Below are 454,614 nucleotides of genomic sequence, written 5' to 3'. Positions count from 1 at the left end.
CCCATGTGCCGCCGCGGCAATCGGAGAGAGCTCCCAGTTGCCGAGATGTGCGGCAAAGAACAAGGCCGGCTTGCCGTCGTCACGCAACTGGTCGAACAGTTGCTTGCTGCGCGCCGAGAATTCGACGCGACCCGGCTTGTCGGGATTCTGGGGATCGTGGTCCCAGATGCGGTCGATGTGCGCGAATTCGGCCCCGATGCGTCCGAGGTTATGCCAGACGCCTGTCAGGATATCTTCGATCTCCTGCGGTGACTTTTCCGGGAAAGCGGCCGTGAGGTTCTCGCGGCCGATGCGATCCTCGCGCAGCCGGCGGCCGATGAAATGCGCGGCGCGGCCGAAGAACCGTGCGGTCTTCTCCGGATCGAAATAGCGCGTGGTGCGCAGCAGGCCGATCGTCAGCCCGCCGATCGCCGCATCGGTCACAGGTTTTGCGGCATCACGCAGATGCGCGCGGGCGCGAAGGAGCAGGCGTTTCATCTGATAAGGCGAGGGCGCTAGGCCGGCTCGCGCGTCAGGATCAGCGAAGCGTTCTGCCCGCCGAACCCGAACGAGTTCGACATCACGGCGGTCACCTTGGCGTCGCGCGCCTTGTTGCCGACCACATCGAACGGGATCGCAGGATCGGGCACCTCGTAGTTGATCGTCGGCGGAATCCGCTGATGCTCGAGCGTGAGCAGCGAGAAGATCGCCTCGACCGCACCGGCGGCCGAGATGGTGTGGCCGACCATCGATTTGTTCGACGACACCGGAATGTTTTTGGTGTGTTCGCCGAACACCGCCGCGGTCGCAAGATATTCCATCTTGTCGTTTTCCGGCGTCGAGGTGCCGTGCGCGTTGATGTGATCGATTTGCTCGGGCTCCATGCCCGCGTCAGCAAGTGTCTTGCGCACGCAGCCGATCGCCGGCTTGCCGTCCGGGGAAGAGCGGGTGCGGTGGAAGGAGTCAGTGAGCTCGCCGCAGCCGGCGACGACGCCCAGGATGCGCGCGCCGCGCGCCATCGCAGCGTCGTAGCTCTCCAGCACCAATGCGCCGGCGCCTTCGGCCATCACGAAGCCGTCGCGGTTCTTCGAAAACGGCTTTGAGGCGCCCTGGGGCGGATCGTTCTGGGTGGAGAGCGCCGAGAGCAGCGAGAAGCGCACCATGGCTTCCGGATTGACCGAGCCGTCAGTCGCGACGCACAGCGTTGCATCGGTCTCGCCCCGGCGGATCGCCTCGACGCCGAGCTGGATCGCGGTCGCGCCGGACGCGCAAGCCGTCGAGAGCGAGATCGGCGACCCCTTGGTGCCAAAGGTCTCGGCGAGGTTGAGCGCGACCGAACCGAAAGTGAAGCGCCGGTGGAAGTGGGCGAACTTGCCGCCGCTGCAGGTCGCCAGATAGTCGATGATGCCAAAGTCCTTGGTCGGAACCTCGCGCGCGACCTCGAGCCGCTGCGGCCACTCGGTTTCGATCGGCGCGACCGCCAGAAACAGCGGGCCGGGGAAGTCGCCCTTGCTACCGATGCCGGACTGCTCCAGCGCTTCTTCGGTCGCGATCTCGGCCAGGCGCTGCGACAGGCTGGTCGAGGAGAACGGGTCCACGGTGACGAAATCGACGGCGCCGGCCATCGTCGTCTTCAGACTGTCGAGCGGGAAGCGCGTCACGGTTTTGATGCCGGACTCGCCCGCGCTGAGGCGCTTCCAATTGTCGGTCTTGCCGCCGCCGAGCGACGTCACAATTCCCATTTGCCGGTCACGACGACGATCGGTCGGCCGAATTTATCGCGTGGTGCTGTCATGGTATCCCCGTCGGTGCTTGCGCCGAATTACTTGACGGCCTCGACCAGTGCCATGCCTTCGCCCTGCCAGTGGCCGACCCCCAATACGACAATCTGGGTTGGCGCTTCGGTCTTTTCAACCTCCAGCCCGGTCGGGTCGTTGGCCGGATAGAGCGCGCCGCGCGAGATCGACAACGCGGCCAGCGCGAGCCCGAGCGGGAACTGCGCCTCCATGGTGTGCCCAAAGGTCGTTCCGGTGGCGCGCACGGCAAGGCCGGGATGCTGAGCGAGGAATTCGCGCTCGTCGGCGGTCGCAGGCTCGGCGCCGGTCGCGCCCGTGATCAGCATGGCGTTGCTGACCCCGAGCTGCGGCCACAGCGCCTGCAGCGACTTCGTCACGGCGCCAGGCTGCTTGCGCTTGGCAAGATCGGCGACCACCTTGGTCAGCTTGGCGTACGGCTTGGCGCCGCGCGCCTCGGCGTGCTCGCGCGACTCCATCACCAGGAAGGCGCCGGCGGAGCCGATGGCGAAGCCCGGGTTGTTCCGGCGGGCCCAGACCGACGCGTATTGATCCTTGAGGGCGAAGTCGCCGAACGAATAGAGCATCAAGAGGTCGCCGCGATCGCCGTTGTGGGCCGCGCCGACCAGCGCGATGTCGCTCTGTCCGGCCCCGATGCGCGCGACGGCGATCCGCGCGGCGTCGATGCTCGCGGCTTCCTCGCCCATGAAGGTGCGCGACGTCCCGCACACGCCGTGAACGATCGCGATGTTGCCGGCGAGCAGGTTCGAGAGCTGCGCCAGGAACAGCGTCGGGCGCAACTCGTTCATCAGCTTCTCGTTGAGGACGGCAGGCGGCAGCTTGCCCTGCGCATCGGCGTTCATGATCGCCAGGTCGACATTGAGATCACGCTCGCCGCCACCGGCCGCGATGATCATGTCCATCCGCGACAGGATTTCCTGATTGCCTTTGGACGCCGGCGGAATCAAGCGCCAGCCCGGCGGCGTAGGTGCCGATCCGCTGCCATGTCTCCATCTGACGCTGATCGCCCTTCTTCGGGATCTGGGCGTCGAAGCTGACGGGGGCGATCGGATGGATCACGTACGGCGCGAGGCGTTTCTCGTCGGCATTGACGCGCTTGGCGCCGAGCGCCTCCCAATGCGCATCCAGCCCCTCGCCGAGCGAGGAGAGCAGGCCGACGCCGGTGATCCAGACTTCCTTCTCAGCCATTACTCATTGCCTGCAGCGGAAACCCGATCTTGTTGGCGAGCGCATCCATGTGCACACGCAAGTCCGGGCTGGGGAAGGGGATATGGCGGAAGGTCAGCTCGGCGTTGCACTTGAGCTCCTTGCCGACGCGGACTTTCGCCGAGGTCACGGTGAAGCCTGAACCTTCGTGTTCAATCTTGGCTTCGATCGTCAGTACCGAGCCGGGGCTGACGAAGCCACGCATCTTGGCTTCCTTGACCATGGCGAGGAAGGGCATGCGCTCGAACTTGGTCAGACCGAGGATCAGCCAGCCCGAGCTCTGGGCCATTGCTTCGGTGAGCAACACGCCGGGCATGATCGGGTAGCCCGGGAAGTGCCCCGCGAACACAGAGTGGCTGTCCGGCGGGACATCCGCCTCGACGACAATGGTCTTTGCGTCGAGGTTGAGGTCGACGATCCGATCGATCAGCTGAAAAGTTTCAAGCTGCATGATGGCGATTACGAGGCCGAGCCCGTGCCTGCGTTCTTGGCCGCAACCAACTCGTCGATGCGGTCGGCGAGATTCTGCAACACGAAGTACTGCTCCGTCGTGGCCTTGCCGTCGTTGACCTCCTGGGTCCACTTCTCAAGCGGCATCTTGATCCCGAAGGCCTTGTCGATGGCAAAGGCGATGTCGAGGAAGTCGAGGCTGTCGATCCCCAGATCGTCGATCGCGTGGCTCTCCGGCTTGATCGTATCGCGCGGGATGTCGCAGGTCTCCGCGATAATGTTGGCGATCTGCTCGAATGTGGAGGACATCATTAAGCCTTTGATATATTGAAGGTAATTCCGGGTCGGCTCGGAGGAGGCGGGCGCGGTGCCCCGGATTGCCTGATTGCTGCTGCCGGAGTCGTGTGCCCGTATATCGGAGCAGGGCCGTTAGTTCAATGGAGCTTGGCCGGCCGGGCGAGGACGGTTTTTGGGTACGGTTCCGGCCTGCCTAGCTACGTGGCATCACCGTAATCTTCGCGCAATCCCGGCGTCCCATCAGCACGCAATCCTGGGTCTTGCGCAAATCGGCGATGCTCATGGCGAGCCAGATACCGATCGCAGTGAGCGCTACGGTGAAGGCGAAGGCGGCGATGTTGGCAAGCATGCGCTGGCGGAAATCGTCCGGCTCCTCGCGCGGCCTCTCATAACGGGAGAGGTCGTTGGCGACGGAAACAGGAGCGACGGAAGCCGGGCGGGTCGATCGGACCGCCTCCTCGCGCTTGCCGGGCGGCTGCGCCGAGGTACGCGGCCGGAATTTGAGCACCACGTGCTCGTCATCCGAGGAAATTGGCCGCTGCGTCTTCACTGTTGTCAGTCCGGTCGCGTCGTCGCTTATGTTTAGCATGTTCGCTGCGCTTCACACCTAAAATCTTGATGCGCGCAGAGGTGGTATTTATCCTTCGATGGTCTCGTGGAACCGACTGTAGTCAATGCGCAGACGGCCGTCGTCGGTCGTCTGCAGGATCTCGGCATAGCGATGGCCGAAGCGTACGTCAGAATTTTCGTACGACTTTCGCGCATGCACAGTTTGCGCTGCAACGTCGTCATAGCCCGACACGAAGAGGCCGAGCCCGGCATTGACGGCTTTCAACTCCGCAGCGTCGAGGCCGTGGAGCGGGCTGTCCTGGTCGATCACATGAAACAGGGTCCAGCTCAGCGCCAGCGCCGGGCTCTCGCTGCGCAGGAGCGGCAGTTCGTAGAACCGGCGGTATGGCATGCCTTCCTTGCTGACGCCGTTCTTGAACAGCCACAGCCGCGCGGTGGCATTGGCGATGATGTTGTGCCGCTCGTTGGCCAGGCGGATCATCAACGTGAGCTGGCCCTCATGGTCCGAGATCACGGGATTGTCGGCGAACAGCAGGCGTGCGCTCGGCCGCGAGAAGCGGGCGAAGATCAGCCCGGTCATCAGCGACATCGAGAAGATCCCGGTGAAGAGTTCGATGGTGGCGATGAAGTGCCCGTAGTGCGTCTGCGGGTGCATGTCGCCATAGCCCGCGGTCGAAAGTGTCTCGATGCTGAAATAGAGGTAGTCGATGTATTGGCCGTCAGGCACGTTGGCGATCGGATGATCGCCGAGCCAATACAACAAGGCGAAGACGGCATTGAAGGTGATGAACACCAATGCTGCACCGCCAATAAACGCGGGCCAGGATGCGGTCATGCAGCGATGGCTGATGTCTGCCCAGAAGCTCAGCTCCAACCCCTCGGTCACGACCTCGCGGTTGCCGAAACGGATCATGCGCGCCTTCACGCGATCGCTTGTTCTCAAAGCCATTCCGCCGAACCGGCTCTTTCGTCTGCCTGTGCCATCATGTCATAATGGAACCCATTCCGGAGTGCAGGTCAAACGGGAGCACAAATCATGGCCCATACGCGCGAGCCCTACGTCAAACCGGTCCCGATCATGTCGCTGCGACCGACCCAGATGACGGTCGGCATGCAGGAGGTGAAGGAGAAGCGGAAGCGCTGGCGCGAGCACAGTTCGGACAAGAAGCGCGCCGAACTCCTGGGCAAGCACATGATCCCGGTGGTCCATGGTCCGGACGATCGCTACTACGTGGTCGACCACCATCACATGGCGCGGGCGCTGCACGAGGAGGGCGTCAAGGACATCCTGGTCACTGTGATCGGCGATCTCACGATGGTCGAACGTGACGTGTTCTGGGGCGTGATGGACAACAAGCGCTGGGTCTATCCCTATAATGCAAAGGGCGAGCGCTGCCACTTCAGGGACATTCCGAAATCGATCAAGGATCTCAAGGACGATCCGTTCCGCAGCCTCGCCGGCGAGATGCGCCGGGCCGGCGGCTTTGCCAAGGACACGACGCCATTCAGCGAATTCCTGTGGGCCGACTTCCTGCGCCGCCACATCCCGCGCAAGACCGTGGAGAACAATTTCGCCAAGGCGCTGGAGAAGGGGTTGGCGCTGGGCCGGGGCAAGGAGGCGGTCTATTTGCCCGGATGGTGTGGGCCGGCATCTGACGACTGACCGGGCGCGACCTCCGGTCCGTGTTGGTCCTCCCTGCCGCCGAGCGCGTGGTGCAGCCACCGCTCGGTCCGCTTGCCTAAGGTCAGCAGCAGGAATGCCAGCACGAGCGCGGTGATGACGATCGGCCAGTGTCCGGCGCCGCAGACGATCCCGACGCAGGCGGCGAAGAACGCGCATGCGGCGCTGGTCAGGCCGTGGACGTGATAGCGGTCGCCCCGTCGGACGATCACGCCGGCGCCAAGAAAAACCGATGCCGGTCAGCACACCCTGGATTACGCGGCTGACCGCATCGGTGAATTTTCCGGGATCGACCGCCTGCAAGGCCAGCAGCACGACCGTGGCCGTCGAGAGGCTGACGAGACCCAGTGTCTTCAGCCCGATCGGCTTGCCGCGCAGGTCGCGGTCGAGCCCGATCGCGCTGCCGGCAAGAGTGGCTGCGCCGAGACGCAGGATGATCTCGCTCCAGTCTACCAAGGCGCCCTCTATTTCGGCTGCCGGCCGAGCATGTAGAACTCGGCGTTCGGCCGCATGCCGGTGACGTTCGCTAGCCGGTTCGAAAGCGCGAAGAAGGCTGCGACCGCGGCGATGTCCCAGACGTCGTCGTCGCTGAAGCCGTGGGCGGCGAGCGCGGCGAAGTCCGCCTCCGAGACTTCCTCGGCCGCGCGGCTGACCTTCATCGCGAAATCGAGCATCGCGCGCTGTCGCGGCGTGATGTCGGCCTTGCGGTAGTTGATCGCGATCTGGTCGGCGATCTCAGGGTTCTTGGCGCGGATGCGCAGGATCGCGCCATGGGCGATCACGCAATACTGGCACTGGTTGGCGGCGCTGGTCGCCACCACGATCATCTCGCGTTCGGCCTTGGAGAGGCCGGAGTCCTTTTCCATCAGCGCGTCGTGATAGGCAAAGAACGCGCGAAACTCGTCGGGGCGGTAGGCCAGAGTGAGGAAGACGTTCGGCACGAAGCCGGACTTCTCCTGCACCGCCAGGATGCGGGTGCGGACATCCTCGGGGAGCTTGTCGAGAGCAGGCGTCGGGAAGCGTTTTGCGGTCGGCTGCGTCATGAGATGGTTCCGGCGTGCCGCGGGGACGCGGCGTCACGCGAAACCATAGTGGATGACGGCTTGGGCGCAAGGCGCATCGGCGTCCTGCCATAATGACGTCAGCGCAGTGGCTTCTTCAGGAGCGAGAAGCGGTCCGGATCGAGGCCCAGTGACGGCTGCAGCATCGGCGCCTCGGCAGGCGCCACGGTGCGCGGCGGTGCGGGAGCGTTGAAGTTGGCGTCGCTCTGCGTGTCGCGATGCGAGGTGGCGCCGCGCCAGCGCTCCAGCACGGCGCTGACGAAATGCATGTCATGGCCGGCGGTGACCGACGGCACCGTTGCGATGGTGGCTTCGCCGCGCGGCAACTGGTGCGGCGGCACCTCCTTGAAGCGCAGCCGGGTCGGCAGTGCCACGCCTTCGCCGAACGCCAGCACTTCGCGAGTGCCGAGCGAAGGCACGAACGACAGCAAATTGGCGGCGGCATCCGACACCGCGGAGCGCAGCAGCGCCTGGTCGCGGTCGTTGGCAAGCCGCATCGTGAACAGCGTGTTGCACTGGGAGATGATGGTCGCGTCGAGCTCGGCCGGACGCTGGGTGATCAGGCCGAGATAGACGCCGTATTTGCGGCCTTCCTTGGCGATGCGCGACACCGCCTTGCGGGTCGGCCCGAAGCCGATGTTGCGGTCCGCGGACGCGTAGCGGTGCGCTTCCTCGCAGACGAACAGCATCGGCGAGACGCCGTCGCTCCACAGCCCGAAATCGAACGCCATCCGACACAGCACCGACACCACGGAATCGACGACTTCGGCCGGGAAGCCCGCGAGCTGCATGATGGTCATCGGCTTGCCGTTGGCGGGCAGGCGGAACAGATGGCTGATCACCTCGGCCATGGTGTCGCCGCCGACATTGGCGTTGTCGAACATGAAGGCGTAGCGCGGATCGTTGCGCACCGCGTCGATACGCGAGATCAGCTTGTGATAGATGATGCGCGAGGAGCGGTTCTCGAGCTTGCCCATGCGCTCGTCGATCAGCGAGATCAGGTCGACGAGGCGATAGGGCACCGGCGTATCCACGGTGTAGCCGACCTGCTTGGGGTCGACCCGCTTGAGCCCGAGACCGACCCGGTCGGAGTTCTGGTACTGGGTGTAGATGCCCTTCGCCATCGGTATCACTTCGGCGAGGATGTCGAGCTCTTCGGGCACGCCAGGCCGGCCGCCGAACAGCACGTCGACGATCTCTTCGAAATTGAACAGCCAGAACGGCAGCTTCAGGTTTCGCGGGTTGAGCACCTGCGCGCGCTCGCCGAAGCAGCGGCCGTATTCGTTGTGCACGTCGAGCAGGAAGATGCGCAGGTTCGGCCGCGACTTCAGGATCTCGTTGAGCAGCAGCGACACGCCGGTGGATTTGCCGACGCCGGTCGAGCCGAGCACCGCGAAGTGCTTGGAGAGCATCTCCTCGACGTCGACATAAGCGATGACCGAACGGTCCTGCTGCAGCGTGCCGACATTGATCTGGTCCGAGCCGCTCGGCGCATAGACCGTGCGCAGCTCCTGGTTGGTGATCAGATCGGTGCTGTCGCCGATGGTCGGATAGTGGGTGACGCCGCGCTGGAACTTCGGGCGATCGCCGCCGAGGATTTCGCCGAGCAGGTCGACCGAGGCGGTCGCCATGTATTCGTCGGACGCCGGCAGGTTCTCGCACGACACTTCGGTGATCATGGCAACGATGACCGAACTCGCGCAGCGGATGCTGACGAACCGGCCGACGGTCGCGCGCATTTCCGAAAACTGCATCTGGCCGCCCGTCAGCAGCCCAACCCGGGCCTGCGAGCCGCGCACAGAGATCACACGTCCGAAGGATGTCACAGTTCCAGCCTGGCTCGTTCGCAAAATCTAAATGTCCGGACCAATATGCGCGCCCGGGTTTGGAAAAACCGTTAAATCGCCGAGGGTGCGCATCGGCAAAATCTACACCTTCCCGGTGACGATTTGTTTCTATCGTGCAGCGAGATTGCGCTCGGTCGCGCCTATCGGCGGCGAAATCGTCGCTTTCCGGCACAGCCGGGTTTGTTTCGCGGTTTTTCCGTTAAGGCGGGATTCACCATCTTCGAGGAGTGCATCGGCAGCTCCGTAGGTTTACGGAGGTTTCGGCGCGATGGGTTACGCCCTGTCTCCAGGTATCGTGTAACCGATTGCTAACTGCGAGTTGTAACGACCTTTCCATCAGTGCTGCGTAACGATGCCGCGCCCGGGAGAGATCAGCGTGCGCATCGAACACCGCAATTCATCGTCAGGAAATGCCGACGCCGGCTCGACCAAGGGGCTGGCGTTCTGCGCCGGCCTGCTCGTCGGCAGCCTGTTCGGAAGCGTGACCGCGCAGTGGAGCGAGCGCGAAGGCCTGTTGATGGCGGCCTTCGCGATCATGGCCGTGATCGTCTTCCTGTTGCTGAAGCGGCATGAAATCTCCGACGCGCGGCTCGCCACCGAACGTCGCAATCTCATGACCGCCGTGGACAACATTCCGCAGGGGCTCGTGCTTTACGATGCATCGGCGCGCATCATCATCTGCAACCGTCCGTACATCGAGATGTTCGGGCTCTCGCCCGATGTGGCGAAGCCCGGCTGCACCATGCAGCGGCTGATCGCGCACCGGCAGGAGACCGGCTCGTTCGATGGCGACGTCGACGAATTCTGCGATGCCATTATCCGCAATGTGAAGCTCGGCCGCGGGACGCGTCAGCTGACCGAGGCGCCGGGCGGGCGCGCGATCGAGATCGTCAACAAGCCGCTGCCGGAGGGCGGATGGGTGGCGACCATCGAGGACATCACCGCGCGGACGCGCACCGAGAACAAGATCGCGCATATGGCGCACTATGACGCGCTCACCGATCTGCCCAACCGCCTGCTGTTCCGTCAGCGCCTCGAGCAGGCGCTGAACGTGATCGGACCCGACGAACAGATCGCGGTCATGTATATCGACATCGATGAGTTCAAGAGTGTCAACGACGCGCTCGGCCATCAGATCGGCGACGAGCTGCTGAGGGCCATCGCCGAACGCCTGCGCTCCTGCGTCGGGGAGGCCGATGTCGCGGCGCGGCTCGGCGGCGACGAGTTTGCCGTGATCCAGACTGCGGTCCGCGATCAGACCGAGACCATGCAGCTGCTGGCCGCGATCTATCAGACCATCCGCCAGCCGGTCGATTGCAGCGGGCACCTGATCACGACCGACGCCAGCATCGGCATCGCAGTCGCGCCCGCCGACGGCCTCGACCTCGATCAATTGCTGCGCAACGCGGACCTCGCGCTCTATGGCGCGAAGAGCGATGGCCGCCGCACCTACCGGTTCTTCGAAGCCGGCATGGACGCGCGTGCCAAGGCGCGGCGCAGCCTCGAACTGGAATTGCGCCAGGCCATCGCCGACGGCAGCTTCGAGCTGCACTATCAGCCGCTGCTTCATCTCGAGGACAGTCGCGTCAGCTGCTGCGAGGCGCTGGTGCGCTGGCGGCATCCCGAGCGCGGCACCATCTCGCCGGCGGATTTCATCCCGGTCGCCGAGGATACCGGCCTGATCAACGATCTGGGGCACTGGGTGCTCAACACCGCGTGCCGGGAAGCCGTGAACTGGCCGGATCACATCAACGTCGCGGTCAATGTGTCTCCGATCCAGTTCAAGAGCCAGACGCTGGCGCTGAACGTCGCGGCCGCGCTCGCGGCGTCGGGGCTCGCGCCCTCGCGGCTCGAGCTCGAGATTACCGAAGCCGTGCTGATCCGTGACGACGAGGCCGCGCTCGATATCCTGCATCAGCTGCGCGAGCTCGGCGTCCGGATCGCGCTCGACGATTTCGGCACCGGCTATTCGTCGCTGAGCTATCTGCAGCGCTTCCCGTTCGACAAGATCAAGATCGATCGCGCTTTCATCAAGAACCTTGCGGGGACCGGCGCGTCGTCCACCATCGTCCGGGCCGTCGTGAACATTGCTGCCGCAAGCGACATGACGACGACCGCGGAGGGCGTCGAGACCGAGCAGCAGCGCAATCTGCTGCGCACCCTCGGCTGCACCGAGATGCAGGGCTTTCTGTTCAGCCGGCCGGTGCCGGATGTCGAAATCCGCAAACTGCTGTCGTTGCATCGCGAGAGGGCCGTCTCGGTCGCATGACCGCCGGCCCCGGCCGCTTTCAATATGTGATTTCAGCCACGGAATGCCGCGCGAGCGCCGACCATCTTGTCGATACGCAACAAGAGGGCTCCGCCATGTACATTCTCGTGAACGCGCTTCTCGTTCTAGCAATCGCATTCTTCTTCTTCCTGCCGATGACCGATCGCCGTACCGCGCGCATGAAGCTCAGCATGGTGTGCGCGCTCGCGGTCGCGTTGACGGTGTCGGCGACCCTATCCCGGCCGCACGGTCCGGCACCGGTGATGGTGTCCAAGGGCTAGGCACGGATGCTGCCCTCAACGGCTGCCACAATTTCTGGGATCAACATTTTGTTGACGGGACCTAATCCTTTGTACACTAGTACAAATCGACGCCCGCCGCTTGCCGCCCGAGCTGAAGAGGTCGGTCCGGCGTGGTCACGGAGGGAGCCCGCCCCATGCAGCCGGAACCGATCTTCGATCTCGCTCATCTCGGGCACATGGAGCTGCTGACGCCGAAGCCCGACGAGAGCCTGAAGTTCTTCGTCGATGTCATGGGCATGACGGTCAGCGGCCGGAAGGGCGAGTCGGTCTATCTGCGCGGCTGGGACGATTACGAGCGCTACTCGCTGAAGCTGACCGCGTCGAAGACCTCCGGCATGGAGCACATGGCGCTGCGGGCCCGCAGCCCGCAGGCGCTCGAGCGCCGCGTCGCCGCGCTGAAGGGCTCGGGCTTCGACATCGGCTGGATCGATGGCGACATGGGGCAGGGACCGGCATTCCGCTGCCGCGATCCCGACGGCCACGTCATCGAGCTCTATTACGAGACCGAATGGTACGAAGCGCCGACCGAGCTGAAGCCCGCGTTGAAGAACCAGGCGCAGCGCTTTCCGGCGCGCGGCGTCAACGTCCGCCGGCTCGACCATCTCAACTGCCTCGCGGTCGACATCAAGGCCAACCGCCTGTTCTTCGAGACCTACCTGGGGTGCCGCACCACCGAGCAGATCGTGCTCAACGACGGCACGGAAGCGGCGATGTGGATGACGATGTCGAACAAGAGCTACGACTTCGCCTATACCCGCGATCATTACGGCAAGATGGGCCGCTTCCATCACGTCACCTACGCGCTCGACAGCCGCGAGGAGATCTTGCGGGCCGCGGATATTTTTCTCGAGAACGGCGTGCATATCGAAACCGGACCGCACAAGCATGCGATCCAGCAGACGTTCTTTCTTTACGTCTACGAGCCCGGCGGCAATCGCGTCGAGGTCGCCAATGCAGGAGCCCGCCTGATCCTCGCGCCGGACTGGAAGCCGATCGTGTGGACCGAGGAGGAGCGCAAGAAGGGCCAGGCCTGGGGGTTGAAGACGATCGAGTCGTTCCACACCCATGGCACCCCGCCGGTGAAAGAATAGAGCGCGCGTTCACTGCGCCGTCGTGCAATCCACGCGTTCGGTATCATGCATCTCATTGCGGAATGCTGCACTGCGCGCAGCAGCATTGCCTCGTCTCGGGCGTTTGGTGTTAGGCTGCACCTCGTAACGTCAGAGGAAAACGTCGATGAGCGAACACACGACGGACAAGCGCGTGCGAGAGGCGTCTCGCAGGCGATTTCTTCAGGCGGGTGCGGCACTGGCCGGAGGCTCCGCGATGGCGGGAGTTGCCGGTTCTCCTGCGCTTGCCGAACAGGGGAAGAATCTTCCGCCCAACGTGCCGGAATGGATGAAAGCGCCCGGCGATCCGATGGGAAGCCAGCCCTATGGCACGCCATCGGAGCACGAGAAGGGCGTCGTCAAGAACATCTCGAAGACGCTGCCGCAATACATCTCCGCGTCGGGCCGCACGCCGTTGCAGGAGCTCGACGGCATCATCACGCCGAACGGGCTGTTCTACGAACGCCACCACGGCGGCGTGCCGACCATCGATCCGGCCGAGCACCGGCTGATGTTGCACGGCATGGTCGATCGCCCTCTGGTGTTCACGATGGAGGACATCCGCCGCTTTCCGTCGCAGTCGCGCATCCACTTCCTCGAGTGCTCCGGCAATCCGGTCTACACCAAGCCCTACGGCAAGACGGCCTCCGACCTCGTCGGCCTGCTGAGCTGCGCGGAATGGACCGGCGTGCCGTTGAAGACCGTGCTGGACGAAGCAGGCCTGCAGGCGGGCGCCAAATGGATCGTCGCCGAAGGCGCCGATGCCGCCGCGTTGACGCGCTCGATCCCGATCGAGAAATGCCTCGACGACGCCATGCTGGTCTACAGCCAGAACGGCGAGCGGCTGCGTCCGCAGCAGGGCTATCCGCTGCGCCTGTTGCTGCCGGGCTTCGAGGGCAACATGAACGTGAAATGGCTGCGCCGGCTCAAGGTGGTCGCCGAGCCGGCCTATTCGCGCGAGGAGACCTCGAAATACACCGACCCGATGCCGGACGGCACGTCGCGCGAATTCACCTTCTACATGGAGGCCAAGTCGATCATCACGCGGCCGTCCGGCGGTCAGAAGCTGACCACTCACGGCTTTCACGAGATCACCGGGATAGCCTGGAGCGGCCACGGCAAGATCAAGAGCGTCGAGATCTCGCTCGACGAAGGCAAGAGCTGGCAACAGGCCGAGCTGCAGGAGCCGGTGCTGACGCGCGCGCTGACGCGCTTCCGTTTGCCCTGGCACTGGGACGGCACCCCCGCAGTGATCCAGAGCCGCGCCATCGACGAGACCGGCTACGTGCAGCCGACGCTGGCGGAATTGGTGGCGGTACGCGGTCTCAACTCGTTCTACCATAACAACGCGATCTGGCCCTGGCGCATCGATGCGAATGGCGAGGTGACCAATGGCCAGGCGTAATCTGAAGACCGCCGCGCTGGTGAGCGCGATCGCGATGCACGGCGTCGCCGTTCATGCCGAGGAGCGCTACGGCATCGGCCGCGAGGCGACGCCGGCGGAGATCGCCGGCTGGAACATCGACATCGGCCGTGACGGCACGGCGTTGCCGCCGGGTAGCGGCAGCGTCGAGCGCGGCCGCATCGTGTTCAGCGAGCAATGCGCGGCGTGCCATGGCGACAGCGGGCAGGGCGGCGTCGGTGATCGCCTGGTTGGCGGACAGGGCACGCTGGCGAGCCCAAAGCCGATCCGCACCGTCGGCAGCTACTGGCCCTATGCCTCGACCTTGTTCGACTATATCCGCCGCGCGATGCCGCAGAACGCGCCACAGTCGCTGAGCAATGAGGACGTCTACGCGGTGTCCGCCTACATCCTCAGCCTCAACGGCATCGTTCCCGCCAATGCGGTGCTCGATGCGAAGTCGCTCGCCGCCGTCAAGATGCCGAACCGCGACGGGTTCGTCTCCGACCCGCGGCCTGACGTCCATAATCGGTGAAGTGCGGGCCGTGCCGCAGTCGCGCGCCGCGGTCGTCGTGCCGCGCCGACGGCTGCCTCGCGGCATTGTGACCTGGTGGTCCCTGCATCGGGGGTTTGGCCGTCACCACATTAATTCTGGGCACAGGGACGGCGCTGCCGCCCTTGCGTACTTTCTTTGTTAAATTTCAATTGATGCATCGGAGAGGTCCTATGGCCGGACTCAAGGCCGTTGCAGCCGCTGTGCTGCTCGTGGGAATGACGTTCACGCCAGTCTCGGCCCAGATCTCGGAGCCGGCGCTTTTCGACGCGCAGAATCCGGGGCGGAGCGCGATCAACGGCGGCGCCCTGACGCCGTGGGGTGAGGCCCAGCAGGCGGCGCAACGTGGCGGCAACCCGGCGAATGCCTATGGGGCCATGCCGGCGGCGCCGTCCTCGTCTTGCGCACGCTACCATTCGTTCGATCCTGCGTCCGGCACCTTCCTTGGCCGCGACGGTCGCCGCCATCCCTGCCAATAGGGCCCTGCACCACGCTTGGCTGTCGTTCTTGGCGGTGGATAAGCGCGTCGGCCGTCGCGCCGCGCCCGAACGCCCGGACGTCGGGCGCGTTATAGTCCGCAGATCGTGTCGGGCCCCGCCGGGCCCGAGCGGCGGAGGGCAGCTGGCGTGACAGACACCCTGGCCGGTTTCTGGGACCGAAAGTCAACCGCGGATCTGCTGCGGGAAGCGGCGCGTGCCGATGGCGACGCGGAGACGCCGGTCTTCAAGCGCTCGCTCTCGGCGTTGCAACTGGTGACGCTCGGTATCGGCGGCATCATCGGCGCCGGCATCTTCGTGCTGACGGGCCATGCGGCGGCCGCGAATGCCGGACCTGCCGTCACGCTTTCCTTCATGCTTGGTGCCGTCGCTTGCGCCTTCGCCGGCCTGTGCTACGCCGAGATGGCGTCGACCGTGCCGATCTGCGGCAGCGCGTATACTTACGCTTATGCCACGCTCGGCGAACTGATCGCGTGGATCATCGGCTGGGACCTGATCCTCGAATATGCGGTCGGCGCGATCGCGGTCTCGATTGGATGGTCCGGCTATTTCGTCAGCTTGATGCGCGATTTCGGCATCAACCTGCCGCAGCAATTCACCTCGGCGCCGCTCGCCTACGACGCCAACACCGGTGTGTGGTCGTCGACCGGTGCGGTCATCAACATCCCGGCGATGGCGATCATTGCTTTCGTCACCGCGCTGCTCGTGGTCGGCATCCGCGAGTCCGCGCGCTTCACCAGCTTCGTCGTCGTGGTGAAGCTCGTCGTCATCGCATTGTTTCTCGCGACTGCAGCCTCCTCGGTATCGCTGGGGAACTGGGTGACGGCGGGCAATCCGGAGGGCACGCTGATCCCGCCGAACGCCGGTCCCGGCGTATTCGGCTGGTCCGGCGTGGTCCGCGGCGCGGCGGTGGTGTTCTTCGCCTATATCGGCTTCGACGCGATCTCGACCGCGGCGCAGGAGGCGAAGACGCCGGAGCGCGACATGCCGATCGGCATTCTCGGCTCGCTCGTCATCTGCGCCGCGCTCTATGTCGCGGTCGGCTTCGTGCTGACCGGCATCGTACCGTACGACAAGCTCAGCGTGCCCGATCCGATCGCCGTCGGCATCGATGCAGTTGGCATCGGCTGGCTCGGGCCCTTCATCAAGCTCGGCATCCTGTTCGGGCTGACATCGGTGATCCTGATCATGCTGCTGGCGCAGCCGCGGATCTTCCGCGCCATGGCGCATGACGGGCTGCTGCCGGGCATCGCTGCAAGGATCCATCCGCGTTTCCAGACGCCCTATATCTCGACCATCTTTGCCGGCAGCGTCGCTGCAATTCTCGGCGGGCTGTTGCCGATCGGGCTGGTCGGAGAGCTCGTCTCGATCGGCACGCTGTTCGCATTCACCGTGGTCTCGATCGGAACCCTGGTGCTGCGTCTGCGCGATCCGGACTTGCCGCGCCCGTTCAAGGCGCAGGCGATCTGGCTGGTGGCGCCGGCTGCCGCGGGAACCTCGCTGTTCCTGATGTTCGGCCTGCCGCTCGACACCTGGATCAGGCTCGCGGTGTGGCTCCTGATCGGGCTTGTGATCTATGCGGCCTACGGCAGACGCCACAGCCGGCTGCGGGCGAGGGGCGGGGTGTAGTAAATCAAGCGCGGCGGCTCCGCGAAGAAGCTGTCGTCCCTGCGAAAGCAGGGACCCATACGCCGCGGCGGGCGTTATGGATGGGATTCGTCATTCCAACGCAGCAAACCAATCAACATGCGTGGTTATGGGTCCCTGCTTTCGCAGGGACGACAACGAATTTGTTGCGGCATTGAAAGTCAAATGTCCGCGGCCAGGTTCATTCAATCGCGTGCAATGCGCGGCGGATCGCTTCGAAGATCGGCTCGATCTGGTCCTCGGTGATGATCAGGGGCGGTGAGATCATCAATGTATCGGCGTCGGCGCGGATTAGGATGCTATCGTCATCGTAGCATCGCCGGGCGCATTCGGGACAGCGCATACCGACCGCGCCGTCGCGCGGCTTCAGATCGATCGCGGCCGGGCAAGCGGCCGCGTGCGTCGGCTGATGGAAAGTCAAGGCCGTTGCGGCGCGCGACGAGCCTGTAGTGCGCGGGCGCGCGGCCTGCTACACTTGCTCGCTCCGATAGAAGGAACATACGCCGCACCCAAACGGCGCAATCGGGGGAACTCCAATGCGAAATCCACAAACGGGCGCGCGATGGATGGTCGCGGCCATTGTCGCGATCGGCGTCACGACGTCAGCTCCTGGCCACGCCGCGTCGGTTGCGCCGGTCGCCGCCGAGAACGGCAGGGTGGTATCCGCGCAGCATCTCGCGACGCAGGTCGGCATCGAGGTGTTGAAGCGGGGCGGCAACGCGGTCGACGCCGCCGTCGCGGTCGGTTACGCGCTGGCGGTGGCCTATCCCGCCGCCGGCAATCTCGGTGGCGGCGGCTTCATGACCATCCAGCTTGCCGACGGCCGCAAGACCTTCCTGGATTTCCGCGAGACGGCGCCGAAGGGCGCCACCGCCAACATGTATCTCGACAAGGACGGCAACGTCATCGCCGGCCTGTCGACCAAGGGGCATCTCGCCGTCGGCGTGCCCGGCTCGGTGGCCGGCATGGAATATGCGCGCGAGAAATACGGCACGATGAAGCGCGCGGACGTCATCGCGCCGGCGCTGCAACTCGATCGCCGAGGACGGCTTCGTGCTGGACCAGGGCGACGTCAGCATGCTGCAGACCTCGACCAAGGATTTTCAGGATGATCCGGCCTCGGGCGCGATCTTCCTCAACAACGGCAAGCCGTTCCAGGTCGGCGAGCGGCTGACGCAGCACGAGCTCGCCGAGACGCTGCGCGAGATCAGCAAGCGCGGCACCGACGGCTTTTACAAGGGCTGGGTAGGGGCGGCGATCGTCGCCTCGAGCCAGGCCGGCAAGGGCCTGCTCACCCAGGAGGATCTCGACAATTACAAGGTTCGCGAACTCGCGCCGGTCGAATGCGACTATCGCGGCTACCACGTGGTCTCGGCACCGCCGCCAAGCTCGGGTGGCGTGGTGATCTGCGAGATCCTGAACATCATCGAGGGCTACCCGCTGAAGGAGCTCGGCTACCATTCCGCGCAGGCGGTGCACTACCAGATCGAGGCGATGCGCCACGCCTACGTCGATCGCAACAGCTATCTCGGCGACCCCGACTTCGTGAAGAATCCGCTCGAGCGTTTGCTCGACAAGAATTACGCCGCGAAGATCCGCGCCGTGATCGACCCGACCAAGGCCGGCGTGTCCAAGGACATCAAGCCAGGCGTTCCGCCGCACGAGGGCAGCAACACCACGCACTATTCGATCGCCGACAAGGACGGCAACGCGGTGTCGGTGACCTACACGCTGAACGACTGGTTCGGCGCCAAGGTGACCGCGGCCAAGACCGGCGTGCTCCTGAACGACGAGATGGACGACTTCACCGCCAAGGTCGGCGTGCCGAACCTTTACGGCTTGGTGCAGGGGGAGGCCAATTCCATCGTCCCCGGCAAGCGTCCGCTGTCCTCGATGAGCCCGACCATCGTCACCAGGGACGGCAAGCCGGTCATGGTGGTCGGGACTCCGGGCGGCAGCCGCATCATCACCGCCGTGCTGCTGACGATGATCAACGCCATCGACTACGGCATGGACGCGCAGGAAGCCGTGGACATGCCGCGCTTCCACCAGCAATGGCTTCCGGAGGCGACCAACCTCGAGGACTTCACGCTATCGCCGGACACCCGGAAGATTTTGGAAGGCATGGGCCATAAGTTCGGGCCGCCGCAGCCTGCCAATCACCTCGCGGTCATCATCGTTGGCGCGCCATCGCTGGACGGCAAGCCGGTCGGCAGCAACCGCTTCTATGGGGCGAACGATCCACGCCGCAATTCGGGGCTTGCGGCCGGCTATTGATTGCCGTCGCGCGCTCGCGTGGGGACGGCCGGGCAGGGAGCAACGCTTGCAATACCGGTGGTGCGTCAGGCGACGGCCGTCGACCTGCCGTCGTCGTGCCCGCTCGTGAGCAGCAGGCGCCGGCGGATCGCATCCTCGACCAGGGCCAGCGATTGCCTGGCTTCACGCGCTTCGGCTTCGGCGGCCTGGGCCCGGAACTCGGCGGCGTCGAGCTGCTCCTGTTGGGACTCGATACGCCGCCGGGCCTCCTCGAGTGCCCGGGACGCGTCCCTCAGCTTGCGCTCGGTGGCGGCGATGATTTCGAGCTGCGCCTGTTCGGCGGCCTCGGCGCGCGCCTCGCCGGCGCGGGCTCGGTCCTCGATGCTGCGGAACAGATCCGCTGCCTGATAGACCAAGTCCAAGGCTTCAGTGCCCATCGCTGATGTGGGAGGTCTCGGAAATCCGAGGACGTTCGGGTCGGCCGTAAACGGCCGTCTAAATCCGCGCAGTGCCATGCGAACCAGCCCCCGCGAGTCGCGTGTATGACAACAACTTGCGGTAGTCATGGTTAGCAAACCATTAATCCTGTCGGCCGGCCGGCATTGTCCACCGTTTCTGACGACACAGCGCCTCGAACGGCAGCCGGGTAATGCAAGCGCCCGGCGCGGCCTGCGGTTTTCTTTCGCAACCGGCTCGCCGCGCAAGCGCGGCGATTGGTTGCTGGAGTGCCGTCCGCCGAGCGCCCGGCGAATCGAGGAATGGAAGGCTGGGGGGTCGATGCAGTCCAGCGGAGCGGCCGAGGAGCGGTGAGGGGCTGATTTGGCCGCGCGCGCGAGCCGGGCTCTATGGCATAAGTTTGACGCCCGGCGCGCTTTAATTCTCCTGTGTTGAATTGCAGGTCCATGGTGCGACCGATATACCGGGCGGCCTAAGTGGCACGCAGCGCACTCAGAACGAGCGACGTATTCGCCACGGAAAATCTGGTCGATGAAATTTCTGTTGCGGTTCTTCGGGTTCCTGTTCACCGCAGGAACCATCCTGTTCCTGGCTGGTCTCGCTGCGGTCGCAGGGTTGTTCTGGCATTTTTCCAAGGACCTGCCCGACTATTCGCAGCTCCAGAACTACGAGCCGCCGGTGATGACCCGCGTGCACGCGGCCGACGGATCGCTGCTGGGCGAATTCGCCAAGGAACGCAGGCTCTATCTGCCGATTCAGGCCGTGCCGAAGCTCGTGATCAACGCCTTCCTCGCGGCCGAGGACAAGAATTTCTACGAGCACGGCGGCATCGACTATACCGGCATGGCGCGCGCGGGCGTCTCCTACATCCAGAACTTCGGTTCCAACCGCCGTCCGCAGGGTGCCTCCACGATCACCCAGCAGGTCGCCAAGAACTTCCTGTTGACCAACGAGGTGTCGTTTACCCGCAAGATCAAGGAAGCCCTGCTGGCGATGCGAATCGAGCGGGCCTATTCCAAGGACAAGATCCTCGAGCTCTATCTCAACGAGATCTATCTCGGCCTCGGTGCCTACGGCATCGCGGCGGCCTCGCTGGTCTATTTCGACAAGTCCGTCAACGAACTGACGATCTCGGAAGCGGCCTATCTGGCGGCGTTGCCGAAAATGCCGGCCAGCCTGCATCCGGTGCGCAACCGTGCGCGCGCCATCGAGCGGCGCAATTACGTGATCGACCGCCTGCAGGAGAACGGCTGGATTACCGCTGCGGATGCCGACAAGGCGCGCAAGGATCCGCTGACCGTGACCAACCGCAGCAACGGCGCGCACACCTTCGCTGGTGAATATTTCTCCGAAGAAGTCCGCCGCGACATCTTCGAGCGCTATGGCGAGAAGAAGCTCTATGAGGGCGGCCTCTCGGTGCGCACCACGCTCGACCCCAAGGTCCAGGTGATGGCGCGCAAGGCCATGGTGGCGGGGCTCGTGAACTATGACGAGCAGCAGGGCTATCGCGGCGCGATCCAGAAGCTCGACCTCACCGGCGACTGGGGCGTTCCGCTCGCCGAGATCAAGTCGCTCTCAGACATCTCGCCGTGGCGGATGGCGGTGGTGCTGGAGAGCAACGACCAGTCGGCGCGGATCGGCTTCCAGCCCGGCCGCGAGCTCGGCGGCGCCATCAGCAAGCAGCGCGAGACCGGCATCGTCACGCTGGAAGGCGTGCGATGGGCGAGGGCGTTGTCCGGCCCGTACAAGGGCAAGACGCCGACATCGGTGGCGCAGGTGCTGCAGCCCGGCGACGTCATCTACGCCGATCCGCTGTTCAAGGACGGCAAGGCCGTCGAAGGCCAGTACCGGCTGCGCCAGATCCCCGAACTGTCGGGCGCGATGGTGGCGATGGATCCGCACACCGGCCGTGTGCTTGCGATGGTCGGCGGCTTCTCGTTCGACCAGAGCCAGTTCAACCGCGCGACGCAGGCCTATCGGCAGCCCGGCTCGACGTTCAAGCCGATCGTCTATTCGACGGCGCTGGACAATGGCTACACCGGATCGACCGTGATGATCGACGGGCCGATCGAGATCGACCAGGGACAGGGCAACATCTGGCGGCCGGAGAACTTCTCCACCGGCAAGTATCAGGGCCAGGTCACGCTGCGCAACGCGCTCCGCCTGTCGCTCAACACCGTGACGGTGCGGCTGGCGCAGGAGATCGGCATGCCTGTGATCGGCGAGTATGCCAAGCGCTTCGGCGTCTATGACGAATTGCCGAACTATCTCGCCTACGCGCTCGGCGCCGGCGAGACCACGGTGATGCGGATGGCCACGGCCTATTCGATGATCGCCAATGGCGGCGTCCGCGTGAAGCCGACCCTGATCGACCGCATCCAGGACCGCTACGGCCACACCATCTTCCGGCACGACCAGCGCGAATGCCGCGGCTGCGACGCGCCGGAGGGCTGGAAGAACCAGCCCGAGCCGCAGCTCGTCGACCGCCGCGAAAGGGTGCTCGACGCGATGACCGCCTACCAGATCACCTCGCTGATGGAGGGCGTGATTCAGGCCGGTACCGGCACCGCGCTGAAAGACGTCGGCAAGCCGCTCGCCGGCAAGACCGGCACCTCGAACGAGGCCAAGGACCTCTGGTTCGTCGGCTTCTCGCCGGACCTCGTGGTGGGTCTCTATGTCGGCTACGACAAGCCGCGTTCGCTCGGCCGCAACGCGCAGGCTGGCCACACAGCAGCGCCGATCGCGCGTGACTTCCTGAAGCTCGCGCTGGCCGACAAGCCCGCCACCCCGTTCAAGCAGCCGGTCGGCATCCGGCTGGTGCTGGTTGATGCCAAGACCGGCCTGCGCGCCACGCCTGGTCAGAACCGGGGCGTGGTGCTCGAAGCCTTCAAGCCGGGCCAGGCGCCGCCGTTCTATGATCCGACGTTGGTCGCCGGCACCGATGTGATCGACGGGACCCAGCAGGCCATCCCGCCGGACGCGGGCCGTGCGGTCATGCAGTCCAGTCCAAGCGGGCTGTATTGAGCCCAAACGGCAGGGCATTCGCAGTTCGGGTGGTGCGGCGCTTTGTCAGGGCGCATCACGCCGCCGTGGTCGAACGTGCCGCGCGCGACGCCGACCCAAAATAGAGGCCTCGACCGGAGAACCCCTGAAGCGCGGTGTTTCCTTTCGCGCGCGTGTTGAGCCGTGGATCGCGATGATCAAGGCGCTGCTTGTCGTAGTACGGCTGATCTGGACCGCTCTCGTGGTTGGGGCCGCAACCCTGATGGGCGCGGTCCTTGGATGGGGGTGGCACGGCTGGATTGGTGCCATCGGGCTTGGCACCGTAGGATTTGGCCTTGGGTCGCTGCTTGCAGCCTGCCCCGAAGTGCTGCTTGAACTGCTCGCTGAAATGTAAACCTCTGGCCGAACGCTGATCGCTCGTCCCGGCCGCGATTTTCACGACCATCCCCCGCCATCAATGCTTGCCAAGCGTGGGACCAAGCGGGTAGAAGGTCGCACTCGCGCGGGCGCTGATTTGGCAGGCGAACCCGCTGTACCGAGATGTCCAGTCATCCAGCTAAGCTGTTGATACCACGGACAATTCTTGGGGAATGGTGTAACGGTAGCACAACAGACTCTGACTCTGTTTGTCTTGGTTCGAATCCAGGTTCCCCAGCCAATCTGCCTCAGTGGCGCGATCATCCTCCAAATCCTGACGACTTGCCGGGCGGACCTGCGCCTCAAGCGGGACCGCTCGTGGCGCGACGTGTGCCATGACGGCATCGAGGGTGGATTAGCCCGACGTGATCGACCATGGTCTCACGCCTGTAGTGCGGTCCTTTGCGACAGAGGTTTAAGGTGATGGACGAAATTCTCTATGCCCGCGAGCCGTCGATTGGCGTCGACGAGTTCATCGAGGTGCTGCGCCAGTCGGGCCTCGGCGAGCGGCGGCCGCTGGCGGATGCCGACCGCATGGCGCGCATGATCGCCAATGCGAACCTGATCGTGACGGCGCGGAAGGCGTCCAGGCTCGTCGGCGTCTCGCGCGCGCTGACCGATTTCGCCTATTGCTGCTATTTGTCGGACCTTGCGGTCGATCGGGAGCTTCAGGGGCACGGCATCGGCAAGCGCCTGATCGTGGAAACCCGGCGCCACGCCGGACCTGAATCGATGTGCCTGTTGCTGTCGGCGCCCGACTCGATCGGGTTCTACAAGACCATCGGCATGCCGCAGCCGGACAACGCGTTTCTCTACAAGCGCGAGCGATAGCGGCCGGCCAACGCCTGCCGCGCGCTATCTGATCTCCGCCTTCAGTAGCAGCGAGAGGCAATCGGCCAGCCGTTGCTCGATCTCCCTGTCGTGCAGCGAAAGTGGGCCGGGATCGTTGAGGATCGCGTTGACGAGTGTGCCCAGCACGACCTGGAAGCCGAAGGCGATGCTGCGGGTCTTCGCCGCCTTGCGGTCCTTGCCCATCGCAGGCAGCAGGAGCGGGGTGGCGTGTTCGGTGGTCGCGCGCGCAAGGCTCTTGAAGGTGGTCCAATTCTCCGGCCTGGTGTCGTCGTGCTGGAGCGCGGCGCGCAGCACGCCTTCATGGGCGCGGATCCAGCCGATGACGCCCGACACGACGCGGCGGCAGAGGTCGTCGAGCGCGAGATTGCCGGCGGGACTGTCCATCCGGGCGAGATGCCGCGCGCCGTCCCGAGCCGCCAGCGCGATCAGTGCGTTGAAGTAGGCTTCCTTGCTCTCGAAGCGGCTGTAGAAGGCGCCGACCGTGGCGCCGACCTTGCCGCACAAGGCTTCGATCGACAACTCCGCAAGGCTCCGCGTCCGCAACAGCTCGGCGCCGGCTTCAAGCAGCGCCAGCGTCGTCTCGCGGCTGCGTTTCTGGCGCGACGGGGTGACGCCGGGAAGATCGAACTGGTCCGAAAGCCGCGGCATTTGCGCTTGCGTCTCCTGATTTTAATAATCATAATTCGGATTATCATTTAAAGCAATCCGGCCGCATCGTGCCGGAACGGGCGGCGGGTCAGCCGCGGCGAGGACAGGGAGAGCGCCATGAGCGAGCATCGGAAGCCGCCGTTCGGCGGCAGCATCGGCAAGACGGTTGCGACCTCGAAGCCGTGGTGGCCCGACACGCGCCAGCCGCCGGCCGGCGCGCCGAACATCCTGGTCGTGCTGTTCGACGATGTCGGCTTCTCCGATTTCGGCTGCTACGGCTCACCGATCCGGACGCCGACCATCGACCGGCTCGCCGCCGAGGGCCTGCGCTACAGCGGCTTCCACACCACCGCGATGTGCTCGACCACGCGCGCGGCGCTGCTCACCGGGCGCAACCATCATTCGGTCGGCGTCGGTTGTCTGGCCAATTTCGATTCCGGCTACCCCGGCTATCGCGGGAAGATCGCGCGCGAGGCGGGAACGCTTGCCGAGATGCTGCGCCAGCATGGCTATCGCAATTACATGGTCGGCAAGTGGCACGTCACACCGCTGACTGAGAGCGGCGCTACCGGTCCGTTCGACGGCTGGCCGCTCGGCCGCGGGTTCGACCGCTTCTATGGCTTCCTCGACGCGGAGACTGATCAATATGCGCCGGAGCTCGTGTCCGACAACACGCAGATCGATCCGCCGGGAACTTACGAGAGCGGCTATCATCTGACGTCCGATCTGGTCGATCAGTCGATCCGCTTCATCGCCGATCACGTGGCCGATCGTCCCGATCTGCCGTGGCTGACCTGGCTTGCGCCAGGCGCCTGCCACGCGCCGCATCAGGCGCCTGCCGATATCATCAAGAGCTATGACCCAACCTTTGCCAATGGCTGGGACGTCGAGCGCGCGCAGCGGATGGCGCGGCAGAAGGCGATGGGGCTGGTGCCGGAAGCCACCAGGATGCCGGCAAGGAACGACGGCGTGAAGGCGTGGGACGCGCATTCCGCCGACGAGCAGCGCGTGTTCACGCGGTTGCAGGCGGCTTATGCCGGCATGCTCGACCACGCCGACCAGCATCTGGCGCGGCTGATCGCTTTTCTCGACGAGGCCGGCATTCGCGACAACACGCTGGTCATCGTGATGTCCGACAATGGCGCGAGCCAGGAGGGCGGCCCGCTCGGCTTCGTCAATGCGATGGGGCCGTATAACTTCCGGCCGGAGCCGCTGCCGGCGAAGTTGCAGCGGATCGACGACATCGGCGGGCCGGACACGCACTCCAACTTTCCGCACGGCTGGGCGATGGCCTCGAACACGCCGTTGCGGCGCTACAAGCAGAACACCCATGGCGGCGGCATTCGCGATCCCTTCGTGATGAGCTGGCCGAAGCGCATCAAGGCCAAAGGCGAACTGCGCCATCAATTCGTGCACGCCTGCGACCTGACGCCGACACTGCTCGATCTGATCGGAGTCGCCGCGCCGGCGGAGATCGCCGGCTGTCCGCAGATGCCGCTCGAAGGCGAGAGCTTCGCTCGGTCGATCGACGATGCCTCGGCGCCGTCGAAGTCATCGGCGCAGTATTTCGAGATGTTCGGCCATCGCGGTCTCTGGAAGGACGGCTGGAAGGCGGTGTCGTTTCATCCCTCCGGCACGCCGTTCGAGAACGACACATGGGAGCTGTATCATCTCGATCAGGACTTCTCCGAGGTCGATGACCTCGCAGCGAAGGAACCCGAGCGTCTGGAGCAGATGACGAAACTGTGGTGGCGCGAGGCCGAGGCGCACAACGTGCTGCCGCTCGACGATCGTTTCGGGCCGCGCTTTGCCGAGAACGCGGCGCGTTTTCATGGCGCGCGGACGAAGTTCACCTTTCATGCCGGCATGGGGCACGTGCCGACCGATGTCGCGCCTGATGTCCGCAGCCGCAGCTATACCATCGAGGCGCATGTCGAGATCGCCGAAGGCGCGAGCGGCGTGCTGATCGCGCATGGCGACGCCACCTCGGGCTACAGCCTCTACATCAAGGATGGCTTTCTGGTGCACGACCTCAATGTCGGTGGCGGCCATGAGCTCGTTACCTCCAGCCGCAAGGTGCCTGCGGGTGCGCATCGGCTCGGTGTGCATGTCGAGCGGCTGCTGCGCAAGGAGCCGCCGGCCAAGGGGGCGCGGACCGGCGTTACCGAATACACGCTGACGATCGACGGCGAGCCGGTGGGATCGATGCACACCCAGCTCGGCTTCCATAATTTCATCTCATGGTCCGGGCTCGACATCGGCCGCGATCGCGGCAGCCCGGTCTCGCACTACGCGTCGCCGTTCGAATTCACCGGCAGGCTGTTGCAGGTGACGGTCGTCATGCATGACGACCAGAAGCTCGATGGCGACGGCGTCGGGAATGCGCAGATGGCGCGGCAGTAGACGATGGGTCACCGATGATTGCGCACGTCATTGCGAGGAGCGAAGCGACGAAGCAATCCATGTCCCCGTCATGCGGAGCGATGGATTGCTTCGCGCCGCTCGCAATGACGGGAGGAGTTCCGCGCCTTACTTGATCTTGTCGTACACCGTCGCGAAGTCTGCGAGCGGCATCGGGATGCTGATGGTTTCCTTGCCGAGATTCTGGAACGACACCCTGAGCTGCTTGCCCGATTTCAGCTGGGCCAGGACGTCGGCCGCGATCGGCGCATTGACATAGCAGCCGCGCGCCTCGCAGGTCTGGATCGGCACATCGACGGCCTTGCCGTCGTCGACCTGCAGCTTGGCGCCGACGGGCAGGTTCAGCCCGAGCGGAAGCTGGATCAGTGCAATCGGCGCGCGGGTGTCGCCGGGAACGCGGATGTTGACCAGCACGATGAGCTGGCCGGTCTTGGTCAGCACCGCGGTCTGCTCCATCGCGCATTCGAGCGGCGCGTCGCGGCTCGCGCTGGTGCAGCGCGCGACCCAGCCGGTGTTGTTGGGAGCAGCGGCGTCGCCTTGCGAAGCTGCGGGAGCAGCTGCCGGAACCGGCGCGGGCGCATTCTTGCCCTTGGGGGCCTCGGCGTAGCCAAGATCGGCCAGGCCGAACACGGTGAACAGGACGAAAAGCGACTTTGCGACAATCTTCACGATACCGGCTCCGAAATGAACATCTTTCGGGTGTGCCGGTATGCGGGCAAAAGTCAAGTCACTCGGCGGCCTGCTTGACCGACCGATCCTCGCCATCGTCGGCATCGTGGTCGGCGGGCGGCGAGCGGCCCCAGTTCGCAAACGCGTTGGAGAGCCGGTCGAGATAGAGATAAACCACGGGCGTCGTGAACAACGTCAGCGCCTGGCTGACGATCAGGCCGCCGACCATCGCGTAGCCGAGCGGCTGGCGGATTTCGGAGCCGGTGCCGGTTCCGAGCATCAGCGGCACGCCGCCGAGCATGGCGGCCATCGTCGTCATCATGATCGGGCGGAAGCGGAGCAGGGCGGCCTGGCGGATCGCCGCCACCGGCTCCATGTGCTGATCGCGCTCGGCGGCGATCGCGAAGTCGACCATCATGATGCCGTTCTTCTTCACGATGCCGATCAGCAGGATGATGCCGATCAGCGCGATCAGCGAGAAGTCGAAGCCGGCGGCCATCAGGATCGCCAGCGCGCCGACGCCGGCCGAGGGCAGCGTCGACAGAATGGTGATCGGATGGATGTAGCTCTCGTAGAGAATACCGAGGATCAGGTAGACGACCACGAGCGCTGCCAGGATCAGCAGCGGCACGCTCGACAGCGATTGCTGGAACGCCTGCGCGGTGCCCTGGAAGCTTGAGCTCAGGGTCGGCGGCGCGCCAAGGTCGATCATGGCTTTCTGCACCGCCTCCGTCGCCTGACCGAGCGCGACACCCTGCGCCAGGTTGAACGAGATGGTGATCGCCGGGAACTGGCCCTGGTGGCTGATCGACAGCGGCCGCACCGGCACGGTGGTCCACTTCGCAAAGGTCGACAGCGGCACCTGTTCGCCGGTCAGCGGCGACTTGATGTAGATGTTGTTCAGCGTGTCGATCGAGCCCTGCAGCTCCTGCAGCACCTCGAGGATGACGTGGTAACTGTTGAGCTGGGTGAAGTACTGCGTCACCTGGCGCTGGCCGAACGCGTCATAGAGCGTGTCGTCGATCAGCTGCGGCTGGATGCCGTACCGCGAGGCGGTGTCGCGGTTGATCTTCAGCTCGACCGTGGTGCCGTTGGTCTGCTGGTCGGTGGCGACGTCACGCAGCTGCGGCAGCGTCTGCATCTTGCCGAGAATTTTCGGCGCCCACTGGTTCAGTTCGGAAAGGTCGGCATCCTGCAGCGTGAACTCGAACTGGGTGCGGGTCGGGCGGCCGCCGAGGCGGACGTCCTGCGCGGCCTGCATGAACAGCCGGGCACCGAGCACCTTCTCCAGCTTCGGCCGCAGGCGGGCGATGATCTGCTGCGCGTTGGCATCGCGCTCGTTCAGCGGTTTGAGCGTGATGAACATGTTGCCGTTGTTGCCGGCCCGGCCGCTGCCGCCGATCGCCATCGCCACCGTCGCCACGCCGGGATCCTGCATGACGATCTTGCTGAGCTCCTCCTGCTTCCCCTTCATCTCAGCGAACGAGATGTCCTGGCTGGCCTCCGAGGTCGCGGTGATCAGGCCGACGTCCTGCTGAGGGAAGAAGCCCTTCGGGATGATGACGAACATGTAGATCGACAGCGCCAGCGTCGCGAAGAAGATCATCAGGGTCGTGAACTTCCAGCGCAGCGCGAGGTCGAGTCCGCTCTCATAGCCGCGCAGCATCGCGTCGAAGCCGCGCTCGCTGAGCTTGTAGAGACGACCGTGCCGTTCCTCATTGTGGGCGCGCAGGAAGCGCGAGGCCATCATCGGCGTCAGCGTCAGCGACACGAACATCGAGACGAAGATGGTCATCGCCAGAACGACCGCGAATTCGCGGAACAGGCGGCCGATGATGCCGCCCATCAGCAGCAGCGGGATCAGGACCGCGACCAGCGAGATGCTGATCGAGACGATGGTGAAGCCGATTTCCTTGGAACCCTTGAAGGCGGCGGCCATCGGCCTCTCGCCTTCCTCGATGTAGCGGCTGATGTTCTCCAGCATCACGATGGCGTCGTCGACCACGAAGCCGACAGCGATCGTCAGCGCCATCAGCGACAGGTTGTCGAGCGTGTAGCCGAAGATCCACATCAGCGCGCAGGCGCCCAGCAAAGCCAGTGGCACGGTCACGGCCGGGATGACGGTGGCCCAGAAGCTGCGCAGGAAGGCAAAGATCACCATCACGACCAGGAAGATGGTCAGGAGCAGGGTGAACTGGACGTCCTCCACCGCGGCGCGGATCGTGGTCGTGCGGTCGCTGATGACCTCGATCTTGACCGCCGGCGGAATGGCCGCGACCAGCCGGGGCAGCGCCGCCTTGATCTTGTCGACGGTGTCGATGACGTTGGCGCCGGGCTGCTTGAAGACGACGAGGAACACGCCGCGCTTGCCGTTGGCCCAGGCCGCCTGCTTGGCATCCTCGGGTCCGGTCACCGCCTGGCCGATGTCGCGGATGCGCAGCGGCCCGCCATTGCGGTAGGCGATGATGACGTCGTTCCACGGGTCCGCCGTGAGCAACTGGTCGTTGGCATAGATGGTGTAGGCGCGGGTGGCGCCGTCGATATTGCCCTTCGGGCTGTCGACGGTTGCGATGTTGATCGCAGCGCGGACATCCTCCAGCGACAGGCCTTTCGCGACCAGCTTGGCCGGGTCGATCTGGACGCGAACCGACGGCTTCTGCTGGCCGCCGATGATGACCTGCGCGACGCCGGAAATCTGGCTGATCTGCTGGGCAAGCTGGGCGTCGACGGAATCGCTGACCGTGGTCAGCGGCAGCGTGTCCGATGTCGCCGACAGCAGCATGATCGGGGCGTCCGCCGGATTGACCTTGCGATAGGTCGGCGGCGAGGGAAGGTTCTTCGGCAACTGGCCGCTGGCGGCGTTGATGGCGGCCTGCACGTCGTTGGCGGCGCCGTCGATTGAGCGGTTGAGGTCGAACTGGATCGTGACCGACGCCGTGCCCAGATAGCTCGTCGAGGTCATTTGCGCGATGCCGGGGATCTGCGCGAACTGGCGCTCCAGCGGCTGGGCGACCGAACTCGCCATGGTCTCCGGGCTGCCGCCCGGCAGCGTCGCGGTAATCTGGATGGTCGGGAAATCGACTTGCGGCAGCGGCGCGACCGGCAGCAGGGGATAGGCGACGAGGCCGACGAACAGGATGCCGGCCATCAGCAGCGAGGTGCCGATGGGGAAGCGAATGAATGGTGCGGAAATTCCGTCGCTCATTCCTGCGTAACCTTCGACTGGGACTGGTCCGTGCTCGCCACCGCCGTCGTCACCAGGGTTCCCGGCGAGACCTTGTACTGGCCCGCCGTGATCACCTGCTGTCCCGGCGACAGGCCATCCTCGATCACCGACTTGCCGTCGATCGACTGGCTGACCTTGAGCTTGCGAAGCTCGGCCTTGTTCTCCTGATTGACTGAATACGCGTACAGGCCTTCGGTGCCATGCTGCACCGCGTCATCCGGGACGACGGTGGCATCCTTCAAGGTTCTGACCAGAAGCCGGGTCGATACCGACTGGCCCGGCCACAGCGCATGGTCCTTGTTATCAAACACCGCCTTCAGCCGGACAGTCCCGCTTGACGTGTCGACCTGATTATTGATCAGCGCAAGCGCGCCGGTGGACAGCACCCGCTTGCCGTCGGTGGTCAGGGCAATGGTCTTGGGCGGCGCTACGGCCAGTGCCGCCTTGATATCGGGCAGCTGGTCTTCCGGCGCGGTGAAGATCACCGTGATCGGCTCGATCTGGGTGATCGTCACGATGCCGGTCGCCGCCGAGGCGTTGACGATGTTGCCGATATCGACCAGTCGCAGGCCGACGATGCCGTCGATCGGCGACTTCACGGTGGCGTAGTCGACCTGGGTCTGGGCATTGAAGATGGCAGCGTCGTCGGCCGCGATCTGGGCGGTGAGCTGGGCCACGGTGGAACGCTGGGTGTCGAGCTGCTGCCGCGTCGCGAACTCGCCGAGCTTGGTGTAGCGCTGCAGGTCGAGATTGGCGTTGGCGATATTGGCCTCGTCCTGGGCCTTCTTGGCCTTGGCCTGGTCGAGCGTCGCCTGATAGGGCCGCGGATCGATCTCGACCAGCGTGTCGCCCGCCTTGACGAACTGGCCTTCCTTGAACGCAATCTTGGTGATCTGGCCGTCGACCCGGGTGCGGACCTGGACGGTGTTGAACGCCTGCACCGTGCCGAGGCCGGTCAGGTAAACCGGGAAGTCGGCCTTCTCGACCGGCGCGATCTTGACCGGCACGGCCGGGCGCTGGGCGGAACGCTTTTGCGCGGCTTCTGCCGCCTGCTGGTTGCTCGTGTATTTCTGCCAGCCGAAATAACCGGCCGCGCCGACCGCAGCGATCACTAAAACCCAACCGATGGAGCGTGACTTTGACATGCGGACTCTTGGGTTCGACGTAACAATAAAGGGTGATCGAAACGGTTCACAGAGCTTGCGGATATAATATGCGTGCACTTAATGTGTAAACACACCAAGGCTTGAGAATCCTAAACATTTGGAAAGGTTTAGGTCAGAAACGAGCGGAAACATTCCGTCTGGGAAACGCACCGAGGACCCCTATGTCGCTCGATCTCAAACGCCAGTTCATTGCGCAGCTCGTCGAGAGTTCCCGGCTGCTGCGCAACTATATCGATCATCGCGCCAAGGCGCGAGGCACCACGCGCGCCCAATGGATCGTGCTCTTCCGCCTGCGCGAGCAGGAAGGACTGTCCCAGGTCGACCTTGCCGACGTGCTCGAGTTGCAGCCGATCTCGCTGGTGCGGCTGCTTGACCGCCTCGTCGAACATGGCCTGCTCGAACGCCGTCCCGATCCCAGGGATCGCCGCGCCAATCGGCTGTTCCTGACGAAGAGCGGGCGCCTCCTCGTCGACGATCTCGATAGTCTGCGCGATGCGATCGCCGGCGACGTGCTCCGCGACGTATCGGACAAACATGTCGAGAGCGGACTGGCCACGCTGCGCGAGGTCAAGGATCGGATCAAGGCGCTCGGCGAGGATGCCGCGCACATCGCCGCGAAATAGCGCGAGCCTCGCCGCGACCTGCTCTCCATCCGTTCACCTGATGCAATTGGCGTGACGCGGTTGAAACGCCGTGGGATGTCGTTCATATCGCGCAGCGACGATGCGACAGGATGAGGGCAGCGATGGATGAGTTGAACGGGCGTATGATGGCGTGCCAGATCCTGGTCACCGGGTTGATCGCGCGCGTCGCCAACGAGCAGCGTGACCCGCTGCGTTTTCTCACCGACTTCCGCGACGAGATCAAAGCGGTCGTAGGCGGCGTCAATATCGCCGGCCTCGAGAACAGCGACCGCGTCCGACAGGTCGCGCAAAGGACCATCGATGAGCTGTTCTCGCTGATGAAGCCACCAAGCGCCGAATGATTGGTGAGGCATCTCGGCACCAATTTAGAACGATTATTAGAACGCTTAAAAACTGGAGCTTAGAACGATTTCAAACCACAGATTAGAATCGCTTTGAATTGGGGCGATTCAAGCAGACTGTGGCGCTGATCGCATTGATAAAAAAAGGCGCGCTCGATAACCGAAAGAGACAGTTCGTCGCACGGTGATTTCGCGAACGGACTCGCTTTCTGGGGGCGTGCAAGAAATGAGCAATGTGAAGGCGCCGAGATCGCTGCGCTTCGATGCGGCGATCGGTTCGGCTGATGATACCAGTTATTCCGCCACGAAGGTCTCCGCTGTCGCCAGCCTGATCGCGGTGGCGTCGTTTTCGGGAGCTGAGGCGCAGCAATCCAGCCTGCCGCCGGTGAATGTGGATGCTCCGGTCGCGCGCCCGCGGCATGTCACGTCAAAGCCCACGTCGGACCAGGTCCGCGCCCGCAACGCACTGCGCCGCGCCGCGCGCCGCAGCAATCAGCAGGCCCAGCAGGCGCCGGTGCCGTTTCCCAACGCCGGCGGTCTTCCGGCTGACCGCGACCGCTATGCGGATCCGGCCGCGCCGTACAAGGGCGACCGTTTGCAGGCATCCGGAAAGTATCCCGAGCCGATCCTGAACACGCCGAAGTCGGTCACGGTGCTGACCAAGGATGTTCTCGAAGACAAGAACGCCACCTCGCTGAAATCGGCGATCCTGTCGACGGCCGGTGTCACGCTCGGCACCGGCGAGGGCGGCAACGCGTTCGGCGACCGCTTCTTCATCCGCGGCTTCGACGCGCGCAACGATATCTTCATCGACGGCGTACGCGACGCCGGCGTCAGCGTCCGCGAGAACTTCTTCACCGAGCAGGTCGAGATCCTGCGCGGCCCGGGCTCGTCCTTTGCGGGCCGCGGTACCACCGGCGGCGCGATCAACATCGTCACCAAGCAGGCGACGACGGAGAACAGCTTCTACAACATGGACACCTCGTTCGGCACCGATCGCACCAAGCGGGTGACGCTCGATGTCAACCAGGTGATCAGCCCGACGCTGGCGATCCGCGCCGGCGGCCTGTTCCAGGATGCCGGCGTCGCTGGCCGCAACTACGTCACTGACAATCGCGACGGTGCGTTCGTGGCCGGCACGTGGAAGCCGGTCGACGCGGTGAAGATCAGCGGCAACTACATCCACACCGAGCTCACCGGCATCCCTGACTTCGGCGTGCCGTATTACCGGCCGAGCACTGCGACCACGGCCGGTGGCCCGTTCCCGGACTTCGGCGTCAACCGCAACAACTTCTACGGCTTCGTCAATCGCGACTTCTTCAGGACCGGGCAGGATATCGGCACGATCAACGCCGAGGTGCAGATCACGCCGGACCTGACGATCAGCAACAAGATCCGGGAATCGCGTTCGACCCAGAACTACATCGGCACGCTGGCGGAATCGCCGGTGCTCACGAACCCGCTCTCGGCGTCGACATATAGCGCCAATCCGCAAAGCCGCTACCAGGCCACGGACGTGTTCGCCAACCAGACCGAGGCGACCTACAAGTCGGTCGACGGCCTCGGCTTCAAGCACACGACGACGGCCGGCGTGGAATACGACAACGAGCGGTCCTCAATCGACAAATATCTCGGGCTGAGCTCCGAAGTAACGACCGGCACATCGGCTTTCACGGGAAGCGGATCTCTCTCCGGGGTCAGCGTGTTCAATCCGCAATACACCAACATTCCGTTCCCGATTCCGTCCGGTCTGTCCGGGCAGCCGACCAAGATCGGGATCGATACGGTCAGCGGCTACGTCATGGACACCGCGAACTGGAACGATCTTGTTATTCTCAATGGCGGCGTCCGATACGACGACTACAGCATCAATACGTCCGCCTATGCCACCAACGGTAGCCTTGGTCGCCAATCGGCTGATTTCGGCATGCCGAATTTTCAACGTCGGCCTCACATTGAAGCCGTTGCCGAACGGCAGTGTCTATGCGGCCTATGCGACCTCATCGAACCCGGTCGGCGCCGAGTTCGACGGCACCAGCACCGCCTATGGCGGTCTCAATCCGGTTCTTGCCGGCGGCAACAACCAGATTTTCGGACCGGAAAAGAACAAGGCCATCGAGGTCGGCACCAAATGGGAGCTGTTCGATCGCCATTTGCTGGTGACGGCAGCGTTGTTCCAGACTGAGAAGGAGAACGCGCGCGAAGCGCAGAACATCAGCAACACGACCCCAGCCTCGGCGATCCCATTGGGCTGCGCCTACCCGGCGGGGACGACCGGCAACGTCTCCTGCATCACGGCGGGCGCCGCTTATCGCATCCGCGGTATCGATCTCGGCGTCGGCGGCAAGATCACCGACAAGTGGAGCGTGTTCGGCGGCCTCGTGCTGATGCAGTCGGAAGTGACGAAGTCGATGGCACCGCCGGCCAACACGATCCCTGTATTCGAGCAACGTCGGACTGCCGCTCGCCAACGTCGCGCATCAGTCCTTCAGCATGTTGACGAAATATCAGCTCACCGACATGTGGGAGCTGGGCGGGCAGGCGGTGTATCGCTCGAAGGTCTATGGCGGCACGCTGCTCGCGGCCAACCAGGGCACGTCGATCCCGAGCTACTGGCGCTTCGACGCCTTTGCCGAGGCCAAGATCGACAAGCACTGGACCATGAAGCTGTTCGTCAACAACATCTTCGACAAGCGCTACTACGACGCGCTGTACCAGAGCGCAGCGCCGTTCGTGCTGGAAGCGCCGGGACGCGCTGCGTATCTGGTTGTGTCTGCGCGTTACTGACGGAGGCTTCGCGGCACAACATGCTGGTCTGTATTCCCGACGTATTGAGCAAGGCTGACGTGGCGGACTTCCGCCGCATCATGGATGCCAGCGATTGGGAGGACGGCCGCTCGACCGCGGGGGCTGCGTCCGCGATGGTCAAGCGCAATGAGCAGCTGCCGCCCGACAGCGAGGTCGCGCGGCAGCTCGGCAACCGGATCCTGTCGGCGCTGTCGGCAAGCCCGCGCTTCATCTCGGCCGCGATCCCGCTTCGAATCTTTCCGCCCTTGTTCAACCGCTACGCCGCCAGCGACGGGCACCATTTCGGCCTGCATGTCGATAATGCGGTGCGGGGCGACAAACTGACGGGCTTGCGGATCCGCACCGACCTCTCGGTCACGCTGTTTTTATCGGAGCCGGAAGACTATGATGGCGGCGAGCTCGTCATCGAGGACCTCTACGGATCTCATGAAATCAAGCTGCCGGCAGGCGATCTCGTCGTTTATCCTGCGTCCAGCTTGCATCTGGTCACGCCGGTCACGCGGGGGACCCGGGTAGCGTCTTTTTTCTGGCTGCAGAGCATGGTACGGGATGCCAACGCACGCAGTCTGATCTTTGATCTGGATACTGCGATCCAGGCTCTGGTGGAGCGGCTGGGCCGCGATGACCCTGAAACGGTCAAATTGACCGGGATTTATCACAACCTGATCCGCCACTGGGCTGAAGTGTAACTGATGATGACATTCAAGTTCCCCGCTGCATCCGCCATGATCGCCTCGCTGGCGATGCTGATGCTGGCTGCGCCGTCTTCGGCGCAGCAGCAAACGGCGCCTGCCGCGCAGCCCGCGCCCGTGACCCGGGCGCAGTCCGCTCCCGTGGCCCAACTGCCGGCTGCCGCTCCTGCTGCAACTGCCCAGACCGCGCCGGTGGCCCAGCCGTCGCCAGCAGCGGCGCAGGCCCAGGCCGCGCCGGTACCTGTCGCGCCGGCTCCGGCACTTACGGCGCTCGATGCGTCGCCGGCCGCGCCGGCGAATAGCGACGGCAAGGTGCTGAAGTCGACCAGCACTGGCCTGCACGAATTGTCGCCGTGGAACATGTTCCTGAGCGCCGACATCATCGTGAAGGCGGTGATGCTCGGTCTCGCTTTCGCCTCGCTCGTGACCTGGACCGTGTTCATTGCCAAGATGGTCGAGCTGACCGTGGCGCAGAGCAAGCTGCGCGGCGCGCTCGCCAAGATCGCTGAATCGCGTTCGCTGGCGGAAGCGCAGTTCGCACTCGGCGCCAAGGGCAGCGTGCTGTCGTCGTTCATTGCGGCTGCGATGCGCGAGGGACGACTGTCGGCGGGCATCTCCAGCGATGCCGGCATCAAGGAGCGCGCGGCATCGAGTTTTGCCGAGATCGTGCGCGCCGAAGCACGCAAGATCCGCGTCGGCATGGGCCTGCTCGCGACCATCGGCGCGACGTCACCCTTCGTCGGCCTGTTCGGCACCGTCTGGGGCATCATGAACAGCTTCATCGGCATTTCGAAGTCGCAGACGACGAATCTTGCCGTGGTGGCGCCGGGCATCGCGGAAGCGCTGCTCGCAACCGCGATCGGCCTCGTCGCGGCGATCCCCGCGGTCATCATCTACAACCATTTCTCGCGCGTCACGAAGGTCTATCTCGAGCTCGTCAACCGCGCCTCGGGCGCGGCGGGACGGCTCTTGTCGCGCGATCTCGATCGCACCCATGGCGACGTTCCGCGCACCGCGCATCCGCGCGCCGCGGCGGCGGAGTAGGCGATGGCAGTCTCGATCTCCGAGAACGATGGCGACGACGATTTCGCGGAATCCCACGAGATCAACGTCACGCCGTTCATCGACGTGATGCTGGTGCTGCTGATCATCTTCATGGTGGCGGCGCCGCTCTCGACCGTCGACCTGCCGATCGATCTGCCGACCTCCAGCGCCACGCCGCAGAAGAAGCCGGACAAGCCGACCTATGTCAGCATCAAGCCCGACCTGACGCTGGCGATTGGCGAGAACGCGGTGAAGCGGGCCGACCTTGTCAATTCACTCGATGCGGTGCCCGACATGACCAGGGACAAATACGTGTTCCTGCGGGCCGATCGCATGGTGCCCTATGGCGAACTGATGGGCGTGATGGAGCTGTTGCGCTCCGGCGGCTACACGCATGTTAAGCTGGTTGCGCTCGAGGGCTTGCCTGGAGCGCCCGCGGCGGCGCTGGGCGAGCCGGCCAAACCTTGACGGCGAACAGCGATGTCCACCAACCCCGATCTTGATCTGCGGACGTCGAAGCGGCTCTGGGTGATCGCCGCGGTGACGGCGATCGGGCTGCATCTGGGCGGCGCGGCGCTGGCTCTGACGAATTTGCGCGGCGACGACGGTGACGAGGGGCTCGGTGCTGCCGGTGCAGAATACGCTGTCGAACTCGCCTCTCCTGACGTGCCCGATGATGCAGCACCGCCCGGCGCGCCGGCCGACGAACAGCAGGCCGTGCAGGAGATGGCGCAGCAGAAGGCAGAGGTGAAGGACACCGACCTGCCTCAGGCCAAGCCGATGGAGGCCGACGACCCCGATCGCATCGTGACGGAGGACACCGCCAAGAAGCAGAACGAGGACGAGGCCAAGGTCGCCAAGGTCGAGACCAACGCGCAGGAAGCCGCAGCAGGCTTCAGAAGCGGCCGCGCCAACCAAGCTGGAGGACGCGCGTCAGTCGGAGACGACGAAGGCGCCCAATCCCGGGATCGGCAAGGACAAGCTCGCGCTGACGGCCAAATGGGGCAAGAAGATCAGCGCCTATCTCGACCTGCACAAGAAATTCCCGGAGAACGGCAAAGCCAAGGAGGGCAAGGTGAAGCTTGCCCTGGTGCTCAATCGTCTCGGCAAGGTCTTGTCCGTTGCCGTGATGGAAACGTCGGGAGACGCCGCGTTCGACGACGCCGCGATCTCGATGGTCCACCGTTCCGATCCGGTGCCCGCGCCGCCGGCCGGACTGACCGAGGACCAGTTCTCCTTCACTCTTCCCGTCACATTCAACAAGCCGAAGTCGTAGCGCGCCGAGGCTCGATCAGGAGCCGGCGTCATTCCGGCGCGCGACGAAGTCGCGAGCCCGGAATCAATTTTGCTTTCGAATGTGCTGCCAGCCGATTCCGGGCGCTCGTGTCGCGAGGCCCGGAATGACGGCGGCTCAGCTCTTCTTCACCAGCGGGCAGACGCTCTTCTCGAGCGGCAGGAAGGCTTCATCCGCGGGGATGGTGGCGACCAGCTTGTAGTAGTCCCACGGATACTTCGACTCCGACGGCTTCTTCACCTCGAACAGGTAGGCGGGATGGATCTTGCGGCCGTCGACGCGGATCGAGCCCTTGCCGAACAGCGGATCGTCGGTCGGCAGCTCCTTCATCTTGGCGACCACGGCGCGGCCGTCGTGCGGATTGCCGCCGAGTGCCTCCAGCGCCTTGAAATAGTGGATCAGCGACGAATAGACGCCGGCCTGCACCATGGTCGGCGGGTTCTTCTTGAAGCGCTCCATGAAGCGCTTGGTGAAGGCGCGGGTCTGATCGTTCATGTCCCAGTAGAATGTCTCGGTGAAGTTCAGGCCCTGCGCGACGTTGAGGCCGAGCGCGTTGATGTCGGTAATGAACAGCAGCATGCCTGCAAGCCTCTGTCCGCCCGAGACGATACCGAATTCGGCGGCCTGCTTGATTGCGTTGGTGGTGTCGCCGCCGGCATTGGCAAGACCGACGATCTTGGCTTTCGAGCTTTGCGCCTGCAGCAGGAAGGACGAGAAGTCCGCGTTGTTGAGCGGGTGCTTGACGCTGCCGAGCACCTTGCCGCCATTCGCAGTGACAACCGCCGAGGTGTCTCGCTCGAGTGCCTGACCGAACGCATAGTCCGCGGTGAGGAAGAACCAGCTGTCGCCGCCGGATTTCACCAGCGCCTTGCCGGTGCCGTTGGCGAGCATGTAGGTGTCGTAGACCCAGTGCACCGTGTTCGGCGAGCACTGCGCACCCGTGAGGTCGGACGAGGCAGAGCCCGAGTTCAAATTGACGACGTTCTTCTCCTTGGCGAGGTTGGCGATCGCAAGCCCGACATTGGACGCCGCCAGATCGACGAACACGTCGACCTTCTCGACATCGATCCACTGCTTGCCGATGTTGACCGCAACATCCGGCTTGTTCTGGTGGTCGGCTGAGACCAAATCGATCTTCCAGCCCTTGGCCAGCAGCCCGGAATCCTCGATCGCCATCTGCGCCGCGACCGTCGAGCCGGGACCACCGATATCCTGATAGAGACCGGACTGATCGCCGAGGGCGCCGACCTTGGCGACCTTGTCCATCGTCTGCGCCGACGCTGTGCCGGCGAGCACGAGGCTCGTGGTCACGAACAAGGCTGTCGTGACCAGGGCTGCAATGGAACGCTTCATCTTCCCTCCAGTATGATTTTGTTTTTGAGTTCCGCATTATGCCCGGCATCGGGCGCATCGCCTAGGGCGCTGCTTCGATCGAGCGCGCGCGATATTCCACGCCGCGGTGATTGAATGGCCAATGACGCGCGACGCGATGCCGCGGCGTTCGCGCGTCAGTCATGAACGTGTCGAGCGGGATGAAGCGCGGGCGGCGCTATTTCCAGTAGTAGCGGATCGCGACGTAGACCACGACAAGGCAGGCGAAGATCAGCGCCACTGGCATCGGACGCTTGGCGTTCGGGTCTGATGTGGCCGCTTTCTTGGCGGGCAGGCGGCGGAACGCGGTGACGTTGCCGGTGTCGGCGACCGGTTCGCGCGTGCGCGCCGGAACCTCGGGCGCCTTTCCGGCGCCGCCCATTTCCGCATAATAGGTGCGGTACATCTCCTGGATCGTCGCCTCGCTGGCCTCGGCGTCGGTCATCTGCTCCAGCAGCCTCTTGTAGATGGCCAGGAAATTCTGCGCCTCAGGCGGCAAAGCAGAAGCGCCGTTCAGCTTCGCCATCATCCTCCAGGTTGCAAAGTCAGCCCGCGCACGCGTGTCGGCGCGTCGTGCAATCAGCATATCGGCAGCTTTGATCACCATGGCCTCGAAGCGTTCCTGTCCCCACGCATGATCCGGAGATTGGCACCGAATTCCGGTCAGATCATGCGCCAAATCAAAGGCTATGTGTTTCCGGTAATGAGGAGAAGGGCATTGATCACATAGCCGGTCAGAGTTCGCAGTATCGTTGAAATAACATCAAGATTTAGGCCGATCTGCCGGCCGATCACGGGCAGCAGGATCAATAACCCGATCAGGATCAGCATGCCGTAGGGCTCCAGCCGGGCGAGCGGGACCGCCAGCGGCCGAGGCAGGAGCCCGACCGCGACTCGGCCGCCATCCAGCGGAGGGATCGGCATCATGTTGAAGATCGCAAGCACGATGTTGATCAGGAAGGCGTTTTTCAGATTATCCGCGGTCCATTTTGCCGCTTCTGCGGGAACCAATGGCAGCGCGTGGAATGCCAGCGCCGCCGCGGCCGCCAGGATGATGTTGGTGACCGGTCCGGCCAGCGCCACCCACACCATGTCGAGCTTGGGATGGTTGAGCTTGCGGAAGTTCACCGGCACCGGCTTGGCGTAACCGAACAGGAACGGCGAATGCGCGAACAGCAGCACTGCGGGCAGGATCAGCGTGCCGAACGGATCGATGTGCTTCAGCGGGTTGAAGCTGACGCGGCCGAGCTTCCAGGCGGTGTCGTCGCCGAGCCTGTGCGCGACGAAGCCGTGTGCCGCCTCGTGGAACGTGATGGCGATCACCAGCGGCAGCACCCAGACGGAGACGTCGTAGAGGGAAATATTCAATGGCGTGCCGCCTCGGGTTCGCTTGGACCGGAGCCTCAGGCTAGCACGGATTCGCGGACGGCCTTGCGGGGGGCGTGGCCGCCGGTCAGTGTGTGTCCGGCGCGACCACGCGTGCGCGTTGCGGCTGGGTCGTCGCGATCCAGATCCCGGCGAACACCGTGACGATGCCGGCCATCAGATTCCAGCTCAGCGGCTCGCCGAGCAGGGCCGCGCCGACCAGCGACGCTGCGATCGGATTGACAGTGACTGATATGGCCACCCGGGTCGGCGTCGTCCGCTCCAGCGCGAAGGCCCAGAGATAGAAGGTGAGCGCTGCACCGAACGCGCCGAGATAGGTCGCGCCGAACCATTGCGGCGCGCCAAAATCCGCGACCGGCGCGAAACTGCCGCGCAGCAGCGAGGCAGTGACGAGAGCTGCGGCCCCGGCCGCCATGGCGAGGGTGGTGAAGGGAATCGGGCCGGAGCGGCGGATATAAGGCTTCGACAAGATGCTGTAGAGCGCCATGCACAGCGCGGCCGCGACCATCAGGAGATCGCCGCGCCAGGCGCCCGGCGGCGCCGTGGCGAGGCCGGAGAGCAGCGCCATCGAGACGCCCAGGATCGTGACCAGCACGCCGGTGGTTTTTCGCGCGGTGAGCGGCTCGGCACCGAGCGCCGCGCCGACCAGCATGGTCAGTAGCGGCAGCGTCGAAAGCGCGAGCGCGCCGCGCGCGGCGGTGGTGAAAATCAGCGAGGCGTTGAACAGGACCGGAAACGCCGCGAAGAACAAGAGGCCGAGGCCGGTGACACCAAGCCAGTCGCGCCGCGGCGGCCAGCTTCCACGTTGCAGCAGCGCCAGCGGCAGCAGCAGCAGGACGCCGATGCCGAAGCGGAACGCGCCGATCGCCAGCGGATCGATGGCGCCAACCAGAAACCGTGTCGCCCCGATCGAGGTTCCGCCGAGCGCGCTCGACGCGACCGCGGCCATCACCCCCCAGATCTCGCCCATCCCGCTTCGACCCCTCTGTTTTGCTTGCGCAATCTAGGGAAGGGTCGATAATCAGTGAATGGAATAAATTTGATCGACTAAATCACGGACTATGATGAGCTCGGTCCTGGACCCAGATCTCCTGCAGGCTTTTGTCGCGGTGGCGGATCATCGGTCCTTCACCCGTGCCGCCGCGGCGCTGAACCGGACCCAATCGGCTGTCAGCATGCAGGTGAAGCGGCTGGAGGAACGGCTGCAGGCCGAGCTGTTTCACCGCAGCACGTCCAGTGTCGATCTGAGCGCAGCCGGCGAAGGGTTGCTGGGTTACGCCCGCCGCATTTTGAGCCTCAACGCGGAAGCGATCGGCCGGGTGCGCGAGCACGGCACCGACGGGCAGGTTCGCCTCGGCGTGATGGATGACTACGGCACGCTGATCGTGCCGCCGCTGCTCAAGGAATTTGTTGCCAACTATCCGCTGATCCAAGTCGAGATGGAGACCGGGCTGACATCGTCGATGCCCGACCGGCTCGGCGAAGCCTATGACCTCGTGATCGCGATGCACCCCGAAGGGCGCGGCGAGGGCGAGTTGCTGCGCACCGAGCAGGCGGTGTGGGCCGCGAGCGCCACGCATCGTGTCGAGGAGCTCGACCCGCTGCCGGTTGCGCTCTACCCGCAGGGCTGTCTATTCCGGAGCTGGGCGATGCAGGCGCTGGATGAAGCGAGCCGGCCGTGGCGGCTCGCCTTTGTCAGCCACAGCCTGTCCGCGGTCGAGGCGATCGCGGCGCAGGGCCTTGCGGTGACGGTCGTGAAGTCGGGGACCTTTCCGCCGGCGCTGCGGCGCCTGACCGCGCGCGACGGCATGCCGCGGCTGCCGCGGGCGGAGATCCGATTGCACCGCGCGCCAAATCTTGCGCGCGCGGCGTCATTGCTCGCAGATCATCTCGTCGCAGCGCTCCGACAACCCGCCAAGCGGGGCGCGGTTTAGTACGTCGCCCGACCGCCGGAGATGTCGAACACGGCGCCGGTCGAGAACGCGCAATCTTCCGACGCCAGCCACGCCACCATCGCGGCGAGCTCCTCGACCAGCACGAAGCGGGCTTTTGGAATCTTCGACAGCATGAAGTCGATGTGCGCTTGCGTCATCTGATCGAAGATCGCGGTCTTCGCCGCGGCCGGGGTCACCGCGTTGACGAGGATGTCGTGCTGCGCGAGCTCCTTGCCGAGCGATTTCGTCAGCGCGATCAGGCCGGCCTTCGACGACGAATAATGCGCGGCGTTCGGATTGCCTTCCTTGCCGGCGATCGAGGCGATATTGACGATGCGGCCGTATTTCTGGCCGATCATGGTCGGCACGATCGCCTTGCAGCAGATGAAGGGCCCCTCGAGATTGAGCCGTATCACCCTGCGCCAATCGTCGAGATCGGTTTCCCATACCGGCTTGTTGGCTCCGGTGATACCGGCGTTGTTGACGAGAATGTCGATCTTGCCGAACGCCCGCAGCGTCTGATCGCGCGCGGCGTCGACCGCGGCGGGATCGGTGACATCAGTCTTGATTGCGATCACGTTCTCGCCGATCGCCCTGGCGGTCTTCTCTGCCAGCGGCTGGTCGAAATCCCAGATCGCGACCCAGGCGCCGGATGTGACGAAGCGCTCGGTGATGGCGCGGCCGAACCCTTGCGCGCCGCCGGTGACGACGGCGCAGCGGCCGTTGAGATCGATCTTGTTCATGCCAAATGCCTTTGATCGGGAAAGTCAGAGCATGAAGCCGCCGTCGACGACCATGTCGACGCCGGTGGTGAAGGCGGCTTCGTCGCTTGCAAGATAGACCGCCATGGCCGCGATCTCCTCGGCGGTGCCAAGCCGGCCCATTTTCTGGCGGGCGACGAACTTCTCGCGTCCGTCTGGGCCCGCGGCAGCTGCGCGCTCCAGCATCGAGGGCGTCTCAACGGTGCCGGGGCAGATCGCGTTGCAGCGGATGCCCTGAGTGATGAAGTCCAGCGCGACCGCGCGCGTCAGCAGCGAGACCGCCGCCTTCGACGCGCTGTAGACATAACGGTTGGCCGGCGGCCGCAACGCCGCGCAGGACGAAATGTTGACGATGCTGCCGCCGCCGCCTTCCAGCATCGCCGGCAGAAACGCCTTGATGGTCCGGTGCATGGATTTGACGTTGAGATCGAACGAGAAGTCGAAGTCCTCGTCCGAGCACTCCAGAATGGTGCCGTGATGCACGAAGCCCGCCGCATTGAGCAGGATGTCGATCTTGCCGACGCGCTTGGCGAAGCTGTTGACCTCGGCGGTGTTGCGGACGTCGAGCCGGGCGGTCTCGGCGACGCCCTCCTTGCCGAGGCTGGCGATGCCGCTCTCATTGATGTCGGTGGCGATTACGGTCGCGCCTTCGCGCGCGAATGCGATCGCGCAGGCGCGCCCGATGCCCGCCGCCGCGGCGGTGACAACGGCGCGCTTTCCCTTCAGTCGATTGGACATTCATATCTCCCAGAGTTCGCTTTGATTTTTGTTTCGTCATTGCGAGCGAAGCGAAGCAATCCATTCCTCCGCTGAGGGGCTATGGATTGCTTCGTCGCTGCGCTCCTCGCAATGACGTCGAAGCTTCAGTGATTGTCCCGCGCCACGCCGACCTTGCCGGCGATGTCGTGGTAGCGGGTCGCGAGCTCGAGGCAGGCGCCGGTCGCGTGCTGGCCGACGGTCTGCCGGTAGAGCTCCTGCCATGGCGTCTGGTTGGCCGGGTGCGGGAAGCCGCCCTTGGCCTTCAGCTCGGCGCGGCGGGTGCGCAGTTCATCCTCTGAGATCATGATGTTGGCGCTGCCCTTGTTGAGGTCGATGCGCACCTTGTCGCCGGTCTTGAGGATCGCGAGCCCGCCATCGGCGGCGGCCTCCGGCGACGCGTTCAGGATCGACGGCGAGCCCGAGGTGCCGGACTGCCTTCCGTCGCCGATGCAGGGCAGGGACAGGATGCCGCGTTTGATCAGCGCCGCCGGCGGCTGCATGTTCACGACCTCGGCGCCGCCGGGGTAACCGATCGGGCCGGTGCCGCGGACGAACAGGACGCAGTGCTCGTCGATGTCGAGTGCGGGATCCTCGATCCGCGCGTGATAGTCCTCCGGGCCCTCGAACACGATGGCGCGGCCCTCGAAGGCGTTGAGGTCCTTCGGGTTGGACAGATAGCGGTCGCGGAATTCCTTCGAGATCACGCTGGTCTTCATGATCGCGGAATCAAACAGATTGCCGCGCAAGACCAGGAAGCCGGCGTCCTTCACCAGCGGCTTGTCGTAGCCCCAGATGACGTCGCCGTCGGGCTGCGGCGCTTCCTTGCAATTCTCGCCCATGGTGCGGCCGTTGACGGTGAGCGCGCCTTCATGGATGCGCTTGTGCTTGATCAGCTCGCGCACCACCGAGGGTACGCCCCCGGCACGGTGATATTCCTCGCCGAGATAGAAGCCGGCCGGCTGCATGTTCACCAGCAGCGGCACGTCATGGCCGTATTTCTGCCAGTCGTCGATCGACAGCTCGACGCCGACATGGCGCGCCAGCGCATTGATGTGGATCGGCGCATTGGTCGAGCCGCCGATCGCGGAGTTGACGACGATGCAGTTCTCGAACGCCTCGCGGGTCAGGAAGTCCGACGGCTTCAAATCTTCCCAGACCATGTCGACGATGCGTTTTCCGGTCTCGTAGGCGATCTGGCCGCGCTCGCGATAGGGCGCCGGGATTGCCGCGCAGCCCGGCAGCGAGAAGCCGAGCGCCTCGGCGAGCGAGTTCATCGTCGAGGCGGTGCCCATCGTGTTGCAATGGCCGACCGAGGGCGCCGAGGAGGCCACGATCTCGATGAACTGCTCATAGTCGATCTCGCCCGCGGCGAGGCGCTCGCGCGCCTTCCACACCACCGTGCCGGAGCCGGTGCGCTGGCCTTCGTGCCAGCCGTTCAGCATCGGGCCGCCCGACAGCACGATCGCCGGCAGGTTGACGGTCGCCGCCGCCATCATGCAGGCCGGGGTGGTCTTGTCGCAGCCGGTGGTCAGCACCACGCCATCAAGCGGATAGCCAAACAGGATCTCGACCAGGCCGAGATAGGCGAGATTGCGGTCGAGCGCCGCGGTCGGGCGCTTGCCGGTCTCCTGGATCGGATGGGTCGGAAACTCCATCGCGATGCCGCCGGCGGCGCGGATGCCCTCGCGGACGCGGTGCGCGAGCTCGAGGTGGTGCCTGTTGCAGGGCGACAGGTCGTTGCCGGTCTGGGCGATGCCGATGATCGGCTTGCCCGACTGCAATTCCTCGCGGGTCAGCCCGTAGTTCAGGTAGCGCTCAAGATAGAGCGCGGTCATGCCCGGATTGTGTGGGTTGTCGAACCATTCCTGGGAGCGGAGCCTGCGGCCCTTGCCCGTCTTGGTCTCGCCTGCGGCGCTATGCCCGTTGGTGTGGGGTTTTGTCATTGGTTTCTCCCGCAATGCAAACTCTTGATGGGCCCATTCAAGGGCTCTGGTTCAACGTTGTTCTACCTTGCGCAAATCGTCGCGCATTACAAACCTCGACGATCACGCACAGGTGTTTCACTGGATGGATTGGACCTTAGTTCAAGGCACTTGGTTGCGCTATCATTTTGTCATCTTTTGCGTCCCTTGTGACGGGCTGGTGTCGGGCGGATCTCAGCTGCGCCGCGCCGAGCTCTGCCGTTCCATGACACTGAAGCCGAGATCGACGATGGGCTCGGCGGGCCGGCGTCCTTCGAGCGTCTCGATCACCATCATGGCAGCGTTTCTGCCCATTTCGTAGCGATTGGTGCGCACGCTGCTTAACGTCGGCTCGCTCGACGCCATGAATTCGAGATCGTTGAAGCCGACGATCGCCATCTGCTGCGGCACCGCCATGTGACGGCGCTTGCATTCGAACAGCGCGCCGAGCGCCAGGTCGTCATTGACGCAGAACACCGCGTCGATGTCGGGCGTCTTTGCGAGCAGGTCGGCAAACAGCGTCCCACCCAATGTCACCGAGGTTGGAATCGCCGTCGTGACAATGAGCTGCGGATCGAACAGCCCGGCCTCGGTCATCGCGGCGCGATAGCCGTCAAGCCGCCGCTGCACCCGCGGATCCATTCGCGCGCCGAGGAAGCCGATCCGCCGGCTGCCCTGCGCGAGCAGGTGGGCGATTGCGGCTTTTGCCGCGTCAAAATGCGAGAATCCGATCATCATGTCGATCGGGGAGGGCCCGACTTCCATGATTTGCACGATCGGGCAATCGACCGTTTCCATGATGCGGCGGGAATCGGCGGTCTGGTTGATGCCGGTGATGATCAGCCCGGCCGGCTTCTGTGCCAGAAAAAGACGCAGCAGGCGCTCTTCCTGCAGGATGCTGTAGCGGGTGTTGGCGAGCTGAATGCTGTAGCGGCTGCCGTCGAGCGCGTCATAAATGCCGCGCAGCACGTCGGCGAACACGTTGTTGGTCAGCGACGGGATCAGAACACCGATCACCTCGGTGCGCTGCGACGCAAGCGCGCGTGCCGCGAGATTGGGCACGTAACCGAGTTCTTTTGCCGCACTTTCGACCCGGGCGCGCTTGCCGGCCGAGAGTGCATCCGGATTCCTGAAGAAACGCGAGGCCGTAATCGGACTGACGCCGGCAAGCTTCGCGACTTCGGCGAGCCGGATCTTGCCTGGCGTCATCTGTTTTCGGGCCATTTGCCGCTCATATCACGACGTTCGTCGCAGACAAACCGATATTGACAGCGCTACCAAGCGATTGCTAATCGAACGATTGCCAAAACCGGATAAACTGCGGACAATAACGCAAGTCCAACAGAGCCGCGCACCTAGCGTGGCCGGAACAAAACAGAGCGGTGGCGGCACTCGTCGTACGCCGTCGGGAACTTGGAGGGAGGGAAGTGGATGTCGTCGGTCCAGATTCGCGACGTGCGGAAGTCGTTCGGCAATTTTGAGGTCCTGCACGGCGTGTCGATCCCGATCGAGGACGGCGAGTTCGTCGTTCTGGTCGGCCCCTCCGGCTGCGGCAAGTCGACCCTGCTGCGCATGCTGGCCGGACTTGAGAACATCACCTCTGGAACGATTTCGATCGGCGACCGCGTCGTCAACAATGTCCAGCCCAAAGAGCGCGACATTGCGATGGTGTTCCAGAACTACGCGCTCTACCCGCACATGACGGTCGCCGACAATATGGGCTTCTCGCTGAAGCTGCGCGGCGCCAAGCCCGAGGAGATCTCGAGCGGGGTCAAGCGCGCCGCGGAAATCCTCGCGCTGACGCCGCTGCTCGACCGCTATCCCCGTCAGCTCTCCGGCGGCCAGCGCCAGCGCGTCGCAATGGGCCGCGCCATCGTGCGCGATCCGCAGGTGTTCCTGTTCGACGAGCCGCTGTCGAACCTCGACGCCAAGCTGCGCGTCGCCATGCGCACCGAGATCAAGGAACTGCATCAGCGGCTGAAGACCACGACCGTCTACGTCACCCACGACCAGATCGAGGCGATGACCATGGCCGACAAGATCGTGGTGATGCATGACGGCATCGTCGAGCAGATGGGCTCGCCGCTCGAGCTCTACGACACGCCGGAGAACCAGTTCGTGGCCGGTTTCATCGGCTCGCCCGCGATGAATTTCCTCAAGGGCAAGGTGAAGGTGAACGGTGCCGCCTATTTCGAGGGACCGAACGGCGTCAAGCTGCCGCTGAAATCGGCGCCGGCCAATTCCGACGGCAAGCCCGCGGTCTACGGCGTGCGGCCCGAGCATTTCACCATCGCCGATGACGGCGCCGAGGCCGAGATCGTGGTGGTCGAGCCGACCGGCTCGGAGACCCAAGTGTTTGCCAAGCTCGGTGGCGAGCAGGTCGTCGCCGTGTTCCGCGAACGCCATCAGTTCAACCCCGGGCGACAAGGTTCGGCTCAAGCCGGATCCGGCGCTGGTCCACCTGTTCGACGATTCGACGGGGAAGCGATTGAATAGCTGACCGACTGATCGATCTGAATGGCCGACCAACAGGCCAGATCAAAAACAAGAAAAACACAGTCATTTGGGAGGAAGGACGATGCACGATTTTACTCGCCGCTCGCTACTTCAGGGCGGCACCGCGCTGGCCGCAACCGGGATGCTGACCGGGCCGGCGCTGTTTGACTTCGCCAAGGCCTGGGCGCAGAGCGCGCCCTGGAAGGCAGAGCCCGGCGCCAAGCTCACCGTGATGCGCTGGAAGCGCTTCGTGCCCGCGGAAGACGATGCCTTCAATGCCATGGTGGCGGCCTTCAAGGCGGCAACCGGCACCGAGATGAACGTGTTCAGCGAGTCCTTCGAGGACGTGCAGCCGAAGGCCTCGGTCGCCGCCAACACCGGCTCGGGTCTCGACCTGGCCTGGGGCCTGCACACGCTGCCGCAGCTGTTCCCGACCAAGGTCCTCAAGATGAACGACGTTGCCGATTATCTCGGCAAGAAGTACGGCGGCTGGACCGAGGCCGCGGCCAAGACCTGCAAGCAGGGCGATGACTGGCTCGGCATTCCCGTCGCGACCATCGGCGGCTATTTGACCTATCGCAAGTCGGCGGTCGAGAAGGCCGGCTTCAAGCAGGTGCCGTCCGACTTCCCGGCCTATCTCGAACTCTGCAAGGCACTGAAGGCGAACAACACGCCGGCCGGCTTCGCGCTGGGCCATGCCACCGGCGACGCCAATGCCTGGGTCCACAACATCCTCTGGGGCTTCAACGGCTGGACCGTCGACAAGGACGACAAGGTCATCATCAACTCGCCGGAGACGATGAAGGCGCTGGAGTACGCCAAGGCGCTGTCGGATACCTTCATTCCCGGTGTCGCATCGTGGAACGACTCCTCCAACAACAAGGCGTTCCTGTCCGGCGAACTGTACCTGACCTCGAACGGCATCTCGATCTACGTCGCCGCCAAGGACGACCCGAGCAAGAAGGAGCTCGCCGAAGACATCGACCACGCGCTGTGGCCGGTCGGCCCGATCGGCAAGCCGACCGAGCTGCAGCTCGCGGTTCCGATCCTCGCCTTCAACTTCTGCAAATATCCGAATGCGGCAAAGGCGTTCATCGCCTTCATGCTGGAGAAGGAGAATTTCGAGAAGTGGCTGTCGGGCGCGCGGGGTTATCTCACCCACACGCTCAACGCCTACGACACCGCGCCGGTCTGGACGGCCGACCCGAAGAATGCGGTGTTCGGCCAGGCCTCGAAGCGCGCGCTGCCGGCCTCCGGCATAGGCACGCCCGGCGAGAAGGCGGCGACCGCGATTGCCGACTTCATCGTGGTCGATATGTTCGCGAACTACTGCACTGGCGCCAAGGACGGCAAGACCGCGATGGCGGAAGCCGAGCGGCAGCTGAAGCGCATTTATCGCTGATGTGATGGCCGCGGGCGGGCGGAGGATCGCCGCTCGCGCCGTCATTGGAATGCCATCACTGGAATATTGCGTAGTCATGCTCAATCATTTGAGCAATCGGGACATCGCCTATGGCCGACATCGCCCTTGCGCCGCGACGCGCTAAGACCGAAATTCGCGAAGCGACCACCTGGGATCAGCTGCGCCACAACAAGAACTGGCTCGGCTTCTGGTTCATGGTGCCGGCGATGGCATTCCTGATCTTCTTCCTGGCCTATCCGCTGGGCCTCGGGATCTGGCTGTCCTTCACCGACACCCGCATCGGCCGCGTCGGTCATTTCATCGGCACCGAGAACTATGAGTGGCTGTGGGATGATTCCATCTTCTGGCTGTCGGTGTTCAACACGCTGCTCTACACCTCCGTCGCGAGCGCGGTGAAATTCGCGGTCGGGCTCTATCTCGCGCTGCTGCTCAACGAGCGCATGCCGTTCAAGGCGCTGCTGCGTGCCGCCGTGCTGATCCCGTTCATCGTGCCGACCGTGCTGTCGGCGCTGGCATTCTGGTGGATCTTCGATTCGCAGTTCTCGATCATCTCCTGGTCGCTGAAGCATCTTGGCCTGATCACCCAGAACATCAATTTCCTCGGCGACACCACCTGGGCCCGCATCTGCGTGATCTTCGCCAATATCTGGCGCGGCGTGCCGTTTGTCGCGATCACGCTGCTGGCGGGCCTGCAAACCGTGCAGCCTTCGCTCTACGAGGCGGCGACGCTCGACGGCGCCTCGCGCTGGCAGATGTTCCGCTTCATCACCTATCCCTTGCTGACGCCGATCATCGCGGTCGTGATGACGTTCTCGGTGCTGTTCACCTTCACCGACTTCCAGCTGATCTGGGCGATGACCCGCGGCGGCCCAGTTAACGCCACCCATCTGATGGCGACGCTGTCCTACCAGCGCGCGATCATCGCCGGACAATTGGGCGAGGGGGCCGCGATCTCGAGCGCCATGATCCCGTTCCTGCTCGCCGCGATCATGGTGTCCTGGTTCGGCCTGCAGCGCAGGAAGTGGCAGCAGGGAGAAAGCAATGACTGACCTTCCTGCCCCCAAGGTCAATCTCAAGTCCATCCTGTCGACGCCGGCGCGTGTCGACAACAGCGAGGGCATGAGCTATTTGCAGTCGGTGCCGCGGCGGATCGTGACGCTCTACATTCCGCTGTCGATCATCGTCATCATCCTGCTGTTCCCGTTCTATTGGATGGGGCTGACCGCGATCAAGCCGGACGACCAGCTGCTCGACCTCGACAAGTACAATCCGTTCTGGACCTGGAATCCGACCTTCAAGCACATCCACAAGCTGCTGTTCGAGAGCTACTATCCGCACTGGCTCTGGAACACGATGTATGTGGCGATCGGTGCCACCGTGCTGTCGATCATCGCGAGCGTGCTCGCGGCCTATGCGATCGTGCGGCTGCGCTACAAGGGCGCCAACGTCGTCGGCGGCCTGATCTTCCTGGCCTATCTGGTGCCGCCGTCGATCCTGTTCATTCCGCTCGCCACCGTCGTGTTCCAGTACGGCCTGTTCGACTCGCCGATGGCGCTGATCCTGACCTATCCGACGATCCTGATCCCGTTCTCGACCTGGCTTCTGATGGGCTATTTCAAGACCATCCCGTTCGAGCTCGAGGAGTGCGCGCTGATCGATGGCGCCAGCCGCTGGCAGATCCTGATCAAGATCGTGCTGCCGCTTGCCATTCCCGGCCTGATCTCGGCCTTCATCTTCTGCTTCACGCTGTGCTGGAACGAGTTCATCTACGCGCTGACATTCCTGCAATCGACCCCGAACAAGACCGTGCCGGTCGCCATCGTCAACGAATTCGTTGACGGTGACATCTATCGCTGGGGTTCGCTGATGGCAGGGGCGCTATGCGGCTCGCTGCCGCTGGTTATTCTTTACGCCTTCTTCGTTGAGCATTATGTCTCGGCGATGACGGGTGCCGTGAAGGAATAAGCGCGCAAGGCCCGCAGCTGAATTCGAAGAAGAGAAGAAAGGAGCAGGGTCGTGCACATTCTGATTCTGGGCGCCGCCGGCATGGTCGGCCGCAAGCTGACCGAGCGTTTGCTGCGCGAGGGCCGCCTCGGCAAGCAGGACATCAGCAGGATGACCTTGCAGGACGTGGTCGCGCCGGCCAAGCCCGCAAACGCCACGATCCCGGTCAATGTCGTCGCGTCCGATTTCGCCGATGCCGGTGCCGCGGCGCCCCTGATCGCCGAGCGCCCGGACGTCATCTTCCATCTCGCCGCGATCGTCTCGGGCGAGGCGGAGGCCGAGTTTGACAAGGGCTACCGGATCAATCTCGACGGCACCCGCTATCTGATCGACGCGATCCGCGCCGTTGGCGGCGGCTATAAGCCGCGGCTGGTGTTCACGTCCTCGATCGCGGTGTTCGGCGCGCCGTTCCCGGAGAAGATCGGCGACGAGTTCTTCCACACGCCGCTGACGAGCTACGGCACGCAGAAGTCGATCTGCGAGCTCCTGATCAACGACTACACCCGCAAGGGTCTGCTCGACGGGATCTCGATCCGTCTGCCGACGATCTGCGTGCGTCCGGGCAAGCCGAACAAGGCGGCGTCCGGTTTCTTCTCCAACATCATCCGTGAGCCGCTGGCGGGCGAGGAGGCGATCCTGCCGGTGTCCGAGGATGTCCGGCACTGGCACGCTTCGCCGAAATCGGCGGTCGGGTTTCTGGTCCACGCCGGAACGATGGACCTCAATGCGATGGGGCCGCGGCGCAATCTCAGCATGCCCGGGATGTCCGTCACCGTCGGCGAGCAGATCGCGTCGCTGGAGCGCGTTGCCGGCAAGAACGTGACCGCGCGGATCAAGCGGGTGCCCGATCCGACCATCATCAGCATCGTCTCGGGCTGGCCGCGCGATTTCGCCACCGACCGCGCGCTGAAGCTCGGCTTCACCACTGCCGAGAAGACGTTCGACGACATCATCCGCATCCACATCGAGGACGAGCTCGGCGGCAAGTTTGCCCGCCTGAGCAACGTCCCGGCTAGCGCGGCGCTCGAGATGACCAGGGTTGCCAGCATCGGCGAATGCATGATCGAGCTGCGCCAGGCTCCGGGCGGCCAGCTCGGCGGGCTGTATTCGCGCTTCTATGGCGGCGACACGCTCAACACTGCGGTTTATCTGTCCCGGCTCGGCGTCCACAGCGATTACATCACGGCGCTCGGCGATGATGCGCTGAGCGATGAGATGATCGCGGGCTGGGCGAGCGAAGGCATCGGCACCAAGCACGTCGCGCGATTGGCAGGCAAGCTGCCGGGGCTCTATCTGATCCAGACTGACGACAAGGGCGAGCGGCGCTTCTTCCACTGGCGCGACAGCGCCGCCGCCCGTGAGCTGATGGATCTGCCCGAGACGGACGACATCCTGAACTCGCTCGCGAGTTACGACATCGTCTATCTCTCGGCGATCACGCTCTCGATCCTGCGCGAGGACGGACGGGAGCGGCTGATCGCGGCGCTGAAGCGTGCGCGGCTGCTGGGCACGCGCTTCGCGTTCGATACCAATTTCCGCGCCCGCGGCTGGCCTGACCTGAATGTCGCGCGGAAGGTCTTCAGCAGCGCGTTCGAGACCGCTGATATCGTGCTTGCCTCGACGGAAGATCTGGCGCCGCTCTATCCTGACGAGAGCAACACGGCGCTGCTCGCCGGCATCTCGAGCCCCGAGGTCGTGCTGAAGCTCGCCGAGCCCGCCTGCATCGTGCGTTCTTGTGCCGGGACGAACGAGGTGCGGGCGGAGCCGCTCACCAAGCCGGTGGTCGATACCACGGCAGCCGGCGACAGTTTTGCCGCGGCCTATCTCGCCGCACGGCTCGGCGGCGCCGAGCCCGAGGAGGCGGCACGCGCCGGCCATCGTCTGGCCGGGGTGGTGGTGTGCTATCCCGGTGCGATCATTCCACGCTATGCCATGCCGCCGAAGAAGGCGCCTCGTCCCCCACCATCCCGCAAGGCCTCGCAATGACAACGACATCGAAGCAGGACCGGATCGCCGAGCTGATCCGCCAGGCCACCGTGATCCCGGTGCTGACCATCGAGCGGCTGCAGGACGCGGTGCCGCTTGCCAAAGCATTGGTCGCCGGCGGCGTGCGGACGCTCGAGGTGACGCTGCGGACGCCGGTCGCAGTCGATGCGGCCAAGGCCATCATCGCCGAGGTGCCCGATGCGGTGGTCGGGATTGGCACAATCCTCAATGCCGACGATCTGGCGCGCGCCGAGGCGCTGGGCGCCACATTCGGTATCAGCCCGGGCACGACGCCCGAGCTGTTGAAGGCGGTGGCTGCCGGCCGGCTGCCTTTCGCGCCGGGGATCGCGACCGCCTCCGAACTGATGCAGGCGCTGGCGCACGGCTTCGACGTCGTCAAATTCTTCCCCGCCGAGCAGGCCGGCGGTATCAAGGCACTGCGGGCCTTGGCCGGTCCATTCCCGAACGTCAGGGTCTGCCCGACCGGCGGTATCGGCGAGGCCAATGCGGCGACCTGGCTCGCCGAGCCCAATGTGCTGGCGGTCGGCGGTTCCTGGCTGTGCCCGGCGGCCGAAATCCGCGCCGGCAACTGGGCGGGCATAACCGGCATGTGCGCGAAGGCGATGAAAACGCTGAAAGCCGCCTGAAGATACGCTACATAACTCCCGAACAGGCACAGGGAGATACGACCATGACAGCAGCCAGCATTGTGGGTTGGGCGCACACGCCATTCGGAAAGTTTGACGCGGAGACCGTCGAAGGCCTCGTCGTCAAGGTCGCCAACGAGGCGCTCGCCGATGCCGGCATTGCCGCGTCCGACGTCGACGAGATCATGCTCGGCCATTTCAACGCCGGCTTCTCGCCGCAGGATTTTACGGCGTCACTGGTGCTGCAGGCCAATCCGGCGCTGCGCTTCAAGCCGACCACCCGCGTCGAGAACGCCTGCGCCACCGGATCGGCCGCCGTGCACCAGGGCATCCGCGCCATCGAGGCGGGCGCCGCGAAGATCGTGCTTGTCGTCGGCGTCGAGCAGATGACGAAGACGCCAGGTCCGGAGATCGGCAAGAACCTCCTGAAGGCGTCCTATCTGCCTGAGGACGGCGACACGGTCGGCGGCTTCGCCGGCGTGTTCGGCAAGATCGCGCAGGCCTATTTCCAGAAATACGGCGACCAGTCGGATGCGCTGGCGATGATCGCCGCCAAGAACCACAAGAACGGCGTCGCCAATCCCTATGCGCAGATGCGCAAGGATTTCGGCTTCGAGTTCTGCCGCGCAGAGAGCGACAAGAATCCGTTCGTCGCCGGTCCCTTGAAGCGCACCGATTGCTCGCTGGTATCCGACGGCGCTGCCGCGCTGGTGCTGACCGATGCCGAGACCGCCAAGACCATGGGCAAGGCGGTGAACATCCGCGCCACTGCCCATGCGCAGGACTTCCTGCCGATGTCGAAGCGCGACATCCTGCAGTTCGAAGGCTGCACCGTCGCCTGGCAGCGCGCGCTGCAGAAGGCCGGCCTGCAGCTCTCCGATCTCTCCTTTGTCGAGACCCACGACTGCTTCACCGTCGCCGAGTTGATCGAATATGAAGCGATGGGCCTCACGCCAAAGGGGCAGGGTGCGCGCGCGATCATGGAAGGTTGGACCCAGAAGGACGGCAAGCTGCCGGTCAATCCGTCCGGCGGCCTCAAGGCCAAGGGCCATCCGATCGGCGCCACCGGCGTTTCCATGCATGTGATGAGCGCGATGCAGCTCGCCGGGCAGGCGCCCGAGGGCATGCAGCTCAAGAACCCGCAGATCGGCGGCATCTTCAACATGGGCGGCGCTGCGGTCGCCAACTACGTCTCGATCCTCGAGCCGGCGAAGTAGCTTGAACATTGCCGAATGGCTGGCGGCGACGGCACGGGCGCGTCCCGATGCGCCGGCGCTGCTGACCGGCTTCGACCTCGACGCCGACTATGCAACCTTTGCCCGCCGCGCCGCCTCGATCGGGGCGGCGCTGGCGCGCGATCACGGCATTGCCGCCGGCGACCGGATCGCGCTATTTGCCGGCAATTGCACGCAATATCTCGAATGCCTCTATGGCATCTGGTGGATCGGCGCCGCCGCGATCCCGATCAACGCCAAGCTGCACGGCCGCGAGGTGGCGTGGATCTGCGACAATGGCGGCGCCAAACTGGCTTTCGTGTCCGACGACACGATCCGGGCGCTGACCGAAGCGAGGGACGACTGCCCCGCCGGCATGACCATGCTGTCGGTTGAAAGCGATGCCTACAAGGCGATGCGAAACCGTGACGGCGCGCCCACGCCATTGCCGCGCGAAAGCAACGATCTTGCCTGGCTGTTCTACACCTCAGGCACCACCGGCCGTCCCAAGGGCGTGATGCTCAGCCACGGCAATCTGGTTGCGATGTCGCTGTGCTATCTCGCCGACGTCGATCCGGCGACGCCGAACGATGCCTCGCTCTATGCGGCGCCGATCTCGCATGGCGCAGGTCTCTACAATTTCCCGCATGTCCGGATGGGCGGCCGCCACGTCGTTCCGGAGTCCGGCGGATTCGATCCGAACGAGGTGCTCAACCTCGGCCGCCAGCTCGACAATGTCGTGATGTTCGCGGCGCCCACCATGGTGCGCCGCCTGGTCGATGCCGCGAAGAAGCGCGGCGAGAACGGCGAGGGACTGCGCACCATCATCTATGGCGGCGGCCCGATGTACACGGCCGACATCACCGATGCGATCGCGACCATGGGCCAGCGCTTCGTGCAGATCTACGGCCAGGGCGAGTCGCCGATGACGATCACGGCGCTGTCGCGCGACTGGCACCGCGCGAGCGATCATCCGCGCTATCTCGAACGGCTGGCTTCGGTCGGCACCGCGCAGAGCGTCGTCACGGTGCGCATCACCGACAAGGACGGCAAGCCGCAGCCCGCAGGCGAGACCGGCGAGATCGAGGTCAAGGGCTTAACCGTGATGCTCGGCTACTGGAACAATCCGAAGGCCAATGAAGAGACGCTGAAGGACGGCTGGCTGCGCACCGGCGATGTCGGCCGCCTCGACGCCGACGGCTTCCTGACGCTGTCGGACCGTTCCAAGGACGTGATCATCTCCGGCGGCACCAACATCTATCCGCGCGAGGTCGAGGAAGCGCTGCTGACGCATCCGGATGTCCGCGAGGTCTCTGCGATTGGTGTGCCAGATCCGGAGTGGGGCGAGATCGTCGTCGCCTGCGTCGTGCTCGCGGACGGTGCCATCCCCGACGACGGCAAGCTCGACGCGCATTGCCTGGCCTCGATTGCCCGCTTCAAGCGGCCCAAGCGCTACGTCTATCTCGAGGCCCTGCCGAAGAACAATTACGGCAAGGTGCTGAAGACCGCTTTGCGGGAAATGATGGCCAAGGGCATGGGCTAAAGCGCGATGAGGCCGGGTTGAATCGAAAACATCGAAAACAACCCCATGCACAGTAGGGATTGGGGTCACCAAGGCGGTTAGGGGATAGGCCGCCGCCTTCCGTCGCGCTAAGCTGCCTGCGCCCGCCACCGGGAGAACGGACCATGGGAATCGAGACGTCGCTGTCGCTGTCGGAAGTGAACGACCGCATCGCAATCCTCCGGGACAATATCAGGCAGCTGATCGAGCAGGCCGCAGGCGCTGCGGGCGCAGAAGTCGAGGAGCGCATCGCCGAGCGGCTCGAGCAGCAGAATGCGGAACTGGAAAAGCTCCTGAAGGCGCGCGAGACGATGACCGGGCAGTAACCGGCATCAGGCCGGCGGTGGACTTCGTCTTGCCCGCCCGGCGTTCCGCCGCACGGAAACGATCCGGCCGCCGCCGCGCATACGCCCATACGCCCGGCGCAGCTTGATCTCGGCGAAGAGCTCCCGTTACTAGCTGCGTAACCAGAACATCCGGGAGCGAACAGGACGATGGGACCACTGCAGGGTATCAAGGTCGTCGACATGACGACCGTGCTGATGGGACCCTATGCCACCCAGATGCTCGGCGACTACGGCGCCGACGTCATCAAGGTGGAATCGCCTGACGGCGACGTGACGCGGCAGATCGGTCCGACACGGCATCCCGGCATGGGACCGGTGTTCCTCAACACCAACCGCAGCAAGCGTTCGGTCTGCCTCGACTTGAAGAAACCGGCGGGGCGCGAGGCCGTGCTGCGGCTGATCGCGCAGGCCGACGTGCTGGTCTACAATGTGCGGCCGCAGGCAATGGCGCGGCTGCAACTCGGTTACGACGTCGTCGCCAAGGTCAATCCAAGGCTGATCTATGCCGGCGTGTTCGGCTTCGGCCAGGAGGGACCATACGCAGCCAAGCCCGCCTATGACGACCTGATCCAGGGCGCCACCGCGCTGCCGGCGCTGATGGCGCAGACCTCGGACGGCGTGCCGCGCTATGTGCCGAATGCGCTGGTTGATCGTATCGTCGGCCTCACCGCGGTCGGTGCGATCTGCGCGAGCCTCGTGCATCGCGACCGCACCGGGCAGGGCCAGCGCGTCGACATTCCGATGTTCGAGACCATGGCCGGTTTCGTCATGGGCGACCACATGGGCGGGCTGACCTACGATCCGCCGCTCGACAAAGGCGGCTATGCGCGGCATCTGTCGCCGGACCGGCGGCCCTACAAGACGCTGGACGGCTACATCTGCGTGATCGTCTACAACGACAAGCAGTGGGAGAATTTCTTCAAGGCGACCGGCCGCGACGATCTGCGCAGCGATCCGAAATTCGCGACCTTCGCCGGCCGCGCCACCAATATCGATGTCGTCTACGCCGAGCTCGCGCGCATCCTGCAGACCAAGACCACGGCCGAGTGGAACGAGATTCTCGAGAAGGCTGACGTGCCCGTGATGCCGATGCACGATCTCGAGAGCCTGTTGCAGGACCCGCATATGGTCGCGACCGGCGTCTTCCCCGTGGTCGATCACCCGACCGAGGGCCGCATCCGCAGCATGACGCCGTCGGCGCGCTGGTCGGAGACCAGGGTCGAGCCGAGCCGGCTGGCGGACCCAGGCTCGGCGAGCACAGCGCGGAGATTTTGCGCGAGGCGGGTTTCTCGACCGATGAGATTGCGGCGATGGTGCGCGACGGCGCGGCCAAAGTGGTGAAGGCATAGGAGCACGACAGATGGATTTCGCACTCTCCGCCAACCAGGAATCGATCCGCGACGCCGTCGCCAAGATCTGCACCCGCTTTGACGAAGCCTACTGGCTGAAGAAGGACAAGGAGGGCGGCTACCCGGCCGACTTCCACCGCGCACTGGCCGATGCCGGCTGGCTCGGCATCTGCATCCCCGAGGAGTATGGCGGCTCCGGGCTCGGCATTACCGATGCCGCGATCATGATGCGCACGATCTCCGAATCCGGCGCCGGCATGTCCGGTGCGTCGGCCGTGCACATGAACGTGTTCGGGCTCAATCCGGTCGTGGTGTTCGGCACCAAGGAGCAGTGCCAGCGCATGCTGCCGCCGATCATCGACGGCCGCGACAAGTCCTGCTTTGCGGTGACCGAGCCCAACACCGGCCTGAACACCACGCAGCTCAAGACCCGCGCCGTGCGCCAGGGCGACAAATACATCGTCAACGGCCAGAAGGTGTGGATCTCGACTGCGCAGGTCGCCAACAAGATCCTGCTGCTCGCGCGCACCACGCCGCTGGAGGAGGTGCGTAGCCCGACCCATGGCCTCAGCCTGTTCTATACCGATTTCGACCGCAAGCGCGTCACCGTGCACGAGATCGAGAAGATGGGCCGCAAGCCCGTCGACTCCAACGAGCTGTTCTTCGAGAATTTCGAGATTCCGGTCGAGGACCGCATCGGCGAGGAAGGCCGCGGCTTCGAATACATCCTGCACGGCATGAACCCCGAGCGCATCCTGATCGCGGCTGAAGCGGTCGGCCTCGGCCAGATCGCGCTGAAGCGGGCGTCGGAATACGCCAAGGGCCGCATCGTATTCAACCGCCCGATCGGCATGAACCAGGGGATCCAGCATCCGCTGGCGAAGTGCTGGATGGAGCTCGAGGCCGCCTGGCTGATGGTGTTGCGTGCCGGCTGGCAATACGACCAGAACCTGCCCTGCGGCCCCGCCGCGAACGCGGCAAAGTATCTCGCGGCGGAAGCCGGCTTCCACGCCTGCGAGCAGGCGGTGATGACGCATGGCGGCTTCGGCTACGCCAAGGAATATCACGTCGAGCGCTATTTCAGGGAATCGCTGATCCCGCGCATCGCGCCGATCAGCCCGCAGCTCATCCTAAGCTTCATCGGCGAGAAGGTGCTCGGCCTTCCAAAGTCGTATTGAGGGTGGCCATGCGCTTCCCATCAGCGTCATTCCGGGATGCGCCGCGAGGCGCAGGCCCGGAGTCCATAACCACGATCGTGAGTATGGATTCCGGGCTCGCGCTACGCGCGCCCCGGAATGACGCACTAAGAGGTACGCTGACATGAGCTTCGTCACAGGCGTCGGCCTCACATCCTACGGCAAGCATGAGGGCCTGTCCTCGCTCGATCTGATGAGCAAGGCGGCCGAGCTTGCGATCTCCGATGCCGGGCTGAAGCGCGCCGACATCGACGGCATCCTGTGCGGCTACTCCACGGTCTCGCCGCACATCATGCTGGCGACGGTATTCGCCGAGCATTTTGGTATTCGTCCGTCCTATGCCCACGCCGTGCAGGTCGGCGGCGCCACGGGCCTCGCGATGACCATGCTGGCGCATCACCTCGTCGACGCGGGTGTCGCAAAACACGTGCTGGTGGTCGGCGGCGAGAACCGGCTGACCGGGCAAAGCCGCGACGCTTCGATCCAGGCGCTGGCCCAGGTCGGCCATCCCGATTACGAGGTGACGCTGGGGCCGACGATCCCGGCCTATTACGGCCTGGTCGCGACGCGTTACATGCATGAGTACGGGCTCACGCAGGAAGATCTTGCCGAGTTCGCGGTGCTGATGCGCAAGCACGCGCTGATGCATCCCGGCGCCCAGTTCCACGAGCCGATCACGGTTGCCGACGTGATGGCCTCGAAGCCGGTGGCGATGCCGCTCAAACTGTTGGACTGCTGTCCGGTGTCCGACGGCGGTGCGGCGTGCGTGATCAGCCGCGAGCCGACCGGCGAGCGGCGGGTTCGCATCCGCGGCTGCGCCCAGGCGCACACCCATCAGCACGTCACAGCCGCGCCCGCGCTGAGCGAGCTAGGTGCGGAGATCTCGATCGCGAAGGCGAAGGCGGCGTCGGGCATCGCGATATCAGACGTGCGTTACGCTGCGGTCTACGACAGCTTCACGATCACGCTGGCGATGCTGCTGGAAGATCTCGGCCTCGCCAAGCGCGGCGAGGCCGCAGCGCGGGTGCGCGCCGGCTATTTCAATCAGGATGGCGAGCTACCGCTCAACACCCATGGCGGCCTGCTCAGCTATGGCCATTGCGGCGTCGGCGGCGCGATGGCGCATCTGGTCGAAGCCCATCTGCAGATGACCGGCCGCGCCGACAATCGCCAGGTGCGCGACGCCTCGGTGACGTTTGCTGCATGGCGACGGCGGTGTGCTGTCCTCCCATGTCAGCATGTTCCTGGAGCGCGTGCGATGAGCGGACCGATCGCGGACTGGACCAGGGGCGCGGAAGCCATCGTCTACCAGACCTGCAACGCCTGCGACGCGCGGCAATATTTCCGCCGCAGCTTCTGCGCGGCCTGCGGCTCGCCCGATCTCGCCGAGCACCGCGCGGGCGGAGCAGGGACCGTGTATGCGACGTCGCTGGTCTGTCGCGCCGCGACACCGGAGACCCGGGCGCATGTACCCTACAATATCGTGCTCGTGGATGCCGACGAGGGCTTTCGCATGATGGCCCACGGCGACAACGACCTCGCCATCGGCGACAAGGTCTCGGCGCGCTTCACGCAATTTGCGGGACGGCTGGTTCCGTATTTCGCAAAGGCAAAATGAGGGGCTGAACGAACCGGTCAGAACGCAAGACCAAGCTGAATTGGTTCGCTCTTGCCCCTCATGGTTTACGGATACTATCGCCAATAAAAGACAAAGCTGGCGATGACGAGCATCGCCGTCACCGCCAGCATTTGCGCAAGCGCTTCCGAGGCCGCCCTCTTGGTGGCTTCCTTCATGCGTTTCCCCTAGACTTGGGCGTGACTCATCGTTGCGCAAATTGCGCGAACGACGGCCAGATTTTGTACTCGGAACACCCCGCGTCGAGCATTCGCTTTTGACGAGTCCCCACTCAGCGAATATCGACTGTGTCAGGGTTGTATGGGAATGCGGCGGCAATTTGACTCGCGCGTGTTGCTCCTGCGACGGCCGGCGGATACTGTTTCGGAACCCGACAGAAACGACAGAGATCAAGGTTAGGAAATGGCCCGTATCGACTACTCCGATCCTGCGAAGGCAAGCCCGCGCACCCGCGAGATCCTCGACAAGAACCGCAACGCCAACATCTTTCGCATGATGGCGCATTCGCCGAGCTACTTTGAACAGTATTGCCGGCTCGGCGGCGCGATCCGCCACAAGGGTGAACTCGATCCGATCGTGCGCGAGCTTGCGATCACGCGCACCGGCATTCTCTGCGAGGCGCCTTACGAGATCGTCGCGCACAAGCGCATCGGCAAGAATGTCGGCGTCTCCGACGAGCAGAACGCTGCGCTGGAGAATTGGCAGTCGGCGACCTGCTTTGACGACGTGCAGCGCGCGGCGCTGACCTTCACCGACGAGATCGTCAAGCTGAAGAAGCCGACGGATGCGACCTTCAAGGCGATCGCGGCACTGTTGACGCCGGCCGCGCTGATCGAGCTGCAGCTCTCGGTCGGCTTCTACATCATGACGTCGAAGTTCCTCGAGACGTTCGAGATCGACATGCAGCCGGTGACGGAAGTGGTGAGCTGAGGTCTTTGCCTTTCCCCGCGTGCGGGGAGAGGCCGGATCGCATGAAATGCGATCCGGGGTGAGGGGGGCCTCCGCGAGTCTAAACTCGAAGTCATTTTGCGGAGGCAGCCCCTCACCCCGGCCCTCTCCCCGTAAGAACGGGGAGAGGGAGAATTAAGCAACTACCCCGACGTCAGCAGATCGACCTTCGCATTCGCCACGATCAGCCGGTCGGCGAGGATTTGCGCGAGGTTGCGCATGATCCGTTCGCCGGCGCGTGGGTGCTGCTCGCGGAAGCGCTCGAAATCCCTGATCTCCACCTCGTAGGCGGTGGCCGACATGTCGGCGAGCACGTCCGCCGAGCGCTTGGGCTCCAATAGCGCCATCTCGCCGAACGCCATGCCGGCGGTCAGCGTCGCGAGCCGGATGCCGTCGGGCAGGGTGACGTGGACCACGCCACTGCGCAGGAAGAACAGCGAGGTCGCCTCACTGCCTGCGGCGATGATCTTTTCATTCGGTTGGTAGGTCCTGATCGCGCAGAGCGTGGTGAGGTCGGCGATCTCAGCTTCGCCCAATCCGGCGAGCAGCGGTTGCTCGGAAAGCTCTGTCGTCTCGAGGAAATCGATCGAGCCGCCATAGCGGTAGACGATCTGATCCTCGGCCCATTCGATCGCGGTATCGAGCAGATAGAAATCCCTGATGTTGCCGAGCCGGTTGGTCCACTCGCTGATCGTGGTCCATTCGCGCGAGGTCCGCTTGATGCCGGAGAGGATCACGGTGACGCCGAGCTCGGCGAGTTCCTGGAAGGCTTCCGCCACCAGCCGGGCACCGGCGCGGGTCGTCGCGGTAACGCGGCGCAGGTCAAAGATCACCAACTCCGGTCGCGGGCTGCCGGCGAGGCGGCGCGAGACATAGTCGACATTGGAGAGCGACAGCGTGCCGACCAGCTCGATCACCCGCACCTCCTGGAAGTGCTTTGCCAGGATCTCCTGCTCCTGCGGCCGCCGCACCCGGCGCGACGGGTTCTTGCCGATGTTGTAGTCGGCGATGATGCTGTGGCGGGCGTCATCGCTGCGGTTGAGCATGTGCAGGTCGTAATGCGCCGACAGCGCCTCGCAGACCTTGATGCCGCGCACGCTGTTGCCGTGCTTGTCGAGCTTTGGCGAGTAGCTGCCGAGCCCGAGCCGCGCCGGCAGCGCCGCCAGGATGCCGCCGCCGACGCCGCTCTTGGCGGGGATGCCGACGCGGTAGATCCATTCGCCGGCGTAGTCGTACATGCCCGACGAGGTCATCACCGACAGCGTGCGTGCGATCGCGTAGGGCGTCACCACCTGCTCGCCGGTCAGCGGATTGATGCCGCGGTTGGCCAGCGTCGCCGCCATCACGGCGGTATCGCGCGCGGTGACGAGGATGGCGCATTGCCGGAAATAGACGTCGAGCACCGCAGGCACGTTCTCGGTGATCACGCTGTTGGTGCGCAGCAGATAGCCGATCGCCCGGTTGCGATCGCCGGTGGCGCTCTCGGAGGCGTAGACCGCCTCGTCGACATCGAGCTCGCGGCCGGCGAAGCGGCCGAGCGCCTGGCGGATATAGTCGAACGCGCCGTCGCCCTTGTCGGCATGGAGCAGGCCAGAGCAGGCGATTGCGCCGGCTATTCACCATCGCATTGAACGGGTGGTTCTCGGCATTGAGCCGGATCGAATTGAAGGGGTCGCCGGACGGCTCGACGCCGATCACGCTCTCCACCCGTTCGGCGCCGAGCGTGTCGAGCGCCAGCGCGAACACGAACGGTTTTGACATCGACTGGATGGTGAAGGGCACCCTGGTGTCGCCGACCTCATAGACATGGCCGTCGAGCGTCGCGAGGCTGATGCCAAAATGGGCAGGGTCCGCCTTGCCCAGTTCGGGAATGTAGTCGGCCACCGCGCCGCCGGCCTCCGGCAGGAAGTTGGCGTAACAAGCGTGCAGAAACCGCAGCAGCGGCGGCTTTGAGCTGGACCAGGCCGTGGTGGTGGCGGTGACGGGAGGAGGCGATCGTTTCATCGCCTCCTGTTGTGCAACGCAATCAGGGCGCGCGCAACTGAGCGCGCACCGGCGTCAGGTGTGAGGCGACCGGTCCGGATCGGACGCCATTCGACGGCTGCGGTCTCCGAACCGATGATCACAAAGCGAGCGGTTGCTCGGTATTTGTTTCGTTGTGCGAAACTATTCGCTCGGAAATGTTTCGCAAGCAAAGCAGCGTCCGACGCGGCGCTGCGCCAGAGAAGTGGCCGTCGGAGGACGAGGCACGTGGGAATTTGGTCCGCGGGAGCGGCCGGACGGTCCGCCGTCAGGTCTCGACGATCGCGACGGCCTGGCCCTCGGCAATGACCTCGTCAATCCTGACCAGAATCGACTTGATTTTGCCTGCCGCCGTCGACGTGACCGGTATTTCCATCTTCATCGCTTCGACGAATGCGATCTCGTCGCCGTCGCCGATATTGCTGCCGGCCTCAACAGGAAGCGCGCAAACGCGCCCGGCAACTTCGGTCACAACCTTGATCTCTGGCATTCCACTCTCCGATACCGTCTTGCGGAAATTTCATCCGGCGAACGGCTTTTTGTTGTGGCGGCAGATTGCCTGAGGTAGCTTCTTCTGCAAGTGGAATTTTATTCCGCAAGACGGAATGGAGCCAAAACAAATGGGACGGCGCTCGGAACGGCTTAGCCGGCAGGGAATGCTCGCCAGCGAGACTGGCGATGGCGATGTCATCCAGGTGGTGTCGCGCGCGTTTGATGTGTTGCGGTGCTTCGAAGGGCACGAAGCGCGACTCGGCAATCTCGAAATCTCGAACCGCTGCGGCCTGCCGCGTTCGACGGTGTCGCGCTTGACGCACACGCTGACGCGGATGGGACAGCTCGTCTATCTGCCGCGCGATCAGAAATATCGCATCGGCCCGAGCGCGGTCGCGATGAGCACCTCGATGATGAAGGGGCTGCAGCTGCGCAACCTGATCCGGCTGCGCTTGCAGGATGTCGCCGACCAGTTGCCCGGCACCGTGGGCTTCGTGATCCCCGACCGCTTTCATCTGGTCTATCTGGAGTTCGCCCGCGCCGCGAACGCGCTCGGCCTGCATGAAGCCACCGGCAGCCGCATCTCGATGGCGACCACCGCTGCCGGCCACGCCTATACCGCAGCGCTCGATCCTGCGATCGGTGATGCGCTGATATCAGAGATGGAAGGCGAATTGCCGGACAGCGCCAAGATGCTGACGCCGCGCATCGCGGCCAATCGCCGTCATTTGCAGGAGCACGGCTACGTCGTCGCCTGCGGCCTGTGGAGCCCGCACATCAACGGCGTCGCGGTGCCGCTGTGGTCACCGCAATACCAGACCTATGTGGTCACCACGATCGGCCTGCTCTCGGCGATGTATGATGAGCAGCGGCTGCATCGCGAGGTCGCGCCGCTGATGGTCGACCTCGCCGCCGCGGTCGGCAGCCTGCTCGAAGGCGCCGACGGCGACATCTTCAGCAATCGGATCGAACGCAAGTCACTTCCGGTGACCACCCATAACAACAACAAAATCATCAAGACGGAGGCAATGAATGAACTGGAAGCCGGAACTCGACGACCTCGCCCGGCGCGAAGCGTTCGCGCGGGAGATGGGAGGCGTTGACAAGGTCAAGCGGCAACGCGACCAGGGCCGGCTCACGGTTCGTGAGCGTATCGACAAGCTCGTCGACCAGAACAGCTTTCACGAGGTCGGTGCCATCTCCGGCATCGCCGAATACGACGAGAGCAACGAACTCAAGCATCTGACGCCGGCGAACTGCGTGTTCGGCCGCGCCCGGGTCGACGGACGCACCGTGGTCGTGGTCGGCGACGATTTCACCGTGCGCGGCGGCTCGGCCGATGCATCGATTTCCGCCAAGCCGCTGATGGCGGAGGAGATGGCGCACGACTTCCGCCTGCCGATCATTCGGGTGATCGAGGGCTCCGGCGGCGGCGGCTCGGTGAAGACGATCGAGACCAGGGGCGCGGCCAATCTGCCCGGCGGTGTCGGCGGCACGCGCTGGTACTGGTACACGACCGCCAATCTGGCGCGCGTGCCGGTGGTCGGGCTCGGGCTCGGCTCAGTCGCAGGCTTAGGTGCGGCGCGGCTGGCGGCCACGCATTACTCCGTGATGACCAAGAGCTCCGCGATGTTTGTCGCCGGCCCGCCGGTGGTGAAGCGTCTGGGGCAGGATCTGACCAAGCAGGAACTCGGCGGCGCCGACATCCAGACCCGCGCCGGAGCGATCGATCAGGCCGTCGAGACGGAAGAGGAGGCGTTCGACTACGCGCGGCGCTTCCTGTCCTATCTGCCGGCGTCGGTCTACGATCTGCCGCCGACCATTCCCTGCACCGACGATCCGGAACGTGCCGAAGAGTCGCTGCTGAAGGCCGTGCCGCGCAACCGCAAGCAGGTCTACAAGATGCGGCCGATCATCGATGCGGTCGTCGACAAGGGCTCGTTCTTCGAGGTCGCCGCCAATTTCGGCCGACCTGTGATCACCGGACTGGCGCGGATCGAGGGCCGGGCGGTGCTGCTGCTCGGCAGCGATCCCTTCCACTATGGCGGCTCGTGGACCGCGGACGCCTGCCAGAAGGTGATCCGCTGGGTCGATTTCGCCGAGACCTTCCATTTGCCGGTGGTTTACCTGATGGACTGCCCCGGCTTCATGATCGGGCTCGAGGCGGAGAAGTCGGCGACCATCCGCCACGGCGTGCGGGCGATGGCGGCGGTCAACCAGAGCACGGTGCCCTGGTGCACCATCATCATCCGCAACGCCTTCGGGGTTGCCGGTGTGGTGCATCAGCCGGCCAACCGGTTCTCGATGCGCTACGCCTGGCCGTCGGCCTATTGGGGCTCGCTGCCGCTCGAGGGCGGCATCGAGGCTGCCTATCGCGCCGAGATCGATGCGGCCAGCGATCCCGGCGCCAAGCTGCGCGAGATCGAGGACCGCCTCAACAAGCTGCGTTCGCCGTTCCGCTCGGCCGAGAAGTTCTGGGTCGAGGAGGTGATCGATCCGCGCAAGACGCGCTCGCTGCTCTGCGAGTTTGCGCGTCTGGCCGAGCCGATCCGCAAGGCCGGCCCGCCGAGCAACATGTCGACGCGGCCGTAAGCCTCGGAGTTGTCATTCCGGGGCGGTCCGCAGGACCGAACCCGGAATCTCGAGGTTCCGGGTTCGATGCTGCGCATCGCCCCGGAACGACGACGTAAACCAATCTACTCGGCTTCCCGATGCACGTCGTGGATCACGATGCCCATGCCGTTCTCGGGCATCTTGATCCATTCGCGGCGCTTCAGCGAGCGCTTGGTATCCTCGTGTCCGCTCGCCCAATGCTCGCGCATCGAGGTGCCGGAGAATTCGTGGTCCTTGGCGTCGCCCTCATAGGCCTTCTGCTGATAGATCAGCTGCAGCAGCGTGATCCCGGGCAGCCGGCTGTTTGCCATCTTGAGTTGGCGCTCCTCGTCCGACAGCTGGTCGTCGGGGATTTATCCCAGCGCGTTGTGCAGGGCGGTGCGCAGATTGTAGGTCTTGCGGTAGACGTCGGTGTTGTAGCGAGTGCGCGACGAATACATGATGTCCTTATGGCGGGCCATCACGTCCTGGATGTCGCGCGGCAGCGCGCCGCGTGCCGAGCACGAGAGCACGGCGGGCAACGGCGACATCACCCGCGCCACGCTGTCGAAGACGCAAATCAATCTGAAGATGATCCCCGGCGTCGACGGCCATCTCGAGATCTGCCAGCTGGTTGCGATCAACCTGACCGACATCGTCGTCAAGGGATCGTGGATCGGGCTCGGCAGGCTGCATCTCGTGCCGCACGTCAACGCACCGGTCGCGGACTTCCCGGTCGAGCGCGTGGTCGGCGCGCATCATTACATCGCCGATTTGACGCTGCCGTTCGGCCGCGTCGTGCACGACTACAACAAGGAAGTCGCAGAGGCCGCGGCACCGACCGCTCTCGCCGCGGAGTAGCACGCGGCGAGGCTCGATCAGGCCGCGACCGGTTTCGCCTCCGGCGCGACCTTGGGCTGCGGCCGCGAGATCGCCAGCACACTCAGCGCGGCGATGACGCAGAGCGCGCCGGCTATGAAGAATGCCGGCAGATAGCTCGCATAGAGCGTGCGCGACAGCCCGGCGCCGAACGCGGCGGCGCCGGCGCCGAGCTGGTGGCCGGCAAAGATCCAACCGAACACCAGATTGGCCCGCTCGGCGCCGAAGCGCTGCGCGGTCAGGCGCACCGTCGGCGGCACGGTTGCGATCCAGTCGAGCCCGTAGAACATCGCAAACAGCGACAGCCCGTAGAACGTGAAGTCGGAGTACGGCAGATACAGCAGCGACAGCCCGCGCAGGCCGTAATACCAGAACAGCAGCCGGCGATTGTCGAAGCGGTCCGACAGCCAGCCCGAGATGATGGTGCCAAAGAAATCGAAGATGCCCATCGCGGCGAGCAGGCTCGCGGCCTGCACCTGCGGAATGCCGTAGTCGAGGCACATCGGGATCAGGTGCACCTGGACGAGGCCGTTGGTCGAGGCGCCGCAGACGAAGAAGGTCGCGAACAGGATCCAGAACACCGACGACTTCGAGGAATCGCGCAGCGTGCCGAGCGCGGCCGCCATGATCGGCGCATTGGCCGGCGGCGCGGGGAGCGGCGTGGTGCCTTCGTCGCCGAACGGACGCAGGCCGACGTCGCTCGGCCGGTCGCGCATCACCATCAGCACGGCGAAGGCGGCGACGCCGAGCATGACGCAGACAAGGCCAAGCGCGACACGCCAGCCGTAATGCTCGGTGATGGTCGCGAGCAGCGGCAGGAAGGCGAGCTGCCCGGTCGCGACGCTCGCAGTGAGCATACCGATCACGAGGCCGCGTCGCGCGACGAACCAGCGCGTCGCGATCGTCGCGCCGAGCACCAGCGCGGTCATGCCGGTGCCGATCCCGATCACCACGCCCCACAACAGGATCAGCTGCCAGATCTGCGTCATGGCGAGCGAGGCCAACAGTCCGGAGACCACGATCAATTGCGCCGCCAGCGTCACGTTGCGCAGGCCGTAGCGGTTCATCAGCGCCGCGGCGAACGGCGCCATCAGCCCGAACAGGATGAAGCGGATCGACAGCGCGGAGGAGATTTCGGCGGTGGACCAGCCGAATTCCTTCTGCAGCGGAACGATGAAGACGCCAGGTGCGCCGACGGTGCCGGCCGAGATCAGCGCGGCCAGAAAAGTCACGGCGACCATCACCCAGCCGTAATGGATGTTGCGGCGGGCGAGGGCGGAAGCAAGCCAGTTCGAGATCATTGGGCCCCGGATGAAAAGCGATGAGGGTCTTATTCGTGATGCACAATATGGCACGAGGGAGCTATGGCTAAAATGCCAAAGTTCCCTCGTTTTCGGACTCGGCCGTGGGGCCGTTTTAAACTAGTGCGTGACCCGCTCGACCGCGATCGCGGTGGCTTCGCCGCCGCCGATGCACAAGGCGGCGACGCCGCGTTTCAGGTTCTGCGCCTCCAGCGCGTGCAGCAACGTCACGATCAGCCGCGCGCCGGTGGCGCCGATCGGATGGCCGAGCGCGCAGGCGCCGCCATTGATGTTCAACCGGTCACGGGGAATGCCGAGATCGCGCTGCGCCGCCATCGCGACCACCGCGAACGCCTCGTTGATCTCGAACAGGTCGACATCGCCGACGCTCCAGCCGACCTTGTCGAGCAGTTTTCTGATCGCCGGGATCGGCGCGGTGGTGAACCATTGCGGCTCCTGGCTGTGGGTGGCGTGGCCCTTGATTTCGGCCAGCACCGGCAGGCCGTCGCGATCGGCGAGCGAGCGCCGCGCCAGGATCAGCGCGGCGGCGCCGTCGGCGTTGGCCGAGGAGGCGGCTGGCGTGATGGTGCCGCCTGCGCGGAACGCCGGCTTCAGGCCGGGGATCTTGGCCGGATCGACCTTCAGCGGGTGCTCGTCATTGGCGATGATGCGCGGACCGGCCCTCTCGTTAAGCGTGATCGGTGCGATTTCCGCCTTGAAGGCGCCGCCCTCGACCGCCTTCCGGGCGCGGCTCAGCGTCTCGATCGCATAGGTGTCCTGGTCGGCCCGGGTGAACTGATAGGCCTCCGCGGTCGCCTCGCCGAAATCGCCCATCGAGCGGCCGGTCTCGTAGGCATCCTCGAGCCCGTCCATCATCATGTGGTCGATGATGCGGTCGTGGCCGGCACGGTAGCCGCCGCGTGCCTTCTGCAGCAGATACGGCGCGTTGCTCATGCTCTCCATGCCGCCGGACAGCACGATCTCGGCCGAGCCGGCCTTGATGATGTCGTGGGCCAGCATGGTCGCCCTCATGCCGGAGCCGCAGACCTTGTTGACGGTGGTGGCGCCGGTGGCATCCGGCAGCCCTGCGCCGCGCGCGGCCTGACGGGCGGGGGCCTGGCCCTGGCCGGCCGGCAGCACGTTGCCCATGAACACCTCGTCGATGCGTTCGGACGCAAGCTTGGCGCGCTCGAGCGCCGCGCCGATCACATGCGCGCCGAGCTTGTGGGCCGCGAGCGGCGTGAGTTCGCCCATGAAGCGGCCGAGCGGGGTGCGGGCGGCGGAGAGGATGACGACGGGATCGGCGCTGGTTGCCATGGCAGGATTCCCTTCAAGGCCGGGGATTTGATTGAATTATTCTCATCATATGATGCGATGCAAAAAATGCAACTCCACGTCCTATGACAAAATGTCGTGTTCGCATGAATGGTAGGCCGGGACAGTTCCGCAATCACCGCTGTCGTCCTGGCGAAAACCAGGACCCATTCCCCCAAATGCAAATTGCCGCGCGCGCGGCGCTCTCCCCACCGTCGTCCCGGCCTTCGCCTGGACGACACTGAGAGTGGCGCCGGCTGTGAGTCAGGCTTCCGCGTTCTCGCGACACGAATCGTCCGAGCTTTGCATCTTGAGAATTTCTCCGCGGGGGCCGCCGTGTCCGGGCTTGCCCACGATGTGGCGGGCCATCTGGCGCCGCTGAAGGTCATGATCATCGTCGCGCTGATGGGCGTGATCCGGCCGTCGGACCTCGGCGTCCGCGGCGCGCTGCTCGCCGACATCATGCCGCCGGCGCAGCTGGTCGGCGCCATCAGCCTGGCGCGCACGACGCAGGACTCGGCGCGAATCGCCGGCGCACTGAGCGGAGCGGGATTGTTCGCCGCGCTCGGCATCGGCTATGTCTATGTCGGGATCGCGAGCTTCTATTTCGTTGCCGCGGTGCTGATGCTCTGCATGAGCCGGCCGGCACAAGTGCACGGCGCGGCCGATCAATCGGCAAGCGACTTGCCCGGTTCGGCGCTGCTGCGCGACCTCAAGGAGGGCATCGTCTACGCCTGGAGCGGTCCCGGCATGCGCGCGGCGCTCTGTGTCGCGTTCCTCGCCAACCTCACCGCGTTTCCGCTCACCAACGGTCTATTGCCCTATGTCGCGCGCGACATCTTCCATACCGACCAGACCGGGCTCGGCTATCTCTCCGCGAGCTTCGCGTTCGGCTCGCTGATCGGCTCGATCACGCTCAGCATGGCCGGCGGCGTGCGCATCGCACGGCTTTTGATCGGCGCGACGCTCGCTTGGTATGCGATGCTTTTGGTGTTCGTCGAGCTCAGGACCATGCCGGTGGCGATGGCCTGCCTGGTGCTGGCCGGGATCGCGCAGAGCATGTCGATGATCTCGGCCGCCGTAATGCTGATGCGCAACGCCAGCGCGCATCTGCGCGGCCGGGTGATGGGCGTGCGCATGATGGTGATCTACGGCCTGCCGCTCGGCCTGCTCGCGGCCGGCAGCCTGATCGACCTGATCGGCTATACCGCAACCGGCACGCTGCTTGCTGCGGCGGGCTTCATCGCGATGCTGGCGATCGCGCTGCACTGGCGCGCCGATCTGTGGCCGGTGCATGCGCCGGCCAATGCGAGGTGAGATTTTCGTAGTCTGGATGGAGCGAAGCCTAATCCGGGCTGCAAGGGCCCGGAGCTGAACGACAGATTGGGGATGTGGCGTGGACGAGCAGCACAGAACGCAGTTGATCGGCGGTCACAATGACGAGTCTGCTCTCTTCACCCTGTTCGAAGAGAGGGACGACTGTCGGCTTCGGTGCGAATATCGAGACAAAACCGTTGAACGCACTGCGACCGATTTCTTCCAGGCACTTTGCGACGTTCGCGGTCTGTTGGCCAAGGATGGCCTCATTCCATTCTGCTATGGAGCAAGCCTGAACGTGTATCCTTCCGGGATGGCAAGGGATATGGGGCAGGGTCTCAAGGCCTATAAGCTGACGGTTGGTCGACAAGCTAAAATGAGCGATCTTGTCGAGATATTTGCCAGCGGTGCCGACGTGATTCCGGTCTCTGTTGCCGCGCAGGAGCGTTTTTTCCACGAATGGCTTGCGTCGCTGCGCTCGTAGGTGCGGTTTCCGCGTGGGTCCGAAGCAACTGTAGTCACCGAGCAAGCGTAGCCCGGATGGTGCGAAGCGCAATCCGGGACGCTCGATCCGCGGATCACGCGTCCCCGGATTGCGCTTCGCTTCATCCGGGCTACGAGCTTCGACTACGCCGCCTGAGCCGCGCGGCGGATATGCACCGGCACCGACTTGTACGACGGCGTGCCGCTTTCCTTGTCCTGATAGTCGAGCGGCACGAGGCCGTTCGCTTCCGGATAGTAGGCGGCGACCGAGCCGCGGGCGATGTCGTAGACGATCGCGGTCAGGGTGAGGCGGCGCGGCGCGCCCGAGGGCAGCGTGGTCTCGATCTCGACGAGATCGCCATGGGCGAGGCCACGCGCGGTGAGGTCCGCCTCGTTGGCGAACAGCACGTCGCGCCGCCCGAACACGCCGCGATAACGGTCGTTCAATCCGTAGATCGTAGTGTTGTACTGGTCGTGGCTGCGGATCGTGGCGAGCTTGAGGATGGTTTCATCGGTCAAGATCGGGTCCTCTTCGAGGCCGTCGAAGATCAGGAATTCGGCCTTGCCCGATGGCGTGGTCCATTTGCGCTCGGTCGGCGGCAGCGGCAGGCGGAAGCCGCCGGGAATCCGGATCCGCGCGTTGTAATCCTTGAAGTCGGGGAAGACGCCCTCGATGGCGTCGCGGATGCGGTCGTAGTCGGCGATCAGCTCTAGCCACGGCACCTTGCTCGCCGGCAGGGTCGCCATCGCCATGCCGGCAATGATCGCCGATTCCGAAAGCAGATTCTCGGAAGCCGGAGTCAGCTTGCCGCGCGAGGCGTGCACCATCGACATCGAATCCTCGACGGTGACGACCTGCGGCCCCGAGGCCTGGATGTCGCGCTCGGTGCGCCCCAGCACCGGCAGGATGATCGACTGCTTGCCGACCAAGAGGTGCGAGCGGTTCAGCTTGGTGCCGAGATGGACGGCAAGCTCGAGCTTGCGCATGCCGGCGGCGCAACGCTCGGGATCGGGCAGGGCGATAGCAAAGTTGCCGCCGAGACAGATCAGGACCTTGGACCTTCCGTCGTCGATCGCCTCCATCGCGGCGACCGCGTCATGGCCGTGATGGCGCGGCGGCTTGAAGCCGAAGGTGCGCTCGATGCCCTCGAACATCGGGATGTTGGGCTTCTCGGTGATGCCGACGGTGCGGTTGCCCTGCACGTTGGAGTGGCCGCGCAGCGGGCAGATGCCGGCGCCCGCCTTGCCGTAATTGCCCTTCAGCAGCAGCAGGTTTGCGATCTGCTGGACATTGTCGGTGCCGCGGCTGTGCTGGGTGATGCCCATGCCGTAGGTGACGATGGTGGCATTGGATTTTGCATAGGCGGCGGCGACCTCGCCGAGCTGGGCGCGGCTGAAACCGGAGACGGTCTCGATTGAGTCCCACGGCGTGGCGCGCAGGTCGGCGGCGAACGCGGCAAAGCCGTTGGTGTGCTCGGTGATGAAGGCATGATCGAGCACGTCGTGCGTCGCGTCGTCCTTCTCGATCAGCGCCTTCATAACGCCTTTCAGCACCGCGGCGTCGGCGCCGACCTTGGGCTGATAATAGGTCGAGGCGATCCGCGTCGAGCCGAGGGTCGCCATCTCGATCGGGTCTTGCGGATCGGCGAAGCGCTCCAGCGCGCGTTCGCGCAGCGGATTGAACACGATGATCGGCACGCCGCGGCGCGAGACCTCCCACAGCGTGCCCATCATGCGCGGATGGTTGGTGCCGGGGTTATGGCCCATCGCGATGATCAGCTCGCAATGGTCGAAATCGTCCAGCGACACCGTGCCCTTGCCGATGCCGATCGATTGCGGCAGCCCGACGCTGGTCGCCTCGTGGCACATGTTCGAGCAGTCGGGGAAGTTGTTCGTGCCGTACTCGCGCGCGAAGATCTGGAACAGGAACGCGGCCTCGTTCGAGGCGCGGCCGGAGGTGTAGAACTCGGCCATGTCAGGATCGGGCAGCGCGCGCAGGCTCTCGCCGATCCGCGCGAAGGCGTTATCCCAGCTGATCGGCTGGTAGGTGTCGCTGGCGGCGTCATAGGCGAGCGGCTCGGTCAGGCGGCCCTCGTTCTCGAGATGGAAGTCGCTCCAGGTCAGAAGCTCGGTGACAGTATGGTCGGCGAAAAATTGAGGCGTCACGCGTTTGCTGGTCGCCTCCCAGGTCACGGCCTTGGCGCCGTTCTCGCAGAACTGGAAGGTGGAAGTGTGCTCTTTGTCCGGCCAGGCGCAGCCCGGACAATCGAATCCGTCGGGCTTGTTGGTGCGGAGCAGCGTGATCGGCGCCTCGACCAGATCCATCTGGTCGCGAACCGCGATCGCAGTGGCCTTGAGGGCGCCCCAGCCGCCAGCCGGAGCATCATAGGGTCGGATACCGGGAACATCGCGCTTTTGGACCATATGTCCTCCTGCAGCTCTTGAGTGGTGACCCCGTGCGTTGTCCCGAAAGTGATTTTCTTATTGGCCGCGCGCGCGGCTATCTGCGAGAGAGCGTGTTCCGATCGACGTTCTCGATTTGGAGCGCTCGTCTCGCGATGGAGGTTAGACTAATCGGCTGGGGTTTGTGGTCAACACTCTGTAAGGCGCTAGCCCGGATGGAGCGAAGCGCAATCCGGGGCAGCTTGATCCGCAGATGACGCGTCTCGGATTGCGCTCCGCTCCATCCGGGCTACAAGGTGTCACTATATTACCGCTTCCGATCCAAGAATCCCTGCAGCAGCCGTTGCGGCTCGCCGGTCTGGAACGACTTGCCGAACACGCCGACGCTGAGGTTGACCGACTCGGTCAGCGGCAGCTCTTCCCATTGTCGCAGCAGATCCTTCTGGATCCGCAGCGCCTCGGGGCCGCATTCCAGCAGCGCCTTGACGGTGTGCTCGACGGCCTCATCGAGGCCGCCGGGTTTTGCCACGGTGTCGACCAGGCCCCAGGCGAGCGCGGTGGAGGCGTCGATGTTCTCCGCTGTTATCATCAGCCAGCGAGCGCGGCCCCAGCCGATCAGGCGCGGCAGCAGTGCTGCGTGAATCACCGAGGGGATGCCGACGCGGACCTCGGGCATGCCGAACATCGCGTCATGCGCGGCAACGCGGACGTCGCAGGCGGCCGCGACCTCAAGGCCGCCGCCGAGGCACCAGCCGGGCAGGCGGGCGATGACAGGCGCGGGGAATTTGCGCACGGCCTCGCAGAGATCGCGCAGGCGGCTGATGAAGGCTTCGGCTGACGCCTGGTCGAGCGTCGCCATCTCCTTGATGTCGGCGCCCCCGATCATGCTGCGCTCGCTTTCGCCGGCCAGAATCACCGCGCGGATGGTCGGATCGGCGGCGAGATGCTCAAAGCCTTCGCGCACGCCGTTGGTCACGGCCGAACTGACGATGTTCAGCTTGCCGGCGTTGCAGATCGTGAGGCGGACGACGCCTCTGGCGTCGCGGTCGATGCCGCAGTGCGGATTGAGCATGTCCATGAAAGAGTTCCGGCGCAGGAATTGGTAGCGCCATGTCTCGGACAAAGCACGTCTCTGTCAAGGCACCGGTCCGGCGGTTGCGCAGCATCGCGCGGACCTATAGAATTATATTTATCATATAAATGGAGCCGTCATGACCGCCGCCGAGACCACCGACCTGCATTCCCCCGATCTAACGCGCACGCGCGTGGTGGAATGGCAGGCCCCCGGGCCGGTCGCCAGGGCGGCGGGTGCCGATGTCCGGCATCGAGGCGATGCGCGCGATCCGCGACGGCCACTTGCCGCCGCCGCCGATGGCAAAACTGATCGGCTTCCGCATGGCTGTGGTCGACGAGGGGCGCATCGTGATGGAACTCGAGCCGCATGAGAGCCTGGAGAACACCATCGGCCTCTTGCACGGCGCGACCGCCGCCGCACTGCTCGATACCGCGATGGGCTGCGCGATCTCGACCCTGCTGCCGGCGGGGCAGACCTCTGTCACGCTCGACCTCAAGCTGACCTATCTGCGCCCGCTCTCGGCGCGCTCGGGAACCATCTCGGCCGAGGGCAAGGTGATCAAGCTCGGCCGCCAGACCAGCTACACCGAGGGCTTCGTCCGCGACGGCAGGGGCAATCTTGCGGTGCACGCGACCGCGACGTTTTCCATGCTCGGCGGGGAACCAAAAGCGAAATAACTGCAGCATTCCGGGCGCAAATCTGCTATTGTATGATTAGAAACATTCCATGAGAGCGGCATGCGCTATTCGAAAGAACACAAGCAGGAGACCCACGCGCGGATCGTGAAGAAGGCTGCGACGCGGTTGCGCGAGAAGGGCGCTCATGGCATCGGCGTCGCCGACCTGATGAAGGACGCCGGCCTGACCCATGGTGGATTCTACGCGCATTTCGACTCGCGCGAGGCGCTGGTGATCGAGGCCTTCAACTACGCCATGGACCGCGCCAACGAGCGCTGGCGCAAGGTCACGGCGGAGGTGCCGCCGGAGAAGCGGCTTGCGACCATCGTCGACGGCTACCTGTCTGCGGTGCATCGCGACGATCCCGGCCAGGGCTGCGCGGTCCCGGCGCTCGGCGCCGAGATCGCCCGCGAAAGCCTGAAGACCCGCAAGGCCTTTGCGCTCAAGCTCGACCAGATGATCGACATGATCACCGACCAGATCCAGGACGTGCCGCGCAAGACGGCGCGCAAGCAGGCGATGGCCACGCTCGCGACCATGCTGGGCACCATCGTGATGTCGCGGATCGCAGGCAATGGCGAGATGTCCGACGAGATCCTGAGCGCGGGCCGCGAGGCGGTGCTCGGCCGGGCGGCGGTGACGAAGAAGCCGCGTGCCAGAGCGAATTAGGGGCGTTCCTGCGACGAGGCGCCGGATCTCCCCGGTTTAGTTTTCGTCGGCAACGAAGACATGAGGCACCCTTTGGAAGGCCTCAGCCCAGCGAGGCTTCCGGAGTGATGGCCCTTCGCATGCTCCCTCCGACCTTGATGGCCGAGGCAATAATCAATAACGACCGCCATCGCGCTTTTGTTGTGTGAGCCATTCCGACAGCGTCCTCGTTTTTGATCGTGGATCGCCCGACGACCCTCGTCTGATACTCGTTCCGGAGCGCGCCGACCGAAGCTTGGCTGATTCAGTTTCCACGATCGCGTCTGCGGAAGCCGACGATCTCTCGGCAGCTTCTCTCTCGAGGCGCAGCTTCTTCAATCGCGCCATTTTGTCCCGCTCTGCCTCTGCCTCAGCTCCGTCGGACAACAGCGTCTTGTGGTGAGCGGTCTCTGCTGAACCCCAGACTCCGATGATGGTTGCCTCGCCAAGCGCCTTGCAGGCCTCGAGCCGATGTAACCCATCGAGCAAAACGAGGCGGCCCTCATCAGGCCGAACGAGAATGGGGACTTGTTGCCCAACTTCCAGAATACTCGCCGCGATTTCTTGAACGAGCTCAGGCCTGAGGGTTTTCCGTTTCTTAACGGGCACGTAAATCTGATCGATTGGAAGACTTTCCGGGTCGGGCACAGTGTTACTCCCTACTCAGGATCCGTCCAAAATGCGGTATAAGGATGAAGCGCCACACCGCCAAGGCATTTCTCAAAAAGGCATTTCTCAAACTGAGCTCGAGGGCCAGCGCTAGTCAGGTCGGCCCGGCAAACAGCGCGCGCTCGGCTTCCACCGTCTCATAGATGTAATCCGCCACCGCGCGGATGCGGGCGAGGTCCTTGCTGTCGGCGTGCATCAGGAGCCAGAAGGTGCGCGAGATCCGCACCTCGTCTCGCAGCACCGGCTGCAATTCGGGGTGGGCCGATGCCATGAAGTGCGGCAGCACGGCGATGCCGAAGCCGGCGATGGTGGCGTTGAGCTGTGCGATCAGATTGGCGCTGCGGAATTTTGCCGAGATCTTCGGCGAGACCTGCGGCAGATAGTCCAGTTCCGGCGTGAACAGCAGCTCCTCGATATAGCCGACGAAGCGGTGCTGAGGCAGGTCGGCGCGCGCGGCGATCTTTTGCGCCTGCGCGAGATAGCCTGGTGCGGCATAAAGCCCGAGCGTGTAGTCGAGCAGCTTGCGGCCGACGATGCGGCCTTCCTTCGGCATGGTCAGGCTGATCGCGATGTCGGCCTCGCGTTTGGAGAGCGAGAACAGCCGCGCGGTGGCGACGAGCTGCAAATCGAGATCGGGATACCGCTCGGTGAACTTGACCAGCCGCGAGGCCAAAAAGTGACTGCCGAAGCCGTCGGGCGCGCCGATCCGCACCGTGCCGGTGAGATGCGCGCGCGAGCCGCCGACCGCCTCCTGGTTGGCGACGATGGTCGATTCCATCGCCTCGGCGCTGTCGGCGACCCGCTGACCGGCCTCGGTCAGCAGGTAGCCGGTCTTGCGGCGATCAAACAGTTTTGCGGAGAGGTGGCGCTCCAGCCGGTCGACACGCCGGATCACTGTGGCATGATCGACGCCGAGCTGCTTGGCGGCAGCCGAAACCGATCCGCCGCGCACGATGGACAGCACGAAACGGAAGTCGTCCCAGTCGATTGTGTCGCCGCCTTGATCCTGCATTTCCGCACATCTATGGTGCAATTTATCGGACTTGAATCCTATAAAATGCAGGGTCATTAGGGTTTGTAAAGCGATCTCGCCGCGAGGAGCGGCGATTCACGTCTCCAAGGGAGGATATTCATGCGCTCGATCGGACATTTCATCGGTGGCAAGGAGGTCAAGGGCACCTCGGGGCGTACGGCCGACGTCTTCGAGCCGATGACCGGCGACGTCCAGGCCAAGGTGGCGCTGGCCTCCAAGGCCGAAGTTCGCGCCGCGGTGGAGAACGCCCGCGCCGCGCAGGGCGAATGGGCCGCCACCAACCCGCAGCGCCGCGCCCGCGTGATGATGAAATTCGTCGAGTTGGTGCAGCGCGACTACGACAAGCTCGCCGAGTTGCTGGCGCGTGAGCACGGCAAGACCGTTCCCGACGCCAAGGGCGACATCCAGCGCGGCCTCGACGTCGCCGAGTTCGCCTGCGGCATCCCGCATCTGATGAAGGGCGAGTACACCGAGGGCGCCGGCCCCGGCATCGACATCTATTCGATGCGCCAGCCGCTCGGCGTCGTCGCCGGCATCACCCCGTTCAACTTCCCGGCGATGATCCCGATGTGGAAGTTCGCGCCCGCGATCGCCTGCGGCAACGCCTTCATCCTCAAGCCGTCCGAGCGCGATCCCGGCGTCCCGATGGCGCTGGCCCAGCTAATGATTCGAGGCGGGCCTGCCGGCCGGCATTCTCAACGTCGTCAACGGCGACAAGGAAGCGGTCGACGCCATCCTCGACGATCCCGACATCAAGGCGATCGGCTTCGTCGGCTCGACGCCCATTGCACAGTATATCTATGAACGCGCCGCGCAGACCGGCAAGCGCTGCCAGTGCTTCGGCGGCGCCAAGAACCACGCCATCATCATGCCCGATGCCGACATGGACCAGGCGGTCGACGCGCTGATCGGCGCCGGCTACGGCTCGGCCGGCGAACGCTGCATGGCGGTGTCGGTCGCGGTGCCCGTCGGCAAGACCACCGCCGACCGGCTGATGGAAAAGCTGATCCCGCGCGTCGAGTCGCTCAAGATCGGCACCTCGGTCGATCCGTCGGCCGATTACGGTCCACTGGTGACCCGCGAGGCGGTCGAGAAGGTGAAGAGCTACATCGACATCGGTGTCAAGGAAGGCGCGACGCTTGCTGTGGACGGCCGTGGCTTCAAGATGCAGGGCTACGAGAACGGCTTCTATCTCGGCGGTTCGCTGTTCGACAACGTCACCAAGGACATGCGGATCTACAAGGAAGAGATTTTCGGCCCGGTGCTTTCGGTGGTGCGTGCCAAGGACTATCACGAGGCGCTGGCGCTGCCGTCCGACCATGATTACGGCAACGGCGTTGCGATCTTCACCCGCGACGGCGACGCGGCGCGCGACTTCGCGGCCAAGGTCAATGTCGGCATGGTCGGCGTCAACGTGCCGATCCCGGTGCCGATCGCCTATTACACTTTCGGCGGCTGGAAGAAGTCCGGCTTCGGCGATCTCAACCAGCACGGTCCGGACTCGGTTCGCTTCTACACCAAGACCAAGACGGTGACCTCGCGTTGGCCGTCCGGCGTCAAGGACGGCGCGGAGTTCTCGATCCCGACGATGAAGTAAGGCCGTTCAGGGCGAGGCAATGATGCAGTTCGCTCTCAACGAGGACCAGATCGCGGTACGCGACATGGCGCGGGCGTTTGCGGCGGAGAAGATCGCGCCGCACGCGCTCGAATGGGACGAGAAGAAGCACTTTCCGGTCGACGTGATGCGCGAGGCCGCTGGCCTCGGCATCGGCGGCATCTACATCAACGACGATGTCGGCGGCTCGGCGATGACGCGCTTCGATGCGGCGCTGATCTTCGAGGCCTTGGCGACGGGCTGTCCGACCACGTCCGCCTTCATCTCGATCCACAACATGGCTTCCTGGATGATCGATGCCTATGGCAACGACACCCAGCGCCACACATGGTTGCCGAAGCTCTGCACCATGGAGCTGCTCGCGAGCTACTGCCTGACCGAGCCGGGCGCCGGATCCGATGCGGCTGCGTTGCGCACCCGCGCGGTGCGCGACGGCGACCATTACGTGCTCAACGGCCAGAAGCAGTTCATCTCTGGCGCCGGCAGCACCGATCTCCTGGTGGCGATGGTGCGTACCGGCGGCGATGGCCCCGGCGGCGTCTCGACGATCGTCGTCGACGGCAAGACGCCGGGCGTGTCGTTCGGCGCCAATGAGCGCAAGATGGGCTGGAATGCGCAACCGACCCGCGCGGTCGTATTCGAGAACGCGCGCGTGCCGGTCGAAAACCGGCTGGGCGAGGAGGGCATCGGCTTCAAGATCGCGATGGCCGGTCTCGACGGCGGCCGTCTCAACATCGCGGCATGCTCGCTCGGCGGCGCGCAGACGGCGCTCGACAAGGCGCTGGCCTATATGAAAGACCGTAAGGCCTTTGGAAAGCGCCTCGACGAATTCCAGGCACTGCAATTCAAGATCGCCGACATGGCGACCGAACTGGAAGCCGCACGCACCTTCCTGTGGCGCGCAGCCGCCGCGCTCGACCGCAAGGATCCCGACGCGTCGATGCTCTGCGCGATGGCGAAACGGTTCGGCACCGATGTCGGCTTCGAGGTCGCCAACCAGGCGCTGCAACTGCATGGCGGTTACGGCTACCTCAGCGAATACGGCGTCGAGAAGATCGTGCGCGATCTGCGCGTGCACCAGATCCTCGAAGGCACCAATGAAATCATGCGGCTGATCGTGTCGCGCAAATTGATCGAGGGCGCGCGATGAATGATGCGGCCGCTGCCGAAGGCGACCTGATTGCGCGGAAGGAAGGGGCGGCCGGCATCATCCGGCTCAACCGGCCGAAGGCGATCAATGCCGTGACGCTGGAGATGTTCCACGATATCGACAGGGCGCTCGACGCGTTCGAAGCCGATCCTGATGTCGCGGTCATCGTGCTGGAAGGCGCCGGCGAGCGCGGCCTGTGCGCCGGCGGCGATATCCGCGCGCTCTGGGAGAGCTCGAAGGTCAAGGGCGACCTCGGCAAGATCCTGTGGCGCGACGAGTACATCCTCAACGCGCGGATCAAGCAATTCCCGAAGCCCTATGTCGCCTTCATGGACGGCATCGTGATGGGCGGTGGCGTCGGCCTGTCGGCGCACAGCCGACACCGCGTGGTGACCGAGCGAACCAAGCTTGCGATGCCCGAAGTCGGGCTCGGCTTCTTTCCCGACGTCGGCGGCACCTATTTGCTGTCGCGTTCGCCGGGCGAGATCGGCACCTATTTCGGGCTGACCGGCACTACCATGAACGGTCCTGATGCGATCTACGCGAAATTCGCCGATGCAGTGGTGCCGAGCGCCAAGCTCCCGGCCTTGCGCGAGGCGTTGACCAAAATTGCTTCGGGCACCAACTCGGTCGAAATCGACAGGCTGATTGCAGGCTTCGCCACCGGCGAGAAATCCGGCCCCGTGGCCGCGCTACAGGCCAAAATCGACGGCTGGTTCGCGCGCGGACGAATGGAAGACATCATCGATGCGCTGCAAACCGATGGCTCCGACCTGGCGCAGGCCACGCTGAAGACGCTCGGCGAGAAATCACCACGCGGCATGGTGGTGACACTGAAACTGTTGCGATTGGCGCGCGCCACCGAGACGCTCGAAGGATGCCTGGTGCGCGAATATCGCGCGGCGCTCGAGGTGTTCGCCAGCGACGATTTCCGCGAGGGCGTGCGCGCCGCCGTGATCGACAAGGACCGCAGTCCGAAATGGTCGCCGTCCAATATCGAGGACGTGACCCCCGAGATGCTGGCGCCTTACTTCGCCGAGATCGGCGCCGACGAATTGAAATTTCCTGACAGCAAATAGAAACGTCGCAAGCGGAGGACTTCCCATGGCAAACGTCGCATTCATCGGGCTCGGCAATATGGGCGGGCCGATGGCGGCCAATCTGGTCAAGGCCGGCCACAAGGTGACCGCGTTCGATCTGGTCGCGGCATCGCGCGATCAGGCGAGGCACGACGGCGCCGCGATCGCCGAGAGTGGCGTCGGCGCAGTGAAGGGCGCCGATGTCGTCATCACCATGCTGCCGGCCGGCAAGCATGTGCTCGGCGTCTGGAACGAGGTGCTTCCGGCGATGGGCAAGGGCGCGCTGATCATCGATTGCTCGACCATCGACGTCGAAAGCGCCAAACAGGCACATGCACTCGCCGCCAAGCACGGCATGGCCTCGGTCGATGCGCCGGTTTCGGGCGGCACCGGCGGCGCCAAGGGCGCGACGCTGACCTTCATGTGTGGTGGTGAGGCGAAGGCATTCGCGTCGGCGCAACCGATGCTGGCCAACATGGGCAAGAAGATCGTGCATTGCGGTGCCGGCGGTGCAGGCCAGGCGGCCAAGATCTGCAACAACATGATCCTCGGCATTTCGATGATCGCGGTCGGCGAGGCCTTCGTGCTGGCCGAGAAGCTCGGCCTGTCGCACCAGGCGCTTTTCGACGTCGCCTCGACCTCGTCGGGGCAGTGCTGGTCGCTGACGACCTATTGCCCGGTTCCCGGCCCGGTGCCGACCTCGCCAGCCAACAATGACTACAAGCCGGGTTTCGCCTCCAACCTGATGGTGAAGGACCTGACGCTGGCGCAGGACGCCGCCAATGCCGCCGGTGCGGTGACGCCGCTCGGCAAGCATGCGCAGGAGCTCTATAAGACCTTCGATGCGTCGGGCCACGGCGGGGTCGACTTTTCCGGAATTATCCAGCACGTTCGGAGCCTCGCTGGGAAGTAATGCTGGGTCCGTCATCCTGAGGTGCGAGCGCCAGCGAGCCTCGAAGGATGCGGTGCCCATGGCCCATCCTTCGAGACGCCGCTTCGCGGCTCCTCAGGATGAAGGCGGTGAACGCGGTGAGACCCCATGACCACATTTCAGGACGCACGCGCCTTTCTGCTCCAGCACCGCACCGACTACGACGCGGCGGTGAAGGGATTTCGCTGGCCGGATCCCGTGCCGTTCAACTGGGCGCTCGACTGGTTCGACGCTGAACTGGCGCATAATGCCGACAGCCGCGACCGGCCGGCGCTCTGGATCGTCGATGCCGCCAGCGGCAACGAGACCAAGCTGAGCTTCGCTGAGCTGTCACGCCGTTCCAACCAGGTCGCGAACTTCCTGCGTGCGCAAGGGCTAAAGCGCGGCGATCATCTGTTGCTGCTGCTCGGCAATGTCGTGCCGCTGTGGGAGACCATGCTGGCAGCGATGAAGCTCGGCGTGGTCGTGATCCCCGCGACCACGCTGTTGACCGCGGATGAATTGCGCGACCGGCTCGATCGCGGCAAGGCGAAGGCGGTGGTCGCCACGCAGGATCAGGTCGCGAAGTTCGCGGGCCTCGGTGGCGACAGGCTGGTGCGCATCGTGGTCGGCGCGACGCAGACGAACGAGGGTTGGCTGCCGTTCGAGGATGCCGCCAAGGCGTCGGATGCCTTCGCGCCTGATGGCCCGACCCAGGCCGACGACCCGATGCTGCTCTATTTCACCTCAGGCACCACGGCTAAGCCAAAACTGGTGCGGCACAGCCAGCGCAGCTATCCGGTCGGCCATCTCTCGACCATGTACTGGATCGGTCTGCAGCCCGGCGATATCCATCTCAACATTTCCTCGCCCGGCTGGGCCAAGCATGCCTGGAGCTGCTTCTTTGCGCCGTGGAATGCCGGTGCGACGATCTTTATTGCCAACCAGCCACGCTTCGAGGCGAAAGGACTGCTCTCGATCATGGGCCGCTGCGGCGTCACCACGCTGTGCGCGCCGCCGACGGTGTGGCGGATGTTCATCCAGGAGCAACTGTCGGACTTCAAAGTGAGCCTGCGTGAAGTGTGCGGCGCCGGCGAACCGCTCAACCCCGAGATCATCGACCAGGTCAAATCGGCCTGGGGCCTGACCATCCGCGACGGCTACGGCCAGACTGAGACCACGGCGCTGGCCGGCAATTCGCCGGGGCAGAAGGTGAAGGTCGGCTCGATGGGCCGGCCGCTGCCAGGCTATCGCGTGCGGGTGACCGACAATGACGGCCACGCCGCGAAGGAGGGCGAAGTGACGCTGTTGCTCGGCACTGAGCGGCCGGCGGGCCTGATGCAGGGTTATCAGGGCGACGACGGCAAGCTGATCGGCACCGACGGCGCAATTTATCGCAGCGGCGACGTCGTGTTCACCGATGACGAGGGCTATCTCACCTTCGTCGGACGTACCGACGACGTGTTCAAGTCCTCCGACTATCGTATCTCGCCGTTCGAACTGGAGAGCGTGCTGCTCGAGCATGATGCGGTGGCGGAAGCTGCCGTGGTGCCGAGCCCGGATCCGATCCGGCTGGCGGTCCCGAAGGCCTATATATTGCTGGTATCAGGCGTCGAGCGCACCCCGGAGACGGCGCTGTCGATCTTCAAACATTTGCACACGCGGCTCGCACCGTTTAAACGCATCCGCAAGATCGAACTGGTCACCGAACTGCCAAAGACGATTTCTGGAAAGATCCGTCGCGTGCAGTTGCGCCGGCTCGAACATGACGATGTCAGAAGCGATGCGTTGCGCGGAGCCGAGTTCCGCGAGGAAGAATTCCCGGAGCTGCAGAAGGTGCGGACCTCCGGTTAGCAGAGGTTAGCCAATGAACGAAGTCTGGAAGAAGCCGCCGGTGTCGCGGGAAACCTACCAGGGCATGGTCGGCAAGGAGATCGGCGTGTCCTCATGGCACCTGCTGGATCAGGGCCGCATCGACACCTACGCCGACGTGATCGAGGATCATCAGTTCATCCACGTCGATCCCGAGCGCGCGAAGAAGGAGACCGCGTTCGGCACCACGATCGCCCATGGCTTCCTGACGATGTCGCTGCTGTCGATCATGTCCTACGAGGTGATGCCGGTGCTCGAGGGCACCGCGATGGGGGTCAATTACGGCTTCGACAAGCTGCGCTTCATCTCGCCGGTGCGCTCGGGCAAGCGCGTCCGCGGCCGCTTCGTGCTGGCCGAAGCCACGCTGCGCAAACCGAAGGAACTGCTGTCACGCACCAACGTCACCGTCGAGATCGAGGGCGAGGAGAAGCCCGCGCTGGTCGCCGACTGGCTCGGCCTGATCTATTTCAGCTGAGGGATGGTTGAGTAGCTCCACTTTTCCCGCAAGCGGGAGAGGTGGAGCGAGCCTGCCGCGACCCGCCTTCACAGGTTGTGCGTTGCACCGCTGATCCACATAGCGCATTGACGGCTTTGATCCCTGGTGTCCATCATGCCCCCGTTGAGGCGGTGCGGTCCCGGGAGTGGCAGCCATGGTGCAGAACATCGTCGCCGGACTTGTCGTGGTCGGTTTGATTGTGATTGGCTCGCTGAGCTACGCCCAGGAGCATCATGAGTGCTGGAGCGGGCACCTGCTCAAAAGCCTGAAACCCTGCGGATCGATGACCCCTTCCGTCTAGCGCGCCCGGTGGCCGCCTTGGGTTTGGCCTTCTTGGGTCTTGGCCGGGCTTGACCCGGCCATCCATCGCTGCTCAAAAGTCTCCAACCTTTTCATGCCGCTCGGGCACTCACCCTCTCCCCTTGTGGGAGAGGGTGGCGCAATCGAGCGGAGCGAGATGGAGCCGGGTGAGGGGTTTCTCTCCGCGTGCTCATCCGTGGAGAGAACCCCTCATCCGGCGCTTCGCGCCACCTTCTCCCACAAGGGGAGAAGGGAAGAACAGGAATCAACGGCATGGCAATCAGGTTCGACGGACGCGTCGCTATCGTCACCGGCGCGGGCAATGGTCTTGGGCGAGCGCATGCGCTGGGGCTCGCGAGCCGCGGCGCCAAGGTCGTGGTCAACGATTTCGGCGGTGCGCGCGACGGCACCGGCGGCTCGCTGTCGCCGGCCGAGACCGTGGTCGAGGAGATCCGCAAGGCCGGCGGCACCGCGATGGCCGACGGCGCCGACGTCTCGAACTTCGAGCAGGTCACCGCGATGGTCGAGCGCGCCACCAAGGAGTGGGGCAGCGTCGATCTGCTCTGCGCCAATGCCGGCATCCTGCGTGACAAGTCGTTCACCAAGCTCGAGGTCGCCGACTGGGCCAAGGTGCTCGACGTGCATCTCACCGGCACCTTCTATTGCTGCAAGGCGGTGTGGGCCGGCATGCGCGAGCGCAACTACGGCCGCATCGTGCTGACGACCTCGTCGTCGGGCCTGTTCGGCAATTTCGGCCAGGCCAATTACGGCGCAGCGAAGGCCGGCATGGTCGGCCTGATGAACGTGCTCGCCGAAGAGGGACGCAAGAACAACATCAAGGTCAACACCATCTCGCCGACCGCGGCGACCCGCATGACCGAGGAGCTTCTGCCGCCGCAGGCGCTGGCGCTGATGAAGCCGGAAGCGATCACGCCGGCGGTTGAATTCCTGCTCTCGGAGGACGCGCCGACCCGCACCATCATGGGCGCCGGTGCCGGCTCGTTCGCGGTGATCCGCGTGCTGGAGACCGAAGGCGTCAACCTGCCGCAATCCGAATGGACGCCCGACGGTGTTGCCGCGCACTTCAACGCGATCAGCGACATGTCGACCGCGAAGGCGCTGCAGGGTGCATTCGAGCAGACGCAGAAGTACGTCGCCCAGGCCGCCGCGCGGGCCGGGATCAAGCTCTGAGCATGAGCGTCGCCGTCATCGGAGCCGGTCCCGCCGGCCTGATGGCGGCGGAAACGCTTGCGGCGGGTGGCGCACAGGTCACCGTCCATGACGCGATGCCGTCGGCGGGCCGCAAATTCCTGATGGCCGGGCGCGGCGGGCTCAATCTCACCCACAGCGAGCCGCTGGCCGATTTCCTGAAGCGCTATCGCGAGGCGATGCCGCACCTGAAGGCCGCGGTCGAGGCGTTTCCGCCCGACAGCTTGCGCGCCTGGAGCGAGGCGCTGGGGCAGCCGACCTTCGTCGGCAGCAGCGGCCGGGTGTTTCCCGAGGCGTTCAAGGCATCGCCTCTCTTGCGTGCCTGGCTGCGGCGGCTCGATGCCGCGGGCGTGCGGTTCGCATTCCGGCATCGCTGGATTGGTTGGGACACGCGCGGCGGATTGCTGTTCGAGACGCCGGACGGCCCGCGCACGGTCAACGCTGACGCAGTCGTGCTCGCGCTCGGCGGCGCGAGCTGGCCGAGGCTCGGCTCGGATGGCGCCTGGGTGGAGATCCTTGCGACGAAGGGCATTGCCGTGGCGCCGATGAAACCGGCCAATTCCGGCTTCACGGTCGCCTGGTCAAATATCTTTCGTGACCGATTTGAGGGCCAGCCGCTCAAGGGCGTTGCCCTCACGATCGGGCCGCACACCGTGCGCGGTGAGGCGATCGTCACCCGCACCGGCATCGAGGGAGGCGCGATCTACGCGCTGTCGGCGGAACTGCGCGAGGCGGTGCTCGTCAAGGGAACGGCGACGCTCGGCGTGGCGTTGCGGCCCGATGCCACGCGCGACGAACTGGTCGCGCGCCTGTCGGCGCCGAAGGGCAAGCAGTCCTTCTCCAACTTCCTGCGCAAGGCCGCGCAGCTCTCGCCCGTCGGCATCGGGCTGTTGCAGGAGGCCGCGACCGTCTCCGGCCGATCGCTGGCCGCGCTGCCGTCGGCTGAATTGGCGGCGCTGATCAATGCGGTGCCGATAGCGATATCAGGCGTGGCGCCGATCGCGCGCGCGATCTCTAGCGCCGGCGGGATCAGGTTCGACGAGCTCGACGCGCATTTCATGCTGTGTCGGCTGCCCGGTGTTTTCGCCGCCGGCGAGATGCTCGACTGGGAGGCGCCGACCGGCGGCTATCTGTTGCAGGCATCGTTTGCGACGGGGGGCGCTGCGGGGAAGGGCGCGTTGAACTGGCTCGCGCAACGCGCCTCGTAAACCTGGTCATTCCGACCCCGTCTTCGTCGCGATGTCGGTAATGAACCCCAGCACACCGAACGTGGCGGCCACCGCGCAGACCGCCGTCCAGCCACCATAACTCCATGCCGCGGATGCCGCGGCCGCGCCGACCGCGCCGCCGATAAAGAACAGCGCCACGAACAGGCCGTTGATCCGGCCGCGCGCCTCGGGCTGCAACAGATTGACGGCGCGGCGGCCGAGTGTCTGGTCGGTGGTGATGCCGAAATCGAGCAGCACGGCGCCGACGCCAAGCAGCGCGAGGGCCGTGATCCGCGATTCGGTCATACCTGCCCAGGCGCACAGCGCGAGCGCACCGACGATGAGAAGGTGCGAGACGATCAGTAACGGCCGCGCGAAACCTCTGTCACCCCAGCGTCCGGTGATCGGGGTCGCCGCCGCGCCGGCGACGCCGATCAGCGCGAACAGCGCGATCCCCTTGGCATCGAGCTTGAACGGCGCATCCGGCAGCCGCAGCGCCACCGCGGCCCAGAATGCGGTGAACGATGCCATCACCAGCGCGGCGGTCCAGGCGCGCACGCGCAGCACCGGCTCCTCGCGCAGCAATCTTGGGAACGATCGCAGCAGCGCGCCGTAGCTGACCTTCGTCGTGGGCTGCAGCGTCGGCAGATAGCGCGCCAGCGCGCAACCGAGGACGGTCATCAGGACGGCCGAGGTGAGGTAGTAGCCGCGCCAGTTCCAACTGTCCGCGATCAGGCTCGCCATCGGCCGCGACAGCAGGATGCCGATCATCAGGCCGCTCATGACGTCGCCGATCGCTTGTCCGCGGCGCTCCGGCGGCACCATCGAGGCGACCAGCGGCACCACCATCTGGATCGCGGCGCAGGACGCGCCGAGGATGAAGGTGGCGGCCAACAAAATCAGCGGCGTCGGCGCCATCGCGGTGCCGACCGCGGCCACGATGGCGCAGGCGAGTGTGCGCAGGATCAGCCGCCTGTTCTCGACGAGGTCGACCAGTGGCACCAGCAGCAACAGCCCGAGCGCGTAGCCGAGCAGGGTCAGCGTCGAGATCAGGCCGGCCTGCAGCGCGGTCATGTCGAGCGATCGGCTCATCAGGCCAACCAGGATCTGCGGCGCAAACAGATTGGTGACGACGGTGCCGGTCGTGATGGCGCCGATCCAGATCAGGGGACGCACGGAGACGGTGCGCGCCGGGGAGAGCTTGGTGGCTTCGGAAATCGTCATGGGACCTCGCGATGGAGTGGCGAGACCCCTTTAGGGGATCGGCATAATATGCTACAATTCAAATAAGTTGATGAATAATATGCGAGTTTGTTATGAACACTCATGACCTTGTGGCGTTCGTCGCCGTGGTCGAGACCGGATCGATCGTCGCGGCCTCAGCGCGGCTGAACCTGACCCAGCCCGGGGTGACGCGGCGGATCCAGAATCTCGAGGAGATGCTGGGTGCGCAGCTGCTCGACCGGCTGTCGAAGCCGCTGAAGCCGACGGCGGCGGGATATGAGGCCTATGAGCAGGGCCGCCGCGTGCTGCGCATGCTCGACGACCTCAAGTCAGGCGTCGCCAATGACGGCGTGGTGCGCGGCGAGTTCAGGCTCGGCCTGACGCCGTTCCTGTCGGAGGCGGGGCTGACCGGTCCGCTCGATGTGGTGCGCGGCGAATTCCCTTCGCTTGCGGTGCGCGTCGTCTCGGGCTGGTCGCCCAACCACATGGAGCGGGTCAGCCGCAACGAGCTCGATGCCGCGGCGATCTGCCTGCCCGACGGCACCGCGCCGCCCGACGATCTCGCGGCCTCCGATCTCGGTGCGCAGCCGGTGGTCTTCGTCGTCGCGCGCGAGACGAAGACGCCGAAATTCGTCGACCTCGAATGGCTGTCGCGGACCGGGTGGGTGATCAACCAGGACGGTTGCGGTTTCCGCCAGACGCTGAAGCGCCATTTCGATGCGGCGCATCTGCCGTTCACCATCGCGGTCGAGGCGCTCGACAGCGAATTACGCCTGTCGCTGGTGGCGCGCGGGCTCGGCATCGGCCTCGTCACGCCAGTGGCACTGAAACGAAGCCCGATCCGCAGCCGGCTCAAGACCGTAAAGATCGCGGATTTCAATCCGGCGGTGCGCGCCTGGATCGTGCATCGCCCGCCCGCCGGCCGCCTGGCGCGGCCGATCGAGGTGTTTCGCGATGCGCTCGACCGCGAGCTGCAGGCGCTGATCCGCGGGTAGATCCGCAGGATAGGGCTAGCGCAACTTGCCGCGCGCCGTCACCGGTAACGCGCCGATGATCTCGTCGCCGCGCACCATCACGACCTCGTCCATCATGTTGACGACGACGCAGACGTGGTTGGGCACGATCCGCACGACGTCGCCGACGTTGGGCCGCGTGTTGCTGCGGGAGAGGTCGAGGAAGCCGTGCTCCTCGGCAAAGCGTGCGATCTTGGCCTGGGGGTGTTCGAGGATCAGGCCGTGGCCTTCCAGCCCGCCGGTGTCCGAGGTCAGGGTCTTGGAGCCGGCATCGAGGATGCCGCGCTCGGGGCCGGCACGGCTGACCACGGTGGAATAGATATGCAGCGCGCAATCGTCCCAGGTGGCGACGCCGGCCGCGACCTGCATGCGGTCGTTGTAGATATAGGTGCCGAAGCGATGCTCGGTGCCGCCCTTCAGTTTGCCGAGATTGACGAGGTTCGGCGTGCCGCCGGTCGAGACGATGGTCGCATCGAGGCCGCGGGCGCGCACGCCGGCCAGCGCCTCGTCGTAGAACTTCTGCGCATCAGCCCAGCCGGTCTCGGTCGGGTACAACATGAACCCCGCGAAGCTCAGGCCCTTGGAGCCGGCGATCTCCCGTGCCAGCGCGATCGCCTCGGCGGGGGTCTCGACCCCGGCGCGCTTGCGCCCGGTGTCGCATTCGACCACGACCGACAGCGGGCGTCCCGAGGCGGCTGCCGCTTTCGGCAGGTCGCCGACCACGACCGAATTATCCGCCGCGACGGTGACGTTGGCCTTGCCCTGCAATGCGCCGAGCCGCGCCATCTTCTCATCGCCGAGCAGATTGTAGCTGATCAGGATGTCGTCGATGCCGCTATCGGCCATGATCTCGGCCTCGCCGAGCTTCTGGCAGGTAATGCCCTTGGCGCCGGCCTTGATCTGCAGCTGCGCCAGCATCGGATTCTTGTGGGTCTTGATGTGCGGCCGGTTGGCGACACCGGCCTCGTCGCAGGCCTTCTGGATGCGCGCGATGTTACGCTCGACCCGGTCCATGTCGATCACGGCGCAGGGCGTGCCGTATTCCTTGGCGATCTTGGCGGCGAGGGGCGTGGTCATGCTTTTCTCTCTTCTGCCTCGTAGGATGGGTAGAGCGCAGCGAAACCCATCGAATTCCTTCGTTGCGTCATGATGGGTTTCGCTGCGCTCTACCTATCCTACGCATCATGCCTGTTCGATCTCTTCGCGGAGCACTTCGAGCTCGAGCCAGCGGTCTTCGGCGGTGGCGAGTTCGTCCTGCGCCTTGGCGATCGCGGCCGAGGCGGCGTCGAATGTCTTGCGATCCTTCGCATAGAGGTCGGGATCGTCGAGCAGATTCTGCTGCTTTGCGATCTCGGCGTGCAGCCTGTCGATCGTCTTCGGCAATGTCTCCAGCGCGTGCTTCTCGTTGAAGCTCAGCCGGCGCCGGGGCGCCGCTTCGGGTGCAGCGGCCTTGGCTTCCCTTTTCTCTTCGACCGCGGCGTCCGCCTTCACCGTCTCGCGCTTCACGTCGGCACCGCGCTGCGCCAGCATGTCGGAATAGCCGCCGGCATATTCGATCCAGCGTCCCTGGCCTTCGGGCACGATCACCGACGTCACCACGCGATCGAGGAAGTCGCGGTCGTGGCTGATCAGGATCACGGTGCCGTCGTAATCGCCGAGCATGTCCTCGAGCACGTCGAGGGTTTCGAGGTCGAGGTCGTTGGTCGGCTCGTCCAGGATCAAGAGGTTCGACGGCTTGGCGAGCGCGCGCGCCAGCATCAGCCGGCCGCGCTCGCCGCCCGAGAGGGCTTCCAGCGGCGTGCCGCGCTGCTCCTGCGCGAACAGAAAATCCTTCATGTAGCCGATGACGTGCTTCGACTTGTCGCCGACCATGACGTGATCGCCGCGGCCACCGGTCAGCGCCTCGGCCAGCGTCAGCTTCGGATCAAGGCTCTCGCGATGCTGGTCGAGCGTCGCCATCTCGATATTGGCCCCGAACCGCACCGAACCGGAGTCGGGCGGATCGTTGCCGATCAGAAGATGCACCAGCGTGGTCTTGCCGGCGCCGTTCGGGCCGACGATGCCGACGCGGTCGCCGCGCTGGATCCGGGTCGAGAAGGTATCGACGATCGTGCGCTCGCCAAAGGCCTTGGTGATGGTCTTCGCCTCGATCACGAGCCGGCCGGATTTCTCGGCCTCGGCGGCGGCGAGCGTGGCGTTGCCGGTGGCGCCGCGATAGTCGCGGCGCTGGTCGCGCAGCGCAAAGAGATTGCCGAGCCGCTTGACGTTGCGCTTGCGGCGGCCGGAGACGCCGTAGCGCAGCCAGTGCTCTTCGTTGACGATCTTGCGGTCGAGCTTGTGCTGCTCGCGCTCTTCTTCCGCCAGCACCTCGTCGCGCCAGGCCTCGAAGGCGCCGAAGCCGCGCTCGATCTGCCGGATCTGGCCGCGGTCGAGCCAGGCGGTGGTGCGCGACAGATTAGTGAGGAAGCGGCGGTCGTGGCTGATCAGGACCAGCGCGCAGCGCCGGCTCTCCAATTCGCCTTCGAGCCATTCGATGGTCGGCAAATCGAGATGGTTGGTCGGCTCGTCCAGCAGCAGGATGTCGGGCGAGGGCGCCAGCACGCGTGCCAGCGCCGCGCGGCGCGCTTCGCCGCCGGAGACATGCGCCGGATCTTCCTCGCCGGTGAGGCCGAGCTGTTCGAGCAGATAGCGCGCCTGGTAGTGGTCGTCGCCGGGACCAAGGCCCGCCTCGACATAGGCCAGCGTCGTCTTGTGGTCGCCGAAATCGGGCTCCTGCGGCAGATAGCGGATGGTGGCGCCGGGCTGTATGAAGCGACTGCCGGAGTCAGGCTCGACAATGCCGGCCGCGATCCGCAGCAAGGTCGACTTGCCGGAGCCGTTGCGGCCGATCAGGCAGACGCGTTCGCCCGCGGAGACCGACAGCTCGACGCCGGAGAGCAGCGGCGTGCCGCCGAAGGTCAGGCTGATGTCTTTGAGCTGAATGAGCGGTGGGGCCATCGCGCTAATTCCCGTTTGCCGGCGCCTGCTCGGCGCGGCGGCGCTGGATGCGGCGGATGGTCTGGTCGAGCATCGACAGGAAATTCGAGCGGTCGCGCGGCGAGTAGGATTTCGGCCCGCCGGTGATCTCGCCCGATGAGCGCAGATCGGTCATCAAATTGCGTACCGCGAGCGTCATGCCGATCGATTGTTCGGTGAACGGCTTGCCGTTCGGCGCGATCACGTCGGCGCCGGCCTTGACGCAGCGGCTCGCCAGCGGAATGTCGGCTGTTATGACGACGTCGCCCTCATGCGCGCGTTCCGCGATCCAGTCGTCGGCGGCATCCATGCCGGAACCGGCGGCGATGCGCTCGATCAGGGGATCCTGCGGCACGCGGATGAAATTGCCCGCGACCACGCTGACGGGCACGCCGAGCCGGATCGCGATGCGGTAGATTTCGTCCTTCACCGGGCAGGCGTCGGCGTCGACATAGATGCGGGTTTGGGCAGGGGTTTCAGTCATCGATTCCAGGGTTGGCAGGCGCGGCCTGCGTGTACTCCATGGTGCGGAAAATTGCGAGCAAAACGAGAGGCTTGCCATGCCTTTTCGTTCGACTACCATTGTCGCCAGAAAAGCAACGGAAATAAGGGGAAACCCCATGTGTTCAAGCGCCACGCAGGCCTACCGCGTCTCGGCCTACAACACCTCGAAACTGTCGGAGAACAAGATCCACGACGACACGGTGGCGCGGAAGTTCGGCTTTTCCGGCGGACTCGTCCCCGGCGTCGACGTGATGGCCTACATGATGCACCTGCCGGTCGAGAAGTGGGGCCGCGATTTCCTGGAACGCGGCCTGATCGAGGCCCGTTTCGTGAAGCCGGTCTATGACGGCGAGATCGCGGAATTGACCGGCCGGGAGACCGGCAATGGGCTCACGATCGAGCTCACCAGCCGCGGCGAGCTCTGCGCCACCGGCACGGCATCGCTGCCACCCTCTGCGCCGAAATTCGTGCTCGACGATTACAAGCAGGTCGCGGCCGTTGCCGAGCGCAAGCCGGTCAGCGCGTCGTCCTATGAAGAGGGCAAGTGGCTCGGCACCATCCCGCGCGACTGGTCCGGTGATGCCGCCAAGGAATATCTCGCCGATATCAGGGAGACCGACCCGATTTATTTGCGCGAAGGTCTCGGCCATCCCGGCCTGCTGCCGCGGGTGATGAACAAGGTCCTGGTCGACAATGCGATCCTCGGGCCGTGGATCCATGTCGGCACCCGCATGCAGCTGTTGTCGGCGGGCAAGATCGGCGACGAGCTGACCGCGCGCGCCAAGGTGACCGGTAATTACGACAGGAAGGGCCACCGCTTCGTCGAGCTCGACGCGCTGGTGCTTGGCAACGGCACGCCGCTCGCGCATTGCTGGCACATCGCGATCACCCAACCGCGCGAGCAGGCCGCGGCGTAGGGAAGGGGCAAAGCCCGTCTGCACCAACAGGTGTCATACCCCGCGCATGCGGGGTATCCAGTACGCCGGGGCTTCTCGGCTCAACAATTGCTCTCTCTCTGGAATACTGGATCACCCGCTTTCGCGGGTGATGACAGCGGTGAGTGATGGTGAAGTCTGGCCCTTACGCCGCCTTCGCCTTGGCGTCCTGGATCGCGCGCCAGACGCGTTCGGGCGTCAGCGGCATGTTGATGTGCTTGATGCCGTACTCCGACAGTGCATCCACCACGGCGTTGACGATGCAGACGAGGCTGCCGGCGCAGCCGGCTTCGCCGCAGCCCTTGGTGCCGAGCGGATTGGATCTCGCCGGCGAGGGGTGATCGCCGACCAGCATCGACGGCACGTCGCCGGCGCGCGGCAGCGCGTAGTCCATGAAGGAGCCGGTGATCGGCTGGCCCGAGCCGTCGTAGCTGACTTCCTCCATCAGCGCCTGGCCGATGCCCTGCGCCACGCCGCCATGCAACTGGCCGGCGACGATCATCGGATTGACCACGGTGCCGAAATCGTTGACCGCGGAGTAGCGCACGATCCGCGTCACGCCGGTGTCGGGATCGATCTCGACCTCGGCGACGTGACAGCCGTTCGGGAAGGTCGACGCCGTCTCCTTGGTGGCGTGATCGACGTCGAGCGTCTCCGGCGTGCCCTCCGGCATCTTGCTGTCGCGCATCCGCTCGGCGAGCTCCATGATCCCGATCGAGCGGTCGGTGCCGGCGATGGTGAAGCGGCCCTGGCCGAATTCGATGTCGGCCTCGGAGGCCTCCAGCATGTGCGCGGCGGCCTTCTTGCCCTTTTCGACCACCAGCGCGGACGCCTCGACGATCGCCTGTCCGGTCGCGGTGATCGAGCGCGAGCCGCCGGTGCCGTTGCCGAAGCGCACCAGATCGCTGTCGCCCTGTTCGAGCGTGATCTTCTCGAAGGGCACGCCGAGCTGGTCGGACAGCACCTGCGCGAACGGCGTCGCGTGGCCCTGGCCGTAATCCAGCGTGCCGGTGGTGAGCTTCACCGAGCCGTCGGGCTCGAAGCTGATCTTGCCGAGCTCGCCGCTCGGCGGCGCGGTGACCTCGAGATAGGAGCCGACGGCGATGCCGCGCAGCTTGCCGCTCTTCCTGCTCTCCTTTCTTGCGCTTGGCGAAGTTCTCGTAGTCGGAGATCTCCAGCGCCTTCTGGAACACGCCGGCGAAATCGCCGCTGTCATAGGTCACGCCGGAGGCGGCCGGGAACGGCAGCTGCGACGGCTTGATGAAGTTGCGCTTGCGTAAGCTGAAGCGGTTGATGCCCATCTCGTCGGCGGCGGCGTCGATCAGCCGCTCCATGTAGTAATTGGCCTCGGGCCGGCCGGCGCCGCGATAGGCGCCCATCAGCGTGGTGTTGGTCACGACCGTCTTGATGTCGACGCCGAGCAGGGGCGTGCGATAGACGCTGGCGAGGTTCTTGCCGGTGTTGAGCGACAGCGGGCCCGGCGCGACGCCGGTGATGTAGGCGCCGAGATTGCCGTAGCCGGAGAGCCGCACCGCGAGGAACTTGCCGTCGGCATCGAGCGCGAGCTCGGCATGGATCAGCTGCGCGCGGCCCTGGCTGTCGGACAGGAAGCTGGTCGAGCGCTCGTCCAGCCACTTTACGGGACGGCCGAGCTCGCGCGCCGCATGCGCGATGCAGGTGTATTCGGGATAGTTGAGATTCTTCATCCCGAACGAGCCGCCGACATTGCCGGTGAGGATGCGGACCTTGTCGGCGGGCACGTTGAGCAGGCGCGCCAGGATCGCCTTGTTGCCGGAGACGCCCTGGGTCGGCACCTGCAGCGTGAAGCGTTCGGTCTTCTTGTCGTAATGCGCCAGCGCGACGCGCGGCTCCATCGAGACCACGGCGACGCGGGTGTTGACGATGTCGAGCTTGGTCACATGCGCGGCGGCGGCGAACGCCGCCTCGATCCTGGCGGTGTCGCCATAATGATAGTCGAGCGCGACGTTATCGGGGATGTTGTCATAGAGCTGCGGCGCGCCCGGCTTGGTCGCTTCGGCCGCATCCGTCACCGCGGGCAGCGGCTCGATATCGACCTCGACGGCTTCGGCCGCATCGCGAGCCTGCGCTGCGGTTTCCGCGACCACGAAGGCGACGGGATCGCCGACGAAGCGCACCTTGTCGGTGACGAGCGCCGGGCGGTTGGTCTGCTTGAGCGGTGAGCCGTCGCGGTTCTTCAGCGGTAGGCCGCAGGTGAAGGGGTTGTAGCGCGCGGCCGCCAGGTCGGCGCCGGTCCAGACGCCGAGCGCGCCCGGCATCGCCTTGGCGGCTTCCGTATCGATCCCCTTGATGATGCCGTGGGCGTGGGAGGAGCGGACCATCCAGCAGTAAGCCTGGCCGGGCAGGGAGAAATCGTCGGTGTATTTGCCCTTGCCGCGCACCAGGGTGTCGTCCTCCTTTCGTCGAACAGGCTGTCCGACACCGTATTTTTGCATTGCGATAGCGTTTTCGAGGGAGGCGGGCGGCGTATGATCTTGCATCGAAAATGACCTGAAATGCCCGGATTTGCTGGAGTTTGGGGGCGCAGACGAGATAACGCACGCCCCCCTTAACGACAACGCCCGATTGGGCATGGACCCAATGTGAACGGAGTTTGCGTAGGGCTTTGACGCTGCTAAAGTTTCCGTGAACGGACAATTATTCGGCGGGCCCATGGATTGCCCTTGGGGTCCTGCGGAAAGACAGTGTTTTGATGAATGACTATGTGCGGCTTTGTGACGGCCCTCTGGCCGGCGAAGCCCCGTCAGGGCTGATTGCGGCGGCCGCGGAAAGCGGCGTCTACGCCGCGCTCGACCTCGGCACCAACAATTGCCGGCTGTTGATCGCCTGTCCCACCGGCGACGGGTTCCGCGTGGTCGATTCTTTCTCGCGGATCATCCGGCTCGGCGAGGGCATCGCCGCGACCGGCTCGATCAGCGAGGCCGCGATCGAGCGGGCGATCGCCGCGCTCGCCATTTGCAGCGACAAGATCCGCTATCGCAAGGCCCGCCGGCTGCGGCTGATCGCCACCGAGGCCTGCCGCGCCGCCGGCAATGCCGAAAGCTTTCGCGCGCGCGTCGCAGCCGAGACCGGCATCGAGCTCGAGGTGATCGATCGCGAGACTGAAGCAACGCTCGCCGTGATCGGCTGCTCGCCGCTGCTCGACCCGAAGGGGCGCGGCGCCATCCTGTTCGACATCGGCGGCGGCTCGACCGAGCTGGTGCGGATCGAGCGCGATCCCGGCGTGCCCGATGCGCCGCCGCGCATCAAGGCGTGGATGTCGATCCCGCTCGGTGTCGTGACGCTGGCCGAACATTTCGGCGGCAAGAACGTCACCAGGGACATGTATGCGCGGATGATCGATGAGGTCGCCCGCCACGTCGCGCCGTTCGCGGCCGAGCACGGCAAGGATCTGCGCGCCATGCACATGCTCGGCACCTCGGGCACCGTGACCACGCTCGCCGGCGTGTTCCTCAATCTGTCGCGCTACGATCGCCGCCGCATCGACGGCATCTGGATGAACGATGGCGACGTCACCGCGACGATCCAGAAGCTGCTCGGCATGAGCTACGAGGCGCGCGTCAACAACAACTGCATCAGCGTCGAGCGGGCCGACCTCGTGCTCGCCGGCTGCGCGATCCTCGATGCGATCCGCAACGCGTTCCCGATGCCGCGGCTTCGCGTCGCCGATCGCGGCCTGCGCGAGGGCATGCTGGTCGAGATGATGCGCGAGGACGGCGCACTTCGGGCGTGCTAGAACACGCCCAATCACACCAATCCAAGAAAGATCATGGCCAAAGACACCACCGGGCGGCTGCACGTCACGGTCAAGAGCGGCGGCAAGCGAAAACTGTCGTCAAAACTCTGGCTCGAGCGCCAGCTCAACGATCCCTACGTCGCCAAGGCCAAGGCGATGGGCTACCGTTCGCGCGCGGCGTTCAAGCTGCTCGAGATCGACGACAAATATCGCCTGCTCAAGCCGGGCATGACGGTCGTCGACCTCGGCGCCGCGCCCGGCGGCTGGAGCCAGATTGCGGCCAAGCGAACCGGTGCCGCCGACGGCAAGGGCAAGGTGGTCGCGATCGATCTGCTCGAGATGGGCGAGATCCCCGGAGTGACGTTCGCGCAGCTCGACTTCCTCGACCATGACGCGCCCGAAAAACTGGTCGCGATGATGGGCGGCCGCGCCGACTTCGTGATGTCCGACATGGCCGCCAACACCACCGGCCATCGCAAGACCGATCAGCTGCGGATCATCGGCCTGGTCGAGACCGCCGCGCATTTTGCCGGGGAGGTGCTCAATCCCGGCGGGACGTTCCTGGCAAAAGTGTTCCAGAGCGGCGCCGACGCCGAGCTGGTGGGGCAGTTGAAGCGCGATTTCGCCAGCGTGCGTCACGTCAAGCCGGCCGCCAGCCGGCAGGATTCCTCCGAGCGCTACGTGCTGGCGACGGGGTTTCGCGGGCAGCAGCCGTCGTTGCGAGGACCGTAGCGACGAAGCAATCCATTGCTCCGCGTAGGCCCCGCTGTGGCGCTACCCTGGTACGGCGACATGCGGTCGCGGGCTGAGCTGAACTTGTTGGAACTCTTCCCGTTACGGCGTATTCTATCTTCCCGGCGCGGTCTGTTCGTTGCGTATTTCAGCCTGGCGCCACGGCAGGTTTGTGCAGCGAGCCGCGCCTTCGTCTTGCGGAGTTCTTCCGTGATGGAGCGCAGGTCGAGCATAGGTAATCGCCTTCTGGCGGCCTTGCCGCCTGCAGAATTTGATTTGCTGGCGCCTCATCTCCGCAAAGTATCGCTCGAACGCGACGTCGTGCTGGTGCGGTCGGGCGACCTCGTCGAACAGATCTATTTTCCCTGCACGGCATTGATCGCGTTCGTCATGGACATGCCGAACGGACAGGCTGTTGCGACGACAATGGTCGGCAACGAGGGCGCGGCCGGCATCCTGTCGACACTCAGGTCGGTACGCTCGCCGATGACGGCGGTGGTTCGCGTCGCGGGCGTGACATGGCAGATTTCGCCGGCACGGTTTCATGCCGCGCTCACGCGGAGCCACGCGCTTGCCGATGCGGTGCAGATTCATATGCGGTCGTTGCTGGTTCAGTTCCAGCACATCGCGGCGTGCAATGCGCTGCATTCGGTGGAGGCCCGCCTGGCCCGGTGGCTGTTGCAGATTCACGATCAGATCGGCAACGACACGCTCCCGTTGACGCAGGAGACGCTGTCGGAATTGCTGGGCGTGCGACGAACGACCGTAACCCACATGGTGCACAAGCTTCGCGCATCGGGCGCGATCCGGTCCAACCGGCGGAGCTCGATCGAGGTCGATAGGCCGCGGCTCGAAGTTGCGGCCTGCGAGTGCTACGAGATCATGCGCGGCAGGATCGACCGCATCGTTTCGGCTGAAGGGATGAAACCGTCCGGTCGCGGCGCGTCGGCGCATGGGCCACCGCGTTCTCACGCCCGACCGTGGACCAATGGCGATAAGGTTCAAGCACACGCACGTATCGCGGGTGCTGAGCGACCACGAAGCCATTGAATCAGGTTGTCACACAGGGCGACGTCAGGACGCTTGGCGCAATTCCTCCTCCGGTTCGTGGACCCAGGCGTCCCTGGCGAACCACTCGTGATGGGTCCGACAGCCCGTGCAATACGTGCGCGAAAAGAACACGGTGCTGCAGCGGAACGTTTCGCGGTCGGATTTCATGCCGGTTTTGATAGCACGTCCTGTCCGCGGGCACTTGATCATGATGACGCCCACCTTGAGCCTCCTCCAATGTCAGGGATTGCTGGTCCCGCGCCCCTTCGGCTGGACTGCGCCCCTTCTCATTGGAGGCGCTTGTCCCAGTCGGGGCTGGGAGCGGGGGCGGCTCGTCAGGAAGGTGTCTTCAGCGCCTTCGCAAGGCTCTTCCTGATCGGCTCGGCGGTCTCGGTCGCGACCTTCTTCGCGATCTCCCAGAGCTCCTTGTTCTGCACGGTCGTGACCTCGAAACTCCTGCGGCCGTGGTCGGCCGAAAGCCGGATGGCTTCCGACAGCGACCTGGTGGCGACGAGTTCGGTCATGAAGGCGAGCGCCGATCTGGTATTGGTCTGGGAGATATCGAGCACCTTGGCCGCGTAATCCGCGGAGCCCCTGGCGTTGATCGAGTAGGCCTCCTTGAGCAAGACGGAGATTTCCTCGGATGCCTCCTTGACCTTCTCGAACTGCTCCCGAGCGCGCGTCGCATTTTGCTCGGCAAAACCCTGAAAGGCCTTGGGCAGGGCGAACAGGGGCAGGTTGAAGCCGCCGACTTTCGGATTGTCGCTCACTTCATTCGTATGGACGTCACTCACTGGCTCTGATCCTTTCAAGCGAAACCAAATCAAGGAAAATCCGGACCTTCCGCGGCGCCTGGACGCCGCGGAAGCGAACCTGGAGCGCTTCCTTCAACATGTTTTTTGCTGATGCTGGGTCACCGCGGGCCCGCCTGAGCCGAACTATGCGGGATCGGCGCCGGAGCTTCCGTTCGCTTTCTGACTCTAGCGGCGATTTTTTTCAGGGACGAACCGCCGTGATGCGCCGAGCCAACCGCGGGCCACTGAGCCACCGATCGCGGCGGCGGCTCAGCCATTGCGGCGGGGGGAATCCTGACGACTTGAGGTAGGAGAGCGCATGGTCGGGCGCTGTCTCGATCAAGACGCGCAGAATAACATTTCAGCGCGACCCGTTGGAACCTCGGCGCGTGGCCAGAGTCGACTTCATTGCTCCCGGCCAATGCCCCTAACCGCACCGGGAGAAAACCCCCCAGTGGGTTGGCGGCCTTGGTGCAGCGTCGGGTTTCGCGCACTGGGGCCGTTTGTTGCAGGGCTGGAAAATCGGGCGGCGCAGGCGCATATCTCTCAGATGGCCACAATTGTTCAATGCAATTGCGGCGCCGAGTACAGACGCACTGAAGAGAAGTTCTTGGTGCCGCATACGGGTGACGCGATCTGTACGGTCTGCGGAGCTGCGCTGGAATCGTGGCTGGAAGCGACCCACGTTCCCACATACGAACTTGTCGAACGTCCGGATCGAAGACAGCCAGCCGGAACGACGGGCCACCTCTAAGGGCCTGGCCGTGACCGGACGGCGCACCAGCAGTGTGTCCGTGCTCGGGAACAGCTAGTTCGATCGACTAGCCGAGCCGCTGATCCCGCGCGTTCTGGGTGTCCTCGGTCGCGACCTTGACCGCTTCGGCCGCGGCGCGCTTCTCGGCGCCTTTGCGGCTCGAGATGTCGATCGCCTTGCGGCCGGCGATCTCGTTGCCGGCGTCAACCGGCATTTGCCAGAAGAACCAGGCGGACGCTGCCGAGATCAGCGACACCACGATGAACGCCGGTCCAAACACGTCGGCGGACAGCTCGGTCTGGTGATGCAGCGCCAGGGTGGTTTCGACCGAGAACGCGCCGACCGCGACGCCGGCGGACACCGCGAGCTGCTGGTTGACGCTGACGAGGGTGGTGGCGCGGCTCATCTGCGGCGCCTCGACCTCGGCATAGGCCACGGTGTTGATCGCGGTGAACTGCAGCGAACGGAAGAACCCGCCGACCACCAGGATGGTGAAGATCAGCATCAGCGGCGTCGAGATCGTGAACAGGGCGCAGGCGGCGAGGAAGGCCGAGCTGACCACCGCATTCACCGTCATCATGTTGCGGAAGCCGAAGGCGCGGATGATGCGCGCCGCCAGGGTCTTCATGCCCATGGCGCCGACTGCGGAGGCAAAGGTGACGAGACCGGACTGGAATGGCGATAGGCCGAAGCCGACCTGCATCAGCAGCGGCAGCAGGAACGGCAGCGCGCCGATGCCGAGCCGGAACATGAAGCCGCCGACGATCGACGCCCGCATGGTCGGCAGCCGCAGCAGTCCGAAATCGAGCACCGGCGAACCGGTGCGCCGAGCATGGATGATGTACAGCGTCATCGCCACCGTGCCGACCCCGACCAGGGCGGCGACGATCGGCCACGGCAACAGATTGAGGCCTGCGACCGACAGCCCGAAGGCGATGCCGGCGAGGCCGATGCCGGCCAGCACCAGTCCCACCAGATCGAAGCGCTCGGGATCCTCGCTCTTGATCGGGTCGATATACCTCAGCGCCAGGAAGATGCCGAGCAGCCCGATCGGGATGTTGATCAGGAAGATCCAGTGCCAGGAGAAATAGGTGGTGATGAAGCCGCCGAGCGGCGGCCCGATCACCGGTCCGATCAGCGCCGGCACCGTCACCCAGGCCATCGCGTTGACCAGCGCGCTCTTGTCGACCGAGCGCAGCAGCACCAGTCGCCCGACTGGGGTCATCATCGCTCCGCCGAGGCCCTGCAGGATGCGGGCGAACACGAAATCGGTCACCGAGGAGGACAGCGCGCAGCCGATCGAGCCCAGCATGAACACGGCGACGGCGCCGGCAAACACGATGCGGGCGCCGAAGCGGTCCGCGGTCCAGCCGCTCGCCGGGATGAACACCGCGAGCGACAGCAGATAGGACGTGATCGCAAGCTTCAGCGTCAGGGGGCTGGTGCCGATATCGGCGGCGATCGCCGGCAGCGAAGTCGCAATCACCGTGGAGTCCATGTTTTCCATGAACAGGGCGGTGGCCACGATGAGCGCGGATCAGGCGTTGCTTGTTCATCAAAATGGGACAGCCGTGCTGAAAAAGGCGGGCGAGGGGGCCATATCATCCTGCCCCGGACCACGCTATTGCGGAACCGGGCAAACGCCCTAAATCCTGCGTGACGCTGCTATGCATCCGCCAGCGTTAGGGGTCCGTGCCGTGATCTACGTCCTTGCCGTTCTGCTGCCGCCGATCGGGCTGCTCCTGAACGGACAGCCGTTTTCGGCCATCTTCAATCTGGTCCTGATCGTGTTTTGCGCGATTTTCGGGCTGTTTTTCCACGTCTTGCTGCTGGTGCCGTCGGCCCATGCGGTCATCGCGGTCCACATGAAGCGGGAGGATCGGCGCCATCGCGAGGTGGTCGAGGCGATCCGCCGGCACGGGCCGCCGCAGGGATATCGCTAAGCAGGCTACAGGGCCCGCTGACTTCGCCCGTAAAAAGCCTGTGCATGGCTGGCAAACACTTTGATTCGTCATGCCGCCATGCTATCGACCAGCGTCAACCCCACCGATGGGCGCCGATTCGACGGTGACGCAGCGAGCGTCGCCGCAGGTAGCGCTCATCCGTAAGACCCTCGCGGCTGAGGCCGCAGATAAGGAGTTGGCAATGGCCACGGGACTTCAGGCGATCCGCGAAGCCTACACGTTCGACGATGTGCTTCTGAAGCCCGGTCTGTCGGACTTTCTTCCCTCCGAAGTCGACATTCGCTCGCGGGTCACCCGCGCGATCCAGCTCAACATCCCGATCATGGCGTCCGCGATGGACACCGTCACCGAGGCGCGGATGGCGATCGCGATGGCGCAGGCCGGCGGCCTCGGCGTCATCCACCGCAATTTCGACCCCGAAGGCCAGGCTGCCCAGGTGCGGCAGGTCAAGAAGTTCGAATCCGGCATGGTGGTCAATCCGCTCACCATCGGTCCTGAAGCCACGCTGTCGGACGCGCTGACGCTGATGAAGGATCACGGCATCTCCGGGATCCCGGTCGTCACCGGTGCGGGCAAGAACGTGCCGGGCAAGCTGGTCGGCATTCTGACCAACCGCGACGTGCGCTTCGCAACCGATCCGCGGCAAAGGGTCTCGGAGCTGATGACGCACGAAAACCTCGTCACGGTGCGCGAGGGTGTCAGCCAGGACGAGGCGAAGCGGATGCTGCACCAGCACCGCATCGAAAAGCTGCTCGTCGTCGACGACCAATATCGCTGCGTCGGCCTGATCACCGTGAAGGACATGGAAAAGGCGGTCGCCCATCCGCTGGCCTGCAAGGACGCGCAGGGCCGGCTTCGTGTCGCCGCCGCCACCACGGTCGGCGAGACCGGCTATGAGCGCACCGAGCGGCTGATCGATGCCGGCGTCGACGTCGTCGTGGTCGACACCGCTCACGGTCATTCGCGGCATGTGCTCAACGCCGTCAACCGCATCAAACGACTCTCCAACGCCGTGCAGGTCGTGGCTGGCAACGTCGCGACCGAGGGCGGGGCGCAGGCGCTGATCGATGCCGGCGCCGACTGCATCAAGGTCGGCATCGGCCCGGGCTCGATCTGCACCACACGTATCGTCGCCGGCGTCGGCGTGCCGCAGCTCACCGCGATCATGGATGCGGTGGCGGCGGCGAAGAAGGCCGACGTGCCCGTAATCGCCGACGGCGGCATCAAATATTCCGGCGACCTCGCCAAGGCGCTTGCCGCCGGCGCCGACATCGCGATGGTCGGCTCGCTGCTCGCCGGCACCGACGAGACGCCCGGCGAAGTGTTCCTGTGGCAGGGCCGCTCCTACAAGGCCTATCGCGGCATGGGCTCGGTCGGCGCGATGGCGCGCGGCTCGGCCGACCGCTACTTCCAGCAGGACATCAAGGACACGCTGAAGCTCGTGCCCGAGGGCATCGAGGGCCAGGTGCCGTACAAGGGCCCGGTCGGCAACGTGATGCACCAGCTCGCCGGCGGTCTGCGCGCGGCGATGGGTTATGTCGGTGCGAAGGACATCAGGGATTTCCACGACAAGGCCGAGTTCGTCCGCATCACCGGCGCCGGCCTGCGCGAGAGCCACGTCCACGACGTCACCATCACGCGCGAAGCCCCGAACTATCCGGGCGGGGCGTAGTTGCACCGACGTCATTCCGGGGCTCGCGAAGCGAGAACCGGAATCCATCGGGCCGCATCGCAGTTGGATGAATGGATTCCGGGCTCGTGCTTCGCACGCCCCGGAATGACGATGGCAGTGCTAGGACCACGCCGTTCACGGCATGATGCACGTCATTTCAAACAGAATTTCAAACAAGCGCGCGCGAAAGAGCAAATCCATCTCCCTTGCGGGGAGCTGAAGTATGCGATTTTCTCGGTAATTTTGAGGCATCCGAACCGTTTCCCCGCAATTGCTCCCCACTTTTGATCCGGGATGTGTCCTGCCGGCGAGGCGACTCTACCGCAAAAACTGTCGGACGGCGGCGAACGCGTTGTCTACGGATTTCGTGTAGCTCTGTGAAAAATAGAAATGACGAATTCTGAGGGTTTTGACATTGTCAATGGCGAATATGCCGTCTATGTAAGGGGCACCTGAGCCGCACAGCGGCAGCTTCGACTGGCCCTCCGCCGGGAAGCACCGGTTCTAGACGACGCCCGCCAATAGCACTGCCACCGGGCCTCAACGTCCAATCCGACCACACTCTCAATGATCACCCTGAATCCGTCTGCCGGCGAGCCCATGCTCGTCAGCGTCAAGACCACGTGCGCGCTCACTAGTCTGAGCCGCGCGATGCTCAACAGATACCGCAGCGAGGGCCGCTTCCCCGTGGCCGTCCCGCTCGGAGAGAAACGCATAGCTTTCATCAAATCTGAAGTCACCGAGTGGATTGATGCCCGCATCGCCGCTCGCGGTGCGAACGATAGCGCACGTCAACAAAGGGCTGCTTAGATGACCACGAAAAAACTTACGCTCATTCCATCTAACCATGAAGCGCGCCTGCGTCGCTTTCTCAAGAGCGCCGGCTACGCACTGAAGAAGACACCCGCGCGGCACTGGACGCTCAAGCTCTACGGCGAGGGCTACATGATCATAAACGACCGCAATGTCGTGGAAATCGGTGGGCATCAGCGCGAGTACGAGGCCACGCTTGAGGACGTTGAAGACTTCGTGGCGGATCTGAGGTCGGTGGCGGCGGATATGAAGCGGGAGGCTGCATAGATGATCGAGATGATCGATATCGATCCGACCGACTACATGGAAGCCAAGAGCGGCATAGACTGTCTGTTTACCCGGCTCGATCGCCACCTATTCAAGTGTTGCCAGGAAAATAAAAACAAAAGGCTCAGTCTCTCGCTCGGCGAAGTCGAGGGGTTTCGTAACATTCTCACCGCCGCCCAACGGGTACTTTCGGCGCTGGGGGATGACAGTGGAAATCCCGACGGCGGCGGCACTCGGGTTGTAGGCAACGTGATTTACCCAGACGCATTTCGCCGCCGAGCCGCTTAAGACCTCCGAGAAGTGCGAGAAATTCTCGCACTTCTCTCGAGCACGACTGGCCCTTTAGCCAGGTGCACGGCGCCACCCCGACTTATTTTTCCGGCCGACCTTTACCGGCGCCTCGCAAATTCCCTATCTCTAGTGATTTTTATTTGCGCCGCGCCTTTAGCGTTTGGCCGTCAAAAATCGCACTACTATTCAAACGGGGGTGATGATGACGCTGCAGATGAAGAGGCAATTATGACGCTTGAGCAGTTCAGAGATTCACATTGCGAAACTGAACGCCAGGCTGCGCTCGCCAATGCGTTTGACGGCGCTGTGCTTCATTCCGTGAAGATGGGCACTTCTATTCGGCTCGCCTCAAAGTTAGCAAACGCGACACTACAATTTGGCGGATCCAGAGTCGGTCATAACAATCTCGCCAAGGCAATCGGTTGCAGCCCGCGCACGGTTGCAAAAGCAATTCGCGAATTGCTTGAAAACGATTTCATCTTTTGCGCCGGGTATACCGTAGACGGCGCGCCGATCTACATCGCAAAAATACAGGAACACGCTGAGGCGTATCGCACGTGGCACAAGGCCCGGTGCGAGGCGCAAGCCAAGGCGTTGCGGGCGAATACTGAGTTCGTTCCTCCCGCGTATCCGAAGCGGGAGCGGAAGCTTGAAAACAAGGCGGCGTAAACCCGCAGAACTGGCGCTGCGGCGTCTCGGTGACGACGCGGACGAGGACGGCCGTCTCACTGATGCCGCGCGCAAGCTCTACCGGAAAATCATTGCGAGCTATAATTGGGAGAACGGCTACGCCGAGTGCTCGGATAACTTCGTTACTGACAAGATGGACACTTCGCTCCGTTCAGTGAAGCGCGGGCGCAAGCTATTGTTGGAAACCGAGCGCGTCTCGATTATCCGCAAAGGTGGCAGGCGAGGCACTGAGACGTGGTCTACCCGCTATGACCTGCCTTTCGGCTATCGCGGCTCTGATGAATTTCGCTCGCTCAACGGCGGCGGGCATACCTTGAATTGGCTCGCAACGCCGGTGACATTACCATTTGATAGGCCGCTCCTGCGCAAGTCCCAAAGTGCCAAAACTGCACTTCCCAAAGTGCCAAATTTTCCAATTTCCCAAAGTGCCACGGTGGCACCCAAACCTATTTCTAAAGAAATAGATATCCCGCCCCCTACGGGGAGCGCGGGGCCTGACGGCCCGCGCGTGGGCGGGGGGAGAGTTACTACAACTACAAGCGCCTCCGCAGGCCCGCCTCCAGGGTACGCGGTCTGGCGTATTGTGCATGCTGAGTACGTCGGCGCGAAGGGGCAATCCGAAGATGAATATGACACGTTGTTGGCACACCTGCGTAGTCAGCGCGGCGGAAAGTTCACGCTTCGCTGCCACGTCGATAGCGATGAATATGCCAGCCTCGAAGCCGCAATGGGTATCGACGGTGAACCGGAGCGACTAGTCGGCAGGGAGGTTGCGATGAGCACCAACCGCGAGGGGCCGAAAGTGTTCTGTCGGCCCTGCCCGGGGCCGTGGAGGGACCTTACGGTTGTAGCCGGTGAATCGCTGGATGACGGTGGCGCAGCGCTCCAAGCGGTGTTCCACGATGAAGGCCCAGAGCCGCAGCGCTGGTTGCTGGGAGCTGGAGATGCAGCAGCGCTTGCCGAGGCATGCGGCGGTGAGGATGGCGCTGTCGGTGCCCGCGTGCGGTTTAGGTTGATGCCAGACGACACACTTGAGTTCAGATTGCTGGTCGCCAGCCAGGCAGAGGCGGCGTAGCAGGGGAGGGAGCCGACTCAAACTCTAGCAACCCGCCGTCGCCCACCGCCCGCATCGAATGGCGATCCAAAACCATAAGAAAAAACTGATCCGGCGAAACAGTCGGGCGAAGCAAGAGCCGGTAACGGCCAAACATCACGTTGAGGTAAAATGCACCACGCAAACGACAATCAGCCGCTCGGCGCCGACTCTGTAATCGAACTGCGCCCCTCACCAGAGGAATTGAACCGGATCTTGCACCGCCGTTTCCCGGGCATGGGCCCGGCCCATGGCCGACAACTGGATGAGGCTGCGCGGGCGACGTTCAATGCGGACTTTTCTAAATGGCTGGGCCTGGACAACCGTTGGCACTCCACGGCTGAGAAGTACCGTCAGTCGCGCGGTAGCCGCCGACTCGCAAAGCCCAGTAAACCCGCCAGACCGGTTGTCGTGGCAGATGAGCAGGACGTCGGCGCGCGCTATAGGCGCTACGCACCGACTGTGGCTGAAGGCGTGGAATTCCTAGCTGGCCGGACCGTACCTGCAGTCGGCGGCAGGCTGTTGCAGATTGGCGATACCGAAGGCGCCATGATCGCGTTAATAGATGGTGGAGCCGATACGTGGGCCGAAGTGCCATACAAGCCCAAGCGCGGGCGTCCGCCTAAAGCAGCTAATGACAACGCGCCGCTCGCGCGGCAGGTCGCATAAAAAATAAATAGCTCGGACCGTATGTCTATGTAGGGGCATCACTGATGCCTTGACGTGAAGACTTCGGCGCGCCGGCACCACCACACCGGCGACGCCCATTTTTTGGCATAGCCAAGCTAATTAGCTGCCTTTCATTTCACTTCTCATAACTAGGATTGCAAAACCATGCGCAAGCGTCGCGCGTGCCAGGCTGTCGCGCGTCGGCTGGGCCTCAACGTCAATCGCGTTGCTGCGCTCGTTCAACGTTGCAGCGAGAATGGCCTTCTGCCTGTCGCCACCGGCAGCGCCAGACCGAACCTGACGAACATTGAATTGGCCCGGCTATTGATCGCCGTCATCGCCGATAACGGCCTTGGCAATGTGCCGGCCACGGTGCGCGACTTCTCCGCGCTTGAGGCCAGCGGCCTTCGTTTTGACGATTGGCTAGAGGGCGTTGTTGCTGGCCGCGTCAACTTGGCGGGCGTTCTATCGCTCGCAATCCAAACCAAGCCCCAGCCCGCTGTGAGTGTCATCACCGGATCTGCGCGGCTCCAATTTGGCGAGCCCACGGCCGACACAGCTAAGGGCTTGGTCATAAGCGGCGACGTGCTTCGTTCTATCGTCGGAGACTTCAATGGCGTGGGGTGAAATTGCCAGATGGAATTCAGAGCGAGGCTTTGGATTCGTGAAATCCGATTTTCCGAAATCGGAGGACGTGTTTGTTTACGGCGCGGTACTTCGTCGCGCAGGAATCGAGCCTCGCATCGGCACGTGCCTTGAGTTTGAGACGGAGATTCACAAGGGGCGGCCACGCGTGAAGTCCTGCAAGCCCTTGCGGACATGGCGCGATGCCGAGACCACAGACGAAGACTGACCGCGCTGCTGGCGCACAATCTGGAGCTACACACTTGGACAATCTAGAAACCATTCGCGCGATCTCTCCGCGATATGCCGATCTATTGGAAAAAGACCGCGAGCTTACGGCGCAGCTGGACGAGCTTCTACCGCGCGGCCAGGAGTTGACGCAGGCCCGGCACAAACAAGGCGTCGCCACCTGGGTAGGCGAGGCGCCGCTCCCTAAACCGCAGCCAGTGAAGCGGCATGAAGGCGCGGAAGCACTGCTTGGTGACCTGCTGCCGCCTCAGCCAGAGCATGAGATTAACCCTCCGCCGTTGCCCGAGGCCTGGTCCGGTGCAGCCGACCAGCGCGACCTCGGCGCGCAGATTGAAGCCATTGCCGAAGCGAAAAAGTTGTTGCTACCCGAAATCGAAAGCGCGCGTCGCGAATATTCGCGGATGGCCGCTGAACGGTGTTGCAAGGATTACGCAAAAGTCGTCGCCGCCGTGGTGAAGAGCGCCAAGGCGCTAGGTGATGCGCTGTTGGAGCATCATCAATTCATTGACCAGTTGCGTCTGGCAGGAGTTGAGCGCCGATCTTTGAAGCCGATCAACTTGCAGGCATTTGGCGACTTGGAGGGCGGAACACCACTGTACGAAATTATTCAGCACGCGATTGAGCTTGGTCACGCCGACGAGAAACAGCGTCCGAATTGGAAATTGCCGGCGCCACTGCCGGTGCTGAGCATTCTTTAAAGGCATTTTGAAAATGACGAAGATGACCGACGCCGAGATGCGGAAAATCACCAAGCTCGCGGTTGCCGATTTAGAGCGACGCGTGAAAGCCGACGCCGCCAGGCATAAAGCCCGTCCCGAAAACCGGAGTGCCCGCCTGCGGGAGGCAGAAGCAGAAGTGAGGGCAACCGAGCCACGTGACTCGCGTGCCGTCCATCTTGAAATGAGTGTCGACAAGAGGCCAGCAAAGCGCAAGCCCGTGGCGAAGAAGCAGCGTGCGTCGAGGCCGACCATGAATAGGGCTGCGCTGCTAACGAAGTAACCAGTTGGAGGCGCAAACGATGACGACAATGCAGGAGGAGTTTACGGCGCAGCTTGCTGAGCTTCAACGCGCGGTGCCAGCCGCGTCAAAGCAATCCCGCGCTGCACGACTAGCGGCGGCAGAGCGGGATTTAGCACCGCGCGAACCAGCGCCACGCCTGACTCCGGACAAGCCAAAAGCCAGGCGAGACAAGCGCTTGGTATGGGCCGAAATGTCCGTACCCAATTAGGTTCACGCCGCGCCGCTCCCGCGCTTGTGAACCGGCGTGCACGATTGGGAACGTCGTGCACGCCAACCAACATTTAAAACCAAAGAATAGGATCGGTTTTGATGAGAGACATTACCCAGAACACCGGGCTTGCGCAGTCCATCGCACCCTCCGTGCTCACCGCCACAACGAATGGCAGCGGCATTGATACGTTGAACTTCGAAAGCGCTGCTTTGGTCGTTAGCGTCGGTGCCGTGACCGGTTCGTTCAACGTCAAGTTACAGGACTCGCCTGACAACGCGACATTTACCGATGTTCCAGCCTCATTGTTGGTCGGCTCGTTGCCAGGCACGCTCGTTGCCAACACCGTAGTAAAGCAGGGCTACCTGGGCGCTCAGCGATATCTGCGCGCGGTGCTGACATCTGCTGGCGGCACTTCGATTGCAATCGCTGCGACGATCGTGCTCGGCAATCCGAAGGTTGCGCCCGTCGCTTAGCGACGATGATGGGCGCGCGCGAACGGGAACAACAGCGCGCGCCCATCAACAGCCGCCGCTGACCCCCGGCACCCCAAAAAGCTTAGCAGGTCCGCCTTTAAATACCGTACCCATCCCTCAACGCGCGCGATTGCTGCCCCGGTTCAACGGGTTGCGACCCATCGCCAACCTGGATGCGACCTATATCCAAAGGATATTTTAGACTTGAAGCATATAGTCCCGACCCATTTGTCAGCACCCACGCGGCGCTGGATCAAACAGATTCTGGCCGATTACGACCTTGAATCGTTTCACTTTCGCCTCTTGGTGAAGGCTGCAGAGGCATGGGATCGTAGCGAGCAGGCGCGAGAGCAGATCGCAACGGACGGCATCACGGTTCCGGACCGTTACGGCGTGCTGAAGGCACATCCGGCCGTGGCCATCGAGCGCGATAGCCGACTGGCCTTTGCCCGCTTGCTCAGAGAGCTTGCGCTTGATGCGGCAGCGCCAGACAGCCGACCTCCCCGGACGGCTGACTATGGGTCTAGACGGTAAATGCCAGTCCGCAAGCGGAAGGATAGGCGCAAGCAGTCGGCTGGCACGTTTGACGACTGGGAATGGACGCTCGAAATGGGATGGCCTGGCACAGGGGATCTGGACGGCATCTGCGAACTCGACGAGCACGGTCATCCTGATCGGGAGGCAGCGCGTAACGCGTGGAGGCTCTACGGGGCGCAAATCATGGCCAGGTGGCGAGCCGAGAATCCGAATGGTTCGCGGTACGCATGCTGGGGATTCGAACAATTCGGAGAGCCTTGATGCCGGCGCGCCTGAAACGGAACAAGCGCCGCCGTTCAGTTCAATTGACGCCCGAGGCAGTCGCTTTGTTCTGGCAGGGTTTGCGCGACCCGAGCAACCAAGGCATCCGGATTAAGCTCGCCGCCGCACTCGGCCGGAGCAAGTTCGCCGCCAGTCCGCTAGATCTCGAGCCAAAGTCGTTAGTGGGGTGCGACACGGAGCCGGTCGAGGCTGTGCTCGAGTTGAGGGCGCAACTGCTGCGCGCCGCTAACCGCGCGTCTCCAGCGACACGCCGAGCAACGACGCCTTGACCATTGTAGCGGCCGGCGTCCGCTTCAGCTTTTTTGCGATTTTCTCGGCACCCAGCTTCTGCTTTGCGAGAACCTTCAGATCGCGGACATTTTCTGTCGTCCACTTGCGACGGATTACTTTTCCATTCTTGGCCAACTCGGCGCTCCTTCAATCTGTGCGGGCGCGGTGTAGCACATCGCGCGTGATGCACAACCCGACATCACGCAACTCTGAAAGTACACAATGATCGACCCCAGCAACATTCCACAAGAACTAACCGAGCCGCCATCAGAAGCGGCAGGCTGGCTCGCGTTCCAACCCACGAGCGGCAAAGTCTGGCGCAAACTTGACGGCACTTGGTTGCCGATTGCTGAAGCACGAAAATTGATTGACCAAAGGACGTCAAATTGACCGCACTTAATTCCTATTCCACTGGCACTGTTTCCATCCCCGCCAACGGCAACGTGGTCACTGGCGCGGGGACTATCTGGTCAGGCGTGAACGTGCGCCCGGGCGATGTCCTTCAAGTTGGTGCGTACTCTACGATCATTACCGACGTTACAGACACCTCGCACCTGGTTATCCCGCCGTGGGGCGGCGGTGCGCAGGCCGGTGCACTGTATGTGATTTGGCAGGTTTCGCCGCAGCGTTATGCAGGCGGCCAAGCTATGGCATCCGTCAACGATCTCGTAGCGGCTCTGAACACTGACGGATTTTACGTCTTCGTCGCTTCTACTCTCACAGCGCCAGACCCGTCATATGGCAACGACGGGCAGTACGCGTTTCAGCCGACTACCGGAAAGATGTGGGTGAAGGCCAGCGGTACTTGGTCGTATCTGGGCATCTACAAGGGAATGAACTTCCGTGGTGCGTACGACAACACGGCAACGTATTCTTTCGGTGACGTTCAGACGACCGCTGGTACGTCCTAACGTATGGATCAACGCAACGTCAGGCTCGGGGCAGCCCGCTCCGAATCCAACCTATTGGCAGGTCCTTGCCTCGAAGGGTGATACAGGCGCTCAGGGTCCACAAGGCAATCCTGGCACCAATGGCGCCAACGCGCCGACTTATGGCGGCACATCCGCCACGTCCCTGGTGATCGGCACTGGCGCCAAAGTCTTCACGACACAAGCCGGATTGGCCTACCTGAATGGCGCGCGCGTGCGAGCGTCGTCCAACGGCTCTCCAGCGAACTGGATGGAAGGTATCATTACGTACAGCGGTTCTGCGCTGACCATTACCGTAGATAAAACCAATGGTAGCGGTACCTTTACTGACTGGAATTTCAACGTTGTTGGCCAGCCGGGTGCTGGAGACTTGTCCAGCTCCAACAATCTTTCGGACCTTTCGAACAAGGCGGTAGCGCGGATCAATCTTGGCGTCAGAGGGGTGTTGACGCCGGAACAATTCGGCGCTGTTGGAGATGGCGTTACGAATGACACGGCGGCATTTACTGCGCTTGCTGCTGCGATTAATGCCGCACCGTACGGTGTTGTGGTCGAGTTCGGTTTCGGAAAGAATTACCGAGTCTGGACAACCACACCAGCAACGCAAAGCGTTCTGATGTCGCTTTCCGGCGTGAACGGCCTCAAGATCAACTTCAACGGAAGTCAGATCACCAACCCGATCAATTTCGGGACCAGCAACATTATCCTGTACTGGTTCCTGCTATTGAATTGCCAGAACGTGGAGATCAACGGGCCATCCTTTGATCAGGTGAATTACCACACGCTGGATTCAAATTACGGGTGCCATGGGATTTATCTTCAGGATTACTGCCGGGGCATTCGCATTAATAATATAGTTCAGAATGGCGGTATCACCGGCGTTGCCGTGACACGGTCTGCCTCGTTCAACCGGGGCCTCCGCGCGCGAGACATCTTCATGTCCGGCGACTTCACCAACGTCTACTATCCAGCTAACTTCCAAAGAAATGGCGATGAGGTCGAGTTGCGGTATCGCAGCCGCAATGCTGGCCGGTCGTATTTCGCCTACAACGTCCGGCAGCATGAAGTTGTTCTAGATAGCCAGAGCGCTGGTGCGTTCGATGACTGCCTCCTAAAGGTCTATGCCGATCCTGCCGAAAGCAACGGTGAGAATACGCTGTCCGAGATCGACCTGCATTACACCAACTTGGGTAGGCAGGTTTCGAATCCGAACACCGGCAGCCTGGTCCGGCTCGGAATCGATCAGGCAACCACGACTACGGCCGCTGGGTTCCTGCGAAACATCAAACTAACGTTTGATGTCGACACGGGCTCTTTCAGCAACCCGCCTCTGGTGGCGACCACCAAAGCAACGTCAACTGGCGCTTCTGACACAACCGCTCGGGGCCACATCATCTCAAACATCGAATTGTCCGGTTACATTAATTGGGGATTGACCACCACTGCATCGTTGGAGCTGTTTACCAACAGCGGCACCGAAAGCCTGGGCGACTTCTCAGGCGATACGGTCGAGATGATCACGTTCCGGAATTTCAGCCTTTACGGCGCGTCGGCCCCATTCAACATTAACGCAGCTTGCATCGACCGTGGCTTGAGGTTCGAAAATTGCTTCATCACGGGAACGATGAGCTTTGGAACACTTCCGCAAAAGCTGCTCGATGCGTCCGCTAACGTTTCCGGGACAGTCAAGTCGTTCTCTGAATCCGGCACGCCGGGAGTCAGTGGATATCAGGCTTACCGTCGCCTCCCGGATGGTGGTGTGGAGGCTTGGGGTATCCAGAATGCAACAAGCGGAGCGAACACAGCGGTTTCCTTCGCTCTGGCATTTTCCACGCTGCCTAACGTGGTCTGCACCAGCACCGCACCTGGCACTGCGAGCCCGATCAATGCTGCTTCGATTTCTACGACAGGGTTCCAGATCAATAACGCTGGCGCCAGCACCGTCGCTGTCTGCTGGCACGCGAAGGGGTACATTTAAATATGTCCAATGATCTAGTTGTTCAGCTCGGCGCCAAGCTGGACCAATTCCAAAGCGATATGAATCAGGCTGGCGATATCGCGGATAACGCGGTTGCGCGGGCTGGGGTAGCGTCACCGTTCGCGGTGGGGATGTCGTGATTCAGGGTGACGCAAGCGAGAAAACGATTGCGCTGATCAATCAGGCATTGGCTCAGCACAATGCCGAGTTGCCCATGCGGGTTGTTGCGGCTGTCAATGAAGCGAAGTCGAGGAGGGTGCTGGCTTGAGGGGGCGGCGCCCCAAGGCGTGGGGATAGTAGTGCGCACACAATTCGCGCCCCGTGATGAAACATTACAGCCAGGCGTCGGTCACGATCGGGCAAAAGAAGGAATTCGATATGTTTGAGCAGAATGAGCAATCTAATATTACCGACAGCATGATTGTTGCCGGTACCGATACGCTCGAGGAGTTTTGGGTGGATCTCACCTCACCAGTCGGAATCGGCTTGGCTTTGGTGCCGAAACTTGTGGAAAGAATCTATAGCGCGATGGAGACTGCTCGACAGTCACCCCCAAAGCTTTGCCGTGGCAGCATCGTAGAAAGTGACAGTTAGTGGGAAGCGGTCACCTCGCTTCGATTTTCGTTCTCGAACAAGGAACTCTGCGTTCTCTATAGCCTCCTTATTCTCTTTCTTGGTCGGGTCACCATACAGACCGACCAAGAGGTTGGCGCATCCACCGCCAGAGATGCACTTAAGCACATGGGAATCGTTTTCCGCCAACGAATGACCGAAAATAACAACAGCGTTCTTGCTTGAGCTGCAACAGCTCTCAAAACTTCTTAACGCTTTGTGCAAGTAAGCGCTATGCATGATGCGCTCCATCTTACTCTCGGAGGTGCCCTCAGCTACGAAAAGCGGGTACTTGTTCTCATTGAGTGCAGCTCGGATCTGATCGACAATAGCAGTGTCGGTTTTCGACCATGTATATTTTATAATTTCTGTGTGCTGATCGAACAGATGGAGAGCGCCGTGCAAATAATATACGGTCGCCGAATTGGCCTGCTGCCACGACACGTACGGTAACTCGCGACCATCCTCTGGGTGGCGAAAGCCGTCATCCGGGCGGATGAGGAGTTCATCGACCGCATCCTGCATCAACGCCCAATAGAGCAGCACATCATAGTTCAAAGTAAAAATATGATCGAATCTAGAAAGAAATGCTCGGCATGAAGCATATTGCTCGTTCGTAACATCATACGGTCTGTCGGGGTGACGTTTTGCGATTGCAGAGACGAGCGCGTCTTTAATTGCTGCTGCGTCCGCCTGCACTCGCGCCGCTATGGAAGACAGCGTGGGATCATAAATTCCAAGAACGATTGCGGTTTCCTCGAGACTGCGAATTACAAGTTCAAAATCTCGCGTTTTGAGAGAGTCGAATATTTTAGGAATGTGCGGCGATTTAGAAAAGTCGGCATTATCATAGAGAGAACCGTAGGTAAAAATGTCTGGTTTAAGAGCAATGCTGAAGCCGTTTCCAAGCAGGAGGTGCTTTTTTGACGAGCCTGCAAGGGCTTTCATCGCCTGTTCGAAACCGTGGATATTTGGCATGTTTCCTCGCATAGTTGAGAAATGAACCCCGCAAGGCTAGTGCATAACGACAATCTCCCGGAGCTTTCGCTCCGGGAGACGTCGAGAACGATCTGCTGTTTGCACAGCATTCAAGCGTAGTCAGATATCTGATCAACCGGAAGGCGACTAAAGACTAAGGACTGGGCAGCCCCTAAAGCGAACTCCAAAGAACAGTTGCCCCTTCCGGTTAACTCGCCCTATGGTCGCGGCCGAGGTCTGGCGGATTTAGAAGCAGCCGTTCCACCGCTATATCTCTTCCTGTGGGTCTGCGGATGTGCGGATTAAGTCCTTTAGTCGATGCACCTCAGCATGTAATTGCTCGCACTCCTGCAAAAATTCCGCTCTATCGGTGCGCGCTGCCTCTATCCAGCTAGACCTCCACTGCGCGGGGTATGGCCGATTACGTTCGTGGAAAGCGCAGCAAATGCATTTAGAACTTCGTCTTCCTGCAACCGCTCGCGAATAACCGATACGGCATCGCTGCACACCTCCGCCACCGCAACTTGATCGGCGATGGTGACCTCAGAGATTTGCTCCTCAATCATGCTGAGACAGTCGAATACGAAGTCTCGCACTGTCGTAACTCGTGCTCCCGTCACAGGCTATTTGCCCCTTTTCAACGCCATCTCCACGAGTCGCCGAATGGCTTCACGGCGGCTACGTTTACATCAAGTGCGATGCCAGCGAAAAGACGGTTTCCATTATCAAGCAGGCAATGGCGCAGCATCATGAGCGAGGGGATTACGAACTGTTTCCTGCGGCCTTTAGTTCGTCCACGGTTCGGTAATCACCCGGAAAATATGAATTGACCGCTAGGTTATTCAACGTCAACCTAACCACGGCTCGTTCTTTGTAAGCGTAGTTTTTAAATGATGTGACTTCGAACAATTGACGGTCCGGGCTTCCTCCGCTCACAGACATCACAAGGTTTAGCGGTGGAAACGATATTTCGGAATAGACATGGCTATTGCCAGATATATCGATCCGTCCCGTTAGACCAGACTGACGTGCTGCTTTAGAATTCGCCAAATCATACAGCGACACGAAAACACGCTGATCGTCAGTGTCTCGTGATTCTCGGTTAAGTAAATATCGCACGAGTTTTGGGTGCTTATGCGAAAAGGTCGGCGGCGATGCGCTGCAAAACATCACGAGCATCTGCTTGAAGACGTTCAGTGGCTGAATCGAGCACTCAACTGTCACGGTCGTGCCTGCGGGCACGGAGTGACAAAGCGGATATAGCTGTCGAACGAAGTCTATATAGGCCTTGGCATACCAATCGCCAGTTGTCGAATTGCACTCCTCACACAGCGTATATTTGCCTGCTCCTCGCTGATTGTATTTGCCGGTTGGCGATTCCAGATCTCTGAGGAGGTCGCCCCCGATCAGTTTTTCAATATCCGCTTCCAATACTCGCTGGTCGTTAAATGCAGCAGCGGGCGGCACGTGCTCGAACGACAGCTTCTTAGTTTGGCCGCAGAGATGGCAAACCCCAAATCGGGTCATAAGCTTTCTCTTTCGGCAAATAGGATTGGGTCAGTAACTCGGCAGCTAGCGGAGTCCGCCATTGATCTCAACCACAATGAAGAACACGATGGTGGCGTCAAAATCCCATAAAAAGCGTTTGACCAGTCGAGTATTGCCATCGGTTAGCCCAAGTCTTAGAGCGTGGCGGCTTACTTCTTTGACCAGGACAGGTAGAGCGCCATCAGCGCGATCACAGTATTAATGCTGTTCCAGCCATATCGAACAATCCAGCCCTGCCAACCACGGACCGGTTTGCCTGCAATGTTGTAGCCAGTATCGTCGACCGCTTGATTTAGCCTCTCTCGCAAGCGCGCGCGAAAGGCCGGCAGCAACATTTCCGCCGCCCTCGCAGGACAGGGATTTCCGCTCGCTGAGCCACCTAATATCCCCTCGAAACGACCAAGGAATTTAGATTCCAACTCCAAACCCGCTGCCTTAACAGCCCGTGCTGCCACGCTCGGAGCGGCCACGCTCAGGGAGTGATCAACCATGGCGCGGAGCGCATTTTCGTAGATCAATGTTAGGGCATCATTCTCTGCGACGAAGAAATTGCCGCTCTGGAGCATTCCGTCAGCCGCGTGTCGTCTGGCAATGGCCGTTTCTTGAGCGGCCCCGTTTCTGTCGGCCTCCTCAACCATCTGCGAAAGCCGCTCCGCGAGATTGATCTTGCTCATGCTTTTACTTACTCTACCTCGTAACCCGGACGTGCCGCATTAGCCATGCCTTCCGGTAAATCCAAAACTGAGGGTGCGCACCGAGGCCTTTAGGGGCACCAACTGCCCTTCGATATCGAGTATCTGCCTTGAAATTTTACCAAATCGTAGTTGCCCTTCCGGCGTCGTGAGATCGAGCTTTGACCTTTCGGTATCAAGACCCCGTATTTGCGCTGAGAGTTGTTCGATCCGCTGCTTGATCGCTAATTGTTCGGCGCGTTCTTTGTTGCGACCCTCGGCGGTATGGAATGGGCTAAGCCCTCCGAAGACGGGCTTTGGCTCTTCTGGGAGTGTACGAAATATCCAAACGTAAACTATCGGCGCGACTACCAACCACGCGAGCACCGCTGACGCAGCCTTGCCCCAATGATTGGCGAATTCGGTAGGAAAGAACACCGCGAACATAATCACCGCCAAAGCCGGTGGCGCCAGGCGCACGACGATCTTTTGGGCGGTGTCTATGCGGTATACCGAAAGCCAGGCGCGCATGGCTCTCAAAGCCTTGGGAGTTGACGCCAAGATTTGCACCCCGTTTGATTCGGATCAGGTCTGCAAGTTGACACACGGGAAGCGTGCGTGCCGCCTGGATTGCGCGGCCATCCCTGTTATCCCCACAACCGGCGTTCAACGGTCCTTTTTCAGCCCGATCTCTCAACCAAGCGGCGGATTGCTTCAGAGCGGCTGACCTCGTGCCGCTCGGCCCAAGCATCAACCTCCGCTGTGACGTCAGTGGCGAGGCGGACTGCGCTAACCGGATCAACGCCGTCCGGCCGCTTAGGGCGCCCACGTGATTTTTTGTTTACTGTAATTGACTGGCTCATAATTTTAGTTTACAAAAAATACGTGGCTGAGCAATGGTTGTTCGGCTTTATAGCTAACGCTGGGGAATTGCTGAATGTTGATGGCTGATATTTCTGTTGAACATGGCGGCGGGGGAAGCGCGATCGATCCGAATGCGCCGTTCGATGCTCATACCTATTACGCCAGCCTACGAGCCGAGGGCTGCGACCCGGTTGTTCGCAATGGCGCACTTCTCTTCCTTGTGGACGGGGGCGACGAAGCCGGCACATGGGCTGCACTCCGCGATCCGGACGGTTCGCTGAGGCTCGAATACGCACGCGCATCGTGGGCGAAGCGGACTTCGGATGATGAGGTCATCCCGCTTGGCGTCCGTCCATCAGCTGGCGCCCCGGCTACGCTATAATCGAGCGACCGATTCGGCGGCCTTGGCCCGACCCCAGTCCAGCCAAGCCGCAGTGCCCGCTCCAACGCAAGTTGGGGCGGGCTATTTTGCGTATGCTCTTGCTGACCGATTCTAGCTGTCGATACCTTAGGGAGCGGCATTTGATGGCAGAGGACGCATCCACGACGACCGCAAGCCCTCGCAAGATGCTGGGCATGAGCCAGGTGCTGGCGCTGGTTCCATTCAGCCGGCGCACGCTTTACAGGGAAATGGACGAAGGCCGTTTCCCTAAGGCGCGAGAGATCGCGCCGCGCCGTATCGCTTGGTATGAGGACGATGTCACCGCGTGGCAGGAGGAGTTGGATCGGAAGGTCTCGCCACGGGCGTGAAGCCCTATTTGGCGCCACAGTACGCAGCCCACGCCTCCATCAACTCCCGCCGCTTCTTCAGGGCGTCGCCGCGCTTGTAAGCTCGTTCTGTCTGGTCGCCGACAGCATGGGCGAGCGCCGCTTCCGACAGCCACCATTCAAAGCTGGTCTCTTCGGAGCACCAATCCTTGAACGTAGATCTGAACCCGTGCGCGGTCGCGTCGCCGCCCCTGCAGTCCTCAATGATGCGGCGGAATTCAGAAATGGGCCGACCGTCTATCTTGCCGGGGAAGACGTATTCGCCGAGTGACTGTTTCTGCATCGCCTTCACAATCTCGACAGCGCGGCCGCTCAACGGCACGCGGTGGATGCGATGCTCCTTCATCCGAGCGGCCGGAATCGTCCACAACGCAGCGTCCAGATCGAATTCAGTCCACACCGCCAGCCTTGCCTCAGCGCTGCGTGTAGCGGTTAGGATCAAGAACTCCAGAGCCCGCGCAATGGGCGTGTCGGCGCCACGCAGCCGCTTCATGAACGCTGGCGCCTTCTCATAGGGCAGGGCCTCGTGATGGCCGCGCGTGCCCTCGCCAGGCTTGTGGAGCACATGCTCTAAGTTGCCCCGCCAGGCGGCCGGATTGTCGCCGCTACGTAGCCCCTCAACCTTCGCGGCATCAAGGACGCGCTCGATTGCCTCCCGCACCTTTTCGGCGGTCTCCTGCTTTGCGCCCCACAACGGCCGCACAACCGACAGCACCTCGGTCACGCCAATGTCGGCCAACGCCTTGTCGCGAATCTTTGTCGCATGGTCGGTCAGCCATTTGCGCCAGTTGTCTTCAGTCTTGGCTCCACGCCAGCGCTTGGCCTTTACAGCGGCGTCGATATAGGCGTCAGCATATGGGCCGAAAGTCTTCACACCGGCGGCCGGTGAGGGCGTGTCAGCTGCGCGCTGGGCGATTGGATCTACACCGGTGCGGAGCAGCTTGCGGGCTGCTTCTGCCTTGTCGCGCGCCTCGCCAAGCCCGACCGTATGCAGCGGGCCGAGCCCCATTTGGCGACGCTTGCCGCCGAAGGTGTGATCCCATATCCAATAGCGGTGCGCACCTCCCTTCGTCACCAACCAAAGCCCGCCGCCGTCGCGAAGTTTCGCGGCCTTGCTGGCCTCGATCTTCTTGACGGTGAGAGCATTCAAAGTGTGTTTGCCCATAAGCTTCCCCACATTCTCCCCACTATTGGGGTATGCGCTATGATGGGCAGCAAGGTCAATATGGTCAACAAACTAGCCAGTTTCGGCGCGCTTTGGTCGTCAATTGGCCTGTATGGTCACCAAAGACGCCTATACAGCCCCCTTGCGGGGAGCTGGATTGCGTGACTACGTGTGCGCCACGAACCAATCACCTCAAGAGGAAATCAGCATGTCCCAAGGAAACGCCCAAGGAAAGCGCATCGTTCTGGCCTCGCGCCCGCATGGCGAGCCCACGTCGGCCAACTTCCGGCTCGAGGATTACACGCCGCCGACACCGGGCGCGGGCGAAGTGCTGCTCCGCACCATCTGGCTGTCGCTCGATCCTTATATGCGCGGACGCATGAACGACGGCCCGTCCTACGCCGCGCCGGTCCCCGTCGGCGGTGTAATGGAAGCCGGCACGGTGAGCGAGGTGATCGCGTCGAAGAATCCGAACTTCGCCAAAGGCGATATCGTGCTGTCGCGCGCCGGCTGGCAGACGCACGCGATCTCGGATGGCAAGGGTCTTTCCAAGGTCGATCCGAAGTTGGCACCGATTTCGACCGCGGTCGGTGTACTCGGCATGCCCGGCATGACCGCCTATACCGGCCTGCTCGAGATAGGCAAGCCGCAGCCGGGCGAGACGGTGGTTGTTGCCGGTGCTTCCGGCGCCGTCGGATCGGCGGTTGGCCAGATCGCCAAGATCAAAGGCGCGCGTGCGGTCGGGATCGCCGGCGGCAAGGACAAATGCGACTATGTCAAGAACGAGCTCGGCTTCGATGCCTGTCTCGATCATCGCGATCCGGACTTGGCGGCCAAGCTGAAGGAGGCTTGCCCGAAGGGCATCGACGTTTACTTCGAGAATGTCGGTGGTGCGGTGTTCGAGGCGGTCTACCCGCAGCTCAACGCGTTCGCGCGCGTGCCGGTCTGCGGGCTGATCGCGCACTACAACGATCGCGAGGCGCGGGCGCCGAAATGGGCCTCATCGATCATGTTCGCGATCCTGACCAAGCGGCTGACCTTCCGCGGCTTTATCGTCAGCGACTTCGCTGCCATGCATGGCGACTTCCTGCGCGACATGTCGCAATGGGTGCGCGAGGGCAAGGTCAAGTACAAGGAGTTTGTGACCGAGGGCCTGGACAGCGCGCCGGAGGCCTTCATGGGCCTGCTCAAGGGTGCCAATTTCGGCAAGCAGCTGGTCCGGATCGGGCCGGACAAGGCCTGAAGCCTCCCCGGATTCGATTTACCTCTCCCCGACGGGGAGAGGTCGATTTGCGTAGCAAATCGGGTGAGGGGCCGCAGCTCAACGAGGGACCGTCAATCCTCACCCGGCGCTTCGCGCCGACCTCTCCCAAGGGAGAGGTGAAGGCAGCAGCCGATCCGGGGCGGGACGGACAAGGCGTCTCCCGTTCCGCGCAACAAAGTATCAAAAACGCCACAATGGCGGGCTTTTGGAGGCTTTTCGGCCTCCATTTGCTTGACGGGGACCCGGAGCAGTTGATTCAATATGGCTATATTTCAGGTGTAGCCATGGTTTTTGAAGCTATTGTTTCCGGGGTCATTCTCCTCGCCCTCGGCTATTGGGCGACGATGTTCGTCATGGGCCGCCGCGACGACGTCTTGCATGGAAAATTCGTCGAGGACGAGCCGGCCGCCGAGCCGGTCCGCTTCATGCCGCAGGTGCCGCGCATGCGGGCCACGCCGGCGGCGGCACAGCCGAACAGGGACTCGCTGCAGGTGCTGCTTACCGTCATCAAGCGGGACCTGAACGACGCGGCGCGGAGCTGAGACGGCTCACGCCGGCTGCTTGCCGAGCAGCATGTCCAGGTCGACATCGACCTGGCCCTTGGCCTTAATGTGGCGGACTTCAAAGCTGTCCGGCTGGAAGCGGTACTCGACGAGGCCGGTTTCCTTGATGCCGATCACTTCCTGCCTCGCATCTGAGATGATGAAGCCGGCCGAGGGCGCCCAGACCTGTCTGACATGCTCGAACGTGTAGTCGCGGCGCTGGTGCACGTGGCCGCTGCCGACCAGGCGCCAGTCGACCTTGCCGAACATCTCGATCAGGCGGCGGCGCGCCGGCTGCGGCACGAAACGGATTGCGGTCTCGACGCGTTCGGCATCGTAGGGCACGTCGAGATAGAGCGGCTTGTGCAGGAACAGCGCGACCGGTCTGCCGACGGCCTTGTCGAGCACCGAGGCGAGCCAGTCGAACTGCGCGGCCTCGCTGTCGAGGCCGGTGTTCATGATCAGCGAATTGAGGCCGATGAAGCACCAGCCGGCGGCGTCGAAATGCCAGTGATCCTCGCCGAGCACCGAGGTGAAGGCGCGGCGCGTTGCTTCGGTCGGCTGTTGCGCCGGCACCGGGCCGACGGCGGTCGGATTGTCGCCGATGTCGTGATTGCCCGGCAGATAGAGGCAATCGACCGGCAGCGCGCTGTGCAGCTCCTTGGCGAACACCAGATCGTCGCGGCTGGTCGGCCCATCGAACGCGACGTCGCCGGAGTTGAGCACGAGATCGGGCCGCGTCGCGTCGATGTGTTCGCTGACGCGATGAAAGTTGTCGACGAGCGGCTTGAAGCGGCGCGCGAGGTGGGTGTCGGAGATTTGGGTCAGACGAAACTGGGGCATGCATCGATCCTTTCGGCCGAATTATAGTGTCGGCGCGAAGTCGGAACGATGACGATTTCAGCGAGTTCTTCGCTGCTCTGTTTGATGCGTTGTTTGATGCCTTGTTTGATCCGGCGGCGCAGGTCGCTAGATCGCAAGCTGCTTCTTGTCCGCGCGGATGGGCAGGGCAGGCGGACCGCCGCGACCTCCGAGCAGCCCGGTGTTCGGCGGGCTTGTTCCCGTGACAGCCGGCGATGCGTTGAGCCCGAGATAGGCGAGCGCCTCATGCCCGATGTCGTAGGCCGCATAGCCGAGCAGGCTGAGCACCAGCGCCGTGGCGAGGCTGTGCCTGACGATGTCGCGCGTCGAGCGATAGCCGCGGCGGAAATAGACCGAGAGCAGGATGGCGGCCAGGAGCGCTGCGGCGACGCCGGCGAGCCCCGACAGCACCATGCCGAGTCCGCCATCCGCCGCGTCGTCGAACCAGCCGATGCCGGGGTCGATCGCCTTCAACAGGGAGGTGACGAGATCGCCGAGGCCTGCGGCCACCAGGGCCGCGCCGTCCAGGATCGGGGTGATGATGCCCATCGCGTCGGCCGTGAGGAACTGAAACCGCCATTATTCCTGGGAGTTGGTCACCTGGGCTCGGATCATGGTTCAACGCGTTACCGCGGACGGTTCATTGTGTTGGGCGGCCGTGGCGGCTAAGAGGGCGGCCGGGCGCCCGGCTTGAGGGAGATTCTTGATGTCGGTTCAAATGGTTCTGTTGCCGGTCTTCATCCAGATTGGCCTCACTTTCGCGCTGCTGTTCGGGATGGCGACGCTGCGCACGCGGACCCTGGCGAGCGGCGAGACCAAGATGGCCGATATCGCGTTGCGCCAGCCGAACTGGCCGGAGCGCGCCACTCAGCTCGGCAATTGCTTCGCCAACCAGTTCGAACTGCCGGTGCTGTTCTATGTCCTGATCGCCATTGCGCTGCCGATCCGCCATGCCGATCTGTTCATCGTGCTGATGTCCTGGGTGTTCGTGGTGACGCGGTTCGCCCATGCCGGCGTTTTCGTCACCTCCAACGACGTGCGGCCGCGCTCGCTCGCCTGGTTCGCCGGCGTGCTGGTGCTGGCGGCGATGTGGCTGTATTTCGCGCTCAGGATCCTGCTGCTGATTTGATGCGCCCAACCGAAAGAGATCAATGACCCCCGCTGCCCGGCTCTCCGCCGCGATCGAGCTGATCGCCACCATCGACGCACAGCGCATTCCTGCGGCGAAAGCGCTGAAGGAATGGGGCACCGCGCACCGCTATGCCGGCTCCGGCGATCGCGCCGCGATCTCCGGCCTGATCTGGGACGTGCTGCGCCGGCAATCCTCCGCCGCCTGGCTGATGGACGACGCCAGCGCCCGGTCGCGGGTGCTCGGCATGCTCAAGCTCGAGCGCGGCATGGACATCCCGACGATCTCGGCGCTGTGCGACGGCGGCCGCTTCGCGCCCGAACCGCTGACCGCGGCCGAGGAGGCTGCATTGGCCTCGCGCTCGCTCAAGGATGCGCCGGCGCATGTCGCGGGTGACTATCCGGACTGGCTCGACCCGTATCTCGCAAAAGTGTTCGGCGACGACCGCGCCGCCGAGGCAACGGCAATGGCGAGCCGCGCGCCGCTCGATTTGCGCGTCAACACGCTGAAGGGCAAGCGCGAGAAGGTGCTGCCGCGGCTGTCGCATCTCGGCGCCAGGGAAACGCCGTGGTCGCCGCTCGGCCTGCGCATCGAGCTCGGCGCCGACGCGCGCAATCCCGGCATCCATGCCGAGGAGGATTTCATCAAGGGCGCCATCGAAGTCCAGGATGAGGGCTCTCAGCTCGCCGCGCTGTTCTCGGCGGCCAAGCCCGGCGAGCAGGTGATCGATCTCTGCGCCGGCGCCGGCGGCAAGACGCTGGCGCTGGCCGCCATGATGGACGGCAAGGGCCGGCTGATCGCGACCGACAGCGACAAGCGCCAGCTCGTGCCGATCCATGAGCGGCTGTCGCGCGCCGGCGTGCACAATTGCGACGTGCGCACGCCGCGCGGCGAGGAGGAGGTGCTGTCCGACATCAAGGCCTCCGCCGACCTCGTGCTGATCGACGCGCCCTGCACCGGCACCGGCACCTGGCGCCGCAATCCCGACGCCAAATGGCGGATGCGCCCCGGCGCGCTCGAGGTGCGGCTGAAGGACCAGACCGAGGTGCTGGCGCGCGCCGCGCCGCTGGTGAAGAGCGGCGGCCGGATCGCCTACATCACCTGCTCGGTGCTGTCGGAGGAGAACGCAGAGCAAGTCAAGGCGTTCATCGCGCGGCATCCGGAGTTTTCGGTGCAGCCGCCGGAGCAGACCGCATCGGTGCTGTGGGACAAGGCCGAGGCTTTTACCGAGGCCGCGCTGCAATCGCCAGAGGGCCTGCTGATGACGCCGCGCCGCACCGGCACGGACGGGTTCTTCGTCTCGGTGCTGAAGAAGGCGTGAGGCTTTCTCCGCCGTCATTGCGAGGAGCTCGCGACAAAATTGCGAAGCAATTTTGCGCTGTAGCGACGAAGCAATCCATGGCTCCGCACGTGCGGCACGATGGATTGCTTCGCTTCGCTCGCAATGACGAGTTGGGTACCCTACGCCTCGGAACATACGCCCGCCGGCGCCGGGGTCCTGCTCACCACGATCACCCAGAACAGCAGCGCGACCGCGCTGATCGCAGCACCCAGCGCGCAAACGCCGAGCCAGCCGGCGGCGGCATAGGCCATCGTCGAACAGATCGCGCCGAGCCCGCTGCCGACCGAGTAGAACACCATGTAGACGCCGATCAGGCGGCTCGACGCTTCGGGGCGCGCCGCGACGATCAGGCTCTGGTTGGTGACATGGACGGCCTGCACCGCGAAGTCGATCATGACGACGCCTGCGAGCACCAGCCACAGCGAAGCGTGCAGGCAGGCGATCGGCGCCCAGCCGGCGAGCATCAGCAGCAGCGACAATCCGGTGGTGCGCTGGCCCCAGCCGCGATCGGCGAGGCGGCCGGAATTGCGCGCCGCCAGCGCGCCGGCGAGGCCGGCAATGCCGAGCATTCCGATCGCGGTGTGCGACAGCGACAGTGGCGGAGCTGAGAGCGGCAGCACGACCGAGCTCCAGAACACGCTGAAGCTCGCGAAGATCAACAGCGCGAACACCGCGCGCTCGCGCAGCACGGGCTCCTCGACGAACAGTGCGACCGTCGAGCGCAGCAATTTGGCGTAGGATGCGCCGGCGATCGGCCGCGGCGCATAGCGCGGCAGCGCGCGGGCCAAGAGTGCCGCCAGCACCAGCGTCAGCGCGGCCGACGTGAGATAGACCACGCGCCAGCCGGCGAGATCGGCCAGCGCGCCGGCGGCAAAACGTGCCAGCAAAATGCCCGACACCACGCCGCTGGTGACGGTCCCGATGGTGCGGCCGCGGTCGGCCGGTGCGGCCAGCGTCGCGGCGTAGGCGACCAGCACCTGGATCACGACCGCGAGCAGCCCGACCAGGACCATGCCCGCGAGCAGCATCGCAGCGTTCGGCGCGGTGCCGACGATCGTGAGCGCAATCGCCGACAGCGCGGTCTGGCGGACGATCAGCCTGCGGCGGTCCCAGAGGTCGCCGAGCGGCACGATCAGCACCAGGCCGAAGGCGTAGCCGATCTGTGTGAGCGTCACGATGCCGCCGATCACGGCCGGCGTGATGGCAAGATCCCGCGCCATGGTGTCGAGCAGCGGCTGCGCGAAATAGATGTTGGCGACGCTGAGCCCGCAGGCGATGGCAAACAGCAGAACCACCGCGGGTGAGAGGGGGCCTGCCGTCGCGTGAGCGCGCTGGCTGCCCCCGTGGTCCCGCTTGGCTGATCCGGTCTCCGCCATGCTCTGGTTCGTCATCTTGCCTCCGCTGCAATTCGCAATCTGGTCTTATAATGAGACCAGTTGCACCGCGGCCTGTCTAGTCCTATTTTAAGACCAGTTCGGAATCGTGATCGAGGGAGGTGGAGCGCGATGCAGCGGACCGGATTCGCAAAGGCGGAATGCCCGGTGGCCCGCGCGCTGGATGCGATCGGCGACTGGTGGTCGCTGTTGATCGTGCGCGACGCGTTCGACGGCCTGCGCCGGTTCGGCGATTTCCAGAAGAATCTCGGCATCGCCAAGGGCATGTTGACGGCGCGGCTGCGCAAGCTGGTCGAAACCGGCGTGCTCGAGCAGGTCGCCGCGTCCGACGGCAGCGCCTACCTCGAATATGTGCTGACGAAGCGGGGACACGACCTGTTCCCGATCGTGGTCTCCTTGCGGCAATGGGGCGAGGCGCATCTCTATGCGCGGGGCGAAGCGCATTCGGTGCTGCTGGACCAGGCTGGGCAGGCAGTCGGGCAACTCGTGCTGCCGTCGAAGAGCGGCAAGCCGCTGAGCTGGGCGGATACGAAGGTGCGGAAGGTTGCGGCGAAGCGGCGGTGAGTGCGCGCCCCACCCACCGGCGTCATCCTGAGGTGCGCGCCAAGCGGTGCGTCAGCAGCGCTTGGCGAGCCTCGAAGGATGGGGATGGAGCCGGGCTGTCGCCCTTCGAGACGGTCGCTTCGCGACCTCCTCAGGGTGACGGGATAGATGAAGGGGCGCTCAATCCACAATAAACAGCGTCGCGCCAGTCGCGGTCGACGAGCGGTGCGCGGCGTCGCCGAAATCGGAGACCTGGTAGCTCATGCCCGGCTTCAGCGTGAATTTGCGGCCGTCGCGCAGCTCGGTGTCGAGCTCGCCCGTCACGTACGTAGAGCACGTGGCCGCGGTCGCACCAGTGATCGGCAAGATAGCCTGGCGAATACTCCACCATCCGCACCCGCAGCTCGCCGATGTCGAGCGTGCGCCACAGCGCTTGCCCGGTCTCGCCGGGATGCACGGTGGGTTCGACCTGGCTCCAGTCGGTGACGGTGAAGGGCAGGGTTGGGATTTTCATTGGTAGCGTCCTAGTTTTCTTCTCACTGACGTCATCCTGAGGTGCGCGTCGAGCGGTGCGCAAGCAGCGCTCGACGGGCCTCGAAGGATGGTTGGAGCCGGGCCGTCGCCCTTCGAGGCTCGCTCCGCTCGCACCTCAGGGTGACGGATTACTGCACGCTGCTGCGCTCACCCCACCAGATGGTTCGCCGAGCCCTGCCGGATCTTGCCTTCGACATCGAGCCTCAGATACTCGCAGATCTTCTTGCCGCGTTCGTTCTGATAGAACACGACGACGCTGTCGGGCGAGACATAGAGGTCGATCAGCTCGAAATGCAGCTCGGGCAGTTTGGCGAGCGCGGCGCTCCAATAGGCCCGCAGCTGCGCCTTGCCGCGCACGGTGCCCGAGGGACCGAAGCCGAGCGCCGGGATCCGGTCCGAGGTCATTTCGGTATCCTCCGAATACATCGCCAGCACGCGCTCGAGATCGCGCGCGTTCCAGGCGGCGATCCAGTCGTGGCCGAGCGCTGCGAGGCGGGACGGTTCGTGAAAATCTGGCATCGGTTTTCTCCCATCGGTTAGGGCCAAATTAGGTCAATAATACTGACCTATATCAATTTGTCCATGCCCAAAGAAGAATGTGGGCGCCCGCGCTGCGCGGTTGCGGGGGCGGGCGGTGTCGCGTATCTGCTTGCCATGACAGCCCAGCACACAGCCCAAGACACAGCTCATGACGCGTCGGCGCCCACGGTGGCCTCGGCGCATGACAAGATTCTGATTGTCGATTTCGGCAGCCAGGTGACGCAACTGATCGCCCGCCGCGTCCGCGAGATGGGCGTCTATTCCGAGATCGTGCCGTTCCAGAAGGCCGAGGCGGCCTTCAAGGAGATGAAGCCGAAGGCGGTGATCCTCTCCGGCGGCCCCGAGTCCGTGCACGAGACCGGCTCGCCGCGCGCCCCGCAGCTGATCTTCGAATCAGGCGTTCCCGTGCTCGGCATCTGCTACGGCCAGATGACCTTGGCCGCTCAGCTCGGCGGCGAGGTCGAAGGCGGGCATCACCGCGAATTCGGCCGCGCCGATGTCGAGGTGAAGACCGACAGCCAGCTGTTCGACGGCGTCTGGGGCCACGGCGAAAAGCACCAGGTGTGGATGAGCCATGGCGACCGCATCACCAAAATGCCGCCCGGCTTCTCGGTGGCCGGCACCTCGCCGAATGCGCCGTTCGCGATCATCCAGGACGAGAAGCGCAAATATTACGGGCTGATGTTCCATCCCGAGGTGGTGCATACGCCGGATGGCGCAAAACTCTTGCGCAACTTCGTCCGCAAGGTCGCAGGCCTGACCGGCGACTGGACCATGCGCGCCTTCCGCGAGGAGGCGATCGAGAAGATCCGCGCCCAGGTAGGCTCGGGCAAGGTGATCTGCGGTCTCTCCGGCGGCGTCGATTCCGCCGTGGCGGCGGTGCTGATCCACGAGGCGATCGGCGACCAGCTCACCTGCGTGTTCGTCGATCACGGCCTGCTGCGGCTCGACGAGGCCAAGACCGTCGTCGACCTGTTCCGCAACCACTACAATATCCCGCTGGTCCATGTGGACGCGTCGAAAGAGTTTCTGGGCGAACTCGAGGGCGTCACCGATCCCGAGGTGAAGCGCAAGACCATCGGGCGGTTGTTCATCGACGTGTTCGAGGCGGAAGCCAAGAAGATCGGCGGCGCCGCATTCCTGGCGCAGGGCACGCTCTATCCTGATGTGATCGAGAGCGTCTCCTTCACCGGCGGACCGTCTGTTACCATCAAGTCGCACCACAATGTCGGCGGCCTTCCGGCGCGGATGAACATGAAGCTCGTCGAGCCGCTGCGCGAGCTGTTCAAGGACGAGGTGCGCGTGCTCGGCCGCGAGCTCGGCCTGCCCGAAGTCTTCGTCGGCCGCCACCCGTTCCCGGGCCCGGGCCTCGCCATCCGCTGCCCCGGCGACATCACCAGGGAAAAGCTCGACATCCTGCGCAATGCGGATGCGGTCTATATCGACCAGATCCGCAAGCACGGCCTCTATGATGCGATCTGGCAGGCTTTTGCGGTGCTGCTGCCGGTGAAGACCGTCGGCGTGATGGGCGACGGCCGCACCTACGAATACGTCGTCGGCCTGCGCGCCGTCACCTCGACCGACGGCATGACCGCCGACTTCTACCAGTTCGACATGAAGTTCTTGGGCGAGACCGCGACGCGCATCATCAACGAGGTGAAGGGCGTGAACCGGGTGGTGTACGACGTGACGTCGAAGCCGCCGGGGACGATTGAGTGGGAGTAGTGCGGTCGGGCAGTGTTGCGCGTCTTGGCGTGGTCTTGGGTACGAAGTCGTACTTTCTTCGACATGCGCCGGGGACTTGTGGGCCTCGGCTTAACCTCGATGAACGTCGGCATTCCATAGCGTTTTTGCTGACGGCGTACTACAGCGAGTTGCAGCGTACAGAAAGGCCGGGCCCGCTTGGAAATCATTGCTTGGGAGGACGGGGAGCTGTCGGCGCGAGCGTTCGTTGTATCTGGGACTTGGATTTCGCAGGCTTTCAGTGGCTAGACCCAGCTCAAACTTCCCCATGATGGATTGGAGCGAGAGTCTAAGTTGTTCAAACGGTTAGAGGATGGCGTGTGCACGACGTGTGCACCGGGAGATCAAGAAAAATCTATCGAGGGCGAGTGCGATCGCTCTTTTCGTATGATGTAAGACTCAGAGAAGTGTGGACAGAGTAGAGAGCCGGTCTCAGGAGTAGTGCGCTCACCTTATCATTTGAGAGCCAGCGGCGGCCATGATCGCAAACGCGAAATGACGACGGTTCAGTTTCATCCCTAATCTCCCATTGTTTGTCCGAGCCAGTTCCGACTCTTTGGATTGCCGCCTTCGCTACAAGCAAGCTTCGCCTCTTCGGCTGCGCCTGAGACGACCTCAAGAACGCGCCGTGGCCTCGGAGCATGCACAGGCAGGCTGCGGGTGGACTGTAGGCAATCGACCCTCGGTTCGGGATTGCATTAATTCTCGGTTAGATGTGAGTTTTTCTGACACCGGAGCCAGGCCCGGGGGCCAATAACAAGCGGTGCAATGCACCAAGCAATCTCATATCGAGGCCCAAGTCTGGTTCGCGGAACTTCCGTGAGCCACTCGCGACTCCGGCTGCAATATAGGGCGCGAAGCGCAATCCAAGAAAATGAGACGAGGCAGGTCCCGGCCGAAAAGGACGACAAGCTTGGGCGCGCGGCGGATGCGAAAAAGCTTGAGCTTGTCGGCGGGCGTCGGAGCCATAGGCCTCCCGTCCGGCTATGAGGACGGGATCTGATTCACCAGCAACTCACCTTTTCCATCCTGACCGGATGTTCGAGGCTATGACCGTCGAATTTGCCAGGAAGCGCGGCTTGGCGTTCTTACGCCGCTTTTTTGCGGGGCTTCGACTTTGCTTTTTTGTCGAGCGAGACTCTCTCTGGAGCCGGGCGCGCGCCTGGACCAGGATGGACGTGAACTTCCTTGGCCGAAAGCGGCTCGCCGCATTCCGAGCACACCATCACTGGGTCGAACATCTTGCCGCACTTCCGGTGTTCATGCAGGAGGGGGCGTCCGCGTACGTCAAGCATGTGGGTGTCGCCCCAATGCACGAGCGCCATCATGATTGGATAGAGGTCGAGGCCCTTTTGCGTAAGGATATACTCGTGGCGTTTGGGCGACTCCTGATAAGGAATGCGGCGCAAGACGCCCTGCCTAACCAGCTTTTTCAGCCGTTCGGCGAGCAGGTGGCGCGTAATTCCGAGCGCGGACTGAAAACCCTCGAAGCGGCGCGTGCGCAGGAAGCATTCGCGGAGGATCAATAGCGTCCACCGGTCGCCAATCACGCCGATGGTGCGAGCCATCGAACACGGCTCTTCCTCAAGTTCGTCCCATTTCATTCCTGCTCTCCGGTCGTCCGGCGCCTGCTCGGTTCGAATCAATCCCGGGAACCGCCGTCGCCTCTAGCATTCTAGATAGGTACTAAACGTGAAACAATACCCATGCGGTCAGTTAAAACCAGCAGAATTCACTGATGATTTGACAGTTCAATTTTAGAACTGTAAGGAATCGAGCAGGTGCCGGAGTCCAGCGTGGGGGATCGTCGGGCCCCACCATTCGTTTCGCTCTACGGGAGGAGCAGGCATGCCCCTGAAAGTTGAATTCCTGTTCGATTTCGGCAGTCCAAACGCTTACCTCGCGGAACTGGCCCTTCCCGGAATCGAACGGCGCACCGGCGTTAAATTCGAATATGTCCCGGTCCTGCTCGGCGGCATCTTCAAGGCGACGGGCAACATGTCCCCGTTCGAATCTCTTCGTGGCATCAAGAACAAGCCGGAGTACCAGGCGCTGGAGACACAGCGCTTCATTCGCCGCCATGATGCAACGAAGTTCCGGTCCAATCCGTTTTTTCCGGTCAATACGCTGATGTTGATGCGCGGCGCCGTCGCGGCGCAATTCGAAGGCGTGTTCGAACCCTATTTCCGCGCGGCCTACCACCACATGTGGGAGGAGCCAAAGAAGATGGATGACCTCGAAACCTTCCGAGCAGCATTCATCTCCTCAGGCATCGATATCGATCGGTTGCTTGCGCGTGCGCAGCAGGACGACGTCAAGAAGGGGCTGATCGACCGGACCACCGACGCCGTCAACCGAGGCGCATTCGGCTCGCCGACCTTCTTCGTTGGAAAGGAAATGTTCTTCGGCAAGGACCAGCTCCGCGATGTGGAGGAGTCGATTGTCGAGCAGATCGGCCAGCCCGCTTCGAAGACTGCCTAAGGTCAGGACCTGAAGCCTGCGGAGCCGGGGCAGATGTCCGGCGCCTGCATGACGAAAGCTCAGTCGGCCTCATAATAAAGTCAATTCAGGGAGAATCTCATGCCAGGTCCACTCAACGGCGTTCGCGTCCTCGATCTGACAGGCGTGGTGTCGGGCCCGTTCGCGACCATGTTCCTGGCGGATCAGGGCGCCGACGTCCTGAAAATCGAGCCGATCGGCGGCGACATTACCCGGCGCAGCCGCGCGACCATCGACAAGGATGGCGAGTTTTCCGCGCTATTCATTTCTTCAAACCGTGGCAAGCGCTCGCTGTCGATTGATGTCAAAAGCGGGGCCGGCCGTGAGGTTCTGGCCAAGCTGGTCGCGAAGGCGGATGTGCTGGTGCAGAATTTCCGGCCCGGCACCATGGAGCGCCTCGGTCTCGGCGTCGAAGAGTTGCGCCAGCGCCATCCGCGCCTGATCTATGTCTCGATCAGCGGTGTTGGCGACACCGGACCATATGTAAAGAAGCGTGTTTACGATCCGATCATTCAGGGCCTCTCGGGCTTTGCCGATATCCAGTCGCAGCCGGTCACGAACCGTCCGCAGATGATCCGGACTATCGTCTGCGACAAGACCACCGCCGTGTTCACCGCCCAGGCCGTCGCGGCAGCCCTCTACGCTCGCGAGAAGACAGGGCAGGGTGATCACATCCAGGTCGCCATGCTGGACGCGATGATCTCGTATTTGTGGCCGGAAGGCATGATGCAATACACGGTGGTTGGTGCTGAGGCCACTGCTGCAGATCCCAACGACCGGCCGGATCTCGTGTTCAAGACCAGCGACGGCTACATCACCGCCGGTACCATTTCCGATTCCGAATGGCAGGGTTTTTGCCAGGCGTCCGGCGATCCGGAGCTTGCCAAGGATCCCCGTTTCTCGACGCCGGCGGCGCGCTCCGTCAACGCCACGGCACGCATCAACAAGATGGCGGAGTACATCAGCCAGCACACCACCGCCGAATGGCTGGAGCGTCTCGACGCCGCGGACGTCCCCTGTTCGCCGATCCTGCGGCGGGGCGAGATCATTCACAATGAACAGGTGGTCGCCCGCGATATCATCGCGGAGTTCGACCAGCCGAAGGTCGGACGGGTGCGGCAGCCGAAGCCGGCAGCGCGTTTTGAGGTCAACGAGGCCACGATCGGCGGCCCTGCTCCCAGGGTCGGCGAGCACTCCCGGGACGTGCTGCACGAGCTGGGCTACGGCGATGGCGCCATCGACAAGATGATCGCCGAGCGCAGCGTGCGCGTCGCGGTCTAACCGCGAAACCTGTTGGCGACGTATTCTAGGCCTTCGCCGGCGCCGGCGTGATCGGTGCCATCGGAACATTCGCTGCAACGGCTCTCTGAAAGGCTTCGCGTTTGCGGATACGCTCGAGATAGGGCTGAGCGTTGTCGCAAATGCCGACGCCATAGGCGATGGCCCACTCTAGGCAGGTCGTGAGCAGGATGTCTGCGCTCGTAAACCGGTCGCCCATCAGGAATTGTCGGCCGTCTGCGAGCGCGACTTCGACATGGCGCAACTGCTGGCGGAAATACTCGCCAGCCTGGGCAACGACCTCGGGTGCAATGCCGTAGATCGGTCCGAGCGCGTCGGCCCGATGGCGGCGCATCACGTAAAGGCTGGTGGAATCCAGCTCCGCGACGATAAAGAAGCACCATTCCAGCCACGCGGCATACTCGCGCGGGGCTTCCGGAATCAGCGATCGTTCCGGCGTGGAATACATGCGCGACAGGTAGGCAACGATCGCTGCGCTCTCGCCGATGCAGAAATCGGCATCTTGAAGCAGCGGGATCTTCTGGCGCGGATTGAGCTTCGAGTATTCTGCGGTCTTGGTTTCGCCGGTTCGCGGGCCAATGGGCCTTGTCTTGTAGGCCAAGCCCAGTTCGTGCATGGCCCAGTGCGGACGAATGGTGCGACTCGTTCCAACGCCCCACAGGGTCAGGTCTGGTGTCGCATTCATATTACCATTTCTCCACGGACGGACGGAGATCGAGCTCGTGGGTCCAGCCATCTTTGCTCTGCTGGTGGGTGAACCAATAAGCTTCGGCAATGGAAGACGTCTTGGTCAGGCTATCGGGCGGAATGTCGCTCGCTTCGATGCCCTTCGCGGCCTTCATGCGTTGGTGAATCGCCTCGCTATCCACGCCGGCGTCGATCAGGAGATGCACGACGTGGATGTTCTTCGGTCCAAGCTCGCGCGCCATCGCCTGGGCCACTGCACGAAGCCCGAATTTCGCGGATGAAAATGCTGCAAATCCCGAGCCGCCACGCACGCTTGCCGTCGCACCCGTAAAGAAGATGGTGCCCCGTCCGCGCGACAACATCACGCGGGCGGCCTCACGTCCAACCAGGAAACCACCATAGCAGGCGAGTTCCCAGGCCTTGAAGAACAGCTTCTCCGTGGTGTCGAGCAGAGACTTGTTGACGTTCGAGCCGGCATTGTAGAGGCAGACCTCGACAGGCCCGTGCTCTTTCTCGACTCGCGCGAAAATGCCCTGGACTTCTGCCTCCTGACGCGCATCCACGCTGAATGCGTGAACGTCGTGCCCCGCAGCCCTTAGCTCGGCCACGAGTCCCTGCGATTTGGACGCATCGCGCCTGCAGATGCAGACCGTATAGCCGCCTTGGGCAAAACGCCGGGCGACCGCCGCGCCAATGGCATCGCCTGCGCCAACAAGTATCGCTACACCGCGGCTCGCCGCCATCTTCGATCCTCCCCTTTAAGTTCTTATTTGATACTATAGCCTAGCTGTCGGATGCTGCGATGTAAACGGGGGTTTTTAGGAGCCACATAGGGAACGACGCTCGCAGATGAATTATCCATTCAACGCCGGAAAGGCTGGCGACGATTTATCGATTGACGAGTTCTAAAAAAGAACTATAAGTCGAGGCCAATTGTGCCGCATTGCAACGTCGGCATGGTCGGTCGGGAGGTCAGTCGTGGCGGAGCTTTCAGAGACGATCAGTGTCGACGAGATTGCTGTCGGCTTGCCGAGCCGAATCCATGAAGTCACGGCAGGGCCGGTTGCCAGGGCGCCCGACCGGATTGCGCTGGTCGAGGACGGAGCTTCCTGGAGCTATCGAGATCTGGAGCAGCGCGTTGGCGAGATCGCCACGATGCTCTCATCGCTGGGAATCAGGGCCGGTGATCGGATGATCATTGTCAGCGAGAACTGTATTGCGCTTGCCGCTTTGCTGCTGGCGGCGAGCCGGCTCGACGCCTGGGCGATTGTCGCCAACCCGCGCTTGTCGGCGCGCGAACTGGACCAGATCCGCGACCACAGCGGCGCCCGACGGACGTTTTTCACGTCGGGTATTTCGAAGGAGGCCGCTGCCCACGCCTCGCGCTATGGCGCCGAGACTCGGCGAATTGGCGCTCTGCCGGAAATTGGGGTTGGCCCGCTCAACGAAAGCACGGTGGTCCAGCCGCTGGAGGCCGATCCAGCAAGGCAAGTTGCGGTCTTGATCTATACGTCAGGGACGACGGTGGACTCCCAAGGGCGTGATGCTCTCCCATGACAACCTTCTGATCAGCGCAAAGACCACCGCGTACTTCCGCAGGATGGACGAGAAGGACAAGATCTATCTTGTGTTGCCGATCTCGCATATCGTCGGCATCTCGCTCCTGATCATGACGCTGATGGTTGGTGGCACGGTGCGGATGGTCAGCAAATACGATCCGGCCGCCACTGCAAAGGCCATCGCGGAGGAGGGCGTCACCATCCTCAATGGCGTGCCTGCCACCTATCAGCGCCTGCTGGAGTACAAGAGCTTATCAGGCGTGGAACAGCTCGCCCGAGGCTCGTTGCGCTTGATTGCCGTCGCCGGCGCGCCGTTGGATTTGAACCTGAAGGTGCGCGTGGAGAAGGAGTTCGGGCTTCCGTTGCTCAACGGCTACGGAATCACCGAATGCTCGCCGGGAATATCTGGGGTACGTTTCGATCGGCCACGTTCGGATCAGGCTGTTGGCACGCTGCTGCCCGGTGTGTGGAGGCGCGGGTGCGAACCCTCGAAGGATTTCCGACGGCAGCAGGTGAAGTCGGCGAGCTGCATGTTCGCGGGCGCAACGTGATGCTGGGGTACTATCGTGCGCCCGAGCTTACTGCGAAGGTGATCGACAGCGAAGGCTGGTTCAATACCGGCGATCTCGCGCGTTTCGACGGCGAGTGTCTGTACATTGTCGGCCGCACCAAGGAAATGATCATCCGCTCCGGCTTCAACGTCTATCCCGCGGAGGTCGAAGCGGTCCTCAGTTCACACAAGGACGTCGTGCAATCCGCGGTCGTCGGTCGTGCCGCAGACGGTAATGAGGAGATCGTGGCCTTTGTGCAATTGCTGCCGGGATCTCGCACGACGCCCGAGGTCCTGATGAATTTTGTCCGGTCTCAGCTTACTTCTTACAAGCGGCCGTCCGAAATCGTCATACTTGATGCCTTGCCGGCGACCTCGACCGGCAAGATACTGAAGCACAAGCTCGCGGAGTCCTTGCGCGAAGGTGGCGCAATCTCTCCGGTGCAGGCGCCCGAATTTCGCAGGCAACAGATCTAACTTTACCGGGAGGACATCTTGCAAAAGAGAAACGCAACCGCGGCCGTGATAGGCGCGGGTGACTTCATCGGCGGCGAGATCGCCAAGAAATTCGCAGCAGAAGGCTTCACGGTCTTCGGCGGCCGTCGGAACGGCGACAAGCTGGCTCCGCTCGTGAGGGATATCGAGGCTGCCGGCGGAGAGATCCACGCCCGTTCGCTCGACGCTCGCAAGGAAGACGAGATCATCTCCTTCCTCAACGATGCAGACAAGCATGCGCCGCTGGAAGTCTGCATCTTCAACATCGGGGCGAACGTGAACTTCCCGATTCTGGACACCACAGAACGCGTCTTCCGCAAGGTCTGGGAAATGGCATGCTATTCCGGCTTCCTGGCCGGTCGCGAGGCCGCCCGCCTCATGCTGCCGCGCGGGGGCGGCAACATCTTCTTTACGGGGGCGACCGCCTCGCTCCGCGGCGGCAGCGGGTACGCCGCTTTCGCAAGCGCCAAGTTTGGCCTTCGCGCGGTCGCGCAGGCCATGGCCCGCGAGCTTGGGCCGAAAAATATTCACGTCGCGCATCTCATCATCGATTCCGGCGTGGACACCGAGTGGGTTCGGCAACGCCGGCTGGAGGCTCTCGGGCCCACCGCGCTAGATGATCCGGACGCCTTGATGCCTCCGGCCTCCGTCGCGACATCCTATTGGCAGCTCTACCAGCAGCCGAAGAGCGCATGGACGTTCGAGATGGAGATCCGTCCCTTCGGCGAGAAGTGGTAGCGGAGCCTGCCACGATGGAGCTCAAGCTTTCCCCCGAGGATGCCGCGTTTCGCGACGAGGTGCGCACTTTCATTGCGGAAAACTATCCGCCGGAGATGCGCGTTCCCAATCCAGAGACCGACCTGACCAAGGAGCAGTCGCTGCTCTGGCACCGGATCCTCCACAAAAGGGGTTGGATCGCTCCGCTCTGGCCCAAGGAGTATGGCGGCCCGGGCTGGTCGGTCACGCAGCGCTTCATCTTCGAGCAGGAGACCTCTCGCGCCGGCACGCTGCCGCCGCTCGCCTTCAGCGTCACCATGGTCGGGCCGGTGATCTACACGTTCGGCAACGAGGCGCAGAAGAAGAAATTTCTGCCGCGGATCCTGTCCGGCGAGGATTGGTGGTGCCAGGGCTATTCGGAGCCGGGCTCGGGCTCGGACCTTGCGACCGTCAGGACCAAGGCGGTGCGCGACGAGGACCACTACATCGTCAACGGTCACAAGACCTGGACGACGCTGGCGCAGCATGCCGACTGGATCTTCTGCCTGGTGCGCACCGATCCGAGCGCGAAGCCGCAATCCGGTATCTCCTTCCTGCTGATCGACATGAAGTCGCCCGGCGTCACCGTGCGGCCGATCATCACGATCGATGGCAGCCACGAGGTCAACGACGTCTTCCTCGAAAACGTCCGCGTGCCCGTCGGAAACCTGATCGGCGAGGAGAACAAGGGCTGGACCTACGCCAAGTTCCTGCTCGGCAACGAGCGCACCAGCATGGCCGGCATCGGCCGGTCCACCCGGTACATCAACAAGCTGAAGCAGATCGTGAAGGCCGAGATCCCGACTGAGGATCCCGCGCATCTCGAATTCTTGCGGGACATTGCGCGGATCGAGCTTGACGTGCTGGCGCTGGAAGCGACGGAACTGCGCGTCGTCGCCCAGATGGCGCGCGGCATAGATCCGGGACCTGCGGCCTCACTGTTCAAGATTCGCGGCACCGAGATATTTCAGGACATCACCGAGCTCACCCACCGTGCGATCGGCAATTACGGGCTTGCCATCCGCGAGCATCCGGTGAGCGCCAACCGCTTCATGCCAGGCCGCGATTACGGCCACACCGCGTCGGAGAAATACCTCAACGCGCGCAAGCTCAGCATCTACGGCGGATCCAACGAGATACAGCGAAACATCATCGCCAAGGCCGTGCTCGGGCTCTAGCCACGGCGGATCGGGAGGATCGGATGGATATTCAGTTCACGGAAGAGCAGGAATTGCTGCGATCCAGCGTCCAGCGCCTGCTGCGCGACCAATACGGCTTCGAAGAGCGGCGCAAGATCGTGGCCAGCGAGGAGGGCTTCAGCCGAAGGCAATGGGACGCTTTCGCCAAGCTCGGCCTTCTCGCTGCACCGCTCTCCGAGAGCGCTGGCGGTCTCGGCGGCGGTCCGCTGTCGACCATGATCGTGATGCATGAGTTCGGCCGTCACCTCGTGGTCGAACCCTTCGTCGAGACGGTGGTGCTGGCCGGCGGACTGATCGAGCATTTGGGCACGCCGGAGCAGCAGCAGAGCTTCATCCCTGAAATCATCGACGGCACGAAGATCTGGGCGCTGGCCTGGACGGAGAAGGCATCGCGCTTCGATCTTGCCAATGTCGCGACCAGGGCGCGGCGCGAGGGGAACGACTACGTCCTGACCGGCGCGAAGACCATGGTGATCGCCGCGCCCTGGGCGGACTATCTGATCGTCTCGGCGCGGACGTCCGGCGACGACCGCGACCGTGGCGGCGTGAGCCTGTTCGTGGTCGATCGGCGCGCGACTGGCGTCGACCTCCAGAGCTTCAAGACCATCGACGGCCGCCGGGCGGCCGAGCTCAGCCTGCGGGATGTCCGCGGGCAATTGCTGGGCGCGGAAGGCGAGGGCGTTGCCGCGCTGGAGGCCTGCCGTAACCGTGCCATCGGCGCGCTCTGTGCCGAAGCCGTCGGCGCCATTGGTGAGCTGAACTCGGCGACACTGGAGTATTCGAAGACGCGTAAGCAGTTCGGCACCACCATCGGTTCCTTCCAGGTGCTGCAGCATCGGATGGTCGACATGTTCATCGCGCATCAGGAGGCTCTCTCCCTGATGCAGCATCTGAGCCTTAGCCTTGGCACCGGCGATCCCAGCCTGTCGCGGCTCGCCTCCGGCGCCAAGTCGAAGATCGGCTATGCCGGCAAGTTCGTCGCCGATCAGGCGGTGCAGCTTCACGGCGGCATGGGAATGACCGACGAGCTCAACGTCGGACACTATTTCAAGCGAATCTCCTCCGTCAACATCCAGTTCGGCGACCCCGCGTTCCACGTGCTGCGCTACGCGCAGCTGGATGCAGCCGCCTAAACGGAAGAGGCCGACATGACCACTGAAGCAGTCATCGTTTCCACCGCCCGAACGGCCGTCGGCAAAGCGTATCGCGGCGCGCTTAACAACACGGACGGCCCTACCATGGCCGGGCACGTGATGGCCGAAGCCGTGAAGCGCGCCGGCATCGCGCCCGGAGAAGTAGAAGACGTGGTCATGGGCTGCGCGATGCAGCAAGGCACCATGGTGATGAACGTGGCGCGCAAGGGCGCGATTCGCGCCGGTCTGCCGGTGACGGTCGCCGGCACCACCATCGACCGGCAGTGCGCCTCCGGCCTTCAGGCCATCGCGGTGGCCGCACGCTCGGTCATGCTCGACGGCGTCGAGATCGCGATCGGCGGCGGCATCGAGTCGATCAGCCTCGTGCAGAACGAGCATATGAACAAATTCCACGCCGTCGATGACGAGCTGATGGCGATGAAGCCCGAAATGTACATGTCGATGCTCGATACGGCCGAGGTCGTTGCGGAGCGCTACAAAATCGGCCGCGACAAGCAGGACGAATACAGCCTCGAGTGCCAACGCCGCGTCGGCGCTGCGTTGCAGGCCGGCCGTTTCAACGACGAGATCGTGCCGTTCACGACCAGGATGGCGCTCGTCAACAAGGATACCAAGGAGGTCACCTACGAGCAGGTGACGCTCACGAAAGACGAAGGTCCCCGTCCCGAAACCACCGCCGAAGGCCTAGCCAAGATCAAGCCGGTGTTCGAGGGCAAGACCATCAGCGCGGGCAATGCCAGCCAGCTTTCGGACGGTGCCTCGGCCTGCGTGATCATGAGCGACAAAATTGCTGCGAGGAAGGGACTGAAGCCGCTCGGTATTTTCCGCGGCTTCGTCGCCGCCGGCGTCGAGCCGGACGAGATGGGTGTTGGCCCGGTCGCTGCGATCCCGCGCCTGCTCAAGCGCCATAACCTCAAGATCGACGATATCGATCTGTGGGAGCTGAACGAAGCCTATGCGGTGCAGGTGATCTATTGCCGCGACAAGCTTGGCATCGATCCGGACAAGCTCAATGTCAATGGCGGCTCGATCGCGATCGGCCATCCCTACGGCATGACAGGGTCGCGGCTCACCGGCCATCTCCTGATCGAGGGCCGTCGGCGCAAGGCGAAGTACGGCGTCGTGACCATGTGCATCGGTGGCGGCATGGGCGCGGCCGGCCTGTTTGAAATCATCCACTGAGCGGCAACGCGGGAGATCATTCGTGAAGACAGCGATCACTGAACTGTTCGGCATCGAGCATCCGATCATCCAGGGCGGCATGCACTATGTCGGCTTCGCCGAGCTGGCAGCCGCGGTGTCGAACGCCGGGGCGGGCTTGGCATCATCACCGGCCTGACCCAACGGACGCCCGAGCTTCTGGCCAAGGAGATCGCGCGTTGCCGGGGCATGACGGACAAGCCGTTCGGCGTGAACCTGACGTTCCTGCCGACCTTCAGCGCGCCGCCCTATCCGGAATACATTGCGGCGATCAGGGAGGGCGGCATCAAGGTCGTTGAAACCGCCGGGCGCAGCCCCGAGCAGTACATGCCGGCCCTCAAGGCGGGCGGCATCAAGGTGATCCACAAATGCACTTCCGTCCGGCATTCGCTGAAGGCGGAGCAGATCGGCTGCGATGCCGTCAGCGTCGACGGCTTCGAGTGCGGCGGTCATCCCGGAGAGGATGACATGCCAAACATGATCCTGTTGCCGCGTGCGGCCGAAGAACTGAAGATCCCGTTCGTAGCCTCCGGCGGCATGGCCGACGCCCGCAGCCTAGTTGCGGCGCTGGCGATGGGCGCTGCGGGCATGAACATGGGCACGCGCTTAATCGCCACCAAGGAAGCGCCGGTGCACGAGAACGTCAAGAAGGCGCTGGTCGCGGCGACCGAGCTCGACACCAGGCTGGTCATGCGCGCGCTGCGCAACACCGAGCGGGTGCTGAACAACAAGGGCGTCGAGCAGCTGCTCGAGATCGAGCGCGAGAAGGGCAAGAGCCTCAAGATCGAGGACATCCACGACCAGGTGGCGGGTGTCTATCCCAAGGTGATGATCGACGGCGACATGGACGCGGGCGCCTGGAGCTGCGGCATGGTCGTCGGCCTCATTCACGACATTCCGACCGTGAAGGAATTGATCGACCGCATCATGGCGGACGCCGAACAAATCATCCGGCAGCGCCTGACTGGTTTTCTCGACGGGGCCGGGCAACGGCCGGCTGCGGCTCGGGCGATCGCCTGAGCCCTTCCGGACGGGCACTGCGGACGTTCTGACGAGGGTTATGCGCACGCATGGTCATGCGTGCGTCGATCGTCGTTGAAGCTCGACTGGCCGAATGGACGGCCTTCGGCAGCCTCGGGGGCATTTATGGACCAGGCCGACTTCCACTACTACGAGCCTTCGAAAGGGCACGGACTCCGGCATAACCCATTCAATGCGATCGTTGCGCCGCGTCCGATTGGGTGGATTTCATCGCGCAATGCCGCCGGTCAGTTGAACTTGGCGCCGTACAGTTTCTTCAACGCGTTCCTCTACGATCCTCCGATCATCGGGTTTTCCTCGATTTCGTGGAAGGACACCGTCAAGAACGTCAGCGAGACCCGTGAGTTCGTCTGGAATCTGGTCACGATGGATCTGGGCGAGCGCATGAACGCGACGGCTGCGCCTCTGGATCACGGCGTGAGCGAGTTCGAGGCGGCAGGGCTGACGCCAGTACCCGGACGCCACGTTGCTGTGCCGCGGGTGGGTGAGAGCAGGGCCGCAATGGAATGCAAGGTCGTCGACGTCTCTCAACTGGCGAATGCGCGTGGTGAGAAGGTGGAAGGGTGGTTCGTGCTTGGAGAGGTCGTCGCGGTCTACATCGACAAATCGTTGATCGAGGACGGCGTCTACAACACGGCACTTGCGCGTCCCATTCTGCGCGCCGGCCGGGGTGGAGATTACCTCGAGGTCAGGACCGAGAACATGTTCGAGATGAAACGCCCACCTGGCAGCAGCAAACCGGAATTCCACGGCACTTGATTGCGCTGGAAACAGGCTGAACGGCCGGGCTGGCCAAGCATTTGGTCGACAGGCCAGAGCCCGGCTTCGCAAAGCTGATGAGTGACTGAACGGAAAACCCGTGCGGAATCATTTGCCCATCAAGACCCCGGGCCCCGCGCGTAAAGGCCAAGAGCGAGCAGGGAAAACGTGCTCATCACGACGCCCAGCGCCAACATTGCTTCATGTGACACTGTGGCAGCAAGCCATACGCCGATCGCGGCGATCATCATCTGCAAGAAACCGAGCAGCGCCGAGGCGGCGCCGGCCTTCTCGCCGAATGGAGAGAGCGCCCGCGCAGTGGCCAGTGGACTGACAACACCCATGCCGAGAAGAAAAACGCACATCGCGCCCAGAAACGGCAGGAAAGTCGGGCTGATCATCGAGATGAGCAGGATCGCGAGGCTGCTGACGGCCGTCGCGCACAAACCTGCCCGGATCGGGCGATCGAGTCCGTAGCGTGGTGCCCATCTTGTTGCAAGCATACCCCCGGCGAATACGATGAAGACGGTGCCGGCGAAGAAGAAGCCGAGCTGGATCGGCGTGAAGTGCAGCGCTTCGATGAGTAAGCGCGGTGCCGCCGAAAACATCGAGAACAAGCCCCCTATGATGAGGCTCGAGGTGATCGCGGGGATGGCGAAGCGACGGTCGCCAATCAGGCCGGCGTAGGTCTTGCCGACGACAACTGGATTGAACCGCGTGCGGATCGAACTGTGGGTTTCACCAAGAACGATGCCGTAGGCAACGGCGCTGGCGGCGGCAAAGATCGCGACCAGCGCGAATTCGGCGCGCCAGCCCAGGCTGTGGTCGAGGGCGCCGCCAAGCAGCGGCGAGAACCCGGGCGCTGCGGACATCACGATCATGATGAGCGCCATCGCGCGTGCCAGTGCAGCGCCACTGAACATGTCGCGGGCGATAGCACGAGACAGCACCGATGTCGCGCAAGCACCTGTTGCCTGCACGACGCGGCCGATGAGGAGATTGGGCAGGTCGGTTGCCAGACCGCACCAAACGCTGCCGGCGAAGAATACGGCGAACCCGATCAGGACCGGCCAACGTCTTCCGTAGCGATCCGAAAGCGGTCCGACCAGGAGCTGGCCCAACCCGAATACGGCAAGAAAGACGGTGATGGCGGATGTGACCGCCGCAGTCGTGACATTCAAAGAGATCGCAATCTGCGGCAAAGACGGCAGCAGAATGTTGGTCGCGAGCGTTCCCATCGCAGCCAGGACGGAAAGGACGGCGATGGGCAGGGTGCTCGAGGTCGGAATGTCCCGCGGCACGGGATTGGTCAGGTCAGCCATGGGATCTTTCGCGTGCCAGGGACAGGTGGATTAGGGCAGCGAGTGACGCCGTTGGCGCCACTCGCGTTGTCCGTCGTTGTCCGCCCAACCGTGTTATCAGCGGACGACGCGCTCGATCGCGATGGCGGTAGCTTCGCCGCCGCCGATGCAGAGTGACGCGACGCCGCGCTTGAGGTTGTTGGCCTCGAGCGCGTGCAGCAGCGTCACGATCAGCCGCGCGCCGGTGGCGCCGATGGGATGGCCGAGCGCGCAGGCGCCGCCGTTGATGTTGAGCTTTTCGCGCGGGATGCCGAGATCGCGCTGCGCGGCCATCGCGACGACTGCAAACGCTTCGTTGATCTCGAACAGATCGACGTCGCCCGCGCTCCAGCCGACCTTGTCCAACAGCTTGCGAATCGCCGGGATGGGCGCCGTGGTGAACCATTGTGGTTCCTGGCTGTGGGTGGCATGGCCCTTGATCTCGGCGAGCACCGGGAGGCCGTCGCGATCGGCGAGCGAGCGTTTCGCCAAGATGAGCGCCGCAGCGCCGTCAGCATTGGCGGATGAGGCTGCGGGCGTGATGGTGCCGTTGGCGCGGAATGCGGCCTTCAGCGCGGGGATTTTGGCGGGATCGACTTTGAGCGGATGCTCGTCGTTGGAGATGATCCGGGGCCCGGCCTTCTCGGTCAACGTAATCGGAGCGATCTCTGCCTTGAAGGCGCCGCCTTCAACCGCCTTGCGGGCGCGCGTCAAGGTCTCGATCGCATAATCGTCCTGGTCCTTGCGGGTGAATTGATAGGCTTCCGCGGTGGCCTCGCCGAAATCGCCCATCGAGCGTCCCGTCTCGTAAGCGTCTTCCAGCCCATCCATCAGCATGTGGTCGATGATGCGGTCGTGGCCGGCGCGATAGCCGCCGCGCGCCTTGGCCAGCAAATAGGGCGCATTGCTCATGCTCTCCATGCCGCCAGACAGAACGATCTCGGCGGAGCCCGCATTGATGATATCGTGAGCCAGCATGGTGGCCTTCATGCCGGAGCCGCACACCTTGTTGATGGTGGTGGCGCCGGTGGCATCCGGCAATTTGGCGCCGCGCGCGGCCTGGCGCGCCGGCGCCTGGCCTTGTCCGGCCGGCAGCACGTTGCCCATGAAGACCTCGTCGATCCGTTCGGGTGCCAGCTTGGCCCGTTCCAGAGCCGATCCGATCACATGGGAGCCGAGCTTGTGGGCACTGAGCGGTGAGAGCTCGCCCATGAAGCGGCCGAGCGGCGTACGGGCTGCGGAGAGGATGACGACGGGATCGGAAGCGGCGGCCATGGCGAATTCTCCTGTTGATCGCTGTTGTTATATGACGATAATCATATAACATGGCCGGCGTTGCAATGGAATATTGCCGTCACTTCAAAAGCGCGGTCCAGAAGCGCTGGTGGATGGGATCGGTCGCACAGCCGGTCACCGAGCAGCTTGCACGGAGGGGAGATGCGTTACGTAGGAGACCATAGGCGCCAGACCCACAGCCGGATTGTTGAAAACGCCTCCTACGGCTTGCGTCAAAACGGTGCCGAAGGACTTAGCGTTGTCGAGTTGATGAAGCTCGCGGGTCTTACGCACGGCGGGTTCTATAACCATTTCGACTCGCGTGCCGCACTTGTTGGCGAGGCAATCGCGTTTGCGATGGACCAAATGGTCGAGCGGTGGAAAAAACTGGCGAACCGGAAGGCCAGCGGGGATCGCTTCGAGACGCTGATCGCCGATTATCTCAGTTCCCGTCACCGCGACAATCCCAGACAAGGTTGCGCGCTTCCAGCCTTGGCCGCAGATGTGGCTCGATCGAGCCCGAGCGAGCAACGGGCGCTTGCGTCCAAGCTGGAGGAGATGATCGACATCCTGGTCGAAGTGCTTCCCGCCGAGGGTTCCCAACAGGCGCGCCAAATCGCGACGAGCGCCATTGCGACCATGGTTGGATCGATCGTGCTGTCGCGTGCTGTCGGCGCCGGGAAGCTTTCCGACGATATTCTCGACGCCGGACGGACGACTGTCTGCGGCCGGACTCACAAGCGGCAGCGCAGAACAGCAAAGGCGATGAGCTGCGACAAACCATAATTTGGGAGGTGCCCATGACGGCCGGCAAGTGGCTCAAGACAGCCTGCAACCTGTGTTACGTAAATTGCGGCATCGAGGTCTGGGTGAATGAGGGGCGCCTCGAGAAGGTACGAGGCGACCGTTCAAACCCGAAGTCACAAGGCTATCTGTGCAACAAGGCGGCGCGCATTCCCTATTATGCGCATCACAGGGATCGGCTCACGACCCCGCTGCGTCGTCGCGCCGATGGCGGCTTTGATGAAATCGAGTGGGACGTCGCGATCGCAGAAATCGCACAGCGGCTGCGGCACATCGTTGACAGGTATGGCGGCAAGAGTATTGCCCTTTATGGCGGCGGCGGGCAGGGCAACCACGCTGGCGGCGCCTACGCCAGTGGATTGTTGCGCGCGCTGGGGTCACGCAGCGTCTTCAACGCCCTTTCGCAGGAGAAAACCGGCGACTTCTGGGTCAATGGCCACATGTTCGGCAGCCAAACCTGCCACACGTCGGAAGACGTGCATCATTGCGATCTCTTGCTTGTCATCGGTGCAAATCCCTGGATCGCGCACGGCTTCCCCAATGCGCGTGACCATCTCAATCAGATCCGCAAGGATCCGGCACGCAAGCTGATCGTCATCGACCCCCGGCGAACCGAAACCGCAGAGATGGCGGATCTGCATCTTGCGGTTCGCCCCGGTGCCGATACGTTTCTTCTTGGCGCGCTGCTGGCCACGCTCGTCCGTTCCGACCGGATCGACCACGCGTTCATTGAGGAGCACACGACCGGCTTCGCCGAAGTGAGGCAGGCACTATTGAACATCCCCGTTGAGGAATGGGCGGCTGCCGCCGATATCTCGATCGCCGACCTGGAGCGTTGCGCCGCGATGATCGCGGCCGCGAAGGCCATGGTGGTTCGGGTTGAACTCGGCATCCAGCAAGGCGTCAATTCGACCCTTAATTCCTATCTCGAGAAGCTCCTGATCATGCTTTCCGGCAATTTTGGCCGTGAAGGTACCAACCAATTGCATAGCTGGCTTCAACCGCTTTGGGGAAATTCTCCGAACCAGACATTCGCACCCACTGGTGACGCCATTATCGCCGGCTTGTTGCCGCCCAACATTTTCCCTGAAGCGGTGCTTAAGGACCATCCCGACCGGTTGCGCTGCGCCTGGATCGACAGCTCCAATCCAGCCAACACCGCGGCAAACACCGAGGCGGTGGAACGCGCGCTGCAATCGGTCGAATTATGTGTTGTCGTCGACGTTGCGATGACCGAAACCGCACGGCTCGCGCACTACGTCCTCCCGGCCTCCACACAATACGAAAAGACCGAATTTACTCTGTTCAACTTCGAATTTCCGACCAACTATTTTCATGTCCGCGCCGGTGTTCTACCGCCACTTGCCGGCACCTTGCCGGAGCCCGAGATCTACACGCGGCTTGCCGTCGCCCTGGGGCTTCTGCCGGGTGACAATGTGCTCGCGCCGCTACGCGAAATAGCACGGCGCTCGCGATCTGAATTCGCCGCGGCCTTTCGTGATTTCATCGCGGAAAACCCTGCGGCAGTGCCTGCCCTGGTGCTCTACCATACGCTGGGGCAGACGCTTCCGGACGGTACCGCGGCCGCGGCGCCGATGTGGAGCGCGGCACTGGCTTGCGCGAAGCGATCGTCGCAAGCGGTGCGGCGGGCGATTGGCGCATCCGAGGAGGTGGCGGACCATCAGCTCGGAGATCTCCTGTTCGACGCCATCGTGGGCGCCCGGCAGGGCACGGCGGTTACCCGACACGAGTATGACGAAGTCTGGTCGTTGATCAGCCATTCCGATCGCAAGGTTCGGCTGGTCGTCCCGCAGATGCTGGAATGGCTGGCGCGTCTCGATCCAGGGGCCGCGGGCGCGCCAAAAGAATTCCCGTTCATGCTGGCGGCTGGGTGGCCGCCGCATGTTCAATGCCAACCAGATCTTTCGCGATCCCGCGTGGCGTCGCGAGGACCCGGACGGGGCGCTGCTGATCAATTCGAGCGATTTGCACGAGTTGGGCGCAAAGGATGGTGACTGGGTGGCCGTCGAGTCGGTGGTCGGGCGGCTCGTCGTCCGCTGCAAGGTCGACGACGCCATGCGGAACGGCCAATTGGCGCTGCCCCACGGCTACGGTCAGGCCTACCCGACGTCTGACGGAGAGCGCCTGATCAACGGACCGCGCATCAATCTGCTCACCGAAAGCGGCAACCGCGATCCCATTGCGGGCACGCCCTACCACAAGAACGTCGCGGTTCGACTGGCCCTGGTGTCCGGGCACGAAGCTGCCGCCTATCAGTCGCGATCCGAGCGAATTCACAAGAGAGCGGCCGGACAATAGCTCGAAGGGAGCGTCGAATGACCGAGAAACCAATCGCGATCGTGACGGGGGTGGGGCCAGGCACCGGAGCTGCCATCGTCAAGCGCTTCTCTGCCGGCGGATTTCGTATCCTCGCGCTTGCTCGCTCTACGGAGCTCATCAATCGGCTTGCGCAAGAGCTTCCCGACGTGCACGCGATGACCTGCGACGTCTCGGACGAAAGCCAAGTACGGACCGTAATCGCCGACGTAAAGCGGCGGTTCGGCCCGGCTGACGTTCTCATCCACAACGCGGTAGGCGGGGGCTGGGGGAATTTTCGCGAGATCGATCCGAAGATGTTGAAGGGCAACTTCGAAGTCAACGTGATGGGATTGTTGTACCTAGCCCGCGAAGTGGCGCCTGACATGATCAATCGGGGCAAGGGCGCAATCCTGGTGACCGGCAACACCTCTTCGATCCGAGGCAAAGCCAATTTCGCCGGCTTCGCTCCGACGAAGGCGGCGCAGCGCATTTTGGCCGAGTCGATCGCACGTGACTTGGGGCCTCTCGGCGTGCACGTCTCCTACGTTCTCATCGACGCCGTTATCGATACGCCCCGGATGCGCGCGCGGATGAGCGACAAACCGGATGAATTCTTCATCAAGCCGGCGGCGATCGCCGACGAATTATTGCATCTCTATGGTCAGGACCGCTCGGCCTGGTCGTTTCTCACCGAAGTGCGGCCATTCAAAGAAAATTGGTGATGCTCGAGCACGGACACGGCGCGCTGGGTCATTTGGAGAGATCTCCGCGACTTGAAAGGTCAGAAACATGACTGATGGATCCATCTCGGTTGATACAGGAACGGACGAACTGCTGTGCACGATCCGGGATCGCGTCGCGGTGATTACCTTGAACCGACCCGAAGCCCGAAATTCGTTGTCCGATCATCTTACGCCGGCGTTGCGCCGGATGATCAAACAGAATGGAGATGATCCTGAGGTCGGAGCCCTCCTGATTACCGGTGCAGGCACTGCGTTCTGTTCGGGCGGCGACATCAAGGGGATGGGCGGCAACTCTGCGGCGCCGGCCATGTCAGTCAGCGACAAGGTTGCGCGGTTGCGGGAACGTCAGCGAGCCCTGACCGGCGTACTTGTTTCGGTGCGAAAGCCCACCATCGCGGCTTTGCCGGGACCGGCGGCTGGCGCCGGGTTTGCGATCGCACTCGCCTGCGACATTCGTATTGCAGCCGAATCCGCCATCATGACGACTGGCTACGCCCGGATCGCGCTCACCGGCGATTACGGTATCTCGTGGCTGTTGACCCGGCTGGCCGGGACGGCGCGTGCCCGCGAACTGATGTTCTTGTCCGAACGTATCGATGCACGCCGTTGCGAAGCGCTGGGGCTGGTCAATCGCGTGGTGTCCGATTCTGAGCTGCAACACGAAGCGTTTGTAGTGGCGAGGACGTTGGCGAACGGTCCGGCGAGCGCGTTTGCTTCCATGAAGGATAATCTCGACCTTGCGCTGTCGGCTGACTTCCTGACGTCATTGGATCAGGAGGCCGAGAGGATGGTCGGTGCGGCGGGCACTGCACAGCACGCCGAAGCCGTTCCGGGCATTTATTGAGAAACGTCCTCCCAGTTACAGGTGAAACCCGCTGGATTCATTGCCTTGAAGTGCGTTGGGCCTGCGCTCGTAACCGCGCCAGTCGCGGATGATTTTGGGCTTCCGATTACGCGCAGTTGGTTTCAATCCCATTGCAGCACAAGGCTGGATCCTTATGCGTTGACATCCACGATAACACGGCCACGAATGGTCCCGCCAAAGATGCTGCGGGCGACGTCAGCGGCTTCTGCCAGCCCAACGACGGTCACCATTGATTCCAGCTTGGCGGGGTCGAGGTCGGTCGCGAGCCGCTTATAGGACTCGATCCGTTTGGCCGAGGGCGCGTTGACGGAATCGACGCCTGCGAGCGTGACGCCGCGAAGGATGAAGGGCAGCACGGTTCCGGGGAGGTCGATGCCTTGGGCGAGGCCGAAGCTGGCGACCGTGCCGCCATACTGTGTTTGGGCGAGGACGTTCACGAGCGTATGGCTGCCGACCGAGTCGATCGCGCCGGCCCACCGCGGCGGTAGAATTGGACGCTGAGACGGCTCCGACAGTGTGTTGCGATCGATGATCTCGGCGGCTCCGAGAGTCCTGAGATACTCAGCTTCACTCGGCCGGCCCGTCGAGGCGACGACGCGGTAGCCCAGCTTCGACAGCAGAGCGATGGACACCGAACCCACGCCACCATTCGCGCCTGTCACCAGTACCTCGCCGGAGTCCGGCGTAATGCCGTTGTGCTCCAGCGCGAGCACGCTGAGCATGGCCGTGAAGCCGGCCGTGCCGATCGCAGCCGCTTGCCGAGTGCTGATTGTGCTCGGCAGCTTGGTCAGCCACTTCCCAGGTACACGCGCCCTCTGAGCGAAGCCTCCATTGTGGGTGACGCCGAGACCCCACCCGTGAACGACCACCTTGTCGCCAACCTGGAAGGCTGGATCGGAGGACGTTTCGACGGTGCCAGCGAGGTCGATGCCAGGAACCAAGGGGAATTTTTGGATAATGTTCCCGCGACCGGAGATGGCGATGCCATCCTTGTAGTTGATGGTGGAATAGTCGACTGCGACGGTCACATCGCCTTCTGGCAGATCCGCGTCCGTCAGGTTCACGAGTTCGGTCGTCTGCCCCGCATCGGTCTTGCGGACAAGCACAGCTTTGAAGGTCATTGTAGTCTCCTTGGGATGATTGGCGTCGTGATCGGGGACAGGTTGATTTGCCGTTCGCGTTCTTCCAGGTGCTCCGATTCGGGATGGTTGCCGGCCGCGTCCCCACCGCTTGCTTCAACAGCTTCTGGCTGTTGGTAACGCTGGTGCCATTGGCGCTGGTCAGCCGCTACATTGTCTTGGAAGGCCAACGCGCCGCGCTCGCGACCACACACGTTGGAGAGGCCCAGCGAATTGCTCACTCGACTTCGCCGATACGAATGGAACGTGTTCCGATCGGAGCGCCGGTCGCGCGATCGATGGTAAGGGGATCGATCTCCGATCCGTTTTCGGCATCGAAGAACCGTGGTGACCTTGCCTCCGCTGCGATGCTTGCGTCCCCACGCGCCGATCGCAAAGAGCACCGGCAAGAAGTCGCGCCCGGCTTCCGTCAGCACATATTCGTCCCGTGGCGGACGGTCTGAATAACGGCGTTTCTCCAGCACCCCCTCGTCAACCAGCGCTGAAAGACGCCCCGTCAGCATCGTCGGCGCGATACCGAGACTCCTGCGAAAATCGTCGAAGCGGGTCAGTCCCGCATGGGCATCGCGCATGATCAGCATGCTCCATGCGTCCCCGACCAGCGCCAGGCTCCGGGCGATCAGGCAAGGCTGGTCCGAAAGTTTCTTCATGTAAGTCTCATTTTGGTAGTGACTTAGTACTAAATTGATAGTAACAGATCGCTCGTCGATGTTCCAGAGCAAATTGAGAAAGCCGGAATGAGCAAGACAGAACAGGGAATTGCGCTGATTCCGGGTGCTTCCGGTGCCAGCCGAACGATGGAGCAAGTGATGTCAAACTATGTCAGCCACCCGGGATCGGTCATGCGCTATGTCGATGCGCCGAATCTTTCGATCAGTGCTGCGGGAACGACCTTTGCCTATCGCGACATCGGTCCGCGCACCGGCGTGCCATCGATCCTTCTCAATCATTGGGGCGCGGTTCTCGACAATTTCGATCCGCCGATCGTCGATGGGCTCGCCACCAGGCATCGCGTCATCGCGATCGACTACCGGGGTATCGGCGCTTCAGGTGGGAAAGCGCCCGTTAGCGTTGGCGAAATGGCGCAGGATACGATTGCTCTGATCGCCGCGCTCGGCTTCGAAAAAGTCGATCTGCTGGGCTTTTCCCTCGGCGGCTTCGTGGCCCAGGACATCGCGCTGAAGGCCCCTGGTCTCGTGCGAAAGCTGATTCTGACCGGCACGGGCCCAGCAGGCGGCAAAGGCATCGAGAAGGTTGGGCCGGTGTCCTGGCCGTTGATGATCAAGGGCTTGCTGACACTGCGAGACCCGAAATTCTATCTGTTCTTCACCTCGACGGCCAATGGACGCCGAGCCGCAAAGGCTTTTCTCGCAAGGCTGAAGGAGCGCAAGGCAGATCGGGACAAAGCAGCCACACCAGCGGCCTTGTTGCGGCAACTCAAGGCGATCAAGAGTTGGGGCCAGCAGGCGCCGCAGGATCTCGGCAGCATCCGCATCCCGGTCATGATCGCGAATGGCGATAACGATATCATGGTGCCGACTGCAAACAGCACCGACATGGCACGGCGTATCCCGGGCGCACAACTGGTCATCTACGAAGATGCCGGGCATGGCGGGATTTTCCAGTACCACGCCGATTTCGTGCCGAAGGCGCTGTCGTTCCTCGACGCCTGACGCTGCAACCAGATTCCAGATTGGAGATGACATCATGAAGGCATTCGTCGTCGACAAATACGAGAAGAAAGGCGCTGTTCGCCTGGCAACCATGCCGGAGCCGGAGGTGCGGGACGACGATGTCCTGGTTCGGATCCACGCAACAGCCGTGAAACGTTCTCGACTCCAAGATCAGGGGTGGGGAATTCAAGCTCATCCTGCCGTATCGTCCGCCTTTCATTCTGGGTCATGACGTTGCCGGAACGGTCATCAGGATCGGCCGCAATGTCAGACGGTTCAAGGCGGGCGACGAGGTCTACGCACGGCCGCGCGATCATCGGATCGGAACATTCGCCGAATTCATTGCGATGAACGAAGCCGACGTGGCGCCGAAGCCTGCGAACATCAGCATGGAAGAGGCCGCCTCCATCCCGCTGGTGGGACTGACCGCCTGGCAGGCGCTGGTCGAGGTGGCCAAGCTGAAGCCTGGCCAGAAGGTCTTCATCCAGGCCGGCTCCGGTGGCGTCGGGACTTTCGCGATCCAGCTCGCCAAGCATCTCGGTGCGGTCGTGGCGACGACGACGAGCGCGAAGAATGCCGGCCTGGTCAAGAGCCTCGGCGCGGACCTGGTCATCGACTACAAGACGCAGGATTTCGAGAAGGTCTTGTCGGGCTACGATCTGGTCCTACACAGCCAGGACGCCAAGACGCTTGAAAAATCTCTGCGCGTGCTCAAGCCGGGCGGCCTGCTCATCTCGATCTCCGGGCCGCCGGACCCCGAATTCGCCAGAGAGCAGGGCATGAACCTCTTCCTGAAATTGGTGATGCGCTTGCTGAGCCGCAGTGTGCGGAAGAAGGCCAGGAGCCTTGGTGTGCGCTTCACATTCCTGTTCATGCGCGCGCAGGGGCAGCAGCTGAGCGAAATCACGTCCCTGATCGAATCCGGCGTGATCCGTCCGGTCGTGGATAAGGTCTTCCCGTTTGAAGAAACCGGCGATGCGCTGGCCTATGTCGAGACCGGGCGCGCTAAGGGCAAGGTCGTGATTGCCGTGACGCACTAGGTCCCGCAATGACGCTGCTCGCGTTGCGAAGCCCTGACTTGTGACCAACAAGGTAAACACATTGGAGGAAGCAACATGACTGAGTCCCCCCGCGACACTCACACTTCCACACCTGGCGTTGCACTCATTGTCGGCGGCGGCCCTGGTATCAGCTCGAGTTGCGCCAGGCTGTTCGCGGAAAACGGGATGCGTGTCGCCGTCGCAGCCAGAAATCCGGAAAAAGCCGTCCTTGAGACTCTCGAAAAGATGCACGGCGTGCGTCGGTACGCCTGCGATGCAAGCGAACCGGCGGCCGTTGCACAGTTGTTCGCGAATGTCGCTCGAGAGATCGGAACGCCGAGGCTTGTCGTGCATAACATCGATGGCCGCGTTCCCGGCATTTTCCGCAAGGGCATTCTCGAAGCCGACCCGACGATGGCGCTCGAGACAATCCGAAACTCGGCGTTCAGCGCGTTTCTGGTAGGTCAACAGGCAGCCCGGCTCATGCTCGGAAACGAACCCGACGTCAATGGTACGAGAGGAACGATCATCTTTACGAACGCCAGCGCGGCGCTCAAGGGCTTTCCATCAAGTGGTGCATTTGCGATGGCGTGCCATGCCAAGTCCGGACTCGCGCAAAGCATAGCGAGAGAATTGATGCCACAGGGAATCCATGTGGCGAATGTGCCGATCGATGCCGCGATCGGTTGGACTCAGGAGGACGGGACCCGCGCGCACCGGCTGGCGGGAACGACGGTGGACGACAACATGGCCGACCCCGTCCATATCGCGGAAACCTATCTGCAACTGCACCGCCAGCATCGGTCGACCTGGGCTTTTGAAGTCGTGCTGCGGCCGTGGGTTGAGAAATGGTAATCGCGCTCAGCTGATCCCTCCGAACAAATCGCGCTCAATTTCAAATTCCAAATTGGAATGCGGCTTCCGCACCGATAATTGAGGCGTTTGCTGATTTGTTGACGTCCGTGCGTCTTGACAGTTCTATTTTAGAACGGTTTACTCCGTCGGCCAATAGAATGAAGGGGTGCGGACCTCCCGGTTGAAGGGGGCCGCGCGCGCTGCCGAAAACAAGGCGCGAGGGAGGATGGCATGAGGAGCGTGGACGAGCTCACCGCAAGCCGAACTGCTGGATGGCCTGCCGCCCAGAGTGCATGAGGTCTACGCGCCGTTCGTGCGGGATATTCCGGATCATCCGGCCTTTATGGAAGGCGGGCGTGCCTGGAGCTACCGGCAGTTCTCGGATGCGGTCGAGGCTGCGGCAAAGAATCTCGCCGGCTTGGGCATCGGGCCCGGTGATCGCGTGATCATTGCCAGTGAGAACAGCGTGGCCCTCGGCGTGATGCTCTTCGCAGCGAGCAAGCTCGATGCCTGGGGTATTCCGGTCAATCCTCGCCTGTCGCCCAGGGAAATCGACCTGATCGGGACGCACAGCGGCGCCAGACGCGTGCTGTTCAACTCGGCTCTGTCGAAGGAAGCGGCCGATCACGCCACCCGCGTCGGTGCGACAATCGGCGCCGTCGGGCCGTTTGGTGGAATCGGTGTCGGTCCTCTCAATGCGGATGCGAAAGCAGAGCCAGTCGAGAAGGATGGCGCCCGCCAGGTCGCGGGCCTTTTATACACCTCGGGCACGACTGGCGCGCCGAAGGGCGTCATGCTGAGTCACCGCAACCTCCTCTTCACCGCAAGGACGTCGGGAATCCTTCGCCGGAGCAGTCCAGACGACCGTGTCTACGGCGTGCTGCCGATGTCGCACATCGTCGGGTATGCGATCCTGCTGATCTCGACGCTGATGCACGGCGGCACGTTGCATGTCGTAGCCAAGGCGGATCCGGCTGCGCTGGCTCATGCCATCGCCGAGGAGGGGATCACGAGCCTGTTCGGCGTGCCCGCCACATATCAGCGTCTGCTCGAACACAAGGCGGTCAAGGGCCTCCAACGGCTCGAGCGGGGCAGGCTGCGGATCATGGCCGTCGCGGGCGCTCCGCTCGACCTCGATCTCAAGAAGCGGATCGAGGACGAGTTTGGAATCCCGCTGCTGAACAATTACGGCATAACGGAATGCTCACCCGGACTCACGGGGGTCCGTTCGGAACAGCCTGTCGCGGATGAGTCGGTCGGCCCGTTTCTTCCGGGCATCGAGCACCGGATCGTGGACGGGCAGGGAAAGCAGGTCGCGACCGGCGAAGTGGGCGAATTGCACGTTCGTGGTCCAAACATCATGCTCGGCTACTATCGCGCGCCCGATCTGACGGCGGCGGCGATCGATCACCAGGGATGGTTCAATACGGGGGACCTCGCCCGGGTCAACGGCCAGGGGCATCTCTACATCGCCGGTCGCACCAAAGAGCTGATCATCCGCTCCGGCTTCAACGTTTACCCCGCCGAGGTGGAGGCGGTCCTGAATGCGCACGACCAGGTCGTCCAGTCGGCCGTCGTCGGACGGAAGGTCGAGGGCAACGAGGAGGTCGTCGCGTTCGTTCAGCTTCTCCCCGGCGCCAGCGTCAGCGCTGAAGAGCTGAAGGCGTATACGGCTCAACTGCTCACGTCGTACAAGCGTCCGACCGAATTGATCGTGCTCGAGGCTCTGCCCTCGGCCTCAACCGGCAAGATCCTCAAGCACCAGCTGCGCGAGATGGCCAACGCGCGCGCAAGCGCAGGGATGTCCAACGCAGCCGCGGGCTGACGGAGGCGCCCGAAATCGAGCTACGCCCGATCAAGGAAGAATGGTGAGCGACGGAATTGTCGCCGAAGGGAGATGGCAAATGCTTAAGACGACCATCATTGTTGCGGCGCTTGCGGTATCGATGGCAAGTGTGCAGGCCGGCGCGGAAACGCCTGGGGTCACCGAATCCGAGGTGAAGATAGGGGCGACGTTCCCTTTTAGCGGCCCCGCGTCGCCGCTCAGCAATACCGGAAAGGGCATGATCGCCTACGTCAATTCGATCAACGAGCGTGGCGGCATCAACGGGCGGAAGATCAACCTCATCACCTACGACGACGGTTACAGCCCTCCCAAGACGGTGGAGCAGACCAGGAAACTCATCGAGAGCGACGAGGTGGCGTTCCTGTTTGGCCCGTTGGGTACGCCTGGCATCAGCGCCACCATCAAGTACGTCAACGCGAAGAAAGTGCCGCATCTGTTTGTCGTGAGCGGGGTCAGCAAGTTCACGAATTTCGCTGAATTCCCGATGACCACGACGGGATTGCCAAGCTACGACACCGAAGGACGAATCTACGCAAAGTACATCACCCAAACTCGGCCCGATGCGAAGATCGCGATACTCTATCAGAACGACGATCTGGGTAAGGATTTCGTCAATGCATTCAAGGCCTACCTGAAGGACGATTTCGACAAGAAGGTCGTGGTGTCCTCCTATGAGGTGACCGAGCCAACGATTGATTCCCACGTCGTGTCGCTGAAGTCGTCTGGCGCAGAGGCCTTTTTGGTTGCCGGCACGCCGAAATTCGCAGCGCAAGCCATCAAGAAAGTCGATGAGATCGGTTGGAAGCCGCTGTTCCTGATCAACTTCGTTTCGAGCTCGGTGTCGTCGACCATCGTCCCTGCGGGGCCGGAAAAGGCCGTGGGCATAGTTGCCGCGACAATCACCAAGGATCCGAACGACAAGAAGTGGGCGGATGATCCGGGCATCAAGTGGTACCGCGACTTTTTTACCAAATACCTGCCTGGCGCCGATATCGGCGATAACAATTATCTGTTCGGTACCCAGCAGGGACAGATCCTGGAGCAGGTGCTCAAGCAGTGCGGCAACGATCTCTCGCGCGAGAACATCGTCAGGCAATCGCGGAGCATACGCGGGCTGTCTCTTCCCACTTCCATACCGGGTGTCGTGATCAACACGGGCCCGGAAGGCAGCATGGCGTACACGCAGCTACAGCTTCAGCGCTGGAACGGGAGCACGTGGGAGCAATTCGGTGACGTACTCAGCGCCGACGGAAAGTGAATTGTACCTTCTGAACATGCGGATGATCTAGGCCCGCAAAACGACCAACTGAACCATGGAGCACGGATGTCCAGCGACGTTCTTTTCCGGCCTTTCAAGCTGAAAGTGCTGAACTTGCCGAACCGGGTCGTGATGGCGCCCATGACGCGCTCATTCTCTCCGGGCGGAATCCCGACCGAAGACGTCGGGCGGTATTACCGTCGGCGTGCCGAAGGAGCCGTCGGCCTCATTATCTCGGAGGGTACGGGCGTCGATCGTCCGGCATCCCTGAACGATCCGAATGTTCCCCGTTTTCACGGAGAGAAGGAGCTGGCGGGGTGGCGGCGTGTGGTCGACGAGGTGCATGCCGCGGGAGGCCTGATGGCACCGCAGCTATGGCATGTCGGAGCCGTTCGCACCCGCGCCCAGGATTGGTCTCCTCCGGGCGCCTACGACAGTCCGTCTGGTCTGTCGCGACCGGAGAAGAAATTCGGCGAGCCGATGAGCGAAGAGGACATCGCAGACGCCATCCGCGCTTTCGCCGATGCGGCGCTTGCTGCGAAGCGCCTGGGGTTCGACGCCGTCGAATTGCACGGCGCGCACGGCTATCTAATCGATCAATTTTTCTGGGAAGGCACCAATCGCCGCGAGGATGCCTACGGAGGGAAGGACCTGCCGGGGCGGGCCCGGTTTGCCGCTGATATCGTCCGCGCTGTGCGCAAGTCGGTCGGACCGGACTTTCCTATATTGCTCCGCATCAGCCAGTGGAAGCAACAGGACTACGAAGTGAAGCTGGCCGATACGCCTCGCGCGTTGGAAGCCTGGCTCAAACCTCTGGTCGAGGCGGGGGTCGACATTCTGCATTGCTCGCAACGGCGCTTCTGGGAGCCGGAGTTCGAGGGCTCCGATTTGAACTTCGCAGGATGGGCCAAGAAGGTGACGGGAGTGCCGACGATCTCGGTCGGGTCGGTCGGCCTGACCGGCGAGTTCATCGCCGCATATGGCGGGGAGAGCTCCCGTCCGGCGTCCCTCGACGAACTGATCCGCCGCCTCGATCGCGAGGAGTTCGATCTTGTCGCGGTGGGGCGGGCGCTGCTTCAGGATCCGCAATGGCTCCTGAAGATACGCGACGGCCGGACCGAGGAGTTGATGGCTTTCGAACGGACCGCGTTTGCGGCGCTGAGCTAGGCTGGTGCGCGTCATTGCGCAGTCGTCTGGAAGCAATTTGGAGACGAACAATGAGCGAGACCAAGACCCAGGTCGGCCAGATCCGCACCGAGGTGCATGGGCATGTGTTCAAGATCATCATCGACAACGTGGCGAAGAAGAACTCCTTCAGCCCGCAGATGATGGCGCAGATGTCGGATGCGATGACGCTTCTTGATCGCACCGACGACTATTGGGTCGGGGTACTCTGCGCCGAGGGTCCGGATTTCACGGCCGGGCTGGATATGCCGAAGTTCTTCGGACCCAAGGCCGAGAACACCGAGATCAAGCCCGGCAACATCGATGCGTTCGCCTTGAAGAGCCGGTGCCGCAAGCCGATTGTGACGGCAGTGCAGGGGATCTGCTTCACGATCGGCATCGAAATGATGCTGGCTGGCGACATCGTCGTCGCCGCCGACGACGCCCGGTTCTGTCAGATGGAATCCAAGCGCGGGATCGCGCCTCTTGGTGGTGCCCATTTCCGGTATTTGACGCGGGCGGGTTGGGGAGACGCGATGTATCACCTGTTCCTATGTGACGAGTTCGGCGCAGCCCGAGCTCACAAGATCGGCTTCGTTCAGGAAGTCGTTGCACCCGGCCAGCAGATTGCGCGCGCGATGGAGATTGCGAATCTGATCGCCCAGAACGCGCCGATCGGCATTCAGGTGACGAAGGAGGCCGCGTTGAAATACATCGAGGCCGGCGAGAGCGCCGCGATCGACTACATTCCCAAGATCAAGGATCGCGTCTTCAGCAGCGAAGACATGAAAGAAGGCATCCAGTCTTTCATGGAACGTCGCTCGGCCGTATTCCGCGGGAAATAGGGTTCGGCGGACACAGTTGGACGTCGCTCACGGGATGGCTACGAGCGATGGTCAATTGAGTGCGGCTGCCCCAATTGAATGTATCGGACCGGGAGACGCTTTTGCTAGGCGACGGCTGCGTCGTGCAACTTGAGCGACTGAAGCGTCAGCACCTCGGTCAAGCGCAGATGTTCCGTCATCAGGTCGGTGGCGAGTTTCACATCCCGGCCAAGAATGGCTTTGGCCAGTGCCGAATGTTCGGCGCGCAGATCACGATCCGCCCGCGACATTCGCGCATTGATGCGGCGATAGCGTTCGCCCTGGACGAAGAGTTGGTCGCGGATTCGCAGCAGCCAGGGACTGTCGCAGGCCGCCACTAAAGTGGCATGGAATTTCGCGTGGGCGATCATCCAGTCGTCGCCCAGGTCGTGAATGTCATGGGGCGTATGCGAGAGTTCATGATCGGCTGCGACAATGGCAGCCTCCCATTTGAGGCCGCCGAGTTTCATCGCGCGGTGCACGCATTTCAGTTCGATGTCGATTCTGACGGCCGTCAAATCCGAAACGTCGGCGGCATTGATGGGCGCCACACGGAAACCCCGCTGGGGCTCCGCAATAACCAGCGCCTCGGCGGAGAGACGCGAAAGAGCCTCCCGTACAACGCTCGGGCTGACCCCAAGATATTGAGCCAGATCTTGAATTTTCAGCTTTCCGCCAGCCGGCAAGCGGCCGGCCAGGATGTCCGAGCGAAGTCGAACATAGGCTGAAACGGTAAGGCTGGTCGCGTCTTGGGGCATCCTGCCATTTCCACAAGGATTCGAAGGAATACAACATAGATCCAAAAATATCTTTTTTCTATTGACCGTACGATATTCTTCTGTACCGTTCCATTATCGAACTAAACGATTAACACGAAAAAAATCCGGAGGAATTCAATGGCCACACCAACCGAGTTGGTTACCGTCAGTCGGGAGGGCGATCTCGTTACCCTGACGATGACTTTCGCTCCCTATAATCTCGTGGCAAAGCCGCTGCTGACTGCGCTCCTGGACGCAGTCGAAAAGGCTCATAAGGAGGGCGCGCGCGCCATTATCCTTCGCAGCGGGTTGCGACACTTCTCCGCCGGTGCCGAAATAGAACTATTCGACAATCGCGGCGAACGGCTGCCTGAAATTGATGTGTGCGCCTGCCTGGATGCGCTCGAACAGGTCCCGGTGCCGATCATCGCGAGCATGCACGGATTGGCCCTCGGTGGCGGATTCGAGCTGGCGCTGGCCTGCGACATCATCGTTGCCGCGGACTCCGCGAAGGCCGGCATGGTCGAAGTGACGCTGGGCCTGCATCCGCTGATGGGCGCCATACAACGTGTGGCATCGCGCGCCGGCGTGGCGCGCGCCAGGGAAATGGCTCTGTTCGGCCGTCGCTATGATGCGGCGACGCTGGAGCGCTGGAATATCGTCAATCGCGTCGTGCCCGAAGCCCAGCTTGAAGAAACGACGCGGATCCTCGCGCTCGAGCTCGCGATGGGTCCGACCGTAGCGCATGGCGCCACCAAACGACTGATCCGGGAATATATGGATGAGAGCGTCGTGAAAGCCGACCGCGCAATGGCTGACGCCCAGCGTCCAATCTTTCAGAGCAACGATCTCGTCGTCGGCCTCAAGGCCTTCCGCGAGTCCGGGCCTGGTCACGCCATCTTCTCCGGCCGCTAAGGGACATCGTCATGACAACTCGTGCCCCCCTTGCCGGAATCAAGGTCGTCGACTTCTCGCGCGTCCTTGCTGGTCCCCATTGTACCAGGGCCCTGTCGGACCTTGGCGCCGACGTGATCAAGATCGAGCCGCCGCGCGGCGACATCTCACGGTACGCACTGCCTGGCGACGAAACCGCGAGCATGTCCTACTACTATATCCAACAGAACGTCGGGAAACGGAACATCAGCATCGACCTTAACTTCCCCGAGGGGCGAGAAGTCGTGCGCAGGATGTGCGATAGCGCCGACATCATCGTTGAGAATTTTCGTGCCGGGACATTGAAATTCTTCGGCCTCGATTATGAATCCGTCGCCGCGCGCAACCCGAAAGTTATCTACGCTTCGATCAGCGGCTACGGCCAGGGCAGCGCGCTGTCACACCGCAGCGCCTACGCGCCGACCGTCCATGCCGAAATCCGGCTTTGTCGGGGGAATGATCGACCATCTCGGCGAGGATCTCACGGTCAAGCGGCACGATGCCTATTCGCATGCCGATATTTATACGGGCCTAGAAGCGATCATCGGCATTTTGGCAGCACTGCATCACCGCGACCAAACAGGCGAGGGCCAATATGTCGACATCGCGATGGCCGCCACTATGCTTGCCGTCAATGAGCGGGTGCACGCCGATCTCTCCGACGTGGATCTCGGCGCCGAACCGGCGGCGCTCGGACCTGCTGACTCGCCGTTCTTCAAGACAAGCTACGGTGACGTCATCACAATCGCGACCAGTGTCGTCAGCAGCCTGACGTTTCCGAATTACATCGCGGCGATGCGTCGCCCCGACCTCGCTTCAGATCCCAGATTTGCCACGCCGGCGGCGCGCCGGAAGAATCTCAACGCCCTTTACGAGATCATCCAGCAGTGGATTCTTTCCTTTGCCACGGCCGGCGAACTCGATGCCCAGCTCGACGAAGTGAAGCTGGCGTTCGGCGTGGTCCGCTCGGTCAAGGACTTCGCCGGTTCGGATTGGGTCAAATGGTGGGGCGCGATAGAGGAGGTTACCGACCGTCGCGGCAAGGCTGTCAGAATCCCCGGCAAGCCCTGGCGCTTCTCAAAGACGCCGCTGGCCGCTGCGCGCGAAGCCGCGTTTCGCGGCGAACACAACGTCGAAGTGATGAAGGAATACGGCTATTCCGATCAGGAGATTGCTGCCCTCACCAATTCGGGCGTGCTGTTGACGAACATTCCGCCGCGACCCTCGCCGTCGATAGAAGCATCCGCGGCGCCCGGTAGTGACGATGTCCTGAAACAGGCGTCCTAGCCGCGCCGAAGCCAACTAGCCAAAAAGATGCGGGAGGGAAATCATGTCGCTGTCTTCGGAACAAACGCGAAAAATCCTGTCTAATCCGTCTTTTCGTGAGCTGACCGCCGCACGGGCGCGGTTGCGGTGGGGGCTCTCGATCGCCACGTTGCTGATGTTCTTCGGCTTCATCGGACTGATCTCAGCGGCGTCGTCAGCGCTCGGGAAGAGCATGGCAGGCGGAGTCGTTCCGTTGGGCATGGCGATCGCGCTTGGCATGATCGCCTCGGTCGTTGCGCTGACCGGTTACTATGTACGCCGTTCCAACACGTACTTCGACGGCTTGACACAGCTCGTTCGCCAGGAGTGTGGCCGATGATCATGCGCATTCTGCTGGCGGCTATCGCGGCGACAGTTTCCTTTTCCGCGCATGCGCAGGCGACCGCTGTTGTAGCGGGGCGAGATCTCAATTGGGTTGCCATCGGCATGTTCCTGTTGATCGTCGCCGTCACGCTCCTCATCACGTATCGATCGGCTGGTCGAACCAAATCGAAGGCGGACTTCTATACGGCGGGACATGAGATCACGCCGCTCCAGAACGGCCTGGCGATTGCGGGGGATTTCCTCTCGGCCGCGGCTTTTCTTGGTATCTCGGCGCTGATCTATGCGACCGGCTTTGATGGCCTCATCTATGCGTTGGGCTTCTTGACGGGTTGGCCGATCGTGCTGTTCATGATGTCGGAGCGATTGCGTAACCTCGGCAGTTACACGTTCGCCGACGCAGCGTCGTTTCGTCTTGATCGCACCTCGGTTCGTTTGGTCGCCGCCACGGGTAGTCTCGTGGTCGTGCTGTTTTACCTGATCGCGCAGATGATCGGCGCCGGCAAGGTTATTCAGCTTCTGTTCGGCGTGAACTATCTGTTCGCAGTCATTGGTGTCGGACTTCTGATGATCGTCTATGTGGCTGTCGGCGGCATGCAGGCTACCACCTGGGTTCAGATCACCAAGGCGCTGCTGCTGCTGATTGGCGGCACCTTGATGGCGCTGGTGGTGTTGTGGCGCTTCGATTTCAGCCTTGGACGCCTTTTCGCCGAGGCGAGCCGGGTCCACCCCAAAGGTGCAGCAATTCTCTCTCCCGGCGGGCTGTTCGCCGAGCCGGTTTCCGCGATCTCGCTTGGACTCGCGCTGGTGTTCGGGACCGCTGGATTGCCGCATATCCTGATGCGGTTCTTCACCGTCAAGGATTCCGCAGGTGCAAGGAAGTCGGTTTTCTATGCAACGACCTGCGTGGCTTACTTCTGCTTGGTCATCCCGCTGTTCGGCTTTGCCGCGATGGTGGTCCTTATGCCGGATGCGAGCTTCTTCAACGCCGGATTGGGTGGCCAGTTCAACAAGGTCACCGATCTGATCGGCGGCCCCAATATGGCGGCCGTCCACCTGGCGGGCGCACTCGGCGGACCGATCCTGCTTGGGTTTATCTCGGCCGTCGCGTTTGCCACCATTCTCGCCGTGGTGGCCGGATTGACGCTCGCAGGGGCGTCCGCAGTGAGCCACGATATTTATGGTCAGGTGATTGCGAGGGGTCACGCTCAGGAGGCACGTGAAGTGATGGTTGCTAAGATCGCCGCGGTCGCAATCGGCATCGTCGCGGTTGGCCTTGCCATCATTTTCGAGAACCAGAATGTCGCGTTCATGGCGGGGTTAGCGCTTTCGGTCGCGGCAAGCTGCAATTTTCCTGTGCTGGCGATGGCGATCTTCTGGCGCGGTACTACCACGCGCGGCGCGGTTGCCGGCGGCCTGGTCGGCCTATTCAGCTCACTCGTGTTCGTCGTGCTGAGCAAAACAGTCTGGGTCGCGGTGTTCCATTTCGCGGTACCGTTGTTTCCCTACGACAATCCGGCGCTCTTCTCGATGCCGCTTGCATTCCTGACGATATGGCTCGGTTCGCTGAGCGACAGAACAGCCCGTGCCGCGGCCGAGCGGCGCGCGTTTGATGCTCAGTTTGTGCAATCGGAGATCGGCATCGGCCTCTCTGAAGGCAACAACGTGCTGGCGGGAGTTGCACGATGAACGCCAACATCGACGAGACCCACGATCCGGCGCGCCGCAGTTTTGTGTCGTCCGCCAACGATCCCTCCGGCGACTTCCCCATCCAGAATCTGCCGCTCGGTGTCTTCAGCCGTGGCAAGGACGGAAAACGATCCGCGGGGGTTGGGATCGGCGACCAGATCCTCGATCTTCATTCGGCGCACAGGGGCGGTCTCCTGCCGGCAGAAATTCCCGAGTGGACTGTCGCCGACTCCTCGCTCAACTCGCTGTTTGCGTTGGGACCTCGCGCGTTACACACCTTACGAAAGGCAATCAGTGCCGCGCTTGACGCGGGTTCAAGCGGTGAAGCTGCGCGCCGCCGTGCGTCTGACCTGCTGGTCCCACTGAGCGCTTGCACGATGTTTCGTCCGACCGCGGTGCCGAACTACACGGATTTTTATGCCGGCTTACATCACGCGAAGGCGGCGGGCGCACTTCTCACGCCGGAAAATCCGCTCCCCGCCAACTACAAATGGGTGCCGATTGCCTATCACGGACGGGCGTCTTCGGTGCAAGTCGGGCAGGGTGTTGTTCGCCGACCCATTGGACAGCGGACGCCATCGGTGGACGGAGGCAGTCCTGGCTTTGGTCCGTGCGATCGGCTCGATTTCGAATTGGAGATGGGGTTCTATCTCAGTGGCGGCAACGAGCTCGGAAGTCCCATCCCGATTGAACGCGCAAGCGAACAGATTGTCGGTTATTCACTTCTCAACGATTGGTCGGCGAGGGACGTCCAGCGCTGGGAGATGTACCCACTCGGACCATTCCTCAGCAAGAGTTTCGCAACGTCTGTCTCGCCGTGGGTTGTCACCGCGGACGCATTGGCGCCATTCCGCATTCCGGCGATGGTTCGTCCTCACGGGGACCCTCAGCCATTGAAATATCTGCTCGACGATGATGATCAGAAAAGTGGCGGGCTGGACATAAGCCTGAAGGTGTTTCTCACGACCGAAAAGATGCGGGCTGCAGGGGACGTTCCGGTCGAAATTCTCAACTCGAACGCCAAGTATCTATATTGGACACCGGCGCAGATGGTTGCTCACCACACGATCAATGGATGCAACCTTCTGCCGGGGGATCTGATCGGCACCGGCACGATCTCCGGACCGACCGACGCTGAATTAAGCAGCATGCTCGAATTCACCTCTGCCGGAGCCCGCCCTATTACGCTTCCCAACGGAGAGCGTCGCGGCTTTCTGCTCGACGGCGACGAGATCAGATTTGGGGGGCGCTGCAGCCGCGAGGGCTTTGCATCCATCGGCTTCGGAGTGTGCGTCGGAACGATTGCGGCATCTCACCAGACGGAGCTTGAAAGCAGGGCGGCCTGATCCGTGCGTGTTAAGCGAAGAGTCGCCCCTCGAGCGATCCGCTCCGAGCGGGTTGGGTACTGCCCGGAAGACGGCAGAACAATAGCTAGGAGAGGAACTGTCATGGAAAATTGCCACATGATCGCATACGCCATGATCACGATGCCGGACATCGACATGGAAGAGGTCCAGTTTGGGCAACTTCTCGTCGTTCTCGTAGCCTTATCGGTCGCCATGGTGGGCCGCTTGGCTGCGTTTGTCTTCTGAGCCCCTCGTGATGCGGTCGATATCGCCGCAGGGCTCACGCAAAACTCGGCAAGCAAGTGTAGGAGGATAAATTGCGGCCCGCGGGGCGCTACCGAAGCACAGCCTATGCTTGCCTGGTTTATTCCGACCATCAGGAATGGATCGGCAAGATGATTATAGTCGCGCAAGGTCAACGAACTTCCCGCCTAAGCAGGGTGGTGCAATTCCAGACCCTGTATTCGAAGGTCATAAAAGAAACAGCCGGATCTGCTCAACTGAGGTGCCGGCCAGCAATAATCTTGTTCGGAGGATCGCATGAACGTCCAAACTTCCCCTGGAGAAGTCAGCCAGAACGCGCTGGCCGCCGGAGAGCGGCTGGTCCGAGAGGACCTCGCTGTCCTGTATCATGTCTTTTTTGATCTAGGCTGGTGCGAACACATCTACAATCACATCACGGCTCGCGTGCCGGGTCCCGAGAAGCACTTTCTGATCAATTCGTTCGGGCTGGCGTACAACGAAGTCACGGCTTCCAATCTCATCAAGATCGATCTTGATGGGAATAAAGTTGTGGACGTTCCGGGTCGCGTCAACGCGCCGGGGTTCACAATCCATTCTTCGGTTCATGCCGCGCGCGATGACGCCCATTTCATCGCCCACACGCACACGACGGCCGGAGTGGCCGTTGCTTGCACGGATGAGGGGCTCTCGCATCACAGCTTCTACGGCGCGATGCTTTACGACCAAATCGCGTATCACGATTTCGAGGGCATTTCGACGGATCTCGGCGAGCGCGAGCGCCTTGTCAAATCGCTCGGCAACAAGAACTACATGATCCTGAGACATCATGGGCTACTAACCTGCGGAAGGACTGCCGCGGAGGCGCTATTCCGCATGACGGTCTTGCAACGCGCATGCGAGGTGCAGCTCGCAGCTGCAACGTTCGGGAAAGGCTGGCGGCCTTTGCCCGAAGAGATTCTGCGCCGTACGACGCGTCAGATGCAAAGCGAGGTTGCGAAGGGCTTCGACGAGAAGACCGCCTTTGGGCAAGATTCGTTCGAAGCTTATCGGCGCGCATTGGACGCGAGGGGGTCGCGTTACAAGGACTAAGAGCGGTACCGGCGCGGTTCGCTGAATGGACCGTGAGGAATGCTGGCCGGACCAAGCGCTCCACCTGATCAAGGCGGTGCAGATCCATGGCGGTCGGCTACATCTGGGAGTGTAGCGCATTGAAGGGCGCCCATTCCATTCAGCTCTGCGACACGAATCGTACGCCGCTGCTGTTCCTGCAGAACATTACCGGTTTCATGGTCGGCCGCGAGTACGAGCGGCGCGGTATCACCAAGGATGGGCTCAAGCTCACTATGGCGGTTTCCGGCGCCGCAGTGCCGAAGCTCACCGTGAACTGTAACGGTTCCTACGGCGCAGGAACGTATGGCATGTCAAGACGTGCGTTCGATCCGCGATTCATGTTCACATGGCCGCAAGTCCAGATTTCCGTGATGTTCGAGGAACAAGCTGCTGGCGTTCTCACCGAGATCAAAGCCAAGAAGTTCGCGCGCGAGCAACTTGTCAACCGTGTCAACCAGTTTTTGGGGCGCGCTTGTGCCGTAGGGGCGGGGGCCCGGGAAGGACCCGAGGGCTTGGGGCAGACTGCATGGGCGGAAAAGTGTCGGCCCAGGATCCGAAAGCGGACGCGCAGCACGTCACCCGCTTTGGTCGGCTAAGGGCTAAAACTGCGGGTTCACCCATGCCTTAGGCAAGATCCGATCTAACCCGCAACGCGGACGTCACCGGCGAGCGTCTTCAGTAGCGGCACCGGTCCCAGCGGTCGCGTAACTCATCATCTCGTCCTGAATCCATCTTGAAAGTCGTCGAACATCCTCACGCGCACGAACATGCGGCGCGATCCAAAGATGCAGCTTATGCAGCCCAGGGATGAACCCGAAAGGAGCGACCAAATGACCTCGCTCGATCTGGTCCGCGACCAGGATGCGAGGTGCGACCGCAACGCCCAAGCCGTAGGATGCCGCCTGGATGAGCAGATAATGATGCTCGTACGTCTCCTGCACCTGGAGGTTCAGGTCCGATCGGCCAATCGCGGCGAGCCACTCGGCCCATGCACCGGTGCGCGTCATCGTGCCGAGGATGTGCGCCCGCACGAGATCAGCGGGTTCGTGCAGGTCCAGTCGGTCGGCATAGTCTGCGTGGCAGATAGGACCGACTTCCTCGTGTAGCAGCGGCCTGACGATGACATCCTCCGGCGCGCGGTAGGTGCTGAGGCGGATTGCCAGGCTCACCTCGCCCCGGACGAAATCCACCGCGCCGTAGTTGATGTTGAGGCGAACTTCGATTGCAGGATTGTCGCGCTTGAACGTCCTGAGACGGGGAATGAGCCAGTTCATCGCAATCGTCGCGGAGCACGACAGCGTCAGTGGCCCCGGTGCGAGGCGTGCAACGCCCTGATGCATAAGCTCGAAGGCCTGTCCCAAATTGACGGCAAGTTGCGAACCCGCCGGAGTCGGCGCGACTGACTTGGGCAAGCGGAGCAGCAGCGGAAGGCCGAACAGCGCCTCCAACTCGCGGATATGCCGGCTGACGGCCCCGTGCGTGACGCCGAGTTCAGTTGCCGCTCGCGACATGCTGCCCAACCTTACGGTCGTCTCGAAGGCGCGAAGGGCATTCAAGGGCAGGCGAGGCAGTGGCATGACCCGGATCTCAGCATCCTCTGTGAGGAAAACTCACACCATCCTGCGCCGATTTGCAATGTCGCAGACCGGGCGCGGGATGTAGGTTCGCCGCCAATCAAGAAAAATATACCTTATCGAAGCGGGAGTTACGCCATGGCGGAGTGGATGAACGACAAGTTGTCGGCGTCTCCGGACCTCTTATCCAGCGGTCCGAGTCGGAGCAGCGGCAGGCGACCGCTCCCCTGTATCCTGCGAACGGCGCGCGTGTGATCTGCGCCCTCATTCGGCCAACCCGGCCCCAAGAGAACCTGTGACGTCGCCGACCCAACCACCGCGTCCGCGCTCGTCAGCCGCCTCGCCCTGAAACACCGCGACATCGGCGCCCTGCGCAATGATGTCGTCTGGGGCACGGCCTCAATCACAAACGAGCCCAGCACCGAGGCCATTTCGTCAGGAAAGACCATGCTGTCCGATCGCTTTGAAGCTGACTATCTGCTCGAAACTGCTATCGCACCCGAACGGGCGGCCGAGATCATGGCCGGGGAGCAGTCGAGCGGGACCTTTGTCGCGGTCCCGGGTGAGACGCCCGAACTCAAGGAGCGATCGGCTGCCCGCGTGACCCGGCTCGTGGTCGTTGACGAGTCGGTAGCAGCGCGCTCCCTCCCGTCGGCGCTCCCGCCGAAGCCCGGCGAGCGCGTCACCCGGGCGCTTGTCACCCTTTCATGGCCATTGGCTACCATCGGCCCCTCGCTGCCGAACCTCGTCGCGACCGTGGCCGGCAACCTGTTCGAGCTGAAGGATGTCAGCGGCCTGCGCCTGCTTGACATCCGCCTGCCTGCCGCCTTCGGCGCCGCCTATGCCGGTCCCCGCTTTGGGGTCGAGGGCTCGCGGCGGCTGGCCGACGTTCACGGCCGCCCGCTGATCGGCACCATCATCAAGCCAAGCGTTGGCCTCGATGCCGAGGGGACAGCGGCCATGGTCGAGGATCTCTGCAAGGCCGGAATCGACTTCATCAAAGACGACGAACTGCAATCAGATGGGCCCGACTGCCCGTTCGACCAGCGGGTCCGGGCCGTGATGCGCGTCATCAACGATCATGCGGACCGTACCGGCAAGAAGGTGATGTACGCCTTCAATCTGACGGGCGAGCTCGATCAAATGCGCTGCCGCCACGATCTCGTCCGGGATCTCGGCGGCACGTGCATCATGGCAAGCCTCAACTCGGTGGGCCTTGTTGGCATGATTGAGCTCCGCCGCTTCTCGGAGTTGCCAATTCACGCCCACCGCAACGGCTGGGGCTATCTGTCCCGCCACCCGCTGCTCGGCTGGTCCTACGTCGCCTGGCAGAAGCTCTGGCGTCTCGCCGGCGCCGACCACATGCACGTGAACGGTCTGCAAAACAAGTTCTCTGAGGACGATGACAGCGTGATCGCCTCGGCGCGGGCATGCCTGACGCCGATGTTCGATGACAAGCCGTGTACGGTGTTGCCGGTATTCTCCTCCGGGCAATCGGCGCGGCAGGTGCCCGGGACGTACGCGGGCCTGAACTCTACGGACCTGATCGTGACGGCCGGCGGCGGCATCATTGCCCATCCCGACGGGCCTGCGGCCGGCGTGAGGGCCATGCGCGAGGCTTGGAACGCAACGATCGCAGGTATCCCTCTCGAGGAGCGTGCAAGGACGCATCCTGAACTCGGCGCCGCCCTGGAGATGAAGGCGTGAGCCCGCACCGTCCCCTGCCGAAAGGGCCCCTCTTGGCGTTCTACGGCGACGACTACACCGGGTCTTCGGCTGCAATGGAGGCATTCGCCTTTGCCGGGTTAGACACCGTACTGTTCCTCGCCCCACCGACGCCGGAGCGACTGCAGGCCTTCGGCTCCTACCGCGGCATCGGTATTGCCGGCGTGGCACGCTCCCGTGGCCCCGTCTGGATGGACCAAAACCTGCCGCCTGTCTTCGAGCTGCTGCGTTCGCTTGGCACGCCCGTCGTGCACTACAAGGTCTGCTCGACCTTCGACTCCGCCCCTCACATTGGCTCGATTGGGCGGGCCATCGACATAGCGGCACGATTGTTCAACGGCTGGATCCCGATGCTCGTGGCCGACCCCGCGATGGGGCGATACCAGAGCCACGGCCACCTCTTCGCGCTCGCCCAAGGCAAGGGATACAGGCTCGACCGTCACCCGACCATGTCGAAGCACCCGGTGACGCCGATGGACGAGTCTGACCTCGGCCGTCACCTCGCCAAGCAGACCGACAAGCCTGTCGATCTCGTCGATTTTGTCGCGATGAAGCGCGGTCAAGCCGATGCGCGCCTCGCCGAGGCCCTCGCTTTTCGGCGCCAGAATCGTCTCACTCGACGTGCTGGACGAGGAGACGCTGGTTGAGGCAGGCCGTCTCGTCTGGGAGCGTGGCGGCGCACAAGTGTTTGCCGTGGGCTCGCAGGGCCTTGAAGCTGCCCTGGCAGCCTACTGGCGCAAATCGGGACTTCTGCCCGAGAGGAAGCTCACGTCTCCGGTCGGGAGCGTTGAACGCATCGCCTGCGTGTCGGGCTCGGTCTCACCGGTCACGGCGAGCCAGATTGCACATTCCATCATCCATGGCTTCAGCGGCATCCGCATCGACGCTACCAAGGCCGTCGACGAGCCCGCATGGCAGAACGAAATCGGGCGCGTAACCCGCGAGGCGCTGCGTGCACTCTCGGAAGGCAGCAACCCGCTCGTATTCACCGCGAGAGGCCCGGATGATCCGGCCGTTGCCGCTTTGCGGCAGGCGGTGAAGACCGCAGGCATCTCGGCCGAGACCGTGAACGACCACATCGGCACCGGACTAGGCCGCATCCTCGACGCGGTGGTGCGCGAGGCGAAGTTGACGCGGGCGGTCATCTCCGGCGGCGACACATCGAGCCACGCGGCCTCGATGCTGGGGATCGACGCGCTCACCGCCATCGCTCCCGTCGCGCCGGGCTCGCCGCTCTGCCGGGCCCATTCCACCAATCCCGCGCGCGACGGACTGCAGATTGCCCTCAAGGGCGGGCAGGTCGGCGGAGACGATTTCTTCTGCGCCGTGCGCGACGGAACATCGCAACGAAGTTGAACGACCGGCAACAACCCCGGAGGAGGACAGATGAGACTACAGGGAAAAATCGCACTGGTGACCGGCGGGGCTCGCGGCATCGGCCTTGCAATCGCCAAAGCCTTCGTCGCCGAAGGCGCGACGCCAGTCATCGCCGACATCAACACGCAGGGTGCCCGACAGGCCCTGGAAGCGCTTGGCGCATCCGACGGGCTCGCCCTTGAGGCGGACGTGGCCGACGTGACCTCGGTCCAAGAGATGGTGCAGGCCATCATCGATCGTTACGGCCGCATCGACATCCTCGTAAACAATGCCGGGATCGGCGGAAACAGACCGTTCCTCGATATCAAGCCGGACGAATGGAATCGGACAATCTCGATCAATCTGAGCGGGGCATTCTTCGTGGCACAAGCCTGCGCTCGCGAGATGGTCAAGCACCGGAGCGGGAAGATCATCAACATCGCCTCTCTCTCCGGCCAGCGCGGAGGCCACGGCCGCGCCGCATACGGGGCGGCCAAGGCGGGTCTCGCGCTCCTTACCAAGGTCATGGCGGTGGAGCTCGCGGAGTACGGCATCAACGTCAACAACATCGCGCCCGGCGCCATCGAGACCGAGATGGCGAAGTTCGCGCACGACCAGGCGACGCGCGCCGCTTACAACTACCTGATCCCTATGACGCGCTACGGAACGCCCGAGGAGATAGCCGACGCTGCGGTTTTCCTCTGCTCCGATGAGAGCCGGTACGTTCACGGGCACACGCTGAACGTGGACGGGGGCTTCCGGGCCGCTGGTCTCATGTTTCGCGGCGACAAGGCCGTCCCATCAAGCTGATCGAGTTCGATACCCAACAAATAGGCAAAACCAGGAGCAAACATGTCCACGATCGTAACGCGCCGCGGCTTCGCCGCGCTTGTGGGAGGCACGGCCATCTCCGCTGCGCTACCCATCCGCTATGCAAAGGCCGCCGAGTTCGCTTTCAAGGTTGGCACGAACGTGCCGGAGTCGCATCCGCTCAATGTGTATCTCCGCAAGGCCGCCGAACTGATCAAGACAGAGACCGACGGCCGGTTTGAGATGCAGATCTTTCCAAACAACCAGCTCGGTGCAGACACGGGCATGCTGTCCCAGCTCCGCTCCGGCGCTCTCGAAGGATTCCTCAACTCCGGCGTCAACGTGCTTTCCACGATCGTGCCGTCCGTCGCGATCTCCGGCCTCGGGTTCGCATTCAAGGATTATCCGGCCCTGTGGAAGGCACTCGACGGCAAGCTCGGGGCGCACCTGCGCGAACAGATCACGAAGAGCGGCATCGTCGTGCACGAGAAAATCTGGGACAACGGCTTTCGTCAGATCACCACCAACACCAAGCCGATCAAAACTCCCGGCGATCTTAACGGCATGAAGATCCGCGTTCCCGTTAGCGCACTTTGGACGTCACTGTTCAAGTCGCTCGGCGCGGCCCCGACAGGATTGAACTTCGCCGAGGTCTACTCTGCACTCCAAACCAAGATCGTCGACGGGCAGGAAAACCCACCTGCGATCATCTCGGCGGCGAAGCTGTACGAGGTCCAGAAATACTGCTCGCTCACCAACCACATGTGGGATGGCTGGTGGTTCCTGATGAACCGCCGCGCCTGGAACCAAGTCCCGGCCAGCATGCAGGAAAATGTGGCCAAGATCATCAACAACGCCTGCATGGCCGAGCGCGACGAGGTCGCGCGACAGAACGTCTCGCTGATCAAGGACCTGACCGCCGCGGGAATGGTCTTCAACGAAGTCGACCCGGCACCGTTTCAGGAAACCCTTTCGAAGGCCGGATTCTATAGCGAGTGGCGTTCCAAGTTCGGCGACGACGCCTGGGGCATGCTCGAGGATGCAGTCGGCAAGCTCGCCTGAGCAGCCCGCTGTCGACGCCAGCTGCGATACGGAAGGCTCGGCTTGGGACCGAAGATGGGTCGGGTGTCCAACGCTGAGTTGCGAAGTCGCCGTAAAACGTCATTCGGCGCCCGTCCGATCATGATCTGACACAGAAAACGACGAACATGGAGGGAACGATGCTTTTCGAAGCCAAGAGTGCTGCCGTGTCCGGCATAGCCAACCCGCGCCCACACAGGTGGGGATAGTTGCCATGACCCAGGTACACGGATTGGAAACCCAATCAGCAGAGACAGCTCTGTCGCATACGAAATGGACGACATCGATAGATACCGTCCTCCGACTCCTGGTGGAGGTCCCGGCGGCGCTACTCGTCGTCGCTGAGATCATCGTCCTGCTCGCCGGTGTCATCAGTCGTTATGTTTTTCATCAGCCGATCATCTGGACGGATGAACTCGCCTCGACCCTGTTCCTGTGGCTGGCCATGCTCGGCTCCGTCGCAGCGTTCCACCGTAACGAGCACATGCGCATGACCGCCATCGTCGCCATGCTGCCGCCGCGGGCGTGGCCCTTTGTCGACGTCGTAGCCACTGCAGCGGCACTCGCGTTCCTGCTCCTGGTTGTCGAGCCATCCTACGAGTTCGCTGCCGAAGAGGGGTTCGTCACCACGCCGGCACTGGAAATCTCTGGCGTCTGGCGCGCGGCGGCACTGCCGGTCGGGATCGGCTTGATGACTGTCATGGCGCTGCTGCGTCTGGTGCGTTTCGGCAATTGGCGCATGGTTGTTGGAGCCGTTGCTCTCATTGCGGGAATGATCGCGGTTCTGATCGTGCTGCAGCCCGTGTTGCGCGGACTTGGCAACCTCAACCTGCTGATCTTCTTCGTCGGACTTCGTCGCCATCATGGTGTTCGCCGGAGTTCCGATCGCCTTCTCCTTCGCCCTGGCGACATTTGGCTACATCGCCCTGACCACCAGTACACCGACGATGGTCGTGGTGGGCCGGATGGACGAGGGCATGTCGCACATCATCCTGCTCGCGGTCCCGCTGTTCGTGTTTCTCGGCCTGCTCATCGAGATGACCGGAATGGCACGGGCCATGGTGGGCTTTCTGGCGAGCCTGCTAGGACATGTGCGAGGGGGATTACACTACGTGCTGGTCGGCGCGATGTATCTGGTCTCCGGTATCTCCGGATCGAAGGCGGCAGATATGGCGGCCGTCGCGCCTGTGCTTTTCCCCGAGATGCAAGATCGCGGCGCCAAGCCGGGCGACCTGGTAGCGCTTCTCTCGGCCACCGGCGCCCAGACCGAGACGATTCCGCCAAGCATCGTGCTGATCACCATCGGCTCCGTCACGGGAGTGTCCATCTCGGCCTTGTTCACGGGCGGGCGCTTCTGCCCGGATTGGTGCTCGGCCTCACTCTGTGCGGAGTGGTCTGGTGGCGCTATCGGAATGAAGACCTCAGCCATGTCAAACGGGCCAGCAAGCGCGAGATCGGGCGGACCTTCCTGATTGCCCTGCCGGCTATTGCTCTTCCATTCATCATTCGGGCAGCGGTCATCGAAGGCGTGGCCACAGCCACCGAGGTCTCGACGATCGGGATTGTCTACTCGGTCCTGGCCGGCCTGCTGATCTATCGTCGCTTCGATTGGCGTCGGGTCGGACCGATGCTCGTGGAAACCGCCGCACTCTCGGGGGCGATCCTGCTGATCATCGGCGCGGCGACAGGCATGGCCTGGGCGCTGACCCAGTCCGGATTCTCGAGCCTGCTGGCTTTGGCCATGACGGGGCTGCCCGGCGGTGCGGCGACATTTCTGGCGGTGTCGATCCTGGCCTTTATTGTCCTCGGCAGCGTTCTCGAAGGCATTCCGGCAATCGTGCTGTTCGGTCCGCTCATGTTCCCGATCGCCCACCAGGTGGGTGTGCACGAAGTGCATTACGCGATGGTGGTGATCCTGGCCATGGGAATCGGCCTGTTCGCGCCGCCGTTTGGCGTCGGCTACTACGCGGCCTGCGCGATCAGCCGTATTCATCCTGATCAAGGCATGAAGCCGATCATCGCGTACATCGCTGCGTTGGCGGTCGGGCTGATCGTGGTCGCGGCCGTACCATGGATCTCGACCGGTTTCCTGTGACGACATGATCAAGACGTTTTCAGCCTCTTGGGCTGAGCCGCCTTCCGGACGCCAACTGCTGCCGGGGAAGGCGGCTCTTGGGCACAAAGCGGACCGCTTGTCGCGCAGTAGTGGCGGGCGGTGGAGGAACCATCGGACGAGACTTTCCTGATCTCTGACGGTATATGTAACTGTGCCGTGCCAGCACGAGCAGCGGCGATTTCCGCCACGCATTTAGAGCTATTCAGTCGATTGACTCCGATAGGTAGCGGAATGGTCAACCTTCCGAGCGGCGCAAATTATTCTGTGAATTCAGGACCGAATAATTTCGGCAGGTATACCGTCGGGATTTGTCCGTCAGACGTGAAGATTTGTCCTTGTAGATCAACGGTGAAACGTCGTCCGAAACTATTGAGTGGGAGTAGGCGAACGGCTGCAATCGCGTAGCGTGGCGTGGATTCTTGTGAGACTTTTCTCGCCAGTTTTCATTCCGTGGGTGGCCCGCGAGCTGTGTACGTCCGTCTAACTCGATCGAGCTCCGCGATTCCATCGCGCATTCACGAGCAGAGTATTGTAGCGCGTTGCAGCGTACAGAAGGGCCGGAGAGCTTTATTGCCAGAGGCAACGATTGAACTGGCACAGAGCTCGACGAGGTGGCCCTTTCCACGTTGACAATCGGGTGTGCGAGGTTTAAACGGTACCTCGTGCGAGGAGCGCACGAAAAATCCAACGACGTAGCTGGGCATCTGGTCTTGGCGCGTCGTTTTTGCGTTTTTAGGAACAATCAATAATCCCAAGCTGGTGCTCGGCTCAAAATTCGGAGCGGACACCATGAGACGCGCTTATTTTGGTATCTACCTTTCTGCAGCAGTCGCGCTGCTGGCCGGCACGCAGGCCCAGGCCCAGACGAAGATCGGCGCTATTTTTGACCTGACCGGCGGTCTGAACATCTATGGCATTCAGCAGAACAATGCCCTGAAGCTGGCGGTCGAGACCATCAACGCCAAGGGAGGCGTGCTCGGCAAGCCGATCGAGGTCGTCGGCTACGACGCGCAATCCGAGCTGAGCAAATATACCCAGTATGCGAACACGGTGGTCCTGCGGGATCGTGTGAGCGCACTGTTCGCCGGGCTCACTAGCTCGTCGCGCGAGGCGATCCGGCCGATCATCCGCAAGGCCAACATCCCTTACTTCTATGGATCGCTCTACGAAGGCGGCGCCTGCGACAAGCAGACCTTCGTCACGGGACCGTCCGCCTCGCAGCAATTGTCGGTGCTCATCGACTGGGCTGTGAAGAAGTACGGCAAGCGGATCTACATCATGGCGCCCGATTACAACTTCGGGACGATCTCGGCGCACTGGGTCAGGGAATATGCAAGGAAGGCCGGTGCGGAGGTCGTGGGCGAGGACTTCCTGGCGCTCACGGTCACGGACTACGCGCCGACCATCCAGAAGATCCAGTCGGTCAAGCCTGACTTCGTCGTTGCGCTGCCGGTCGGTGCCAACCAGACCGGCTTCCTCGAGCAGTTTGCGGCCGCCGGCCTCAAGGACAGGATCGGCGTCGTCTCGACCAATTACGGCTCGGGCAACCAGCAGGTCGTGGTGTCGCCTGCTGCCGGCAAGGGCCTCATCGCGGACCAGGGCTACTTCCAGGTCGTCGACAATCCGGCGAATGCCGAATTTCTGAAGCTGTGGACCGCGAAATACGGCAGCGACACGCCGGTCATCTCGGAAGCTGTCGATATCTGGAACGCCGTGCATCTTTGGGCGGCAGCGGTCAACAAGGCCGGGGCGGCCCAGACGGCTCCGGTCATCGCGGCGCTCGAGAGTGGCCTGAGCTTCGAGGCACCGAACGGCACCGTGAAGCTCGAGCCGAAGTCGCACCATCTGCGCCAGAACATCTACATCGTCGAGGGCGATGACAGGCATGGCTTCAAGGTCGTCGAGACGTTCAGGGATGTCGCGCCGGCCTATGAGAACGAGAAGTGCGACCTGGTCGCAAACCCCACGCTCGCCCAGCATTTTGCACCAGAGAGCAAGTAGACGTCGAGGGGCGCGCGCCATCAAACCGCGCGCCCTCGCGTCGTTATTTGACGATTGGCCTGAACCAGTTCGATAATAAGACTAGACACCGGTTGCAGCGTGTGGTTCGATAATAGAACCATATAAGATATCAGGGAGGAAGCTAAATGATATCCCGCATCAATCTGTCCGGTTCGAACGGGCGTGCTTCGCGCAGCAGGAAGCGCAAGGACAACAGTCGGGGGTCGTGGGCAAGGCTGTTGCGCGTTGGCGCATTGACGGTGGCTGCCACATTCTGTCTTGCGGGAAAGCCAGTGCATGCCGAAGGCGGGATCAGGATCGGCGCCATTTTCGACCTGACCGGCGGTCTGAACATCTACGGCATTCAGCAGAACAATGCCCTGAAGCTGGCGGTCGAGACCATCAACGCCAAGGGAGGCGTGCTCGGCAAGCCGATCGAGGTCGTCGGCTACGACGCGCAATCCGAGCTGAGCAAATATACCCAGTATGCGAACACGGTGGTCCTGCGGGATCGTGTGAGCGCACTGTTCGCCGGGCTCACTAGCTCGTCGCGCGAGGCGATCCGGCCGATCATCCGCAAGGCCAACATCCCTTACTTCTATGGATCGCTCTACGAAGGCGGCGCCTGCGACAAGCAGACCTTCGTCACGGGACCGTCCGCCTCGCAGCAATTGTCGGTGCTCATCGACTGGGCTGTGAAGAAGTACGGCAAGCGGATCTACATCATGGCGCCCGATTACAACTTCGGGACGATCTCGGCGCACTGGGTCAGGGAATATGCAAGGAAGGCCGGTGCGGAGGTCGTGGGCGAGGACTTCCTGGCGCTCACGGTCACGGACTACGCGCCGACCATCCAGAAGATCCAGTCGGTCAAGCCTGACTTCGTCGTTGCGCTGCCGGTCGGTGCCAACCAGACCGGCTTCCTCGAGCAGTTTGCGGCCGCCGGCCTCAAGGACAGGATCGGCGTCGTCTCGACCAATTACGGCTCGGGCAACCAGCAGGTCGTGGTGTCACCGGCGGCCGGCAAGGGGCTCGTCGCGGACCAGGGCTACTTCCAGGTCGTCGACAATCCGGCGAATGCCGAATTTCTGAAGCTGTGGATCGCGAAATACGGCAGCGACACGCCGGTCATCTCGGAAGCTGTCGATATCTGGAACGCCGTGCATCTTTGGGCGGCAGCGGTCAACAAGGCCGGGGCGGCCCAGACGGCTCCGGTCATCGCGGCGCTCGAGAGTGGCCTGAGCTTCGAGGCACCGAACGGCACCGTGAAGCTCGAGCCGAAGTCGCACCATCTGCGCCAGAACATCTACATCGTCGAGGGCGATGACAGGCACGGCTTCAAGGTCGTCGAGACCTTCAGGGACGTCGCGCCGGCCTATGAGAACGAGAAGTGCGACCTGGTCGCAAACCCCACGCTCGCCCAGCATTTTGCACCGGAGAGCAAGTAGACGTCGAGGGGCGCGCGCCATCAAACCGCACGCCCCGTCGTTGGAGGAAGGGTTGATTATGGAACTGGATTACTTGGCAACCGTGTTGCTGTCGTCGTTGTCGAGCGCGTCGATCCTCTTGATCGCGACAATTGGCCTTGCGGTCGTATTCGGGTTGATGGGGGTTATCAATCTTGCGCATGGTGAGTTTCTGATGATCGGGGCCTATGCAGCCCTGACGGCCACCCGATACGGAGTCCCGTTCATCTTCGCGATCCCGATTGCCGTTCTTGTCACCATGGCCATCGGTGCGGCTGTCGAAGTACTGATCATCCGCCGTCTCTACGGTCGCCTGTTTGACACGATGCTGGCGACCTGGGGGCTCAGTATCGCGTTCTATCAGCTTGCGGTCATGATCTTCGGTACGGTTACGCCGGGCATCGGTATGCCGCAGTACAGCCTGAAGATCGGCAACTATAGTCTCGCTGGCTATCCGCTTCTGATGATCGGCGTCGCCATGCTCGCGACGCTTTTCGTCTACGTCCTCATGACGCACACTGTGTACGGCATGAAGGCGCGCGCAGCGATCCAGATGCCGGAGATGGCACGCGCAATCGGCATCGAGTCGTATCGCGTCAATACGCTCACGTTTGCGATCGGATGCGGCCTCGCGGGTTTTGCAGGTGCCGTTCTGCTACCTATCGTGCCGGCGACCCCCTCCATGGGCTTCGCCTTTGTCATCAAGGCGTTTCTTACCGTCGTGGTGGCTGGTCCGGTGACGCTGACCGGCAGCGCGCTGACAGCGATCGGGCTCGGCGGCGGTGCCTCCATGACGGCGAGCTTCATGACTTCGGTAGCAGGCGACGCCTTCTTCTTTCTGATCACTGCGTTCCTCCTCTGGCTTTATCCGCTCGGGATAACGGCCAGGTGGCGCAGCAAGATGTGAGACGGGCCATGAATCTGTCCTTGAAAGAACCGCGTATATCAACCCTGGCGATACCAGCTCAGGATCAGGTCCGGACGGCACAGGAAGTGGGTTGCGATATGGGGCTGTCCGAAAAAATCTACCGGAACGCCGGCCTGATCTTTCCGCTTCTGGCGACAGGCGGGGCACTCACAGGCGCAGGCTTCATTGATCCCTATCTGGCATACGTTGCTACGTCCTGGGTGATCTTTGGTTTGCTCGGTCTCAGCCTTGATCTTGTCTGGGGGAGAGGCGGCCTGCTGTCTCTTGGACAAACCGCCTTCTACGGTCTCGGCGGCTATTTCGGCAGCATCATTGCCATCAACATGGCGCCACTGACGGGCAACACGCTTGTCTGGAGCCTTCCGGCTGGCGCCATCTTCGGAGCTGCCAGTGCGGGTGCACTCGGTTCGATTATCTTCCTTGCGCGCATGGGACCGTTGCAGGCGACGATCCTTTCCTACACTTTTACGCTGCTTTTGTGGTCGCTGACACAATCCTTCAAGATCACGATCGGGCACGCGGTGGTCGGCGGCGACAATGGCCTGTCGAACATCCCGGGCGTGGTACCCGGATTCGGGCAAGGTGCGGAATCCGCCGGTCCCGTCGAAGTGTTCGTCACGGTCGTCATTGTGTCAGCTGCAATTTACTTCCTGTGCTGGTGGCTGATGCGCGGTACGTTCGGCCGCGTCATCGACTGCATTCGAATTGACCCGCAGAAGACGGAACTTCTCGGCTACGATATTCGCAAATATCAGGTCGCCAGTTTCTCCCTCGCAGGAGCAATCGCCGGGCTCGCAGGCGCGATGTTCGGGGCCTGGGCCAATTACCTCAACCCGTCGATTTTCTCGGTTCAGGAAGCGCTCCTCGTGCCGATCTATGTACTGGTCGGCGGTCTGGGTACGCTGGCGGGGGCCTTTGTCGGTGCTTTCGCGATCGGTGGCCTGTCCTACTACCTGGGCGGCGGGGCCGTCGGCGGCCAGACGACGCTGATCCTCGGCATCGTCCTGATCCTGCTGGTTCTCTTTCTGAAGAACGGTCTGGTAGGCGCTGTCGGCGAGCTCTGGCGAAGAACGCTTCCGGACCCGAATGCGGCAGCCCGCGACGCCGGCGCCGTTTTAATTGATCCCGCTGTGCTCGAAGGCATTCTTGTTGAAGCCGAGGAGCAGGCGGGGCCGGCAAAGCGTCTTGCGACTGTCGATCTCTACAAGCACTTCGGTGGCGTCATCCCGGTCAACAAGGTAGCGCGCACCTTCGAGCCCGGACGACCATATTCGCTGATCGGGCCGAATGGCGCGGGAAAGAGTTCGTATCTGAAGGTCTGCGTCGGCATCTACATGCCCGGAGGCCGGATCAGTGACGGTCGGCGACGTGGATGCGACGAACGCGCCAATCTTCGAACGCGTTCGTCAGGGTGTCGGCGTGAAGAACCAGAAGCCACAGATATTCGGCGAACTGACTGTGGATGAGAACCTGTCGATTGCTGCCTTTGCCCGTACTCGCGACCGGCAGGCAGCGGCTGATGTGAGCCGCCGGATACTTGCCATGCTGGGTTTCGAACGGCAGGCAAAAGTCCAGGCTTCGGCTCTCTCGCACGGACAGCAACAATGGCTGGACATCGGCATGGTGCTTTGTCTCGCACCCCGCGTCGTACTGCTCGACGAGCCGGCGGCCGGTATGACAAATGAAGAAACACGCGAGCTCTCGTCTCTCGTTCGGACCCTTGCACGGCACACGACTGTGATTGTCGTGGAGCACGATATGGAGTTCGTCAGAACTCTCGAAGGTCACGTCACGGTGCTCCATCAGGGGCAGGTCTTCGCAGAAGGCGACATAGCTGCACTGCGCACAGATGATCGCGTTCTCGACATCTATCTCGGGAGGCGCGAGCATGTTTAGGGTTGTCAACGCGACCGGCGGATACGGGAAGACTGTCATTATCCGTGATGTCTCGATCACGGTAGAGAAGGCCGAGATCGTTGCGTTGCTGGGACGCAACGGCGTCGGGAAGTCCACGCTGATGCGTTTCGCCATGGCCCTGATCCCGGCATTTTCGGGCCATGTCGAGATTGATGGCCATAGCGTGCCAGAATCGCCTGCCAGGCGCGCGAAGGCGGGCGTCGGCTATGTGCCGCAAGGCCGGTACGTCTTCCCCCGGATGACGGTTACGGAGAATATCGCAGTCGCGGCTGAAACCAATGGCCACAGCGGCCGCGTGGCAGTGGAATCTGCCCTTCGGGAATTTCCGATGCTCCGCCCGAAGGCGGATGATCTTGCCGGCGGCCTGTCTGGCGGGCAGCAACAGGTGCTGGCTCTTGCCCGCGCCTTGGCGACCGGGCCGAAGATACTGCTCCTCGACGAGCCTACCGAGGGGGTCCAGCCATCAATCATCGACGAGATGGCCGGTATCCTGAAGCGCATCAACCGCGAGCGCGGGGTTGCCATTCTGGTCGCAGAACAGGATCTCGATTTTTGCCTGTCGATCGCTACGCGTGCGTACGTCATGGAGAAGGGCAGTGTGCGGCTCGAGACTGATCGCGAGAGTTTGCGGGCCGACAGGAAACTGCAGCAACAATTGCTCGGAGTCTGACTATGCGCGAAATGTCCGGATCCATGTCAACAGGATTGACCGAGGAGCAACATGAGCAAATCGCCGCGACCCTGAAGCGAATCCGCGAAGGCCTCGACTGCGCGGATCGCCTGATCGGGGCCGAACCATCTCACTTCTTTATTCCCGGAACACAGGACGCGACGCAACCGTGATGCAGACCCTTACCCAACAGATCGAAGCGCTCGCGTCCGGCGTCAGTTCGCCTTCGAAACTCGCCGCCGGCGCCCTCGAGCTGGCGGCGCGACATTCCGATCTTAATGCTTTCGTAGCCCTCGATCCTGACCTTGTCATGAGGCAGGCGAGGGAGGCCGACGAGCGGCGGCAAGGAGGCAGGCCCATGAGCGCGCTCGACGGGGTGCCGATCGCCATCAAGGATAACTACCTCACTGAGGACTATCCGACGACCGCCTGCTCCAGGGCATTGCCGCTGGAGCGTCAGGGGCGGGACGCCACAATCGTTGCAAATCTTCGCAAGGCAGGGGCGGTTATCTTTGCGAAGACCAACATGCATGAGTGGGCATATGGCGCGACAAACTCGGCCTCCAGCTTCGGCGCGACCCGGAATCCCCGCAACCGTGATCACATTACGGGAGGCAGCAGCGGCGGCTCCGGCGCTGCAGTCGCGGCCGGTATCGTTGCAGCTGCGCTCGGCAGCGACACTGGAGGTTCGATCCGTATTCCGTCCGGAGCCTGTGGCATCTACGGCTTCAAGCCGAGCTATGGCCGGGCCTCCCGCCACGGGGTTCTTCCACTTAGCTGGTCCCTCGACGCCCCGGGGCCGATCACGGCGGCACTTGACGATATCATCCACCTGATGCCGTTCATCTGCGGCGAGGACGCGAACGATCCTGCCACCTTGCGGTCTCCCGCTTTCGGACCTGTCGAACGCCTCGACAGGCCTCGGCTGATCAATCTGGCAGGCGAGGGGCTAGAGCGCTCCGATGATGTTGATCGAAGCTTTCTGTCGGCGCTTCGACACTCGGGAGCCGACGTTACCAATCGCGAGCTGGAGGGAGTTTCGTCGTACTTTGCAGCGTGGGAAGCGATCCTCCATTGCGAAGCATCTTCATATCACGCTGAGCTCCTTGCCCGAAATCCGTCAGGGTTCAGCGCCCTGACCAGGGCACATCTCGAGGCCGGAACCCGGATCTCCGGCGTCGAGCTGTTGAAAGCCCAGCGAATTCGTGGCCAACTCACCACGCAGCTGAACGGTCTTGGTGACTGGGATGCGCGTCGTGCTTCCGACCTTGCCGGTCGTTGCTCCGAAGATCGGAGACGACTGGCAGACCTTTGGCGGCCGGCGGGTGACGACGCAGGATAGCATGACCTGGTTCTGCTGGATCGGAAACCTGGCGGGACTTCCCTGCATTTCGATCCCGTGCGGAAGTTCGTCCGAAGGACTGCCCGTCGGCATGATGTTGATGGGACAGTATGGTCAGGACGAACGTCTTCTGGCCGTTGCACAATGGATGGATCGACGGATCAACATGGACGCATGACGATGGACGGAGAGACGGTCAAACTAGGCGTCCTGTTCTCGCAGACCGGGCCGATGGCTGTGACGGAGAACGCGAATATCGAAGGCGTTCTCATTGCCTGCGATGAGATCAACGCTAGCGGCGGTATCAATGGCCGGCCCCTCGAGCCGGTAATTGCCAATCCGGCTGGCGATGACCGGCGATATGAGGAATTGGCTACTGATCTCCTGCTTCGTCAGCGCGTCCGTGCAATTGTGGGGTGCTGCCTGTCGACCAGCCGAAAGAAGGTCGTGCCCGTCGTCGAGCGCTATAACGGCGTGTTGCTCTATCCATCTGTCTATGAGGGTTTCGAGTATTCTCCCAATGTGATTTACGGAGGGGCCGTTCCGAACCAGGTGATTGTCCCGCTACTGGAGTATCTATTCGCCAGTTTCGGGAAGCATGTCGGCCTGATTGGATCCGATACCCTGTACGCGCGCGAGATCAACCGCATCGTCAAGGAGTTTCTCACCGAGAGTGGCGGAAAAGTCGTCGGGGAGGTTTACCTTCCTTTCGCGACCACAAGAGAACGCTTTGAGCCGTTCCTCGAACAACTCGTTGCGAAGGAACCGCAAGCGATCATTTCAACCGTCGTCGGCGAAGATACCGTCGTCCTGTACGAGGCCTTCAACAAGGTCCGGCAAGGACGCAACGTTCCGATCGCGTCGCTCACCACAACGGAATCGGAGCTGGCCAGCATGTCGCCAGAGGCGCGTGCCGGCCATCTTTCAGCATTGACGTATTTCGGCTCGCTGGACACGCCGCAGAACCCAGAGTTCGTCGCCGCCTATCAAAAGCGATATGGCCTCGACAAGGTACCGGGTGTCTACACAGAAGCCGGCTATGCGCTCGCCCACATGTTTGCAGATGCAGTAAGGCAGGCCGGAGACTCCGATAGCGAGTCCATCCTTCCGATCCTGTCCGGCGCTGTATTCAGGGGGCCTGCGGGGGACAAGGTGATCGATCTCGACAATAACCACTTCCTGATGCGACCGATGATCGGCAGGGCTTCCGAGAACGGCAGCTTCGAGATTGTGTGGAAGAGTGCAGGGGCTGTCCGGCCAGATCCCTATCTGATTTCGTACGATCGTTCCCTGGTCGCGTGAGGCTTGAGGATGAGCGACCGCATTTCACTGAACGATCAGGACCTGCTTCGGCGGTTGCGTCGGATGCGGGTCCTCGTCATTCATCCTGACGATGAGGAACGCGCACTGTTTCTCGCGCACATCAAGCGCATCGGGTGCCAGGTCGAGGGCGTCTGGCCCGCGCCCGAGACATTGCCTTCCTATGTTGATGTCGTCCTGTTCCTCGTCAATCCGGGCCGCGACGGGAAGACCCCGGGCTGGATGACCATGTCTGATGCCGTCGCAAGAATAGGCATCATCGCGTACGAGACGCCGGAGATACTCAGCGAACTTCATAGCCTGAATGTCCACGGCGTAATCTCCAAGCCGATCCGCATCTTCGGCGTCCTGGCGGCACTAACCACTGCGGTCAGTCTCGCCAGTCACGAAGCGCGCCTGAAGCAGCGCATCAAGTCTCTGGATGAGACCCTGAAGGCGAGACGGAAGATCGAGAAGGCTGTCGAGATACTGACCACCACGCGCAATATCCCGCACGAAGAAGCCTATCGCCGGCTGCGGGAGAAGGCGATGAACTCGAACACGACGATCGCACTGGTGGCAGAGGCTATCATCGCATCAAGCGACATCTAGACGCTGGTCGGGTCTTCGACTCCTGTTTTGGCTCCGGTTCGTCAGCGCTGCGCAGCCCGGCGCGCACCGGTTTTCCGTGGTGTGTCGAGGTCAACTGCCTTGCGGACAAAAGTCATGGATGCGTCAAGCTCCTTGCCGTCGCGTCCCTGCAGTGAAAGCCTCGGCACGCGTTTCCCGCTCACTTTCTCCGTAAGGATCGAATGGCGTTCCGCCTTGCCGAAGCAATGGTCCTCGGCCCATTGCCGCAGGCTCACAGTTACCAGAAAGAGATCCCGGCCCTTTCTTGTCAGCACATACTCCTGGTAGCCGCCTTCGTCGGAGACCGGGGCCGTTTCCAGAACGTCGATCGAGACCAGATGTTTGAGGCGGGCAGTCAGAATCCCCTTCGAGATTCCAAGGCTCTTCTGGAATTCGGTGAATCGCCGGACTCCGTCGAAAGCGTCGCGGATGATCAACAGGGACCACCAGTCACCGATTTCGTCCAGAGCCCTCGCTACCGGACATTCCACGTCTCCCAGACTCGTTCTTTTCATGATCGCTCCAGACTCGAAATTGCGTCTGGTACTAAAATAGGACTAGACAAGCGCCTGCGCAAGTGGTTCGATAATAGAACCAAATGCATCGGAGTAACGACATATGACAACTGCAACTGCCAGCGCTTCCGAACCGGGTGCCGGGGCCAAGCGCAAGAGTGCCGCCCGTGTAGCGGTAGTCCAGTTTAACCCACAGGTCGGCCTGGAAAATCTGGAGGCGAATGAGACTGCTGTTCGCAAGCGCCTTCAGCAGGCGGTCTCGGAAGGAGCCAATCTGATCGTGCTGCCTGAATTGGCGACGACAGGCTATTGCTTCGATTCGCGTGCGGAGGCTTTCGCGCATGCCGAGCCAGTGCCCGAGGGGCGGACTATTCGCGGTTGGGAAACGTTTGCCAAACAGCATCAGGTCTATATCGTCGGCTGCCTGCCCGAACTGGAAGGGCATCAGCTGTTCGATACTGCTGTTCTGGTGGGGCCGGACGGCTACATCGGCAAGTACCGCAAGACGCATCTCTGGAACGAGGAAAAGCTGTTCTTCACGCCAGGCAATCTGGGCTATCCGGTTTTTGAGACGCGGATCGGCCGGATCGGTCTCCTGGTATGCTGGGACATCTGGTTTCCGGAAGCCGCGCGTATCGTTAGCCAGCTGGGTGCCGACATTATCTGCATCCCGACCGGCTGGGTGTGGACGCCGCCGCCGCTCTACGATGCAAGCGGTACCTGCATGGCGGCGTATCTCACCATGACTGCGGCCCACGCAAACAACGTCTTCATCGCAACTGCCGACCGGATCGGCACCGAACGCGGCGCCGGCTTTATGGGAAATTCCCTCATCGCAGGCACCAATGGCTGGCCGATTGGCCGGATCGCCGGACCTGAAGAGGACACGATCCTGTACGCCGATATCGACGTCGTCGAGGCCCGAACCGCGCCGATCTGGAACAAGCTGAACGACCTGGTGAGAGACCCGTCGTACCGATCTCTACGATCAGTTGCTCGGCTTCCGCGGAGCGCCGGCACTTCCCCGATAGCAATGCGATGCCCGCCGGGGCGCGTGGGCCAGAAGGGGCGCGCGCCCGCGGCTATCGATCCTGGCGTTTCGCCAGCACTGAAGAGGTGAACGATGCCCTACCTGCAAATCGACGTGCCGGGACGTTACCCGGCCGAGCAAAAACAGCGCCTGGCCAGGCGCTTTGGCGAAATCTATGCCGATATCATGCAAGCAGACATCAGGCGGATCTCTGTGGCCGTTCGCGAGCTGTACGACGGCGGCATCTGGCGTTGTACTGCAGGTGAGCCGTACGAGGCAGCCCTGCTGATGTGTGACATCCGGAAGGGGCGCCCACCCGAGCAACGGGAACGACTGGCGCGCGCGCTTGTCAACGCGTGCCTGGAAATACTAGAGCTGCGGACAGATCAGGTGAACGTTGAGTTCACGCAGCACTCCGGGGATGAAATGTATCACCCGCTTGCTCGGCGGGCTCAGCAAAGACTGGTCCGCCAATGAAGCGCAATGAACAACCGAACGGACTGTCATCCGGTGCGTCTGAAATTCGAGCTCTGGCAGCCGGACTGTCCGCGGGACAGGCCAGCAGTATCGACCTCGTGGAAGAATGCCTCGACCGCATCAAGGACCCGGCGGGCGAGGGCGCCAGAACATTCATCAAGGTCTGGGATCGGGCGGCGCGGCTTGCCGCAGCTGCCTTCACCCCGGAAAGGATCGGTGAGACTCGTTCGCTGGTCGCAGGACTTCCGGTCTCGGTGAAGGACCTGTTCGACGTCAAGGGCGAGGTGACGCTGGCCGGCGCTCCGGCACGGGACGATGCGGCGCCAGCTGCATCCGACGCTCCTGTAATCAGCCGGCTCAAATCGGCGGGCGCTGTCCTGATCGGGCGCACGAATATGACGCAGTTTGCCTATTCGGCGGTTGGGCTGAACCCGCATTTTGGCACGCCCGGCAATCCCTGGGATTCGCTCCCGTACACCCGGAGGATCCTCTTCAGGGGCAGCAGTTTCGGTCGCAGATCGTATGGCGGTTGCATCCATCGGATCCGATACCGTCGGATCTATCCGCGTACCTGCTGCCTTTTGTGGAGTAGTTGGCTTCAAGCCTACCCAACGTCGGGTGCCCCGCGACGGTGCAATTCCGTTGTCGACGACCCTGGACACAGTTGGCCCGCTGGCGCGGTCGGTCGAGGACTGCGCGCTGGTCTTCGGTGTCATTGCCGGCGAAGAGGTGCGTCCAACGGACGGCTTCGATCTCACCAGTCTGCGGTTCGCGATTCCGAAAGGAAGGATGCTGGAGGGGCTCGATCCTGAGGTGGCAAGCGCCTTTGCGCGCGCATGCAGCATGGCGTCCCGTGCGGGCGCCAGAATTCTCGAGATCGATGTGCCAACGCTGGACGTGTTCCAGACCCTGAATCCGAACGCAACCATCCAGGCGGTTGAGTCGATGGCCTGGCACCGCGATCTGATCGGCCGAAGGGGCGCCGAATACGACCCGAACGTGAGAGCGCGCATCGAGGCCGGGGACCGGATCGCAGCGACTGCATACGCCGATTGCCTGATGCGTCGAGAACCATTGTCACACGAGCTGGATCACCTTACCGCGGGCTTCGATGCCCTGATCATGCCGACTGTCCCGATCATCGCTCCGTCAATTGCGACTTGCATGCGTGACGAAGGCAGCGTCCGGGCCCGGATCATCAGGAACACGTCCCCGTTCAACTACTTCGATCGCCCATCGATAAGCATCCCGATACATGAGCCGGGAAGTGCCCCGGTCGGCTTGATGCTGGTCGGCCAACGCGACGAAGACTGGAAACTGCTGGCCATAGCTCGTGCTCTCGAAACCGGGAGAGGGAGGTGAACACCGGGAGCGAATGCACGCCGTCGGAGTCCTGGGGCGTTCCAAATGCCCGGCCCGGGCGAACCAACTGCCAGCAGCTGCGGCGAGACCATCCTGTTGCGCTGCGGCAGACCAGGATTCCGGCGGGCAATCGGCTGTCGACATGGCAGCCGGGAGAACGATAATGAAACTATCCTTGCCGGGTGAGAAGTGGAGCTGACTCAAAAGAACGGAAACGGTCACCCTGTCCTCATAGATTTTCATCGAGAGGATCATATTGCATGACGAGTGATGCAGGGCTCTATTTTGATCGAACGCCAGTGCATGATCTTGCCGCGTTGCTTCATTCATACAATGTTGACGAATTTAACTCGCCGTATCGATCAACTGTGCCGCTATTGGCGCTCGTGAAAGACGAACGGAACACGTTTCGCAAAGTATTGAGTGTTTGTCAGGTGTCGATGCCGGTGGACCTTCATTTTGAGTTCAAGGTCGATCATCAGTCGAAGGGGCGAGGGGCGCCGTCACACACCGATCTCATGGCAATCTCCGAGGACGTATGCATTGCTATCGAGTCCAAGTGGACCGAGCCTTCTTACGATACTGTCGGTACCTGGCTTTCTAAAGGGCGGCGACTTACCGAACCGGGAGAAAGTGCTTAAGGGGTGGCTGGCCTTGATGAGGCTCGAGTGCGCGCCGCAATCGCTCGAAGAAATCGCGGATTGCGAGTATCAAATGCTGCATCGGGCAGCATCAGCATACGCTGCTGCGTCTTCTTTCGCTACGAAAAAGCGTCCGATGCTCGCATACCTCAAATTCACTTCGCCGGAAACGCCGGTTTTTGCTGCATCGACGGAATACTATGTTGATGCCTTGACGTTGCTCCACAAGCTACTGCGTCCAATGGATCTCCAGACCTATCTGGTTGAGATGAAAATGGCACCGAGCGAGCATTTCAGACTGATTGCAGATCGTCCTAAAGCAAACCCTGCAACGGGAGTTGCTGTTCGAGGCGCATTGCAGGAGACTTCATTGTTCAGCTTCTCGGGCGACAAGGTGTACCGGATCGGGACCTAGGCAACACAAGGTGGGCATCCTTCCGCCGCCCGGCTGAACGACCCTGTTGGGGACGAGTAGCAGCGGGACGTGCCAACTTGCGAGCGGTCATTTCAAAGCCGTCCACTCGCGTGCAGATGGCGGAGGCGCACAATGAATGAACCAGTCTCAAAGCATTATACCTTTGTCCCAGGGCGAAAACTCTTCTTCCCCGTAGCCCAGCCGTTCGCTGGCAGTTTTCTGTCCGGAGGCGGTCGCTAAGATCAAATCGAATATCCTTTTGCCGGCCCCTTCGATTGTCTCCGTTCCGTCCAATATGGTGCCGCAGTTAACATCCATGTCGTCGGGCATGCGCTGGTAAAGCGGCGTGTTGCTCGCCAGTTTCAGCGAAGGAATCGGCTTGCACCCGAAGGCTGATCCGCGCCCGGTCGTGAAGCACAGGACATTTGCTCCTCCTGCGACCTGCGCTGTCGCGCCGACAGGGTCGAACGCCGGCGCGTCCATGAAAACCAGACCCTTTTCCGTCACGCGCTCGGCATAGTCGTAGACCTCCACGAGATTGGTGGTGCCGCCCTTGGCCATTGCGCCAAGGGATTTTTCAATGATGTTCGTGAGGCCGCCGGCCTTGTTGCCGGGGGACGGGTTATTGTTGATCTCCATTCCGTGACTGGCAGCAAATTCTTCCCACCACTTCACGCGCGCAGTGAGCTTTTCTCCAACTTCTCGCCGAACGGCACGCCGGGTCAGGATATGTTCGGCCCCATAGCACTCTGTCGTTTCAGACAGAATTGCAGTTCCACCGTGAGCGACGATCAGATCAACAGCAGCTCCCAGTGCGGCGTTCGCACTGATTCCGGAGTACCCGTCTGATCCACCGCACTGAAGCGCAACTTTCAATTCACTTGCCGGTACCGGCGTCCGTTGAATGTTGTTCGCCCGCTCCAGGCTTGCCTCAATGCGTTCAATACCCGCTCGTACCGTGGCTGCGGTCCCGCCAGATTGCTGAATAACAAGCGCGTCGCCCGCACTCCCTCCCAGCACGCCATCGAGATTGCTGACCTCACAGCGTCCAGTCCGATCATGAGCACTTTCGCGAAATTCGGGTGAGCGGCGTAGCCGGCGATACATCGTCGCAACGCTTCGATGCCATCGATCCTGGCATCAAGTCCGCATCCGCTCTTGTGCGTCAGCGCCACGACGCCGTCGATATTCGGATAGTCGGCAAGACGGCCCTTGAAATGGTCTGCGATCATGCGGGCGGCAGTCGCCGAACAGTTCACGCTGGTCAATACGCCGATATAGTTGCGCGTCGCTACGCGTCCATCTGCACGGACATAGCCATTGAAGGTACGTTGCACGGACGCGAGAGGCGTTGGTCGAACATCCTGGCCAAAAGTGTTGCTGTCTTGCGAATAGTCGCTCATGCCGAGATTGTGGACGTGAACGTGTTCGCCTTGAGCGATGGTAGCCGACGCTACGCCGATTACTGAGCTGTAACGGCGAACAGCTGTGCCCGCTTCGATCCGACGTCGCGCAATCTTGTGACCGGCCGGAATCGGATCTATCGCGGACTACCCCGTCCGACACGGTCTCACCAACGGCGATAGCGCGAAGCGCGATCAATACGTCGTCGGAGCTGTTCAGGAGGATCGTTGACGGCTTTTCGTCTTGCGTCCGTCTGTCGGTTGCTCGCGACGCTGAATTAACGTTCTGTGTTGCGGTTGAATCGGGATGGTCGCTCATACGCGCAGTTCCTGTATTGCTGGGTTGCCGGCAGGCTTACGCTTGATCGGCGCAGCATCGGGCGTTGTCTGGAGGAAGCGAACGAGCTCAAACGGTCGCCAGCAGGAAAGCGTTTGAGTCTTTCGTTTCAATAGAGGCGCCAGGCTATCAGGTCGCTCTGTCCGTCTCTGTCAATTTGGCGACAATCGATCCGGTTCTTTTGTGATATCGATAGCGACGAGGGGGCCCCAATGCTCGAGCCGTCGGGTTCTCCTGATACAGCGTGGCCGGGACAGGGCATTGGAGCGACGGTTCGCTCCTGGCGTTTGAGCCGCCGAATTCAGGAATGTCGTCGAGCTGCTGAGTGTGCGCGGCCCGTCGAAAGCAGTGAGGACCGAATGCATGACGACAACAAGCTCACTACCTGTGATTCCGCTCGCTTCAGGAATCCGTTCGCGGTACGTGGAAAACGTCAACGGTCTGCGGGTACACGTCCTGGAAGCTGGATTCGAATTACCTGACAGGGCTTGCGTGCTGCTGTTGCATGGCTTTCCCGAATTGGCCTTCTGCTGGCGCAAGGTGATGATTCCCCTGGCCGAGGCTGGTTATCATGTGATTGCACCTGACCAACGGGGCTACGGGCGTACAAGCGGGTGGGATCCAGACTACGACGGCGATCTTGCTTCCTTTCGGCTAACGAACCTCGTTCGCGATGCGCTCGGCGTTGTTGCGGCGTTTGGCTACGATGCCGTCGATGCAGTAATCGGACACGATTTCGGCTCCGCAGTCGCCGCCTGGTGTGGGCTAATACGACCGGATGTATTCCGGTCCGTGGTCATGATGAGCGCGCCGTTCGCCGGCGCGCCTCGGCTTCCGTTCAATTCGGTAAATGAAGTTGCTGTTTCTCCACCGGAAGACCACGTTCATCGTGAACTCGCGGCCTTGCCGCGGCCGCGGAAGCACTATCAGTGGTACTATACGACGCGGGAAGCTGACAGTCACATGCGCCGTGCTCCGCAGGGAGTGCATGCGTTCTTGCGGGCTTACTATCACTACAAGAGCGCTGATTGGAAAGGCGAGGCGCCGTATCCGCTAAAGTCGTGGTCGGCGGCCGAGCTCGCAAACATGCCGACTTACTACATCATGGAGCGGGACAAGGATATGCCAGCTACCGTGGCGGAGCATATGCCGTCAGCAGCTGCAGTTGCCGCCAACCAATGGCTCCCGGATACTGATCTGTCGTTCTGCAGTGCAGAGTTTGCCCGCACTGGCTTTCAGGGGGGTCTGCAGTGGTATCGCTGTGCTCTCTCAAGCAGGGTCAATTCCGAACTGCAAATCTGGTCGGGTCGCAGTATTGACGTCCCGTCTCTCTTCGTTGCTGGCAAGCAGGATTGGGGCATCTATCAACACCCTGGAGCCTATGAATCGATGCTGGCCACGGTCTGTTCAAGAATGGCTGCCTGCCACTTGATCGATGGAGCTGGACACTGGGTGCAGCAGGAACAGCCGGCTGAGGTCGGCGGCCTGCTACAGGCATTTCTGCGCGACACGTTTGGGAACGGACGAGACCGCCGATAGCTCATCACCTCTGAGTGCTCGGAAGCGCTGGGACATAATGCCTTGTGATGACCTGCGGTCTGGTCACCGGGCTTTCGTAAAACTGGCAGCCAGTTCCGCTCGATTTGCGCAGCCGAATTTCTCGAGCACTCGGCTGATATGAGTTCGTACGGTGCCAAAACTAATGCCTAACACGCGAGCAATGTCACGGTCTGTACAGCCACGTGATACCAGTTCGGTGATCTCACGTTCCCGGGTGGTCAGGCCGTCGCTATGAGTGTGTCCCCGTAACAACGCGGACCGGATGAACGGTTCCAGGACGTCCAGCAGCACCTTTTCCCGTTCGTCGAAGTTTGTCTTTCCGCGCCGCCGCCAGATCCGGAAATCGCCCAGGTCGCGATTCCGTTGATCGAACATGTAGATATTGATGCCCCATTCGAGCGCATCGCGCTGCAGGTAGTCGTTATAGAATTCGGTCTTGATTAGCTCGCGCCGATCCAGGACCTCATCGACGATCGTGGCGCGCCGGGCCGCTCGCAAACGCGAGGTTATGGGATCATTGAACTGGTACCAATCATCGTAGAGCGATCGGATTTCCGGTGGGGCGCCCACGTAGATCGATTCACAGAATCGCTGCTTTGTCTCCTGCCAGATACAAGAGCAGCCGCCGTCAGCACGAAGGAGCTTGACGAGGTCGCTGAGTGCGGCCCGCCGAACGTCATCCTGAGCACTCAGCCGTTCCAGGCGGTGGACGATGTCAGCAAAGAGCTTCAGCTCGCTCGACGTGATGTCCCGGATATGTGGTGTCATACCCCAATCCTCCCCGGTGTGAATCTTATGCAAGGTGCGCGCCAAGTACAGCTCGGCAGCTGACACCCAATTCGCCGGCGGACAATGACGTCACACTGCCCCCGCCGGTGCAGGGTCGTGCGGCCAAACCACCATCGGCAATAATGCCGATGCCGCCCCGAATTCCAGATCGCTACAAGCTCAACAGCAAACAGGACCGGGGGACGATCCGCTCGAAGGTAGCATGGGCCGATTGGCAGTCAATCGAAGTACTTGCTTCGATCTGGGTACATCTGTCCTCGCTCCTGCCGGGAGATGGTCTGAGGCCCTCAGGATGGATAAGGCGAGATGGCTCCGAAAAGCTCTTCGCGAGCTTTTGGGGTGGGGCGGCTATTGAGCGCTACAGATTTAGTTGGCCGGATACGGAGAACCAGATGCACTATCTAACACTTTCAGAGCTGTCCATTTTGCTCAGGACGAAAGCCATCTCTCCGGTCGAGCTCGTCAAACACATGCTCAACCGGATCAATGCCCTTGATCCGCAGCTTGAGTCCTACGTGACGGTAACCGCGCAGCGCGCTCTGGAGCAGGCCGACCGCGCGGAGCGCGAGATCGGATCTGGACGGTGGCGTGGCCCTCTCCACGGTGTTCCGCTGGCTTACAAGGATATTTTCTACACGGATTTTGCCCTGACAACGGCAGGTACGGCGATACACAAGAGCTTTCAGCCGACCTACAGCGCGACTGCGGTGCGGCGGCTGGAGGCGGCGGGTGCTGTTTCGCTCGGAAAACTGAAAACGACGGAGCAGGCGTGGACAGAACATCATCCGACAGTCGCGGCGCCCAAAAACCCATGGGGTGCCGAGCTATATGCAGGCGCGTCCTCCAGCGGATCGGGCGTTGCCACGGCTGCCGGCCTGACTTTCGGTGCGCTCGGCTCTGACACCGGCGGTTCGATCCGTTTTCCCAGCGCGGTCAACGGCGTGACGGGTCTCAAGCCGACGTGGGGGCGTGTCAGCCGCCACGGCGTCTTCGAACTGGCTGCTTCCCTTGATCACGTCGGGCCAATGACGCGGTCGGCTGTCGATTGTGCGATCATGCTCGGAGCCATCGCCGGCGCGGATCCTGCCGATCCGACCGCTGTGCACGATTCAGTAGAAGATTACCAAGCGGCAGCCTTGCGGAGCGTTGCGGGGATGCGGATCGGACTGCCGCGTGCCTACGCGACCGAAGGCGTCGACCCTGGCATCGTGGCGGTGTGCCAGGCAGCGGCTAAGGTTTTCGAGGACCTTGGCGCGATTGTCGAAGAATTTTCATTCCCCGAATGGCGGAACGCTGCTTCGACTTGGCCGATTCTGTGTTCGTCCGAGACAGCGTTAACGCATGCGGCGACATATCCGTCGAAATCCGAGAGTTACGGATCAGCGCTATCGGCACTTATCGATCTGGGACGGAGCAGCACGGCAATGGATCTCGCGTCCGCGCACCATGCGCGTCTGGAATTTTTCGAGCCGTCTTCGCGCCAAGTTCAGTAACCTCGACGTCATTCTCGTCCCCGTGACCATCTGGCCGACCCCGACCACCGCCGCCACCGCCGACATTCTTCAGATGTCTCCCCTTGAGGATCTGCTCCGCTTCACCTGTGTCTTTGACAGCACGGGAAGTCCAACACTGACTCTACCCGGGGGCTTCGATGACCGGGGCGCACCGATGGCAATTCAGCTCATCGGAGCACACTTTGATGAGGCCGCCGTTCTACAGGCTGGTGCAGCGTTCCAACGAGCAACCGACTGGCATTCGAGGCACTCGAGGCACTTTCCGTAGTGATCTGACAGGTTTCAGCGGGTGAGTTGGATCGCCACACATGGCTAGTACGTTTGTTGCGGTGTTCGAGATCGCGAGCTTTGGCGCGATCATCGTCCTGGTCGTGCTGGGGCTCGGCATCATCGCCAGCATGATGGGCATCTTCAACTTCGCGCAGGGCGAGTTCGTGCTGCTCGGAGCCTACGTCACCTATTTGGCTTACGCCCACGGGGCGCCGGTCTGGGCCGGCATGGTTGCGGCGCCCCTCGTGGTCGGCGCGTTCGGCTTCGTGCTGGAAGCGCTCATCATCCGGCGCTTCTATGCGGCGCCGATCGTGGCGATGCTCGGCACCTATGCGCTCGGCCTGATCATCCGCGAGAGCGTGCGCGGCCTGATCGGCGGCTTCTATCTCACGGTGCCGGAGCCAATAGGCGGTTCGATCGACCTCGGCTCGGTCCACATCTCGGCCTGGCGCTTCACCATCATCTTGATCACGCTGCTGGTGATGGGTGGCTGCTATCTGCTGCTGGCACGCACCTCGTTCGGATTGCGCGTGCGCGCCACGCTGGAGAATCCGGCGCTTGCGCGCGCGTCTGGCATCTCCACGCCCCTGATCTACGGCGCGACGTTTGCGTTCGGCGCGGCGCTGGCCGGGCTTGCCGGCGCGCTGATCGTGCCGGTGTTCAGCCTGTTTGCCGATCTCGGCATCCGTTTCCTGATCCAGGGTTTCGTTGCCGTGATGGTCGGTGGAGTCGGATCCTTCATCGGCCCGGTCGCCGGCGCCGGCGTCATCGGCACGCTCAGCGCCGCGCTGCCATGGGTCATGTCGCCCGTCGTCGCCGACGTCCTCGTCTTTGTGCTCGCGATTGTGTTCATCAAGTTCCGGCCGCAAGGCCTCATTGCAGGGAAAGGGGTCTAATCACCATGTCGATTGAACGCACGAACCTGACGCGGCGCCGCTTCATGAGCAATTTCGCCTTCGCGACCGGAGCGATCGCGACCGGCGTCGGAAGCTGGGTGGTCCGGCCTGATTGGGCGAACGCTTTGGAAGGGCCCATCAAGGTTGGTATCGCCACCGATCTAACAGGACCGATCGCGTTCGCTGGCGTGGCCGACGCCAATGTCGCCAAGATGGTGATCAAGGAGATTAACGACAACGGAGGTCTCCTGGGGCGTCCGATTGAACTCTATTTCGAGGACACAGCATCGAACGAATCGATCGCAGTCGGAAACGTGAGAAAGCTGATTCAGCGGGATAAGGTTGACCTCGTCCTTGGGGGCGTCACGAGTTCGATGCGTAACGCGATCAAGGATCCGATCGTAGCGCGCGGCAAGACGCTCTACATCTATCCGGAGCTTTACGAGGGCAGGGAGTGCACGCCGTATCTGTTCTGCACTGGACCCACCCCAGCGCAGCAATGCGACGATCTGATCCCGTGGCTGATCAAAAACGGCGGAAAGAAATTCGCGCTGCCCGGATCCAACTATATCTATCCGCATACGATTAACGTCTACGCCCGAAAGTTGATCGAAGCCTATGGCGGCGAAGTCGTGTTCGACGAATATTACCCGCTCGATCAAGTGGACTTCAGTGCGACTGTCAATCGTATCATTTCCAACAAGGTCGACGTTGTGTTCAACACGATCATTCCGCCTGGAGTTGGCCCATTATTCAAGCAACTCAGTGAAGCCGGGTTTTTGAAGAACGGAGGTCGCCTTGCCTGCGTCTGGGCTGATGAGAACCTCTTGAATATAAGTCAGCCCCACGAGATCGAAGGTATGGCCAGCTGCCTTGACTATTTCAGGGCGGTCACCGCGAGCGATCCCGTGAGCGCGAAGATCCAGGCGACTTACGACAGGAGCTTTCCCGGCAAGATCCTGTTCGCCGCCGGAAGTGCTGCGACCGGAACCTGGCGCGGCCTCAAGCTGTGGGAGGCGGCGGTCAAGGAAGCCGGCAAGGTCGATCGCGAGTCGGTTGCGGCCACCCTCGACCATGCCAGGATTGCCGAAGGTCCCGGCGGGCCCGCCGAGATGGTGCCGGGCAAGCGTCACTGCAAGATGAACATGTACATCGCGGTCGCCAAAGGTGGGAACTATGAGATCGTGGCGCGCAGCAATGGTCTCGTCGACCCAAAGGAGTGCTGAGCAGTCGATGGGTGGAGCAAGAGAGGCTGTCGCACGCGTCGGTGAGGAACCGGATGTCGTGACGGGCAGGGGGGCACCGGCCGCAAGCGCGCCGGCAGGGAAGGCATCGGCAGGAGGGAAAGTCCTGACGATCGTGGAAGGGCTGGTGCTGTTGATCGCACTGGTGCTGCCATGGGTGCTGCAGGACTATTTGACGGTGTTCGCCACCCGCGTCGTGATCCTCGCGCTGTTTGCGCTGTCGTTCGACCTGGTATGGGGCTATGCCGGCATCATGAGCTTCGGCCAGGCGCTGTTCTTCGGCGCCGCCGGCTATGGCGTGGCGCTGATGGCGCGCGATCTCAACGTCACGTCGATCCTGCTGATCCTGCCTGCCGGCGCGCTGATCGGGCTCACCGCGTCGCTGCTGCTTGGCGGCTTCCTTCTGCTCGGGCGCTATCCCTCGAGCGTGATCTTCGTCTCGCTCGGCACGCTGACCGGCTCCTATGCCGCTGACCGGCTGGCGCGCGGCTGGTACTATCTCGGCGGCCAGAACGGCATTCCCTCGATCCCGCCACTCACGCTCGGCAGCTACGAGTTCGAGGAAGGGCCGATCTACTACTACATGGTGCTCGCCATCCTCGTGGTCGTCTATCTGCTCTGCCGCTTCCTGGTCCGCTCGCAATTCGGGCTGGCGCTGGCGGGCCTGCGCGAGAACGAGCAGCGCATCGCCTTCTTCGGCTACAAGGCGCAGCATCTGAAGGCGATCATCTTCGCGGTCGGCGGCACCATCGCCGGTCTTGCCGGCAGCCTCTATGCCTTCCACGAAGGATTCGTCTGGCCCAACATGCTGGGCGTCGTGTTCTCGACCCAGGTCGTGCTTTATGTGTTGTTCGGCGGCTCCGGCACGCTGATCGGCGCCGTGATCGGCACCGTGATCATCGAGGGCGTCTCGTTCTGGCTGTCAGACAATTACCGCGATGTCTGGCCGATCATCCTCGGCGTGCTGCTTTTGCTTGTGATCATGTTCCGCCCGCTCGGGCTGATCTCCTTCGTGCTCGGCGAGCGCGAGCGGGTCGGCAGGTTCGGCAAGGGACCCAACAAGGCCTCAAATAAGGAGACCGGCAATGCCGCTCCTTGAGGCCTCTGGGATCAGCAAGGTGTTCGGCAAGCTCACCGCGCTTGACGGTGCGGCGCTGACCGTCGGCGAGAACGAGTTTCACGGCCTGATCGGCCCGAACGGCTCGGGCAAGAGCACGCTGATGAAATGCGTCGCCGGTGCCGAGGTGCCGACCACGGGCAAGGTCTCCTTCATCAACACCGACATCACGGCGTTCACGCCGACCGAGCGTGCCCGCGCCGGCATGAGCCTGAAATTCCAGATCACCTCGGTGCTGCCGACGCTGACGCTGTACGACAACATCCTGCTGGCGCTGCAGGCGCAGTCCTCGCTGTTGGATCTCGTGCTGTCGCGCACCCGCAGCAAGCTGCACGATCAGGTGATGACGATGCTGACCCAGTTCCGGCTTGCCGATCGCGCGCATGATGCGGCAGCGGCACTGTCGCACGGCCAGCAGCAATGGCTCGAGATCGCGATGGCGCTGGCCGGCAAGCCGCGGCTGCTGCTGCTGGACGAGCCGACCGGCGGCATGAGCCTCGAGGAGCGCCGCGTCACCGGCGAATTGTTGCAGCCGATCAAGCAGCATTGCTCGCTCGTCATCGTCGAGCACGATCTCGATTTCATCCGCGACATCTGCGACCGCCTCACCGTGCTCGACCAGGGCAAGGTGCTGGCCTCGGGCACGGTCGCCGAAATCCAGGCCAACAAGAGCGTTCAGGAGATTTATCTTCGCCGTGCCTGACCAGTCCTTCCTCGATATAAGGCATCTCGATGCCGGTTATGGCCGCAGCCAGGTCCTGTTCGATGTCAACATCGGCATTCCCTGGCGCGGCGGCGTCGCCGTGCTCGGCCGCAACGGCGCCGGCAAGACCACGCTGATGAAGACCATCGTCGGCGAACTCGCGAGCTCGCAGGGCGAACTGTTCTTCGACGGCCGCGATATCACCCGCCGCCGCACCGAGGAGCGGGTACGCTCCGGCATCGGCTATGTGCCGCAGGAGCATTCAGTGTTCGCGCGGCTTTCGGTGCGCGACAATCTCGCGGTCGGTTCGCTGTCCAATTCGGATGCCAGCGCGGTCGACCGGGTGCTCGCGATCTTCCCGAAGCTCGGCCAGCGGCTCGACCAGCCGGCCGGCACGCTGTCCGGTGGCGAGCGCAAGATGCTGGCAATCGGCCGCGCCATGCTCGGCAATCCGAAACTGCTGCTGCTGGACGAGCCGACCGAAGGGGTCTGGATCGGCGTGATCGAGGAGATCACCGAGCGGCTGATCGAGCTCGCCAAGGAGATCTCGGTCGTGATCGTCGAGCAGCATCTCGACCTCGCGCTGCGCGTCGCCGATTACGCCTATGTGCTGGACCGCGGCCGCGTCGCACTGCAGGGAGAGGCGGGGAAGGTACGCAACGATCCGGAATTGCTGCGCTATCTTGCTCCATGACGGAAACTTGGGCCAGACGAGCCATGCCACGAGCAGGCGAATGGAAGCGAAACTCAGATGATTTCGGCCATCCGTTTCAGCTTGTTGATATTCCTTAGCTCAATACGACGGTAGGTCAAACGAACGAGGTCCTTGCTCTCCAATTGTTTCAGAACCTTGTTAACCGTTTGACGAGACGCTCCGGTTAGAAGTGCGAGTGCTGCTTGCGTTATCGAAACATGCAGTGCGCCGTCTGGCGCGACATGCGCAACCTCAAGCAGGCGTAACGCGACCCGGTTCGGTGGATCAGCAAGTACAGCATTCGCCATATGGGCGCTCATCATCCGGAGGCGGCTCGACAGCAGCCTGAGCAAAGCGTCGTCGAAGACGCGATACGTCTCGCGAAGCTTGGAAAATGCCGCGGAACTTAAAACCTGAATTTTGACGTCATCAAGCGCCTCAGCGGTTTGCGGCATGCGTTCTCCGTCGATCAGGCTACTGGCGCCCAAACACTCTCCTGGACCGAGTAAAGCGTAGATCATCTCGAGACCATCAACCCGCATCGTGGATATTCGGACGGTCCCTCGGAGGACCCGGTACATCTCCCCACGTTCATCGCCATACTGGAAAATGAGCTGACCAGCCGGAATACTTCGAATAGCACACTGATCACGAAAACTGCGGCTCACGGTTTCAGGCAACCATCGTAACAGGTCATTGCGCACGCCGGGCACAGCGACCGACTCGCACCGATCTGTCGCTTTCACGATGTTACTCGGTCGTTTCATGCGCGATATCCGGCTGAGCGCTACGTTTGTGTGACCGCAGCCTGGCCATTGCATGGCCGAGGGCAGTGGTCGACGAACTGTTGTATGCCGGTTCACAGTCCTACAACGCGTTATGCCTCCGTACGAGTGCAAAGCGACGCTATCCCCAAAACGGTAGTGTATATTCGAGCGGTGTGGCCGCGGGAGGTGACGCTTCGACGCTATCGCAAGATTGTCGTTGGGGCCAAGGCTGCATGCATTGACGGGGCCAACTTGCCTTCCGGAATTGACGGTATCAAGAATGGCACACAGTCCGAGATCGCGCGGAGGTGACTTGGCGAGATGCTGGTTTCGCTAATGTAGGGCGCTATCATCCCGCAGCCTCGGTTACAGAAACACCCAGCTGATGGGACGCCCGTTATAATCGAAATGTTTGAAGTGCCGCGCGACCGTCTATTTTCGTTCGACGCGGCCACCAAACTCCTTGCGTCAAATCAGGCGGTCGATGCGCCTCAGAGGTTGCAGCGCGCTATCAGCAAATGCTGCTACTCCAATCTTAAACGCAACGTGAGTGAGCTCCAGATGCAAATTTCTTAGAGCTCAATTCGGATCTCTTGCAGATGGCGCAAAGGTAGTAATTTTCGAAATCTTTCCGTTGCGATCGACGGTGATCTGGTCACCTCCGCGAGCAAACTCCTTGCCATCGGCCTGAATGATAACCCAAGTTAATAAAGCCACATTGTGGTGCGAAGAGACGCCGCCTATTTCAAAATGGCCCTCCCGGGAACCTTTCATGAAACGTGGCCATATCTTCAATGACTTGCGCTCGACCGGTGCACAAATCATGTCTGACAGTTTGATATTCAATGTTCTCACTCAAAGTTTCGGTGGCGATTTTCAAGCGCTGCTCAATCGAAGTTGTATTCCACGCGCTTAGATATTTCTCGTATAGTTTCCAGGCTTCTTGATTGGTCATAACTGATCCTCCTCCTTTCGCCGGATCCGGAGCTGCTTGCTCAGAAACCGAGATCAATAAACTTACCAGACTCATTAAGATGGTTGCCCTATGCAAATTGTGCTCCCGAGCCGGCGCGCCGCCATCGGAGTCAAAGCAGAGGTGATTCAACATCACAACGGCTGGATCGTCGTCTCCAGTCAGGAAGGTGTCGATCGCGACAGGTGACAATGAGACCACTTATCTCTCCTTTGACAGGGCACCGGGGGCAGGTGCGCCCGTCAATTGGTAGCGTGTCGATGTGTCAGAAACTCAGTATCGAACGCCGGTCACGATCCTGCTGCCGCCACCGCGTCACGATCGATCTGCGCCGTCCGGGGTAGCGCTCCTCCGATATCGTCCTCAGGTGCAAACGATCAACGCGGAAGTCACGTGGCTGACCCGTCGATTAGATCGCCGAACCGCTCCCAATGCGTGCCGCTCCACCTTTGAAGTTGCATTTGTCGTATCGGACGGAAATCTTTCGGGTCGGTGTTGACCATAATGCCGGGAAGCAAGCACGAGAGTGCTAAATTGCGAATGTTCGTTGCCTCCTTCATGATGTTCTCACGCGAAAAATTCCCGTCGCACTGCTTGAGAACATGGAGCGCGGTCTCGGCGACGCTGTAGGCGAAAACATAGTTCGAATCACCCAAATCCGCGTTCGGCATATACTGCTTCATAAACCTGCGAAATGCGCTCATGCCGGGGTCATCCTTCCAGGCGGGATCACCGTTGTCCTTCAGATAGCCGGTAGAAACGACGCCTACTGCCTTCTCGGGTCCCACAGGATTGATCACAGCCGCAACAGAAATCCCTGTATTGGTGATCAACGTCAACGGCTTCCAGTTCAGTTCATAGATCTTCTTGATCGCCTGGGCCACGAATTTGGGCGTTGCCGTGATCACTAGAACATCGGCTCCAGAGGCGTGCAATGAGACGATCTGACTCTCGACGGTGGGATCGCTCGATTCGTACGTTGCCATTCGGGCTACCTTCTTATCGAAGTTGCCTCCCCATACCGACCTTAATCCTGCAACGTAATCCTTCCCGGCATCCTCCGATGAGTACAGCATGGCGACCCGTCCGTTCGGTCTCTCAACATCAATATACCGCGCGTAAATTGATGCCTCGGTACGGAAAGTAGGCTGCCACCCAATTGACCACGGAAGCGCATCCGGTTGGCTCCATCTGTCCACACCGGCCCCGACGAACAACTGCGGGACCTTTCGTTGATTCATGTATCGCTGAACGGCCAACTGCGGAGCACTGCCGATCCCGTTGAGTATGAACGCTACTTCATCGCTCTCGACGAGGCGCCGTGTTTGCTCGACCGTCTTGGGCGGACTGTAGGCATCATCGAGCGAGATGAAGTTTATTTTGCGCCCTGAAATGCCGCCGTTGTCGTTTACCTGCCGGAAGTATGCGTTCAATGCCTGGCCGATCACGCCGAACGCAGATGCAGGACCACTGTAGGGCGCCGTGTTACCGATCTTGAGTTCGGTCAACGTAACGCCGGGCGTCTCCGAAGCCGACGCACGTCTATTGACTCCAAGAGCAGTAGCCGCTGCAAGCAAGAGTAGAGTGCGTCGATCCATGGCGTTTCTCCCTTTCGATTTCTTTTTCGTTCCAACTCACGTCGCGTGCGATCGCGCGGCTCACGCACTACCGCGGTAACCCGACTGCTGAAGTACCGGAAAGGCCTGACCCGGCGGTCCGTACCTTTGCGTTGTGCCCCTGGGGGTCTCGGCCTACCTGAAGTCGCTCCGCAGCCGAGAAATACTCCATGCTCGGTTCTCTCGATCAAGGCAGCAACTGTCGGGATGTCATCTATCGAGCCGACGCCCTGTCCGGCGCTCAGAATGTCGCGCCAGCGCTTGTGGTCAGATAGCAACTCCGCAAGACTGGCCCCCGGCTTGTCACTGCCAACCGGCTTGTCCGGAAGCGTTTGTCTCAGCCAGTTGGCCCCAAGCCCATCGATTTCAGAAGAGTATACGACGTCCCGGATATCGGATTCGATTACCAGCTGCTTCATACGCTCGGATGCGATGCTCTCCTTGGTGTTTACGAAGCGGGTGCCGATGTATCCGAGGTCCGCGCCAGCAGCTATCGCTCCCGCAAGCGAATGACCGTTCCCGATGCAGCCGGACAGGATAAGCGCCTTATCGCCCAGGAGGGGTTTCAATTCGCCGATGAAGGCGAACGGATTATACGTGCCCGAATGCCCCCCGGCGCCCGCACACACAGCGATGATCCCATCCACATTCGCGTCGAGCGCCTTCTTTGCGTGCCGTACGTTTATCGCATCGTGAAAGACAAGACCCCCGTAAGAGTGCACGGCATCCGTCGCTTCTCGCGTTATCCCGATGGCGCTGATCAAAATAGGCACTTGGTACTTAACGGTTAGCGCGATGTCTTCCGCCATGCGCTTATGCGTGTGATGGACCGCGAACTGTATCGCCCAGGGCGCATCAGCGTTCGTAAGGCGCGACCGGATATCCTTCAGCCACGCCTCGCATCCCTCCGAGGTGCGCTGATTGAGGCTTGGAAAGCTTCCTACCAATCCGGCCCGGCTGGTCGCGACCACCAGGTCGACGCCAGAGACCAGGAACATAGGCGAAGCTATGGCGGGGAGTCGCAAGCGACCCTTCAAAGCGGGGGGCAGCATCCAAGACCTTCTCTGCTCGTTGCCACTCGACTGGTAAATGCAAGATACAATAAATTGACTATTGCGTCAATTGGATCATATCGTGGTCGTTGCGGCCGCTGCCCGGTCATCCAATCAGGACGGTCGACAGGAGAGCGGCACCTGACGATCCGTTTTCCGACAGCGAGGCTGACGTGTTGAACTTGCTACCATCGAACGTCGTTGCGCCCAGGCCAGGACGGCTGCGAGGTCGCCGCGTGCTTGTGGTAAAAACCGGACGGCACGATGCCGCGCTTGCGGAAGCTCCCACGGAAGCGGCAATGAGCCGTCTGTTTGCCCGCGAAGGCGCGCGGGTCGCGTTTGCCGGCCCCGACGAGAAAGCTGCCATGGAGACCGTCGACCGGATCCATAGCGATGGAGGAGATGCGTGCGCCATAGCAGCCGATCTCGCCTTTGAGGCCGACATCGGCTGGATGATGCGCGAAGCGTGCCAAGTCCTGGGAGGCCACATTGATGGGCTGGTATTGAATGCGGCGAGCGGAGGTAGCCTCGAGCATCATCAATTCGATGCGCAGCAATTGACGCGCGTTTTCGATCTGAATGTAGGTGGCTTGATGCTGTGTTGCCGCGAAGCGCTATCCAATTTCAGCGACAGCGGCTCGATCGTCTTCACCGCCGCGATAGATGACGCTGGGACTGGCTGGAATAGCATGGGGTGCCATCCGGTCGGAGCAGCCATCGCCGCACTCATGCGAAACATCGCCGACGAAGTTACCTCGCGCGGAATTCGAGCAAATCTCGTCTATTGCGGCCCTCAATGCACGCCGCGCGGCCTCGTCCCCGAAGTTAGCGCTCGCTGCGACCAGGATCGCGTGGCGCCTGGCAGGCGAGCAGCCGCGGCGGCCATCGGTAACGCGGCGCTGTTCTTTCTCTCGGATGAAAGCGCCGGCATCACCGCGCAGACACTCACAGTCATGCACGGATATGATCGCCCGAGGTTCTAAGATTGATGGGCGATGATAAATGCGCCGCCGTCTATCGACGGTCACTTCATCAAACGCCTGGCCATGCGCATTGAAGCAACCTTACTCAGGGGCGTTACCATCGTCACCGCAAACAGCTCGAGGAGCGAAAAGATGCCGCAGCCAGGTCGCACGAACGCACATGTCGTGCTTGCCAAACGCCCGACGGGATGGGTCGATGAATCCTGCTTCCGGATCGAAGATCGTGAGGAGCCGTCCTGCGGGGCCGAAGACGTGATCGTCCAGGCGGTCTGGCTATCGCTGGATCCTTATCTGCGGGGCCGGATGAACGAAGAAGCCTCGTATGCGCCGAGTTTCGAAGTCGGCAAGCCCCTGGCTTCGCGTGTTGTCGGTCGCGTCCTTCAGTCGAGAAACGCGCGTTTCAGCGAAGGAGATTACGTGTGGGGCTTCCTCAACTGGGCCGAACGCACCGTGCTGCCGCGTGGGGAGGGCCTCCATCTGATCGACCCGGCGCTAGGCCGCCCAACCCTGGCGATTTCCGCTTTGGGCATGCCGGGCCTCACCGCCTGGGTGGGCGCGATGGAGTTGGGTCGACCGCAACCCGGCGACACCGTGTACATCTCATCGGCCGCGGGCGCGGTAGGTCAGTTGGCAGGGCAGTTCGCCAGGCGCGCCGGCGCGCGCGTGGTCGGCTCGGCTGGCAGCGATGAAAAGGTGTCCTTCGTCCAGACGATATGCCGGTTCCACGCGGCGTTCAACTACAGGACGCGGGATATGGATGAAGCGCTGCGCGAACTGTGCCCGAACGGCATCGACGTGTACTTCGATAATGTGGGCGGAAGTACGCTCGAGGCTGCACTGCGCCATGCGAATGCAGGGGCACGCTTTCCGATATGCGGAATGATATCCGAGTATAACGCGGTCAACGAAAGCGGTATCAAGGGAATGCAGGCGATGTTCGCAAAGCGCATCGCAATGACCGGATTCATGGTTTCCGACCACGTGCACAAGCTTGCTGCGTATCAAGCTCGGGTAGCGCCGTGGTTGCAGGCCGGCGAGATATACTTCCATGAGGATATCGTCCAAGGGCTGGAGCAGGCGCCGTCAGCGCTGATCGGCATGATGCGCGGGACTGCGATCGGCAAAAGGCTGGTCCAGATTGTTCCGCAATAGGACTCCGCAAGCGGGACATTGCGCCGCGCGCCACCGGTTCGCGTGTTCTCCAGTCGGCGAGATACGAGCCTAGATGGCTCCGGCCGATCTCAATTCCCTCACACCGCTTTCATCATAGCCGGTCTCGCGGAGGATGGTTTCCGTATCCTCGCCGATACGCGGCACACCTCGCCGCCAATCGGTTGGGGCGTCCTCAGAAAAGCGCGGGGCCGGAGCAGCCTGCAATACGCCATCAACTTCGGCAAATACCTTTCGCGCGGCCATATGCGGGTGGCGCGCCGCCTCCGCGGGATCGTTGACAGGGGCGAAGCAGGCGTCGGTTCCTTCGAGGATCGCGCACCATTCGGCACGCGTCCGCGTGGCAAAGGTCTCAGACAATACGGCCCGCTGTCGAGGCCAATCCGCGGCGGCAGTCCGGTTCTCGAACACGGGATCTCCGGCAAGTCCGATGCGCTTGAGCAGTTCATCGTAGAATTGAGTCTCGAGAGGCGACACGATGATCCAACCGCCGTCCGAGCAACGGTAGGTATTGACCGAGGGACCGCAATCAAAATAATGCACGCCTCGTTCATGGCCCGCGCCGTTGGCGGCCAGCGCGCTGAGTAGCAAGTTCAACATATGCGCAGAGCCATCCACGATGGCTGCGTCGATTACCTGTCCACGGCCGCTCTGCCTTGCCTTGAGAACGCCGGCCAACAAGCCGATCGCGAGGTAGAGTGCGCCGCCTCCGACATCTCCGATCAGGGTTGGAGGGGCTACGGGCGCTATACCCGGAGGACTTGCGTACCAGAGAGCGCCCGATAATGCGGTATAGTTCCCGTCGTGCCCCGCCGAGTGAGACAGCGGACCATGCTGTCCCCACCCCGTCATGCGGCCATAGATGAGCGAAGGGCGACGTTCCAGACAGACCTCGGGAGCGATGCCCAACCTCTCCATGACGCCGGGCCGCATGCCCTCGATCAATACATCGGCGCGCTCGACGAGCCGCAACACCACGTCAACGGCTTGCGGTTGCTTCAGGTCCAGGGCGATCGAGCGTTTCCCCCGGTTCACGATGTATTCCGGACGCGGCAATGGCGTCCTCGCATCCTTGCGCTCCACGACGATCACGTCTGCGCCAAAATCCGCAAGGAGCATGCCGCAGAACGGACCGGGGCCCAGGCCGGCAATCTCGATGACGCGTAGACCTTGCAGGATCGACATATCGTCAATCCGTCGCAAAAGCTGACCGGCTCTCAATGAAGCCTGAGAAGCGCGTTCCTCGTCGGCTGTATGGCTCCAAGCGATCGGACTCCCGAAGCGATCGGTCTTTTCCAGACGCGGATCAAAATAGAATTGACTATAAGGTCACTAATGTGACTAGAAAAGTCAACATATGGCGATAGCTCTGCGACACGAGTGGGCCGGGATTGGCCGATGTCTACGAGGCTGCGCGACGGTACGGGACGTGACCGTAAAATCAGGTTCGGCTTTTCTTTGCCTTGATTCCAGGCCGGGCTCCCCCGGCCGGCGATGCGCGACGACGCCTCGCTTTTTCCGGTGAACCCATATCGGCGCCCTTAGATGCCGTAAGAGCTACAGGCGCGTCCGCCGCCTGCCTGTCGCTTTCGGTGCCGAACACGTCAAGAGGGACATCAGCAGGGATTTCCACCAGCATATCGTCGGGATTTGCGCCCGTCCCCAAGCCGTTCGACAGCAGATCAACCATCCCGTCTGCGATCTTGTCCAATCCGAGCCGGCCGTTCGGCGAGTACCAGCTCTGAACATTCGTCACCGCTCCCATCATCGTGAAAACGGCGAGTTTCGGATCGATACGCCGGATCGAGCCGTCTTTCATGCCCTCCTCGATAAACGAGACGAGGCGATTCTCGATCTCGTCACGCCTTGCGATGACCTTGCGTCGATCCGCGGGGCGCAGCGCGGTCACGTCCGAGGTCACGCCGCCGGCGCCCAAGGCCTGGTTCTGCCAGCGGATATAGGCGCGCAGATTCAGCCGGAGCTTCGAATATCCCGTCGTTCCATGCTTTTCTGCGAAGGCGGCGGCCTGCAATCCCATGTCGAGGGACATGATATGGCACTCGAAAAGTATCTCGAGCTTGTCAGTTACGTAATTGTAGAGCGTGCCTTTTGAGACCTGAAGGGCTTCGGCGACGTCGTCGAGAGACGTGTTGTGAAAGCCTCTTCTTGCGATGATGCGCGTTGCCTCCCGGAGCACCGCGTTCCGCTTGACGCGATAAACCTCATCACTGGTTTGAAGGACATTTTTCCATCGGGGCACTTCGTTCTCAGCTCCTCATAATGGGCAGTGCGGCATCGTGTCGAATCTTCCGCGATTTTATCGGAAGACAATCCGACAACAGAAGTGCACGCGATCAATGATCGCTTAAACTCCTGACTTTGAAGTAATCCATTTAAATCTTTGAGTAAAGTAAGTTGGCGGCTCGGTAAGCGCCCAGCTTGCAGCGGCGGCGGGCGTCTTCGTGGCCATCGGTCGAGCGAGAAGCCGTTATATCGTCGGCCCGAACGCGGGGACGTCCGATCGCCTGCCGCCAGCGAGAGGCATTTCATCCTAGGCGCGCAAGATCAGGGGGCGCTACATCGGCCGCGGGCGATGCTCCCATTTCGTAAATTGCGTTGCAGAAATAAAAAAATGACTTTATCGTCAATTCCGTTCTATCGCCGGTATTGAAAATTGATAGAGCGAGCCAGCGCCGGCTCTGGGGGTTTTGCAGGGAGACATCGATGAACATTCTTGATTTGAACGACAAGGCGGCAGTCGTCACCGGTGCCGGGCAGGGAGTTGGCCGCCAAATTGCGCTGACGCTCGCGGTTCACGGCGCAAAGGTTGTCGTCAACGATTATTTTCTGGAACGCGCCACCCAGGTCGCGCGGGAAATCGTCGATGCGGGCGGCAAAGCGATCGCTGTCCAGGCGGATGTTGCCGACATCGATGCGGTCAGGACCATGATGCGCCGCACCGGTTGATGAGTTCGGCACCCTGGATGTGCTGGTAAACAATGCTGGCAACGAAGGGGCCAACCCATCCAGCGGTGCACCGAAGCCATTCTGGGAGACGTCTCCGGAAGACTGGCAGCGCTGGCTTGGCGTCAATCTTTTCGGCGTGATCGCCTGCGTGACCGCTGCAACACCCTTTATGGTCAAGCAGCAGAGCGGCAGGTTGATCACAATCATCTCCGACGCGGGACGAGTTGGGGAGTCCGGGATCGAGGTCTATTCGGGCGGCAAGGCTGGCGCCGCCGGCTTCATGCGGGCGGTGGCGCGCACCTTGGGTCGCTACAATATTACCGCAAATTGTGTCGCGATTGCCGCAACGCTGACCCCGACCATAGCGCCGGTCATCGAGGCGCAGCCTCCCGAGAAGACGAAACGGCAGCTTGAACGCTATGTCATCCGCCGCTTCGGACGTCCCGAAGACATTACAGGCCTCGTGACGCTGCTGGCCAGCGACTCAAGCTCCTGGATGACCGGACAGACCTATCCGGTCAATGGGGGTTTCTCGTTCGCCATGTGAGCGAGGCCGGACACGGTCCTGCCTCAACGCAACCGATAGAGCTATATCAAGAGCGGCGCGCCGCATGATCTAGCGCCCCTTCCATTGGGGTTTGCGCTTTTCTGCGAAGGCTCGCAGGCCTTCCTTTGCATCCTCGCTGTCGAGCGCAACCCGGGCAATCTTCCACTGCTCGCTCCAGGCTCCTTCATCAGTCCAGTTGTTGGACTGGAACATGATTTCGCGGCTTGCCCACACGGCGGTCGGTCCGTTGGCAAGAACTTCTTCGGCAAACGAAAGGGCAACGGATAAGGCTTGACCTTCCTCGGCCAGCCGATTGACGAAGCCGAGACCGTAAAGATCCTCGGCGTTTCTGAAATGCCCGGTGATCGCCATCTCCATAGCAACATTGTAGGGAATTCGCCTGGGGAGCCGAAACAAGGCGCCTCCGACCGCCACCACGTTGTGGCGTACCTCAGGCAGCCCGAATTTTGCGCCTCGCGCTGCGACGACGAGATCGCATGATAAACAAAGCTCGAATCCGCCTCCCACCGCGAAACCTTCAACAGCAGCAATCGTCGGCTTGAGCGAGGGGCGCGCAAAAGCACCGAAGCCGCCGCGACGTTCGGTGATCGAGCTCTCACCTTTGGCGGCCGCTTTCAGGTCCGCTCCCGCCGAAAACGTCTTGTTCGACCCCGTAATGATGCCCACGCGAAGGTCCGGATCCGCATCGAGGGCATCCAGGGCGGCTTCCATCTGCAGCGACGTCTCATAGTCCACGGCGTTGCGGGCTTCAGGGCGGTTGATGGTAATGACGAGGGTGTGACCGCGACGCTCGCAAATCACCTTCTGGGTCTGGGGCTCCACGCTTTTCTCCTGCTCAAAAAGAGGTTTCGATCAATATTGACTTTTAAGTCAGAAAATGAGACGATCAAGTAATAAATATGGTTCCGGGCTCGTTTGTGCTGGGCTCGCGTCACTACAGGTCCCGCGCGTCAGGCGGAACATGCGATGCGACTCCATGCAGGCAAAGCCAGTCCGGGCACCAGGAGCGTGCCTCACCGGGAGGGAAGAGTGCGGGTATCGGACTATTTCGAAAAGACGGCGCTTGCCAATCCCGACGTCGAGTTTGCGGTTTTCGGGGATCTGCGCCTGACCTACGCGGAAGCGCGCTGGACAGTGCACGCGATTGCGACGGCTTTGAGCCGCGAGCCCGGATTGACGGCGGGAGCGGTGATCGGGATCTACAGCTCGAATGATCCCCGCATTTCCATGCTGCAGATGGGGATCAACCGGGCCGATTTCGCCTGGGTTGGCGTGCACGATCGCAACGCTGTCGAAACCAATGCGGAAGTGCTCGACTTCATGGATGGCGAGCTGGTCTTTTTCAACAGCCGTTACGAAAAGGAGGTGCGGCAACTGAAGGCCGGCAATAACAAAGTCTGCAGATGGATCTGCATTGATGCCGATTCCACCGAAGGGGAAAGCCTGGCGAGCTGGCTGGACGGAAAGTTCAATGAGTTTCCGTACTCCAGGCCCGATATGATGCGGCGGGCGTGTCTTGTGCCGACGGGAGGTACGACCGGTCCGTCGAAAGGCGTCGTGCACACCCATTATACGCTCGAACAAGGACTGATCGCCCAGGAAAAGGCCTTCAGGATTCAAGCGCGTTCGCGCGTCCTGACGACAGCGCCGCTTTCGCACGCCGCTGGAATGTTTGCCATGGCGTTCTATCCTTCCGCGGGCACCAACGTGATCATGTCGGGCTTCGACGCCGAAAAAGTCCTTCACCTGATCGAGCAGGAAAGGATCACGCACCTGTTCATGCCGCCAACGATGATCGGCGCGCTCCTGATGCATCCAAAGGCCAAAAGCACCGACTTCTCATCGGTGAAGATGTGCCTGACCGGGGCCGCTCCCATCTCGCCGGAAAAATTCAAGGAAATCGTCGCCTTGCTGGGACCCGTTGTGTGGGAATCCTATGCGCAGTCGGAAACGCATATGCCGGTGACGGTCAAAGCGCCCGAGGATTACATCTTGAATGACGGTTCATTCAACGAGTCGGTTCTGCGCTCCGCAGGGCGTGCGGCGGAGTACGTCCGCATCGAAATTATGGACGACGACGGCAATATCCTCCCGCGTGGGCAACGAGGAGAGATTGTGGTCAGGATACCATCCCTGATGAAGTGCTACTACAAGAACCCCGAAGCCACGGATGAAGTCAGTGCGTTTGGCTTCCACCACACCGGTGACGTCGGGGTCATGGACGATGCGGGATTCGTCACGATCGTGGATCGCAAGAAGGACATGATCGTTAGCGGCGCGTTCAATATCTTCCCCTCGGAAATCGAAAAGATCATCTACGAGATCCCGGCTGTCCTGGACTGTATCGTTGTCGGAGCGCCGCATGAGAAGTGGGGAGAGGCCGTCACTGCGGTCATCCAGCTCAAGCCGGGCCAGGCGTTGACCGAAGAGGGGGTATTGGCGCTGTGTCGCGAACGCCTCGGCAGCATGAAGACTCCCAAGCGCGTGGAGATCTGGAGCGAGTTGCCACGCAGCCCCGTCGGCAAGCTGTTGCGACGCGTGGTGCGCGAAAAATTCTGGCAGGGCCACTGGCGCTCAATCTAATTCGGAGGAATTCACATGGAAGACGTCTATATCATCGGTGTTGGGATGACACCGTTCGGTCGGCATCTGGATAAGAGCCTGAAAAAGCTTGTGGCCTGGGCTTTGAATGATGCGTTAAGCGATGCGGGCATCGATAAATCCGAGATCCAGGCTGCTTTCTTTGGAAACGCCGTCCAGGGTTTCATGGAGGGGCAGACCTGCATCCGCGGGCAGGTCGCGCTGTTGCCCGAAGGCCTTCATGGAATCCCGGTCTTCAACGTGGAAAACGCCTGCGCGACGGCGTCGTCCGCGTTCAATCTCGCGGTGAACCATTTGCGCGCCGGAGCCGGCGAGGTCGCCCTCGCGATCGGCGCCGAGAAAATGTACGACGAGGACAAGGCGAAGATGTTCGCCATCTTCGATTCGGGTTGGGATGTCCACACGCCGAAGGAAAATGCGGATCGGTTGATCGCTCTCGGCCAGGGTGTCGAACCGCCTCCCGGAAGCGTGTCCGATCGGCCCTACAGCGTCTTCATGGATGTCTACGCCGCTCTCGGTCGACAGTTGATGCGTTTGCACGACATCACCCAGGAGCAGATGGCCTTTGTCGCCGCCAAGAACCACACCCACGCGGTCGATAACGAGCGAGCGCAGTATCGCAAATCGATGACGGCCGACGAAGTATTGGCGGGGCGCGCTATCAGCTACCCGTTGACGCTGCCGATGTGTGCGCCGATTTCCGACGGCGCCGCGGCTGTCATCGTCTGCACCGGCGCGGCGCTCAAACGCCTGGGCGTTCAGGCGTCTCGCGCCGTCAAGGTGCGGGCGAGCGTCATCCGGTCCGCGACAGCGCGCGGAGGTGACGATCTCGATAACCACATCACCCGGCTCACGGCAAGAGCGGCCTATGAACAGGCGGGCGTGGCGCCGGACGACGTCGACGTGGTGGAGGTCCATGACGCCACCGCGATCGGCGAACTCATCCAGAGCGCCAATCTCGGACTGTGCGAGCTCGGAGCCGCCGGCAAGTTTGCGCAGAGTGGGGCGACAACGCTGGGCGGCCGCGTGCCCATCAACCCATCGGGCGGGCTCGAATCCAAGGGGCATCCGATCGGGGCGACCGGCATCGGACAGATCTTCGAGCTCGTTGCGCAGTTGCGGGGAGAGGCAGGGTCGCGACAAGTCGAGAAGGCGCGGATCGCCGTCCAGGAAAATGGCGGTGGGCTCTGGGGGTTTGAGGAAGCCGTCGCCCATATTGCCGTGTTCGAGCGATCCGTTGCCTGAGCCGCCGATCTCTGTGACTGAAGGACCGCTCGTGATGGACGACGTGCTGACCGAAATCTGTGATCGGGTTCTGACCATTCGCCGTGAACCGGCCGGACAAGCGAAACGCGCTCACGCGCGCGATGTATTCATGCCTCGCAGAAGCTCTTGAACGGGCCGAGACCGACGCTTCCGTCCGGGTCGTCGTCCTGACGGGGAGCGCTGATTGCTTTACGGCCGGCAACGACTTGTCCGACGGCATGATCGAGGGGCCAGACGGGCCGCACGGTCGGTTCATGCGTGCGTTGACGGAGTGCAGCAAGCCGATCATTGCCGCGCCATGCGGCATTGCCGTCGGCATTGGCGTGACGATGCTTCTGCACTGCGATCTCGTCTACTGCGGATCGCACACGAACTTCAGAATTCCATTCGTGCCGTTGGCGGTTTGTCCGGAGTGTGCATCGTCTTATTTGCTGCCCCGGCTGGTCGGACATCATCGCGCCAGCGAAATCCTGTTTACCGGAGAAGCGTTCGACGCGACGACGGCGCTGAAGCTCGGGATTGTGAATGGAGTGTTTCCCAACGATCAGGTTGAGGAGATTGCCAAGGCGAAGGCGGCGCTCATCGCGGCGCAACCGCCCGCATCGGTTCGAACGACGAAAATGCTGATGAAGCGATCGATTGCGGAGGACGTTCGCGAGGTGATCAAGGTCGAGATAGAGCATCTGGTTCGTCTCCAGCACGGCGCTGAAGCAAAAGAAGCTGTCGATGCGTTCAAGGAGAAACGCCGCGCCGACTTCTCGCGATTTAGCTGACTGTATGTAAAAGGTAATCGAAATGGGAAACTATGGCGATCCACAAGTGACCGCTCGGCTCAAGGCCAAGCTCAAGTTGCCGCTCTTTGTCGCGCCGATGTTTCTCGTTTCCGGTCGAAACCTCGTCGTGGCGTCGTCGTCAAACGGCATTCTTGGGTCCATTCCAGCTCTCAACGCGAGAACCACCGAGATCCTCGACTCCTGGATCAGCGATATTGTCGTGAAACTGGAAACCGCAGGCGCGACGGCTCCATTCGCGGTAAACCTCATTGCCCACGCGAGCAATACGAGACTCGATGCAGACGTCGACTTGATGATCAAGCATAAGGTGCCGATCGCCATATCCAGCGTGGGCGCCCCAGATCGTCTGATAGACAGCATCCATAGTTATGGCGGTCTGGTCTTTTCCGATGCCGCGACGGTTCGCCACGCAAGGCGCGCTGCGTTAGCCGGGGTAGACGGATTGGTGCTTCTAAGCGCCGGCGCGGGCGGCAATACGGGCTGGCTAAATCCATTCGCGTTCCTGGCGGAAGTCCGAAGCTTTTTTGATGGTCCGATCGCACTTGCGGGAGGTATTTCGTCAGGACAGCAGATCGCCGCCGCCGAAATGACGGGAGCGGATTTTGTGCTGATGGGCACCACTTTCATCGCAACGCGTGAAAGCGAGGCCGATCAACGGTATCGAGATATGCTTATCGAAAGTGGCGCTGACGACGTTGTTACGACCGACAAGTTGACTGGCATCCCGGCAAACATGCTGCGCGCCAGTCTGGAAAAGTCGGGCTTTATCGATGGCGGAAATCACAAAGGTTTCAGCGTAAATCGCGATACCGAACTTATGAAAATGTGGCGTGATATCTGGAGCGCCGGCCATGGAGTAGGAGGCGTAACAAAAATTGCGAGTGTACGCGATGAGGTCGAAAGGTTAATGCAGGAGAGGGCGGCGGCCCTCAAGAGAAGTCTCTCAGTGGCAGAGGCGTATTAAGCGATCACAATCCGTCGACAGGGATTGCGCGGCCTTTCCAGTGTGACTTGACGTCCTGCCGATGACCGTCTGTTGCCGCCGCCGCTTGGGTTTCGGGTCGAACTGCGACGTACCTTCTGGCGCACAACGGACCATTCTGGCTGGCGCACAGTGGCGAGCGAACAGCAGGGACTAAAGCGTTCCTGATCTGCGACGGTATTTGAAGCGACGCCGCACCGGATCAGGTATGGTGGTCTTGTCTACGCAGGCACCACTGATGACCCGATTGACTCCGATAGGTGGCGAGATGGCCAGCATTGCGGGCAACTCAAATTTTTCTGTGAATTCAAGACCAAAAGAATGCGGCGGGCATACCGTCGGGATTTGTCCGTCAGGTCTGGACATTTGTACTTGCAAATCAAGGAGAAAACGTCGTCCGAAAGGATTGAGTGGGAGTAGGGCTGCCGGATGCTATCGCGCACTTTGGCGTAGTTTTAATGAGGCTGTTCTCGCTTCCTCTCATATCCGGCTCTCAAATTCGAGCGCGACCCGAGTTATGGCCTCCACTTAACCCGATCGGTGTCTGAATTCCACCGCGCTTCCTCGAGCATCGTATTGTGGCGTATTGCAGCGTGCAGAGTGGCCGGAGCCGTGAGGCGAGACCCCAGTTTGGGGGAATCGGCAGTAATTGAAGCGGGGCGGACATCCGGGCCAAATCCGACGGCAGCAACGGGCCACGGCCGGACCCATTCCTGCAGCACCTTCGGGTCGCTCGGCGAGTGGACGCATTCCCCGCGTGTTGCACGTGCAGTTCCAGAGTGTCGTTGGCAATAGTGTCGACCTGTTCAGAGACGGGGCACGGTTAGTCGTCCTGGCTCCGCAGGAAATGGCGTCGGGAGTGTTGATCTAACCCTTCGCGAACGCTCGAGGGATCCAGGTCGCGCAGATCACTTACCCACCTCGGCTCAGTGCTCCGCTCAGCCAGGCCTAATGCCGACAACGTCCGGAGCTTTTCCGAAGCACTCGATCAGCATTTCGGTGAGAATTCTTATCTTGCGAGCGGGATGCTGGCCTGGTGGCCGGACGACAAATACACCCGCCGGACGTATCGGGTGCCGGGTCATGACCGGAACAAGCGTGCCAGAGGCCAGATGCTCATGGATCAGGCCCTCGGGGAGATAAGCGATGCCGAGTCCTGCTATGGCGGCAGTGACCAGAGCTGTGCCGTTGTCGGCTTTGAAGCGCCCCTGCGGTCGAACCGTGACGGTTTTTTCACCATCCAGGAACTGCCAGGTTTCAGTGCCCTGCATCAGAGCCTGATGCGTGAGGAGTTCATCCGGTGTCTCAGGCGATCCGTGCGCTTTGATATACTCCGGACTCGCAACTAACTTCCCATAGATCGGTCCGACGCGCCTTGCGATCAGGTTAGAGTCCGGAAGGTGGCCAAGCCGTACGCCACAATCATAACCCTCTGCGATGAGATCTACGAAGCGATCAGTGTAGCAGGTGTGGATGCCAAGCTGAGGGTAACGTCGCGCCATTTCCGCGAACACCGGAGCAAGATGTGTCGGGCCAAAGGTAAGTGGTGCAGCAATCCGCAAGCGGCCGCGAAGATCACCTGCGGGTAGGATCGTTTCCTTGGCAACATCGATCTCGGCGCAGACTCTGGCGGCGTGATCTCGGAATGTGGAACCCGCCTCTGTGAGTACGGTGCCGCGAGTAGTTCGTGCGAGCAGCTGGACGCCGAGCTCTGCTTCAAGCCGAGCCAGCTGCCGACTAACGATCGACTTGGAGACCCCGAGCCGACGCGCGGCAGGCGTTACTTCCGCCAGCGTCAGCGATCTCTACGAATGTTCGCAGTTCTTCAATGTCCAATTTTAGCGTTCCTGCTTTTGCGACACAGTGTGGCGAGGGCGAGCGCTACCGTATCGCAAATGGGAATGGCACTGTCCACGCAGACATCGTCGCAGTCGGCGGATGTCTGCCACAAATCAGCCTCACCTAACGGCAGCAGAGGATATTCATGACCTTTCGCAACGGCCTTGCATCGCTTCTTCGTCCCGAGGACTCGGTGCTCGTTCTGATCGATCACCAGCCCTATCAGCTCACGAATCTGAACAGCCACGATCCGCAAGCTGTGGTCAACAACACGACCGCGCTGGCGAAGCTCGCAAAAGCCTTCAATGTTCCGACCATTCTCACCAGCGTGATCGCGGCGCGCGGAGGACTTCTCTTTAAGCAGATCACCGACGTATTTCCGGACCAGAAAGTCATCGATCGCACCTGGGTGAATACCTGGCAGGACGAGAATGTGGTGAAGGTCGTAAAGGCGACCGGTCGCAAGCAGCTGATCATCGCGGGCCTGTGGACCGAGGTCTGCGTCGCAATGCCTGTCATCCAGGCCGCCGGCGAAGGCTGGGACGTGACCGTGATCACCGACGCGTCGGGCGGGATTTCGAAGGAGTCTCACGAAGTTGCCATCCAGCGAATGATCGCGGCCGGCGCGAACGTGATGACCGTGATGGCGCTCGCTGGCGAATGGCAACGCGATTGGGCGCGCACCGAGCATGTCGAGGAACTGACCGAGATTCTCATCCAGCACTTCGCCGGCAGCGGTATCGCTTATATGTGGGAACAGCAATTGCTCAATACTCCGGTAGCAAGCATCGCGAAGTGAATTGAAGGGATGACGGGCGTCCGGACGATGCATTGCGAAGGAATGTCCGCCGGGTCAGTCTCGTCATCCCCTCTTTCCGGAAAACTGTGAACCGAACCGCTTTGAGCTGGGCCTACAGCGGCCTCGCTCGAATCGGGGGCGCTTCGATGTTCGATCCTGACGAGGGATCTCGCCAAGCTTAACTGCTCGAAAGGCTTCCCATGGAAATCGGTATCGACAGTTTCGTGGCCATGCTTCCCGATCCGGCGACGGGCAAGCTTCCATCCGGCACCGATCGCATGGCAGACCTCATCGCGGAGGTCGAGGTCGCCGACCAGGCTGGACTCAATGTATTCGGTGTCGGCGAGCACCATCGCGCAGAGTTCCTGGATTCCGCTCCCGCGGTTATCTTGGCCGCGGCGGCAGCCCGCACCAGTCAGATCCGCTTGACGAGCGCCGTGACCGTCTTGAGCGCGGCCGACCCGGTGCGCGTCTTCCAGGAGTTCGCGACACTCGATTTGATCGCCGGTGGCCGTGCGGAGATCGTCGTCGGTCGCGGTTCGTTCGGTGAGGCCTTCCCACTGTTCGGCCTCGACACCATGGCGTATGACGGGCTCTTCGCCGAGAAACTCGATCTATTTCTTAAGCTCCGCGAATCGACCGACATCACCTGGAAGGGGCGCTTCCGGCCCGCGCTCCATGGCCAAAGCGTTTTCCCACGCCCGCACCAGTCGCGACTTCCGCTCTGGATCGGCGTCGGCGGCACGCCGCAATCCTTCGCGCGAGCCGGCGAGCTTGGTCTTCCGTTGATGGTCGCGATCATAGGCGGAAGCTTCGAACGTTTCCGTCCTCTCGTCGATCTCTATCGCGAAGCCGGCGAGCGCGCCGGGCATGATTTCGAAAAGCTCGCGGTAGGCGTCCATGCAATGGGCTTTGTCGGCGAAACCGACGCGGCAGCCGGCGATGCCTTCTTCCCCGGCTGGGCGCATTTGACGACGAAGATCGGTCGTGAACGCGGCTGGTCGGCGCCGTCACGCCGGCAGTTCGAAGAAATGGCCGGTCCAGAGGGCGCGTTTCTGATTGGTAGTCCCGGAACGGTCGCAGCCAAGATGCTCCACGCCAGCGAGGCGCTCGGTGGCGTCTCGCGCATCACGTTTCAAATGAGCACCGCTTCGCTCGGAACCGCAGCGATGAAGCGCTCGATCGAGCTCCTAGGCGCTGAAGTTGCGCCGATTGTCCGGGCGGCGGCGCGCGCGAATCCGTGAGGAGTGTTTCGTCTCTGGAAGGAAACACCTGATGGTATCCACTTCTCCACGATTTGGCCGTTCGGTCGTAATCACGGGCGCCGGCGCCGGCCTTGGCCGCGACATCGCGCTCGGGCTCGCCGCCAAGGGCTATATCGTCTTCGGCACAGCAATGTCCGCGGCGGAGGCTCTAGATCTCAGGGACGCTTCCGGCGGACGTGTCAGCCTGACCGTCTGCGACGTCACAAAGGCGATGGGGGTGGAGGCTTGGGCCTCCGGCGTGACTGAAGCACTTGGCGCTGCCGGGCTCAACCTCCTGATTAACAATGCCGACATCCTCACTCAAGGTCCGATCGAGATCCTTCTGCTCGACGCCATCCGTCATGAGTTTGAAGTCAACGTATTCGGTGCCCTTTCGGTGATCAACGCATTCTTGCCGGCCTTACGCAAGGCGCGCGGCCGTATCGTGCAGGTCAACACATGGATGGCGAGCTTGCCATTACCGTTCAGCGGGCCGTCGGCAGCTTCGCATGCGGCGATCGAGGTATTTTCGGCTGTCTATCGCGCCGAACTGAAATCCTTCGGTATTGAGGTCGTGGTGGTGACCGCCGGCAACATGAAAACCGGTGGTTCGGCGAGGACGTCGGCCTTGGCGCGGATCGCAAACGGGATGACGCCAGGTCAACGCAAACTCTACGGCAAGACGTTAGGCACCTTCGCGAAGGGGCTGAGAAGTATCCAGGCAGCCAGCTTCGACTCGGCCGCTACCGCTGCACAGGTAATCGAAATCGCCGAGCAGCATCCCGCGCCGAGCCGCGCGGTAGTCGGCGCCGACGCCGAGGAGATGCTCCGAGCCACCCACGAAAGCCCGACGCCGGGAGGGATGCACTCCGCCTGACGTTTGCCGGCCTGAGCTGATCTTCATCTCAATCACAAAAGGAAACCGGAGAAAATGGCGATACTGGCAACGCAGGATGGTACCCGGATCTTCTACAAGGACTGGGGTCCGAGGGAAGCCAAGCCCATCATGTTCCATCACGGCTGGCCATTGAGCGCAGACGATTGGGACATTCAGATGCTGTTCTTCCTGAGCAAGGGCTATCGCGTCATTGCGCATGACCGACGCGGGCACGGTCGCTCCGACCAGACCGATACCGGGAACGAGATGGACACCTACGCGGCCGACGTCGCTGCCTTGGTCCGGGAACTTGATCTGAGAGACGCGATCCACGTTGGACACTCGACCGGCGGCGGGGAGGTCATCCGCTATGTCGCCCGCAGCGAGCCCGGCCAGGTATCAAAGGCGGTGCTGATCGGCGCGGTGCCGCCGATCATGCTGGCGTTCATCGAGGGCCGGGCCGGAGCATGAGTGCGGTTAGAGACATTCCAACCGAACATCGTTTCGAACTTACGATCGATAACAGCAGCGAAATCGCGGCGGCTTACTATCGCATCGAAGGTGGCTGGCTCGTCCTCACCCATACCGAGGTCCCACGGCAATTCTCTGGGCGGGGAGTTGGCTCGCGGCTAGCACGCGGCGTCTTCGATGCGATCCGCGCGAGTGGTTGCAAGGTAGTCCTGCGCTGCCCCTTCATGGTGGCCTACTACGCACACCATCCCGAATATTACGACATCGTCGAAGCCCGAACCGATCAGGAGAGATGACATGATTGAAATGGTCATAGAACAGCGACGTCGCGACCTCGGCGGGGGCTTCGAAGTCGGCCGCGTGCTTCCGATCGCCAAGCGCCGAATGGTCGGTCCCTTCGTCTTCTTCGATCATATGGGACCGCTCGATCTCGCGCCCGGTGTCGATCGTGGCCGCGACGTCCGCCCACATCCGCACATCGGGCTCTCGACCGTCACCTATTTGTTTGCGGGCGAAGTGATGCACCGCGATAGCCTCGGCTACGAGCAAGCGATCCGTCCGCAAGAGGTTAACTGGATGACCGCAGGTCGAGGCATTACCCACAGCGAGCGGCTCGAGCGAGCGAGACTGCAAGGTGATCATTTGCACGGCGTCCAGGCCTGGGTCGCGCTACCGACCGAACATGAGGAGACCGCGCCTTCCTTCTCCAACTATTCCGGAAGCGACCTTCCCCAATGGAACGAAGCAGGCGTGGTAGGCCAACTCATCGCCGGCAGCGCCTATGGTCTGACGGCGAGTGCCACGACGCATTCGCCGCTGTTTTACGCTCATCTCAATATGGCGAGCGGCGCAACGGCCGAGATACCGGGCGGGCACAGAGAGCGCGCTCTGTACATCGCTACAGGGGCGGTGGAGCTGGATGGTAAGCGCTACGAGCAAGGCAGGATGCTGGTGCTGGCTTCCATCGCCTCCCGCGTACTCGCCCTGGAGCAGTCCTCAGTGATGGTCCTGGGAGGAGAGCCCGTCGGCGAACGGTATATCTACTGGAATTTCGTATCATCCTCGAAGGATCGCCTCGCGCAGGCGGCTTCGGATTGGAAGGCGGGAAGAATGAAGCTTCCCGACGCCGACAATGTGGAGTTCATTCCGCTGCCGGACGGGCCGATGCCGACCTTCCGATGAGGCGTGGTCCCGTATCGATGCGGGCGGCCATGCCCCGACAGGTGATGAACCGGTGGAGGCTGGTGGCGGCGGACCTGGCTGGTTTTGCTCATCCGGATCCAGTCCCGCTTCGATCAGCCTGCGCCGGTTGTCATAAGACCGCCCTTGGCTACTTGGGTGGGTAGGGCTCGATGTCCGCAGACCAATAATGCCTGGCGATGTTCTGAATGTTTCGGATGACATGGTAGGCAATATCCGAATTGCCTCCTTCAAAAGTGTCCGGATCTGCACCGCACATCAGGCAATACATTCGCTGATGAACGACGCCTGCAAAATATTCCAGCACCGGCGTGGCGTCTTCCTGATCGATTGCTCGCATGTCTTCGGTAGCCTGTCTGACCGCCTCTTCCAAAGCCAGAGAGACCGCAGCAGCCAACGCCGTGTCCGCACGTTTGATTACTTCGACGACCTTTCTTTCAGCCGGCGTAAGAACAGGGCAACTGTTTGTCACTACTTAACCTCCAGTGCGCAGCGTGATCAAAGTCTTCCGTAAGGCCGGTCGAGGAGCGGGACAACGAAGTCGTTGTGCTGGCCACCACATCACGGCATCGGAGCAGCACAGCGAATAGCTGAGTTTCTTCAGAACCTGAATCTCACATAGGCCGAGCCATATTGTACGTCGCGACCGGGGACCGCGCTCGCGGTCAGAAACGGTCCGACGAAAAAGTAGGCATAGGCCAGCGAAACGTCTACGTGCCGGGTGGCTCGCCAAACGATCGACGCCGAAAGCTGGTCTCCGATGTAGCGCTCGCGGCTCTCCTGTCCCGTCCGAAGCAAATTGCCGGCTAACCCGTAGACGCCGTCGTGTAGACTATTTCTCCAGAAAAGGTCGTAGGCCAATTCCCAGTTGAATTGAGTCCGTTAGATTGGCCTTGAAAGTGGCGCCAAGCGCCAACAGATTGGGAGCGCCGTTCAAGCCGATTGCAGCTTGACCGAAGTAGATTCCTGTGGGGAATAGAGCGCTAAACGTTCCGAATGTACCGCTTGCCGGACCGCCGTCACCGCTCGTCGCCGCCGCTTTCAGACTCACGCGGGGCGCGAAAGGTATGGACTTGAAAGTGTAGGCCGTTTCTGTGGCGACAGAATAGGCGCTTAACGGAAGACCCGCAAAACTGCCGGCCTGATATGTCAATTCCCAATCGTAATCCCAATTTCCCTTCGACCCGTAAGCCCGCGCGCCGAATGTATGACGCTGCTCATCTCCCGTGCCGCGATCAAAGGTAGCTTGGCGATTGTTGATGCCCAGATAGTACAGATCGAGACCGCCACCCATCGAAGAGACCGCCTTGGTCGCGTAGAGGCCCCAAAACGTCGTGCGCGTATTCGACGGATCGTCGAACACGGACGGTCGGTTCAGTACCGGCTGGGTGACGAGCGCGGTTGCGTGCCAACCGCCGACATCCAAGACAGCCGAGACTCCATCGAATGCCCGCCGGACGTTCGGTCCATCGCGCACCTCCACGAATCTACCAGAGCCGAATCGAAACTCCTGTCGCCCAAGGCGGACCGAAATATCCGCGCTCGAGAAGGCCGGTACGTCGAACTGGGCAAACGCCTGTTCCAGCCACAGTTGAGCCTCATCCACCGGGCGGGGCCCGCCGTTGCGTCCATCTAATGTCGCGCTGGAAAGTTGCCCGAACAGCCGGATCCCGTCTCCTAGATGCCAATCCGAGTAAGTTGAAATGCGCTGAAGGAGGTAACCGTCGCGATCTTGTGGTCCCACCCCCCAATTGGCGTTCCTAAATCCTTCGTACCACTCCCGAACTTCACCACCCAGGGTTAGATACTGGTCCTTTTGAGCACTCAGAGAAATGAATTTGATGGGGTCTAAGAAATCGCGTTTGCACCCGGGGTCACGAAGATAGCTGTAGTCTTCATCCTGACGCAGCAGCGCATAGGGCGGCGGCGAGGGGCAGATCGAATCCGCCCATGCGCTAGAGGAGACCATGCTCACGGCAAACATCCAAAGCCACTTCGACAGGGTCCGCGATTCTTTCTGGGTTCTCACGCTTCCGGCGTAGCTGGCACCGCTAGGCTTTCGGCGGATCGCTACGCGAAACTCGCCAGTGGTTACGAGCCGGATGTCGCGCCGCCAACCAACTCCCATTAGCGGCTCCTGGTTGCGGGCGCATATCGAAGCCGCCGGTCCCCTAGCCGAAAAGATCGTTCGCTTCACCTTCGGGCACTGTGGCATCGAGATTGTCATCGTCCGCCTTTCCCAATCTCGATGAGATCAGGCGATCCCGAATCGACTCGGCTCTTCCGAGAGCGCCCGTCATGACGCCCGCTTGCTTGCCGCATATCGCTTTGGGACCAAACGCGGTAGTCGCACGACTTGATCCGCTGTGTCGTTCAAAGTGGAACGCAGATTTCGTCTTTTCCAACTGGCGTAGAAGTGCGTTATGTTTGCGCCGCAGCAGCCGCCGTTGCGCAGCCTGAGACACCTTTGACAGCTCAATCAAGCCCGTTGATGGGCAAGTCCAGACAAGGAAAACATGTCCTCAGTCACTCGCTTCGAGATCGTGCTCTTGCTCATCGCTATGATCGTTGTTCTCGAAATACTCGCGCAGCGGCTTCAGCTTCCTCGTGCCGCGGCGCTTATCGTCGGTGGGATCGGTCTTGCCATGATCCCGGGAACTCCAAACATCGAACTCGATCCCGATCTAGTTATGGTCCTTTTCCTGCCGCCGTTGTTGATGGCCAGCGCATGGTTCACCGCCTGGCGGGATTTCCGCGCGGACATAAGAATCATAATGCAACTTGCCGTGGGAGCCGTTGCTTTTACGACGCTGGTCGTCGGAGTGGTGGCGCACCTGGTGCAACCGACCCTTCCATGGGGAGCCTGCTTCGCTCTAGGCGCGATAGTCTCGCCGCCAGACGCCGTAGCGGCGAAGGCGATACTCCAGAAATTGCCTTTGCCGCAACGAGTCATCGTGCTGTTGGAGGGAGAAAGCCTGGTGAACGACGCGTCCGGGCTGGTTCTTTTCCGGCTCGCGGTCGCCGCAACCCTAACAGGCGTATTCAGCCTAACTCATGCTGTGCTTCAGTTTTCCTGGCTCGCAGCCGGCGGAGTGGCGTTGGGGGTAGCTTTTGCCTACCTATCCATTTTCGTTCTCAAACGGATCGACGATGCAGACCTCTCCGTCGTCTGGGGATTCCTGACCGCGTGGATCTCGTATATCGCGGCGGAGAAGATCGGTGTTTCCGGAGTGCTGTCCACCGTATCGTGCGGCATGGTTATGGGGTGGCGTCAGCATGATCTCCTGTCAGCGGTCACTCGCACGCGATCGACGGCGGTCTGGGGAGTCGTTGTCTTCCTGCTTGAGTCACTGATTTTCGTCCTGATAGGCCTTTCACTCCGCGGTATGTTAATCAGGCTCGGCGGATCAGAGGCCTTGCTCGAACTCCTGCCCTCAACCATGGCGATCGTCGCGGCCGTGATCATCGCGAGGTTCGCATGGATCTTCCCGACGACTTACATTCCTCGCGCGTTGATCCCCAAGCTCCGTGCGCGGGATCCCTATCCTCCGCTATCCGTGCCCTTCATCATGAGTTGGGCGGGGATTCGGGGAGTGGTCAGTCTCGCCGCGGCCCTTTCGCTTCCCGAGGCCTTTCCCGGTCGAGACCTCATCCTGGCGGTGACGTTCGCGGTCATCCTCGCGACGGTTCTTCTGCAAGGCTCTACCCTAGCTCCGCTCGTACGGCTGCTCTCGGGAGCCAGGATCGGCTCGTTGCACAACTCGAAACTCTCTGAGGCCGATGCCCGTGCTCGCATCGCTGCCGCTCAGTTGGCGGCGGTCGAAAAAGAGTCACTCGAACCAGACGGAAGCCACCGTCATCCTCGCTTGATGGAGCAATATTCCTACCGGGTAAGGGCGTCGGCGCGATTCTCGGAGGAGCCCGAAATATTGACGTCGCACCGCGCGGATCACTTCACGGCCGTCTTGGCAGCAATTTCCGCCGGTCGCAAAGAGTTGCTGCGGATGTATCGAGACGACCAAATCCACGACAGCGTGCTCCATACAATCGAGCAAGAACTCGATCTGGAGGAGATCACGGTAAAGCGGTTCGTATAACTTAGGTCCGCTATCAGGTGAATTAACCGTATGCTTTGGAAACCACGGCACACGGAAAGGCAGGCATCGATGAACTCCGAGATAGGCGTTTGCCAACCGATCATCCGACAGGAACGCCTCCCAAGAGGTTTACTGATCTTCCAATGATAGCGCCAGTTTCACGCAATCGCCCCCCCGTCCGCGGTTAGGACAGCGCCCGTAATTATGCTCGCAGCGGGGCTCGCGAGAAATACCACGGCGCTCGCGACTTCGTGCGGCTCACCGAAGCGCCCCAAAGACGACAAGTTGCGCTGAAACTCGGCACCAGGGCCGTCCGCTGGATTTGCATCTGTATTAGTCGATCCCGGTTGTACAAGATTCACGGTGATGCCTTTCGGTCCGAGTTCGCGCGAGAGGCCGCGGGTGAAGGAAGTAAGCGCCGCCTTCGACATCGCATAAGCAGTGACGCCAGCGAACGGGACCCGCTCTCCCAGCCCCGAACCGATCGAGATGATACGCCCTTCCGCGCCGAGATGAGGAATAGCTGCCTTCGCGAACAGCACCGGCGCTCGTACATTGACATCCGTCAGGGTTTGGAATTCCGCAACGTCGATATCGGCAATCATACCGTTGTGTCCGATAGCTGCGCTGTTGACGAGGATGTCGAGCCCGCCGAGCGCTGATACGGCTTCTCTCACAGAGCGCATGATGGCTCTCGGGTGAGCGCTGTCGGCTTCAATCGCGATCACACGACGACCCGTGCTTCTGATCGAATCGGCCACCTTTTGCGCTTTCTCGGTCGAGTGCTGGTAGGTGAATGCGACGTCGGCACCGTTCTCGGCCAGCGCCAACGCGATGGCCGCCCCAATGCCTCGCGACGCACCTGTCACCAATGCGCGCTTCCCACTCAGATCAATCATAACTTGCCCTTCTCGTACCGTGGTTCGAGCACCCGAGGGGCCCACGTAAAGATTACGAGAGGCGCTTGAAACCCTGTCTCGCGCAATCTGGTGCTCAAGTGGACGTCTCGTAGCAGCGAGAAGTGTCAAACTGTGTCGCGGCGAGAGGAACGCCGACCGATACGTCGTTTATGATTTGCACGCGCGAAGTGCGCCGTGCCGCCGTGGATTGAAGTGACGTTGCCATATTCGGAACGCCACGTTCCTAAACGGCGGACTATCGGCCAGAATGCAACCTCGTTAACTTACTTCGGCTCTACGAGTGTTTGCCTTGGTTGCTGCTCATGTACGCACTTCGAACCCCGACAATAGCGTCGAATCGATTTACCGATCGCCGCGTTCAGGTGCTGAGGGTACTACCGTGGTGTGGTTATCGTTGCGTTTGGTCGATTTCGGCTCGGCGCTGAGTTGTGACGGTGGCGGGTTAGACTTTATTGGTGGCTTAGCTGACGTGCTGATGAACCGCCGGGATCACGACTATATGGGGGGAGCGGAATCGATGAGGGGCCGACGACCGTCGGCTCGCTATAACATGACAGCTTTGATCGTTATTTGCGCCATCACGCTTGGTGGCTGCGCGCGTCGGCCCGGGCCGTGGGTGCTCGAGCCCGTTCCGAGCGTCGGCGCTACGAAACTTGTGAAAGTCTTCGTCGCGAGCACTCGTGCTGCGCAGCCTGAAGCGCCGGTACCTCTGGCCGAAGGTGGCGCTCCAACGCCAGCGTACTTCCGCTATGTGATCTCCATCCCTCCCACTCATACGCCGACCGAAATTGAGTGGCCAACATACGCTCCCGACCCGGCTAGGCATTTTTTAGTCGTTTCGGCAGAGCGTCTCGATGAAGAGAGCTTCCTGGTCGAAATCGGGCAGGCCGCTGCTCGCGGTGAATCACTTGGCCGCGACGTCGGCATCTTCGTTCACGGTTACAACAATAGCTTTCAAGAGTCGCTATTTCGGACGGCTCAACTCGTTGCTGACTCGGGTGCGGGGCCGTCCGCGGTTCTATTCTCCTGGCCGTCAAAGGCAGAACTGACCGGCTATATCGCCGACAAGGATGCGGTGACCCTCTCGCGCGACGCGCTCGCCCATCTTGTCACGCGGCTCGCGGCCGAGCGTGGGGTGAGGGGTGTCAAACTCGTCGCGCATAGCATGGGGTCTTGGCTAACCATGGAAGCCGTTCGCCAAATTCGCATCGCGTCGGACGTTCGAACTATCGAGAAGCTCGATGATGTAACGCTCGCGGCGCCGGACATTGACACCGAGGTGTTCCTTCAGCAGTTACGCGTCATCGGCCGCCTGCGCTCGCCCATCACCGTGCTTGTTTCCAAAGAAGACGAGGCTCTGTCGTTTTCCAGGTTTCTCGCGGGGGGACAACTCCGGGCTGGAGCGGCGAACATCGACGACCCCCGCGTCATCTCAGGGGCCAGGACCGCGAATGTCCGTGTCGTCGATATATCCGGCCTTGCCACGTCCGCGGGAGCCGGCCATGACGGCTTCTGGGCGTACTCTGCGATCTACGGCCGGCTTCAAACAAGCCGTGACGGGCTGAACGCATCGGAGACAAGTGCAGGGGTGTACGTCCTCGACGTAGCCGACAGGCTAAGGCCTTTGGACGCCCGGCTCGAGCGGAGAGCCGCGGTCCCGTAGCGCTTCGAGCATGCGCAGTCCGGAATCGGTGGACGTTCCACCTCGCGCAGATGGGACGCTGAGCGTTAGCGGTGGTTACTCAAAGCAAAACGGAGAGAGCCAGATGAACGAGACGTTGGCTGCCGGGCTAGACAATCGCTATGCCAAGTATGTGCGGCTTCAGTTCGACTGGCCGCAGCCGCGGGTCCTGCGGATTACCATGTCGAACGGCAAGATGAATTCCGCCGATGACAAAATGCACGGCGAACTCGGCATGGTCTGGCGGGATATCGACAGCGATCCCGGCGTCTCAGTCGTCATCCTGACCGGTGCGGGCAGAGCCTTCTCGGCGGGCGGCGATTTCGCGATGATGGAGCGCATCATCGACGATCATGACACGCGGATCCGTAACTGGAAGGAAGCCCGAGACATCGTCTACAACGTCATCAACTGCTCCAAGCCCATCGTGAGTGCCATCAGGGGGGCAGCGGTCGGTGCCGGCCTTGCTTGCGGCCTGCTGGCTGACGTCTCGATCGCCACCAAGACGGCGCGCATCATTGACGGGCATACGAAGCTAGGCTTGGCAGCGGGTGATCATGCGGCGATTGTGTGGCCGCTGTTGTGCGGAATGGCGAAGGCAAAATTCTATTTGTTGCTGTGCGATCAGCTTTTGGGCGAAGAGGCGGAGCGGATCGGTGTCGTATCGATGTGCTGCGAGGACGACGAGCTGGACGCAAAAGCGATCGAGATCGCGGGCCGTCTTGCTGCAGGACCGCCGAGCGCCATTCGCTGGACGAAATACGCGCTCAACAATTGGCTCCGGCAGGCCGGGCCGACATTCGATGCTTCGTTGGCGCTTGAATTCATGGGATTTACAGGACCGGAAGTGAAGGAAGGCCTTTCGGCTCTCGTGGAAAAGAGACCGCCGGCATTTCAACTGGATTGTCCGCTCTAAGAAGACAAGGACTATCGCATTCTGTCGCTGCCCCTGAGCCTACGCCCAGGAACGAGACCTCGCCGCGGAGATCGTCCGCGTCCAGAACGAGAAGTTGGCTGAGGTATGTGCGGCTAAGCCCGACCGGTTTGCTGCATTCGCCTCGCTTTCTCTCCAATCTCCGGCTCTTGCAGTCCAGCAGCTCGAATATGCCATAAAGAAACTGGGGCTAAAGGGCGCGGCGATCGGCGGTAGCGTCCAAGGCACGGACTTCTCCGATCCCCAGTTCCACCCGGTGTGGGCGAAGGCCAAAGAACTTGGTGCGGTCTTATTGATCCATTCGCGGAGCACGCCAGAACTCGCCAAGCGTTTCCGTGGCAATGGCTGGCTGTCTAACCTGATTGGTAACCCGCTCGATACTACGATCGCCCTGCAACACTCTATTTTTGACGGCACGGTCGATCGTTTTCCAGGTTTGAAAGCGCTCGCTGCGCATGGAGGTGGATATCGTGGTCGATCCAAACGGGCCATTGGCGCAACAGCTTTTTGTCGGAGGCGAAATCCCATTTTCAGGCTGTAGCTTAATCCGTGGGTTCTAGTCTAAAAATGTCGAAAATGCTTTGTCTTACACTCTCTCCGCGCGCTGTTCGCGACTGAGGAACACCAGCTCTTGGCGCGCAAAGCGGACCTGCTAGCGAGTGGTCGAGTGAGTGGCGCACCGATTATCGTGCAAACTAAAGCAGCGCTTTCCATCATTGACTGGTACCGGAAGCTACACTGTGCGAGTATCAGCGATAGTCGCCCCGCGTAGCACACGCAGCCATTCAGTCGATTGACTCCGATACTTGCCGAAGTCGCCTTTCGTCCGAGCGGCGTGAATTTTCCTGTGAATTCAAGATCAAAAAGTTTGGCCGGAAATACCGCCGGGATTTGCCCACCAATTTGAGAAGTTTGTGCTTGAAAATCAACGCTGTAATGTCGTCCTAAATGATTGAGTGGGAGTAGGGGGACAGGATATTCTGGAGTAGGTTGGAGGGAAATAGCGTAAGAAAGTCAGGGCGCTCCAGGAGGTCTCATTGATCATTCGCGATCCATTGTCTTTGATGCGGTTGTCTCTCCAAATCCCTGATTTTACAGGGGACGACGTTCGCGACGGACGGGCCAGCCAACTCATTTGACGGTTCTTTCGACGGTTCAATCGCACGCCGCACCACGTCGCGAAGAAAAGACCGTCAGAAATTGTGATGGCTCTGACGGTCTTTTTCTGAGGGACGTCCGAAGCTCGCGGGGTGCGGCTGCTGGAAGCTTTGCGCCAGCGTATTGGCAGATCAGGCCAATAAAAACTGACTTATTTCATTGGCGATCGTGCGTCCGTCCGTCTCGAGTGCGAAGTGGCCGGTATCAAGAAGAACGACGCGAGCAGACGGAATATCTCGTTGGAACGCCTCCGCGCCCTCCGGGGTGAAGAACGGATCATTCTTCCCCCACAAGGCTAACAGCTTCGGCTGCCGCTGGCGAAAGTAATCCTGATAGAGTGGATAGCGCGCGATGTTGCGTTTGTAGTCCAGCTTCAGATCGATCTGCAGCTCGGCATTCCCCGGCCGCGCCAGGATCGCCGCATCGAGTGTGTAAGACTCGGGCTCGATCCGCGATGGATCGGCGACGCCATGAAAATAGGCGGCCTTCACGCCATCGAGGCTCATGCGGGCGCGGATCGGCTCGCGCTCGTCGGGGCTCGGGCTCGCCCAATAGGCGCGCAACGGATCCCAGGCCTCCGGCCTCAGGCCCTCAACATAGGCATTGCCATTCTGGCTGACGATCCCGGCCACGCGATCCGGATAGGTCAGCGCCAGGTCCCAGCCGACTGGCGCGCCGTAATCGAAGACGTAGAGCATATAGCGGTTGAGCTCCAGGACATCGACGAACGCGGCGATGGTACGGGACAGCGAGTCGAAGTCGTAAATGTAGTTCCGATCGGCGGGGATTTGCGTGAAGCCGAACGATGGCAGATCCGGTGCGATCAGCCGGAATCGATCAGCTAGGCTTGGCATTAGGTGACGAAAATAGAAGGAGGAGTTCGCAAAGCCGTGCAGCAGAAGCAAGATGGAAGCGTCGGCAGGACCTGCTTCGCGATAGAAGATGTCGACGCCGTCGGCGCGGACCGATTTGTGTCGTATCCCGGTCGTGGCTTGCGGCACCGACGTCTGCGCCGTCGAGGCCGTGCCGAGGCCCACGGCCGTCACGCCGCCTGCCAGCACGCTGCGTCGCGTGGCGACCGGTGAACCACGATGCTTCGCGATCAATGGCGGTTCGGACGAGCATGAGAAGTGGATCATCGGAGTTTCCAAATCCTCGCGAGGCGATGGCGTCATCAAAAGCGATTGCGCGCCATTCAACGATGCTTGTCGGTCTGCGCACGCCGAACCAGTGAGGTGATCTCCGGCGTGAACCGGCCCTCACCAGGCTCGAGATAGCCGGTCAGTCGGGCCGTGACCTCCTGGAACACCCAGCCATTGCCGTCGGGATCGCTGAATGATGCGAACGACGCGTAACTCTTGCGTTGCGGATTGGGACCTGAGGCCACGCGCTTGCCGTTGGCATGGTGGAAGATGCCGCCGGTATCGTGGAAGGGCTCGCTGATCGCAATGCCGCGCCGGATCAGGTCGGCGCGGGCCGCCTCGATGTCGGAGACGATCAGGTGCAACCCCTTCACCGAGCCCGGCAAAGCTGCCGTGACGTTCCTGCCGAAGATGACCGAGCAGCCGGAGCTGGGCGGAGTGAACTGGATCACCCGGTAATCGTCGCCGTCGATGAAGTCGATATCGAGCCTCCAGCCGAGATCGCTGTAGAAGCGCTTGGCGCGATCAACGTCAGAAACAGGAATCACGACGACTTCAAGCCTCATATCGATGGAACTCGCGCGAAACGGCTTTGCCTCAGGCTCGCTCTGCAATTCAGTCATGGTCATGTTTGGCTCCCTGGAGATGTCGTGTCATGATGCCGCGGCGAGCGCAGGTGTTGCGGCATCCCGAAGCGCCGATTCGAGAATGGCGACGTCCTGGGCGACGCTGCCGCCGCTGACGCCGACACCAGCAACCAGTTGGCCCTCGTTCGTGAGCGGCGCGCCGCCGGCCATCGAGCAAAATCGACCGCCGGAGAGGCCCATCAGCGGAAACAGGTCCTGCCCCGGCTGCACGAGCGGCGAGATGTCGGCCGTGCGGAGCCCGACCAGCGCGGAGGTATAGGCCTTCCGTTCCGCGATCTCGATCGAGAAGGCCGGCGCGCCGTTCATGCGGTGCTTGAGAACGACGTTGCCGTGAATGTCGATCACGCAAACCGCGACCGGCACCCTGGACCGTGCCGACTGCGCCTCGACGCGGTCCGCGATGTCTTTTGCAAGGGCGAGCAGATCCATACTTCTGTCCTTTCCGACGCGTGAGTTGAGAAGAGAACTGTTTCCTGTGTGACTTCAGCGGCCGAGCCGCCCCACATAAGCTCCAAGGCGATCCTCGGCGTCGCCGGGTTTGTGGAAACCCTGCGCGAACAGCGCCTTGATCTTGCGTTGCGCCGCGGGCCGCGTGATCGAGGTCATGCAGGCATCCCAACCCGCCGCGATCTCGACATCCGGTGGCAGGCTGCCGGCGTTCACTAGGCGTTTGGTGTTGGCGATCGCCCATTTGTCGAACGAGGCGATACGCATCGCCAGCGCATCGACGAAGGCGTCGAGTTCGGCATCCGGCAGCGCCCGGTTCACATAGCCATAGGCCTCGGCCAGTTCACCACCGATGTCATCGGAGCTGAGCAGCACCTCCAGCGCGCGCTGCCGGCCGATCAGCCGCGGCAGACGCGCCATCGGTCCTCCGCCAGCGACGAGGCCTACACCGACCTCCCATTGCGACAGTAGCGCCTTCTCGCGGCTCGCAAAGGTCATGTCGCAGGCAAGAGCAAGCTCGCTGCCGTTGCCGGTCGCGCGGCCGCGGATCAAGGCGATCGAGACGACCGGCATGCGCGTGATACGGACGAGGATGTCGGGCCAGGCCTCGAGGCCCGTCGGTCCTTGCGGCATCTCCGTGAGCTCCTTGAGGTCGGCAGTGAAATCGCTGTGGTTCAGGAAGAAGCCCTCGACCGCGCTGTCGAAAACCACGACCCTGACGGCATCGTCGGCCTCGATGGCCGCCATGATCTCGCGAAACTCCCGAACGAATTGCGGACCCATGACGTTCAGCGGCGGATTGTCGAACGTAACCCGCCAACAGCTGCTGGAGGGGCTCGTGAGCTGAATCTGCGTCTTCGTCGTGGCCTTGTTCATCACTGCCGGCGCGTTCATCGCGGGCCTCCATGGGTTGGTTGTTGCGGTGAGTGGAGGTGCCCGCGAAAGGCGCCTCTTCGATCCATTGCAGATCTACGAAGCACGCGCTGTGGTGGCCTTCTGCTTCAGGGCGGCCAGCAGGGTTTTCGCGGCCGGACCCGAGGAGTGCGGGTTCTGGCCAGTGATCAGCTGGCCGTCGCTGACGACGTGCACGCCCCAGTTCGCGACCTTCGAGAAGACGGCGCCCAGCTTCATCATCTCGTCTTCGACGAGGAAGGGCACCACATGAGTGAGGCCGACCTCTTCCTCTTCGCCATTGGTGAAGCCCGTGACCTCCTTGCCCTGCACCAGCAGCTTGCCGTCCGGCGTCTTGACGTGTCGCAGCGCGCCGGTGGAGTGACAGACGACGGCGATGGTCTTGCCGGCGGCGATGAAGGACTCGATCAGCTTGACGGAATCCTTGTCCTCCGCGAGATCCCACATCGGGCCGTGGCCGCCCGGATAGAACAGCGTATCGAAGTCCTCCTCACGGACGCTGTCGAGACGCAGCGTCTTGTCGAGCTGCGCCTCCGCGGCCCCGTCCTTCTCGAAGCGCACCGTCAGGTCGGTGCGGAATTCGGGTTCGTTGCTCTTCGGGTCGAGCGGCGGCCGGCCGCCCTTCGGCGACGCGAGCGTGATCTCGACGCCGGCGTCCTTGAAGACGTAGTAGGGAGCGGCCAGCTCCTCGAGCCAAAAGCCCGTCTTCCGTCCGGTGTTGCCGAGCTGGTTGTGGGACGTGATAATCATCAGCACCTTCATGACTGTCTCCTCCGCTTGTGGTCACTGAATGAAGCGCCACCTGGCACCACGAGAGAGATGCTTCGGCGCGATCTCGCCGGTCTCCAATTCACTGTCGAGCCGACAGCGAGAATTGCGAAAGCGAGTGATTTGGTGTTAACGGCTGAGGTTGCGGCGTTCACTCATACATTGAGCGTCGATCACTCATACGTTGATATGAGCGTGTGACGCCGCGCCAACGTCATAAATCGATGACAACGTCACCGCGCGGTCGCGAGCAGCAGATGAGAAGGTTGCCGTCAGCCGGCATGTCGAGCGGCTCCGGGCCGTAGACGATGTTTCCGGACACCAGTCCGCTTTCGCAATTGTGACAAACGCCGGCCCGGCAGGCCCATCGGACCGGCACATCGCAGGCTTCCGCGAGTTCCAGGATGTTTTGATAGGACGGATTCCAATGTGCGGCGATTCCGCTGCGCGAGAACGACACGACGGGGCCTGTCTCGCTATCGCTTTCCGGGACATGCGCGGCCCGCTTCGTTGCGCCGATGACTCCCGGGGTCATCGATTCGCCGCCGTTGAATATCTCGGCGTGAATGCGCTTTGGCGCAATGCCGATGGCGGCGAGAGCCTCTTTCATGTCCGCCATGAAGCGCGTGGGCCCGCAGAGATAGACGTCCGCTTCGCTTCGCACACCCGCTGCTTCCAGCGCGGGCCGCGACAGATGTCCGGTCGCGTCGAAATCCTCGCCCAGCCTGTCGTGCGGGTCTGGCTTGCTGTAGCAGACGTGGCTGCGGCCCCGGACAAGCGCGGGCATGAGGTGGCGTACTTCGGCTGCGAACGGGTGATGCCGCCCGTCGCGTGCCGCATGCAGCCACAAGACCGGGCGTGTCGAACCGGCTACCGCGAGCGCATGCAACATTGCGAGCACGGGCGTCGCTCCAATTCCTGCGCTGAGCAGCACCACCGGCCTATCGCCCGCCTGCAGGATGAAGCCGCCGCGCGGCGAACTTACGTCTAGAACATCGCCCGGGCGGACGTGATCCTGCAGCCAGGCGCCAGCCGCTCCATGAGGCTCGATCTTCACACTGATACGGTAACGGTCTAGCGAAGGAGGACCCGAAAGCGAGTAGCTCCGGAAGATCGGTGGTCCCCTATCGGTTGGCCCAAGCCGCAGGACGACATATTGACCGGGCAGGTGAGGAGGCAGTGGCCGTCCGTCCGGGTGGCGCATCGACAGGGAAAAGACGTCCGCGGATTCCCGATCGATCGCCGCCACCGCGAGGGGCTGAAATCCGGGTGAAGCAGGATACTTGGCTGACGCTGGCGCGAGTCCGGCATTGCCGCTTCCCGCGACAGTCGCTTTGCTCTGCAGCAGGGCCTCGAGCGACGAGCGCCAGCCGCGCGAGAGGGCCTCGATCCGCAGCGCGCGCTCCAGGTCCTCACGGGTATGATTAGGCAAATACAGCAGCGCATTGAGCTCCGCGACCGTCATCCGCTCGCTCGCTTCGCCGACTTTCAGGATAGCATCTCCGGCGCCCACATCGCCTTCCTGCAAGACTCGGAAGTAGAATCCCGGGCGTCCGCTGGATGTCAGCAGGGCCGGCATCCGCGGCTCGTTCATCCGGATGCCGACCCGATAGCAGGTCACGCGAGGCTGCGTGACCTCGAACACGGCGCTGCCGATTTGGTAGCGATCGCCGATACACACTGCATCGTCGGGCAATCCCTCGATCGTGAAGTTTTCGCCGAACTGGCCGTGGACGAAGCCGGTCCTGTTCAGTCGTTCCTGCCAATAACGATACGATTCGATCTGGTAGACGAAAACAGCGCGGCGCTCGCCGCCGTGACCCCTTACATCGCCTTGACCGTCTCCGTCGAGATTGAGCCGCCTGGCCTGGCAGCGGCTCTGCACCGGGCTCTTCCATATCCCGGTGTGAACGATGCGGCCATTCCACGCGATGTCGCGCGGAAGTCCGACGTTCACTGCCAGTAACCGGCTCATTGAGTTTCTCCGCGGTGGCTGCTCCCACGTGCTCATTGATAGCGGACAGCAAGACGATCCCCACTCATACGTTGATATGAGCGATACCTTCCCAACGTTGGATGGTTCGAAAGCCGGCGCGCGAACACTGTGGTTCACCGGCGCTCGTAACGTAACGCGATCGTTACCGCGCGGTAAACGAAAACAGCGGGTGGCAATCATGACCATGCAACAATCCTTGCAGAAGATCGCGCGACGGCGCTTCCTGGAGATGACCGCCGGAGCCCTGACGACCGCCCAACTCATGCCGGGGCACGCGGCGAACGCTACGCTGATCCTCGATAGGCCAATCGAGCTGGCTCAAGCGGACACGCACGGATCGTCTTTATCCTTTTCATCGCTGAAGCAGATCGATGCCGGCGTGCTCAATGTCGGATATGTGGAAGCAGGTCCTTCCGACGGTCCTGTTGCCATCCTCCTGCATGGCTGGCCCTACGACATTCACAGCTTCGCTGAGGTGACGCCGCATCTCGCATCGGCAGGCTTTCGCGTCATCGTCCCCTATGCGCGCGGATACGGTTCCACGACCTTCCGGACGGGCGAAACTCCGAGGACCGGTCAGCCGTCTGCGCTCGCGGTCGACGCGATCGCCTTGATGGACGCGCTCAACGTCAAGCAGGCGATCCTCGCCGGCTTCGATTGGGGCGCGCGCACCGCCGATATCGCGGCTGCACTCTGGCCGGATCGCGTCAAGGGTATCGTTTCGGTCAGCGGCTATCTGATTGGAAGCCAGGCCGCGGGAAAAGTGCCGCTGCCTCCGAAGGCCGAGCTGCAGTGGTGGTACCAATATTACTTTGCGACGGACCGCGGCCGCGAAGGATACGAGAAGTATCGGCGCGAATTTGCAGAGCTGATCTGGAAGCTCGCCTCGCCGAAATGGCAGTTCAGCGACGCGACATTCGCGCGCAGCGCCGCCTCTTTCGACAATCCGGATCATGTCGACATCGTCATCCATAATTATCGTTGGCGGCTTGGGCTCGCGAAGGGCGATCCCGCTCTCGACGAGCTGGAAGCGAAGCTGGCTGCAGCGCCGCAGGTTGGCGTGCCGGCCATCACGCTCGAGGGCGATGAGAATGGTGCGCCGCATCCCGATCCGTCGGCTTATGCCAAGAAATTCTCCGGCAGATATCTGCACCGCCTCGTGAAGGGCGGCATCGGCCACAATTTGCCGCAAGAGGCTCCCGCGGCCTTCGCCCAGGCCGTCATCGACATCAGCAAGAGCTGACACAACCGCATCTGCAGCAGGAGCAAATGCCATGACAGATCTCATCGATCCGCGTCAAATGACAACCGCCTTCGAAACACGCCAGGACCGTCGCCAGTTTCTGGGAAACGCGGCGATCGGGATCGCATCGGCAGGCGCGGCCAGCCTGCTTTCGGTGCATCCCGTGTTGGCGGCCAAGGGCGAGGATATTCGCCCATTTCACGTCAGCATTCCCAAGGACGCGCTTGATGACCTGCGCCGGCGCCTGGCGGTAACGCGCTGGCCGGATCGCGAGACCGTCGCTGATGCCTCCCAGGGCGTGCGGCTGAAGACCATCCAGCAGCTCGTCGAATATTGGCGGACTGATCACGACTGGCGCAAGCTGGAAGCGCGGCTCAATGCATTGCCGCAGTCCGTGACGGAAATCGACGGCGTCGACATCCACTTCATTCACGTGCGCTCGAAGCACGACAATGCGCTGCCGATGATCGTCACCCATGGCTGGCCCGGCTCGATCATCGAGCAGCTCAAGATCATCGATCCCCTGACCAAGCCGACCCCGCACGGTGCGAGTGCGTCTGATGCATTCCACCTCGTGATCCCCTCGATGCCGGGGTACGGCTTCTCGAGCCGACCGACGGCGACGGGTTGGGATCCCCAGCGCATTGCGCGCGCCTGGATCGTGTTGATGAAGCGCCTCGGCTACACCCGCTACGTCGCGCAGGGCGGCGACTGGGGCAATGCCGTCACCGAGCAGATGGCGCTGTTGGCGCCGCCGGAATTGCTCGGCATTCACACCAACATGCCGGCGACCGTTCCGGACGATATCGCCAAGGCGTTGCAGCCCGGCGGAACGATGCCTTCCGGTCTGTCAGTCGACGAAAAGCATGCCTATGAGCAGCTCGACGATTTCTACAAGCACGGCCTCGGCTACGCCATTGAGATGGGGAACCGTCCGCAGACGCTGCAGGGCATAGTCGACTCGCCGTCCGGCCTGGCGGCCTTCATCCTGGATCACGACATCCGTAGTTACGAGCTGATCGCACGCGTCTTCGACGGCAAGGAGGAAGGGCTGACGCGGGACGACATTCTCGACAACATCACGCTGTACTGGCTGACGAATACGGCGATCTCGTCGGCGCGCCTGTACTGGGAAAACAAGCTGAACTTCTTCGAGCCGAAGCACATCGCCATTCCGGTCGCCGTAAGCGTCTTCCCGGACGAGATTTATGCAGCGCCGCGGAGCTGGACAGAGCGCGCGTATCCGAAACTAATCCACTTCAACAAGCTCGACAGGGGAGGTCACTTCGCCGCCTGGGAGCAGCCGAAGCTGTTCAGCGTCGAGATGCGCACGGCCTTCCGTTCGTTGCGCCAGTCGATCTGAAACGAACGAAAATCCACCCACTGACACGGCCGTAGCCGACTCAAGGAGCAGTCATGAATCGTCCCGAAAGAGCTTTCCCGCGCCAGGAAATCCGCCTTGAGCGCCGCCTGCCGTCATATTGGCGGGTCACCTTCGATCTCCCGCCGGTCAACATCTTCGGGCCGAAAGAGACGCTACGCCTCAGCGAAATCATCACGGCGATCGAGCAGGATGAGCAAGTGAAGGTCGTGGTGTTCGACAGCGCCGTCGACGGCTTCTTCATCACGCATTACGATTTTCTCGTGCCGCTTGAGGAGTCGGCGAAGATCCCGCCGGGGCCGACCGGCTTGCAGGCGCTACCGGACATGCTGGTGCGCCTCAGCAAGGCGCCGGTGGTGTCGATTGCCTCGATCCGCGGGCGCGCTACGGGGGTCGGCAGCGAGCTGGCGCTCGCAAGCGACATGCGGTTTGCGAGCCGGGAGAAGGCGATCCTGTCGCAATGGGAAGTCGGCGCGGGCCTGGTGCCCGGCGGTGGTCCGATGGCGCGTTTGCCGCGGCTAATGGGAACGGGGCCGCGCGCTGGAGGTCCTGCTCAGCGCGGATGACATCAATGGCGATCTCGCCGAACGCTACGGCTACGTCAACCGCTCGCTTCCGGACGCCGAGCTGGACGGCTTCGTCGAAGCGCTGGCGATGCGGATCGCCTCGTTCGACAAGCAGGCGATCGCGGATACCAAGCGGTTGGTCGACGTCGCGAGCCTGCCGCCCGATGCCGAAATCAAGCCGGAGTGGGAGGCCTTTATCACGGCGCTCGCACGGCCTGCCAGCCAGAAGCGGATCAAGGCGCTGATGGAGCGCGGCTTCCATCGCGCCGGTGATGTCGAAAACCGGCTTGGTTTCTACGTCGGTCAAATCGGCGGATAGCCCGATCGTATCCGGTCGTCGCGAAAGGAAAACACATGATCCGTAAAGCAAGCGCTGTGTGGCGCGGTACCGGGCGTGCGGGAAGCGGCAATCTCTCGAGTGAATCTGGCGTGCTTGCCAATACGCCGTATTCATTCAGGACCCCGCTTCGAGAACGAGAAGGGCACCAATCCGGAGGAACTCGTTGCGGCTGCGCATGCCGGCTGTTTCACGATGGCGTTGGCTTTCGGCCTGCAGGCCGCGGGTTTCACGCCGACGGAGCTCTCGACTGAGGCGGCTGTCACGCTGAAGCAGGATGGACAGGCGTTCCGCATCGACCGATCGGCGCTGACATTACGCGCGAAGATCCCAAGCATCGACGAGACCGCATTCGCCCGCATCGCGGGTGAAGCCGAGAAGAACTGTCCGGTCTCCAAGGTGCTCAATGCGACGATCACTCTCGACGCGAAATTGATCGCTTGACCATAACCGTCCTCAGCAGAGGAAAGGATCGAACCCATGACCCGCAAGCATCAACCCGATCAGTCCAAGTTCCGGGCAATCCTGCCCGAAGACATCGACTGGAAGCCGTTCCCGGCTTTTCCGACCGGAGCGCGTTTGGCCGTCGTCGTGGGCCATCCCACCGAGCCCGGGCCCTATGTGGTCAGGGTCAAGGTGCCCGCCGGCACGAAGCTGATGCCGCACAAGCATCCGGAGGACCGCATCTACACGGTGATGTCGGGCGTGTTCTACATCGGGCTCGGCGAGACTTTTGATGGCGACAAGGTGAAAGCCTATCCGCCGGGAAGCGTCATCGTCCTTCCCGGCGAGACCTGGCATTTCCATTGGGCGAAGTCCGGGGAATACGTCACGCAGGTCACGGCAATCGGCCCCCTTGGTCTCGAATATCACGACCTGCACGACGACCCGCGTCATTCCGCTGAAGCGCGGTTCGATCCGGTCAGTCAGCGGACTGTGCCAGGAAACGCGGCGTAGCGAGTAGGACCGACCGGTCGCGCAGGAGGGGTGTTCGACAATGATCATCACCGGCATCGAGAGCATCCCGCTGCGTATCCCGTTCAAGCCGGGAACCAGGTCCGCTTCGTCCGCATGGGGCGACGGCAACCTGCCAGCCGCGGACTCCTTGCTGGTGAAGGTGACGACGGATCAAGGCCTCGTAGGGTGGGGCGAGGCATTCGGCTTCCGCGCGGTCGCTTCCGCCAGGCTCGCAGTCGACCAAATGATCGCACCGCTTTGTCTCGGCCAGGATGCGACCCGGATCGAGCCGCTGATGCTGGACGTCCAGCGGAAGCTGCACGTCTTCGGTCGCGGCGGTGCGTTGGCTTTTGCGATGTCGGCGGTCGACATCGCCCTCTGGGATCTCGCGGGCAAGGCCGCCAACGCGCCAGTCAGCCGGTTGCTCGGCGGTGGTCCAATAGAACTGCCTTGTTACGCAAGCCTCGTGCGCTACTCCGAGCCTGCGTTGGTCCGAGCCGCCGTCCGGCAGACGATCGATGCCGGCTTTCGTGCGCTCAAGCTCCACGAGATCGAGCTTCCCGCCATTCGCGCCGCCCGCGAGGAGGCCGGCCCGGATATCGAGCTGATGCTGGACGTCAATTGTCCGTGGACGCTCTACGAGGCCCGTCGAATGGCCGAAGAACTCAAGCCGATCGACCTGAAATGGCTGGAAGAGCCGGTTTGGCCACCGGAGAATTTTGATGGTCTCGCCATAGTGAGAGCTTCCGGTATGCCGACGGCGGCCGGCGAAAATGTCTACACCTTGATGGACTTCGAGCGCCTGTTCGCAGCGAATGCGGTGGATTTCGTCCAGCCGAGCCCGGCCAAGATGGGAGGCCTCAGCGAGCTTCGCAGGATCTTTCCGCTGGCCGCGGTCCACAACATTCCGGTGATGCTGCATTCGTTCTACGATGGCCCCGGTCTCCTGACGGCCATTCACGCGACGGCAGCGCTGGGGACCGCCAATTCCATGATCGAATGGCGCTGGTTTGATCTGGAGACGACGATTTACGGAGACTTGCTGAAGACAAGGGACGGGAGGATTGCGGTGCCGCAGGGGCCGGGCCTTGGACTTAATCCCGATCCTGCCGTCATCAAGACGTATCGCTGGAACTAGCCATGACCGAAGCCTACGAGCTCGTCGAGCACAGCTATGACGTGGTGATCGTCGGGGCCGGCGGCGCCGGGATGCGCGCTGCGCTCGGCATGGCCGCGTCGGGATTACGCACGGCCTGCGTCACCAAGGTGTTTCCGACCCGAAGCCATACGGTCGCCGCACAAGGCGGCATGGCCGCCTCACTCGGCAACATGGGCGACGGCGACAATTGGCGCTTCCACATGTACGACACAGTGAAAGGCTCGGACTGGCTCGGCGATCAGGACGCGATCGAATATATGTGCCGCGAGGCAGTGCCGGCGGTGCTCGAGCTCGAGCACTATGGCGTGCCGTTCTCGCGCACCAAGGACGGTATGATCTATCAGCGTCCTTTCGGCGGGCAGACGATCGGTTTTGGCAAGCAGATGGCGCAACGAACGTGTGCAGCGGCCGACCGCACCGGTCATGCCATCCTGCACACGCTCTACCAGCAATGCCTCAAGCACAACACTGAGTTCTTCGTCGAATATTTCGCTCTCGACCTGTTGATGGATGACGACGGTGCCTGCCGCGGCCTGCTCGCCTGGAATCTGGAGGACGGCACGCTGCATCGCTTCTGTGCCCACCGCACCGTGCTTGCGACCGGCGGTTACGGCCGCGTCTATTTCTCCTGCACGGCCGCGCATACCTGCACCGGCGACGGCAATGCCATGGTGCTGCGCGCAGGCCTGCCGCTGGAGGACATGGAGTTCACGCAGTTTCATCCGAGCGGCATCTACGGCTCGGGCTGCCTGATCACCGAAGGTGCGCGCGGGGAAGGCGGCTACTTCACCAATTCGGACGGCGAGCGTTTCATGGAACGCTATGCGCCAAGCGCAAAGGATCTCGCCGGACGCGACGTGGTCTGCCGCGCCATGACCATCGAGATCAACGAGGGGCGCGGCTGTGGTCCGCGCAAGGACTACATCGATCTGCATCTGGAGCATCTCGGCGCCGATATCCTGCATGAGCGCCTGCCCGGCATCAGCGAGACCGCGCGGGTTTTCGCCGGCGTCGACGTGACGCGCCAGCCGGTTCCGGTGCTGCCGACGGTTCACTACAACATGGGTGGCGTCCCGACCAATCTGCATGGCGAGGTCACGACCAAGCATAAAGGCGATGCCGAAACCGTGGTGCCGGGCCTGATGGCGATCGGCGAGGCTGCCTGCGTCTCCGTGCACGGTGCCAACCGGCTCGGTTCCAACTCGTTGCTCGACATCGTCGTGTTCGGCCGCGCGGCGGCGCTCCGTGCGACCGAGATGCTGCGTCCGGGCGAAGGTCATCCGCCGGCGCCGCAGGCGGCCACCGACCAGGCGATCGCGCGGCTCGACCGCATCCGGTGGTCGAAGGGCAAGACGGGCACGGGCGACATCCGGCTCGCGATGCAACGGACCATGCAGAAGCATTGCGCGGTGTTCCGCACCGGATCGCTGCTGGACGAAGGCGCCCGCGAGCTCGGCAACGTGATGGCGGCGATGCGCGACGACCTTGCGGTGTCCGATCGTTCCATGATGTTCAATTCCGATCTCAGCGAGGCGCTCGAGCTTGACAACATGCTGGCGCAAGCCAATGTCAGCCTGAGGTCGGCGATCGGCCGGACCGAAAGCCGTGGCGCCCATGCCCGCGAGGACTTTCCAAAGCGGGACGACGAGAATTGGCTAAAGCACACGTTGTCCTGGGTGGATCGGGAAGGGCACGTACGACTTGATTACCGGCCGGTGCATCTGCAGCCTTTGACCAACGAGGTTGCGACGATCCCGCCCAGGGAGCGGGTCTATTGAATGAATGGAGGCATCAAATGACGACAGAACGCGCCGTGCTCGCCGGAGGCTGCTTCTGGGGCATGCAGGATTTGATCCGCAAGCTGCCGGGCGTGATCGCGACCCGCGTCGGCTACACGGGCGGCAAGGTGAAGAATGCGACCTATCGCAATCACGAGGGCCATGCCGAAGCGATCGAAATCATGTTTGATCCGGCAAAGACCGATTTCAGGACCCTGCTGGAATTCTTCTTCCAGATTCACGATCCCTCCACCCTCAATCGCCAAGGTAACGATCTGGGCACGAGCTACCGTTCGGCGATCTTCTACACCAACGACGAGCAGAAAAAGGTCGCGGAGGACACGATCGCCGACGTCGACGCCTCGCATCTATGGCCCGGCAAGGTGGTTACCGAGGTCACGCCCGTCAGCGATTTCTGGGAGGCCGAGCCTGAGCACCAGGATTATCTCGAGCGCTACCCGGACGGTTACACCTGCCACTTTCCGCGTCCGGGTTGGAAGCTGCCGAAGCGGATGGCTCGCGCGGTCTGACTTCTATCGTCCGGGTTTGCGCCGGTCCGGCTTGAGCGCATCGGCCATCCGGACCAGTTCAGCATAGGTGCGGGCGCCCATCTTGTGCATGGCCGCGCCGCGATGGATCTTGACGGTGATCTCGCTGATGCCGAGGTCGCCGGCGACCTGCTTGTTCATCTTGCCGGCCGTAACGTGCAGCATCACTTCCTGTTCGCGTGGCGAGAGGGTTTCGAAACGCTGTCGCAATTGCGAGGCGTCGTTCTCGACCGTTCGCCGTTGCCGGTCGCGCTCGATCGCTGCCATGACGGCATCGAGCATGTCCTGATCGCGGAAGGGCTTCGGCAGGAAGTCGACCGCGCCGTGTTTCATGGCGTGCACCGACATCGGAATGTCCCCGAACCCGGTCATCATCACGACGGGAATCCCGACGCCGCTCTGCGTCAGCCGGCCCTGGAACTCAAGGCCGTTCATGTCGGGCAGCCTGACATCGAGGACGATGCAGCCCGGCCTGTCGGACAGGTCTGCCGACAGGAAGTCTTCCGCCGTGGCGTAGGTTTGGCTCTGAAGCCCGACCGACTCGAAAAGGCCAGCCAGGGCATCGCGCATGGACGCGTCATCGTCGACGACGTGCACGAGAGGCTTTTCTGGTTTTTCGTTTGCCGCGGACCGCATTGCCTTCGGACACACCGTATTTTTGCGGGCATGTCTAACATGAACGGCGATGGGCCGGGGATCACACCTATGTATAGGTATTACGGCGAGCCGCCGGCGGGCTGCGCCCGAAAGTGCAATGAGGACCGCACCTTAGGTCAGGCCGCGGGTGCATAGATCGAGAACAGCGATCCTTCTCCGACGACGGAGCGAACCTCGATCCGATGGCCAAGCGCCTCGAGCGCGCGGCGAACGATCGAGAGCCCGATGCCGAGGCCGTGGCCGCGCTCGGGCGCGAGGCGCGTGAAAGACTCGAAGATTCGCGGCAGTTGGCTCTCTGGAATGCCGATACCCGTGTCGTAAACGTCGATCCTGATCTCGGATCCCTTGCGGCGGCAACCGATCAGGATGCGGCCTCCCGGCTCGGTATATTTGATGGCATTGGTCAGGAGATTGCGGAGGATGCAGCCCAGCAGGATCGGGTTGCTCGTCACACAGGCATTGGTCGAGATCGCACGAACGTCGATGCCCCTTTGAAGCGCGGCGTCCTCGTTTTCGTGCCGCAGCCGCCAGAACAGTGGTCCAAGGTTGAGTGCGGAAATCTCGAGCGCGTTGGTACGCTCGGCGAGATAGAAGGCGTCCACGAGGCAATTGAGCTGCTCGGTCAGTTTCGTGACCGCGCGCTCCCCGCGGTCGATCCATGCCTGTTGCGGGACGTCATCGAGCCGCGAACGCAGCAACGCGTAGGTGCCCTGGATGACGTGTAGCGATGAGCGTAGGTCGTGTCCCATCATGCCCACCAGCGTCGTCTGCAGCTCGACAGCTGCAAGCGTTTGCGGGCTTCTACCTCTGGCTGGCGCTGCCGCGAAGCTTTCAATCGTTCTCATGGGTGCCCCCATTGTTGCTGGATCATACCACCATCGCATCAAGCGCCTGATGAACAGGAAGCGCCATTCTACGTTCCGGTGTCATGATCAACCGATCGTATGATCGGGACGCCCTCATCGCGGCTGGGGCGAGCCAGGACAGGAGTGCGCCGGTATTCGGCTGACCATTTTCTGGGCGGCCCCTCCCGTCCGGAGGGCTAGCTATAACACTCATGTATAATTCCTGGGCAGGAAGGGCGGGTGCAAGAGTGTCTTTCCCCGTCTCATGGGTTCAGTTCGGGGCAAGGATATTGAGTGCCTATGGATCTCGAAATCGCGGTCATCGACGATGACGACTCGTTCCGAGTGGCGCTTGTGGAATCGCTGTCATCCCTGGGATATCTGGTCGACGGATATTCCTCTGCCGAGGACTACATTGGCAGGGTAGGCAGCAGGTCGTTCAGTTGCGTCGTCACCGATATTCATATGCCCGGTATGAGCGGACTGGACCTGATGCAGCATCTGTCTGCTGAGGGTTCGACGACGCCCGTAGTGCTGATCACGGCCAAGTCCGACATCAATCTCGAGACGAAGGCGGCGGTGGCGGGTGCGGTATGCCTGCTCAGAAAGCCATTTGAGATAAATGACCTGATCGGCTGCATCCAAGGCGCCGTGAGCGACTGAGCGTTGCCGATGGCCCCCGATTTTCGGGGACTACAACGAACGGGCTATCTGATACCCTTTACTTGCCTCAAGATGCGGCGGGCTGCTTAGAACATTAGGTCGTAGGGACCCTCTCTTCGGTCGGCAGCGTCATTGAAAAGACGGCGCCCGCGGGTTCATTCGACGCTGCCCATAGCCGGCCGCCATGCGACTCCACGATCGAACGGCAAATCGATAATCCGATGCCGAGGCCAGTCGACTTGGTCGTGTAGAAAGCCTCGAAAAGACGCGCGGTGTCTGCTGGAGGCAGGCCCGGTCCCGAATCGCGAACAGCGACGATCAAATTGCCCGGCTCATCTTCTCTGCTATGAATTTGAAGCTCGCGCGATCCTTCGCTGACCTCACCCATCGCCTCGACGGCATTCATGATCAGGTTCAGGATCACGTGCTGCAACTGGACCTTGTCGCCAAGCACACACGGCAGCCGATCCGACAATTGCATCTTCACCAAAATCCCGTTGTCCGACATCACGCTGCGGGCAAGTTTGACGATCTCCATTATGGTTTCGTTGACGTCCAGGCTTTCTCTGCGCCTCGGTGCCTTCCTGGACAAATCCCGGATTCGATCGACGATGTCGGTGGCGCGCTTGCCGTCGCCGATGACGCGCTCGATCAACGGCCTGGCCCTCTCCAGATTCGGCGGTTGATGACCGAGCCAGCGCAGCGCGGTATCGGCGTTGGTGAGCAGGGCAGAGAGTGGCTGGTTGACCTCGTGGGCGATCGAGGCGGTGAATTGCCCCATGGTAACCACGCGGCTCGCATGCGCCAGCTCCATCTGGGCTTCCCGCAATCGCCGCTCGCTCTCGATCAACTCGCTCTCGGCCCTCTTGCGATCCTCGATATCATAGGTCGCCGCGTACCAGGCGATCACCTCGCCGTTCCTGCGCAGCGGCACGCGGCGCGTGGCGAACCAGCGGTATTCGCCGTCGGCTCTTCGCAGCCGAACTTCCGACTCGAAGGCTTCACCGGTACGAAGCGCAACGTCCCAAGCTGCCTCGAGCTGAGGAACGTCGTCGGGATGGGTGATGCGGCTGGTACGGCTGGTCCATCGCGTCGTCGTGAGGCCACTATAGGTGCGTCCGACTTCATTGACAAAGTCGATGATGCCGTCGGCCCGGTGGCGAAGCACCAGCACCGGGATGGTGTCGATGATGAGCTGAAGCTCCTCTTTGTGCGCGACATTGTCGACGCGAAGCGTCTCGTTTTGCCGCTCCAGTTCTGCGATCATCGCCTGCCGTTGATCGAGCTGTAGCTGCAGGGCTCGCGAAGCCCCCATCCGGCGAGCAGACAGCGACACGACAAGTGCTGACGCCGCGACAAACACGCAGAGTCGAACGATTTCGCCGAGCTGGAGAACGTAAGGAGCGGGCGCAAGAGGCGGATATTGGAGGGCAAGAAAAATCAGCGCGGCTGCAAGCGCCGCGGGACCGGGACCTGCGGCCAGGGCCACGAACGTAACCGCGGCGAGGTACAGCAGGAGCGTGGCATCTGCCCCGGACGACATGGTCACTGGGCTGGCCGCCACGACTGATATCGCAACCGACACAACTGCGATCGCATATTTCACGATGACTGGCCACGTCAGGTTCCGCGAAAAAGCGGAAGTCGTCATGATCAATCTTTCTAGCCCGCAGGCCTAGTAATGGTTGTTGTTGATCATTGGAGCACGTCTGAGGGACCACACTGTCGCCTGACTTTATCAGGTATGGGAGCCGACATCCACAATTGGCATCCACGGCGGAAGGCCACGGCATCACATCGATGCGGCCGATCGGGTCGCGGCGCCGTGCAACACGATCTGGAATACGGCGCCCTGGGGCGAGTTTGGGAAAACCAGCAGGGTTCCACCGTGAGATTCCATGATGGACCGGCAGATGAACAGGCCCATGCCCATGCCGCCCGGCTTGGTCGTGAAGAGCGGATTGAAGATCTGATCGATCTCCTGTGGCTGAATGCCCTTTCCAGTATCCGCGACCGAGACGGCGATGCCGCCGCCGTCATGCACTTCGGATCTCACACCCAGCGTGCGGAGCCCTTCCTTGGTCGCCATCGCCTCAATGGCATTTGTGATCAGGTTCAACAACACCTGCTGCAGCTGGATCCGGTCGCCCATGACTTGCGGGAGCTCGGCGTGCGGCTCCGTGCGAACCAAGATACGATGCTGCTGCAGGTCGCCATGGACCAAAGTGAGGGTCTCCTCGATGAGCAGGTTGACGTCGAGCCAGGCTCTGATCCGCGCGTCCTTTTTGAAGTTCGCGCGGATGCCGTCCATCACCGCGCCTGCGCGACGGCCGTCCGCGGCAATCTCCGAGAATTGCTCCTTTGCCCGTTCGAGCTCGGGCGAGGAGCGGCTGAGCCACCGCAGCCCCGTTTCGGCCCTGGTGATGATGGCCGAGAGGGGCTGCTTGATCTCGTGCGCGATGGTGGCCGCGACGGCATCACCGGTGATCAGACGCGCGCCGCGTTCGCGGCTCTGGGCGCGAACGGCGCCGATCAGGCCTGCATAGACGATGGTGATTTCATACAGCAGGACAAACAGGATGAGACTGCCCGACAGCAGGCTGCAGGTGCGGCCGGCATACCAGCCGAGACTGAAGCGCGCCGAAACGGGAAAGCTGCTGATGAGGACCTCGGTCATGAAGACCAGCATCACCACCATCAGCCATAGGTCGAGCAACGACTTCTGACGTATCCAGAGCAAGATGATCGCGACTGTGGTCAAGAGCGCGATGATGCCCGCGGTGTAATACCAGACTGCGGAGAAGTTCAGCGCGTCGATCATGAAGCTCGGCAAATGGCTTTGGGAGATCACCAGGACACAGCTCATCGCCGCTATGGTGATCGCGACAGTGGCGACACATGACAGAATGGTCGCGACCGCGGAGAATTTCCTGAGCCGGCTGGCAGGCTCCGCGTCCTTCAACAGGGCATAGGCGATGACGAATAGCGGGAAGCCGGCGTGCCATAACGTGTAGAGCCCAGACCGTGATCTCGGACGAATTTCCTCCAAGCAGCCCGTGGGGCGCAAACACGCCCGGAAAAGAGAGCAGCCAGGGAATGACGACCAGCGCGGTCCAGGCATAGCCGCTCGAAATGACGAGGAGGGCGCGCGACCGCACGATCGAGAATTGCGTGAACAGCAGGACCGCCGTGATCGAGTCGCTGACGAACATGGCCATGCCGTAGAGCGGCACCAGAGCGTCCACCACAGGCAGCTTCACCTGCTGCATGTGGGTGGCTGAAATGAATAGCGTCGGGAGTATGATCAGCAGCGCGACGACGAATGCGAGTCTTTGCTGGGTCTTGCTTGGCGGCAGGTTCGAAAGAACCAGATATTCTTCGGGCGACGCCATTGCTACCTCTCGGACCGGATCCGATCGACCGCACTGAGCCCGTGCCGGTCGAGATATCTTATTATGGCTTTGATTAAACGCCAAACTGCTGAGATATCAACCAGCTGGGAGGATGCCGGTGATGCGCCTATTCGCAGTGCTTGATTCCCATTGATACCGCGCTTTTGCAAACGGAACGTCGACGCGGACTTGGCTCGAATGGAGTTGCTTGCGACTGATGTGCCTTAGGGCGAAATCGAGTCAGTCAATCAACTGACAGCTTTGCGTGTTGCCGACAGGTCGATGACCGCCCTGCCATCGGCGGTTTCGAAATTCGACGCGATGCCGCCAAGTATTTTGATGAGGCCTCACAATCGCGGGCCTTTGGTCTCGATCAGAAGAGTCCTCCTAACACCAATGTATAGGCCGGGGAAAACCTGCGTTGGATGGAACGGGAGAGATCGCAATGAGTAGGGTCCGAACGCCAAGGGGCATCGGCCGGCCAGATACCTGACGCGGAATCGGTACAGAACAAATGACGTGTCCGCCGGCCCAGATATCGGATTCATGTCATGACAAATCTGACGATAAATGGAGAACCAAGATTATTCGACGCGCCGCCGGATATGCCGTTGCTATGGGTGCTGCGTGACATACTCGGCATGACTGGGACAAAGTACGGTTGCGGCATCGCGCAATGCGGCGCCTGTACCGTGCACGTTGACGGCAAGCCCTTGCGTTCTTGCCTGCTTCCGGTCGGTGCGATATCCGGTCGTGCCGTTACCACGATCGAAGGGATCGGCGCGACCACGACAGGCGCAAGAGTGCAGAAAGCATGGCTTGATCTGGAAGTGATCCAGTGCGGCTATTGTCAGTCGGGTCAGATCATGGCGGCGGCCGCATTGCTCGCTGCCACGGCCGATCCCGATGATTCCGACATTGATGCTGCCATGGCCGGAAATATCTGCCGTTGCGGGACCTACGAGCGAATTCGCCGGGCGATTAAGCAGGCGGCCTCGGCACGCCAGCCTTAAGGGGGGCATGATGGTTCGGACAGGATCCGGGACGCTATCGCGCCGCTCACTGTTGGCCTCCGGACTGGCGGGCGGCTTTCTGTTTGCTTTCCATCTTCCTGTACGTGCGGCACCAGAATTCGTAGAGCGGCAATCGGGCCCGGCCAGCGGTGAATTTGTTCCGAATGCCTTCATCCGCATCGACCATTCGGGGAAGACGACGCTGGTAATGCCCCAGGTTGAAATGGGCCAGGGCGTATACACGTCAATCCCGATGATCCTGGCGGAGGAGCTCGACGCTGATCTTTCGCAGGTGGTGCTGGAGCATGCCCCACCGAATGACGCGCTCTATGCCAATCCAATGCTGCACTATCAGGTCACGGGCAATTCCAATTCGGTTCGTGCGTGGTGGAAGCCCTTGCGCGCGGCCGGCGCCGGCGCACGCATGATGCTGGTGCGGGCAGCGGCCGAGGCGTGGAACGTCGACCCGTCGGAGTGCGTCACAGCCAACGGCATGGTCATGCACAAGGCGAGCGCCCGCGAAGTCTCCTATGGGGCACTGGTGAGCCTTGCCAGGATGCAGATGCCGCCAAAGGACATAACGCTCAAGGAGCCGAAGGATTTCGTGCTGGTAGGCAAGCCGCTCAAGCGACTCGATACGCCGGACAAGGTCAACGGCAAAGCGATCTACGGCATCGACGTGATGCTTCCCGGGATGAAATTTGCGACGCTCAAGGTGTGCCCTGTCCTCGGTGGGAGGGTCGTCGCGGTCGACGACAGCGCGACGAAGAAAATTCCTGGTGTACGGCAGGTGGTGGTGCTCGAAGACCTTGTTGCGGTTGTCGGCGACCACATGTGGGCAGCCAAGAAGGGCATCGAAGCGCTGGCCGTGGATTGGGACGAAGGCCCAAATGGCGCCGTCAGCCAGGACGACATCTGGCGCGATATCAGATCGGCAAGCGAGCAGGATGGCGTCGTCGCCAAATCATGTGGCGATATCGACAAAGGTCTTCTGCTTGGCGAGAAGCTCGAAGCGTCGTACGAGCTCCCGTTTCTTGCGCATGCGACGATGGAGCCGGTGAATGCGACGGTTCACTGCAAATCGGACTCCTGCGAGATTTGGACCGGAACGCAAGTGCTGGCGCGTGTCCAGTCCGACGCCGCGAGAGCGGCCGGGCTTCCCCTCGAGAAGGTGATTGCCAGGAATCACTTGCTCGGCGGGGGCTTCGGTCGCAAGCTTGAAACTGACATGGTGACCTCGGCGGTTCGGATTGCCAGGCAGGTCGATGGTCCCGTCAAGGTGGTGTGGACTCGTGAAGAAGACATCCAGCACGATTTCTACCGTCCGGCGTATCGTGACACGATCGCCGCCACTTTATCCGACGGGAAGATCGCGAGTTGGAAGTATCGGATCACCGGGCCCGCGATCTTCGCACGCAGGCTGCCTGCAGCGTTCAGGAACGGAATCGACATCGACGCTGTCGATAGTGCCGTCAACGTGCCCTACGACATTCCACATTTCCATGTCGAGTATGTACGGGCCGAACCGCGCGGGGTGCAGACCGGCTTTTGGCGCGGTGTTGGTGCAAACAACAACGTCTTTGCTGTCGAATCCTTCATGGATGAATTGGCCAGGAAGGTTGGGAAGGATCCGCTAGAGTTTCGGCGAACCATGCTCGGAGGGCGGCCGCGCTTTCTCGCAGCGCTGAACCTGGCCGCAGAGAAATCCGGATGGGGCGAACCGCTCCCGGCACGGGTCGGGCGAGGTGTCAGCCTGCAGCCGTCCTTTGCCAGCTTTATCGCGACCGTCGTGGAGGCTGAAGTCGATGAACAGGGCGAGGTGCAGCTTCGCCGCGTCACCTCCGCGGTCGATACTGGTATTGCCGTCAATCCGGATACCGTGGCAGCGCAGGTCGAGGGAGGTCTGATCTTTGGCCTGACCGCGGCCCTCTATGGCGAGATCACGATCGCCAGGGGACGCGTCAAGCAGTCGAATTTCAACGATTACCGCATGCTGCGGATCGACCAGGCACCGAGAATTGACATCCACATTATCAAGAGCGGAGAGCCTCCCGGAGGTATCGGTGAGACCGGCGTGACGGGCTCGGCGCCGGCCCTCCGCAATGCGATCTATGCCGCGACTGGCGTTGCCTTGAGGCGGTTGCCGCTTGACCGCCGCTTGATCGCGGCGAAACGATCATGAGCCCGGTTACACGCCGTAGCCTTCTCGGCGCCGCCGCGGTCATCGCGGTCGGGGCGGCGGCCGGCGTCTGGTTCGTCCGCGGGCCGGATCCGCTTGCATTCACGGCCGGTCGCAAGATCGCGTTGGCCGACTATGGCGGTGGGGATCCGACGGGGGTTCCGGCGTCGCTCGCCACCAGGAGCTTGGTCGAGCGCGGAAAATATCTGGCGGAGGCAGCCGATTGCATTGCCTGCCATACCTCGCAAGGCGGCAAAGTCTATGCCGGAGGCAATGCAATCAAGCTGCCTTTCGGCGTGCTGTATTCGACCAATGTCACGCCGGACAAGGAGACCGGCATCGGCAACTACAGCGACCAGGAATTTCTCGACGCGGTCCAACGCGGCATCCGCCGCGATGGGGCACGGCTATATCCGGCGATGCCATTCACCTCGTATACCTATATGACCGATGCCGACGCGCTGGCGATCAAGGCGTACTTGTTCACTCTGCCGCCAATACGTGCAGCGCGGCCTGCCGATACACTGATATTTCCTTTCAACCAACGTTGGGCGATGGGATTTTGGTCTGCACTGTTCACGCGTGACAAACGCATTGAGCCGGATGCTGCACAAAATCTCGAATGGAACAGGGGCGCGTACCTCGCGGAAGCGTTGGCCCATTGTGGGGAATGCCATACGCCGCGCAGCCTGGCGATGGCGCTGGACAACCGCAAGAAATTCGCCGGCACCGTCACGGCGGGCTGGCGCGCGTTCAATATCACTTCTGACAAAGCCACCGGTCTCGGCGCATGGAGCGACCAGGACATCTCGTCCTACTTAACGATCGGCCACGCTAACGGACGTGGCACCGCCTCCGGCCCCATGGGAGAGGCCGTCGACCATAGCTTCAGCAAACTGATGCCGGAGGACATTCAAGCGCTCGTCACCTTCTTGCGCAGCGTCCCGGCCATCGCTTCCCCGCAACTCCCGGCCACTCTCGCGCCGGCTGCATCAGCTTCACACGGGCAGGGCGCAACCGACGCGGATCTTTTTGGGAAGAAGGTCTTTGAAGGCGCTTGCGTCAGTTGTCACGGCTGGACCGGGGAAAGTCCGATTTCGCCGTTCGCAATGCTGACCGGCTCTTGGGCGGTCAACGATCCCAACGGGACCAACGTCGCGCAGATCGTCATTGTCGGAACCAAACGGCATACGCCCGATGGCGCACTTTCGATGCCGGCGTTCGGGAATGTCTATTCTGACGGTGAGATCGCGGGCGTCGTCAACTACGTGACCGCGCGCTTTGGCGGCAAGTCGGCCAAGATGACGGCCGGCGATGTCGCAGCGCTGAGAAAGCAAACGTCAGAGTAAATCTTCCCGCGCGTGTGCATGCGAGGCCGATGGCGCCATGTTCAAGGGACGCGCGTCGATGAGGGCGCGTCATTGAACCCATTCCACTCCCTTCTTCCAGGGCGCCGGATACAACGTCGTGACTCATCTCCTAGTAGCGCACGTTCATACCTTGAGATGACCCGAGCCCACCGAAGAGGCGATGGTCGAACGTCTTGGCGATCCGCAAACTGCCTCGAAGTTTTTCAGGGAAGTGCCTGCGCAATTGATGCTGCTGCGATGGCGATACCGTTCCCGTCTCAGTCGTCAAACGCTGCGGTCAGCCGGATCGGATGCCAAAGGAAAGGGAGATGAAGATGCCAAGGACATCGAGCCAGCCGCGAGTCGACGTTGCAGACGATACGCGGGCCGTGTCGGCTGCAGTCAACAAAGACATTGAGATGCGGGCGGGAAGCGATCAACTGCCCGTCGAGAGCACAAGGCTGCTAACGCGACACAAGAGCCGGCTATCCCGGGTGCTCCGAATGGCCGTGCTGGCACTCGCAGGGACGCTCTCGATCGCCGGTGCCGGTGGACTTGGCTACTACTATTTGACCACCGGCCGCTACCTGGAATCCACCGACGATGCCTATGTGAAGGCGGATTCCACGATCATCGCGCCCAAGGTGTCCGGCTACATTGCTGAAGTGCTCGTGGCCGACAACGAGAAGGTCAAGGCCGGCCAACTGCTCGCACGTATCGATGACCGCGACTACAGAACCGCATTGCTGCAGGCGCAGGCGGATCTCGCGGCTTCCGAGGCCGGAGTCCGAAACGTCAAGGCGCAACTCGAGCTTCAGCAGCCCTTGATCCAGCAACAGGCAGCCGAGGTTGAGACGGCCGAAGCAAATCTGACGTTCGCGAAACAGGAGCGCGCGCGCTACGACGACCTGATGAAGACGGGGGCTGGGACCGTGCAGCGCGCGCAGCAGACCGATGCCGCTTTGCGCGCGCAGACGGCGCAGTTACAGCAAGGCAAATCAGCGCTGCTCGCCGCCCAGAAAAGGCTTGAAGTGCTGTTCACGGAGCGGGACAGGGGCGCCGCGCTGCTCGCTCACGCTCGCTCCTTCGAGCGCCAGGCGGAGCTGAACCTCTCCTACACAGAAATCACCGCGCCGGTCGATGGCACGGTCGGCGCCCGTTCCCTGCGGGTCGGCCAATACGTACAGGCCGGCACCCAATTGATGGCGCTGGTGCCGCTCGACAAGGTTTATGTGATCGCCAATTTCAAGGAGACGCAGCTCACCCACATGCGTGAGGGCCAACCTGTCGAACTGTACGTCGACAGCTTCCAGTCGAACATGCTGAAGGGGCATGTCGACAGCCTGGCGCCGGCGAGCGGCCTGGAGTTCGCTCTTCTACCGCCCGACAACGCCACCGGAAATTTCACCAAGATCGTCCAGCGCGTTCCCGTGAAGATCGTGCTCAACGATTCGAACCTTCGAGGTTTGCTCCGCCCGGGAATGTCGGCGGTACCGACAGTCGATACCAAGTCGCCGGTCCTCGCCAAGCGAGATTCTGCGGAACACCTCGCGGCACGCGAGCCCTGAGGGCGCGGCCTAGCAAATCCTCTCATGGGATGACCCGTCATGACCGCTGTGCCAACGACGATCAACATGATCCCTGCAGGCGCAAGCCGATCGAGTACCGTGGCAGAAGCCGCTCCCGGCGTCTCCGCCAAAACCTGGGTCGCGGTGATCGGCGCCACGCTCGGAGCGTTCATGGCGGTCCTCAACATCCTGATCGTCAATGCATCGCTTGCCGATATTCAAGGCGGGATCGGTGCCGGCATCGATGACGGCGGCTGGATTTCGACTTCCTACCTGATCGCCGAGATTGTGGTGATTCCACTCAGTGGCTGGCTTGCCCAGGTCTTCTCGATCCGGATCTATCTGCTGACCAACGCCGTCCTCTTCCTGGTGTTCTCGGCGGCGTGCGCGCTAGCGCGGGATTTGCCGCAGATGATCGCGCTGCGCGCGGTGCAAGGCTTCACCGGTGGGGTCCTGATCCCGCTGGCATTCACGCTGATCATCACACTGTTGCCGAAGGCCAAGCAGCCGATCGGCCAGGCGCTGTTTGCGATATCCGCGACGTTTGCGCCGGCGATCGGGCCGACGATCGGTGGCTATCTGACCGAGAACTGGGGTTGGCAGTACATTTTCTATGTCAACATCGTGCCGGGCGCGGTCATGATCGGCATGCTCTACTTTTCATTGGAAGCGACGCCGATGAAGCTGGAACTGCTGCGTGTCGGCGACTGGTTCGGCATCGTCACCATGGCGGTCGGCTTGTCCGCATTGCAGACTGTGCTGGAGGAGGGCAACAAGGATGACTGGTTGGGTTCACCTTTCATAGTCCGCTTCGCCGTCGTCGCTGCAATCGCGTTGCCGCTGTTCGTGGTCATTGAGCTGATCAGCAAGAAGCCACTGCTCAATCTCCGTCTGCTGTTCCGCCGCAGCTTCGGCTTCGGTGTTCTTGCCAATTTCCTGCTGGGCGTCGCCTTGTATGGCTCCGTCTATATTCTTCCAGTCTATCTTTCCCGCATCCAGGGCTACAATTCCGAGCAGATCGGCGCGGTGCTGGCGTGGACCGGGTTGCCGCAGCTTGTGCTGATCCCGCTGGTGCCGCGGCTGATGAAACGTATCGATCCGCGAGTCCTGATCGGCGTCGGATTTGCGTTGTTCGCTGCGTCCAACTTCATGAATATTTATATGACTCGCGACTACGCGGCTGATCAGCTGTTCTGGCCGAATGTCGTCCGCGCCGTTGGTCAAGCCCTCATGTTCGCGCCGCTTTCGGCGGTCGCGATCGCAGGAATCGAACCGGAGAATGCCGGGTCCGCGTCCGCATTGTTCAACATGATGCGCCAGCTCGGCGGTGCCATCGGCATTGCCGCGCTGCAGACGCTGCTGACCAAGCGCGAGCAGTACCATTCCAACGTGCTCTCATCGTCGATCTCGGTTCTGGAGCAGGCGACACGCGCCCGGCTGGACCAACTGACTGATTATTTCATGAACCACGGTGTGATCGACCGCGTCGACGCTGCGCATCGCGCCTATGTCGCAATCGGCAAAATCGTCCAGAAGCAGGCATTTATTCTTGCGTTCAGCGACACGTTTTTTGCGCTTGGCGCGGCTCTGATCGTTGCAGTGCTGGCGGGTCTGATGCTCAAGAAGCCCGCTCACCTGGATGCAGGCGCCGGACATTGAAGAGTTCTGCTACGAACTTCGAAGGAGAACGATCATGAAGGCTCCACTGAACCTTTCCGGGTCAGCGCCAGCGAAACGGGCTACGGCCATCGATTCCATCATCTCCTCGATGAGATCGATGGGGAGAGGGTCGTGGGCGATCCTCTCCATACTGCTCGCATTGCTCTTTGTCACGATCGCGCTGGCCTATCTGGGCTGGACCAGCGCGGCGAACGTAGACGTCCCGGCTTCGGGCTATGTCGCCCTTGTGTTCGGTGTGGTCGTTTCGATTGCCGTCGGTTGCGGTTTGATGGCGCTGGTCTTCTACAGCAGTCGGGCCGGGTACGATGAGCCCGCAAGGCTGGTGAAGGGCCAAGATCCGCGCGACCCGCAGCCGTAACGGCCTGCCAAGTCCAGACCACCCGCGCCGCTCGATAGCCTATTGTATTCGGATGGAAGTCGCGAGCTCGAGCACGCGCTCATACCTTGAGATGAGCGAACTCTTCCAAGCGTTTTATGGTCGGGCAGACCCATAGCGTGCACGTTATGGAAGTCTTCTCGCGGAGAATCAGGACGGATGCCAGCTATGTCGCCATCGCTCAATCGAAGTCCAGCCTTGGATGCGACCGACCCGGGCGATGAGGGCTGCGGGCTCAATGCTTGCCTTGTCCGTCGCCGGAATCCGTCTTGGCGCGTTCCGCCCGCGGAGTTCCGCAGATCACGCTTACGGCTCTTTGGGCGATCTCCCTCAGTTCTGTACGGTGAGCCCCCGCACGGGCGCGGATCGCAATGCTGTGCATGGTGGCAGATGCGAGGACGGCGAGGGCAGCGGGATCAGAATCTGGCTGCAGCTCACCCCTTTCGCGCGCAGCGCGCAAACGAGCTTCGAAATAGCCGTCGATCATCTGGAGGCCCTTCGCCACACCGTTCCGGATTGCGGTGTCTGCGGCAGCTTCAACGACCGCGGTCCCGATCACGAAGCAGCCGCGCGCACTTCCCTTGCCCGAGAAATAGATCGATAGCGCCGCGTCGTAGGCAAGCATCAGCGCCTCGTGCAAGGGACGATCCTCCGTGAGAGCCTCACGTGTGGCGGTGAGGCTGATTTCCCAATAGCGCGAGAGCGCCTTCAGGTAGATCGCGCGCTTGTTGCCAAATGCCGCATAGAGGCTGGGGGGATTCATGCCGGTCGCTGCTGCGATACCGTCGAGCGAGGTGCCGGAATAGCCCGCTCGCCAGAATTCGTCGGTTGCCCGCTTGAGGGCTACCTCCGGGTCATAGGCGCGGGGGCGGCCTCGACCGGCAGCTTTGGGTTTCTTGGTCCGTCGTGTCATGCGCTTCAGGCCTCCCTGCTCGTTGGAGTATATTTATATAGATCGTTACAAAAAACAATGGTGCACCCTTGATCGGCGCGACGTTGTCTCATAATTGTATGAAACGTTACAAAATGGAGTAGAGGAGAAGGCTCGATGCGATCAGATGATTTGCCTTCCGCCGGCATCGGCGACCGCCTCATGTCGCGCGAAAGCGGGCTGGGAGGCGCCGGCTCCAGCGGCGAAGTGGTGCCGATCGTTGCCGAGAAGATCGGCGCTGCCGGGGAAGAAGCACTCTCGCAGGCGTCCGAGCCGACAGCAAGGGTCGCAATAGTGGCGGGGGCGGCGATGGAAGCACGGCTCGATCGGGTTCCCGGCGAGCGGCCATTCGAGGGCCGAACCGTGCCGGCAAGGACCGTGAGGGAGCGGTTGCGCAGACCGCTCATGCTTGCGGTACCGATCGTGCTGGGTGTGCTCGGTATCATCTATTATCTCGCCGAAGAGCCCTATGTGTCGACCGACGATGCGTTCGTTCGCGCGGCGAAGGTGACCGTAAATGCGCGGGTTGCCGGCCAGGCCGTGGACATCGCCGTCCGCGACAACGAGCGCGTGCGGCAGGGGCAGGTCCTGTTCCGCATCGATCCGGAGCCCTATCAGATCGCGGTCGATCAGGCTGAGGCGCGGCTCGGCAGCACGCGCCTTCAGATCGAAGCGCTCAAGACCACCTATCATCAGCAACAGGCCGAATTGCAGTCGGCCCGGGACTCAGCGACGTTCGCCGAGCGTGAGTATGATCGCAAGAAGGCGCTGGTCGCCAACGATTTCACGCCGCGTGCGGTTTACGAGCGGGCCGAGACCGATCTCAAGGTTGCCCGCCAGCATATCGCGGCGGTGGAGCAGCAGATCGCCAGCACCGTGGCCGCACTCGATGGCAACCCGGATATCGAGATCAGTCGCCATCCGACGGTCCGCGCCGCCAAGGCTCAACTCGATAGGGCAAGGCTCGATCTATCCTACACGACGGTGACCGCGCCCGACGATGGCGTCGTGACCCGGGTCGATGAACTCCAGGTCGGCAACTTCATCAATCCGGGGACCGCCGTGTTTTCGCTACTGTCGAGCCGACGCGTCTGGATCGAGGCGAACTTCCGTGAAACGGGCTTGACTCATATGCGTCCGGGCCAGGAGGCCACGATCGACGTCGATGCTTACCCGGATCGCAAGTTCAACGCCCATATTGTCAGCATGAGCCCGGGCACCGGATCAGACTTCGCGGTGCTGCCGCCGGAGAACGCGACGGGCAATTGGGTCAAGGTCGTTCAGCGCCTGCCAGTCCGGCTCGAGTTGGACGAGGTCGATCCAAACCGGCCCCTATTCTCTGGCATCAGCGTCACTGCACGTGTCGACACCGGCCATCGCCGGGCCTGGCTTCAATTGCTGCAACCGGCCTTTGCGGGGGAAGTCAAATGACCACCCTCGCACCGAGCCTTGCATTCGACGGGCGCGGCGCGGTGACGGTTGCAGCCCTGATGGCCGCCTATATGGAGGCGGTCAATATTTCACTGCCGAAACGCGGCTCTGCCTTACATCCAGGGCACGCTATCGATGGCGAACGATGAGGCCGGATGGGTCTTCACCGCCTATATCGCGGCCGGCGCGCTGGTCGTGCCGATGATGCGCTGGCTCGCGGGCCGCTATGGCCGAAGGACGATATATCAGCTGTCCCTCCTGGTCTTCTGCCTCGGTCTCATGCTTGACACGATGGCGGCGACGTCGCTCCAGTTCGTGTTCGCACGGGTCGTTCAGGGGGCCGCGAGCGGGGTGCTGGCGCCTCTCTCTCTGGCGGTGTTGCTCGACGTTTTGCCGCCGGCACGCCATGGGCGGATCAGCCTCGCGTGGTCCGCATGCATCGTGCTCGGTATCAGCAGCGGCGCGAGCATCGGTGGCTGGCTCAGCGAATATCACGGCTGGCGCTCGATCTTCTATTTCAGCCTGCCGATCGCAGCTTTCATCTTCATGACCATGACGCTCTCGTTGCCGGAGAAGAAGGCAGAGCAGAGCCCGCCCTTCGATTTCTTCGGCCTGGCGGCATTTTCGCTCGGTCTAATAGGCTTGCAGATGCTGCTCGACCGGGGTGAACGGCTTGAGTGGTTCGCATCGGTGGAAATCTGGATCGAGGCGAGCATCTCGGCCCTCGGCTTCTATCTCTTCATCGTGCACATCGCGACGAGGGACGTTCACTTCTTCAACAAGGCGCTGTTCAAGGATCGCAACTTCATCTGTTCCGCGATCATCTTCTTCGCCGTTGGCTTTGTTCTGCTGCCGACTCTGGCCTTGACCTCGCCGATGCTGGAGGAACTGCTCAATTATCCCGTTGATACCGCGGGCTACGTGACCCTTGCGCGCGGGGTGACGCTGGTCGGGGCGGTGGTGATGATGGGCTTCGTCCCGCAGCGAATCGACAGTCGGTTGCTCGTTTTCGCCGGCGTTGCGGCGGTCGCGTACGCGAATTCTTTGATGCTCGGCTATTCCCCGGCGATGGACCGGCGGCTCGTTATCACGGCGACCCTGCTCCAGGGCACCGGGCTCGGCATGCTGCTTCCAGCGCTTGCCAGGACGGGTTTCAGCACGCTCGATCCAAAGTATCGGCCAGAAGGCACCGCGCTGTTCAATCTGTCGCGCGTCTACGGAAGTGCGATAGGAATCGCGGTGGTGCAGATGTTCTTCTACATCAACACCCAGGCCATGCACCTCGCGCTCGCGAAGAACCTCGCACCTTATCGTACCGCGGCGCATGTTGTCGGCACGATCGACAAGAAGGCACTCGCTGGGCTCAATGAAATGATCACGCAGCAGGCGGCCATCGTCGCGGTCATCGATCAGTTCAAAATCCTGATGTTCGCGATGCTGATCGTGAGCCCGCTCGTACTGTTTCTCAGCAAGCCACAGCCGGCTGATGGTTCGCGCGCCGGCACAAAGAAAGGATCGGAAAGATGACGTTATCCAATGCGCTTCGCGAAAGGCGGTTCTTGCTTGAGCATGGGTCCGGCCTGATGCCCGCTGCAGGATTTGGCACATTGATCCCCGACCCGGTCGTCACCAAACAGGCGACCAAGACAGCATTGGAAGCGGGATTTCGCCATCTCGATTGTGCGGAACGCTACCGGAACGAAGCAGCGGTCGGCCAGGCAATCCAGGAGTCCTTCAAAGCTGGGATCCTCAACCGCGAAGATCTGTTCGTCACGACGAAGCTATGGAACACCAATCATCGTCCGGAGCGGGTGAAGCCTGCTTTCGACGCAAGCTGCCGGCGGCTGCAGGTTGACTATGTCGACTGCTACATCATCCATACTCCCTTTGCTTTTCGTCCAGGCGACGAGCAGGACCCGAGAGACGATCAGGGGCGGGTGATCTATGACACTGGAGTCACGCTGATCGAGACGTGGCAGGCACTCGAGCAGCTTGTGGACGAAGGACGCTGCCGATCTATCGGCTTATCGGACATCGGATTGGAAAAGCTGCGTGAGATCGTTGCGGCTGCCCGGATCAAGCCTGCGGCAATTCAGGTGGAATCGCATCCTTACCTGCCGGAATGGGAGCTCCTGGAGTTCTGTCGGGAGCACGGGATCGTCCTGCAGGCGTTTGCCGCGCTGGGCCACGCCATGAAGCCGAACCTGCTCGAGGATCCCGTGATCGACAGCATCGCTCGGCGCATCCACAAGACGCCCGCACAAGTGGCGTTGGCATGGGCGATCCAGCGCGGAACAGCCTTCCTGACGACCTCAACCAAGCCTCAGCGTATCCAGGAGAGTCTCGAGTTGTCGGCTCTTCCGGATGAGGCGATGCAGAGGATCCGGGAAAAGATCACGACGAGTATCCGCTTCAACGCGGTGGTGGAAACCGGCGTGCCTGGATTCATTCCCCGGGTTGCGTGAACCAGCCTGGATGCCGTGAGTTCGTCAGCTCCAGCAAATGAAGCCCATGATCACGAACGTGGCACGTCGTGCACAGCGACGTGGAACAGCGTCGGCCGTTTTGGCCGAGATTTACAGGCCTTATGTCGGAGCTCGCAATGATGGAGTTACTATCGTACGTGAAATACCAGAAGGAGATGCGTGCACAACTGCGGTACGGTCTGGCTCGGGTGCGCAGCCTTTGGAGGAAATGGCGGCCGGCCGGCACTCATACCTAGGTATGATCGGTCTTTTCCAAAGGTCGGATGGCATTGGGAGCGGAAACCCACACAATCAATGCCTAGGCGCCGGCGGACATAGCCTCAGCGGGCTTGACTGAATGATATCCACCACGTCGGCGGGCAACAGGCGCTCGAAATCCATCAGCGAGCAAACATGCCTTTTTCCGGCTTTCGGTTCCGACAGCAAAATAAGATAGTTCACGATTGGGCTCAAAATGCTAGCTTAGTGGTGCTGTGGTCCTAGTGGCCGGCTCAACTACGAGGCTTGCGAGTGGGGCCATTTTCTCGGTTCAGCGCGAACAGATTGGGCAGCCTCGATATTCTATCGGAGGAAAGCGGACTGGTCCTCCGCCGGGGGTGGCGCGAAGACACTGAAGGTGAGAGCGGGGATGTGCTGATCGTATTCCCGGCTTCGGAGCAGCCAACGCCGGCAAGCCTCGATCGCATCGTCCGAGAGTATTCCTTCAAGGATGAACTCGACAGTAAATGGGCGGCGCGACCGCTCGAACTCGTGCGAGACGGCGGCCGAACAATTCTTGTGCTTGAAGATCCTGGCGGCGAGTCGCTGAGCAATCTGCTGGGAAACCCGATAGAAGTCGGTCGCTGCCTGCGCATCGCTATCGGCACTGCTGTTTGCCTTGGCAAAGCTCATGAGCACGGCTTTATCCATAAGGACGTTAAGCCTGCCAATATTCTGGTGGACGAAACGGCTGATGAGGTGCGGCTAACGGGCTTCGGAATTGCGTCGCGAATTGCACGAGAACGACAGTCGCCTGATCCTCCGGAGATCATTGCTGGGACGCTAGCCTACATGGCGCCGGAGCAGACGGGGCGAATGAATCGTTCGATCGATTCGCGCAGTGACCTCTATTCGTTCGGCATCACACTTTACGAAATGCTCACCGGAAGACTTCCATTTGCTGCTTCCGATCCGATGGAGTGGGTGCACTGTCATATCGCACGGCCGCCCCCTGCGCCGCGCGAGCAAGTAAGCGAAATTCCCGACGTGCTTTCGTCAATCGTAATGAAGCTTCTCGAAAAAACCGCGGAGCAACGTTATCAGACGGCCTCGGGGCTTGAAGCTGACCTGCGTCAATGCCTGAGGGAATGGCAGTCGCGCTATTGCATCACCCCATTTCTGCTTGGCGCGCGCGATGCTTCCGACCGGCTGCTTATTCCCGAGAAGCTGTATGGGCGCGACGGTGAAATCGCCACGCTGATAGCGTCCTTCGACCGGGTTGTACGCGAAGGCAGGCCAGAACTCGTTCTGTTTTCCGGCTACTCCGGGATTGGCAAATCCTCGGTCGTCAATGAACTCCATAGATCTCTCGTCCCGCCTCGGGGATTCTTTGCATCGGGCAAGTTCGACCAGTACAAACGAGACGTTCCTTATGCGATTTTCGCCCAAGCGTTCCAAACGCTGGTGCGTCAGATTCTTGTCAAGAGCGAAGCAGAGGTAGATCAACGGCGCCGCGCTCTGCTGGAAGCATTGGGACCGAATGGCCAACTCATCGTCAACCTTATCCCTGAACTCGAATTCATCATCGGCAAGCAACCACCCGCGACGGAACTGGCGCCGCAAGAAGCCCGCGCGCGTTTTCAATTGGTGTTCCTGCGCTTTATTGGCGTCTTCGCACGCCCTGAGCATCCGCTGGCCCTGTTTCTCGATGACTTGCAATGGTTGGACACGGCGAGTCTGGACCTGCTGGAGTACGTGGCAACCCATCCAGACGTTAGGCATCTGCTATTGATCGGTGCCTACCGCGATAACGAAGTAACCTCGTCTCATCCGCTGATGCGGAGATTGACTGTGCTTCGCGATCGGGGGGTGAAAGTCCATGACATTGTACTCGCACCCCTCGACGTGGTTGACGTTCAACGGCTCACGGCCGACGCTTTACCCAAGAGTTTGGAGTCCACTGCTCCTCTCGCGCTGTCGATCCACGAGAGAACCGGCGGCAACCCGTTTTTCGCGATCCAACTGCTCACCTCACTCGCTGAGGAAGGGCTGCTCAAGTTCGATCGGGGCGTAGCCTGTTGGGTCTGGGATTTGGAACGGATACGCGCCAAGGGCTATTCCAGCAACGTGGCGCATCTCATGCTGGGCAAGCTACGGCGTTTGTCGCAGCATACGCAGAGCGCTCTCCAAAAATTCGCATGTCTCGGGAATGTGGCGAAGATCGGACTCCTGAGCGCTGCCTTGGGACAATCTGACGGCGAAATCCACGCCGTCTTGTCGGAAGCCGCCTACGCCGGACTGATTGTCCGCTTGGAGCAATCGTATGCCTTCCTCCATGATCGGATACAGGAGGCGGCCTACGTGCTTATCTCGGAACGCGAGCGCGCGGCAGTGCACCTGGGGATCGGCCGGTTGCTGCTCGCGAAGCTGGGGGTGGATGCCTTGGCTGAATATCTGTTCGATGTCGCCGGTCAGTTGAACAGTGGCGCCAAAATGCTGGTCGACGGCGGCGAGAAGGCCGAGGTGGCGGAGGTTAACCTGCAAGCAGGTCGTGAGGCAAAAGCATCCGCCGCATATGCTTCAGCACTCAAGTATTTCGTGACGGGAGTGGAGCTATTAGGCGAGCATGGCTGGGTGAGCCATCGCGACCTGATTTTCCAACTGGAGTTGGAGCGGGCTGGATGTGAATTTCTCGTCGGCGATCTCGCAGCGGCAGATAAGCGATTGGCTGCTCTGTCCAACCGTGCAACCAACACCCTTGAGCGCGCGTCGTTGGCGTCCTTGCATGTAGACGTTTGCACAACTCTCGATCAGAGCGACCGCGCCATTGCCGTGGCGCTCGAGTACCTGCGACACGTGGGTATCAAGTGGTCGCCACACCCAACAGAACATGAAGCAAGATTGGAATACGAGCGCGCACCTGGTCTCTACTCCGAAGCCGCGAGGTTGAAGAACTTATCGACTTGCCTGTGATGAGCAACCCGGAATACGTCGCGGCTCTTGATGTTCTTGAGAGGTGCCTGAAAACTGCGTTGTACACTGATGCCAACCTCCTTTCTCTGTTAATCTGCGGAATGGTCAACATAAGTTTGGAGCACGGCCACGCCGGAGCATCGTGTGATGGTTACATCTGGTTTGGCATGATCGCCGGATCAAAATTTGGCGATTATGAGAGGGGCTTCCGGTTCGGCCAACTCGGCTACGAGCTTGTCGAGCGAGGAGGGTTCGAACGGTACAAGGCCCACACCTATTTATCTTTCGCGGTTCTCATCGTGCCATGGACCAAGCACGTGCGCATTGGCGAGGAATTGATCCATCGCGCATTTGATGCCGCAAATGCCATCGGAGATCTCACGACAGCGGCATCGTGCGGCGTTGATTTGTTTGGAAATCTTCTCGCGCGCGGAGCCGCGCTCGCTGAGATGCAGCGCAAGGCCGAGCAGAGCCTCGAGTTTTCCCGGAATGCCCGCTTCGGCCTTTTGACCGACATCGGCGCGATCCAGCTTGCACTAATTCGTACGCTTCGTGGTCTCACAGAGAATTTTGGATGTTTGAGCGATTCGCAATTCAATGAGATGGAAGTCGAGTACCGATTGTCGAATCAAGAGGGCCACGCGATCGAGGCGTGCTGGTACTGGGTGCGTAAGCTGCAGGCGCGCTTCTTTGCGGGCGACTATGCGGCTGCCGTCGCTGCATCCTTGAACGCACAAAGCCTACTCTGGACCTCACCCTCGTTTTTGGAAACCGCAGACGCTCATTTCTACGGGGCTCTTGCCCGAGCCTGCGCTTTCGATTTTGCGACCGACGATGCGCGACGAGAGCACTTCGAGGCGCTGGCCGCTCACCACCGCCAGCTTGCAATTTGGGCGCAAAATTGCCCCGAGAATTTCGAAAACCGTTCTGCACTCGTGGCCGCGGAGATTGCCCGGGTTGAAGGCCGCGTTGCCGACGCTGTGCGCCTCTATGAGCAGGCAATTCGCTCGGCCCGGGAGAACGGCTTCGTTCAGAACGAAGCCGTGGCCTTTGAGGCAGCTGCGAGGTTCTACAATGCGTGTGGTTCTGAGACATCCGCCAACACCCATCTGTCCAATGCTCGTCAGTGTTATCTCAGTTGGGGCGCCGACGGCAAAGTGCAGCAGCTCGATCGCCTTTACCCGCATTTGGTCGCTCCGGCGGGGCGGTCTTCTGCAGCGATGGTAGGCTCTCCGCTCCAAAATCTCGATGTTGCAAGCGTCATCCAAGCGTCTCAGGCTTTGTCTGGCGAGATCATGTTGCCTAAGCTGATCGAGCGCCTCATGACGATCGCGATCGAGAATGCGGGTGCGGATCGCGGCCTTTTGATCCTGCCGTCTGGGGACGAATATCTCATCCAGGCAGAGGGACGGACGACCGTCGATCAGGTCGACGTCAAGATGGAAACAGCAGCCCATTGCCGGGAGTTGCTGCCCCGAATCGGTTGTCCGCTATGTCATCCGCACGCGTGAAAGCGTGATTCTCGATGATGCCTCCAAGCCAAGCCTGTTCTCTGGCGACGACTATCTGCGCGAACAACAATCGAAGTCGGTGCTCTGCCTACCGTTGATCAAACAGCGGAAATTGACAGGAGTTCTCCTCCTCGAAAACAGGCTGACGTCTCACGCATTCACACCTACTCATGTCGCAGTTCTCGAATTGCTGGCGGCGCAAGCAGCGATCTCGCTGGAGAACACGCTCCTTTATCGTGACCTGCAGGAGCGGGAGGCGAAAGTTCGCCGCCTGTTCGAGTCGAATATCATCGGAATTTTGATCGGGAACCCCGATGACCACATCCTAGAGGCCAATCAGGCGTTTCTCCAGATTGTTGGATACGATCAAGCGGACATCGCATCGGGTCGATTGCGCCGAACAGAGCTGACGCCCCCGGAATGGCATGAACGAGACGCGCGGGCTGTGGCTGAAATGAAGACGACCGGAACCGTTCAGCCGTTCGAGAAGGAATACTTTCGGAAAGATGGCAGTCGCGTGCCGGTGCTGGTCGGAGGAGCAACTCTAGGCGAACGAGAAGACGCCGTTGTCGTCTTCGCGCTCGACTTGACAGAGAGAAAGCGCGCCGAGGCAGAGTTGGCGCACGCAAATCGCGTCGCGACGATGGGGCAGCTCACGGCCTCGATCGCCCATGAGGTCAATCAACCTCTCGCGGCCGCAATTACGAACGCTGAAACCGCTGCGCGCTGGCTCGCTCATCAGCCGCCAAATCTGGAAAAAGCGAAGCAGTCGATCGACCGTATCGTCAACGACGGTAAGCGCGCCGCCGATATTGTGAGCCGAATTCGTGAGTTGTCCAAAAAGACGCCGGCGCGGAAGCAAGGCCTCGAAATCAACGAAGCAATTCTCGACGTTGTCGGACTAACACGCGCTGTGATGTTAGATGCTGGCGTTTTGGCGAAAATGGACTTGGCAAGGGGACTGCCGCTTATTCTGGGAGATACGGTCCAGTTGCAACAGGTGATCCTGAACCTCAACATGAACGCTATTGAAGCGATGAGCGAGGTCGGGGAGGGATTGCGGGAATTGTCGATCAGCACCAGTTTGGTCGAATCGGGTAGCGTACTTATCGCGATCAGCGACACAGGCCCCGGTCTGCCACAAGCAAATTCAGAGCGTATCTTCGAGGCCTTTTATACGACCAAGGCCAGCGGTATGGGCATGGGCTTGGCGATCTGCCGTTCGATCGTTGAAGCGCATGGCGGTAGGCTTTGGGCAACGCCGAACAAGCCTCGCGGCGCCGTCTTCTGCTTGACGTTGCCGAGCTGGAGATCGCTCGGGAGTTCATCCGAAGCCTAGCTTCGGCCGAAGAAGCGAGTCCTATGAGGAATCCGGTCCGACAGTTGTGATGGCAAGCACGCCTTCATGTCTATGCCAAACGGCTTACTGAGATTGATCCGACAAGGACGTGCCTTAAATCTTGAGCAGCAAGCACCTGGTCCAGCGCTCCCCAAGATCGAGCGCTGGCTTTGGCACGCGGATTGACGGTATTACAAAGCAGTGTGCTCACCAGGACAAAAGGCACGCCCGCTCGAGTTGTTCAACCAATCGACTTCGATAGCTGCTGAAAGCATCGGAGCTCCAAAGCGCAGAAATTTTCTTGTGGATCCAAGAGCAAAGACTTGTGACGGACCGGATATCGGCATTTGACCATTGACGGACCCGAGTTGTCGTTACTGATCAATGTGTTATGTTCGCTATGAACAATCGAGTGGGAGTAGGGTAGTCGCCGGCTGTGGCGCAGTTTGGCGTAGTTTGGTCGATTTGTTCTCGCTTCCTTCGCGTTGAGAATTTTGACCGAAGCAGTGAGCTTGGCTTATCCCAGCAGAGGTCCGAAATCCATTGCGTCTTCACTGATGGAGTATCGCTGCGCGCTCGATCGTACAGAAGGTCGGGCGCTTAAAGCCTGGCTAGGAGCACCGACGGGTTTTGGGGCAAACCGGACATCGGCGCCCATCGTGAGGTCGCCAGCGAGCCAAAGCTGCCTTCGAACGCTGGGACGTAGGCTTACGCGCGAGTCGTCAAAGCCGAGAGCTGATCTGTATCGTAGCGGTTTCGCAGATCGGCGAGCGCCTTTGGATCCGGCGCCCCCTGCGCTGCGAGTTTCGCGAGCTCTTCGAAATAATACTCATGGCCGGGCGGAGAAACGGTCATCAGCACGCGAGCCGACTTCTCGCTGATGTTGTGCGGCACTCCCGGCGGGATGAACAGATAGGTTCCGGGTGTTGCGCGGATCGTCCTGTCGCCGACATGCCACTCACACTCGCCCTCGAGCAGGTAGAAGGTCTCCTCCTGCACCCGGTGAACATGCCGCCCTGTGGCGAACCCCGCCGGGATCGTCCAGTCGAACATGCTCGTGTGCTTGGTATTTTCGCCGGTGACGAGGAACACCACAGGGTGACCACGCAGGATGACCCCCTTCGTCTCATCGGGCATGCGAATGACGGCATCGGCGCTCATGTGATCCTCCATTGACCAAATGCTAATTCCTGCAAGCACTTGTGCAACATCGGCCGTCCGTGCCGGGATGTCGTGAATCCGTTCCCAAAAATCTGCTAAAATCGCCGAATGACAGTCAGGGGCGACCTTTACCAGTTCGGCCCGTTCCGCCTCGACCTAGAGGCGGGCATTCTATACCGAGGGGCCGAACCAACCATGCTTGGGCAGCGCGCCGTCGCGTTGCTGCGCCGGCTGCTCGAAAACGCGGGCGTACCGGTGTCCAAGGACGCCTTGGTCGAGGCCGGTTGGGGTGGATTCGCGGTTGCCGATAACAATCTAACGGTTCAGATCGCCGCCTTGCGCCGGGTGCTGGCGGAGGCGGCGGATGCCGAGAGCTGGATCGAAACGCTGCCGCGGCGCGGCTATCGGTATATCGGACCGGCCGTTGTCACCAATGTTCCCGATGCGTCGGCTGCCGCCCGCGCCGCATCGGCACCGCCCTTGCCCGACAGACCGTCCATCGCCGTTCTGCCGTTCTCGAACCTGAGCGGCGATCCGGAGCAGGAGTACTTCGCCGATGGGATGGTCGACGACATCATCACCGGTCTCGCACGCATCAACTGGCTCTTCGTCATCGCGCGAAACTCGACCTTCAACTACAAGGGCCGTGCCGTGGACGTGAAGCAGGTCGGCCGCGAGCTTGGCGTGCGCTATGTGCTCGAAGGCAGCGTGCGCAAGGCCGGCGGCAGCGTGCGCGTGACCAGCCAAATGATCGACGCCTCGACCGGCGCCCACGTCTGGGCCGAGCGCTACGACCGCAGCTCCGACAATATTTTCGCAATTCAGGACGAGATCGCGCTGTCGGCGGTGGGCGCGATTGCGCCGAGCGTGCGGAAAGCCGAAATCGAACGTGTCAGGCGGAAACGACCTGACAGTCTCGATGCCTACGATCTCGTGCTGCGAGCCCAGCCTGACGTCGATTCAGGCATGCCGGAGCAAGTGACGAGAGCGCTTGCGCTTCTCGAGCGTGCGATCGCACTCGAGCCGGCTTATGCGCTGGCGCATGGCAATGCCGCGATGTGTCACCATTGCCTGTTCCTTCGCGCCGGCCTGCAGGAGGTCAACCGTGCCGCTTCGATCCGCCACGCCCGATCGGCCATTGTCCATGGACAAGACGATGCGCTCGCTCTGACATGGGCCGGATTTTCCATCGGCATGGATGCGCACGATCGCGCCGCCGCATTTGCAGCGTTGGAAGCTGCCCTCGCCATCAGCCCCTCATCGGCGCTGACCTACATTCTCGGCAGCGTTATTCTGGGATGGGGCGTCGAAGCGGAGCGCGCGATCGAATGGAGCGAGCAGGGTCTGCGGCTGAGCCCGTTCGACTCGTGGGCCTGGGCCGCGTTTGACGCGCAAGCAATGAGCCATTTGCTGCGCGGACGTTACGACGAAGCCTGTCGTGCGGCCTACAGATCCGTCCAAGCCAATCCGGCACATAGCATCACCTATGTGCAATTGGCCGCCGCACTGGCCAAACTTGGCCGGCTGACGAAGCGAGGGCGGCCGCCGCGCGTGTGCTCGAGCTCCAGCCGGCCTTTCGCTACAGCCGTCAGTTTGCTGGTGTAAACTGTGCGCCAGCGCTCGCGGAGGCTCTCGGCGGCGCGCTGCGGGATGCCGGATTGCCGGAATAGCCCGGGTTTCGACGAGCTTACATCTCTGACCGCCGGCGACCTGCAAAGACCGCGCGAACTGCAGGGACGTGTTTGGTTTGGCCCGGATGCGCCGTTGTCTGCTCAGGAACGACCCACCTCATTTGTGAGGAGGTCCCGCTTTTCGTCGGACGTCGGTGAAACGGCCTGCCGATCCCGGCGGGCAACGATACGGCGGAACAGCCAGAGGACAACCGGACAAGCCAGGAGCACGATAGCGCCGAAGTCGAGCGCGGCGCGCGCGGAGCCGGCCGACGTGGAGAGCTTTCCTCCGATCGCAGGTCCCGCCAGCATGCCGGCGTAGAAGACCGTGTAGAATATCCCCATTCCGATCGGCCGCATCTTCTGATCGAGCACACGCGCAGGCAAGCTCATGATCGCACCGGCGGGCAGGCCACAGACGATTCCAAGAGCGACGACGATGGGAAGCACCGTGCCGCTTCGCGACAGGACAAGTGTCAGGAGAGCGAAAGAGCTGCAGCCTGTCGCCAGGATGGCATCGCCGCGCTTGGTCCGATCGGCGAGGAAGCCGCCGAGCGGAACCGAAAGGGCGGCGAGCCAGAGCACGATACTGATGGTTGATCCGGCTGCTGCACCCGACCAGCCTTGCTCGACGAGCATCGACGGGCCGAAACTGAAGATCATCGCAAAACCGATGTTGTAGAGGCACCAGATCAAGCCGGCGGCAATCACGGCGCAGATCGTATCGGCGGTCAGGCTGCCGCGCTCGCCTTCAACGGCGACGATCGCATCTGGCGCGCGATAGACCGAAGCGATAAGGCAGAGGCCGATCAGGATCACCCCTGCGACGGCGAGATGGACGGCATGGAGCCCGAACGTGGCTCCGACTGCTGGCAACAGCATGAGAGCGGCTGCGATGCCAGCCGGCCATGAGTTGATGAAGATGGCCATCGCGGTGGCGATCTCCCGACCGGCAAACCAGTCCGCGACCATCTTGGTCATCAGAACGTTCAGGAGAACGCCGCCGATGCCGGCCGTCAGCCGGCCCACGATCTGCGTGCTCCATGACGTTGACGTGATCATCAGCAGTTCGCCTGCCAGCATCAGCAGGAGCCCGGCAAGGACCGTCATCTTGTCGCCATAGCGGCGGCCGATCGCGCCGCCGGGCAGCGCAAGCGCAGCGCCCGGCGCAAAATAGAGTCCGATCAGAACGCCGATATCGGCCAGATTCGCACCCAGGCTCTGGCTGAGCTGTGGCGCGACCGCCGCGATGCTCTGAAACTGGAAAGCGATGGCGGCACGCGCGACGAACAGGGCAGCAAGAATGGTCCAGCGGCTTCGCATTTGAATTTTCCCCGATACCGCGAACTATGTCATCGGTCGGATATTCTGATTCAGACGGAAGAGATTGGTCGGATCGTATCTGGTCTTGAGTGCGGCCAACCGCGCATAGTTCTCGCCATAGGCGGCGCGGACGCGATCCTCGCCCTCATCGCCGAGATTATTGGCGTAGACGCCGCCGGTCGAATAGGGCCTAACGGCGCTCCACAGTTCGCGCGCCCAACGCATGTTCGCGTCGTCGCCGGCCGGATCGTCCCAGATCGCGACCGGAAAGCAGTCGAACGCTGCATCGCGATTTGCGTAAGGCGAATCCGGCGTTGGAACCCGCGCGATTGCTCCGCCGACGTGCTGGAAGACCAGCAAGGACGAGGTGTTGGGCGCTTTCGCATAGGCGTCGAGCAGTGCGTCGATCGCGCCCGCACTGATCTCGCGCAGGAACTGCGCCTTCCAGTAATAGCGACGTCCCCGCGGAAACAGGGCATCGCCTCCCGACTGAACCTCAAGATAAGGGACAGGTGCGAGGCGCGTCTCGACGGGCGAGCCGAACCTGACGATCGGTGAAAGGGCTCGCTCGCCGTCATGATGCGAGCCGACATAGCAGGCGGAGATGCTGAAGAACCGTTCGCCGGACGGCAGCGTGACCAGGGCTGCATCGACGTTCGCTTCGTCAGGGGCGCGGCGGGCGAATTCATCATAGAAACGCATGGCCTCGCGCGCCTCGTCATATCGATGCAGTGCTGACGCGATGAGCAGCGAGGTGCCGATGCAATGAAGCCGATATTCGAACGCTGTCACGATGCCAAAATTACCGCCGCCACCCCGAAGACCCCAGAAGAGGTCGGGGTGTTCGGTCGCGCTGGCCCTCAGGATCTTTCCTTCGGCTGTCACCACGTCGGCGGCAATCAGGTTGTCGCAGGTCAGTCCGTATTTGCGTCCGAGCTTGCCAAAGCCGCCGCCAAGCGTGAGCCCGGCGATACCGGTATCGCTGTTGACGCCCATGGTGGTCGCCAGGCCATGCTCTTGTGTCGCCCTGTCGAACTCGCCTAGATTGAGGCCGGCCTCCGCGCGGGCGATCCGGCGGACCGGATCGACCTCGATCTGCTTCATGTGCGACAGGTCGATGATCATGCCGCCGTCGCAGACCGACAGGCCGGCGACATTGTGGCCGCCGCTGCGGACCGCGATGCAGAAGCGATGGGATCTTGCGAACGCGACGGCCCGAGCGACGTCCTCGGCGCCGGCACAATAGGCGATCATGGCCGGCCGCTTGTCGATAGCGCCATTCCAGACCTTGCGCGCCTCGTCGTAATCGACGCTCCCCTCGAGGACCACATTGCCCTTGAGCCGTAGCTGCGGGGTGAGCCGAGGTTCGGCGTTCGATTTGCCCATCAGGTCGTCGTGTGGCTGCTGCTGCTCCATCTGATTTGCTCCTCGCCGCGAATGCCCAGGCATCTTCTCACGGAGCGCCGGATCATTTCCTGAATCCGATCCGAAAAAGTTGCAAATTTTGCCAAAAAGGGTGTCTCTAGGCGATGGCGACGATCTACGAGTTTGGTCCGTTTCGCCTCGAGGCAGACGCCGACACGCTGTTTCGCGGAGCCGAGCCGGTCGCTCTCGGGGGGCGAGCGGTCGCGCTGCTGCGGCTGCTTCTGGAAAAGGCGGGCAAGCCGGTTGCCAAGGACGCCTTGATGGAGGCGGCCTGGCCGGGGTTGGCGATCGAGGAAAGCAATCTGACCGTACAGGTTGCGGCTCTGCGGCGGACGTTTGCAGCCGTCGAAGGCGGCAGTAGCTGGATCGAGACGCTGCCGCGCCGCGGTTACCGCTATGTCGGGCCGCCGGCCGTCACCTTGCCCGATGGCAGCCGGCAAACGTGGCTTCCGTCCGCGAGTTCCGACAAACCCTCGATCGCCGTGCTGCCGTTTTCCAACTTGAGCGGCGATCCAGCGCAGGACTACTTTTCCGACGGGATCACGGAAGACGTCATTGCGGAATTGTCGCGTTTCCGTTCGCTCTTCGTCGTGGCCCGCCATTCCAGCTTTGTTTATCGGGGAAGCTCGTCCGACATCAGAGAGGTCGGACGCCAACTCGGCGTACGATATGTGGTGGAAGGGAGCGCACGCCGGATCGAGAAACGGGTGCGGGTGACCGTCAAGCTTCTGGATGCCGCGAGCGCCTTCACCCTTTGGACGGAACGCTACGACCGCGAGATCGAGGACATATTCGCCATCCAGGACGAAATCGTCGGCAAGATCGTCTCGGCGCTGCCCGGCCGCCTCGAGGACGCGGGCCGCGAGATCGCGAGGGGCAAGCAGACCTCGAACATCACGGCCTACGATCTCGTCCTGTTGGGAAACGAGAAATGGCGTCAATTGACTGTCAGGAGTATGGATGAGGCGCAAGCCTACTTCAGGAAGGCTGTGGAGCTCGATCCAGCCTATGCGCGCGCTCACGCCAATATCGCCTGGACGGTCGTCTGCGCTGCGTTTCTGGAATCACCCGCCGCCCCTCCACTGGAGGATGGTCGTCGCGAGATCGAGATCGCCCTCTATCTTGATGAGAACGACGCCTGGTCGCACGGCGTCTTCGCACAACTTCTTTTCCTGCAAAACCGCGATCAAGAGGCCGAAACTCATTTCAAGCGCGCTCTGGCGCTCAATCCGAACGACGCTGATGTCACCGCCGCTTTTGCAAATATTCTGGTCTACTGGGGACGCTGGCAGGACGCGCTTGCATGGATCAAATCGGCCAAACGGCTAAACCCATTTCCCCCCAACATATACCATTGGTACCACGCGCTGGCGCTCTATTCCGCTCGCGACTACGAACAGGCGATCAACGTTCTCAGGGAAGCGCGATCGAGCGACCGCTGGTCCCATGCGCTCCTAGCGGCGTGCTATGCGCAAACCGATCGACTGACGGAAGCGAGTTTCGAAGCGCACGCATTCATTCGCGAGCGATGTCTGGAATTGAGTGAGAACGGCGAAGCTCTGCCCCTCAACACGCTCGACCTCGCCCGGATGCGCGCTAACAGGTATAGAGATCCCGCCGACCGCGATCATTTCCTAGACGGACTTCGCAAAGCCGGCCTAAGTAATGGACTCTCCAACTCTGGATAGTGACAACGTTGTTGGCAACAGCGACGGACATTGCGGTGAGTACTCCGATCGAGTGACGCAATTTCCCGAAGAACCGTTTCCTCTAACTCATGCAGGAACGCGGCAAGGCGCTACGCTGCGGCGTCAGGGTCGGCAAGGCCGGTATGGCCTGTTCGGGTATCGGCGCAAACGAGCTATCAATTGACTGTCCGAGTGCCCGCTGACGGTATCGGGTGATAATCGGCGAAAGCCCTAGAGGAGGCCGTTCCGACTTGGTGTGCGTCTAGTGCGTCGATTGATTCCGATACTTGCTGAAGGTGCCAACCCTCAGAGCCTCGCAAATTTTCCCTGTGAACTCAAGACCGAAGAATTCGGGCGGGTATACCGTCGGCATTAGACCGTCAGCGTTAAAGATTTGTGCTTGGAAATCAACGCAAAAGCGTCTTCCTAAATGATTGAGTGGGAGTAGGGCAATCGGATGCTAATGCGAGGTTTAGCGTAGCTTCGGTGTGGTAGGTCTCGCACACGTGCGTTGGCCTCGACTTAACTCGAACAAGCTCGGCGCTCCAGCGAGTTTTGGTTGGCCGAGTATCGCGTCGAACCACAGCGTGCAGAAAGGCCTGAGCTGCTAGCCGATGCGCTAGTTTGAGGCCGGCCGAGATTGCGCCTAGGGACTGAGGATTTGTCCGCAGAGCGCTTGCGGAGGAATTAGCCGCGCGGACTAACATCCGGTCCAAAAGTAATCGCAGCGAGCCGAGTCCTTATCTAAATCGCCGCAATCAGGTTGAGCGGTTCTTCAACCGAATCATGCAAGGTCATCGGGGGCAACGCGCTACGACAAGCTCGGCCAACTACGTAGCCATCGTCCAACCCGCATCAATCAGGCTATTGCTCCGCGCTAATGAGGCCACGACCTACTAGTTCGCCGGACCACCGGCAAGGCGCAGACCATGATAGAACCTTTCGTAGATCCATTGCTCTGGACCGGCCTTGGCTGCGTCCCATGCGCTAATCGAAAAAGCTCGGCTTGAGTTGTTGGAGTCGCTGGGCAGCATTCCTCGCTGCTTCAAGGTCGCCAAGATACGCCGTCGCAATGGCTATGGCGGCCCAGCCAAAAACCCATCGTGGCAGCTCATGAGCCGTTCGACGCGCGTACTCAAGAGCTTCTTCGTACTTCTCCTTCGCGATGTAGGCGTACGCGAGGCCGCCGTGCGCAAATCCGAGCTGTAGGTCTAGCGGACTCAACCTTATGGAACGCAAAGAATGGTCTGTGGCACTGTCGAGGGTTTCCACCGCCTTCCGAACGAGACCACTGGAGGTTGGCTTCACCGGCGTGCGGCTGATCTCAGCCTGTGTGATGGAGAGCTCGATCGCACCCACGACCCTCAAAGTCACCTCGTCCTGCAACGCGAACACGTCGTCTAGCGTGCCATCTATTTTGTCGGCCCACAAATGCGCGCCAGTGGCCGTTTCGACGAGCCGGCCAGTGACGCGTACGTGCCCACCCACCTTGCGCACGCTGCCTTCCAAGACATAGCGCACGCCGAGTTCTCGCCCAATCTGCTTGATGTCAACTGCCTTGTTCTTATAGGTGAAGCTCGAATTTCGGGCGATAACGAATAACCACTTGAAGTGCGACAGCGCCGTGATGATGTCTTCCGCTATGCCATCGGAAAAATATTCCTGTTCGGGATCGGCGCACATGTTCCTAAACGGCAGCACCGCGATCGACGGCCCGTCGGACAGCGGAAGAGGCTTGGTGGCTTCCGCGATCGGCGCGCTTGCGGCCGATGCCAACCCGGCAGGACGCGTCCCATAAAGCCGCACCGGTCGATCAATGTTCCTCAATGACCTCTCGCCGAGATCGTAGATGGCGAGTTTGGTTTTCCCGCGGACTTGCTCGAAAGCGCTGCCAGACAGGCACACGCCGCCCGGCTCGCATTCGTTCTCGACGCGGGCTGCGACATTGACGCCATCGCCGAAAATATCGCTGCCGTCGACAATGATATCGCCGACGTTGATACCAATCCGAAAAGTGATCTTTGGTTCTGTGCGCCCGCTACCAGCCCTCATCTGATCCTGCAAAACCAGAGCGCAGGTCACCGCGTCAACGGCGCTGGCGAACTCTATAAGCATCCCGTCGCCGGTGGTCTTAACGATGCGGCCGTAGTGCGCAGCGATGGCTGGATCGACCACTTCGCGACGGAGAGATTTTAAGACGGCGAGAGTTCCGACCTCATCGGCGCCCATGAGTCGCGAGTAGCCCGCGACATCTGCCGCCACTACCGCAGCCAGCCGCCGTTCGACACGTTTACCCGGCACGAGGCGCCTCGTTTTCGCCTCCGGCCGGCCAGCAAACCAATTCTGGAAAGCTGACCGCGCCGCCCAACTCTCGCCCTGTCGCAGCCGGAGCGTTCGTTGCGTTCTGAAAAAGTGGCTTTCCAGGAGGTTCGATGGAGCGGGGCTGAACTTATCGATCGCTTCTGCCTTGCGCTAGGAAGCCGTCGCCGCTCTGGCCTGTGAGGATCGCGATGGGTCATGACCGGCGCGCCTCGGCGACCGCCAGCGTGTCGATGTACTGGCGGAAGTGGGTGATCTTGCCGTCCTTAACGATCCAGACATGCGCATAGCGGGCTTCGGCCTTTTTGCCCGTCGCGCCGTGTACCCCCGTGAAATCGCCGAGCGACACCACCGTGTTGCCCTCCGCGATGAATTCGGTGGGGACGAGCGCGAAGCTTGACCACTCCGCCGCCAACGGCTTGAACAGACCTTCGGCCACGCGCTCGGGCCCGCGGCCATCGACCTTATAGTGCCACATCGTGATCCATTCGATGTCGGGCGCCATCAGGCCCAGCGCGCCTGGCGCGTCGCCGGCCGCTAATCTGTCGTAGAAGCTTCGAACAATTGCGGTGAGTGTGGTCACGATAGATCTCCTGAAAACGCGGCACCACGCGGCGTCAGCCGACGTGCTTGTCGAGAAAGTCGCGCATCGCCGCCGCGATCTCACTTGCGTGGGTTTCGAGTGCGAAGTGACCGCTGTCGACGAAGCGGACGTCGGCCGAGGGCACGTCCCGCTTGAACGCTTCGGCGCCGGGCGGAATGAAGAACGGGTCGTTCTTGCCCCAGACGGCGAGGACGGGCGGCTGATGCTGGCGCAAATAGACCTGGATCGCGTCGTAGAGCGCGACGTTCGATCGGTAGTCGAGCAAGAGGTCGAGCTGAATCTCGTCATTGCCTGGTCGTGCCAGATAGAAATCGTCCAGATTACGCCCGTCGGGCGAGACCCGGCTCGGGTCCGCCACGCCGTGCGTATATTGGAAAAGAGTTGTCTGCGGTGCCAGAAAGCCGCGCAGCGCGTCCCGGTTGGCCTGGGTCGGTTCGTTCCAGTAGGTTTGGACTGGCGCGAAGGCGTCGGATACGCCCTCAAGATAGGTGTTGCCGTTCTGGGTGACGATCGCGGTGATTTGCTCGGGGTGCTTCAGCGCCAGTCGGAAGCCGACCGGAGCGCCGTAGTCGAAGACATAGATCGCGAACTTGTCCAGCCCGAGGATCTCGGTGAAGCGGCCGATCACCTTGGCGATGTTCTCGAATGTATAGGTGAATCGATCGCGCGCCGGCTGCTCGGTCATGCCGAAGCCGGGCAGATCAGGTGCAACAACATCATAGCGATCGTCGAGTTGCGGGATCAGATTGCGGAACATGTGGCTTGCGGTCGGGAAGCCATGGAGCAGTAGCAACTTAGGCCGGGACGGGTCACCGGCCCGACGGTAAAAGACCTCGAGGCCGTCGACATCGATGGTTTTGAAACTGAGTGGCATATGGATTTCCTGAAGCTAGAGTTCGCGAAGGAACTGCCGACTCGCGCCGGTTTCCCCTTTCATCGATGGACTCGCGAGCATCTGTCGAAAGCATCTATCGATCAGCGCGTTCTCGAGGCATGGCTTCAACGCAGCGACGGGTAACCCTGCGTATAGACCCAATCGGTGGCCTGGGCGGGAGTGTGACAGGGCAGACAATCGTTGTGATAGTCAGTCGCATTGGTGCGGGTGGGAGCCCCCACGTCGAAATGGGACCATCCCCAACCGTCACCCCACAAGGGATTGCCGGGGTGCCGTTTGGTGGAATCCTTCACCAAAACGAACCAGCCGTTGAGCTTGTCCTGGTGGCTCGCCGTACCCGAGGTCATCGTATCCGTGCTTGCCTCGAACTGTTCCTTGACCAGCACGGTCCCGTCGGGAAACTTTCCCGTCCTCTTGAAAGCTTCGCGTGTTCCTGGCGACGCGTAGACCGAGTGGATCTGCTTAGCGCCCGGTTTGTCGTCGTCCGCCACCGACCAGCTGCCCAGATATTCGTAGAGCTCGCGATAGTCGCTCGGGACGTGCAGGTTGCCGGCGGCATCCTCCACGTTCGAAGGCTTCGCGGGCCGCTCGTCGGCTGCGAGGACGAGCGCTACGGAGGCGCTGAAGGCGAGCGCGACCGAGACGGCAAACAAACTCTTACGATTCATGCGATGCTTCTTTCGGCCTTTTTCGGTTTGGGATCCAGCAGTCATCCTCTCGGCGTCGCGGCGTGGAAGCGCGACGGCGAATGTAGGAATGCCGCCTGTTGTCTGGAACGCTAGTCAGAAGCGCGCCGATCTCAAAATCGATTTTTCCGATTGGAGCATCGAACTTCCCTATAATGGACTGCGTCAAACTCTTCTGGACGACGCCGTTCAGGGCTGAGCTTATTGAAGGCGCTGACGCTTAGTCCCCCTCGTACGCATGCGCACGCAGAGCTGTGCGGGCCTCTACCAGATGCAGCCTGTCGGTCGGCGCTTGGTCCGCCATCGCGAGGCTGTCGGCAAGATGGTTGGTAAGCTCGTTGACCACGCTGGAATTGCTCCGCTGGCTTTGTGAATACGCCAGTTCGACTGCAGGCAACTGAGGAAGACGTCCTCCGTGAGGGACGATCTTCAGCGGGGACTTGACCAGTGCGCGGGCGAGCACGGTAATTCCCATGCCGTCTATCGCCGCCGATTTGAGGCTCTCGAAGCTGGGACCGACGAAGCTGATATGGCTGGGTGAACCGTGAGCCTTCAGAGAAGCGAGGGCGCAACGGCGATACGCACAGCCTTCCGGAAACAAGACCAGCGGTATGGAGTCCATCTCTTCGCACTCGAAATGCGGCCCGGTAACCCACACCAACTGCTCGCGCTGGGCCACCGTGCCAAGCTTGGCACCCATGTCCTGCTTGAAGAAAGCGAGGTCAAATTCTCCGCGCGCGCTCCGCTTCTGCAATCCTTCCGACTGGTTGGCTTCCACCTCCAACCCGACCATCGGGTGCTTCGCCTTGAACTGCGCGAGCCAGGCCGTGAGCTCGCGACCGAAAAAATCGAGCGGAACACCCAAGCGGACAAAACCGTCGAGTGGTTCTTCCGACATCGACCGGCAGGCCTCGTCGTTCAGTTGCAGAATTCGTCTTGCATACTCTACCAGACGGTCTCCATGCGGAGTCAGCTCCAAAACCTTGCCTTTGCGACGCGACAGCAATGGCTGACCGAGTTGCCCTTCCAGTTTCGCGATTTGCGCACTGATGGTGGACTGGGATCGACTGACGATTTCGGCGGCCCGGGAAAAACTCATCGTATCCGCCACCAGAAGAAGCGTGCGGAGACAATCGATATCGAGGTTCATAGCCATCTCCATGATTGCTGCAGCCGATCGCGGTCATTCGTGCGTCGCCGATTTCCGCAAGGATACATCGCGCCTTGGAGCGCGTCGGCTCGCTCGCTACTCGCCCCGCCCTGAGAGAGCTTCTGTCCGCACGATCGGGAAATCTATGTCGGTCTCAGCCACCTTGTTCAGGTAGTTCGTGAAAACGTTCTCGGCCACCAGGGCTACGATTTCGACGATCTGCGCGTCTCCGTAGCCGGCGAGCCGCACCGCCGAAAGGTCTGCATCGCCGACATGACCACGCTTCCGAACCACTTTCGCCGCGAACTTCACCGCCGCGTCCGCCTTCGGATCCTTCGATGCGCCCGCTCGATTGAGCGCGATCTCCTCCGGAGGCAGTTTGGTGAAATTGATCGCGAGATAGCTGTGAGCCGACAGGCAGTAGTCGGAACCGTTGACTTGAGCCACCGCAAGGGCGATTCGTGCGCGTGTCTTCGAGTCGAGGGTCCTGGATAACACGTCCTGAAACGCGGCGAACGCTTCGAGTGCGACCGGGCTACTACCGATCAGACGCGACAGATTAGGCACGATGCCGAGCTTCCGATAAATGTTGTCCAGGATTGGTTTACTGGCTGCAGGCGCACCGTCGCGGGTCAATATTCGCAAGCGGGACGTGATCTCTCCTTACAAGTTCATCCCAATTTCCTTCCGCAAGGCGGGCGCAGGCCGCAAAGCACCGCCCGCCATCCGGCCCCTTTTCTGAGGGGCGTTCGTACGCGACGACTATTGGTGGGCTCGGCTTGCGACCGACTCGACGCGTCGGCGCGTGTCGCCCATCATTTCTCCCATCTGCTCGATTACCGCGTAGCGGATGTGCGCCGGCGCAGTATCCGCGTCGCCGGATTGGAACGGAGGGGCAGGGGCATATTCCAGGGCCAGCTGCACGCACTGTGCGGCATCCTCACCGCGCAGTTCGGCGATCAGCGTCAGTGCGAAGTCGGCGCCGGCGGTGACGCCACCGCCCGTCAAGATGTTGCCGTCGCGAACGACGCGGGCTTTTTCGGGGATAGCACCGAATGCCGGCAGCAGGTCGAGCCACGCCCAGTGCGACGATGCTCGACGTCCCCTAAGCAATCCAGCGGCTCCAAGGATCAGAGATCCGGAGCAAACGGAGGTCACTTAGGTGGCGGTGCTCGCCAGCCGGCGTACAGCCGACATGAAGCGGGCATCCTCCATGGCGTCGATGCAGCCGAGGCCGCCGGGGACGCAGAGAACGTCGCAGCTGCCGATGGTTTCCAGATCGGCCAGCTTTGCGAAAGAGAGGCCGTGGGACGTCACCGGCGCTGCTCCGATCGACGCGACGATGACCGTGATGTCAGGAATCATCGTCAGAAACTGATGAGGCGCGGTGAAGTCGAGCTGAGTTACTTCGTCGTAGACGGGGATCACGACGGTGGTCATTGATACCTCCTCAAAGCCGTACGTTGACGGCGGGGCTGTTGTCGGATGGGTTGCGTGTGTCTCAAGCGGGACGCGACGATTTAGTCATCGCCCATTCAGGTTTTTGAACGCGGCAACGAATCGCTCACGAACAAACGTTGAAGCGTTCTGCGCCGACGCGAGGTCCGGCCGGCGGAAAGGCCGAAGGCCAGATCCGCCGGCTAGGCCGATACCTCGATCAAGCCGCCTTCCTGGGTGTGAAGCTCTGGAAATGACGGGTCCAGGTCTGTTTTGAAGGTGTTGTTGAACAGATTGGTGATGAAGCTGAAGGCGGTCTCGGCGACGATGTCGATGATCTGCGTGTCGGTAAAGCCCGCAGCGCGAACGGCCGCGAAATCCGCATCCTCGATGTGACCGCGCGATTTGGCGACCTTGTAGGCGAACTGCAGCGCGGCGTCGGCCTGGGGATCGGTGGAATGACCCTCGCGATTGAGCTCCATGTCGTCCTTGGTCAAGCCGTTCAGCTTGCCGGCCAGATAGCTGTGGGCCGTCAGGCAGTAGCTGCAGCCGTTCACTTCGGCGGTCATGATGTGCAGGCGTTCGCGGGTCTTGTGGCCGATGCTCTTGCCGAGCGTCGCGTGCATGTCGGCGATCGCCTTCAGGGCATCGGGCGACTGGGAGATCAGAGAGAAGAAGTTCGGCACCACGCCGAGAACCTTCACGTAGTTCTCAAGGATCGACTGGGACTTGGTGGGGGCCTCTTGAATGGAAGGGATGGGGGCGCGAGCCATGACGTTTCTCCTTTGCAACCGAGCCACCTTGGCTTCGGTGAGGAGACCATCGGATGTTTCATTGGAAAGAATAATCCGATAAAAATGGAAGTGTCTCTTTCATGCTATGGAAGAGGGAGCGGGCCGTCGTGACCATCCTCTCATCCCAGCTTCGATAGGGCCGATCGCAGCTGGCTGGCGGCAAAGTCCAGAAAGACCCGCATCTTGAGCGGCAATTGCCCGCGTGCGGCGTGGACGAGGTGGACAGGAATGGGTTCGACGTCGAACTCCTGCAGCACCTGGACGAGCCTTCCGGATCGAAGCTCATCGGCGCAATGGTAGCGGTACACTCTGGTGAGGCCGGTGCGACGGACCGCAGCCTGAACGGCGGATTCGGCGGCCGTGACCGATAGACGCGGAACGATGTCGACTCCAAATTCGCGCTTGTTCGCGGGATTCCGAAAGGACCAGATTGCGGAGGAAGGGCCAGTGAAGATCACACAGGGCAGCCTTTGCAGATCCTTCGGGTGTTTCGGAACGCCGTGAGCCGCCAGCAGGTCCGGTGCGGCGCACACCACTGTGTCCATGGTCCCGACGCGCGTCGCGATCATGCTGCTGTCCGGTAGGTCGCCCAGGCGCACGGCCATGTCGACGTGATCGTCGTATAGATGAAGGTTTCTGTCCGACAGAAGGAGCCGGACGTTGATTTCCGGATAGGCCGCAAGGAAGTCCGTGACGATGGGCAGAATGTACATCTGACCGAACAGGAGCGGCGCCGTCAGAACCAGCTCGCCGCGCGGAGTGGTGTACTCGCTGGATGCCGCTCTTTCGACTTCTTCGATTTCTTCCATGATGCGCTTGATCGAAGCAACATAAGACTGACCCGCGTCCGTCAGGGCGAGCTTGCGCGTCGAACGCTGCAGCAGCTTCGTCCCGAGATAGGCTTCGAGGTCACTAAGCTTCCGGCTGAGCGTCGGCAGCGGCATGTTCAAGGCTTTGGCCGCCGCCGTCAGGCTGCCTTTCTCGACCGTCTGCAGCACGATCGACATCGCTTCCAGCCTATCCATTTTCGACTTTCATTTATTGGAAGTCACAATCTCCGAAACGCAAGATTATTTTTCTCTGCGCAACATTGCAAGGTGCTCCCCAACGGTCCGCTCGCGCTGAAAGCGGGACGGCTGACGGAGTATTGGTCATGACAACAACAGCATTGCGGTCCGCGGCGGGGCTTCTGGTCGAACGTGTTCTTCCGAGCCACGCGGATCTCTGCACCGAGCTGGGCAGAAATCGAACTGCCTGCGTCGGCGTCAGGGCGTCCGTGGCGCTTGCGGCCGCCATTATGCCGCCCGGCAGCCTGGCCGCGCAGGACCTGATGGTCATCGCGTACATGAACGTGGTCGTTCTCAATTCGATCGCCTACCGGCTAAGTTCGATGCGACCCGTCCAGATCTTTCGTGTCGGCCTCTTGAAGTCCGTGAATGACTTTCTCGGTGCAATGAAGGGCGCTCTTCACCTTCCATCGAATGTCGCCCGCGTCCTTTCTCTACGGTTAATGCGCGCGCAAGCGGCCGACGGGCGCTAGGCCGCACGCCCATGACACACGATCCCCGTGACGCAGGTTCAGGAGCGATGGATCTGGATGACGACGTGAGCTTCGCGGTGTACGCGACCGCCCTCGCATTCAAGAAGGCATACAAGTCGCTGCTTGATCCGCTTCGTCTGACGTACCCCCAATTTTTGGTGATGATCATGTTGTGGGGGCGCGACAACGTCACCCTCAACGAGCTAGGCGCTCGGCTCTTCCTCGACTCCGGCACTCTGACGCCCCTTCTGAAGCGGCTGGAAGCCGCCGGGTATGTCCGCCGCAAACGTGATCCGACGGACAACAGACAGGTTCGCATAACTCTCGCTGATCCCGGACGCGCGCTCAAGCCAACGGCGAGGAGCGCGTTCGAGAAGTTCTCGTGTGCAATCGACCTCGGAGCGGAGGGAATGACCTCTCTGAGGCGCGCGTTGGCAATGGTACGTCTAAAACTCCGCCGACCGAGCGATCCCGACACACGTTCCAAAGGTGAAGAGCCGAGTTGTTAGGAGTGGCCGCTGGTGGCGCGCAAACCGGACATCAAGGGCCTGCCCGACTGACCGATGACGGTATCTGCTGCAAGTCGGGGAAAGCCCAAGAGGAGGCCATTCCGAGTTTGAGTCCGTCTAATGCCCCGATTGATTCAGATACTTGCTGAAGGTACCAACCCTCAGCGCCACCCAAATTTTCCTGTGAATTCAAGACCGAAAAAATAGGGCGGGTATACCGTCGGGATTTGTCCGTCAGGCTTGAAGGTTTGTGCTTGTAAATCAACGCGGAAACTTCTTCCTTGGTGATTGAGTGGGAATAAGGAACGTCGGCTGCTGAACGGCAGTTAGCCTGGCCGACGTTCCCTACCTGAGGTCCGCGTACTCTGTCATGAGACCTTACCAGCACGCTGTCAGTAGCGCTCGGGCGCTCGGAGGCCGATGGCAAGACTATTTGGCTGTTCACGAGTTTTTGGACAGCACGAAGGCAGCGTGTGCTGACATGCGGCATCGCATGATACTGCATAGCATCGACTTCGGTGCGGCGCTTGCAAGGATGGCCTTTTCGGATCGCGACGACGTCGAGCAACTCGTGCGCCAGCATGTTATTGAAGACCTCGGGGAGAGCCGGACGCTTTCCGATTGGTTGGGATATTGCTGGCGACCACATTTGCCGCGATTTTATCCCGGGACACTTCCAATCAATTCCGAGCGCGTCATCGCCGAGGAGACCTCGCGCAGCGGCATCTCCCACGACGCACCCGTTCGGCAGGTCTGTGAGTTGCTTATGATGCCCGCGACCTTTGCGTCTGATTTCGGGGCGGACGCACTTTGCGTTCTCGGGAATTCGTTCGGTCCAGCTCTGGTTCGCCGCTTGATCGGACCGCCGATTGACGTCGATGGAAAGGTCTTCGATCCCGCGCTCAGCGCGGAGCGGATAATCTTCGGCTGGTATCGCGCCGTGCCGCCTATGGTTGCCGTCGTTCACACACTACAATCGCGGCAGCAACGCGAGGTCGAGTAATGAAGCTTGGAGCAGTCTTGCCGGACGGCGTTTTGCGGCTTGGTCCGTGGGAGGTTAGAGAACTGGGCGCGTTCCAACGTCTCGATGGGCTCGTGCGGGAAGCCGCTTCTCAGCTTATCGGACTGGGGCAGGATCCGATTGCCGTTGCTTCATCGCCCAATCGCTTTGATGATGCACACACCTATAATTGGCGAGCAGTTCGATGCGGTGATTTCATCAGCGAGAAAAGCTCATACTATCCCGGTGTTGATCTCGATCGCGACATCGTGACAGCTTCGCGCGAGGCTAAGACTGCGTATGCCGTCCTCCGTGCGCTCGACGCAGCCGGATGGCGCGATCTATTCGCCAAGGCATTCGACATCAGGATGCCCGATCAAACATTGTCAATTGTCGTACAAAACGGGCTGACCTGGCTCGTCCTCAGCGCCAACAACGTGACCTACGACGAGTGCGATCCTGTCTTCGCAATCTGGGAGGATGCGGAGATGAGCTATTTCGCCGAAGCGAAGGAGCGGTTTGACTGGGCTATCCGCAATCCAGTTCCGCTGGAGTTTCTTGGCGAAAACGACAAGCCAAGCTGGCGCCAAGCGGTGGATTGGCAGGACTAGCGCGGATGAGCGCAGCATGCGCCGCCCGGATGAGCCTAGCGATACCCGGGACTCTTCCATTCGCGTCGTGTCTCCCGCATATCGCTGCGCTCATGCGGGCTAAGCGGCTAGCTGCTCTTCGAACAGCGTCCATACGCCTTCGATCACTGCTCCTTCTTGAACAAATCCTGGAAGATGAGCGGGCCCCAGGTGCGGCCGCGTGCGTGGATCAGCGCGCCACCCTCGTTGAGCTTTCCGAGTTTCACGGGTGCGAACCCGAGTTGCTTGGCCAAGGCCGCCACGGGAGCGGTCGCGTCCTCGTCGTCACCAGACAGAAAGACCACCCGGTGGCCGCCCTCGACGATCGGATCGGCAGCCAGCTTGGCCGCAATCAGGTGATTGAACCCTTTGACGAGCTTGGCGCCGGTGAACGCCTTCGCGACGAAGGCGGAGGACGGGAGACCGTCCAGCTCTTCAGGGACTGGAAACGCGTTCATCGCGTCGATGATCGTCTTGCCCTTCCAGCTCGGCAGGGCCTTCGCAACCTCGCGATGCTCCCCGAACGGGACCGCCAGGATGATGGTGTCGGCCTCGAGTGCATCCCGCAGCGACTTGGCGACCACCGTGGGTCCAATCGCCCGAGCCTGCGGCGCCAACGCCTCGGGCGGCCGGCGGCTCGCGACGGCCAGCTCGATGCTCTTGCGGGCGAAGGCGCGGGCGAGGGCCTGGCCTATCGCACCGAATCCTACAATCGCATAGCTCATCATACTTCTCCGATCCGTGTTGATGTTGATGTTGATGCCCCGGCCATTCAAATGGCCGAGAAGCCGCCGTCGACAGACAACTCCACGCCATTCACGAAGCTGGAATCGTCTGAAGCAAGGAACAGTGCGGCCGCCGCGATTTCCTCAGGACGACCCATCTTTCCCCGTGGAATCATGGATTCGAACATCCGCTTCGCTTCCTCGGTGAGAACCTGGTCCTGCATCGGCGTGGCGATCGGCCCCGGGTGCAGCACGTTCACCCGGATATTCCTGCCTTTCAGTTCGTTGAGCCAACCGCGTGCGAATGCGTGCAACGTCGCCTTGCTCGCCGCATACACGCTGTAACCAGGAAAGCCTTTGATCGAAGCAACTGACCCGGTCATGAAGATCGATCCGCCATCGTTGAACAGCGGCAGCGCCTTCTGGACCGTAAACAGCGTGCCGCGCGCATTCAGGTTGAAGGTCGCATCGAAATGCTGCTCGGTAATCTCGCCCAGTGGGACGGCTTCGCCGATGCCGGCGCTCGCGTACAGGACGTCGATCCTGCCCTTTTCCCGCTTGACCGTGTCGAACAGACGGTCGAGGTCGTCGAGATTGGCTGCGTCGCCGCGCACGCCGGTCACGTTCCGGCCAATCAGCTTGATGGCCTCGTCGAGCGCCTCCTGCCTTCGGCCCGTGATGAAGACATAGGCGCCTTCTTCAACGAACCGCCTGGCGCTCGCCAGCGCCATGCCGCTCGATCCACCGGTGATGACTGCAACCTTACCTTCAAGCTTTCCCATGACTTCTCCTTCAGACTCCGTCTTTGTTGTTCGGGGAGGCCCCCGAGAACCTCGAAATGGGTCCGCCGGCGTCGGGCGTTGAGTGCGGAAGCGCGCACATCGGTGGTGCGAAATCGATCCGGCCGGACAACTACGCCACGATCGGTGTCCGCCGTTCGGAATTGGGCTGCGCTTGTCGGAATGGGCTATGATCACTGCCCGTGCTACCCACATACGGGATGCCGTTTGATGTATTGGATACGGGCTCTGGAAGGCACACCCCGCGGTGCCGGATTGCACCATGATCGACTGGGATGACGTTCGCTACTTTCTGGCCGTCGCGGGCGGAGGCTCGGTGCGAGCTGCCGCCGAGCGCCTCGGTGTGAACCACTCGACCGTGCTGCGACGCATCGCCCAGCTCGAGGAACGGCTCGGGGTGCACATGTTCGAAAAGCTGCCTTCGGGCTACCGCCTGACGGCTGCGGGCGAGGAGGTCCTCGAGTTCGCGGAGCAGATGGAAGCGTCGTCGCACCTGCTGGAGACGCGCGTCTTCGGGCGCGACCAGAGCGTGCGCGGGCTTCTGCGGGTGACGCTGGCACCGCCGCTTGCGACACACCTGCTGATGCCGGACTTCGCCGATTTCGCGCGTCTGCATCCGGACATCGAGATGGAAATCTTGTCGTTCGGCGAGCTGGCAAATCTGACCAACCGAGAGGCCGACGTCGCGATCCGCGTCGTCTACGACCGCAAAACCCTGCCACTCAATCTTCACGGGCCTGAAGGGACCGGAGCTGTTCGGCGGCGTCTACATGTCTCGCGATCGACTAGCCGCGTGGCGCGCCGGCGTGCCTGATCCGATCCGGTGGATCGTCATCAGCATTCATGGAATTCCGGATTGGGCCAGCGAGGGTGAGGTTCGCACGACGGGGGTTCCGTTCAGGACCACGGACGCCGAGGCGCAGATCGTTGCTGTACGGCAAGGGCTCGGGATCACGACACTGCCGTGCTTCGTCGGAGATGCCGACCCCCTGCTGGTGAGGGTGCCGGGCACCGACCTGCACATGTACGGAACGCTCTGGCTTCTCACGCAGGGCGAGACACGCAAGACGAAGCGCGTGCGCCTCTTCACGGAGTTCGTATCCCGCAGGCTCGCCGCGTACGCGCCGCTTCTCGCCGGGCTATCCATATCGCGGGACTGACGCCTGGTGGGTCGGCGATGGCGCTTGCCGTAATCCGCCGGAAGCCGAGCTGCAATCGTTCCAGGCGCCATCGCGGTCAATCCCCCGTGCAGACGGTCGTCTTCGAGTGGGAGTAGGGCGTCGCCGCCCCACTGCGGTCTGATGTTCGGACCATCTATGCCGGCAGAAGACCAGCGGCGCGATAGTTGTCGATCATCGAGTCGTAGAGCGAAATATCGGAGCGGCTTCTGGCGACGAGCTGCGCACCGGCAATTGCGGCGAAGATGGCGCGGGCTCGCTGTTCGCTCTTCCTCGAATTGACCAGGCGCGCCGCCACCAGCAGCTTGCTCAGCCACGCCACGTTGACGTCGGCAAAGGTCTGGACCTCCTGCTTCACCGCGTCCGGCAGGTCGTCGACTTCCGCGGACATGAAGCTGCAGAGGCACATGCGATTGTTGCTCTCGAGCGCTTTGCGAAACACCTCGGGATATCGACGCAGGCAGCGGACAGGATCCGTCGCCTCTGCCAGCATCGCCTCGAGTTGGGCGGCGGTGTCCTCCCAATATCGCCGCGCGACGGCTACGCCGAGATCGGCCTTGCTCGGGAAATGGTGATAGATGCTGGCGGCCTTGATCCCGACCTCGTCCGCGAGATCGCGGAAATTCAAGCCGCTATAGCCGCGCGCCTGCGCGGTACGCTTTGCTGCCGCCAGGATGGCCTCCCGAGAGCTTGAACTCACTTCATCGCCTCACTGCTTCGTTACCTACCAAGTGATAGATAGACGTTGACCGGCCTGATTTGAAGGCTTCATATGAAGCCTACCAAGTGACAGGTAGGCAAAGGGTGTCATGATGAAGATTTACGATTGGCCAACCGGCCCATATCCGGCCCGCGTTCGCATCGCCCTGGCCGAGAAGAACCTGCGGTCGCACGTGCAGTTCGTCTTGGTCGATCTCTACAAGGGCGAGCACAAGAAGCCCGAATTCCTCGCCAAAAACTACTCGGGCACCCTGCCGGTGCTCGAACTCGATGACGGGACCTTCATTGGCGAGTGCACGGCCATTACCGAGTACCTTGACGCGCTTGATGGCGCGCCGACGCTGACCGGCAGGACGCCGCGCGAAAAGGGCGTGATCCACATGATGAGCAAGCGCGCCGAACTGGAACTGCTCGACGCCATCAGTGTCTATTTCCACCACGCCACACCGGGTCTTGGGCCTCATGTCGAGATCTATCAGAATCCCGAATGGGGATTCCGTCAGCGCGACAAGGCCCTCAGGGGGATGCACTATTTTGACGGCATTCTGAAAAGACAGCCGTTCGTCGCCGGCGAGGCGTTCACAACGGCCGATATCACCGTCATAGGCGGCTTGATCTTCGCGGGACTCGTAAACGTGCCGGTACCGGTGGAATGCGAGGCTCTTTCGGCATGGTATGCAAGGATGCAGGAGCGTCCCAGTGTCAAGAACCGGATAACGATGTCCGAGCCGATCGAGGCATCTTGATTGAAAATCGTAGTCTGCGAACAACTGCTCGACCGGCAAGCATAGCCCGGATGGAACGACATCCTGGTGTTTCCGATCAGCACATCGTTGGTATCCCGCATGTCGCTCCGCATGCGGGATATGCGGCGGAACGACATCATGCGTCGACTGCAACGGTATCCACGCGAGACGCCCCCCTGATCAAGCGGTCGGTAGCTCGCTTGTGTTCACCGCGAGCTGTGCGGCGAAAGCCCGCTTGTAAGCCGGCCGGGCTTCGCCGCGCGCGACGTAGGCGGAAAGGTTCGGAAATTCGTCGAGGATGCCTGACATTCTCAGCCTGAGCAGCACCGACACCATCATCAGGTCGCCCGCGCTGAACTTGCCGTCGAGCCAGTCGGCATCGCCGAGGCGGGCGGCGAGCTGCTTCAGCCGGTCGCGGATGCGATCCATGACCAGGGGCAGGCGCTCCCTGGTCCATGGCTTGTCGCTCTCCAGGATCCTGGCGGTGACGAGTTCGAGGATCGGCGGTTCGATCGTGTTGACCGCGGCAAACATCCAGCTGATTGCCCGGGCGCGGGCATTGGCATCATCAGGCAGCAGGCCTGCGTGACGCTCGGCGATATGGAGCACGATCGATCCGGTCTCGAACAGCGCGAGATCACCATCCTCATAGGTTGGAATCTGGCCGAATGGATGCAGCGCCAGATGCGCCGGCTCCTTCATCGCCTGGAACGAAACAAGGCGAACCGCGTAAGGCTGGCCCACTTCTTCCAGCGCCCAGCGAACGCGCGTATCGCGCGCCAGTCCCTTGCCGCCATCGGGCGACCGTTCGAAGGCGGTGATGGTGGGGGTCATCGTTTCTCTCCGTGTCCTTGCCTGGTGTCCCGAGGACGAGCGGGCGGCGCGTGTCACGACAGCCGATCCTGGAATCTTCCGACGCTGTTCGCGTGCCTGAGTTGCCTCGGCGCAAATCAAATCCCGCTCCTTTGCCTGCGACAAATCACCCCGACGGGCAACTCACCAAAACCTGTCAATATCAGCATAAGAAAATATTCCGCTTGGCGTTTCACCCAACTCAGATGTTCAATCTGTGCGTCTCACCCGACACGAGGGGCGCTTCGCGATCGTCACGAACGTGGGTCGAGATGCGGTGGACGCTGATTGCGCAACTGACGAGTGCGCGTGACGCGGACGGCGAAATCGTGCAGGCCTGACGCCCTAGTGGCAGGTGTCCTCTCGCAAGACGCGAAAGCGTTTTGCGAAGGCGGTGACAAAAAAGCCCAGTCTCGCCGGGGAGAGCACGTATAAGCCGTAACCCATCGCGCAGGGAAGGCCGGGATGTTCCCGGTTACACCTGTGGTCCTACCCCCGTGCTTGCCTCATTGCACGGGGCCCATGGGTGCGATCGGCGCCCGGTCTTCCCTGCGCCCTCTGTCTCAGAGAGGGCGGAACGAAGAGCAAAGCTCGGGCAATTCATGTCGCGAGAATACGAAGGTACGTCTCCATCCTCAGCTGTCATCGCCCGGCTCGACCGGGCGATCCAGTACGCCGCAGCCTCGCGGCTCAAGCACAGGCGTCTCTGGAATACTGGATCACCCGCATGCGCGGGTGATGACACCGCGTGGTGTGACAACTTGAATCGAGAACTTTCCTCGTCGTCGTCCTGGCGAAAGCCAGGACCCATTACCCCGGATGAGAATTGTCGCGCGACGTTCGGGCCATGATCCCGTTCATCATCAAATTCGGTGGTTATGGGTCCTGGCTTTCGCCAGGACGACGGTGGTGTGTGCGGAGGCGGGTCGTCACAAACGCAGTTCCCGCAGATTATTTTCGTCGGCCTGTCGGCTGCCGTCTTCGCCAACCGTCCTTCGCACAAACCAGGAGACTGCAAATGACCGATCTCGTCACATGCCTTTGGTTCGATCAGGGCCAGGCGCGCGCAGCGGCGGAATTCTATGCTGCGACTTTTCCCGACAGCCATGTCGATGCGGGGCATGTCTCGCCGATACCTGGCATCGGGCAGGGTGGTGAACTGACGGTGGAGTTCACCGTGCTCGGCCGCCGCTTCGTCGGACTGAATGGCGGCTCCAACTACACGCCGAACGAGGCGGTCAGCTTCATGGTGCTCACCGACAGCCAGGAGGAGACCGATCGTTACTGGAATACGGTCACTTCGAACGGCGGCAAGGAACTGCCGTGTGGCTGGTGCCGGGATCGCTGGGGATTTACCTGGCAGATCACGCCGCGGCGGCTGCTCGAGCTCGTCAACGGATCCGATCGCGCCGCCGGACGGCGCGCGATGGAGGCGATGATGACGATGAAGAAGATCGACATCGCCGCGATCGAGCGGGCGGCCGCGGCGTAATCCGCTTGGTGGAATGATTTGGCCCGGACGCGACAGTCATGTGTCGGATCAAGCGGGTGGCGCGGTCGCGCAACTATTCGCGCCGCGGCCCGCGCTCGCGGCGCCGGTCACCCCGGCTCAAACGCGGGATGTGTCTCATGCCATCGCATGATACGAATTTCGCATCGCAGCCCTGGAGCCAGCCTTGATGTCCGTCGCAGCCGCCGCCACGCAACAAACTTCCACCACCGCCGAGAGCGATCCCGAGACGCTCGGCTGGATGCAGGGCTTTCCACCGCCGCAGGACAAGACGATCACATTCCAGGACGGTTCGTTCCGCAGCTTCCCCGAATTGCGCTGGGCCTGGAGCAATATCCGCCAGCTGGTGCCGACCGTGAATGTCTGGCGCGGGGCGGGGCCGGCGTCGGTGCTGCCGCGTGCAGATCACGACATCGGCGCCTCCGCGTCGGTGACGATGGACGGCCGCCCGCAGACGTTTGCGCGCATGCTCGAGGAGAGCTATGCCGACGGCATCGCCGTGCTGCACCGGGGCAAACTGATCTACGAGCGGTATTTCGGCGCGTTGAAGCCGCACAAGCCGCATATCGCAATGTCGGTGACGAAGTCGTTCACCGGCGTGCTCGCCGGTATGCTGGTCGCCGAGGGCAAGATCGATCCGCAGGCGCCGGTCACCGACTATGTGCCGGAGCTGAAGGCAAGCGCGTTCGGCGATGCGCGCGTGCACGAGGTGATGGATATGACCACGGGCCTCAAATACACCGAGGTCTATACCGACAGGAATTCCGACGTGTGGGGACTGCGGCGCGCCAACGGCATGGCGCCGATCCCGGCAGGCTACAAGGGCGCGACCAACATCTTCGATTTCCTTTGCACGCAGACCAAGCAGGGCGAGCACGGCAAGGCCTTCGCCTACAAGACCGTCAACACCGACGTGCTGGCCTTTATTTGCCGGCGCGCGAGCGGCATGACGCTGTCGGACCTGCTCTCGGAGCGGATCTGGGCGCCGATGGGCGCGGAAGAGGATGCGCATTATCACGTCGACCGCATCGGCACCGAAAGCGGCGGCGGCGGATTGTCGACGACGCTGCGCGATCTCGCTCGCTTCGGCGAGACGATCCGCAATCACGGCCGCTTCAACGGCCGGCAGATTGTGCCGTCTGGTGTCGTCGAGGACATCGCGCGCGGCGGCGATCCCGAAAAATTCAAGCCGGCCGGCTACACCACCTTGCCCGGCGCCTCCTACCGCAATCAGTGGTGGGTGACGCACAACGCGCACGGCGCCTACATGGCGCGCGGCGTGCACGGCCAGGGCATCTATATCGATCCGAAAGCCGAGATGGTGATCGCGCGCTATGCCTCGCATCACGCCGCCGGCAACGCCGCGAACGACCCGGTGACGCTGCCGGCCTATATGGAGCTGGCCAAGGATTTGATGGCGGGAGGGTGAGGCCGAGGTTTATCGTCGCGATAGCACCGTAGCCCGGATGAGTGGAGCGATATCCGGGGACCGCTCGTCGGCTCATCCGAGCCGATCCCGCATGTCGCGGAGTCTGTCATCGGGCGCGCGCTTCGCGAGACCCGTTGGCTCATGCGGGCTACGGGACCACGGCCTAACCGCGCGACAGCTTCTCGAAGCGCTTGATCAGCCGCTCCCGCTTCAGGCGGGACAACCGCCTGATCCAGAACACGCCGTCGAGCTGGTCGATCTCGTGCTGATGGCACACCGCGCGCAGCCCGTCCGACTCCTCGGTCTGCATGTTGCCGTCGAGATCCTGATAGCGGATGCGGACCCGCGCGTGGCGCTCGACCTCGTCGGTGACACCGGGCATCGAGACACTGCCTTCCTTGTGCAGGATCATCTCGGGCGAGGTCCAGATGATCTCCGGATTGACATAGGTCCGCGGGCCCTCGCTGGTGTCGAGCTCCAGCACCACGACCCGCAGCGACACGCCGACATGGGGGGCGGTGATGCCGATACCCGGTGCCGCATGCATGGTCTCGAGCAGGTCGGCTGCCAGCTCGCGCAGCGCGTCGTCGAATACGTCGACCGGCTCAGCCGGGACCGCAAGCCGCGGATCGGGATAGCGGACGACGGGGCGGATGGTCATGCCGGTGTCTTAGGCCAGTGCAGGGTGCTGGACAACATGGGCGTGCAGAGGCGGCGCGCGCCGCGCCGCTCAGAGACACTTTTCGAAGAACAGGTCAGGGTAGGGGTCGTCGTTGAAGCGCGGGATCTCGGTCCAGCCGGTTCGGCGATAGAGCTGGCCGGCTTCCGCCAGCGCGCTGTTGGTGTCGAGCCGCAGCACCGCGATGCCGAGCTCGCGCGCGGCCTTCTCGGCCGCGTCCATCAGGCGGCGGCCGAGGCCAAGCCCACGCGCGCTAGGTGCGACCCAGAGCCGCTTGATCTCCGCGAACTCACTGCTGCTGCCCTTCAGCCCGACGCAGCCGATCGGCAGGCCGTCGGACATCGCCACGATGAAGCTGCCGCGTGGGCGGACCATGTCCTTCGCATCAGGGTCGCGCGACAGCTTGACGTCAAAACCCTGTTTGAAGCGCCGCGCCAGCTCGGCGTAATATTCGCCGAGGCAGTAGCGTGCCTCGTCGCTGCGCGGGTCCATCTCCTGCAGCGCCGTGCCGTCGCGCCCGAGCGCCGAGGCGATCAGATCCATCGCCGAAAGCAGTGCCTCGCGCTGGGTGTGGTGGGCGAGGAAGGCCTTGGCCTGCCGGTTGGAGATCGCCTCATAGGCGTTGAACTCGCGCTTGCCCGTAGGCGTCAGGCGGGCGATGCGGCGGCGCGCGTCGTCGCCATGCGCCGTGGTCTCGATCAGCCCTTCGTCCTCGAGGCTGCGCAACAGGCGGCTCATCAGGCCGGAATCGAGCCCGAGGTAATCCCTGATGTCGCCGACATCGGCGCGGCCGTGGCCGATCGCGTTCAGCACCCGCGCCGCGCCGAGCGGCCGGCCGCGTCCGAGGAACGAGGTGTCGAGCGCGCCGACCGCGGAGGTCACGGCACGGTTGAAGCGGCGGACGCGGGAAACCGGGTCGAGCATATATCTGACTTTAGTCAGATATCGTCGCGGCGTCAATCGGCGGCCGATCCCGTTGATGGAGCCGGTGCGAACCTGCTGCGAGCTGGATATTGCTGGAACCTAGCCGCGCGCCAGCACCAGCACGTTGCCGGCAAGGATCGCGGCGGCGCCGGCGAGCACCGGCCAGCCCAGCACGAGGTGCTCGAACAGCGCCGACAGCAGCAGGGCAACGAGCGGCACCAGCGCGAGCGTATAGGCGGCGCGGCCGGGGCCGAGCCGGCGCACCAGCTCGAAATAGAGCATGAAGGTGATGCAGGACGCGGCGATGGCGAGATAGAGGAAGCTCGTCAAATAGGAGAGCGAGACGTCGGCGGCAAACGGCGTGCCCGTCGCGAGGGCCCAAACCGCGCTCGCCGCGGCGCCGACGAATGCGCCCCAGGCCAGCACGGCGACGACGGGCAGTCCGGCGCGCTGGTTGCGCGCGCCGACCGTCGTCCCGGCACCGGTCGCGATCGCCGCCGTCAGCGCCCAAGCCAGACCCGCGAGCGGTGCGGTGCCATGCGCGGTCGCGCCGGGCAGGAAGATGATCGCGAGGCCAAGGATGCCGCACAGCGCGCCCCACACGAAGCTCGGGGAGATCGTGACGCCGAGCGCGGCCCGCGCGATCACGGCCGCGAACAGCGACGATGTCGACAGCACCAGCGCCGCGAGTCCGCTCGGCATCCGCGCGGTCGCTTGATAGAACGCGATGAAGGCAATGGCGAAGAACAGCAGGCCCTGCAATGCGACGGCCGGCCGGTCCTTGCGCGGGATTGCGAGCGGCACGCCGCGCAGCCGGCCATAGCCGAGCAGGATGAGGCCGGCGAGCACCATGCGCAGCGCGACCGACCACGGTGCGGGCGTGACGCCGGCCTGCATCGCGGTTGCCAGCGCGCCGCCGCCCCACAGCAGTGCGGTCAGCGCGAACAGTGCGGCCGTCATGGCGTTACGGCGTCGTCGAGCAGCGCGCGCCAGCCGACGGCGTCGATCCGCGCGCTCTCTCCCTCGAGCCGGGTGAGGGCGGAATCGAGTGTGTTTCGCTCGCTCTCCGACAGGCGCGCAAGCAACCGTGCTTCGATCGCGCTGCCCAACGCGGCGATCCGGTTGAAGGCGCTCCGGCCGCTGCGGGTGATGCTGACCGCGGCGAAGCGGCGGTCGGTCTTGCCCGGCCGCCGCATCGCGAAGCCGAGTTCTGTGAGCTGGCCGATGCCGCGGCTGACCGCGAACGGATCGAGCGCGCAGGCGCGGCCGATTTCGGAGGCGTTGGCCGCATCGCGCTCGGCGATGACGGCGAGGATTCGCCAGCCGGCCTGGCTCAATCCGAACGTCTCGCTATAGAAACTTTCGAGCGGGCGGGCGACCTGCGCCGCGACGAGGAACAGGCGATAGGGCAGCCAGGTGCTGAGCTTCAGGCCATCGTCGGACGCGGGGGCAGCGGTTTGCTTCATGGCGGCGAGGCTCGCACAGATAATTGCAAAGTGCAAGTATTGTGCAAGGAGATTGAAGCGATCGGAGCGCATGCGCGAAAATCCCGACACACTTGTCACTCCCATCATCCGTTGCCGCCGCGCCAGATTGCGGCATGGCCAATGACGAACGGCCTCGGCGCGGGAACCGCGCCGTGGTCGCGGAGTTCGTCCAATTCGGAGATGGAGATCATCATGAGCAAATCGGCTGAAAACGATCGCGGCGGACTGGCGGCAATGCAGACCCCGCCCGTGGTGTCGCGGGAGGCGTGGGAGGCGGCGCGTCTGGAGATGCTGGTGAAGGAAAAAGCGCAGGTGCGCGCGCGCGATGCGCTTGCCGCCGAGCGGCGGCGGATGCCGTGGATGGCGGTCGAGAAGGCCTATGTCTTCGAGGGATCGAACGGCAAGGCGAGCCTGCTCGATTTGTTCGAAGGCCGCCGGCAGCTGATCGTCTACCGCGCGTTCTTCGAGCCCGGCGTGTTCGGCTGGCCGGATCACGGCTGCCGCGGCTGCTCGCTCGGCGCCGATCAGGTCGGCCATCTCTCGCATCTGAACCAGCGCGACACCACCCTCGCTTACGCCTCGCGCGCGCCGCAGGCCGATATCGCGCGGCTGAAGGCGCGGATGGGTTGGGAGATGCCGTGGTACACGATCACCGACAGCTTCGATGCCGACTTCGGCGTCGCCGAATGGCACGGCCACAACGTGTTCATCCGCGCCGGCGAGCGGATCTTCCGCACCTATCTCGTCAACAGCCGTGGCGATGAATCGATGGGCACGGTGTGGAGCTATCTCGACATCACGCCGTTCGGCCGCCAGGAACTGTGGGAGGATTCGCCGAAAGGCTATCCGCAGGGCCCGACCTACAAATGGTGGAACTGGCACGACAATTACGAGGCCGAGGCCGCGCCGAATGCGAAGTGGGCCGCCGTGACCGACGCCGGCGAAGCCGCGTTCCGCAAGATCGCGGAGCAGGAACGAAAGGCGACTTGACGGGGGTGGAGCAGGGAGGACGCGCGGCGTCCTCCCCAAAGCTTCGGTTCTGACTCGATAAGCTTTGGTTTCTTGTTTCGACGCGTTTTCTTGACGCGAACCGGGGGCCACTTCGCTCGAAAACGCGTTACCGGCCGTCGCCCTTCGCGCCCGCGAGTCCCTTCAGCGCCGACAGCGTCTGCCGCAGCCCGCGGTCGAGGCGTTTGTCGCGGCGGATCACGACCGCGAGCCGGCGGTAGAGCTTCGGCGACAGCGACCGGACGATCAGGTCGCGCTGCTTGGTCTTGGCAGGCACCGCCATGCCCGGCAGGATCGCGCAGCCGAGGCCGGCGCGCACCATCTCCTTGATCGCCTCGACGCTGCCGAGCGACATCAGCGGCTTCAGCGACACGCCGCCGCGCGCCAGCCATTCATCCGCGGTACGCCTTGTGTTGCCGCCGGGCTCGAACAGCAGAACCGGCCTGGTCGCCAGCACCTCCGGCGTGATCCGCGCCGGCAGCTTCATGTCGTGCGGCGCGATCAGCACGAACTCGTCATTCATGACGGGGGTGATCTCAAAACTTCGCCCCGACACCGGCAGCGTGACCAGCCCGACGTCGATCGTGTTGTCCTCGACCGCCCGCGCGATCTCCGCCGTGTTGCCGGTCGTGACGGTGATCTCGAGCGAGGGCAGCGCGGCGCGCAGCTCTTTCAGGATCGGCGGCAGCAGGAAGATGCAGGCGGTCGCACCGGTGCCGAGCCGTACGCGGCCTGCCGTTCCCGTGGTCTGCTGCGCGACGGCGTCGACCGCCGACGTCACAGCCGCGCTGATCTGCTGCGAGTGCGAGAGCAAGGCGACGCCGGCGGCCGTCGGCCTCGCCCGTCGTCCGACCCGCTCGATCAAGGTCGCATTCAGGCTCTTCTCGAGCTGGCGCACCTGGAGGCTCACGGCCGGCTGGGTGAGCTGCAGCCGCTCGGCCGCGGCGGAGAAGCTGCCGCAATCGATCACGACGGCGAAGCTTTCGAGATAGTCGAGGTTGAGGCTCTTCATCAAAGCATCTCTTATGCTGCGCATAACCAACCAAAGCTTCACTTATATAACGCGAGGGCGCATGCTCGGGCAATATTGACGGCTCGGGTGAGAGACGGAATGACGGCAGGCAGCAACGGCGTCGTGGTGCGCGACGCAGCGGACGACGACATGATTGGCGTGCAGGGCATCTACGCCCATCACGTGCTCAACGGACTGGCGACCTTCGAGGAGGTGCCGCCGACGGTGGACGAGATGCGCAGCCGCCGGAACGCGGTGGTGGCCGCGGGCTTGCCGTATCTGGCGGCTGAGGTTGATGGCCGGGTCGCCGGCTATTGCTATGCGACGTCGTATCGGCCGCGGCCGGCCTATCGCCACACCATCGAGGACTCGGTCTACGTGTCCGACGGGCTGCACGGCCGCGGTATCGGCGTGGCGCTGCTTCAGGGCTTGATCGCGCGCACCGAAGCGGGGCCGTGGCGGCAGATGCTGGCGGTGATCGGCAACAGCGGCAACGCCGGATCGATCGCGCTTCACCGTCGCATGGGCTTCGAGATGGTCGGGACGCTGAGATCGGTCGGCTTCAAGCTGGGGCAATGGGTCGACACCGTGCTGATGCAGCGGCCGCTTGGGCCGGGCGCCTCCACGCTTCCTGCGGAGAGGGAATTGCCACGGTGATCGCCCGCCGCGTCGTGGCCGCCCTCGGGCTGGCTCAACTGATCTCGTGGGGTGCCACCTACTATCTGATCGGCGGCTTCGGCGAGCAGATCGCCGCGGATCTCGGCTGGGGGCGCGACATCGTCTACGGCGGCTTCGCCGCGGCGCTGCTGGCGATGGGCGTGGCGTCACCGCTTGCGGGGAGATGGGTGGACAGAAGCGGCGGCCGCGAGGTCATGGTCGCAGGTGCTGTGATCAACGCGCTCGGCTGCGCCGGTCTCGCGGTCTCGCATCAGATCTCGACCTATTTCGCATCCTGGATCGTGCTCGGCCTCGGCATGCGGCTGACGCTCTACGATGCGGCGTTCGCGGCGCTGGCCCGGATCGGCGGACCGGAGGCGCGCCGCGCGATGTCCGGGATCACCTTGCTCGGTGGCCTGGCGGCCACGGTATTCTGGCCGCTCGGCCACACGCTCTCGGAACAGTTCGGCTGGCGCGTCGCGGTGCTGGTTTATGCCGGGCTCGCACTGCTGACGGTCCCGCTGCATCTGCTGATCCCGAACAAGCGGTTTGCCGGCGTGCCGAGCTCCATGGCGCCGGCATCCAAGCAACCGCGCGCCGCCAGCCGCCGGCAGCTCGTGGCGGCCGGCGGACTCTATGCCGTGATCATGACGGGCGCGAATTTCCTCAATGCCGGCATGTCCGCGCACATGATCGCGGTGCTCGCCGGGTTCGGGCTCACCGTCACTGTGGCGGTATGGATCGCCACGCTTCGGGGCATTGGGCAATCCGCCGCGCGTCTCTGTGAGGTCCTGTTCGGTGCACGGCTCGATCCGCTCGCGCTCAATATGATGGCCTGCCTGATCATGCCGCTGTCGTTCATCGCCGGTCTGTTCAGCGGAACGTCGAAGGAGATGGCGATCGCCTTCGCGCTGCTCTACGGCGCCTGCAACGGCATTCTGACCATCACCAGGGGAACGCTGCCGCTGATCCTGTTCGATCATCGCAGCTATGGCACGCTGGTCGGCCGGCTCATCGTTCCGAGCTTCATCCCTGCCCGCGGCGGCGCCGCTGGTCTATGCAGTCATCATCGACCGGTACGGCGATGCCAGCGCGCTCTATCTCTCCACCTGCCTTGCCGTGACGACGTTGCTCGCGGCCGCGATGCTGAAGGTGATGTTCCCCAGGACTTCTTGAGTTCAAGGACTCGCTGCGGTGAGCGGCGCAAGTTATCCTGTTGCAAAACCAGATAAGGGAGGAAGAAGAACATGGTGCCGTCGACCAAGACCCGCGTCGTTGCCTTGGCCCTTGCCGCGCTGCTATCCTGTGCCGGAGCGGGACAGGCGCGCGCCGAGCAGCCGGGTGACCGGACGGTTGCGCTGCTCAAGAAGCTGATCTCCTTCGATACCTCGAACGGTCCGGGCGATACGCGGGCGCTTGCCGAATACCTGAAGTCGCAATTCGCGCCGCTCGGCGCCGAGGTGGACATCTTCGTCGCCCCGAACGGCAAGGCCGCGCATTTCATCGCGCGGCTGCGCGGCGACGGCTCGCGGAAGCCGGTGCTGCTGGCCGCGCATGCCGATGTCGTTCCGGTCGAGCGCGAGAAGTGGACCGTGGAGCCGTTCGCCGGCGTCGAAAAGGACGGCTTCGTCTACGGGCGCGGCGCGATGGACTTCAAGGGCGGGCTCGCCGTCTTCGCCAGCGCGGTGATGCGGCTCGCCGAGGAGAAGACGCCGCTGTCACGCGACGTGATCTTCCTGGCTGAAGCCGACGAGGAGCAGGGGCCGTACAGCACGGTGTGGCTGGCGAAGAACCATTGGGACAAGATTGACGCGGAATTCGCGTTGAACGAAGGCGGCTATGTGCTGCAGGAGCGCGACGGCACGGTGCGCCAGATCAACGTCACGACGGCGGAAAAGCTCTCGGCGACCTTCGCCTTGGAGGCGACCGGCCCCTCCGGTCATTCCTCGCGGCCGTTCCCGGCGGGTGCGATGGCCAACGACCGGCTGATCGCGGCGCTGGCCAAGCTGGCGGTGCATGATCCGGCCGTCAAGCTCGTGCCGGCGACCGAAGCCTATTTCGAGGCGCTGCTTCCGATCAGTTCGGAGCAGACGGCAGCCGATATCAAGCAGCTACTGGCCGCAAAGGACCAGGCCGATCTCGATGCAGCCGGAAAGAAACTGGTCGCCGACAATCCCAAGGACAGCCTGCTGCTGCACGCGCTGCTGCGCGACACCATGGTGATCACCATGATCGACGCCGGCATCAAGCCCAACGTCATCCCCGGCGACGCCAAGGCGGTGGTGAACACGCGGCTGCTGCCGGGCACCACCACGGATCAGATGATCGAGGAGATCAAACGTGCGATCGACGATCCCGGCATCGACGTCAGCATTGTAACGTCGCTGTCGCAACAGGATGCGCGGGACGCGTATCTGATGCGCTCCAAGATCCCGGCGTCACCTATCAATACCGAGCTCTATGCGGCGCTGGACCGCAACGCGAAGCGGGTCTGGAAGAACGCCGTTCTGGTGCCGACGATGTTCGAAGCGGGCACCGACGCCATCGCCTGGCGCGAGCGCAACGTGCCCGTCTACGGCATCTATCCCTATCCGCTCGACGACGACATCCTGAGCCGGATGCATGGCAACGACGAAAGGATCGGCGTCGAGGCCATCAAGCAGGGGGCGGAGTGGGTCTACAACACGCTTCGCGAGGTCACGAAGAAATAGGGCTCAGTTCGAGATGTAGTTACCGAGAAAGTCACGCTTGCCAAGCGGCACGCCGCGATGGCGCAGGATGGCATAGGCGGTCGTGACGTGGAAGAACAGGCTCGGCAGCGCGAAGCCGTACAGATAGCGCGCTGCCGGTATTGGCGGGACGCCGAACGGCAAGGTGATGGTGCGTTCCGCCGCTCGGTCGAATGCCCGAACCGGGACTGTGTCGATGTAGTCGAGCGTTCGCGAGATCCGGGCGTAGGCCTCGGCGAGGGTCTGTTCGTCGTCTGCAAAGGGCGGTGGCTCGAGGCCGGCGAGCCGCCCGGCGGCGCCCTTGGCGTGATCGCTGGCCCGTTGCACCTGGCCGACCAGCGTCAGCATGTCGGGCGCCAGCCGTGTCGCGAGCATGGCGTCGGGATCGAGACCGCGTTCGCGGGCGTGGGCCTCGCCCTTGCGCAGCAGATCGGCAAGCGCGTCGAGCATCTGCCGGAACACCGGAACCGAGGCGTCGTATAACGGGGCGTTCATGGAATTGTCCTCCTCTCACTTCAAGCCGAAGGCTCGCGCGGCAGCCACAGCGATAGCCAGCCGCCGAGCGCCAGCAGCGCGACATTGCAGCCGAGCGCGACCGTGAAGGCGTGCGCGTAATCGTCGGCCTGCGGATGCGGCCCGAGCAGGCTGTAGAACACGCCGCCGATGATGGCGACGCCAAGTGCGGCACCGATCTGGAAGGTCGAGATCATCATCCCCGATGCCAGACCCGCATGGCGCGGATCAATGCTGCCGATCACGGCCTTGATGACCGACGGCATCACAGCGCCGAAGCCGAGCCCGCCGTCAGATCAGGCCGAATTCAAGGCTTTGGGGCAGCGCGCCACTGACCGACAGCATCACGACACCGAAGCCGATGACCTGGAGCGCGAAGCCCAGCGTCAGCGTGCGTGCGCCGAGCCATTGCATAACCAGGGACGACACCAGCGAACTCACGAAGAAGCCGGTGGCAAAGGGCAGGGTAGCGAGGCCGGCCGCCAGCGGTGAAAAATGCAGCCCGCTTTGCAGGTAGATCGCAAAGGTCAGGTAGAACGACGACAGCATGTAGAAGGCGAGCGCCATCACCAGCCCGATGACGAAATCGCTGTTGCGCAGCAGATGCAGTGCGACCAGCGGGTCGCCGCCGCTGGCTTTCAGGCGCGCCTCGAAGCGGACGAAGGCAACGAGCATCAGCGGAGAGGCCAGCAGCATCGCGACGATCCAGGCCGGCCAGCCGGATTCCCTTCCCTCGATCAGCGGATAGACCAGGAAGCCCAGCGTGAGCGACAGCAGGATGACGCCGCCGATGTCGAGCCGTTGTGCATGCTCGGCGCGCGAGTCGGTCAGGAACAGCAGTCCGCCGATGAACGCGATGAGGCCGATCGGCACGTTGATGAGGAAGATCGCCTGCCAGGCCAGCCCAAGCGGATGGGCCGAGACCAGGACGCCGCCGAGCACCTGGCCGCAGATGTTGGCAAGGCCGAACGTCGCGCCGTAGAAACCGAGCGCGCGGCCCTGTTCGGCCGCTGGAAACAGCACGCGGATCGAGGCCAGCACCTGCGGCGCCATCACGGTGGCGGTGAGGCCCTGCAGGATCCGTCCGGCGACCAGCACGCCCGGCGACCACGCAACACCGCACAACACCGACGCGATGGTGAAACCGGCGACGCCGGTCAGGAACATGCGCCGGCGGCCGAGCAGGTCGCCGAGCCGGCCGCCCGTGATCAGGAATACCGCGTAGGTCGCGGCATAGGCCGAGATCACGAACTGCACCTCGCTCGCCGTCGCGCCGAGATTGTCGCGAATGGCCGGCAGCGCGAGGTTGACGACGTTGAAGTCGAGGATCGGCAGGAAGGCGCCGGTGAGCAGCACGGGCAACGCCAGCCATCGCCGCGGGTCGACCGTTGCCGGCCGCGTGCCGTGCAATTGCAACGTCTCGGTGGTCTCGCTTGTCACCCGCCAGCTCCTCTGCGTTGCCGGCGCGGCGCACGAGGTGCGCCCGTCGGTCAAACTTTTCGGGAAGATGGCCTGTCTGTTTGTGATAAGATATTCGCGAACTCTGCTAATCGAGTTTGCAAAAATGAACAGCCCGCTGGACTGGAATGATCTTCGCCTCGTTCTCGCCGTCGCGCGCGAAGGCAGCCTGTCCGGGGCGGCGCGCAGACTAGGCGTCACGCATTCGACGGTGTTTCGCCGCCTCGGCGCGATCGAAGCAGCGATCGGAACGCGGCTGTTCGAGCGCTTTCGCGATGGTTACGCGCCGACACCGGCCGGCGAGACCGCGGCGGCGTCGGCGGCCCGGCTCGAGGACGAAGTGCTCGCGCTCGAGCGCAGGCTGGCGGGACAGGACTTGAGGCCGTCAGGCCCGGTCCGGATCACGACGACGGATACGCTCGGCGCGGTGCTGATGCGGCATCTGCCCGCAATGCGCATCGCGCATCCGGAGATCCAGCCGGAGATCATCATCTCGAATGCGATGGCGAACCTGACGCGCCGCGAGGCCGAAATCGCGATCCGGCCGACGCCGGCGCCGTCCGAACTGCTGGTCGGGCGGCGCGTTGCCGATATTGCCCATGCGGTCTACGGATCGCGGGTCTATCTCGCCCGGCATGATGACAAGGATCTGTCCGCACACGACTGGATCGGGCTCGACGATGCGCTGGCGGCAACCGTGATCGCCGGCTGGATGCGCGAGAACCTGCGCTCGGCGCGCTTCGCCTGCCGCGTCGACGCGCTTCCGGCGCTGCGCGATGCCGCGGCCGCGGGACTGGGGCTTGCGTTGCTTCCCTGCTATGTCGGCGATCTCGCGCCCGCGCTGCGCCGCCTGACACCCAGGGCGCTCGCCGAGCCGCGATCGGCGCTGTGGCTGTTGACGCATGACGATCTCAAGCGCACCGCGCGCATCCGCGCCACGCTGGATTTTTTGGCCAAGGCGCTCGCATCGGAGCGCGCGCTGCTCGAGGGAAGGCGAGCCGGCCGCGCGGGGCGATAGCCGACAGGGGACGCGGACCGTTCACATCTCGAGTACTTCTGCCGGGATGGTCCGTGTCGTGCGATCCGCAGGCAACCGATAATGCTCGCGAAACGCACTGACGATGGTCTTCAGTGCGGCGCGGGACCGCGCATCCGAGAGCGCGGACAGCAGCACGATCTCGGAGGGCGGCAGGGCAGGCAGGCCAAACCGCCGGCTGACCTCGATCGTTCCGGCAGGCGCAAGCCGGCAGGAGAACACCGACGTGGCAAGGCCGGCGGCCACCGCATCGGCGACCGCAAAGGATCCGCAGCCGAGGAAGCTTTCCGTCCACGGGATGCCCGCTGCCGCGAGCGCGCGCGTCGCAATGTTGAGCACGCCGCAGGATGGCGAGGAGGCGGCCAGGCGCAGCGGCTCGCCCGCGCGATGGACAAAGTCCGGCGTCGCGAACCAGCCATAGTGGTCCGTCGTCAGCGTCTCGCCGTCGCGGCCGTCGTCCTCGCGGCGGATGATGGCGGCATCGATGTCGCCGCGATCGAAGGCGGTGAGGAGATCGCGGGAATCGTCGAGCCGGACCTCGATGGTGAGCGCCGGATCGTGTGCGTGGAGCCGCGCCAGCAGGGTTGGAACCTCGGCGCCTCCGACATGGGTGGCAATGCCGAGCGAGAAGCGGCGTGGCCGTGCCGGCGACAGCCCCGCGACCGCGCGATCATGTGCGGCGAGCAGCTCGCGTGCGGGCGCGAGGAACGCCGCGCCCTGTGCTGACAGGCGCACCAGCCGCGGTGTGCGCTCGATCAGTCTTTGGCCGACCTGGCTCTCGAGCCGCTTCAGCTTGACGCTGATCGCGCCCTGCGTGGTGCCGAGCGTCTCGGCTGCGCGCGTAAAACTCCTGAGGTCGGCGATGGTTACGAAGGTCTTCACGGCATCGACGTCGAGCGTGGTCATGTCAGTCATCCGGAATTGTTGTCTCTGAAATATCTAGTCATCCAATTCACCAATGCTCAAGCCGTGACTAGCTTTGCGTTGTGAAGCGCCGCGGCCACCCGATTCCTGCCGTTGCTGCCTCAATACATCGTGAGTCGATCGACCGACGCTGCTGCCAGCACCCTGGCAACAGCGTGCGGTATGCCGTTGGCTTGCCACAACAAAAGGCCTGATCATGTCCACTGAACTGAGCCGCCGCGGCGCCGTCGTGTTGTCCGCCGTATGTCTTGCCTGCCTGATGTTTGGATTGGAGATCTCCAGCATCCCCGCGATCCTGCCGACGCTGGAGCGGGTGCTGCATGCCGACTTCAAGGCGCTGCAATGGATCATGAACGCCTACACGATCGCGGTGACCACGGTTCTGATGGCGATCGGGACGGTGGCGGACCGCTACGGGCGCAAGCGCATCTTCCTGGTCGCGATCGCGGCATTCGGCATTACCTCGCTGATCTGCGGTGTCGCCCAGAGCGTCGAAATGCTGATCATCGCCCGCTTGCTGCAGGGGCTGAGCGGCGGCGCGCTGTTGATCTGCCAGATAGCCGTGCTGTCGCACGAATTCCAGGGCGGCCGGTTGCGCGCCGTCGCCTGGGGCTGGTGGGGCGTGATCTTCGGCATCGGTCTCGGCTTCGGCCCGATCATCGGCGGTGCTGTGGTGGCGCTGCTGAGCTGGGAGTGGGTGTTCCTGGTCCACGTGCTGTTCGCAGCGGTCGCGTTCGTGCTCACGATCGGCGGCGTGCATGAATCGAAGGATCCGAAGGCGAGCAGCCTCGATGTCGCCGGCATCGTCACGATGTCGCTCGCGGTGTTCTGCCTCGCCTTCTACATCACGCAGGGGCCGGATCTCGGCTTCGTCAGCCCCAAGGGGCTCGCGATCCTCGGCGTCTCCGCGCTGAGCTTCATCGCATTCCTCGTTGCCGAGAGGATCAGCCGGCGGCCGATGTTCGACTTCTCGGTGTTTCGGACACCGGCTTTCTCCGGTTCGATCGTCGGTTCGGCCGCGATGAACCTCAGCTACTGGCCGTTCATGATCTATCTGCCGATCTGGTTTCACGCCGGCCTCGGCTATGACAGCGTGTCCGCCGGCCTTGCGCTGCTCGCTTACACGCTGCCGACGCTGGTGATGCCACCCTTCGCCGAGCGCCTGTCGCTGCGCTACCAGCCGGGCCTGATCATTCCAGCCGGTCTGTTCACGATCGGCGTCGGATTCATGCTGATGAAGTTCGGCAGCGCCGCCGCACAGCCCGACTGGCTGACGATGCTGCCGGGCTGCCTGATCGCCGGAATTGGCCTCGGCATCACCAACACGCCGGTCACCAACACGACGACGGGCTCGGTCTCGAGCGACCGCGCCGGCATGGCCTCCGGCATCGACATGAGCGCGCGGATGGTCTCGCTTTCGGTCAACATCGCCCTGATGGGTTTCATCCTGGCGAGCGGCGTGCTGGCGCATCTGAAGGCCGTGCTGCCCGCGCTGGACGGCGCGCAGCTCCGCAGCATCGCGGAACGGATCGCGGCCGGTGATGCCGCATCCGCGCCGGAGCTGACCGGCCCGATCGTGCATCAGGCGCTGGCGAGCGGCTTTGGCTGGGTGATGCTCTATGGCGGCATCGGCGTGTGGGTCATGGCCGCCATCAGCTTCCTGATCTTCAACGCTCGGCCGGTGCGGCAGGCCGAAGTTCAGGGCACCAAGTGAACCTGATGTCGCCGCGCTCGCCCCGGGACAGGGGCGGGCGGGCAGCGGAGATCACTTCACGAGGGTCAGCAGCGGCTTGTCCTTTTCGACGATATAGGTCGCAAGCTCGCTGGCGGTGACGCTGCCGACGTTCCTTGCCGCATGGATCGTGCCTGCGGGGATGAACAGCACGTCGCCCGCCTTCAGCGTTGCCGGCCGTCTGCCGTCGACGTCGTATTCGAGCGTGCCGGCGAGCACATAGATGATCTCTTCGCCGGGATGCGTATGCCGGCCGAATGCCTTGCCGGGCGCGATGTCGACGCGCACCTGGACGGCTTCGCGTCCGGGTGAGCTGAGGTCCTGGCGCTGCAAATCGGTTCGCGTGAACCCGGCCGGCTGCTGCGCCTGGGCAGTCGGTATCGTCAGGAAACTTCCGGCGATCAGGGCCGCTCTTGCGAGCAGGCGCGTCGCCGTCATCAGCTTGCTGGTCATCTTGAGCTCCGGGTTGCCTTCTGGACTTGTCCGACCGCGGACCGGCAGGCGGCCGGTCCGCGTCGGAAGTTGTCATGCGATTGTCTCAGACAAGGGTGGTGGTGACGTCGATATTGCCGTGGACCGCCTTGGAGTAGGGGCAGATGCCGTGCGCGGCTTCGATCAGCTCCTGGGCAACCTTGCGTTCGACGCCGGCAACGTGGACGTTGAGGCGCGCGCTCAGGAAGAAGGCGCTACCGGCCTGGTTGAGATCAATCTCGGCATCGACCTCGGGCTCGCTCGCCAGCTTGATCTTGCGCTGTCCGGCGGCGAGCTGGATCGCGCCGATGTAGCAGGCCGACCAGGCAGCGGCGAACAGGTTTTCGGCGGCCGGGTGCGGCTGCGGCAGCTTGACGTCGAGGAAGCCGTCGCGCGAGCGGGCGGCGCCGTTCGGGCCGGCGGTGACGTGGGTCTTTCCGGTGACGAGAACCTTTGCATTGGCGGTCATGGCAAGCTCCTTTGGTTGAATATAGATCGTGTCCGATCTAATCGGATGCGCCATGAAATAGGCCCCGTGTTTGGCCATGTCAAGCACTTCCGATTTGATCGGATACGATTTATATTGGCCGAGACTTCACAAACTCCGGAGACGCCCGTGACCCGCACCGCCAAGGCCGAGACCAAGGGCCGAAAACTCTCGAATTTTCTGTGCTTTGCGGTCTATTCGGCCAATCTGGCCTTTGGCCGCGCCTACAAGCCGATCCTCGACGCGGTCGGCCTGACCTATACTCAGTACATTGCCATGGTGGCGCTGTCGGAGGCGGACGAGCAGACCGTGAGCGCGCTCGGCGAGAAGCTGTTCCTGGAATCCAACACGCTGACGCCGATCCTCAAGAAGCTGGAGCAGAGCGGCTACATCAGCCGCGTCCGCGATCCCGCCGATGAGCGGCAGGTGCGCGTGAGCCTGACGGCGGCGGGCCGGCGCCTGCTCGACAAGGAGATCAACGCGTCGCTGGTCGACGCCACCGGGCTCGGTGACGAATTTCCCATCGTGCAGAAGAGCGTGGTCAGGCTGCGCGACAATCTGCTGCAGCATACGCGCGGCGATCCGAAGAAGGGCTGAGGCTGCGGCAGCGGCGCGCGGGTGCATCACGACGTGCTGCCGGACCAAATTGTAACGGGCTGTATCCGCGCCGCATCGTTCCGCATTTTCGCCACGGCGCAACCGGCATCTCCGCTCCGCTTCTGGATGACGCGGAGGAGAGTTCGAGTTGCGCGGAAAGTTGCCATTTGTCTGCGGGATGATCGCGACGGCGAGTTTGCTTTGGACGGCAGGGCCGTTCGCGGTGGCGCAACCGGCTTCACCGGATCGAGCACAGCCTTCGCCGCGCGCGGGCGACGATCGTTCGCCGGCGATCGCGGCCGAGATCTGGGACGCCAATCATGATGGCGTTTACACCTGCGACGAGTGGAAAGCCTATCTCGGGCGGCTGTTCGATCGCGCCGACCGCAATCATGACGGAAATCTTACCCCGGCCGAGTTCGAGGGCGTTCGCCGCGCCGGCGGCGCGCTCGCCGATGCGGATTTCGGTTACTTCGACGAGAACCTGGACGGCAAGATTACCCGCCGCGAGTTCGTCGAGAAGCCGAACGAGTTCATCCTCCAGAACGACAAGAACGGCGACTGCCGCGTCACGCCGGAAGAGCTCAAGGGGTCGACGACCGAGGAGAAGAAGCCCGGCGGTAGGGGCAAGCGATCCTGAGGGTCTAGCCGGACACGAGCTCCGGAAGCGCAGGGTGAGCCGGACTTGGCCCGCTTCGATCCGATCCAGGATGCACGGCGACTGGCAATCTGATCCGGACAAGCAGGCCGTGGGGTGCATTGTCGTGCAAGGACAGCTCGCCGCCGTGGCCGCACACCATGGCCTGAGCGATCGAAAGGCCGAGCCCGAAGCCGCTCTTCTCGTCCATCGTGCGGGCCTCGTCACCGCGGACGAAGGGCTTCAACATCTCGGCCCGGCGGTGCTCCGGAATCCCCGGGCCATCGTCCGATACGTCGATGGTCGCTTGATCGGCGGATGCGGTCAGCCTGATATCGACCTCGCTGCCGAACCGCAGGGCATTCTCCACCAGGTTCGTCACGGTCCGGCTGATATCGCTGGGGCGGATCAACAGTGAAGCCCTTAGCGGGCCGTGGTAGCGCACGACATGGCCGCAATCGGAGAACTGCTCGCTGATCGTCTGCAGCAGCGCGGCTACGTTCACAAGGGTCGGCTTCGCCGCGCTGCCGCCGCTCAGGAATGACAGCACCGATTCCAGCATGGCCTGCATCTGGTCGAGGTCGTGCAGGGTCTCCGCGCGCTGGGCGTCGTTCTCGATATATTCGGATCTGAGCCGCAGCCGGGTGATCGGCGTCCGCAAGTCGTGACTGATGGCAGCGAGCATGCGCGTGCGGTCATTCATCAGCGTGGTGATGCGTTCGCGCATCCGATTGAGTGCGACCGCGGCGGCGCGGATCTCCTCCGGGCCGGTCTCGGCAAGCGGAGCGGCCGCCTGGCTGATGCTGAAATTCTCGGCGGCGCGGGCAAATGCGGAGAGCGGAGCACTGAGCGCGCGGCCGGCCCATACGCCGAGCAGCGTGACGCTGACGAACAGGAACAGGAATGTGCTGACCCAGAATACGCCGAAGAAGGGCGGCATTTTCGTCGGCCCGATCGTCGCTTCGAACAGGGCTCCGTCCGGCAACCGTACCGCCGCCGGCGCGGTCTTCGTCGAAAACTCCAGATCGACATCGTCGACGCCTGATATCTCGGACGAGGTATCGCCGGACGAGCCTGGAGCTGCGTCGCGCAATGTGAAGTGCAGCCGGGGAAACGCCCGATCGGCCGCCTGCAACAGCATTGCGCGCTCGGCCGTAGGGGTCTCGGCGAGAAGCCTGGCAACCAGCTGGAACTGATGGATCGGCCTGTCTGCAAACGATCTCGGTTTCTGGCTGGTGAAATAAAGCCCGATCAGCGCATGGATCAACACCAGCGAAAACAGGACCAGCGCGGCGATCTGGCCGCTGATCCGGCGGAAGCTGAAGAGCGCGGCAATCCTGCGGGTCCAGCTCATGCGTCCTCCACATGCGGCGTGAAGATGTAGCCGCCGGTGCGCACCGTCCTGATCACCGACGGTCCTTCGCCTGTATCGAGCTTGCGGCGAAGCCGGCTGACCAGCACGTCGATGCTGCGCCCGAACGGGCTGGCCGGCCGGCTGCGCGTCATGGTCAAGAGGCCGTCCCGCGTCAGGATCCGGCCGGGCCGCTCGCAGAAGGCCTGCAGCAGGTCGAACTCCGCGCTGGTCAGCGGGACCTGGGCGCCGTCGGGATCGCGCAGTTCGCGCAGGCGAAGATCGATGGTCCAATCCTGGAAGCGCAGGCGCGCGGCGCTCTGGCCGGAGCGCCCGGCAAGACCGGCCTGGGCCTGGCGGCGCAGCACCGCGTTGATCCGCGCCAGCAGCTCGCGCGGATTGAAGGGTTTGGCGAGATAGTCGTCCGCCCCCATCTCGAGCCCGAGGATCCGGTCGAGGTCCTCGCCCTTTGCCGTGAGCATGATGATCGGAATCGTCGAGTCGCTGCGAAGGCGCCGGCACAGCGTCAGTCCGTCCTCTCCCGGCAGCATCAGGTCGAGCACAACAAGATCGAGGGAGTGTCCGGCAAGGTAACGATCCATTTCCTTGCCGTTCGAGGCGGTGGCCACCAGGCACGATTGGTCGCGCAGGTAACGGGCAATCAAGTCTCTGGTCGGCAGATCGTCCTCGACGACCAGGATTTTTGGCGTATGTGCGAGCATGGTTTGCAACTGGGCCTCGTCATCAGGGCATTTGCGCGCATTGCAGCGCGCTGGCTTAGCCACCAATCGACCAGCATGCGCATCGCTTGTGGGCGGCATTGCGCCTTTTCGTAAGCATAGTGTTTCTGAACTGTAAGCGGCGCTCGCGGCCGGAAACAAAACCGGGACCGGGGCTGCGTCGTACAGCGCTCACAGTCCCCAATCACTGGAAATAATCCCGCAATCCAGCAGCCACACCGCAGCCATCACGATCCCGTCACAACGGGTGGCTTGTTCGCGAGGTGTGGAATGAAGACGTGGCGAAGCTTTGTCGCGGCGATTGTGCTGACGGGATTTTCGATCCCGGCGACGTCAGTGATCTGGCCGGTGACTTGGCCAGTCACTTGGCTGTTGTTGGCGCCGGTGGCGGCCCAATCGGTCGATGCGATTGCGATCGAAGGCAACCGGCGGGTCGAGGCGGAGACCATCCGCTCCTATTTCAGGCCGGGGCCGGGCGGTCATCTCGATCAGGCTGCGATCGACGACGGGCTCAAGGAGCTGGTCGGGACCGGGTTGTTCCAGGACGTCAAGATCAATCACACGGGCGGACGGATCGTCGTCTCGGTCGTCGAGAACCCGGTGATCGACCGTGTCGCGTTCGAGGGCAACAAGAAGGTCAAGGACGAGCAGCTCTCGGCCGAGGTGCAATCCAAGCCGCGAGGCACGCTATCGCGACCAATGGTGCAGTCGGATGCGCTGCGGATCGCCGAGATCTACCGCCACTCGGGCCGCTACGACGTGCGTGTCACGCCCGAGATCATCGAGCGTTCGAACAACCGCGTCGACCTCGTCTTCACCGTCGACGAGGGCGCCAAGACCGGTATCAAGACCATCGAGTTCATAGGGAACAACGCCTTCACGGCTGCGCGCCTGAAGGATGTGATCAAGACCCATGAAACGAACTTTCTGAGCTTTCTCGGCAGCGCCAACATCTATGACCCCGACCGCGTCGAGGCCGACCGCGACCTTATCCGCCGCTTCTACCTGAAGCACGGCTATGCGGACGTGCAGGTGGTGGCCGCGCTCGCCGAATATGACCGCGAGAGCAAGGGTTTTCAGGTCACCTTCAAGATCGATGAGGGACAGCAGTACCGCGTTGCGACGGTGAGCTTCCGCTCGACTGTTGCGGGCTTCGATCCGGGCATCCTGCGTTCGCTTTCGCGGGTCAGCGAAGGCTCGCTGTACAATGTCGAGGCGATCGAGAAGTCGGTCGAGGATATGCAGATCGAAGCGTCGCGCCGCGGCTACGCCTTCGCGGTGGTCCGTCCGGACGGCGACCGGAACTTCGAGGCCCACACGGTGGGAATCATGTTCCGCGTGGAGGAGGGGCCGCGCACCTATATCGAGCGGATCGACATTCGCGGCAACGGCCGCACGCGCGATTACGTGATCCGGCGCGAGTTCGATCTCTCCGAGGGCGATGCGTATAACCGTGCGCTGGTCGATCGTGCCGAGCGGCGGCTGAAGAATCTGGACTACTTCAAGACGGTCAAGATCACCACCGAGCCCGGCTCATCGAGCGATCGGGTGATCCTGATCGTCGATCTGGAGGAGAAGTCGACCGGCGACTTCTCGGTCTCGGGCGGTTACTCGACGACCGACGGCGCACTCGCCGAGGTCAGCGTCTCCGAACGCAACCTGCTCGGCCGCGGCCTGTTCGCGAAGGCGACGGTCAGCTATGGCCAGTATTCGCGCGGCCTGTCGCTCTCCTTTGTCGAGCCGTATCTGCTCGACTACCGCATCGCGCTCGGGCTCGATGCGTATTACAAGGAGCAGCTGCCGACCGACTACACGACCTATGGCGTGAAGACGATCGGGTTCGCGCCGCGGCTGGGTCTCGCCTTGCGCGAGGACCTGACGCTCCAGCTGCGCTATTCGCTCTATCAGCAGGAAGTCTCGCTCGATAGCGCCTATAACAACTGCAACAACAATGCCTCCAACACATCGCTCGCGTTCAATCCTACGCCCGCTTACATCAAGGATGTGCTCGGCGGCGTCGATCCGACCAACTCGGTCTCATCCGGGCTCTATGGATATGGTTGCTACGGCGACGGCGAATCCACCTTGCCCGTGCGCAAGGAGCTGGCTGCGGGCGCGAGCTGGACCTCGCAGATCGGCTATACGCTGACCTACAACACGCTCGACAACAACAAGAACCCGACCGACGGCCTGCTGATCGACTTCAAGCAGGATTTTGCCGGCGTCGGCGGCGACGTGACGTATCTCAAGAGTGCGGTCGATGCGAAATACTACACGGCGCTGGTGTCCGACCTCATCGGCCTGATCCATCTGCAGGGCGGCGTGCTCACCAAGGTCGGCGACAACGATCTGCGCATGCTGGATCACTTCCAGATGGGGCCGAACCTGGTGCGCGGCTTTGCCACCAACGGCATCGGGCCGCGTGACATCACTTATGCGAGTTTCGGGGCGGTCGGCGATGCGCTCGGCGGCACCAAGTACTGGGGCGCCTCGTTCGAGCTGCAGATGCCGTTCTGGTTCCTACCCTCGGAGGTTGGGCTGAAGGGGGCGGTCTACGCCGATGCCGGCTCGCTCTGGGGCTACGAAGGACCGACGTCGTGGACCGCGACCGGCGAGGTCAACACGCCGGCGTGCCCGACCTGCGGCTTGCAATACGACGACAACAACGTGGTGCGAACCTCGGTGGGTGTCGGCCTGATCTGGGCGTCGCCCTTCGGTCCGCTGCGCTTCGACTACGCCGTGCCGATCACGAAAGGCAAGTACGACATTGTGCAGGAGTTCAGGTTCGGCGGCGGGACGTCGTTCTGATCTGGCAAGCCTGCGACCTGCCGACGAGGCCGCGGAGTGACGGTCTGATCAGTCTATCGATGCCGCGAGCGTCGCCAGCACGAAATCTGCGCGCTCCGACGGAGACGTCTTCGGCAGGCTGATGACGTCGTAGCCGAGCATGGGAAGCGTCTCCGTCAGCCGCTGATACTCCGCCGTCGCCGCCTCGAAGTCGTGCCGTCGCTCCGCGTCGGTAACGTAGATCTCGGGCCATGGCGGCGTCATGAACACGCGCGCGTGGTAGCGATGGTCGGAGCAGACCGGGTGCAGCTCCGGTTCACCCGTCAGCGCCTCCAGCGCCGACGCCGCGTCGACGAGGCCGCGATCGAAGAACACCCATCCGGAATGGGGCTTGGCGATCGCCATATCCTTCAGCGCGACGTCGATGGCGCGGCGCAGGAAGGCCGCGGTATCGACCCAGGGCAGGGCGTTGCCGCCCGACACAAGCTCCTCCGCGATGATGCGGCGGCCGGGCTCCTCGACGACCGGATAGCCGCGTGCGCGCAGTTCCGCCAGCAGGGTCGATTTTCCGCCGCCGGAGCAGCCGGAGATCAGGACGAAGCGACTGTTCAAGAGGGGGTCCTTTCCTTGCAACGGAGAAAGCAGAGTAGCGTCCCGCGGTCGCGGAACGTTTGACGGCACTCGCATGTCTGGGGGATTGCCCGGAGATCGCTCGACGGGCGCGATCAGGTTAGCGTTCGGGGCGAGCGCAGGCAACATTGCTGGAGGTGCGGGCCGGAATCGAACCAGCTCATGGCGGTTTTGCAGACCGCGGCGTTCCCATTTCGCCACCGCACCCGAGCGAGGCGCGTACGCCTCGCTTTAGTCCTTGAACGGATCGAACTCGCCTTCACCCGCCATGGCGACGGCAAACGGCCGCAGCGTGTGCAGCACCTTCATCGTTCCGGCATGCCGGGCAAGCACCTCCGGCAGGCGCCGATAGGCCATCGGGCTTTCATCGAGATCGGCGCCAACCAACGTGACGCCGCGCTCGCTGAGCCAGCGGTCCATCTCCTCGCGCGTGAAGCGGCGCTTGGCTTCGTTGCGGCCGAACAGCCGGCCGGCGCCGTGCACCGTCGAGTAGAGCGAGGCCTTCGCCTCCGGACTATCGACGCCCTCGAGAATGACGGCATCATCGCCCATCGACCCGCCGACAAAGCCCCGCTGGCCGGGGAACGCCGGCGTCGCGCCCTTGCGCACCACCCACAAATCCCTGCCGTCATGCGTTTCCCGCCAGGCATAGTTGTGGTGGTTGTGCACGGAATCGGTGACCTTGCCGCCAATGATCTGGCGGACACGGTCCACGACCCACTCGCGGCCCGCATAGGAGTAGCGCCCGGCGAGCTGCATCGCGGCGATGTAGCGGCGCCCGAGCTCGGAATCCTCGTCGACGATGGCGGGCGGGACATTCATCCCGTCCCTGCCGCCGGCGGCCTTGAGATAACGGGTCGCGCTGGTGTGCCCGAGCCCGCGGCTTCCGAAGTGGACGCCGATCCAGACGAAGCCGGCTTCGTCGCGCATCAGGTCGACATAGTGGTTGCCGGAGCCGACCGTGCCGAGCTGGCCGATCGCCTTCTGCCGGTAGGCCTCCATGTCGCTTTCGCGCCAGGCGTCGCCATCGTCGAACAGCGCGTGCTCGACCTTCTCGATGTTCTTCCGGCCGATGCCAAAGGAGATCACCTTGGCAACGTCGCGGATGATGGTCGGGACAGTCGCACGGATGTCGTCGAAGCGCACGTCGAGCCGCGCGGCCATGTTGCCGCAGCCGATGTCGAAGCCGACGCCGGAGATGCTGATCTGCTTCTCGTAGGCGATCACGCCGCCGACGGGCTGGGCGTAGCCGAGATGGCCATCCGCGCAGATCACGCCGGACACGACGTTGCCAACCGCCATGCAGTTATGCATCTGCTTGATGGTCGCCGCATCATGCTCGCCGAACAGCTTCAGCGGCGCGTTCTTGAAACGCTCCTCCTGCGGGCGCAGCATCGCAATCTCCGCCGAGGCCGCATCGGCTTCGCGCGCAAGCTTCTCCTTGCGGGCGGCATCGCGATACAGACACCAGGCCGGCTGGCCACGGCCTTCGCCGACGCGGGAATCCGGATCGATGCCCGCAGCGAGGCAGAGTTCGCGGGCGCGCTCCTGGTTGGGATCAGATCGTCGCATTGTCTTGGTTCCTGCTGAATCCGGATCAGCCGCACGCATTCCACGCGGCCATTCGGGATTTGTCGCTTTTGGAGTTCGACCAGACCGCGCGTGGGCAACAAAAAACCCTCCGAAGCGGCTGGCTCGGGAGGGTCCGTGAAGTACGGATTGTCGATCGCGCCTAAGCGAGACCGCTCCCATGAACCGGGCATGCACAGACGATCGGCCGTAGACTGGCTGACAGTCGGCGGATCCGTTCGTATCCTTGCTGCGGTATCGGTTGCATCGCTTCGCTCGCATTGGTTCGCGAACATAGCGCTCGCGAGGGCCGCCGAAATACGCCTGCAACCTCTGAATGTCAAGTGGCGTGCACGAGCGGTTGGTGTGATCGCGTCGCGCTTTCATGACGTGAAGCGATTCCGCATTCCGGGTGGCGCGGCCGGCGGTACTGGAGCAGGGCGGTGTCGACGCTTTGGAAAAGCGACGATCCTATATGTAGTTTGTCATTTAACACTGCTATTTAGAGTTGTTACCGGACACCGGTCCAATTCATGATCAAGAGGGGCGCGCTTGTGCAAAAGGTGATTTCCATCGCAGCCATCATGTTGGCGGTTCTGTTCGCGGCGCTACCTGCATTCGGGCAGGGCTCGCCGCCAAGTGAAGCCGCACGAAAAGCCGAACTGGTGGCCGCCTGGCAGGCTGCGAGCCATGCCGGCACCGCTGGTCCCGCAGACGTGACGCTGATCGATCAGGCCAAGCTGAAGCTGCCGGAGGGATATTTCTTCGTCCCGAAGACCGAAGGGACGCGCGTGTTGCGGGCGCTTGGCAATCTCGTCAACGATGCGACCTTTGTCGGCCTCGTCGTCGGCACGCGCAAGAATGATCAGTGGATCGTGGTCATTCGCTACGTCAAGGAAGGCTACATCAAGGATGACGATGCGAAGAACTGGAACGCCGACGAGCTCTTGAGCAGCATCAAGGAAGGCGTCGAGGAGAGTAACAAGGATCGCGTCGCGCGCGGCTTCCCCGAGTTGGAAGTGGTCGGATGGATCCAGCCACCGGCCTATGATGCCGCGACGCACCGCCTGGTGTGGTCGATGCTGGGCAAGGACAAGGGGCAGCCCGATAACCTGCCCAAGGGCGTCAACTTCAACACCTATGCGCTCGGACGAGACGGCTACTTTAGCCTGAATCTGCTGTCGCAGTCCGATCGCATCGAAAGTGAAAAGCCGGTCGCGCGGGAACTGCTCGCCGACCTTTCCTACAATGAAGGCAAGCGTTACGAGGATTTCAGCGCCAGCACCGATCGCGTTGCCGCCTACGGCCTCGCTGCACTGATCGGCGGGGTTGCCGCCAAGAAGCTCGGAGTGCTGGCGATCGTGACGGCGGTTTGTCCTGAAATTCGCCAAGGTGATCCTGCTCGCCGTTGCGGCATTCGGCGCCGGCATCATGAAATTCTTCCGTCGCAAGCCGCGCAAAGATGTGGGCGGTGATGTGACGTGAAGGCGCTGCTGCTCCTGCTTCTCTCGGGTCTGAAATGGGGCAAGCTCGCAGCCAGCGGCGGCAGCATGCTGCTGTCGCTTGCGGTCTACGCGACGATCTGGGGCTGGCGCTACGCTGCAGGATTCATCGCCTTGTTGTTTGCGCACGAGATGGGGCACTACGTTGCCGCGCGGCAACGCGGCCTTGATGTTGGAGCGCCGGCTTTCATTCCGTTCATGGGCGCCTTTATCGCACTGAAGGACCATCCGGAAGATGTCGAGACCGAGGCCTATGTCGCAATCGCAGGTCCCGTCGCCGGAACGGTCGCGGCGCTGGCGGTCTATCTATGGGCACGATCCGAAGACAGCGGTCTTCTGTTGGCGATCGCCTATTCGGGCCTGTTCCTCAATCTGTTCAATCTGCTGCCGGTGTCGCCGCTCGACGGCGGCAGGGTGACGGCGGTGCTCAGTCCCCGGATCTGGTTCGTCGGTGTGCCGATCCTTCTGGCGTTGATGCTTTACCGACCGAGCCCGATGCTGCTGATCGTCGCGATTCTTGCCGCGCCCCAGTTGCTGCAGGCGTGGCGCTACGATCCTCTCGCTCCCGAGAACATCGCCTTTTATGGCGTTCCGCTTCAGACCAAGCTCGAATACGGCGCCGCCTATCTCGGACTTGCTGCGCTGCTTGCGATCATGACCTATGACGTCCATGAGATGTTGAGTCGGATCGCCCATCCGGCATGACAGGAGCAAGATGCGTATGCCGCGACGATCGATCATCTGCATGGCGTGGGTGCTTCTCCTCGGCTTCGCGGGCGTCGGTTCGCCGCGCGCTGCCGAATCCGGCAGAGCGATTCGCGTCGGCGCCGTGCTGCCGTTTTCCGGCGGCGTCGAGCTCTACGGCGAGCAGGCCAGGCTCGGGCTCGATCTCGCCGCCAGGGACATCAACGCGGCCGGCGGCATTCTCGGCAGGCCGGTCGAGGTGATCTATGCCGATGACAAGACGCGGCCGCAGGCGGCTGCGGAGGCGATGCGCTCCCTGATCGAGAAGGACGGCGTATTGGCCGTGGTCGGCCCGATCACCTCGCAGAATTTGAATGCGCTGGTGCCGCTTGCGGAGAGCTCGAAGACGCCGCTGCTCTACGCCACCAATTACGAGGGCGGCAAATGCAGCCGCTATCTGTTTTCGTTCGGCGCGGTGCCGAACCAGGAGCTCGGCCAGCTGCTGCCCTACAAGACGCAGACCTTCGGCAACACGTATTTCCTGCTCGGCGCCGACCGGGTCTGGCCGCATCAGATGTTCGGCATCGCGCAGCCCTTGATCGAGAAGCTCGGTGGCAGGGTGGTCGGGACGAGGTACACGCTGGGGACCGAGACGGACTTTTCTCCGCTGATCAAGGAGGTCGCGGCGAGCAAGGCCAAGATGTTGCTGTTCGCGCTGAAGGGCGACGGGATGGACTTCATCCGGCAGGCCGACGAGGCCGGATTGCTGAAGGAGATCACCGTCGCTTTCCTCGGATTGTCCGAGGTCGATCTCGGTATCTTCCGGGGCAAGGGCCAGAACATGGTGACGGTGGTGCCGGCGGTCGCAGCGAGCGAGGATCCGGCCGTGAAGGCGTTCGTTGCCAAGGCGCGCGCCGCCGCGAACCCGGGCGTCGCGGTGTCGAACTATGTGATGACGCACTACAACACCCTGATCGCACTCAAGGCGGCGGCCGAGAAGGCCGGCAAGCTCGACAAGGAGGCCATCATCGACGCGATGGCGGGGCTCACCATTGCGTCGCCGACCGGGCCGGTGACGCTCGGCCAGGATCACCATGCGGCGATGAACATGTTCATCGCCAAGACGCAAGGTACCGAGCTGGTGCAGGTTCGGCCACTCGGCGTGATCGCGCCGCAGCCCGGATGCAGTTTGGCGGGCCGCTGACGCTCGGCCGGGCATGAGCCTTGAAGGCCGCCACGCTCGCAAAAAAAGTGAGCTAGGGCGGTCGTCCGCTGTCGGTTCCACCCCGGTTCGTTCGTCTTTCAGCCAGAACGCACTGCATGGGAGTTCCGGAATGACCAATTCAGCCTATCGCTGGGTGATCGTCGCGGCCGGCGGCCTGCTTGGCTGCGTCGCGATCGGCGGCATGTTTTCGCTGCCGGTGTTCCTGCAGCCGATGGCGCGGGAGACCGGTTGGTCGGTGACCGGCATCTCCAGCGCGATGACGATCGGCTTCCTCGCAATGGCCTTCACCAGCATGATCTGGGGCACACTGTCCGACCGCTTCGGGCCGCTCCCGGTGGTGCTGACCGGATCGGTCGTGCTGGCGGCGAGCCTTGCGCTGGCAAGCCAGGCACCGTCGCTGCTGGCATTTCAGTTTCTCTTCGGCGCGCTGGTCGGCGCGGCGACGGCGGCGATCTTTGCCCCGATGATGGCCTGCGTCACCGGCTGGTTCGACACCCATCGCAGTCTTGCCGTCTCGCTGGTGTCGGCCGGCATGGGCATGGCGCCGATGACGATGTCGCCGCTCGCGGCCTGGCTGATCTCCCACCACGACTGGCGGACGTCGATGCTGATCGTCTCAGGCGTGGTCGGCGCAATCATGATCCCGGTCTCGTTCCTGGTGCGACGCCCGCCCGCGCTGCAAGGCGGCCACGCTGAAGCGGCGAGCACGAATGGTGAGCCGTCGATGTCGCTGGCGCAGGCGCTGCGCTCGCCGCAATTCATCATCCTGATCGCGACCAATTTCTTCTGCTGCGCCACCCATTCGGGACCGATCATCCACACGGTGAGCTACGCGGTCACCTGCGGCATTCCGATGGTCGCGGCGGTGACGATCTATAGCGTGGAAGGGCTCGCCGGCATGGGCGGCCGCATCGCCTTCGGCCTGCTCGGCGACCGTTTCGGTGCCAAGCGCGTGCTGGTGCTGGGGTTGCTGGCGCAGGCGTTCGGCGCGCTCGGCTATGTCTTCGTGCGCGAGCTGGCCGCATTCTACGCGGTCGCGGCGATCTTCGGCTTCATCTATGCCGGCACCATGCCGCTGTATTCCGTGCTGATCCGCGAGAATTTCCCGCTGCGCATGATGGGCACCGTGATCGGCGGCACCGCGATGGCCGGCAGCCTCGGCATGGCGACCGGTCCCTTGGCCGGCGGCCTGATCTACGACACCTTTGCGAGCTATACGTGGCTCTATGTCGGCTCCTGGGCCGTCGGCCTCGGCGCGTTCCTGATCATGATGACGTTCCGGCCGATACCGGCGGCGCGGCCAACGGCGGTGCCCGCGCCTGCGTAAGTCCGGTGCGCGCGTGAAGTCATTTGCTTCACGCGCGGCTGCGCTTTGGCCGTCGGATGGCGCGCACCTTGTTGTTGGTCGAGCCGCTGCCGCAGAAGAACCGGTCCTTGCCGTCAGACTCGAGCCCGGAGACGAACACGCCCTGCGGCATCTCGAGCCGCTCCATCACCTCGCCGGTCTGCGGATCGATGCGCCTGATGTCGCTCTGGTCCTCTTCCCAGGTGCCGTGCCAGAGTTCGCCGTCGACCCAGGAGACGCCGGTGACGAACCGGTTGCTTTCGATGGTGCGCAAAACCTTGCCGGTTTCCGGATCGACTTGAACGATCATGCGGTCGCGATACTGGCCGACCCACAGCGAACCTTCCGCCCAGGCGAGACCGGAGTCGCGGCCGCCGCCGGGCGAGGGGATCGTCGACACCACGCGTCCGCTGTTCGGCTCAATCTTCAGGATGCGGTCCTCGGCGATCTGATAGAGGTGCTTGCCGTCGAAGGCGGTGCCGGCATGGGCCGCGATGTCGAGGGTGCGGGTGGTATTGCCGCTGTCGGGATCGAAGGCGACCAATTGGCCGCCGGCCGCGAACCAGACCTGCTCGCCGTCGAAGCTGACGCCGCCCACGCTCTCGACGCCTTCGAAGGCATATTCCCGGATGATTTCGGCTTCGGGCTTCTTCATGCGGCGCTCCTGGTTGTTGTTTTGACGCGTTTCCTTGATGCGAAGGGGCATCCACTTCGCTCGAAAACGCGCTGACTGCTCCCTGATGCTAGCCGTTCGGCAGCGGGGCAGGGAGTAACAACGTCGTCGTGAATCCCGGCACCGGGGGCGTCATCCAGCGCCGGGCGCGGGCGCGGCCGACCGACTGTACCTTGCCTGTGGCGGCGAGGGCGTCGAGCGCGCGCTGCACGGTGCGCTGGCTCGCGCCCAGCGCCACCGACAGCGCCGAGCTCGACCAGGCCTCGCCGTCGGCGAGGAAGGCCAGCACCGCCGCGTGTTCCTCCTCGACCGGCAGCGCCAGCACGGTGACCTCGCGGCGGCCATGCGGCTCGAGCACAAAGCCGTCGGGTGTCGCGCTGAGATCGGCGAGCGGCAGCAAGGCCCGCCGCAGGCGTCCGATCTCGACCCGCAGCCGCGCACGGTGCGATTCATCGGCGTGCTTGCCGCGAAATGCGCGTGCGATCAGCGTGCCGCGCGAGACGTCCTGCGGCCACGCTTCGCCGAGCGCACGGGCGAGCGCGAACAGCACCGGCCGCCGCGTCAGCGAGACCGTGGTCCGGGAATCACGCACGACGTAGCGGCAGGCATCGACGACGAGCGCCTTCGATGCCATCAGGGCCTCGACCTCCTCGAGCAGCAGCGGCCGCTCATGGCCGCGCGCGATCAGGCGCGCCGCCGGCGTCGCGAGCAGGCGCGCGGTGCTTTCGACCTCGGCCGCAAGCTCGGCGATGCCGGCGCGGCGCGCGGCATCCTTTGCCCGTGCCAGCGCTTCCCGCGCCGGCCTCGTCCGCAGCCGCCGCATCGCGATCCCGGCGACGACCAGTTCGTGGCCGACCCGCAGCGCCGGCGGGAAGGGCGCCGGGTCGAGGTCATCAAGCATGCGCTCGGCCGCATCGAGGCTCCCAATCAGGAGCAGGCGGCGGATTTCGAGATAGCCGGCATGGGCAGCGTTGAGCGCATCGCCACGCGCCGCGAGCGTTGCGCGCGCTGCCGCGAGGCTTTTTCTCGGAAAGGAAAGGTCGCGCGACGCCAGCGCGATCTCCGCTTCGGCCACCACGCAGCGGGCCCGCGCGATGGCTTCACGCGGACCGAAGGCGCGGCGCGCGCGCCGCAACAGCTCCTTGGCGCGGGTGAAATCGCCGAGCCGGGCCATCGCGATGCCGCGCAGCGCCAGCGCCGGCGCATCGTCGCGCAGCGCTACCCGTTTCAGTGCGCCGAGGGGATCACCCGCCGCGAGCGCGCGCGCCGCAGCCGTAATCAGCGAGTCCATTCGATTCCCGACACACTTGTCACTCTCGTCCTCCGAGGCCCGGTCCTAACCTAGCACATGACGACATGGATCATCCCCAGAGAGATCGAATGATGACTGGAATCGAGACACACGAGGATTGGTTGAAAGGCCGGTTCGGCGGCCGCGGGGTGCCATGGTCGCGCGCTGGCTGTCGCTGGCGGCGGCGCCGACCTTCGCCGTGATGGCGCTGGTGGCCGCGCTGGCGCCGGCCGACATGATCTGCGGCGCCATGCAGGGACCGCTCTCGTTGCAGGGGATGGTCCCGATGTACGCGCTGATGAGCGCATTCCATCTGGCGCCGTGGTTGCGCCTGTTCCGATGACCGGCTCATCCCTCCGGCAGGGTGAAGACCGCGCAGGGCTGTGCGATGCCGCGCAGTTCATGGGTGCCGAGCGCGACCAGCGGCATCTCGGTCTCGGCCGCGAGCGCGCCCGAGACCAGCACGGTCTGCTCCAGCGGTTTGCACAGGCCTTCCAGCCGGCTGACCAGATTGACCGCGGCGCCGATCGCGGTGAAGTCGAGGCGGTCGGCGGCGCCGATATTGCCCCAATGCACCTCGCCGAGATGCACCGCCACGCCGAATGGCAGTGGCGGCAGGCCGTGCTTGCGCCGCTCGGTATCAAGATGCGCCATGCCGACGCGGGCCGCCGACACCGCGCGCAATGCCGCCTCGCATGCGCTGCGCGCACTCGTCGTGACCGGAAAGATCGCGAGCAGCCCGTCGCCGATGAATTTCAACACCTCACCGCCGAAGGCATGGATCGCGCCGGCGATGCGGTCGAACCAGGCGTCGAGTGCCGCGATCACCTCGGCAGGCGGATGGCTTTCGGAGAGCGCGGTGAAGCCGCGCAGATCGGCAAACAGCAGCGCCGCCCGGATGGTTTCGCCGGTGTTGCGCCGCAACGGCGATGCCAGGACGCGCGCCGCGCTGCGCCGGCCAAGATAGGCCTCCAGCGCCGCCGTCAATGTCGCGCGCGCCGCGAGCGCGGCGAGCGGTGCAGTCGTGAAGCGCGCCGCCTCGCGCAATTGATCCGCCTCGGCCGGTGTGAAGGCGCGGGTCCCGATCCAGCCGAGGGTCGGTCCATTCGGCCGCGTTCCGATCGTGTCCTCGTGGATGGGGCCGGGCGCGAGGCTGTTGAGCCAACGCCGGCCGGCATCGCCGGATCCGATCATAGCGGGCATTGCAAAGGGTTGTTCCGGCGCGAACCCGAGCGCCTCGATCACCTCGCCATTGCCGGCGCGCCACAGCCAGGTGCGTCGGGCGATCAACGGGTGCGGAACCTCGAGCGTCAGCGCGCCGCCGGCAAGCGGCACGCCATCCGTGATAAGGTGGCGACCCAGATCCGCCAGCAACCGGTTGGCGCCCGCGGTCTCGGCGGCGGCGTCGACCAGCCAGCTCAACGTCGAGGACAATTGCATCACCCCATCATGGGGTTGATGCGCCACCCTTGTCACGAATTATCCCTGAAGACCCACCGTCAATGGAGGATGGATCGATGACTGAAGCCTTCATCGTTCAACGCGAGATCCAGATCGCGGCCCCGCCGGCAACCGTGTTCGCCTTCCTGACCGATCCGCAGAAGATCGTGAGCTGGATGGGGCTCGAGGCCGAGACCGAGCTGCATCCCGGCGGGCTCTATCTGCTCAAGGGCGTCTCCGGCGATCTGTCGCGGGCCGCACGCGGCGCATTTCGTGAGGTCGTGCCGGTGCATCGTCTTGGCTACAGCTTCGGCTGGGAGGGCGGTGAGCAAGTCCCGCCGGGGTCGAGCCTGATCGAGATCGACCTGATCGGCAAGGACAGCGGCACGCTGTTGCGGATGACCCATAGCGGCCTGCCGAACGCCGAGCAGTGCGCGAGCCATAGCAAGGGTTGGACGCACTACCTTGCCAGGCTCGCGCTCGTTGCCGCCGGTCGCGATCCTGGGCCGGACCGCGGTCCGGCGCAGCGCAGTTAGACTGCGGGCGTCCGCCGACCGCAATGTGCCGCGGCCGGCGACAAAGGAAGGTGTGGAAGCAGGGCAGACACTCGTCGATGCCGTTTGGCCGACATATTCCGCCTGCTAATGGTGGATTGTCCCGGCTCCGCCACGCTCCTGGAAACCGCAATCCTTGATGCCCGACGTTCCGAACCTTTCCGAGCGACTGAAACAGAAGGACATCCTCGGCTTCTTCAGCCGGTCGGCTGTGGACAAGGCCTTTGCCTACCGTGCTCAGGGCCGTGTCTCGGCGTTGGTGGTCAGTCCGGATCTCACCCGCGTGCAGGCGCAGGTAAGCGGAACCGAACGCAAGCCCTATCAGGTCGATATCGAGCTGGAGTTCGACGGCAATCGACTGGTCGACGTCGACGGCGATTGCACTTGTCCAATGGCCGTGAACTGCAAGCACGTTGCCGCGACGCTCTTTGAAGCCTTGCATTCGCCTGTACGGCCGACCGGCGTGGCACCGCAGCAGCCGCGAAGCGCCGCGGGCAACGGGCAGTCGCGACCTGACGCGGTACTGCCCTACCAAATCGCGGAATGGATCGAGACGGTTGGCCGGTCGATGCGGAACACGGAATATCCGCACGATGTCACACAGCGGTTGCTCTACTACCTGCAGCCCGAGGGGGTAGGGGGTGGTACCCCCTGCAGTGGATGTGTCGCTGGTATCCGTTAAGATCCTGAAGACCGGCGAGTTCGGCAGCAAGGTGTCGCAGCCATCCTTGAACGAATTTTCGGTCGACCGTGCTCCGAAATATTACCTTGGTTCCGACATCGACGTCCTTATCAGGTTGTCCAGCGAGTTTCGGTCCGGCTATACGTTCGGCCGACGCACCTATTCGGCTGATGTCCTGAAACAGGTCGTCGCGACGGGGCGGGCGTTCTGGCGCGATCACAGCAGTGCGCCGCTGCAATGGGGCGAGCCGCGGAACGGTCGCATCGCGTGGCGTCAGGTCACCAGGGACGGCATTGCTCCGCTGCTCATCGTCGAGGGCGCAACGGCGCTGAATGCCGAGCCGCCGGTCTACGTCGACGCCGCCGCCGGATTGATCGGGCCGATCACGTTGAATCTTCCGGAGCGACTGAGCTGCCGGCTTCTGTTGGCTCCAGCCATCCCGCATGCCCATGTCGCGCAAGTCGTGCAACGCCTTGGCCAGAAGTTGCCGAGCCTGGATCACGGCTGGTTGCCCGCGCCGCCGGCCGCCGCCACCAAGATCGACATGGACCCAAAGCCAGTGCTTCGTTTGATGTCGGGGCGCAAGGCGGCTCATGCCTACTACTACTATGGCGACGGTACGGCCGACCGCGTGCCGGTGGCCCGCCTCAGCTTCCGCTACGGTCCGGTCGAAATCGAACGGTCGGAAAGTGCCCATCGCGTGGAGCAGTTCCGGGACGGAATCCTCTACGTCGTCGCGCGACGCAAGGCCAAAGAGAAGGAGATGACTGCACGACTAACCAGTCTCGGCCTGGTCGAAGTGAGATCGGCCTTCCTGCAGCTTGATGTCGCGCATGCGTATGATCTGACCTTTGCGCAGTCGACAGATTGGCTCGACTTCCTCAATGTTGATGCGGCCAATTTGCAGGCGGCCGGTCTCGAAATCCGCATCGACGACGATTTCCCGTACCGGCTCGCGACCTCATCCGGGGTGTTCGATGCCGACTTCGAGAGCAGCGGCATCGACTGGTTCGAGCTTGCGCTCGGGATCGAAATCGACGGCGAGCGCCGCGATCTCGCCCCGCTCGTGGCGGCGCTGGTATCGCAACCGGGATTTGCGCCCGAGACGGTCAAGCAACTCGCGGAGGATGGCGATAGCGTTTACCTGCCGTTGGCTGACGGCCGCTATCTGGCGCTGGCGGCCGATCGCTTCCTCCCGCTCGTACTGGCGCTCCATAGCCTTACTCTGAGCGGAACCTTCGTCGCTACCTCGGGAAAGTTCCGGCTGTCGCGCGCACAGATCGTGCCGCTGCTCGGTCTCGAAGCCGATCACTTCGTCTTTAGAGGAGCAGATAGTCTTCGCCGCATGGCAGGGTTGCTCGGCGCCCGCGGATTGCCTGATCCGGTCCTGCCATCCGATTTCAATGCGGCCTTGAGGCATTACCAGACGCAGGGCGTGGCTTGGCTCGACCTGCTCAGGGAAAGCGGCTTGGGCGGCGTGCTGGCGGACGACATGGGATTGGGCAAGACCGTCCAGATCCTGGCGTTGCTGGCGCTGGAGAAGGCGCGCGGTCATCTGACGGATCCTGCGATCGTCGTCGCTCCCACAAGCCTGATGACCAACTGGTTCAACGAGGCGCGCAAGTTCACCCCAGGCTTGAGGGTTCTCGTCCTGCATGGTCCCGACCGCAGGCAAAGTTTCGAAGCGATCGGCGATCACGATCTTGTTCTGACGACCTATCCACTGATCGCGCGCGATCACGAGGTGCTGCTCGCGCGTGAATGGCACATCGCGGTGCTGGACGAGGCTCAGACCGTCAAGAATTCCAACGCGGTCACGACGCGGCGGCTCCAAGACATCCGTGCGCGGCATCGCTTCTGCCTGACCGGCACGCCGATGGAAAATCATCTCGGCGAACTCTGGTCGATCATGAGCTTTGCCATCCCGGGATATCTCGGCGATCGGGCGGCGTTCGCGCGCAACTGGCGGACGCCGGATCGAGAAGCGTGCCGACGTCGGACGCGCACGGGCGCTGACGCAGCGCATCAGGCCGTTTTTGCTGCGGCGGACCAAGCAGGAGGTGGCCGCCGAGTTGCCGCCGAAGAGCGAGTTCACCGAAAGGGTTGTTCTCGAAGGCAACCAGCGGGAACTCTACGATGCCATCCGTCTGTCGATGTCAGAGAAGGTCCGCAAGGCGATCCGGGAACGCGGCCTGGCCAAGAGCCAAATCGTTGTGCTCGAAGCCCTTCTCAGGATGCGCCAGGCCTGCTGCGATCCCGCGCTGTTGAACCTCGACGACGGCGTCAAGCGTCCGTCTGCAAAGCTCGATCGGCTGATGGAGATGATCGAAGAACTCCTGAGCGAGAAGCGCAAGATCATCGTATTCTCGCAGTTCACCTCCATGCTGGCATTGATCCGCAAGCGCTGCGACGCGCTCGCCATCAGATACAGCGTGCTGACCGGCGAAACGAAGGACCGCAGACGCGCGATCGAGGAGTTTCAGGACGGCGTCACCGACCTGTTCCTGATCAGCCTGAAGGCCGGTGGTGTCGGACTCAATCTGACCGCCGCGGACACCGTGATCATCTTCGATCCCTGGTGGAATCCTGCGGTCGAGGAGCAGGCGATCGACCGTGCTCATCGTATCGGGCAGGACAAGGCTGTCTTTGTCTATCGGCTGGTGGCTACCGGTACGATCGAAGAGAAGATGGACGAACTCAAGGCCCGCAAGCGCGCGCTGGCCGACAGCATTTTCGATTCGCAAGGACGCATCGGCGCCGCGCTCACGGAAGAGGACGTCCAGGCATTGTTCGCGGATTGAGCATGGCTCCGTCCCGGCTGATGAGGGCCGGGGCGGGCTGGCCCATTTCACGTCGGCCATTTCGAGCCGAGGATGATCGAGCAGAAGTTCACCCTTGTGTAGTTCATGTCCTTCAGCGCCAGCACGTCGGCCTTGACGTTACCGAAGGTGGTCAGCGGCTTCTTGATGGTGCCGGCCGCGAAATGATCGATGATGTTCTCCTTGAAGTTCGCCTCGCGCGGATGATGCGCGCAGACATGGTCGCGATGCTCGTGCGAGAAATCGTCGTAGGCGATGCCGAGCACGTCCATCTCGACGCCGGCGGTGACCAGCGCGATGGTCGGACGCATATGCTCGGGGATTCCGGGCGTGGTGTGTAGCGCGATCGAGGCCCAGACGTCCTCGATGTCGCGTTCGGCGACGCCGTAGCCCTTGAGGAAGTCGCGTGCGGCGTTGGCGCCGTCGACCTCGAAGCGCAGATCGGGGCTCGCATGTTCGGCGGTGAGGCCCATGTCGTGGAACATGGCGCCGATATAGAGCAGCTCGGGATCGAACTTCAGCTTGCGGCGATTGCCGGTGAGCGCGCCCCAGAAGAACACGCGGCGGCTGTGATTATAGAGCAGGTCGTCCTCGATATCGCGCACCAGCTGGGTCGCGGCGCGGGCCATGGCGCTGTCGGGTACACGGATGCCGGCGATGATCTCGGTCATTTCAAGACGCTCCTCGATATGGCAAGACGATACCGTGGCGTGCGAAACACGCGGGGGCGCGCCAGCGCTCGTCTCTACGGTGTGTTCGGATCGCCTCGTGGCGTGATCCGTGGTGTGCTTGTCGCCCGTCTTGGCCTGATCCCGCAACGATCGTGCGCCGCCGGATCGGGCCAACGAGACATCGTTTCGCGCCACAGGCAAGGAAAGGCTGGGGCAGGGAGAAGGCATGGCGGTTCAGAAGGTCGCGATCGCGATTCACGAAGGGGTTCAGGCACTCGATATCGCGGGCCCCGTCGACGTGTTCGCGGAGACGAACGGTTTTGTCGCTGATGGCGACGGCTATGAGACGGTGCTGGTCGGCGCCAGCCGCGAACCGCTGCGCGCATCGAACGGCATGAAGATATCAGCCGACCTCAGTTTCGATGAGGCAGACGAGAAATTCGACATCCTGCTGGTTGCCGGCGGACCGGCGTTGCCCGATACCGAGCCGGATCCGGCGCTGACGCAGTGGCTGCGCGGGGCGCCCGCGCGCGCCGAGCTCTACGGTTCGATCTGCACCGGTGCCTTCGCGCTCGGCCATGCCGGGCTGCTCGACGGGCACAAGGTGACGACGCATTGGCAGAACGCGCAGCTTCTGGCGACGTGCTTCCCGGCCGCCGAGGTGATCTTCGACCGGATCTATATTCGTGACGGCAGACTGATGACTTCTGCCGGCGTGACCGCGGGCATCGATCTCGGTCTCGCGCTGGTCGCCGAGCGTCATGGGCCGCAGGTGGCGGTCGCGGTGGCCAAGCGGCTGGTCGTGGTAGCGCAACGCCAGGGCGGGCAGTCGCAGTTCAGCCCCTATCTCACCGCGCCGATCGACGAGGATTCGCCGATCGCGCGCGCGCAGGCGCACGTCATGCAGCGTGTCGGCGAGCGCCACACCCTGCAAACGCTGGCCGAGGCCGTCGGCATGAGCGTGCGCAATTTCGGCCGCGCCTTCGCGCAAGAGACCGGCCTCACGCCGCATGAATTCGTCGAACGCGCGCGGGTCGACGCCGCGCGCCGGCTGCTCGAGGGCTCGGACCGGCCGTTGAAGGCGGTTGCGTTCGACTGCGGGTTCGGCTCGGCCGACCGGATGCGCATCGTGTTCAGCGAGCGGCTCGGCGTGTCGCCGGCGCAGTACCGGGCGAGTTTTCGCAAATTGTGACGCCGTTCATGGAGCGGAGCATGCCGCCAGCATAGGATCGAAATTGCCTTTGCGAGCAACACATCTTCCCCGGGGAGGACGCCATGGATGCGCTCACGCTCTTCATCATCCGTCACGCCGAAAAGCCTGATGATGGCTGGCCGGGGCCCGGCTTCACCGCGGACGGTCTGTCCGATACGGAGTCGCTTGTCCTGCGCGGCTGGCAGCGCGCCGGCGCATGGGCCGCGTTGTTTGGCGCCGACCTCGCCAAGGGCGACTATGCCAAGCCTGACGCGATCTATGCCGCGACGCCCGGCACCACGCCCAACCGGGGCCCGAGCAGCCGTCCCGCTGAGACGATCTCGGCGCTGGCGGCGCGTCTTGGCGCGGCGCCCAACGAAGATTTTAGCAAGGGTAATGAGCCGGCGCTGATCAAGGCGCTGCTGGCGCTGCACGGCGTCGTGCTGCTGTGCTGGGAGCACAAGGCGATCATCGCCGACGTCCTTCCATTGATACCAGTCAGCAGGGGCAAGCCGCCCACCAAATGGGAGAGCAGCCGGTTCGACGTCGTACTGCGCTTCGAGCGCGCCAAGGGCGACGACAAGTTCGCCTTCAAGGAGCTGTTTCCGAAATTGCTGTCGGGCGATTCCGATAAGCCGTTGGGCGGCTGAACCGCGTAGCGGCTCGGCCCGTCAGTCGAGCCCGAGCGCCTTGCGCGATTTGCGCGTCAGCTTCGCGGCGATGAGCGCATGCGCCTGATCGAGATAGGCCTTGAGCTCGGCGTCGGGCAGGGCGTCGTTGCCGACCAGTTGCACCCATTTGGCACGCGCCAGATACGGTGCCGGCCGCGCGAGCTCCTGCTCGATCAAAAGCTGATAGGCCATGTTCGAGGTCTTGAACATGAAGCCGCCGGTGCTCGCGATGAAGCCGCCGGCCAGCGCGAACATCTTGCCGCCGACCTTGAACACCGACGTGCCTTCCCATTGCACCACCTTGGTGGCGGCGGGCAGGCGCAGGCAATGAGCTTCGAAGGTTCTTGGGCGCATGTGTCGGAGGGGCTGGCGGGGCATCAAAGCCATAGGCCAGCCGCGCGAAGACGGGCAAGCCCGGCGTAAATCGCCAATCCCGGCCAGTACCGGTCGCTGCTTGTCCGCCGGGCCTCACGAAAACGTGGGTTGCCGCTGTTTCATCTGTAGATATATCGTACGATATGTTTTTAGTAAGGAATGACCAATGAGACGATCTATGTTTCGGGACCGGGACGACGATGGCTTCCGGTTTGGGTTCTTCGCCATGGGCCGGCACGGCCGGGGCGGCCATCGCTTTGGCCGCGGCGGCCATGGCTTCTTCGGGCGGGGTGGCGGCGGCGACTTTCCGGGATCGCGGCGGCTCTCGTCGCAGGACCTGCAGCTCGTCATCCTCGCGCTGCTCGGCGAGCAGCCGGCGCACGGCTACGAGTTGATCAAGAAAATCGAGGAGCGGTCGGATGGCTTCTACAGCCCGAGCCCGGGCGTGATCTATCCGGCGCTGACCTTCCTCGAGGAGATCGGCCATGCCAGCGTCACCCAGGATGCGGCGCGCAAGCTTTACAGCATCACCGAGCAGGGCAAGGCACATCTCGCCGAGAACCGCGCCACCGCTGACACCATTCTCCAGGCGCTGTCGCGGATCGGCGGCCGCATGGAGGAGGTGCGCGAAGCCTTCGCCGGCGTGAGCGATCTCGATGGCGAATCCTCCGACGACGTGCACCGCGCCCGTCACGCCCTGAAGAGCGCGCTGCGCCAGAAGCGCGGCTGCGATGCCGCCGAGGCGCACCGCATCGCGAAAATCCTCGACCGCGCCGCCGCTGAAATCCTGCAGCAATGACGCAGCCGCAAGGGAGACCCTTCATGTACAACGCTGAACCGCACAGCGCGATTACCGACGCCCGCGTCCCTGCCGTCATCGCGCGCCTGCAGGCCACGCGCCTCAGGCCGGCCACCGGCGGTCCGCGCGGCAATCCGACGATGAGCCGCGATCCGCTCGACTATGCCGAGCAGGGCTTCTCAATCCATCCCGAGCAGGGCGAACTGATCTATCTGTTGTGCCGCGGCCTGCGCGCCAAACGCGTCGCGGAGTTCGCAACCTCGGTCGGAATGTCGACGCTGTATTTCGCCGCCGCGATGCGCGACAATGGCGGCGGCACCGTGATCGGCTCGGAGATCGTGCCGGCCAAGGTCGCAGCCGCGAAGCGCAATCTTGCCGGGGCCGGCCTGGCCGACTATGCCGAGATCCGTGAGGGCGATGCGCGCCAGACGCTGCGCGATCTCGGTGGTCCCGTCGACTTCATCCTGATCGACGGCTGGCCGGGCGAGAAGGGACCGACACTCGCCCGCCAGGTGATCGAGATCGTTGCTCCGCAGCTTCGCGTCGGCGGCTATGTCATGAACGACAATGCCGAGGCGGATTTTCTGGAGTTCGTGCGCGATCCCAAAAATGGCTTTGTGTCGATCACGCTGCCGCTCAAGGGCGGTACCGAGCTCTGCCTGAAGCTCGCCTAAGGATCGGTTCGGCACGGCGAAATCCTGCTGGCGTGATTGTGAGCCGCAACGACATCACGCCACGCTGGATTTTGTCGGCGCTTCTTGCTCTGTTCGAGGAAAATCAGGAGCGAAGCGCCGCATGTCCGAAGTCCCGCCGATCCATCCGCTTGATCGCCCAATCTGGAGCGCGCTGACCACGAGGCAACGGGACCTTGCGGAAGGTGGCACCGAGGCAAGGCGCTTTCCGGTCGCGATCGCGCCCTTCGCCGACATGATCGACATGTCTCCCAATAGCTTTGCCGCGCTCGGCGCGCTGCTGTCGGGACCTGACATCGCGGTGCTGTTCACGCCCGATCCTGTCCCGGTGCCGCCGGAGTTCAAGGTGCTGCTGGCCGAGACCGGCGAGCAGATGATCGGCACACCGGCAGAGTTTTCTCTGCCCGGCGTCGAGATCGTCACGCTCGGCGCCGCCGACGTTCCCGCGATGATGGCGTTGACGGAAATGACAAAACCCGGACCGTTCAGCGCGCGGACGCATGAGCTCGGCACCTTCCTCGGCATTCGCGTTGGCGGCGAACTGGTCGCGATGACCGGGGAACGGATGAAGCCGGGGAACTACACCGAGATGACCGCGGTCTGCGTGCATCCGGACCATCGCGGCCGCGGCTATGCGCAGGCGCTGCTGTCGGCGGTCGGCCGCCAGATCGTGGCGCGCGGCGAGATCCCGTTCCTGCACGTCTTCACCAGCAACGTCTCGGCAATCGCGCTCTACCGCCGCCAGGGCATGGAGATCCGCCGCCGCCTGCACATCAATGTGCTGCAGAAGCTGGGGTAGGGCAAAGTCCGGGAATGATGCCCTGAGCGGTGCCGCGCTCGCTCACGCCAGCTTGTTGCCGGCGAGATGCACCGTGTCGCAGCTGGGATCGATCGCGACGGCATTCGTCGCGATCCGGCCGTGTGCGGCGACGTTGTTGCTGATCTCGACGTTTCTGGCGCGGCCGACGAAGATCGCGCTGTCGGGCTTGATATGGAAGAAGTCGCCGGCCCCGAACGCGCCGCCGCGCAGAAATGTCTGGCCGATCACGTTGCCGGCGATCCTGACGCCGTCGGCATTGCTGACGAAGATCGCGTAGATGTAGGAATCGTCGATGTGATTGCCTTCGATGATGACGCGCCGGTTCTGGAAATTGTCCTGAAATCCCTTGGCGCCTTCCGGCGGCACCATTCCGACATAGATGGTGCCGAGCGTGCCGCTGCCGCTGGTCAGCTCATTGGCGCCGTTGACGCAATGGCTGAAGCGGTTGTTGCGGAACACGAGGTTGTCGGCAAATCCCGACTCCGACCAGAAGCCGATGTCGCTCCCTGCCTGCAGCGCAACCCCGGTCGAGAATGTGAACTGGCAGTTCTCGACGATCGCGTTCGGCACCTTCATTAGCACGCGGCCGGAGGCGTGGAAATTGCAACGCAGCACGGTGGCGCCGGATCCGATGTGCGTCAGCGAGGTGATGGCATCGCCGGTCTTGAGCGGCAGGTCCTGCTGCAGGACCACGTCGTAGATCAGGTCCGGCTGGGTGGTCGGGCTCCTGTTCTTCCAGAGCTGGGCGATCTTGGCCTTCAGCTCGGGCGCGTGGCGCTTGGTCAATTGCTCGACCTTGCCGCGTCCGAGGGAGCGAAACGTCGCATGGTCGCAGCTCTCGATATCGTCGCCGGGCGCGAGGCCGACGTCCCATTTCGGGCTGAGCAGAAACCGCCGCGGCGCGGTCTTCGCCACGACGTAGTGGTAGAAGCCGTGCACGTTGACGGCATCGTCGGAGGTGTTCGCGAAACTGCAGTCCTCCATGGTCGGACCGCGCGCGACCGCGGTGAAGTGCGAACCGTCGGAATTGGTCGAGATCAGACGGTCGGTCGTCGCGCCCTTTGGCCGGGGTCCCGGAACGACCGAGACTTTCTGCAGCATCATCGAGCCTTCGCCGCCGTTCTCGATGATGCCCATGCCCGGCGAAGCCAGCAGCTTCACGTTGATCAGGCTGGTGGCGACGCTGGAGTCCACGGCGATGGCGTGCGCGCCGCTGTTTGCGATGGTGACGACGTCACCGGCCGCGATCGGCAGCTGACTCGGGAAGCGATCGTTCGCGCTCCATTGCAGATGCACCTTGATCAGGCCGTCGCTGAGCCGCGTGGCATGGGCCGGGGAGAGGAAATCCCTTGCGCCGGCCTTCAGCGCCCGGTTGCGGCGATCCATCACCTTGAAGAAACCATCCGTGAAGGCGGTCAGCAGTGCGGCATCATCGGGATAGCCGGATCGACCTTCACCGTGATGTCGACCGCCTGCTTGTCGAAGGCGGTGATCGTTCCCTGGGTGAAGGGCAGCGGATCGTAGTCGATGGTGAGATCGCGGATGGTGAGGCGGTTGCAGCCGGAGATCACGAATGTCCCGCTGCGTGCCGTGTTGATCAGCTGCGCGCCATTGCCGTTGAGCTCGAAGCCGTGCAATTGCCGGAACGCGAGCGGCCGCTTGATCCGGTAGCTGGCGTTCTTCTCCAGATTGAGGACGATGTGAGCCGGCCCCACCTTGCTTGCGTCAGCCGCTGCCTTGGCGATGGCGGCCAGCGCCTTGGCAAAGGCCGCATCGGCGTCGCCGCCGGAGGTGGCTGTGAAGGTGGCCATGTCAAACGTGGCCGCGCCCACAACGGTCGTCTGTTCGGCACGGCTTTCGCTGCCGAGCAGCGGGGTCGCTACGGCAAACGAGGCAAGCATGAGCGCTCGCCGGCGGCTGATCGGCATGGGCACACGGCTCCTTACGATACCGGGATCGGTCGCGCTCACTATCGGTCCGCGGAGATGAACGGCAGCGGAATGGCGGGTAGCCGGCGCGGGGCCTCTCGACGTCGTGATGCGAGATCGAGGATCGAGGCGCTTGCGAACGGACCGCAGCAGGAGCGGGCGGGCAGCAGCTGAGACACAGTGTTTCTTTCGCCACTCTCCCCCTGATCTTGGGCGTCTGCGTTCGCGCGGCGATCCGCGCCAACGCATCTGCAAAGGCGCGCGCCGCGGGGCCGAGCGGTTCGTCGAGCCGGTGGGCGAGATAAGCCTCCATCGCAAGCGCGGCGTTACGGTGCGCCGGTTTCGACCCGCACCAGGCTGCGGTCCCTGAGGTCGCGCGCGACCTACCAGAGCGGCAGCCGGCCCCAGCCGAGCCCGGCCAGGATCATGGCGTGCTTGGTATCCAGATTGCTCACCCTGCAAATCTGCGGCGAGAGCACGCCGAAGCTGCGGCCTTCAGACAGCGGCGCTTCCTGGCGACCGCACCCGCGGCGACGCGTTCGGCGGCGATGGTGCCGGTCATGATGGGGTTCTTAATGACGGGCAGCAATTTCGGCCAGGTGACTGGACCGATCGCGGTCGGCGCGGTCGTCTCGGCATGGGGCTGGAGCGCGGCCTGCGTTATGGTGGTTGCGGCGGCGATCCTCGCCGGCCTTGCGGCATGGATGCTGGCGCGCGGCGATCACAACGGCGTCGGCGAGGGACCCGGCTTGACGCCGCGCGCGCCGGGGGCGAAGGAGTGAAGGTCTCTCACGCCAACGACAACAGGAAAGTTTCATGACACGCGTGCGCTGCATCACCGAAATGGGCATGGGCGTCGACGTCCACGGCCGTGACGCGACCAAGGCCGCCAAGCGTGCGGTCTCGGATGCGATCCGCCATTCCAGCCTCGGCTTCTTCCGCATGCTCGGCAAGACCGCTAACGACATGTTCGTCGACGTCACGATCGCCGTGCCGAATCCCGAAGCGGTCGATACCGACGCCGTTGCCAGGGAACTGCCCTATGGCACCAAGACGGTGAAGGCGATCGCGGGCGGGCTCGAGATTCCGTCCGATCTCGGCAACGACCCGATCCTGATCGCGAACGCCGCCGTCATCGTCAGCTTCGACGACGGCAAATAATCGAGGAACGGCGGGCGGCGTATGCGTGCGTTATTCGTCGCCCTTGAAGTAGTCGGGCTTGCCGGTGGTCCAGGTCTCGCCCCAATGCTGGCCGCCGCCGTCGACGGTCAGCGTCTCGCCGGTGATGAACTTGCCGGAGGGAGCGGCGAGATAGACCGCGGCCTCCGCGATGTCCCAGGGCGTGCCCGGACGCATCATCGGGTTGGAGCGCGGATAGGCGGCGCGCGCCGCCTCGCTGTAGACGTTCCAGCCCTCGGTCTCGATCGCACCGGGCGCGATGCAATTGATGCGGATGTTCAGCGGCGCCCATTCGACCGCGAGCGCGCGCGACAGGCCGATCACGCCGGAGCGCGCCGCGATCGTGTGCGCGATGCCGTAGAGGCCGTGCGTCGTGACCACGACGATATTGACGATGCTGCCGGGATGTTTGCGGTCGCGCCAGCGCTGCGCCGCGACCTGCATCATGTACCAGGTGCCGTTGAGATTGGTGTTGATGACCGCGTTCCAGCCCTTGATCGAGAAATCGATCGCGGCTTGCGGGAACTGGCCGCCGGCGCTGTTGACGAGGTGATCGATACGGCCATGCGCAGTCCAGAGCGCGTCGAACATCGTGTTGACCGCGTCGGGATCCCTGATATCTGCGACATGCGCAGACGCTTTCAGGCCGCGATGCCCAAGATGATCGACCAGCGCATCGAGCTTGCCGGCATTGCGTCCCACGATGACGACATGCGCGCCGAGCCGGGCGAACAGCCACGTGATGGCGCGGCCGATGCCGCCGGCGCCGCCGGATACGACGACCACCTGACCGGCCAACGCGTCTGCCGCGAACACGGTCGGATGTGTCGCGAGTTCGTCGTCGGAAGGGCCGAGCCTTGCCTCTGTCTGTTGATCGTTCATGGCCGGTTGCAGACCTTGCGGCTTTCAATGAGCTCCGTACATTAGCCACCCAACAACAACCGTGCAAAGAATGTCGACATGACCGATCTGTCAGCCTTTCCCATCACAAAACGCTGGCCCGCCCGGCATCCGGACCGCCTGCAGCTCTATTCGCTGCCGACGCCGAACGGTGTGAAGGTCTCGATCATGCTCGAGGAGATCGGGTTGCCCTACGAGGTCCATCTCGTCGACTTCAACAAGGACGATCAAAAGACGGCGGAGTTCCTGTCGCTGAACCCGAACGGCAAGATCCCGGCGATCCTCGATCCCGACGGTCCTGGCGGCAAGCCGCTGCTGCTGTTCGAGTCCGGCGCGATCCTGCAATATCTCGCCGAAAAGACCGGCAAGCTGTTGCCGGCGGATGCCGCGCGCCGCTACCAGGCGATCCAGTGGGTGCATTTCCAGATGGGCGGCATAGGGCCGATGTTCGGGCAGGTCGGTTTCTTCCACAAATTCGCCGGCAAGGATTATGAGGACAAGCGGCCGCTGCAGCGCTATGTCGCCGAATCCAGGCGCCTGCTCGCAGTGATGGAGACGCATCTCGCCGGGCGGCAGTGGTTCATGGACGATGAATACAGCATCGCCGACATCTCGATGCTCGGCTGGGTACGCAATCTGATCGGCTTCTACGGCGCGCGCGAGCTGGTCGAGTTCGACCGGTTCAAGGACGTCGCGGCCTGGCTGGAGCGCGGTCTCAAGCGGCCGGCCGTGGAACGTGGGTTGAACATTCCGAAGCGGCCCTAACTCGCCTGGTTCAGCAACTCATAGACGATGGGATTGTCGGCGCAGGCGGCAAAGCCGCATTCGAGCAGGGTAGAGAGCACGTTCAGCGCCGTCAGCCCGACCACCAGCCACACCGCACCTTGCGCGAATTTGCCGGGCGAAGTGCCCGGCGCCGTGCGGTGGTCGAACTGGCGGTCGAACAGCAGCATGGCGGCGAGCAGGACCATCGCGGCGATGAAGGCGATCAGCGCCCATGTATAATAATGGTAGCCGAGCAGCGCCGACCCATAGCCGGCGTCGCCGGGGAGGATGTGCAGCAGCACCTGCCGGGTCGAGACCGAGGCGCCGAGGACAGCCGTCAGCAGCGACAGGGCATAATGGCTCGGCCGCGGTCCGAAGCGGACGTTCAGGATCGGTCCGATCGCCAGCAGGGCGAAAAGGATGCGCTGCAACAAACACAGTGGGCAGGGCAGCTCGTGCAGCAGCAGCTGCGCGGCAAAAGCTGCCGCCAGCAACAGCGCGAGGCCATAGAGCGCGAGGGCATTCAGCGTCACTGCCTGCGTGTCGGTCATGGCTTGCCTCAGAACGACAGGGTGAGACGGTCGGTGGCGTGGTGCAGCAAGGTCGCGACGCAGGCGACCAGGATCACCGCGAACAATCCGATCGCGACCGGACGCGGGCCACGCCAGGCCACCAGCATGGCGATGGTGATGGCGAGAAACAGTGCGGTGAATTCCATTTCAGCCTCCGGATGCGAGCCGGCCGTAGTCTATGACAGATTCGTGTGCGCGCGCGGCGGGCGCGAATGGCCATTGTCGCTTGCACGCGGCTCCGCCAAGATGGCATCACCAGTTGAGTTCATTCCAGCCCGGGGCACCTCATGACCACAGACGCGATCAAGCCCGCCGTCCATCACAGACATCAGCCCTGGTACAAGATCCTCTACATCCAGGTGTTGATCGCGATCGCCGCCGGCGTCTTGATCGGTCATTTCTATCCGGGCCTCGGCAAGCAGTTGAAGCCGCTCGGCGACGGCTTCATCGCGCTGATCAAGATGATGATTGCGCCGGTGATCTTCTGCACCGTGGTGCACGGCATCTCCTCGATGGGCGACCTCAAGCGCGTCGGCCGGGTCGGGCTGAAGGCGCTGATCTATTTCGAGGCGGTGTCGACGGTCGCGCTCGCGGTCGGCCTTCTGATCGGCGAACTGTTGCAGCCCGGTCGCGGCTTCAACATCGATCCCGCCACGATCGATCCGAAATCGGTTTCCACCTACGTCACGCAGGCGAAGGAGCAGGGCATCGTTGCCCATTTGATGGCGATCATCCCCGACAGCTTCTTCGGCGCGCTTGCGCGCGGCGACCTGCTGCAGGTGCTGCTGATCTCGATCCTCTCGGGGTTTGCCATTGCCTTGATGGGCAAGCCCGGCGAACCGATCGCCGAGGCAATCGACAAGGCGTCCAAGATGTTCTTCGGCATCATCCGGATGATCGTCCGCGTCGCGCCGCTCGGCGCGTTCGGCGCGATGGCCTTCACCGTCGGCGCCTACGGCCTCGGCTCGCTGGTGAATCTGGCGGCGCTGATCGGCACGTTCTATCTCACCAGCATCCTGTTCGTGCTGATCGTGCTGGGCGCGATCGCGCGGCTGGCCGGCTTTTCGATCATCCGCTTCATCGCCTACATCAAGGACGAGCTCCTGATCGTGCTCGGCACCTCGTCGTCGGAGACGGTGCTGCCGCAGATGATCCAGAAGATGGAGCATCTCGGCGCCTCGCGCTCGGTGGTCGGCCTCGTGGTGCCGACCGGCTACAGCTTCAATCTCGACGGCACCAACATCTACATGACGCTGGCGACGTTGTTCCTGGCGCAGGCCACCAACACCCATCTGACGATCTGGCAGGAGCTCGGCATCCTCGGCATCGCCATGATCACCTCGAAGGGCGCCTCCGGCGTCACCGGCGCGGGCTTCATCACGCTCGCCGCGACGCTGTCGATCGTGCCCGACATTCCGATCCAGTCGATCGCCATCCTGGTCGGCATCGACAAGTTCATGAGCGAGTGCCGCGCGCTGACCAATCTGATCGGCAACGGCGTCGCCTGCGTCGTGATCAGCCTCTCCGAGGGCGAGCTCGACAAGGACGCGCTGCACGAGACCATGGCGCATCCGCTCGAGCTCGGCGAAGCGCTCGAGCCGGGCGGCTCCGGTTAGAGCAATATGAAGTTATGGGGCCGTCGCAGAGGGGCGCTGCCAAAATATCGAAAACAACCCCATGCAAAGGAGCCGGCGGCGGCCGGCGTTTGGCCAGGCAACTTGACACGTCGGGCAAATCAGGAATATATTTCTAATATTCCGAAATTGCGCGAGCGTCCGCTCGCCCCAAGGCTTTTGCCCTTTGGCAGTTGCGGCTTTTGCAACTGATGCTTCCATAGCGCAGGCGGGAAGAGGGAATGCGCCTCATCCAGCCCAATCCAGGAGCGCTTAACTATGCTCACCGTCTATGGCGAAGGTCGCGGCTTCCGTGTTGTCTGGCTGCTTGAGGAATTGGGATTGGCTTATCGGCTGCGCCCGGTCGATCTGCTCGCAGTCGAGAATGATCGTGATTTCCTCGCGATCAACCCCGCCGGCTTCATTCCCGTGCTGCAGGACGGCGAGACGATCATGGTCGAATCGATCGCGATTCTCGAGTACCTGCTCGCCCGCCACGGCTCAGGTTCGCTTGCCGTCGCCGCGGACGATCCCGCCTTCGCTTCCTATCTGCAATTTCTCCACCTGGGCGAGGCCGGGCTCGCCGGGCCTATGAACGCCGTCTTTGTCGGTCGCCAACTGGCGCCCGCAGCCGAGCGAAATGCCCCGGTGACCCGCTGGGCACGCGAGACCTTCGAGAGCCGGCTGGGGTTGGTTATCCGCCGCCTCGCGGATTGCCGCTATCTCGCCGGCGATCGATTCACTGCTGCCGATATCTCGGTGAGCTACGCCCTCCTGCTCGGCCTGCGAACCGGCAACTACGTCCCCGGTCTTATCGAGCGAGACTATCTCGCCCGCGCGACGGCACGCCCTGCCTACACCAGAGCGATGGAAAGCTGCCAGGCCACCAAGGCCTGGGCGGCGAGATCACCGGGACTGTAGTGCTCGCTTCATCGGAGCGGCCAAGCGACTGGAGTAGCACTGCGTAAGCCGTGTACTCATTGAGCGGCCGGCGCCTGATGTCCGCTTGAGCGCAACAGCGGCGGAAAAGCGGACTTCTCCCGAGATCGCCGAAGGGCCACAAACCGACGTCGGTTAGGGGCGCCTAGGTGCGGAAGCGGCCCTGACACCAATCAGTTGGTGCGCGGTATTATGGCGCAAACGCCACAGAGATTAGTGGCGAGTCGAAGAGGGAGCCGAGCCGATGATATTCCACTCTCTCCAATGGGTCGGATGAACCAGCACGGTCCGATTTGAATCGGCCTTGACCCAACCACCTAGAACTCGGCAACAGGGGAATATGACCGCGTGGAGGCCGTCCGAGTCGATTACGGCAAGCTCCAAGACGCGGTTGAATGGCGCGGTTTCAATATGGTGCCAGATCATAAGGCAAAGACTAGGCCAGTCTACGGCTTCGGAAGTTGACCACAATCAAATATCTCAAGCGCCAAATGTTCGGACCCTTGATCTAACGCAAAAGACGCCTTGGTGCGCAGACTGAATATGCCACATGAGGCCACCCGATAAGCCGCCCAATGGCAAAGATAAGCCGCCGCCAAAACTTACGCTCACCGATCAGGCCCGGGAGGTGGCTAAGGAATACGCGAACGACCTGCGCGAGATTGTCAAGAAGCTGCTCAAGAAGACCCATTGAGGGCTGGGGCCTCAAATCTCCGGCATTAGGTAGCAAACTCACCTAAAATAACTCGGAATTTACGGCCAGAGCGACGATTATTCCTAGGCCGACACCGAGTACCTGAACGGATTGCTCTCGCCCTATAATGGTGCTGGCGATTCTGATGGTTCACCGAGAAGGCGGGCCGCCGTGGCAGACAGTAGAAAAGATCGAAGAAGCAGTTAGCCACATCCGTTTCCCGCTCGGCTTCGCAAACCAGGTTTATGATCTGCGGGGCCATATCGATATTGTCCGCCGCCGCTTGGCCGCACAAGCAGACGCGCCGAACAACCGAGAGATCAAGGAGGCGCCACTCCGCGCGCCTCGGCTCTCCGATGCAGACCTCCGAGACCGGCCGCACCAATTGGGCGGCACCGGGGCGTGACGTTTCCAAGGGAGCTTCTGTTACGACCTGTCTTGCGCTTCATGGCACCCAAAGAGCTCTGGCTTTTTGTGCAGATAGCCAGCCGCAACAATTCCGGTTCGGGTCAAACTCGACAAAACTCAAGGTGAGCATAATGCGTCCGCTTCCGGGCACATCGCGACCAACCCCCGTCGGCACGGGCTCATTGAGCCTGACTGCCGAGCCATGATTCAAATCTTTGACCGAAGCGGACCGAATCATGCGCTACGAACTCTAAGACGAGGAAAGGACTGCCCTCAGGCCGATGCTGCCAAACAAGCCGCGCGGCGTACCGCGGGTGAATGGTCGTGGCGTCCTCAGAGCGGCGTCAGTCCGGGACGCCGGCCGCCTTGAGAGTTTCACGATAAGTCGCCGACATCGATTCCACCGGGAATGGAATTCGCGACATGAATCCGGAGATCGAAAACTCCGGATCGACCTTGAGGAGTTCGCGCGCGATCTGGGTCGCGCGCTCGTTCTCGCCGGTCTTGATCAGCGCGACGATCAAGACGCGCAGCGCCACCGCGAAGCGGCGGTTCTGCGCCAGCGCCTTGTCGGCCCACGTGACCGCTTCGGCAAAATTGTTGTCGAGCACCGCGCAGATCGCGAGCGCCGCGGAGGCGAACCAGCCGCGCGGATCGCGCGGGTTCAGCCGCTGCGCGCGCTCGATCATCGCCCGGCCGGCCCGCTGGTTGCCGCGCATCGCCTCGATCCAGCCGCAGAGGACGAGCGCCATCGCCGAATTCGGGTTGATCGCAAGCGACCGCTCGAACAATTCGCGCGCGGGTTCGATCTCGTCGGCCATGTTCCAGATCGCGAACGCCGCCATCCACAGCACCTGCGGGTCGCCGGGCGCGAGCTCGACCGCGCGCCAGGCCTGCGCGACCGCGCGTTCCCGGTAGAAGTCATCAGGCTTCAACCAACCCTGGACATGACGCATGGCGTGGCAATAGGCCGACGCCGCCAGCGCCGGCGCGTAAGCCGGATCGAGCGCCAGCGCCTGGTCGAGGCAATCGAGCGCGGCTTCCATGCTCTCGGGCGTGAACTGGTAGCGCAGGCTGTAGGCGCGCAGCAGCAGGTCGTAGGCGTCGAGCCTGTCGGGCGGCGCCATCCGCACGCGCTCGGCTTCCGCAACGAGCAAGGTCGGCTCGATCGCGCCGACCACGTTCTCGGTGATGCGGTCCTGCAGGTCGAATACGTCGGTCGCCGCGCCATCGAACCGGTCGGCCCACAGATGCGCGCCGGAGACGGCGTCGATCAACTGGCCGGTGATGCGCAGGCGGTCGCCGCCGCGGCGGACGCTGCCTTCGAGCACATAGCCGACGCCGAGATCGCGCCCGACCTGGCGGATATCGACCGCCTTGCCCTTGTAGGTGAAGGCGGAGTTGCGCGCGATCACGGTGAGGCGGCTGCAGCGCGCCAGCGCGGTGGTGATGTCCTCGGCGATCCCGTCGGCGAAGTAATCCTGCTCGGGGTCGCCGCTCATATTGGTGAAGGGCAGCACCGCGATCGACGGACCCTCGCTCGGCCGCGGCGGGGCGGCCTTGTCCGCAACCGAATGTTCGGGCGCGCTGTGCTCCCTGACATCGCCGACAAAGCGCAGGCCTTTGCGCGGCAGGGTGCGGATCAGCCGCTGCTCCTCGCCATTGTCGCCGATCGCGGTCCGCGCCGCATTGACCCGGCTGCTCAGCGTCGCTTCCGAGACGATCCGCCCGTGCCAGACCGCCGCCAGCACCTCGTCACGGCTGACGACGCGGTCGCGGGCGCGGATCAGGAACTCGAGGAGGTCGAAGACCTGCGGCTCGACGGCCACCAGGGCATCGCCGCGGCGCAGCTCCCGGCGCTCGGAGTCGAGGGTCAAGTCGTTGAAATGGTAGGTCAAATTCGATGATCCGGCGGCCGGGAGCTGAATGCGGGGCGGAACCTAGCACAGGCGGCGTGGGGCCAAAATCACGACGGTCTGAAGGACAAATCCACGTCCTCTGAAAGCGGACGGGGGCGGTCTCTGCAATATTCAATCCCGACCCCAGACGCAGGAGATCGCCATGTCCCAATCCATCAATCAGCAACGCCGCCGCTTCCTTGGCATCGCCGGCGGGATCCTCGCCGTTTCCAGGCTCGGCTTGATCGGATCGGCCGAGGCCCAGTCGAAGGCGGCGCTATCAGCGGTCAAGGCCGGTAGCCACACCTCGATCGGTCCGGTCAAGCAGATCAATGCCGGCGTGCTCGATACGGGTTATGTCGAAATGGGCCCGGCGTCGGGTCCGGCAGTGATCCTGCTGCACGGCTGGCCGTACGATATCCACAGCTACGCCGACGTCGCGCCGGCGCTGGCCGAGGCCGGCTATCGGGTGATCGTGCCGCATCTGCGCGGCTACGGCACCACGCACTTCCTCGCGAGCGATACGATGCGCAGCGGCCAGCCGGTCGCGGTCGCCGCCGACATCATTGCGCTGATGGATGCCTTGAAGATCGAGAAGGCGGTGCTCGGCGGCTACGATTGGGGCGCGCGTACCGCCAACATCATGGCGGTGCTCTGGCCCGAGCGCTGCAAAGCCATGGTGTCGGTGAGCGGCTATTTGATCGGCAGCCAGACGGCCGGCAAGGTGCCGCTGCCGCCGAAGGCCGAACTGCAATGGTGGTACCAGTTCTATTTCGCGACCGAGCGCGGCCGCGAGGGCTATGCCAAGAACCGGCACGATTTTGCCAAGCTGATCTGGCAGCTCGCTTCGCCGCAGTGGAAGTTCGACGACGCCACCTACGACCGCAGCGCGGCCGCGTTCGAGAACCCTGATCATGTCGATATCGTGATCCACAATTACCGCTGGCGGCTTGGTCTCGCCGAGGGCGAGGCGAAGTACGACGCGTTCGAGAAGACGCTGGCCCAGGCGCCCGTCATCGCGATCCCGACCATCACGATGGAAGGCGATGCCAATGGCGCGCCGCATCCGGAGCCCGCGGCCTATGCCAAGAAGTTCTCCGGACATTACGAGCATCGGACCCTGACCGGCGGCATCGGCCACAATTTGCCGCAGGAAGCGCCGCAGGCCTTCACCCAGGCCATCATCGACATCAGCAAGGCCTGAGCGAGCGCGGACAGGGATCATGAGACAGTTTGTGAAACGGGCAGCTGCCGCGATCGCGGCAGCCTGCATCAGCGCGTCATTGCCGTTTGCCGTCGGGCACGCCGATGATGCGGCATTGGCATCGCCGATCTTCGGCGTGAAAATTCCCGCAGGCTATCGCGACTGGAAGCTGGTCGCAGTCGGCGAGGAGACCGGGCTCGACGAACTGCGCAGCGTGCTCGGCAACGCGACCGCCGTGAAGGCCTATCAGGACGGTGCCGCGCGATTCCCCGACGGCACCGTGCTGGTCAAGCTCGCCTGGAAGCGCAAGCCGGTTGCGGGCCTCAATGGCGCGTTCATCACGGGGCAGGCGACCACCGTCCAGGTCATGGCCAAGGACTCCGCCAGATATGCTTCGACCGGCGGCTGGGGTTTTGGCCGCTTCATCGACGGCAAGCCGGTCGATGCCGCCCAGCACGAAACGTGTTTCGCCTGCCACGAGGCCCATGCCAGCGATCACGATTTCGTCTTCACGCATGATGCGCATTGAGCACCGCCAATATCGGTGTGGAGACCGCTTCTTCTCGTCATACCCCGGCTGTCATCGCCCGGCTTGACCGGGCGATCCAGTATTCCAGAGGCGGCTGTGAGACACGGAGATGCCGCGGCGTACTGGGTCCCCCGGTCGAGCCGGGGGACGACACCGAGTATGGGCACTACGCCTTCTTCACGCCCTCGCGGCGCGGTCTGATCTGGCGCTGCCGTTGCAGTGAGGCTAGTTTCCCCGCAGCAATCGCATGCGGGGAACGGCTTTGACCATCACCATCTACGGCATCAAGAACTGCGACACCATGAAGAAGGCGCGCAGCTGGCTCGACGATCACGGCGTCGCCTATGACTTCCACGACTACAAGACCGCCGGGATCGGCAAGGACAAGCTCAAGCTGTGGAGCGAGGAGGTCGGCTGGGAGACGCTGCTCAACCGCGCCGGCACCACCTTCAAGAAGCTGCCCGATGCCGACAAGGAAGGGTTGAACGAGCGCAAGGCGCTGGCGCTGATGGCCGAGCAGCCGTCGATGATCAAGCGTCCGGTGCTCGATCTCGGGCCGAAGCGCGTCGTCGGCTTCAAGCCGGACATTTACGCCAAGGAAGTGCCGGCGAAGGTGCGCAAGAACGGCTAACGCATTCCGCGCGAACTGGAGCGTTACTCATAAATCTGGGACCGTCCGCTTTCGAGGGGTAAGCGGACACGCGGCCTCGACCGCAGGGATGTCGCCTTGTGGACCCTAACCGGACGTCTCCGAACGGACTGGCCACCGCAACAAGACGCTCCTGCATCTGTCAAGAAGAGGGCCTAGATAGCTCTGATCTAGGTCAAACTTGAACTCATGCGATTGGGTCATGTGGTTTGGTGTCAGCATGATTTCTACCGCCACATGTCCGAGAGAGCCGCACCGAATTGCAATCTTCAAATTCGGCTCCAAACAACGTAGCCCGGCTTCGCCCACCAATGCTGCATTGAGTGATTCCAGTTGTTCGGCGAAGCTTGCTAGCTCGGGAGCAGACAAAAATGCTCCTCGTGCTTCGACCGTCGCACCGGGTGCTTCGACCCGCGCGCGAACGTTCAACCAATTCCCATCCCAATAGTCAGTGGCGGCGGGAAATTGGTGACCAAGCACCCAAAGCGAGAATCCGGCAAGCTTGAGGTCTGGTTCAACTGAATTCATGATACCTCGCGGCACAGAGCGCACCCCACGCTACCACATCTGCTTTATGAACCATGTCGCATACTGGCTCATCGCGTCGTTTGCTGTGGCTGCGCAAAGGTGGTCGGTATCGGCGCAAGGCGGACATCGCGCACGGTTCATAAGTACAGGCCCTAGATCAGTTCGACTGAATCCTGGCTCGTCGGATGATCTGCGGGCACGAACCTGCGGTCGATCACCGCCCGCACCGTGACGACAGGCACGGCCTTGGCCTTGACGCCCATCAGATTGTGCAGCCGAAATCCACCCTCGATGCTGATCGCCTTGTAGGAGCCGATGATGTGCTCGACGGTGTCGCCGCTTCCGAACGGCAGCAGCAGCCGTTCATAGGACACGTCCTTGCCGTCGGCGTCGGTGAGTTCCGCAACCGTATAGGTCGGACGCTTGCGCGCCAGGCAGGCGCGATAGGACAGGATGACGCCGGCATAGCGCTCCGGGCCGATCGCATCATCGAGATAGCGGTTGGTGCGCAGCCGCGGCTCGACATGCTCGTTGCCATAGGCCGTCGTTAGCCGCGCGCCTTCCTGCGTGATCAGGAAGCGTGCGGCGTCACCGCTGCCGACCACGTCAAAGCCCATCATGTCGGCGCGCTTCGTCGGCGGTGCCATCGGTGTGGAAATCGCACAGCAAGGGAAGGGCGTCCGGCATGCGCAGCGCGCGCAGCCAGGCGTTCAGCAGCACCCGCTGCGTGATCGATTTGACCACCGATGGATCGGCGCTCCTGAACGGCATGGGCTAGCCGAACTCGAGCACATCCCCGGGCGGGATGCGGCCGGGGGCGCGGTGGAACAGGTCGCGGTCGATGATCGCGCACAGCTTGAAGTTCGGCAGTGTGTCGTTGCCGCGCATCAGATTGCGGATTTCGAAACTGCCGCTCTCGCTGATCGTCTTCAGCGAGGCGACAAGATCCGTGACGGCGCCGCCGTCCGAGAACGGCAGCAGCAGCCGTTCATAGGCCACGACGTGACCGTAGATGTCGTCGATATCGGTGATGGTGTAGGCCGGCAGCCGCCGCGCGATGCATTCGTGGTAGACCGGCATCACGACCGGCGCGAGCCGCGGTCCGAGATAGTCGTCGAGCAGGCGTCCCTTGCCGCTGTGTCCGTAGGCGGTTGCCATCCGCGCGCCGTCGCTCTCGATCGTCAGTTGCGGCGGCTCGACTGCCGCGTCGACGGTGAAGAACACGGTGTCCGGCAGATCTTCCTCGATCCGCTCCGGCCGGAATTCATCGATCCGCGGGATGGTTTGGCCACGGGCATAAAGTCGCAGCCACGTGTTCAGAAAATCACGTTGCCGGATCGACTTGATGACCGAGGAATTGGCGCTCTCGAAATGCAAGGCTCTGACCGCCCTTAATACAATGGCGGGAGCTTCGGCGAGAGGCGGAAATATTCTATGAAAAGGAAAGACCGGAGCAAAACACCCTTAACGGCGGCTTTCCGAGGCGCAAAGCGCGCTCAGAGGCCATTCGACTAAGGATCAACCGGAACTGGTCGTGCGAATACTGCACTGCACAGCTTTCCACCTTGCGTAACCGCCACAGATGACGGCATATTCCGGCCCGGAGGCGACAGGCCCCCGGACGGTTTCCAAGACGTACGGACAACCTGTCGGACACGAAAAAAGCTGGCCACGCGGGCGACGGGCTTCGCGGCGATGGCGTATGGGGGAATCTATTTGGCCGATGAGTTCATTCTCGAAACCAGCGGATTGACCAAGGAATTCGCGGGTTTCTTTGCCGTTCGCGACGTTGCGCTGAAGGTGCGTCGCGGCAGTATCCATGCGTTGATCGGGCCGAACGGCGCCGGCAAGACGACCTGTTTCAATCTGCTGACCAAATTCCTGAAGCCGACGGGCGGGCAGATTCGCTACAAGGGCCAGGACATCACCGCGATGCCGCCGGCCGACGTGGCGCGGCTCGGGCTGGTCCGTTCGTTCCAGATCTCGGCGGTATTTCCGCACATGACGGCGCTCGAAAACGTCCGCGTGGCGCTGCAGCGCCAGCACGGGTCGTCATTCGATTTCTGGCGTTCGAAGACCGTGCTCGACCGCTTCAATCCGCGCGCCCATGAACTGCTGAACGACGTCGGCTTGAGCGAATTCGCCAACACCCCGGCGGTCGAGATGCCGTACGGCCGCAAGCGCGCACTTGAAATTGCAACGACGCTTGCGCTCGACCCCGAGATGATGCTGCTCGACGAACCGATGGCCGGCATGGGCCACGAGGACATCGACAAGATCGCGGCGCTGATCAAGCGGATCTCCGCCAAATACACCATCCTGATGGTCGAACATAACCTCTCGGTGGTCGCCAACCTCTCCGACATCATCACCGTGCTGACGCGCGGGCAGGTGCTGGCGGAGGGCAACTACGCCGACCTCTCCAAGGACGAGCGCGTGAAGGAAGCCTATCTGGGAGCGGGTCATGGCTGAGGCGAAACTGGCGGAGAGGCCCGTGGCTGCGGCCGGCGCCGAGGTACTGACGGTCAGCGATCTGCAGGCCTGGTACGGCGAATCCCACATTCTTCACGGGATCAATTTCAACGTGAGGGCGGGCGAGGTGGTGACGTTGCTCGGCCGCAACGGCGCCGGCTAAGACCACGACGCTGAAGTCGGTCATGGGCGTCATCGGCAAGCGCACGGGCTCGATCCGCTTCGACAACAAGGAGATCATCCGCGCCACGTCGGACAAGATTGCGCGGCTCGGCATCGCATTCTGTCCCGAAGAGCGCGGCATTTTCGCCAGCCTCGACGTGCGCGAGAATTTGCTGCTGCCGCCGGTGGTGCGCCCGGGCGGCCTGCCGCTCGACCAGATCTTCACGCTGTTTCCCAACCTGAAGGAGCGGCTCAACAGCCAGGGCACCAAGCTCTCGGGCGGCGAGCAGCAGATGCTGGCGATTGCGCGCATCCTGCGCACCGGCGCGCGCTTCCTGATGCTGGACGAGCCGACCGAAGGGTTGGCGCCGGTCATCATTCAGCAGATCGGGCACACCATTGCGCGCCTGAAGTCGGAGGGATTCACCATCCTGTTGGTCGAACAGAATTTCCGCTTCGCCTCGACCGTTGCCGACCGCTACTACATCGTCGAGCACGGGCAAGGTGATCGACGGCTTCGCCAATTCGGAGCTGTCGGCCAACATGGACAAGCTGCATACCTATCTCGGCGTTTGAAGTCGCCGGAGCCAGAAAATTTAAGAACTGAGGGAATACGCCATGAGGAATACGATTTCAGCGCTTCTGCTCGGCACCGCGATGGTGCTCTCCGTCGCAGGCGTCGCCTCCGCCGACGACAAGACAGTCAAGATCGGCGTGTTGTCGGATCAGTCCGGCCTCTATGCCGACCTCGCCGGCCCCGGCTCGACGCTGGCGGCGCAGATGGCGATCGAGGATTCCGGCCTCAAGGCCAAGGGCTGGACCATCGACCTGATCTCCGGCGATCACCAGAACAAGCCCGATATCGGTACCACCATCGCGCGCCAGTGGTTCGACGTCGACAAGGTCGACACCATCGTCGACGTGCCGAATTCCGGCGTCGCGCTCGCGGTCAACAACGTCGTGAAGGAGAAGAACGGCGTCTACATCAATTCGGGCGCCGCGACTTCGGACCTCTCCAACGCGCAGTGCACGCCGAACACGGTGCACTGGACCTACGACACCTACATGCTGGCGCACGCCACCGGCCAGGCGCTGGTGAAGGCGGGCGGGGACACCTGGTTCTTCCTGACGGCGGACTACGCGTTCGGTGCGGCGCTGGAGCGCGACACCACCGCCGTCATCACCGCCAATGGCGGCAAGGTGGTCGGCGGCGTCAAGCACCCGCTCAACACCGCTGACTTCTCCTCGTTCCTGCTGCAGGCGCAGGCCTCCAAGGCCAAGATCATCGGTCTCGCCAATGCCGGCGGCGACACCACCAACTCGATCAAGCAGGCTGCCGAGTTCGGCATCGTCAAGGGCGGCCAGAAGCTCGCCGCGCTGCTGCTGTTCCTCACCGACGTCAAGGCGATCGGGCTCGAGACCGCGCAGGGCCTCAACTTCACCGAGACGTTCTACTGGGACCTCAACGACAAGACCCGTGCGTTCTCGAAGCGCTTCTCGGAGAAGATGAAGAGCGGCGCTCCCCCGACCATGGTGCAGGCCGGCGTCTATGCGGGCCTGCTGCATTACTTCAAGGCGCTGGAAGCGCTCGGCGGCAATCCGCATGACGGCGCCAAGGTGGTCGCGAAGATGAAGACCATCCCGACCGACGATCCGCTGTTCGGCAAGGGCGAGGTCGAGGCCAACGGCCGCGTCACCCACGACGCCTATCTGTTCGAAGTGAAGAAGCCCTCGGAGTCCAAGGGTCCGTGGGACTTCTACAAGCTGGTCGGCACCGTGCCGGGCAACCAGGCCTTCACGCCGCTCGACAAGAGCACCTGTGCGCTTCTGAAGAAGTGACGATCATGCCCGCCGGCCATGGGCGTGGCCGGCGGGCTTCATCTATCTAGCGAAAGCTCATTCGATGCAGGCTCTCTACGCACAGCTTCTGGTGGGACTGATCAACGGCTCGTTCTACGCGCTGCTCAGTCTGGGGCTCGCCGTCATCTTCGGCATGCTCAACATCATCAATTTCGCGCATGGCGCGCTTTATATGATGGGCGCCTTCGTGGCGTATTTCCTGCTCAATCTGGGCGGCATCAACTACTGGTGGGCGCTGCTCATCGCCCCTGTCATCGTCGGCATCTTCGGCATGATCCTCGAGCGGACCATGCTGCAATGGCTCGCCGGGCTCGATCACCTCTACGGACTGCTGCTGACGTTCGGCATCGCGCTGATCGTGCAGGGCGTGTTCCAGAACTATTTCGGCTCCTCGGGCCTGCCTTACTCGATCCCGGATCAGCTCAAGGGCGGCGTCAATCTCGGCTTCATGTTCTTACCCGTCTATCGCGGCTGGGTCGTGATCTTCTCGCTGGTGGTGTGCCTTGCCACCTGGTTCCTGATCGAGAAGACGCAGCTCGGCGCCTACTTGCGCGCCGCCACCGAGAATCCGACGCTGGTGCGCGCCTTCGGCATCAACGTGCCGCGCATGATCACGCTGACCTACGGGCTCGGCGTCGGTCTCGCCGCGCTCGCCGGCGTGCTGTCGGCGCCGATCAACCAGGTCCGCCCGCTGATGGGCGCCGATCTCATCATCGTGGTGTTCGCGGTGGTCGTGATCGGCGGCATGGGTTCGATCATGGGCTCGATCATCACCGGCTTCGCGCTCGGCGTGATCGAGGGACTGACCAAGTATTTTTATCCCGAGGCCTCCAACACCGTGGTGTTTGTCCTGATGGTGGTGGTGTTGCTGGTGAAGCCAACGGGACTGACGGGACGGGCGGCCTGATATGTCAGCATTGACCGACGATACACTTCCGATGACGCCGCGCGCGATGCGCGACGAGATGATCGTGTTCGCCGTGATGGCGGCGCTGCTCGCAGTGGTGCCGTTCACGGGGATCTATCCCTTCTTCGTGATGCAGGCGCTATGCTTTGCGCTGCTCGCCTGCGCCTTCAACCTGTTGATCGGCTATGGCGGCCTGCTGTCGTTCGGCCACGCCATGTTCCTCGGCACCGCCGGCTACGTTTCGGCGCATGCGCTGAAGGTGTGGGGGTTGCCGCCGGAGCTCGGCATCGTGGCCGGTACCGCCGCGGCGGCCTTGCTCGGCCTCGTCACCGGCTTCATCTCGATCCGCCGCCAGGGCATCTATTTCTCGATGATCACGCTGGCGCTCTCGCAGCTGCTCTATTTCATCTATCTGCAGGCGCCGTTCACCCATGGTGAAGACGGCATCCAGGGCATCCCGCAGGGACACCTGTTCGGGATCTTCGACCTGTCGAAGCCGACGGTGCTCTACTACGTCGTGCTGGTCGGATTCCTCGCCGGCTTCCTGCTGATCTACCGCACCATCAACTCGCCGTTCGGCGAGGTGCTGAAGTCGATCCGCGAGAACGAGCCGCGCGCGATCTCGCTCGGCTACAAGACCGACCAGTACAAGATGCTGGCCTACATCCTGTCGGGCACGCTGGCGGGCTTTGCCGGCTCGCTGAAGGTGTTCGTGGCGCAGAACGCCTCGCTCACCGACGTGCACTGGTCGATGTCCGGCGAAATCGTGCTGATGACGCTGGTCGGCGGTCTCGGCACCATCTTCGGCCCGGTGGTCGGCGCGTTCGTGATCATCGCCATGCAGCAATATCTCGCCGGTTTCGGCCAGTGGGTGACGGTGATCCAGGGCGTGATCTTCGTGGCCTGCGTGCTGCTGTTCCGGCGCGGCCTGGTCGGCGAGTTGGCCCACCTGCTGCGGCGGTCGCTGTAGGGCAGGGCAAGCGATCATCCGACGACTTAGCGGTGGACGACCGCCGGTTCGGGCGGTCGGTCGGGGTATTTCCGCGCCTTATGTCTATGACAGTTCTGTGACAGTCGCTAAAAGGGCTGTCCCGGAACGATGGAACTGAGACATGCTGCGCTGGTTTCGCGCCTTTCTGCCCAAGGAAGAGCGATTTTTCGACCTGTTCGCCCGCCACGCCCAGACCTCTGTGCAGTGCTCGCTGGCGCTGCAGGACATGCTGAAGGGCGGCGAGGAGACCCCCGTCTTCTGCCAGCGCGTCAACCAGTTCGAGAACGATGCCGATAGCGTTACCCGCGAGGTCCTGACCGCGGTTCGCCGTACCTTCATCACCCCGTTCGACCGCGGCGACATCAAGAACCTGATCACCGCGATGGATGATGCGGTCGACCAGATGCAGTCGACCGCAAAGGCGGTGATGCTGTTCGAGGTGCGGGAGTTCGAGCCCCCGATGCGCGAGATCGGCACCCTGATCGTCGAATCCGCCAATCTGGTCGTTCGCGCGCTGCCTCTGTTGCAGGCGATCGGCCAGAACGTCTCGATGCTGACCCAAATCACCGAGGAGCTGACCAAGCTCGAGGGCCGGGTCGACGATCTCCATGATATCGGGCTCAAGGAATTGTTCCTGAAGCACCGCAACGCCAACGCGATGGACTTCATCGTCGGCGCGGAAATCTACGATCACCTCGAGAAGGTGGCCGACCGATTCGACGACGTCGCCAACGAGATCAACTCGATCGTGATTGAACAGGTTTAGGGCAGGGACATCACGTGGACGCCACGCTGGGTCTTCCAGTCCTGACCATCCTGATCGCGGTCGCGCTGCTGTTCGATTTCCTGAACGGCCTGCACGATGCCGCGAACTCGATCGCGACCATCGTCTCGACCCGCGTGCTGCGGCCGCAATATGCGGTGTTCTGGGCGGCGTTCTTCAACTTCGTCGCCTTCGCGGTGTTCGGCCTGCACGTCGCCAACACGATCGGCACCGGGATCATCGAGCCTTCGGTGGTGGACGCGACCGTGATCTTCGCCGCGCTGGTCGGCGCGATCGCCTGGAATGTGATCACCTGGGCGCTCGGCATTCCCTCGTCGAGCTCGCACGCGCTGATCGGCGGCCTGGTCGGCGCCGGCATGGCCAAGGCAGGCATCTCGGCGGCGGTGTGGAGCGGGCTCACCAAGACCTTGCTCGCCATCGTGCTGTCGCCGCTGGTCGGCTTCCTGCTGGCGCTGGTGCTGGTTGCGATCGTGTCCTGGCTCTCGGTGCGCTCGACGCCGTTCGCGGTCGATCGCGCCTTCCGCATCCTGCAGTTCGCCTCGGCGTCGCTCTATTCGCTCGGCCATGGCGGCAATGACGCGCAGAAGACCATGGGCATCATCGCCGTGCTGCTCTACTCGCAGGGCCATCTCGGCGACAAGTTCGAGATTCCGTTCTGGGTCGTGCTGGCCTGCCAGAGCGCGATGGCGCTGGGCACCCTGATGGGCGGCTGGCGCATCGTCCGCACCATGGGGCTGCGGATCACCAAGCTGACGCCGATGCAGGGCTTCTGCGCCGAGACCGGCGGCGCCGCGACCCTGTTCATCGCGACCTATCTCGGGGTGCCGGTATCGACCACCCACACCATCACCGGCGCCATCGTCGGCGTCGGCGCCGCGCGCCGGCTGTCCGCCGTGCGCTGGAACGTGGCAAGCTCGATCGTCTACGCCTGGGTGATCACGATCCCGGCCTCGGCGGCGGTCGCAGCCGCGACCTATTGGGCGGTGCAGGTTCTGAAGTAGCGTTTTCGAGCGAAGTGGAAGCCGGTTCGCGTCAAGAAAACGCGTCCAAAACAAGCAATCAACCGACCAGCTTCAGCCCGACGATGCCGGACACGATCAGCCCGATGCTGGCAAGCCGCATCGCGGTCGCGGGTTCGCCGAGCAGGATGATGCCGAGCGCCGCGGTGCCGACCGCGCCGATCCCGGTCCAGATCGCATAGGCGGTTCCAATCGGCAGCGTCTTCAGCGCGATACCGAGCAGGATTACGCTGCCGGCCATCGCCGCGAGCGTCAGGACCGACGGCATCAGCCGGGAGAAGCCCTCGGTGTATTTCAGCCCGATCGCCCAGCCGATCTCGAGCAGGCCTGCGGTGAACAGAATGGCCCAAGCCATACGAGCCCTCCGGATAAGGCAGGGTCGTCCCCGCGGATGGTATGGTGAGGAGAAGGTCGTCCTTCTCGTGCCTATATGTGGGTGGTGCGGCCGTTCCGCATTGCGACAAAACGCCCTTGATTGCGCCCGTTTTCCCTGCCAAACGCTGCCCGCCATGTCTGATACCGCTGTTTCAACCGAATCGCCGTCCCGCTCGCCGCTTTCAGAGGAAGTGGCGCGACGGCGCACCTTTGCGATCATCTCGCACCCGGACGCCGGCAAGACCACGCTGACGGAAAAGCTGCTGCTGTTCGGCGGCGCCATCAACCTCGCGGGCCAGGTCAAGGCCAAGGGCGAGCGCCGCCACACGCGCTCGGACTGGATGAAGATCGAGCGCGAGCGCGGCATCTCGGTGGTCACCTCGGTGATGACCTTCGAGTTCAACGACCTCGTGTTCAACCTGCTGGATACGCCGGGCCACGAGGACTTTTCGGAAGACACCTATCGCACGCTGACCGCGGTCGATTCCGCGGTCATGGTGATCGACGCCGCCAAGGGCATCGAGGCGCGCACCCGAAAGCTGTTCGAGGTGTGTCGCCTGCGCGACATCCCGATCATCACCTTCATCAACAAGATGGACCGCGAGAGCCGCGACACGTTCGAGCTTCTGGACGAGATCGAGAAGACGCTGGCGCTCGACACCACGCCGATGACCTGGCCGGTCGGCCGCGGCCGCGACTTCCTCGGCACCTATGACGTCGTTAATGGCGGCGTCCGGCTGCTCGAGGGCGGCGGCGCCAAGACCGGCGCCACCGAGCAGATCGACATCGCCGATCTCGGCAAGCGCAATCCCAATCTCGACGTCGCCGAGGTCAGGGATGAGCTGGCGCTGGCCTCGGAAGCCTGCAAGCCGTTCGAGCTTGCGGCATTCCGCGAGGGGCATCTGACGCCGGTCTATTTCGGCAGCGCGCTGCGCAATTTCGGTGTCGGCGATTTGCTGGAGGGGCTCGGCAAGTTCGCGCCGGCGCCGCGGGCGCAGGATTCCGATCTGCGCAAGGTCGAGGCGGCGGAGCCGCGCATGAGCGCGTTCGTGTTCAAGATCCAGGCCAACATGGATCCGAACCACCGCGACCGCATCGCGTTCGCGCGGCTGTGCTCCGGCAAGCTCGTCCGCGGCATGAAGGCCAAGCTGGTGCGCACCGGCAAGAACATGAGTCTGTCGAGCCCGCAATTCTTCTTCGCCCAGGACCGCTCGGTGGCGGATGAAGCCTTCGCCGGCGACGTCGTCGGCATTCCGAACCACGGCACCTTGCGGATCGGCGACACCCTGACCGAGGGCGAGGATCTGACCTTCGTCGGCGTGCCGAGCTTCGCGCCGGAAATCGTCCGCCGCGTTCGGCTGACCGATGCGATGAAGGCGAAGAAGCTGAAGGAAGCCTTGCAGCAGATGTCGGAGGAGGGCGTCGTGCAGGTGTTCCGTCCGCGTGACGGTGCGCCGGCGCTGGTCGGCGTGGTCGGTCCGCTGCAGCTCGACGTGCTGAAGGCGCGGCTCGATGCCGAATATTCTCTGCCGGTCGAGTTCGAGGTCAGCGAATTCTCGCTGGCGCGCTGGATCTCGTCCGACGACCGCAAGAAGTTAGAGGCCTTCGTTGCCGCCAACAGTTCCGGCATCGCCGACGACGTCGACGGCGATCCCGTGTTCATGGCCAAGAACGAGTTCTATCTCGGCTACACCCGCGAGCGCGCCGAGGGCATCACCTTCTCCAACGTCAAGGACGTGAAGAAGAAGGCGTAGCGCCGAATACGATAGCGCCACATACTCAGTGTCGTCCCCCGGCTCGACCGGGGGACCCAGTACGCCGTGGCTTATCCGTTCGATCACTGCCGTCTCTGGAATACCGGATCGCCCGGTCGCGCCGGGCGATGACAATTGTGGTTACGGCGCGCGCAAGGAATTGAACGCGGCCCCGCTTGATGCGGTCCGGCCGCGGTACCATTTTCCCCGGAGCGCAATCCGGGTCCGTCTGCATGCTCCGACGCGTCGTCATCTGCCTCGCTTTTGCCGTGCTGGCCGTTGTGCTCGCGAACGCTGCTTCTGCGCAGCAGCGGCAGCAGACCAATCCGGCGCCGTTCGCACACACGCCTTGCAGTGTGCTCGACGAAGGGCCTTGCATCCCGTCCTATTGCAGCGTGTTCAATCACGGGCCGTGCTTTCCCGAGATGGATTATCCGTACGGCGAAAATCTCCAGCTCACGATCCTGACGGTGCCGCCCGAGGACCAGGCCGCGAAATACCGCAAACCGGATCATGATCTCAATACCATCGGCGATCTGTTCGCCGCGCTGCGTTCCTGCTGGGCGCCGCCGCCGGCGGACGATGCGCGCAAGGGCATGCAGATGTCGGTGCGCTTCAGCTTCAAGCGGACCGGGGAGATGATCGGCACGCCGCGGCTGACGTTCGCGACGCGGGGCATCCCGGCGGATACCCGCACGACCTACCTCAACGCGATCAATGCCTCGCTCGGCGCCTGCCTGCCGCTGAAATTCACCGGCGGGCTCGGCGGCGCGCTGGCCGGCCGCCCGATCATGATCCGCTATGTCGATAATCGCGAGCTGGCCAAGCCGGCCGGCAATCCGTAATGGCACGTCATTCCGGGGCGATGCGGAGCATCGAACCCGGAATGACGGCATGCGTGGCGTGACGCATTGCGTCCCGCCCGGCGAAGATGTTACGCGAAGGCAGCAATCAATCAGGGGAGGAACATCGTGGGACTGCTCGTCATGATCCTGGGTCTCGTGCTGTTCCTCGGCGTCCATGTGCTGACCAGCCTGCGCGACCTGCGCGCCGGCATCGTGAATGCGATGGGCGAGGGGGCCTACAAGGGCGTCTATTCGCTGGTGTCGTTCGCCGGCCTCGCGCTGATCATCTGGGGCTTCGGCCATTACCGCGCGACCGGCTGGATCGACGTCTGGACGCCGCCGACCGCGTTCAAGCACATCACGGTGGCGCTGATGCTGCCGGCCGTGATCCTGGTGGTGGCCGCCTATATTCGCGGCCGCATCTACACCACGCTGAAGCATCCGATGCTGGCGGGCGTGAAGCTGTGGGCGTTCGCGCATCTGCTCGCCAATGGCGATCTCGGCTCGATCATCCTGTTCGGCTCGTTTCTCGGCTGGGCGGTCTATGACCGCATCTCACTGAAGCGCCGCGCGGATGCCGGCGGGCCGCCGATCCCGGTAGGCGGCCCGACCAATGACCTGATCGCGATCGCGGTCGGTGTCATCGTCTATCTGGCGCTGGCGTTTGCGTTCCATCCGGTCGTGATCGGCGTGCCTGTCATGGGAGCCTGACTATGTCCGTTCAATCCGCTATCAAGCGCAAGACCGCGCCCGATCTCCGCGCCCGCAAGAATGGCGAGCCGATCGTGATGCTGACATCGTACCACGCGCATACCGCAGCGCTGGTCGACCGGCACTGCGACGCCATCCTGGTCGGCGATTCCCTCGGCAACGTGATGCATGGCTTCGAGACCACGGTGCCGGTCACCCTCGACATGATGATCCTGCAGGGCCGCGCGGTGATGCGCGGTTCGCAAGCTGCGCTGGTCGTGGTCGACATGCCGTTCGGCTCCTATGAGGGCTCCAAGGAGCAGGCGTTTCAATCCGCGGTGCGGATCATGAAGGAGACGCTGTGCGGCGCGGTCAAGCTCGAGGGCGGCGCGCGGATGGCGGAGACGGTGGCGTTCCTGTCCGAGCGCGGCATTCCCGTGATGGGCCATATCGGCCTGACGCCGCAATCGATCAACACGCTCGGCTCGTTCCGCGCGCAGGGCCGCGAGGAGGAGACCTGGGCGCCGATCGAGAACGACGCCAAGGCGATCGCGGAAGCGGGCGCCTTCTCGATCGTGGTCGAGGCGGTCGCCGAGCCGCTGGCGCGCAAGATCACGCAATCGATCACTGTTCCCACCATCGGCATCGGCGCCAGTGCTGCCTGTGACGGCCAGGTGCTGGTGCTGGAGGACATGCTCGGCCTGTCGCCGCGCGCGCCGAAATTCGTGCGCCGCTACGGCAACCTCGGCCCGATGATCGAGGAGGCGATCGCGGGCTATGCGCGCGACGTGAAGAGCCGCGCCTTCCCGGGCCCGGAGCACGTCTACGGCATGAAGAAGAGCTGACGAGGCGCGCATGGACTGGTCGCAACACGCACTTCCGCTGATGCGGCTCGAGCCGCGCTTCGGCGACCGCGTCGTGCCGGCGTTTGCCGAGCGGCCGGCCAGCCTTTGGGCGATGATCGCAGACGCCGTCGCGCAGAACGGCGACGGCGAGGCGCTGGTCTGCGGCGAGAGGCGCCTGAGCTGGCGCGAGGTCGCCGAGCAATCCGCGAAGGTCGCAGCCGGCTTTGCAAAGCTTGGCCTCGCGCCGGGCGACCGGGTCGGGATCCTGCTCGGCAACCGCATCGAGTTCGTGCTGACGATGTTCGCCGCCGCCCATGCCGGCCTCGTCACGGTCCTGCTCTCGACGCGCCAGCAGAAGCCCGAGATCGCCTACGTGCTGAACGATTGCGGCGCGAAGCTTTTGGTCCACGAAGCCGCGCTTGCCGACCGCATCCCCGACCCTGCCGATATTCCCGGCCTCGCGCATCGCATCTCGGTCAGCGACGACAGCGCGTCGCAATTCGCCGGCCTGCGCGACAATGCGCCAGCGCAAGCGCCGGCGGAGGTGAGGGAAGAGGACACCGCGATGATCCTCTACACCTCGGGCACCACGGGCCGGCCGAAGGGCGCGATGCTCGCCCATTGCAACATCATCCACTCGTCGATGGTGTTCGCGTCCTGCCTGAAGCTGACCAAGGCCGATCGCTCGATCGCCGCGGTGCCGCTCGCGCATGTCACCGGCGCGGTCGCCAACGTCACCACCATGGCGCGCTCTGCCGGCGCGCTGATCATCATGCCGGAGTTCAAGGCGTCGGAATATCTGAAGGTCGCGGCGCGCGAGCGCGTCAGCTACACGGTGATGGTGCCGGCGATGTACAATCTCTGCCTGATGCAGCCGGATTTCGACAGCTACGATCTGTCGAGCTGGCGCATCGGCGGGTTCGGCGGCGCGCCGATGCCGGTTGCGACCATCGAAAAGCTCGACGCCAAGATTCCCGGGCTCAAGCTCGCGAATTGCTACGGCGCGACCGAGACCACGTCGCCCTCGACCTTGATGCCGGGCGAACTGACCGCGGCGCATATCGACAGCGTCGGCCTGCCGTGCCCCGGTGCCGAGATCATCGTGATGGGCCCCGATGGCCGCGAGGTGTCGCGCGGCGAGATCGGCGAGCTCTGGATCCGCAGCGCTTCCGTCATCAAGGGCTACTGGAACAATCCGAAGGCGACCGCCGAAAGCTTCACGGCCGGCTTCTGGCATTCCGGCGATCTCGGCTCGGTCGATGCTGACAACTTCGTCCGCGTGTTCGACCGCCAGAAGGACATGATCAACCGCGGCGGCCTGAAGATCTATTCCGCGGAGGTCGAGTCCGTGCTTTCAGGCCATCCGGCCGTGGTCGAGAGCGCGATCATCGCAAAGCCGTGCCCGGTGCTCGGCGAGCGTGTCCACGCCGTGATCGTGACCCGCACCGACGTGAGTGCCGAGAGCCTGCGCACCTGGTGCGCCGAACGTCTCTCCGACTACAAAGTGCCGGAGACGATGGTGCTGACATCGGACCCGCTGCCGCGCAACGCCAACGGCAAGGTGATCAAGCGCCAGCTGCGGGAAAGCATCTCGACAGGGGCATAGGCCGGCGTAGGACAAACTTCCCCGGTTAACGCTTTGATCCGCCTCGCTTTGCCTTGCCTCCGCCACACCGTTAGGGTAACGCCGCCGCGATGTGGGGATCGGGTAGGGGCTGCGCTCCGCCCAGATTCGCGGTCCCGAGGGGATGGGATAGCCTTAAGTGTCTGAATTATTTGACGAAGTCGACGAGGAAGTCCGTCGCGATCAGCTCAAGAAGCTGTGGGACAAGTACTCGCTTTTCATCATCGCGCTGGCGATCCTGGTGGTCGCGGGCGTCGGTGGCTGGCGTGGCTACCAATATCTCGAGGGCAAGAAGGCCGCCGAGGCCGGTGCGGCGTTCGACCGCGCCGTTGAGCTGTCGGACCAGAACAAGCACGCCGAGGCCGAGGCCGCGTTTGCCGACCTGATCACCAAGGCGCCGTCCGGCTACCGCAATCTGGCGCGGCTGCGCATGGCCGCCGAGGTCGCGACCCGCGATCAGCCGGCCGCTGCGAAACTTTATGACGAGATCGCAGCCGACCGCAGCGTCGGCGGTCCCGATCAGGATCTGGCGCGGATCCGCGCCGCGCAGATGGTGATGGACACCACGACCTATCCGAACATGGTGCAACGGCTCGAGGCGACGGCGACGTCGAAGGACTCGACGTTCCGCCACTCCGCGCGCGAGCTGCTGGCGCTGTCGGCCTGGCGCGCCAACGATGCCGCCGCCGCGCGGCAGTGGCTCGACCAGATTGCCAATGACGGCGAGACGCCGCCGAGCCTGCGGTCGCGCGCCGAAGCGCTGCAGGCACTGTTGCCGCCGGTCGCGAAGAGCTGACTTGGCGCGCGAAACCCGAGTTTGAGTGAGAGATCGACCATGCGCCGCTCGCAACGCCTGATCGCAGCCGTAGTTCTGACAGCGCTTTGCAGCGTGCTGGCGGGCTGCGGCGGTGGCGGCATGTCCAATTTCGATCCGAGCGACCTGCTCGACTTCCTCGACACCAAGAAGAAGCTGGCCGGCGACCGCAAGCCGGTGTTCCCGGAAGGCGTGCCCGGCCTCGAGCAGGGCGTGCCGAAGGATTTGTACAAGGGCTCGCAGCAGGAGCAGCTCGACCAGCAGAACGCCGCGGCAGCGGCCGCCGCCCAGCCGGCTCCGCCAGCGGAGCCGCCGAAGGGCGCCAAGAAGCACACCAAGCGGGCCGCGCCGGCCGCGGATCAGGCGGCTGCCCCCGACGCTGCGGCGCCGGACGAGGGCGCGCCCGCCGCGCTGCCGCCCGAGCCGAAGCCGAAGAAGATCGTCCGCCGCCGCACCACCGCGCCGCCGGCCGACGACCAGCAGGCGCAGCCTGCGGCGCCGGCGCAGCAGACCCAGACCACGCAACAATCCGGCGGCGCGTTCCCCGCGCCGCTACCGAGCGGCGGATTTAGCCGCTAGCATGATCCGGAAAAGTGCGAAGCGGTTTTCCGGAAAGATCATGCTAAAACAAGAAGCTAAAGCGCGATGACGTTTCAATCCGATCTCATCGCGCTTTAGGCTCCTGCTTCAATTCATTAGACGCGCGCCGCGCCGCGGCGCCGGGATGATCCATGTCCTTTACCATCGCCATTATCGGCCGGCCCAATGTCGGAAAGTCGACGCTGTTCAACCGGCTGGTCGGCCAGAAGCTCGCGCTGGTGGACGACGAGCCCGGCGTGACCCGCGATCGCCGCGAGGGCCAGGCCCGGCTCTACGATCTCGACTTCACCATCATTGACACCGCGGGGCTCGATGAGGGCGCCAAGGGCTCGCTGACGGCGAGGATGCAGGAACAGACCGAAACCGCGATCGCGCTCGCCGACGCCCTGAATGTTCGTGATCGACGCCCGCGTCGGCCTGACGCCGACCGATCGCGCCTTCGCCGACTTCGCCCGCAAGGCCAACAAGCCGGTGGTGCTGGTCGCCAACAAGGCCGAGGGCAAGCATGGTGAGATCGGCGCGATGGAATCCTACGCGCTCGGCCTCGGCGATCCCGTGCAGATCTCGGCCGAGCACGGCGAGGGCATGGGAGACCTCCACGAGGCGCTGAGCGCGCTGGTGCCCGCGACACCAGAGGAAGACGACGAGGTCGAGGACGACGAGGACATCTCGGAGGAGGAGGCCGCGCAGCGCCCGATCCGCGTCGCCATCGTCGGCCGGCCCAACGCCGGCAAGTCGACGCTGATCAATCATCTGCTCGGCGAGGAGCGGCTGCTGACCAGCCCCGAGGCCGGCACCACGCGCGATTCCATCGCGGTCGAGATCACCTGGCAGGGCCGCCAGTTCCGCGTGTTCGATACCGCCGGCCTGCGCCGCCGCTCGCGGATCGAGGAGAAGCTGGAAAAGCTCTCGGTCGCGGATGCGTTGCGTGCGGTGCGCTTCGCCGAAGTCGTCGTGATGATGATGGACTCGCAGAACAAGTTCGAGGAGCAGGATCTGCGCATCGCCGATCTGGTCGAGCGCGAAGGCCGCGCGATCGTGCTCGCGGTCAACAAATGGGACCTCGTCGAGCGCAAGCCCAACCAGATCTCGCAGCTGCGCACCGATGCCGACCACTGGCTGCCGCAGGTCAAGGGCGCGCCGATCGTCGCCGTCTCCGGCCTGATGGGTGAGGGTATCGACCGCCTGATGATTGCGATCCAGGAGGCCTATGCGGTCTGGAACCGGCGCTTGCCGACCGCGGGGCTCAATCGCTGGTTCGAGCAGGCGATCGAGGCCAACCCGCCGCCGGCCGTCTCGGGCCGCCGGCTGAAGCTGAACTACATCACGCAAGTGAAGGCGCGCCCGCCGAGCTTCGTTCTGTTCTGCTCGCGCGCCGATGCGATCCCGAGATCCTATCTGCGCTACCTCACCAACTCGCTGCGCGAGACCTTCGATCTGCCGGGCACGCCGATCCGGATCACGCTGCGCGAGAAGGCCAATCCGTTCGCCTACAAGCGCAAACGGCCGTCATGAGCGGCGACGCCGAAGCCCATCCTGCGGCTGTTCCGCGGGCACGCAGCGGCGCGGTGATCTTCATCTTCATCACCCTGCTGCTCGACATGCTCGCGCTCGGGATCATCATCCCGATCCTGCCCAAGCTGATCGAAGGCTTCGTCAACAACGACACCGCCAACGCGGCGCGCATCTTCGGCGTGTTCGGCTCGATCTGGGCCTTGATGCAGTTCGTCTGCTCGCTGATCTTGGGCGCGCTGTCCGATCGCTTCGGCCGCCGTCCGGTGGTGCTGCTGTCGAATTTCGGCCTCGCCGCAGACTACGTGCTGATGGCACTGGCGCCGAACCTGATCTGGCTGTTCATCGGGCGGGCGATCTCGGGCATCACCTCGTCGAGCATCTCGACCGTGTTCGCCTATATCGCCGACGTCACCGCGCCGGAGCAGCGCGCCGCGATGTTCGGCAAGATCGGCGTCGCGTTCGGCGCGGGCTTCATCCTGGGACCTGCGCTGGGCGGCCTGCTCGGCGAGATCGATCCGCGGCTGCCGTTCTGGGCGGCGGCGGGCCTGAGCCTCGTCAACGGCCTCTATGGCCTGTTCATCCTGCCGGAATCGCTCCCGGTCGAGCGGCGCGCGCCGTTCAAATGGAAGAGCGCCAATCCGATCGGCGCGCTGCATTTCCTGCGCGCGAACCGGACGCTGGCCGGCCTGTCGCTGGCGACCTTCTTCGGCCAGCTCGCGCATGTCGTGCTGCCCTCGGTGTTCGTGCTGTACGCCACCTATCGCTATGGCTGGGATACCGGCACCGTCGGCGCCACGCTCGCGCTGGTCGGCCTCTGCGGCATGATCGTGCAGGGCGCGGCGATCGGCCCGATCGTGCAGCGCCTCGGCGAACGCAACGCGTTGTTCCTCGGCCTCGTCTGCGGCGCCTTGGGCTTTTTGATCTTTGGCGCGGCACCGACCGGGCAACTGTTCTGGATCGGCATTCCCGTGATGGCGTTCTGGGGCATCTCGGGCGCCGCGACGCAGGCCCTGACGACGCAACTCGTCGCCGCCGATCAACAAGGCCAGTTGCAGGGCGCGACATCGAGCGTGCAGAGCATGTCGGAATTGATCGGCCCGTTCCTGTTCACGCTGACCTTCGCCTATTTCATCGGCGACAACGTGCCGGTGAAGCTGCCTGGTGCGCCGTTCTATCTGGCCGGTGCGCTGCTGCTGCTCGCGCTCGCGATCGCCTGGCGCGCGACGGCAAAGAGAGCGTAGGGCGAGTTCGGACCGCTCGTCGGCCGACCGGCGACGCGGCGGCCCGCGTACCGACAGGGAATGGTCATCGCTGCCGGCGCCGGCGCGGAAGTCGGCCGCGAAGTGACGCGGTGGAGTAGGGCGGTTAGCCCAAGGCGTAACCCACCGACTTCGTGCCACGAAAAGATGGTGGATTACGCCTTCCGCCTTCGCTCGTTGAGCTACGGCGGACGTAGTCGGCTAATCAACCTACAGAGCTCGCCTATTTCTTCACCAGCGGGCAATCGCTCGCTTCGAGCGGCTTGGCGGCGTCTTCCGGCGAGATGGTGGCGATCAGCTTGTAATAGTCCCAGGGGTATTTGGACTCTTCCGGCTTCTTCACCTCGAACAGATAGGCCGGGATGATGCGGCGGCCGTCGATCCGCAGCGGGCCCTTGCCGAACAGCGGATCGTCGGTCGGGATCTCCTTCATCTTGGCGACGACCTTGGCGCCATCATGCGGATTGCCGCCCATCGCGTCGAGCGCCTTCAGATAATGCAGCACGCCGGCATAGACGCCGGCGACCGTCATCGATGGCATCGAGCCCTTCGGCGAGACCTTCTGGAAGCGCTTCGACCAGGCGCGGGTCTGGTCGTTCATGTCCCAATAGAACGACTCGGTGAAGGTGAGGCCTTGCGCGATCTTCAAGCCCAGCGCGTGCACGTCGTTGACGAACAGCAACAGCGCCGCGAGCTTCTGTCCGCCTGCGGTGATGCCGAATTCGGACGCCTGCTTGATCGCGTTGGTGGTGTCGCCGCCGGCATTGGCGAGGCCGATGATCTTGGCCTTGGAGGCCTGCGCCTGCAGCAGGAACGAGGAGAAATCCGCGGTGTTGAGCGGGTGCTTGACACCGCCGAGCACTTTGCCGCCGTTGGCGGTGACGACCGCCGAAGTATCGCGCTCCAGCGCGTGGCCGAAGGCGTAGTCGGCGGTGAGGAAGAACCAGGTGTCGCCGCCTGCCTTGGTCAGTGCCTTGCCGGTGCCGTTGGCGAGCATGTAGGTGTCGAACGTGTAGGAGATCGTGTTGGCGTTGCAGGCCTTGCCGGTGAGATCGGCGGTCGCCGCGCCCGAGTTGAGCACGATCGAGTTCTTCTCCTTGGCAAGGTTGCTCACCGCCAGCGCGACGCCGGAGTTCGGCGTATCGGTGATGATGTCGACCTTGTCGTTGTCGATCCAGTTGCGCGCGATGTTGACGCCGACGTCAGGCTTATTCTGGTGGTCGCCGCTGACCACGTCGATCTTCCAGCCCTTGGCGCGTAGGCCGGAATCTTCCACCGCCATGTTGGCCGCGGCCACTGAATTCGGACCGCCGATGTCGGCATAGAGGCCCGACATGTCGTTCAGCACGCCGATCTTGACGTTCTTGTCCTGAGCAAAGGCAGGCGTAGCAAGGCCGAGTGCAGCGCAAGCGAGAAACACGGCGTGGCGCCGTGCGAGCGTCGTCGTCATGAGACATTCCCTCCACTGTCAATTTTTCCCGCAACGGCCCTCTTGTGGGGCCTTGTGCCGGTCGTTCGCGTTCCCGCTTACCCTTTCCTTGGACGAGCGGCAATCCGCATAAAGCCGGATGAACTGCGTCGAAGCGTCATCCTGCCGTCACTCTACTTGAGCGCGTCCGAGGTCAGCCTGAATTTCTGGATCCGCTTGCCTTCGACCTCGCCGGTGTAGACGTTGCCCTTCTGGTCGACCGCTATGACATGGAGCAGGGCGAACTGTCCCGCATTGCGGCCGCTATGGCCGAAGGTGCCGACCACGGTGCCGTCGTCGCGTTTGATGACGCGGACCTCGTTGTTGGCGCCGTCGGCGTTGAGCAGAAAGGCCTGCTTCGGATCGGGCCACAGCGCGAGATCGAACACGGCGCCGTCGCCGCGGGTGTTCTTCTCGTAGAACCATTCTCTGACGAAGGTGCCGTTCTTCTGGAAGACCTGGATGCGGTCCTGGCTGCGGTCGCAGACATAGACCAGCCCGTCATTGGCGATCTTGATGCAGTGCACGGGATTGCCGAACTGCTCCTGCACCGCGGCGCTTGGATCATATGGCGGCTGCTTGTCGTCGGTGGGGAGCTTGCCGTAGCCGCCCCAGTGCCGCTTGTAGGCCAGCGTGGTGGCGTCGAACACGATGACGCGGCGGTTGCCATAGCCGTCGGCGATGTAGAGCTCGTTGGCATCCTTGTCGATTGCCATCTCGGCGGGGCGGCCGAGCTGGGTGGTGTCGTTGCTGTTGGTGCGGGCTGCGATCTTGCCGATCTGGCCGAGATACTTGCCGTCGAGCGAGAACTTCAGGATCGCGCTGTCGTCATCGGCGTTGCCGCCGATCCAGACGAAGCCGCGTTCGTCGACCTCGATGCCGTGCTCGCGGCCGACCCATTGATAGCCGTCGCCGGGGCCGCCCCAGGCCCGCAGCAAATTGCCGTCGACATCGAATTCGAGCACCGGCGGTGCGGCCACGCAGCATTTCGCGCGCGGCGGGGTGAGGCTCGCCGCCTTCTCGCCATCGGTCAGCGAGCGCGGCCGGTGGACCACCCAGATATGTCCCTGCCAGTCGACGGTGATGCCGCCGACCTGGCCGATGATCCAGTTGTTCGGCAGCTGCTTGGGCCACGACGCGTCGACCGCGAAGGTCGGGACGTCACCGGCCCTGGCGGGCGTTGGCTGAGCAAAAAAGGCTGCTGATGCGATGCCGGCGGAGAGAAACAATCCGGACAGAATGGAGCGCGCGCGATTGAACGTCGGCGTCATGATGCCTCCCGAGATTTTTCTTGGCGGTGGTCCCGCTGCGGAGGGCAGTCAATCGCGGGGAGGGGAAGGAGTCAATCCGTCGCAGGCGCGTTGCGCGACCACTTGGCGTGCAGTATTAAGCTGCTATCTCAGGTAGCGAGGCCGAACGGATGCGTGGATGGTTGATCGGCATGGCGGCTTCGATGCTTTGCCTGAGCTCCTCGGCCGCTATTCCGATCGATTGCGCGACTGCGCCCAGCGTCAAATGCTTGGCGGCTGAAGTCTTCTTGCTCGCAAAGAAACTGCCACCTCGTGACGACAATCGAGCTCGCGTTGAATTCGCCGAGCAGGAATTGGCTGACAATGACCTCAAAACTGCTCTCGATTACGTGATTTCAGACAATCCCGATCCGGCGCCTTGGGAAGATATCGATTGGATTGCGCGCGCGGGCCGCTTCGCTGACGCTCTTGAGACCGCGAGGCAGCGAAAGTCGACGGTGGATCGGCTCGGGGGATTGCTTGCCGTTGCCTCGCGCCTCGCGGAGGAGAAAGACGCGGCGCAGGCGCGGGAGATTGTCGAGGGCGTCGAACGGGAATTGCCGTCGATCGCAGGTGACAGCGATGAAGACGCGCAGGCCATCCCCGCACTTGCTGGAAAGGTATGGGCCGGCCTCGGACAGCCCGATCGCACCTTGCGCCTTGTCGGCGGTCGCGGTGCGAGAACAGTTGATTGGTTGCTGGTGATCGCCAACACGTACCCGGCAGCGACAGGTTGGCGCGAGGAGGCGTGGCGTGAAGCCGAACGTCTCGACGAGCCCTTTGCTCTGGAGCAGTTGCTGCGCGATGCACTGAGGCGCGGCGATCTGGCTGAAATTTCTCAAGCCGCACAGCGCGCCGGCAAAGGTGGTCGATCGCTTTGCGAACAGCGATGCTCAGCCGTCGGCAGTGATCGCGCTCGCGGACGCTTTTCTCGCCGTCGGATCACCTGATCCTGCCGCAAGGCTGGTCGAGCCGTGGCCGCGATGGGTGAGCGGCAAGGACGACATCGCTCAATTCAATATTGTCAATGCGCTGATCCCGGTGCTGGCGTGGCTAGCACGGGATCGTGACGTCGAGACGGCCGCCGCTGCGGTGAGCAATTCCGCACGTCGCAGCCAGTGCTTCAGCAAGGCCGCCGATGAATATGCCCGGCTCGGACGTCGCGATCTTGTCGAAAAGCGCGATGCGGAAGCCATGACGCTTGCGATGTCGTCGCCCACCGGAGATCAGAAGCTGCAATGGCAGCATGACGCGGCTCTGAACAATCTGGCGCTTGCGCGCGCGGGGCGCGGCGACGTCATTGGCGCGGTCGCCGCCGCCGTCAAGCTTGGCGACGATGCAAAGGTCCGCGAAACGATATCTTATGTCGTCAGGCGCGCGATCGACACCGGCCACGGGGCGGCAGCCGCGCCGGCGATCGAGGCGCTCGAACAGCGCGCGGGGGCTGTGCAGGACGCGCCCTTGCTGCTCGCTGCAGCCAATGCCCGTTACACGACCGGCGACGAAGGCCGGGCGCGCGACGGTCTTTCGCAACTCCTGGCGATGGCCCGGCTCGTCGGCAACGACGCCGGCCTCGCGGCAGAATTGGCGTGGCGGCTAGACGGAGCGGGTAAGCCGGAGAGAATCATCACCATCGTGGACAAATTCGGCGTGACCGATCCGAGCGCGATCGATCATCTGGTCGAAGTCATCAGGCCGTTGTCGCCGGCCGTCGCCGTCCAACTCGTTGGCCGGCAAGTCGAGGTCTGGCGTCAGATCGCGGATCTGGCCAACATAGGTGTTCAGCTTGCGTCCGATGCAAAGTAGATCGGGAGGAGCTTGTGCGCCCATTCACGCCGGCGGCTGGAAACTCCGCAGCGTGCGCGCCTTGTAGTCGTAGAGCTTGCCGGTTTCGGTCCACGCCGGCGAACACATCGGCACGATGAATTCGGCGGCCATGTCGGGCGTGTCCAGCGTCATCGGGTCTTCGCCGGGAAACACCTGTGCGCGCATCCGGGTGCGGATCGGCCCGGGGCTGAACAGATTGACGCGCAGCGCCGTGTTGGCGGTCTCGTTGGCCCAGGAGCGCACCAGCGCATCCAGCGCGGCCTTCGAGGCGGCATAGGGGCCGAGATAGGCGTTGGCCTTGTGCGCCACGCCTGACGTGACGAACACCGCACGGCTGGCGTCGGACTGCCGAAGCAGCGGGTCCATGCAGCGGATCAGCTGGAAATTCGCGGTGACGTTGATCGCGAACACGTCGTTCCAGGGCTTCAATTCGATGTGGCCGAGCGGCGAGGACGGGCCGGCGGTGCCGGCATTGCCGACGAGGATGTCGAGCTTGCCGTGGCGCTCATGCAGCGCGAGCCCGAGCCGCGCGATGCCGTCGTAATCGGTGAGCGAGAGCGGCACCAGCGTGGCGCTGCCGCCGTCCTTGCGGATCTCGTCGTCGAGCTCTTCCAGCCCTCCTTGCGTGCGCGCCACTGCCACGACATGCGCGCCGGCCTTGGCCAGCGCGACGGATGTCGCATAGCCGATCCCGCGCGAGGCGCCGGTCACGAGGGCAATACGGGAGGCGAGGGGTTTTGTCATGTCTGTCCGTCCGTGTCTGGCGGCGGGTATTACAGACGGAAATGGCCGGGACAAGCCCGGCCATGACGGAATTCTGCGCTCTCGGTTCTAGGGGCCTGGCCCCTGGTCCACATTGTCGCTGTTGGTTCCTTTGCCCGAGCTATCCGGGGACAGCTTCAGGCCCTGGCGGAAGGCAAACACGATGAAGCCAACCAGCAGCACCCCACAGAGGATGCCGATGATCGGCTGCATAGCGTGCGCCGTCAGCTCGCCTCGGCCAGCAGCGAGAGCTGGCGCGGCGGGGCCTCGGTTTCGCTCTGGTCGGTGAGGTGGGTCGGGTAGGCGCCGGTGAAGCAATGGTCGGCGAATCTCGGATTGGCCGGGTCGCGCCCTTCATACCCCATCGCGCGGTACATGCCGTCGATCGACAGGAAGGCGAGCGAGTCGGCGCCGATGATGTCGCGCATCTCCTCGAGCGAATGGGTCGCGGCGAGCAGGCCGCCGCGATCCGGCAGGTCGATGCCGTAATAGTCGGGGTAGAGGATCGGCGGCGAGGCGAGGCGGAAATGCACCTCGCGGGCGCCGGCATCGCGCATCATGCGCACGATCTTCTTCGAGGTGGTGCCGCGCACCAGCGAGTCGTCGATCAGGATGATGCGCTTGCCTTCGATCGCGGCGCGGTTCGCCGAATGCTTCATGCGCACGCCGAGCTCGCGCACGGTCTGGGTCGGCTGGATGAAGGTGCGGCCGACATAGTGGTTGCGGATGATACCGAGCTCGAACGGCACGCCGGAATACTGGCTGTAGCCGCGACCGCGGCGGGCACGCCGGAATCCGGCACCGGCACCACGACGTCGACCTCGGGATGGCTCTCGCGCGCGAGCTGGGCGCCGAACGCCTTGCGCACGTCGTACACCGAGCGGCCGCCGACGATCGAATCCGGCCGCGCGAAATAGATGTACTCGAAGATGCAGGGCCGCGCCGGCTTCGGCGGGAACGGCTTGTGGCTGTGCGCCCCCCGCTCGTCGAACACGATGATCTCGCCGGGCTCGATGTCGCGGACATACTTCGCGCCGATCATGTCGAGCGCGCAGGTCTCCGAGGTCAGGATCGGATGGCCGTCGAGATCGCCGAGCACCAGCGGACGGATGCCGAGCGGATCGCGGGCGCCGACCAGCTTCTTGTTGGTCAGCGCGACCAGCGCATAGGCGCCCTCGATGGTGCGCAGCGCCTCGATGAAACGGTCGATGAAGCGGGTGCGCTTGGACTGCGCCACGAGATGCAGGATCACCTCGGTGTCGGTGGTCGACTGCATCATGGCGCCGCCCTTGACCAGCTCACGGCGCAGGGTGAGGCCGTTGGTCAGGTTGCCGTTATGGCCGACCGCGAAGCCGCCGGCGCTGAGTTCGGCGAACAGCGGCTGCACGTTGCGCAAGATGGTGCCGCCGGTGGTGGAGTAGCGGACATGGCCGACCGCGGCGTTGCCGGGCAGGCGATCGATCACCTCGCGGCGGGAGAAGGCATCGCCGACCAAGCCGAGGCGGCGTTCGCTGTGGAAGCGGCCGCCGTCGAAGGAGACGATGCCGGCGGCCTCCTGGCCGCGGTGTTGCAGGGCGTGGAGGCCGAGCGCGGTGATCGCGGCGGCCTCGGGGTGGCCGAAGACGCCGAACACGCCGCATTCCTCGCGGAGCGTGTCGCCATCGAGATCGGGGTGGTATCTGAGATCGTTGTCCCGGAGGTGGTCTTGTCGAAGATGGTCCTGCATTTCGATCGGGCCCAGGTCGAGATCCATTTGGGCGGCGTGATCGGAAGAGGGTTTGCATCTCGTTCATCGCCTCTCGTAAGGGGCCCAAATAAGTTATCGGCCCGCGGGTTTCTCGATCAGCTTTTTCAAGCTGTCACGCGCAGGTTTGCTATAGCCATCGCCCGACGCCGGCGTTGCCTGATCGTTGGTATCAGCCGCAGAATCGTCGTCCGGCTTATTCTTCTTGAACTTCTTTAAGATGGTGTTCTCGGGGTCGTCAGGCAAGAGCGCCATCAGCCAATCCCCGGTTCCCTGCAGCACCACCCGGGATTTCGCGCCGGTCACCCAATCGGGCCGCTGCTTGTCCGGAACCAGCCAGGTGAAGAACATGAACGCCACGACCACGATCAGGAGGCCACGGGCGAGCCCGAACAGGAAGCCGAGGGTGCGGTCGAGCGCGCCGATCCGGGAATCCAGGATCATGTCCGAGATTCGCACCGTGATGATCGAGACCACGATCAGCGTACCGATAAAGACGCCGGCCACCACGACCACGGCCGCGACCGTGTCGTTATTGAAGTAAGTCTTGGCGGTCGGCAGCAGCTTCGAGAAAGCATACAGCGTGACCAGGGCTGCGGCGCCCCAGGCCGCGATCGACAGGATCTCGCGCATGAAGCCGCGCACCATGGCAAGCAGGCCCGAGATCAGCATCACGCCGAGCAGGACGAGATCAAGTATCGTTATGGGCATCGGCTGGTCAGGTCCGCTGGTACGTTTGGGTCCGCTGTTAAGGGCTCGCGAATCGGCAAAGTCGGTGCCGTCCTAACTGAGGCGCATCGGGGGCATTCGGCAAGGCCGCAACACCACCAGTCCCGCGCGGCGGATGTATAGCGGCGGGGGGCTGATACGTCACGCCTGCTTTAGCTGGTCTCGCGACGGAATCGGGCCGGTGTGGCATTTTTCTCAACCGCATCAGCGCCCCTGGAGCCGCCCTGGTCGTCCCTCGGTGCGGCCCGGCCACCTCGGGGCGTGCCGCGCGCGGCAATCTCGGCGACCAGCGTGGTCAGATTGCCGACGCTGTTCAGCGCGAGCCCGCTATCGCCGCCACCATCGCCGCGGGCCGATTCGGGCAGGATGGCGCGGCCAAAGCCGAGCTTGAGGGCCTCTTTCAGCCGGGCCGGGGTCTGCGCCACCGGGCGGATCGCGCCGGATAGCGAAATCTCGCCGAAATAGACCGCGTCCGTAGGCAACGGCGCATTCACCAGCGAGGAGACCAGCGCGGCCGCCGCGGCGAGGTCCGCGGCCGGCTCCTGGATGCGCAGGCCGCCCGCGACATTGAGATAGACGTCATGTCCGGACAATTTGACGCCGCAATGCGCTTCCAGCACCGCCAGCACCATCGACAGCCGGCTCGGATCCCAGCCGACCACGGCGCGGCGCGGCGTACCGAGCGAGGTCGGCGCCACCAGCGCCTGCAACTCGACCAGCACCGGGCGGGTGCCCTCGATGCCGGCGAACACCGCGGTACCGGGGCTGCCGAGCTCGCGTTCGGAGAGGAACAATTCCGAGGGGTTAGTGACCTCGCGCAGGCCGAGCCCGGTCATCTCGAACACACCGATCTCGTCGGTCGCACCAAAGCGGTTCTTCGCCGAGCGCAGGATGCGGAACTGCTGCGAGCCTTCGCCCTCGAACGACAGCACCGCATCGACCATGTGCTCGACCACGCGGGGGCCGGCGATCTGGCCGTCCTTGGTCACATGCCCGACCAGGATGATCGTTGCCCCTGTCTTCTTGGCGAAGCGAATGAGGGCCTGCGCCGAGGCGCGGACCTGGGTCACCGTGCCGGGCGCGGATTCGACCGTGTCGGTCCACATGGTCTGGATCGAGTCGATCACGATCAGGCGCGGCACCGCGCCTTCCGACAGCGTCGAGACGATGTCCTCGACCGAGGTTTCGGAGGCGAGCTGCACCGGCGCGTCCGCGAGCCCGAGCCGCTCGGCGCGCAGCCGCACCTGAGCGACCGCCTCTTCGCCGGAGATGTAGACCGCGCGATGGCCGGCGCGCGCCATCATGCTGGTGGCCTGGGTCAGCAGCGTGGATTTTCCGATGCCGGGATCGCCGCCGACCAGGAGCACTGAGCCGCGGACGAAGCCGCCGCCGGTGACGCGGTCGAGCTCGGCCATGCCCGACGACAGCCGCGGCGCGTCCTGGGTTTTGCCGGACAGCGATTCCAGCGCGAACGTCCGCCCCTTGCGCTTGCTGCGGATCGAGACCGGCACCGAGCCCGTGGTGTCTTCCTCGGCCAGCGTGTTCCACTCGCCGCAGGAATCGCACTTGCCCTGCCAGCGATTATACGCCGCGCCGCAGTTCTGGCAGACGAAGGAGAGGGATGATTTGGCCATGGAGCAGGTGAGTCGCGCTATTGCCCATGATGCATAGCACGGTTCGGCCGGCGCGCACGATCCAACGAAGACGGAGCGCCTGATCGGACGACAGGCTCAGCGAGAGAAGACCCGCGTTCCGGCCGGCCATCGCGGCTTGTCTCCCACCGGGCTGGCGCCGATCTTCCCATCCGACGCCGCCCCAGAGCACGTCGACGGCACCAAGCTCTCCTCCGATATCACGGACGTAAAACACGTTCGGCTTGGCGTTGATCTCCAGAGGGCCGCCGTTGCCGTTGGGCTGCTGCTTCAACGCGCACCACACGTCGGCCAGCCTGCTCTCGTGGCTCTGACCGAGCCTGGCGAGGATGTCCTTGTCGCTTGCCGCGGCGCTCAGCACATAGGTTTGCAACGATGCGCCGCCGCTATCGTCCTCGACCTTGTCGGTGAAGCGGCGCGCGAAGGTCGCACCCAACCAGGAGATTTTCACTGGCGCGCTCGACGCGATGTCCTCCTTGAAATGTTCCCGTGCGACGAACTTTTCAGCATGAGGGATAGCCGAGGTCGATGACGGATCGGACGGTTCCTCGGTTTTCGGCCGCAGCGCGCACGCCACGCGGTCAATGGCGACAGCCGAACCCGGTTGGCCCGATTTCGTATCGTCTGCGGCGACGCTCAAGGCTTGTGCTATGAGAAAGAAGGCCAATGACAGCGTGAGGCTTAACTGGCGCATCTTGTTGTCCCCGAGTCCGCTGTGTTCGCGGAGACAAGGTAAACCGCATCCTGCAGATGTAAATTAAAGATCGGGTTTCTGGTTAAGGATAAAAAGTGAATTCAACTACAACGCGAATTTGAATCAAATGCGCGGCTGCCCGATCGACGGCCGCACTCAAACGCGGATGTCTCGGCCCGACAACAGCAGCGGCGAATTCTCGCGCGGCGCCAAACCCGTCGGCAAAGCCCGGCAGCATCTTGCCTGCGCTCGCAGCGGATCGGTCCAGCTCCAGCGAACGCGCCAGGACGGATTGTTCGTGTAGGCCGGAATTCGCCAGACCCAGATCGTCTCGTAAACGCTGTCCCCGAAGTGTTCGACATCGGGCTTTGCTGTGGGCCAGAGGGCCGCACCGGCAATGGCGAACGTGACGGCCGCCGCAGTCGTGATCATCATCTTGCGCATCGCGCTTCTGCCTTTCCCGCCTGTCGCGGGTTCTGACAACCCGCGACTGCCAATGCTTCGACTTGCGATCCTGAATCCGTCAGGTCGACGTCAGCCGCTGAGGTGTGCGCTCGATTGCCCACCATGTGTCGCCTGACTCTCGGGATTCGCATCCGGGTCGTCGATCAATCCCGTGATGCCTGCTGGAGCAAAGTTCTTGTCCGCAAACGATCGAGTGCACGCAATGAAGTTGTCATAAGCGCAGTCGCCGGATGGTGGCAATCCGGATAACAACGGGAGGCGAGCGCTAAACAAGGCTCTTTCGGCGTACACCCCGCCAGGTGCGCAGAGCGCCCCGTAGAATTACGATATCCCTGCGAGGATAGTCGTGTTCGTTGCGTCGAAATCCATTTGCGCAAGGCTTGGTCTGCGCAGTCGATGTGAGCTGGAGGCCGCGATTCTACGACGTCATTGCCGACCACAGCAACGCCGTGCCTGCCGCCAGCATGATGCCGTCCATGATCAGACGAAACGATTCTGGCTTCATTTGCAGCACGAAGCGCTTGGCGATGAAGGCGCCGGCCATCAGCGAGGCGCCGGCGACCAGGCCCTTCAGCGCGATGTCGGGTGTCAGCGCGCCGAACCGCTCGAAGGTCACCGACTTGCTGACGTAGAGCCCGAGCGAGCTTGCCGCTTCGGTGGCGAGGAACGCGCCCTTGCTGAGGCCGTAAAACAAAAACAGCGGCACGCTGAGCGGACCGGTCGAGGCCACGATGCCGGTGAGATAGCCGATCAGCGCGCCGCCGATCATCAGATGCCAGAGATTGGCTTTCAGTCTGTGCTGCGCCAGCCAGTGCCGCACCGGTACCATGGCGATCAGGAACACGCCGATCGCGATGTCGACCGCGCGCGAGGGCAAAGCGAGCAGGGTGCGCGCGCCAAGGGCTGCGGCCGGAATGCCGGTGACCGAGTAGGCGGCGCAGGCGCGCCAGTTGACCTCGCGCCACCAGGCCAGGATCCGCGACAGATTGGCCATCACGGCCGCGACCGCCATGATCGGCACCGCCTGCTTCGGCCCGTACTGATAGACCAGCACCGGCATCAGCATGATCGACGAGCCGGTGCCGACGATGCCCGAGATGGTGCCGGCGACGAGGCCGACGATGAGGACGAACAGGAAGCCCACGCGCACTCCGGGACGTGATCCGAGCCACGCCGATGCGTGCCTCGAAGGCGAAGGCTCAGTGTGACCTCACGATTCGAGACGGCGCAAGGGCGCCTTGAACCAGGGAAGTGTGTCGTCGCGCGCCGCGTCAGTATTTCGCGACGACCGGGCCGCCAAAGCGGTAGTTGACGCGCACCGTCACCATGTCGACGTCCTGGCGGATGCGTTCGTCATGACCGCCTCCGGCTGCACCCGGTCCGCCACATCCGGCCGCATTCGCGTGCATGTCGCGAGAATGCGAGAGTATGACTCGCCGGCGGAGCCACATGTTCGATGTCGTCCCGGCGAAGGCCGGGACCCATCACCACCAATGGTTATTGTTGTGCGACATTGAAACGACGAGTCCCGTTCACACCACACGCTGCGGCGTATGGGTCCCGGCCTGCGCCGGGACGACGGCGTGGATGGGGGCACGCGCGCAAACATATCGATCACCTCAGAACCACCCACGCCGGCGCGTGATCGCTGGCGCCTTCCTCGCCACGAACGTCCCGGTCGACGCCGGCTTTCGCGAGCCGTGCCGCCACGTCGGGGCTGAGCAGGAGATGATCGAGCCGGAGGCCTGCATCGCGCGGCCAGCGCTGGCGCTTGTAGTCCCAGAAGGTGAACATCGGCGCATCCGGATGCAGTGTGCGGAGCGCATCGCACCAACCCTGATCGACCAGCGCCTTGAACGCGGCGCGGCTCTTCGGCTGGATCAGCGCGTCCTTGTCCCAGGAGCGGGTCGGATAGATGTCGAGAGGCGTCGGCGCGACGTTGTAGTCGCCGGCGAGCACCACGGGGACCTCCTGCTTGAGCAGCTTGGCGGCGTGGGCGCGCAGCCGCTTGAACCACGCCAGCTTGTAATCGAATTTCGGGCCGGGCTGCGGATTGCCGTTCGGAAGGTAAAGGCTGGTCACGACGATGCCGCGCACCGCGGCCTCGATATAGCGCGCCTCATGGTCGTCGCGGTCGTCGGGCAGGGCGGTGCGGATCAAGACCGGCTCGGCCTTGCGCGCGAGGATGGCGACGCCGTTCCAGGTCTTCTGTCCCTGCCACACCGCGCCGTAACCGGCTTTCTCGAGCGCGGCTGCGGGAAATTCGGCGTCGCCGGCTTTCAACTCCTGCAAGCTGACAACGTCGGGCCTGGCCGATTTCAGCCAGCGCAGCAGGTTCGGCAGCCGGCGGTTGACGTTGTTGATGTTGAAGGTCGCGATCTTCATGCGCAATCGCGAACCTCGATCGCGTCAGGTGGACGGTGCCGTTGGCGCGGCGGCAGGCAATGGCGGCGGCGCAGCAGCGGCCGCTTCTGTCGGCAAGGCCGGAGGTGCCACTTGCGTGGCGGCCGGCTCGCTCTTCTCAGTCGCAGCGTCGCTTGTCGCGGCGACGGCATCGCCGCCCTTGTAGATGCGCACGAAGCGGCGGCCGAGGCTGGTCAGCACCTCGTAGCCGATGGTGCCGAAATGATGCGCGAGCTCGTCGACCGTGATGCCTTCGCCGATCAGCGTCACCATGTGGCCGCGCCGCACGGCATTCTTGTCGAGATCGGTGACGTCGACCGCGATCAAATCCATCGAGACGCGGCCGGCGATCGGGCAGCGCTTGCCGGCGACCACGACCTCGGCGCCACGGGTGCCGTCATTGGCGCTGGCGGCGCGGAAATAGCCGTCCGCATAGCCCGCGGAGACGATCGCAAGCCGGGTCGGCCGGCGCGCGGTCCAGGTGCCGCCATAGCCGACGGTCTCGCCGCGATCGATGTTGCGGATCTGCACGATGCGCGCCTTGAGGTCGACCACCTGCTGCATCGGGTTGTCGGCCTCCGGCGTCGGGTTGACGCCGTAGAGCGCGCAGCCCGGCCGCACCATCTCGAACTGGAATTGCGCGCCGAGGAACACGCCGGAGGAGTTAGCTAGCGAGGCCGGCACGCCGGTGAACAGGCTCGCGATCTCGCGGAAGCTCGCAAGCTGTTTGGCGTTGGCGGGGTTGTTGAGCAGTTCGGCGGAGACGAGGTGGCTCATCACCAGCGTGATGCCGTGATCGCCGGCATTGATCCGCGGGATGATGCCTTGGGCTTCGCTGACCGTCAGCCCGAGCCGGTTCATGCCGGTGTCGATATGGATGGCGGCGCCGCCGGACCAGCCGGAGCGGCGGCAGAACACGTCCCATTCGGCGAGCTCGTTGAGATCGCCGATGACAGGCTTGCAGTCGATCTTCGCGTAGGCGTCGCCGGTCTGCTGGAAGAAGCCGCCGAGCGCATAGACGGTCGCCTGCGGAACGGCCGCGCGCACCACGGCGGCCTCCTCGACGGTGGCGACGAAGAAGGTCTTGCAGCCGGCCTTGGCCAGCGCCCGCGACACCTGCTCGGCGCCGCAGCCATAGGCATTGGCCTTGACCACGGCGGCGCATTCCGCCGGGACCGCGGTCTTCTCGAGCTTGCGCCAGTTGGCGATGATGGCGTCGAGGTCGACGGTGAGGATGCCGGTGGCGGTCGGATGGGCCGCCAGCAAACTGGCTTCGGGCGTCAGCTGCGATTTCGCGTCGGTCACGATGTTCATGGCTCAGTTGTACAAGCGGGACCAGCGGCCTTCAACTGTGCCCCACCGTTAGTAGGAGGGGGGGCGGTCCGGGACCAGTCCGTCCGATGCGAGATCGCCGAACCGGGTGACACTGGCTTCGAAGTGCAGCTCGACGGTGCCGGTCGGACCGTGGCGCTGCTTGCCGATGATGACTTCGGCCTTGCCGAGCGCGCGCTCCATTTCGGCTTGCCAGGTGGCGTGCTCCGGGGTGCCGGGCCGCGGTTCCTTGTTCGCGAGATAGTATTCTTCGCGGTACACGAACATCACGACGTCGGCGTCCTGCTCGATCGAGCCGGATTCGCGCAGGTCCGAAAGCTGGGGCCGCTTGTCGTCGCGGTTTTCGACCTGGCGCGAGAGCTGCGACAGCGCGATCACGGGGACGTTGAGCTCCTTCGCCAGTGCCTTCAAATTGGTGGTGATCTCGGTGATTTCCTGCACGCGGTTGTCGTTGCCGCGCTTGCCCGAGCCCTGCAACAGCTGGATGTAGTCGATCACGATCAGGTCGAGACCCTTCTGCCGCTTGAGGCGGCGGGCGCGCGCGGTGAGCTGCGAGATCGAGAGACCGCCGGTTTCGTCGACGTAGAACGGCAGCGACTGCAACTCGATCGAGCAGTCGCGGATCTTCTCGAAATCGAGCTCGGAGATACCGCCGCGCCGGATATGGCTGGAGGGAATGCCGGTGCGTTCGGCGAGAATACGGGTAGCGAGCTGTTCGCCGCTCATTTCGCAGGAGAAGAAGCCGACCGCGCCGCCGTTCACCGCCTTGGTGGTGCCGTCGGCCTGCACCTCGGGGACATAAGCCTTGGCGATGTTGTAGGCGATGTTGGTGGCGAGCGAGGTCTTGCCCATGCCGGGACGGCCGGCGAGCACGATCAGGTCGCTCGGCTGCAATCCACCCATCTTGGTGTCGAGGTCGCGCAGCCCCGTCGAAATGCCGGACAGTTTGCCGTCGCGCTGGAACGCCTTGGCCGCCATGTCGACGGCGACCGTGAGCGCATCCGCAAAGCGCTGGAAGCCGCCATCGTAGCGGCCGGTCTCGGCGAGGCTGTAGAGCTGTCGTTCGGCGTCTTCGATCTGCGCGCGCGGGGCAAAATCGACGGGTGCGTCGTAGGCGACGTTGACGATCTCCTCGCCGATCTGGATCAGGTTGCGGCGCAGGCTGAGATCATAGACGGTACGCCCGTAGTCCTGTGCGTTGATGATGGTGGTCGCTTCGGCAGCGAGTCGGGCGAGGTATTGGTTGACCGTCATGCCGCCGAGGTCCAGCTCGGCAGGCAGGAACGTTTTCAAGGTTACGGGATTTGCGACCTTGCCCATCCGGATCAGACTGCCGGCCGTTTCATAGATCTGCTGGTGGATGGCTTCGAAGAAGTGCTTCGCCTCCAGAAAATCGGAGACCCGGTAGAAGGCGTCGTTGTTGACCAGTATCGCGCCGAGCAGCCCCTGTTCCGCTTCGATGTTGTGCGGCGCACTCCGATAGGTCGGGGACGCGGCGTCGGGCGCGAGCTTGTGGACGTTCGAATCAATCAAGGCCATGGACGAGCTTATTCTTCTGATTTCGTCGTTACTGAGATTTTCGGCTGTGGGCCGCGATCAAGCGCCAGCCCGGCACGAAGCGAAAGGACGGATGTTTCTTATGCACGATTCACACAACGCAATGTGTGAATCCGGGAGGGCCGGATGCATTCCGCTTGACGGGGATTCGGTCGAAAGGAGGGGAGCGCGACCGATCTAAGATGTGGTCGGCAAAAATTCGGGGCGGCCTGAACCTTTTACCGGGCTGCCGCGCCCAACTGACGGCGAGGTTGGTGCTGGTCTCGGTTCCTCAGACCAGGATGAGGAAAGCCAGCGCGATCAAGGCGGCCGCGACGCCAGTTGCGATCAAGGCGTAGTCGGTTACGAGGTCGCGCTGCGGGTCCAACATCGTCTGGTGCGGTTCTCGGGTCATTCGGGACCACTACGACAGCCCGGAACAGACCTCTGTGAAGCAGATCACATCTGCCGCTTTTTTCTTTGCGGCGGCTTCGCGGGAACGACCCGGCGGATTCCGGGTTGTCTTCGCTCAGGGAAGATACGGCGACGATGGCTCGAGAGTTTCAGACAGTGCGACTTGGACTTGGCCTTGGGCTTGCCCGGGCAGGCGGCGTGGACCGCCGCTGGCTGGCGTCGCTTGTCGAAGCCATGGAGCAGGCGGCGCGACCGGAGGTCCGGAACGTTCCTTGCGACGTCAGCCTGATTTCGGCCGCGGCGGGCTCACCTGGCGCGCCCGGCGCCGACCTTCGCCCATTGCGGCTCGGCCTACAGCCTGCGCAACTAACGGTACCCGTTCTTTCAGGCCTATTCGCCGGCGAGTTGCAGCCGGGGTTTTGCAGCGCCGGCTTCCTTGAGCCGGAGGCGGCCTTCCTCGCGCCCGATATAGTCGCGGGTCATCGGCACGATGCCCTGACGCTTGGTCAGCTGCAGCTGGAAATTCATCATGTTCTGCACCCGGAACGACATCTCCGAGGCGGCCAGATAGAATTCCCACATCCGGGCAAAGGTCTCGTCGTAGAGCCGCACGGCTTCCTCGCGCCGCGCCATGAAGCGGTCGCGCCACGCCTTCAGGGTCTCCGCATAGTGCAGGCGCAGGATCTCCATGTCGCAGATCAGCAGTCCGGCCTTCTCGATCGCCGGCATGACCTCGGAGAGCGCCGGAATATAGCCGCCGGGGAAGATGTATTTCCGGATCCAGGGGCTGGTGACATCGGGACCGGTCGAGCGGCCGATCGAGTGCAGCAGCATGACGCCGTCATCGCTCAGCAACTCGGCGCAGCGCTTGAAGAAGGTTTCGTAAAAGGCGACCCCGACATGCTCGAACATGCCGACCGACACGATGCGGTCGAACGGGCCGGGGATGTCGCGGTAGTCCTGCAGCAGGAAACGCGCCGAATGCGCCAGGTTCTTCTCCGCCGCCCGGGCGTTAGCGATCTGCAGCTGTTCGGTCGACAGCGTGACGCCGGTGACGTCGGCGCCGCTCATCTCGGCGAGATAGAGCCCCAGTCCGCCCCAGCCGGAACCGATGTCGAGGACGCGGTCGCCGGGCTTGATCAGGAGTTTTGCGGCGAGGTGGCGCTTCTTGGCGAGCTGGGCGTCGTCCAGCGTCGCGTCCGGCGTCTCGAAATAGGCGCAGCTGTATTGCTTGTCAGCATCGAGGAAGAGGGAATAGAGGCGGCCGTCGAGGTCGTAATGGCGGGCGACATTGCTCCGGGACCGGCCGCGCACATTGAGCTGCTGGGCGCGCCGCCCGAGGAAACGAACCCAGGCCTGCATCCTGGCAAAGTTCGGCAACATGGCCGCCTGGCCCATCAGGACAGCCAGCACGTCGGCGATGGTGCCTTGCTCCACCACGAAGGTGCCGTCCATGAAGGCTTCGCCGAGGTAAAGCTCGGGATCGACCAGAATGCGCAGTTCGGCGGCCCTGGTCATGAACCGTGCGGCGACGGGAATGCCCGTGCCGTCACCACAGGTGAATTTGGCGCCGCTCGCGGTCGTGAACATGATCGAACCGCGGCGGATGAAGCGCCCCAAGAAAAATCGCAACAATCGGTCCATCGAAGCACCAACGGAACGGCAAGCTGCACACTGACACCACTGGAGCTGATCACTCCAATGTGTCCCCGAGCTAAACATAGGCAGGGAATTGGATCGCGCTATTGCGTTGTGCTCAAAGCCGATATTCCAAAATGTGACAATTGCGTGGATGCGTCACGCGCGCGCTTCCATTCGCGGGATAATCGGCTAAAAGGTGACCGCCGCGGCCGATCCATGAGGCGCAGGCGGCGATTTTTCCGGAATCTGGAGACTTAAGGAATGGTGAGCCGAGCCCTCAGTCTGGCGACGGTGACGCTTCTGATTGGCTGCCTGTCGGCCGTCTCAGCGCAAGCGCAAAACCTCGAGGCCGGCAAAAGCCCCTCCCAGATCTTCGCCAACACCTGCACGGCCTGCCACAAGAGCCCGCGCGGTCTCTTGAAGACCGTGCCGGCCGGCTCGCTGCCGGGCTTCCTGCGCCAGCACTACACGACGTCGAGCGACATGGCCGGCGTGCTGGCGTCCTATCTGATCTCGAACGGCGCCAACGATCCGCGCTACCAGGCCAAGGATCAGCCCAAGGGGGCCAAGGGCCGGGACGGCCGCCAGGAGGCAAACCAGTCTCCGGAGCAGCCGGCCGAGCGCCCGTCGCGCCGGCAGCATCAGGGGGCGGCGCCGCAGGAAGGGGCCAAGGAAGGTGCGAGGGAAGCCGCGAAGCCCGACGCCGACGGTTTGAATTCCGAAGCACGTCCCGCCCACCGCGGCCGGCGCATGGCGCGTCCGAGCGAGACGCCTGATGGTGCCAAGCCGGACGACGGCCAGACCCCGCAAGCCGCGGGCGAGGGCAAACCGTCGCGCCAGAAACACGGCCGTCGCGGCAAGCCGGTCGAGGAGCCGAAGTCGGACGAGGCGCCCAAGGGCGAGGCGGCGGGCGACGAGCCCAAATCCCAGACCGCCGTCAAGCGCGAAGACAAGGGTGAGGCCGAGAAGCCGGCGAAGCCAGCCAGCCAGCCCGATACGGCCAAGGTCGATGTGCCCAAGGTCGATGCGCCCAAGAGCAATGCGGGCGGCGAGCCGGCTGCCATGCGATCCGACCCGGTTCCGCAGGTCACGCCCGCGGCTCCCGCCGCTTCCCCTGCGCCCGAGCCTGCCGCTGCCGCATCGCCCGCGCCCGCCGCGCCCGCCAGTAACCGCGGCCGCGCCGCCGCCGCCGCCCCCGACGACGCCAGGCTCCGGTCCGCCGGAAGCGCCGACCTCGAAGTAATCGCCAGCGCCGGGCCGTGAGGTCCGGCGTTATCATTTGACTGCCACTAGAGTAAAACTCTAGAGTATTGATCTAATAGGAAGGGAGAGCCGGGGGTGAGTACGGCACGCGACGATCTCTTGGCGGCGGGACTGGCGGTGTTCGACCGCGACGGGTTCGAGGGCGCGACGGTGGCCGAGATCCGCTCCCGTGCCCGCGCGTCCAACGGCAGCTTCTTCCACTTCTTCACCTCGAAGAAGCAGCTCGCCGGAACCCTGTTCCTGGAGATCCTGCAGGCCTATCACGCCGCGATCATCACCGCGGTCAACGACACGCACGGCGCTGCCGAAGGCGTCGCGCGGCTGATCCGTGCCCACCTCGATTGGGTCGTGACCTTCAGGCGCGAGGCGCGCTTCCTGTTCGAGATTTCGCGCAGCGAGTGGAGCGAGGAGGTGCGCGGCGCGCAGCGCACCGAGAACTCGCGGCTCACTGATGGCATCGAGCGCTGGCGCGCGCCGCTGCTCGCGCGCGGCGAGTTGCTGCCGATGAGCGCGACACTGTTCTTCAGCCAGATCATCGGGCCGGCGCAGATCTTTTGCCGCGCCTATCTGTCGGGCCGCCATCCGGGTGATCCGCGCGAACAGGTCGAGACGCTGATCGCCTGCGCGATCCGCGCGGTGGTTGCACCAGGTGCGCAGGAGCGAGCAGGAGGGACGTCATGAGCGAGATCGATCCGGACTTTGCGCCGATTGCGACGCGAATTCGCGACAATGTCGGCCGTCAGGGCTTCATGGGTCTTGTCGGTGCTGAGGTGGCCGAGCTGTCGCGCGGCGCGTGCACGCTCGCGGTCGACCGCCGGCCGGAGCTGTTGCAGCAGCACGGCCTGTTTCACGGCGGGGTGACGGCGTTCCTGGTCGACAACGCCGCCACGATTGCGGCGGCGACGTCGCGTGGCCAGCCGGCGCTGACGGCCGAGTACAAGCTGAACCTGCTGTCGCCGGCATCGGGCGATCGCCTGATCTGCCGCGCGCGCGTGATCAAGCCCGGACGTCAGGTCGCCGTCGTTGCAGCCGACGTGTTCTGCATCATCGACGGCAAGGAGAAGCACACCGCGACGGCGCTCGCGTCGATCGCGATGCTCGACGATCAGGCGGCGGCACGAATCCAAAGCCCGGCCTGATGGGGCCGGGCTTCAGTCGGTGGAGGGATGCAGAGACGCTTACTTCTCTTCGGCAGCCGGAGCCGGCGCGGCTTCGTCGTCGTGCTGGGCTTCCGGATCGAAGAATTCGCCGGCGGCGGCGAGCGCTTCGGCGGCAGCGTCCTGGTCTTCCTGACGGGTCGAGATGTCCTCGCCGCGCTTGATCCGTTCGGCCTCTTCGGCGGAGCGGGCGACCGTCACGGTGACGCTGGTCTCGACCTCGGGGTGGACGGCGATGGTCACCTTCTGCGCGCCGATCACCTTGATCGGCGAGTCGAGCCAGACCTGCGGACGGGCAACCGTCACGCCGTCGGCGGCGAGTGCGGTGACGATGTCGCGCACCGTGACCGAGCCGAACAGCTGGCCGGACTCGGAGGCCTGGCGGATGATGATGATGTCGCGGCCGTCGATCTTCTCGGCGACCACGGCGGCTTCACCCTTGGCCTTGATGTTGTTGGCCTCGAGCTCGGCCTTCATGCCGTCATACTTGGCGCGGTTCGCCTCGGTGGCGCGCAGCGCCTTGCCGCGCTTCAGCAAGAAGTTGCGGGCGAACCCGTCCTTGACGCGCACGACTTCGCCCATCTGGCCAAGCTTGGCAACGCGTTCCAGCAGAATGACTTCCATTTTCGTTCTCCTTTAGAGGCTAAGTATCGGGGTTAAGTGGTTGGATCGAATCTCACTCCGCCGGCAAAGGCGGCGGTCTGGTTTGGAGATAGCGCTGGCGCAGTCCGAACACGGCATCGGCAATGCCGAGCGCGAACATCGCGACGATCGGCCAGCCGAACATGACGACGACCGCATAGACGCCGCTGAGCCAGAAGCCGCGATTGGCGAGCGACAGCGTCAGCGTATGCAGAACGGCGAAGCCGACGAACGCATAGGCGATGACGAGCGCCGCGGTGACGATCTGCGCCAGCAGCGCAGGCATCCCGCCGACGAAGCAGATGGCTACCGCCACCGACAGCGCGACCAGCGTCATGGCGGGGAGCGCGGTGGTGCGGAAATCCGGCCACGGCCGATTCAGCCGCCCGGAGGTTTGTGCGATCTTGCCGGCGAGCCACAGGCTCAGCGTCAGCGTGACCATCGCGAGGATCGTTGCGGCGAGCGGCGCGAGGATCACCAGCATGTCGACCAATCGTTCGATATCACCGCTGGGCAGCCCTTCGCCAGTGGTCAGCACCTTCAGCAGGCCGCGCCGCAAGGTGCCGGTGACTGTGTCGGCATCCGACCCGAGCGTCAGCAGCGCGGCGGCCGTGGTGATGACGGCGAAGGCCGCAACCCAGAGCAGGATACGGCCGACGGGATACCATTCGAGCACAGGCGGTTGCGGGGTGGTGCCGTCGCCGGCTGCGCCCGCGATCGGTCGTCCGAGCAGCGCGAGGTGGCCGAGCCACCAGCCGGGCAGGGCGACCATCATCGCAAACGCGATGCAATAGGGAAGTCCGAAGATCACTCCGAGGACGGAGGCGGCAGCGACGCCGCCGATGGCGGCGGTAAACGGTCCCCACGCGAGTGCCGACACCATCAGCGGCAGCGGCGCCAGAAAGTACAGCAGCAACGAGATCAGCGCGCCCGAACTGATCGAGGCGAACATCAGCGCCGACGCGGCGCCGGCTGCAAGTGCGACTATGAGTATTGCGATCATCAGCTGTCCCGCTCCTTTCGAGCGGTTAGAGGTTCCCTGTCGAGAACCCCAACCATCAGCGACCGGACGACCCGGAAGCCTTATGAGAACAAGCGGCCGGCGGCACGAGCCGCCGGCCGGAAACGATTACCTGATCACGTAGGGCAGCAAGCCGAGGAAGCGCGCGCGCTTGATGGCGCGGGCGAGCTCACGCTGCTTCTTGGCGGACACGGCCGTGATGCGGCTCGGCACAATCTTGCCGCGCTCGGAGACATAACGCATCAGCAGCTTGGAATCCTTGTAGTCGATCTTCGGCGCATTCGCGCCCGTGAACGGGCAAGACTTGCGACGACGGAAAAACGGACGGCGGGCACCAGCATCAGCCATGATTCATTACTCCTCGGTCGCAGCTTCTTCTTCGCGCGGACGGCGCGGGCCACGATCGCCGCGGAAGCCGCCGCCATCGCGATCACCACGGAAGCCGCCTTCGCGGTCGCCGCGGAAGCCACCGCCACGATCATCGCGCTCGCGGTCACGGTCGGCCTTGCGCATCATCGCGGACGGGCCTTCCTCGTGCTCTTCGACGCGCACGGTGAGATAGCGGATGACGTCTTCGCTGATCCGCTCCTGGCGCTCGATCTCGGTGACGACAGACGACGGTGCGTCGATGTTCATCAGCACGAAATGCGCCTTGCGATTCTTGTTCATGCGGTAGGTGAGGGAGCGCACGCCCCAGCTCTCGGTCTTGGTGACCTTGCCGCCGCCCTGTTCGACGATACCCGTCATCTGGGCCGTCAGTTCATCCACCTGCTGGGTGCTCGCATCCTGACGCGCGAGAAAAACATGCTCATAAAGAGGCATGGTTGTCCTTTCCTGTGTTGGCGTGGTTTCCGGCGACAAGCCCTTCGAGACCTTCGGAAAGGACTCGAGCTGCTCAGAAGGCGGGAGCACGGGACGACGGGCCGACTGGCCCTGCCACATCAAAATCAACTGGTGAATTTGCTGAGACCGTCCGTTCAGCTCCCGGCCGGAGCCCACGAATGGGGCGCTTTATACGGATTTTGGTCGCGAAGGCAAGGGTCCGCGGAGGGTTCTCGGCCTTTCGGATTTGCCACGGGTCGCAGCCTTCCGGGCCGTTCGGCGCAACTTCGCGCAGTTCCGTGTTGATTTCTTTGTTTGTATGTCATACAAATATGCTAGGGAGGATGATCAATGGGTTCGGAGACCGCCAGCGGCGTGTCTGCGCCTGATCCAAAGCACGCGGTCCGCGCGACGCGGTCGGCGGGGCGCAAGATGCGCTCGCTGCTGCTCGATGCCGCCAGCCGCCTGTTCAAGGAGCGCGGGCTCTCGGGCACGTCGATCTCCGACATCGCCGCAGCCGCGGACGCCTTTCCGAGCCAGATCACCTATTACTTCCGCACCAAGGAGGCGCTGTTCGTCGAAGCCGCCAGCCGCGACATGCTTTACCTCGCGCGCGCGACCGAGCAGGCCGCCCTGAAGGCCCACACGCCGCGGGATTACACCCACGCTTTGGCCGAGACCGTGACCGCGACCGATACGGTCGCCTTCTTCGCCGAGGCCCTGACCCTGACACGGCGCCGGCAGGATCTCGCACCTTTGGTCGAGCGCACCATCGAGCGTCTGCACAGCGAAGGCGCGCGCGCCTATGCGGATCAGGTCGAGCGACACGGCTGGCGCTCGCTGCGCGCGCCCGAAGAGAGTTCGCGACGGTTCTGGGCGATTGCGATCGGCGTGATCGTCGAGGGTTTTGCGATGGGTCGCGCAGCCGAGGAGATGTGCCGCGAATTGCTGCGCGCGCTCGGCGAGCAGGCGACATCGACGTCGACGAATGATGGATCGCGGCTGCGCCTGGTCGGCGATCGCGATCATTCACCCTCAACGGACGGGGAGACCAGCTCATGACTGCGCTACGCATGCGTGCCCGCGATTTCCTCACCGAGGATGAACTGGTCACGGTCCGGCAACGCACGACGTGGAAGGGCGCAGCGCTGATCGTGCATGCCTGGGCCCTGATCCTGGGCGCGATCGCGCTGGTCGCGTGGTGGCCGAATCCGCTGACCTATCTGCTGGCGGTTGCGATCATCGGCTCGCGCCAGCTCGGGCTCGCCATCCTGATGCATGACGGTGCGCATGGCTGTCTCTCGGCGAACGAGAAGACCAATCTGATGCTGAGCCAGTGGTTCTGCGCCTACCCGATCTTCGCCGAAACCCGCGGCTATCGCCGCTATCATCTGCAGCACCATGCGCGGACGCAGCAGGAGGATGATCCGGATCTCGTGCTGTCGGCGCCATTTCCGATCACCAAGATGAGCTACCGCCGGAAATTCCTCCGCGACATCACCGGGCAGACCGGCTACCAGCAGCGCAAGGCGCAACTGCTCAATGCGATCGGACCGAAAGAGTGGCCGCTATCGCAGCGCGCCACCAATTTCTGGCAGAAGCTCGGGCCGCAATGCGTCACCAACGCGGTGCTGTTCGCAGGGCTCGCCGCCGCGGGCGTGTGGTGGGCCTATCCGCTGTTGTGGCTGGTGCCGCTGCTGACCTGGATGATGGTGATCACGCGGATCCGCAACATCGCCGAACATGCCGTCGTGCCCGACAGCGCCGATCCCCTGCGCAACACCCGCACCACACGGGCCAATGTCCTCGAGCGGCTGTTCATCGCGCCGTACTACGTGAACTATCACCTCGAGCATCATCTGCTGTTCTACGTGCCCTGTTACAACCTGCCGCGCGTCCACCGCATCCTGAGCGGAAGCCGCTACGCCGACCGGATGGAAGTCCAGCCGGGCTATGCCGCCGTGCTGCGGCTGGCGACCGCCAAGCCCAATCGGGAAGACCGCCCGGGCCAACTGGTCAACAGCGCCCGCCGGGCGCGGGCCGGCGCCGAGGTTAACGCCGACCAGAATGCCGGTGGATTCTAGGCGGAGCCGGCCCCGGCATCCCCAGGGTTCCTCGCGCGCGGCTTGACATCGCGCCCCCCATCAGTGTCTTACGGCCCGGTCTGAGGCCGGTTGCAAGGCAGGGTCCGGACCCGCTGTGGCGCGTTTCGCGCGACGGGATACCGTTTTCCCCTGCGGCAGGCGCGGCGCTTGGCGCGGGGATCACGCTCAACAAGGTAGGGAGCGCCGATGACGGCAGCATTCACGTTTCCCGGGCAGGGTTCGCAGGCGGTTGGCATGGGCAAGGCCCTGGCCGACGCCTTTCCGGTCGCGAAGGCCGTGTTCGACGAGGTCGATTCCGCGTTGGGTGAGAAGCTGACCGCGATCATCTGGGATGGTCCGGGCGAGACATTGCAGCTGACCGAAAACGCCCAGCCGGCGCTGATGGCGGTCTCGATCGCCACATTGCGCGTGCTCGAGAGCGAAGCCGGCTTCTCGGTCGGCCGCAACGCGGCCTTCGTTGCCGGGCACTCGCTCGGAGAGTATTCGGCGCTTGCCGCCGCCGGCAGCCTGACCATCAGCGACACCGCACGGCTGCTGCGGACCCGCGGGCTCGCGATGCAGAAGGCGGTGCCGGTCGGCGCCGGTGCGATGGCGGCGCTGCTCGGCCTCGACTACGAGGCGGCGGTCGCGGTCGCCAACGAGGCGGCGCAGGGCCAGGTCTGCCAGGCGGCCAACGACAATGGCGGCGGCCAGGTGGTGGTCTCCGGCGACAAGGCAGCCGTCGATCGCGCGGTGGAGATTGCGAAAACCAAAGGGGCAAAACGCGCCATGCTGCTGCCGGTGTCGGCGCCGTTCCACTGCAAGCTGATGCAGCCGGCGGCCGATGCGATGGCAGAGGCGCTGGCCGGCGTCACCATCAAGGCGCCCGCGGCGCCGCTGGTCTCCAACGTGCTGGCTTCGGCGATCACTGATCCCGACGAGATCCGGCGGCGCCTGGTCGAGCAGGTCACGGGGACGGTTCGCTGGCGCGAGTCGGTTGCCTATATGGCCGGGCAGGGCGTGACGCGGTTCTTCGAGATCGGCGCCGGCAAGGTGCTGAGCGGCCTCGTCAGGCGCATCGCCGATGGCGCGGTCGGCGTGTCCGTCGGCGGTCCGAACGATATTGCTGCAGCCAAGGACGCGCTGGCAGCATCGGCGTAAAGCAGCCGGGAAGGAGAATTCGATGTTTGATCTGACTGGCAAGACGGCGCTCGTGACGGGCGCAACCGGCGGCATCGGCGGCGCGATCGCGCAGGCGCTGCATGCGCAGGGCGCGACGGTCGCGATTTCGGGGACGCGGCGCGAGGTGCTGGACGGCTTCGCGGCCAAGCTCGGCGAGCGCGTTCATGTGCTGCCGTGCAATCTCTCGAGCAAGGATGACGTCGAGGCGCTGGTGCCGGCGGCGGAAGCAGCGATGGGGCAGGTCGATATCCTGATCGCGAATGCCGGCATCACCCGCGACAACCTGTTCGTGCAGCTGCGCGATGAGGATTGGGACGACGTGATTGCGGTCAACCTGACCGCGACATTCCGCCTGGCGCGCGCGGCGACCAAATTGATGATGCGCAAGCGCTTCGGCCGCATCATCGCGATCACCTCGATCGTCGGCGTCACCGGCAATCCGGGGCAGGGCAACTACACCGCGTCGAAGGCCGGCATCATCGGCCTGATCAAGACGCTGGGCGCCGAATACGCCAAGCGCGGCGTGACCGCGAACTGCATCGCGCCGGGCTTCATCAAGACGCCGATGACGGATGCGCTCAACGACAAGCAGCGCGAAACCATCCTGGCGAAGGTTCCTGCGGCGCGGCTCGGAACGCCCGAGGATATCGCTGCGGCAGCGGTCTATCTGGCCTCGAACGAGGCCGCCTACGTCACCGGACAGACGATTCACGTCAACGGCGGGATGGCTATGATTTGAGCTGGTTGCTGGCTCTCGCAATGCGGCGAAAAGCCGTTTTCGGGAGCCGGTTCAGGCGTGTAGTCAAGGCTTGGGAAGTATGATAGCTGAACCCCCCATGGATGGGCAAAGAACGCCATTGCAGGATTTTGAAACCCTGTATATTGGCGTGGCGACGCCTGCCGTTCGCCGGGGCTTTAGTCGGCTACGACCGGGCCGAATCAAGACTATGCGCGACTGAGTAATCGAGACGACCACGATGGCTCGTATCGTCTTGGGGTCGGGTCCAATGGAACAACGAGGTTGAACGATGAGTGAGATTGGCGAGCGGGTTAAGAAGATTGTGGTCGAGCACCTTGGTGTCGAACCCGAGAAGGTGGTCGATAGCGCGAGCTTCATCGATGACCTCGGCGCCGACAGCCTCGACACGGTCGAGCTCGTGATGGCTTTCGAAGAAGAATTCGGTTGCGAGATTCCCGACGACGCCGCGGAGACGATTCTGACCGTGGGCGACGCGACCAAGTTTCTTGAGAAGAACGCGAAGAGCTGACGCCGATCGCGAAGTTGACGGGGCCGGACGGACCGTGTTCGAGCGGTCCCCCGGCTTCTTATTATTAGCCGCGCATTGCCGGCCGGAGACGTGGAAATGAGACGAGTTGTCGTCACGGGGCTGGGCATGCTTACACCGCTCGGCTGCGGTGTTGACGCAACTTGGACGCGCATCCTCGCCGGAGAGAGCGGCGGCAAGAAGATCGACACCTTCGAAGTGTCCGACCTGCCGAGCCAGGTTGCCTGCTACATTCCACGCGGCGACGGCTCCAACGGCACCTTCAATCCCGATCAGTGGATGGAGCCGAAGGACCAGCGCAAGGTCGACGACTTCATCCTCTACGCGATGTGCGCGGCCAGGCAGGCGCTCGACGACGCCAACTGGCATCCGAAGTCCGATGAGGACCAGTTCGCGACCGGCACGATGATCGGCTCCGGCATCGGCGGCCTCACCGGCATTGCCGAGACCGCGGTGCTGCTCAAGGAACGTGGACCGCGCAGGGTCTCTCCCTTCTTCATTCCGGGCCGCCTGATCAATCTGGCGTCCGGCTACGTCTCGATCGAGCACGGCCTGAAGGGCCCCAATCATTCGGTCGTCACGGCCTGCTCGACCGGCGCGCACGCGGTCGGCGACGCGGCGCGGCTGATCGCGCTCGGCGATGCCGACGTGATGGTCGCGGGTGGCGCCGAATCGCCGATCTCCCGCATCGGCATCGCAGGCTTCTGCGCGGCGCGTGCGCTGTCCACCGGCTTCAACGACACGCCGGAAAAGGCATCGCGGCCCTACGACAAGGACCGCGACGGCTTCGTGATGGGCGAGGGCGCCGGCGTCCTCGTGCTCGAGGAATACGAGCACGCCAAACAGCGTGGTGCGAAGATCTATGCCGAGGTCACCGGCTACGGCCTGTCGGGCGATGCCTTCCACATCACCTCGCCGCCGCCGGACGGCAATGGCGGCTTCCGCAGCATGAGCATGGCGCTGAAGCGCGCCGGCCTCGTCGCATCCGATCTCGACTACATCAACGCGCACGGCACCTCGACGCAGGTCGGCGACGAGATCGAGCTCGGCGCGGTCGAGCGCCTGCTCGGCAATGCGGCTTCGAAGGTTTCGATGTCGTCGACCAAGTCGGCGACCGGACATCTGCTCGGCGCCGCCGGTGCGATCGAGGCGATCTTCGCGGTGCTGGCGATTCGCGATAATGTGGTGCCGCCGACCATCAATCTCGACAATCCGTCGGTGCAAACGGCGATCGATCTTGTGCCGCATACGTCGCGCAAGCGTGACGTGAATGTGGCGCTGTCCAATTCCTTCGGTTTCGGTGGCACAAACGCCTCCGTGATCGTGCAGCGCGTGACCAATTAGTAGGTCTTTAGAACTAGTCCACCGTTTTGCCGTATTCCGCGGTGACTCCTAATAGCGGGCGTATGCTATTGGCAGGGCAGGGGTTTGTCCGGCCACGATTCAACCGGCAGGATATTGGTTTGCATCGATGAGTGAGAGGCCGCCCATTTCACCGAGGAGTCCACGTGCCGCGCTGGAGCCCGAACAGGTTCCGCCGCCGCCCAAGCGCTCGGATCGTGCCCGCAATCCTTTCGTGATCGTCGGCAATGCCATCTTCACCATCCTGATCATCCTGATGATCGGCGCCGGCGCCACCTACTACTACGGCAAGCAGACGCTGGAATCGCCGGGGCCGCTGCAGGAAGACAAGATCGTCAACATCCCCGCGCGCGCCGGCAAGCGTGACATCGCCGACGTGCTGTCGCGCGAGGGCGTGATCAACGTCAATCCGTGGGTCTTCATCGGCAGCGTGTTTGCGCTGAAGGCGAGCTCCGACCTCAAGCCCGGCGAATATTCGTTCCAGAAGAATGCGAGCCTGCGCGACGTCATCGCCACCATCGTCGACGGCAAGGTGGTGCAGCACGCCATCACCATCCCGGAAGGTCTGACCTCGGAGCAGATCGTGACGCGGCTCACCGACAACGACATCTTCACCGGCTCGGTGCGCGAGATTCCGCGCGAGGGCACGCTGTTGCCGGAGACCTACAAATTCCCGCGCGGCACCACGCGCGACCAGGTGATCCAGCGCCTGCAGCAGGCGCAGAAGCGCGTGCTCGCCGAGATCTGGGAACGCCGCAACACCGATTCGCCGCTGAAATCGCCGGACCAGCTGGTGACGCTGGCCTCGATCGTCGAGAAGGAAACCGGCCGCGCCGACGAGCGCAGCCGTGTCGCCGCCGTGTTCGTCAATCGCCTGCGGCAGAGGATGAAGCTGCAGTCCGACCCGACCATCATCTACGGATTGGTGGGCGGCAAGGGAACGCTGGGGCGTCCGATCAAGCGCAGCGAGATCACGCAGCCGTCGCCCTACAACACCTATGTGATCGACGGCCTGCCGCCGGGACCGATCGCCAATCCCGGCCGCGCCTCGCTGGAGGCGACCGCCAATCCGGCGCGCACCCGCGACCTGTTCTTCGTTGCTGACGGAACCGGCGGCCACGCCTTTACCGAAACTTACGATCAGCACGCCAAGAACGTCGCCAAGCTGCGCGCGTCGGAAAAGCAGATCCAGAACGACACCGTCGAGCCCGCGGATGATCTGGCGCCGGCCGCTGCGGCGCCCGGCGCGGCCGATACCAATCCCACGGCGGCCACGCCGCCGAAGCCCACCAATCAGAAGAAGCTGCCGCGCAGCGGTCGCCAGGGCGCAGCCCAGCAGACCAGTTCGCCGCCTGTTGTGCAGCGCTAAAGCGCGATGCGATCATCGCGCTTTAGCTTCTTGTTCGAGCATAGTCTTTCGGAAATCCGCTTCACAGTTTTCCGGACCATGCCGTAGCTCTGCATTTGCCGAGGGTGGACGTAATTCCACTTTCACGGAATCCGTTCTAAGGTCGCACCGGCTGCCCGCGAGTCTCGTCGTCTCCGGGTGAGTCCCATATCCTTCTGTTGGAGAGTTCACGCGATGGCGCTATCGAGCATGACTGGCTTTGCCCGAAGCCATGGCGCGAGCGGTCCCTATACGTTCGAGTGGGAGCTGAAGTCGGTCAACGCCAAGGGCTTTGACCTGCGGTTGCGGCTGCCGCCGGGCTGGGACGAACTGGAAGCCCTCGCCAAGAAGCGCGCCGGCGAGTTGCTGTCGCGCGGCACGGTCTACGCCAATCTCAGTGTCAAGCGCACCGATGCGGCGCAGACCATCCGGATCAATGAGGACGTGCTGGCCGCGGTCGTGAAGGTCGCAGGTGAGCTCGCGCAGCGGATCGACGCGGTGGCGCCGAGCATCGACGGATTGCTCGGCATCAAGGGCGTCATCGAGGTGGTCGAACCTGACAGCAACGAGGACGAGGACAAGGCGGCGCGCGAAGCGGCGGCGAAGGCCTTCGAGCAGGCGCTCGGCAGCCTCGTCGAGATGCGCCGCCGCGAGGGCGATGCGCTGGGCCAGATCCTGATGCAGCGGATGGACGAGATCGAGCGGCTCGCCAAACGCGCCGAGACGGCTCCTGGTCGCAAGCCCGAGGCGATTAAGGCCCGGCTTGCCGAGCAGATCGCAGCGCTGCTGGAGACCTCCGATCGCTTCGATGCCGACCGGCTGAGCCAGGAGGCGATCCTGATCGCCACCAAGGCCGATATCCGCGAGGAGCTCGACCGCATCGCCTCGCACATCGCCCAGGCGCGCGAGATGATCGGCAAGGGCGGACCGGTCGGGCGCCGGCTCGACTTCCTCGCCCAGGAGTTCAATCGCGAGGTCAACACCTGCTGCTCGAAGTCGAACGACGTCGAGCTGACCAATACCGGGCTCGAAATGAAGAACGTGGTCGAGCAATTCCGCGAACAGGTCCAGAATCTGGAGTGAACGATGACGGCGCAGGGTTTTGACGGCGTTGAGCGGCGCGGACTGATGTTCGTCCTGTCGTCGCCCTCGGGCGCCGGCAAGACGACACTGTCGCGCATGCTGATCGATCGGATGCCGGGCTTGAAGATGTCGGTGTCGGCGACCACGCGGCCGAAGCGGCCGGGCGAGGTCGAGGGGCGCGACTATTTCTTCGTCGACAAGACCAAATTCGAGGCGATGGCCAAGCAGGGCGAACTGCTGGAATGGGCCACCGTGTTCGACAACCGCTACGGCACGCCGCGCGCGCCCGTCGAGGCCGCGCTCGCGGCCGGCGAGGATGTGCTGTTCGACATCGACTGGCAGGGCACCCAGCAATTGCGCGAAAAGGCGCGCGCCGACGTGGTCAGCGTTTTCATCCTGCCGCCGTCGGCCGCCGATCTCGAGAAGCGTCTGCACACCCGTGCGCAGGATTCCGAGGAGGTCATCCGCGGGCGGATGAACCGCGCCACCCATGAGCTGAGCCACTGGGCGGAATACGACTACATCGTCGTCAACCAGAACGTCGACGACGCCTTTGCCGAGGTGCAGTCGATCCTGAAGGCCGAGCGTCTCAAGCGAGAGCGCCGCACCGGCCTCACCGAGTTCGTGCGCGGCCTGCAGCGTCAGCTCGAGGAGTAGCCTCGCCGGGATCGTGATGCGATCCGGGGATCGCATCAGTCTCATCTGCTTTCCTGAGCGCCCTTTAGTTCGCCGCGCTGCGTGCCAGCCGCTGCAGCATCGCCGCGATCTGCTTGTTGTCCTGCTCGGTTTGATCCACCTCGCGCGGCGTCTCGCGGCGAGCAACCGGCGTCTCGGTGCGGCGCGGAACCGGTGTCTCTGACCGGCGCGGCGTCGCCTCGGACAGGCGCAGCGGGCGGTCGCGGCCGACCACTGCCATCGGCGGCGCCGGTTCGGTGTGGAGTGAATCCCAGGGCGCACGCCATTCGTCGCTGATCTGGTAGGGCGGCGTACGCGTGCGGGTCAGGCGGAACACCAGCGCGCTGACCAGGCCGGCCAGCGCCAACGCGCCGACCATCACGATCAGCAGCATCTGCGTCGAGGACGACGACTTCTCGGCGGACGCCTCCGCTGTCACGGGGGCGGCTGGTGCCGGCGCGGCCGTCTGTTGCGGCGTCGTGTCGGCCTGCGCGACCACGGTCGGCTGGTCTGCGGCGTGCCGGGTTCCGTTGGTCCCGGCCATGCTCGATGCGTCCAGCCATCTGGCGTTCACCTCCGACGCCTGGGCGTTCGTGCCTGACGCCGTCGGATCGGTCGCCGCTGCCGCACCGTCGGCTTGACCGGCGGCGGGGGGCGCGACCGGCGCTGCTGCGGCCTGCGGTGAGGGCCATTCGGCATGGGCATCGGCGACGGACTTGCGCATAGCCGGCTGTGGCGGCGCCGGCTGGCTCTGCGGCGGCTGTGCGTCGGCCGTCGCTGTGTCGGGCGCGGCCGCGGGCTGCTGCTGCGTGGTCGCGGTCTTGGCAACAACCTTGTTCTTGGCGTCACCGAGGTACCAGCATTTCTTTTGGGTGCTGCGGTCGAGGTGATAGAACCAGTGGCTTCCCGCAGGCGCGGTTCCCTTTGGCGCGGACTGACAGCTATCCGCGGTCTTCGCGTTCGCCGTATTGGTGCTCGCCGTGCTGGCGGCGGTCTGGGCCATGGCTGTGAAGTTGGCAGCGGCCAACATGCTGACGGCAAGCGCCGCAGCGAACTTCGCTGAACGATTTGACATACGCGTCCCCGGTATTTCTTTTTACGCAAACGCTGGTGCAGCCAATCTCGGTAAAGAGTTGGGTCGCAATGCGCCGCAAATCCGGAACGGGTAGGGCTTAATTGAGGCTCGCGTCGCACCGCAATTGCGGCGGCGGAAGGCTGGAACGCGGGCTGAATGATCGCTCGGTCGCCTGTCAGGTTCCGCAGGACCAAAGCGCGCGTTGCTGCTGCGAGAACGTCGCGTCCCGCCGGCGATCGCAACGCCGGCGGGACGTCTTCGTTAGTTCTTCAGGACGATGCGTCCGACGACCTTGCCGGCGCGCAGTTCATCGATCCATTTCTGGACGTCGGCCATCGGCTCTTCCTTCATCGGGGTCGGCTTGATCTTGCCGGCCCGGGCGAGCGCCATCAGTTCCTGGCCCTCGGCCAGCGTGCCCACCATGAAGCCTTCGATGGTCATGCGCTTGTAGACCCATTGCACCATCGGCAACGTGAACTGGCCGCCCATCAGGCCGGACACCACGATCTTGCCGCCGCGTGCCACCGTCGACACCGCGAACGCTATCGACTTCTCGTTGCCGGCAAAGTCGACCACGCCGTCGAAGCCGCCGTCGCTCTCTTTCAGCATGCGCTTGACGACATCGGGCTCCGCGGGATCGTAGGCGGCCGCCGCGCCATTCTTCAATGCGGTCTCGCGCGCCGCGGGACTGAGATCGGCAACCGTGATCGGCTGCTTGAACATCGCCTGCGCAAACGACAGGCCCATCATGCCGACACCGCCGAGGCCGATCAGCAGCAGATTGCGCTGGCGCGGACGATCGACCAGGCGCTTCAGCGCGCCGTAAGCCGTGACGCCGGAGCACATCAGCGTGGCGGCCTGATTGACCGGCAGCGGATCGTAATCGAGCAGGTACTTCGCGTCGGGCACCAGCACGTGGGTGGCGAAGCCGCCGTCGATCGAGACGCCGAGGAAGCGTTGCTTGGCGCAGAGATTCTCGTCGCCGGCGAGACAGTCGCGGCACTGGCCGCAGCCGATCCAGGGGAACACCGCCTTCTTCGTTCCGACCAGATCCTTCGGCGCATCGGGACCGACCTCGTCGACCACGCCTGCGATCTCATGGCCGAGCGTGAAGGGCAGCGTCATGCCGCGGGTGGTGTCGAGCTTCTTGCCGCCGCCGAGATCGGCGTAACCGTCCTGGATGTGGAGATCGGAATGACAGAGGCCGCAGCGCTCGATGCGCACCAGCACTTCGCGTCCCTGCGGCTTGGGTGTGTCGACGATGGTTTCGCACAGCGGTGCATCGAACTTGACGAGGGATTGGCGAACCATACGCGCCATTACGTTTTCTCCTGATGTTCTATTTTGTGGACCGTATATCGGCCAATTCCCTGGCCATGGCAACAAAGCCTGCGACCGAAATGGTTTCGGCGCGCCGCGTCGCGTCGATCTGGGCTGCGGCAGCAAGCCGCGCCGGATCGACCGACAGCGACTTCAGGCTCTGGCGCAGCATCTTGCGGCGCTGGCCGAAGGCGGCAGCCGCGACCTGCTCGAGCATGCGGCGGTCGCACGGCTCCGGCGCGGCGCGCGGTATCAATCGTACCACCGAGGATGTTACCTTCGGCTGCGGCACGAAGGCGGCGGGCGAAATGTCGAACAGGATCTTGGTCTCGGCGCGCCAGTTGGCGAGCACCGCGAGCCTGCCATAGGCTTCCTCGTCCTCATGGGCGACGATGCGCTCGGCGACCTCGCGCTGGAACATCAACACCATGGTGTCGTACCAGGGCGGCCACGGCTCGATCGACAGCCAGTCGACCAGGAGCTGGGTTGCGATGTTGTAGGGCAGGTTGGCGACGATCTTGGCCTTGCCGCCATCGAGCAAGGGGCGCGGATCAAAGTGCTGCGCGTCGCCATGCACGATCTCGATGCGGCCTGGATAGCGCTTGACGATGTAGTCGAGTGCATCGATCGAGCGTTCGTCGCGCTCAATGGCGATGACGCGCTTGGCGCCCATCGCAAGCAGTGCGCGCGTCAGTCCGCCGGGGCCGGGCCCGACCTCGATCACGGTCGAGTCTTCCAGCGGTCCCGCGGCGCGGGCAATGCGTGCGGTGAGATTGAGATCGAGCAGGAAATTCTGGCCGAGCGATTTGCGCGCCGACAGCGAATGCTCGCGAATGATGTCGCGCAGCGGTGGCAGATCGTCTATCGCGCTCACTTAGCTTGATGCCGCGGCCAAGCGGGCGGCGAGCCGGAGTGCGGCGATCAGGCTCGAGGGATTGGCCTTGCCGGAGCCCGCGATATCGAACGCGGTGCCGTGATCGGGCGACGTCCGGATGAAGGGCAGGCCCAGCGTGACGTTGACGGCGTCCTCGAACGCGACGGTCTTGATCGGGATCAGCGCCTGATCGTGATACATGCAGAGCGCGCAGTCATAGGTCTTGCGCGCGGCTGCGTGGAACATAGTGTCGGCCGGCAATGGGCCTCGGGCGGCAATGCCGTCGCGGCGCAGGATCTCGACCGCGGGCGCGACGATCTCGACGTCTTCCATGCCGAGCGTGCCGTCTTCGCCGGCATGCGGGTTGAGGCCAGCGACCGCAAGCCGCGGCGAGGCGAGGCCAAACCGCGCCTTCATGTCGGCGACCACGATCCGCGCGGTCGACACGATCAGGTCGGTCGACAATTGCGCCAGCGCCTCGCGGACCGACACATGGATCGTCACCGGGACGACGGCGAGCGCCGGCGACCACAGCATCATCACCGGCTGCGGCGCAGTCCCGCCGCGTGCGGCAAGCTCGGCGAGGAATTCGGTGTGGCCGGGATGGCGGAAACCGGCGCGGTACAACACGTTCTTGGCGATCGGATTGGTGACGATGGCGCTGGCCTTGCCCGACGCGACATCGGCGACCGCCTGACGGATCGACGCCAGCGCGGCATCGGCGCTCGTTCCGTCGGGCTTGCCCGGTCGCGCCGTCGCCGCCTTGCTGGTCGCAACGACGGGCAGGGCCCGTGCAAATGCCGCGGAGGCCTCCTCGGCGCTAACCTCGGCAAACTCGACGGTGAGCCCGAGCGTCCTGGCGCGCTCGGCCAGGGCCGCCCTGTCACCGAGCAGATAGAACGGCGGAAGATCGAGTTCGCGACGGGCGCAGCCACGCGGCGAGCGTGATGTCGGGGCCGATGCCTGCGGGCTCGCCGGATGTCAGTGCGAGAGGTTGAGCCATGCGTCAACGATAGTCGATCATCGCCCGCCTGGATATTCGATCATCGCGGCTTTCCGGACTTCCTGCAGGTAGGCCTTCGACTTCGCCTCGTACTTCTGCACGTACATCTTGTCCCGCATCTCACGCTTCTTCGGCGTGTCCACGGTAGTTGCCTTCCGGCCGCAGAGGGCGACCATCTCGATGCCCTGCTTGGTGACTTCGGGAGGGGTGAGGTGGCCGACCGAGGTCTTGTCCAGGATGTCGCGCAGCGACTGCGGCAGGTCTGCCGACGTCTTCACGACGATCTCGCGGATCGCGGCGTTGCGCATCGACTTGAAGAAGGTGTTGGCTTCCTCGCAGGAGGTCACGCGCTCGCGCAGCGTGTCCGCTTCCTTGCGGCGGTTCTCGAATTCGGATTGCGGAGAGCCGCGGGGCACGATCAGAACGACCGGCTGCATCCGGTATTCGAACGCTTCGGCGTCGGGAGCATCACCGGTCTCCTTGACCGCAGTGGCGACGTCCTTTTCGCCGACCTGCAGGCTTTCCTTGAAGCGGCCGCGGACCAGGCTGGTCCAGACCATGTCGGCCCTGATGCGTTGCTTGAGCGTATCGGGGCGGATGCCCTTGCTCTCGAGGACCTTGGTCAGCTGGTCGTTGTTCAGTCGCATCCGTTGCGCCATGCCGCCATAGGATTGTTCGATATCGTTGGCGGTCGGGTCGACGCCGAATTTCTTGGCTTCCTTGATCTTCAGCTTCTCGTCGATCAGCTCGTCGAGGATGGCCTTTCGATCGGGATTCTTGCCGCCGGTCAGGCTGTTCAGCTTGGCGCGCTGCTCGATGTCGAAATTGGTGATGGGTTCGCCATTGACCATCACAGCGATGGTCTGGGCATGCAGTCGCTCACCGCCCCCCAACAGGAGGAAAAGAGCCAGCAGGGAACTCAACATGAGCGAATGGCAGCGCGTTGGCAGGCTAGCGGTCGTCATTGTGGTCATGTCAGCCGTTTAAACCAATTCAAGCCGGGGCCACAGGCCCGCGGGCAAAATACAACCCCCAATTCAAGCCCCTTGGCAGGCCCCTCGCTCGCTACTGCATGCCAGCCGAACTGCTGGTCGTGGAGGTTTGGGCGATCGTCCGCAGCCCGATCTGGAACATGAACGCGTGGCTGAGGACGGGCGGCTGCGAGCCTGCCTGATAGGTATAGGACGTGATGTAGTTGGCAGCCAGCACGAAGCAGTCGTCCACATAGCCCGCGCCGAAGGCATACTGGTTGATCTTGTTCGCTTCAAGGTCCCAGCGCGCCGCACCCTGGACCACCCAGTTCGACGCCACCTTGACCGATCCGCTGGTGAGGATGCCCTCGCGGCGCGTCAGGTAGCCGAGTTCCGGCTGCGCTGCATAATCGCCGTAGGTCACGGCGATCGACCAGCGGTCGAAATTCGCGCGCTCGCCGTGGCCTCGAACCGGTTGATGTTCCAGGTCGCTTCATCCATCCGCGAGCGGACGCTGAAGGTGTAGGTGCGGTTGGGCGAATAGGCGAGGCTCGCGACATAATCCGAGCGCGGGTTCTGCAGGCCCGAGTCGATGCCGGTGTTGGTGACGTCGGCGACCGCGAACGAGTTCATCCCGAACATCTGGTAGGACTGTCCGAACATCCCCTTGATGCTGCCGCCGCGATCGAACTGCGTGGTGGCCTGCACGCCGACATTGGCGCGGCTGCCGCCCTCGACGCGGTCGTAGCCGGAGAACTTGTCGACCGCGAACAGGTTGCTGGTGTCGAACACGAGGCTCTGCGCGTCCTCGTTCGGAAGCTTGCCGGCATTGGGTTCGTTGGGCCGGATGATGACCTGCGCGATCGGCTCGACGGTGGTCGTGCCCCACGGCTGCACATTGATGAAGGGGTAGCGGTATTCGAGGCCGACGGTCGGCATCAAGCGGACCGTCTGGGTGTCGCCGACCGGCAGGAAGTTGGAAACGCCCGGCTGATTCGAGATGTCGGCGTTGATCGCATCGGCGCGGACGCTGGCGAATGGCGTCCAGATCTGGCCGAGTGGGTCGGTGTAGGACTTGCGCCACTGCGCCTCGGCCGTCAGCCTTGTGTAGGTGCCCGGCATGCCGCGCAGCAGGCACTGCGACGGGGTTCGCGCCATCGGATCGGCGGACGTGGTCAAGCACAGGCCGTTGGTGTTGGCGGTCGTCGTGATCGGATCGAACACCGCGGTTTCGCGGGTCAGGTTGACGAAGTTCATCTTGTAGCTGAATTCGCCGCCCAGGATGTTGTTGTTGATCACGTTGTTGTAGTCGATGACGGGCGCGACCACCGGGACCTGGTTCTGGTTGCCCGAGTAGCTGAGATAGTAGATCGCGCGCGCGTCGAAGAAGCTGCGGTTGCCGACGCCGGTCAGATAGAGCTGCGAGATCGCTTCCGTCGGCAGCGACAGGAACGATCCGAACGGATCCTTGTACTGGGCGAGCCGGTAGTCGGACATGAAGAAGTAGTCGGACAGCACGACGCCGTCCCAGCCCCAGACCCATTTGTCGTTCAGCGCGAACTGGCCCTTGGTGTCGACGCCCCAGCGGAATTGGCGGTCGCCGGGCTGGCCCTTGAAGGCGTCCTGATCGAGCTGGTCGATGCCGTAGAGCCGGATCTGATAGGAGCCGTCCGCGAAGCGCTGGCGGAATTCGGTTTGCAGCAGCACGCCCTGCTTCGAGGTGATGCGCGGACTGAAGGTCGCGTCCATGTCAGGCGCGATCGCCCAATAATACGGGATTTCGACGCCGTAGCCGAACGCCGTGTAGCTGGTGAAGCCCGGCATCAGGAAGCCGCTCTTGCGCTTCACGGTCGGATCGGGCGTCGAGAAGTAGGGCAGGTACGCCATCGGAACGCCGAAGAATTCGAGCTGGGCGTTCTCGAAATACAGCATCTTCTCGGTCTGGTTGTGGATGATGCGCGCGCCCTTGACCTGCCAGAGCGGCGGCTTCTTCGGATCATCCTTACAGGGTGCGCAGGCGGTATAGACGCCGTTGTCGAACACCGTGTAATTGCCGCTGGACCGGTCGGCGCGGGTCGCCGCCATGCGGGTCTGGTCTTCGGTGTCGACGCGCAGCGAATCGACGAACCCGTCGCGGTAGTCGTCGCTGAGATCCAGGATGTTGGCGTAGGTGATCTTGCCTTCCGCATCGGTCATGCGGATGTTGCCTTCGGCATGAAGACGCTTGGTCTTCTGGTCGTAGATGACCTTGTCGGCCTCGACGCTGGTGCCGTTGTAGAACATCTGGACGTTGCCGACGGCCGAGATGCGGCTGTTGTTGTAGTCGTAATCGACCTCGGTCGCCTGAACGAGCATCTGCCCGTCATTCTTGGCCGGCGGGCGGACCGGCTTCGGCGGACGCGGATTGTAGGTGAATGCCTGCGCTGAAGCCGGCGTCGACGCGACGACGTCGAGCGCGCTGACCACGACGAACGCGGCAAGCAGAGCAGAAATCGAAACGCCAAACGCGGCCATGCGGCTCCGTTGACGGCGCAGGGCACTGCGCCGCCCGGATACAGGCGACCTCAACTGGCGGGCGGCGACGGTAGCCACTACCCGTCCTCCTGGTACAGCAAGGCTAAGAAACCGGTGAGGCTACCCACAACGACAGGCAACCACGCCGCAGCGATGGGATGCATCAACTCAGCCTTGCTCAAATCTTCAGTTACTTTCGACAGGACGTAGAGCAGAAAGCCTGCGCCCACGCCACTCAAAACCATCTTCTGCACGCCGCCCATCCGGAAGAAGCGGAGGCTCACAGAAGCCGCCAACATCACCATCGCAGCCAGCAAAAACGGCTGCGCGATAAGCTTGTGATACTGCAAGCGATAGCCAGCCGTCGCGAACCCTGAGCTCTCCGACGAACGGATGTAGTTCGGCAGTTGCCAAAAGGACACAGTTTCAGGGGTGGAGAGAAACTGTTGCGCACCTGTGCAGGGGTCAAAGTGGTGGTCAGGTAGAAGGTGTCCTGGTCCACCGGAGCCTTGTCGAGGGTGTATCGGCGTACTCCCGTGAACGCCCAGCGGCCTTCTTCGAGCGTCGCTTCGCGGGCCTCGATTCGTTCCTTGAACTGCAGCGCCGTATCGAATCGGAACACCGTGAGGCCGGTCAGCCGGATGCCCTGCTGCTCGCTGCGGGCCGCATTGATGATCGCCTGACCTTCGTCGTTGATCTGATTGAGCCAGAAACCGGACGCGTCCTGGATGCCGCCGCCCGGCGCCGAGCCGAACAGCTCGGCCTCCATCCGTTTGGAGAGCTCGCGCAGATTGGCCGACACCGGATTGTAGGCGGTGGTCGCGAAGATGCCGAGCACGATCGCACTGACCAGCGCCGGCGAGATGAATTGCCAGGCCGAGACGCCGGCCGCGCGTGCCACGACGAGCTCCAGCCGCCGCGATAGCGCTAGATAGCAGGTCATCGCGCCGATCAGCACGCAGAACGGCATCAGTTTCTCGAGCAGCTGCGGCACGCGGAACAGGGAGGTTTCCGCGACCGTGATCGCGGAGGCCCCGACGAGGCTCGACGTCTTGCGTACCATCTCGATGTAGTCGACCAGCACGAGCAGCACGAAGATGCCCGCGAACACGCCCACCGCCGCAACGACGAAGCGGCCGGCGAAATAGCGCCCGAGCGTATTTGTGACCATGCTCATGCGGTGGCGGGCCTCCGGAAGAGGCGCGCAATGCGCTCGTTGTTCCTGTTGATGACTTCCATCAATGCTGCCGGCGGTTCGACGACCACGCCGCCGACGATCATCCAGATCCCGACGCCGATGCCGGCGAACAGCATCAGGTATTGCACCAGGGCCGCCAGCGGAGTCTTCACCGCCATGACGGAGCAGGCGAATCCGACCATGCGCAGGCCGAACACCGCGAATACCGAGCCGCCGATCGAGAAATTGCGGCTCTGTCGCGTGGTGCGCGGCGCGCCGAGGAAGGCAAAGGTGAGGGCCGCGAACGCAAACGGATAGATCGGCGCCATGAAGCGATCATGCAGCTCCGCGAAGAACTGGCCCGACAGCTGCTGATAGGTCTGGTCGTTCTCGTCCGGCCACATCAGTTCCCAGAGGTAGCGCTCGCGAATTCCGAGCGTGACGTCGCGGCCCTGCGAGAATTTCGACATGTCGAAGGCGTAGCGCTGAAACACCACCAGCGTCGGATCGCGCTTGCCGACCTCGAATCGCTCGAGATTGCCGTCCTCCAGCACGAGGTATGAGCCGCTCTCGTTCTTCAGCACGGTGCCGTGGTCGGCGACGATGGTGACGCGCTGCTGCGGATCGCGGCGATCGTCGACGAAAACGCCGCCGAGCACGCCGCCGGGCAAGCGCTCGCGGATCCGAATCGTCAGGTTCTGATCGAGCTGGGCGAAGCGGCCGGGCTGCAGGATGTTGGTCAGCACGTCGGCGGTGATCTCGGCATCCCACTGCTTGATTCGGCGCATGCCGTCGGGGGCGAGATAGGCGCCGATGAAGGCGACCAGTGCCGCCACCACGCAGGTGGCGAAGAAGAACGGCCGGAACAGCCGGAACGGCGAGAAGCCCGCCGCATTCATGACGATGATCTCGGAATCGGTCGCCAGCTTGTTCAGCGTGTGCGAGATCGCGATCATCAGCGCGATCGGGGCGATGATCAGGACCAGGGCAGGAATCACGAGGCTGGTGATGCCGAGGAAGGTGAGGATAGTCTGACCCTGGCTGGTCATCAGGTCGATGCCGCGCAACGCCTGGGTAATCCAGATCACGCCGGTAAGGCTGACCAGGACAAGCGCAAACGACGCCAGCGTCGTTTTGAAGATGTACTTGTCGATCGACCCCATCGCTACCGCACGGCCCCCTTGGCGCAACCAAACGCACGGCTTTCGACCAATCCCGTCAACCCGGGTTCCCCTATGGTCGAGCCGCGGACTCGTCCGGCTCACTCTCTGTTCACGATCTCACTACCATCCCTTTGATCCGTCAACAAAATGGCCGGGCCAAGGCACGCTTAATTTATGGTTAATTAATCGCTTTTGTGGCCTTCCAGCCACTCCGGCGCTTGGCAGCAGCGCAGCCGACAGGTCATAGTGTGCCACAAGCCCGGTCCGGGTCGCTCCGGACCGCCATCGCAATGCTCACCCCCGCTTGCCGGAAGGGCCGCCTCAGGCCCGAGCAACACCCTGAGTTCTGGAGGATTTTCCTATGTCCGACGCCGTCAAGGTCGGCTTCGTCCCGTTCTCCGCGTCCGCCCGCGGCATTCTGGTCGCCTTTTGCGACGAGCAATTGAAGCTGGGAGCCGCCACCCGGAAGGCGCTGGGAGCTGCCGCCGAGACCGTCAAGCGGGCCGCGGCCGCCAACCAGTTCAAGGGCAAGAGCGGGGCGGCGCTGGACATCCTGGCGCCGGAAGGAATCAAGGTCGACCGGCTGATCGTGATCGGCACCGGCAAGGTGGCCGACCTCAAGGAGAAGGATCTTCTCAAGTTCGGCGGCGTGATGGCGGGCAAGCTCAACGCCGGCAGTGGGGCGATGACCGTCCTCGCGGAACTGCCGGATGCCGCAATGACAGCCGGCCAGGCGGCGTCGATCGCGACTGGCATCCGGCTGCGCGCCTACAAGTTCGACCGCTACAAGACAAAGAAGAAGGACGGCGAGGACGGCGCCGTACGCGCCGACGTCTCGATCGCGGTCGACGACGTCGCTTCTGCCAGGAAGGCGTTTGCGCCCGAATCGTCCATCGTCGACGGCGTGAACCTGGCGCGTGAGCTCGTCAACGAGCCGCCGAACGTGCTGTACCCCGAAGAGTTCGCGCGCCGCGCCAGCCAGCTGCGCAAGCTCGGCGTCACCGTCGAGGTCCTCGACGTCAAGGCGATGACCAAGCTCGGCATGGGCGCGCTGCTCGGCGTCGGGCAGGGCTCGGTACGGCCCAGCCGCACCGTGATCATGCGCTGGAACGGCGGCAAGAAGAGCGAAGCGCCGGTCGCATTCGTCGGCAAGGGCGTCTGCTTCGACACCGGCGGTATCTCCATCAAGTCGGCCGGCGGCATGGAGGATATGAAGGGTGACATGGGCGGTGCGGCCTGCGTGGTCGGGCTGATGCACGCGCTCGCGGCGCGCAAGGCCCGCGTCAACGCGGTCGGCGCCATCGGCCTCGTCGAGAACATGCCCGACGGCAATGCGCAGCGCCCGGGCGACATCGTCACCTCGATGTCCGGCCAGACCATCGAAATCATCAACACCGACGCGGAGGGGCGCCTCGTGCTCGCCGACGTGCTCTGGTACGTCGCCAAGAAGTGCAAGCCGAAATTCATGGTCGATCTCGCAACGCTGACCGGCGCGATCATGGTCGCGCTCGGCACCGATCACGCCGGCCTGTTCTCCAACAATGACGAACTCGCCGAGCGCCTCGCCAAGGTCGGCCTTCAGACCGGCGAGAAAGTGTGGCGCATGCCGCTCGGTCCCGAATACGACAAGCAGATCGACTCGCAATTCGCCGACATGAAGAACACCGGCGGACGCAATGGCGGCTCGATCACGGCCGCGCAATTCCTGCTGCGCTTCGTCGACGGCACGCCATGGGCCCATCTCGACATCGCCGGCACCGCGATGGCCGCGCCGAAGACCGAGATCAATCAGAGCTGGGGCTCAGGTTACGGCGTCCGGCTGCTCGAGCGGCTCGTCTCCGAATATTATGAAGCCAGGAAATAACAATAGAGGGTCGGCCGGCGCATGACCGAGGTTCTGTTTTACCATCTGCAGAACATGACGCTGGAAAGCGTGCTGCCTCCGCTGCTCGAGAAGTCGCTCGAGCGCGGGTGGCGGGTGGTCGTGCAATCGACATCGCAGGAGCGCGCCGAGACGCTCGACGCGCATCTGTGGACCTACAGCGACGATTCATTCCTGCCGCATGCGAGCTCGCGCGCTGCCGACGCACAGGACCAGCCGATCATCCTGTCGATCGAGGAGGGCAATCCGAATCGGGCCAATGTCCGGTTCCTGGTCGACAACGCGGCGCTTCCGGCCGACTGCGACAGCTACGAGCGCCTGGTCCTCGTGTTCAACGGCGACGACCCCGACGCGGTGGCTTCGGCGCGGGAGAGCTGGACCGCCTGCAAGGCACGCGGCTTCGAGGTCACCTATTGGCAGACCGACGAGGGGGGACGCTGGCAGCGGCGCCAATAGCGATATCGATGAATTAATGATAATTCGACGTTTCCTCGGGCGGGTCACGGTCATGCCGCAAAGTGATGTTCGGACAAGCCCTTAGGTAGAGGGGTTAGGAGCCTTGTCGATCGTGCGAGACGGAACATTCAGTCGGAAGTCGCTGCTGGCGTTGCTGGTACTTGCGCCGGGCCTTGCCGGCTGCTCGGGCGCGTCCGACATCTTTTCGCGTGACGCGGATTGGTTCTCGCGCCCTGGACGGGTGTTCATCCGCAACATCTCGATCGAATCGCCGCCGCTGACGCCGGACAAACCGGTGACCAACGACGATCTCGTCAGTGCCGACGGAAGCTGTCCCGGCATGGCGCCGCCGGCGGGTGCCACTGACGCGAACGCGCAGGCTGGCGGTGCGCCGCAGCCGACCGGCGGCAGTGTCGCGCTTGGTCACACCGAATGCGACGTCGTGCGCGGCATCGGCGCCCCCGACAGCGTCAACCTGTCCAGCGGGCCGGGCGGCGAGCGCGTCGCGGTCGTGACCTGGTCGCGCGGCGCGCGCGCCGGTATCTATACGTTCTCCTCAGGACGCCTGACGTCGGTCGAGCGCGGCCCGGATGCTGCGCCGGAGCCGAAGCCCGCGAAGCCGAAGAAGAAAAAAACCGCGCACGGTTAGGGCATTTTCGCCGCAGCGACAGCTCGATCCCTGCATGCGCGGGCATGACACCGGATAGAATGAGAGCCCGGGCTCCCCCTCCACACGTCGTCCCTGCGAAAGCAGGGACGACAAACCGAATATGTGGCTCCGCCCGGCGGATCAAATCTAGTTCGCGGCTTCGTCGAGTTCGGCGCTGGCTTCCAGCCATTCTTCTTCCGCGCGTTGCAGCGCGCTCTCGGCGCCGGCGCGCGCCTTGGTCAGCTGTGCGGCCTGCTTGGGATCGCGCGTGAAGATATCGGGCAGCGCGAGCGCGGTATCGATCTTGGCGATGATGCCGTTGATGCGCTCGATCTCGCTCTCGGCCTGCGCGACCCGCTGCCTCGGTGAAGCGCGCTTCTCATTGCGAGCACGTTCCGGCTTTGCCGGCTCCTTGACACGCTCACGCGACACGGTCCGTCCGTCATTGGCCGACAAGATCATGCGTCGATATTCGTCGAGATCGCCGTCATATGCCGTCACGGTCTGGTTGGCCACGACCCACAGACGATCGGCGCAGGCCTCGATCAGATAACGATCGTGCGAGACCATCATGATGGCGCCGGGGAATTCGTTGATCGCTTCCGCCAGCGCCGCGCGGCTGTCGATGTCGAGATGGTTGGTCGGCTCGTCCAGGATGATCATGTTGGGGGCGTAGAACGTCGCAAGCCCAAGCAATAGCCGCGCCTTCTCGCCGCCCGACAGGCTCTTCACCAGCGTGTCGCCGGCCTTGCCGGAGAAGCCGATCGCGCCGACGCGGCCGCGCACCTTGCTCTCCGGCGCCTCGGGCATCAGCTTGCGGATGTGATCGTAGGGCGAGCCGTCGAGATTGAGCTCGTCGACCTGATGCTGGGCGAAATAGCCGACCGACAGTTTGTCCGCCCGCGTGATCCTGCCTGCGAACGGCGCGAGCTTGCCTGCCAGCAGCTTGACCAGCGTCGACTTGCCGTTGCCGTTGGCCCCGAGCAGCGCGATGCGGTCGTCGGTATCGATGCGCAGCGTCACGCGATTGAGCACCGGCTTGCCCGGCTCGTAGCCGACCGAGACGTCGTCGACCGCGATGATCGGCGGCGACAGCAGCTTCTCCGGTGCCGGAAAGGAGATCTCGCGAACGTCCTGGGTCACCAGTGCGGTGATCGGCTTCATCCGTTCCAGCATCTTGACGCGCGACTGCGCCTGCCGCGCCTTGGACGCCTTGGCCTTGAAGCGGTCGACGAAGTCCTGCAGGCGCTTGCGCTCATCGGCCTGCCGTTTGGCGTGCTTGGCGTCGAGCAGTTCGCGCGCGGCGCGCTGTTCCTCGAACGAGGAATAGGTGCCCTTGTAGAGCGTGAGCTTGCCGCGGTCGAGGTGCAGGATCTGATCGACCGAGGTGTCGAGGAGATCGCGGTCGTGGCTGATCACGATCACCGTGCGCGGGTAGCTGGCGAGGTGGTTCTCGAGCCACAACGTGCCCTCGAGATCGAGATAGTTGGTCGGTTCGTCCAGCAGCAGGAGATCGGGCGCGGAGAACAGCGTCGCCGCCAGCGCGACGCGCATGCGCCAGCCGCCGGAAAATTCCGCGCAAGGCCGTGCCTGGTCTGATGTCGAGAAGCCGAGGCCGGAGAGGATCGCCGCGGCGCGGGCAGGGGCGGAGTGGGCGTCGATGTCGACCAGCCGGGTCTGAATCTCGGCGATCCGATGCGGGTCGTGCGCAGTCTCGGCCTCTCGCAGCAGCGCGTCGCGCTCGAGGTCGGCCTTCAGCACGACATTGATCAGGCTTTCGGGCCCGTCGGGCGCTTCCTGCGCGAGGCTGCCGATCCGCCAGCGTGGCGGAAGCGCGATGCTGCCGCTCTCGGTCGGGAGCTCGCCCCGGATGGCATGAAACAGCGTCGACTTGCCGACACCGTTGCGGCCGACAAATCCGACGCGTGCGCCGGGCACGATTTGCACAGAACTGTGATCAATCAACAGCCGCCCGGCGATCCGGACTGAAATATCAGTGATGGAGAGCATGCAGCGTTGTCACCGGACCCGCTGCCAAACGCAACCCGTCTGTCTGTAAAATCTCTCCTGAGTTGGGCCGCTGGAGAGCCCATAATATCTAATGGCGCCCGGTTTTCCTGGCGTTGCATTTCCTCGAGCAGCTGCTGCAGGCGGGACGAAAGGGCGGGTTCTGGCGGCATGCTTTGCTGGAGCCGTTCACCCACGGCATCGCAGATGTAACGGCAGGTCTTGCGATCAATCCGATCGGGATCGTTGTCGGTCTGGGTCATCGTCATGGCTCTTGGCATTTCTCTTGGCGAGTTCCACCTCGCGTGTTTCGTCAATCCTTGCCATGACAAGTCGCGACCCCCGAATTTGGTTTCCGTTCCGCCTTACTCTCGCCTTGAGGTAGTGAGGCGCCATCATGCCGCCGGGTTCCCTGGCGGGCATAAAAAAGCCCCGGCGCAAGGCCGGGGCGAAAGCAAGTCAGGGGAGCAGTCGACAGAACGGATGGATCAGTAGCAGCGATTGACCAGGCGCCAGCGCGGACCCCACGGGGTCGGCACGACGCGGCGCACGTAGCAACCGCCACCGTAGCCGTATCCATAGCCGCCGTAGTAGGCCGGACCTCCGACGATGACGCGCGGGCCGCCCCACCAGCCGTGGTGCCATCCACCGTGCCAGCCGCCATGCCAACCACCCCAGGCTGAGGCGGAGGTCGGGGCGAGTGCGGCGGCACCGAGCGAAATTGCGGCAACGACAGCGAGCGATAATTTGCGTAACATGATCGTCTCCTCGAGGTATGGGCGCGCATGACGCGCCCGCGGTGACATCGTTTCCCGAGACGTCCTGTGAGGCTTGCGGATGGGGGCCAGCAAGGCGTCCGATCGGTGCAGAGCCTAGGCGGCTGCAGCTGAACGGCAGCGGCACGACGCTGTCAGAATGGGTTCACCTAAGTGAAATCGCGGTAAGTCGGCCGAGCCTGTCTCTGTCCGCAGACCGCCCGGACGACGGCTTTTGTCGTGAAAATCCATCAAAACTAAAGGCTAACGCGTCACAGGGTCGCTTGCCGTTACCCCATCGCGCCGATATAAGCCCCGGCAACTCCCAGCCACCGTTTACAAGGACGAAATCATGGCGATTGAACGCACCTTTTCGATCATCAAGCCCGATGCCACCGAGCGCAACCTGACCGGCGCGGTCAACGCGGTGATCGAGAAGGCGGGCCTGCGAGTCGTGGCGCAGAAGCGCATCCAGATGACCCGCGGCCAGGCCGAAACCTTCTATGCCGTCCACAAGGCGCGCCCGTTCTTCGGCGAACTGGTCGACTTCATGACCTCGGGCCCGGTGGTGGTCCAGGTGCTGGAAGGCGAGGGCGCCATCCTGAAGTATCGCGACGTGATGGGTGCGACCGATCCGTCGAAAGCCGCCGAAGGCACCATCCGCAAGCTCTATGCGAAGTCGATCGGTGAGAATTCGGTGCACGGTTCGGATGCGCCGGAGACCGCGGTGATCGAGATCGCGCAGTTCTTCGCCGGCAACGAGATCGTCGGCTAACGCCGAACGACAGAAAGTGACGCGGTCTCCTGGGGAGACCGCGTCGACATGGACTGGGAGCGGCGGACCACCGCCGCCAGGGGCGGCCGCAAGGCCGAATAGGACTCGCTGTGGACTGGCTGTGGCAGATCTTTGATCCGGCGTACATCGGCGCGTTCTTCACCGAGTTCAAGAACGAGATGGCGACCCCGACCTTCTGGGTCGCCGTCGGCAAGATCATCTGGATCAACGTCCTGCTGTCGGGCGACAACGCGCTCGTGATCGCGCTGGCCTGCCGCGGACTCGCGCCGCGCCAGCGCCTGTGGGGCATGATTCTCGGCGCCGCCGCGGCGGTGCTGCTGCGTGTCATCTTCACCGGCATCGTCGCCAGCCTGATGGAGCTTCCATATTTGAAGCTGGTCGGCGGACTGGCGCTGATCGTGATCGCCGCCAAGCTCCTGGTGCCGGAACAGGAGGACGAGGACAGCGTGCATACGGCCTCGCATCTGTGGGCCGCGGTTCAGATCGTCGTCGTCGCCGACATCGTGATGAGCCTCGACAATGTGATTGCGGTCGCCGCTGCCGCCAACGGCAGCGTGCCGCTGCTGGTGCTCGGACTCGCGATCAGCGTTCCCCTGATCGTTGCCGGTGCGGCGCTGATCATGGCGCTGCTCTCCAAGCTGCCGATCCTGGTCTGGGCCGGTGCCGCGCTGCTCGGCTGGATCGCGGGCGACGTCATCGCGACCGATCCGGCCGTGCATCCCAAGCTGGATGCGCTGTTCGCCGGACCGCTCGGTGCCAGGCTCGATTCCTGGCTGACCTCGGTCGGGATGTCGCCGCAATTCGCCCATGGCGGCAACGGCGGCGAGATCACGCTCGCCGTGCTCGGCATCGTCGTGGTGCTGGTCATCGGATCGATCTGGCGCCGTCACGCGCTTCGCAAGGCCAAGCACGCTGCCAAGGCGGCGTGAGGTCCCGTAGCGCTTTCGAGCAAAGTGGACGCCGGTTCGCGTGAAGAAAACGCCTCAAAGCTAGAGAGCTGGACGTCGTCGGTTCTGACTGAAATCAGAACCGACGACGTCTAGCGCCGCACGATCGAGCCGGCGCGCCCGAGCAGCCGCGCCAGTTGCTTGAAGCGGCTGCCGACGCGATCGGCCACCAGATCCACCATCCGGTGTTCGAACACCAGCATCAGCTTGCGGCCCTGGGTGCGGAAATGGGTTGCCGGCAGCACGCCGGTGCGTGCCGCCGTGATCAGATGCGCCACGCGGAATGCGGCACCGAGCACGCGCGCGCGCTCGTCCATCGCCGGCGTCACCAGCGCGCGGATCTGCGGCGGCGGTTCGTTTTCCTCGCTGAGGCCGGCGTAGCGATAGAACACCGAGAGCGCGACGAAAGCGCGGCCCTGATGCGTGATCGAGCCGAAATTGCCGTTCATGATCAGGCTGAGGGTTTCCTCGCCGCGATGATCGGGATGGACGCGCCAGCCGATATCGGAGAGCAGGCAGGCGACGTGACGCAGCCTGCGGTCTTCCTCGGTCTCGCGCAGCCTGACGACGCGCACCAGCCTGTCGGTCCAGGCGGTCAGCTCCTGGGCGTGGCGGGCCGAGCGCGACAGCAATTCGTTGAGGTTTTGCGCGGCGCAGACCAAGCCGTCCTTGGCGCGCTCGGCCTGCGGCAGCATCTCGTAGAGCAGGCCCTCGCGCACGCCGAAGGTCGAGAATACGATGGTCTTCGGCTGGGCGACGCGGATGATGTATTCGAGCACGAGCGCGGCGTAGGCCAATAGCGGCCGCCGCGCATCTGCGACGGATTCGATATTGGCCAGCATGTTGGTCGCCGCCAGCCGCCGCAGCCGCTGCGCGAAGTCGAGCGCGTCCGCTGCCGGAATCGAATAGCCGTGCATCACCTTGAGCGGGTAGCCGCTCTGGATGATGTGGATGCGCGCCAGCGCGCGCCAGGTGCCGCCGACCGCGTAGAAGGTACGGCCGCGGCCGGTCTTGAGCTGGGCGACGCCCAGCAGTTCGTTCTTGACGATGCGTTCGGCGCGCTTGAGCGATTTGTTCGAGAGGTCCTGCAGCGCAAGGCTGCCGAGCGGCAAGCGTCACGCCACTGCGCACGCGGTTGCCCTTGACGTCGATCAGTTCGAGCGAGCCGCCGCCGAGGTCGCCGACGATGCCGTTCGGATTGTGCACGCCTGAGACGACGCCGAGCGCGGATAGCTTCGCTTCACGCGGTCCGGTCAGAATCTCGATCTTGGCGCCGCAGATGCGCTCGGCCTTGGCGATGAAGTCCGGGCCGTTCTTGGCATCGCGGCAGGCCGCGGTCGCGATCGCGTAGACGCGGCCGACCTGCTGGATCCGGCACAGCGCGCGAAAGCGCCGCAGCGCGGTGAGCGCCTTGTTGACCGCATCGGTTGCGAGCAGGCCGGTGCTCTGCACCTCGCGTCCGAGCCCGCACAGCGCCTTCTCGTTGAAGATGGTGATGAGGCTGCGCGCCATCGCCTCGTAAACCACGAGACGAACCGAGTTCGAGCCGATATCGATCACAGCGACGCTGGAAGCGCGCTTCCGCGGCCGCTTCACCGTAGGGCCCCCTTAAGACGATGGCTGCTGACGCTCGTTACGACGCGTGAGACGGCGCGGTGAAGATTCCTTGAGAGACTTACCACGGCCGGACAGACTCGGATTTGTCATGAAATAGTCATGCAGATTGAAGGGCTCTTCGCCTTTCGCGGCCTTCATACGCGTTGACGACCCATCCGGCAACAATTGCCAGCTCTGCTCGGTATCCTTCAGGTTCGCGACCATGATCTGTTCGAGAACCTGCTGATGCACCGTCGGATTTTGCAGCGGACAGAGCACCTCGACGCGGCGGTCGAGGTTCCGCGGCATCATGTCGGCGGACGAGATATACACAGCAGCTTTTGCGCTCGGCAGGCCCTGGCCCATGCCGAAGCAATAGATTCGGCCGTGTTCCAGGAACCGGCCGATCACCGATTTGACGCGGATGTTCTCGGACAATCCAGGCAGCCCCGGCCGCAGGCAGCAGATGCCGCGCACCACGAGCTCGATCGAGACGCCGGCCTGCGAGGCGTCGTACAGCGCGTCGATGATGTCAGGATCGACCAGCGCGTTCATCTTCATCCAGATCGCGCCGGGCCGGCCATGCTTGACGTGGGCGATCTCGCCGTGGATGTGCTCGATGATCCGCTTGCGCAATGTCAGCGGCGACACCGCCATCTTCTCGATGTCGCTCGGCTCGGCATAGCCGGTGATGTAGTTGAACACCCGCGCGACGTCGCGGCCGATGATCGGGTCCGACGTAAAGTAGGAGACGTCGGTGTAGATGCGGGCGGTGACCGGATGATAGTTGCCGGTGCCGGTGTGCACATAGGTGGTGAGGTTGCCGCCCTCGCGGCGCACCACCATCGACAGCTTGGCGTGCGTCTTCAGCTCGATGAAGCCGTAGACGACCTGCACGCCGGCGCGTTCGAGGTCGCGCGCCCAGCGGATATTGGCCTCCTCGTCGAAGCGCGCCTTCAATTCGATCAGCGCGGTCACCGACTTGCCGGCTTCGGCGGCATCCGCCAGCGCGCGTACGATCGGCGAGTTGTTCGAGGTGCGATAGAGCGTCTGCTTGATCGCGACCACGTCGGGATCGCGCGCCGCCTGTTGCAGGAACTGGACGACGACGTCGAAGGATTCGTAGGGGTGATGGACCACGAGGTCCTTCTGGCGGATGGCGGCGAAGATATCGCCGCCATGGTCGCGGACGCGTTCGGGATGGCGCGGCACGTAGGGCGGGAATTCGAGGTCGGGGCGATTGAGGCGGGTGAGCTGCGACAGTTCGTTCATCGCGAGCACGCCGTCGACCAGGATCACTTCATCGTCCGCGGCCGATAACGCGTGCTGCACGAAGACGCGCAGCTCTTCGGGCATCGTGGCCTCGATCTCGAGCCGGATCACCGATCCGCGCCGGCGGCGCTTGAGCGCGGTCTCGAACAGGCGAACGAGGTCTTCGGCCTCTTCCTCGATTTCGAGCTCGGAGTCCCTGATGATGCGGAACGCACCCTGGCCCTTGACGGTGTAGCCGGGGAACAGGCGGCCGATAAACAGACCGGTGGCCTGCTCGAGTGTGATCAGCCGTGCTGGCGCGCCTTCCTTGGTCGAGGGAATGCGGATGAAGCGGTCGATCTTGCTGGGCATGCGGATCAGCGCGTTCATCGCCTTGCCGTCGGCGATCCGCGACAATTGCAGCGCGACCGTGAAGCCGAGGTTCGGGATGAACGGGAACGGATGCGCCGGGTCGATCGCGAGCGGGGTCAGCAGCGGGAAGATGTTGTGGAGGAAGTGATCCTCGATCCAGGTGCGCTCGGATTTGGTCACGTCGCGCCCGTCGACCAGCTGGATGCCGACCTTGGACAGGAGCTCGCGCAGGTCGCTCCAGATCGCCTGCTGATCGGAAGCGAGCTGCGACACGGTCTTGTTGATCATCACCAGCTGCTCGGCCGGCAGCAGGCCGTCCGGGCTGCGCTCGGCAATGCCCTCGCGAACCTGGGCCTTGATGCCGGCGACGCGGACCATGAAGAACTCGTCGAGGTTATTCGCCGAAATCGACAGGAAGCGGACCCGCTCCAGCAGGGGATGGCCGAGATTGACCGATTCCTCGAGCACCCGGCGATTGAAGTGCAGCCAGGACAGCTCCCGGTTGATGAATCGCTCGGGGCTGGTCGCGACCGCGGGGACGGGCGGAAGTTCCGCATCTTTCTCTTTGATTTCAGAAGCTTGTGCCGAGTCCATCAAGTGCTGGTCCAATTCCGGGCAGGGGGCTGGGGCGGTCTAGCCGAGGGCCGCGCAGACCATGTGATATTGCGATGACGTTTCGATGACATTGATGTTCCGCCGGCCTGCGCCGTCAAGCCGCGGGACTGCTCAGGCATCGCGCAACAGCTCGGCCGCCAGCGCCCGGGTCACCGGCCGGACGAGCCGGAGCGCCTCGGTGTCGAGCAGCTCGACCGCCTGGCGGACGGCGGTATAGGACCGCTCGATCCGGTTGGTCAGGTAGCTGACGAGCGGCTCGTCCACGCTCATCTGACGGTCGGCGCAGAACTTGACGATCAGGCCGCGGAACAGCTGGTCGTCGGGCGGCAGCAACGTCACTATCGGCACCGCGCGGAGCCGCGAGCGCAGATCGCGCAGCTCGATCTCGAACGCCGACGGCGGCACGCGCGCCGTGATCAGCACGAAGGCATCGTCCTGGCGGGCGAGATTCATCAGATGGAACATCGCGCGCTCGTCGAAATCCGACGGCCTCAGGTCCTCGACCACCAGCGCGCCGGTCGCAAGCGCCATCGGCACCGTGTCGGCGGTCAGGGCATGCGCCGCGGTCGAGCGTGCGCCGGCGATCTCGGCCCAGATCGCGGCGAGGTGGCTTTTGCCGGAGCCTTCGGACCCCACCAGCAGCATGATTCGGTTCGGCCAGTCGGGCCAGCCGTCGATCAGCGCCAGCGCCGCCTCATTGGCGGGCCCCTCGAGGAAATCGTCGCGGGTCAGCTTCTCCTCGTGCGGTAGGGCCAAAGCCAATTGACGAGGTTGAACGCTACCGGCCACGCAAATCTCCAAACCAGGTTATTTTAGCATGATCCCTGCGCAAACGCTTGGCGTTTGTCGCGGGAAAGCCGGTTTCCACTTTTCCGGATCGTGCGCTACCGAGCCTCGATCGTGCTCATGTGCCGCACCCACTCCACGAGATAGAGGGACACCGAACCCAAAGTAAAGATCGTGACCAGACCCATCAGGATCAGGTCGTAGGGGTGCGGCTGAAAGCCGAAGCCGAGCGAGGCCAGCACCAAAGCCGCGAACGCGACCTGTGCCACCGTGTTCAGCTTCGACACCATCAACGGCTTCATCTCGACCGGCTTGTCGAACAACCATGACACAATCACGGCGGAGACGATCATGATGTCGCGCGACACCACGAGAATCACGATCCAGCGCGGCACCGCGCCCCAGATTCCCAGCGCGACATAGATCGACACCAGCAGCGCCTTGTCGGCGAGCGGGTCGAGCAGGGCGCCGAGCTCGCTCGCCATGTTGAAGCGCTTGGCGAGGAAACCGTCGACCGCGTCCGAAACGCCGGCGATCACGAAGATCGCAAACGCGATCTCCATCTGGCTCGAGACGATGGCCCAGACGATCACCGGCACCAGGATGATGCGGCCGAGAGTGATGATATTCGGAATGCTCAACTTGAATCGCTTCCCGGCTAGAAGCCTGATTTTACTCGATATCCGGCTCTTTTGCGGGGCGGCCGGGTGTTATCTACATAGTATCGCGGCCGCATCGCCGCGAGCCATTGCGCGGGGGCGGAATTCCTCGTAACCAGCCCATTATCATCTGGAATTGGGCATGACCGAGCGCAAAAACGGGCTCACTTACGCGGATTCGGGTGTCGATATCGACGCCGGCAATCGTCTGGTCGATCTGATCAAGCCGATGGTGCGGGCCACCGCACGGCCCGGCGCGGACGCCGAGATCGGCGGATTCGGCGGGCTGTTCGACCTCAAGGCCGCCGGCTTCAAGGATCCGGTCCTGGTGGCCGCGACCGATGGCGTCGGCACGAAGCTGAAGATCGCGATCGAGACAGGTATCCACAACGGCATCGGCATCGACCTGGTCGCGATGTCCGTCAACGACCTCGTGGTGCAGGGCGCGGAACCGCTGTTCTTCCTCGACTATTTCGCCTGCGGCAAGCTCCACCCGGAGGCCACGGCGCAGATCGTCGCGGGGATTGCCGAGGGCTGCCGCGAATCCGGCTGCGCGCTGATCGGCGGCGAGACCGCCGAGATGCCCGGCCTCTACAAGGATGGCGACTACGACCTCGGCGGCTTTGCGGTCGGTGCGGCCGAGCGCGGCACCCTGCTGCCGACGGGCGATATCGCGGCGGGCGACGCCGTGATCGGCCTGGCGTCCTCCGGCGTGCACTCCAACGGCTATTCGCTGGTGCGCAAGATCGTCGAGCAATCCGGCGTTGGCTATGATGCGCCGGCGCCGTTCGCTCCGGTCATGACGCTCGGTGCGGCGCTGCTGACGCCGACCAGGCTCTATGTGAAATCCTGCCTGCGCGCGATCCGTGAGACCGGCGCAGTGAAGGGGCTCGCCCACATCACCGGCGGCGGCTTCACCGACAACATTCCGCGCGTACTGCCGAAGCATCTCGGCGTCGGCATCGATCTGGCGCGGCTGCCGGTACTGCCGGTGTTCAAATGGCTGGCCGAGCAGGGCGGCATCGCCGAGCTCGAGCTGCTGCGCACCTTCAACTGCGGCATCGGCATGATCGCGATCGTCAAGGCCGATGCGGTCGATGCGGTGACCGAGGCGTTCACCGCCGGCGGCGAGACCGTAACGCTGCTGGGTGAGGTGATCGAGGCCAAGGGGGCGCATGAGCACGAGCATCGCGTGGTCTATCACGGTCATCTCGATCTCTCGCGATGAAGCGCCGCACAGCCATCCTGATTTCCGGCCGCGGCTCCAACATGGCCGCGCTGATCGAGGCTGCGAAGGCTGCGGATTTTCCGGCCGAGATCGTCGCCGTGATCTCCAACCGCGCCAACGCTCCCGGGCTCGAGAAGGCGGCCGCGAGCGGGATTCCGACCGTCGTCATCGAGAGCAAGCCGTTCGGCAAGGACCGCGCGGGATTTGAGGCGGCGCTGCAGCGGGCGCTCGACGACAAGCAGGTCGAGCTGATCTGCCTCGGCGGCTTCATGCGGCTGTTCACGGCCGAATTCGTCCGGCACTGGTACGGGCGGATGCTCAACATCCATCCGTCGCTGCTGCCCTGCTTTCCCGGCCTCGATCCGCACGGCCAAGCCTTGCGTGCAGGGGTCAAGCTGTCCGGCGCGACGGTACATTTCGTGATCCCGGAGACCGACGCGGGACCGATCGTGATGCAGGGTGCGGTCACCGTGGCGGACGACGACACGCCGGAGACGCTCGCCGCACGCGTGATCACCATCGAACATCGCATCTATCCGGAGGCGCTTCGGCTTCTGGCGAGCGGCCGGCTCAAGCTCGAAGGCGACGTCTGCAGGACGCAAGGCAGCGCGGCAACCGACAGCACGCTGATCGCGCCGGCGCCTTAGCGCGCGATTGCACGAGAGATCACCGAGAACAATCCCCCGGGTGATGCGGCCGGGGGAGGCGTCAAGATGAATTCCGCCAGCAGCGGCGTTCAGTGAACCTTGAGGTTCTCTGCCGACGCCTTGCCGCGGTTCTCCACCAGCTCGTACTCGACGGTCTGGTTCTCGTTCAATGTGCTGAGACCTGCGCGTTCGACCGCCGAGATGTGGACGAACACGTCCTTGTCGCCGACGGCCGGCTTGATGAACCCGTAACCTTTGGTCGGGTTGAACCATTTGACGGTACCCTTCGGCATCGTCTCTCTCCCAGTCTAGACATAAAAAAGACGCGGCCACGTTTTCCACGTGCCACGCCACAAGCGGGCTTTCCGCTGTCTGTTCAATTCCCGGGTCTCTATATCCAAGGTCTTCAAGTCCGAAGTTTCGCCTCTCGAAGCCTTGGCTATCAACGTCGTGAAACGCACAGTCGAACGGCCGCAATCCGATTGTGAAGGGATTGCAACACGAAATCCGCGCCTTAGCAAGCGCGCTGGTTTTGCGTAACGCAACCTCAGCCTGTGCCGGCTGAGCTCCGGCGCGGCGCGTTCGGCCACTGGCCGACGGTCGAAGGCGCCGGAACTTCGTTTGCTAACCCCGATCCACCCGCACCACGCGGCCCTTGTCGATCGCAAGCGCGAGCTGGCCGTGCTTGAGCTTGAGCGCCGCCTCGCCGAACAGTTCGCGCCGCCAGCCGTGCAGGGCGCCGACTTCGGCCTCATCGCTGGCCGCGATCTGTTCGAGGTCGTCGACGGTGGCGATCACCTTGCTGGCGACGCCGTGGCGCTCCGAGGTCATGCGCAGCAGCACCTTCAACAGCTCGACGGTCGCCGCACCGTTGGAATTGTTTCTCGGCTTTTCCAGCTTGGGGAGCGTGGCCTGGTCGCGGGCGAGCCCGCGCTGCACCGCGGCGATGATGTCGGCACCCCATTTCGAGCGCTCGAAACCCTTCGGCAGCGAACGGAGATTGCCGAGCTTCTCCAGCGACGTCGGCGCATGGGTGGCGATATCGCCGACCGCATCGTCCTTGAGCACGCGCGAGCGCGGCACGTCGCGGCTCTGCGCCTCCTGCTCGCGCCAGGCCGCAACCTCGATCAGCACCGCGAGTTCGCGCGGCTTGCGCACGCGGGTCTTGAGCCGCTCCCAGGCGCGCTCGGGATGGAAGTCGTAGGTCTTCGGCGAGGTCAGGATCTCCATCTCCTCGCTGACCCAGTCGCTGCGGTCGCGCTTCCTCAAGTCGGCATCGAGCGCCGCGAACACCTCGCGCAGATGGGTGACGTCGGAGACGGCGTAATGCAGTTGCTCGTCGGTCAGCGGGCGGCGCGACCAGTCGGTGAAGCGGTGGGTCTTGTCGGGGCGGTGACCGGTGACGCGATCGACGAGCTGGTCATAGGCGATGCTGTCGCCATAGCCGAGCACCATGGCCGCGACCTGGGTATCGAAGATTGGATGCGGGATCGTGCCGGAGAGGTGCCAGACGATTTCGATGTCCTGCCGCGCGGCATGAAACACCTTCAGCACGGCCTCGTTCGACATCAGATCGAAGAACGGCTTGAGGTCGATGCCGGGCGCCAGCGCGTCGACCACGACGGCTTCATCCGCGCTCGCCATCTGCACGACGCAGAGCAGCGGATAGTAGGTCGTCTCCCGCAGGAACTCGGTGTCGACGGTGATGACCTTGTGTTTGGCGAGCCGGTCGCAGGCGGCGGCGAGGTCGGGGGTCGTGCTAATCAGATCCATGAACAGTCCATGACGGCTTGACACCACGCGTTCTGCCGAAAGGGCAGCTATGTCAAGGGTCTTGCAGGGATTTTGGCCCTGCGCGGGGTGAGGGACAGGGCGTTTTTGAATTGATTGGGCGCGATTCGCGGGCGTTTTCGGCCCGGTTGCACCACGAATCCATCCGTCGTCCTGGCGAAAGCCAGGACCCATAGCCACCGAGATTCGTTGGTCGGGGGATCGCGGCCCCGGCCTCGTGCGGCCATGGGCGGCATTGGGGGTAATGGGTCCTGGCTTTCGCCAGGACGACACCGAATGTGTGACGCGGCCTGCATCCCGATCGCCGTCCCTGCGAAAGCAAGGGACCCATAACCACAGGGTCGTGTTGTTGAAGAGGGCTGTGGCCCCAGCGTCGCGCGCAATGCTGAAGCGTTGTGCCGGCTATTCCGGCCGAGACACAGGGGGGCGATCTCGACGAGCTTTGTCTCCGCCTGGCTGCAGCCCTGTATCCTCGTCAGGCCCTCGAGAAGGCGACGATGGCGATGCGGGGCGCCTATGGCCAGCTTAGCTATCGCGATCAGCCAACGACCCAGACCTCGCCGGATGTGGACCGCTGGTTCGCGCAGACCATCCCGAACAGCGCCGAGGCTGTGTTCTACGCAGGATGGGCAAGCAATCGCTGGTCACAGCGCTTAGTAGCGGAGACCAGCAATCAGTGCGGAGTGAACTGGTCGAGATCGTGGATGCCCATCTGCTGCTCCAGTTGAGCGACGCGGGCGGCCATCTTCTCGAAGCCGTCCTCGCCGAACAGCTCGTGCTCCTTCTTCTCGAAGTCCTCACCCATCGCGTCGTACTCGTGCGGCGAGACCACATCCTTCAGTTTCGGGAAGAGATCGGTGTCCTCCCGCGCCGCATGCGGCCGGTACATCGTGATGAAGGATTGCATGGAGCCGATCAGCTGCCGGCGATCGTCGGCATTGCTCCGACCTGACGGCGCGAGCCGCAGGATCGTCTCCGTGACCTTGCGGCCGGCTGCGTGCTGGCGCAGCAAAGTGTCGACCAATTCCGTCATCTTCCCGGCCTTCTTGAAGCGCGGGAAGACATGCTCCTCCTCCGATTTCTCGTGATAGTTGTTGATGAAATCGCGAATGATCCCGGCCGACTGGGTGACCAATGCGGGGTTGAAGTCTTCGTTCGACGATAGCTTTCGGATCGCCGCTTCGTAGAGCAGGAGAACGCGATCGAGTACGCCGTGCTCGCGCATCAAGTCTTCGGGCGGAGTGACATCCTCTTCCTTTTTCCCCGCAGCCTTCAGCTTGTCGTGGCTCTCTCTCCTTTCGGCGAAGGCCGGCCTGACGAGAACGGCGGGCGCCGCAACGGTCGCCAGCGCTCCTCCGAGCAGAAGCAGGCGACGCTTGCTTGGCATAACGACTTCCATGATGGCACTCCGGCTGCAGAGGCGCGGACTGTCCGGTAATCGTCGGAGCCCGTCAACGCCAGGCTTTTTCGTTCCTCTGTTCGTAGTCCTTGAATGCCTTCTCAAGGCCGCCAAGAACCTCCGCAGATGTTTCAAACATCGCCTTTAACTGCGGTTCATCCACTTTCTCAATGTCTTCGCGCAGGTGGGCGCGGATGTCGTTGAGCGCCTTCTGCATCTTCTGCGTATGATGGCACGGATCACGATCTGTCGCACTTGCCCTGTCGAGTCTGGTTGCTCCGGGGAGAGCTCTGCCGGACTGTGAAAGACCCCGGTGAGATGGCGATCAACGATCGGCTGATAGCGACGTTCCAACAAATCGGCCCGGATCAACCGTCCGTGAGCAAGGCATTGCCGGGGCGGCCGAGGCGCGACGGCCATCCGTACCGCGAAGCCAGCATCGTGAGCTTGTCCCGGACGAGGTAATGCGCGTTACTTTCGAGGAAGCGCCAGACGAACCATGCCAGCAGCACCATGCCCGTCACGACAAGCGCGGTCGAGAGTGCATCCGGCTTTGGCGTCATCAGGAGCAGGATCACGTAGCCGAGCTGCAAATGCAGCAGATAGAGCGGATAGGTGATGCCGCCGACAGCCCTGACGAAGCCGGCCGGCAGCGGCACCGACTTGATGCGGGTGGCGGCGAACACGACGCCGAGCGAGACGACGCAGATCAACGTGACGACACGGGGATCGAAGTCGCCGTGGGTGTGGACGCCGAGCCGCTCCAGCTTGTGCACGGCCTGGAACGTCGCCGTGCCCATCGCCAGCGTCAGCAGGCTGTAGAGCCGCATGTCGCGCCGTCCCCGGTAATGTTCGTAGATCAGCAACCCGACAGCGAAGAAGCCGCTGTCGTCGGCCATGAACAGCTTCTCGAACAGCGGAACGTCCAGCGTCAGCTCGTTGGCGAAGGTGATGGCGATCCACGCCAGGATGATCGTGTCGATCTTTCGCGGAAAAATACCCCAGGCCAGAAACAGCGCGACCCAGACGTAGAACACCACCTCGATCACCAGCGACCAGTAGGCATCGTCCATGTAGGGCTGACCGAGCATCGGCGCCGCGATGAGCAGGTTTGCCAGCCATTGCCCCCACGTCACGTGGAAATACGCCTGGCCCAGCAGCAGCGTGGTGAGGAAGGTCAGCGTCATGCAGATGACGAAGGTCGGATAGATCCGGCTGAAGCGGGCGATCGCGAAACCGACCGGCGTGCGGCCTTCGGCCGAATAGGCAATGACGAAGCCGCTGATCGCGAAGAACACGGGGACGCCGAGGAAGCCGTACTGGGCGACCGGGGCGAGGTACGGCATCGCCACCTTCTGAGCGCCGTGCGATGCGGTGCCCCAGAAACCGTAATGGTACAGGATCACGGCCCCGACAGCGGCGAGCCGCAGCAGGTCCAGCACGGGAACCCGGGTCGGATCCGGTTGTTTGGCTAGGCTCGGCATACGCGCCCAATCATGGCGGCGAGGCATGAAGGCGTTCTTAATCCGGCCGGCCGAACGCCTGGGCGGCTGTTCACGATTGCAGGAGGCTCGTGGTGATGCCGGCAGCCGCGCTGAGGAGGACCACCACGAGCGGTGGCGCGCGCCATGCCGTGAGCAGGACGAAGCCGGCCAGCGCGATGCCGAAATCGAGCGGACGCTGCACGCTGCTGGTCCAGACCGGATCGTAGAGCGCGGCACCGAGGATGCCGACCACGGCGGCGTTGACGCCGCGCATCATCGCCTGCGCCGCCGGCCGTTTGCGGAAGCTATCCCAGAACGGCAGCGCCGCGAGCAGGATGAGAAGTCCCGGAATGAAGATGCCGAGGAGGCCTGTGACCGCGCCCGGTACGCCGCCGATTACGGCGCCGAGATAGGCGGCGAAGGTGAACAGCGGGCCCGGCACGGCCTGCGCGGCGCCGTAGCCGGTCAGGAACGCGTCGTCGCCGATCCAGCCCGGCGTCACCACCGCTTCGCGCAGCAGCGGCAGCACGACGTGGCCGCCGCCGAACACCAGCGCGCCGGAGCGGTAGAAGGCTTCGAACAGGCCGAGGCCGGGCCATGCGCGGGCGAGGAGAGGCAGCCCGGCCAGCAAGGCAAGGAACAGGATCAGCGCCGCCACACCAACGCGGCGCGACACCGGCATCGCGATGTGGGTGACGCCGTTGGCCGGTTGCGCCTCCCGGCAGAACCACAGCCCGGCGATAGCGCCGAGGACGATGGCGCCGATCTGCGCGATCGACGAGGAGCTCGTGAGGATGACGAGTGCCGCGACCGTCGCAATCGATGCGCGCGCGCGGTCGGGACAAAGCGAGCGAGCCATGCCCCAGACCGCCTGGGCTACGATCGCCACCGCGACCAGCTTGAGGCCGTGCACCAGCCCTGCGCCGGCCGGGCCGCTCAAACCGCCGGCTCCGAAGGCGAACAGCACCAGCGCGATCGCCGAGGGCAGCGTGAAGCCGGTCCAGGCCGCCAGTGCGCCCAGATAGCCTGCGCGCATCAGGCCGAGCGAAAAGCCGACCTGGCTGCTCGCCGGGCCGGGCAGGAATTGGCAGAGCGCGACCAGATCCGCATAGGCCTGCTCGTCAAGCCAGCGCCTGCGGGTGACGAATTCATCGCGGAAATAACCGATATGCGCGATCGGGCCGCCGAAGCAGGTCACGCCGAGCTTGAGGAAAATGAACAGCACCTCGAGCGGCGGGTGCGCAGCGCTGGCGGTGGAGGGCGGTGTGTGGGGCTGCTGGACGTCGGTGTCGTTCAAGCGTCAATTCCCTGACTTGCGTCCCGCGCCAGGACTCATCAGGGCAAGCATATCGCCATTCGATGACGCCCAGGCGCGGTATTATCGCGCCAAAATTATCGGGCCAATGCAAGATCATCCCTGAGGGTAACCACCGAAACGACGGTGAAGACGAGGATGACATTCGAGGTCATCCTGGCCTCACCCGGTAGAGAACGCGCGCATGAAGTGGCGGGTGCCAGTTTCGACGCCGGCGCGTCACTCGTAGCGCATGTTCCTCGACGGCCGCCGCGCCGCGGGCATCGCCAGCACGACGAGACACAGCGCGATCATCGCCAGTCCCATGAATTCGAATGCAAATGCGTCCACGGGCCATTCTCCCCATCAGAAACAGTTAGACTTGTTGGGGGAGCGTTGACGCGCTGTTAAGCCTTATGGTTACCGCCGCGAGCCTCCCGGCATGGTGGAGGGTGAGTTAACGCTCACGACGGGCGTCATGCGTACTGTGCAGCGGATTCCGTAGGATGGGTAGAGCGAAGCGAAACCCATCATTCCGTCCGCGTGTGAGATCGATGGGTTTCGCTGCGCTCTACCCATCCTTGTATTAGCGCGCTGGATTAGACTGGCCTCGTTCCGAGAGGAATGGCCCAGCTCGGGTGGCCGCCCGGGCTGGGCCGCTGATCGATCGGATCGATACCCATCGAAGCCTTGAGGGCTGTCGTTCGTAGCAAGATCGCGATCGGCACTTCATCGGGACCCGCATGGTTGAACGAACTCTAGGTTCGCATCACAAGGGAGGGTCGAGGAAGATGGCCAAGCGTATCACAATCTGTGCCGGAATCGATATCGGCAAACGGAAGCTCGACGTGGCGCTCGCCGACGGCTCGGACCAGCTGCAGGTGGAGAACACGGCGGATGGTTACAAGACGCTGTTGGAGTGGCTTGGGCGCCACAAGGTCAGGCGGGTTGGGATCGAGGCGAGTGGTGGCTATGAGCAGCCGGTCGTCGTCGAGCTGCGGCGCAAGCGGTTTGTCGTCGTGGTGTTCCAGCCGGCGCAGGTGCGTGCCTATGCCAAATACCGCGGGCAGCGCGCCAAGAACGATCGGATCGATGCCGCGCTGATCGCCGCCTGCACCGCTGCGGTCAAGAAGATCCACCCGGCACCCGACGCCAGATTACCGCCCTTGGCCGGACATCTGACGCTGATTGATCAGATCGGAGAAGATATCGCGCGATTCAAGAACCGGCTCGAGAGCTGTCGCGACGCGCGTATCCAAAAGCTATGGAAAGACGACATCGCTCGTCTGGCCAAGCGCGAACGGGTTGAGTTCAAGGCTCTGGTGGCGGCGATCCGCGAGCAACACGATCTCGCCGCCCGGCTCGACCTGATCCACAGCGTCGGTGGGGCCGGGCTGCCGACTGCGGTCGCCGTCCTGGTCCGGATGCCCGAGATCGGCCAGGTCAGCCGCGAGCAGGCTGCAGCACTTGCGGGCCTAGCGCCGTATGACGACGACAGCGGCGAACACATCGGCGCTCGTCACATCGACGGTGGACGCAAGCGTCTGCGCCAGGCGCTCTACGCTGCGGCGCTGGCGGCGTCCTTTCGCTGGAATCCGCAGCTCATCGCCCTGTACAAACGATTGATCGCCGCCGGCAAAGGCCACAAGCGTGCCCTGATCGCCTGCGCCAGGAAGCTGCTCATCTTCATCAACACCGTGGTGGCTCGAGCGATCCCTTGGCAAGCTCACTTGCCAGTCGTCGCTCCGGCAAGCTGAAGCGTTTCTTTGTTCGATCGGGGCACCGTTTCTTCGTCCCGACCTGCCGTCACGAGGACGCCGCGCACAGCGGCCGTCAAGGATGGCCGTCGCTCAAATGCCGCCACATCCCCACTCTCGCCAGGCCACGCCTTGATGGCCGCGAGCACGGCGTCAGTCTCAACGGCGATCGGGCAATTCAATCGCACACAATCGGAAACGCTAATGGTTGCTACGGGAGCTGTGCGAGCGGCACGCGCAGCGCTACGCCACGAGCTTCGGCAGCGCGGCTGCAAGCGCGTCCACCGCAAGCCGGACCTTCAGCGGCAGTCGCGGCGTCGGCAGCCACCGCGCGTGGCAATCGTAGAGAAGTTCCCCTTCATTGCCGAGAACGCGGACCAGCGTGCCGCGCTCGAGGCGTTCGCGCACCAGCCAGGAGGGCAGCCACGCCAGCCCCATGCCGCGTGCCGCGGCGTCGGCGATGGCCTCGAGATCGTCGAGCCTGAGCCGCCCGGCCGGCCACACCTCGCGCGGCGGCTGGCTGTCGCGCGGGAACAGCCATGGGCGCGCGCGTCCCAGGCGGCGATAGATGATCGCCTGATGCTGGCCGAGCTCGTCGAGCGTGCGCGGCTTGCCGTGGGCCTTCAAATACGCGCGCGAGCCGCACACCACCATGCGCTGGCGCGCGATGCGCCGCGCGATCACGCCGGATTGCTCGTCGAGATCGCCGGTCCTGATCGCAAGGTCGTAGCCGCCCTCCATCAGATCGGCGACCGGATCGCCGAACGAGAGATCGAGCTCCAGGGCAGGATATTTCTGCGCCAGTCTGAGCAGCAGCGGCGCGACGCAATGCCGGCCCAACAGCGCCGGCATCGTCACCTTGAGCCGTCCGCGCGGTTCGGACAGCTGATCGGAAGCGAGCGCGTCGGCGGCTTCCGCTTCGGCGAGCACAGCGCGGCAGCGCTCGTAATAGGCCTGCCCGAACTCGGTCAGGCTCTGACGCCGCGTGGTGCGGTGGATCAGGCGGACGCCGAGCCGCTCCTCGAGGAAGCGGACATGCTTGCCGACCATCGGGCCGGACATCTCAAGCGCCTCGGCGGCGGCCGCGAAGGAGCCGAGATCGACCGCCCTGAGAAACACGGCCATGCTGGTCAGGCGGTCCATCATTCGAAACCCTCAGTTTTGACTGTTCAGTCTGCGGGATGATTTATCCGCAGAACTGGCCTTGGCATAGCTCATTCAACTCAACTGTTTTGGAGTGTTGCCGATGGCTCGCGTGGTTCGTTTTCATCAACATGGTGGTCCCGAGGTGTTGCGCATCGAGGACTTGGCGATCGCGCCGCCGGCGCGCGGTGAGATCCGGATCCGGATCAAGGCGCTCGGACTGAACCGCGCCGAGGCCCTGATGCGCACGGGGACCTATATCGAGACGCCGACATTGCCGTCCGGCCTCGGCCTTGAGGCCGCCGGCCTTGTCGAAGCGATCGGCGAGGGGGTCGACGGCTTCGTGCTTGGGGATGCCGTCAGCATCGTGCCGCCGATCTCGATGGCGCGCTGGCCAGCCTATGGCGAGCTCGCGACGTTTCCGGCCGAACTCGTCGTCAAGCATCCGCCGGCGCTGGGGTTCGAGGCGGCGGCCGCGGTGTGGATGCAATACCTCACGGCGTATGGCGCCTTGATCGATATTGCGAAGCTTGCCCGTGCGGAGTTCATCGTCATCACGGCAGCATCGAGCAGCGTCGGGCTGGCCGCGATCCAGATCGCCAATCGTATCGGGGCGATCCCGATCGCGGTGACGCGGACCTCGGCCAAGGCGCAGGCCCTGCGCGACGCCGGCGCTGCGCATGTGATCGCGTCTGCGGAGGAAGACCTGCAATCAAGGCTGGAGCAGATCGCAGGGCCGAACGGCGTTCGCGTGGTGCTCGACCCGGTCGGCGGCCCCATCTTCATGCCGCTGACGTCAGCGATGGCGCATGGCGGCATCCTGATCGAGTATGGCGGGCTCAGCGCGGAGCCGACGCCGTTTCCGCTGTTCACCGTGCTGAGCAAGAGCCTGATCCTGCGTGGCTACCGTGTGCACGAGATCGTCCAGGATCCGGCGCGGCTTGAAGCGGCGAAGGAGTTCATCCTCGACGGGCTCGCAGACGGCGCGCTGAAGCCGATCATCGCCCGGACGTTTCCGTTCGAGGAAATCGTCGCGGCGCACCGGTATCTGGAGTCGAACGTGCAGTTCGGGAAGATCGTCGTGACGGTGTGAGGCGGAGCGGATGCTTGGCCGCGTCATTGCGAGCGGAGCGAAGCAATCCATCGGGCCGCATGCGCGAATGGGTGGATTGCTTCGTCGCTTCGCTCTTCGCAATGACGAAGGTGGTTTACGTCCCGCAGAACGTCTGCGTCACCATCTGCTCGGGCAGCGGAGGATCGGCGTAGGCCACGAATTGCGGCTGATCCTCGAACGGCTTGGCCAGCACCGTCAGCAGCTCCTCGAACGGCGCGTAGTCGTCGCCGTTGACGGCTGCCTGGATCACCGCCTCGATCCGGTGGTTGCGTGGGATGAAGGCCGGATTGACGGCCCCCATCGCGATTTTGCGCTCGGCCGCGCTGTGCTGTTCCAGCGCAAGGCGCGCGCGCCAACGGACAGCCCATTCGTCGAATGCTGCCGGATCGGTGAACTGCGCGCGGACGTCGGCGGCGTCGCCGCTCGCTGCCTCGCCGAGATGGCGGAAGGTCAGCGTGAAGTCGGCCGCGTTCCTGGCCATCGCGTCGAGCAGGTCCTGGATCAGGGCCTCGTCGCCGTCGCGTGCGGTGAACAGGCCGACCTTGGCGCGCAGTCCGGCCTGATAGGCCGCGGTGAATTTTTCGGGGAATTCGCCGAGGATGGTCTGTGCTTGCTCGATGGCCTTTTCCTGTTCGCCATCGAACAGCGGCAACAGGCACTCGGCGAGCCGGGTCAGATTCCACAACGCGATGCGCGGCTGATTGGCATAGGCATAGCGGCCCATCTCATCGATCGAGGAAAACACCTGCGCCGGATTGTAAGCGTCGAGGAAGGCGCAGGGGCCGTAGTCGATGGTCTCGCCCGAGATCGAGCTGTTGTCGGTGTTCATCACGCCGTGGATGAAGCCGACCAGCAGCCAGCGCGCGACGAGATTTGCCTGCCGTGCCACGACGCCGGCGAGCAGCGCATGATAGGGCTGGGCGGCATCCTTCAGCTCGGGATAGTGCCTGGCGATGACATGGTCGGCGAGCGCGCGCACGCCGTCGGTGTCGCCGCGGGCGGCGAAGAACTGGAAGGTGCCGACGCGGATGTGGCTCGCGGCGACGCGGGTCAACACCGCGCCCGGCAGCGCGGTCTCGCGCATCACGGGCTCGCCGGTGACGACGGCGGCGAGCGAGCGGGTGGTCGGGATGCCCAGCGCGAACATCGCCTCGCTGACGATGTATTCGCGCAGCACCGGACCGAGCGCGGCGCGGCCGTCGCCGCGGCGGGAGAACGGGGTGGGGCCACTTCCCTTGAGCTGAATGTCGCGGCGGACGCCGTCTCTGTCGATGACCTCACCGAGCAGGATGGCGCGGCCATCGCCGAGCTGGGGCACAAAGTGCCCGAACTGGTGGCCGGCATAGGCCATCGCGATCGGGTCCGCCCCGTCAGGCAGCCGCTTGCCGGCGAGGATTTCGGCGCCCTCCGCCGTCGAGAGCAGGTCCGGATCCAGCCCGAGCTGGACCGCGAGCGGCCGGTTCAGCTTGATCAGCCGGGGGGCGGCCACCGGGGTCGGCGCGACGCGGGCGAAAAAGTTCGCCGGCAGCGCCGAATAGGTGTTCTGGAACGGGAAATGGATGGTCATATCGGGAAGATAGGCCTGCGGGCCGAATAGGCAAACGATCGGCGCCCACTTGGCGACGGATCGGCGTAAAATCTGCGGTTTCGGGGCAAAACCGCCCGTTCCCTTGGTTGCCGCACCCGGCCTCGTCGGGTAAACCCTCCGCAACTTCGGACAGGGCATTTTGGCCCTGTCGCGATTCGACCCTCCGACATCAGTTTTGGAACGAATATGCATCGCTACCGGTCACACACATGCGGCGCGCTCCGAGAGAGCGATATCGACCAGACGGCCCGGCTGTCAGGCTGGGTCCACCGCGTCCGAGACCATGGCGGCGTGCTGTTCGTCGATTTGCGCGACCATTACGGCATCACCCAGTGCGTGGCCGACCCGGACTCGCCGGCGTTCGCCGAGGTCGAGAAGTTCCGCTCGGAGTGGGTGGTACGGATCGACGGCAAGGTGCGCCGCCGTCCCGCCGGCACCGACAATCCCGAACTGCCGACCGGCCTGATCGAAATCTACATCAAGGAGATCGAGGTGCTTGGCCCGGCGGCCGAGCTGCCGCTGCCGGTGTTCGGCGAGCAGGAATATCCTGAAGACATCAGGCTGAAGTACCGCTTCCTCGACCTGCGTCGCGAGAAGCTGCACCAGAACATCATGACCCGCGGCGCGGTGGTCGATTCCATGCGCAAGCGGATGAAGGAGCAGGGCTTCTTCGAATTCCAGACCCCGATCCTGACGGCGTCGTCGCCGGAAGGCGCGCGCGACTTCCTGGTGCCCTCGCGCATCCATCCCGGCAAGTTCTACGCGCTGCCGCAGGCGCCGCAGCAGTACAAGCAGCTCTTGATGATGTCGGGCTTCGACCGCTACTTCCAGATCGCGCCGTGCTTCCGCGACGAGGACCCGCGCGCCGACCGCCTGCCGGGCGAGTTCTACCAGCTCGACGTCGAGATGAGTTTTGTCACTCAGGACGACGTGTTCGCGGCGATGGAGCCTGTCATCACCGGTGTGTTCGAGGACTTTGCCAAGGGCAAGCCGGTGACCAAGAACTGGCCGCGGATCCCGTTTGCCGAAGCGGTGCGGAAGTACGGGTCCGACAAGCCCGATTTGCGCAACAAGATCGTGATGCAGGAGGTTTCCGAGCACTTCCGCGGCTCCGGCTTCAAGGTATTCGCTCGAATGCTGGAAGATCCGAAGAACCAGGTCTGGGCCATTCCGGGCGCCGGTGGCGGCTCGCGCGCCTTCTGCGACCGCATGAACTCGTGGGCGCAGGGCGAGGGCCAGCCGGGCCTCGGCTACATCATGTGGCGCGAGGGCGGCGAGGGTGCCGGTCCGCTTGCGAACAACATCGGCCCCGAACGGACCGCTGCGATCCGCGACCAGCTCGGCCTGAAGGAGGGTGATGCTGCGTTCTTCGTCGCCGGCGATCCCGAGAAGTTCTGGAAGTTCGCAGGTCTCGCGCGCACCAAGCTCGGCGAGGAATTGAACCTGATCGACAAGGACCGGTTCGAGCTCGCCTGGATCGTCGACTTCCCGATGTACGAGTATGACGAGGAGAACAAGAAGGTCGACTTCTCGCACAACCCGTTCTCGATGCCGCAGGGCGGCCTCGACGCGCTGAAGTCGCAGGATCCGCTTGTTATCAAGGCGTTCCAGTATGACATCGCCTGCAACGGCTACGAGATCGCCTCCGGCGGCATCCGCAACCACAAGCCGGAAGCGATGGTGAAGGCGTTCGAGATCGCGGGCTATGGCGAGCAGGAGGTCATCGACCGTTTCGGCGGCATGTACCGCGCGTTCCAGTACGGCGCCCCACCGCATGGCGGCATGGCGGCCGGCCTCGACCGCATCGTGATGCTGTTGTGCGGCACCAACAACCTGCGCGAGATCTCGCTGTTTCCGATGAACCAGCAGGCCATGGATTTGTTGATGGGCGCGCCGTCGGAAGCAACGGCGAAGCAGCTCAAGGAGCTGCACATACGCACCAACCTGCCGGCGAAGGGGTAGCCTTTGAAGTCACCTCGCCCCGCGCTTGCGGGGAGAGGTCGGATTGCGAAGCAATCCGGGTGAGGGGCCTCTCTCCGTGCAAACTCATCTTTCGAATTTGCGGATGCAGCCCCTTCACCCTGACCCTCTAAGAGCGAGCTTCGCTCGTATCGGCCCCGTAAGAACGGGGAGGGGAAAAGAGCAGGTCAGGGCTCCGCGATCACAACCCCGTCGAGGCCTCGATCCGGAATTGCGCCAGCGCCGACTGTGGATCGGTCTTGAGCAGTTGCATCAATTGAAGCACCGGCGCTTTCGCGCGCGGGGCCAGCTTGATGACGAGCGTCTGCCCCGGCGTCTCGATGAACTGGCTGATCGCGGTGATGAGGGCGGCGGCATCAGGATTGCCACCGCCGACCGCTTCGCCCTGCGCCTTGATGCTGCCGAGGACGGCATTGCGCGCCTCGTCGCGGCTGACATTCTGGGTGCGCGCGTATTGGGCGATGGCGAGATCGATGACGCCGAGGTCGTGGACGGCAAGCTCGATCGTGCCGGCCTCGATCTGCGCGACCGCGCCCAGGGATTCCGCGGCGCTGGTCGAGAATGCCTCGCGCGGCACGTTGGCGAGCGAGACCTTCGCCGACGCGTTCAACAGGCCCGCCATGTCGAGCTTGATCGGCTCGAGCGCGAACGAGCGTGACGCCTCGGTCCAGACCGCGCCGAGATCGGCGTCGACGGCCATCCGGTCGATCCCGGCGGCGACGAGTGCCTGTTGCCGCGGATCGGCCGCATCCAGCGGCGCCGCCATCTTCGCGACCAGCCGCAGCTTGCTCGGGATCGTCCCGACGAACTGGCCCCAATCGAGGCTGAGGACGTCGATGTTGACCGGCTTGCCGGTGGCCTTGTAGGGCGACGTGACACCCTTGACCTCGACGCCCTCGATCAAGGGGGAACAGCGCCAGCGCCTGTTCAGGTGACGGCTTCTGCCCGGCGAACTGTGCCGATAGCCGGACGGAGCTGGCGACATCGAGCGACTTCAGCGCGAAACGTCCGACCTTGACGGTGCCATTCGGCACACGTGCATCAAGTCCTTCGACCGCAAGCTCGCCGATCTTGCCGTGTTCGAAGTTGAAGCGCATCGAGGCGAGGTTGGTCGGGCCCTGCGGTGTCTCAAGCGAGAGCCCATGCATCTCGGCATTTCCGATGCCGGTGCCCGCATAGATGCCGGCGATTTTTTCGAGCAGTTCGCGCGTCTGGGCCGCAGACGGCGGTGCGCTCCCTGGCGGCGGGATCATCGCCAGCAGCGCCGGCAGTTGCATCCGTGACGGGTTGATCCTGACGTCGTCGATGGTCACGCCGGCGATCCGCAAGCTTATGCCAGGGCTGGCGGTGATGACATAGGGACCGGCCGAAACGTGTCCCTGAATCCGGTACTCCCGGTCGTCGTTGGCCTTGGCGGGATCGAACATCGCCGCCATCGCGCCGACGTCGATATCGATCGCGACGATATTGGCGAGGTCGCCGGTCATCTTTATCGGTGTGCCGGCCGCCTGCTGGTTGACCGTGAACGCAACCTTGTCGGTTTTGCTGGACGCGATTTTTCCGTCCTTCATGTTTTCGATGGTAAGGCCCGAATAAGCGAACTCGCCGCTGGCGCCCTCGCCGGCATGTGCGACAGCGCTGAGGGTCATCGGTCCCGTCAAGGTAGGCGCGCTCACCGATGACGCGCTGATGTGCGCAAGCTGGGCGAATCCAAACCGGTACAGTTCGAAGATCGACGACGAGGCCGGAAGCTGAGGCAGGCCGGCGGGGCCGGAATAGTCCTTCACCGTGACCCGCGGCGCTTTGTAGGTGAGGGAGCCGATCGCGGGTGTCGGTCCGGCCAGACCGACCTCGACATCGTTGAACTCGATACGATCAGCGGAGACGCGTGCCGCTTCCGGCTGGCCGAGGCCCGACGCCGTCAGGCTGGCAATCTTGATGCTGACCGGGGGCTGTGTCGCCGACTCGGTGGCGATGTCCGAAATCGTCAGGGTGCGGCTCTTGGTGTCGAAAGTGATCTTGCCGTGGCTCGCCTTGGCGCCGGCGGCACGGACCTGCTCGAAGGCGGCCTCGACGTCGCGCGTGACCCGGCGCTGGGCATAGAAGTCGAAACCGAAGTAGCCGCCGGCCGCGACGACTGCGACGGCGACCAGGCCGAGCAGAATTTTCTTCATTCGGTCAACTCCGGATCATCAAGGAAAAAAATTGCCAATCGGCGGTCGGAAGGTGCAGCATCGATGAATCGGCCCGCCCGGGCCTGTTGACGGGGATAGTATCCGATGTTGCATCCAAGCGGCGGGACATGCTTCACATCCGGCTCGATTTGCCGGACAACTGACTTTTGCCTGGGTTAGCACAGAAACAAGAAATTTGGGCCGGAAACGCGGGAAGCACGCATGTCGTCATCGTCTGAAGAACTCCATAACGCCGCGCTCGCCTATCACCGGCTGCCGCGGCCGGGCAAGCTCGAGATCCAGGCGATCAAGCCGCTTGCCAACCAGCGCGACCTGGCGCTGGCCTATTCGCCGGGCGTGGCCGCCGCCTGCACCGAGATCGCCAAGAACCCGGCCGAGGCGGCGACGCTGACCGCCCGCGCCAATCTGGTGGCCGTGGTCTCGAACGGCACGGCGGTGCTCGGGCTCGGCAATATCGGCCCGTTGGCCTCCAAGCCCGTCATGGAAGGCAAGGCGGTGCTGTTCAAGAAATTCGCCGGCATCGACGTGTTCGACATCGAGATCAACGCCAATACGATCGAGCGCGTGGTCGAGACCGTCGCGGCGCTGGAGCCGACCTTCGGCGGCATCAATCTGGAAGACATCCGCGGGCCGGAGTGCTTCGAGATCGAGACGCAGCTCAAGGAGCGCATGAAGATCCCGGTGTTCCACGACGATCAGCATGGCACCGCCATCATCGTTGCGGCCGCGATCGTCAACGGGCTGCTCTTGAACGGCAAGCAACTGTCCGACGTGAAGATCGTCTGCTCGGGCGCGGGCGCTGCCGCGATCGCGACGCTCAATCTCCTGGTCTCGATGGGGGCGCAGCGCAAGAACATCTTCGTCTGCGACATCGACGGTGTGGTCTATGAGGGCCGCAACACCACGATGGACCGCTGGAAGGCGGTCTACACCCAGAAGACCGACGCGCGCGTGCTCGCCGACGTCGTTCCGGGCGCGGACATCTTCATCGGGCTGTCGGCGCCGGGCGTGCTGAAGCCCGAGATGGTCATGCAGATGGCGGACAAGCCGCTGGTGATGGCGCTTGCCAATCCGGTGCCGGAGATCATGCCGGAAGAGGCGCGCGCGGCGCGTCCCGACGCGATGATCTGCACCGGCCGGTCGGACTATCCGAACCAGGTCAACAACGTGCTGTGCTTCCCCTTCATCTTCCGCGGCGCGCTCGACGTCGGCGCCACCGCGATCAACGAGGCGATGAAGCACGCCGCAGTCGACGCGATCGCACAGCTCGCGCGCGATCCGCCGTCGGATGCGGTGGCCCATGGTTTCGACACCGGCGAGACGCAAGGGTTCGGGCCTGGCTCGCTGATCCCGAGCCCGTTCGATCCGCGCCTGATCCTGCGCATCGCACCGGCCGTGGCCAGGGCCGCGATCGAGTCCGGCGTCGCGACCCGGCCGATCACCAATTTCGACGAATACGCCGCCAACCTCGAACGCTTCGCGTTCCGCTCCGGCCTCACCATGAAGCCGGTGTTTGCCAAGGCGAAGACCCAGCCGGTGCGCGTGATCTACGCCGAGGGCGAGGACGAGCGCGTGCTGCGCGCGACACAGGTGGTGCTCGAGGAAAAGCTGGCGCGGCCGATTCTGGTCGGCCGTCCGTCGGTGGTCGAGACCAGGATCAAGCGCTTCGGCCTTTCGATCAAGGCCGGCCGCGATTTCGACCTGGTCAATCCCGAGGACGACCCGCGCTACCGTTCCTACGTGCAGTCCTATATCGACGTCGCCGGCCGTCGCGGCGTGACGCCGGAGGCTGCGCGAACGGTGGTCCGCACCAACAATACCGTGATCGCGGCGCTGGCCGTGTCGCGCGGCGAGGCCGACGCGATGCTGTGCGGCGTCGAGGGCCGCTACATGAGCCATCTGCGCCATGTCCGCGAGATCATCGGCTTCCTGCCGGGGGTCAGCGACTATGCCGCGCTGGCGCTGATGATCACCTCCACCGGCGCCCATTTCCTCGCCGACACCCAGGTGCGGCCGAATCCGAGCGCGGAGGAACTGGCGGAAGTCGCGTCGCTCGCGGCGATCCACGTCCAGCGCTTCGCCTTCAAGCCGAAGGTCGCCTTCGTCTCACATTCCGACTTCGGCAGCTATGATACGGACTCCTCGCGCAAGATGCGGCGGGCCACCCAGCTCTTGAAGGACAAGCATCCGGAGATCGAGGCCGACGGCGAAATGCAGGGCGACACCGCGCTGTCGGCGGTTGCGCGCAAGCTCGTCCTGCCGCAGTCGCGGCTGGAAGGCGAGGCCAACATCCTGATCATGCCGAACCTCGACGCCGCCAACATCGCCTACCAGATGATCAAGTCGCTGGCCAACGCGTTGCCGGTGGGGCCGATCCTGATTGGTCCGGCGCGTCCGGCGCACATCCTCACCCCCGGCGTGACGGCGCGCGGCATCCTCAACATGACCGCGGTTGCCGCGGTCGAGGCCCAGGAGCGCGCCGGCCGCGCGCAGCCGACGCTGTTTGGCTGAGCAAGAGTTGTTTTCAGCATGATCTCCGCGCAAACGCATGGCGCTTGTCGCGAGGGAAAACCGCTAGGCACTTTTCCGGATCATGCTCGAGACGGATTCGATTTGATCGAAGCAGGCCGGGCGGCCATACTCGCTCCGCCTGCTTCGTCCGATTTCTGCCATCCAGTGAGGCCGACCCATGCCAGCGTTCATCACCTTCGGGCGCATTCTGTTCGCCGTGCTGTTCCTCTATTCGGGGGCGAGCAAGCTGTTCGGCATCCAGGCGACGGCGGATTTGCTCACGGCCAAGGTGACGATCCCGGCCATCGTCGCGCCCTATACGCAGCAGATCGAAACCTTCGTCGGCATGCCGTTCATGCAGCTGCTGGCGATCACGGTCGGCGGGTTCGAGATCATCGCGGGCGTGATGATCGCGGTGAACGTGCTGGCAAGGTTCTTCGCGATCCTGCTGATCATCTTCGTTTGCTTCACGACCTTCTATTTCCATGATTTCTGGAATCAGCCGGCGCCCGACAACGCCAAGACCCTGATCGACGCGCTGAAGAACCTGTCGCTGATCGGCGCGCTGTTCATCATCGCCGGTTACGGCCGCGGCCCCCGCCGCGACGACCCGGCGTATGGGGACGTGTAGAGCGGCAGCGTAGCTGCGTAGGATAGGTAGAGCGAAGCGAAACCCATCATTCCGTCCGCGTGTGAGATCGATGGGTTTCGCTGCGCTCTACCCATCCTTGTATTAGCGCGCTGGATTAGACTGGCCTCGTTCCGAGAGGAATGGCCCAGCTCGGGTGGCCGCCCGGGCTGGGCCGCTGATCGATCGGATCGATACCCATCGAAGCCTTGAGGGCTGTCGTTCGTAGCAAGATCGCGATCGGCACTTCATCGGGACCCGCATGGTTGAACGAACTCTAGGTTCGCATCACAAGGGAGGGTCGAGGAAGATGGCCAAGCGTATCACAATCTGTGCCGGAATCGATATCGGCAAACGGAAGCTCGACGTGGCGCTCGCCGACGGCTCGGACCAGCTGCAGGTGGAGAACACGGCGGATGGTTACAAGACGCTGTTGGAGTGGCTTGGGCGCCACAAGGTCAGGCGGGTTGGGATCGAGGCGAGTGGTGGCTATGAGCAGCCGGTCGTCGTCGAGCTGCGGCGCAAGCGGTTTGTCGTCGTGGTGTTCCAGCCGGCGCAGGTGCGTGCCTATGCCAAATACCGCGGGCAGCGCGCCAAGAACGATCGGATCGATGCCGCGCTGATCGCCGCCTGCACCGCTGCGGTCAAGAAGATCCACCCGGCACCCGACGCCAGATTACCGCCCTTGGCCGGACATCTGACGCTGATTGATCAGATCGGAGAAGATATCGCGCGATTCAAGAACCGGCTCGAGAGCTGTCGCGACGCGCGTATCCAAAAGCTATGGAAAGACGACATCGCTCGTCTGGCCAAGCGCGAACGGGTTGAGTTCAAGGCTCTGGTGGCGGCGATCCGCGAGCAACACGATCTCGCCGCCCGGCTCGACCTGATCCACAGCGTCGGTGGGGCCGGGCTGCCGACTGCGGTCGCCGTCCTGGTCCGGATGCCCGAGATCGGCCAGGTCAGCCGCGAGCAGGCTGCAGCACTTGCGGGCCTTGCGCCGTATGACGACGACAGCGGCGAACACATCGGCGCTCGTCACATCGACGGTGGACGCAAGCGTCTGCGCCAGGCGCTCTACGCTGCGGCGCTGGCGGCGTCCTTTCGCTGGAATCCGCAGCTCATCGCCCTGTACAAACGATTGATCGCCGCCGGCAAAGGCCACAAGCGTGCCCTGATCGCCTGCGCCAGGAAGCTGCTCATCTTCATCAACACCGTGGTGGCTCGAGCGATCCCTTGGCAAGCTCACTTGCCAGTCGTCGCTCCGGCAAGCTGAAGCGTTTCTTTGTTCGATCGGGGCACCGTTTCTTCGTCCCGACCTGCCGTCACGAGGACGCCGCGCACAGCGGCCGTCAAGGATGGCCGTCGCTCAAATGCCGCCACATCCCCACTCTCGCCAGGCCACGCCTTGATGGCCGCGAGCACGGCGTCAGTCTCAACGGCGATCGGGCAATTCAATCGCACACAATCGGAAACGCTAATGGTTGCTACGGGCATCGCCGCTTTCAACCCACGCGCCGCCACGGTGTGACGCTGACGTCCTGCGCGGCGTCGATCAGTTGCGGCGCACCGGCGTGAAGGCCGTGCGCCGACAGCACCTGCTGCGGGGTGCGGGCAGGGACGCCGGGAAAGCACGGCTCGCCGTCGGGGATGCGCACCTTCGGTGCGACCGAGAGCCAGAACGTGTCGTAGCGGTCCATGAACATGCCGAACACGCCGGGACCGCCGATGATCGCGACCATCCCCGAGGTCACGCCGGCCTCGCGGCTCGCGGTCTCGAACGGGCAGCCGGCGGGATTCCAAAGCAGCGCCTTCGGATTGTCCGGGTCGGGCGCGATCGCCGCGACCTTGCCGGTCAGGATCAGGCGGCGCCGTTTCGGCGCGTTCGGCTGCTCTTCCTGGGAGTGGCGGCCATGCACGACGAGATCGGACCGGTCGAGGGCTGCGGTGAAGAACCGCTTGTCGCCCTCGATCTTGAGATCGTCAGGCATCACGTTGTGCGCGTTCGCCAGCCGGCCGTCGGCCGAGACGATGACAAAGCCCTCAATACGCAACGCTGGCACAGAAGCGATCGCCGGCGCGGCTACTGATCGACGGTGGTGACGACGCTGTTCACCGGCCGCGAGCTCACGGTCGGCAGCTTGACGTCCTTGGCGAGCTCCTGCTCGTATTGCGGCAGCACGGTCGCCGGGAATTTGGCGCGCATCGCCACCACCTTGTAGCCGCCGGCCTTGAGCTGCGTCAGCAGCGTCGGCAGGGCTTCCGCCGTGTGCTTCTGGAAGTCGTGCATCAGGATGATGCCCTTGCCGAGCTTGGCGAGCTTCTTCATCACGGTGTCGATCACCTGTTGCGAGTTCTTCGACTTGAAGTCGAAGGAGTCGAGATCGCAGGAGAAGATCGCGATGTTGCGGTTGCCGAGATAGGTGACCATCTCCGGCGGATGTTGCAGCGCCGGGAAGCGGAAGAACGGCGAGGGCGACGTCTCGAGCGCCCACTTGACCGCAGCCAGGCCGCGCTCGATCTCGTCCTTCTTCTGATCCTCGGTCAGCTTCTTGTTGTTCAGATTCTCGTGCGACCAGGTGTGCGAGCCGACGGTGTGGCCGGCGGCATAGACCTGGCGCAGGATCTCCGGGTGATACGTGGCGTGCTTGCCGATCGGGAAGAAGATGCCCGTGGTGCATTCATCCGCGAGCGCCTTCAGCACCGCCGGCGTGTTGGCTGGCCACGGACCGTCGTCGAAGGTCAGCACCACCTCATGGTCGCGCAGGAAGTCGAGCTGCTTGAAATGCTCGAAGCCGAAACCTGGACCGCCGGTGGTGTCGATCTCGACGGTGCGGGCGACGCCGAGCGCGTTCGGGTTGTTGCAGGCGGCGCGTGCCGGCTGCGGCGGTTGCTTCGGCGGCACTTGAGCGGCCGCTGCGGTGGGCGCCGGCGCAGCTGCGGCAGGCGCTGGAGCTGCGGCC

418 protein-coding genes, 2 tRNA genes and 42 pseudogenes (2 of these 462 only partly in view) are annotated in these 454,614 nt (G+C 63.1%); 276 read left to right on the top strand and 186 right to left on the bottom strand.

Annotated features, from left to right (window positions below):
- The 7 genes and pseudogenes from ACVWW1_RS14870 to ACVWW1_RS14840 form a co-directional block, all read right to left on the bottom strand.
- Positions 1-477, bottom strand: partial view of a lipid A biosynthesis lauroyl acyltransferase gene (locus tag ACVWW1_RS14870; RefSeq protein ID WP_207837224.1) — the 5' portion only. Its footprint begins 459 nt before the window's first position; only the first 477 of its 936 coding nucleotides appear in the window; its start codon is at positions 475-477; its stop codon lies beyond the left edge, outside the window.
- Between the two features lie 17 nt (positions 478-494).
- Positions 495-1,774, bottom strand: a pseudogene (locus tag ACVWW1_RS14865) (beta-ketoacyl-ACP synthase).
- 27 nt (positions 1,775-1,801) lie between these two features.
- A pseudogene (locus ACVWW1_RS14860) lies at positions 1,802-2,981 on the bottom strand (beta-ketoacyl-ACP synthase).
- Positions 2,974-3,450, bottom strand: a complete 477-nt coding sequence (locus ACVWW1_RS14855; RefSeq protein ID WP_173642217.1) for a 3-hydroxyacyl-ACP dehydratase FabZ family protein — start codon at positions 3,448-3,450, stop codon at positions 2,974-2,976. Before ACVWW1_RS14855 ends, ACVWW1_RS14860 begins: the two are co-directional and overlap by 8 nt.
- A gap of 8 nt (positions 3,451-3,458) precedes the next feature.
- Positions 3,459-3,758 (bottom strand): acyl carrier protein, encoded by a 300-nt coding sequence (locus ACVWW1_RS14850; protein ID WP_021081038.1) that lies wholly within the window; start codon positions 3,756-3,758, stop codon positions 3,459-3,461.
- 181 nt (positions 3,759-3,939) lie between these two features.
- Positions 3,940-4,296: a hypothetical protein gene (locus ACVWW1_RS14845; RefSeq protein WP_176535086.1), complete on the bottom strand. Its 357-nt coding sequence runs from the start codon at positions 4,294-4,296 to the stop codon at positions 3,940-3,942.
- Positions 4,297-4,383: 87 nt separating this feature from the next.
- A complete protein-coding gene (locus ACVWW1_RS14840) occupies positions 4,384-5,265 on the bottom strand; it encodes an ion channel (RefSeq protein WP_456656323.1) in 882 nt (293 codons plus the stop codon).
- An 87-nt stretch (positions 5,266-5,352) separates the two neighbouring features.
- Between ACVWW1_RS14840 and ACVWW1_RS14835 the strand changes: the two genes are divergently transcribed.
- Positions 5,353-5,979 (top strand): ParB-like protein, encoded by a 627-nt coding sequence (locus ACVWW1_RS14835; protein ID WP_176531965.1) that lies wholly within the window; start codon positions 5,353-5,355, stop codon positions 5,977-5,979.
- On the opposite strand, the pseudogene ACVWW1_RS14830 reads toward ACVWW1_RS14835, so the two are convergent.
- The 3 genes and pseudogenes from ACVWW1_RS14830 to ACVWW1_RS14820 all read right to left on the bottom strand — a co-directional run bounded on the left by ACVWW1_RS14830 (position 5,940) and on the right by ACVWW1_RS14820 (position 8,884).
- Positions 5,940-6,453: pseudogene (locus ACVWW1_RS14830) on the bottom strand (MgtC/SapB family protein). The gene ACVWW1_RS14835 and the pseudogene ACVWW1_RS14830 overlap by 40 nt on opposite strands.
- A gap of 8 nt (positions 6,454-6,461) precedes the next feature.
- Positions 6,462-7,040, bottom strand: a complete 579-nt coding sequence (locus ACVWW1_RS14825; protein WP_456656322.1) for a peroxidase-related enzyme — start codon at positions 7,038-7,040, stop codon at positions 6,462-6,464.
- A 98-nt stretch (positions 7,041-7,138) separates the two neighbouring features.
- A complete protein-coding gene (locus tag ACVWW1_RS14820) occupies positions 7,139-8,884 on the bottom strand; it encodes an ATP-binding protein (protein ID WP_176531962.1) in 1,746 nt (581 codons plus the stop codon).
- A gap of 514 nt (positions 8,885-9,398) precedes the next feature.
- Between ACVWW1_RS14820 and ACVWW1_RS14815 the strand changes: the two are divergent.
- From ACVWW1_RS14815 to ACVWW1_RS14785, 7 genes and pseudogenes are all read left to right on the top strand, one after another.
- A pseudogene (locus ACVWW1_RS14815) lies at positions 9,399-11,174 on the top strand (putative bifunctional diguanylate cyclase/phosphodiesterase); the annotation flags it as partial.
- The gene (locus tag ACVWW1_RS14810) at positions 11,171-11,455 is read left to right on the top strand and encodes a hypothetical protein (RefSeq protein WP_456656321.1); all 285 of its coding nucleotides are present in this window, start codon (positions 11,171-11,173) and stop codon (positions 11,453-11,455) included. The pseudogene ACVWW1_RS14815 and the gene ACVWW1_RS14810, both read left to right, overlap by 4 nt.
- Positions 11,456-11,610: 155 nt before the next feature.
- Positions 11,611-12,567, top strand: a complete 957-nt coding sequence (locus ACVWW1_RS14805; protein WP_456656320.1) for a catechol 2,3-dioxygenase — start codon at positions 11,611-11,613, stop codon at positions 12,565-12,567.
- Positions 12,568-12,712: 145 nt separating this feature from the next.
- Complete coding sequence (soxC, locus tag ACVWW1_RS14800; protein ID WP_456656319.1) at positions 12,713-13,990, top strand: sulfite dehydrogenase; 1,278 nt, start codon at positions 12,713-12,715, stop codon at positions 13,988-13,990.
- A gap of 34 nt (positions 13,991-14,024) precedes the next feature.
- Positions 14,025-14,522 (top strand): c-type cytochrome, encoded by a 498-nt coding sequence (locus tag ACVWW1_RS14795; RefSeq protein ID WP_224944127.1) that lies wholly within the window; start codon positions 14,025-14,027, stop codon positions 14,520-14,522.
- A gap of 191 nt (positions 14,523-14,713) precedes the next feature.
- Complete coding sequence (locus ACVWW1_RS14790) at positions 14,714-15,019, top strand: BA14K family protein (protein WP_224924382.1); 306 nt, start codon at positions 14,714-14,716, stop codon at positions 15,017-15,019.
- A gap of 147 nt (positions 15,020-15,166) precedes the next feature.
- A complete protein-coding gene (locus tag ACVWW1_RS14785) occupies positions 15,167-16,666 on the top strand; it encodes an amino acid permease (RefSeq protein WP_456656318.1) in 1,500 nt (499 codons plus the stop codon).
- A gap of 199 nt (positions 16,667-16,865) precedes the next feature.
- Here ACVWW1_RS14785 and ACVWW1_RS14780 read toward each other — a convergent pair whose 3' ends face one another.
- Positions 16,866-17,105 (bottom strand): hypothetical protein, encoded by a 240-nt coding sequence (locus ACVWW1_RS14780; RefSeq protein WP_456656317.1) that lies wholly within the window; start codon positions 17,103-17,105, stop codon positions 16,866-16,868.
- Positions 17,106-17,220: 115 nt separating this feature from the next.
- Here ACVWW1_RS14780 and ggt point away from each other — a divergent pair.
- A pseudogene (gene ggt, locus ACVWW1_RS14775) lies at positions 17,221-18,961 on the top strand (gamma-glutamyltransferase).
- A 65-nt stretch (positions 18,962-19,026) separates the two neighbouring features.
- Here ggt and ACVWW1_RS14770 read toward each other — a convergent pair.
- On the bottom strand, positions 19,027-19,377 hold the full coding sequence (locus ACVWW1_RS14770; protein ID WP_092112972.1) for a hypothetical protein: 351 nt from the start codon (positions 19,375-19,377) through the stop codon (positions 19,027-19,029).
- Between the two features lie 550 nt (positions 19,378-19,927).
- On the opposite strand from ACVWW1_RS14770, the gene ACVWW1_RS14765 reads away from it, so the two are divergent.
- On the top strand, positions 19,928-22,420 hold the full coding sequence (locus tag ACVWW1_RS14765) for a penicillin-binding protein 1A (RefSeq protein WP_456656316.1): 2,493 nt from the start codon (positions 19,928-19,930) through the stop codon (positions 22,418-22,420).
- Positions 22,421-22,475: 55 nt separating this feature from the next.
- Here the strand turns inward: ACVWW1_RS14765 and ACVWW1_RS14760 are convergent, their stop codons facing one another.
- Positions 22,476-22,838, bottom strand: a complete 363-nt coding sequence (locus tag ACVWW1_RS14760; RefSeq protein WP_456656315.1) for a hypothetical protein — start codon at positions 22,836-22,838, stop codon at positions 22,476-22,478.
- A gap of 145 nt (positions 22,839-22,983) precedes the next feature.
- Here ACVWW1_RS14760 and ACVWW1_RS14755 point away from each other — a divergent pair.
- Positions 22,984-23,057, top strand: a tRNA-Gln gene (locus ACVWW1_RS14755).
- Positions 23,058-23,239: 182 nt separating this feature from the next.
- Entirely contained in the window at positions 23,240-23,647 is a 408-nt protein-coding gene (locus ACVWW1_RS14750) for a GNAT family N-acetyltransferase (protein ID WP_456656679.1), read from the top strand.
- 24 nt (positions 23,648-23,671) lie between these two features.
- On the opposite strand, the gene ACVWW1_RS14745 is transcribed toward ACVWW1_RS14750, so the two are convergent.
- Positions 23,672-24,316: a TetR/AcrR family transcriptional regulator gene (locus tag ACVWW1_RS14745; protein WP_456656314.1), complete on the bottom strand. Its 645-nt coding sequence runs from the start codon at positions 24,314-24,316 to the stop codon at positions 23,672-23,674.
- A 117-nt stretch (positions 24,317-24,433) separates the two neighbouring features.
- Here ACVWW1_RS14745 and ACVWW1_RS14740 point away from each other — a divergent pair, with 117 nt between their 5' ends.
- Positions 24,434-26,719, top strand: a complete 2,286-nt coding sequence (locus tag ACVWW1_RS14740; protein ID WP_456656313.1) for an arylsulfatase — start codon at positions 24,434-24,436, stop codon at positions 26,717-26,719.
- Positions 26,720-26,845: 126 nt separating this feature from the next.
- Here the strand turns inward: ACVWW1_RS14740 and ACVWW1_RS14735 are convergent, their stop codons facing one another.
- From ACVWW1_RS14735 to ACVWW1_RS14725, 3 genes are all read right to left on the bottom strand, one after another.
- Positions 26,846-27,376 carry an invasion associated locus B family protein gene (locus ACVWW1_RS14735; RefSeq protein WP_456656678.1) on the bottom strand — a complete coding sequence of 177 codons (531 nt, stop codon included), beginning with the start codon at positions 27,374-27,376 and terminating at the stop codon, positions 26,846-26,848.
- Between the two features lie 88 nt (positions 27,377-27,464).
- Entirely contained in the window at positions 27,465-30,611 is a 3,147-nt protein-coding gene (locus ACVWW1_RS14730) for an efflux RND transporter permease subunit (protein WP_456656312.1), read from the bottom strand.
- Complete coding sequence (locus ACVWW1_RS14725; RefSeq protein ID WP_456656311.1) at positions 30,608-31,777, bottom strand: efflux RND transporter periplasmic adaptor subunit; 1,170 nt, start codon at positions 31,775-31,777, stop codon at positions 30,608-30,610. Before ACVWW1_RS14725 ends, ACVWW1_RS14730 begins: the two co-directional genes overlap by 4 nt.
- A 182-nt stretch (positions 31,778-31,959) precedes the next feature.
- Here ACVWW1_RS14725 and ACVWW1_RS14720 point away from each other — a divergent pair, with 182 nt between their 5' ends.
- The 7 genes and pseudogenes from ACVWW1_RS14720 to ACVWW1_RS14690 all read left to right on the top strand — a co-directional run bounded on the left by ACVWW1_RS14720 (position 31,960) and on the right by ACVWW1_RS14690 (position 38,603).
- Positions 31,960-32,421, top strand: coding sequence for a MarR family winged helix-turn-helix transcriptional regulator (locus tag ACVWW1_RS14720; protein WP_176531945.1), 462 nt, complete (start codon positions 31,960-31,962; stop codon positions 32,419-32,421).
- 122 nt (positions 32,422-32,543) lie between these two features.
- The gene (locus ACVWW1_RS14715) at positions 32,544-32,783 is read left to right on the top strand and encodes a hypothetical protein (protein WP_092085525.1); all 240 of its coding nucleotides are present in this window, start codon (positions 32,544-32,546) and stop codon (positions 32,781-32,783) included.
- Positions 32,784-33,009: 226 nt separating this feature from the next.
- Positions 33,010-35,570, top strand: a pseudogene (locus ACVWW1_RS14710) (TonB-dependent receptor).
- A 20-nt stretch (positions 35,571-35,590) separates the two neighbouring features.
- The gene (locus tag ACVWW1_RS14705) at positions 35,591-36,280 is read left to right on the top strand and encodes a Fe2+-dependent dioxygenase (RefSeq protein ID WP_456656310.1); all 690 of its coding nucleotides are present in this window, start codon (positions 35,591-35,593) and stop codon (positions 36,278-36,280) included.
- A 3-nt stretch (positions 36,281-36,283) separates the two neighbouring features.
- A complete protein-coding gene (gene exbB, locus ACVWW1_RS14700; protein ID WP_456656309.1) occupies positions 36,284-37,327 on the top strand; it encodes a tonB-system energizer ExbB in 1,044 nt (347 codons plus the stop codon).
- 3 nt (positions 37,328-37,330) lie between these two features.
- Complete coding sequence (gene exbD / locus ACVWW1_RS14695) at positions 37,331-37,795, top strand: TonB system transport protein ExbD (RefSeq protein WP_456656308.1); 465 nt, start codon at positions 37,331-37,333, stop codon at positions 37,793-37,795.
- A 451-nt stretch (positions 37,796-38,246) separates the two neighbouring features.
- Positions 38,247-38,603 (top strand): energy transducer TonB family protein, encoded by a 357-nt coding sequence (locus ACVWW1_RS14690; RefSeq protein WP_456656677.1) that lies wholly within the window; start codon positions 38,247-38,249, stop codon positions 38,601-38,603.
- Between the two features lie 135 nt (positions 38,604-38,738).
- On the opposite strand, the gene ACVWW1_RS14685 is transcribed toward ACVWW1_RS14690, so the two are convergent.
- From ACVWW1_RS14685 to ACVWW1_RS14670, 4 genes are all read right to left on the bottom strand, one after another.
- Complete coding sequence (locus ACVWW1_RS14685; RefSeq protein ID WP_456656307.1) at positions 38,739-39,974, bottom strand: ABC transporter substrate-binding protein; 1,236 nt, start codon at positions 39,972-39,974, stop codon at positions 38,739-38,741.
- A 196-nt stretch (positions 39,975-40,170) separates the two neighbouring features.
- Complete coding sequence (locus ACVWW1_RS14680; RefSeq protein WP_456656676.1) at positions 40,171-40,578, bottom strand: hypothetical protein; 408 nt, start codon at positions 40,576-40,578, stop codon at positions 40,171-40,173.
- A 101-nt stretch (positions 40,579-40,679) separates the two neighbouring features.
- On the bottom strand, positions 40,680-41,360 hold the full coding sequence (locus ACVWW1_RS14675; RefSeq protein ID WP_456656306.1) for a site-2 protease family protein: 681 nt from the start codon (positions 41,358-41,360) through the stop codon (positions 40,680-40,682).
- Positions 41,361-41,445: 85 nt separating this feature from the next.
- Positions 41,446-42,348 carry a DMT family transporter gene (locus ACVWW1_RS14670; protein WP_456656305.1) on the bottom strand — a complete coding sequence of 301 codons (903 nt, stop codon included), beginning with the start codon at positions 42,346-42,348 and terminating at the stop codon, positions 41,446-41,448.
- A gap of 91 nt (positions 42,349-42,439) precedes the next feature.
- Here ACVWW1_RS14670 and ACVWW1_RS14665 point away from each other — a divergent pair, with 91 nt between their 5' ends.
- Positions 42,440-43,312 carry a LysR substrate-binding domain-containing protein gene (locus ACVWW1_RS14665; RefSeq protein WP_456656304.1) on the top strand — a complete coding sequence of 291 codons (873 nt, stop codon included), beginning with the start codon at positions 42,440-42,442 and terminating at the stop codon, positions 43,310-43,312.
- Here the strand turns inward: ACVWW1_RS14665 and ACVWW1_RS14660 are convergent.
- The 4 genes from ACVWW1_RS14660 to gntR all read right to left on the bottom strand — a co-directional run bounded on the left by ACVWW1_RS14660 (position 43,309) and on the right by gntR (position 48,017).
- On the bottom strand, positions 43,309-44,055 hold the full coding sequence (locus ACVWW1_RS14660) for an SDR family NAD(P)-dependent oxidoreductase (protein WP_456656303.1): 747 nt from the start codon (positions 44,053-44,055) through the stop codon (positions 43,309-43,311). The two genes, ACVWW1_RS14665 and ACVWW1_RS14660, sit on opposite strands and share 4 nt — an antisense overlap.
- Positions 44,056-44,079: 24 nt before the next feature.
- Positions 44,080-44,811: an SDR family oxidoreductase gene (locus ACVWW1_RS14655; RefSeq protein WP_456656302.1), complete on the bottom strand. Its 732-nt coding sequence runs from the start codon at positions 44,809-44,811 to the stop codon at positions 44,080-44,082.
- 125 nt (positions 44,812-44,936) lie between these two features.
- On the bottom strand, positions 44,937-46,775 hold the full coding sequence (locus tag ACVWW1_RS14650) for an IlvD/Edd family dehydratase (protein WP_456656301.1): 1,839 nt from the start codon (positions 46,773-46,775) through the stop codon (positions 44,937-44,939).
- 213 nt (positions 46,776-46,988) lie between these two features.
- The gene (gntR, locus tag ACVWW1_RS14645) at positions 46,989-48,017 is read right to left on the bottom strand and encodes an HTH-type transcriptional regulator GntR (RefSeq protein ID WP_456656300.1); all 1,029 of its coding nucleotides are present in this window, start codon (positions 48,015-48,017) and stop codon (positions 46,989-46,991) included.
- A 207-nt stretch (positions 48,018-48,224) separates the two neighbouring features.
- On the opposite strand from gntR, the pseudogene ACVWW1_RS14640 reads away from it, so the two are divergent.
- The 15 genes and pseudogenes from ACVWW1_RS14640 (at position 48,225) to ACVWW1_RS14570 (ending at position 63,582) form a co-directional block, all read left to right on the top strand.
- Positions 48,225-49,293: pseudogene (locus ACVWW1_RS14640) on the top strand (ABC transporter ATP-binding protein).
- 78 nt (positions 49,294-49,371) lie between these two features.
- Positions 49,372-50,691, top strand: coding sequence for an ABC transporter substrate-binding protein (locus ACVWW1_RS14635; RefSeq protein ID WP_456656299.1), 1,320 nt, complete (start codon positions 49,372-49,374; stop codon positions 50,689-50,691).
- A 110-nt stretch (positions 50,692-50,801) separates the two neighbouring features.
- Positions 50,802-51,761 (top strand): carbohydrate ABC transporter permease, encoded by a 960-nt coding sequence (locus ACVWW1_RS14630; protein ID WP_176531930.1) that lies wholly within the window; start codon positions 50,802-50,804, stop codon positions 51,759-51,761.
- Complete coding sequence (locus tag ACVWW1_RS14625; protein WP_176531929.1) at positions 51,754-52,677, top strand: carbohydrate ABC transporter permease; 924 nt, start codon at positions 51,754-51,756, stop codon at positions 52,675-52,677. The genes ACVWW1_RS14630 and ACVWW1_RS14625 overlap by 8 nt, the downstream gene beginning before the upstream one ends.
- A gap of 51 nt (positions 52,678-52,728) precedes the next feature.
- A pseudogene (denD, locus tag ACVWW1_RS14620) lies at positions 52,729-53,706 on the top strand (D-erythronate dehydrogenase); the annotation flags it as partial.
- Positions 53,707-53,745: 39 nt separating this feature from the next.
- Positions 53,746-54,702, top strand: a complete 957-nt coding sequence (locus ACVWW1_RS14615) for a sugar kinase (RefSeq protein WP_456656675.1) — start codon at positions 53,746-53,748, stop codon at positions 54,700-54,702.
- Complete coding sequence (gene eda / locus ACVWW1_RS14610) at positions 54,699-55,349, top strand: bifunctional 4-hydroxy-2-oxoglutarate aldolase/2-dehydro-3-deoxy-phosphogluconate aldolase (protein WP_456656298.1); 651 nt, start codon at positions 54,699-54,701, stop codon at positions 55,347-55,349. The genes ACVWW1_RS14615 and eda overlap by 4 nt, the downstream gene beginning before the upstream one ends.
- 44 nt (positions 55,350-55,393) lie before the next feature.
- Positions 55,394-56,566 carry an acetyl-CoA acetyltransferase gene (locus tag ACVWW1_RS14605; RefSeq protein WP_207837387.1) on the top strand — a complete coding sequence of 391 codons (1,173 nt, stop codon included), beginning with the start codon at positions 55,394-55,396 and terminating at the stop codon, positions 56,564-56,566.
- Position 56,567: 1 nt separating this feature from the next.
- A complete protein-coding gene (locus ACVWW1_RS14600) occupies positions 56,568-58,106 on the top strand; it encodes a class I adenylate-forming enzyme family protein (protein WP_456656297.1) in 1,539 nt (512 codons plus the stop codon).
- A 143-nt stretch (positions 58,107-58,249) separates the two neighbouring features.
- A complete protein-coding gene (locus ACVWW1_RS14595) occupies positions 58,250-58,450 on the top strand; it encodes a hypothetical protein (protein ID WP_092113071.1) in 201 nt (66 codons plus the stop codon).
- Between the two features lie 168 nt (positions 58,451-58,618).
- Positions 58,619-59,820, top strand: a pseudogene (locus ACVWW1_RS14590) (CaiB/BaiF CoA transferase family protein).
- Between the two features lie 11 nt (positions 59,821-59,831).
- The gene (locus tag ACVWW1_RS14585; RefSeq protein WP_092113076.1) at positions 59,832-60,998 is read left to right on the top strand and encodes an acyl-CoA dehydrogenase family protein; all 1,167 of its coding nucleotides are present in this window, start codon (positions 59,832-59,834) and stop codon (positions 60,996-60,998) included.
- A gap of 142 nt (positions 60,999-61,140) precedes the next feature.
- Positions 61,141-62,278 (top strand): annotated as a pseudogene (locus ACVWW1_RS14580) (thiolase family protein).
- Positions 62,275-62,634, top strand: a complete 360-nt coding sequence (locus ACVWW1_RS14575; RefSeq protein WP_456656296.1) for a Zn-ribbon domain-containing OB-fold protein — start codon at positions 62,275-62,277, stop codon at positions 62,632-62,634. Before ACVWW1_RS14580 ends, ACVWW1_RS14575 begins: the two are co-directional and overlap by 4 nt.
- 420 nt (positions 62,635-63,054) lie before the next feature.
- Positions 63,055-63,582 carry a carboxymuconolactone decarboxylase family protein gene (locus ACVWW1_RS14570; RefSeq protein WP_456656295.1) on the top strand — a complete coding sequence of 176 codons (528 nt, stop codon included), beginning with the start codon at positions 63,055-63,057 and terminating at the stop codon, positions 63,580-63,582.
- A gap of 161 nt (positions 63,583-63,743) precedes the next feature.
- On the opposite strand, the pseudogene glsA reads toward ACVWW1_RS14570, so the two are convergent.
- Positions 63,744-65,604 (bottom strand): annotated as a pseudogene (gene glsA / locus ACVWW1_RS14565) (glutaminase A).
- A gap of 286 nt (positions 65,605-65,890) precedes the next feature.
- Positions 65,891-66,112: an acetyl-CoA carboxylase biotin carboxyl carrier protein subunit gene (locus tag ACVWW1_RS14560; RefSeq protein WP_456656294.1), complete on the bottom strand. Its 222-nt coding sequence runs from the start codon at positions 66,110-66,112 to the stop codon at positions 65,891-65,893.
- 130 nt (positions 66,113-66,242) lie between these two features.
- Here ACVWW1_RS14560 and ACVWW1_RS14555 point away from each other — a divergent pair, with 130 nt between their 5' ends.
- Positions 66,243-67,217 carry an IclR family transcriptional regulator gene (locus tag ACVWW1_RS14555; protein WP_456656293.1) on the top strand — a complete coding sequence of 325 codons (975 nt, stop codon included), beginning with the start codon at positions 66,243-66,245 and terminating at the stop codon, positions 67,215-67,217.
- A complete protein-coding gene (locus ACVWW1_RS14550) occupies positions 67,147-68,706 on the top strand; it encodes an acyl-CoA carboxylase subunit beta (protein WP_456656292.1) in 1,560 nt (519 codons plus the stop codon). The genes ACVWW1_RS14555 and ACVWW1_RS14550 overlap by 71 nt, the downstream gene beginning before the upstream one ends.
- A 104-nt stretch (positions 68,707-68,810) precedes the next feature.
- Here the strand turns inward: ACVWW1_RS14550 and ACVWW1_RS14545 are convergent.
- Positions 68,811-69,227: pseudogene (locus ACVWW1_RS14545) on the bottom strand (DUF3734 domain-containing protein); the annotation flags it as partial.
- On the opposite strand from ACVWW1_RS14545, the pseudogene ACVWW1_RS14540 reads away from it, so the two are divergent.
- Positions 69,226-69,567, top strand: a pseudogene (locus ACVWW1_RS14540) (acetoacetate decarboxylase family protein); the annotation flags it as partial. The pseudogenes ACVWW1_RS14545 and ACVWW1_RS14540 overlap by 2 nt on opposite strands.
- Before the next feature lie 17 nt (positions 69,568-69,584).
- Here the strand turns inward: ACVWW1_RS14540 and ACVWW1_RS14535 are convergent.
- Together ACVWW1_RS14535 and ACVWW1_RS14530 are read right to left on the bottom strand one after the other, a co-directional pair.
- On the bottom strand, positions 69,585-70,886 hold the full coding sequence (locus tag ACVWW1_RS14535) for an MFS transporter (protein ID WP_456656291.1): 1,302 nt from the start codon (positions 70,884-70,886) through the stop codon (positions 69,585-69,587).
- 120 nt (positions 70,887-71,006) lie between these two features.
- Positions 71,007-72,203: an acetyl-CoA C-acyltransferase gene (locus tag ACVWW1_RS14530; protein WP_456656290.1), complete on the bottom strand. Its 1,197-nt coding sequence runs from the start codon at positions 72,201-72,203 to the stop codon at positions 71,007-71,009.
- 384 nt (positions 72,204-72,587) lie between these two features.
- On the opposite strand from ACVWW1_RS14530, the gene ACVWW1_RS14525 reads away from it, so the two are divergent.
- Complete coding sequence (locus ACVWW1_RS14525) at positions 72,588-73,517, top strand: MFS transporter (protein WP_456656674.1); 930 nt, start codon at positions 72,588-72,590, stop codon at positions 73,515-73,517.
- A gap of 79 nt (positions 73,518-73,596) precedes the next feature.
- Positions 73,597-74,001: a hypothetical protein gene (locus ACVWW1_RS14520; RefSeq protein ID WP_456656289.1), complete on the top strand. Its 405-nt coding sequence runs from the start codon at positions 73,597-73,599 to the stop codon at positions 73,999-74,001.
- Between the two features lie 143 nt (positions 74,002-74,144).
- On the opposite strand, the gene ACVWW1_RS14515 is transcribed toward ACVWW1_RS14520, so the two are convergent.
- The gene (locus tag ACVWW1_RS14515) at positions 74,145-76,424 is read right to left on the bottom strand and encodes an FdhF/YdeP family oxidoreductase (protein ID WP_456656288.1); all 2,280 of its coding nucleotides are present in this window, start codon (positions 76,422-76,424) and stop codon (positions 74,145-74,147) included.
- A 286-nt stretch (positions 76,425-76,710) separates the two neighbouring features.
- Positions 76,711-77,481, bottom strand: a complete 771-nt coding sequence (locus tag ACVWW1_RS14510) for an enoyl-CoA hydratase (protein WP_456656287.1) — start codon at positions 77,479-77,481, stop codon at positions 76,711-76,713.
- A 133-nt stretch (positions 77,482-77,614) separates the two neighbouring features.
- On the opposite strand from ACVWW1_RS14510, the pseudogene ACVWW1_RS14505 reads away from it, so the two are divergent.
- Positions 77,615-78,155, top strand: a pseudogene (locus ACVWW1_RS14505) (PaaI family thioesterase).
- Between the two features lie 60 nt (positions 78,156-78,215).
- Positions 78,216-78,824, top strand: a complete 609-nt coding sequence (locus ACVWW1_RS14500) for a TetR/AcrR family transcriptional regulator (RefSeq protein ID WP_207837515.1) — start codon at positions 78,216-78,218, stop codon at positions 78,822-78,824.
- 153 nt (positions 78,825-78,977) lie between these two features.
- Here the strand turns inward: ACVWW1_RS14500 and ACVWW1_RS14495 are convergent, their stop codons facing one another.
- On the bottom strand, positions 78,978-79,490 hold the full coding sequence (locus ACVWW1_RS14495; RefSeq protein ID WP_456656286.1) for a chromosome partitioning protein ParB: 513 nt from the start codon (positions 79,488-79,490) through the stop codon (positions 78,978-78,980).
- Positions 79,491-79,605: 115 nt separating this feature from the next.
- A complete protein-coding gene (locus ACVWW1_RS14490; protein ID WP_456656285.1) occupies positions 79,606-80,523 on the bottom strand; it encodes a LysR family transcriptional regulator in 918 nt (305 codons plus the stop codon).
- A gap of 120 nt (positions 80,524-80,643) precedes the next feature.
- On the opposite strand from ACVWW1_RS14490, the pseudogene ACVWW1_RS14485 reads away from it, so the two are divergent.
- The 9 genes and pseudogenes from ACVWW1_RS14485 (at position 80,644) to ACVWW1_RS14445 (ending at position 90,383) form a co-directional block, all read left to right on the top strand.
- A pseudogene (locus ACVWW1_RS14485) lies at positions 80,644-82,141 on the top strand (CoA-acylating methylmalonate-semialdehyde dehydrogenase).
- Between the two features lie 22 nt (positions 82,142-82,163).
- Positions 82,164-83,309 carry an isobutyryl-CoA dehydrogenase gene (locus tag ACVWW1_RS14480; protein ID WP_456656284.1) on the top strand — a complete coding sequence of 382 codons (1,146 nt, stop codon included), beginning with the start codon at positions 82,164-82,166 and terminating at the stop codon, positions 83,307-83,309.
- Positions 83,306-84,388, top strand: coding sequence for an enoyl-CoA hydratase/isomerase family protein (locus ACVWW1_RS14475; protein ID WP_456656283.1), 1,083 nt, complete (start codon positions 83,306-83,308; stop codon positions 84,386-84,388). The genes ACVWW1_RS14480 and ACVWW1_RS14475 overlap by 4 nt, the downstream gene beginning before the upstream one ends.
- Positions 84,389-84,413: 25 nt before the next feature.
- On the top strand, positions 84,414-85,301 hold the full coding sequence (gene mmsB / locus ACVWW1_RS14470; protein WP_456656282.1) for a 3-hydroxyisobutyrate dehydrogenase: 888 nt from the start codon (positions 84,414-84,416) through the stop codon (positions 85,299-85,301).
- A 126-nt stretch (positions 85,302-85,427) separates the two neighbouring features.
- A complete protein-coding gene (locus tag ACVWW1_RS14465; RefSeq protein ID WP_456656281.1) occupies positions 85,428-87,152 on the top strand; it encodes an AMP-binding protein in 1,725 nt (574 codons plus the stop codon).
- 13 nt (positions 87,153-87,165) lie between these two features.
- Positions 87,166-87,645 (top strand): MaoC family dehydratase, encoded by a 480-nt coding sequence (locus ACVWW1_RS14460; protein ID WP_456656280.1) that lies wholly within the window; start codon positions 87,166-87,168, stop codon positions 87,643-87,645.
- Positions 87,646-87,820: 175 nt separating this feature from the next.
- Entirely contained in the window at positions 87,821-87,967 is a 147-nt protein-coding gene (locus ACVWW1_RS14455; RefSeq protein ID WP_171947537.1) for a hypothetical protein, read from the top strand.
- A gap of 272 nt (positions 87,968-88,239) precedes the next feature.
- Positions 88,240-89,157: an SDR family NAD(P)-dependent oxidoreductase gene (locus ACVWW1_RS14450; RefSeq protein WP_028344663.1), complete on the top strand. Its 918-nt coding sequence runs from the start codon at positions 88,240-88,242 to the stop codon at positions 89,155-89,157.
- Between the two features lie 2 nt (positions 89,158-89,159).
- Entirely contained in the window at positions 89,160-90,383 is a 1,224-nt protein-coding gene (locus ACVWW1_RS14445) for a TIGR03862 family flavoprotein (protein ID WP_456656279.1), read from the top strand.
- Between the two features lie 6 nt (positions 90,384-90,389).
- Here the strand turns inward: ACVWW1_RS14445 and ACVWW1_RS14440 are convergent, their stop codons facing one another.
- The gene (locus ACVWW1_RS14440) at positions 90,390-91,607 is read right to left on the bottom strand and encodes an MFS transporter (RefSeq protein WP_456656278.1); all 1,218 of its coding nucleotides are present in this window, start codon (positions 91,605-91,607) and stop codon (positions 90,390-90,392) included.
- A 92-nt stretch (positions 91,608-91,699) separates the two neighbouring features.
- Between ACVWW1_RS14440 and ACVWW1_RS14435 the strand changes: the two genes are divergently transcribed.
- Positions 91,700-92,602 (top strand): LysR family transcriptional regulator, encoded by a 903-nt coding sequence (locus tag ACVWW1_RS14435; RefSeq protein ID WP_456656277.1) that lies wholly within the window; start codon positions 91,700-91,702, stop codon positions 92,600-92,602.
- A 15-nt stretch (positions 92,603-92,617) separates the two neighbouring features.
- Here ACVWW1_RS14435 and ACVWW1_RS14430 read toward each other — a convergent pair whose 3' ends face one another.
- From ACVWW1_RS14430 to ACVWW1_RS14420, 3 genes are all read right to left on the bottom strand, one after another.
- Positions 92,618-93,697, bottom strand: a complete 1,080-nt coding sequence (locus tag ACVWW1_RS14430; protein ID WP_456656276.1) for a D-TA family PLP-dependent enzyme — start codon at positions 93,695-93,697, stop codon at positions 92,618-92,620.
- A gap of 105 nt (positions 93,698-93,802) precedes the next feature.
- On the bottom strand, positions 93,803-95,617 hold the full coding sequence (locus ACVWW1_RS14425) for an ABC-F family ATP-binding cassette domain-containing protein (protein WP_456656275.1): 1,815 nt from the start codon (positions 95,615-95,617) through the stop codon (positions 93,803-93,805).
- Between the two features lie 4 nt (positions 95,618-95,621).
- Positions 95,622-96,119 (bottom strand): YaiI/YqxD family protein, encoded by a 498-nt coding sequence (locus ACVWW1_RS14420; RefSeq protein WP_456656274.1) that lies wholly within the window; start codon positions 96,117-96,119, stop codon positions 95,622-95,624.
- A 136-nt stretch (positions 96,120-96,255) separates the two neighbouring features.
- Here ACVWW1_RS14420 and ACVWW1_RS14415 point away from each other — a divergent pair, with 136 nt between their 5' ends.
- Complete coding sequence (locus tag ACVWW1_RS14415; RefSeq protein WP_456656273.1) at positions 96,256-97,056, top strand: hypothetical protein; 801 nt, start codon at positions 96,256-96,258, stop codon at positions 97,054-97,056.
- Positions 97,057-97,219: 163 nt separating this feature from the next.
- Here the strand turns inward: ACVWW1_RS14415 and ACVWW1_RS14410 are convergent.
- Positions 97,220-99,593: pseudogene (locus ACVWW1_RS14410) on the bottom strand (xanthine dehydrogenase family protein molybdopterin-binding subunit).
- A 212-nt stretch (positions 99,594-99,805) separates the two neighbouring features.
- Here ACVWW1_RS14410 and ACVWW1_RS14405 point away from each other — a divergent pair.
- The 3 genes from ACVWW1_RS14405 to ACVWW1_RS14395 all read left to right on the top strand — a co-directional run bounded on the left by ACVWW1_RS14405 (position 99,806) and on the right by ACVWW1_RS14395 (position 102,631).
- Positions 99,806-100,849 (top strand): Ppx/GppA phosphatase family protein, encoded by a 1,044-nt coding sequence (locus ACVWW1_RS14405; RefSeq protein ID WP_456656272.1) that lies wholly within the window; start codon positions 99,806-99,808, stop codon positions 100,847-100,849.
- Positions 100,850-100,882: 33 nt separating this feature from the next.
- Positions 100,883-101,581: an RlmE family RNA methyltransferase gene (locus ACVWW1_RS14400; RefSeq protein ID WP_456656271.1), complete on the top strand. Its 699-nt coding sequence runs from the start codon at positions 100,883-100,885 to the stop codon at positions 101,579-101,581.
- A gap of 276 nt (positions 101,582-101,857) precedes the next feature.
- Positions 101,858-102,631 (top strand): Crp/Fnr family transcriptional regulator, encoded by a 774-nt coding sequence (locus ACVWW1_RS14395; protein ID WP_456656270.1) that lies wholly within the window; start codon positions 101,858-101,860, stop codon positions 102,629-102,631.
- A gap of 335 nt (positions 102,632-102,966) precedes the next feature.
- Here the strand turns inward: ACVWW1_RS14395 and ACVWW1_RS14390 are convergent, their stop codons facing one another.
- Complete coding sequence (locus ACVWW1_RS14390; RefSeq protein ID WP_456656269.1) at positions 102,967-103,425, bottom strand: phasin family protein; 459 nt, start codon at positions 103,423-103,425, stop codon at positions 102,967-102,969.
- Positions 103,426-104,246: 821 nt separating this feature from the next.
- Positions 104,247-105,735: pseudogene (locus ACVWW1_RS14385) on the bottom strand (DHA2 family efflux MFS transporter permease subunit).
- 141 nt (positions 105,736-105,876) lie between these two features.
- Here ACVWW1_RS14385 and ACVWW1_RS14380 point away from each other — a divergent pair.
- The 14 genes from ACVWW1_RS14380 (at position 105,877) to ACVWW1_RS14315 (ending at position 114,749) form a co-directional block, all read left to right on the top strand.
- A complete protein-coding gene (locus ACVWW1_RS14380) occupies positions 105,877-106,122 on the top strand; it encodes a hypothetical protein (RefSeq protein ID WP_456656268.1) in 246 nt (81 codons plus the stop codon).
- 202 nt (positions 106,123-106,324) lie between these two features.
- Positions 106,325-107,815, top strand: coding sequence for an IMP dehydrogenase (gene guaB, locus ACVWW1_RS14375; RefSeq protein WP_456656267.1), 1,491 nt, complete (start codon positions 106,325-106,327; stop codon positions 107,813-107,815).
- A 567-nt stretch (positions 107,816-108,382) separates the two neighbouring features.
- The gene (locus tag ACVWW1_RS14370) at positions 108,383-108,625 is read left to right on the top strand and encodes a helix-turn-helix transcriptional regulator (protein WP_456656266.1); all 243 of its coding nucleotides are present in this window, start codon (positions 108,383-108,385) and stop codon (positions 108,623-108,625) included.
- A complete protein-coding gene (locus tag ACVWW1_RS14365) occupies positions 108,626-108,895 on the top strand; it encodes a hypothetical protein (RefSeq protein WP_456656265.1) in 270 nt (89 codons plus the stop codon).
- A complete protein-coding gene (locus tag ACVWW1_RS14360) occupies positions 108,896-109,183 on the top strand; it encodes a hypothetical protein (RefSeq protein ID WP_456656264.1) in 288 nt (95 codons plus the stop codon). It begins immediately after the preceding gene.
- Between the two features lie 231 nt (positions 109,184-109,414).
- The gene (locus tag ACVWW1_RS14355) at positions 109,415-109,855 is read left to right on the top strand and encodes a hypothetical protein (protein WP_456656263.1); all 441 of its coding nucleotides are present in this window, start codon (positions 109,415-109,417) and stop codon (positions 109,853-109,855) included.
- Entirely contained in the window at positions 109,836-110,951 is a 1,116-nt protein-coding gene (locus tag ACVWW1_RS14350) for a hypothetical protein (RefSeq protein WP_456656262.1), read from the top strand. The genes ACVWW1_RS14355 and ACVWW1_RS14350 overlap by 20 nt, the downstream gene beginning before the upstream one ends.
- Before the next feature lie 150 nt (positions 110,952-111,101).
- Positions 111,102-111,638, top strand: coding sequence for a hypothetical protein (locus tag ACVWW1_RS14345; protein ID WP_456656261.1), 537 nt, complete (start codon positions 111,102-111,104; stop codon positions 111,636-111,638).
- Positions 111,639-111,803: 165 nt separating this feature from the next.
- The gene (locus tag ACVWW1_RS14340; protein WP_456656260.1) at positions 111,804-112,265 is read left to right on the top strand and encodes a hypothetical protein; all 462 of its coding nucleotides are present in this window, start codon (positions 111,804-111,806) and stop codon (positions 112,263-112,265) included.
- Positions 112,252-112,491, top strand: coding sequence for a cold-shock protein (locus tag ACVWW1_RS14335; RefSeq protein ID WP_456656259.1), 240 nt, complete (start codon positions 112,252-112,254; stop codon positions 112,489-112,491). The genes ACVWW1_RS14340 and ACVWW1_RS14335 overlap by 14 nt, the downstream gene beginning before the upstream one ends.
- Positions 112,492-112,525: 34 nt before the next feature.
- On the top strand, positions 112,526-113,209 hold the full coding sequence (locus ACVWW1_RS14330; protein ID WP_456656258.1) for a hypothetical protein: 684 nt from the start codon (positions 112,526-112,528) through the stop codon (positions 113,207-113,209).
- A gap of 13 nt (positions 113,210-113,222) precedes the next feature.
- Positions 113,223-113,510 (top strand): hypothetical protein, encoded by a 288-nt coding sequence (locus ACVWW1_RS14325; protein ID WP_456656257.1) that lies wholly within the window; start codon positions 113,223-113,225, stop codon positions 113,508-113,510.
- Positions 113,511-113,840: 330 nt separating this feature from the next.
- Entirely contained in the window at positions 113,841-114,215 is a 375-nt protein-coding gene (locus ACVWW1_RS14320; protein ID WP_456656256.1) for a hypothetical protein, read from the top strand.
- 204 nt (positions 114,216-114,419) lie between these two features.
- Positions 114,420-114,749 (top strand): P27 family phage terminase small subunit, encoded by a 330-nt coding sequence (locus tag ACVWW1_RS14315; RefSeq protein ID WP_456656255.1) that lies wholly within the window; start codon positions 114,420-114,422, stop codon positions 114,747-114,749.
- A gap of 510 nt (positions 114,750-115,259) precedes the next feature.
- Here ACVWW1_RS14315 and ACVWW1_RS14310 read toward each other — a convergent pair.
- Complete coding sequence (locus ACVWW1_RS14310; RefSeq protein ID WP_456656254.1) at positions 115,260-115,439, bottom strand: hypothetical protein; 180 nt, start codon at positions 115,437-115,439, stop codon at positions 115,260-115,262.
- An 87-nt stretch (positions 115,440-115,526) separates the two neighbouring features.
- On the opposite strand from ACVWW1_RS14310, the gene ACVWW1_RS14305 reads away from it, so the two are divergent.
- The 5 genes from ACVWW1_RS14305 (at position 115,527) to ACVWW1_RS14285 (ending at position 118,805) form a co-directional block, all read left to right on the top strand.
- A complete protein-coding gene (locus ACVWW1_RS14305; protein ID WP_456656253.1) occupies positions 115,527-115,694 on the top strand; it encodes a hypothetical protein in 168 nt (55 codons plus the stop codon).
- Positions 115,691-116,215 (top strand): hypothetical protein, encoded by a 525-nt coding sequence (locus tag ACVWW1_RS14300; protein WP_456656252.1) that lies wholly within the window; start codon positions 115,691-115,693, stop codon positions 116,213-116,215. Before ACVWW1_RS14305 ends, ACVWW1_RS14300 begins: the two co-directional genes overlap by 4 nt.
- Complete coding sequence (locus ACVWW1_RS14295; RefSeq protein ID WP_456656251.1) at positions 116,148-118,211, top strand: hypothetical protein; 2,064 nt, start codon at positions 116,148-116,150, stop codon at positions 118,209-118,211. The genes ACVWW1_RS14300 and ACVWW1_RS14295 overlap by 68 nt, the downstream gene beginning before the upstream one ends.
- Positions 118,212-118,347: 136 nt before the next feature.
- On the top strand, positions 118,348-118,479 hold the full coding sequence (locus ACVWW1_RS14290) for a hypothetical protein (protein WP_456656250.1): 132 nt from the start codon (positions 118,348-118,350) through the stop codon (positions 118,477-118,479).
- 56 nt (positions 118,480-118,535) lie between these two features.
- Positions 118,536-118,805, top strand: coding sequence for a hypothetical protein (locus ACVWW1_RS14285; protein WP_456656249.1), 270 nt, complete (start codon positions 118,536-118,538; stop codon positions 118,803-118,805).
- Here the strand turns inward: ACVWW1_RS14285 and ACVWW1_RS14280 are convergent.
- The 5 genes from ACVWW1_RS14280 to ACVWW1_RS14260 all read right to left on the bottom strand — a co-directional run bounded on the left by ACVWW1_RS14280 (position 118,758) and on the right by ACVWW1_RS14260 (position 122,551).
- Positions 118,758-119,801, bottom strand: coding sequence for a DUF4917 family protein (locus tag ACVWW1_RS14280; protein ID WP_456656248.1), 1,044 nt, complete (start codon positions 119,799-119,801; stop codon positions 118,758-118,760). The two genes, ACVWW1_RS14285 and ACVWW1_RS14280, sit on opposite strands and share 48 nt — an antisense overlap.
- A 383-nt stretch (positions 119,802-120,184) precedes the next feature.
- Positions 120,185-120,367, bottom strand: coding sequence for a hypothetical protein (locus ACVWW1_RS14275; RefSeq protein WP_456656247.1), 183 nt, complete (start codon positions 120,365-120,367; stop codon positions 120,185-120,187).
- Positions 120,368-120,563: 196 nt separating this feature from the next.
- A complete protein-coding gene (locus tag ACVWW1_RS14270; RefSeq protein WP_456656246.1) occupies positions 120,564-121,328 on the bottom strand; it encodes a hypothetical protein in 765 nt (254 codons plus the stop codon).
- Between the two features lie 170 nt (positions 121,329-121,498).
- Positions 121,499-122,023 carry a hypothetical protein gene (locus tag ACVWW1_RS14265; RefSeq protein WP_456656245.1) on the bottom strand — a complete coding sequence of 175 codons (525 nt, stop codon included), beginning with the start codon at positions 122,021-122,023 and terminating at the stop codon, positions 121,499-121,501.
- A gap of 39 nt (positions 122,024-122,062) precedes the next feature.
- A complete protein-coding gene (locus tag ACVWW1_RS14260; RefSeq protein ID WP_456656244.1) occupies positions 122,063-122,551 on the bottom strand; it encodes a hypothetical protein in 489 nt (162 codons plus the stop codon).
- 406 nt (positions 122,552-122,957) lie between these two features.
- Here ACVWW1_RS14260 and ACVWW1_RS14255 point away from each other — a divergent pair, with 406 nt between their 5' ends.
- Together ACVWW1_RS14255 and ACVWW1_RS14250 are read left to right on the top strand one after the other, a co-directional pair.
- Entirely contained in the window at positions 122,958-123,266 is a 309-nt protein-coding gene (locus tag ACVWW1_RS14255) for a hypothetical protein (RefSeq protein WP_456656243.1), read from the top strand.
- A 143-nt stretch (positions 123,267-123,409) separates the two neighbouring features.
- Complete coding sequence (locus ACVWW1_RS14250; protein WP_456656242.1) at positions 123,410-123,634, top strand: helix-turn-helix transcriptional regulator; 225 nt, start codon at positions 123,410-123,412, stop codon at positions 123,632-123,634.
- A 4-nt stretch (positions 123,635-123,638) separates the two neighbouring features.
- On the opposite strand, the gene ACVWW1_RS14245 is transcribed toward ACVWW1_RS14250, so the two are convergent.
- Entirely contained in the window at positions 123,639-124,817 is a 1,179-nt protein-coding gene (locus tag ACVWW1_RS14245) for a tyrosine-type recombinase/integrase (protein WP_456656241.1), read from the bottom strand.
- 208 nt (positions 124,818-125,025) lie between these two features.
- Between ACVWW1_RS14245 and ACVWW1_RS14240 the strand changes: the two genes are divergently transcribed.
- A complete protein-coding gene (locus ACVWW1_RS14240; protein ID WP_456656240.1) occupies positions 125,026-126,060 on the top strand; it encodes an NADP-dependent oxidoreductase in 1,035 nt (344 codons plus the stop codon).
- Between the two features lie 47 nt (positions 126,061-126,107).
- A complete protein-coding gene (locus ACVWW1_RS14235) occupies positions 126,108-126,623 on the top strand; it encodes a hypothetical protein (RefSeq protein WP_456656239.1) in 516 nt (171 codons plus the stop codon).
- Positions 126,624-126,629: 6 nt separating this feature from the next.
- Here ACVWW1_RS14235 and ACVWW1_RS14230 read toward each other — a convergent pair whose 3' ends face one another.
- Positions 126,630-127,466 (bottom strand): metallophosphoesterase family protein, encoded by an 837-nt coding sequence (locus ACVWW1_RS14230; protein WP_456656238.1) that lies wholly within the window; start codon positions 127,464-127,466, stop codon positions 126,630-126,632.
- 126 nt (positions 127,467-127,592) lie between these two features.
- Positions 127,593-128,033: a hypothetical protein gene (locus tag ACVWW1_RS14225; protein WP_456656237.1), complete on the bottom strand. Its 441-nt coding sequence runs from the start codon at positions 128,031-128,033 to the stop codon at positions 127,593-127,595.
- A gap of 157 nt (positions 128,034-128,190) precedes the next feature.
- Here ACVWW1_RS14225 and ACVWW1_RS14220 point away from each other — a divergent pair, with 157 nt between their 5' ends.
- Positions 128,191-128,613: an MAPEG family protein gene (locus tag ACVWW1_RS14220; RefSeq protein ID WP_207837740.1), complete on the top strand. Its 423-nt coding sequence runs from the start codon at positions 128,191-128,193 to the stop codon at positions 128,611-128,613.
- A gap of 22 nt (positions 128,614-128,635) precedes the next feature.
- Positions 128,636-129,934, top strand: a complete 1,299-nt coding sequence (locus ACVWW1_RS14215; protein ID WP_456656236.1) for an RsmB/NOP family class I SAM-dependent RNA methyltransferase — start codon at positions 128,636-128,638, stop codon at positions 129,932-129,934.
- Positions 129,935-130,074: 140 nt separating this feature from the next.
- Here ACVWW1_RS14215 and ACVWW1_RS14210 read toward each other — a convergent pair whose 3' ends face one another.
- Positions 130,075-131,346: an MFS transporter gene (locus ACVWW1_RS14210; protein ID WP_456656235.1), complete on the bottom strand. Its 1,272-nt coding sequence runs from the start codon at positions 131,344-131,346 to the stop codon at positions 130,075-130,077.
- Positions 131,347-131,460: 114 nt separating this feature from the next.
- On the opposite strand from ACVWW1_RS14210, the gene ACVWW1_RS14205 reads away from it, so the two are divergent.
- Positions 131,461-131,913, top strand: coding sequence for a winged helix-turn-helix transcriptional regulator (locus ACVWW1_RS14205; protein ID WP_456656234.1), 453 nt, complete (start codon positions 131,461-131,463; stop codon positions 131,911-131,913).
- A gap of 159 nt (positions 131,914-132,072) precedes the next feature.
- On the opposite strand, the pseudogene ACVWW1_RS14200 reads toward ACVWW1_RS14205, so the two are convergent.
- Both ACVWW1_RS14200 and ACVWW1_RS14195 read right to left on the bottom strand, forming a co-directional pair.
- A pseudogene (locus tag ACVWW1_RS14200) lies at positions 132,073-132,406 on the bottom strand (DHCW motif cupin fold protein).
- Positions 132,407-132,573: 167 nt separating this feature from the next.
- Positions 132,574-132,945 (bottom strand): nuclear transport factor 2 family protein, encoded by a 372-nt coding sequence (locus tag ACVWW1_RS14195; RefSeq protein WP_456656233.1) that lies wholly within the window; start codon positions 132,943-132,945, stop codon positions 132,574-132,576.
- Positions 132,946-133,080: 135 nt separating this feature from the next.
- Between ACVWW1_RS14195 and guaA the strand changes: the two genes are divergently transcribed.
- The gene (gene guaA, locus ACVWW1_RS14190) at positions 133,081-134,691 is read left to right on the top strand and encodes a glutamine-hydrolyzing GMP synthase (RefSeq protein ID WP_456656232.1); all 1,611 of its coding nucleotides are present in this window, start codon (positions 133,081-133,083) and stop codon (positions 134,689-134,691) included.
- 1,106 nt (positions 134,692-135,797) lie between these two features.
- Here the strand turns inward: guaA and ACVWW1_RS14185 are convergent.
- Complete coding sequence (locus ACVWW1_RS14185; protein WP_456656231.1) at positions 135,798-136,313, bottom strand: winged helix-turn-helix transcriptional regulator; 516 nt, start codon at positions 136,311-136,313, stop codon at positions 135,798-135,800.
- A 244-nt stretch (positions 136,314-136,557) separates the two neighbouring features.
- Between ACVWW1_RS14185 and ACVWW1_RS14180 the strand changes: the two genes are divergently transcribed.
- Positions 136,558-137,190, top strand: a complete 633-nt coding sequence (locus tag ACVWW1_RS14180; protein ID WP_456656230.1) for a DsbA family protein — start codon at positions 136,558-136,560, stop codon at positions 137,188-137,190.
- A gap of 99 nt (positions 137,191-137,289) precedes the next feature.
- Positions 137,290-138,489 (top strand): CaiB/BaiF CoA transferase family protein, encoded by a 1,200-nt coding sequence (locus ACVWW1_RS14175; protein ID WP_456656229.1) that lies wholly within the window; start codon positions 137,290-137,292, stop codon positions 138,487-138,489.
- A 25-nt stretch (positions 138,490-138,514) separates the two neighbouring features.
- On the opposite strand, the gene ACVWW1_RS14170 is transcribed toward ACVWW1_RS14175, so the two are convergent.
- Positions 138,515-139,192, bottom strand: a complete 678-nt coding sequence (locus tag ACVWW1_RS14170) for a glutathione S-transferase family protein (RefSeq protein WP_456656673.1) — start codon at positions 139,190-139,192, stop codon at positions 138,515-138,517.
- A gap of 1 nt (position 139,193) precedes the next feature.
- Positions 139,194-139,937, bottom strand: coding sequence for an SDR family NAD(P)-dependent oxidoreductase (locus ACVWW1_RS14165; RefSeq protein WP_456656228.1), 744 nt, complete (start codon positions 139,935-139,937; stop codon positions 139,194-139,196).
- A 190-nt stretch (positions 139,938-140,127) separates the two neighbouring features.
- Here ACVWW1_RS14165 and ACVWW1_RS14160 point away from each other — a divergent pair, with 190 nt between their 5' ends.
- The 9 genes and pseudogenes from ACVWW1_RS14160 (at position 140,128) to ACVWW1_RS14120 (ending at position 147,907) form a co-directional block, all read left to right on the top strand.
- Positions 140,128-140,751, top strand: coding sequence for an AMP-binding protein (locus ACVWW1_RS14160; protein ID WP_456656227.1), 624 nt, complete (start codon positions 140,128-140,130; stop codon positions 140,749-140,751).
- Positions 140,738-141,304, top strand: coding sequence for an AMP-binding protein (locus ACVWW1_RS14155; RefSeq protein ID WP_456656226.1), 567 nt, complete (start codon positions 140,738-140,740; stop codon positions 141,302-141,304). The genes ACVWW1_RS14160 and ACVWW1_RS14155 overlap by 14 nt, the downstream gene beginning before the upstream one ends.
- The gene (locus tag ACVWW1_RS14150; RefSeq protein ID WP_456656225.1) at positions 141,232-141,780 is read left to right on the top strand and encodes a class I adenylate-forming enzyme family protein; all 549 of its coding nucleotides are present in this window, start codon (positions 141,232-141,234) and stop codon (positions 141,778-141,780) included. The genes ACVWW1_RS14155 and ACVWW1_RS14150 overlap by 73 nt, the downstream gene beginning before the upstream one ends.
- An 18-nt stretch (positions 141,781-141,798) precedes the next feature.
- Complete coding sequence (locus tag ACVWW1_RS14145; RefSeq protein ID WP_456656224.1) at positions 141,799-142,536, top strand: SDR family oxidoreductase; 738 nt, start codon at positions 141,799-141,801, stop codon at positions 142,534-142,536.
- Positions 142,537-142,550: 14 nt separating this feature from the next.
- Positions 142,551-143,732 carry an acyl-CoA dehydrogenase family protein gene (locus ACVWW1_RS14140; protein WP_456656223.1) on the top strand — a complete coding sequence of 394 codons (1,182 nt, stop codon included), beginning with the start codon at positions 142,551-142,553 and terminating at the stop codon, positions 143,730-143,732.
- A gap of 23 nt (positions 143,733-143,755) precedes the next feature.
- A complete protein-coding gene (locus ACVWW1_RS14135; RefSeq protein WP_456656222.1) occupies positions 143,756-144,886 on the top strand; it encodes an acyl-CoA dehydrogenase family protein in 1,131 nt (376 codons plus the stop codon).
- A 15-nt stretch (positions 144,887-144,901) separates the two neighbouring features.
- Entirely contained in the window at positions 144,902-146,089 is a 1,188-nt protein-coding gene (locus ACVWW1_RS14130; protein WP_456656221.1) for an acetyl-CoA C-acyltransferase, read from the top strand.
- 22 nt (positions 146,090-146,111) lie between these two features.
- Positions 146,112-147,127, top strand: a pseudogene (locus tag ACVWW1_RS14125) (NAD(P)H-dependent flavin oxidoreductase).
- Positions 147,128-147,253: 126 nt separating this feature from the next.
- Entirely contained in the window at positions 147,254-147,907 is a 654-nt protein-coding gene (locus ACVWW1_RS14120; protein ID WP_456656220.1) for a flavin reductase family protein, read from the top strand.
- Positions 147,908-148,026: 119 nt separating this feature from the next.
- Here ACVWW1_RS14120 and ACVWW1_RS14115 read toward each other — a convergent pair whose 3' ends face one another.
- Both ACVWW1_RS14115 and ACVWW1_RS14110 read right to left on the bottom strand, forming a co-directional pair.
- Entirely contained in the window at positions 148,027-149,229 is a 1,203-nt protein-coding gene (locus ACVWW1_RS14115) for a multidrug effflux MFS transporter (protein ID WP_456656219.1), read from the bottom strand.
- A 96-nt stretch (positions 149,230-149,325) separates the two neighbouring features.
- Positions 149,326-150,522 (bottom strand): acetyl-CoA C-acyltransferase, encoded by a 1,197-nt coding sequence (locus tag ACVWW1_RS14110; protein WP_456656218.1) that lies wholly within the window; start codon positions 150,520-150,522, stop codon positions 149,326-149,328.
- 162 nt (positions 150,523-150,684) lie between these two features.
- On the opposite strand from ACVWW1_RS14110, the gene ACVWW1_RS14105 reads away from it, so the two are divergent.
- The 5 genes and pseudogenes from ACVWW1_RS14105 to ACVWW1_RS14085 all read left to right on the top strand — a co-directional run bounded on the left by ACVWW1_RS14105 (position 150,685) and on the right by ACVWW1_RS14085 (position 155,257).
- Positions 150,685-151,308, top strand: a complete 624-nt coding sequence (locus ACVWW1_RS14105) for a TetR/AcrR family transcriptional regulator (RefSeq protein WP_456656217.1) — start codon at positions 150,685-150,687, stop codon at positions 151,306-151,308.
- A 14-nt stretch (positions 151,309-151,322) separates the two neighbouring features.
- Entirely contained in the window at positions 151,323-153,341 is a 2,019-nt protein-coding gene (locus ACVWW1_RS14100; protein ID WP_456656216.1) for a molybdopterin-dependent oxidoreductase, read from the top strand.
- Positions 153,229-153,645, top strand: a complete 417-nt coding sequence (locus ACVWW1_RS14095; protein ID WP_456656215.1) for a molybdopterin dinucleotide binding domain-containing protein — start codon at positions 153,229-153,231, stop codon at positions 153,643-153,645. The genes ACVWW1_RS14100 and ACVWW1_RS14095 overlap by 113 nt, the downstream gene beginning before the upstream one ends.
- A gap of 17 nt (positions 153,646-153,662) precedes the next feature.
- Positions 153,663-154,367: an SDR family NAD(P)-dependent oxidoreductase gene (locus tag ACVWW1_RS14090; protein WP_456656214.1), complete on the top strand. Its 705-nt coding sequence runs from the start codon at positions 153,663-153,665 to the stop codon at positions 154,365-154,367.
- Positions 154,368-154,434: 67 nt separating this feature from the next.
- Positions 154,435-155,257: pseudogene (locus ACVWW1_RS14085) on the top strand (enoyl-CoA hydratase-related protein).
- Between the two features lie 127 nt (positions 155,258-155,384).
- On the opposite strand, the gene acuI reads toward ACVWW1_RS14085, so the two are convergent.
- The 3 genes and pseudogenes from acuI to ACVWW1_RS14070 all read right to left on the bottom strand — a co-directional run bounded on the left by acuI (position 155,385) and on the right by ACVWW1_RS14070 (position 157,042).
- Complete coding sequence (gene acuI / locus ACVWW1_RS14080; RefSeq protein WP_456656213.1) at positions 155,385-156,374, bottom strand: acrylyl-CoA reductase (NADPH); 990 nt, start codon at positions 156,372-156,374, stop codon at positions 155,385-155,387.
- The gene (locus ACVWW1_RS14075) at positions 156,371-156,613 is read right to left on the bottom strand and encodes a hypothetical protein (protein ID WP_456656212.1); all 243 of its coding nucleotides are present in this window, start codon (positions 156,611-156,613) and stop codon (positions 156,371-156,373) included. The genes acuI and ACVWW1_RS14075 overlap by 4 nt, the downstream gene beginning before the upstream one ends.
- Positions 156,610-157,042, bottom strand: a pseudogene (locus ACVWW1_RS14070) (winged helix-turn-helix transcriptional regulator). Before ACVWW1_RS14070 ends, ACVWW1_RS14075 begins: the two are co-directional and overlap by 4 nt.
- Before the next feature lie 192 nt (positions 157,043-157,234).
- Between ACVWW1_RS14070 and ACVWW1_RS14065 the strand changes: the two are divergent.
- From ACVWW1_RS14065 to ACVWW1_RS14035, 7 genes and pseudogenes are all read left to right on the top strand, one after another.
- The gene (locus ACVWW1_RS14065; protein WP_456656672.1) at positions 157,235-158,065 is read left to right on the top strand and encodes an alpha/beta fold hydrolase; all 831 of its coding nucleotides are present in this window, start codon (positions 157,235-157,237) and stop codon (positions 158,063-158,065) included.
- A gap of 34 nt (positions 158,066-158,099) precedes the next feature.
- A pseudogene (locus tag ACVWW1_RS14060) lies at positions 158,100-159,105 on the top strand (NADP-dependent oxidoreductase).
- Positions 159,106-159,180: 75 nt separating this feature from the next.
- Positions 159,181-159,960: an SDR family oxidoreductase gene (locus ACVWW1_RS14055; protein WP_456656211.1), complete on the top strand. Its 780-nt coding sequence runs from the start codon at positions 159,181-159,183 to the stop codon at positions 159,958-159,960.
- Positions 159,961-160,249: 289 nt separating this feature from the next.
- On the top strand, positions 160,250-161,785 hold the full coding sequence (locus tag ACVWW1_RS14050) for a class I adenylate-forming enzyme family protein (RefSeq protein WP_456656210.1): 1,536 nt from the start codon (positions 160,250-160,252) through the stop codon (positions 161,783-161,785).
- 79 nt (positions 161,786-161,864) lie between these two features.
- The gene (locus tag ACVWW1_RS14045) at positions 161,865-163,064 is read left to right on the top strand and encodes an ABC transporter substrate-binding protein (RefSeq protein ID WP_456656209.1); all 1,200 of its coding nucleotides are present in this window, start codon (positions 161,865-161,867) and stop codon (positions 163,062-163,064) included.
- A gap of 66 nt (positions 163,065-163,130) precedes the next feature.
- Positions 163,131-164,231 carry an NADH:flavin oxidoreductase gene (locus ACVWW1_RS14040; protein ID WP_456656208.1) on the top strand — a complete coding sequence of 367 codons (1,101 nt, stop codon included), beginning with the start codon at positions 163,131-163,133 and terminating at the stop codon, positions 164,229-164,231.
- A gap of 50 nt (positions 164,232-164,281) precedes the next feature.
- Entirely contained in the window at positions 164,282-165,073 is a 792-nt protein-coding gene (locus ACVWW1_RS14035; RefSeq protein ID WP_456656207.1) for a crotonase/enoyl-CoA hydratase family protein, read from the top strand.
- 104 nt (positions 165,074-165,177) lie between these two features.
- Here ACVWW1_RS14035 and ACVWW1_RS14030 read toward each other — a convergent pair whose 3' ends face one another.
- Complete coding sequence (locus ACVWW1_RS14030; RefSeq protein ID WP_456656206.1) at positions 165,178-165,849, bottom strand: GntR family transcriptional regulator; 672 nt, start codon at positions 165,847-165,849, stop codon at positions 165,178-165,180.
- 138 nt (positions 165,850-165,987) lie between these two features.
- Here ACVWW1_RS14030 and ACVWW1_RS14025 point away from each other — a divergent pair, with 138 nt between their 5' ends.
- The 9 genes and pseudogenes from ACVWW1_RS14025 to ACVWW1_RS13985 all read left to right on the top strand — a co-directional run bounded on the left by ACVWW1_RS14025 (position 165,988) and on the right by ACVWW1_RS13985 (position 173,413).
- Positions 165,988-166,764 carry an enoyl-CoA hydratase/isomerase family protein gene (locus tag ACVWW1_RS14025; protein ID WP_456656205.1) on the top strand — a complete coding sequence of 259 codons (777 nt, stop codon included), beginning with the start codon at positions 165,988-165,990 and terminating at the stop codon, positions 166,762-166,764.
- A gap of 11 nt (positions 166,765-166,775) precedes the next feature.
- Positions 166,776-167,171 (top strand): annotated as a pseudogene (locus tag ACVWW1_RS14020) (CoA transferase); the annotation flags it as partial.
- Between the two features lie 40 nt (positions 167,172-167,211).
- Positions 167,212-168,069 (top strand): CoA transferase, encoded by an 858-nt coding sequence (locus ACVWW1_RS14015; RefSeq protein WP_456656204.1) that lies wholly within the window; start codon positions 167,212-167,214, stop codon positions 168,067-168,069.
- A 43-nt stretch (positions 168,070-168,112) separates the two neighbouring features.
- A complete protein-coding gene (locus ACVWW1_RS14010; RefSeq protein ID WP_456656203.1) occupies positions 168,113-168,427 on the top strand; it encodes a DUF485 domain-containing protein in 315 nt (104 codons plus the stop codon).
- Positions 168,424-170,118: a cation/acetate symporter ActP gene (gene actP, locus ACVWW1_RS14005; RefSeq protein WP_456656202.1), complete on the top strand. Its 1,695-nt coding sequence runs from the start codon at positions 168,424-168,426 to the stop codon at positions 170,116-170,118. Before ACVWW1_RS14010 ends, actP begins: the two co-directional genes overlap by 4 nt.
- On the top strand, positions 170,115-171,464 hold the full coding sequence (fahA, locus tag ACVWW1_RS14000; RefSeq protein WP_456656201.1) for a fumarylacetoacetase: 1,350 nt from the start codon (positions 170,115-170,117) through the stop codon (positions 171,462-171,464). Before actP ends, fahA begins: the two co-directional genes overlap by 4 nt.
- A 102-nt stretch (positions 171,465-171,566) precedes the next feature.
- Entirely contained in the window at positions 171,567-171,710 is a 144-nt protein-coding gene (locus ACVWW1_RS13995; RefSeq protein WP_456656200.1) for a hypothetical protein, read from the top strand.
- A 294-nt stretch (positions 171,711-172,004) separates the two neighbouring features.
- Positions 172,005-172,796, top strand: coding sequence for a class II aldolase/adducin family protein (locus ACVWW1_RS13990; RefSeq protein ID WP_456656199.1), 792 nt, complete (start codon positions 172,005-172,007; stop codon positions 172,794-172,796).
- Positions 172,797-172,882: 86 nt separating this feature from the next.
- A complete protein-coding gene (locus ACVWW1_RS13985) occupies positions 172,883-173,413 on the top strand; it encodes a carboxyl transferase domain-containing protein (RefSeq protein ID WP_456656198.1) in 531 nt (176 codons plus the stop codon).
- 63 nt (positions 173,414-173,476) lie between these two features.
- On the opposite strand, the gene ACVWW1_RS13980 is transcribed toward ACVWW1_RS13985, so the two are convergent.
- Positions 173,477-174,394, bottom strand: a complete 918-nt coding sequence (locus tag ACVWW1_RS13980) for a LysR substrate-binding domain-containing protein (RefSeq protein WP_456656197.1) — start codon at positions 174,392-174,394, stop codon at positions 173,477-173,479.
- A gap of 444 nt (positions 174,395-174,838) precedes the next feature.
- On the opposite strand from ACVWW1_RS13980, the gene ACVWW1_RS13975 reads away from it, so the two are divergent.
- From ACVWW1_RS13975 to ACVWW1_RS13895, 17 genes and pseudogenes are all read left to right on the top strand, one after another.
- The gene (locus ACVWW1_RS13975; RefSeq protein ID WP_456656196.1) at positions 174,839-176,098 is read left to right on the top strand and encodes a ribulose-bisphosphate carboxylase large subunit family protein; all 1,260 of its coding nucleotides are present in this window, start codon (positions 174,839-174,841) and stop codon (positions 176,096-176,098) included.
- A 32-nt stretch (positions 176,099-176,130) separates the two neighbouring features.
- Complete coding sequence (locus ACVWW1_RS13970; RefSeq protein ID WP_456656195.1) at positions 176,131-176,763, top strand: four-carbon acid sugar kinase family protein; 633 nt, start codon at positions 176,131-176,133, stop codon at positions 176,761-176,763.
- The gene (locus ACVWW1_RS13965; protein WP_456656194.1) at positions 176,738-177,472 is read left to right on the top strand and encodes a four-carbon acid sugar kinase family protein; all 735 of its coding nucleotides are present in this window, start codon (positions 176,738-176,740) and stop codon (positions 177,470-177,472) included. The genes ACVWW1_RS13970 and ACVWW1_RS13965 overlap by 26 nt, the downstream gene beginning before the upstream one ends.
- A gap of 30 nt (positions 177,473-177,502) precedes the next feature.
- Entirely contained in the window at positions 177,503-178,282 is a 780-nt protein-coding gene (locus tag ACVWW1_RS13960) for an SDR family NAD(P)-dependent oxidoreductase (RefSeq protein ID WP_456656193.1), read from the top strand.
- A gap of 42 nt (positions 178,283-178,324) precedes the next feature.
- Positions 178,325-179,344 (top strand): TRAP transporter substrate-binding protein, encoded by a 1,020-nt coding sequence (locus ACVWW1_RS13955; protein WP_456656192.1) that lies wholly within the window; start codon positions 178,325-178,327, stop codon positions 179,342-179,344.
- Between the two features lie 232 nt (positions 179,345-179,576).
- Positions 179,577-181,457: pseudogene (locus ACVWW1_RS13950) on the top strand (TRAP transporter large permease).
- Between the two features lie 810 nt (positions 181,458-182,267).
- Positions 182,268-183,479, top strand: coding sequence for an urea ABC transporter substrate-binding protein (locus tag ACVWW1_RS13945; RefSeq protein WP_456656191.1), 1,212 nt, complete (start codon positions 182,268-182,270; stop codon positions 183,477-183,479).
- A gap of 146 nt (positions 183,480-183,625) precedes the next feature.
- A complete protein-coding gene (locus ACVWW1_RS13940; protein WP_456656190.1) occupies positions 183,626-184,927 on the top strand; it encodes an urea ABC transporter substrate-binding protein in 1,302 nt (433 codons plus the stop codon).
- 58 nt (positions 184,928-184,985) lie between these two features.
- Entirely contained in the window at positions 184,986-185,852 is an 867-nt protein-coding gene (locus ACVWW1_RS13935; RefSeq protein WP_456656189.1) for an ABC transporter permease subunit, read from the top strand.
- 8 nt (positions 185,853-185,860) lie between these two features.
- Positions 185,861-187,339 (top strand): ABC transporter permease subunit, encoded by a 1,479-nt coding sequence (locus ACVWW1_RS13930; protein WP_456656188.1) that lies wholly within the window; start codon positions 185,861-185,863, stop codon positions 187,337-187,339.
- Positions 187,293-187,769, top strand: a complete 477-nt coding sequence (locus ACVWW1_RS13925; RefSeq protein ID WP_456656187.1) for an ATP-binding cassette domain-containing protein — start codon at positions 187,293-187,295, stop codon at positions 187,767-187,769. The genes ACVWW1_RS13930 and ACVWW1_RS13925 overlap by 47 nt, the downstream gene beginning before the upstream one ends.
- A complete protein-coding gene (locus tag ACVWW1_RS13920) occupies positions 187,762-188,460 on the top strand; it encodes an ABC transporter ATP-binding protein (protein WP_074125282.1) in 699 nt (232 codons plus the stop codon). The genes ACVWW1_RS13925 and ACVWW1_RS13920 overlap by 8 nt, the downstream gene beginning before the upstream one ends.
- 2 nt (positions 188,461-188,462) lie before the next feature.
- Complete coding sequence (locus tag ACVWW1_RS13915; protein WP_168193298.1) at positions 188,463-188,633, top strand: hypothetical protein; 171 nt, start codon at positions 188,463-188,465, stop codon at positions 188,631-188,633.
- Positions 188,633-189,802 carry an amidase gene (locus tag ACVWW1_RS13910; protein ID WP_456656186.1) on the top strand — a complete coding sequence of 390 codons (1,170 nt, stop codon included), beginning with the start codon at positions 188,633-188,635 and terminating at the stop codon, positions 189,800-189,802. Before ACVWW1_RS13915 ends, ACVWW1_RS13910 begins: the two co-directional genes overlap by 1 nt.
- A complete protein-coding gene (locus ACVWW1_RS13905) occupies positions 189,708-189,980 on the top strand; it encodes an amidase family protein (RefSeq protein ID WP_456656185.1) in 273 nt (90 codons plus the stop codon). Before ACVWW1_RS13910 ends, ACVWW1_RS13905 begins: the two co-directional genes overlap by 95 nt.
- 2 nt (positions 189,981-189,982) lie before the next feature.
- Positions 189,983-191,104, top strand: a complete 1,122-nt coding sequence (locus ACVWW1_RS13900; RefSeq protein ID WP_083632559.1) for a transporter substrate-binding domain-containing protein — start codon at positions 189,983-189,985, stop codon at positions 191,102-191,104.
- Between the two features lie 9 nt (positions 191,105-191,113).
- Entirely contained in the window at positions 191,114-191,713 is a 600-nt protein-coding gene (locus ACVWW1_RS13895; RefSeq protein ID WP_456656184.1) for an ANTAR domain-containing response regulator, read from the top strand.
- Between the two features lie 41 nt (positions 191,714-191,754).
- Here ACVWW1_RS13895 and ACVWW1_RS13890 read toward each other — a convergent pair whose 3' ends face one another.
- Positions 191,755-192,246 carry a winged helix-turn-helix transcriptional regulator gene (locus ACVWW1_RS13890; protein WP_074125286.1) on the bottom strand — a complete coding sequence of 164 codons (492 nt, stop codon included), beginning with the start codon at positions 192,244-192,246 and terminating at the stop codon, positions 191,755-191,757.
- A gap of 103 nt (positions 192,247-192,349) precedes the next feature.
- Between ACVWW1_RS13890 and ACVWW1_RS13885 the strand changes: the two genes are divergently transcribed.
- From ACVWW1_RS13885 to ACVWW1_RS13860, 6 genes and pseudogenes are all read left to right on the top strand, one after another.
- A complete protein-coding gene (locus ACVWW1_RS13885; protein WP_456656183.1) occupies positions 192,350-193,366 on the top strand; it encodes a nitrilase family protein in 1,017 nt (338 codons plus the stop codon).
- A 3-nt stretch (positions 193,367-193,369) separates the two neighbouring features.
- On the top strand, positions 193,370-193,753 hold the full coding sequence (locus ACVWW1_RS13880; protein WP_456656182.1) for a tautomerase family protein: 384 nt from the start codon (positions 193,370-193,372) through the stop codon (positions 193,751-193,753).
- Positions 193,750-194,208, top strand: a pseudogene (locus ACVWW1_RS13875) (amidase family protein); the annotation flags it as partial. The gene ACVWW1_RS13880 and the pseudogene ACVWW1_RS13875, both read left to right, overlap by 4 nt.
- Positions 194,192-195,115 (top strand): amidase family protein, encoded by a 924-nt coding sequence (locus ACVWW1_RS13870; protein WP_456656181.1) that lies wholly within the window; start codon positions 194,192-194,194, stop codon positions 195,113-195,115. The pseudogene ACVWW1_RS13875 and the gene ACVWW1_RS13870, both read left to right, overlap by 17 nt.
- Before the next feature lie 260 nt (positions 195,116-195,375).
- Positions 195,376-195,756, top strand: a complete 381-nt coding sequence (locus ACVWW1_RS13865; protein WP_456656180.1) for a hypothetical protein — start codon at positions 195,376-195,378, stop codon at positions 195,754-195,756.
- A 13-nt stretch (positions 195,757-195,769) separates the two neighbouring features.
- Positions 195,770-196,171, top strand: coding sequence for a hypothetical protein (locus ACVWW1_RS13860; protein WP_456656179.1), 402 nt, complete (start codon positions 195,770-195,772; stop codon positions 196,169-196,171).
- Between the two features lie 147 nt (positions 196,172-196,318).
- On the opposite strand, the pseudogene ACVWW1_RS13855 reads toward ACVWW1_RS13860, so the two are convergent.
- Positions 196,319-197,800: pseudogene (locus ACVWW1_RS13855) on the bottom strand (UxaA family hydrolase).
- 474 nt (positions 197,801-198,274) lie between these two features.
- Between ACVWW1_RS13855 and ACVWW1_RS13850 the strand changes: the two are divergent.
- Positions 198,275-199,450: an alpha/beta fold hydrolase gene (locus ACVWW1_RS13850; protein WP_456656178.1), complete on the top strand. Its 1,176-nt coding sequence runs from the start codon at positions 198,275-198,277 to the stop codon at positions 199,448-199,450.
- A 63-nt stretch (positions 199,451-199,513) separates the two neighbouring features.
- On the opposite strand, the gene ACVWW1_RS13845 is transcribed toward ACVWW1_RS13850, so the two are convergent.
- Complete coding sequence (locus tag ACVWW1_RS13845) at positions 199,514-200,239, bottom strand: helix-turn-helix transcriptional regulator (RefSeq protein WP_074125299.1); 726 nt, start codon at positions 200,237-200,239, stop codon at positions 199,514-199,516.
- Between the two features lie 143 nt (positions 200,240-200,382).
- On the opposite strand from ACVWW1_RS13845, the gene ACVWW1_RS13840 reads away from it, so the two are divergent.
- The 7 genes from ACVWW1_RS13840 to ACVWW1_RS13810 are packed head-to-tail and all read left to right on the top strand — an operon-like array spanning position 200,383 to position 206,698.
- A complete protein-coding gene (locus ACVWW1_RS13840) occupies positions 200,383-201,753 on the top strand; it encodes an amidase (protein WP_456656177.1) in 1,371 nt (456 codons plus the stop codon).
- Positions 201,707-202,042 (top strand): amidase family protein, encoded by a 336-nt coding sequence (locus tag ACVWW1_RS13835; protein WP_456656176.1) that lies wholly within the window; start codon positions 201,707-201,709, stop codon positions 202,040-202,042. The genes ACVWW1_RS13840 and ACVWW1_RS13835 overlap by 47 nt, the downstream gene beginning before the upstream one ends.
- A 40-nt stretch (positions 202,043-202,082) precedes the next feature.
- Entirely contained in the window at positions 202,083-202,940 is an 858-nt protein-coding gene (locus tag ACVWW1_RS13830; protein WP_456656175.1) for a branched-chain amino acid ABC transporter permease, read from the top strand.
- A 5-nt stretch (positions 202,941-202,945) separates the two neighbouring features.
- Positions 202,946-204,166, top strand: coding sequence for a substrate-binding protein (locus ACVWW1_RS13825; protein ID WP_456656671.1), 1,221 nt, complete (start codon positions 202,946-202,948; stop codon positions 204,164-204,166).
- A complete protein-coding gene (locus ACVWW1_RS13820; protein WP_456656174.1) occupies positions 204,138-205,283 on the top strand; it encodes a branched-chain amino acid ABC transporter permease in 1,146 nt (381 codons plus the stop codon). Before ACVWW1_RS13825 ends, ACVWW1_RS13820 begins: the two co-directional genes overlap by 29 nt.
- Positions 205,270-206,004 (top strand): ABC transporter ATP-binding protein, encoded by a 735-nt coding sequence (locus tag ACVWW1_RS13815; RefSeq protein WP_456656173.1) that lies wholly within the window; start codon positions 205,270-205,272, stop codon positions 206,002-206,004. Before ACVWW1_RS13820 ends, ACVWW1_RS13815 begins: the two co-directional genes overlap by 14 nt.
- The gene (locus tag ACVWW1_RS13810; RefSeq protein WP_456656172.1) at positions 205,997-206,698 is read left to right on the top strand and encodes a branched-chain amino acid ABC transporter ATP-binding protein; all 702 of its coding nucleotides are present in this window, start codon (positions 205,997-205,999) and stop codon (positions 206,696-206,698) included. The genes ACVWW1_RS13815 and ACVWW1_RS13810 overlap by 8 nt, the downstream gene beginning before the upstream one ends.
- 53 nt (positions 206,699-206,751) lie before the next feature.
- On the opposite strand, the gene ACVWW1_RS13805 is transcribed toward ACVWW1_RS13810, so the two are convergent.
- The 5 genes from ACVWW1_RS13805 to ACVWW1_RS13785 all read right to left on the bottom strand — a co-directional run bounded on the left by ACVWW1_RS13805 (position 206,752) and on the right by ACVWW1_RS13785 (position 211,052).
- A complete protein-coding gene (locus tag ACVWW1_RS13805) occupies positions 206,752-207,465 on the bottom strand; it encodes a Crp/Fnr family transcriptional regulator (RefSeq protein ID WP_456656171.1) in 714 nt (237 codons plus the stop codon).
- Between the two features lie 579 nt (positions 207,466-208,044).
- Complete coding sequence (locus tag ACVWW1_RS13800) at positions 208,045-208,239, bottom strand: hypothetical protein (RefSeq protein ID WP_456656170.1); 195 nt, start codon at positions 208,237-208,239, stop codon at positions 208,045-208,047.
- On the bottom strand, positions 208,211-208,639 hold the full coding sequence (locus ACVWW1_RS13795) for a hypothetical protein (RefSeq protein ID WP_456656169.1): 429 nt from the start codon (positions 208,637-208,639) through the stop codon (positions 208,211-208,213). Before ACVWW1_RS13795 ends, ACVWW1_RS13800 begins: the two co-directional genes overlap by 29 nt.
- Before the next feature lie 188 nt (positions 208,640-208,827).
- Complete coding sequence (locus tag ACVWW1_RS13790; RefSeq protein ID WP_456656168.1) at positions 208,828-209,946, bottom strand: ABC transporter substrate-binding protein; 1,119 nt, start codon at positions 209,944-209,946, stop codon at positions 208,828-208,830.
- On the bottom strand, positions 209,943-211,052 hold the full coding sequence (locus tag ACVWW1_RS13785) for an NAD(P)H-dependent flavin oxidoreductase (protein ID WP_456656167.1): 1,110 nt from the start codon (positions 211,050-211,052) through the stop codon (positions 209,943-209,945). The genes ACVWW1_RS13790 and ACVWW1_RS13785 overlap by 4 nt, the downstream gene beginning before the upstream one ends.
- Before the next feature lie 353 nt (positions 211,053-211,405).
- Between ACVWW1_RS13785 and ACVWW1_RS13780 the strand changes: the two genes are divergently transcribed.
- The gene (locus ACVWW1_RS13780; protein WP_456656166.1) at positions 211,406-212,089 is read left to right on the top strand and encodes an SDR family oxidoreductase; all 684 of its coding nucleotides are present in this window, start codon (positions 211,406-211,408) and stop codon (positions 212,087-212,089) included.
- Between the two features lie 12 nt (positions 212,090-212,101).
- A complete protein-coding gene (locus ACVWW1_RS13775) occupies positions 212,102-213,241 on the top strand; it encodes an NADP-dependent oxidoreductase (protein ID WP_456656165.1) in 1,140 nt (379 codons plus the stop codon).
- Between the two features lie 69 nt (positions 213,242-213,310).
- Here ACVWW1_RS13775 and ACVWW1_RS13770 read toward each other — a convergent pair whose 3' ends face one another.
- A complete protein-coding gene (locus ACVWW1_RS13770) occupies positions 213,311-214,444 on the bottom strand; it encodes a CaiB/BaiF CoA transferase family protein (RefSeq protein WP_456656164.1) in 1,134 nt (377 codons plus the stop codon).
- A gap of 256 nt (positions 214,445-214,700) precedes the next feature.
- Positions 214,701-215,519, bottom strand: coding sequence for a TetR/AcrR family transcriptional regulator (locus ACVWW1_RS13765; RefSeq protein WP_083632881.1), 819 nt, complete (start codon positions 215,517-215,519; stop codon positions 214,701-214,703).
- Positions 215,520-215,998: 479 nt separating this feature from the next.
- Between ACVWW1_RS13765 and ACVWW1_RS13760 the strand changes: the two genes are divergently transcribed.
- A complete protein-coding gene (locus ACVWW1_RS13760; RefSeq protein WP_456656163.1) occupies positions 215,999-216,226 on the top strand; it encodes an SDR family NAD(P)-dependent oxidoreductase in 228 nt (75 codons plus the stop codon).
- Between the two features lie 19 nt (positions 216,227-216,245).
- Positions 216,246-216,773, top strand: coding sequence for an SDR family NAD(P)-dependent oxidoreductase (locus tag ACVWW1_RS13755; protein WP_456656162.1), 528 nt, complete (start codon positions 216,246-216,248; stop codon positions 216,771-216,773).
- A gap of 69 nt (positions 216,774-216,842) precedes the next feature.
- Here the strand turns inward: ACVWW1_RS13755 and ACVWW1_RS13750 are convergent, their stop codons facing one another.
- Complete coding sequence (locus ACVWW1_RS13750; protein WP_074127374.1) at positions 216,843-217,616, bottom strand: crotonase/enoyl-CoA hydratase family protein; 774 nt, start codon at positions 217,614-217,616, stop codon at positions 216,843-216,845.
- Between the two features lie 207 nt (positions 217,617-217,823).
- On the opposite strand from ACVWW1_RS13750, the gene ACVWW1_RS13745 reads away from it, so the two are divergent.
- From ACVWW1_RS13745 to ACVWW1_RS13730, 4 genes are all read left to right on the top strand, one after another.
- A complete protein-coding gene (locus tag ACVWW1_RS13745) occupies positions 217,824-219,377 on the top strand; it encodes a class I adenylate-forming enzyme family protein (protein WP_456656161.1) in 1,554 nt (517 codons plus the stop codon).
- 15 nt (positions 219,378-219,392) lie between these two features.
- Positions 219,393-220,640 (top strand): thiolase family protein, encoded by a 1,248-nt coding sequence (locus ACVWW1_RS13740; RefSeq protein WP_074127370.1) that lies wholly within the window; start codon positions 219,393-219,395, stop codon positions 220,638-220,640.
- 83 nt (positions 220,641-220,723) lie between these two features.
- Positions 220,724-221,434 carry an enoyl-CoA hydratase gene (locus ACVWW1_RS13735; protein ID WP_456656160.1) on the top strand — a complete coding sequence of 237 codons (711 nt, stop codon included), beginning with the start codon at positions 220,724-220,726 and terminating at the stop codon, positions 221,432-221,434.
- 22 nt (positions 221,435-221,456) lie between these two features.
- On the top strand, positions 221,457-222,419 hold the full coding sequence (locus tag ACVWW1_RS13730; protein ID WP_074127368.1) for an NAD(P)H-dependent flavin oxidoreductase: 963 nt from the start codon (positions 221,457-221,459) through the stop codon (positions 222,417-222,419).
- Between the two features lie 956 nt (positions 222,420-223,375).
- Here ACVWW1_RS13730 and ACVWW1_RS13725 read toward each other — a convergent pair.
- Positions 223,376-224,273: pseudogene (locus ACVWW1_RS13725) on the bottom strand (LysR family transcriptional regulator).
- A gap of 148 nt (positions 224,274-224,421) precedes the next feature.
- Between ACVWW1_RS13725 and ACVWW1_RS13720 the strand changes: the two are divergent.
- The 6 genes and pseudogenes from ACVWW1_RS13720 to ACVWW1_RS13695 all read left to right on the top strand — a co-directional run bounded on the left by ACVWW1_RS13720 (position 224,422) and on the right by ACVWW1_RS13695 (position 228,849).
- On the top strand, positions 224,422-225,075 hold the full coding sequence (locus ACVWW1_RS13720; RefSeq protein WP_456656159.1) for a hydrolase: 654 nt from the start codon (positions 224,422-224,424) through the stop codon (positions 225,073-225,075).
- A gap of 200 nt (positions 225,076-225,275) precedes the next feature.
- The gene (locus ACVWW1_RS13715) at positions 225,276-226,319 is read left to right on the top strand and encodes an Atu2307/SP_0267 family LLM class monooxygenase (protein WP_456656158.1); all 1,044 of its coding nucleotides are present in this window, start codon (positions 225,276-225,278) and stop codon (positions 226,317-226,319) included.
- Positions 226,279-227,196, top strand: a complete 918-nt coding sequence (locus ACVWW1_RS13710) for an SDR family NAD(P)-dependent oxidoreductase (RefSeq protein WP_456656157.1) — start codon at positions 226,279-226,281, stop codon at positions 227,194-227,196. Before ACVWW1_RS13715 ends, ACVWW1_RS13710 begins: the two co-directional genes overlap by 41 nt.
- Before the next feature lie 54 nt (positions 227,197-227,250).
- A pseudogene (locus ACVWW1_RS13705) lies at positions 227,251-227,637 on the top strand (alpha/beta fold hydrolase); the annotation flags it as partial.
- A gap of 26 nt (positions 227,638-227,663) precedes the next feature.
- Positions 227,664-227,963, top strand: coding sequence for a GNAT family N-acetyltransferase (locus ACVWW1_RS13700; RefSeq protein ID WP_456656156.1), 300 nt, complete (start codon positions 227,664-227,666; stop codon positions 227,961-227,963).
- A 1-nt stretch (position 227,964) separates the two neighbouring features.
- Positions 227,965-228,849, top strand: a complete 885-nt coding sequence (locus ACVWW1_RS13695; protein ID WP_456656155.1) for a pirin family protein — start codon at positions 227,965-227,967, stop codon at positions 228,847-228,849.
- 148 nt (positions 228,850-228,997) lie between these two features.
- Here ACVWW1_RS13695 and ACVWW1_RS13690 read toward each other — a convergent pair whose 3' ends face one another.
- The 4 genes from ACVWW1_RS13690 to ACVWW1_RS13675 all read right to left on the bottom strand — a co-directional run bounded on the left by ACVWW1_RS13690 (position 228,998) and on the right by ACVWW1_RS13675 (position 231,350).
- The gene (locus tag ACVWW1_RS13690) at positions 228,998-229,339 is read right to left on the bottom strand and encodes a hypothetical protein (protein ID WP_456656154.1); all 342 of its coding nucleotides are present in this window, start codon (positions 229,337-229,339) and stop codon (positions 228,998-229,000) included.
- Positions 229,340-229,467: 128 nt separating this feature from the next.
- Positions 229,468-229,728 (bottom strand): alginate export family protein, encoded by a 261-nt coding sequence (locus tag ACVWW1_RS13685; RefSeq protein ID WP_456656153.1) that lies wholly within the window; start codon positions 229,726-229,728, stop codon positions 229,468-229,470.
- Positions 229,700-230,836, bottom strand: coding sequence for an alginate export family protein (locus tag ACVWW1_RS13680; RefSeq protein WP_456656670.1), 1,137 nt, complete (start codon positions 230,834-230,836; stop codon positions 229,700-229,702). Before ACVWW1_RS13680 ends, ACVWW1_RS13685 begins: the two co-directional genes overlap by 29 nt.
- A 202-nt stretch (positions 230,837-231,038) precedes the next feature.
- On the bottom strand, positions 231,039-231,350 hold the full coding sequence (locus ACVWW1_RS13675; protein WP_456656152.1) for a hypothetical protein: 312 nt from the start codon (positions 231,348-231,350) through the stop codon (positions 231,039-231,041).
- Between the two features lie 33 nt (positions 231,351-231,383).
- Between ACVWW1_RS13675 and ACVWW1_RS13670 the strand changes: the two genes are divergently transcribed.
- Positions 231,384-232,964, top strand: coding sequence for a Na+/H+ antiporter (locus tag ACVWW1_RS13670; protein ID WP_456656151.1), 1,581 nt, complete (start codon positions 231,384-231,386; stop codon positions 232,962-232,964).
- A gap of 158 nt (positions 232,965-233,122) precedes the next feature.
- Here ACVWW1_RS13670 and ACVWW1_RS13665 read toward each other — a convergent pair whose 3' ends face one another.
- Positions 233,123-233,863 carry an SDR family NAD(P)-dependent oxidoreductase gene (locus ACVWW1_RS13665; protein ID WP_456656150.1) on the bottom strand — a complete coding sequence of 247 codons (741 nt, stop codon included), beginning with the start codon at positions 233,861-233,863 and terminating at the stop codon, positions 233,123-233,125.
- Positions 233,864-234,263: 400 nt separating this feature from the next.
- Between ACVWW1_RS13665 and ACVWW1_RS13660 the strand changes: the two genes are divergently transcribed.
- From ACVWW1_RS13660 to ACVWW1_RS13650, 3 genes and pseudogenes are all read left to right on the top strand, one after another.
- Complete coding sequence (locus ACVWW1_RS13660; protein ID WP_456656149.1) at positions 234,264-235,547, top strand: alpha/beta hydrolase; 1,284 nt, start codon at positions 234,264-234,266, stop codon at positions 235,545-235,547.
- Between the two features lie 103 nt (positions 235,548-235,650).
- A complete protein-coding gene (locus tag ACVWW1_RS13655) occupies positions 235,651-236,481 on the top strand; it encodes an enoyl-CoA hydratase/isomerase family protein (RefSeq protein WP_456656148.1) in 831 nt (276 codons plus the stop codon).
- 67 nt (positions 236,482-236,548) lie between these two features.
- Positions 236,549-237,040, top strand: a pseudogene (locus ACVWW1_RS13650) (amidohydrolase family protein); the annotation flags it as partial.
- A gap of 748 nt (positions 237,041-237,788) precedes the next feature.
- On the opposite strand, the gene ACVWW1_RS13645 reads toward ACVWW1_RS13650, so the two are convergent.
- The 6 genes from ACVWW1_RS13645 to ACVWW1_RS13620 form a co-directional block, all read right to left on the bottom strand.
- Positions 237,789-238,856 (bottom strand): alpha/beta fold hydrolase, encoded by a 1,068-nt coding sequence (locus ACVWW1_RS13645; RefSeq protein ID WP_456656147.1) that lies wholly within the window; start codon positions 238,854-238,856, stop codon positions 237,789-237,791.
- Positions 238,853-239,428, bottom strand: a complete 576-nt coding sequence (locus ACVWW1_RS13640) for a VOC family protein (protein ID WP_456656146.1) — start codon at positions 239,426-239,428, stop codon at positions 238,853-238,855. Before ACVWW1_RS13640 ends, ACVWW1_RS13645 begins: the two co-directional genes overlap by 4 nt.
- A gap of 24 nt (positions 239,429-239,452) precedes the next feature.
- On the bottom strand, positions 239,453-239,875 hold the full coding sequence (locus tag ACVWW1_RS13635; RefSeq protein WP_456656145.1) for a GlcG/HbpS family heme-binding protein: 423 nt from the start codon (positions 239,873-239,875) through the stop codon (positions 239,453-239,455).
- A 54-nt stretch (positions 239,876-239,929) separates the two neighbouring features.
- Positions 239,930-240,787, bottom strand: a complete 858-nt coding sequence (locus ACVWW1_RS13630; protein WP_456656144.1) for an enoyl-CoA hydratase/isomerase family protein — start codon at positions 240,785-240,787, stop codon at positions 239,930-239,932.
- A 75-nt stretch (positions 240,788-240,862) separates the two neighbouring features.
- On the bottom strand, positions 240,863-241,567 hold the full coding sequence (locus ACVWW1_RS13625; RefSeq protein WP_456656143.1) for a type 1 glutamine amidotransferase domain-containing protein: 705 nt from the start codon (positions 241,565-241,567) through the stop codon (positions 240,863-240,865).
- Between the two features lie 220 nt (positions 241,568-241,787).
- Positions 241,788-243,548 (bottom strand): MOSC domain-containing protein, encoded by a 1,761-nt coding sequence (locus ACVWW1_RS13620; RefSeq protein ID WP_456656142.1) that lies wholly within the window; start codon positions 243,546-243,548, stop codon positions 241,788-241,790.
- 283 nt (positions 243,549-243,831) lie between these two features.
- Between ACVWW1_RS13620 and ACVWW1_RS13615 the strand changes: the two genes are divergently transcribed.
- From ACVWW1_RS13615 to msrA, 8 genes and pseudogenes are all read left to right on the top strand, one after another.
- Positions 243,832-244,812, top strand: coding sequence for an alpha/beta fold hydrolase (locus ACVWW1_RS13615; protein WP_456656669.1), 981 nt, complete (start codon positions 243,832-243,834; stop codon positions 244,810-244,812).
- A gap of 31 nt (positions 244,813-244,843) precedes the next feature.
- The gene (locus tag ACVWW1_RS13610; RefSeq protein WP_456656141.1) at positions 244,844-246,175 is read left to right on the top strand and encodes an epoxide hydrolase family protein; all 1,332 of its coding nucleotides are present in this window, start codon (positions 244,844-244,846) and stop codon (positions 246,173-246,175) included.
- A gap of 53 nt (positions 246,176-246,228) precedes the next feature.
- A pseudogene (locus ACVWW1_RS13605) lies at positions 246,229-247,078 on the top strand (enoyl-CoA hydratase/isomerase family protein).
- Between the two features lie 35 nt (positions 247,079-247,113).
- Positions 247,114-247,540: pseudogene (locus ACVWW1_RS13600) on the top strand (OsmC family protein).
- A 36-nt stretch (positions 247,541-247,576) separates the two neighbouring features.
- The gene (locus tag ACVWW1_RS13595) at positions 247,577-248,053 is read left to right on the top strand and encodes a cupin domain-containing protein (protein ID WP_456656140.1); all 477 of its coding nucleotides are present in this window, start codon (positions 247,577-247,579) and stop codon (positions 248,051-248,053) included.
- Positions 248,054-248,093: 40 nt separating this feature from the next.
- On the top strand, positions 248,094-249,191 hold the full coding sequence (locus ACVWW1_RS13590) for a mandelate racemase/muconate lactonizing enzyme family protein (protein WP_456656139.1): 1,098 nt from the start codon (positions 248,094-248,096) through the stop codon (positions 249,189-249,191).
- Positions 249,192-249,193: 2 nt separating this feature from the next.
- Positions 249,194-250,990: a succinate dehydrogenase flavoprotein subunit gene (gene sdhA, locus ACVWW1_RS13585; RefSeq protein WP_456656138.1), complete on the top strand. Its 1,797-nt coding sequence runs from the start codon at positions 249,194-249,196 to the stop codon at positions 250,988-250,990.
- A 17-nt stretch (positions 250,991-251,007) separates the two neighbouring features.
- Positions 251,008-251,520, top strand: a complete 513-nt coding sequence (gene msrA / locus ACVWW1_RS13580) for a peptide-methionine (S)-S-oxide reductase MsrA (RefSeq protein WP_456656137.1) — start codon at positions 251,008-251,010, stop codon at positions 251,518-251,520.
- A gap of 3 nt (positions 251,521-251,523) precedes the next feature.
- Here the strand turns inward: msrA and ACVWW1_RS13575 are convergent, their stop codons facing one another.
- Entirely contained in the window at positions 251,524-252,174 is a 651-nt protein-coding gene (locus ACVWW1_RS13575; RefSeq protein WP_456656136.1) for a response regulator transcription factor, read from the bottom strand.
- A gap of 137 nt (positions 252,175-252,311) precedes the next feature.
- Positions 252,312-253,040, bottom strand: a complete 729-nt coding sequence (locus tag ACVWW1_RS13570; RefSeq protein ID WP_456656135.1) for a sensor histidine kinase — start codon at positions 253,038-253,040, stop codon at positions 252,312-252,314.
- Positions 253,041-253,340: 300 nt separating this feature from the next.
- On the opposite strand from ACVWW1_RS13570, the gene ACVWW1_RS13565 reads away from it, so the two are divergent.
- Complete coding sequence (locus ACVWW1_RS13565) at positions 253,341-253,703, top strand: response regulator transcription factor (protein WP_456656134.1); 363 nt, start codon at positions 253,341-253,343, stop codon at positions 253,701-253,703.
- 94 nt (positions 253,704-253,797) lie between these two features.
- Here ACVWW1_RS13565 and ACVWW1_RS13560 read toward each other — a convergent pair whose 3' ends face one another.
- The 3 genes and pseudogenes from ACVWW1_RS13560 to ACVWW1_RS13550 all read right to left on the bottom strand — a co-directional run.
- Complete coding sequence (locus ACVWW1_RS13560) at positions 253,798-255,354, bottom strand: sensor histidine kinase (RefSeq protein WP_456656133.1); 1,557 nt, start codon at positions 255,352-255,354, stop codon at positions 253,798-253,800.
- A gap of 141 nt (positions 255,355-255,495) precedes the next feature.
- Positions 255,496-256,752 (bottom strand): ATP-binding protein, encoded by a 1,257-nt coding sequence (locus ACVWW1_RS13555; protein ID WP_456656132.1) that lies wholly within the window; start codon positions 256,750-256,752, stop codon positions 255,496-255,498.
- A 37-nt stretch (positions 256,753-256,789) separates the two neighbouring features.
- Positions 256,790-256,915 (bottom strand): annotated as a pseudogene (locus ACVWW1_RS13550) (hypothetical protein); the annotation flags it as partial.
- 731 nt (positions 256,916-257,646) lie between these two features.
- Between ACVWW1_RS13550 and ACVWW1_RS13545 the strand changes: the two are divergent.
- The 6 genes from ACVWW1_RS13545 (at position 257,647) to ACVWW1_RS13520 (ending at position 265,242) form a co-directional block, all read left to right on the top strand.
- A complete protein-coding gene (locus ACVWW1_RS13545; protein ID WP_456656131.1) occupies positions 257,647-258,108 on the top strand; it encodes a (2Fe-2S)-binding protein in 462 nt (153 codons plus the stop codon).
- Positions 258,109-258,118: 10 nt separating this feature from the next.
- Positions 258,119-260,290 (top strand): molybdopterin cofactor-binding domain-containing protein, encoded by a 2,172-nt coding sequence (locus ACVWW1_RS13540; protein WP_456656130.1) that lies wholly within the window; start codon positions 258,119-258,121, stop codon positions 260,288-260,290.
- Positions 260,287-261,636 carry a cytochrome c gene (locus ACVWW1_RS13535; RefSeq protein ID WP_456656129.1) on the top strand — a complete coding sequence of 450 codons (1,350 nt, stop codon included), beginning with the start codon at positions 260,287-260,289 and terminating at the stop codon, positions 261,634-261,636. Before ACVWW1_RS13540 ends, ACVWW1_RS13535 begins: the two co-directional genes overlap by 4 nt.
- A gap of 335 nt (positions 261,637-261,971) precedes the next feature.
- Positions 261,972-263,204 carry an HlyD family secretion protein gene (locus ACVWW1_RS13530; protein ID WP_456656668.1) on the top strand — a complete coding sequence of 411 codons (1,233 nt, stop codon included), beginning with the start codon at positions 261,972-261,974 and terminating at the stop codon, positions 263,202-263,204.
- A 39-nt stretch (positions 263,205-263,243) separates the two neighbouring features.
- On the top strand, positions 263,244-264,863 hold the full coding sequence (locus ACVWW1_RS13525) for an MDR family MFS transporter (protein WP_456656128.1): 1,620 nt from the start codon (positions 263,244-263,246) through the stop codon (positions 264,861-264,863).
- Positions 264,864-264,897: 34 nt separating this feature from the next.
- Positions 264,898-265,242 carry a hypothetical protein gene (locus ACVWW1_RS13520; protein WP_456656127.1) on the top strand — a complete coding sequence of 115 codons (345 nt, stop codon included), beginning with the start codon at positions 264,898-264,900 and terminating at the stop codon, positions 265,240-265,242.
- Between the two features lie 253 nt (positions 265,243-265,495).
- On the opposite strand, the gene ACVWW1_RS13515 is transcribed toward ACVWW1_RS13520, so the two are convergent.
- Entirely contained in the window at positions 265,496-266,173 is a 678-nt protein-coding gene (locus ACVWW1_RS13515) for a TetR/AcrR family transcriptional regulator (protein ID WP_456656126.1), read from the bottom strand.
- Between the two features lie 135 nt (positions 266,174-266,308).
- Between ACVWW1_RS13515 and ACVWW1_RS13510 the strand changes: the two genes are divergently transcribed.
- The 7 genes from ACVWW1_RS13510 to ACVWW1_RS13480 all read left to right on the top strand — a co-directional run bounded on the left by ACVWW1_RS13510 (position 266,309) and on the right by ACVWW1_RS13480 (position 276,129).
- A complete protein-coding gene (locus tag ACVWW1_RS13510) occupies positions 266,309-267,622 on the top strand; it encodes an HlyD family secretion protein (RefSeq protein ID WP_456656125.1) in 1,314 nt (437 codons plus the stop codon).
- Positions 267,619-267,771, top strand: a complete 153-nt coding sequence (locus ACVWW1_RS13505; RefSeq protein ID WP_456656124.1) for a hypothetical protein — start codon at positions 267,619-267,621, stop codon at positions 267,769-267,771. The genes ACVWW1_RS13510 and ACVWW1_RS13505 overlap by 4 nt, the downstream gene beginning before the upstream one ends.
- A complete protein-coding gene (locus ACVWW1_RS13500; RefSeq protein WP_456656123.1) occupies positions 267,758-269,149 on the top strand; it encodes an MFS transporter in 1,392 nt (463 codons plus the stop codon). The genes ACVWW1_RS13505 and ACVWW1_RS13500 overlap by 14 nt, the downstream gene beginning before the upstream one ends.
- A complete protein-coding gene (locus tag ACVWW1_RS13495; protein WP_456656122.1) occupies positions 269,146-270,087 on the top strand; it encodes an aldo/keto reductase in 942 nt (313 codons plus the stop codon). Before ACVWW1_RS13500 ends, ACVWW1_RS13495 begins: the two co-directional genes overlap by 4 nt.
- A 564-nt stretch (positions 270,088-270,651) precedes the next feature.
- Positions 270,652-273,279, top strand: a complete 2,628-nt coding sequence (locus ACVWW1_RS13490) for an ATP-binding protein (RefSeq protein WP_456656121.1) — start codon at positions 270,652-270,654, stop codon at positions 273,277-273,279.
- Complete coding sequence (locus ACVWW1_RS13485; RefSeq protein WP_456656120.1) at positions 273,279-274,790, top strand: hypothetical protein; 1,512 nt, start codon at positions 273,279-273,281, stop codon at positions 274,788-274,790. Before ACVWW1_RS13490 ends, ACVWW1_RS13485 begins: the two co-directional genes overlap by 1 nt.
- On the top strand, positions 274,702-276,129 hold the full coding sequence (locus ACVWW1_RS13480; protein ID WP_456656667.1) for an ATP-binding protein: 1,428 nt from the start codon (positions 274,702-274,704) through the stop codon (positions 276,127-276,129). Before ACVWW1_RS13485 ends, ACVWW1_RS13480 begins: the two co-directional genes overlap by 89 nt.
- Positions 276,130-276,837: 708 nt before the next feature.
- Here ACVWW1_RS13480 and ACVWW1_RS13475 read toward each other — a convergent pair.
- Positions 276,838-277,290 (bottom strand): cupin domain-containing protein, encoded by a 453-nt coding sequence (locus ACVWW1_RS13475; RefSeq protein ID WP_456656119.1) that lies wholly within the window; start codon positions 277,288-277,290, stop codon positions 276,838-276,840.
- 108 nt (positions 277,291-277,398) lie between these two features.
- Between ACVWW1_RS13475 and ACVWW1_RS13470 the strand changes: the two are divergent.
- Positions 277,399-278,960: pseudogene (locus tag ACVWW1_RS13470) on the top strand (winged helix-turn-helix domain-containing tetratricopeptide repeat protein).
- Positions 278,961-279,062: 102 nt separating this feature from the next.
- Here the strand turns inward: ACVWW1_RS13470 and ACVWW1_RS13465 are convergent.
- Both ACVWW1_RS13465 and ACVWW1_RS13460 read right to left on the bottom strand, forming a co-directional pair.
- Positions 279,063-280,283: an MFS transporter gene (locus ACVWW1_RS13465; protein WP_456656118.1), complete on the bottom strand. Its 1,221-nt coding sequence runs from the start codon at positions 280,281-280,283 to the stop codon at positions 279,063-279,065.
- 24 nt (positions 280,284-280,307) lie between these two features.
- Positions 280,308-281,699: an FAD-binding oxidoreductase gene (locus ACVWW1_RS13460; protein ID WP_456656117.1), complete on the bottom strand. Its 1,392-nt coding sequence runs from the start codon at positions 281,697-281,699 to the stop codon at positions 280,308-280,310.
- A 113-nt stretch (positions 281,700-281,812) separates the two neighbouring features.
- On the opposite strand from ACVWW1_RS13460, the gene ACVWW1_RS13455 reads away from it, so the two are divergent.
- Complete coding sequence (locus ACVWW1_RS13455) at positions 281,813-283,396, top strand: winged helix-turn-helix domain-containing tetratricopeptide repeat protein (RefSeq protein ID WP_456656116.1); 1,584 nt, start codon at positions 281,813-281,815, stop codon at positions 283,394-283,396.
- A gap of 987 nt (positions 283,397-284,383) precedes the next feature.
- On the opposite strand, the gene ACVWW1_RS13450 is transcribed toward ACVWW1_RS13455, so the two are convergent.
- The 10 genes from ACVWW1_RS13450 to ACVWW1_RS13405 form a co-directional block, all read right to left on the bottom strand.
- On the bottom strand, positions 284,384-285,697 hold the full coding sequence (locus tag ACVWW1_RS13450) for an adenylate/guanylate cyclase domain-containing protein (RefSeq protein ID WP_456656115.1): 1,314 nt from the start codon (positions 285,695-285,697) through the stop codon (positions 284,384-284,386).
- A 214-nt stretch (positions 285,698-285,911) separates the two neighbouring features.
- Positions 285,912-286,298 carry a nuclear transport factor 2 family protein gene (locus ACVWW1_RS13445; protein ID WP_456656114.1) on the bottom strand — a complete coding sequence of 129 codons (387 nt, stop codon included), beginning with the start codon at positions 286,296-286,298 and terminating at the stop codon, positions 285,912-285,914.
- 34 nt (positions 286,299-286,332) lie between these two features.
- Complete coding sequence (locus ACVWW1_RS13440) at positions 286,333-287,193, bottom strand: alpha/beta fold hydrolase (protein WP_456656113.1); 861 nt, start codon at positions 287,191-287,193, stop codon at positions 286,333-286,335.
- A gap of 125 nt (positions 287,194-287,318) precedes the next feature.
- Positions 287,319-287,882, bottom strand: a complete 564-nt coding sequence (locus ACVWW1_RS13435; RefSeq protein WP_456656112.1) for a cytochrome P460 family protein — start codon at positions 287,880-287,882, stop codon at positions 287,319-287,321.
- A 238-nt stretch (positions 287,883-288,120) separates the two neighbouring features.
- On the bottom strand, positions 288,121-289,050 hold the full coding sequence (locus ACVWW1_RS13430; protein WP_456656111.1) for a LysR substrate-binding domain-containing protein: 930 nt from the start codon (positions 289,048-289,050) through the stop codon (positions 288,121-288,123).
- Between the two features lie 96 nt (positions 289,051-289,146).
- Positions 289,147-289,686 (bottom strand): carboxymuconolactone decarboxylase family protein, encoded by a 540-nt coding sequence (locus ACVWW1_RS13425; protein WP_456656110.1) that lies wholly within the window; start codon positions 289,684-289,686, stop codon positions 289,147-289,149.
- 126 nt (positions 289,687-289,812) lie between these two features.
- Complete coding sequence (locus ACVWW1_RS13420) at positions 289,813-290,208, bottom strand: DJ-1/PfpI family protein (RefSeq protein WP_456656109.1); 396 nt, start codon at positions 290,206-290,208, stop codon at positions 289,813-289,815.
- The gene (locus ACVWW1_RS13415) at positions 290,209-290,490 is read right to left on the bottom strand and encodes a hypothetical protein (protein WP_456656108.1); all 282 of its coding nucleotides are present in this window, start codon (positions 290,488-290,490) and stop codon (positions 290,209-290,211) included. It abuts the gene before it with no gap.
- A 200-nt stretch (positions 290,491-290,690) separates the two neighbouring features.
- Complete coding sequence (locus ACVWW1_RS13410) at positions 290,691-291,260, bottom strand: carboxymuconolactone decarboxylase family protein (protein WP_456656107.1); 570 nt, start codon at positions 291,258-291,260, stop codon at positions 290,691-290,693.
- Positions 291,261-291,400: 140 nt separating this feature from the next.
- Positions 291,401-292,288, bottom strand: a complete 888-nt coding sequence (locus tag ACVWW1_RS13405) for a LysR family transcriptional regulator (RefSeq protein WP_456656106.1) — start codon at positions 292,286-292,288, stop codon at positions 291,401-291,403.
- A gap of 146 nt (positions 292,289-292,434) precedes the next feature.
- Between ACVWW1_RS13405 and ACVWW1_RS13400 the strand changes: the two genes are divergently transcribed.
- The 4 genes from ACVWW1_RS13400 (at position 292,435) to ACVWW1_RS13385 (ending at position 294,941) form a co-directional block, all read left to right on the top strand.
- A complete protein-coding gene (locus tag ACVWW1_RS13400; RefSeq protein WP_456656105.1) occupies positions 292,435-292,821 on the top strand; it encodes a hypothetical protein in 387 nt (128 codons plus the stop codon).
- An 11-nt stretch (positions 292,822-292,832) separates the two neighbouring features.
- Entirely contained in the window at positions 292,833-293,330 is a 498-nt protein-coding gene (locus ACVWW1_RS13395; protein ID WP_456656104.1) for a MarR family winged helix-turn-helix transcriptional regulator, read from the top strand.
- 370 nt (positions 293,331-293,700) lie between these two features.
- Positions 293,701-294,333 carry a DUF6915 family protein gene (locus tag ACVWW1_RS13390; protein WP_456656103.1) on the top strand — a complete coding sequence of 211 codons (633 nt, stop codon included), beginning with the start codon at positions 293,701-293,703 and terminating at the stop codon, positions 294,331-294,333.
- Complete coding sequence (locus ACVWW1_RS13385) at positions 294,333-294,941, top strand: hypothetical protein (RefSeq protein ID WP_456656102.1); 609 nt, start codon at positions 294,333-294,335, stop codon at positions 294,939-294,941. Before ACVWW1_RS13390 ends, ACVWW1_RS13385 begins: the two co-directional genes overlap by 1 nt.
- A 143-nt stretch (positions 294,942-295,084) precedes the next feature.
- On the opposite strand, the gene ACVWW1_RS13380 is transcribed toward ACVWW1_RS13385, so the two are convergent.
- A complete protein-coding gene (locus ACVWW1_RS13380) occupies positions 295,085-295,684 on the bottom strand; it encodes an NADPH-dependent F420 reductase (RefSeq protein ID WP_456656101.1) in 600 nt (199 codons plus the stop codon).
- Positions 295,685-295,731: 47 nt separating this feature from the next.
- Positions 295,732-296,466: an SDR family NAD(P)-dependent oxidoreductase gene (locus ACVWW1_RS13375; RefSeq protein ID WP_456656100.1), complete on the bottom strand. Its 735-nt coding sequence runs from the start codon at positions 296,464-296,466 to the stop codon at positions 295,732-295,734.
- Between the two features lie 280 nt (positions 296,467-296,746).
- Between ACVWW1_RS13375 and ACVWW1_RS13370 the strand changes: the two are divergent.
- Positions 296,747-297,644: pseudogene (locus tag ACVWW1_RS13370) on the top strand (LysR family transcriptional regulator).
- A 154-nt stretch (positions 297,645-297,798) separates the two neighbouring features.
- On the opposite strand, the gene ACVWW1_RS13365 reads toward ACVWW1_RS13370, so the two are convergent.
- Complete coding sequence (locus ACVWW1_RS13365; RefSeq protein ID WP_456656099.1) at positions 297,799-298,362, bottom strand: TetR/AcrR family transcriptional regulator; 564 nt, start codon at positions 298,360-298,362, stop codon at positions 297,799-297,801.
- Between the two features lie 112 nt (positions 298,363-298,474).
- Here ACVWW1_RS13365 and ACVWW1_RS13360 point away from each other — a divergent pair, with 112 nt between their 5' ends.
- Complete coding sequence (locus ACVWW1_RS13360; protein ID WP_456656666.1) at positions 298,475-299,128, top strand: glutathione S-transferase; 654 nt, start codon at positions 298,475-298,477, stop codon at positions 299,126-299,128.
- A 180-nt stretch (positions 299,129-299,308) separates the two neighbouring features.
- Here the strand turns inward: ACVWW1_RS13360 and ACVWW1_RS13355 are convergent, their stop codons facing one another.
- Positions 299,309-299,962 (bottom strand): glutathione S-transferase family protein, encoded by a 654-nt coding sequence (locus ACVWW1_RS13355; protein WP_456656098.1) that lies wholly within the window; start codon positions 299,960-299,962, stop codon positions 299,309-299,311.
- A gap of 1,036 nt (positions 299,963-300,998) precedes the next feature.
- Here ACVWW1_RS13355 and ACVWW1_RS13350 point away from each other — a divergent pair.
- Together ACVWW1_RS13350 and ACVWW1_RS13345 are read left to right on the top strand one after the other, a co-directional pair.
- Positions 300,999-301,472: a VOC family protein gene (locus ACVWW1_RS13350; RefSeq protein WP_456656097.1), complete on the top strand. Its 474-nt coding sequence runs from the start codon at positions 300,999-301,001 to the stop codon at positions 301,470-301,472.
- A gap of 187 nt (positions 301,473-301,659) precedes the next feature.
- Positions 301,660-302,919 (top strand): serine hydrolase domain-containing protein, encoded by a 1,260-nt coding sequence (locus ACVWW1_RS13345; RefSeq protein WP_456656096.1) that lies wholly within the window; start codon positions 301,660-301,662, stop codon positions 302,917-302,919.
- Between the two features lie 163 nt (positions 302,920-303,082).
- Here the strand turns inward: ACVWW1_RS13345 and ACVWW1_RS13340 are convergent, their stop codons facing one another.
- The 4 genes from ACVWW1_RS13340 to ACVWW1_RS13325 form a co-directional block, all read right to left on the bottom strand.
- On the bottom strand, positions 303,083-303,580 hold the full coding sequence (locus ACVWW1_RS13340) for a peptide deformylase (protein ID WP_456656095.1): 498 nt from the start codon (positions 303,578-303,580) through the stop codon (positions 303,083-303,085).
- Positions 303,581-303,649: 69 nt separating this feature from the next.
- Positions 303,650-304,522, bottom strand: a complete 873-nt coding sequence (locus ACVWW1_RS13335) for a bifunctional helix-turn-helix transcriptional regulator/GNAT family N-acetyltransferase (protein WP_456656094.1) — start codon at positions 304,520-304,522, stop codon at positions 303,650-303,652.
- A gap of 99 nt (positions 304,523-304,621) precedes the next feature.
- Positions 304,622-305,482 (bottom strand): DMT family transporter, encoded by an 861-nt coding sequence (locus tag ACVWW1_RS13330; RefSeq protein ID WP_456656093.1) that lies wholly within the window; start codon positions 305,480-305,482, stop codon positions 304,622-304,624.
- Positions 305,479-305,988 (bottom strand): MarR family winged helix-turn-helix transcriptional regulator, encoded by a 510-nt coding sequence (locus ACVWW1_RS13325; RefSeq protein ID WP_456656092.1) that lies wholly within the window; start codon positions 305,986-305,988, stop codon positions 305,479-305,481. Before ACVWW1_RS13325 ends, ACVWW1_RS13330 begins: the two co-directional genes overlap by 4 nt.
- Before the next feature lie 213 nt (positions 305,989-306,201).
- On the opposite strand from ACVWW1_RS13325, the gene ACVWW1_RS13320 reads away from it, so the two are divergent.
- Entirely contained in the window at positions 306,202-306,999 is a 798-nt protein-coding gene (locus ACVWW1_RS13320) for a DUF899 domain-containing protein (RefSeq protein WP_456656091.1), read from the top strand.
- A gap of 127 nt (positions 307,000-307,126) precedes the next feature.
- Here ACVWW1_RS13320 and ACVWW1_RS13315 read toward each other — a convergent pair whose 3' ends face one another.
- Complete coding sequence (locus ACVWW1_RS13315) at positions 307,127-308,029, bottom strand: LysR family transcriptional regulator (RefSeq protein ID WP_456656090.1); 903 nt, start codon at positions 308,027-308,029, stop codon at positions 307,127-307,129.
- A 99-nt stretch (positions 308,030-308,128) separates the two neighbouring features.
- Between ACVWW1_RS13315 and ACVWW1_RS13310 the strand changes: the two genes are divergently transcribed.
- From ACVWW1_RS13310 to ACVWW1_RS13300, 3 genes are read left to right on the top strand one after another with little or no spacing between them, the layout of a single operon-like run.
- Positions 308,129-308,686 carry an N-acetyltransferase family protein gene (locus tag ACVWW1_RS13310; RefSeq protein WP_456656089.1) on the top strand — a complete coding sequence of 186 codons (558 nt, stop codon included), beginning with the start codon at positions 308,129-308,131 and terminating at the stop codon, positions 308,684-308,686.
- On the top strand, positions 308,683-309,918 hold the full coding sequence (locus ACVWW1_RS13305; RefSeq protein ID WP_456656088.1) for an MFS transporter: 1,236 nt from the start codon (positions 308,683-308,685) through the stop codon (positions 309,916-309,918). The genes ACVWW1_RS13310 and ACVWW1_RS13305 overlap by 4 nt, the downstream gene beginning before the upstream one ends.
- 15 nt (positions 309,919-309,933) lie before the next feature.
- A complete protein-coding gene (locus ACVWW1_RS13300) occupies positions 309,934-311,397 on the top strand; it encodes a M20/M25/M40 family metallo-hydrolase (RefSeq protein ID WP_456656087.1) in 1,464 nt (487 codons plus the stop codon).
- Between the two features lie 3 nt (positions 311,398-311,400).
- On the opposite strand, the gene ACVWW1_RS13295 is transcribed toward ACVWW1_RS13300, so the two are convergent.
- The 3 genes from ACVWW1_RS13295 to ACVWW1_RS13285 are packed head-to-tail and all read right to left on the bottom strand — an operon-like array spanning position 311,401 to position 313,368.
- On the bottom strand, positions 311,401-311,910 hold the full coding sequence (locus ACVWW1_RS13295; protein WP_207838348.1) for a DUF1993 domain-containing protein: 510 nt from the start codon (positions 311,908-311,910) through the stop codon (positions 311,401-311,403).
- A gap of 20 nt (positions 311,911-311,930) precedes the next feature.
- Positions 311,931-312,194, bottom strand: a complete 264-nt coding sequence (locus ACVWW1_RS13290) for a hypothetical protein (RefSeq protein WP_456656086.1) — start codon at positions 312,192-312,194, stop codon at positions 311,931-311,933.
- A gap of 25 nt (positions 312,195-312,219) precedes the next feature.
- Entirely contained in the window at positions 312,220-313,368 is a 1,149-nt protein-coding gene (locus ACVWW1_RS13285; protein WP_456656085.1) for an MFS transporter, read from the bottom strand.
- 124 nt (positions 313,369-313,492) lie between these two features.
- On the opposite strand from ACVWW1_RS13285, the gene ACVWW1_RS13280 reads away from it, so the two are divergent.
- The gene (locus tag ACVWW1_RS13280; protein WP_456656084.1) at positions 313,493-314,404 is read left to right on the top strand and encodes a LysR family transcriptional regulator; all 912 of its coding nucleotides are present in this window, start codon (positions 313,493-313,495) and stop codon (positions 314,402-314,404) included.
- A gap of 21 nt (positions 314,405-314,425) precedes the next feature.
- Here ACVWW1_RS13280 and ACVWW1_RS13275 read toward each other — a convergent pair whose 3' ends face one another.
- Complete coding sequence (locus ACVWW1_RS13275; protein WP_456656083.1) at positions 314,426-315,328, bottom strand: LysR family transcriptional regulator; 903 nt, start codon at positions 315,326-315,328, stop codon at positions 314,426-314,428.
- A 214-nt stretch (positions 315,329-315,542) separates the two neighbouring features.
- Here ACVWW1_RS13275 and ACVWW1_RS13270 point away from each other — a divergent pair, with 214 nt between their 5' ends.
- Positions 315,543-317,060, top strand: a complete 1,518-nt coding sequence (locus ACVWW1_RS13270) for an MFS transporter (protein WP_456656082.1) — start codon at positions 315,543-315,545, stop codon at positions 317,058-317,060.
- A 51-nt stretch (positions 317,061-317,111) separates the two neighbouring features.
- Here the strand turns inward: ACVWW1_RS13270 and ACVWW1_RS13265 are convergent, their stop codons facing one another.
- Positions 317,112-317,516, bottom strand: coding sequence for a cupin domain-containing protein (locus tag ACVWW1_RS13265; protein ID WP_456656665.1), 405 nt, complete (start codon positions 317,514-317,516; stop codon positions 317,112-317,114).
- A 100-nt stretch (positions 317,517-317,616) separates the two neighbouring features.
- Positions 317,617-318,018, bottom strand: coding sequence for an Ohr family peroxiredoxin (locus ACVWW1_RS13260; protein WP_456656081.1), 402 nt, complete (start codon positions 318,016-318,018; stop codon positions 317,617-317,619).
- 147 nt (positions 318,019-318,165) lie between these two features.
- Here ACVWW1_RS13260 and ACVWW1_RS13255 point away from each other — a divergent pair, with 147 nt between their 5' ends.
- Both ACVWW1_RS13255 and ACVWW1_RS13250 read left to right on the top strand, forming a co-directional pair.
- Positions 318,166-318,633: a MarR family winged helix-turn-helix transcriptional regulator gene (locus ACVWW1_RS13255; protein ID WP_456656080.1), complete on the top strand. Its 468-nt coding sequence runs from the start codon at positions 318,166-318,168 to the stop codon at positions 318,631-318,633.
- Between the two features lie 148 nt (positions 318,634-318,781).
- Complete coding sequence (locus ACVWW1_RS13250; protein WP_456656079.1) at positions 318,782-319,273, top strand: EF-hand domain-containing protein; 492 nt, start codon at positions 318,782-318,784, stop codon at positions 319,271-319,273.
- 4 nt (positions 319,274-319,277) lie between these two features.
- Here ACVWW1_RS13250 and ACVWW1_RS13245 read toward each other — a convergent pair whose 3' ends face one another.
- On the bottom strand, positions 319,278-320,624 hold the full coding sequence (locus ACVWW1_RS13245; RefSeq protein WP_456656078.1) for an ATP-binding protein: 1,347 nt from the start codon (positions 320,622-320,624) through the stop codon (positions 319,278-319,280).
- Positions 320,621-321,343: a response regulator gene (locus tag ACVWW1_RS13240; protein WP_342722460.1), complete on the bottom strand. Its 723-nt coding sequence runs from the start codon at positions 321,341-321,343 to the stop codon at positions 320,621-320,623. Before ACVWW1_RS13240 ends, ACVWW1_RS13245 begins: the two co-directional genes overlap by 4 nt.
- Before the next feature lie 288 nt (positions 321,344-321,631).
- Between ACVWW1_RS13240 and bamA the strand changes: the two genes are divergently transcribed.
- On the top strand, positions 321,632-324,169 hold the full coding sequence (gene bamA, locus ACVWW1_RS13235) for an outer membrane protein assembly factor BamA (RefSeq protein ID WP_456656077.1): 2,538 nt from the start codon (positions 321,632-321,634) through the stop codon (positions 324,167-324,169).
- 48 nt (positions 324,170-324,217) lie between these two features.
- Here the strand turns inward: bamA and ACVWW1_RS13230 are convergent, their stop codons facing one another.
- The 3 genes from ACVWW1_RS13230 to ACVWW1_RS13220 all read right to left on the bottom strand — a co-directional run bounded on the left by ACVWW1_RS13230 (position 324,218) and on the right by ACVWW1_RS13220 (position 326,350).
- Positions 324,218-324,760, bottom strand: coding sequence for an AAA family ATPase (locus tag ACVWW1_RS13230; protein ID WP_456656076.1), 543 nt, complete (start codon positions 324,758-324,760; stop codon positions 324,218-324,220).
- 150 nt (positions 324,761-324,910) lie between these two features.
- Positions 324,911-324,985: transfer RNA gene (locus ACVWW1_RS13225), tRNA-Cys, on the bottom strand.
- 24 nt (positions 324,986-325,009) lie between these two features.
- A complete protein-coding gene (locus ACVWW1_RS13220) occupies positions 325,010-326,350 on the bottom strand; it encodes an RtcB family protein (protein ID WP_456656075.1) in 1,341 nt (446 codons plus the stop codon).
- 581 nt (positions 326,351-326,931) lie between these two features.
- Here ACVWW1_RS13220 and ACVWW1_RS13215 point away from each other — a divergent pair.
- From ACVWW1_RS13215 to ACVWW1_RS13200, 4 genes are all read left to right on the top strand, one after another.
- Positions 326,932-327,822, top strand: coding sequence for a DUF2167 domain-containing protein (locus ACVWW1_RS13215; RefSeq protein WP_456656074.1), 891 nt, complete (start codon positions 326,932-326,934; stop codon positions 327,820-327,822).
- Positions 327,823-327,828: 6 nt separating this feature from the next.
- Positions 327,829-328,554, top strand: a complete 726-nt coding sequence (locus tag ACVWW1_RS13210; RefSeq protein ID WP_456656073.1) for a site-2 protease family protein — start codon at positions 327,829-327,831, stop codon at positions 328,552-328,554.
- A 16-nt stretch (positions 328,555-328,570) separates the two neighbouring features.
- Positions 328,571-329,737, top strand: a complete 1,167-nt coding sequence (locus tag ACVWW1_RS13205; RefSeq protein ID WP_456656072.1) for an ABC transporter substrate-binding protein — start codon at positions 328,571-328,573, stop codon at positions 329,735-329,737.
- Between the two features lie 130 nt (positions 329,738-329,867).
- Positions 329,868-331,085 (top strand): MFS transporter, encoded by a 1,218-nt coding sequence (locus tag ACVWW1_RS13200; protein ID WP_456656071.1) that lies wholly within the window; start codon positions 329,868-329,870, stop codon positions 331,083-331,085.
- A gap of 28 nt (positions 331,086-331,113) precedes the next feature.
- Here ACVWW1_RS13200 and ACVWW1_RS13195 read toward each other — a convergent pair whose 3' ends face one another.
- Positions 331,114-331,758, bottom strand: coding sequence for a Vgb family protein (locus tag ACVWW1_RS13195; protein ID WP_456656070.1), 645 nt, complete (start codon positions 331,756-331,758; stop codon positions 331,114-331,116).
- 88 nt (positions 331,759-331,846) lie between these two features.
- The gene (locus tag ACVWW1_RS13190; protein ID WP_456656069.1) at positions 331,847-333,067 is read right to left on the bottom strand and encodes a helix-turn-helix domain-containing protein; all 1,221 of its coding nucleotides are present in this window, start codon (positions 333,065-333,067) and stop codon (positions 331,847-331,849) included.
- 154 nt (positions 333,068-333,221) lie between these two features.
- Between ACVWW1_RS13190 and ACVWW1_RS13185 the strand changes: the two genes are divergently transcribed.
- On the top strand, positions 333,222-333,410 hold the full coding sequence (locus tag ACVWW1_RS13185) for a hypothetical protein (protein ID WP_229172537.1): 189 nt from the start codon (positions 333,222-333,224) through the stop codon (positions 333,408-333,410).
- 5 nt (positions 333,411-333,415) lie between these two features.
- Here the strand turns inward: ACVWW1_RS13185 and ACVWW1_RS13180 are convergent, their stop codons facing one another.
- Positions 333,416-334,507: an adenylate/guanylate cyclase domain-containing protein gene (locus tag ACVWW1_RS13180; protein WP_456656068.1), complete on the bottom strand. Its 1,092-nt coding sequence runs from the start codon at positions 334,505-334,507 to the stop codon at positions 333,416-333,418.
- Positions 334,508-334,584: 77 nt separating this feature from the next.
- On the opposite strand from ACVWW1_RS13180, the gene ACVWW1_RS13175 reads away from it, so the two are divergent.
- The 4 genes and pseudogenes from ACVWW1_RS13175 (at position 334,585) to ACVWW1_RS13160 (ending at position 338,544) form a co-directional block, all read left to right on the top strand.
- On the top strand, positions 334,585-335,043 hold the full coding sequence (locus ACVWW1_RS13175; RefSeq protein ID WP_456656067.1) for an SRPBCC family protein: 459 nt from the start codon (positions 334,585-334,587) through the stop codon (positions 335,041-335,043).
- A 157-nt stretch (positions 335,044-335,200) separates the two neighbouring features.
- The gene (locus ACVWW1_RS13170; RefSeq protein WP_456656066.1) at positions 335,201-335,743 is read left to right on the top strand and encodes an SWIM zinc finger family protein; all 543 of its coding nucleotides are present in this window, start codon (positions 335,201-335,203) and stop codon (positions 335,741-335,743) included.
- Positions 335,744-336,287: 544 nt separating this feature from the next.
- Positions 336,288-337,667: pseudogene (locus tag ACVWW1_RS13165) on the top strand (DEAD/DEAH box helicase); the annotation flags it as partial.
- Entirely contained in the window at positions 337,660-338,544 is an 885-nt protein-coding gene (locus tag ACVWW1_RS13160) for a DEAD/DEAH box helicase (protein WP_456656065.1), read from the top strand. The pseudogene ACVWW1_RS13165 and the gene ACVWW1_RS13160, both read left to right, overlap by 8 nt.
- Positions 338,545-338,591: 47 nt before the next feature.
- Here the strand turns inward: ACVWW1_RS13160 and ACVWW1_RS13155 are convergent, their stop codons facing one another.
- Positions 338,592-339,233 carry an HD domain-containing protein gene (locus tag ACVWW1_RS13155; RefSeq protein ID WP_456656064.1) on the bottom strand — a complete coding sequence of 214 codons (642 nt, stop codon included), beginning with the start codon at positions 339,231-339,233 and terminating at the stop codon, positions 338,592-338,594.
- Between the two features lie 226 nt (positions 339,234-339,459).
- Here ACVWW1_RS13155 and ACVWW1_RS13150 point away from each other — a divergent pair, with 226 nt between their 5' ends.
- Together ACVWW1_RS13150 and ACVWW1_RS13145 are read left to right on the top strand one after the other, a co-directional pair.
- Complete coding sequence (locus ACVWW1_RS13150) at positions 339,460-340,425, top strand: GlxA family transcriptional regulator (RefSeq protein WP_456656063.1); 966 nt, start codon at positions 339,460-339,462, stop codon at positions 340,423-340,425.
- Between the two features lie 83 nt (positions 340,426-340,508).
- Complete coding sequence (locus ACVWW1_RS13145; protein ID WP_456656062.1) at positions 340,509-341,075, top strand: histidine phosphatase family protein; 567 nt, start codon at positions 340,509-340,511, stop codon at positions 341,073-341,075.
- 21 nt (positions 341,076-341,096) lie between these two features.
- Here the strand turns inward: ACVWW1_RS13145 and ACVWW1_RS13140 are convergent, their stop codons facing one another.
- The gene (locus tag ACVWW1_RS13140; RefSeq protein ID WP_456656061.1) at positions 341,097-341,450 is read right to left on the bottom strand and encodes an MmcQ/YjbR family DNA-binding protein; all 354 of its coding nucleotides are present in this window, start codon (positions 341,448-341,450) and stop codon (positions 341,097-341,099) included.
- 187 nt (positions 341,451-341,637) lie between these two features.
- On the opposite strand from ACVWW1_RS13140, the gene ACVWW1_RS13135 reads away from it, so the two are divergent.
- From ACVWW1_RS13135 to ACVWW1_RS13125, 3 genes are all read left to right on the top strand, one after another.
- On the top strand, positions 341,638-342,270 hold the full coding sequence (locus tag ACVWW1_RS13135; RefSeq protein WP_456656060.1) for a PadR family transcriptional regulator: 633 nt from the start codon (positions 341,638-341,640) through the stop codon (positions 342,268-342,270).
- 23 nt (positions 342,271-342,293) lie between these two features.
- A complete protein-coding gene (locus tag ACVWW1_RS13130) occupies positions 342,294-342,944 on the top strand; it encodes an O-methyltransferase (RefSeq protein ID WP_456656059.1) in 651 nt (216 codons plus the stop codon).
- Positions 342,945-343,065: 121 nt separating this feature from the next.
- Positions 343,066-343,761 carry a GNAT family N-acetyltransferase gene (locus ACVWW1_RS13125; protein ID WP_456656058.1) on the top strand — a complete coding sequence of 232 codons (696 nt, stop codon included), beginning with the start codon at positions 343,066-343,068 and terminating at the stop codon, positions 343,759-343,761.
- A gap of 42 nt (positions 343,762-343,803) precedes the next feature.
- On the opposite strand, the gene ACVWW1_RS13120 is transcribed toward ACVWW1_RS13125, so the two are convergent.
- Entirely contained in the window at positions 343,804-345,168 is a 1,365-nt protein-coding gene (locus ACVWW1_RS13120) for a hypothetical protein (RefSeq protein ID WP_456656057.1), read from the bottom strand.
- A 29-nt stretch (positions 345,169-345,197) separates the two neighbouring features.
- Positions 345,198-345,593, bottom strand: a complete 396-nt coding sequence (locus ACVWW1_RS13115; protein ID WP_456656056.1) for a hypothetical protein — start codon at positions 345,591-345,593, stop codon at positions 345,198-345,200.
- A 548-nt stretch (positions 345,594-346,141) separates the two neighbouring features.
- On the opposite strand from ACVWW1_RS13115, the gene ACVWW1_RS13110 reads away from it, so the two are divergent.
- Complete coding sequence (locus tag ACVWW1_RS13110; RefSeq protein WP_456656055.1) at positions 346,142-346,492, top strand: hypothetical protein; 351 nt, start codon at positions 346,142-346,144, stop codon at positions 346,490-346,492.
- Positions 346,493-346,526: 34 nt separating this feature from the next.
- A complete protein-coding gene (locus tag ACVWW1_RS13105; protein ID WP_229170061.1) occupies positions 346,527-346,871 on the top strand; it encodes a Lin0512 family protein in 345 nt (114 codons plus the stop codon).
- A gap of 30 nt (positions 346,872-346,901) precedes the next feature.
- Here ACVWW1_RS13105 and ACVWW1_RS13100 read toward each other — a convergent pair whose 3' ends face one another.
- Entirely contained in the window at positions 346,902-347,771 is an 870-nt protein-coding gene (locus tag ACVWW1_RS13100; RefSeq protein ID WP_456656054.1) for an SDR family oxidoreductase, read from the bottom strand.
- A 78-nt stretch (positions 347,772-347,849) separates the two neighbouring features.
- Between ACVWW1_RS13100 and ACVWW1_RS13095 the strand changes: the two genes are divergently transcribed.
- Positions 347,850-348,554 carry a glutathione S-transferase family protein gene (locus tag ACVWW1_RS13095; RefSeq protein WP_456656053.1) on the top strand — a complete coding sequence of 235 codons (705 nt, stop codon included), beginning with the start codon at positions 347,850-347,852 and terminating at the stop codon, positions 348,552-348,554.
- Here ACVWW1_RS13095 and ACVWW1_RS13090 read toward each other — a convergent pair.
- On the bottom strand, positions 348,551-349,105 hold the full coding sequence (locus ACVWW1_RS13090) for a disulfide bond formation protein B (RefSeq protein WP_456656052.1): 555 nt from the start codon (positions 349,103-349,105) through the stop codon (positions 348,551-348,553). The two genes, ACVWW1_RS13095 and ACVWW1_RS13090, sit on opposite strands and share 4 nt — an antisense overlap.
- Positions 349,106-349,113: 8 nt before the next feature.
- Positions 349,114-349,272, bottom strand: coding sequence for a DUF5993 family protein (locus ACVWW1_RS13085; RefSeq protein ID WP_176531827.1), 159 nt, complete (start codon positions 349,270-349,272; stop codon positions 349,114-349,116).
- Between the two features lie 141 nt (positions 349,273-349,413).
- On the opposite strand from ACVWW1_RS13085, the gene ACVWW1_RS13080 reads away from it, so the two are divergent.
- The 4 genes from ACVWW1_RS13080 (at position 349,414) to ACVWW1_RS13065 (ending at position 352,778) form a co-directional block, all read left to right on the top strand.
- Positions 349,414-350,742 (top strand): dicarboxylate/amino acid:cation symporter, encoded by a 1,329-nt coding sequence (locus ACVWW1_RS13080; RefSeq protein ID WP_456656051.1) that lies wholly within the window; start codon positions 349,414-349,416, stop codon positions 350,740-350,742.
- Positions 350,743-351,018: 276 nt separating this feature from the next.
- On the top strand, positions 351,019-351,660 hold the full coding sequence (locus ACVWW1_RS13075; RefSeq protein ID WP_456656050.1) for a glutathione S-transferase family protein: 642 nt from the start codon (positions 351,019-351,021) through the stop codon (positions 351,658-351,660).
- 568 nt (positions 351,661-352,228) lie between these two features.
- Positions 352,229-352,372 (top strand): hypothetical protein, encoded by a 144-nt coding sequence (locus tag ACVWW1_RS13070; protein WP_456656049.1) that lies wholly within the window; start codon positions 352,229-352,231, stop codon positions 352,370-352,372.
- Positions 352,373-352,499: 127 nt separating this feature from the next.
- A complete protein-coding gene (locus tag ACVWW1_RS13065; RefSeq protein WP_456656048.1) occupies positions 352,500-352,778 on the top strand; it encodes a hypothetical protein in 279 nt (92 codons plus the stop codon).
- Positions 352,779-353,124: 346 nt separating this feature from the next.
- Here the strand turns inward: ACVWW1_RS13065 and ACVWW1_RS13060 are convergent, their stop codons facing one another.
- The gene (locus ACVWW1_RS13060) at positions 353,125-354,678 is read right to left on the bottom strand and encodes a winged helix-turn-helix domain-containing tetratricopeptide repeat protein (protein ID WP_456656047.1); all 1,554 of its coding nucleotides are present in this window, start codon (positions 354,676-354,678) and stop codon (positions 353,125-353,127) included.
- 163 nt (positions 354,679-354,841) lie between these two features.
- Here ACVWW1_RS13060 and ACVWW1_RS13055 point away from each other — a divergent pair, with 163 nt between their 5' ends.
- The 3 genes from ACVWW1_RS13055 (at position 354,842) to ACVWW1_RS13045 (ending at position 357,042) form a co-directional block, all read left to right on the top strand.
- Entirely contained in the window at positions 354,842-355,882 is a 1,041-nt protein-coding gene (locus ACVWW1_RS13055; protein WP_456656046.1) for an alpha/beta fold hydrolase, read from the top strand.
- Positions 355,883-355,901: 19 nt separating this feature from the next.
- Entirely contained in the window at positions 355,902-356,411 is a 510-nt protein-coding gene (locus ACVWW1_RS13050) for a cytochrome P460 family protein (protein ID WP_456656045.1), read from the top strand.
- Between the two features lie 262 nt (positions 356,412-356,673).
- Complete coding sequence (locus ACVWW1_RS13045) at positions 356,674-357,042, top strand: ArsC family reductase (protein WP_456656044.1); 369 nt, start codon at positions 356,674-356,676, stop codon at positions 357,040-357,042.
- A 105-nt stretch (positions 357,043-357,147) separates the two neighbouring features.
- On the opposite strand, the gene ACVWW1_RS13040 is transcribed toward ACVWW1_RS13045, so the two are convergent.
- The 4 genes from ACVWW1_RS13040 to ACVWW1_RS13025 all read right to left on the bottom strand — a co-directional run bounded on the left by ACVWW1_RS13040 (position 357,148) and on the right by ACVWW1_RS13025 (position 358,965).
- A complete protein-coding gene (locus ACVWW1_RS13040) occupies positions 357,148-357,588 on the bottom strand; it encodes a WapI family immunity protein (protein ID WP_207838626.1) in 441 nt (146 codons plus the stop codon).
- Between the two features lie 152 nt (positions 357,589-357,740).
- A complete protein-coding gene (locus ACVWW1_RS13035) occupies positions 357,741-358,208 on the bottom strand; it encodes a hypothetical protein (protein ID WP_456656043.1) in 468 nt (155 codons plus the stop codon).
- On the bottom strand, positions 358,195-358,332 hold the full coding sequence (locus ACVWW1_RS13030) for a hypothetical protein (RefSeq protein WP_456656042.1): 138 nt from the start codon (positions 358,330-358,332) through the stop codon (positions 358,195-358,197). Before ACVWW1_RS13030 ends, ACVWW1_RS13035 begins: the two co-directional genes overlap by 14 nt.
- 30 nt (positions 358,333-358,362) lie before the next feature.
- Entirely contained in the window at positions 358,363-358,965 is a 603-nt protein-coding gene (locus ACVWW1_RS13025; RefSeq protein WP_456656041.1) for a hypothetical protein, read from the bottom strand.
- Positions 358,966-359,304: 339 nt separating this feature from the next.
- Between ACVWW1_RS13025 and ACVWW1_RS13020 the strand changes: the two genes are divergently transcribed.
- The 7 genes and pseudogenes from ACVWW1_RS13020 to ACVWW1_RS12990 all read left to right on the top strand — a co-directional run bounded on the left by ACVWW1_RS13020 (position 359,305) and on the right by ACVWW1_RS12990 (position 365,765).
- Positions 359,305-360,060, top strand: a complete 756-nt coding sequence (locus tag ACVWW1_RS13020) for an ABC transporter ATP-binding protein (protein ID WP_173637121.1) — start codon at positions 359,305-359,307, stop codon at positions 360,058-360,060.
- A pseudogene (locus ACVWW1_RS13015) lies at positions 360,053-360,798 on the top strand (ABC transporter ATP-binding protein). The gene ACVWW1_RS13020 and the pseudogene ACVWW1_RS13015 overlap by 8 nt, the downstream one beginning before the upstream one ends.
- A gap of 42 nt (positions 360,799-360,840) precedes the next feature.
- A complete protein-coding gene (locus tag ACVWW1_RS13010; protein WP_176531814.1) occupies positions 360,841-362,061 on the top strand; it encodes an ABC transporter substrate-binding protein in 1,221 nt (406 codons plus the stop codon).
- Positions 362,062-362,125: 64 nt separating this feature from the next.
- A complete protein-coding gene (locus ACVWW1_RS13005) occupies positions 362,126-362,989 on the top strand; it encodes a branched-chain amino acid ABC transporter permease (RefSeq protein WP_207838663.1) in 864 nt (287 codons plus the stop codon).
- Between the two features lies 1 nt (position 362,990).
- Positions 362,991-363,959, top strand: a complete 969-nt coding sequence (locus tag ACVWW1_RS13000) for a branched-chain amino acid ABC transporter permease (protein WP_176531812.1) — start codon at positions 362,991-362,993, stop codon at positions 363,957-363,959.
- Between the two features lie 142 nt (positions 363,960-364,101).
- The gene (locus tag ACVWW1_RS12995) at positions 364,102-364,746 is read left to right on the top strand and encodes a DUF47 domain-containing protein (protein WP_176531811.1); all 645 of its coding nucleotides are present in this window, start codon (positions 364,102-364,104) and stop codon (positions 364,744-364,746) included.
- 14 nt (positions 364,747-364,760) lie between these two features.
- The gene (locus ACVWW1_RS12990; RefSeq protein ID WP_092113372.1) at positions 364,761-365,765 is read left to right on the top strand and encodes an inorganic phosphate transporter; all 1,005 of its coding nucleotides are present in this window, start codon (positions 364,761-364,763) and stop codon (positions 365,763-365,765) included.
- A 58-nt stretch (positions 365,766-365,823) separates the two neighbouring features.
- Here ACVWW1_RS12990 and sugE read toward each other — a convergent pair whose 3' ends face one another.
- On the bottom strand, positions 365,824-366,138 hold the full coding sequence (gene sugE / locus ACVWW1_RS12985) for a quaternary ammonium compound efflux SMR transporter SugE (protein ID WP_456656040.1): 315 nt from the start codon (positions 366,136-366,138) through the stop codon (positions 365,824-365,826).
- A gap of 154 nt (positions 366,139-366,292) precedes the next feature.
- Here sugE and ACVWW1_RS12980 point away from each other — a divergent pair, with 154 nt between their 5' ends.
- The 9 genes and pseudogenes from ACVWW1_RS12980 (at position 366,293) to ACVWW1_RS12940 (ending at position 376,086) form a co-directional block, all read left to right on the top strand.
- Positions 366,293-367,912 (top strand): peptide chain release factor 3, encoded by a 1,620-nt coding sequence (locus ACVWW1_RS12980; protein ID WP_456656039.1) that lies wholly within the window; start codon positions 366,293-366,295, stop codon positions 367,910-367,912.
- Positions 367,913-368,145: 233 nt separating this feature from the next.
- Entirely contained in the window at positions 368,146-368,757 is a 612-nt protein-coding gene (locus tag ACVWW1_RS12975; protein WP_456656038.1) for a hypothetical protein, read from the top strand.
- 126 nt (positions 368,758-368,883) lie between these two features.
- A complete protein-coding gene (locus ACVWW1_RS12970; RefSeq protein WP_456656037.1) occupies positions 368,884-369,468 on the top strand; it encodes an NnrU family protein in 585 nt (194 codons plus the stop codon).
- Between the two features lie 2 nt (positions 369,469-369,470).
- Positions 369,471-370,292 carry a 3-methyl-2-oxobutanoate hydroxymethyltransferase gene (panB, locus tag ACVWW1_RS12965; protein WP_176531803.1) on the top strand — a complete coding sequence of 274 codons (822 nt, stop codon included), beginning with the start codon at positions 369,471-369,473 and terminating at the stop codon, positions 370,290-370,292.
- 10 nt (positions 370,293-370,302) lie between these two features.
- Positions 370,303-371,898 carry a class I adenylate-forming enzyme family protein gene (locus tag ACVWW1_RS12960; RefSeq protein ID WP_456656036.1) on the top strand — a complete coding sequence of 532 codons (1,596 nt, stop codon included), beginning with the start codon at positions 370,303-370,305 and terminating at the stop codon, positions 371,896-371,898.
- Between the two features lie 157 nt (positions 371,899-372,055).
- Complete coding sequence (locus ACVWW1_RS12955) at positions 372,056-372,712, top strand: tetratricopeptide repeat protein (protein WP_456656035.1); 657 nt, start codon at positions 372,056-372,058, stop codon at positions 372,710-372,712.
- A 39-nt stretch (positions 372,713-372,751) separates the two neighbouring features.
- A complete protein-coding gene (locus tag ACVWW1_RS12950) occupies positions 372,752-373,309 on the top strand; it encodes a hypothetical protein (RefSeq protein WP_456656034.1) in 558 nt (185 codons plus the stop codon).
- Positions 373,310-373,461: 152 nt separating this feature from the next.
- Positions 373,462-374,845: pseudogene (der, locus tag ACVWW1_RS12945) on the top strand (ribosome biogenesis GTPase Der).
- Positions 374,842-376,086, top strand: a complete 1,245-nt coding sequence (locus ACVWW1_RS12940) for an MFS transporter (RefSeq protein WP_456656033.1) — start codon at positions 374,842-374,844, stop codon at positions 376,084-376,086. The pseudogene der and the gene ACVWW1_RS12940 overlap by 4 nt, the downstream one beginning before the upstream one ends.
- Before the next feature lie 241 nt (positions 376,087-376,327).
- Here ACVWW1_RS12940 and ACVWW1_RS12935 read toward each other — a convergent pair whose 3' ends face one another.
- The gene (locus ACVWW1_RS12935) at positions 376,328-377,554 is read right to left on the bottom strand and encodes an ABC transporter substrate-binding protein (protein ID WP_456656032.1); all 1,227 of its coding nucleotides are present in this window, start codon (positions 377,552-377,554) and stop codon (positions 376,328-376,330) included.
- Between the two features lie 152 nt (positions 377,555-377,706).
- A complete protein-coding gene (locus ACVWW1_RS12930; protein WP_456656031.1) occupies positions 377,707-378,843 on the bottom strand; it encodes a hypothetical protein in 1,137 nt (378 codons plus the stop codon).
- Positions 378,844-379,004: 161 nt separating this feature from the next.
- On the opposite strand from ACVWW1_RS12930, the gene ACVWW1_RS12925 reads away from it, so the two are divergent.
- Positions 379,005-379,811 carry a hypothetical protein gene (locus tag ACVWW1_RS12925; RefSeq protein WP_456656030.1) on the top strand — a complete coding sequence of 269 codons (807 nt, stop codon included), beginning with the start codon at positions 379,005-379,007 and terminating at the stop codon, positions 379,809-379,811.
- Positions 379,768-380,667 (top strand): hypothetical protein, encoded by a 900-nt coding sequence (locus ACVWW1_RS12920; protein ID WP_456656029.1) that lies wholly within the window; start codon positions 379,768-379,770, stop codon positions 380,665-380,667. Before ACVWW1_RS12925 ends, ACVWW1_RS12920 begins: the two co-directional genes overlap by 44 nt.
- A 24-nt stretch (positions 380,668-380,691) precedes the next feature.
- Here ACVWW1_RS12920 and ACVWW1_RS12915 read toward each other — a convergent pair whose 3' ends face one another.
- The 13 genes and pseudogenes from ACVWW1_RS12915 to ACVWW1_RS12855 form a co-directional block, all read right to left on the bottom strand.
- On the bottom strand, positions 380,692-381,432 hold the full coding sequence (locus ACVWW1_RS12915) for an SDR family NAD(P)-dependent oxidoreductase (RefSeq protein ID WP_456656028.1): 741 nt from the start codon (positions 381,430-381,432) through the stop codon (positions 380,692-380,694).
- 87 nt (positions 381,433-381,519) lie between these two features.
- The gene (locus tag ACVWW1_RS12910) at positions 381,520-381,663 is read right to left on the bottom strand and encodes a hypothetical protein (RefSeq protein WP_456656027.1); all 144 of its coding nucleotides are present in this window, start codon (positions 381,661-381,663) and stop codon (positions 381,520-381,522) included.
- An 11-nt stretch (positions 381,664-381,674) separates the two neighbouring features.
- Positions 381,675-383,176, bottom strand: a pseudogene (gene purF / locus ACVWW1_RS12905) (amidophosphoribosyltransferase).
- A gap of 93 nt (positions 383,177-383,269) precedes the next feature.
- Positions 383,270-383,905: a CvpA family protein gene (locus ACVWW1_RS12900; protein WP_050406454.1), complete on the bottom strand. Its 636-nt coding sequence runs from the start codon at positions 383,903-383,905 to the stop codon at positions 383,270-383,272.
- Positions 383,906-384,075: 170 nt separating this feature from the next.
- Entirely contained in the window at positions 384,076-385,557 is a 1,482-nt protein-coding gene (gene radA, locus ACVWW1_RS12895) for a DNA repair protein RadA (protein WP_456656026.1), read from the bottom strand.
- Positions 385,505-386,269, bottom strand: coding sequence for a hypothetical protein (locus ACVWW1_RS12890; protein ID WP_456656025.1), 765 nt, complete (start codon positions 386,267-386,269; stop codon positions 385,505-385,507). The genes radA and ACVWW1_RS12890 overlap by 53 nt, the downstream gene beginning before the upstream one ends.
- Before the next feature lie 156 nt (positions 386,270-386,425).
- The gene (locus ACVWW1_RS12885) at positions 386,426-386,713 is read right to left on the bottom strand and encodes a hypothetical protein (protein WP_456656024.1); all 288 of its coding nucleotides are present in this window, start codon (positions 386,711-386,713) and stop codon (positions 386,426-386,428) included.
- Between the two features lie 439 nt (positions 386,714-387,152).
- Positions 387,153-387,878 carry a sulfite exporter TauE/SafE family protein gene (locus ACVWW1_RS12880; RefSeq protein WP_456656023.1) on the bottom strand — a complete coding sequence of 242 codons (726 nt, stop codon included), beginning with the start codon at positions 387,876-387,878 and terminating at the stop codon, positions 387,153-387,155.
- A 127-nt stretch (positions 387,879-388,005) separates the two neighbouring features.
- On the bottom strand, positions 388,006-388,143 hold the full coding sequence (locus ACVWW1_RS12875) for a hypothetical protein (protein ID WP_456656705.1): 138 nt from the start codon (positions 388,141-388,143) through the stop codon (positions 388,006-388,008).
- Between the two features lie 205 nt (positions 388,144-388,348).
- The gene (gene xth, locus ACVWW1_RS12870) at positions 388,349-389,119 is read right to left on the bottom strand and encodes an exodeoxyribonuclease III (protein WP_456656022.1); all 771 of its coding nucleotides are present in this window, start codon (positions 389,117-389,119) and stop codon (positions 388,349-388,351) included.
- A 24-nt stretch (positions 389,120-389,143) separates the two neighbouring features.
- Positions 389,144-390,451, bottom strand: a complete 1,308-nt coding sequence (gene alr, locus ACVWW1_RS12865; protein ID WP_456656021.1) for an alanine racemase — start codon at positions 390,449-390,451, stop codon at positions 389,144-389,146.
- Positions 390,452-390,499: 48 nt separating this feature from the next.
- Positions 390,500-392,008: a replicative DNA helicase gene (locus tag ACVWW1_RS12860; protein WP_456656020.1), complete on the bottom strand. Its 1,509-nt coding sequence runs from the start codon at positions 392,006-392,008 to the stop codon at positions 390,500-390,502.
- 801 nt (positions 392,009-392,809) lie between these two features.
- Positions 392,810-394,063 (bottom strand): class I SAM-dependent methyltransferase, encoded by a 1,254-nt coding sequence (locus ACVWW1_RS12855; RefSeq protein ID WP_456656019.1) that lies wholly within the window; start codon positions 394,061-394,063, stop codon positions 392,810-392,812.
- Positions 394,064-394,321: 258 nt separating this feature from the next.
- Here ACVWW1_RS12855 and ACVWW1_RS12850 point away from each other — a divergent pair, with 258 nt between their 5' ends.
- The 3 genes from ACVWW1_RS12850 (at position 394,322) to ACVWW1_RS12840 (ending at position 396,462) form a co-directional block, all read left to right on the top strand.
- Positions 394,322-395,323, top strand: coding sequence for a hypothetical protein (locus ACVWW1_RS12850; protein ID WP_456656018.1), 1,002 nt, complete (start codon positions 394,322-394,324; stop codon positions 395,321-395,323).
- Between the two features lie 75 nt (positions 395,324-395,398).
- Positions 395,399-396,004, top strand: a complete 606-nt coding sequence (locus ACVWW1_RS12845; RefSeq protein ID WP_456656017.1) for a TetR/AcrR family transcriptional regulator — start codon at positions 395,399-395,401, stop codon at positions 396,002-396,004.
- On the top strand, positions 396,001-396,462 hold the full coding sequence (locus ACVWW1_RS12840) for a PaaI family thioesterase (RefSeq protein WP_456656016.1): 462 nt from the start codon (positions 396,001-396,003) through the stop codon (positions 396,460-396,462). Before ACVWW1_RS12845 ends, ACVWW1_RS12840 begins: the two co-directional genes overlap by 4 nt.
- A gap of 39 nt (positions 396,463-396,501) precedes the next feature.
- Here ACVWW1_RS12840 and rplI read toward each other — a convergent pair whose 3' ends face one another.
- The 4 genes from rplI to rpsF form a co-directional block, all read right to left on the bottom strand.
- Positions 396,502-397,104 (bottom strand): 50S ribosomal protein L9, encoded by a 603-nt coding sequence (rplI, locus tag ACVWW1_RS12835; RefSeq protein WP_176531775.1) that lies wholly within the window; start codon positions 397,102-397,104, stop codon positions 396,502-396,504.
- A gap of 52 nt (positions 397,105-397,156) precedes the next feature.
- The gene (locus ACVWW1_RS12830; RefSeq protein ID WP_456656015.1) at positions 397,157-398,125 is read right to left on the bottom strand and encodes a hypothetical protein; all 969 of its coding nucleotides are present in this window, start codon (positions 398,123-398,125) and stop codon (positions 397,157-397,159) included.
- A 126-nt stretch (positions 398,126-398,251) separates the two neighbouring features.
- The gene (gene rpsR, locus ACVWW1_RS12825; RefSeq protein ID WP_016844287.1) at positions 398,252-398,491 is read right to left on the bottom strand and encodes a 30S ribosomal protein S18; all 240 of its coding nucleotides are present in this window, start codon (positions 398,489-398,491) and stop codon (positions 398,252-398,254) included.
- Positions 398,492-398,497: 6 nt separating this feature from the next.
- Positions 398,498-398,965 carry a 30S ribosomal protein S6 gene (gene rpsF / locus ACVWW1_RS12820; RefSeq protein WP_176535073.1) on the bottom strand — a complete coding sequence of 156 codons (468 nt, stop codon included), beginning with the start codon at positions 398,963-398,965 and terminating at the stop codon, positions 398,498-398,500.
- Between the two features lie 351 nt (positions 398,966-399,316).
- Here rpsF and ACVWW1_RS12815 point away from each other — a divergent pair, with 351 nt between their 5' ends.
- The 9 genes from ACVWW1_RS12815 to gmk all read left to right on the top strand — a co-directional run bounded on the left by ACVWW1_RS12815 (position 399,317) and on the right by gmk (position 408,006).
- Positions 399,317-400,027: a TetR/AcrR family transcriptional regulator C-terminal domain-containing protein gene (locus tag ACVWW1_RS12815; protein ID WP_176531773.1), complete on the top strand. Its 711-nt coding sequence runs from the start codon at positions 399,317-399,319 to the stop codon at positions 400,025-400,027.
- The gene (locus tag ACVWW1_RS12810) at positions 400,024-401,049 is read left to right on the top strand and encodes a fatty acid desaturase family protein (RefSeq protein WP_456656014.1); all 1,026 of its coding nucleotides are present in this window, start codon (positions 400,024-400,026) and stop codon (positions 401,047-401,049) included. Before ACVWW1_RS12815 ends, ACVWW1_RS12810 begins: the two co-directional genes overlap by 4 nt.
- Positions 401,050-401,256: 207 nt before the next feature.
- Positions 401,257-402,210, top strand: coding sequence for an ACP S-malonyltransferase (gene fabD / locus ACVWW1_RS12805; RefSeq protein ID WP_456656013.1), 954 nt, complete (start codon positions 401,257-401,259; stop codon positions 402,208-402,210).
- 22 nt (positions 402,211-402,232) lie between these two features.
- Complete coding sequence (gene fabG, locus ACVWW1_RS12800) at positions 402,233-402,970, top strand: 3-oxoacyl-[acyl-carrier-protein] reductase (RefSeq protein ID WP_024581467.1); 738 nt, start codon at positions 402,233-402,235, stop codon at positions 402,968-402,970.
- A gap of 289 nt (positions 402,971-403,259) precedes the next feature.
- Positions 403,260-403,499, top strand: coding sequence for an acyl carrier protein (locus ACVWW1_RS12795; protein ID WP_002716125.1), 240 nt, complete (start codon positions 403,260-403,262; stop codon positions 403,497-403,499).
- 96 nt (positions 403,500-403,595) lie between these two features.
- Positions 403,596-404,861: a beta-ketoacyl-ACP synthase II gene (gene fabF, locus ACVWW1_RS12790; RefSeq protein ID WP_456656012.1), complete on the top strand. Its 1,266-nt coding sequence runs from the start codon at positions 403,596-403,598 to the stop codon at positions 404,859-404,861.
- 127 nt (positions 404,862-404,988) lie between these two features.
- Positions 404,989-406,248 (top strand): endolytic transglycosylase MltG, encoded by a 1,260-nt coding sequence (gene mltG / locus ACVWW1_RS12785; protein WP_456656011.1) that lies wholly within the window; start codon positions 404,989-404,991, stop codon positions 406,246-406,248.
- Positions 406,249-406,461: 213 nt separating this feature from the next.
- The gene (locus ACVWW1_RS12780; protein WP_092113443.1) at positions 406,462-407,349 is read left to right on the top strand and encodes a YicC/YloC family endoribonuclease; all 888 of its coding nucleotides are present in this window, start codon (positions 406,462-406,464) and stop codon (positions 407,347-407,349) included.
- A 3-nt stretch (positions 407,350-407,352) separates the two neighbouring features.
- Entirely contained in the window at positions 407,353-408,006 is a 654-nt protein-coding gene (gmk, locus tag ACVWW1_RS12775; RefSeq protein ID WP_456656010.1) for a guanylate kinase, read from the top strand.
- 64 nt (positions 408,007-408,070) lie between these two features.
- Here gmk and ACVWW1_RS12770 read toward each other — a convergent pair whose 3' ends face one another.
- From ACVWW1_RS12770 to lptF, 8 genes and pseudogenes are all read right to left on the bottom strand, one after another.
- Complete coding sequence (locus ACVWW1_RS12770; RefSeq protein ID WP_456656009.1) at positions 408,071-409,099, bottom strand: hypothetical protein; 1,029 nt, start codon at positions 409,097-409,099, stop codon at positions 408,071-408,073.
- Positions 409,100-409,360: 261 nt separating this feature from the next.
- Entirely contained in the window at positions 409,361-410,419 is a 1,059-nt protein-coding gene (locus ACVWW1_RS12765) for an alcohol dehydrogenase (RefSeq protein WP_456656008.1), read from the bottom strand.
- 19 nt (positions 410,420-410,438) lie between these two features.
- The gene (gene rsmA, locus ACVWW1_RS12760) at positions 410,439-411,293 is read right to left on the bottom strand and encodes a 16S rRNA (adenine(1518)-N(6)/adenine(1519)-N(6))-dimethyltransferase RsmA (protein ID WP_456656007.1); all 855 of its coding nucleotides are present in this window, start codon (positions 411,291-411,293) and stop codon (positions 410,439-410,441) included.
- Positions 411,294-412,296 (bottom strand): annotated as a pseudogene (gene pdxA / locus ACVWW1_RS12755) (4-hydroxythreonine-4-phosphate dehydrogenase PdxA).
- Between the two features lie 17 nt (positions 412,297-412,313).
- Entirely contained in the window at positions 412,314-413,222 is a 909-nt protein-coding gene (locus tag ACVWW1_RS12750) for a SurA N-terminal domain-containing protein (RefSeq protein WP_456656006.1), read from the bottom strand.
- Between the two features lie 139 nt (positions 413,223-413,361).
- Positions 413,362-415,781: pseudogene (locus ACVWW1_RS12745) on the bottom strand (LPS-assembly protein LptD).
- Between the two features lie 77 nt (positions 415,782-415,858).
- Positions 415,859-416,958, bottom strand: a pseudogene (lptG, locus tag ACVWW1_RS12740) (LPS export ABC transporter permease LptG).
- On the bottom strand, positions 416,955-418,121 hold the full coding sequence (lptF, locus tag ACVWW1_RS12735) for an LPS export ABC transporter permease LptF (protein WP_092113467.1): 1,167 nt from the start codon (positions 418,119-418,121) through the stop codon (positions 416,955-416,957). Before lptF ends, lptG begins: the two are co-directional and overlap by 4 nt.
- A 361-nt stretch (positions 418,122-418,482) precedes the next feature.
- Between lptF and ACVWW1_RS12730 the strand changes: the two genes are divergently transcribed.
- The 3 genes from ACVWW1_RS12730 to ACVWW1_RS12720 all read left to right on the top strand — a co-directional run bounded on the left by ACVWW1_RS12730 (position 418,483) and on the right by ACVWW1_RS12720 (position 421,108).
- Positions 418,483-419,985, top strand: a complete 1,503-nt coding sequence (locus ACVWW1_RS12730; protein ID WP_456656005.1) for a leucyl aminopeptidase — start codon at positions 418,483-418,485, stop codon at positions 419,983-419,985.
- Between the two features lie 21 nt (positions 419,986-420,006).
- Positions 420,007-420,459, top strand: coding sequence for a DNA polymerase III subunit chi (locus ACVWW1_RS12725; protein WP_456656004.1), 453 nt, complete (start codon positions 420,007-420,009; stop codon positions 420,457-420,459).
- A 103-nt stretch (positions 420,460-420,562) separates the two neighbouring features.
- Positions 420,563-421,108, top strand: a complete 546-nt coding sequence (locus tag ACVWW1_RS12720) for a hypothetical protein (RefSeq protein WP_176531758.1) — start codon at positions 420,563-420,565, stop codon at positions 421,106-421,108.
- A gap of 147 nt (positions 421,109-421,255) precedes the next feature.
- On the opposite strand, the gene ACVWW1_RS12715 is transcribed toward ACVWW1_RS12720, so the two are convergent.
- From ACVWW1_RS12715 to ACVWW1_RS12705, 3 genes are all read right to left on the bottom strand, one after another.
- The gene (locus ACVWW1_RS12715; RefSeq protein ID WP_456656003.1) at positions 421,256-423,118 is read right to left on the bottom strand and encodes an ABC-F family ATP-binding cassette domain-containing protein; all 1,863 of its coding nucleotides are present in this window, start codon (positions 423,116-423,118) and stop codon (positions 421,256-421,258) included.
- Positions 423,070-423,378 (bottom strand): hypothetical protein, encoded by a 309-nt coding sequence (locus tag ACVWW1_RS12710; protein ID WP_456656002.1) that lies wholly within the window; start codon positions 423,376-423,378, stop codon positions 423,070-423,072. The genes ACVWW1_RS12715 and ACVWW1_RS12710 overlap by 49 nt, the downstream gene beginning before the upstream one ends.
- 225 nt (positions 423,379-423,603) lie before the next feature.
- Positions 423,604-423,873: a sulfur globule protein precursor gene (locus ACVWW1_RS12705; protein ID WP_456656001.1), complete on the bottom strand. Its 270-nt coding sequence runs from the start codon at positions 423,871-423,873 to the stop codon at positions 423,604-423,606.
- Between the two features lie 349 nt (positions 423,874-424,222).
- Between ACVWW1_RS12705 and ndk the strand changes: the two genes are divergently transcribed.
- The gene (ndk, locus tag ACVWW1_RS12700; protein ID WP_050425938.1) at positions 424,223-424,645 is read left to right on the top strand and encodes a nucleoside-diphosphate kinase; all 423 of its coding nucleotides are present in this window, start codon (positions 424,223-424,225) and stop codon (positions 424,643-424,645) included.
- Positions 424,646-424,755: 110 nt separating this feature from the next.
- Complete coding sequence (locus tag ACVWW1_RS12695) at positions 424,756-425,595, top strand: TerC family protein (RefSeq protein WP_456656000.1); 840 nt, start codon at positions 424,756-424,758, stop codon at positions 425,593-425,595.
- A 110-nt stretch (positions 425,596-425,705) separates the two neighbouring features.
- Here the strand turns inward: ACVWW1_RS12695 and ppx are convergent.
- The 4 genes and pseudogenes from ppx to ACVWW1_RS12675 all read right to left on the bottom strand — a co-directional run bounded on the left by ppx (position 425,706) and on the right by ACVWW1_RS12675 (position 430,874).
- Positions 425,706-427,209 (bottom strand): annotated as a pseudogene (gene ppx, locus ACVWW1_RS12690) (exopolyphosphatase).
- A 12-nt stretch (positions 427,210-427,221) separates the two neighbouring features.
- The gene (locus ACVWW1_RS12685; RefSeq protein ID WP_456655999.1) at positions 427,222-429,426 is read right to left on the bottom strand and encodes an RNA degradosome polyphosphate kinase; all 2,205 of its coding nucleotides are present in this window, start codon (positions 429,424-429,426) and stop codon (positions 427,222-427,224) included.
- A gap of 132 nt (positions 429,427-429,558) precedes the next feature.
- On the bottom strand, positions 429,559-430,236 hold the full coding sequence (locus tag ACVWW1_RS12680) for a chromosomal replication initiator DnaA (protein ID WP_456655998.1): 678 nt from the start codon (positions 430,234-430,236) through the stop codon (positions 429,559-429,561).
- A gap of 95 nt (positions 430,237-430,331) precedes the next feature.
- Positions 430,332-430,874, bottom strand: coding sequence for a CDP-alcohol phosphatidyltransferase family protein (locus ACVWW1_RS12675; RefSeq protein ID WP_092113493.1), 543 nt, complete (start codon positions 430,872-430,874; stop codon positions 430,332-430,334).
- A gap of 160 nt (positions 430,875-431,034) precedes the next feature.
- Between ACVWW1_RS12675 and purM the strand changes: the two genes are divergently transcribed.
- Both purM and purN read left to right on the top strand, forming a co-directional pair.
- Positions 431,035-432,120, top strand: a complete 1,086-nt coding sequence (gene purM / locus ACVWW1_RS12670) for a phosphoribosylformylglycinamidine cyclo-ligase (protein ID WP_176531749.1) — start codon at positions 431,035-431,037, stop codon at positions 432,118-432,120.
- Positions 432,117-432,767, top strand: a complete 651-nt coding sequence (gene purN, locus ACVWW1_RS12665; protein ID WP_207838933.1) for a phosphoribosylglycinamide formyltransferase — start codon at positions 432,117-432,119, stop codon at positions 432,765-432,767. The genes purM and purN overlap by 4 nt, the downstream gene beginning before the upstream one ends.
- A gap of 89 nt (positions 432,768-432,856) precedes the next feature.
- Here purN and ACVWW1_RS12660 read toward each other — a convergent pair whose 3' ends face one another.
- The 6 genes from ACVWW1_RS12660 to chrA form a co-directional block, all read right to left on the bottom strand.
- Entirely contained in the window at positions 432,857-433,060 is a 204-nt protein-coding gene (locus ACVWW1_RS12660) for a cold-shock protein (RefSeq protein WP_021079877.1), read from the bottom strand.
- Positions 433,061-433,391: 331 nt separating this feature from the next.
- Positions 433,392-434,540: a ribonuclease D gene (rnd, locus tag ACVWW1_RS12655; protein WP_456655997.1), complete on the bottom strand. Its 1,149-nt coding sequence runs from the start codon at positions 434,538-434,540 to the stop codon at positions 433,392-433,394.
- Between the two features lie 691 nt (positions 434,541-435,231).
- On the bottom strand, positions 435,232-435,945 hold the full coding sequence (locus tag ACVWW1_RS12650; RefSeq protein WP_456655996.1) for a hemerythrin domain-containing protein: 714 nt from the start codon (positions 435,943-435,945) through the stop codon (positions 435,232-435,234).
- Positions 435,946-436,009: 64 nt separating this feature from the next.
- Positions 436,010-436,174 carry a hypothetical protein gene (locus tag ACVWW1_RS12645; protein ID WP_456655995.1) on the bottom strand — a complete coding sequence of 55 codons (165 nt, stop codon included), beginning with the start codon at positions 436,172-436,174 and terminating at the stop codon, positions 436,010-436,012.
- A 151-nt stretch (positions 436,175-436,325) separates the two neighbouring features.
- Positions 436,326-437,399: an acyltransferase family protein gene (locus tag ACVWW1_RS12640; protein WP_456655994.1), complete on the bottom strand. Its 1,074-nt coding sequence runs from the start codon at positions 437,397-437,399 to the stop codon at positions 436,326-436,328.
- Positions 437,400-437,511: 112 nt separating this feature from the next.
- Positions 437,512-438,738 (bottom strand): chromate efflux transporter, encoded by a 1,227-nt coding sequence (chrA, locus tag ACVWW1_RS12635; RefSeq protein WP_456655993.1) that lies wholly within the window; start codon positions 438,736-438,738, stop codon positions 437,512-437,514.
- A 788-nt stretch (positions 438,739-439,526) separates the two neighbouring features.
- Between chrA and ACVWW1_RS12630 the strand changes: the two genes are divergently transcribed.
- Positions 439,527-440,492 (top strand): IS110 family RNA-guided transposase, encoded by a 966-nt coding sequence (locus tag ACVWW1_RS12630; RefSeq protein ID WP_456655983.1) that lies wholly within the window; start codon positions 439,527-439,529, stop codon positions 440,490-440,492.
- 243 nt (positions 440,493-440,735) lie between these two features.
- Here the strand turns inward: ACVWW1_RS12630 and ACVWW1_RS12625 are convergent, their stop codons facing one another.
- A complete protein-coding gene (locus tag ACVWW1_RS12625; RefSeq protein WP_456656664.1) occupies positions 440,736-441,635 on the bottom strand; it encodes a LysR family transcriptional regulator in 900 nt (299 codons plus the stop codon).
- Positions 441,636-441,738: 103 nt separating this feature from the next.
- Here ACVWW1_RS12625 and ACVWW1_RS12620 point away from each other — a divergent pair, with 103 nt between their 5' ends.
- Positions 441,739-442,728: a zinc-dependent alcohol dehydrogenase family protein gene (locus ACVWW1_RS12620; protein ID WP_456655992.1), complete on the top strand. Its 990-nt coding sequence runs from the start codon at positions 441,739-441,741 to the stop codon at positions 442,726-442,728.
- Positions 442,729-442,843: 115 nt separating this feature from the next.
- On the opposite strand, the gene ACVWW1_RS12615 is transcribed toward ACVWW1_RS12620, so the two are convergent.
- Positions 442,844-444,316 carry a protein adenylyltransferase SelO gene (locus ACVWW1_RS12615; protein ID WP_456655991.1) on the bottom strand — a complete coding sequence of 491 codons (1,473 nt, stop codon included), beginning with the start codon at positions 444,314-444,316 and terminating at the stop codon, positions 442,844-442,846.
- A 207-nt stretch (positions 444,317-444,523) separates the two neighbouring features.
- Between ACVWW1_RS12615 and aspS the strand changes: the two genes are divergently transcribed.
- Positions 444,524-446,299 carry an aspartate--tRNA ligase gene (gene aspS / locus ACVWW1_RS12610; RefSeq protein WP_456655990.1) on the top strand — a complete coding sequence of 592 codons (1,776 nt, stop codon included), beginning with the start codon at positions 444,524-444,526 and terminating at the stop codon, positions 446,297-446,299.
- A 199-nt stretch (positions 446,300-446,498) separates the two neighbouring features.
- Here the strand turns inward: aspS and ACVWW1_RS12605 are convergent, their stop codons facing one another.
- Entirely contained in the window at positions 446,499-447,221 is a 723-nt protein-coding gene (locus ACVWW1_RS12605) for a hypothetical protein (RefSeq protein ID WP_456655989.1), read from the bottom strand.
- A gap of 275 nt (positions 447,222-447,496) precedes the next feature.
- On the opposite strand from ACVWW1_RS12605, the gene ACVWW1_RS12600 reads away from it, so the two are divergent.
- From ACVWW1_RS12600 to ACVWW1_RS12575, 6 genes are all read left to right on the top strand, one after another.
- On the top strand, positions 447,497-447,676 hold the full coding sequence (locus tag ACVWW1_RS12600; protein WP_456655988.1) for a hypothetical protein: 180 nt from the start codon (positions 447,497-447,499) through the stop codon (positions 447,674-447,676).
- A 14-nt stretch (positions 447,677-447,690) separates the two neighbouring features.
- Positions 447,691-447,999, top strand: a complete 309-nt coding sequence (locus ACVWW1_RS12595; RefSeq protein ID WP_456655987.1) for a hypothetical protein — start codon at positions 447,691-447,693, stop codon at positions 447,997-447,999.
- Between the two features lie 9 nt (positions 448,000-448,008).
- Complete coding sequence (locus tag ACVWW1_RS12590) at positions 448,009-448,581, top strand: hypothetical protein (RefSeq protein WP_456655986.1); 573 nt, start codon at positions 448,009-448,011, stop codon at positions 448,579-448,581.
- A gap of 132 nt (positions 448,582-448,713) precedes the next feature.
- On the top strand, positions 448,714-451,023 hold the full coding sequence (locus ACVWW1_RS12585; RefSeq protein ID WP_456655985.1) for an NADP-dependent malic enzyme: 2,310 nt from the start codon (positions 448,714-448,716) through the stop codon (positions 451,021-451,023).
- A gap of 178 nt (positions 451,024-451,201) precedes the next feature.
- Entirely contained in the window at positions 451,202-451,654 is a 453-nt protein-coding gene (locus ACVWW1_RS12580) for a DoxX family protein (RefSeq protein WP_456655984.1), read from the top strand.
- 307 nt (positions 451,655-451,961) lie between these two features.
- A complete protein-coding gene (locus tag ACVWW1_RS12575; protein WP_456655983.1) occupies positions 451,962-452,927 on the top strand; it encodes an IS110 family RNA-guided transposase in 966 nt (321 codons plus the stop codon).
- 229 nt (positions 452,928-453,156) lie between these two features.
- Here ACVWW1_RS12575 and ACVWW1_RS12570 read toward each other — a convergent pair whose 3' ends face one another.
- Both ACVWW1_RS12570 and ACVWW1_RS12565 read right to left on the bottom strand, forming a co-directional pair.
- A complete protein-coding gene (locus ACVWW1_RS12570) occupies positions 453,157-453,714 on the bottom strand; it encodes a dihydrofolate reductase (RefSeq protein WP_456655982.1) in 558 nt (185 codons plus the stop codon).
- A gap of 20 nt (positions 453,715-453,734) precedes the next feature.
- Positions 453,735-454,614 carry the 3' portion of a polysaccharide deacetylase family protein gene (locus tag ACVWW1_RS12565; protein WP_456655981.1) on the bottom strand. 110 nt of this gene lie beyond the right edge of the window, so only the last 880 of its 990 coding nucleotides appear in the window; its start codon lies beyond the right edge, outside the window; the stop codon is at positions 453,735-453,737.

The organism is Bradyrhizobium sp. JR3.5 (assembly GCF_054057015.1).
Note: the sequence above shows the minus strand (reverse complement) of the source record. Positions and strands in the feature narration are given on the sequence as shown.

Excerpts from the sequence above, each read along its gene's own strand:
- ACVWW1_RS14855 (WP_173642217.1), bottom strand. The coding sequence starts at position 3,450 with ATGCAGCTTGAAACTTTTCAGCTGATCGATCGGATCGTCGACCTCAAC.
- ACVWW1_RS14850 (WP_021081038.1), bottom strand. The coding sequence starts at position 3,758 with ATGTCCTCCACATTCGAGCAGATCGCCAACATTATCGCGGAGACCTGC.
- ACVWW1_RS14840 (WP_456656323.1), bottom strand. The coding sequence starts at position 5,265 with ATGGCTTTGAGAACAAGCGATCGCGTGAAGGCGCGCATGATCCGTTTC.
- ACVWW1_RS14835 (WP_176531965.1), top strand. The coding sequence starts at position 5,353 with ATGGCCCATACGCGCGAGCCCTACGTCAAACCGGTCCCGATCATGTCG.
- ACVWW1_RS14825 (WP_456656322.1), bottom strand. The coding sequence starts at position 7,040 with ATGACGCAGCCGACCGCAAAACGCTTCCCGACGCCTGCTCTCGACAAG.
- ACVWW1_RS14810 (WP_456656321.1), top strand. The coding sequence starts at position 11,171 with ATGACCGCCGGCCCCGGCCGCTTTCAATATGTGATTTCAGCCACGGAA.
- ACVWW1_RS14805 (WP_456656320.1), top strand. The coding sequence starts at position 11,611 with ATGCAGCCGGAACCGATCTTCGATCTCGCTCATCTCGGGCACATGGAG.
- soxC (WP_456656319.1), top strand. The coding sequence starts at position 12,713 with ATGAGCGAACACACGACGGACAAGCGCGTGCGAGAGGCGTCTCGCAGG.
- ACVWW1_RS14795 (WP_224944127.1), top strand. The coding sequence starts at position 14,025 with ATGCACGGCGTCGCCGTTCATGCCGAGGAGCGCTACGGCATCGGCCGC.
- ACVWW1_RS14790 (WP_224924382.1), top strand. The coding sequence starts at position 14,714 with ATGGCCGGACTCAAGGCCGTTGCAGCCGCTGTGCTGCTCGTGGGAATG.
- ACVWW1_RS14770 (WP_092112972.1), bottom strand. The coding sequence starts at position 19,377 with ATGGGCACTGAAGCCTTGGACTTGGTCTATCAGGCAGCGGATCTGTTC.
- ACVWW1_RS14765 (WP_456656316.1), top strand. The coding sequence starts at position 19,928 with ATGAAATTTCTGTTGCGGTTCTTCGGGTTCCTGTTCACCGCAGGAACC.
- ACVWW1_RS14750 (WP_456656679.1), top strand. The coding sequence starts at position 23,240 with ATGGACGAAATTCTCTATGCCCGCGAGCCGTCGATTGGCGTCGACGAG.
- ACVWW1_RS14745 (WP_456656314.1), bottom strand. The coding sequence starts at position 24,316 with ATGCCGCGGCTTTCGGACCAGTTCGATCTTCCCGGCGTCACCCCGTCG.
- ACVWW1_RS14740 (WP_456656313.1), top strand. The coding sequence starts at position 24,434 with ATGAGCGAGCATCGGAAGCCGCCGTTCGGCGGCAGCATCGGCAAGACG.
- ACVWW1_RS14730 (WP_456656312.1), bottom strand. The coding sequence starts at position 30,611 with ATGAGCGACGGAATTTCCGCACCATTCATTCGCTTCCCCATCGGCACC.
- ACVWW1_RS14725 (WP_456656311.1), bottom strand. The coding sequence starts at position 31,777 with ATGTCAAAGTCACGCTCCATCGGTTGGGTTTTAGTGATCGCTGCGGTC.
- ACVWW1_RS14720 (WP_176531945.1), top strand. The coding sequence starts at position 31,960 with ATGTCGCTCGATCTCAAACGCCAGTTCATTGCGCAGCTCGTCGAGAGT.
- ACVWW1_RS14715 (WP_092085525.1), top strand. The coding sequence starts at position 32,544 with ATGGATGAGTTGAACGGGCGTATGATGGCGTGCCAGATCCTGGTCACC.
- ACVWW1_RS14705 (WP_456656310.1), top strand. The coding sequence starts at position 35,591 with ATGCTGGTCTGTATTCCCGACGTATTGAGCAAGGCTGACGTGGCGGAC.
- exbB (WP_456656309.1), top strand. The coding sequence starts at position 36,284 with ATGATGACATTCAAGTTCCCCGCTGCATCCGCCATGATCGCCTCGCTG.
- exbD (WP_456656308.1), top strand. The coding sequence starts at position 37,331 with ATGGCAGTCTCGATCTCCGAGAACGATGGCGACGACGATTTCGCGGAA.
- ACVWW1_RS14685 (WP_456656307.1), bottom strand. The coding sequence starts at position 39,974 with ATGAAGCGTTCCATTGCAGCCCTGGTCACGACAGCCTTGTTCGTGACC.
- ACVWW1_RS14680 (WP_456656676.1), bottom strand. The coding sequence starts at position 40,578 with ATGCTGATTGCACGACGCGCCGACACGCGTGCGCGGGCTGACTTTGCA.
- ACVWW1_RS14670 (WP_456656305.1), bottom strand. The coding sequence starts at position 42,348 with ATGGGCGAGATCTGGGGGGTGATGGCCGCGGTCGCGTCGAGCGCGCTC.
- ACVWW1_RS14665 (WP_456656304.1), top strand. The coding sequence starts at position 42,440 with ATGATGAGCTCGGTCCTGGACCCAGATCTCCTGCAGGCTTTTGTCGCG.
- ACVWW1_RS14660 (WP_456656303.1), bottom strand. The coding sequence starts at position 44,055 with ATGAACAAGATCGATCTCAACGGCCGCTGCGCCGTCGTCACCGGCGGC.
- ACVWW1_RS14655 (WP_456656302.1), bottom strand. The coding sequence starts at position 44,811 with ATGTCCAATCGACTGAAGGGAAAGCGCGCCGTTGTCACCGCCGCGGCG.
- ACVWW1_RS14650 (WP_456656301.1), bottom strand. The coding sequence starts at position 46,775 with ATGACAAAACCCCACACCAACGGGCATAGCGCCGCAGGCGAGACCAAG.
- gntR (WP_456656300.1), bottom strand. The coding sequence starts at position 48,017 with ATGGCCCGAAAACAGATGACGCCAGGCAAGATCCGGCTCGCCGAAGTC.
- ACVWW1_RS14635 (WP_456656299.1), top strand. The coding sequence starts at position 49,372 with ATGCACGATTTTACTCGCCGCTCGCTACTTCAGGGCGGCACCGCGCTG.
- ACVWW1_RS14630 (WP_176531930.1), top strand. The coding sequence starts at position 50,802 with ATGGCCGACATCGCCCTTGCGCCGCGACGCGCTAAGACCGAAATTCGC.
- ACVWW1_RS14625 (WP_176531929.1), top strand. The coding sequence starts at position 51,754 with ATGACTGACCTTCCTGCCCCCAAGGTCAATCTCAAGTCCATCCTGTCG.
- ACVWW1_RS14615 (WP_456656675.1), top strand. The coding sequence starts at position 53,746 with ATGACCAGGGTTGCCAGCATCGGCGAATGCATGATCGAGCTGCGCCAG.
- eda (WP_456656298.1), top strand. The coding sequence starts at position 54,699 with ATGACAACGACATCGAAGCAGGACCGGATCGCCGAGCTGATCCGCCAG.
- ACVWW1_RS14605 (WP_207837387.1), top strand. The coding sequence starts at position 55,394 with ATGACAGCAGCCAGCATTGTGGGTTGGGCGCACACGCCATTCGGAAAG.
- ACVWW1_RS14595 (WP_092113071.1), top strand. The coding sequence starts at position 58,250 with ATGGGAATCGAGACGTCGCTGTCGCTGTCGGAAGTGAACGACCGCATC.
- ACVWW1_RS14585 (WP_092113076.1), top strand. The coding sequence starts at position 59,832 with ATGGATTTCGCACTCTCCGCCAACCAGGAATCGATCCGCGACGCCGTC.
- ACVWW1_RS14575 (WP_456656296.1), top strand. The coding sequence starts at position 62,275 with ATGAGCGGACCGATCGCGGACTGGACCAGGGGCGCGGAAGCCATCGTC.
- ACVWW1_RS14570 (WP_456656295.1), top strand. The coding sequence starts at position 63,055 with ATGGCCCGTATCGACTACTCCGATCCTGCGAAGGCAAGCCCGCGCACC.
- ACVWW1_RS14560 (WP_456656294.1), bottom strand. The coding sequence starts at position 66,112 with ATGCCAGAGATCAAGGTTGTGACCGAAGTTGCCGGGCGCGTTTGCGCG.
- ACVWW1_RS14555 (WP_456656293.1), top strand. The coding sequence starts at position 66,243 with ATGGGACGGCGCTCGGAACGGCTTAGCCGGCAGGGAATGCTCGCCAGC.
- ACVWW1_RS14550 (WP_456656292.1), top strand. The coding sequence starts at position 67,147 with ATGAACTGGAAGCCGGAACTCGACGACCTCGCCCGGCGCGAAGCGTTC.
- ACVWW1_RS14535 (WP_456656291.1), bottom strand. The coding sequence starts at position 70,886 with ATGATCTCGAACTGGCTTGCTTCCGCCCTCGCCCGCCGCAACATCCAT.
- ACVWW1_RS14530 (WP_456656290.1), bottom strand. The coding sequence starts at position 72,203 with ATGGCAACCAGCGCCGATCCCGTCGTCATCCTCTCCGCCGCCCGCACC.
- ACVWW1_RS14525 (WP_456656674.1), top strand. The coding sequence starts at position 72,588 with ATGATCATCGTCGCGCTGATGGGCGTGATCCGGCCGTCGGACCTCGGC.
- ACVWW1_RS14515 (WP_456656288.1), bottom strand. The coding sequence starts at position 76,424 with ATGGTCCAAAAGCGCGATGTTCCCGGTATCCGACCCTATGATGCTCCG.
- ACVWW1_RS14510 (WP_456656287.1), bottom strand. The coding sequence starts at position 77,481 with ATGGACATGCTCAATCCGCACTGCGGCATCGACCGCGACGCCAGAGGC.
- ACVWW1_RS14500 (WP_207837515.1), top strand. The coding sequence starts at position 78,216 with ATGCGCTATTCGAAAGAACACAAGCAGGAGACCCACGCGCGGATCGTG.
- ACVWW1_RS14490 (WP_456656285.1), bottom strand. The coding sequence starts at position 80,523 with ATGCAGGATCAAGGCGGCGACACAATCGACTGGGACGACTTCCGTTTC.
- ACVWW1_RS14480 (WP_456656284.1), top strand. The coding sequence starts at position 82,164 with ATGCAGTTCGCTCTCAACGAGGACCAGATCGCGGTACGCGACATGGCG.
- ACVWW1_RS14475 (WP_456656283.1), top strand. The coding sequence starts at position 83,306 with ATGAATGATGCGGCCGCTGCCGAAGGCGACCTGATTGCGCGGAAGGAA.
- mmsB (WP_456656282.1), top strand. The coding sequence starts at position 84,414 with ATGGCAAACGTCGCATTCATCGGGCTCGGCAATATGGGCGGGCCGATG.
- ACVWW1_RS14465 (WP_456656281.1), top strand. The coding sequence starts at position 85,428 with ATGACCACATTTCAGGACGCACGCGCCTTTCTGCTCCAGCACCGCACC.
- ACVWW1_RS14460 (WP_456656280.1), top strand. The coding sequence starts at position 87,166 with ATGAACGAAGTCTGGAAGAAGCCGCCGGTGTCGCGGGAAACCTACCAG.
- ACVWW1_RS14455 (WP_171947537.1), top strand. The coding sequence starts at position 87,821 with ATGGTGCAGAACATCGTCGCCGGACTTGTCGTGGTCGGTTTGATTGTG.
- ACVWW1_RS14450 (WP_028344663.1), top strand. The coding sequence starts at position 88,240 with ATGGCAATCAGGTTCGACGGACGCGTCGCTATCGTCACCGGCGCGGGC.
- ACVWW1_RS14445 (WP_456656279.1), top strand. The coding sequence starts at position 89,160 with ATGAGCGTCGCCGTCATCGGAGCCGGTCCCGCCGGCCTGATGGCGGCG.
- ACVWW1_RS14440 (WP_456656278.1), bottom strand. The coding sequence starts at position 91,607 with ATGACGATTTCCGAAGCCACCAAGCTCTCCCCGGCGCGCACCGTCTCC.
- ACVWW1_RS14435 (WP_456656277.1), top strand. The coding sequence starts at position 91,700 with ATGAACACTCATGACCTTGTGGCGTTCGTCGCCGTGGTCGAGACCGGA.
- ACVWW1_RS14430 (WP_456656276.1), bottom strand. The coding sequence starts at position 93,697 with ATGACCACGCCCCTCGCCGCCAAGATCGCCAAGGAATACGGCACGCCC.
- ACVWW1_RS14425 (WP_456656275.1), bottom strand. The coding sequence starts at position 95,617 with ATGGCCCCACCGCTCATTCAGCTCAAAGACATCAGCCTGACCTTCGGC.
- ACVWW1_RS14420 (WP_456656274.1), bottom strand. The coding sequence starts at position 96,119 with ATGACTGAAACCCCTGCCCAAACCCGCATCTATGTCGACGCCGACGCC.
- ACVWW1_RS14415 (WP_456656273.1), top strand. The coding sequence starts at position 96,256 with ATGTGTTCAAGCGCCACGCAGGCCTACCGCGTCTCGGCCTACAACACC.
- ACVWW1_RS14405 (WP_456656272.1), top strand. The coding sequence starts at position 99,806 with ATGAATGACTATGTGCGGCTTTGTGACGGCCCTCTGGCCGGCGAAGCC.
- ACVWW1_RS14400 (WP_456656271.1), top strand. The coding sequence starts at position 100,883 with ATGGCCAAAGACACCACCGGGCGGCTGCACGTCACGGTCAAGAGCGGC.
- guaB (WP_456656267.1), top strand. The coding sequence starts at position 106,325 with ATGGCCACGGGACTTCAGGCGATCCGCGAAGCCTACACGTTCGACGAT.
- ACVWW1_RS14370 (WP_456656266.1), top strand. The coding sequence starts at position 108,383 with ATGATCACCCTGAATCCGTCTGCCGGCGAGCCCATGCTCGTCAGCGTC.
- ACVWW1_RS14365 (WP_456656265.1), top strand. The coding sequence starts at position 108,626 with ATGACCACGAAAAAACTTACGCTCATTCCATCTAACCATGAAGCGCGC.
- ACVWW1_RS14360 (WP_456656264.1), top strand. The coding sequence starts at position 108,896 with ATGATCGAGATGATCGATATCGATCCGACCGACTACATGGAAGCCAAG.
- ACVWW1_RS14355 (WP_456656263.1), top strand. The coding sequence starts at position 109,415 with ATGACGCTTGAGCAGTTCAGAGATTCACATTGCGAAACTGAACGCCAG.
- ACVWW1_RS14345 (WP_456656261.1), top strand. The coding sequence starts at position 111,102 with ATGCACCACGCAAACGACAATCAGCCGCTCGGCGCCGACTCTGTAATC.
- ACVWW1_RS14340 (WP_456656260.1), top strand. The coding sequence starts at position 111,804 with ATGCGCAAGCGTCGCGCGTGCCAGGCTGTCGCGCGTCGGCTGGGCCTC.
- ACVWW1_RS14335 (WP_456656259.1), top strand. The coding sequence starts at position 112,252 with ATGGCGTGGGGTGAAATTGCCAGATGGAATTCAGAGCGAGGCTTTGGA.
- ACVWW1_RS14325 (WP_456656257.1), top strand. The coding sequence starts at position 113,223 with ATGACGAAGATGACCGACGCCGAGATGCGGAAAATCACCAAGCTCGCG.
- ACVWW1_RS14320 (WP_456656256.1), top strand. The coding sequence starts at position 113,841 with ATGAGAGACATTACCCAGAACACCGGGCTTGCGCAGTCCATCGCACCC.
- ACVWW1_RS14305 (WP_456656253.1), top strand. The coding sequence starts at position 115,527 with ATGATCGACCCCAGCAACATTCCACAAGAACTAACCGAGCCGCCATCA.
- ACVWW1_RS14285 (WP_456656249.1), top strand. The coding sequence starts at position 118,536 with ATGAAACATTACAGCCAGGCGTCGGTCACGATCGGGCAAAAGAAGGAA.
- ACVWW1_RS14280 (WP_456656248.1), bottom strand. The coding sequence starts at position 119,801 with ATGCCAAATATCCACGGTTTCGAACAGGCGATGAAAGCCCTTGCAGGC.
- ACVWW1_RS14275 (WP_456656247.1), bottom strand. The coding sequence starts at position 120,367 with ATGATTGAGGAGCAAATCTCTGAGGTCACCATCGCCGATCAAGTTGCG.
- ACVWW1_RS14270 (WP_456656246.1), bottom strand. The coding sequence starts at position 121,328 with ATGACCCGATTTGGGGTTTGCCATCTCTGCGGCCAAACTAAGAAGCTG.
- ACVWW1_RS14265 (WP_456656245.1), bottom strand. The coding sequence starts at position 122,023 with ATGAGCAAGATCAATCTCGCGGAGCGGCTTTCGCAGATGGTTGAGGAG.
- ACVWW1_RS14260 (WP_456656244.1), bottom strand. The coding sequence starts at position 122,551 with ATGCGCGCCTGGCTTTCGGTATACCGCATAGACACCGCCCAAAAGATC.
- ACVWW1_RS14255 (WP_456656243.1), top strand. The coding sequence starts at position 122,958 with ATGTTGATGGCTGATATTTCTGTTGAACATGGCGGCGGGGGAAGCGCG.
- ACVWW1_RS14250 (WP_456656242.1), top strand. The coding sequence starts at position 123,410 with ATGGCAGAGGACGCATCCACGACGACCGCAAGCCCTCGCAAGATGCTG.
- ACVWW1_RS14245 (WP_456656241.1), bottom strand. The coding sequence starts at position 124,817 with ATGGGCAAACACACTTTGAATGCTCTCACCGTCAAGAAGATCGAGGCC.
- ACVWW1_RS14240 (WP_456656240.1), top strand. The coding sequence starts at position 125,026 with ATGTCCCAAGGAAACGCCCAAGGAAAGCGCATCGTTCTGGCCTCGCGC.
- ACVWW1_RS14230 (WP_456656238.1), bottom strand. The coding sequence starts at position 127,466 with ATGCCCCAGTTTCGTCTGACCCAAATCTCCGACACCCACCTCGCGCGC.
- ACVWW1_RS14225 (WP_456656237.1), bottom strand. The coding sequence starts at position 128,033 with ATGGGCATCATCACCCCGATCCTGGACGGCGCGGCCCTGGTGGCCGCA.
- ACVWW1_RS14220 (WP_207837740.1), top strand. The coding sequence starts at position 128,191 with ATGTCGGTTCAAATGGTTCTGTTGCCGGTCTTCATCCAGATTGGCCTC.
- ACVWW1_RS14215 (WP_456656236.1), top strand. The coding sequence starts at position 128,636 with ATGACCCCCGCTGCCCGGCTCTCCGCCGCGATCGAGCTGATCGCCACC.
- ACVWW1_RS14210 (WP_456656235.1), bottom strand. The coding sequence starts at position 131,346 with ATGACGAACCAGAGCATGGCGGAGACCGGATCAGCCAAGCGGGACCAC.
- ACVWW1_RS14205 (WP_456656234.1), top strand. The coding sequence starts at position 131,461 with ATGCAGCGGACCGGATTCGCAAAGGCGGAATGCCCGGTGGCCCGCGCG.
- ACVWW1_RS14195 (WP_456656233.1), bottom strand. The coding sequence starts at position 132,945 with ATGCCAGATTTTCACGAACCGTCCCGCCTCGCAGCGCTCGGCCACGAC.
- guaA (WP_456656232.1), top strand. The coding sequence starts at position 133,081 with ATGACAGCCCAGCACACAGCCCAAGACACAGCTCATGACGCGTCGGCG.
- ACVWW1_RS14185 (WP_456656231.1), bottom strand. The coding sequence starts at position 136,313 with ATGAAATGGGACGAACTTGAGGAAGAGCCGTGTTCGATGGCTCGCACC.
- ACVWW1_RS14180 (WP_456656230.1), top strand. The coding sequence starts at position 136,558 with ATGCCCCTGAAAGTTGAATTCCTGTTCGATTTCGGCAGTCCAAACGCT.
- ACVWW1_RS14175 (WP_456656229.1), top strand. The coding sequence starts at position 137,290 with ATGCCAGGTCCACTCAACGGCGTTCGCGTCCTCGATCTGACAGGCGTG.
- ACVWW1_RS14170 (WP_456656673.1), bottom strand. The coding sequence starts at position 139,192 with ATGAATGCGACACCAGACCTGACCCTGTGGGGCGTTGGAACGAGTCGC.
- ACVWW1_RS14165 (WP_456656228.1), bottom strand. The coding sequence starts at position 139,937 with ATGGCGGCGAGCCGCGGTGTAGCGATACTTGTTGGCGCAGGCGATGCC.
- ACVWW1_RS14155 (WP_456656226.1), top strand. The coding sequence starts at position 140,738 with ATGCTCTCCCATGACAACCTTCTGATCAGCGCAAAGACCACCGCGTAC.
- ACVWW1_RS14140 (WP_456656223.1), top strand. The coding sequence starts at position 142,551 with ATGGAGCTCAAGCTTTCCCCCGAGGATGCCGCGTTTCGCGACGAGGTG.
- ACVWW1_RS14135 (WP_456656222.1), top strand. The coding sequence starts at position 143,756 with ATGGATATTCAGTTCACGGAAGAGCAGGAATTGCTGCGATCCAGCGTC.
- ACVWW1_RS14130 (WP_456656221.1), top strand. The coding sequence starts at position 144,902 with ATGACCACTGAAGCAGTCATCGTTTCCACCGCCCGAACGGCCGTCGGC.
- ACVWW1_RS14120 (WP_456656220.1), top strand. The coding sequence starts at position 147,254 with ATGGACCAGGCCGACTTCCACTACTACGAGCCTTCGAAAGGGCACGGA.
- ACVWW1_RS14115 (WP_456656219.1), bottom strand. The coding sequence starts at position 149,229 with ATGGCTGACCTGACCAATCCCGTGCCGCGGGACATTCCGACCTCGAGC.
- ACVWW1_RS14110 (WP_456656218.1), bottom strand. The coding sequence starts at position 150,522 with ATGGCCGCCGCTTCCGATCCCGTCGTCATCCTCTCCGCAGCCCGTACG.
- ACVWW1_RS14105 (WP_456656217.1), top strand. The coding sequence starts at position 150,685 with ATGCGTTACGTAGGAGACCATAGGCGCCAGACCCACAGCCGGATTGTT.
- ACVWW1_RS14100 (WP_456656216.1), top strand. The coding sequence starts at position 151,323 with ATGACGGCCGGCAAGTGGCTCAAGACAGCCTGCAACCTGTGTTACGTA.
- ACVWW1_RS14095 (WP_456656215.1), top strand. The coding sequence starts at position 153,229 with ATGTTCAATGCCAACCAGATCTTTCGCGATCCCGCGTGGCGTCGCGAG.
- ACVWW1_RS14090 (WP_456656214.1), top strand. The coding sequence starts at position 153,663 with ATGACCGAGAAACCAATCGCGATCGTGACGGGGGTGGGGCCAGGCACC.
- acuI (WP_456656213.1), bottom strand. The coding sequence starts at position 156,374 with ATGACCTTCAAAGCTGTGCTTGTCCGCAAGACCGATGCGGGGCAGACG.
- ACVWW1_RS14065 (WP_456656672.1), top strand. The coding sequence starts at position 157,235 with ATGCGCTATGTCGATGCGCCGAATCTTTCGATCAGTGCTGCGGGAACG.
- ACVWW1_RS14055 (WP_456656211.1), top strand. The coding sequence starts at position 159,181 with ATGACTGAGTCCCCCCGCGACACTCACACTTCCACACCTGGCGTTGCA.
- ACVWW1_RS14045 (WP_456656209.1), top strand. The coding sequence starts at position 161,865 with ATGCTTAAGACGACCATCATTGTTGCGGCGCTTGCGGTATCGATGGCA.
- ACVWW1_RS14040 (WP_456656208.1), top strand. The coding sequence starts at position 163,131 with ATGTCCAGCGACGTTCTTTTCCGGCCTTTCAAGCTGAAAGTGCTGAAC.
- ACVWW1_RS14035 (WP_456656207.1), top strand. The coding sequence starts at position 164,282 with ATGAGCGAGACCAAGACCCAGGTCGGCCAGATCCGCACCGAGGTGCAT.
- ACVWW1_RS14030 (WP_456656206.1), bottom strand. The coding sequence starts at position 165,849 with ATGCCCCAAGACGCGACCAGCCTTACCGTTTCAGCCTATGTTCGACTT.
- ACVWW1_RS14025 (WP_456656205.1), top strand. The coding sequence starts at position 165,988 with ATGGCCACACCAACCGAGTTGGTTACCGTCAGTCGGGAGGGCGATCTC.
- ACVWW1_RS14015 (WP_456656204.1), top strand. The coding sequence starts at position 167,212 with ATGCCGAAATCCGGCTTTGTCGGGGGAATGATCGACCATCTCGGCGAG.
- ACVWW1_RS14010 (WP_456656203.1), top strand. The coding sequence starts at position 168,113 with ATGTCGCTGTCTTCGGAACAAACGCGAAAAATCCTGTCTAATCCGTCT.
- actP (WP_456656202.1), top strand. The coding sequence starts at position 168,424 with ATGATCATGCGCATTCTGCTGGCGGCTATCGCGGCGACAGTTTCCTTT.
- fahA (WP_456656201.1), top strand. The coding sequence starts at position 170,115 with ATGAACGCCAACATCGACGAGACCCACGATCCGGCGCGCCGCAGTTTT.
- ACVWW1_RS13995 (WP_456656200.1), top strand. The coding sequence starts at position 171,567 with ATGGAAAATTGCCACATGATCGCATACGCCATGATCACGATGCCGGAC.
- ACVWW1_RS13990 (WP_456656199.1), top strand. The coding sequence starts at position 172,005 with ATGAACGTCCAAACTTCCCCTGGAGAAGTCAGCCAGAACGCGCTGGCC.
- ACVWW1_RS13985 (WP_456656198.1), top strand. The coding sequence starts at position 172,883 with ATGGCGGTCGGCTACATCTGGGAGTGTAGCGCATTGAAGGGCGCCCAT.
- ACVWW1_RS13980 (WP_456656197.1), bottom strand. The coding sequence starts at position 174,394 with ATGCCACTGCCTCGCCTGCCCTTGAATGCCCTTCGCGCCTTCGAGACG.
- ACVWW1_RS13975 (WP_456656196.1), top strand. The coding sequence starts at position 174,839 with ATGCTGTCCGATCGCTTTGAAGCTGACTATCTGCTCGAAACTGCTATC.
- ACVWW1_RS13960 (WP_456656193.1), top strand. The coding sequence starts at position 177,503 with ATGAGACTACAGGGAAAAATCGCACTGGTGACCGGCGGGGCTCGCGGC.
- ACVWW1_RS13955 (WP_456656192.1), top strand. The coding sequence starts at position 178,325 with ATGTCCACGATCGTAACGCGCCGCGGCTTCGCCGCGCTTGTGGGAGGC.
- ACVWW1_RS13945 (WP_456656191.1), top strand. The coding sequence starts at position 182,268 with ATGAGACGCGCTTATTTTGGTATCTACCTTTCTGCAGCAGTCGCGCTG.
- ACVWW1_RS13940 (WP_456656190.1), top strand. The coding sequence starts at position 183,626 with ATGATATCCCGCATCAATCTGTCCGGTTCGAACGGGCGTGCTTCGCGC.
- ACVWW1_RS13935 (WP_456656189.1), top strand. The coding sequence starts at position 184,986 with ATGGAACTGGATTACTTGGCAACCGTGTTGCTGTCGTCGTTGTCGAGC.
- ACVWW1_RS13930 (WP_456656188.1), top strand. The coding sequence starts at position 185,861 with ATGAATCTGTCCTTGAAAGAACCGCGTATATCAACCCTGGCGATACCA.
- ACVWW1_RS13920 (WP_074125282.1), top strand. The coding sequence starts at position 187,762 with ATGTTTAGGGTTGTCAACGCGACCGGCGGATACGGGAAGACTGTCATT.
- ACVWW1_RS13915 (WP_168193298.1), top strand. The coding sequence starts at position 188,463 with ATGCGCGAAATGTCCGGATCCATGTCAACAGGATTGACCGAGGAGCAA.
- ACVWW1_RS13910 (WP_456656186.1), top strand. The coding sequence starts at position 188,633 with ATGCAGACCCTTACCCAACAGATCGAAGCGCTCGCGTCCGGCGTCAGT.
- ACVWW1_RS13905 (WP_456656185.1), top strand. The coding sequence starts at position 189,708 with ATGCGCGTCGTGCTTCCGACCTTGCCGGTCGTTGCTCCGAAGATCGGA.
- ACVWW1_RS13900 (WP_083632559.1), top strand. The coding sequence starts at position 189,983 with ATGGACGGAGAGACGGTCAAACTAGGCGTCCTGTTCTCGCAGACCGGG.
- ACVWW1_RS13895 (WP_456656184.1), top strand. The coding sequence starts at position 191,114 with ATGAGCGACCGCATTTCACTGAACGATCAGGACCTGCTTCGGCGGTTG.
- ACVWW1_RS13890 (WP_074125286.1), bottom strand. The coding sequence starts at position 192,246 with ATGAAAAGAACGAGTCTGGGAGACGTGGAATGTCCGGTAGCGAGGGCT.
- ACVWW1_RS13885 (WP_456656183.1), top strand. The coding sequence starts at position 192,350 with ATGACAACTGCAACTGCCAGCGCTTCCGAACCGGGTGCCGGGGCCAAG.
- ACVWW1_RS13880 (WP_456656182.1), top strand. The coding sequence starts at position 193,370 with ATGCCCTACCTGCAAATCGACGTGCCGGGACGTTACCCGGCCGAGCAA.
- ACVWW1_RS13865 (WP_456656180.1), top strand. The coding sequence starts at position 195,376 with ATGACGAGTGATGCAGGGCTCTATTTTGATCGAACGCCAGTGCATGAT.
- ACVWW1_RS13850 (WP_456656178.1), top strand. The coding sequence starts at position 198,275 with ATGACGACAACAAGCTCACTACCTGTGATTCCGCTCGCTTCAGGAATC.
- ACVWW1_RS13845 (WP_074125299.1), bottom strand. The coding sequence starts at position 200,239 with ATGACACCACATATCCGGGACATCACGTCGAGCGAGCTGAAGCTCTTT.
- ACVWW1_RS13840 (WP_456656177.1), top strand. The coding sequence starts at position 200,383 with ATGCCGATGCCGCCCCGAATTCCAGATCGCTACAAGCTCAACAGCAAA.
- ACVWW1_RS13835 (WP_456656176.1), top strand. The coding sequence starts at position 201,707 with ATGCGCGTCTGGAATTTTTCGAGCCGTCTTCGCGCCAAGTTCAGTAAC.
- ACVWW1_RS13830 (WP_456656175.1), top strand. The coding sequence starts at position 202,083 with ATGGCTAGTACGTTTGTTGCGGTGTTCGAGATCGCGAGCTTTGGCGCG.
- ACVWW1_RS13825 (WP_456656671.1), top strand. The coding sequence starts at position 202,946 with ATGTCGATTGAACGCACGAACCTGACGCGGCGCCGCTTCATGAGCAAT.
- ACVWW1_RS13820 (WP_456656174.1), top strand. The coding sequence starts at position 204,138 with ATGGTCTCGTCGACCCAAAGGAGTGCTGAGCAGTCGATGGGTGGAGCA.
- ACVWW1_RS13815 (WP_456656173.1), top strand. The coding sequence starts at position 205,270 with ATGCCGCTCCTTGAGGCCTCTGGGATCAGCAAGGTGTTCGGCAAGCTC.
- ACVWW1_RS13805 (WP_456656171.1), bottom strand. The coding sequence starts at position 207,465 with ATGAAACGACCGAGTAACATCGTGAAAGCGACAGATCGGTGCGAGTCG.
- ACVWW1_RS13800 (WP_456656170.1), bottom strand. The coding sequence starts at position 208,239 with ATGAAAGGTTCCCGGGAGGGCCATTTTGAAATAGGCGGCGTCTCTTCG.
- ACVWW1_RS13785 (WP_456656167.1), bottom strand. The coding sequence starts at position 211,052 with ATGTTCCTGGTCTCTGGCGTCGACCTGGTGGTCGCGACCAGCCGGGCC.
- ACVWW1_RS13780 (WP_456656166.1), top strand. The coding sequence starts at position 211,406 with ATGAGCCGTCTGTTTGCCCGCGAAGGCGCGCGGGTCGCGTTTGCCGGC.
- ACVWW1_RS13775 (WP_456656165.1), top strand. The coding sequence starts at position 212,102 with ATGATAAATGCGCCGCCGTCTATCGACGGTCACTTCATCAAACGCCTG.
- ACVWW1_RS13770 (WP_456656164.1), bottom strand. The coding sequence starts at position 214,444 with ATGTCGATCCTGCAAGGTCTACGCGTCATCGAGATTGCCGGCCTGGGC.
- ACVWW1_RS13740 (WP_074127370.1), top strand. The coding sequence starts at position 219,393 with ATGGAAGACGTCTATATCATCGGTGTTGGGATGACACCGTTCGGTCGG.
- ACVWW1_RS13730 (WP_074127368.1), top strand. The coding sequence starts at position 221,457 with ATGGGAAACTATGGCGATCCACAAGTGACCGCTCGGCTCAAGGCCAAG.
- ACVWW1_RS13720 (WP_456656159.1), top strand. The coding sequence starts at position 224,422 with ATGACCTTTCGCAACGGCCTTGCATCGCTTCTTCGTCCCGAGGACTCG.
- ACVWW1_RS13715 (WP_456656158.1), top strand. The coding sequence starts at position 225,276 with ATGGAAATCGGTATCGACAGTTTCGTGGCCATGCTTCCCGATCCGGCG.
- ACVWW1_RS13700 (WP_456656156.1), top strand. The coding sequence starts at position 227,664 with ATGAGTGCGGTTAGAGACATTCCAACCGAACATCGTTTCGAACTTACG.
- ACVWW1_RS13695 (WP_456656155.1), top strand. The coding sequence starts at position 227,965 with ATGATTGAAATGGTCATAGAACAGCGACGTCGCGACCTCGGCGGGGGC.
- ACVWW1_RS13680 (WP_456656670.1), bottom strand. The coding sequence starts at position 230,836 with ATGGTCTCCTCTAGCGCATGGGCGGATTCGATCTGCCCCTCGCCGCCG.
- ACVWW1_RS13670 (WP_456656151.1), top strand. The coding sequence starts at position 231,384 with ATGTCCTCAGTCACTCGCTTCGAGATCGTGCTCTTGCTCATCGCTATG.
- ACVWW1_RS13665 (WP_456656150.1), bottom strand. The coding sequence starts at position 233,863 with ATGATTGATCTGAGTGGGAAGCGCGCATTGGTGACAGGTGCGTCGCGA.
- ACVWW1_RS13655 (WP_456656148.1), top strand. The coding sequence starts at position 235,651 with ATGAACGAGACGTTGGCTGCCGGGCTAGACAATCGCTATGCCAAGTAT.
- ACVWW1_RS13640 (WP_456656146.1), bottom strand. The coding sequence starts at position 239,428 with ATGACCATGACTGAATTGCAGAGCGAGCCTGAGGCAAAGCCGTTTCGC.
- ACVWW1_RS13635 (WP_456656145.1), bottom strand. The coding sequence starts at position 239,875 with ATGGATCTGCTCGCCCTTGCAAAAGACATCGCGGACCGCGTCGAGGCG.
- ACVWW1_RS13630 (WP_456656144.1), bottom strand. The coding sequence starts at position 240,787 with ATGAACGCGCCGGCAGTGATGAACAAGGCCACGACGAAGACGCAGATT.
- ACVWW1_RS13625 (WP_456656143.1), bottom strand. The coding sequence starts at position 241,567 with ATGAAGGTGCTGATGATTATCACGTCCCACAACCAGCTCGGCAACACC.
- ACVWW1_RS13620 (WP_456656142.1), bottom strand. The coding sequence starts at position 243,548 with ATGAGCCGGTTACTGGCAGTGAACGTCGGACTTCCGCGCGACATCGCG.
- ACVWW1_RS13615 (WP_456656669.1), top strand. The coding sequence starts at position 243,832 with ATGCCGGGGCACGCGGCGAACGCTACGCTGATCCTCGATAGGCCAATC.
- ACVWW1_RS13610 (WP_456656141.1), top strand. The coding sequence starts at position 244,844 with ATGACAGATCTCATCGATCCGCGTCAAATGACAACCGCCTTCGAAACA.
- ACVWW1_RS13595 (WP_456656140.1), top strand. The coding sequence starts at position 247,577 with ATGACCCGCAAGCATCAACCCGATCAGTCCAAGTTCCGGGCAATCCTG.
- ACVWW1_RS13590 (WP_456656139.1), top strand. The coding sequence starts at position 248,094 with ATGATCATCACCGGCATCGAGAGCATCCCGCTGCGTATCCCGTTCAAG.
- sdhA (WP_456656138.1), top strand. The coding sequence starts at position 249,194 with ATGACCGAAGCCTACGAGCTCGTCGAGCACAGCTATGACGTGGTGATC.
- msrA (WP_456656137.1), top strand. The coding sequence starts at position 251,008 with ATGACGACAGAACGCGCCGTGCTCGCCGGAGGCTGCTTCTGGGGCATG.
- ACVWW1_RS13575 (WP_456656136.1), bottom strand. The coding sequence starts at position 252,174 with ATGCGGTCCGCGGCAAACGAAAAACCAGAAAAGCCTCTCGTGCACGTC.
- ACVWW1_RS13570 (WP_456656135.1), bottom strand. The coding sequence starts at position 253,040 with ATGAGAACGATTGAAAGCTTCGCGGCAGCGCCAGCCAGAGGTAGAAGC.
- ACVWW1_RS13565 (WP_456656134.1), top strand. The coding sequence starts at position 253,341 with ATGGATCTCGAAATCGCGGTCATCGACGATGACGACTCGTTCCGAGTG.
- ACVWW1_RS13560 (WP_456656133.1), bottom strand. The coding sequence starts at position 255,354 with ATGACGACTTCCGCTTTTTCGCGGAACCTGACGTGGCCAGTCATCGTG.
- ACVWW1_RS13545 (WP_456656131.1), top strand. The coding sequence starts at position 257,647 with ATGACAAATCTGACGATAAATGGAGAACCAAGATTATTCGACGCGCCG.
- ACVWW1_RS13540 (WP_456656130.1), top strand. The coding sequence starts at position 258,119 with ATGGTTCGGACAGGATCCGGGACGCTATCGCGCCGCTCACTGTTGGCC.
- ACVWW1_RS13535 (WP_456656129.1), top strand. The coding sequence starts at position 260,287 with ATGAGCCCGGTTACACGCCGTAGCCTTCTCGGCGCCGCCGCGGTCATC.
- ACVWW1_RS13530 (WP_456656668.1), top strand. The coding sequence starts at position 261,972 with ATGCCAAGGACATCGAGCCAGCCGCGAGTCGACGTTGCAGACGATACG.
- ACVWW1_RS13525 (WP_456656128.1), top strand. The coding sequence starts at position 263,244 with ATGACCGCTGTGCCAACGACGATCAACATGATCCCTGCAGGCGCAAGC.
- ACVWW1_RS13520 (WP_456656127.1), top strand. The coding sequence starts at position 264,898 with ATGAAGGCTCCACTGAACCTTTCCGGGTCAGCGCCAGCGAAACGGGCT.
- ACVWW1_RS13515 (WP_456656126.1), bottom strand. The coding sequence starts at position 266,173 with ATGACACGACGGACCAAGAAACCCAAAGCTGCCGGTCGAGGCCGCCCC.
- ACVWW1_RS13510 (WP_456656125.1), top strand. The coding sequence starts at position 266,309 with ATGCGATCAGATGATTTGCCTTCCGCCGGCATCGGCGACCGCCTCATG.
- ACVWW1_RS13505 (WP_456656124.1), top strand. The coding sequence starts at position 267,619 with ATGACCACCCTCGCACCGAGCCTTGCATTCGACGGGCGCGGCGCGGTG.
- ACVWW1_RS13500 (WP_456656123.1), top strand. The coding sequence starts at position 267,758 with ATGGCGAACGATGAGGCCGGATGGGTCTTCACCGCCTATATCGCGGCC.
- ACVWW1_RS13495 (WP_456656122.1), top strand. The coding sequence starts at position 269,146 with ATGACGTTATCCAATGCGCTTCGCGAAAGGCGGTTCTTGCTTGAGCAT.
- ACVWW1_RS13485 (WP_456656120.1), top strand. The coding sequence starts at position 273,279 with ATGAGCAACCCGGAATACGTCGCGGCTCTTGATGTTCTTGAGAGGTGC.
- ACVWW1_RS13475 (WP_456656119.1), bottom strand. The coding sequence starts at position 277,290 with ATGAGCGCCGATGCCGTCATTCGCATGCCCGATGAGACGAAGGGGGTC.
- ACVWW1_RS13465 (WP_456656118.1), bottom strand. The coding sequence starts at position 280,283 with ATGCGAAGCCGCTGGACCATTCTTGCTGCCCTGTTCGTCGCGCGTGCC.
- ACVWW1_RS13460 (WP_456656117.1), bottom strand. The coding sequence starts at position 281,699 with ATGGAGCAGCAGCAGCCACACGACGACCTGATGGGCAAATCGAACGCC.
- ACVWW1_RS13455 (WP_456656116.1), top strand. The coding sequence starts at position 281,813 with ATGGCGACGATCTACGAGTTTGGTCCGTTTCGCCTCGAGGCAGACGCC.
- ACVWW1_RS13440 (WP_456656113.1), bottom strand. The coding sequence starts at position 287,193 with ATGCCACTCAGTTTCAAAACCATCGATGTCGACGGCCTCGAGGTCTTT.
- ACVWW1_RS13435 (WP_456656112.1), bottom strand. The coding sequence starts at position 287,882 with ATGAATCGTAAGAGTTTGTTTGCCGTCTCGGTCGCGCTCGCCTTCAGC.
- ACVWW1_RS13430 (WP_456656111.1), bottom strand. The coding sequence starts at position 289,050 with ATGAACCTCGATATCGATTGTCTCCGCACGCTTCTTCTGGTGGCGGAT.
- ACVWW1_RS13415 (WP_456656108.1), bottom strand. The coding sequence starts at position 290,490 with ATGACCACCGTCGTGATCCCCGTCTACGACGAAGTAACTCAGCTCGAC.
- ACVWW1_RS13410 (WP_456656107.1), bottom strand. The coding sequence starts at position 291,260 with ATGGCTCGCGCCCCCATCCCTTCCATTCAAGAGGCCCCCACCAAGTCC.
- ACVWW1_RS13405 (WP_456656106.1), bottom strand. The coding sequence starts at position 292,288 with ATGTCGATCGTGCTGCAGACGGTCGAGAAAGGCAGCCTGACGGCGGCG.
- ACVWW1_RS13400 (WP_456656105.1), top strand. The coding sequence starts at position 292,435 with ATGACAACAACAGCATTGCGGTCCGCGGCGGGGCTTCTGGTCGAACGT.
- ACVWW1_RS13395 (WP_456656104.1), top strand. The coding sequence starts at position 292,833 with ATGACACACGATCCCCGTGACGCAGGTTCAGGAGCGATGGATCTGGAT.
- ACVWW1_RS13390 (WP_456656103.1), top strand. The coding sequence starts at position 293,701 with ATGAGACCTTACCAGCACGCTGTCAGTAGCGCTCGGGCGCTCGGAGGC.
- ACVWW1_RS13385 (WP_456656102.1), top strand. The coding sequence starts at position 294,333 with ATGAAGCTTGGAGCAGTCTTGCCGGACGGCGTTTTGCGGCTTGGTCCG.
- ACVWW1_RS13380 (WP_456656101.1), bottom strand. The coding sequence starts at position 295,684 with ATGAGCTATGCGATTGTAGGATTCGGTGCGATAGGCCAGGCCCTCGCC.
- ACVWW1_RS13375 (WP_456656100.1), bottom strand. The coding sequence starts at position 296,466 with ATGGGAAAGCTTGAAGGTAAGGTTGCAGTCATCACCGGTGGATCGAGC.
- ACVWW1_RS13360 (WP_456656666.1), top strand. The coding sequence starts at position 298,475 with ATGAAGATTTACGATTGGCCAACCGGCCCATATCCGGCCCGCGTTCGC.
- ACVWW1_RS13355 (WP_456656098.1), bottom strand. The coding sequence starts at position 299,962 with ATGACCCCCACCATCACCGCCTTCGAACGGTCGCCCGATGGCGGCAAG.
- ACVWW1_RS13350 (WP_456656097.1), top strand. The coding sequence starts at position 300,999 with ATGACCGATCTCGTCACATGCCTTTGGTTCGATCAGGGCCAGGCGCGC.
- ACVWW1_RS13345 (WP_456656096.1), top strand. The coding sequence starts at position 301,660 with ATGTCCGTCGCAGCCGCCGCCACGCAACAAACTTCCACCACCGCCGAG.
- ACVWW1_RS13340 (WP_456656095.1), bottom strand. The coding sequence starts at position 303,580 with ATGACCATCCGCCCCGTCGTCCGCTATCCCGATCCGCGGCTTGCGGTC.
- ACVWW1_RS13335 (WP_456656094.1), bottom strand. The coding sequence starts at position 304,522 with ATGCTCGACCCGGTTTCCCGCGTCCGCCGCTTCAACCGTGCCGTGACC.
- ACVWW1_RS13330 (WP_456656093.1), bottom strand. The coding sequence starts at position 305,482 with ATGACGGCCGCACTGTTCGCGCTGACCGCACTGCTGTGGGGCGGCGGC.
- ACVWW1_RS13325 (WP_456656092.1), bottom strand. The coding sequence starts at position 305,988 with ATGAAGCAAACCGCTGCCCCCGCGTCCGACGATGGCCTGAAGCTCAGC.
- ACVWW1_RS13320 (WP_456656091.1), top strand. The coding sequence starts at position 306,202 with ATGAGCAAATCGGCTGAAAACGATCGCGGCGGACTGGCGGCAATGCAG.
- ACVWW1_RS13315 (WP_456656090.1), bottom strand. The coding sequence starts at position 308,029 with ATGAAGAGCCTCAACCTCGACTATCTCGAAAGCTTCGCCGTCGTGATC.
- ACVWW1_RS13310 (WP_456656089.1), top strand. The coding sequence starts at position 308,129 with ATGACGGCAGGCAGCAACGGCGTCGTGGTGCGCGACGCAGCGGACGAC.
- ACVWW1_RS13300 (WP_456656087.1), top strand. The coding sequence starts at position 309,934 with ATGGTGCCGTCGACCAAGACCCGCGTCGTTGCCTTGGCCCTTGCCGCG.
- ACVWW1_RS13295 (WP_207838348.1), bottom strand. The coding sequence starts at position 311,910 with ATGAACGCCCCGTTATACGACGCCTCGGTTCCGGTGTTCCGGCAGATG.
- ACVWW1_RS13290 (WP_456656086.1), bottom strand. The coding sequence starts at position 312,194 with ATGCCGTCGGTCATCAAGGCCGTGATCGGCAGCATTGATCCGCGCCAT.
- ACVWW1_RS13280 (WP_456656084.1), top strand. The coding sequence starts at position 313,493 with ATGAACAGCCCGCTGGACTGGAATGATCTTCGCCTCGTTCTCGCCGTC.
- ACVWW1_RS13275 (WP_456656083.1), bottom strand. The coding sequence starts at position 315,328 with ATGACCACGCTCGACGTCGATGCCGTGAAGACCTTCGTAACCATCGCC.
- ACVWW1_RS13270 (WP_456656082.1), top strand. The coding sequence starts at position 315,543 with ATGTCCACTGAACTGAGCCGCCGCGGCGCCGTCGTGTTGTCCGCCGTA.
- ACVWW1_RS13265 (WP_456656665.1), bottom strand. The coding sequence starts at position 317,516 with ATGACGGCGACGCGCCTGCTCGCAAGAGCGGCCCTGATCGCCGGAAGT.
- ACVWW1_RS13260 (WP_456656081.1), bottom strand. The coding sequence starts at position 318,018 with ATGACCGCCAATGCAAAGGTTCTCGTCACCGGAAAGACCCACGTCACC.
- ACVWW1_RS13245 (WP_456656078.1), bottom strand. The coding sequence starts at position 320,624 with ATGAGCTGGACCCGCAGGATTGCCGCGCTCTTCAGCTTCCGCCGGATC.
- ACVWW1_RS13240 (WP_342722460.1), bottom strand. The coding sequence starts at position 321,343 with ATGCTCGCACATACGCCAAAAATCCTGGTCGTCGAGGACGATCTGCCG.
- bamA (WP_456656077.1), top strand. The coding sequence starts at position 321,632 with ATGAAGACGTGGCGAAGCTTTGTCGCGGCGATTGTGCTGACGGGATTT.
- ACVWW1_RS13220 (WP_456656075.1), bottom strand. The coding sequence starts at position 326,350 with ATGCGACGATCTGATCCCAACCAGGAGCGCGCCCGCGAACTCTGCCTC.
- ACVWW1_RS13215 (WP_456656074.1), top strand. The coding sequence starts at position 326,932 with ATGTTGGCGGTTCTGTTCGCGGCGCTACCTGCATTCGGGCAGGGCTCG.
- ACVWW1_RS13205 (WP_456656072.1), top strand. The coding sequence starts at position 328,571 with ATGCCGCGACGATCGATCATCTGCATGGCGTGGGTGCTTCTCCTCGGC.
- ACVWW1_RS13200 (WP_456656071.1), top strand. The coding sequence starts at position 329,868 with ATGACCAATTCAGCCTATCGCTGGGTGATCGTCGCGGCCGGCGGCCTG.
- ACVWW1_RS13195 (WP_456656070.1), bottom strand. The coding sequence starts at position 331,758 with ATGAAGAAGCCCGAAGCCGAAATCATCCGGGAATATGCCTTCGAAGGC.
- ACVWW1_RS13190 (WP_456656069.1), bottom strand. The coding sequence starts at position 333,067 with ATGGACTCGCTGATTACGGCTGCGGCGCGCGCGCTCGCGGCGGGTGAT.
- ACVWW1_RS13185 (WP_229172537.1), top strand. The coding sequence starts at position 333,222 with ATGGTCGCGCGCTGGCTGTCGCTGGCGGCGGCGCCGACCTTCGCCGTG.
- ACVWW1_RS13180 (WP_456656068.1), bottom strand. The coding sequence starts at position 334,507 with ATGCAATTGTCCTCGACGTTGAGCTGGCTGGTCGACGCCGCCGCCGAG.
- ACVWW1_RS13175 (WP_456656067.1), top strand. The coding sequence starts at position 334,585 with ATGACTGAAGCCTTCATCGTTCAACGCGAGATCCAGATCGCGGCCCCG.
- ACVWW1_RS13170 (WP_456656066.1), top strand. The coding sequence starts at position 335,201 with ATGCCCGACGTTCCGAACCTTTCCGAGCGACTGAAACAGAAGGACATC.
- ACVWW1_RS13155 (WP_456656064.1), bottom strand. The coding sequence starts at position 339,233 with ATGACCGAGATCATCGCCGGCATCCGTGTACCCGACAGCGCCATGGCC.
- ACVWW1_RS13150 (WP_456656063.1), top strand. The coding sequence starts at position 339,460 with ATGGCGGTTCAGAAGGTCGCGATCGCGATTCACGAAGGGGTTCAGGCA.
- ACVWW1_RS13145 (WP_456656062.1), top strand. The coding sequence starts at position 340,509 with ATGGATGCGCTCACGCTCTTCATCATCCGTCACGCCGAAAAGCCTGAT.
- ACVWW1_RS13140 (WP_456656061.1), bottom strand. The coding sequence starts at position 341,450 with ATGCGCCCAAGAACCTTCGAAGCTCATTGCCTGCGCCTGCCCGCCGCC.
- ACVWW1_RS13135 (WP_456656060.1), top strand. The coding sequence starts at position 341,638 with ATGAGACGATCTATGTTTCGGGACCGGGACGACGATGGCTTCCGGTTT.
- ACVWW1_RS13130 (WP_456656059.1), top strand. The coding sequence starts at position 342,294 with ATGTACAACGCTGAACCGCACAGCGCGATTACCGACGCCCGCGTCCCT.
- ACVWW1_RS13125 (WP_456656058.1), top strand. The coding sequence starts at position 343,066 with ATGTCCGAAGTCCCGCCGATCCATCCGCTTGATCGCCCAATCTGGAGC.
- ACVWW1_RS13120 (WP_456656057.1), bottom strand. The coding sequence starts at position 345,168 with ATGGATCGCCGCAACCGGGCGCTGAAGGCCGGCGCAAGGGATTTCCTC.
- ACVWW1_RS13115 (WP_456656056.1), bottom strand. The coding sequence starts at position 345,593 with ATGGCCACCTTCACAGCCACCTCCGGCGGCGACGCCGATGCGGCCTTT.
- ACVWW1_RS13105 (WP_229170061.1), top strand. The coding sequence starts at position 346,527 with ATGACACGCGTGCGCTGCATCACCGAAATGGGCATGGGCGTCGACGTC.
- ACVWW1_RS13100 (WP_456656054.1), bottom strand. The coding sequence starts at position 347,771 with ATGAACGATCAACAGACAGAGGCAAGGCTCGGCCCTTCCGACGACGAA.
- ACVWW1_RS13095 (WP_456656053.1), top strand. The coding sequence starts at position 347,850 with ATGACCGATCTGTCAGCCTTTCCCATCACAAAACGCTGGCCCGCCCGG.
- ACVWW1_RS13090 (WP_456656052.1), bottom strand. The coding sequence starts at position 349,105 with ATGACCGACACGCAGGCAGTGACGCTGAATGCCCTCGCGCTCTATGGC.
- ACVWW1_RS13085 (WP_176531827.1), bottom strand. The coding sequence starts at position 349,272 with ATGGAATTCACCGCACTGTTTCTCGCCATCACCATCGCCATGCTGGTG.
- ACVWW1_RS13080 (WP_456656051.1), top strand. The coding sequence starts at position 349,414 with ATGACCACAGACGCGATCAAGCCCGCCGTCCATCACAGACATCAGCCC.
- ACVWW1_RS13075 (WP_456656050.1), top strand. The coding sequence starts at position 351,019 with ATGCTCACCGTCTATGGCGAAGGTCGCGGCTTCCGTGTTGTCTGGCTG.
- ACVWW1_RS13070 (WP_456656049.1), top strand. The coding sequence starts at position 352,229 with ATGAGGCCACCCGATAAGCCGCCCAATGGCAAAGATAAGCCGCCGCCA.
- ACVWW1_RS13065 (WP_456656048.1), top strand. The coding sequence starts at position 352,500 with ATGGTGCTGGCGATTCTGATGGTTCACCGAGAAGGCGGGCCGCCGTGG.
- ACVWW1_RS13055 (WP_456656046.1), top strand. The coding sequence starts at position 354,842 with ATGTCCCAATCCATCAATCAGCAACGCCGCCGCTTCCTTGGCATCGCC.
- ACVWW1_RS13050 (WP_456656045.1), top strand. The coding sequence starts at position 355,902 with ATGAGACAGTTTGTGAAACGGGCAGCTGCCGCGATCGCGGCAGCCTGC.
- ACVWW1_RS13040 (WP_207838626.1), bottom strand. The coding sequence starts at position 357,588 with ATGAATTCAGTTGAACCAGACCTCAAGCTTGCCGGATTCTCGCTTTGG.
- ACVWW1_RS13035 (WP_456656043.1), bottom strand. The coding sequence starts at position 358,208 with ATGATGGGCTTTGACGTGGTCGGCAGCGGTGACGCCGCACGCTTCCTG.
- ACVWW1_RS13010 (WP_176531814.1), top strand. The coding sequence starts at position 360,841 with ATGAGGAATACGATTTCAGCGCTTCTGCTCGGCACCGCGATGGTGCTC.
- ACVWW1_RS13005 (WP_207838663.1), top strand. The coding sequence starts at position 362,126 with ATGCAGGCTCTCTACGCACAGCTTCTGGTGGGACTGATCAACGGCTCG.
- ACVWW1_RS13000 (WP_176531812.1), top strand. The coding sequence starts at position 362,991 with ATGTCAGCATTGACCGACGATACACTTCCGATGACGCCGCGCGCGATG.
- ACVWW1_RS12995 (WP_176531811.1), top strand. The coding sequence starts at position 364,102 with ATGCTGCGCTGGTTTCGCGCCTTTCTGCCCAAGGAAGAGCGATTTTTC.
- sugE (WP_456656040.1), bottom strand. The coding sequence starts at position 366,138 with ATGGCTTGGGCCATTCTGTTCACCGCAGGCCTGCTCGAGATCGGCTGG.
- ACVWW1_RS12980 (WP_456656039.1), top strand. The coding sequence starts at position 366,293 with ATGTCTGATACCGCTGTTTCAACCGAATCGCCGTCCCGCTCGCCGCTT.
- ACVWW1_RS12975 (WP_456656038.1), top strand. The coding sequence starts at position 368,146 with ATGCTCCGACGCGTCGTCATCTGCCTCGCTTTTGCCGTGCTGGCCGTT.
- panB (WP_176531803.1), top strand. The coding sequence starts at position 369,471 with ATGTCCGTTCAATCCGCTATCAAGCGCAAGACCGCGCCCGATCTCCGC.
- ACVWW1_RS12960 (WP_456656036.1), top strand. The coding sequence starts at position 370,303 with ATGGACTGGTCGCAACACGCACTTCCGCTGATGCGGCTCGAGCCGCGC.
- ACVWW1_RS12950 (WP_456656034.1), top strand. The coding sequence starts at position 372,752 with ATGCGCCGCTCGCAACGCCTGATCGCAGCCGTAGTTCTGACAGCGCTT.
- ACVWW1_RS12940 (WP_456656033.1), top strand. The coding sequence starts at position 374,842 with ATGAGCGGCGACGCCGAAGCCCATCCTGCGGCTGTTCCGCGGGCACGC.
- ACVWW1_RS12935 (WP_456656032.1), bottom strand. The coding sequence starts at position 377,554 with ATGACGACGACGCTCGCACGGCGCCACGCCGTGTTTCTCGCTTGCGCT.
- ACVWW1_RS12930 (WP_456656031.1), bottom strand. The coding sequence starts at position 378,843 with ATGACGCCGACGTTCAATCGCGCGCGCTCCATTCTGTCCGGATTGTTT.
- ACVWW1_RS12915 (WP_456656028.1), bottom strand. The coding sequence starts at position 381,432 with ATGACAAAACCCCTCGCCTCCCGTATTGCCCTCGTGACCGGCGCCTCG.
- ACVWW1_RS12910 (WP_456656027.1), bottom strand. The coding sequence starts at position 381,663 with ATGCAGCCGATCATCGGCATCCTCTGTGGGGTGCTGCTGGTTGGCTTC.
- ACVWW1_RS12900 (WP_050406454.1), bottom strand. The coding sequence starts at position 383,905 with ATGCCCATAACGATACTTGATCTCGTCCTGCTCGGCGTGATGCTGATC.
- radA (WP_456656026.1), bottom strand. The coding sequence starts at position 385,557 with ATGGCCAAATCATCCCTCTCCTTCGTCTGCCAGAACTGCGGCGCGGCG.
- ACVWW1_RS12890 (WP_456656025.1), bottom strand. The coding sequence starts at position 386,269 with ATGCGCCAGTTAAGCCTCACGCTGTCATTGGCCTTCTTTCTCATAGCA.
- ACVWW1_RS12885 (WP_456656024.1), bottom strand. The coding sequence starts at position 386,713 with ATGCGCAAGATGATGATCACGACTGCGGCGGCCGTCACGTTCGCCATT.
- ACVWW1_RS12875 (WP_456656705.1), bottom strand. The coding sequence starts at position 388,143 with ATGCACGCGAATGCGGCCGGATGTGGCGGACCGGGTGCAGCCGGAGGC.
- xth (WP_456656022.1), bottom strand. The coding sequence starts at position 389,119 with ATGAAGATCGCGACCTTCAACATCAACAACGTCAACCGCCGGCTGCCG.
- alr (WP_456656021.1), bottom strand. The coding sequence starts at position 390,451 with ATGAACATCGTGACCGACGCGAAATCGCAGCTGACGCCCGAAGCCAGT.
- ACVWW1_RS12860 (WP_456656020.1), bottom strand. The coding sequence starts at position 392,008 with ATGGCCTTGATTGATTCGAACGTCCACAAGCTCGCGCCCGACGCCGCG.
- ACVWW1_RS12855 (WP_456656019.1), bottom strand. The coding sequence starts at position 394,063 with ATGGACCGATTGTTGCGATTTTTCTTGGGGCGCTTCATCCGCCGCGGT.
- ACVWW1_RS12850 (WP_456656018.1), top strand. The coding sequence starts at position 394,322 with ATGGTGAGCCGAGCCCTCAGTCTGGCGACGGTGACGCTTCTGATTGGC.
- ACVWW1_RS12840 (WP_456656016.1), top strand. The coding sequence starts at position 396,001 with ATGAGCGAGATCGATCCGGACTTTGCGCCGATTGCGACGCGAATTCGC.
- rplI (WP_176531775.1), bottom strand. The coding sequence starts at position 397,104 with ATGGAAGTCATTCTGCTGGAACGCGTTGCCAAGCTTGGCCAGATGGGC.
- ACVWW1_RS12830 (WP_456656015.1), bottom strand. The coding sequence starts at position 398,125 with ATGATCGCAATACTCATAGTCGCACTTGCAGCCGGCGCCGCGTCGGCG.
- rpsR (WP_016844287.1), bottom strand. The coding sequence starts at position 398,491 with ATGGCTGATGCTGGTGCCCGCCGTCCGTTTTTCCGTCGTCGCAAGTCT.
- rpsF (WP_176535073.1), bottom strand. The coding sequence starts at position 398,965 with ATGCCTCTTTATGAGCATGTTTTTCTCGCGCGTCAGGATGCGAGCACC.
- ACVWW1_RS12815 (WP_176531773.1), top strand. The coding sequence starts at position 399,317 with ATGGGTTCGGAGACCGCCAGCGGCGTGTCTGCGCCTGATCCAAAGCAC.
- ACVWW1_RS12810 (WP_456656014.1), top strand. The coding sequence starts at position 400,024 with ATGACTGCGCTACGCATGCGTGCCCGCGATTTCCTCACCGAGGATGAA.
- fabD (WP_456656013.1), top strand. The coding sequence starts at position 401,257 with ATGACGGCAGCATTCACGTTTCCCGGGCAGGGTTCGCAGGCGGTTGGC.
- fabG (WP_024581467.1), top strand. The coding sequence starts at position 402,233 with ATGTTTGATCTGACTGGCAAGACGGCGCTCGTGACGGGCGCAACCGGC.
- ACVWW1_RS12795 (WP_002716125.1), top strand. The coding sequence starts at position 403,260 with ATGAGTGAGATTGGCGAGCGGGTTAAGAAGATTGTGGTCGAGCACCTT.
- fabF (WP_456656012.1), top strand. The coding sequence starts at position 403,596 with ATGAGACGAGTTGTCGTCACGGGGCTGGGCATGCTTACACCGCTCGGC.
- mltG (WP_456656011.1), top strand. The coding sequence starts at position 404,989 with ATGAGTGAGAGGCCGCCCATTTCACCGAGGAGTCCACGTGCCGCGCTG.
- ACVWW1_RS12780 (WP_092113443.1), top strand. The coding sequence starts at position 406,462 with ATGGCGCTATCGAGCATGACTGGCTTTGCCCGAAGCCATGGCGCGAGC.
- gmk (WP_456656010.1), top strand. The coding sequence starts at position 407,353 with ATGACGGCGCAGGGTTTTGACGGCGTTGAGCGGCGCGGACTGATGTTC.
- ACVWW1_RS12770 (WP_456656009.1), bottom strand. The coding sequence starts at position 409,099 with ATGTCAAATCGTTCAGCGAAGTTCGCTGCGGCGCTTGCCGTCAGCATG.
- ACVWW1_RS12765 (WP_456656008.1), bottom strand. The coding sequence starts at position 410,419 with ATGGCGCGTATGGTTCGCCAATCCCTCGTCAAGTTCGATGCACCGCTG.
- ACVWW1_RS12750 (WP_456656006.1), bottom strand. The coding sequence starts at position 413,222 with ATGTTGAGTTCCCTGCTGGCTCTTTTCCTCCTGTTGGGGGGCGGTGAG.
- lptF (WP_092113467.1), bottom strand. The coding sequence starts at position 418,121 with ATGGGGTCGATCGACAAGTACATCTTCAAAACGACGCTGGCGTCGTTT.
- ACVWW1_RS12730 (WP_456656005.1), top strand. The coding sequence starts at position 418,483 with ATGTCCGACGCCGTCAAGGTCGGCTTCGTCCCGTTCTCCGCGTCCGCC.
- ACVWW1_RS12725 (WP_456656004.1), top strand. The coding sequence starts at position 420,007 with ATGACCGAGGTTCTGTTTTACCATCTGCAGAACATGACGCTGGAAAGC.
- ACVWW1_RS12715 (WP_456656003.1), bottom strand. The coding sequence starts at position 423,118 with ATGCTCTCCATCACTGATATTTCAGTCCGGATCGCCGGGCGGCTGTTG.
- ACVWW1_RS12710 (WP_456656002.1), bottom strand. The coding sequence starts at position 423,378 with ATGACCCAGACCGACAACGATCCCGATCGGATTGATCGCAAGACCTGC.
- ACVWW1_RS12705 (WP_456656001.1), bottom strand. The coding sequence starts at position 423,873 with ATGTTACGCAAATTATCGCTCGCTGTCGTTGCCGCAATTTCGCTCGGT.
- ndk (WP_050425938.1), top strand. The coding sequence starts at position 424,223 with ATGGCGATTGAACGCACCTTTTCGATCATCAAGCCCGATGCCACCGAG.
- ACVWW1_RS12685 (WP_456655999.1), bottom strand. The coding sequence starts at position 429,426 with ATGGACTCGGCACAAGCTTCTGAAATCAAAGAGAAAGATGCGGAACTT.
- purM (WP_176531749.1), top strand. The coding sequence starts at position 431,035 with ATGACCGAGCGCAAAAACGGGCTCACTTACGCGGATTCGGGTGTCGAT.
- purN (WP_207838933.1), top strand. The coding sequence starts at position 432,117 with ATGAAGCGCCGCACAGCCATCCTGATTTCCGGCCGCGGCTCCAACATG.
- ACVWW1_RS12660 (WP_021079877.1), bottom strand. The coding sequence starts at position 433,060 with ATGCCGAAGGGTACCGTCAAATGGTTCAACCCGACCAAAGGTTACGGG.
- rnd (WP_456655997.1), bottom strand. The coding sequence starts at position 434,540 with ATGGATCTGATTAGCACGACCCCCGACCTCGCCGCCGCCTGCGACCGG.
- ACVWW1_RS12650 (WP_456655996.1), bottom strand. The coding sequence starts at position 435,945 with ATGCCAAGCAAGCGTCGCCTGCTTCTGCTCGGAGGAGCGCTGGCGACC.
- ACVWW1_RS12645 (WP_456655995.1), bottom strand. The coding sequence starts at position 436,174 with ATGCAGAAGGCGCTCAACGACATCCGCGCCCACCTGCGCGAAGACATT.
- ACVWW1_RS12630 (WP_456655983.1), top strand. The coding sequence starts at position 439,527 with ATGGCCAAGCGTATCACAATCTGTGCCGGAATCGATATCGGCAAACGG.
- ACVWW1_RS12625 (WP_456656664.1), bottom strand. The coding sequence starts at position 441,635 with ATGGACCGCCTGACCAGCATGGCCGTGTTTCTCAGGGCGGTCGATCTC.
- ACVWW1_RS12620 (WP_456655992.1), top strand. The coding sequence starts at position 441,739 with ATGGCTCGCGTGGTTCGTTTTCATCAACATGGTGGTCCCGAGGTGTTG.
- ACVWW1_RS12615 (WP_456655991.1), bottom strand. The coding sequence starts at position 444,316 with ATGACCATCCATTTCCCGTTCCAGAACACCTATTCGGCGCTGCCGGCG.
- aspS (WP_456655990.1), top strand. The coding sequence starts at position 444,524 with ATGCATCGCTACCGGTCACACACATGCGGCGCGCTCCGAGAGAGCGAT.
- ACVWW1_RS12600 (WP_456655988.1), top strand. The coding sequence starts at position 447,497 with ATGCCGGCGATTTTTTCGAGCAGTTCGCGCGTCTGGGCCGCAGACGGC.
- ACVWW1_RS12585 (WP_456655985.1), top strand. The coding sequence starts at position 448,714 with ATGTCGTCATCGTCTGAAGAACTCCATAACGCCGCGCTCGCCTATCAC.
- ACVWW1_RS12580 (WP_456655984.1), top strand. The coding sequence starts at position 451,202 with ATGCCAGCGTTCATCACCTTCGGGCGCATTCTGTTCGCCGTGCTGTTC.
- ACVWW1_RS12575 (WP_456655983.1), top strand. The coding sequence starts at position 451,962 with ATGGCCAAGCGTATCACAATCTGTGCCGGAATCGATATCGGCAAACGG.